Source organism: Flavobacterium hydrophilum (assembly GCF_003202405.1).
GTDB classification, from domain to species: Bacteria; Bacteroidota; Bacteroidia; order Flavobacteriales; family Flavobacteriaceae; genus Flavobacterium; species Flavobacterium hydrophilum.
This window is the reverse complement of the sequence record NZ_QJHL01000003.1, coordinates 1-461373: the sequence shown is the minus strand read 5'-3', so window position 1 is coordinate 461373 and position 461373 is coordinate 1. Positions and strand designations below refer to the sequence as shown.

Annotated in this window: 421 protein-coding genes, 3 tRNA genes and 3 pseudogenes (1 of these 427 only partly in view); 178 read left to right on the top strand and 249 right to left on the bottom strand. The window is 34.3% G+C overall.

Annotation, left to right across the window (positions count from 1 at the left end; translation table 11 throughout):
• The 7 genes from DMB68_RS15085 to rpoN form a co-directional block, all read left to right on the top strand.
• A protein-coding gene (locus DMB68_RS15085; protein ID WP_110347491.1) for an efflux RND transporter permease subunit crosses the window boundary here: on the top strand, positions 1-909 show its 3' portion. The gene continues 1455 nt to the left of window position 1, outside the view; only the last 909 of its 2364 coding nucleotides appear in the window; its start codon lies off the left edge, out of view; its stop codon occupies positions 907-909.
• A 54-nt stretch (positions 910-963) separates the two neighbouring features.
• Positions 964-1098 (top strand): hypothetical protein, encoded by a 135-nt coding sequence (locus tag DMB68_RS23745; RefSeq protein WP_262510116.1) that lies wholly within the window; start codon positions 964-966, stop codon positions 1096-1098.
• 721 nt (positions 1099-1819) lie between these two features.
• Positions 1820-3265, top strand: a complete 1446-nt coding sequence (gene asnS / locus DMB68_RS15080) for an asparagine--tRNA ligase (protein WP_110347490.1) — start codon at positions 1820-1822, stop codon at positions 3263-3265.
• A gap of 20 nt (positions 3266-3285) precedes the next feature.
• Entirely contained in the window at positions 3286-4176 is an 891-nt protein-coding gene (locus DMB68_RS15075) for an ATP-binding protein (RefSeq protein WP_110347489.1), read from the top strand.
• Positions 4177-4224: 48 nt separating this feature from the next.
• Entirely contained in the window at positions 4225-4575 is a 351-nt protein-coding gene (locus tag DMB68_RS15070) for an STAS-like domain-containing protein (protein ID WP_110347488.1), read from the top strand.
• Positions 4565-5092: a twitching motility protein PilT gene (locus tag DMB68_RS15065; protein WP_110347487.1), complete on the top strand. Its 528-nt coding sequence runs from the start codon at positions 4565-4567 to the stop codon at positions 5090-5092. Before DMB68_RS15070 ends, DMB68_RS15065 begins: the two co-directional genes overlap by 11 nt.
• A gap of 80 nt (positions 5093-5172) precedes the next feature.
• A complete protein-coding gene (gene rpoN / locus DMB68_RS15060) occupies positions 5173-6633 on the top strand; it encodes an RNA polymerase factor sigma-54 (RefSeq protein WP_110347486.1) in 1461 nt (486 codons plus the stop codon).
• 69 nt (positions 6634-6702) lie between these two features.
• Here the strand turns inward: rpoN and DMB68_RS15055 are convergent, their stop codons facing one another.
• Complete coding sequence (locus DMB68_RS15055; protein ID WP_110347485.1) at positions 6703-7122, bottom strand: hypothetical protein; 420 nt, start codon at positions 7120-7122, stop codon at positions 6703-6705.
• 29 nt (positions 7123-7151) lie between these two features.
• On the bottom strand, positions 7152-7742 hold the full coding sequence (locus tag DMB68_RS15050) for a thymidine kinase (protein WP_110347484.1): 591 nt from the start codon (positions 7740-7742) through the stop codon (positions 7152-7154).
• Between the two features lie 230 nt (positions 7743-7972).
• Between DMB68_RS15050 and DMB68_RS15045 the strand changes: the two genes are divergently transcribed.
• The 8 genes from DMB68_RS15045 (at position 7973) to DMB68_RS15010 (ending at position 15539) form a co-directional block, all read left to right on the top strand.
• Positions 7973-8992, top strand: a complete 1020-nt coding sequence (locus tag DMB68_RS15045) for a hypothetical protein (RefSeq protein ID WP_110347483.1) — start codon at positions 7973-7975, stop codon at positions 8990-8992.
• A 38-nt stretch (positions 8993-9030) separates the two neighbouring features.
• Positions 9031-9750 (top strand): 16S rRNA (cytidine(1402)-2'-O)-methyltransferase, encoded by a 720-nt coding sequence (gene rsmI, locus DMB68_RS15040; RefSeq protein ID WP_110347482.1) that lies wholly within the window; start codon positions 9031-9033, stop codon positions 9748-9750.
• A 122-nt stretch (positions 9751-9872) separates the two neighbouring features.
• Complete coding sequence (locus DMB68_RS15035) at positions 9873-10217, top strand: HopJ type III effector protein (protein WP_110347481.1); 345 nt, start codon at positions 9873-9875, stop codon at positions 10215-10217.
• 28 nt (positions 10218-10245) lie between these two features.
• A complete protein-coding gene (locus DMB68_RS15030; protein ID WP_110347480.1) occupies positions 10246-10734 on the top strand; it encodes a hypothetical protein in 489 nt (162 codons plus the stop codon).
• 28 nt (positions 10735-10762) lie between these two features.
• On the top strand, positions 10763-12460 hold the full coding sequence (recJ, locus tag DMB68_RS15025; protein WP_110347479.1) for a single-stranded-DNA-specific exonuclease RecJ: 1698 nt from the start codon (positions 10763-10765) through the stop codon (positions 12458-12460).
• Positions 12453-13733 (top strand): MFS transporter, encoded by a 1281-nt coding sequence (locus tag DMB68_RS15020; RefSeq protein WP_110347478.1) that lies wholly within the window; start codon positions 12453-12455, stop codon positions 13731-13733. The genes recJ and DMB68_RS15020 overlap by 8 nt, the downstream gene beginning before the upstream one ends.
• Before the next feature lie 161 nt (positions 13734-13894).
• Positions 13895-14251, top strand: a complete 357-nt coding sequence (locus DMB68_RS15015) for a hypothetical protein (RefSeq protein ID WP_110347477.1) — start codon at positions 13895-13897, stop codon at positions 14249-14251.
• 73 nt (positions 14252-14324) lie between these two features.
• On the top strand, positions 14325-15539 hold the full coding sequence (locus DMB68_RS15010) for a cytochrome c3 family protein (RefSeq protein ID WP_110347476.1): 1215 nt from the start codon (positions 14325-14327) through the stop codon (positions 15537-15539).
• Here DMB68_RS15010 and DMB68_RS15005 read toward each other — a convergent pair whose 3' ends face one another.
• From DMB68_RS15005 to DMB68_RS14995, 3 genes are all read right to left on the bottom strand, one after another.
• Positions 15540-16283: a UDP-2,3-diacylglucosamine diphosphatase gene (locus tag DMB68_RS15005; RefSeq protein WP_110347595.1), complete on the bottom strand. Its 744-nt coding sequence runs from the start codon at positions 16281-16283 to the stop codon at positions 15540-15542.
• 115 nt (positions 16284-16398) lie between these two features.
• On the bottom strand, positions 16399-16851 hold the full coding sequence (locus DMB68_RS15000) for a 6-pyruvoyl trahydropterin synthase family protein (protein WP_110347475.1): 453 nt from the start codon (positions 16849-16851) through the stop codon (positions 16399-16401).
• Between the two features lie 161 nt (positions 16852-17012).
• Positions 17013-17777: an enoyl-CoA hydratase/isomerase family protein gene (locus DMB68_RS14995; protein WP_110347474.1), complete on the bottom strand. Its 765-nt coding sequence runs from the start codon at positions 17775-17777 to the stop codon at positions 17013-17015.
• 104 nt (positions 17778-17881) lie between these two features.
• On the opposite strand from DMB68_RS14995, the gene DMB68_RS14990 reads away from it, so the two are divergent.
• The 3 genes from DMB68_RS14990 to DMB68_RS14980 all read left to right on the top strand — a co-directional run bounded on the left by DMB68_RS14990 (position 17882) and on the right by DMB68_RS14980 (position 18330).
• Positions 17882-17954 (top strand) — tRNA-Cys (locus DMB68_RS14990).
• 11 nt (positions 17955-17965) lie between these two features.
• Positions 17966-18039 (top strand) — tRNA-Ala (locus DMB68_RS14985).
• Between the two features lie 42 nt (positions 18040-18081).
• Entirely contained in the window at positions 18082-18330 is a 249-nt protein-coding gene (locus DMB68_RS14980) for a GIY-YIG nuclease family protein (RefSeq protein ID WP_110347473.1), read from the top strand.
• A gap of 101 nt (positions 18331-18431) precedes the next feature.
• Here the strand turns inward: DMB68_RS14980 and DMB68_RS14975 are convergent, their stop codons facing one another.
• Both DMB68_RS14975 and DMB68_RS23395 read right to left on the bottom strand, forming a co-directional pair.
• A complete protein-coding gene (locus DMB68_RS14975; RefSeq protein ID WP_124019440.1) occupies positions 18432-18908 on the bottom strand; it encodes a hypothetical protein in 477 nt (158 codons plus the stop codon).
• A 114-nt stretch (positions 18909-19022) separates the two neighbouring features.
• A complete protein-coding gene (locus tag DMB68_RS23395; RefSeq protein ID WP_165830148.1) occupies positions 19023-19196 on the bottom strand; it encodes a hypothetical protein in 174 nt (57 codons plus the stop codon).
• A 167-nt stretch (positions 19197-19363) separates the two neighbouring features.
• On the opposite strand from DMB68_RS23395, the gene DMB68_RS14970 reads away from it, so the two are divergent.
• The gene (locus DMB68_RS14970) at positions 19364-19927 is read left to right on the top strand and encodes a DUF6642 family protein (protein WP_110347471.1); all 564 of its coding nucleotides are present in this window, start codon (positions 19364-19366) and stop codon (positions 19925-19927) included.
• 220 nt (positions 19928-20147) lie between these two features.
• Here DMB68_RS14970 and DMB68_RS14965 read toward each other — a convergent pair whose 3' ends face one another.
• From DMB68_RS14965 to DMB68_RS14950, 4 genes are all read right to left on the bottom strand, one after another.
• Positions 20148-20477: a YegP family protein gene (locus tag DMB68_RS14965; protein WP_110347470.1), complete on the bottom strand. Its 330-nt coding sequence runs from the start codon at positions 20475-20477 to the stop codon at positions 20148-20150.
• 105 nt (positions 20478-20582) lie between these two features.
• Positions 20583-21539, bottom strand: a complete 957-nt coding sequence (locus tag DMB68_RS14960; RefSeq protein ID WP_110347469.1) for a lipid A deacylase LpxR family protein — start codon at positions 21537-21539, stop codon at positions 20583-20585.
• The gene (gene mtgA, locus DMB68_RS14955) at positions 21529-22296 is read right to left on the bottom strand and encodes a monofunctional biosynthetic peptidoglycan transglycosylase (protein WP_110347468.1); all 768 of its coding nucleotides are present in this window, start codon (positions 22294-22296) and stop codon (positions 21529-21531) included. Before mtgA ends, DMB68_RS14960 begins: the two co-directional genes overlap by 11 nt.
• Positions 22296-23408: an NAD(P)/FAD-dependent oxidoreductase gene (locus tag DMB68_RS14950; protein WP_110347467.1), complete on the bottom strand. Its 1113-nt coding sequence runs from the start codon at positions 23406-23408 to the stop codon at positions 22296-22298. Before DMB68_RS14950 ends, mtgA begins: the two co-directional genes overlap by 1 nt.
• A gap of 173 nt (positions 23409-23581) precedes the next feature.
• Between DMB68_RS14950 and DMB68_RS14945 the strand changes: the two genes are divergently transcribed.
• A complete protein-coding gene (locus DMB68_RS14945) occupies positions 23582-25483 on the top strand; it encodes a S9 family peptidase (protein ID WP_110347466.1) in 1902 nt (633 codons plus the stop codon).
• 141 nt (positions 25484-25624) lie between these two features.
• On the top strand, positions 25625-28066 hold the full coding sequence (locus DMB68_RS14940) for a hybrid sensor histidine kinase/response regulator (RefSeq protein ID WP_110347465.1): 2442 nt from the start codon (positions 25625-25627) through the stop codon (positions 28064-28066).
• Here the strand turns inward: DMB68_RS14940 and DMB68_RS14935 are convergent.
• The 5 genes from DMB68_RS14935 to DMB68_RS14915 form a co-directional block, all read right to left on the bottom strand.
• The gene (locus tag DMB68_RS14935; RefSeq protein WP_110347464.1) at positions 28063-29403 is read right to left on the bottom strand and encodes a sigma-54-dependent transcriptional regulator; all 1341 of its coding nucleotides are present in this window, start codon (positions 29401-29403) and stop codon (positions 28063-28065) included. The genes DMB68_RS14940 and DMB68_RS14935 overlap by 4 nt on opposite strands.
• A gap of 126 nt (positions 29404-29529) precedes the next feature.
• Positions 29530-29826 carry a hypothetical protein gene (locus DMB68_RS14930; RefSeq protein ID WP_110347463.1) on the bottom strand — a complete coding sequence of 99 codons (297 nt, stop codon included), beginning with the start codon at positions 29824-29826 and terminating at the stop codon, positions 29530-29532.
• A 17-nt stretch (positions 29827-29843) separates the two neighbouring features.
• Positions 29844-30134 carry a PepSY-like domain-containing protein gene (locus DMB68_RS14925; RefSeq protein WP_110347462.1) on the bottom strand — a complete coding sequence of 97 codons (291 nt, stop codon included), beginning with the start codon at positions 30132-30134 and terminating at the stop codon, positions 29844-29846.
• A gap of 15 nt (positions 30135-30149) precedes the next feature.
• Positions 30150-30434 (bottom strand): hypothetical protein, encoded by a 285-nt coding sequence (locus tag DMB68_RS14920; protein WP_110347461.1) that lies wholly within the window; start codon positions 30432-30434, stop codon positions 30150-30152.
• A 26-nt stretch (positions 30435-30460) separates the two neighbouring features.
• Positions 30461-30757 carry a hypothetical protein gene (locus tag DMB68_RS14915; RefSeq protein ID WP_110347460.1) on the bottom strand — a complete coding sequence of 99 codons (297 nt, stop codon included), beginning with the start codon at positions 30755-30757 and terminating at the stop codon, positions 30461-30463.
• A 561-nt stretch (positions 30758-31318) separates the two neighbouring features.
• On the opposite strand from DMB68_RS14915, the gene DMB68_RS14910 reads away from it, so the two are divergent.
• Positions 31319-32569 carry an OmpA family protein gene (locus DMB68_RS14910; RefSeq protein ID WP_110347459.1) on the top strand — a complete coding sequence of 417 codons (1251 nt, stop codon included), beginning with the start codon at positions 31319-31321 and terminating at the stop codon, positions 32567-32569.
• Positions 32570-32681: 112 nt separating this feature from the next.
• Here DMB68_RS14910 and DMB68_RS14905 read toward each other — a convergent pair whose 3' ends face one another.
• The 9 genes from DMB68_RS14905 to pdxA form a co-directional block, all read right to left on the bottom strand.
• Positions 32682-33584 (bottom strand): leucine-rich repeat domain-containing protein, encoded by a 903-nt coding sequence (locus tag DMB68_RS14905; protein ID WP_110347594.1) that lies wholly within the window; start codon positions 33582-33584, stop codon positions 32682-32684.
• Positions 33585-33638: 54 nt separating this feature from the next.
• The gene (locus tag DMB68_RS14900) at positions 33639-35801 is read right to left on the bottom strand and encodes an alkaline phosphatase PhoX (protein ID WP_110347458.1); all 2163 of its coding nucleotides are present in this window, start codon (positions 35799-35801) and stop codon (positions 33639-33641) included.
• A 130-nt stretch (positions 35802-35931) separates the two neighbouring features.
• On the bottom strand, positions 35932-37764 hold the full coding sequence (locus tag DMB68_RS14895; protein ID WP_110347457.1) for a cytochrome-c peroxidase: 1833 nt from the start codon (positions 37762-37764) through the stop codon (positions 35932-35934).
• A gap of 125 nt (positions 37765-37889) precedes the next feature.
• Positions 37890-39236, bottom strand: coding sequence for an acetyl-CoA carboxylase biotin carboxylase subunit (gene accC / locus DMB68_RS14890; RefSeq protein WP_110347456.1), 1347 nt, complete (start codon positions 39234-39236; stop codon positions 37890-37892).
• A 98-nt stretch (positions 39237-39334) separates the two neighbouring features.
• Complete coding sequence (gene accB, locus DMB68_RS14885) at positions 39335-39823, bottom strand: acetyl-CoA carboxylase biotin carboxyl carrier protein (RefSeq protein ID WP_110347455.1); 489 nt, start codon at positions 39821-39823, stop codon at positions 39335-39337.
• A 23-nt stretch (positions 39824-39846) separates the two neighbouring features.
• A complete protein-coding gene (locus DMB68_RS14880) occupies positions 39847-40845 on the bottom strand; it encodes a beta-ketoacyl-ACP synthase III (protein WP_110347454.1) in 999 nt (332 codons plus the stop codon).
• Positions 40846-41017: 172 nt separating this feature from the next.
• Positions 41018-41212, bottom strand: a complete 195-nt coding sequence (rpmF, locus tag DMB68_RS14875; protein ID WP_031455170.1) for a 50S ribosomal protein L32 — start codon at positions 41210-41212, stop codon at positions 41018-41020.
• Between the two features lie 9 nt (positions 41213-41221).
• The gene (locus DMB68_RS14870; protein ID WP_110347453.1) at positions 41222-41764 is read right to left on the bottom strand and encodes a YceD family protein; all 543 of its coding nucleotides are present in this window, start codon (positions 41762-41764) and stop codon (positions 41222-41224) included.
• Positions 41765-41870: 106 nt separating this feature from the next.
• Complete coding sequence (pdxA, locus tag DMB68_RS14865) at positions 41871-42920, bottom strand: 4-hydroxythreonine-4-phosphate dehydrogenase PdxA (protein WP_110347452.1); 1050 nt, start codon at positions 42918-42920, stop codon at positions 41871-41873.
• 57 nt (positions 42921-42977) lie between these two features.
• Here pdxA and DMB68_RS14860 point away from each other — a divergent pair, with 57 nt between their 5' ends.
• Positions 42978-43568 carry a riboflavin synthase gene (locus tag DMB68_RS14860; protein ID WP_110347451.1) on the top strand — a complete coding sequence of 197 codons (591 nt, stop codon included), beginning with the start codon at positions 42978-42980 and terminating at the stop codon, positions 43566-43568.
• 30 nt (positions 43569-43598) lie between these two features.
• Here the strand turns inward: DMB68_RS14860 and DMB68_RS14855 are convergent, their stop codons facing one another.
• Complete coding sequence (locus DMB68_RS14855) at positions 43599-43820, bottom strand: hypothetical protein (protein WP_110347450.1); 222 nt, start codon at positions 43818-43820, stop codon at positions 43599-43601.
• A 382-nt stretch (positions 43821-44202) separates the two neighbouring features.
• Between DMB68_RS14855 and DMB68_RS14850 the strand changes: the two genes are divergently transcribed.
• A complete protein-coding gene (locus DMB68_RS14850; protein WP_110347449.1) occupies positions 44203-45423 on the top strand; it encodes a site-specific integrase in 1221 nt (406 codons plus the stop codon).
• 82 nt (positions 45424-45505) lie between these two features.
• Entirely contained in the window at positions 45506-46687 is a 1182-nt protein-coding gene (locus tag DMB68_RS14845) for a cysteine desulfurase family protein (protein WP_110347448.1), read from the top strand.
• A 1-nt stretch (position 46688) separates the two neighbouring features.
• Here DMB68_RS14845 and DMB68_RS14840 read toward each other — a convergent pair whose 3' ends face one another.
• Genes DMB68_RS14840 through dndC form a run of 8 tightly spaced genes read right to left on the bottom strand, consistent with a single transcriptional unit; the run spans position 46689 to position 56365 of the window.
• A complete protein-coding gene (locus DMB68_RS14840; RefSeq protein WP_110347447.1) occupies positions 46689-48014 on the bottom strand; it encodes a hypothetical protein in 1326 nt (441 codons plus the stop codon).
• Positions 48011-48313, bottom strand: coding sequence for a hypothetical protein (locus DMB68_RS14835; protein WP_110347446.1), 303 nt, complete (start codon positions 48311-48313; stop codon positions 48011-48013). The genes DMB68_RS14840 and DMB68_RS14835 overlap by 4 nt, the downstream gene beginning before the upstream one ends.
• A 2-nt stretch (positions 48314-48315) precedes the next feature.
• The gene (locus tag DMB68_RS14830; protein WP_110347445.1) at positions 48316-49143 is read right to left on the bottom strand and encodes a restriction endonuclease; all 828 of its coding nucleotides are present in this window, start codon (positions 49141-49143) and stop codon (positions 48316-48318) included.
• A 3-nt stretch (positions 49144-49146) separates the two neighbouring features.
• Complete coding sequence (locus tag DMB68_RS14825) at positions 49147-50091, bottom strand: O-methyltransferase (protein ID WP_110347444.1); 945 nt, start codon at positions 50089-50091, stop codon at positions 49147-49149.
• On the bottom strand, positions 50088-51386 hold the full coding sequence (locus DMB68_RS14820) for an ATP-binding protein (protein ID WP_110347443.1): 1299 nt from the start codon (positions 51384-51386) through the stop codon (positions 50088-50090). The genes DMB68_RS14825 and DMB68_RS14820 overlap by 4 nt, the downstream gene beginning before the upstream one ends.
• Positions 51387-51390: 4 nt before the next feature.
• Positions 51391-52953 (bottom strand): helicase HerA-like domain-containing protein, encoded by a 1563-nt coding sequence (locus DMB68_RS14815; protein ID WP_110347442.1) that lies wholly within the window; start codon positions 52951-52953, stop codon positions 51391-51393.
• Entirely contained in the window at positions 52943-55039 is a 2097-nt protein-coding gene (dndD, locus tag DMB68_RS14810; RefSeq protein ID WP_110347441.1) for a DNA sulfur modification protein DndD, read from the bottom strand. The genes DMB68_RS14815 and dndD overlap by 11 nt, the downstream gene beginning before the upstream one ends.
• 6 nt (positions 55040-55045) lie before the next feature.
• Positions 55046-56365 (bottom strand): DNA phosphorothioation system sulfurtransferase DndC, encoded by a 1320-nt coding sequence (gene dndC / locus DMB68_RS14805; RefSeq protein ID WP_110347440.1) that lies wholly within the window; start codon positions 56363-56365, stop codon positions 55046-55048.
• Positions 56366-56723: 358 nt separating this feature from the next.
• Between dndC and DMB68_RS23390 the strand changes: the two genes are divergently transcribed.
• Positions 56724-56873 (top strand): hypothetical protein, encoded by a 150-nt coding sequence (locus DMB68_RS23390; RefSeq protein WP_165830147.1) that lies wholly within the window; start codon positions 56724-56726, stop codon positions 56871-56873.
• Here the strand turns inward: DMB68_RS23390 and DMB68_RS14800 are convergent.
• Positions 56870-57082: a helix-turn-helix domain-containing protein gene (locus tag DMB68_RS14800; RefSeq protein WP_110347439.1), complete on the bottom strand. Its 213-nt coding sequence runs from the start codon at positions 57080-57082 to the stop codon at positions 56870-56872. The genes DMB68_RS23390 and DMB68_RS14800 overlap by 4 nt on opposite strands.
• A gap of 259 nt (positions 57083-57341) precedes the next feature.
• Here DMB68_RS14800 and DMB68_RS14795 point away from each other — a divergent pair, with 259 nt between their 5' ends.
• The 5 genes from DMB68_RS14795 to DMB68_RS14775 all read left to right on the top strand — a co-directional run bounded on the left by DMB68_RS14795 (position 57342) and on the right by DMB68_RS14775 (position 62042).
• The gene (locus DMB68_RS14795; protein WP_110347438.1) at positions 57342-57782 is read left to right on the top strand and encodes a lipocalin-like domain-containing protein; all 441 of its coding nucleotides are present in this window, start codon (positions 57342-57344) and stop codon (positions 57780-57782) included.
• A gap of 297 nt (positions 57783-58079) precedes the next feature.
• Positions 58080-58838: a hypothetical protein gene (locus tag DMB68_RS14790; RefSeq protein ID WP_124019439.1), complete on the top strand. Its 759-nt coding sequence runs from the start codon at positions 58080-58082 to the stop codon at positions 58836-58838.
• 326 nt (positions 58839-59164) lie between these two features.
• The gene (locus DMB68_RS14785; protein ID WP_124019438.1) at positions 59165-59476 is read left to right on the top strand and encodes a helix-turn-helix domain-containing protein; all 312 of its coding nucleotides are present in this window, start codon (positions 59165-59167) and stop codon (positions 59474-59476) included.
• Positions 59463-61097: a DNA primase family protein gene (locus DMB68_RS14780; protein ID WP_110347435.1), complete on the top strand. Its 1635-nt coding sequence runs from the start codon at positions 59463-59465 to the stop codon at positions 61095-61097. Before DMB68_RS14785 ends, DMB68_RS14780 begins: the two co-directional genes overlap by 14 nt.
• Positions 61098-61151: 54 nt before the next feature.
• A complete protein-coding gene (locus DMB68_RS14775; protein ID WP_165830146.1) occupies positions 61152-62042 on the top strand; it encodes a BT4734/BF3469 family protein in 891 nt (296 codons plus the stop codon).
• 140 nt (positions 62043-62182) lie between these two features.
• Here DMB68_RS14775 and DMB68_RS14770 read toward each other — a convergent pair.
• The 4 genes from DMB68_RS14770 to DMB68_RS14755 form a co-directional block, all read right to left on the bottom strand.
• Positions 62183-62256 (bottom strand) — tRNA-Ile (locus DMB68_RS14770).
• A gap of 135 nt (positions 62257-62391) precedes the next feature.
• The gene (gene mce, locus DMB68_RS14765) at positions 62392-62796 is read right to left on the bottom strand and encodes a methylmalonyl-CoA epimerase (protein WP_110347433.1); all 405 of its coding nucleotides are present in this window, start codon (positions 62794-62796) and stop codon (positions 62392-62394) included.
• Positions 62797-62800: 4 nt separating this feature from the next.
• Positions 62801-65122 (bottom strand): hypothetical protein, encoded by a 2322-nt coding sequence (locus DMB68_RS14760; RefSeq protein ID WP_110347432.1) that lies wholly within the window; start codon positions 65120-65122, stop codon positions 62801-62803.
• The gene (locus tag DMB68_RS14755) at positions 65082-66086 is read right to left on the bottom strand and encodes a hypothetical protein (RefSeq protein ID WP_110347431.1); all 1005 of its coding nucleotides are present in this window, start codon (positions 66084-66086) and stop codon (positions 65082-65084) included. Before DMB68_RS14755 ends, DMB68_RS14760 begins: the two co-directional genes overlap by 41 nt.
• Before the next feature lie 185 nt (positions 66087-66271).
• Here DMB68_RS14755 and DMB68_RS14750 point away from each other — a divergent pair, with 185 nt between their 5' ends.
• The gene (locus DMB68_RS14750; RefSeq protein WP_110347430.1) at positions 66272-67963 is read left to right on the top strand and encodes an Ig-like domain-containing protein; all 1692 of its coding nucleotides are present in this window, start codon (positions 66272-66274) and stop codon (positions 67961-67963) included.
• Here the strand turns inward: DMB68_RS14750 and DMB68_RS14745 are convergent.
• A complete protein-coding gene (locus tag DMB68_RS14745; RefSeq protein ID WP_110347429.1) occupies positions 67960-68724 on the bottom strand; it encodes an amidohydrolase in 765 nt (254 codons plus the stop codon). The genes DMB68_RS14750 and DMB68_RS14745 overlap by 4 nt on opposite strands.
• Positions 68725-68896: 172 nt before the next feature.
• Here DMB68_RS14745 and DMB68_RS14740 point away from each other — a divergent pair, with 172 nt between their 5' ends.
• The 4 genes from DMB68_RS14740 (at position 68897) to DMB68_RS14725 (ending at position 72982) form a co-directional block, all read left to right on the top strand.
• Positions 68897-70219: a GntP family permease gene (locus DMB68_RS14740; protein ID WP_110347428.1), complete on the top strand. Its 1323-nt coding sequence runs from the start codon at positions 68897-68899 to the stop codon at positions 70217-70219.
• A 4-nt stretch (positions 70220-70223) separates the two neighbouring features.
• Entirely contained in the window at positions 70224-70691 is a 468-nt protein-coding gene (locus DMB68_RS14735) for a RidA family protein (RefSeq protein ID WP_110347427.1), read from the top strand.
• 85 nt (positions 70692-70776) lie between these two features.
• Positions 70777-71901: a D-TA family PLP-dependent enzyme gene (locus DMB68_RS14730; RefSeq protein ID WP_110347426.1), complete on the top strand. Its 1125-nt coding sequence runs from the start codon at positions 70777-70779 to the stop codon at positions 71899-71901.
• 10 nt (positions 71902-71911) lie between these two features.
• The gene (locus DMB68_RS14725; RefSeq protein ID WP_110347593.1) at positions 71912-72982 is read left to right on the top strand and encodes a dipeptidase; all 1071 of its coding nucleotides are present in this window, start codon (positions 71912-71914) and stop codon (positions 72980-72982) included.
• On the opposite strand, the gene DMB68_RS14720 is transcribed toward DMB68_RS14725, so the two are convergent.
• Complete coding sequence (locus DMB68_RS14720) at positions 72979-73752, bottom strand: DeoR/GlpR family DNA-binding transcription regulator (RefSeq protein ID WP_110347425.1); 774 nt, start codon at positions 73750-73752, stop codon at positions 72979-72981. The two genes, DMB68_RS14725 and DMB68_RS14720, sit on opposite strands and share 4 nt — an antisense overlap.
• Positions 73753-73922: 170 nt before the next feature.
• Here DMB68_RS14720 and DMB68_RS14715 point away from each other — a divergent pair, with 170 nt between their 5' ends.
• Positions 73923-76220, top strand: a complete 2298-nt coding sequence (locus tag DMB68_RS14715; protein WP_110347424.1) for a family 20 glycosylhydrolase — start codon at positions 73923-73925, stop codon at positions 76218-76220.
• Between the two features lie 93 nt (positions 76221-76313).
• On the opposite strand, the gene DMB68_RS14710 is transcribed toward DMB68_RS14715, so the two are convergent.
• The 4 genes from DMB68_RS14710 to DMB68_RS14695 all read right to left on the bottom strand — a co-directional run bounded on the left by DMB68_RS14710 (position 76314) and on the right by DMB68_RS14695 (position 80840).
• Positions 76314-77165, bottom strand: a complete 852-nt coding sequence (locus tag DMB68_RS14710) for a hypothetical protein (RefSeq protein ID WP_110347423.1) — start codon at positions 77163-77165, stop codon at positions 76314-76316.
• A 152-nt stretch (positions 77166-77317) separates the two neighbouring features.
• Positions 77318-78064, bottom strand: coding sequence for a succinate dehydrogenase/fumarate reductase iron-sulfur subunit (locus tag DMB68_RS14705; RefSeq protein ID WP_031455145.1), 747 nt, complete (start codon positions 78062-78064; stop codon positions 77318-77320).
• Positions 78065-78158: 94 nt separating this feature from the next.
• Positions 78159-80159: a fumarate reductase/succinate dehydrogenase flavoprotein subunit gene (locus tag DMB68_RS14700; protein ID WP_031455144.1), complete on the bottom strand. Its 2001-nt coding sequence runs from the start codon at positions 80157-80159 to the stop codon at positions 78159-78161.
• A 15-nt stretch (positions 80160-80174) separates the two neighbouring features.
• On the bottom strand, positions 80175-80840 hold the full coding sequence (locus DMB68_RS14695; RefSeq protein WP_031455143.1) for a succinate dehydrogenase cytochrome b subunit: 666 nt from the start codon (positions 80838-80840) through the stop codon (positions 80175-80177).
• A gap of 362 nt (positions 80841-81202) precedes the next feature.
• Here DMB68_RS14695 and DMB68_RS14690 point away from each other — a divergent pair, with 362 nt between their 5' ends.
• Entirely contained in the window at positions 81203-82564 is a 1362-nt protein-coding gene (locus DMB68_RS14690; RefSeq protein ID WP_110347422.1) for a hydroxymethylglutaryl-CoA synthase family protein, read from the top strand.
• Positions 82565-82662: 98 nt separating this feature from the next.
• Here the strand turns inward: DMB68_RS14690 and DMB68_RS14685 are convergent, their stop codons facing one another.
• The 9 genes from DMB68_RS14685 to DMB68_RS14645 all read right to left on the bottom strand — a co-directional run bounded on the left by DMB68_RS14685 (position 82663) and on the right by DMB68_RS14645 (position 88107).
• A complete protein-coding gene (locus DMB68_RS14685) occupies positions 82663-83400 on the bottom strand; it encodes an SDR family oxidoreductase (RefSeq protein WP_110347421.1) in 738 nt (245 codons plus the stop codon).
• 77 nt (positions 83401-83477) lie between these two features.
• Positions 83478-84047, bottom strand: coding sequence for a Crp/Fnr family transcriptional regulator (locus DMB68_RS14680; protein WP_031455140.1), 570 nt, complete (start codon positions 84045-84047; stop codon positions 83478-83480).
• Between the two features lie 52 nt (positions 84048-84099).
• On the bottom strand, positions 84100-84558 hold the full coding sequence (locus tag DMB68_RS14675) for an SRPBCC family protein (RefSeq protein WP_110347420.1): 459 nt from the start codon (positions 84556-84558) through the stop codon (positions 84100-84102).
• Between the two features lie 27 nt (positions 84559-84585).
• Positions 84586-85320 carry an alpha/beta hydrolase gene (locus DMB68_RS14670; RefSeq protein WP_110347419.1) on the bottom strand — a complete coding sequence of 245 codons (735 nt, stop codon included), beginning with the start codon at positions 85318-85320 and terminating at the stop codon, positions 84586-84588.
• A 168-nt stretch (positions 85321-85488) separates the two neighbouring features.
• Positions 85489-85668: a hypothetical protein gene (locus DMB68_RS14665; RefSeq protein ID WP_110347418.1), complete on the bottom strand. Its 180-nt coding sequence runs from the start codon at positions 85666-85668 to the stop codon at positions 85489-85491.
• A gap of 75 nt (positions 85669-85743) precedes the next feature.
• Complete coding sequence (locus tag DMB68_RS14660; protein ID WP_110347417.1) at positions 85744-86115, bottom strand: hypothetical protein; 372 nt, start codon at positions 86113-86115, stop codon at positions 85744-85746.
• Positions 86116-86157: 42 nt separating this feature from the next.
• Positions 86158-86724 carry a hypothetical protein gene (locus DMB68_RS14655; RefSeq protein WP_110347416.1) on the bottom strand — a complete coding sequence of 189 codons (567 nt, stop codon included), beginning with the start codon at positions 86722-86724 and terminating at the stop codon, positions 86158-86160.
• Positions 86725-86860: 136 nt separating this feature from the next.
• Positions 86861-87472, bottom strand: coding sequence for a hypothetical protein (locus DMB68_RS14650; RefSeq protein WP_110347415.1), 612 nt, complete (start codon positions 87470-87472; stop codon positions 86861-86863).
• 2 nt (positions 87473-87474) lie between these two features.
• The gene (locus DMB68_RS14645) at positions 87475-88107 is read right to left on the bottom strand and encodes a hypothetical protein (protein ID WP_124019437.1); all 633 of its coding nucleotides are present in this window, start codon (positions 88105-88107) and stop codon (positions 87475-87477) included.
• A gap of 330 nt (positions 88108-88437) precedes the next feature.
• Here DMB68_RS14645 and DMB68_RS14640 point away from each other — a divergent pair, with 330 nt between their 5' ends.
• The 3 genes from DMB68_RS14640 (at position 88438) to DMB68_RS14630 (ending at position 91127) form a co-directional block, all read left to right on the top strand.
• The gene (locus DMB68_RS14640; RefSeq protein ID WP_110347413.1) at positions 88438-89331 is read left to right on the top strand and encodes a hypothetical protein; all 894 of its coding nucleotides are present in this window, start codon (positions 88438-88440) and stop codon (positions 89329-89331) included.
• A gap of 6 nt (positions 89332-89337) precedes the next feature.
• Positions 89338-89736 carry a hypothetical protein gene (locus tag DMB68_RS14635; protein ID WP_110347412.1) on the top strand — a complete coding sequence of 133 codons (399 nt, stop codon included), beginning with the start codon at positions 89338-89340 and terminating at the stop codon, positions 89734-89736.
• Positions 89737-89834: 98 nt separating this feature from the next.
• On the top strand, positions 89835-91127 hold the full coding sequence (locus DMB68_RS14630) for an aminopeptidase P family protein (protein WP_110347411.1): 1293 nt from the start codon (positions 89835-89837) through the stop codon (positions 91125-91127).
• 59 nt (positions 91128-91186) lie between these two features.
• Here DMB68_RS14630 and DMB68_RS14625 read toward each other — a convergent pair whose 3' ends face one another.
• Positions 91187-91705 (bottom strand): ferritin, encoded by a 519-nt coding sequence (locus tag DMB68_RS14625; RefSeq protein WP_110347410.1) that lies wholly within the window; start codon positions 91703-91705, stop codon positions 91187-91189.
• An 89-nt stretch (positions 91706-91794) separates the two neighbouring features.
• Positions 91795-92151 (bottom strand): hypothetical protein, encoded by a 357-nt coding sequence (locus tag DMB68_RS14620; RefSeq protein ID WP_110347409.1) that lies wholly within the window; start codon positions 92149-92151, stop codon positions 91795-91797.
• Positions 92152-92329: 178 nt separating this feature from the next.
• Between DMB68_RS14620 and DMB68_RS14615 the strand changes: the two genes are divergently transcribed.
• Both DMB68_RS14615 and DMB68_RS14610 read left to right on the top strand, forming a co-directional pair.
• The gene (locus DMB68_RS14615; protein ID WP_110347408.1) at positions 92330-93133 is read left to right on the top strand and encodes a TIGR00266 family protein; all 804 of its coding nucleotides are present in this window, start codon (positions 92330-92332) and stop codon (positions 93131-93133) included.
• A gap of 167 nt (positions 93134-93300) precedes the next feature.
• Positions 93301-94080, top strand: coding sequence for an alpha/beta fold hydrolase (locus DMB68_RS14610; protein WP_110347407.1), 780 nt, complete (start codon positions 93301-93303; stop codon positions 94078-94080).
• A gap of 354 nt (positions 94081-94434) precedes the next feature.
• Here the strand turns inward: DMB68_RS14610 and DMB68_RS14605 are convergent, their stop codons facing one another.
• The 6 genes from DMB68_RS14605 to DMB68_RS14575 form a co-directional block, all read right to left on the bottom strand.
• The gene (locus DMB68_RS14605; protein WP_110347406.1) at positions 94435-95109 is read right to left on the bottom strand and encodes an ATP-binding cassette domain-containing protein; all 675 of its coding nucleotides are present in this window, start codon (positions 95107-95109) and stop codon (positions 94435-94437) included.
• Between the two features lie 291 nt (positions 95110-95400).
• A complete protein-coding gene (locus DMB68_RS14595) occupies positions 95401-98166 on the bottom strand; it encodes a PD-(D/E)XK nuclease family protein (RefSeq protein WP_110347404.1) in 2766 nt (921 codons plus the stop codon).
• A 64-nt stretch (positions 98167-98230) separates the two neighbouring features.
• Complete coding sequence (locus DMB68_RS14590) at positions 98231-99691, bottom strand: OmpA family protein (RefSeq protein WP_110347403.1); 1461 nt, start codon at positions 99689-99691, stop codon at positions 98231-98233.
• A gap of 112 nt (positions 99692-99803) precedes the next feature.
• Positions 99804-100997, bottom strand: coding sequence for a glycine C-acetyltransferase (gene kbl / locus DMB68_RS14585; RefSeq protein ID WP_110347402.1), 1194 nt, complete (start codon positions 100995-100997; stop codon positions 99804-99806).
• 73 nt (positions 100998-101070) lie between these two features.
• The gene (locus DMB68_RS14580) at positions 101071-104229 is read right to left on the bottom strand and encodes a UvrD-helicase domain-containing protein (RefSeq protein ID WP_110347592.1); all 3159 of its coding nucleotides are present in this window, start codon (positions 104227-104229) and stop codon (positions 101071-101073) included.
• Positions 104230-104370: 141 nt separating this feature from the next.
• A complete protein-coding gene (locus DMB68_RS14575) occupies positions 104371-104970 on the bottom strand; it encodes a lipoprotein signal peptidase (RefSeq protein WP_110347401.1) in 600 nt (199 codons plus the stop codon).
• A gap of 890 nt (positions 104971-105860) precedes the next feature.
• On the opposite strand from DMB68_RS14575, the gene DMB68_RS14565 reads away from it, so the two are divergent.
• Positions 105861-106241 carry a hypothetical protein gene (locus tag DMB68_RS14565; protein ID WP_110347400.1) on the top strand — a complete coding sequence of 127 codons (381 nt, stop codon included), beginning with the start codon at positions 105861-105863 and terminating at the stop codon, positions 106239-106241.
• Between the two features lie 242 nt (positions 106242-106483).
• Here DMB68_RS14565 and DMB68_RS14560 read toward each other — a convergent pair whose 3' ends face one another.
• From DMB68_RS14560 to gdhA, 9 genes are all read right to left on the bottom strand, one after another.
• A complete protein-coding gene (locus tag DMB68_RS14560) occupies positions 106484-106864 on the bottom strand; it encodes a TraR/DksA family transcriptional regulator (RefSeq protein ID WP_110307084.1) in 381 nt (126 codons plus the stop codon).
• A 9-nt stretch (positions 106865-106873) separates the two neighbouring features.
• The gene (gene ileS / locus DMB68_RS14555) at positions 106874-110395 is read right to left on the bottom strand and encodes an isoleucine--tRNA ligase (RefSeq protein WP_110347399.1); all 3522 of its coding nucleotides are present in this window, start codon (positions 110393-110395) and stop codon (positions 106874-106876) included.
• Positions 110396-110597: 202 nt separating this feature from the next.
• Positions 110598-112517, bottom strand: coding sequence for a hypothetical protein (locus tag DMB68_RS14550; protein WP_110347591.1), 1920 nt, complete (start codon positions 112515-112517; stop codon positions 110598-110600).
• Between the two features lie 55 nt (positions 112518-112572).
• Entirely contained in the window at positions 112573-114465 is a 1893-nt protein-coding gene (locus tag DMB68_RS14545) for an outer membrane protein assembly factor BamB family protein (protein WP_110347398.1), read from the bottom strand.
• An 86-nt stretch (positions 114466-114551) separates the two neighbouring features.
• Complete coding sequence (gene recO, locus DMB68_RS14540) at positions 114552-115265, bottom strand: DNA repair protein RecO (protein WP_110347397.1); 714 nt, start codon at positions 115263-115265, stop codon at positions 114552-114554.
• Positions 115255-116022, bottom strand: coding sequence for an acyltransferase family protein (locus DMB68_RS14535; RefSeq protein WP_394335922.1), 768 nt, complete (start codon positions 116020-116022; stop codon positions 115255-115257). Before DMB68_RS14535 ends, recO begins: the two co-directional genes overlap by 11 nt.
• Positions 116022-116291, bottom strand: coding sequence for an acyltransferase family protein (locus tag DMB68_RS23800; RefSeq protein ID WP_110347395.1), 270 nt, complete (start codon positions 116289-116291; stop codon positions 116022-116024). The genes DMB68_RS14535 and DMB68_RS23800 overlap by 1 nt, the downstream gene beginning before the upstream one ends.
• Before the next feature lie 11 nt (positions 116292-116302).
• A complete protein-coding gene (porZ, locus tag DMB68_RS14525; protein WP_110347394.1) occupies positions 116303-118585 on the bottom strand; it encodes a type IX secretion system anionic LPS delivery protein PorZ in 2283 nt (760 codons plus the stop codon).
• Positions 118586-118756: 171 nt separating this feature from the next.
• Complete coding sequence (gdhA, locus tag DMB68_RS14520; RefSeq protein ID WP_110347393.1) at positions 118757-120100, bottom strand: NADP-specific glutamate dehydrogenase; 1344 nt, start codon at positions 120098-120100, stop codon at positions 118757-118759.
• 326 nt (positions 120101-120426) lie between these two features.
• Between gdhA and DMB68_RS14515 the strand changes: the two genes are divergently transcribed.
• Positions 120427-121212, top strand: a complete 786-nt coding sequence (locus tag DMB68_RS14515) for a THC0290_0291 family protein (RefSeq protein WP_110347392.1) — start codon at positions 120427-120429, stop codon at positions 121210-121212.
• A 52-nt stretch (positions 121213-121264) separates the two neighbouring features.
• Here DMB68_RS14515 and DMB68_RS14510 read toward each other — a convergent pair whose 3' ends face one another.
• A complete protein-coding gene (locus tag DMB68_RS14510) occupies positions 121265-122407 on the bottom strand; it encodes a cystathionine gamma-synthase (RefSeq protein WP_110347391.1) in 1143 nt (380 codons plus the stop codon).
• Between the two features lie 105 nt (positions 122408-122512).
• Between DMB68_RS14510 and DMB68_RS14505 the strand changes: the two genes are divergently transcribed.
• A complete protein-coding gene (locus DMB68_RS14505) occupies positions 122513-123256 on the top strand; it encodes a DUF3298 and DUF4163 domain-containing protein (protein WP_110347390.1) in 744 nt (247 codons plus the stop codon).
• 28 nt (positions 123257-123284) lie between these two features.
• Here DMB68_RS14505 and DMB68_RS14500 read toward each other — a convergent pair whose 3' ends face one another.
• The 3 genes from DMB68_RS14500 to DMB68_RS14490 form a co-directional block, all read right to left on the bottom strand.
• Positions 123285-124424, bottom strand: a complete 1140-nt coding sequence (locus DMB68_RS14500; RefSeq protein ID WP_110347389.1) for an ATP-binding protein — start codon at positions 124422-124424, stop codon at positions 123285-123287.
• Between the two features lie 90 nt (positions 124425-124514).
• Entirely contained in the window at positions 124515-125270 is a 756-nt protein-coding gene (locus DMB68_RS14495) for an SDR family NAD(P)-dependent oxidoreductase (protein WP_110347388.1), read from the bottom strand.
• A gap of 119 nt (positions 125271-125389) precedes the next feature.
• Positions 125390-126262 (bottom strand): aldo/keto reductase, encoded by an 873-nt coding sequence (locus DMB68_RS14490; protein WP_110347387.1) that lies wholly within the window; start codon positions 126260-126262, stop codon positions 125390-125392.
• Positions 126263-126483: 221 nt separating this feature from the next.
• Here DMB68_RS14490 and DMB68_RS14485 point away from each other — a divergent pair, with 221 nt between their 5' ends.
• From DMB68_RS14485 to DMB68_RS14450, 8 genes are all read left to right on the top strand, one after another.
• The gene (locus DMB68_RS14485; RefSeq protein ID WP_017497457.1) at positions 126484-127488 is read left to right on the top strand and encodes an AAA family ATPase; all 1005 of its coding nucleotides are present in this window, start codon (positions 126484-126486) and stop codon (positions 127486-127488) included.
• An 80-nt stretch (positions 127489-127568) separates the two neighbouring features.
• Complete coding sequence (locus tag DMB68_RS14480; RefSeq protein WP_031455109.1) at positions 127569-128432, top strand: DUF58 domain-containing protein; 864 nt, start codon at positions 127569-127571, stop codon at positions 128430-128432.
• Positions 128433-128562: 130 nt separating this feature from the next.
• A complete protein-coding gene (locus tag DMB68_RS14475) occupies positions 128563-130197 on the top strand; it encodes a hypothetical protein (protein WP_110347386.1) in 1635 nt (544 codons plus the stop codon).
• Positions 130197-131198 carry a vWA domain-containing protein gene (locus DMB68_RS14470; RefSeq protein ID WP_110347385.1) on the top strand — a complete coding sequence of 334 codons (1002 nt, stop codon included), beginning with the start codon at positions 130197-130199 and terminating at the stop codon, positions 131196-131198. The genes DMB68_RS14475 and DMB68_RS14470 overlap by 1 nt, the downstream gene beginning before the upstream one ends.
• Positions 131199-131248: 50 nt before the next feature.
• Positions 131249-132283: a VWA domain-containing protein gene (locus DMB68_RS14465; protein WP_110347384.1), complete on the top strand. Its 1035-nt coding sequence runs from the start codon at positions 131249-131251 to the stop codon at positions 132281-132283.
• A 42-nt stretch (positions 132284-132325) separates the two neighbouring features.
• Complete coding sequence (locus DMB68_RS14460) at positions 132326-133105, top strand: tetratricopeptide repeat protein (protein WP_110347383.1); 780 nt, start codon at positions 132326-132328, stop codon at positions 133103-133105.
• Between the two features lie 55 nt (positions 133106-133160).
• Entirely contained in the window at positions 133161-134912 is a 1752-nt protein-coding gene (locus DMB68_RS14455) for a BatD family protein (protein ID WP_110347382.1), read from the top strand.
• A gap of 84 nt (positions 134913-134996) precedes the next feature.
• Entirely contained in the window at positions 134997-135743 is a 747-nt protein-coding gene (locus tag DMB68_RS14450; protein ID WP_110347381.1) for a tetratricopeptide repeat protein, read from the top strand.
• Between the two features lie 70 nt (positions 135744-135813).
• Here the strand turns inward: DMB68_RS14450 and DMB68_RS14445 are convergent, their stop codons facing one another.
• Positions 135814-136809, bottom strand: coding sequence for an NAD(P)H-dependent glycerol-3-phosphate dehydrogenase (locus tag DMB68_RS14445; protein WP_110347380.1), 996 nt, complete (start codon positions 136807-136809; stop codon positions 135814-135816).
• 190 nt (positions 136810-136999) lie between these two features.
• Here DMB68_RS14445 and DMB68_RS14440 point away from each other — a divergent pair, with 190 nt between their 5' ends.
• Entirely contained in the window at positions 137000-139498 is a 2499-nt protein-coding gene (locus tag DMB68_RS14440) for a toxin-antitoxin system YwqK family antitoxin (protein WP_110347379.1), read from the top strand.
• A 196-nt stretch (positions 139499-139694) separates the two neighbouring features.
• Here DMB68_RS14440 and DMB68_RS14435 read toward each other — a convergent pair whose 3' ends face one another.
• Positions 139695-140852: an iron-containing alcohol dehydrogenase gene (locus DMB68_RS14435; RefSeq protein WP_110347378.1), complete on the bottom strand. Its 1158-nt coding sequence runs from the start codon at positions 140850-140852 to the stop codon at positions 139695-139697.
• 4 nt (positions 140853-140856) lie between these two features.
• The gene (locus tag DMB68_RS14430) at positions 140857-141621 is read right to left on the bottom strand and encodes a type 1 glutamine amidotransferase domain-containing protein (protein ID WP_165830145.1); all 765 of its coding nucleotides are present in this window, start codon (positions 141619-141621) and stop codon (positions 140857-140859) included.
• Positions 141622-141705: 84 nt separating this feature from the next.
• On the opposite strand from DMB68_RS14430, the gene DMB68_RS14425 reads away from it, so the two are divergent.
• The 12 genes and pseudogenes from DMB68_RS14425 (at position 141706) to DMB68_RS14370 (ending at position 151438) form a co-directional block, all read left to right on the top strand.
• Entirely contained in the window at positions 141706-142605 is a 900-nt protein-coding gene (locus tag DMB68_RS14425; protein WP_110347377.1) for a LysR family transcriptional regulator, read from the top strand.
• 174 nt (positions 142606-142779) lie between these two features.
• Positions 142780-143472 carry an NUDIX hydrolase gene (locus DMB68_RS14420; RefSeq protein ID WP_110347376.1) on the top strand — a complete coding sequence of 231 codons (693 nt, stop codon included), beginning with the start codon at positions 142780-142782 and terminating at the stop codon, positions 143470-143472.
• A 74-nt stretch (positions 143473-143546) separates the two neighbouring features.
• Positions 143547-144380: a ribose-phosphate diphosphokinase gene (gene prs / locus DMB68_RS14415; protein ID WP_110347375.1), complete on the top strand. Its 834-nt coding sequence runs from the start codon at positions 143547-143549 to the stop codon at positions 144378-144380.
• Between the two features lie 90 nt (positions 144381-144470).
• Positions 144471-144806, top strand: coding sequence for a hypothetical protein (locus DMB68_RS14410; protein WP_031455095.1), 336 nt, complete (start codon positions 144471-144473; stop codon positions 144804-144806).
• A 2-nt stretch (positions 144807-144808) separates the two neighbouring features.
• Positions 144809-145669 carry a hypothetical protein gene (locus DMB68_RS14405; RefSeq protein ID WP_110347374.1) on the top strand — a complete coding sequence of 287 codons (861 nt, stop codon included), beginning with the start codon at positions 144809-144811 and terminating at the stop codon, positions 145667-145669.
• Between the two features lie 3 nt (positions 145670-145672).
• Positions 145673-146755 carry an adenylosuccinate synthetase gene (locus DMB68_RS14400; protein WP_110347373.1) on the top strand — a complete coding sequence of 361 codons (1083 nt, stop codon included), beginning with the start codon at positions 145673-145675 and terminating at the stop codon, positions 146753-146755.
• Positions 146756-146764: 9 nt separating this feature from the next.
• Entirely contained in the window at positions 146765-147292 is a 528-nt protein-coding gene (locus tag DMB68_RS14395; RefSeq protein ID WP_110347372.1) for an NADAR family protein, read from the top strand.
• Positions 147293-147301: 9 nt separating this feature from the next.
• Positions 147302-147823 carry an O-acetyl-ADP-ribose deacetylase gene (locus tag DMB68_RS14390; protein ID WP_110347371.1) on the top strand — a complete coding sequence of 174 codons (522 nt, stop codon included), beginning with the start codon at positions 147302-147304 and terminating at the stop codon, positions 147821-147823.
• Positions 147824-147826: 3 nt separating this feature from the next.
• Positions 147827-148375, top strand: a pseudogene (locus DMB68_RS14385) (RNA 2'-phosphotransferase).
• A gap of 9 nt (positions 148376-148384) precedes the next feature.
• Positions 148385-149323 (top strand): ADP-ribosylglycohydrolase family protein, encoded by a 939-nt coding sequence (locus DMB68_RS14380; RefSeq protein WP_110347370.1) that lies wholly within the window; start codon positions 148385-148387, stop codon positions 149321-149323.
• Positions 149324-149327: 4 nt separating this feature from the next.
• Positions 149328-150797 carry a nicotinate phosphoribosyltransferase gene (locus tag DMB68_RS14375; protein ID WP_110347369.1) on the top strand — a complete coding sequence of 490 codons (1470 nt, stop codon included), beginning with the start codon at positions 149328-149330 and terminating at the stop codon, positions 150795-150797.
• 47 nt (positions 150798-150844) lie between these two features.
• Positions 150845-151438, top strand: coding sequence for a rhodanese-like domain-containing protein (locus DMB68_RS14370; protein ID WP_110347368.1), 594 nt, complete (start codon positions 150845-150847; stop codon positions 151436-151438).
• A 157-nt stretch (positions 151439-151595) separates the two neighbouring features.
• Here the strand turns inward: DMB68_RS14370 and nadD are convergent, their stop codons facing one another.
• The 4 genes from nadD to DMB68_RS14350 form a co-directional block, all read right to left on the bottom strand.
• Positions 151596-152177 (bottom strand): nicotinate (nicotinamide) nucleotide adenylyltransferase, encoded by a 582-nt coding sequence (nadD, locus tag DMB68_RS14365; protein WP_110347367.1) that lies wholly within the window; start codon positions 152175-152177, stop codon positions 151596-151598.
• A 108-nt stretch (positions 152178-152285) separates the two neighbouring features.
• Positions 152286-152858 (bottom strand): guanylate kinase, encoded by a 573-nt coding sequence (gene gmk / locus DMB68_RS14360; RefSeq protein ID WP_110347366.1) that lies wholly within the window; start codon positions 152856-152858, stop codon positions 152286-152288.
• Between the two features lie 90 nt (positions 152859-152948).
• A complete protein-coding gene (locus DMB68_RS14355; protein WP_110347365.1) occupies positions 152949-153809 on the bottom strand; it encodes a YicC/YloC family endoribonuclease in 861 nt (286 codons plus the stop codon).
• Positions 153810-154080: 271 nt separating this feature from the next.
• The gene (locus tag DMB68_RS14350) at positions 154081-154437 is read right to left on the bottom strand and encodes an arsenate reductase family protein (RefSeq protein WP_110347364.1); all 357 of its coding nucleotides are present in this window, start codon (positions 154435-154437) and stop codon (positions 154081-154083) included.
• A 74-nt stretch (positions 154438-154511) separates the two neighbouring features.
• Between DMB68_RS14350 and DMB68_RS14345 the strand changes: the two genes are divergently transcribed.
• Positions 154512-154967: a DinB family protein gene (locus DMB68_RS14345; RefSeq protein WP_110347363.1), complete on the top strand. Its 456-nt coding sequence runs from the start codon at positions 154512-154514 to the stop codon at positions 154965-154967.
• Positions 154968-154982: 15 nt separating this feature from the next.
• On the opposite strand, the gene DMB68_RS14340 is transcribed toward DMB68_RS14345, so the two are convergent.
• From DMB68_RS14340 to uvrC, 14 genes are all read right to left on the bottom strand, one after another.
• The gene (locus DMB68_RS14340; RefSeq protein WP_110347362.1) at positions 154983-155468 is read right to left on the bottom strand and encodes a septal ring lytic transglycosylase RlpA family protein; all 486 of its coding nucleotides are present in this window, start codon (positions 155466-155468) and stop codon (positions 154983-154985) included.
• An 86-nt stretch (positions 155469-155554) separates the two neighbouring features.
• Positions 155555-155980, bottom strand: a complete 426-nt coding sequence (locus DMB68_RS14335) for a hypothetical protein (protein WP_110347361.1) — start codon at positions 155978-155980, stop codon at positions 155555-155557.
• 95 nt (positions 155981-156075) lie between these two features.
• A complete protein-coding gene (locus DMB68_RS14330; protein WP_231131658.1) occupies positions 156076-159291 on the bottom strand; it encodes a TonB-dependent receptor in 3216 nt (1071 codons plus the stop codon).
• 336 nt (positions 159292-159627) lie between these two features.
• A complete protein-coding gene (gene pgi / locus DMB68_RS14325; protein WP_110347359.1) occupies positions 159628-161271 on the bottom strand; it encodes a glucose-6-phosphate isomerase in 1644 nt (547 codons plus the stop codon).
• Positions 161272-161387: 116 nt separating this feature from the next.
• Positions 161388-162170 carry a hypothetical protein gene (locus tag DMB68_RS14320; RefSeq protein ID WP_165830144.1) on the bottom strand — a complete coding sequence of 261 codons (783 nt, stop codon included), beginning with the start codon at positions 162168-162170 and terminating at the stop codon, positions 161388-161390.
• 8 nt (positions 162171-162178) lie between these two features.
• Positions 162179-162799: a hypothetical protein gene (locus DMB68_RS14315; protein WP_110347357.1), complete on the bottom strand. Its 621-nt coding sequence runs from the start codon at positions 162797-162799 to the stop codon at positions 162179-162181.
• A gap of 12 nt (positions 162800-162811) precedes the next feature.
• Positions 162812-164032 (bottom strand): peptidoglycan DD-metalloendopeptidase family protein, encoded by a 1221-nt coding sequence (locus DMB68_RS14310; protein WP_110347356.1) that lies wholly within the window; start codon positions 164030-164032, stop codon positions 162812-162814.
• Between the two features lie 23 nt (positions 164033-164055).
• Positions 164056-164997 carry a tryptophan 2,3-dioxygenase family protein gene (locus DMB68_RS14305; RefSeq protein WP_110347355.1) on the bottom strand — a complete coding sequence of 314 codons (942 nt, stop codon included), beginning with the start codon at positions 164995-164997 and terminating at the stop codon, positions 164056-164058.
• Positions 164997-165767: a DUF3108 domain-containing protein gene (locus tag DMB68_RS14300; protein ID WP_110347354.1), complete on the bottom strand. Its 771-nt coding sequence runs from the start codon at positions 165765-165767 to the stop codon at positions 164997-164999. The genes DMB68_RS14305 and DMB68_RS14300 overlap by 1 nt, the downstream gene beginning before the upstream one ends.
• A gap of 294 nt (positions 165768-166061) precedes the next feature.
• The gene (hppD, locus tag DMB68_RS14295; protein WP_110347353.1) at positions 166062-167222 is read right to left on the bottom strand and encodes a 4-hydroxyphenylpyruvate dioxygenase; all 1161 of its coding nucleotides are present in this window, start codon (positions 167220-167222) and stop codon (positions 166062-166064) included.
• Between the two features lie 79 nt (positions 167223-167301).
• Complete coding sequence (locus DMB68_RS14290) at positions 167302-167661, bottom strand: four helix bundle protein (RefSeq protein ID WP_110347352.1); 360 nt, start codon at positions 167659-167661, stop codon at positions 167302-167304.
• A 147-nt stretch (positions 167662-167808) separates the two neighbouring features.
• Positions 167809-168966: a homogentisate 1,2-dioxygenase gene (locus DMB68_RS14285; RefSeq protein WP_110347351.1), complete on the bottom strand. Its 1158-nt coding sequence runs from the start codon at positions 168964-168966 to the stop codon at positions 167809-167811.
• Between the two features lie 213 nt (positions 168967-169179).
• Entirely contained in the window at positions 169180-171459 is a 2280-nt protein-coding gene (locus tag DMB68_RS14280) for a patatin-like phospholipase family protein (RefSeq protein ID WP_110347589.1), read from the bottom strand.
• An 85-nt stretch (positions 171460-171544) separates the two neighbouring features.
• Complete coding sequence (gene uvrC, locus DMB68_RS14275; protein ID WP_110347350.1) at positions 171545-173338, bottom strand: excinuclease ABC subunit UvrC; 1794 nt, start codon at positions 173336-173338, stop codon at positions 171545-171547.
• Positions 173339-173473: 135 nt separating this feature from the next.
• Between uvrC and DMB68_RS14270 the strand changes: the two genes are divergently transcribed.
• Positions 173474-174454, top strand: coding sequence for a succinylglutamate desuccinylase/aspartoacylase family protein (locus DMB68_RS14270; RefSeq protein WP_110347349.1), 981 nt, complete (start codon positions 173474-173476; stop codon positions 174452-174454).
• On the top strand, positions 174441-175010 hold the full coding sequence (locus DMB68_RS14265; protein WP_110347348.1) for a 5-formyltetrahydrofolate cyclo-ligase: 570 nt from the start codon (positions 174441-174443) through the stop codon (positions 175008-175010). Before DMB68_RS14270 ends, DMB68_RS14265 begins: the two co-directional genes overlap by 14 nt.
• 200 nt (positions 175011-175210) lie before the next feature.
• Here DMB68_RS14265 and DMB68_RS14260 read toward each other — a convergent pair whose 3' ends face one another.
• The 4 genes from DMB68_RS14260 to DMB68_RS14245 all read right to left on the bottom strand — a co-directional run bounded on the left by DMB68_RS14260 (position 175211) and on the right by DMB68_RS14245 (position 178145).
• Positions 175211-175618, bottom strand: coding sequence for a hypothetical protein (locus DMB68_RS14260; RefSeq protein ID WP_110347347.1), 408 nt, complete (start codon positions 175616-175618; stop codon positions 175211-175213).
• 79 nt (positions 175619-175697) lie between these two features.
• Complete coding sequence (pheS, locus tag DMB68_RS14255; RefSeq protein ID WP_110347588.1) at positions 175698-176717, bottom strand: phenylalanine--tRNA ligase subunit alpha; 1020 nt, start codon at positions 176715-176717, stop codon at positions 175698-175700.
• Positions 176718-176849: 132 nt separating this feature from the next.
• On the bottom strand, positions 176850-177206 hold the full coding sequence (locus DMB68_RS14250) for a hypothetical protein (protein WP_110347346.1): 357 nt from the start codon (positions 177204-177206) through the stop codon (positions 176850-176852).
• Between the two features lie 141 nt (positions 177207-177347).
• Positions 177348-178145 (bottom strand): hypothetical protein, encoded by a 798-nt coding sequence (locus DMB68_RS14245; protein ID WP_124019436.1) that lies wholly within the window; start codon positions 178143-178145, stop codon positions 177348-177350.
• 55 nt (positions 178146-178200) lie between these two features.
• Here DMB68_RS14245 and DMB68_RS14240 point away from each other — a divergent pair, with 55 nt between their 5' ends.
• The gene (locus DMB68_RS14240) at positions 178201-178731 is read left to right on the top strand and encodes a CvpA family protein (RefSeq protein ID WP_110347344.1); all 531 of its coding nucleotides are present in this window, start codon (positions 178201-178203) and stop codon (positions 178729-178731) included.
• Positions 178732-178820: 89 nt separating this feature from the next.
• On the opposite strand, the gene DMB68_RS14235 is transcribed toward DMB68_RS14240, so the two are convergent.
• The 16 genes from DMB68_RS14235 to DMB68_RS14160 all read right to left on the bottom strand — a co-directional run bounded on the left by DMB68_RS14235 (position 178821) and on the right by DMB68_RS14160 (position 205272).
• A complete protein-coding gene (locus tag DMB68_RS14235) occupies positions 178821-179270 on the bottom strand; it encodes an SMI1/KNR4 family protein (protein WP_110347343.1) in 450 nt (149 codons plus the stop codon).
• A 57-nt stretch (positions 179271-179327) separates the two neighbouring features.
• Entirely contained in the window at positions 179328-179681 is a 354-nt protein-coding gene (locus tag DMB68_RS14230; RefSeq protein WP_110347342.1) for a hypothetical protein, read from the bottom strand.
• Between the two features lies 1 nt (position 179682).
• Positions 179683-180144: a Panacea domain-containing protein gene (locus DMB68_RS14225; RefSeq protein WP_110347341.1), complete on the bottom strand. Its 462-nt coding sequence runs from the start codon at positions 180142-180144 to the stop codon at positions 179683-179685.
• 131 nt (positions 180145-180275) lie between these two features.
• A complete protein-coding gene (locus tag DMB68_RS14220; protein ID WP_110347340.1) occupies positions 180276-182669 on the bottom strand; it encodes a glycoside hydrolase family 95 protein in 2394 nt (797 codons plus the stop codon).
• Positions 182670-182801: 132 nt separating this feature from the next.
• Positions 182802-183398: a transposase gene (locus tag DMB68_RS14215; RefSeq protein ID WP_110347339.1), complete on the bottom strand. Its 597-nt coding sequence runs from the start codon at positions 183396-183398 to the stop codon at positions 182802-182804.
• 1 nt (position 183399) lies between these two features.
• Positions 183400-184911 (bottom strand): family 43 glycosylhydrolase, encoded by a 1512-nt coding sequence (locus DMB68_RS14210; RefSeq protein ID WP_110347338.1) that lies wholly within the window; start codon positions 184909-184911, stop codon positions 183400-183402.
• Between the two features lie 91 nt (positions 184912-185002).
• Complete coding sequence (locus DMB68_RS14205; protein ID WP_110347337.1) at positions 185003-186946, bottom strand: sialate O-acetylesterase; 1944 nt, start codon at positions 186944-186946, stop codon at positions 185003-185005.
• 112 nt (positions 186947-187058) lie between these two features.
• The gene (locus DMB68_RS14200) at positions 187059-188558 is read right to left on the bottom strand and encodes a cellulase family glycosylhydrolase (protein WP_110347336.1); all 1500 of its coding nucleotides are present in this window, start codon (positions 188556-188558) and stop codon (positions 187059-187061) included.
• Between the two features lie 46 nt (positions 188559-188604).
• Positions 188605-190839, bottom strand: a complete 2235-nt coding sequence (locus DMB68_RS14195; RefSeq protein WP_110347335.1) for a glycoside hydrolase family 3 C-terminal domain-containing protein — start codon at positions 190837-190839, stop codon at positions 188605-188607.
• A gap of 80 nt (positions 190840-190919) precedes the next feature.
• Positions 190920-192476, bottom strand: coding sequence for a GH39 family glycosyl hydrolase (locus DMB68_RS14190; RefSeq protein ID WP_110347334.1), 1557 nt, complete (start codon positions 192474-192476; stop codon positions 190920-190922).
• A gap of 81 nt (positions 192477-192557) precedes the next feature.
• Positions 192558-194564, bottom strand: coding sequence for a glycoside hydrolase family 97 protein (locus DMB68_RS14185; protein ID WP_110347333.1), 2007 nt, complete (start codon positions 194562-194564; stop codon positions 192558-192560).
• Positions 194565-194643: 79 nt separating this feature from the next.
• Complete coding sequence (locus DMB68_RS14180) at positions 194644-197043, bottom strand: glycoside hydrolase family 31 protein (RefSeq protein ID WP_110347332.1); 2400 nt, start codon at positions 197041-197043, stop codon at positions 194644-194646.
• A gap of 31 nt (positions 197044-197074) precedes the next feature.
• Positions 197075-199561: a glycoside hydrolase family 2 TIM barrel-domain containing protein gene (locus tag DMB68_RS14175; protein ID WP_110347331.1), complete on the bottom strand. Its 2487-nt coding sequence runs from the start codon at positions 199559-199561 to the stop codon at positions 197075-197077.
• A 95-nt stretch (positions 199562-199656) separates the two neighbouring features.
• Positions 199657-200532 (bottom strand): hypothetical protein, encoded by an 876-nt coding sequence (locus DMB68_RS14170; protein ID WP_196783706.1) that lies wholly within the window; start codon positions 200530-200532, stop codon positions 199657-199659.
• A gap of 22 nt (positions 200533-200554) precedes the next feature.
• On the bottom strand, positions 200555-202129 hold the full coding sequence (locus tag DMB68_RS14165; protein WP_110347330.1) for a RagB/SusD family nutrient uptake outer membrane protein: 1575 nt from the start codon (positions 202127-202129) through the stop codon (positions 200555-200557).
• 11 nt (positions 202130-202140) lie between these two features.
• Positions 202141-205272: a SusC/RagA family TonB-linked outer membrane protein gene (locus tag DMB68_RS14160; RefSeq protein WP_110347329.1), complete on the bottom strand. Its 3132-nt coding sequence runs from the start codon at positions 205270-205272 to the stop codon at positions 202141-202143.
• 707 nt (positions 205273-205979) lie between these two features.
• Between DMB68_RS14160 and DMB68_RS14155 the strand changes: the two genes are divergently transcribed.
• The 3 genes from DMB68_RS14155 (at position 205980) to lepA (ending at position 209415) form a co-directional block, all read left to right on the top strand.
• Positions 205980-206696 (top strand): NUDIX hydrolase, encoded by a 717-nt coding sequence (locus tag DMB68_RS14155; RefSeq protein WP_110347328.1) that lies wholly within the window; start codon positions 205980-205982, stop codon positions 206694-206696.
• Positions 206697-206718: 22 nt separating this feature from the next.
• Entirely contained in the window at positions 206719-207456 is a 738-nt protein-coding gene (locus DMB68_RS14150; RefSeq protein ID WP_165830143.1) for an NUDIX hydrolase, read from the top strand.
• A gap of 162 nt (positions 207457-207618) precedes the next feature.
• On the top strand, positions 207619-209415 hold the full coding sequence (lepA, locus tag DMB68_RS14145) for a translation elongation factor 4 (RefSeq protein ID WP_110347327.1): 1797 nt from the start codon (positions 207619-207621) through the stop codon (positions 209413-209415).
• Between the two features lie 79 nt (positions 209416-209494).
• On the opposite strand, the gene DMB68_RS14140 is transcribed toward lepA, so the two are convergent.
• Genes DMB68_RS14140 through DMB68_RS14130 form a run of 3 tightly spaced genes read right to left on the bottom strand, consistent with a single transcriptional unit; the run spans position 209495 to position 211817 of the window.
• The gene (locus DMB68_RS14140) at positions 209495-209689 is read right to left on the bottom strand and encodes a hypothetical protein (RefSeq protein WP_110347326.1); all 195 of its coding nucleotides are present in this window, start codon (positions 209687-209689) and stop codon (positions 209495-209497) included.
• A gap of 3 nt (positions 209690-209692) precedes the next feature.
• A complete protein-coding gene (locus DMB68_RS14135) occupies positions 209693-211084 on the bottom strand; it encodes a radical SAM protein (RefSeq protein WP_110347325.1) in 1392 nt (463 codons plus the stop codon).
• Entirely contained in the window at positions 211074-211817 is a 744-nt protein-coding gene (locus DMB68_RS14130; protein WP_110347324.1) for a prolipoprotein diacylglyceryl transferase, read from the bottom strand. Before DMB68_RS14130 ends, DMB68_RS14135 begins: the two co-directional genes overlap by 11 nt.
• Before the next feature lie 104 nt (positions 211818-211921).
• Here DMB68_RS14130 and DMB68_RS14125 point away from each other — a divergent pair, with 104 nt between their 5' ends.
• Positions 211922-212878 carry a helix-turn-helix transcriptional regulator gene (locus DMB68_RS14125; RefSeq protein ID WP_110347323.1) on the top strand — a complete coding sequence of 319 codons (957 nt, stop codon included), beginning with the start codon at positions 211922-211924 and terminating at the stop codon, positions 212876-212878.
• A 46-nt stretch (positions 212879-212924) separates the two neighbouring features.
• Here the strand turns inward: DMB68_RS14125 and DMB68_RS14120 are convergent, their stop codons facing one another.
• From DMB68_RS14120 to DMB68_RS14110, 3 genes are all read right to left on the bottom strand, one after another.
• Positions 212925-213425, bottom strand: coding sequence for a DinB family protein (locus DMB68_RS14120; protein WP_110347586.1), 501 nt, complete (start codon positions 213423-213425; stop codon positions 212925-212927).
• A gap of 48 nt (positions 213426-213473) precedes the next feature.
• Entirely contained in the window at positions 213474-213953 is a 480-nt protein-coding gene (locus DMB68_RS14115; protein ID WP_110347322.1) for a DinB family protein, read from the bottom strand.
• 150 nt (positions 213954-214103) lie between these two features.
• Positions 214104-215036: a 1-phosphofructokinase family hexose kinase gene (locus DMB68_RS14110; RefSeq protein ID WP_110347321.1), complete on the bottom strand. Its 933-nt coding sequence runs from the start codon at positions 215034-215036 to the stop codon at positions 214104-214106.
• Between the two features lie 195 nt (positions 215037-215231).
• Here DMB68_RS14110 and DMB68_RS14105 point away from each other — a divergent pair, with 195 nt between their 5' ends.
• The 9 genes from DMB68_RS14105 (at position 215232) to DMB68_RS14060 (ending at position 226066) form a co-directional block, all read left to right on the top strand.
• Positions 215232-219269, top strand: coding sequence for a T9SS type B sorting domain-containing protein (locus DMB68_RS14105; RefSeq protein ID WP_165830142.1), 4038 nt, complete (start codon positions 215232-215234; stop codon positions 219267-219269).
• Between the two features lie 189 nt (positions 219270-219458).
• The gene (locus DMB68_RS14100) at positions 219459-220274 is read left to right on the top strand and encodes a hypothetical protein (RefSeq protein WP_110347319.1); all 816 of its coding nucleotides are present in this window, start codon (positions 219459-219461) and stop codon (positions 220272-220274) included.
• Between the two features lie 171 nt (positions 220275-220445).
• Positions 220446-220982: a DMP19 family protein gene (locus DMB68_RS14095; RefSeq protein WP_110347318.1), complete on the top strand. Its 537-nt coding sequence runs from the start codon at positions 220446-220448 to the stop codon at positions 220980-220982.
• A gap of 186 nt (positions 220983-221168) precedes the next feature.
• Positions 221169-221600 carry a hypothetical protein gene (locus tag DMB68_RS14090; protein WP_124019435.1) on the top strand — a complete coding sequence of 144 codons (432 nt, stop codon included), beginning with the start codon at positions 221169-221171 and terminating at the stop codon, positions 221598-221600.
• A 375-nt stretch (positions 221601-221975) separates the two neighbouring features.
• Positions 221976-222743, top strand: coding sequence for a hypothetical protein (locus DMB68_RS14080; RefSeq protein ID WP_110347315.1), 768 nt, complete (start codon positions 221976-221978; stop codon positions 222741-222743).
• A gap of 100 nt (positions 222744-222843) precedes the next feature.
• Complete coding sequence (locus tag DMB68_RS14075; RefSeq protein ID WP_124019434.1) at positions 222844-224067, top strand: hypothetical protein; 1224 nt, start codon at positions 222844-222846, stop codon at positions 224065-224067.
• A gap of 53 nt (positions 224068-224120) precedes the next feature.
• On the top strand, positions 224121-224681 hold the full coding sequence (locus DMB68_RS14070) for a LemA family protein (RefSeq protein ID WP_110347313.1): 561 nt from the start codon (positions 224121-224123) through the stop codon (positions 224679-224681).
• Positions 224662-225054 (top strand): hypothetical protein, encoded by a 393-nt coding sequence (locus DMB68_RS14065; RefSeq protein WP_165830141.1) that lies wholly within the window; start codon positions 224662-224664, stop codon positions 225052-225054. The genes DMB68_RS14070 and DMB68_RS14065 overlap by 20 nt, the downstream gene beginning before the upstream one ends.
• 289 nt (positions 225055-225343) lie before the next feature.
• Positions 225344-226066, top strand: coding sequence for a leucine-rich repeat domain-containing protein (locus DMB68_RS14060; RefSeq protein ID WP_110347585.1), 723 nt, complete (start codon positions 225344-225346; stop codon positions 226064-226066).
• Positions 226067-226133: 67 nt separating this feature from the next.
• Here DMB68_RS14060 and DMB68_RS14055 read toward each other — a convergent pair whose 3' ends face one another.
• On the bottom strand, positions 226134-226754 hold the full coding sequence (locus DMB68_RS14055; RefSeq protein WP_110347311.1) for an FMN-dependent NADH-azoreductase: 621 nt from the start codon (positions 226752-226754) through the stop codon (positions 226134-226136).
• A gap of 92 nt (positions 226755-226846) precedes the next feature.
• Here DMB68_RS14055 and DMB68_RS14050 point away from each other — a divergent pair, with 92 nt between their 5' ends.
• The 5 genes from DMB68_RS14050 (at position 226847) to thiL (ending at position 231108) form a co-directional block, all read left to right on the top strand.
• A complete protein-coding gene (locus DMB68_RS14050; RefSeq protein WP_165830140.1) occupies positions 226847-227740 on the top strand; it encodes a LysR family transcriptional regulator in 894 nt (297 codons plus the stop codon).
• Positions 227741-228066: 326 nt separating this feature from the next.
• A complete protein-coding gene (locus DMB68_RS14040) occupies positions 228067-228648 on the top strand; it encodes a hypothetical protein (protein ID WP_110347308.1) in 582 nt (193 codons plus the stop codon).
• Between the two features lie 174 nt (positions 228649-228822).
• Positions 228823-229344: a hypothetical protein gene (locus DMB68_RS14035; RefSeq protein ID WP_110347307.1), complete on the top strand. Its 522-nt coding sequence runs from the start codon at positions 228823-228825 to the stop codon at positions 229342-229344.
• Positions 229345-229493: 149 nt separating this feature from the next.
• Positions 229494-229934: a VOC family protein gene (locus tag DMB68_RS14030; protein WP_110347584.1), complete on the top strand. Its 441-nt coding sequence runs from the start codon at positions 229494-229496 to the stop codon at positions 229932-229934.
• 121 nt (positions 229935-230055) lie between these two features.
• On the top strand, positions 230056-231108 hold the full coding sequence (thiL, locus tag DMB68_RS14025; protein WP_110347306.1) for a thiamine-phosphate kinase: 1053 nt from the start codon (positions 230056-230058) through the stop codon (positions 231106-231108).
• A 61-nt stretch (positions 231109-231169) separates the two neighbouring features.
• Here the strand turns inward: thiL and DMB68_RS14020 are convergent, their stop codons facing one another.
• The 5 genes from DMB68_RS14020 to DMB68_RS14000 form a co-directional block, all read right to left on the bottom strand.
• Positions 231170-231862, bottom strand: coding sequence for a response regulator (locus DMB68_RS14020; protein WP_110347305.1), 693 nt, complete (start codon positions 231860-231862; stop codon positions 231170-231172).
• The gene (locus DMB68_RS14015; protein ID WP_110347304.1) at positions 231852-233897 is read right to left on the bottom strand and encodes an ATP-binding protein; all 2046 of its coding nucleotides are present in this window, start codon (positions 233895-233897) and stop codon (positions 231852-231854) included. Before DMB68_RS14015 ends, DMB68_RS14020 begins: the two co-directional genes overlap by 11 nt.
• A 108-nt stretch (positions 233898-234005) precedes the next feature.
• A complete protein-coding gene (locus DMB68_RS14010) occupies positions 234006-234245 on the bottom strand; it encodes a hypothetical protein (RefSeq protein WP_110347303.1) in 240 nt (79 codons plus the stop codon).
• A gap of 173 nt (positions 234246-234418) precedes the next feature.
• Entirely contained in the window at positions 234419-235225 is an 807-nt protein-coding gene (locus DMB68_RS14005) for a LytR/AlgR family response regulator transcription factor (RefSeq protein ID WP_110347302.1), read from the bottom strand.
• Positions 235226-235409: 184 nt separating this feature from the next.
• Positions 235410-236948, bottom strand: coding sequence for a glycine--tRNA ligase (locus DMB68_RS14000; RefSeq protein WP_110347301.1), 1539 nt, complete (start codon positions 236946-236948; stop codon positions 235410-235412).
• 256 nt (positions 236949-237204) lie between these two features.
• Between DMB68_RS14000 and DMB68_RS13995 the strand changes: the two genes are divergently transcribed.
• Complete coding sequence (locus tag DMB68_RS13995) at positions 237205-237888, top strand: ComF family protein (RefSeq protein WP_110347300.1); 684 nt, start codon at positions 237205-237207, stop codon at positions 237886-237888.
• Positions 237889-237890: 2 nt separating this feature from the next.
• On the opposite strand, the gene DMB68_RS13990 is transcribed toward DMB68_RS13995, so the two are convergent.
• The gene (locus DMB68_RS13990; RefSeq protein WP_110347299.1) at positions 237891-240554 is read right to left on the bottom strand and encodes a reprolysin-like metallopeptidase; all 2664 of its coding nucleotides are present in this window, start codon (positions 240552-240554) and stop codon (positions 237891-237893) included.
• Between the two features lie 198 nt (positions 240555-240752).
• On the opposite strand from DMB68_RS13990, the gene DMB68_RS13985 reads away from it, so the two are divergent.
• The 4 genes from DMB68_RS13985 (at position 240753) to DMB68_RS13970 (ending at position 244450) form a co-directional block, all read left to right on the top strand.
• On the top strand, positions 240753-241682 hold the full coding sequence (locus DMB68_RS13985; protein ID WP_110347298.1) for a bifunctional riboflavin kinase/FAD synthetase: 930 nt from the start codon (positions 240753-240755) through the stop codon (positions 241680-241682).
• A 117-nt stretch (positions 241683-241799) separates the two neighbouring features.
• Positions 241800-242237 (top strand): hypothetical protein, encoded by a 438-nt coding sequence (locus DMB68_RS13980; RefSeq protein WP_110347297.1) that lies wholly within the window; start codon positions 241800-241802, stop codon positions 242235-242237.
• Positions 242238-242409: 172 nt separating this feature from the next.
• Positions 242410-243498: a biotin synthase BioB gene (gene bioB, locus DMB68_RS13975; RefSeq protein WP_110347296.1), complete on the top strand. Its 1089-nt coding sequence runs from the start codon at positions 242410-242412 to the stop codon at positions 243496-243498.
• Between the two features lie 82 nt (positions 243499-243580).
• The gene (locus tag DMB68_RS13970) at positions 243581-244450 is read left to right on the top strand and encodes a cupin-like domain-containing protein (RefSeq protein WP_110347295.1); all 870 of its coding nucleotides are present in this window, start codon (positions 243581-243583) and stop codon (positions 244448-244450) included.
• Here the strand turns inward: DMB68_RS13970 and DMB68_RS13965 are convergent.
• The 6 genes from DMB68_RS13965 to DMB68_RS13940 all read right to left on the bottom strand — a co-directional run bounded on the left by DMB68_RS13965 (position 244447) and on the right by DMB68_RS13940 (position 270080).
• Complete coding sequence (locus DMB68_RS13965; RefSeq protein ID WP_231131657.1) at positions 244447-248292, bottom strand: calcium-binding protein; 3846 nt, start codon at positions 248290-248292, stop codon at positions 244447-244449. The two genes, DMB68_RS13970 and DMB68_RS13965, sit on opposite strands and share 4 nt — an antisense overlap.
• Positions 248293-248489: 197 nt before the next feature.
• A complete protein-coding gene (locus DMB68_RS13960) occupies positions 248490-251660 on the bottom strand; it encodes a DUF7507 domain-containing protein (RefSeq protein WP_110347294.1) in 3171 nt (1056 codons plus the stop codon).
• A gap of 397 nt (positions 251661-252057) precedes the next feature.
• Positions 252058-259299, bottom strand: a complete 7242-nt coding sequence (locus DMB68_RS13955) for a PKD-like domain-containing protein (protein WP_110347293.1) — start codon at positions 259297-259299, stop codon at positions 252058-252060.
• Between the two features lie 491 nt (positions 259300-259790).
• On the bottom strand, positions 259791-264674 hold the full coding sequence (locus tag DMB68_RS13950; protein WP_110347292.1) for a LamG-like jellyroll fold domain-containing protein: 4884 nt from the start codon (positions 264672-264674) through the stop codon (positions 259791-259793).
• A gap of 261 nt (positions 264675-264935) precedes the next feature.
• Positions 264936-265766, bottom strand: a complete 831-nt coding sequence (locus DMB68_RS13945; protein ID WP_110347291.1) for a T9SS sorting signal type C domain-containing protein — start codon at positions 265764-265766, stop codon at positions 264936-264938.
• A gap of 273 nt (positions 265767-266039) precedes the next feature.
• Positions 266040-270080, bottom strand: a complete 4041-nt coding sequence (locus DMB68_RS13940) for a glycine-rich domain-containing protein (protein WP_124019432.1) — start codon at positions 270078-270080, stop codon at positions 266040-266042.
• A 304-nt stretch (positions 270081-270384) separates the two neighbouring features.
• On the opposite strand from DMB68_RS13940, the gene DMB68_RS13935 reads away from it, so the two are divergent.
• Positions 270385-270843, top strand: coding sequence for a regulatory protein RecX (locus DMB68_RS13935; protein ID WP_110347289.1), 459 nt, complete (start codon positions 270385-270387; stop codon positions 270841-270843).
• A 112-nt stretch (positions 270844-270955) separates the two neighbouring features.
• Here the strand turns inward: DMB68_RS13935 and DMB68_RS13930 are convergent, their stop codons facing one another.
• On the bottom strand, positions 270956-276577 hold the full coding sequence (locus tag DMB68_RS13930; RefSeq protein WP_110347288.1) for a T9SS sorting signal type C domain-containing protein: 5622 nt from the start codon (positions 276575-276577) through the stop codon (positions 270956-270958).
• 551 nt (positions 276578-277128) lie between these two features.
• Between DMB68_RS13930 and DMB68_RS13925 the strand changes: the two genes are divergently transcribed.
• Positions 277129-278166: an NADP(H)-dependent aldo-keto reductase gene (locus tag DMB68_RS13925; protein WP_110347287.1), complete on the top strand. Its 1038-nt coding sequence runs from the start codon at positions 277129-277131 to the stop codon at positions 278164-278166.
• Positions 278167-278266: 100 nt separating this feature from the next.
• On the opposite strand, the pseudogene DMB68_RS13920 reads toward DMB68_RS13925, so the two are convergent.
• The 3 genes and pseudogenes from DMB68_RS13920 to DMB68_RS13910 form a co-directional block, all read right to left on the bottom strand.
• A pseudogene (locus DMB68_RS13920) lies at positions 278267-279902 on the bottom strand (DUF4139 domain-containing protein).
• 64 nt (positions 279903-279966) lie between these two features.
• Positions 279967-280590, bottom strand: coding sequence for a murein L,D-transpeptidase catalytic domain-containing protein (locus DMB68_RS13915; RefSeq protein ID WP_110347286.1), 624 nt, complete (start codon positions 280588-280590; stop codon positions 279967-279969).
• A gap of 26 nt (positions 280591-280616) precedes the next feature.
• Complete coding sequence (locus tag DMB68_RS13910; RefSeq protein WP_110347285.1) at positions 280617-281777, bottom strand: vWA domain-containing protein; 1161 nt, start codon at positions 281775-281777, stop codon at positions 280617-280619.
• Positions 281778-281953: 176 nt separating this feature from the next.
• Between DMB68_RS13910 and DMB68_RS13905 the strand changes: the two genes are divergently transcribed.
• Positions 281954-283765, top strand: a complete 1812-nt coding sequence (locus DMB68_RS13905; protein WP_110347284.1) for a tetratricopeptide repeat-containing sensor histidine kinase — start codon at positions 281954-281956, stop codon at positions 283763-283765.
• Positions 283762-284511, top strand: a complete 750-nt coding sequence (locus tag DMB68_RS13900; protein WP_110347283.1) for a LytR/AlgR family response regulator transcription factor — start codon at positions 283762-283764, stop codon at positions 284509-284511. Before DMB68_RS13905 ends, DMB68_RS13900 begins: the two co-directional genes overlap by 4 nt.
• 57 nt (positions 284512-284568) lie before the next feature.
• On the opposite strand, the gene DMB68_RS13895 is transcribed toward DMB68_RS13900, so the two are convergent.
• The 5 genes from DMB68_RS13895 to panC all read right to left on the bottom strand — a co-directional run bounded on the left by DMB68_RS13895 (position 284569) and on the right by panC (position 290480).
• Positions 284569-286533, bottom strand: coding sequence for a transglycosylase domain-containing protein (locus DMB68_RS13895; RefSeq protein WP_110347282.1), 1965 nt, complete (start codon positions 286531-286533; stop codon positions 284569-284571).
• 18 nt (positions 286534-286551) lie between these two features.
• On the bottom strand, positions 286552-287913 hold the full coding sequence (gene radA, locus DMB68_RS13890; protein ID WP_110347281.1) for a DNA repair protein RadA: 1362 nt from the start codon (positions 287911-287913) through the stop codon (positions 286552-286554).
• Positions 287913-289070: an alpha/beta hydrolase gene (locus DMB68_RS13885; RefSeq protein ID WP_110347280.1), complete on the bottom strand. Its 1158-nt coding sequence runs from the start codon at positions 289068-289070 to the stop codon at positions 287913-287915. Before DMB68_RS13885 ends, radA begins: the two co-directional genes overlap by 1 nt.
• A 166-nt stretch (positions 289071-289236) precedes the next feature.
• The gene (gene panD / locus DMB68_RS13880) at positions 289237-289587 is read right to left on the bottom strand and encodes an aspartate 1-decarboxylase (RefSeq protein ID WP_031456621.1); all 351 of its coding nucleotides are present in this window, start codon (positions 289585-289587) and stop codon (positions 289237-289239) included.
• 14 nt (positions 289588-289601) lie between these two features.
• Positions 289602-290480, bottom strand: coding sequence for a pantoate--beta-alanine ligase (panC, locus tag DMB68_RS13875; RefSeq protein WP_110347279.1), 879 nt, complete (start codon positions 290478-290480; stop codon positions 289602-289604).
• Positions 290481-290558: 78 nt separating this feature from the next.
• Between panC and DMB68_RS13870 the strand changes: the two genes are divergently transcribed.
• From DMB68_RS13870 to bioD, 13 genes are all read left to right on the top strand, one after another.
• Positions 290559-291365 carry a glycogen/starch synthase gene (locus tag DMB68_RS13870; RefSeq protein WP_110347278.1) on the top strand — a complete coding sequence of 269 codons (807 nt, stop codon included), beginning with the start codon at positions 290559-290561 and terminating at the stop codon, positions 291363-291365.
• Between the two features lie 21 nt (positions 291366-291386).
• Complete coding sequence (locus tag DMB68_RS13865) at positions 291387-293081, top strand: DUF4270 domain-containing protein (RefSeq protein WP_110347277.1); 1695 nt, start codon at positions 291387-291389, stop codon at positions 293079-293081.
• Positions 293082-293091: 10 nt separating this feature from the next.
• Entirely contained in the window at positions 293092-294939 is a 1848-nt protein-coding gene (glmS, locus tag DMB68_RS13860) for a glutamine--fructose-6-phosphate transaminase (isomerizing) (protein WP_110347276.1), read from the top strand.
• A gap of 294 nt (positions 294940-295233) precedes the next feature.
• Positions 295234-298062: a TonB-dependent receptor domain-containing protein gene (locus DMB68_RS13855; protein WP_110347275.1), complete on the top strand. Its 2829-nt coding sequence runs from the start codon at positions 295234-295236 to the stop codon at positions 298060-298062.
• A 74-nt stretch (positions 298063-298136) separates the two neighbouring features.
• Positions 298137-299672 carry an SGNH/GDSL hydrolase family protein gene (locus DMB68_RS13850; protein ID WP_110347274.1) on the top strand — a complete coding sequence of 512 codons (1536 nt, stop codon included), beginning with the start codon at positions 298137-298139 and terminating at the stop codon, positions 299670-299672.
• A gap of 237 nt (positions 299673-299909) precedes the next feature.
• Positions 299910-301421, top strand: a complete 1512-nt coding sequence (gene atpD, locus DMB68_RS13845; protein ID WP_110347273.1) for a F0F1 ATP synthase subunit beta — start codon at positions 299910-299912, stop codon at positions 301419-301421.
• A gap of 67 nt (positions 301422-301488) precedes the next feature.
• Positions 301489-301770, top strand: coding sequence for a F0F1 ATP synthase subunit epsilon (locus tag DMB68_RS13840; RefSeq protein ID WP_110347272.1), 282 nt, complete (start codon positions 301489-301491; stop codon positions 301768-301770).
• Positions 301771-301949: 179 nt separating this feature from the next.
• A complete protein-coding gene (locus DMB68_RS13835) occupies positions 301950-302585 on the top strand; it encodes an NAD(P)-dependent oxidoreductase (protein ID WP_110347271.1) in 636 nt (211 codons plus the stop codon).
• 75 nt (positions 302586-302660) lie between these two features.
• Positions 302661-303797, top strand: coding sequence for an aminotransferase class I/II-fold pyridoxal phosphate-dependent enzyme (locus DMB68_RS13830; protein ID WP_110347270.1), 1137 nt, complete (start codon positions 302661-302663; stop codon positions 303795-303797).
• Positions 303798-303997: 200 nt separating this feature from the next.
• Complete coding sequence (locus tag DMB68_RS13825; protein WP_110347269.1) at positions 303998-304861, top strand: TraB/GumN family protein; 864 nt, start codon at positions 303998-304000, stop codon at positions 304859-304861.
• Positions 304862-304868: 7 nt separating this feature from the next.
• Positions 304869-305372, top strand: coding sequence for an RNA polymerase sigma factor (locus DMB68_RS13820; RefSeq protein WP_110347268.1), 504 nt, complete (start codon positions 304869-304871; stop codon positions 305370-305372).
• Complete coding sequence (locus DMB68_RS13815; RefSeq protein ID WP_110347267.1) at positions 305362-305976, top strand: hypothetical protein; 615 nt, start codon at positions 305362-305364, stop codon at positions 305974-305976. The genes DMB68_RS13820 and DMB68_RS13815 overlap by 11 nt, the downstream gene beginning before the upstream one ends.
• 167 nt (positions 305977-306143) lie before the next feature.
• Positions 306144-306761 (top strand): dethiobiotin synthase, encoded by a 618-nt coding sequence (gene bioD / locus DMB68_RS13810; RefSeq protein WP_110347266.1) that lies wholly within the window; start codon positions 306144-306146, stop codon positions 306759-306761.
• A gap of 204 nt (positions 306762-306965) precedes the next feature.
• Here the strand turns inward: bioD and DMB68_RS13805 are convergent, their stop codons facing one another.
• From DMB68_RS13805 to DMB68_RS13695, 23 genes are all read right to left on the bottom strand, one after another.
• Complete coding sequence (locus tag DMB68_RS13805; protein ID WP_110347582.1) at positions 306966-307604, bottom strand: thymidylate synthase; 639 nt, start codon at positions 307602-307604, stop codon at positions 306966-306968.
• A gap of 190 nt (positions 307605-307794) precedes the next feature.
• On the bottom strand, positions 307795-307986 hold the full coding sequence (locus DMB68_RS13800; RefSeq protein ID WP_110347265.1) for a hypothetical protein: 192 nt from the start codon (positions 307984-307986) through the stop codon (positions 307795-307797).
• 29 nt (positions 307987-308015) lie between these two features.
• Positions 308016-310202 carry a leucine-rich repeat domain-containing protein gene (locus DMB68_RS13795; protein WP_110347264.1) on the bottom strand — a complete coding sequence of 729 codons (2187 nt, stop codon included), beginning with the start codon at positions 310200-310202 and terminating at the stop codon, positions 308016-308018.
• A gap of 2 nt (positions 310203-310204) precedes the next feature.
• Positions 310205-310417 (bottom strand): hypothetical protein, encoded by a 213-nt coding sequence (locus tag DMB68_RS13790; protein WP_110347263.1) that lies wholly within the window; start codon positions 310415-310417, stop codon positions 310205-310207.
• A 13-nt stretch (positions 310418-310430) separates the two neighbouring features.
• Entirely contained in the window at positions 310431-310820 is a 390-nt protein-coding gene (locus DMB68_RS13785; RefSeq protein WP_110347262.1) for a hypothetical protein, read from the bottom strand.
• 4 nt (positions 310821-310824) lie between these two features.
• On the bottom strand, positions 310825-311604 hold the full coding sequence (locus tag DMB68_RS13780; protein WP_110347261.1) for a hypothetical protein: 780 nt from the start codon (positions 311602-311604) through the stop codon (positions 310825-310827).
• Positions 311601-312065, bottom strand: coding sequence for a hypothetical protein (locus tag DMB68_RS13775; protein WP_110347260.1), 465 nt, complete (start codon positions 312063-312065; stop codon positions 311601-311603). The genes DMB68_RS13780 and DMB68_RS13775 overlap by 4 nt, the downstream gene beginning before the upstream one ends.
• Positions 312055-312882: a nucleotidyltransferase gene (locus tag DMB68_RS13770; protein WP_110347259.1), complete on the bottom strand. Its 828-nt coding sequence runs from the start codon at positions 312880-312882 to the stop codon at positions 312055-312057. The genes DMB68_RS13775 and DMB68_RS13770 overlap by 11 nt, the downstream gene beginning before the upstream one ends.
• A gap of 1 nt (position 312883) precedes the next feature.
• Complete coding sequence (locus DMB68_RS13765; protein WP_110347258.1) at positions 312884-313186, bottom strand: hypothetical protein; 303 nt, start codon at positions 313184-313186, stop codon at positions 312884-312886.
• A 3-nt stretch (positions 313187-313189) separates the two neighbouring features.
• Entirely contained in the window at positions 313190-313474 is a 285-nt protein-coding gene (locus tag DMB68_RS13760) for a hypothetical protein (RefSeq protein ID WP_110347257.1), read from the bottom strand.
• Positions 313475-313481: 7 nt separating this feature from the next.
• On the bottom strand, positions 313482-314000 hold the full coding sequence (locus DMB68_RS13755; RefSeq protein WP_110347256.1) for a hypothetical protein: 519 nt from the start codon (positions 313998-314000) through the stop codon (positions 313482-313484).
• A 5-nt stretch (positions 314001-314005) separates the two neighbouring features.
• Complete coding sequence (locus tag DMB68_RS13750) at positions 314006-314992, bottom strand: hypothetical protein (protein WP_110347255.1); 987 nt, start codon at positions 314990-314992, stop codon at positions 314006-314008.
• On the bottom strand, positions 314993-315625 hold the full coding sequence (locus DMB68_RS13745; RefSeq protein WP_110347254.1) for a DUF6046 domain-containing protein: 633 nt from the start codon (positions 315623-315625) through the stop codon (positions 314993-314995). It lies immediately after the preceding gene.
• Between the two features lies 1 nt (position 315626).
• On the bottom strand, positions 315627-317300 hold the full coding sequence (locus tag DMB68_RS13740) for a tape measure protein (RefSeq protein ID WP_165830139.1): 1674 nt from the start codon (positions 317298-317300) through the stop codon (positions 315627-315629).
• Between the two features lie 207 nt (positions 317301-317507).
• A complete protein-coding gene (locus DMB68_RS13735; protein ID WP_110347252.1) occupies positions 317508-317909 on the bottom strand; it encodes a hypothetical protein in 402 nt (133 codons plus the stop codon).
• Positions 317910-317926: 17 nt separating this feature from the next.
• A complete protein-coding gene (locus DMB68_RS13730) occupies positions 317927-318361 on the bottom strand; it encodes a hypothetical protein (RefSeq protein WP_110347251.1) in 435 nt (144 codons plus the stop codon).
• 2 nt (positions 318362-318363) lie between these two features.
• Entirely contained in the window at positions 318364-319524 is a 1161-nt protein-coding gene (locus DMB68_RS13725; RefSeq protein WP_110347250.1) for a DUF2586 family protein, read from the bottom strand.
• The gene (locus tag DMB68_RS13720; RefSeq protein WP_110347249.1) at positions 319524-320120 is read right to left on the bottom strand and encodes a hypothetical protein; all 597 of its coding nucleotides are present in this window, start codon (positions 320118-320120) and stop codon (positions 319524-319526) included. The genes DMB68_RS13725 and DMB68_RS13720 overlap by 1 nt, the downstream gene beginning before the upstream one ends.
• Before the next feature lie 16 nt (positions 320121-320136).
• Positions 320137-320661, bottom strand: coding sequence for a hypothetical protein (locus DMB68_RS13715; protein WP_110347248.1), 525 nt, complete (start codon positions 320659-320661; stop codon positions 320137-320139).
• Positions 320658-321113, bottom strand: coding sequence for a CHAP domain-containing protein (locus tag DMB68_RS13710; RefSeq protein WP_110347247.1), 456 nt, complete (start codon positions 321111-321113; stop codon positions 320658-320660). The genes DMB68_RS13715 and DMB68_RS13710 overlap by 4 nt, the downstream gene beginning before the upstream one ends.
• Entirely contained in the window at positions 321113-321397 is a 285-nt protein-coding gene (locus DMB68_RS13705; protein ID WP_110347246.1) for a methyl-accepting chemotaxis protein, read from the bottom strand. The genes DMB68_RS13710 and DMB68_RS13705 overlap by 1 nt, the downstream gene beginning before the upstream one ends.
• Before the next feature lie 70 nt (positions 321398-321467).
• Positions 321468-322424: a phage capsid protein gene (locus tag DMB68_RS13700; protein WP_110347245.1), complete on the bottom strand. Its 957-nt coding sequence runs from the start codon at positions 322422-322424 to the stop codon at positions 321468-321470.
• Positions 322425-322436: 12 nt separating this feature from the next.
• A complete protein-coding gene (locus DMB68_RS13695) occupies positions 322437-323429 on the bottom strand; it encodes a hypothetical protein (RefSeq protein ID WP_110347244.1) in 993 nt (330 codons plus the stop codon).
• Between the two features lie 146 nt (positions 323430-323575).
• Here DMB68_RS13695 and DMB68_RS13690 point away from each other — a divergent pair, with 146 nt between their 5' ends.
• The 5 genes from DMB68_RS13690 to DMB68_RS13670 all read left to right on the top strand — a co-directional run bounded on the left by DMB68_RS13690 (position 323576) and on the right by DMB68_RS13670 (position 328788).
• On the top strand, positions 323576-324019 hold the full coding sequence (locus tag DMB68_RS13690) for a terminase gpP N-terminus-related DNA-binding protein (RefSeq protein ID WP_110347243.1): 444 nt from the start codon (positions 323576-323578) through the stop codon (positions 324017-324019).
• Positions 324020-324071: 52 nt separating this feature from the next.
• Positions 324072-325544 (top strand): hypothetical protein, encoded by a 1473-nt coding sequence (locus DMB68_RS13685; protein WP_124019431.1) that lies wholly within the window; start codon positions 324072-324074, stop codon positions 325542-325544.
• Complete coding sequence (locus DMB68_RS13680; protein ID WP_110347241.1) at positions 325544-326014, top strand: hypothetical protein; 471 nt, start codon at positions 325544-325546, stop codon at positions 326012-326014. The genes DMB68_RS13685 and DMB68_RS13680 overlap by 1 nt, the downstream gene beginning before the upstream one ends.
• A gap of 3 nt (positions 326015-326017) precedes the next feature.
• Complete coding sequence (locus DMB68_RS13675) at positions 326018-327316, top strand: phage portal protein family protein (protein ID WP_110347240.1); 1299 nt, start codon at positions 326018-326020, stop codon at positions 327314-327316.
• A 173-nt stretch (positions 327317-327489) separates the two neighbouring features.
• Positions 327490-328788, top strand: coding sequence for a hypothetical protein (locus DMB68_RS13670; RefSeq protein WP_110347239.1), 1299 nt, complete (start codon positions 327490-327492; stop codon positions 328786-328788).
• Here the strand turns inward: DMB68_RS13670 and DMB68_RS13665 are convergent.
• Entirely contained in the window at positions 328781-329059 is a 279-nt protein-coding gene (locus tag DMB68_RS13665) for a hypothetical protein (protein ID WP_110347238.1), read from the bottom strand. The genes DMB68_RS13670 and DMB68_RS13665 overlap by 8 nt on opposite strands.
• Positions 329060-329120: 61 nt before the next feature.
• Between DMB68_RS13665 and DMB68_RS13660 the strand changes: the two genes are divergently transcribed.
• Positions 329121-329681 (top strand): phage virion morphogenesis protein, encoded by a 561-nt coding sequence (locus DMB68_RS13660; RefSeq protein WP_110347237.1) that lies wholly within the window; start codon positions 329121-329123, stop codon positions 329679-329681.
• 3 nt (positions 329682-329684) lie between these two features.
• Positions 329685-330206, top strand: coding sequence for a hypothetical protein (locus tag DMB68_RS13655; protein ID WP_110347236.1), 522 nt, complete (start codon positions 329685-329687; stop codon positions 330204-330206).
• Between the two features lie 306 nt (positions 330207-330512).
• Here DMB68_RS13655 and DMB68_RS13645 read toward each other — a convergent pair whose 3' ends face one another.
• The 22 genes and pseudogenes from DMB68_RS13645 to DMB68_RS13535 all read right to left on the bottom strand — a co-directional run bounded on the left by DMB68_RS13645 (position 330513) and on the right by DMB68_RS13535 (position 341549).
• The gene (locus DMB68_RS13645; RefSeq protein WP_124019430.1) at positions 330513-331070 is read right to left on the bottom strand and encodes a hypothetical protein; all 558 of its coding nucleotides are present in this window, start codon (positions 331068-331070) and stop codon (positions 330513-330515) included.
• Between the two features lie 2 nt (positions 331071-331072).
• On the bottom strand, positions 331073-331357 hold the full coding sequence (locus DMB68_RS13640) for a hypothetical protein (RefSeq protein ID WP_110347233.1): 285 nt from the start codon (positions 331355-331357) through the stop codon (positions 331073-331075).
• A 263-nt stretch (positions 331358-331620) separates the two neighbouring features.
• Complete coding sequence (locus tag DMB68_RS13630) at positions 331621-332244, bottom strand: hypothetical protein (RefSeq protein ID WP_124019429.1); 624 nt, start codon at positions 332242-332244, stop codon at positions 331621-331623.
• Complete coding sequence (locus DMB68_RS13625) at positions 332180-332584, bottom strand: hypothetical protein (protein ID WP_110347230.1); 405 nt, start codon at positions 332582-332584, stop codon at positions 332180-332182. The genes DMB68_RS13630 and DMB68_RS13625 overlap by 65 nt, the downstream gene beginning before the upstream one ends.
• 12 nt (positions 332585-332596) lie before the next feature.
• Complete coding sequence (locus DMB68_RS13620; RefSeq protein WP_110347229.1) at positions 332597-333115, bottom strand: hypothetical protein; 519 nt, start codon at positions 333113-333115, stop codon at positions 332597-332599.
• 3 nt (positions 333116-333118) lie between these two features.
• Complete coding sequence (locus DMB68_RS13615; protein WP_110347228.1) at positions 333119-333391, bottom strand: hypothetical protein; 273 nt, start codon at positions 333389-333391, stop codon at positions 333119-333121.
• Between the two features lie 136 nt (positions 333392-333527).
• Complete coding sequence (locus DMB68_RS13610) at positions 333528-333956, bottom strand: hypothetical protein (RefSeq protein ID WP_110347227.1); 429 nt, start codon at positions 333954-333956, stop codon at positions 333528-333530.
• Positions 333956-334288: a hypothetical protein gene (locus tag DMB68_RS13605; RefSeq protein ID WP_110347226.1), complete on the bottom strand. Its 333-nt coding sequence runs from the start codon at positions 334286-334288 to the stop codon at positions 333956-333958. The genes DMB68_RS13610 and DMB68_RS13605 overlap by 1 nt, the downstream gene beginning before the upstream one ends.
• Positions 334289-334558, bottom strand: coding sequence for a hypothetical protein (locus DMB68_RS23245; protein ID WP_124019428.1), 270 nt, complete (start codon positions 334556-334558; stop codon positions 334289-334291).
• A gap of 91 nt (positions 334559-334649) precedes the next feature.
• Entirely contained in the window at positions 334650-334994 is a 345-nt protein-coding gene (locus DMB68_RS13595) for a hypothetical protein (protein ID WP_110347224.1), read from the bottom strand.
• Positions 334981-335280 (bottom strand): hypothetical protein, encoded by a 300-nt coding sequence (locus DMB68_RS13590; protein WP_110347223.1) that lies wholly within the window; start codon positions 335278-335280, stop codon positions 334981-334983. The genes DMB68_RS13595 and DMB68_RS13590 overlap by 14 nt, the downstream gene beginning before the upstream one ends.
• Before the next feature lie 158 nt (positions 335281-335438).
• Positions 335439-335527, bottom strand: a pseudogene (locus DMB68_RS13585).
• A 19-nt stretch (positions 335528-335546) separates the two neighbouring features.
• Positions 335547-335750 (bottom strand): hypothetical protein, encoded by a 204-nt coding sequence (locus tag DMB68_RS13580; RefSeq protein WP_110347222.1) that lies wholly within the window; start codon positions 335748-335750, stop codon positions 335547-335549.
• A 5-nt stretch (positions 335751-335755) separates the two neighbouring features.
• The gene (locus DMB68_RS13575) at positions 335756-335956 is read right to left on the bottom strand and encodes a hypothetical protein (RefSeq protein ID WP_110347221.1); all 201 of its coding nucleotides are present in this window, start codon (positions 335954-335956) and stop codon (positions 335756-335758) included.
• 71 nt (positions 335957-336027) lie between these two features.
• Complete coding sequence (locus tag DMB68_RS13570; protein WP_110347220.1) at positions 336028-336753, bottom strand: DUF3164 family protein; 726 nt, start codon at positions 336751-336753, stop codon at positions 336028-336030.
• Positions 336750-337061: a hypothetical protein gene (locus DMB68_RS13565; protein ID WP_110347219.1), complete on the bottom strand. Its 312-nt coding sequence runs from the start codon at positions 337059-337061 to the stop codon at positions 336750-336752. Before DMB68_RS13565 ends, DMB68_RS13570 begins: the two co-directional genes overlap by 4 nt.
• Positions 337058-337240: a hypothetical protein gene (locus tag DMB68_RS13560; protein ID WP_110347218.1), complete on the bottom strand. Its 183-nt coding sequence runs from the start codon at positions 337238-337240 to the stop codon at positions 337058-337060. The genes DMB68_RS13565 and DMB68_RS13560 overlap by 4 nt, the downstream gene beginning before the upstream one ends.
• Before the next feature lie 6 nt (positions 337241-337246).
• On the bottom strand, positions 337247-337636 hold the full coding sequence (locus tag DMB68_RS13555) for a hypothetical protein (RefSeq protein WP_110347217.1): 390 nt from the start codon (positions 337634-337636) through the stop codon (positions 337247-337249).
• An 11-nt stretch (positions 337637-337647) separates the two neighbouring features.
• Positions 337648-338283 (bottom strand): P-loop NTPase family protein, encoded by a 636-nt coding sequence (locus DMB68_RS13550; protein ID WP_110347216.1) that lies wholly within the window; start codon positions 338281-338283, stop codon positions 337648-337650.
• Position 338284: 1 nt separating this feature from the next.
• Positions 338285-339223, bottom strand: coding sequence for an AAA family ATPase (locus tag DMB68_RS13545; protein ID WP_110347215.1), 939 nt, complete (start codon positions 339221-339223; stop codon positions 338285-338287).
• Positions 339220-341352 carry a hypothetical protein gene (locus DMB68_RS13540; RefSeq protein ID WP_110347214.1) on the bottom strand — a complete coding sequence of 711 codons (2133 nt, stop codon included), beginning with the start codon at positions 341350-341352 and terminating at the stop codon, positions 339220-339222. Before DMB68_RS13540 ends, DMB68_RS13545 begins: the two co-directional genes overlap by 4 nt.
• A gap of 11 nt (positions 341353-341363) precedes the next feature.
• Complete coding sequence (locus tag DMB68_RS13535; RefSeq protein WP_110347213.1) at positions 341364-341549, bottom strand: hypothetical protein; 186 nt, start codon at positions 341547-341549, stop codon at positions 341364-341366.
• A 114-nt stretch (positions 341550-341663) separates the two neighbouring features.
• Between DMB68_RS13535 and DMB68_RS13530 the strand changes: the two genes are divergently transcribed.
• The 3 genes from DMB68_RS13530 (at position 341664) to DMB68_RS13520 (ending at position 345511) form a co-directional block, all read left to right on the top strand.
• The gene (locus tag DMB68_RS13530) at positions 341664-342365 is read left to right on the top strand and encodes a LexA family transcriptional regulator (protein ID WP_110347212.1); all 702 of its coding nucleotides are present in this window, start codon (positions 341664-341666) and stop codon (positions 342363-342365) included.
• Between the two features lie 557 nt (positions 342366-342922).
• The gene (bioA, locus tag DMB68_RS13525) at positions 342923-344194 is read left to right on the top strand and encodes an adenosylmethionine--8-amino-7-oxononanoate transaminase (RefSeq protein WP_110347211.1); all 1272 of its coding nucleotides are present in this window, start codon (positions 342923-342925) and stop codon (positions 344192-344194) included.
• Between the two features lie 147 nt (positions 344195-344341).
• Complete coding sequence (locus DMB68_RS13520) at positions 344342-345511, top strand: beta-ketoacyl synthase N-terminal-like domain-containing protein (RefSeq protein WP_110347210.1); 1170 nt, start codon at positions 344342-344344, stop codon at positions 345509-345511.
• A gap of 76 nt (positions 345512-345587) precedes the next feature.
• On the opposite strand, the gene DMB68_RS13515 is transcribed toward DMB68_RS13520, so the two are convergent.
• A complete protein-coding gene (locus DMB68_RS13515) occupies positions 345588-346529 on the bottom strand; it encodes an OmpA family protein (RefSeq protein ID WP_110347209.1) in 942 nt (313 codons plus the stop codon).
• Between the two features lie 214 nt (positions 346530-346743).
• Entirely contained in the window at positions 346744-347505 is a 762-nt protein-coding gene (locus DMB68_RS13510) for an exodeoxyribonuclease III (RefSeq protein WP_110347208.1), read from the bottom strand.
• Between the two features lie 115 nt (positions 347506-347620).
• Between DMB68_RS13510 and DMB68_RS13505 the strand changes: the two genes are divergently transcribed.
• Complete coding sequence (locus DMB68_RS13505) at positions 347621-349429, top strand: GNAT family N-acyltransferase (RefSeq protein WP_110347207.1); 1809 nt, start codon at positions 347621-347623, stop codon at positions 349427-349429.
• Between the two features lie 60 nt (positions 349430-349489).
• On the opposite strand, the gene DMB68_RS13500 is transcribed toward DMB68_RS13505, so the two are convergent.
• The 3 genes from DMB68_RS13500 to DMB68_RS13490 form a co-directional block, all read right to left on the bottom strand.
• Positions 349490-349774 carry a TM2 domain-containing protein gene (locus tag DMB68_RS13500; protein WP_110347206.1) on the bottom strand — a complete coding sequence of 95 codons (285 nt, stop codon included), beginning with the start codon at positions 349772-349774 and terminating at the stop codon, positions 349490-349492.
• Between the two features lie 17 nt (positions 349775-349791).
• Complete coding sequence (locus DMB68_RS13495) at positions 349792-350163, bottom strand: DUF805 domain-containing protein (protein ID WP_110347205.1); 372 nt, start codon at positions 350161-350163, stop codon at positions 349792-349794.
• Positions 350164-350370: 207 nt separating this feature from the next.
• The gene (locus DMB68_RS13490; protein WP_110347204.1) at positions 350371-351318 is read right to left on the bottom strand and encodes a 2-hydroxyacid dehydrogenase; all 948 of its coding nucleotides are present in this window, start codon (positions 351316-351318) and stop codon (positions 350371-350373) included.
• A 160-nt stretch (positions 351319-351478) separates the two neighbouring features.
• Between DMB68_RS13490 and nhaA the strand changes: the two genes are divergently transcribed.
• Complete coding sequence (gene nhaA / locus DMB68_RS13485) at positions 351479-352621, top strand: Na+/H+ antiporter NhaA (protein ID WP_110347203.1); 1143 nt, start codon at positions 351479-351481, stop codon at positions 352619-352621.
• 211 nt (positions 352622-352832) lie between these two features.
• Here nhaA and proC read toward each other — a convergent pair whose 3' ends face one another.
• The 12 genes from proC to DMB68_RS13430 form a co-directional block, all read right to left on the bottom strand.
• A complete protein-coding gene (proC, locus tag DMB68_RS13480; protein ID WP_110347202.1) occupies positions 352833-353609 on the bottom strand; it encodes a pyrroline-5-carboxylate reductase in 777 nt (258 codons plus the stop codon).
• Between the two features lie 50 nt (positions 353610-353659).
• Entirely contained in the window at positions 353660-355009 is a 1350-nt protein-coding gene (mgtE, locus tag DMB68_RS13475; RefSeq protein WP_110347201.1) for a magnesium transporter, read from the bottom strand.
• Complete coding sequence (gene rsmA, locus DMB68_RS13470) at positions 354993-355778, bottom strand: 16S rRNA (adenine(1518)-N(6)/adenine(1519)-N(6))-dimethyltransferase RsmA (protein WP_110347200.1); 786 nt, start codon at positions 355776-355778, stop codon at positions 354993-354995. Before rsmA ends, mgtE begins: the two co-directional genes overlap by 17 nt.
• Before the next feature lie 95 nt (positions 355779-355873).
• Positions 355874-356185: a DUF4286 family protein gene (locus DMB68_RS13465; RefSeq protein ID WP_110347199.1), complete on the bottom strand. Its 312-nt coding sequence runs from the start codon at positions 356183-356185 to the stop codon at positions 355874-355876.
• Positions 356186-356267: 82 nt separating this feature from the next.
• Complete coding sequence (locus DMB68_RS13460) at positions 356268-358049, bottom strand: tetratricopeptide repeat protein (protein ID WP_110347198.1); 1782 nt, start codon at positions 358047-358049, stop codon at positions 356268-356270.
• Between the two features lie 85 nt (positions 358050-358134).
• Positions 358135-359406 (bottom strand): serine--tRNA ligase, encoded by a 1272-nt coding sequence (gene serS / locus DMB68_RS13455; protein WP_110347197.1) that lies wholly within the window; start codon positions 359404-359406, stop codon positions 358135-358137.
• Positions 359407-359617: 211 nt separating this feature from the next.
• Complete coding sequence (locus DMB68_RS13450) at positions 359618-360142, bottom strand: hypothetical protein (RefSeq protein ID WP_110347196.1); 525 nt, start codon at positions 360140-360142, stop codon at positions 359618-359620.
• Positions 360143-360183: 41 nt separating this feature from the next.
• A complete protein-coding gene (locus tag DMB68_RS13445; protein WP_110347195.1) occupies positions 360184-361107 on the bottom strand; it encodes a hypothetical protein in 924 nt (307 codons plus the stop codon).
• A gap of 90 nt (positions 361108-361197) precedes the next feature.
• On the bottom strand, positions 361198-362742 hold the full coding sequence (locus DMB68_RS13440) for a patatin-like phospholipase family protein (protein WP_110347194.1): 1545 nt from the start codon (positions 362740-362742) through the stop codon (positions 361198-361200).
• A 112-nt stretch (positions 362743-362854) separates the two neighbouring features.
• The gene (locus tag DMB68_RS13435) at positions 362855-363397 is read right to left on the bottom strand and encodes a DMP19 family protein (RefSeq protein ID WP_110347193.1); all 543 of its coding nucleotides are present in this window, start codon (positions 363395-363397) and stop codon (positions 362855-362857) included.
• A gap of 69 nt (positions 363398-363466) precedes the next feature.
• Positions 363467-363634 carry a hypothetical protein gene (locus DMB68_RS23385; RefSeq protein WP_165830138.1) on the bottom strand — a complete coding sequence of 56 codons (168 nt, stop codon included), beginning with the start codon at positions 363632-363634 and terminating at the stop codon, positions 363467-363469.
• Between the two features lie 156 nt (positions 363635-363790).
• A complete protein-coding gene (locus DMB68_RS13430) occupies positions 363791-364264 on the bottom strand; it encodes a hypothetical protein (protein WP_110347192.1) in 474 nt (157 codons plus the stop codon).
• A gap of 237 nt (positions 364265-364501) precedes the next feature.
• Here DMB68_RS13430 and DMB68_RS13420 point away from each other — a divergent pair, with 237 nt between their 5' ends.
• The 4 genes from DMB68_RS13420 (at position 364502) to DMB68_RS13405 (ending at position 367148) form a co-directional block, all read left to right on the top strand.
• Positions 364502-364909: a hypothetical protein gene (locus DMB68_RS13420; protein WP_110347190.1), complete on the top strand. Its 408-nt coding sequence runs from the start codon at positions 364502-364504 to the stop codon at positions 364907-364909.
• 124 nt (positions 364910-365033) lie between these two features.
• Complete coding sequence (locus DMB68_RS13415; RefSeq protein WP_110347189.1) at positions 365034-365591, top strand: YdeI/OmpD-associated family protein; 558 nt, start codon at positions 365034-365036, stop codon at positions 365589-365591.
• A 134-nt stretch (positions 365592-365725) separates the two neighbouring features.
• Positions 365726-366628 (top strand): PhzF family phenazine biosynthesis protein, encoded by a 903-nt coding sequence (locus tag DMB68_RS13410; protein WP_110347188.1) that lies wholly within the window; start codon positions 365726-365728, stop codon positions 366626-366628.
• Positions 366629-366680: 52 nt separating this feature from the next.
• Complete coding sequence (locus tag DMB68_RS13405) at positions 366681-367148, top strand: hypothetical protein (RefSeq protein ID WP_110347187.1); 468 nt, start codon at positions 366681-366683, stop codon at positions 367146-367148.
• A gap of 66 nt (positions 367149-367214) precedes the next feature.
• Here the strand turns inward: DMB68_RS13405 and DMB68_RS13400 are convergent, their stop codons facing one another.
• Positions 367215-367442, bottom strand: a complete 228-nt coding sequence (locus tag DMB68_RS13400; RefSeq protein WP_026984188.1) for a CDGSH iron-sulfur domain-containing protein — start codon at positions 367440-367442, stop codon at positions 367215-367217.
• A 291-nt stretch (positions 367443-367733) separates the two neighbouring features.
• On the opposite strand from DMB68_RS13400, the gene DMB68_RS13395 reads away from it, so the two are divergent.
• From DMB68_RS13395 to DMB68_RS13355, 9 genes are all read left to right on the top strand, one after another.
• Positions 367734-368621 carry a 3-keto-disaccharide hydrolase gene (locus tag DMB68_RS13395; RefSeq protein WP_110347186.1) on the top strand — a complete coding sequence of 296 codons (888 nt, stop codon included), beginning with the start codon at positions 367734-367736 and terminating at the stop codon, positions 368619-368621.
• A 255-nt stretch (positions 368622-368876) separates the two neighbouring features.
• Positions 368877-370934, top strand: coding sequence for a methionine--tRNA ligase (gene metG / locus DMB68_RS13390; RefSeq protein WP_110347185.1), 2058 nt, complete (start codon positions 368877-368879; stop codon positions 370932-370934).
• Positions 370935-371035: 101 nt separating this feature from the next.
• Positions 371036-371926, top strand: coding sequence for a DMT family transporter (locus DMB68_RS13385; protein ID WP_110347184.1), 891 nt, complete (start codon positions 371036-371038; stop codon positions 371924-371926).
• Positions 371927-372066: 140 nt separating this feature from the next.
• Positions 372067-372774, top strand: coding sequence for an HAD family hydrolase (locus DMB68_RS13380; protein ID WP_110347183.1), 708 nt, complete (start codon positions 372067-372069; stop codon positions 372772-372774).
• Positions 372774-373403 (top strand): chloramphenicol acetyltransferase, encoded by a 630-nt coding sequence (locus DMB68_RS13375; protein WP_110347182.1) that lies wholly within the window; start codon positions 372774-372776, stop codon positions 373401-373403. Before DMB68_RS13380 ends, DMB68_RS13375 begins: the two co-directional genes overlap by 1 nt.
• A gap of 35 nt (positions 373404-373438) precedes the next feature.
• The gene (locus tag DMB68_RS13370) at positions 373439-374920 is read left to right on the top strand and encodes a hypothetical protein (protein WP_110347181.1); all 1482 of its coding nucleotides are present in this window, start codon (positions 373439-373441) and stop codon (positions 374918-374920) included.
• 80 nt (positions 374921-375000) lie between these two features.
• Positions 375001-375519, top strand: a complete 519-nt coding sequence (locus DMB68_RS13365) for a ferritin (protein ID WP_031456669.1) — start codon at positions 375001-375003, stop codon at positions 375517-375519.
• Positions 375520-375598: 79 nt separating this feature from the next.
• Complete coding sequence (locus DMB68_RS13360; protein ID WP_029271150.1) at positions 375599-375784, top strand: hypothetical protein; 186 nt, start codon at positions 375599-375601, stop codon at positions 375782-375784.
• A gap of 93 nt (positions 375785-375877) precedes the next feature.
• A complete protein-coding gene (locus DMB68_RS13355; protein ID WP_110347180.1) occupies positions 375878-376570 on the top strand; it encodes a DUF2461 domain-containing protein in 693 nt (230 codons plus the stop codon).
• Between the two features lie 67 nt (positions 376571-376637).
• On the opposite strand, the gene DMB68_RS13350 is transcribed toward DMB68_RS13355, so the two are convergent.
• Positions 376638-376961: a single-stranded DNA-binding protein gene (locus DMB68_RS13350; RefSeq protein ID WP_110347179.1), complete on the bottom strand. Its 324-nt coding sequence runs from the start codon at positions 376959-376961 to the stop codon at positions 376638-376640.
• Between the two features lie 179 nt (positions 376962-377140).
• On the opposite strand from DMB68_RS13350, the gene DMB68_RS13345 reads away from it, so the two are divergent.
• From DMB68_RS13345 to DMB68_RS13335, 3 genes are read left to right on the top strand one after another with little or no spacing between them, the layout of a single operon-like run.
• Positions 377141-378670 carry a carbon-nitrogen hydrolase family protein gene (locus DMB68_RS13345; protein WP_110347178.1) on the top strand — a complete coding sequence of 510 codons (1530 nt, stop codon included), beginning with the start codon at positions 377141-377143 and terminating at the stop codon, positions 378668-378670.
• A complete protein-coding gene (locus DMB68_RS13340; RefSeq protein ID WP_110347177.1) occupies positions 378667-379014 on the top strand; it encodes a hypothetical protein in 348 nt (115 codons plus the stop codon). The genes DMB68_RS13345 and DMB68_RS13340 overlap by 4 nt, the downstream gene beginning before the upstream one ends.
• A 9-nt stretch (positions 379015-379023) precedes the next feature.
• Positions 379024-381414 carry a M28 family peptidase gene (locus DMB68_RS13335; protein WP_110347176.1) on the top strand — a complete coding sequence of 797 codons (2391 nt, stop codon included), beginning with the start codon at positions 379024-379026 and terminating at the stop codon, positions 381412-381414.
• 293 nt (positions 381415-381707) lie between these two features.
• On the opposite strand, the gene DMB68_RS13325 is transcribed toward DMB68_RS13335, so the two are convergent.
• Positions 381708-382103 carry a rhodanese-like domain-containing protein gene (locus DMB68_RS13325; RefSeq protein ID WP_110347174.1) on the bottom strand — a complete coding sequence of 132 codons (396 nt, stop codon included), beginning with the start codon at positions 382101-382103 and terminating at the stop codon, positions 381708-381710.
• Positions 382104-382237: 134 nt separating this feature from the next.
• Here DMB68_RS13325 and DMB68_RS13320 point away from each other — a divergent pair, with 134 nt between their 5' ends.
• The 11 genes from DMB68_RS13320 to DMB68_RS13270 all read left to right on the top strand — a co-directional run bounded on the left by DMB68_RS13320 (position 382238) and on the right by DMB68_RS13270 (position 392853).
• A complete protein-coding gene (locus tag DMB68_RS13320) occupies positions 382238-383140 on the top strand; it encodes a LysR family transcriptional regulator (protein ID WP_110347173.1) in 903 nt (300 codons plus the stop codon).
• Positions 383125-383574 carry a GNAT family N-acetyltransferase gene (locus DMB68_RS13315; RefSeq protein WP_110347172.1) on the top strand — a complete coding sequence of 150 codons (450 nt, stop codon included), beginning with the start codon at positions 383125-383127 and terminating at the stop codon, positions 383572-383574. Before DMB68_RS13320 ends, DMB68_RS13315 begins: the two co-directional genes overlap by 16 nt.
• 169 nt (positions 383575-383743) lie before the next feature.
• On the top strand, positions 383744-384559 hold the full coding sequence (locus DMB68_RS13310; protein WP_110347171.1) for an NAD(P)H-binding protein: 816 nt from the start codon (positions 383744-383746) through the stop codon (positions 384557-384559).
• Between the two features lie 108 nt (positions 384560-384667).
• A complete protein-coding gene (locus tag DMB68_RS13305; RefSeq protein ID WP_110347581.1) occupies positions 384668-385144 on the top strand; it encodes a methylated-DNA--[protein]-cysteine S-methyltransferase in 477 nt (158 codons plus the stop codon).
• Positions 385145-385233: 89 nt separating this feature from the next.
• The gene (locus DMB68_RS13300; protein WP_110347170.1) at positions 385234-385947 is read left to right on the top strand and encodes a 3'-5' exonuclease; all 714 of its coding nucleotides are present in this window, start codon (positions 385234-385236) and stop codon (positions 385945-385947) included.
• An 87-nt stretch (positions 385948-386034) separates the two neighbouring features.
• A complete protein-coding gene (locus tag DMB68_RS13295) occupies positions 386035-387111 on the top strand; it encodes a winged helix DNA-binding domain-containing protein (protein ID WP_110347169.1) in 1077 nt (358 codons plus the stop codon).
• A 103-nt stretch (positions 387112-387214) separates the two neighbouring features.
• Positions 387215-388654 carry a nucleoside recognition domain-containing protein gene (locus DMB68_RS13290; RefSeq protein ID WP_110347168.1) on the top strand — a complete coding sequence of 480 codons (1440 nt, stop codon included), beginning with the start codon at positions 387215-387217 and terminating at the stop codon, positions 388652-388654.
• A gap of 18 nt (positions 388655-388672) precedes the next feature.
• Positions 388673-389419, top strand: coding sequence for a hypothetical protein (locus DMB68_RS13285; protein ID WP_110347167.1), 747 nt, complete (start codon positions 388673-388675; stop codon positions 389417-389419).
• 70 nt (positions 389420-389489) lie between these two features.
• Complete coding sequence (locus DMB68_RS13280; RefSeq protein ID WP_110347166.1) at positions 389490-391094, top strand: fumarate hydratase; 1605 nt, start codon at positions 389490-389492, stop codon at positions 391092-391094.
• 262 nt (positions 391095-391356) lie between these two features.
• The gene (locus tag DMB68_RS13275; protein ID WP_110347165.1) at positions 391357-391833 is read left to right on the top strand and encodes a CAP domain-containing protein; all 477 of its coding nucleotides are present in this window, start codon (positions 391357-391359) and stop codon (positions 391831-391833) included.
• Between the two features lie 261 nt (positions 391834-392094).
• Complete coding sequence (locus tag DMB68_RS13270) at positions 392095-392853, top strand: GH12 family glycosyl hydrolase domain-containing protein (protein ID WP_110347164.1); 759 nt, start codon at positions 392095-392097, stop codon at positions 392851-392853.
• Between the two features lie 104 nt (positions 392854-392957).
• Here the strand turns inward: DMB68_RS13270 and DMB68_RS13265 are convergent, their stop codons facing one another.
• The 5 genes from DMB68_RS13265 to DMB68_RS13245 form a co-directional block, all read right to left on the bottom strand.
• Complete coding sequence (locus DMB68_RS13265) at positions 392958-393617, bottom strand: CoA transferase subunit B (protein WP_110347163.1); 660 nt, start codon at positions 393615-393617, stop codon at positions 392958-392960.
• Between the two features lie 170 nt (positions 393618-393787).
• Entirely contained in the window at positions 393788-394489 is a 702-nt protein-coding gene (locus DMB68_RS13260) for a CoA transferase subunit A (RefSeq protein ID WP_110347162.1), read from the bottom strand.
• Between the two features lie 168 nt (positions 394490-394657).
• Positions 394658-396967: a penicillin-binding protein 1A gene (locus DMB68_RS13255; protein ID WP_110347161.1), complete on the bottom strand. Its 2310-nt coding sequence runs from the start codon at positions 396965-396967 to the stop codon at positions 394658-394660.
• Between the two features lie 9 nt (positions 396968-396976).
• On the bottom strand, positions 396977-397456 hold the full coding sequence (locus DMB68_RS13250) for a gliding motility lipoprotein GldH (RefSeq protein ID WP_110347160.1): 480 nt from the start codon (positions 397454-397456) through the stop codon (positions 396977-396979).
• Positions 397440-398834 (bottom strand): PSP1 domain-containing protein, encoded by a 1395-nt coding sequence (locus DMB68_RS13245; RefSeq protein ID WP_110347159.1) that lies wholly within the window; start codon positions 398832-398834, stop codon positions 397440-397442. The genes DMB68_RS13250 and DMB68_RS13245 overlap by 17 nt, the downstream gene beginning before the upstream one ends.
• Positions 398835-399194: 360 nt before the next feature.
• Here DMB68_RS13245 and DMB68_RS13240 point away from each other — a divergent pair, with 360 nt between their 5' ends.
• The 4 genes from DMB68_RS13240 to DMB68_RS13225 are packed head-to-tail and all read left to right on the top strand — an operon-like array spanning position 399195 to position 403097.
• Positions 399195-400376, top strand: a complete 1182-nt coding sequence (locus DMB68_RS13240) for an ankyrin repeat domain-containing protein (protein WP_110347158.1) — start codon at positions 399195-399197, stop codon at positions 400374-400376.
• A gap of 17 nt (positions 400377-400393) precedes the next feature.
• Complete coding sequence (locus tag DMB68_RS13235; protein ID WP_110347157.1) at positions 400394-401737, top strand: ankyrin repeat domain-containing protein; 1344 nt, start codon at positions 400394-400396, stop codon at positions 401735-401737.
• Between the two features lie 18 nt (positions 401738-401755).
• Positions 401756-402298, top strand: coding sequence for a hypothetical protein (locus DMB68_RS13230; protein WP_110347156.1), 543 nt, complete (start codon positions 401756-401758; stop codon positions 402296-402298).
• Positions 402299-402344: 46 nt separating this feature from the next.
• Complete coding sequence (locus tag DMB68_RS13225; protein WP_110347155.1) at positions 402345-403097, top strand: hypothetical protein; 753 nt, start codon at positions 402345-402347, stop codon at positions 403095-403097.
• 60 nt (positions 403098-403157) lie between these two features.
• On the opposite strand, the gene trhO is transcribed toward DMB68_RS13225, so the two are convergent.
• From trhO to DMB68_RS13190, 7 genes are all read right to left on the bottom strand, one after another.
• Positions 403158-404516, bottom strand: a complete 1359-nt coding sequence (gene trhO / locus DMB68_RS13220) for an oxygen-dependent tRNA uridine(34) hydroxylase TrhO (protein WP_110347154.1) — start codon at positions 404514-404516, stop codon at positions 403158-403160.
• Between the two features lie 191 nt (positions 404517-404707).
• Positions 404708-405118, bottom strand: coding sequence for a BrxA/BrxB family bacilliredoxin (locus DMB68_RS13215; RefSeq protein ID WP_057115385.1), 411 nt, complete (start codon positions 405116-405118; stop codon positions 404708-404710).
• Positions 405119-405385: 267 nt separating this feature from the next.
• Positions 405386-406546, bottom strand: coding sequence for a lycopene cyclase family protein (locus tag DMB68_RS13210; protein WP_110347153.1), 1161 nt, complete (start codon positions 406544-406546; stop codon positions 405386-405388).
• Positions 406547-406564: 18 nt separating this feature from the next.
• Positions 406565-407029 (bottom strand): thioredoxin family protein, encoded by a 465-nt coding sequence (locus DMB68_RS13205; RefSeq protein WP_110347152.1) that lies wholly within the window; start codon positions 407027-407029, stop codon positions 406565-406567.
• A 35-nt stretch (positions 407030-407064) separates the two neighbouring features.
• Positions 407065-409269 carry a TonB-dependent receptor gene (locus tag DMB68_RS13200; protein ID WP_110347151.1) on the bottom strand — a complete coding sequence of 735 codons (2205 nt, stop codon included), beginning with the start codon at positions 409267-409269 and terminating at the stop codon, positions 407065-407067.
• 93 nt (positions 409270-409362) lie between these two features.
• On the bottom strand, positions 409363-410268 hold the full coding sequence (locus tag DMB68_RS13195) for an NAD(P)/FAD-dependent oxidoreductase (RefSeq protein ID WP_110347150.1): 906 nt from the start codon (positions 410266-410268) through the stop codon (positions 409363-409365).
• Between the two features lie 11 nt (positions 410269-410279).
• Positions 410280-410633, bottom strand: a complete 354-nt coding sequence (locus DMB68_RS13190; RefSeq protein ID WP_110347149.1) for a MerC domain-containing protein — start codon at positions 410631-410633, stop codon at positions 410280-410282.
• 95 nt (positions 410634-410728) lie between these two features.
• Here DMB68_RS13190 and DMB68_RS13185 point away from each other — a divergent pair, with 95 nt between their 5' ends.
• The 3 genes from DMB68_RS13185 (at position 410729) to DMB68_RS13175 (ending at position 413793) form a co-directional block, all read left to right on the top strand.
• Positions 410729-411121, top strand: a complete 393-nt coding sequence (locus DMB68_RS13185; protein WP_110347148.1) for a Fur family transcriptional regulator — start codon at positions 410729-410731, stop codon at positions 411119-411121.
• Positions 411122-411195: 74 nt separating this feature from the next.
• A complete protein-coding gene (locus tag DMB68_RS13180) occupies positions 411196-413064 on the top strand; it encodes an Nramp family divalent metal transporter (protein ID WP_110347147.1) in 1869 nt (622 codons plus the stop codon).
• Between the two features lie 75 nt (positions 413065-413139).
• Positions 413140-413793: a metal-dependent transcriptional regulator gene (locus tag DMB68_RS13175; protein WP_110347146.1), complete on the top strand. Its 654-nt coding sequence runs from the start codon at positions 413140-413142 to the stop codon at positions 413791-413793.
• 116 nt (positions 413794-413909) lie between these two features.
• On the opposite strand, the gene DMB68_RS13170 is transcribed toward DMB68_RS13175, so the two are convergent.
• The 9 genes from DMB68_RS13170 to DMB68_RS13130 form a co-directional block, all read right to left on the bottom strand.
• On the bottom strand, positions 413910-414308 hold the full coding sequence (locus DMB68_RS13170) for a hypothetical protein (protein ID WP_110347145.1): 399 nt from the start codon (positions 414306-414308) through the stop codon (positions 413910-413912).
• Positions 414309-414408: 100 nt separating this feature from the next.
• Positions 414409-415191, bottom strand: a complete 783-nt coding sequence (locus DMB68_RS13165; RefSeq protein WP_110347144.1) for an enoyl-CoA hydratase/isomerase family protein — start codon at positions 415189-415191, stop codon at positions 414409-414411.
• A 10-nt stretch (positions 415192-415201) separates the two neighbouring features.
• On the bottom strand, positions 415202-416617 hold the full coding sequence (locus tag DMB68_RS13160) for a sensor histidine kinase (protein ID WP_110347143.1): 1416 nt from the start codon (positions 416615-416617) through the stop codon (positions 415202-415204).
• A gap of 142 nt (positions 416618-416759) precedes the next feature.
• A complete protein-coding gene (locus DMB68_RS13155) occupies positions 416760-417308 on the bottom strand; it encodes a CopD family protein (protein ID WP_110347142.1) in 549 nt (182 codons plus the stop codon).
• A 35-nt stretch (positions 417309-417343) separates the two neighbouring features.
• A complete protein-coding gene (gene hemH / locus DMB68_RS13150; protein WP_110347141.1) occupies positions 417344-418357 on the bottom strand; it encodes a ferrochelatase in 1014 nt (337 codons plus the stop codon).
• Between the two features lie 147 nt (positions 418358-418504).
• Entirely contained in the window at positions 418505-419371 is an 867-nt protein-coding gene (locus tag DMB68_RS13145) for a helix-turn-helix domain-containing protein (protein WP_110347140.1), read from the bottom strand.
• A 131-nt stretch (positions 419372-419502) separates the two neighbouring features.
• A complete protein-coding gene (locus DMB68_RS13140) occupies positions 419503-420042 on the bottom strand; it encodes a YceI family protein (RefSeq protein WP_110347139.1) in 540 nt (179 codons plus the stop codon).
• Positions 420043-420083: 41 nt separating this feature from the next.
• Positions 420084-420623, bottom strand: a complete 540-nt coding sequence (locus DMB68_RS13135) for a YceI family protein (RefSeq protein ID WP_110347138.1) — start codon at positions 420621-420623, stop codon at positions 420084-420086.
• 12 nt (positions 420624-420635) lie between these two features.
• The gene (locus DMB68_RS13130; RefSeq protein WP_110347137.1) at positions 420636-421004 is read right to left on the bottom strand and encodes a hypothetical protein; all 369 of its coding nucleotides are present in this window, start codon (positions 421002-421004) and stop codon (positions 420636-420638) included.
• Between the two features lie 181 nt (positions 421005-421185).
• Here DMB68_RS13130 and DMB68_RS13125 point away from each other — a divergent pair, with 181 nt between their 5' ends.
• The 11 genes from DMB68_RS13125 to hemF all read left to right on the top strand — a co-directional run bounded on the left by DMB68_RS13125 (position 421186) and on the right by hemF (position 430065).
• Positions 421186-421575: an OB-fold protein gene (locus DMB68_RS13125; RefSeq protein WP_110347136.1), complete on the top strand. Its 390-nt coding sequence runs from the start codon at positions 421186-421188 to the stop codon at positions 421573-421575.
• A gap of 29 nt (positions 421576-421604) precedes the next feature.
• Positions 421605-422444, top strand: coding sequence for a DUF5777 family beta-barrel protein (locus DMB68_RS13120; RefSeq protein WP_110347135.1), 840 nt, complete (start codon positions 421605-421607; stop codon positions 422442-422444).
• Between the two features lie 154 nt (positions 422445-422598).
• A complete protein-coding gene (locus DMB68_RS13115; protein ID WP_110347134.1) occupies positions 422599-423033 on the top strand; it encodes a hypothetical protein in 435 nt (144 codons plus the stop codon).
• A gap of 18 nt (positions 423034-423051) precedes the next feature.
• Positions 423052-423639 (top strand): globin family protein, encoded by a 588-nt coding sequence (locus DMB68_RS13110; RefSeq protein WP_110347133.1) that lies wholly within the window; start codon positions 423052-423054, stop codon positions 423637-423639.
• A gap of 354 nt (positions 423640-423993) precedes the next feature.
• A complete protein-coding gene (gene hemA / locus DMB68_RS13105; protein WP_110347132.1) occupies positions 423994-425298 on the top strand; it encodes a glutamyl-tRNA reductase in 1305 nt (434 codons plus the stop codon).
• Between the two features lie 42 nt (positions 425299-425340).
• Positions 425341-426264, top strand: a complete 924-nt coding sequence (hemC, locus tag DMB68_RS13100; protein ID WP_110347131.1) for a hydroxymethylbilane synthase — start codon at positions 425341-425343, stop codon at positions 426262-426264.
• A complete protein-coding gene (locus DMB68_RS13095; RefSeq protein ID WP_110347130.1) occupies positions 426264-426929 on the top strand; it encodes a uroporphyrinogen-III synthase in 666 nt (221 codons plus the stop codon). The genes hemC and DMB68_RS13095 overlap by 1 nt, the downstream gene beginning before the upstream one ends.
• A gap of 49 nt (positions 426930-426978) precedes the next feature.
• Positions 426979-428004: a uroporphyrinogen decarboxylase gene (hemE, locus tag DMB68_RS13090; protein WP_110347129.1), complete on the top strand. Its 1026-nt coding sequence runs from the start codon at positions 426979-426981 to the stop codon at positions 428002-428004.
• A 105-nt stretch (positions 428005-428109) separates the two neighbouring features.
• The gene (locus DMB68_RS13085) at positions 428110-428661 is read left to right on the top strand and encodes a transposase (RefSeq protein ID WP_110347128.1); all 552 of its coding nucleotides are present in this window, start codon (positions 428110-428112) and stop codon (positions 428659-428661) included.
• A gap of 91 nt (positions 428662-428752) precedes the next feature.
• Positions 428753-429157 carry a hypothetical protein gene (locus tag DMB68_RS13080; protein WP_231131655.1) on the top strand — a complete coding sequence of 135 codons (405 nt, stop codon included), beginning with the start codon at positions 428753-428755 and terminating at the stop codon, positions 429155-429157.
• A gap of 5 nt (positions 429158-429162) precedes the next feature.
• Positions 429163-430065 carry an oxygen-dependent coproporphyrinogen oxidase gene (gene hemF, locus DMB68_RS13075; RefSeq protein WP_110347580.1) on the top strand — a complete coding sequence of 301 codons (903 nt, stop codon included), beginning with the start codon at positions 429163-429165 and terminating at the stop codon, positions 430063-430065.
• Positions 430066-430126: 61 nt separating this feature from the next.
• On the opposite strand, the gene DMB68_RS13070 is transcribed toward hemF, so the two are convergent.
• Positions 430127-431896, bottom strand: coding sequence for a hypothetical protein (locus tag DMB68_RS13070; protein ID WP_110347126.1), 1770 nt, complete (start codon positions 431894-431896; stop codon positions 430127-430129).
• Between the two features lie 18 nt (positions 431897-431914).
• Positions 431915-432544 (bottom strand): hypothetical protein, encoded by a 630-nt coding sequence (locus tag DMB68_RS13065; protein WP_110347125.1) that lies wholly within the window; start codon positions 432542-432544, stop codon positions 431915-431917.
• A 226-nt stretch (positions 432545-432770) separates the two neighbouring features.
• Here DMB68_RS13065 and hemB point away from each other — a divergent pair, with 226 nt between their 5' ends.
• The 6 genes from hemB to DMB68_RS13035 all read left to right on the top strand — a co-directional run bounded on the left by hemB (position 432771) and on the right by DMB68_RS13035 (position 437440).
• Positions 432771-433763: a porphobilinogen synthase gene (hemB, locus tag DMB68_RS13060; protein WP_110347124.1), complete on the top strand. Its 993-nt coding sequence runs from the start codon at positions 432771-432773 to the stop codon at positions 433761-433763.
• 2 nt (positions 433764-433765) lie between these two features.
• Entirely contained in the window at positions 433766-434194 is a 429-nt protein-coding gene (locus DMB68_RS13055) for a c-type cytochrome (protein WP_110347123.1), read from the top strand.
• 10 nt (positions 434195-434204) lie between these two features.
• Positions 434205-434870, top strand: a complete 666-nt coding sequence (locus DMB68_RS13050) for an SCO family protein (protein ID WP_110347122.1) — start codon at positions 434205-434207, stop codon at positions 434868-434870.
• A 102-nt stretch (positions 434871-434972) separates the two neighbouring features.
• Entirely contained in the window at positions 434973-435212 is a 240-nt protein-coding gene (locus DMB68_RS13045) for a FeoA family protein (protein ID WP_110347121.1), read from the top strand.
• Complete coding sequence (gene feoB / locus DMB68_RS13040) at positions 435212-437311, top strand: ferrous iron transport protein B (RefSeq protein ID WP_110347120.1); 2100 nt, start codon at positions 435212-435214, stop codon at positions 437309-437311. Before DMB68_RS13045 ends, feoB begins: the two co-directional genes overlap by 1 nt.
• Positions 437312-437317: 6 nt before the next feature.
• Complete coding sequence (locus DMB68_RS13035) at positions 437318-437440, top strand: FeoB-associated Cys-rich membrane protein (protein WP_110347119.1); 123 nt, start codon at positions 437318-437320, stop codon at positions 437438-437440.
• A gap of 100 nt (positions 437441-437540) precedes the next feature.
• On the opposite strand, the gene DMB68_RS13030 is transcribed toward DMB68_RS13035, so the two are convergent.
• From DMB68_RS13030 to DMB68_RS13020, 3 genes are all read right to left on the bottom strand, one after another.
• A complete protein-coding gene (locus tag DMB68_RS13030; protein ID WP_110347118.1) occupies positions 437541-438194 on the bottom strand; it encodes an HD domain-containing protein in 654 nt (217 codons plus the stop codon).
• Positions 438195-438432: 238 nt separating this feature from the next.
• Positions 438433-439425 carry an acyl-ACP desaturase gene (locus tag DMB68_RS13025; protein ID WP_110347117.1) on the bottom strand — a complete coding sequence of 331 codons (993 nt, stop codon included), beginning with the start codon at positions 439423-439425 and terminating at the stop codon, positions 438433-438435.
• 53 nt (positions 439426-439478) lie between these two features.
• On the bottom strand, positions 439479-440219 hold the full coding sequence (locus DMB68_RS13020; RefSeq protein ID WP_110347116.1) for a lysophospholipid acyltransferase family protein: 741 nt from the start codon (positions 440217-440219) through the stop codon (positions 439479-439481).
• A gap of 126 nt (positions 440220-440345) precedes the next feature.
• Here DMB68_RS13020 and rnpA point away from each other — a divergent pair, with 126 nt between their 5' ends.
• The 4 genes from rnpA to DMB68_RS13000 all read left to right on the top strand — a co-directional run bounded on the left by rnpA (position 440346) and on the right by DMB68_RS13000 (position 444111).
• Positions 440346-440750, top strand: a complete 405-nt coding sequence (gene rnpA / locus DMB68_RS13015) for a ribonuclease P protein component (protein ID WP_110347115.1) — start codon at positions 440346-440348, stop codon at positions 440748-440750.
• Positions 440751-440830: 80 nt separating this feature from the next.
• Positions 440831-441661 carry a DUF4349 domain-containing protein gene (locus tag DMB68_RS13010; RefSeq protein WP_110347114.1) on the top strand — a complete coding sequence of 277 codons (831 nt, stop codon included), beginning with the start codon at positions 440831-440833 and terminating at the stop codon, positions 441659-441661.
• 3 nt (positions 441662-441664) lie between these two features.
• Positions 441665-443302 carry a S41 family peptidase gene (locus DMB68_RS13005; protein ID WP_110347113.1) on the top strand — a complete coding sequence of 546 codons (1638 nt, stop codon included), beginning with the start codon at positions 441665-441667 and terminating at the stop codon, positions 443300-443302.
• A 5-nt stretch (positions 443303-443307) separates the two neighbouring features.
• Positions 443308-444111 carry an OmpA family protein gene (locus DMB68_RS13000; RefSeq protein ID WP_110347112.1) on the top strand — a complete coding sequence of 268 codons (804 nt, stop codon included), beginning with the start codon at positions 443308-443310 and terminating at the stop codon, positions 444109-444111.
• Here DMB68_RS13000 and DMB68_RS12995 read toward each other — a convergent pair.
• The 13 genes from DMB68_RS12995 to DMB68_RS12935 form a co-directional block, all read right to left on the bottom strand.
• Positions 444101-445762 carry a S41 family peptidase gene (locus DMB68_RS12995; protein ID WP_110347111.1) on the bottom strand — a complete coding sequence of 554 codons (1662 nt, stop codon included), beginning with the start codon at positions 445760-445762 and terminating at the stop codon, positions 444101-444103. The two genes, DMB68_RS13000 and DMB68_RS12995, sit on opposite strands and share 11 nt — an antisense overlap.
• Before the next feature lie 147 nt (positions 445763-445909).
• Positions 445910-446356, bottom strand: a complete 447-nt coding sequence (locus DMB68_RS12990) for a GNAT family N-acetyltransferase (protein WP_110347110.1) — start codon at positions 446354-446356, stop codon at positions 445910-445912.
• Between the two features lie 148 nt (positions 446357-446504).
• Entirely contained in the window at positions 446505-447146 is a 642-nt protein-coding gene (locus DMB68_RS12985; protein ID WP_110347109.1) for a DUF1579 domain-containing protein, read from the bottom strand.
• Positions 447147-447195: 49 nt separating this feature from the next.
• The gene (locus DMB68_RS12980; protein ID WP_110347579.1) at positions 447196-448170 is read right to left on the bottom strand and encodes a DUF4837 family protein; all 975 of its coding nucleotides are present in this window, start codon (positions 448168-448170) and stop codon (positions 447196-447198) included.
• A 47-nt stretch (positions 448171-448217) separates the two neighbouring features.
• Positions 448218-450023 (bottom strand): LysM peptidoglycan-binding domain-containing protein, encoded by a 1806-nt coding sequence (locus DMB68_RS12975; protein WP_110347108.1) that lies wholly within the window; start codon positions 450021-450023, stop codon positions 448218-448220.
• Positions 450024-450133: 110 nt separating this feature from the next.
• Positions 450134-451321, bottom strand: a complete 1188-nt coding sequence (locus DMB68_RS12970; protein ID WP_110347107.1) for a phosphoglycerate kinase — start codon at positions 451319-451321, stop codon at positions 450134-450136.
• Positions 451322-451572: 251 nt separating this feature from the next.
• Positions 451573-452076 (bottom strand): hypothetical protein, encoded by a 504-nt coding sequence (locus DMB68_RS12965; protein WP_110347106.1) that lies wholly within the window; start codon positions 452074-452076, stop codon positions 451573-451575.
• An 18-nt stretch (positions 452077-452094) separates the two neighbouring features.
• Positions 452095-452787: a pirin family protein gene (locus DMB68_RS12960; protein WP_110347105.1), complete on the bottom strand. Its 693-nt coding sequence runs from the start codon at positions 452785-452787 to the stop codon at positions 452095-452097.
• A 22-nt stretch (positions 452788-452809) separates the two neighbouring features.
• Positions 452810-453565 (bottom strand): dioxygenase family protein, encoded by a 756-nt coding sequence (locus tag DMB68_RS12955; protein ID WP_110347104.1) that lies wholly within the window; start codon positions 453563-453565, stop codon positions 452810-452812.
• 168 nt (positions 453566-453733) lie between these two features.
• Positions 453734-454423 (bottom strand): LytR/AlgR family response regulator transcription factor, encoded by a 690-nt coding sequence (locus DMB68_RS12950; RefSeq protein WP_110347103.1) that lies wholly within the window; start codon positions 454421-454423, stop codon positions 453734-453736.
• Positions 454420-455523, bottom strand: a complete 1104-nt coding sequence (locus DMB68_RS12945; RefSeq protein ID WP_110347102.1) for a sensor histidine kinase — start codon at positions 455521-455523, stop codon at positions 454420-454422. Before DMB68_RS12945 ends, DMB68_RS12950 begins: the two co-directional genes overlap by 4 nt.
• A gap of 114 nt (positions 455524-455637) precedes the next feature.
• Positions 455638-456612, bottom strand: a complete 975-nt coding sequence (locus tag DMB68_RS12940; protein ID WP_231131654.1) for a PorP/SprF family type IX secretion system membrane protein — start codon at positions 456610-456612, stop codon at positions 455638-455640.
• A gap of 43 nt (positions 456613-456655) precedes the next feature.
• Positions 456656-461373: T9SS type B sorting domain-containing protein (locus DMB68_RS12935; RefSeq protein ID WP_133249534.1), on the bottom strand; the 4718-nt coding region annotated here is incomplete at its 5' end.

The following is a 461373-nucleotide window of genomic DNA, read 5'->3' as shown; positions in this document are numbered from 1 at the left end:
CGTAAAATGGATGAGCTGCAAAATACGATTGCAGCTATGCCGGAATTATCGAAACCTGTTTCTGTAGTAAATCTGGTTAAGTATTCGAAACAGGCTTTCTACAACGGAAAACCTGAATATTACCAATTACCAACATCACAGGAGCAGACTTTTATTTTGAGTTATGCCAAAAACGCCACAAAAAACAGCAAAGATAATTTAATGAAAGCTTACGTTGATTCGACCGGACAATACGCCCGAATCACAACTTTTATGAAAGATATCGGTACAGACGAAATGGCGAAAGTAGAGAAAAAATTACATTCAAAAATTGATGAAATTTTCCCGAAAGACCGCTTCGAAGTTACCGTTACCGGAAAAGCACTGGTTTTCCAGAAAGGAACTTCGTATTTAGTTGACAATTTAATTGAGTCATTGATTTTTGCTATTTTAACCATTGCAGTTTTGATTTTGTATTTATTCCGATCATTTAAAATGGTAATGGCATCCGTAATTACGAATATCCTGCCGCTTTGTATTACGTCTGGATTAATGGGTTATTTTGGAATTCCGCTAAAACCTTCAACAATTCTGGTATTCAGTATTGCATTTGGAATCTCGGTAGATAATGCGATTCAGTTTATGGCGAAGTACCGACATGACTTGCTTCAAAGTGGAAAAGTCAAAAAATCTGTTTTCAGTGCTTTAAGAGAAACTGGAATTAGTACTTTCTATACATCAGTAGTTTTAATTTTAGGTTTTGCGACTTTTACATTATCGAGCTTCAGCGGAACTATTGCATTGGGAGGATTAATTTCTTGTACTTTGGCTTTTGCGATGTTTGCAAACTTGGTTGTATTGCCTTCATTGGTTTTGACTTTTGAAAAGAAGAAAACTAAGAAAGAGGAATTGGAGAATTTGGATAAATAGAAGTTTTTGCCGCAAATGGTTATGAATTGGCACGAATTGAATTGAAAATGAAAAATGGAATCAAAACTTAGCATTATTGAATTCAGAGATCGAATTAAAAACAACACTGTTATTGGAAATCCAAAATTTAAGTTAGTTAGTCCATTTGGTCTATTCAGAATATTTGGAAGTATTTCGAGACCATTTTAAGGAGATTTTGAAGATTCAACATTTCGTTTAACAACCAATTCATCTATATCGCCAAAATTATATACAATTAAAGGCAAATACGAAATAATAAATAAAGTGCTAAATATTAGTTACATAATTGAACCGACTCATAAACTTTCAATCATTTGGCTAAAGTATTTTCCAATTATTGCATTTGTTTTAGCAAATTCAGTTCTTATTAGTCAAGAAAACGTTCCTTTTCAAGTATATTTAATTTTTAACTTGTTCATTGTTTTTTCATTGTTTTACACAAGATGGCTTCCCAAACAAGAAATGAAAAATTTAAAACGAAAGTTCAATGAAATATTTGAGATTATAATTTAAATTAAAATACATACATAGTTTGTCATTCCGAGGAACGAGGATCGCACGCGGAACTTAACAACGATTGGCGACTTTCTTTGCTGAATTACTAGTGTGATTTCTCCTTCGTCGAAATGACAGAAAGAGAATAATTAGTAAATTCATAAAAAAGAACGGGCTCTCATGAAAACGAGTGCCCTAGCCCCGATAGAAGCGGTATCCTTTTTAGGCAATCGGGAGTATCTTGTTTACCATTAACGTTCTGCCTAAAAAGATACAAGCGGATAGCGGGAAATAGCTTCAAAAATTAATTATTATCGTTTATATTTGCAATTCGATATAAAAAACACTGATTTTATTTTAATGTAAAATCGGCAATCTAAAATCTAAAATTAAAATGAAACACACAAAGGTTAAAGACTTATTAAACAGTACGACGACGCTACAGGAAGTGAATGCAAAAGGATGGGTGAGAACTTTTAGAAATAATCAGTTCATCGCGCTTAATGACGGTTCTACAATTAATAATATACAATGTGTTGTTGATTTTGAAAATACACCGGAAGAGATTTTAAAAAGAATCACGACCGGAGCTGCGGTTTCTGTAATTGGAACTTTGGTTGAAAGTAAAGGTGCGGGTCAGAAATATGAAATTCAGGTGAATAAACTTGAAATTTTAGGAGATTCTGATGCAGAGAAATTCCCAATGCAGCCTAAAAAACACTCTTTGGAGTTTTTACGTGAAAATGCTCACCTGCGTGTTCGTACTAATGCTTTTGGAGCGATTATGCGTGTACGTTCAGTATTGTCATTTGCTGTTCACAAATATTTTCAGGACAAAGGATTTGTGTATGTAAATACGCCAATTATTACCGGAGCTGATGCTGAAGGTGCTGGAGAAATGTTTCAAGTTACTTCATTGCCTTTGGATAATCTTCCAAAAAATGAAGAAGGAAACATTGATTTCAAAAAAGATTTCTTTGGAAAACACACGAACTTAACAGTTTCCGGACAATTAGAAGGAGAAACTTTCGCTATGGCTTTGGGTCAGATTTATACTTTTGGACCAACTTTTAGAGCAGAAAACTCAAACACTTCTCGTCACTTGGCAGAATTCTGGATGATCGAGCCTGAAGTTGCTTTCAACGATTTGGATGACAACATGGATTTGGCTGAAGATTTTATTCAGTACGTAATTAAATATGCTTTAGACAATTGTGGAGATGACTTGAAATTCTTAGAAGGAAGACTTCTTGAAGAAGAGAAATCAAAACCTCAGGCAGACAGAAGCGAAATGGCTTTGTTGGAGAAATTGAACTTCGTTTTGGAGAACAACTTCAAACGTGTTTCTTATACGGAAGCTATTGACATTTTAAGAGATTCAACTCCAAATAAAAAGAAGAAATTCCAATATATCATCAACGAATGGGGTGCTGATTTACAATCAGAACACGAGCGTTATTTAGTGGAAAAACACTTTAAATGTCCGGTAATTTTATTTGATTACCCGGCAAACATCAAAGCGTTTTACATGCGTTTGAACGACAACACTGAACCAGGAAGAGAAACAGTTCGAGCAATGGATATTCTTTTCCCTGGAATTGGAGAAATCGTTGGCGGTTCTGAAAGAGAAGAGCGTTACGATGTTTTGGTTGAAAAAATGAAAGCTTTAGAAATCGACGAAGAAGAATTATACTGGTATTTAGACACCAGAAGATTTGGATCGGCAACTCACGCAGGTTTTGGTTTAGGATTTGAGCGTTTAGTATTGTTTGTAACTGGAATGACAAACATTAGAGACGTAATTCCTTTCCCAAGAACTCCTGGAAGTGCAGAGTTTTAAGAATCATAAGTTTCTAACCTATGATCATTTACTTTGAAAACAACATAACCAGTGATTGGACAGGTTATCAAAAGCTAATTAATCTTGTTAATGATGCCAGCAAAATAAAAGATGAAAACATAATTTTTGATTTTGCTGGCGTTCATTTTTTTGAAGCAAATCTTTGTGCTGTATTGGGCACAATGATTGAAATTCTCGAAAATGAAAACAAAAAAATAACTTTTCAAAATTTTAATAATTCTGTACAAAAAATTTTATGTAAAAATGAGTTTTTAAGCAACCATGGTTTTGAAAAAGCAATAGATCACTACGACACTGTCGTTAAATACAGAAAATTTAATCCAACTGATGACGAAGGCTTTAATACTTACATTAAAAAAGAATTATTAAGCAAAAAAGATTTTCCATCACATAGTGAAAAATTAGGAAAAAAAATAATGCAAAACATTTTTGAACTTTATGAAAACGCCAGAACCCATGGAAAATGCAATTTCATTCATACTTGCGGGCAGTATTTCCCAAATTCTTTAGAAAAACAATTTAATATAACGATCGTTGACCGAGGTGTAAATATTAAAGAAAATGTAAATCGATTTTTGAAAAACGAAAATGAATTATCTAGTTGTGACGCAATTTCTTGGGCAATGCAAAAAGGAAATACTACAAAATCTGGAAACATTCCTGGCGGCTTAGGTTTAGATATAATTTTTGAATTTATAAAATTGAATAATGGAAAAATTCAAATCATTTCATCAAATGGTTTTTGGGAATACAAAAGAGGTGTAACTGAAACCAAAATATTAGAAAATCCATTTCAAGGAACAATCGCAAACTTAAGGTTTAATTTAAATGACAAATCATACTATTCTTTGGCTGAAGAACATTCAGAAAATTGGGATTTCACTTTTTAACTTTTTACTAATATAAAAAACACTAATTTTGTATAAAATACTTTTAAAATGAGCACTATAATAATCCGAGAAATTATCAAGGGAGACATCGCTGTATCTACAAGTGACGGAGATTTGATACATGATTTAATTACTGATTATTTGAAAAAGAATGAAACGGTAGCTGTTGACTTTGAAGGAATATCTATAATGACAACAGCTTTCTTGAATGCGGCCATTGGTCAACTATATAGTAATCCTACTTATTCTGATGATTTTTTAAATAAATATTTAAATTTAAAAAACGTAGCAAAAGAGGATAGAATACTTTTTAGTGAAGTAGTAAAAAGAGCTAAAGAATATTTTCGAGACAAAGACAGATTTGAAGACTCTACAAATTCAATAATAAATGGAGATTAAAATACAGGATTTCACACCTAAATACAATCAAATGTTTTTTTTTGATAATAATATTTGGATGTTTCTATTTTCTCCTATTGGAAATTATGAAAAAAACAAGCAATCAAGTATTTCAAATTTCCTTAGACAACTAAAAACATACAATTGTGATATTGTTCTCAACAGCCTTATTATTTCTGAATTTTCAAATTCCAATTTAAGATTAGATTTTAATCTTTGGAAAAATGAAACAAAAAACTATACCGCAGATTACAAAAAAGATTATCTCGCATCCTCCAGATATAAAAATACCGAAAAAGTTATTGAAAGTTGCATCAATCAGATTTTAAAATTATCAGAGCGTTTTTCAGATAATTTTAATTCAATAAATATTGAAAATGTATTAATGAATTTCAAAACCATTGATTTTAACGATGCTTATTATTTAGAATTATGCATCCAAAATAATTGGTTTTTTGTAAGTGATGACGGAGACTTTCAAAAAGTAAGTCATTCAGCTACTATTTTAAAACCATAAAAAAACAAAAACCTTCTCAAATCCCACATTTCAAGTTGCTTAAACTGTTTCTTGAAATATGAAACTTTTAACAATTATAAATGCTTAAGCAATTTTTAAATTTAAAATTATCCCAGAAATTATCTCCACAGCAAATTCAGCTGATGAAGTTAATTCAATTGCCTACGCAAGCTTTTGAACAGCGTTTATTAGAAGAAATGAACGAAAATCCTGCTTTAGAAGCCGGACAGGAAGACGAATACGAAGCAGATGAATTCGCTAATGAAGACTACGACGATTATGATGATGCCGAATCAGACAGAATCGAAGCTGAGGACATCAACATTGATGAATATCTAAGCGACGACGATACGCCTGATTACAAAACACAGGTTAACAATTACAGTGAAGATGAAGAACGCGAAACGCCTTTTGCATCTCCAATCAGTTTTCATCAGGATTTAATCAATCAGCTGAATACTTTTATTCTGAATGATCAGGAGCGTGAAATCGCTGAATTTCTTGTTGGAAGTATTGATGATATGGGTTACATCCGCAGAAGCATTCCGGATATTGTAGACGATATGGCTTTTACTCAGGGAATTTATACTGACGAAGCAATGGTCGAAAAAATGCTTCATGTAATTCACGAGTTGGAACCTTCAGGAGTTGGGGCGCGTGATTTACAGGAATGTCTTTTATTACAATTAAAGCACAAAACACCGACTGAATATGTTGATTTAGCGATTGATATTATTGAAAATCAGTTTGATGCTTTTACTAAAAAACATTACGATAAACTTTTACAGAAATACGCGGTTTCAAACGAACAGCTTAAAAAAGCCATTCACGAAATCGAAAGACTGAATCCAAAACCGGGTGGTTCTTTTACAGGAAACAATAAAGTTACGGAAAACGTTGTTCCGGATTTTGCGATCAGAATTGTAGACGGTGAATTAGAGCTGACTCTAAACGGACGAAATGCTCCTTCCCTGCACGTTTCTAAAGATTATCAGGAAATGATGCAGACGTATAAAGATTCCCGTGATAAATCGACGGCACAGAAAGATGCGGTTCAGTTTATCAAACAAAAACTGGATTCGGCTAAATGGTTTATCGATGCGATCAGACAGCGTCAGGAAACACTTTTTGTAACAATGAATGCGATTATGCACTATCAGGAAGAATTTTTCTTAGATGGCGATGAAACCAAATTAAAACCCATGATCTTAAAAGACATTGCAGATATGGTTGGTTTGGATATTTCGACAATTTCGCGTGTTGCCAACAGCAAATATGTTGAAACGCCATACGGAACAAAACTGATTAAAGAATTTTTCTCTGAAGCGATGAAAAACGATCAGGGAGAAGATGTTTCGACTTTAGAAATCAAAAAGATTCTTAAGAATACAATTGAGGAAGAAGATAAAAAGAAACCGCTTCCAGACGATCAATTGGCCGAAATCTTAAAAGAAAAAGGGTATCCGATTGCCAGAAGAACAATTGCCAAATACCGTGAACAACTTGATATTCCGGTGGCAAGGATGAGAAAGAAGATTTAGTTTTTTCTATAAAATAGAAAACCCGACAAATTTTTTAAAATCTGTCGGGTTTTTATTTGGATTAAAAGCTTATTTATACTGATCCGGAAATATCTTCACATTAAATAAAAAGACTTTCTTTTTATCACTGTAGCTATAAACTAATGTATAGTCATTTTCTCTAAAAGTCTTAAGACCTGCATTTGATTTAGCTGTACTAATGAGGCTTTTTTCAATTTCTGTTTTTATAACATTTATCTCAGCTGTTTGCTTTATAACATTTAATAAAATCAGATTATACTGCACAGTTCTTTCTTCGTGTAAACTTACACTTTCCAGACGAATTCCATCCTGAATAATCAACGGGCAATTTTCATTGTATTTTTTAACCAATTCAACAACTTCTTTATTTACTTCTTCAGTATTTTCAGCAAGAAAAAAATAAAAATACCCTGCTGTACCCAACGCTATTATAATAATTGCTAAAAATAGAATATTCTGTTTTCTCATTTTATGGTATTTTTAAATAAAACTACAATCTATTTTTCCTGTATTTTTTTCATGGCATTATAATACGCTGCACGGCTAAGCGGCTCATATTCTTCGGTTTCGCCAAGCATCACCAATTTATCATTATCGGTTTTACGGAAACTGTAATTTGCCAGGTTTCCGGTTCTGGTACAAACGGCATGAACTTTAGTTACATATTCTGCAGTAGCCATAAGTCCGGGCATTGGTCCGAATGGATTTCCTTTAAAATCCATATCAAGTCCTGCAACTATCACACGAATTCCCTGATTGGCAAGATCATTACAAACCGTGATAATTTCATCATCAAAAAACTGCGCTTCGTCAATTCCGATGACGTCACAGCCTTGTGCTAAAATTGCGATATTCGCAGCTGCCGGAACGGGAGTTGAGCGAATTTCGTTGGAATCGTGAGATACTACCATTTCGTCATGATAACGTGTATCAATAGCAGGCTTGAAGATTTCGACTTTTTGTCTGGCAAATTGGGCGCGTTTTAATCTGCGGATTAACTCCTCGGTTTTACCCGAAAACATTGATCCACAAATAACTTCAATCCAGCCAAATTGTTCTTTGTGATTTACTGTATTTTCGAGAAACATTTTGTATTTTTCTACCTTTAAAAATGAATAGTTTTTATTACTTTGTACTGGTAATAAATTGACGTGGAAAATTGTTATTTTACACTTTTTCAAAAGTAGAGAATTTTTATCAAATTGAAGATTCGCTCGCATTTATTAACAGAAAATAAATATCAGGCGAATTTCTTTCGCGAATAAAAAATACATTCAAAATATACTAAAATACCCTATTCACTATAATTTCAATAGTTATGAAAAAAAAACTGGAAGCCGATTTAATCAGCATTGCACATCGAATTTTAAAACTTAAAAACAAATCCGATATCAATCAATTGTATTTGGAAACACAGAAATTATACGAGAAACTGGCGATTTTAAAATTTGTAGAAGAAAATTTCGATGATTTAAAACCAACTATCGGATATAGCGAAATAGAAACTCAGGTTGAAACTATTTTTGAAAAAGAAGAAAATCCTGCTACAGAAATTAAGGCTGAAGAAACACTCCCTGTCGCCGTTGAGGAAACTGCAATTGAGGCAGAAACTATTGCTGAACCTGAAATTATTGAAGAATCCCCTGAAGAAATCGTTGCCGAACTTCCAAAAGTGATTATTGAGCCAAAAGAAATTGTAGTCGATATTCCCGTAGAAATTGTTGAGGAGATTGCTAAAGAAATTGAAGCCCCTGTTTTGGAAGCCAAAAAAGAAACAGAACCAGCCGAAGAACTTTCTTTTAAAACAGTAAGCGATTTAAAACCAATTCCTGATTTTAAACCTGCATTTGAATTAGAAAAAGAAGAAATAAAGGCAGTAGAACCAAAAGCAGAAACAACTTCAAAATCTAATGCTGTGTCTATTTCGTTTGAAGATATTTTAGGCGTTAATTATGCCGATGCGCAATTTGTAAAAGTTGACGATTTTGAAAATGTCACTCCAACACCAACTGCATCTACAAATGAATTTAAAGAGAAAAAAGAACCTGTTCAGACTGTAATTGCGGAACCTGCAAAACCAAAAACAGTTCCGTTAAACGAAAAACTGGCAAAAGGTTTCCATATAGATTTAAACGACCGAATTGCCTTTACCAAAAACCTTTTCGGAAACAATACCGAAGATTACAGCCGTGTTTTAAATCAACTTCTGACTTTTGATGATTATAGCGAAGCAAAAGAATTCATCGACACGATGGTAAAACCGGATTATAACGACTGGCAAGGTAAAGAAGATTATGAAGAGCGTTTTCTTGGAATTATTGAGAAGAAATTTTCATAATCATTGCCATCTCACATTTTACATTTCACAAACAAACTATGTCTAAATTATATATCGTTCCAACGCCAATTGGCAATCTCGAAGACATGACTTTTCGTGCCATCCGGATTCTCAAAGAAGTCGATTTGATTTTGGCCGAAGATACCCGAACGAGTGGCAAATTGCTGAAGCATTTTGAAATTGGCACACACATGCACAGCCATCATATGCACAACGAGCATAAAACGACCGAAAATTTAATTGCACGTTTAAAAGCAGGCGAAACCATCGCCTTAATTTCAGATGCAGGAACTCCGGCGATTTCAGATCCGGGTTTCTTATTGACCCGGGCATGTGTCGAAAACAAGATTGAAGTAGAATGCCTTCCGGGTGCAACGGCTTTTGTTCCCGCTTTAGTAAACAGCGGACTGCCGAATGACCGTTTTATTTTTGAAGGTTTCCTTCCGGAGAAAAAAGGACGCCAGACCCGTTTTTTGGCTTTGGCCGAAGAAACCCGAACGATGATTTTGTATGTTTCTCCACATAAACTAGTTAAAACTTTAAGTGAATTTATTCAGTATTTTGGAGAAGACAGACAAGTTTGCGTTTCGCGTGAATTATCAAAATTACACGAAGAAAATGTACGCGGGACTGCAAAAGAAGTCCTGATACATTTTGAGAAAACAGCGCCACGAGGAGAAATTGTTGTAGTTGTTGCCGGAAAAACAATAGAGAAAGAAGCTAAGAAAAGTAAATATTCGAAAGACGAAGAGGAATAAATATTTTTAACCACAAATTAGAATTAAATAAAGAAAAAGTCGCCACGAATTTCACAAATTAGCACGAGTTTAATTAGTGGAATTTGTGAAATTCGTGGCGAAAAAACATCAAATAATATATCATGAGCATCCAAACCTTTTTAGAAAAAGTAAAACAAAACCCAACACAAATAACATTTCCTGAAACTATTTCAGTAATCGAGGAAAACTACAACTTTACGCCAACTGCTTTCCAAAACGGAACTCAACATAATGCTGCGGGCGAAAATTCAGGTTCCTGCAAATTATTTTCTTTCGCAAAATTGCAAAACTTAAGCAAAGAAGAAACTTTAGCCTGTTTTGGCGCTTTTTATTTTGAAGAAGTTTTAAAAGATCCAAACGGAACAAATCATCAAAACATTAGAAATTTCATCAACTTAGGCTGGGACGGAATTCAGTTTGAAGGAAATGCTTTGGAGTTGAAATAAATGCTAACAGTGTTTTAAACGATACTAAATGAAGGAAACATTAAAAGAAATCCCACTTGTGATATTTCTGCTCATAATTAGCATTCCTTTGTTGATACTATTTTTTCCTGTAATTCTAGTTTATTTCATATTTGATTATTTCCGAAAAAAAAGCTTCAAAAAGAAATATCAGGATTATTTATTATTGATTGAAGGAAAAAAATTTTTCTGTTATAATACTCGAAAAAATAATCATCATTATATCGAAAAAAACATTGTTGGGAAACTTAGTAAAGACATTGAATATGTCTTTTTGGAAGGACGGAATCTAAAATCCGAACTTCCTAAAGAATATATTTCACATATGTTATTTAACGTTTCTGACCGAAAAGGATTTCCTTACTTAATCAAAATTACTAACGGAAAAGCAATAGATAAGTCGATAAGTAGTCAATTTTATAACTTCAAAAGTCAAAATAAAAATCCTGAAGATTTAATAATTTTGATAAATAATAGTTTTGACAATTTAAAGCCTTAAATCAACATTTTAAAATCTAAAATCAACAATGCGCTGGACAATAAAACCAAAACCTTCTGAAGATAAAATCAAACATCTGGCACAAGCTTTAAATGTAGAAGATTTTGTAGCCACGCTTTTGATTCAGCGCGGAATTGAAACTTTTGAAGATGCAAAGAATTTCTTTCGTCCATCATTAGAACATCTTCATGATCCGTATCTGATGAAAGATATGGACAAAGCTGTTGCAAGAATCGAATTGGCGATTGAAAATCAGGAGAACATTTTGGTTTTTGGCGATTATGATGTCGACGGAACGACTGCTGTTTCTTTGGTTTCTTCGTATTTGAAATCCCATTACCCAAATATTGCGACTTATATTCCGGACCGTTACGATGAAGGTTACGGAATCTCTTATAAAGGAATTGACTTTGCAGACGACAACGGATTTTCTTTAATTATCGCTTTAGACTGTGGAATAAAATCTATTGATCATATCGCCTACGCGAAAGCAAAAAAAATTGATTTTATAGTTTGTGATCACCACAGACCAGGCGAAATTCTCCCGGATGCCGTTGCTGTCTTAGATCCAAAAAGAGAAGACTGCTACTACCCTTACGATGAATTGTGCGGCTGCGGAGTTGGTTTTAAACTGATTCAGGCTTTAGGTCAAAATCGAAATGAAACCATTGAAGATTTAGTTCCGTATCTTGACTTAGTGGCTACGGCAATCGCAGCAGACATTGTACCGATTACAGGTGAAAACAGGGTTTTGGCTTATTTCGGTTTACAGGTTATCAATAGCGACCCTCGCCCGGGAATAAAAGCTTTGGTGCATCAGGTGAAAAAGAAAACCTTAGATATTACAGATGTTGTTTTTATTATTTCTCCAAGAATAAATGCAGCCGGAAGAATCAAACACGGGAATCATGCGGTTGAATTGTTGACCGAATTTGATTTTGAACAAGCTCAGCAGTTTGCTTCTGAAATCGAAAAATACAATGCAGACCGTAAAGATCTTGACAAAAGAATCACCAAAGAAGCTTTCCAGCAGATTATAGAAAATAATGAAGAAGAACGATTTTCAACGGTAGTATTTCAGGAAGACTGGCACAAAGGCGTAATCGGAATTGTAGCTTCGAGATTAATCGAGACTTATTACCGCCCTACTTTGGTTTTTACTAAAAGCGGCGATAAATATGCTGCTTCTGCAAGATCTGTAAAGGGTTTTGATGTTTACAATGCGCTCGATGCCTGTGCTGAACATCTGGAACAATTTGGAGGACATATGTATGCTGCCGGAATGACTTTGAAGGCAGAAAATTATCCGGCTTTCAAAACGGCTTTTGAGAAATGTGTCGAAGAAACCATTTTACCCGAAATGCGGACTCCTGAAATCGAAATTGATGCCGAAATAAATTTTTCGGATATAACGCCAAAACTGATTCGGATTTTAAAACAATTTGAACCTTTTGGTCCTCAGAATATGACACCGGTTTTTATGACCAGAAACATAAAAGATACAGGTTACGCCAAAACTTTAGGTGCAGATGATGAACATTTGAGACTTTTTGTAAAGCAAAATGATCCAGAAGGAATTGCTGCTATTGGCTTTGGTTTAGGAAAAAAAATAAATATTGCACAAAATCAAAATCCGTTTCAACTAGCCTATTGCATTGCTGAGAATGAATGGAACGGAAATATTACAACTCAGCTTATGCTGAAAGACATTAGAATAAATGAATAACAAAGAAAAGAAAAACGACCCGTATCAGGCGTTACGCTATAGAGAATTCAATGTGTTTTTATTATTGCGTTTCGCGATGGTTTTTGCCTGGTCCATGCAATTTATTGTAATTGAATGGGAAGTTTACAGTTTAACTAAGAATCCGCTTTCGTTAGGGATAATTGGCTTAATGGAAGTTATTCCAGCCGTTGGAATGGCTCTATTTGCCGGACATATTGTAGACCAAAGAGAAAAGAAAGGATTGTTGGTAAAATGTATTCTTGGATTCTCCGTAATCAGTTTCGGACTGTTTTTATTAACCTGGCCAAAAGTTGTAGGCGGATTGTCTTCCGATACAATTTTATATTCGATTTATGCCTTAGTATTTTTAGGAGGATTAGTTCGTGCTTTTCTTGGGCCGACTATTTTTTCGCTTCTTTCATTGATTATTCCTAAAAAAGCATATCCAAATGCGGCAACCTGGAGTAGTACGGTTTGGCAGATTGGAGCGGTTATGGGTCCCGCATTGGCAGGATTTTCAATCAACTGGATTGGCGTTCACTGGTCTATGTGTCTGGTATTCGGATTTTCTATTCTTTCCTTAATTGCCTTATCGCAAATCAGCAAAAAACCAATCTTAAATCCGAAAATTGGAGAATCTATAAAAGACAGTCTTACTGAAGGTTTGAATTTTGTATTCAAAAACCAAATTGTTTTAGGTGCGTTATCGCTTGATATGATTGCGGTACTTTTTGGCGGAGCGGTAGCATTATTGCCTGTTTTTGCTCAGGATATTTTAAAAGTGGGTTCTGAAGGTTTTGGTATCTTAAGGGCTGCTCCGGCAGTAGGATCTTTTATTACAGTACTCGTTTCTGCTTATGTACCTTTAAATAAAAATGCAGGAAAGAAACTTTTAACAGCCATATTTGTTTTTGGATTGTCGATCATTTTATTTGGTCTTTCAACTTATTTCTGGCTTTCTGTTTTCGCTTTATTTTTGAGTGGACTTGCTGACGGAATTTCGGTTGTAATCAGGCAAACTATCTTGCAGCTTAAAACGCCGGATCATATGCGTGGTCGTGTTGGTGCTGTAAATTCAATTTTTGTTGGATCTTCTAATGAACTTGGTGCTTTTGAAAGTGGTGCAACCGCCAAATTAATGGGAACTGTAACTTCAGTTGTTTTTGGTGGAAGTGTGACGCTTTTGACCGTTATTGTAACCGCACTTAAATCACCAACTTTTAGAAATTTGGATCTGAATAGAGATATGGAAGATCATCAGAAATTGGAATAAAAAATAACTTTAAACCATATAAGTTCATTTAAAGGATTACGATATAAACTAAAATGAACTTATATGACTTATATCGTAAAGAATTTTTCACAATTTTATCAATTTTTTATTTAGAATTAATATAAATAATATTTATATTTGTTGAAATAAAGGATTTTATAATGAAAGATATTGAACAGATATACCATAATAACTTTGGGGTAGCCTTTTACTGGAAAAAGGAAAACAAAACCATTTTAGATAAAGTACAATTGGTTTTCAGGGAAACCGGATTCTACCTTTCCATATCTGAGTTGAATCAGTTTTGTGATTTAATTGAAGACAGCCTTATTGAAAACACTTGTTGCAAAGCTTGTGAAATGAGAAATTCCTGCCATAAATTTTTACTCAAAACACCTTTATCCCAAGTTGATTTAGCCGTTTCTATGAAAGAAATAAAATCCATAAAAGATTTGATTGAAGGAACTTTATTTCGAATTGACCTAGATGAATATGTATATGGACCGGGCTTAAACTAAGAAATTCTAAATTATTTAACAGGTATTTTTCATAATTTAAATATATTTATTTAAAAAAAGTATATTTACGATAATGAAAATAGCTCGTAATCTTTTTACCGTTTTTGTCCTGAGCTTGTTTTTAATAAGCTGTAAAAATGAATCTGACAATTACACAGACCCACGCGGAACCGATTACGCAGGTTCTGAAAGCTGCATTCAATGTCATCAAAAGCAGCATGAAACTTCTATACTCAGCGCCCATTACAAAGCCACATTACCCGGAACTAAAGAAAATATCTTAGGGCATTTTACAAATGGCAAAAATACTTTCGTCTATGACCAAAATACTAAATTAGTCATGGAAGAACGTAATGATTCACTTTATCAGGTATTATACAAAAATGAAAAAGAAGTTAAAGCACATCCTTTTGACGTTCTCTTTGGCTTTAAACATGCACAAACAAGTGGATATTGGAAAAATCATTCTTTTTATGAATTGCCCATCTCTTACTATAAATCGATAAACAACTGGGCAACAAGTCCGGATTATTCTGCTACGAAAGCCAATTTTAGTAAAAAAATACAAAAAGAATGCTTTTCGTGCCACAGTTCTAATATTGCAAGCGACTATGTGACTACAAACAGTTCAGAAGCTTATAATTATATGGGAATGGAAGTCCATAACTTTATGAACAAAAACACTTTAGTTTATGGGATAGATTGCGAGCGCTGTCATGGACCGGCAAAAGAACATGTCCGGGCGCATTTAAAATTTCCTGATTTAAAGAAAGCGCAAAATATGGTTTCTTTTCGTAATATGAACAGGCAGCAAAGAATAGATGCCTGTGCCTTATGCCATTCGGGGAATGATAAAATTAAACTAAAATCAAGATTTCAATTTAAACCGGGAGAAAGTCTGTCCGATTATTTTCAGGAAAACCGACGTCCAAAAGACACTTTGAATTATGACGTTCATGGCAACCAGCTGGGCCTGCTTTCTCAAAGCAAATGTTTTCAGAAAAGCCAGACTATGGACTGTATTACCTGTCATAATCCCCATCAGGATGCGCCTCAGAAAAGTATTTCTTATTCTAAAATCTGCATGAGCTGCCATCAAAGTACACAGCACAAAGCTGCTACTTTAAAAACAATTTCAAAATCGGGGTTAGCGAATAATTGCCTAGAATGTCATATGCCAACACAAAATTCGAAAGTAATCCGTTTTCAGCAATCAAATAGTTCAGCTGTTAACAGCTATTCGCTAAGAACGCATAAAATAGCTATTTATCCGGCTGCTAAAAATTAATTATTTATCAAACTTTTTAAGCTCAAAAGTTTCACCATCAAAAACACCGTAAGTAAAATAACCTATCCAGTCACCCAGATTTACATATTTTGAATCTTCTCCAACCGGAATGATCATAGGCAGGTGACGATGGCCAAAAATAAAATAATTATAATGTTTGGTTTCGAGTTTTCGTTTGGCATACAAAACCAGCCATTCGTTTTCTTCGCCCAAAAATTTCACATCATCATCACCGGAAATCAATTTGTTTTTAACTGATAAGTATTGCGCTAAACTAACACCAACATCAGGATGAAGCCAACGGAAAAGCCATTTTGAAAAAGGATTTGTAAATACTTTTTTCATCCTTTTATATCCTTTGTCGCCGGGACCTTTTCCATCACCGTGACCAATTAGGAATGTTTTTCCGTTAAACGTAAATTCTTTATTGTCATGATAAACCGGAATATTTAATTCGGTTTCAAAATAATCGTTCATCCACAAATCATGGTTCCCTACGAAAAAATAAATTGGTATTCCACTGTCGCGAAGTTCAGCCAGTTTACCTAAAATACGAACGAAGCCTTTTGGCACAACCGTTTTATATTCGAACCAAAAATCGAATAAATCACCTAATAAAAAAATAGCTTCCGCATCTTCTTTTACCTCATCAAGCCAGGCCACGAATTTTTTTTCACGAGGCAAACTCAATTCGGGAGTTGGAGCTCCAAAATGCTGATCAGAAGCAAAATATATTTTTTTCATCTGGTTTTTTAGATTGTTAGATCTTAGACTTCTTAGAATTTTAGACTTTGGTCCTATTGCCATCCTTAGCGAAGGCGAAGGATTGGAATTTGGAATTTAAAAAAATGGAATTTCTCTATTGATTATCACTTGCAAACCATTCTGCAAATGAAGATTCAGTTTCCTGAAGTTTTAAAGAAAAAAGCGAAATTCCGACAGGTAAACGTGATATGATTCTTTTAGCAAAATCAATTACCATGTTTTCACTGGTTGGCTGATAATCTACTAAAATTACGTGATGTCCACGGTTTTTAAGTTCGTTTGCCAATTCGATATGTGGGGTAGTTTCGTTAAATACAGTTGCATGATCAAACTGATCGACGATTTCTTCTTTTACAATTTTCTTTAGATCCGAAAAATCTATTACCATTCCGAATTTTACATTTGACCGGTCAGTAATTGGCGAACCAATAACCGTTACCGATAATTTGTAACTGTGTCCATGAACGTTTTTGCATTTTCCGTCGTAGCCGTACAAAGCATGTCCGGTTTCGAAACTAAATTGTTTTGTAATTCTGATATTACTCATCGGTTGTTTTTTCTGCAAATTTAGCAAATACAAGCGAGAAATATTCTTTTAATGCAAAAAGGTCTTGATTTACGGCTCTAGCCCTGATGGAAGCGGCATCCTTTTGTGGCAGGGTCTGCCACAAAAGATATAGCGGACAGCAGGAACAGCTCCTGAAAAAACTACTTCTTAAATTGTAATAAAGCCTTTTTTGTAAAATCGGACAAAACCAGTTTACCGGTAATTTTAGCGCGTTCGATTAGTATGGATTCCCATTGTTCTGTACCTTCCCAAATAATTTTCTTCATTTCGAATAAAGCTTCGGGGTTGTATGAACTTAGTTTTTGAGCAAAATTTTCGACTTCGGCATCCAGTAAATCTGCATTGTGAAGTGATGAATAAAGTCCGTTTTGCAAGGCCCAGCTTGCCGATTTCCATTCGTGTGCAGCCAAAGTCATCTGGGTCATTGCCATTTTACCGATTTTACGTGAAACGGCAGGCTCGATCACAAACGGTCCAATGCCAATAGCAAGTTCCGAGAGTTTCACGGCACTTTCAGGTGTTGCCAAAACGTAGTCGCAGGCAGCGATAATACCAACTCCTCCTCCAACAGCTTTTCCCTGAACACGGCCAATAATGAGTTTGGTACAGTTTCGCATCGCATTTAACAAATGAGCAAAACCGGAGAAAAATTCGGTTCCCTGCTCTTCGTTTTGTACGGTCAGAAGCTCATCAAACGAAGCACCGGAACAAAATACTCTTGAGCCTTCGCTTTGCAATACAATTACAGAAATGGTTTCGTTTCTGCTCAGCAAATTAATTTCGGCTGTCAAACGATCCAACAATGCTCGTGGAAAAGAATTGCTGGCCGGATGACCAAATTGTACGTTAGCAACAGTATTTTGAAAAGTAGTCTGCAAAGATCCGCTTTGATTTTCTGAACTCATAAAAATAGATTTAAACGTAAAGTTACGGTTTTGAAAAATATTTTGCCTGAAACTCTCTTAAATTTGTTTTTTGAAAATTAATTGACTTTATTTGCTCTCGCTACGGGGATTAGCTCATTTGGCTAGAGCGTCCCGATGCAATCGGGAAGGTAATGGTTCGATTCTAATAAAACTCCAAATATAAAAAGGGGGGATTAGCTCATTTGGCTAGAGCGCTTGCCTGGCAGGCAAGAGGTGATCGGTTCGAATCCGATATTCTCCACAAAACCCAAACACTGTTTGGGTTTTTTCATTTATATACTTTATGTACTACACTTATATCATCTATTCAAAGACGATTAACAAATACTATATTGGTTCTTGCCAAGATATTGAACAACGTTTACAAGATCATTTGAACAGTAGAAGCAAATACACAAAAATAGCGAAGGACTGGGAATTAAAATATTTTGAAACTTTTTTGACCCGAAGCGAAGCCTGCCAAAGAGAATTACAAATAAAAAAAATAAAAAGCAGAAAATATATAGAAAAACTAATAGAAACAAAAGGCTAGAGCATCCCGATGCATCGGGAAGGTAATCGGTTCGAATCCGATATTCTCCACAAAAAAACCGTATTACTTAATTGTAATACGGTTTTTTGTTATTTAGAATTTTACCAATCTTCTTTGACTCTTTTCTTTAGAGTAAATATTTCCGTTAAAAATGGATTCATAATTTCTGTAATATTATACCATAACAAAGCCTCTCTAACAGTACCGTTTCTTTTTAACCATTCTTTTTCAATTGGGTTATCAATAGGATATATAACTTTTGTTTCTCCTGAGCTTACAACTGCTTTAGGGTCATAAAGCCTGATATTATAAACTGTTGCCCGATATTTTCCTGCTTTACTTTCAATTTTAAAATCGGCGGTGTATTCATTAAGCTTGTTTAAATTTTCAGAACCCTTTTTAATACTTCCCGTCGAATCGGTTTTAAACTCAAGCCTTGGATTATTTTTCAAATCAGAAATACTTACAGAGGTATTATAAACCAATTTCCAGGTGATTAGATTATTTTCTACACTAAAATTTTTATTCTGAGCCATTGCACCACTGCAAAACAAGCAGAAAAGTAAAATTTTTTTCATTCTATTTTTTTATATGTTCATACTATAACTAACCTTGATTTCCTACAAATCAATTATTAAGCCAAATAGTATAAAACCATAAAAAACGGTTCACTATACATCAGTATCTACAGGTCATCGTTCGCCTGCATTATCAAAATCAGGTTCGTCTTCCTCAGATTTTTCAAATTCATTATTTAAAAACTCCGTAAGTTTCTTTTTCTCTTTTTGATTTTTTTTAATCATAAACAAAACCAACACCAGAACCGCTAGAGCAAACGCTCCAATTACTATCCAATTGATTTCCATAACTTTAATTTTAACCTAAAAATAAAGCTTTTAAAATTTCAATACATTATCTAAAGGTTAAGCCTAATCATAATGTTAAACTGCCTTCAGAGCCTTTTATATCCGGACTATTATAATTAAATTGCTGTCAGGGATAAAATTAATTTCTGTTTATTAAATCAATCGTCATGGATTCTGATAAATTTATTTTCTGTCTGGAAGGGGTTTCAGATGTAGAAAACGACACTGCAACAGAGGTAGTTAAAAGCTTAGAAAAATTAGCCTATAATCAGGGCATTTCAAGTATTCACAAAACCTGTGACACCATTGAAGGACTCGAAGAAAGCCTGAATACTTTGCTCTATGACGATCATAATTTTAAAGATTACGAAATTATCTATCTGGTTATGAAGGGTGAAGCAAACAATATTTGCCTGAATAACTACTATTACAGCTTAGAAGAAATTGCCGAAATCTTTGAAGGAAAAATGAAAGGCAAAATTTTGCATTTTGCCAATTCAAAAATACTGGATCTCAACGAAGAGGAAGCGCAATATTTCCTGGACATTACAGGCGCAAGAGCCATTTCGGGTTACGGAACGTTTTCCAACAAATTTACCAGCACAGGATCAGTTGATAAGGCTTTTTTCAAATTATGTCAGAAAGAAGATGACCTCATTGAAATCGTAGAAACACTTTATGAGAAGCATTATGACCTCTGTAAATTACTTGATTTTAGGCTGTATTATTAGTTTTTTAGAAGCAGCTATTTTGTTTTCAATAAGAGGTTTTGTCCTGCTGTTCGCTATATTCCCGATAACAAAAACTACGGCTAAAAAGCCTTGTTTTTCTAAATCGGGAGATGCCGCTTCCATCAGGGCTAAGTTAGAAATTTGAACTTTTTAAGACCTTATTTAATAAAAAAGCCCTCAATTACGAGAGCTTTCAATTATATTTTTATTCTAAATCAAATTATGCCTGATCATCAGTAGCAGCATCCGGAGCATTTGATTTAACAGAGGCAATACCATTATCTCTCGCTGCTGTACTTTCATACATTTCGCTTGCACCTATGTTTTGACCGTTTGATGCTTTTAAATTAAAATAGGGTTTTCCGTTTGAAGATTCTTTTTTATCATACTTAGAATCATCCTGCGAATTCGTTTTTACAGATTCTATTCCGTTTAAACAAGCTGCTTTGCTGGCATAACCTTCACTTGTCAAAATCGTCTGACCGTTGCCGGCTTTTAAATTAAATTGAAATTCGCCGTTGGCTCTCTTTGTAATTACAAATTTTCCCATGCTGATTTGGTTTAAGTTTAGAAATATTTTTATTGTGCTTCTATAAAATTACAAAACTTAGAAATACGATTTTTACGGTTAACCATAAATTATTGAATTTATAAACTACTTCAATAAAAATCCCAATCGAATCGATCCATAAAAATACCCTGTATTTGTATTGGTATCAGGATCTTTTAATTCTCTTCCGCGATACATAAAAGAATACGAGACATTAAAATCATTATGTCGGTATTTAAAACCGGCTTCAGCATTAAAACGCAAAGGTTCCAAATCAAATGTCAACGGACTTGTATCATTAAACATACTTCCCTGAATTGTCGCATCATAAAATTGATAATTAACGCTTGGCATAGCATAAAAGTAAAATTCACGAACATTGTACTGTGGTTCAAAACTTACCGATGCATCATGCAGATTAGAATCGTAAACAGGCAGTAATTTTTTAAAACCAAATCGGGCTAAAATACCTGTAGAAACACCTGTAAAAATGGTTCCCAGATTCGCTTCCGACTGAAAGTGGAAATCTGTAAAATCATGATGTCTCTCCTTAAATAATTTCTTAGAATACAGCACATGTGCCTGCAGGGCCAAAGCATTATGCAACTGGTTATCCCAGCCATAAACTTCTTTATACCCAATAATATGGTGAAAACTTTCCTGCATTTCTTCGCCAAGAGCATTCGGTCCCATATACCCAATCTGAAAATCAGTTTTCAAAACCGATTCGCTTTGGTAAAAAAAACTGCGTCCGGCTTCTGCAAAAAGATATCCTGTAAAAGGGCGGTCGTTGATCGTTACCGCTTCTGCATTAATAAACCTCGGATTGTAAATATATTGTCCGACTCTGAATTCAGTAATTTTTTTATTGATTTTTATGTTCTCATTTTTCGACAAAAAGCGATAAAAAATTTCCAGTCCGTTGGTATAGTACATGTCATTTTTAAATGAAGTGTACAAATCATTATCAGTGATAAAACCTATTTCGGTGGTCTTCCCCTGAGAGAAACCAAAAACAGATGCTAACATGAAAAGCAGAAAAAAAACTTTTTTACTTCCCATCATAATTTATTTTACCAACTGCGCGCATTTCACGAACAATTCTTTCTTTTCTCCTGTTGATATAACTCGAGGATCCCGTTGCCTTAAATTTTCTTGGATTTGGTAAAATGGCTGCAATTCCGGCAGCCTGCATTGGCGTTAAACTCGAAGCATCGCGCCTGTACCAATGCTCAGTTGCTGCATAAGCACCGTAGACGCCATCACCCATTTCGATACTGTTCAGGTAAACTTCCATGATACGCTCTTTACCCCAGATAATTTCAATCAGAACTGTAAAATAAGCTTCAAGACCTTTACGGAAGTAACTTTTTCCCTGCCACAGAAAAACATTTTTAGCTGTTTGCTGCGAAATGGTACTTCCACCACGGATCCTGCGGCCACGTTCATTGCTTTTATATGCCTTTTGAAGCGCTTTAAAATCGAATCCGTTATGATACAAAAAAGTTCCGTCTTCACTAGCAATAACGGCTTTCTGAAGATTCTTCGAAATTTTCTCAATAGGTTCCCAATTATGATCGAAGTACACTTCTTTATCAGACATTTTATTCTCTATTACCCGTATAACCATTAGTGGTGTAAAAAACACAGGAACAAATTTTAAAATTACAACCCATGCAATCGAAATGCCGAAAAACCATAAAGCAGCTTTAATGAAAAACCATTTTATTTTTTGTCCCAAAGAGCGGTTTGATTTCTTAGAAGCAGGTTTAGATTTACCTGCGGTTGTTTTTTTTGGTGTTGGTTTTTTGGCTGCCATTATATTAAATCTGCTAATTCTGTTCCTATTAAACTGCCTATTGCTACTCCCATTCCTCCTAAACGCACTCCACAAAACACGTTATCAGACAGTTGCGACACAACAGGTTTTTTACTGTTTCCGACTCCCATGATGCCACTCCACCGATGGGCTATCTGGAAATCCTGATTTGGTAAAATTACATTTTTCAGCAAATCTTCCAATTTATTTTGCACAATTTTGGTTTGTCCGAATTCAGTAGTATTTTCTGTTTCAAAATCGAGGTTTCTTCCTCCACCAAGAAGAATTCTGTCCCCTATATTTCTGAAATAATAATAACCCCGATCTAAATGAAAAGTTCCCCTAACATCTAAATCCGGAATGGGTTCTGTAATTAAAACCTGAGCTCTCGCAGGCAGTACAGCACCATTTGTCAAGACACTTGCAAAACCGTTTGTTGCAAAAAGTATTTTTTCTGTCTTAAAACTAAAATCATTCAGTACAACTTCAACATGATTTCCTGCATCAGCATAAGAAGTAACAGTTTGCTGGTTCAGAATTAAAATATTGGCCGCAATAGCTTGCTTCAGCAATTCCTGCATCATATTTCCGGTATCGATTTGCGCCTCAAACGGATTAAATATCAAATATTCCTGTATGTTTTGAAACCCAAACCGGTCAACTTCTTTTGTAAAAACATCTGCTTTAAAAAGTGGTTTTAAAACTTCATTTATAAAAGGGATTTTAGAAACGCATTCCGTAAACCCAAAGTCATCCTCTTTCAAAAACAGCTCATATCCTCCATATGGTTTGAAATCTATAGCAGTATCCCCTAACCTTTTTCTAAGTAATTGCAAACCCTGCCAACGCTTTTCTATCAACTCGACAACATCTTCTTCTGTATGTGTTTTTAAGTCTTCCATAATTTCAGACAGGCTTCCAAAACAGGCAAATCCTGCATTTTTGGTGCTTGCTCCTTGTGGCAGCATCCCTTTTTCTAATACCAGAATTTTTGCTGACGGAAATCTTTCGCGTAAGCGCAATGCAGTGTGAAGACCTACGATTCCGCTTCCAACAATGGTATAGTCTACATTTGTAAACCAGTTTTTTAGTTCCCAATAACTTAATTCCATCTCAGACTTTTTTATAAAAATAATGATTTTTTTAAACCATATAAACAATATAAGTCAGTTTGGAATTTAGATTTTAAAAGCTCCTAAATTTTAACAATTATTGAAATTTGAAATTTAACTATCCAGGCTTTAAATGTTGTATTTTTAGCATCACAAAAAATAGAATTTTTATTATGAAAAAAGTATTATTTATAACCTTAATAATGATGAGTTTAAACGCTATCGGACAGAATGTAATGTCGCAGGAATTGCTTTGGAAATTAGGAAGAGTTACGCCACTTGGAATTTCTAAAGATGCTAAAAATGTTGTTTTTAAGGTTTCAACTCCTTCAGTAGAAGAAAACAAATCAAATTCTAAATTTTACATTCTGCCGGTAAACGGAGGAAATGCAACAGAAATTAAAGACACGAAAGAGGTTTTGGCAGACAAAAACATTTCACCTGACGGAAAATATTTGGTGTATAATGAAGAAGTGAAATTAGAGAAAGTCTTAGGAAAAGATTTCTACCCGAATCTTGACAAATCGGATGCCCAAATTTATGATGGCCTGGATTATCGTCATTGGGATACCTGGAACGAAGGGAAATTTAATCATGTTTTTTATAAAGAAAACAAAGACGGTGCAAAAGGAATAGACATTTTAAAAGGTGAAAATTTTGATTCACCTCAAAAACCTTTTGGAGGCGACGAAGATTATATCTGGTCTCCGGACAATAAAAGCATTTTGTATGTATGCAAGAAAAAAGCAGGAACTGCCTATGCAATTTCTACCAATACAAATATTTATGAGTACAATTTAGAAACTCAAAAAACAGTAAACAGAACCGAAGACAATTTGGGTTATGATACCGCTCCTCAATTTTCTCCAACAGGAAATTTATCCTGGCTGCAAATGAAACGCGACGGTTATGAGTCGGATAAAAACGATATTATTGTTGAGTTTAAAGGCATCAAACAAAACCTAACTGCCAATTGGGATGGAACTGTAGATAATTTTATCTGGAGTAAAGATGGTAAAAATGTCTTTTTTGTTGCACCGGTTGATGGAACTAAACAGCTTTTTACTGTCAATTTTCCGGGAGTGACCCGAATTGCAATTACAGTTCGTCAGTTGACAAATGGTGATTTTGACGTAAACGACTTAATTGGTTTCTCCGGTGATGACATTATTGTAACACGTTCTGACATGAATCATGCCTCAGAAATTTATTCGTTTAACCAGAAGAAAAATACCTGGAAACAATTATCAAATATCAATACAGAAACTTACAAAACACTAACGCTTAGCAAAACTGAAAAGCGTTATGTAACTACAACTGATGGCAAAAAAATGCTCGTTTGGGTAATTTTACCTCCCAATTTTGATGCTTCAAAAAAATATCCAACCTTATTGTTTTGTCAGGGCGGTCCACAGGCAGCATTGACACAATCCTATTCTTTCCGTTGGAATTTTTCTTTAATGGCTGCTAAAGGTTATGTTGTTGTTGCACCAAATCGTCGCGGAATGCCGGGTCACGGTGTAGAATGGAACGAGCAGATCAGTAAAGACTGGGGTGGTCAGGTTATGGATGACTATCTTTCTGCGATTGATGATGTATCCAAAGAAAATTACGTTGACAAAAGCCGTTTAGGCTGTGTGGGTGCAAGTTACGGAGGATATTCTGTATTTTATTTAGCAGGAATTCATAAAAACCGTTTTAAAACTTTTATTGCTCACGATGGTGTTTTTAATACACAAAGCATGTTTGGCACAACCGAAGAAGTTTTCTTTAACAACTGGGATTTTGGCGGAGCTTACTGGGAAAAAGACAATGCCGTTGCGCAAAAAGCATATACAACATTTAATCCGGCAACTTTGGTTGGAAACTGGAATAAGCCTATTTTAATTGTTCAGGGCGGAAAAGATTTCCGTGTACCAATTGGACAATCTCAGGAAGCTTTTCAGGCAGCACAATTAAGAGGTATTAAGAGCCGTTTGCTCTATTTCCCGGATGAAAATCATTGGGTTTTAAAACCTCAGAATGCTCAGGTTTGGCAAAACGAATTTTTTAAATGGCTGAAGGAAACACTTTAATAAAAACAGCAAAAATATATTGGCCACAGGTTTATAGCCTGTGGTCTTTCTTTTTTATAGAAAGTTTGGCTTTTTAAAACAGAAAATATTGAATAAATTGCAGTAATCATTTCAAAAAACAAAATTCCTTAATCACAATTTATGCAAAGCAAAAGAAGCTACATGCCCATTAAAGTACTTTTCGGTTACCTTGCGTTGGTCGCATTAGTAGTAGTTGTGGGATGGTTTTTATATTCTGAAAATGTGGTCTACAAAAAATTAGAAGATAAAATCGCTTTTGAAAAAACAAAGATCTTAAGAGTCAGCAAGCTTTTTTCGAATGTATATAAAACCGAAAGTTTAGCCCGAAAAACGATTCAGACTAACTCTGAAACAGATTTTAGAAATTATCTGACTGAAACAGATTCATTAAAATCAAGGATTGATACCCTAAAACAAATTGTTACCACCGAATATCAAAAAGTTTTATTAGACAGTGTTACCTATTTATTATCTGAAAAAACAGATAACATCAGGGAATTAAAAACCATAAAAAACAAAGCCGAAGATGAAGTTTCTGTAAACAGTGCTATTAATGAAATTACCAAAATGGAGTTTAAGCTCAGAAAGCTCGAATTGCAGGACTTCACCAAAAGCCCCAATGATCTGGGAAGTTATCAGCGAAATGTTTTACAAAAATATGTGGATTACCTAAATCAGAATATTCCCGATGACAGTACAAACACCTTAAGCAAACAAGCTTCTGACTCAATCCTGGCCAACTCAAAAAAATTGCTTAGTGATGTAAAATTAAAGGCCGAGAAGAAAAAGGAATCTTTAAATTTTGAAGAAAACAAACTGCTTAAAAATGAAATTGCTATTTCTGAACAGCTTCGAAAAGTACTTCGGATTATCGAGAGGGAAATCATAATCAATTCGATTAAAAATAATTCGCTCAAAGAAAAATCACTTAAAAAAGTAAACGAAATTGTTACTGCTTCTGCAATCATTGGTTTATTGCTGACGGTGCTTTTCTCAATCATCATTGTAAGCGATTATTCAAAATCGCAATTGTATAAAAAACAGCTGGAAATTGCCAATTTCAAAACTAAAAACCTGCTTAGAAGTCGTGAACAACTCATCTCGACAGTAAGTCATGATTTAAAAACACCGCTTAGTACAATTGTTGGTTATGCAGAACTTTTAGGTCATTCTGATGTCAATACCAAGCAATCGTATTTTATTAAAAACATCAAAAATTCATCTGATTATATTACACAGCTGGTTCAGGATTTATTGGATTTTTCGCAAATTGAAGCAGGAAAGATTACCATTGAAAAAGTTCCTTTTTTATTACCCGAAATTATTGATGAAGTTGCCAAAAGCATTCAGACAGTTTACAAGCAAAAAAATATCGACCTGATCATTAATGTTGATGAAAAACTGAATACCAAAATTGTGGGCGATCCGTTTCGTTTGAAACAAATTCTAAGTAATATTATCGGAAATGCTTATAAATTTACAGAAGAAGGATATATTAGAATCAGTGCCTATCTTGCTGAAGAGGATGATTTTTTTCAAATAAAAATAGAAGATTCAGGTATCGGAATTGAAAAAGAAAATCAGAAATTAGTTTTTGAAGAATTTGCCCAGGCTAATGAAAGTATCGAAAAAAAATACGGCGGAACTGGCTTAGGACTATCTATCTGTCAAAAAATTATTTCGATTTTAGGTGGAAAATTAAAGCTTGAAAGTACATTTGGTGAAGGAAGTACATTTAAAATTAAGCTTCCATTATTATTTGACACAAGTAAAGATTTACCTGATTCAGAATCAGAGAAAATTAGCGTGATTTCTAAAAACCTAACCTTTATTGTTGTTGATGATGACACCAATCTTTTGAATTTAACTACTACTGTTTTAAAACAACAACAGCATCAGGTTTTATCTTTTACCCATGCCTCTGAAGCCTTAAAAACAATTCAGAACACTGATTTTGATTTTATTATTACCGATATTCAAATGCCGGAAATTGATGGGTTTTTGTTTATTGAAAAACTAAAGACCGAAACCAGTTCATTTTATAAAAATCAACCTATTGTTGCCATAACAGGACGAACAGATCTGGATTTTTCAGTCTATTCAGATGCCGGTTTTTCAACTGTGATAAAAAAACCGTATTCACCTAAAATCCTGCTTGAAACGATTCAGCGGGTTTTAGATAAGACTATCGTTTCTGATAATAAAATGGTAAAGACCGAAGAAGAAATCTCTTCAAAATCATATTCATTAGAAACACTAAAAGAATTTTTAGGCAATGATACAAAATCATCACAAGAGTTCATCAAATCCTTTATAGATAGCACAAAACTGAACTTAGAAGCTTTGGAAAATGTAGTTAAAGAAAAAAACATATCCGAAATAAACACCATCGCTCATCGGATTGCACCTATGTTCAGGCAGATTCAGGCACATGAAATTGGGGAAATTCTAAACATATTAGAACAAAACACTTTGGACAATTCAGATTTGGAATCTCTTTTTAATAAATTAAAACCCAAAATAGATTTGCTTTTTGATAATTTAAAGAAAGAAAATCTTTAATCAATATTGTATTGCTTCAGTTTGTTATAAAGTGTTTTTCGGGTTATTTTTAACAGCTTTGCCGCTTCAGATTTATTGTTTTGAGTTCTGGATAAGGCATGAATAATCGCTTCTTTTTCATTATCAGATAAAGAAAAACTACCTGAATTACTTTGTTGTTTTTCTGTCTGAAAAAATTCCACTGGTAAAACATCAGTTTCAATAAAATCGCCCTGAGATAAAAGCGTAGCACGTTTAATACAATTTTGAAGTTCCCGTAAATTACCCGGCCAGCTGTATTTTTGAAAAATAGCCACTACTTCCGGCGAAAATCCGATAATGTCTTTGTTTAACTGATGATTTGCTTTCTCTAAAAAATAATCTGCAAAAACCATTAAATCTTCTCCCCTGTCTGTTAATGAAGGCGACTGAATAGAGAATTCATTAATTCGATGGTATAAATCTTCCCGAAAATCACCATTTTTAACTGCTTCCCGTAAATCTTCGTTTGTTGCCGTAATAATTCGGATATCAACATTGATTTCTTTATTGCTTCCAACAGGTTTTATTTTTCGTTCCTGAAGTGCTCTCAACAACTGAATTTGATTTTCATAAGAAAGGTTTCCTATTTCATCCAGAAAAATAGTTCCTCCGTTCGCAGCTTCAAAATAACCAGTTTTATCACTGATCGCTCCCGTAAAAGATCCTTTTAAATGCCCGAAAAATTCACTGGCTGCTAGTTCTTTTGGAATGGCTCCACAGTCGACAGCAATGAAATTATTATTTTTACGATGACTTTGATGATGTATGCTTTTTGCGATGATTTCTTTTCCGGTACCGCTTTCTCCAATAATTAAAACAGACATATCGGTAGGACTTACCAGTTTAATGTGTTCCAATAATTTTTTAGAAGCAACAGAAATTCCTTTGACAAACTCATTATCAGCCGAAATTGGTTTAGCAGGTCTTTTTTCTGGCACTTCCTCTTTTACAAATTGAGGAGTTTGCAAAGTATTTGTAATAACTAATAAAACCTCATCAGGATTAAACGGTTTCGAAATATAATCTGCAGCACCATTTTTTATGGCTTTCACAGCAGTATTTACATCAGAGTAGCCTGTCATGAGCACAACAGGAATTTTCGGATGTAAAGTTTTAATTTCTGTCATTAGAGCAATACCATCAGAATCGGGCAAGCGCAAATCTGTCAAAATCAAATCAAAAGATTCTTTTTTGAAATACAATCGGGCCTCTGCTGCCGAAAAAGCAATAGTTACATCGTATGCTTTCTTTACCAGAAACCTTTCTAATAATTTGCAAAATGAAATATCGTCTTCTATTAATAATATCCTGGGCATCGCTTTTTGGGACTTTTTTGCTAAAATACCACTATTAATACAGTATTTTCACAAAATTATGTAAAAAAAAAGAGACTGCTATAAGCAATCTCTTTTTCACCAAAAACATAAATCTAATTCACCTAATTATATTTTTAACCAGTTCCCATTGGCATCTGAGTAAACAGTAGCCTTTTGGTCTCCAACTGCTATATCTAATTTATATTGGGTTTGATCGTTCACATATGCTTTTTCAAGCACAGCTCCCGGGTAAGCGGCTTCCAATGCAGTTTTTACAGCTGCAGGAACCTGATCGTTACTAATTTCAGTATATTCTGACTGAAAACTAAGGGTAGTTTTTACTGGCTGTACATCATTGACTGTTGATGCATAGATTGACAAACTTCCAAGAATAATTGCTGCGGATAAGATTAACTTTTTCATAATGCTGCTTTTTAAAATTATTTTTTAATAATGTTTCCTGAAGCATCTGTAAATACAGTATACTTTTTGTCTCCACTTGAAATTTCTAATTTATACTCGTTTTTTGCGTTTTTATACGCTTTTTCAAGTTTTGTGTTTGGAAAAGATTTTTCAACTGTGGATTTTACAGCTGCCGGTATTGCATCTGCTGTGACTTCAGTATATTCATCCTGAATAATAACTGAGTTAACCGTCGTTCCTGCAGGGATTGATGCCTGAACAGACAAACCTCCTAAAATAATTACTGCAGATAAGATTAATTTTCTCATAATACTTTTTTTAAATTATTTTTTGATGATGTTTCCTTTTTCATCTGTATAAACAGTAGATTTTTCACCTCTTACTGTTATTTCGATTCTATACTCTTTTTTGTCATTTACAAATGCCTTATCAAGTTTTACACCTGGGTATGCATTATCTAATGATGTTTTAATGGCTGCAGGCACAGCATCAACTTCTTTATATCCGTCCTGAATTATTGATTGGACTGTATTTGTTGAACTCAGTGTAAATGCGTTGACTGACAAACTTCCTAAAACTATTGCTGCTGATAAGATTAGCTTTTTCATAATAAGTTATTTTAAAGTTACTTAAATTATTTTTTAATCCATGTTCCATCTGCATTAGCAAATAGATTGCCTACTTTGTCTCCAACAGCAACATCTAATTTATATTCTGATTTTGCATTTTTATATGCTTTTGAAAGTACCGCATCAGGATATGCTTTTTTAAGAGCATCTGTAATTGCAGCTGGAACTTCTTCTAATTTAACTTCCGTATATTCATCCTGAATAGAAATTGTTTTTATAATACTATTTGAAATTGGAGAAGTTGATGCAAATGAAGTTAGACTTCCCAAAATGATTGCGGCTGATAAAAATAAATTTTTCATAATGTGTATATTTAAATTATTATTTATAGTTGTTTTACACATTAGACTAAGAAATTATTGTGCCGTAACTGAAATCTCACACTTAAAAACACACAAATACCTGTATTTTAGTTACTTAACCAAATATAAGCTTTTTTTTTAAATAAATACATGGTGTGTAATTTTTAAAGGTTGTGTATAAAAAGTATACACAAAAGTGTATCTATAATAAATCTATCTATTACAACATTTTCAAACAATCAAAGTTGTTTCTAAAAAAGATTATAGGATCTGGCAACTTTTGTATGTTTAAATTGTAATACACATGAAGTATTAGATTCGGAAACACCTCTATTTGACATACAAAACTTACTTTACACATCAAATACCTGACAAGCAGAAGTTTATTGAATTCGTTTTAATTGAAAATAAGATGGTATAAATAGAATAATTACACCAAATAACTACTTAAAATCTTTTTTTAACATATTTACCAACAATTCTGTATAATTATCTTCTGTATATAAAAATGTTAAAAATTATATTGTAATTTTGCACCAAATTTTAAAATTGTAATATAAAATGAAAAAAATTATACTATTACTTGTTCTACTTGTAACAGTTGTAACAGTTAATGCTCAAACAAGCACTGGCGAAAGTTTAACTGATGAGAATTTCAACAAATGGTCAATTGAGTTTGGAGCTGGATTTAACAAACCACAAAAACCAATGAAATATTACACATCAATGATAAGCCCGTATGTTGTTGATTTAGGAGTGCGATATATGCTCAATAATAAGTTTGGTTTGAAAGCTGATTTTGGCTATAACAGTTTCCAGGAAGAAAAAAACTCAACTCCTTTTGACACCAAATATTATAGATTTGATGTACAAGGTGTAGCCAATTTAGGCAGAATCATGAATTTTGAAACCTGGACTAAGACAATTGGTTTACTAGGACATACAGGTTTGGGCGCCGCATACTTTGAGGACAAAAACTCTTCAATAGATGACAAGATGATTAATTTTATCATTGGTATAACTGGTCAGGTTAAATTATCTAACAAATTGGTTCTTACTGGAGATTTTTCAACTATCATGAATGCTCTTCAAAGCCACACATATGATGCAGCTGCATTAAATCCAGAAAAAGGTTTCAATGGAGCTTTGTTTAATGGTACTATAGGTTTAACATTATACTTAGGTAAAAGTGAAAAACATGCTGACTGGGTTACCTTTATTGATAAGGAGGTATTAGCTCAAAGAGAAAGAATTGACAACCTTGAAAAAATGTTAATCGATAGTGATAAAGATGGTGTAGCCGATTATTTAGATTTAGAACCTAACACTATTGCCGGACTTATGGTAGATTCTAAAGGACGAGCTGTCGATTTAAACAATAATGGTGTGCCTGATGAATTAGAGGGTTACTTAAAGAAAACTTATGCTAATAAATCTGATGCTCCGATAAGCGATAGTGAATCAATAACAAAATTAGTTAACGGAGGATATGTTGCAGCTTATTTTGATTTCAATAAATCTACACCTACTGATTCTTCTATGGACGGTATTAATTTTGTATTAAACTATTTAAGAAACAATCCTGCAGCTTCAGTTGATATTACCGGTTATGCTGACGAAATTGGTAATGCTTCATATAATGAAAAATTGGCTACTGAAAGAGCTAACAATGTAAAAGATCTTCTTCTTAAAGCTAGAATTGCTCCTGAGAGAATAAACGTTATTACTGGTGGAGTTGATACTTCTGTAGATAAAGATTCTGCTACAGCAAGAAAATTAGTAAGAAGAGTTACTTTCAAAATAAAAAATTAAGACAATAACTTCTTAGTTTTTTTAAGCTAAGCTCATCATAAAAAAAGCGTGAATTAAATCAATTCACGCTTTTTTATTAACCAAAATCATCTTTGACCTAAAAGGTTCAATTTCAAAAATAAATCGTTGTTTGAGGCATTAAAGCTTTAAGCTTATCAACAGTTTCCTTAGTCATTGGATTACCAACCAGAATCAAGGTTTTAAGCTTTTTTAGACGCTGAATGTTCTCCGGCAAGCCTTTTAGTTTATTATTGGCCAGATTTATACTCACAACGTTTTTTAATCTCTCTATCTTTGAAGAAATTTGGGTTAGACAATTATCACTTACATTCAGAAATTCCATATTTTTCGACTGAAATAATGCTTCAGGAATTTTTACAATGCTATTTTTTTGTAACTCTAAATATTTTATTTGTTTTGGTAATTTCATTTCTCCTAAATCATTAATTTGATTAGAGGAAAGATTCAGGTACTTTAAATTTTTTATTTTATTCAGAGATTCCGAAACATAGCTTATCTGATTACTGTGCAGGTTAATCTCTTCTAAAGAAGGAATACTTAATAAAGCATCAGGAAAAACACTTAAATTATTAGACTCAAAATGAACAGCTTTTAAATTTTGAAGTTTTGAAATTTTTGAATTTATAGTTGTTAAATTATTAAGGTTAATCGAAAAAGTTTTTAGCTCTTTTAACTCCCCGATTTCATCCGGAATAAATTTAATACTGTTTTCGTTGGCATTCAAAATTTCAAGTTTACTTAAAGAAAATAATACCTTATCCATTTTTTCTAAATGATTTCCCATTACGTTTAGAAAAAAAAGAGAATCCATTTTCATAAGATCATCAGGAAGATTATACAATCCTTTATTTCTAAAACTCATACTATAAACTGTCTTGTTACTCAGGAGTGCTGTCTCAATATCTGTGTAAGTAGGATATTTAATGGGGTCAATTTGTGCATTCAATCTGCAAATTGAAAAAATAACTGTAATTGATAAAAGTGCTTTTTTCATATATGTAAAAGCTGCCGACATTGAATGCCGGCAGCTAAAATTAAGTTATGTATTTTATTTTTTTAGAAGTTTCACCGTTTTTTGGAAACCATCAGCTTCTATATTTAAAATCAACATATTTGAATATTGAAATTGCGTTGTTAAATCTAATTCGGTAACCGAACCTGTTTCTGAAAAATTCTTTTTGAAAACAATTTGACCTAACATATTGTAAGCCGTAACTTCAAGATTTTTAAGATTGCCTGAATTAATCTGTACAATTCCCGAAGTAGGATTAGGAGTCACCATAATATCACGAATTGCATGATCAATAGTACCCAAAGAACCATCTGTTCCTAAATTTTGCTTAAGCGCTATAACTATTGTAGCTGATTTTCCTTTGTAGTCGATAGTATTTCCTGTCGCATCAACGTCTGTAGAAATACTGGAATCCGGATGTTGAATAGAAAAGAATCCAAATTTATGATCCGGTGTAAAAGTAAGACCGGTAGGTTCTGAGCCTGCTGGCATAGAAGCAAAAAGTTTAACATTTGGATTTGCCTGAGTATGATCTGGACCAACTACCCAAATATAATTTTTTCCTCCATCCTGAAGCACCCAAAGATTCCCTAATTCATCAAAAGTCAGATTATCATTTCCGTCTCCCCAGGTTTCAGTTTTAACTCCTTCTGCTGTAGTAAAAGAATATACGGTTGATAATCCGCCTACAAAAACTTCAACTTCTGAAGCTGTTGTGCCATTATCTTTTAAACGGTATACTTTGTTTAATCCTTTTGCTGTAAAATATACTTTGCCGTCTAACGGGCTTATTTCTACATCTTCTATTCCGTTGAATTTAGTACCTCCTACAGACTCTGCCAAAGAAGTTGTATTGTTTTGGTCAGCTTGCGTTTTATTAGGAACCTGAATCCATGTTGCCGTTGTACCTACAGGATCTCCATTGATTATACCCTGATCCAGTTTTAAAACATATAAATTTCCTGAAGACAAATCATTTGGAGTATCCATTGTATATTTATACACCATATGAGTTCCTCCGTCTTCACCATAATAGGCTATTGTTCCAGCATCATTAACCACTACATTTTCGTGATTCATGATTCCCATTTGCCAAAGCTTACCTTTAGTTCCATTGGTATTTTTAGAACTAACTTCAGCAGTTGCCGGATCAATTTCTACTAACCAGCCATAATCTTTATATCCATCACCATTTATATCATTACCTGTCACAGATTCCTCTGCCGTAACAATTGTTCCCCAAGGTGTAACACCTCCCGAACAGTTTCTGATGGTTTGCACCAAACTAGTTCCTGAAAAATCTACAGCCCTTGATTTTGTTAATCCCCAAAGTTTTGTAGTTGCATTGTAATTAATTTCTGCCATCGTAACTCCACCTGGATTTGTCTCATGGTTTACAGATAAATAACCATCTATACTGCTTGGTACACCACCTGCTTTTTTAGCTACATAACCTGTAAAGTCATTTTGTCCTCCAACAAAACCTCCACCATCAGTATAAGTATCCCCTTCTTTAAGAATCAATTGATATTTATGCTCCGTAGGAATAATTAATTTAGCAGTCTGTACTGTAGGAACAATAGAAGTAAAACAGCTGATATGAGTCCCGCCAGTACAAGCAGCAGCAGGAACTACTACTACCGGAGCAATAGCAGTTTTAAGATAGGCATCAACTCTTAAATCAGAACTGCCTGCACCTCTGTTGTGTAGTTCTATCGAGATTCTATTAACTCCCTGTACAAAATTTGCTTTTGCAATAGAAAAAACATTATAAATACTTTCATTCGCTCCATCTATTGTAGTACTTGAAAGTGTATTATAGTCAATAACACCAGCAGGCATATTATCTCTCACTACCTCAACACCATTCAAAAAAACAATTATTCCGTCATCTCTCATAACCCCAAGTTCCATAGTGGCAGTCAGATCAGACAAATTAACTGTAAAATCTTTAGTAAAATAAGCCGCATTTAAAGGCTTTGTAATTGTAGTGGTAACCGGATCTCCATATCCTAATGGCCCGTTTCCTGTAGCCCAGCCTGAAATATCAAAAGCAGGATCCTTCCATTGATCCACTAATTGTACACCTTTATCATCATAACTCCATGATGAACCTTTATCAAAAACTGTAGTCTGAGCATGAATAACTGAATTCGCTATTAATAAAAGAGCGGCAACTGAAAGTAATTTTTTTTTCACGGTATTCTATGTGTTTTGTTATACAGTACGAAGTTATTTTTCTATGCCGGACTTTATATTAAGCGTAATTTAAATAATGAGATGATAAATTAGCAAATCTTAAATTTAATGTTAATCGATTAAGATTGGGTTAATATTGCGCTTTACTCACATCTGTCAAAGAATTAATAAAGGCAATAAGTTGCTTTATCTCCTTTTGATCAAGATTAAGTTTATCCGGGGACAAGGTTTGATTTTTGATTTCCAAACCCATTCCTTCAGCTCCTCCTTCATTATAAAAGTTTATTACTTCTTCTAAAGTTGAGAATGCACCATTATGAAAATAAGGTTTGGTAAGGGCCGCATTTCGTATTGTCATTGTTTTAAAAGAATTTTCATAGATCCATGATTGTTCTTTTTTTACATTGCTGTCTATCCTTCCTTTATCTGTATCAATTTCTAAAGGAGACATTTGTAACGGATGCTTCGTAACTCCCAAAACCTCTGATTCGTTTTCATTGTAGAATGGAGGAACTAATCCTGAAAAATGCGGAGCAAAATGACAGGTTGCGCAGGCAGCTTTTCCCATAAAAAGATTAAACCCTTTTTTAGCATCTTCCGAAATTTCTTTTTCATTTCTCATAAATTTATCGAAATCGCTATTAAAGGAATATAATGAAGCCACATAAGAACTTAACGCTTTTGAGAAATTTTGTTTGGTGATACCGTTTGTTTTAAAAACTTTTTTAAAGTCCTTTTTATATTCAGGATTTGTTTTTAATTTTTTGATGATACTTTCGTAACTGGTATTAAATTCCTGTTCATTATAAATTACATGCTCTACTTGCTGTTCCAGATAAAAAGCACGCATGTCATAGAAAAATCTTTTAGCGAAAACAGTATTATATAAGGATGGAGAATTTCTTAAAACGGTTTTGCCCTCTACATTACTTAAAGATTTAGACTTTAAATCGGTAAAAGCATTTTCAGGCAGATGACAGGAGGCACAACTCATTTTTGTATTATTGCTTAAACTCTCATCATAGAAAATTTCTTTTCCTAAAGATCTTAATTCAGCATTATCTTCAGACGGCTTTAGAAGCGTATAAAAATAAGGATCCAGGAAATCATCACTAAAAAAGTTTTTATTATTGATGTTCCAGCCTGAAACTTCTTTTAAATCATCAGGACTGCTATCCCAACTTCTTAATTCTTCATACAAAGGCTGAAGGTGATTTTTATAAAATTCTATTCGGTCAAAAGTTTCAAAATTTGTGTTTTCAGAAAGATAATCAATACTGCCTTTCAATAAATTTTCAGCTTTTTGAGTATCAAATTTTTTAAAATAATCATCTTTTCTGATGTAGTTCTGAATTCCCGTCAAAGCATGTATAGATTCTTCGAAAATATTCAGTGACCCTGGCGTATCAAAACCCGTAACTCCCATAGTATAGATTCTGATCAATTCTATGCGTAGCGGCAAGGTTTTATTTTTTTCATTAGACAAACCATTTTTTATTGAACTCAAATAGAAATCATTATAACTGTTATAAAGAAAATCTGTGATTTCAACGATTTTATTTTGCATTTTACCTACCTCATCAGAAAAAATAAGTTCATCTAATACCTGTAATCCTTCCGGCGGCAATGTATTTGAAGCTGTACCTGTTCCTTCAATATGAAACAGAGGCGCTGCATTAAGGTGAGTTTTGGAAAATTCAGGATAATGATAAGCAATATAAAATTCTATTTCCTTGTAAGAATTCCTGGTTTTTTTAAGTGATTCCTGTAAAGTTTCTTTTGAAATTTTATTTTCCCGATACAGACGGGCATCAGATTTTAAACTTTCTAATTCATCCTTAAAACTTTTTAGGCCCTGATTAATTATAGTATTTGTAGAAATATATTCCTTATCTGAAGGATTAAAAGACATTATTGCAAAACCTATAAAAAGAGCAACAACCAGTAAAAAACAAGATTTCATCGATTTTTTAACCTACAAAAGTATTGTCTTTAAGCTGCTCTAATTTTAAATGTAGATTAAATAATCTGCATCTTTTAGTTAAATCAAGACATAAAAAAACCTCATTTTTCAATGAGGTTTAATCTTTATTCTATTGGATTCATTTTAAAAGTATCCATAAATGCAGTAGTATAATCACCTGCAATATATCTTGGATCATCCATTAATTGTCTATGGAAAGGTATTGTAGTTTTTACTCCTTCAATTACGAATTCATCCAAAGCTCTGCGCATTTTGCTTATAGCTTCTTCACGAGATTGTGCAGTAGTAATTAACTTAGCAATCATCGAATCATAATTTGGCGGAATACTGTAACCTGAATAAACGTGTGTATCTAGACGAACTCCGTGACCTCCAGGCATATGAAGCGTAGTAATTTTTCCCGGTGAAGGACGAAAATCATTATAAGGATCTTCAGCATTAATACGGCATTCTATAGCGTGTAATTCCGGTAAATAGTTTTTTCCGGAAATTGGAATTCCGGCAGCAACCATAATTTGCTCACGGATCAAATCATAATCAATAACCTGTTCTGTAATTGGATGCTCTACCTGAATACGGGTATTCATTTCCATGAAGTAGAAGTTTCTGTGTTTATCCACCAAAAATTCTACCGTTCCTGCTCCTTCGTATTTTATGAATTCAGCAGCTTTTACAGCAGCTTCTCCCATTTTTGTACGTAATTCGTCAGTCATAAATGGCGAAGGCGTTTCTTCAGTCAGTTTTTGGTGACGACGCTGTACTGAACAGTCTCTTTCTGAAAGGTGACATGCTTTTCCGTAAGAGTCTCCAACAACCTGAATTTCGATATGACGTGGTTCTTCGATAAGTTTCTCCATGTACATTCCGTCATTTCCAAAAGCAGCAGCAGCTTCCTGACGTGCACTTTCCCAGGCTTTCAACAACTCTTCTTCTTTCCAAACGGCACGCATTCCTTTTCCGCCACCACCAGCAGTTGCTTTAAGCATTACCGGATAACCAAATTCTTTGGCTAGTTTTTGTGTTTGTTCAAAAGATTCTAATAATCCGTCAGAACCCGGTACACATGGAACTCCTGCAGCTTTCATTGTAGCTTTTGCAGAAGCTTTATCTCCCATTCTGTCAATCATTTCAGGAGCTGCACCAATAAATTTGATTCCGTGTTCCTGGCAAATTTTTGAGAATTTGGCATTCTCAGAAAGAAATCCGTAACCCGGGTGAATTGCATCTGCATTGGTAATTTCTGCAGCTGCAATAATATTTGACATTTTTAAATACGATAAGTTACTTGGAGGCGGACCAATACAAACCGCTTCATCAGCAAATTTAACATGTAAACTTTCTGCATCGGCTGTAGAGTAAACCGCTACAGTTTTAATTCCCATCTCTTTACATGTACGAATTACACGAAGTGCAATTTCTCCTCTATTCGCAATTAATATTTTTTTAAACATCTTTTTAAAATTAGATAATTAGATAATTAGATAATTGGATGATTAGATTTTAAGCACTTTCAAAAAAGTCTAAAATCTAACAATCTAACGATCTAAAATTAAGATGGATCAACTAAAAATAAAGGTTGATCAAATTCTACAGGAGACATATCGTCAACAAGAATTTTCACAATTTTACCTGAAACTTCCGATTCGATTTCATTGAATAATTTCATCGCTTCAATTACACAAAGAACATCACCTTTTGCAATAGTAGTTCCTACTTCAGTAAAAACTGGTTTATCCGGAGATGGTTTTCTATAGAATGTTCCGATAATAGGAGATTTTATAGTAATGAATTTAGAATTTTCAGCTGCAGCCGGCGTTTCTGTATTTACATTCACAACAACCGGTGCTGTTTGCTGAGGCGCAACTGCTTGTGGCAACGCTGCCTGAGCAGGTAATTGCTGAACGTAAGTAGCTTCAGTTACATTTGTTTCCAAAGTTGTTCTAATAGTGATCTTTACATCATCCATTTCTAACTTAACCTCTGCAACTCCCGAATTTGCAACAAATTTGATTAGGTTTTGAATTTCTTTTAAATCCATAATGATTCGTTTTTAGTTTTAATTTATTTCTTATCGTAAGCCCATTTCAGGTAAATAGATCCCCAAGTGAATCCACCACCAAATGCAGCAAAAATAACATTATCTCCTTTTTTAAGCTTGTGCTCAAAATCAGCCAATACTAATGGTAATGTTCCTGAAGTTGTATTTCCATATCTTTCGATATTCACAAGTACTTTAGACTCTTCAAGATCTAACCTGCCAGCGGTAGCATCAATAATACGTCTGTTTGCCTGATGTGGTACTAACCAGCTCACATCTTCTTTTGTTAAATTATTTCTTTGCAAAATTAATTCACTTGCATCAGCCATATTGGTAACAGCATATTTAAATACTGTCTTACCATCCTGCATAATATTGTGCTGTCTGTTTTTAATGGTCTCTTCAGTAGCAGGGATTAAAGAACCTCCCGCAGGGATTTTAAGAAAGTCACGGCCTACGCCATCGCTACGTAAATATTCATCCTGCAAACCTAAACCTTCATAGTTTGGTTCGAACAAAACTGCTCCTGCTCCATCACCAAAAATAATACAGGTAGATCTGTCTGTATAATCTACAATTGATGACATTTTATCAGCACCAATCAATAATACTTTTTTGTAACGCCCAGACTGGATATAAGCAGCAGCTGTTGACATTCCGTACAAGAAACTTGAGCATGCAGCCTGCAAATCGTATGCAAATGCATTTATAGCTCCAATTTCCGTTGCAACATAAACCCCTGTTGCAGCCACCATCATGTCCGGTGTCGCCGTTGCCATTATTACCATATCAATCTCTAATGGATCAATATTGCCTTTTGCTATTAAATCCTGTGCAGCTTTTATAGCTAAATAAGATGTTCCTTTATTTTCATCTTTAAGAATTCTTCTTTCTTTAATTCCGGTACGAGTGGTAATCCATTCGTCATTGGTATCAACCATTGTTTCTAATACTTTGTTCGAAAGTACAAAGTCAGGAACGTATCCTCCGACAGCGGTAATTGCGGCTGTGATTGTATTCATTATATTCTATTATTTCCTTTCAAATACTGCTATTTGAAAAATTTTTAAAAGACTTGAAAATTACAAAAAAAAACGAAGCGAATTTGTCTATATTTTCCTAAAAAACAAAAATTATAACCAACAAAAAAAACTCTCACTATGTGAGAGTTCCAGTATAATTTACAAAAACGTATTAAGCAACCGCTTCAGATTTATCGATAACAACTTGCCCTCTGTAATACATTTTACCTTCATGCCAGTAAGCTCTGTGGTATAAATGTGCTTCTCCAGTAATAGGACATGTAGCGATTTGAGCTACAGTAGCTTTATAATGTGTTCTTCTCTTATCTCTTCTTGTTTTCGAGATTTTTCTCTTAGGATGTGCCATTTTACTATATTATTTATCCGTTAATAGTTTTTTTAATTTGTCCCAACGCGGGTCAATATCTTCTTCTTGTTTACTCTCTTCTTTTGTTTCTTTAACCTTTAATTCATTTAGCTTTGCGAGGGCTTCAGTTTGCAAACTTCCGTCTTTCACACCTGGATGAACTCGTTTTAGCGGAATAGACAGTGCAATCATTTCATAAATATATTGCGCAACATCTATTTCAAATTCACCGTGAGGCACAATCAGCAGCTCTTCGTTATCATTATTGAATTCATCTCCAAAACGAACGATAAGCTTCATCTTTCCTTTTACAGGTAAATCAAAATCTTCACTGGTTAAATCACAAGGCACATTTACAGTTCCTTTATGTTTAAAATCCAGTTCCAGCATATTAGCTTTTTTATCTAAAACTAAACTTACTTTGATATCTGAACTTTGAAATTCATCATAATCAAAGTCCTCAAAGAACTTCTTACTTATTTGATACTCAAAATGGTGTTTTCCCAGCTTTAATCCCACGAAAGGAATTAAAAATTCTTTTGATTTGCTCATTTCAACATCAATTTTTACAATTAGGTTCTAAAACTCAGATACCTGAATTGGGGTGCAAAGATATAAAATTATTATAAAACTAATAATCTTATTCACCTTTTTTTGTTTATAACTGTTTTTCTTTTATTTTAAGAGGTTTTGCACTAATCTCTTCATATAGATTACGCGAACGAAAAATATCAATTGCCAGATACACAGCCTCTTTAAATGAATTATAATCTGCCATGTCTTTACCCGCTATATCATAAGCTGTACCGTGATCAGGCGAGGTTCTCACCCTATTCAAACCTGCACTATAATTCACCCCTTTTCCAAATGATAACGTTTTAAACGGAATCAATCCCTGATCATGATATGTCGCCACTACAGCATCATATTTTTCATACTGACCGCTTCCAAAAAAACCATCTGCAGGAAAAGGACCAAAAACCATAGTTCCGGCATCAAATATTTTCTTTAAAGCAGGCTTTAACACTAAATCATCCTCTTTCCCTATAACGCCTCCATCGCCGGCATGCGGATTTAAACTTAATACAGCAATTTTAGGCTTTACAATACTAAAATCCTGAATTAGCGATTTTTTAATCGTTTCAATTTTTCTTGTAATTAATTCTTCAGTCAAATGAGAAGAGACCTCATTTAAAGGAACATGATCTGTCAGCAAGCCAACCCTTAAGTCATCATGAACCATCATCATTAATGCATTCCCTTCTAATTCCTGATCCAGATAATCTGTATGACCCGGAAATTTAAAATCTTCTGACTGAATATTATATTTATTTATAGGAGCCGTCACCAAAACATCAATCTCACCATCTTTCAAGGCTTTTGTAGCTGCTACAAATGATTTTATAGCATACTCCCCTATTTTCTCATTGTTTGTACCTAAATTTACATCAACACTTTCCCTCCAAAGATTTAAAACATTTAGTTTACCAGGCACAACCTGATCTAACTTGTCAACTCCATGAAACTGAACTGTTGACGTAAAGCTTTTTTTAACGAAAGAGAGTATTTTGGCATTTGCAAAAATAACAGGCGTACACAATTCCAACATTCGGGAATCTTCGAATGTTTTTAATATAACTTCGCTTCCAATACCGTTTAAATCTCCAATCGAAATCCCAACAATTATATTTTCTGCTTTTTTATTCATGAGCTCCAATTATTTATTACTAATTTTGATGTGCAAATTTAGTAAATAAAACCAACAATGTTCACAGGAATCATAGAAACCTTAGGAAGGATTCACGAAATAAAAAAAGACCAAAACAATCTTCACATTACGGTCGATTCTTCTATCACAAACGAATTAAAAATTGATCAAAGTGTATCCCATAACGGAATCTGCCTAACCGTTGTCGCCATAAAAGATTCTTTTTATACTGTAACTGCTATTGAGGAAACCATTTTGAAAACAAATATTGGAGACTGGAAAACCGAAGACATAGTCAATTTAGAAAGAGGAATGAAACTTGGCGACCGGCTCGACGGACATATTGTACAAGGTCATGTAGACCAAACGGGAACCTGCATAAAAATTGAAGAAGCCAACGGAAGCTGGAATTACACTTTTGAATATGACAAAAGCCTAAGCAATATTACTATAGAAAAAGGCTCGATAACTGTAAATGGAGTTAGCTTAACAGTAGTAAACTCTAAAACAAACCAATTTAGTGTTTCTATAATACCTTATACTTTTGAAAATACAAATTTCAAAAATTTCAAAATTGGAACAAAAATAAATTTAGAATTTGATGTAGTAGGAAAATACATTTCAAGGCTTTACTCCATCAACAAATAAAAATCTTTTTTATAAAACAAAAGCTTCAGTTTATACTGAAGCTTTTGTTTTTAACTTATGTTTATATATCACATATATTCCTAATAAAATTGCTGCTAATACCAATATCAACAAGGCATTACCATCAATTGACGCAGGAGGTTGTGGGGGACCAGGAGCCGCAGGAGCCGCAGGAGCTGCAGGAGCCGCAAAAAGATTCAAACTCCCAAATAACACAAAAAAAACAGTCAAAATTTTATTTATCATTTTCATAAAAAACGAAATATATTAAATCTTAGTTTACTTTAAATTTGATTTACAGACTTTTAGCAAAAGCGTGGTTCTTTCACAAAATCCAACACAAATGTATAGCTTTTTATTTTAAAAAAAACACGAAACAAAAAAAGCTTCATAATAATTATGAAGCTTTTTTTCTAAAAGTGGTCCCACCTGGGCTCGAACCAGGGACCACCTGATTATGAGTCGTAACTCGTCTGTTTTCTTTCATTTTCCTTTATTTTCAAAGGTCTGCCAACGTATTCTATATCAAGACGAATATAGCAAAATGCTTTTCTTTTTTCTACTCCCATTTTCATTTTTCTGCTATTTTTGTGTGCAATCTGTGTGTTCCGAACACACAAAATAAATACCAACTATGTTTAGCTACTCAAAAGACGGGATTACTGTTGCGTCTATACTAGATAAAAGAAAACAAAACAAAAAAGGATCCTTCCCAATTAAGATACGTGTCACTTACAAAAGAGTTAGAAAGCATTATTCAACCGGTAAAGATTTAACCATTGAAGAATGGAATCTTTTACCCTCAAGTAAAAGCAGGTTACTTAAAGAAACCCGAGAAAGTATAGAAAATAGTTTTTCTCTTGTCAAAACAAATGTTGAAAATCTAGCAGAAAAAGGAGAATTTTCATTTGATGCTCTTAACTTAAGATTAAGCAAAGCAAATGGATCAAATGTAAATAATGCACTTTTAGCCAGAATTGAAAATTTACGAAGAGATGATAGAATTGGATCAATGGCGATTTCTAAAAATGTCCTAAGTAATATAGAACATTTTGGGGGTAAGAATCTATCATTCGACACAATATCTATTGAATGGCTTAAGAGATACGAGAAACACATGTTAATTGATAAAAAACATGCAACGGTAGGATTTCATATGAGAGAGATCAGAACTATAATGAATGATGCAAAAAAAGCTGGAATAATAAAAGATACACAATATCCATTTGGCAAGGGTAAATATGAAATCCCTACAAGTGAGGGAAACAAAAAAGCTTTAACATTAGAGCAACTTGGAAAAGTTATTAGATTTACTGATGGTAATGAAACCACAGAAAAATATAAAGACTTATGGTTTTTTATTTATTTATGCAATGGAATTAATGTAGCAGATGTCGTCAAATTGAAATTTAAAAATATTAGAGATGGTGAAATTTGTTTTGTTCGTCAAAAAACAGAAAGAACAACTAAAAACAGAAAAGAAATTCGTGCAACATTATCAAATGAAATTGAAGCCATTATAAATCGATGGGGAAATACTTATAAGCCAGAAAATTATATTTTCCCTTATTTGACAGGAAAAGAAGATCCAGAAACGATAAAAAAAATCACTAAAGATTTGACCAAAAGAATTAATGCTAGGATGAAAAAAATCGGTAATCATTTAGGATTTGGTGACATCACTACTTACACAGCTCGTCACAGCTTTGCTACTGTTTTAAAACGAGCAGGAACTAACATCGCATTCATTAGTGAAAGTTTAGGCCATAACGATTTAAAAACAACTGAAAGTTATCTTGCTAGTTTTGAAAAAGATGAGCGTCAAAAAAACGCAGGTTTTTTGACTAATTTTTAATTCCTAAAAACATAATCAATAACGAACTCCAAATAATATCATAACTTTACAGAAAGAACAAAACGAGTCTATTTTACAAATTATGAAAACTGAAAAAAGATTAATATATCTAGATAATAACTCTACTACTCCTGTTGACAAAAGAGTTTTTGAAGTAATGACCCCTTTCTTTTTGGATAATTTTGCAAATGCTAATAGTACTCATCAATTTGGAGTTGGGGCTTATGAGGCTGTGAAAAAAGCACGAAATCAAGTAGCTGACCTAATAGGCGCAGAAACAAATGAGATTGTATTTACAAGCGGAGCAACAGAGGCTATCAATATTTCGATAAAGGGGATTATTGAAAATTATTCAGATAAGGGAAAACACATTATAACAGTTCTTACAGAGCATAGTGCAGTTTTAGACACTTGTAAACATCTTGAAAAAAAAGGATATGAAGTAACTTATTTAAAAGTTAAATCAGATGGTTTGATTAATTTGGATGAATTAAAAAATTCTTTAAGAGAAGATACTGTTTTAGTCTCTATAATGTATGCAAATAATGAAACAGGAGTACTACAACCAATAAAAGAAATATCTGAATTAGCTCATAACGTCGGCGCTTTTTTTATGAGTGATGCAACTCAAGCGGTAGGAAAAATCGAAATAAATGTTGATGACTTAGGAATTGACTTATTGTGTTTTAGTGGGCATAAAATCTATGCTCCAAAAGGCGTAGGAGTACTTTATGTTAGACAAAGACAAAATAAAGTAAAACTTCCTGCATTATTTCATGGGGGAGGACATGAAAGAGGATTAAGAAGTGGAACTTTAAATGTACCTGGAATAGTAGGACTTGGAAAAGCTTGCGAATTAGCTAAGGAAGAGATGAAATCCAACCATAGAAAAATAGAATCAATGAGAGATCATATTGAATCAAAATTACTTTCAATATCAGATACATTCATCAACGGAAATGTTTCTCAGCGTTTATATAATGTGACAAATGTTTGCTTTGTTGGGGCTGATAGTGAAGCTTTAATTATGGGACTAAGCAATTTAGAAAATGATTCTCCTCTTATTGCTGTAAGTAATGGAAGCGCCTGTACTTCAACAAGCATTGAGCCTTCTCATGTTTTGACAGCTATGGGTCTAGATGAAAACAAAGCATTTAATAGCATTCGTATTTCTTTAGGAAAATTCAACACTTTTGAGGAATTAGATATTGTTACTAATGAAATTAAAAATGTTGTTGAAAATTTGAGATCAATGATTTTCTAAATTAATCTATTAATTTTTTTAATGATAGAACAATACTGTCAATCTTCAATGAAACTTCCTTTATGTCTTCCGCCTTTTTATCTATATCACAGAATTCTTGATAAGGCACAAAAGTACTAACTTCAAATCCTAATGACATGGTAAAATATGTCCTATCAGTATCTATAATATATTTATCCCATTGGCATTTTTCTCGCCAATTATATTCTGGTTTAAAATGTTCATCCATAAAAATCTCAAAGTCAGGCCATCTTTGAATATTCCATTTACCAGATTTATGATGAAAATTGTGAACAGTATGGGTGCTTTTAAGTAAATCATCTTCATAATAATTTAGACCCGTAACATATCTGTTAAAATGACATATTTTAATATTTTGAACAATTTCTAAGTCATAATTTAAGTCATCTACCAAAAGCGTTTTTTTATTAATCCAGTCCATTGACTTATTGTAAAAATGATATCCTTGGCTTTTAGTATTTCCTGGCCAAATATTAAAAACGATATAATTTTTTATTTGGTCATTTTCATATCTATGAAAATAAGGAATTACTTCGCTGGCCCAATTAAAATTAATTGCTAAGCCTAATCTGTCCGAATAGTCCAGTAATGAATAATCTTTACAATTTGACAAAGCTTGCTTTAATCTCTGCATTAAATGATGGTGTTCAGTGCTACCCCATTTTGTAGAAAATTTTAAAGAATTAAAAGGTTTTGGTTGAAACCAATTTGGCCTTCTTACCTCGGCTAATCTTAAAAAATCACGTAAAAAAGACGAACCAAAAGAAGTAACTCTTTCTAAATTATGAACTTTTTCCATCAAATTCACTATTTCTTGCCAGGTTTTACAAATTGGCTGAACAATTATTCCTTCACTATGCCTTTGGATAAAAGGAAAAACCTGATTATAAAGTTGTCTTTTACAATCTTCATTATGCTTTTTAACCTCAATTACTAAAAGGATATCTTTTATTGTAATAATTATATCGGTTATATTTTTACCGGGATATGTTTTCTGGTCAAAAAAATCTGAGAAATCTATTTGATCATTTGATGTTAAAGCTACCGCATATACATTTTTAAAGCTTTCTTGTTCAATTAATGATATATCAATTTGAATATCAATTTCAAAAAAAGAACTTTCTTTAGAGTAGGTAGAAAAAAGGTAATCATAATCTTCCTCACTAACTATTGACTTTATAAATTCATTGAAAAATATTGATGAGTTTAGCAACGTTAACGAAAATGCTCGACTTAAATTATTCTCTAAGAATTCAAAAGAAGTATTTTCGTTGTAAAAGTGGAATAAATTTAAGTGACGATTCATTCTTTTAATAATAGTCCTAAATTAAGTAATAATCCGAGTGCAGGTGAATAAGTTCTATTTAAATAAGGTTTAAAGTCTGATGTTTTAAAACTTTGTAATTCTACATAAGCTTTATAAACATCCTTCATTTCCATTTCCCACAGTTTTTCTGTACTTTTTCTTTCAAAAATCAATTTAGTTTGACTCCAATCTTTGACTTCATACTCCCTTAATCTTAAACTTTTAAAGCTTTTTAGAGTCTTACACAGATTTAAAAATTCTTCAAAAGTAATTTCAGGATTAGATTTTTGATATCTCATAATTATTCTATTTCATTCAGAACATTGTCTAGTGCATTTATATAAACAGGAATATTCTCGGTCTCTACACCAAATTTTTTCTCAATCATAATATCAATTAACGCATTACCATCAATAAGAATAATTGGTACAGCACCTGGCTTCCTAGTGGCTCCTAAAGCTTCTTTTGTGAATTTTGAAGTTGTAAAAATTATTCCTTGTTCAAACTCTCCTTGAATTGCTCCTCTAAATTTATCAATTTCTACTCTACTGACTGAATTGTTTTTCCATCTTTTACACTGAAAGGCAACATTTAAATGCGTTATACCTACTTTTAATTGTCCAAATCCATCAATTCCGCCATCTTTGACATAATTAGTTACAGTCATTTTTTTAAATCCGTAAACGTCTAATAAATGTTTTCCAAAAACTTCAAATGAAGCTGGTTCGATTTGTTTTAATTGATTTAAGATTTGCTGTTTAAACGCTTCAGTATGTTTTGAATGTATCTCCTTTAATTGTTTGACAATAGTTTTTAGATTTTCATTGTCTTTACGAACAATAATTTCAGCTTTCAAATCTATCTGCTTTTGACCAGGAATTGGCAGATCTTTAATCCAATATGTACCATCTTTTAAAGCTTGAAAATATTTCTCTTTTCTAGCGGTAGGAAAATCTATTCCTACACAATGCTTTCTTATTATTGCTTTTACAATATCTTGTGGTCTTTCAGCATTAAAACGATATAAATCATGAAGAATAATATAATCATAAACATCTCTAACAGATAAAGGTTTTCCAACCCTTTTTAGAGTTTCAATAACGGCTTCATGAATCGTTCTCTTTTTCATATTTTAATACATTACATCCATATAAGTTGGAAGAAACTTGTAAAGTTTTCTAAAACTCTCCCGATCGGATTCAGGTATAAACTGTATTTTTCCAAAACTGTTATATTTCTTTTCCGAATTTGGCAAACATGAGTTAAGTAAATTAATCTCTCTATTTGTTATTACTGGAGGACTAATAACATACCTTATCTCTTCTGTTGAAATAAAATCAAATCTATCAAGAGTGTAATCTTTTAAATTAAAAGCATTATTCTTTAAATCTAAATAGCCTCCATAAGAAATCATAGGCGCTCCATCTCTATAGGTAAAATAGAATAACTGTCTAAAGATTAATTGTTCATTCTCTTCTAAACTATAATTTCGTGATTGCACAACCTCATTTATTTTGTTTAGCAACATTTTCCTAATTAGTTTAAAATCATTTTCACCATTAAAATCTGTTACATGAGTTCCAAGTGGCACTAACCCTCCAAACTCCTCCTCGAAATCAGCTACAGTTTGATACCTATGTAATTGCTTATTGCAAGTCATTAAGTAAACACCACCTTTTGCCATGTTAGTAAATATTATCTCAATATCAGTAAAATAATCGTAATTAAGTTTTTCATCGTAATCCATCCATATTAAATCAACATTCTTATTCCAATTTAATTGTGGTAGAACATCTGTTGATTTTCCTATTTCAACATTGATACATGAGAAAGGCTTATTGAATTCGACTCTTTTTTGTAGACGCTGTTCTATTTCAATGCTTATCATGTTTTTAATGTGGAGCTCTTTGTGAAATAGTTTAAAATCTGTAAAATATGTGGATCCCATTCCAATATATCTTCGCTTATTATGATTTACTTTACTAAATAATTCTTTAACAACTGAGGAAATCATCCTGCGTTCAACAGACTTAGCGGTTCTTAAATCATAATTTATTGAATTCCCACTTGCACTCATAGATTTTCATTTTCCGATTTAATAAAGTACTCGAATATTTTTTCTCCTAATTGCCAGTTTGCTGATACATTAAAAAAGTCCTTGCTTTTTTGCACATAGTTCTTGTCAGCTTTGAACGATATTGTTGTTAATGATTCGTTAACTTCACCAATCTGATCTATTCTAGGATAAATAAATTTTGAATCATATGTTCTCGTGGTCAACTCAATTATATCAACTTCCTCAGAAGATGTTATTACACTATTCCTTTCCTCATCTGAATTGAATGTTTTTAAAAATGTTATAACTTGTGACATTGCATTAATCATCTCGTTTCTAGCAGCTTTAAAAATTACTGAATTTGAATCCACTCCCGTTTTTGTGGTAGTCATTGGAAGTAATTTAGCATCATCTGAAGAGAAAAAAACAAAACCTCGAAACATTGCATATATATGATGGAATTTTTGAATATTTGAATTACCAAATCTTTTTCCTTCCCAACCAGTTAGATTCGTTTTGTCTTTTTCTAAGACGAGTCTATCATTACAGTAAATGTACCATCCTGCATCATCTGGACTAGCTTTACCTATTCCTGCATATATTTTAACATTGACCCCTTTAATATTAAAAGTTTTATAATAAGGTTTTAATTCATCATATTGCAAGAGCGCTAATCCACTCTTGCTTAAAGGTGTTCCATTAATAGAAATACTAAGTTTTTTATCTAAACTAAAACTTAAAGTTCTTTCAATTTCATCTTTCAAATTTTTTATAAAAATATCTGAACTAAATTCATCTAAGACATCAGAATTTAAATCACTTACCTTGATATATGTTCCTTCGATTTGATTTAAATCATTTGTTGTTGTGTTGATTGTTTCATACTCAAAATTCCAATCTCCAATTTTACTCCATTCATTTACGTTAACCGTAACTTGAAAATGATCTTCTCCATTTTGAGATTCTACTTCAAATTGATTTCCTATTTTAAATAAGGCACGTTTCATTCCAACTCCAAACCTACCTACAGAATGTTTTACATCATGCTGGCTATCTAAAGGCCTACCAAACATAAACGCATAGTTTTGCGCAATCTTTAGAGAGAAACCACCACAATTGTCTTTTATAGAAAAACAATCTTTAGAAATAGAAATATCGATCCATAAACCATCAAAATCATTTTCACCTCTAATATTTTTAGCGCCATCTACAGAATTATCTATTAAGTCTATTATCGCTCGCTCCAATTTAATGTCTTTAGTTAACATTTGAATGAAAAACTCCTTTGTAGGACTAGCATTTACAATATTACTCATAAAATTAAGCTTTAAATAATTCTCCTATCTTAAACTCTTTAAGATTAGATACTAACTGATACTTTTGAATCTTTTCCATACTCGTCTTCAATTTAGAAGACTCTTTTTCACCAATTCCCATGAATTTCTGCATCATTTTTAAATTGGTCTTGTCTTTTATATCAAACAAAAAAGCTGTTTCACACATGCTACTAAAATCAAATGAAGGCTGATTAAATTCTTCTATACCTTGACTTAATAAAATAACAGAAACACCTTTAGAGCGGATTTCACGTAATATTTTCTCTAATAAATCTTGTGATTTTTTTTCTTTGAAGATGGTATGGGCTTCGTCAATTAATAATACATAACGCATTCCTTGATAATCTCCCTCGATAGGTGCATTATCCATATTCATGAATGTATTATAGATATAATTAATTATTAAAAAAACTGATGTAAAACGAACATTCTTTGGCAAATCACCAGAAAGACTTAAGTAATAATTGCTGTTTAAAAAATTGTTTTTTACATCAACAGTTGTTTCGAATAAATCTAATTCACTTAAGCTTTCTAAAACCTCCCTTAAAGTACTAGCTTTATCACCTTCATAATCTAATACTCTTTCATAAATCTGTTTTAGTGAAGGATATTTCCCGCCTTTCATATCAGCAAAAACATCTTTAGTAGCATCCTTTAGGGTTTGTTGCTGATTTTTACCTATGTTACTGTAGCTTGTAATAATATCAACAAATTTATTTATACCCATAATTTTATTCTTTTCATTGATATTGTCAATAAAAGAAAGTGGATTTACAGGAAATGCTTTATGAGGGGCTTTGATTAGATTACAATTTGTTGCTTTGAAAAATTCGCTGTTTTTCTTTTCATCTTCCTCAGTTATACCTTTGAAATCTAAAAAGATAAAGTTTACTTGTCCATTGCTCTCCTTTACAATCTGTTTTAAAATACTATTCGCAAAGTAAGTTTTACCTGTCCCCGAATTTCCAGCGACAGCTATATGTGCATTATTGTGAATGGATGTGTCATTCAATTTAAAGTAAATTTCTTCCTCCTCAAAAGATTTTCCAACCAATAACTTGATACTTTCTGCAAAATAGTTTTTGTTAATTATTCTATTCTGTCTAGTATGCTCATCGTAGATTATTGCCTCATTAGAGACTTCATTTTCCTCAAGTTTCTCGATACCTGTTTCGATGTGTTCTAAAAGAAAATCAAGGCCTGAATAATTCTTATTTTCTTCAAATATTTTATTCATTATGATCAGACCATGATCAATATGCATTTTTATGTATTTACCAATGTCCTTATCTGTTTTGTAAAGATTATAATGTTGGCAAATTAATGCAATGTAATAATCCCTATATTTTCCAAATAAGATATCATCTTTGTATTCTTTTCCTTTACTATCAAAAAGATCTTTTTCTAGATCCAATTTAATGTTTTTTGATATCGAAAAAGAGAATGCTATTCTAGACACCACATTTTCAGCACCTAAATTTAATCTTCTGGTTAATTCTTGGACAACAGGTTTGTTTGCCTCAGATGTTCTAATGTTAATCAGCATTATTATACATTTTGTTGTATGTTGAAATAAAATCTGTTGGTTCTAATGGTAAAAATTCGCTTTTATCTTCATGAATATTGTTGATCAAGAATGTTTTCGCAATATTTTTTGATAAAATATTATATTCCCTTTCAGTAAGCTCTTTGTTAATCAATGGAAAAATCACAACCTGATCAGAAATATTAGGATAAAAATATTTTACAATATTTTCAGCATGGTGCTCATCAAACTTCTGCATTGGAGAGTCTATGAATATTGGGAATTGAATGTCACTTCCTTCAACTAATGCACGTAACAAAGCCGTGGCATACATTTGCTGTTCTCCTTTACTCAAAGATTCTTTTTTAATTTCCTCACCTCGAGCATTTTTTAATATTATATCAATGGTTTCACCAATAATTTCAACCTCAACTTTTTTAACAAACCCTTTTTTATGCAATAAGGTTTCTAAACCCTCTAAGATTTGTTTTTCAAGAGATTCCTTCTTTTTGATTTTAAATTTTTCTATAAAATCTTTTAGGTTTCCAATATTACGAATTATAATTTCGTCTTTTGTCTTGTTCTTTTCAGAAACACTTAGTTTCTTAGAAAGATCTTCTATTCGTTTCCCTTTCTGCGTTTTTTCATTGACAAACTCACCAATCTCTCGATTTAACGAATCGATCGTTTCATCAATTCGAATAATTTCTTTATCTAAATCTTCTTTTTCTTTTCGAAACTCTGCAATCAAAGGACTCTCCTGGTTAGTTTCGGCATCTCGTATTTTTTTCCTGATAGCATTTATTTCATTTTTAGCAAGATTATTTTCAGATGTAATTCGCTTAAAAGATTCTTTGAACGAATATTTTAAGTTATTAAACAATGCTAGTAGTTCATTTTGTTCTAAATCAGAAAACTCGTGAAGCATTTTAAAATCGGAAGGCAGTTCAGGTGTATCAGCAAAAAAATGTTTGCGTATAAGCTTTTCAAATGTTTCAGCAAAATGCTTTTCGATTTGATAATCAATCACTAAGTCATTTGGTTTAGGCTCCTTAATAAGATCTGTCAATATTTTATTGGTAACTCCCTTAACATTTTCATCTTTAAACTTTGCCGCCTTAAAATTTGCTTCATTTTGAAGTTGGTTGCTAACTTCTAAAAATTTTTCTCCAGCAATTGCAAATGGAATTATGTCATAAGAGTCTTTTAATTCACTTTGAAGCTCAGTAAGTTTTCTTCCTAATTCTTCTTCATTTAGTCTTAAATCTTGTAACTCTTCAACAGTTATTAAGCTTCCAGATTTTATTAGTTTTTCTTGAATGTCTCGAGAGGCCTTGTTTTTTTCACTTCTTTTCTCTCTTAGTTCTTGAATTTTTGATTCATTCTCCTCTATTTTATCGTCGCAAGTATCCACTTCAACTTCTAATGATCTTAGCTGGCCTTTTTCTGTGGCACTTGCAGAATCTTGTCGAAGATTTAATTGCAAGCTTTCTAATTCACTTTTTAGATCTTCGTATTTTTTGATACCTAAAACCTCAGAGTAAGCTTTACTAAGTCTTCTTTTCTGTTCAGGAGTATTAACTTCTGCAAGACTTACTATTTTTTCAGCATCAAAAAAGAAAAATTTAGCAATTTCAATTGGCATTATAAATTCGCGTATAAAAATTTCTTGCCCAACCTCTTTTGCTAATTCACTTGGATGACCATCAATTAATACCTCAACTTCTTCAGATGTACTTGTTTTAGTATTATAACTTCTTTTTATTACTATTTCTTTGCACGGAACTTCTGGGATATTTATATTATGAAAAGTAATTGATACAAAAAATTTATAATCACCCTCAGATTTTGCTAATCTGTTTAATGAGTTAGCTATATATTTGCTATATCCCCCTTGATCGTCAATTTCTTTTTTATAAATATCATCGACATCTTGCATCTGTCTACCATATAAACACCAAACAAGAGACATTAAAAAGGTAGTTTTACCAAATCCATTTCTACCGCTAACTACGAATATATTTTTATCTTCTTGATGAGCAAAATCAATGCAATTTGAATTTTTATAAATTCTAAAATTGTATAATTCTATTTCTTTTATTGTCATAATGGCCTACTTACTTTTCTTTTCTGCGTCAATATATTGATCTAATCGATTATCAATATCTGCTTGCAATCCACGTTTTTTGATCATTAATGTTTTAGTTTTTTGAAGTGCTAAAAGGTCATGAATTAGTTGAACATCATTTTCATTGTTCTTACAAGACTTTTTTAACAAGTCCGATTCTTGTTTGAATTTTTCCTCTTGCTTACTCATATCGATTCTGGTATTAAATATGGAATTGTAAATATCTGATACTTTTGTTTTGAAATAACAATCTCTAAACCAATAGTATTGAATCATTACTAGCTCTTGATGAGTTATCAATTCAACACCTTCTTCTCTTTGAATATCTCTCTGGGCCCTCAAAATTCTAGTTAGAATTTTGACTCTTGTATCAAATGTGTAAGGTCCCCATAGATTTTCAGATATAGTCTTGTTTCTTCTCTCTTTTTGCCTATATTTTTCGGGATTGTCTCTTGTTGTAACTAAAAAATTTCGAATATCCATCAAAGGGGTCATCCACTCTTCTCCATTTTCAATCAACCCTTCCATACTTTTGTCTTTGTTCACAACTGTACAAGTCCAACATCCAAAGCGACTATTCCCACAGCTTGGTGTTGATTCATCTATTACAAGTGGACAATCTCCAGCATTGGCATTTCTATATAAAGTAATTAACTCTTTATTTGTCCCGCCCCAAGGAGGCGAAACCTGATTCAAATATTGCCATAATTCATTTGTAGTAACATCCTTTAAAGGTGCATAAACATATGAGTTTGGTAATTGATGTTTTCTTAATCGCTGTCCCTTTATTTCATGTTTTTTTATTGATTTAGCTCTGTTAGAGCTTTCTGCACTTCTTGTTCCTAACAAAATTATAGCTTCACCATTTTCATGAATTTTTTCGGTAATAAATTTTGTCGTCGGATTAATCTTTAATCTTTCTGTACACCATCTGTAAAATTTATTAGGTGCAGGATATCCTAAACCTATTAGCTTTACCCAAAAACTTTCTTCTAATTGAGGAGTTGTTTGATGTACGGTTATTGGTAATTCATATTGAATAGCGGCCTCTTGTATTTTTGCCAAAGTAGAATTAATGAATTTAACAATTCTAGGATTCTCTACTAAAGTATCGTTACATACTACGTAAATTCTTCTAGATTGTCTTAAAAATGGATCAATCTTAAGTAAGGATCGCCAGACTACTTGTAAAAGCATTGTACTGTCTTTTCCCCCACTAAAGCCTATAATCCAAGGTCTTTTTGAATCATCAAATAAGAATTGATCAATTATTTCATTCTCTAAATGATTTAAGTCTAACGACATATATTGTATTCTTTGTGTAGTTCGTAATAAAAATCTTAAACGAACAAAGTAACAAAATATAAAGAGTTTTTTAGCATTTTATCCAAATAAAATTTATTTTAAAGGGACTCTTTTTAAATATAGTTTCATAGAAAGAATTAAGTGAACTTAATTTTTAAATATATTTATTCTATACTAATATTTATTACAATACTTCTTTCTTAATAAATCTATGTTTTATATAATTTAGTTCACTTAGTTCACTATAAAAAAATCATATAATAAATATATTTAAAAATTAAGTTCACTTAGTTCACTATTTAACCTATAAAATTCGACTTTGTTGGATATATTCGATATAACAAAAAATATAAAATTTATGAAAGGTTTAGTCGATCATTTTATCATTTCTATTTATGATTTGGAGAATGAGATAAAACAAGATTTAATTAATAAAAAACTAAAAATTGATAAGGATTCTGACGAAGAAATTGATAACTTAATTAATCAATTGTTTGGTGAAGTCTAAAACTTGAATAATTCGACAATATTCACTCCTAAAGCTTTACAAACTATCTCTAAAGTCGAAAGAGTTGCATTAGATCTTCCTGCCTCTAATCGAGACATATTGCTTTTTTCAAAATTACATTTAGCAGCCAAATCTTGCTGAGAAATGTTTTTCTCAATTCTGATTTTCTGAATACGTTTTCCAACCTCTATTTGCAGTGAGTTTTTCAACTTTTGAATTATCTTTTATGATAATTCAAAAGTTGTTTTATATTTGCAAATACCAGTTATCACAAAAGATAACTTTTTTCAATTATGGAAAAACGTAATCATCATACAACAAAAAATATTTGATTTACCATTTTAAAAATTAAATCAAAGAATAAAAACAAGAAAATAGGACTGCAACAGCCAATAGATAAAGTATCAACATTATGAAAATTAAAATTCTCATAATTACAAAAACCGTCAAATACTAAACTTACAAGCAATGAAAAAAAAGAATTTTACAACATTATTTTTTTTATCTATATTATTAATTTCCTGCAGCAATGATGGGGATAATAAAATTATACGTGAAAAACCTAATCTAATAAAAAAATGGAATTTAGAGAAATGGACATTAAACAATGACAACCAGGTATTAACAACATGTAATAAGCAAAACTATATTGAATTCAAAACAGATGGGCATTTTGAAAGGAAAAGTTTTTATCAAAATGCCTCGATATGTGAACTCGAAGTAAATGATAGTGGGACTTACATTTATGATTTAACAGCGCAAAAAATCACATTAAATTTTACTGATCCAGACGAAGGAGCTCAAACAGAAATATTAAATAAAGTTATAGTTACAAGTACAACATTTAAATATAGTTGGGATGAAGATGGAAATGGAATAGACGAACATACTTTAGAATTTAAGGAGTAAATAAGTTGTTTGATGCCTTTAAAAATAAACTCTGAAATTCACTTCTAACTCTTTACAGATAATTTCTAAAACAGAAGAGTGCTGTTAGATCTTGCTGGAAAATATTTTTTTCAAATCTAATTCTCTCAATACGTCCTAAATCTCAATTTGGAGTGGTTTTCTCAATTTTTTAAGTTATCATAAAAGATAACTTTTTTTTAATTATACAAAAAAACGCAATCAATCTAATTCTAAAATTATACTCTTAAAAGACTTAGCAAATAATTATTAGAAACCTCATAAATCAAATCTCAAACTATGAAAAAATTATTATTATCATTATCAATGCTACTAACATTCTCATTTTCATTCTGTCAATCAAACTGGGAAAAGTCGAATTTGGAAAACAACGAGCAAGAATTATTTACTTTTGATAAATTGTCAATTGTTAGATTAGAAAAAGAATCTCAAATTAAAAAAGAAGACTTTATAAATGGAAATAACTTGTATTTAGGAGCGATTATCTTAAAAAATGAAAATGATAGTCTTAGTTCTGGAAAATATATCAAATTATCTGCTATTTTGAGTACGGACAAATTTGCCTCGATAGCAACATCACCAGAATCCGGCCTTAGATTGCTACAAAATGTAACTTCAAAATTATTCTATGTTACAAATGCACCAATATATAATTTCTTTGATTACAGTCGAAGTGATGAAAATGGATTTAGAACTTTAATTAAAGTTATTCCAAAACCCTTAACAAATACAGAAAAAGAATTATTAATCAGATACAAAGCATTAATAAAAAAAGGGCAGGCAAATTGTGCTATTCTACAGGGTATACAAAAGAGATGTTTGAATAGAGGATATTTTGACGAAAGAAAGATGAGTAAAATTGACATACAAACTTGGAATAAAAATTTATCTGCTCTAAAGATTACTTATCAAAAACTAAATGATATTGATAAGTATGAAGATGTTGGCAATCATGCACAAGACAAATTGTCTCTCTCTGAACTTGGTTCTCTTGATAATTTTAATAATTGGTTGACTAATTATTTTAAGATTGAATAGCCGTTCAATCTTAAATTGTAAAATTATTAATTCGTATCAATCAAACATAAAACTATTCAAAAAGCGATTATTTAGAAAATCTAAATAATCGCTTTTTTCGTTTTTTAGACTTTTTAAAATTGGATTAAAATCTATAATCAACCTTCTATTGAAGATGCTCTCAATAGTGCTCTGAATCGAGTTTCAACTTATAAAAAATTTTTATTTTAAATACATCTGCGTGGAAAAACAATAAAGTTTTTACCGTAAATATATTATATATGCTTAGAAACAACGAAATCAGCTTCAATTCAATCCCCTATGCTCTTTCAGAAATCCTCATAGGAATGGAAGAGATAAAAAAAATGTTACGTGAACCTATTCAAAAATTGGTTTTTAAAGAGAAAATATCGTTTAATGATGCTTTAGATTTACTCTCCCAAAATGGTTATAATATCAGTAGAAGTAAGCTATATAAGCTAACCTCAACTAATAGTATACCACATGGAAAAATAAATAATAAGTTGGTGTTTTTTAGAGATGAGCTTATCTTATGGATAGAAAATCAAATTCTAAAGAATGAAAGCAGAAAAAACAACTCTGTAATATATTCAGCAATATCTAAATCCAAAAGGCAATATAAAGATGGAAATAGATAAACTTTTTATACCAGAAAACACAGATTTAAACAATATAACTCTGAATACAAACAATTCAGAAAACATTGTTACATCTAAAAAAACATTTAATTCAAACTCAAACTTTAGAAGTATTTTAAAAACTTCAATTGATGAACAAAAAAACCTGCAAATTTTAATTAAAAATGCTTTACCAATTGATTTTTTATTTGAGGCAAATGGCCCCGAAATAAATCTGCTAAGAAAATCACTAGAAACTACCACTGATTTAAGAGGCAGAGAAATTATTGAGCGTAAGATTGAAAAGCTTTTTCCCAAACCCTTGCAACAGTATGTAATTATCATAGATAACTTATTAAAAACCGCTGAATTAAACGAACTTGCTTTAGGCGCTTCAAATGATAAAATTTTCTTGTTTAATGGTGAATTTTGGGAACTTATTCCTTTAAAAAATTTTGAAGGCTTTTTAGGTGAATTTTCAGAAAAAGTGGGACTTAATAGATTAGAAGCTGATCAATTTAAAGTCAAGGAACTTCTGCTAAAACAGTTTATGTCTTCCGGTTATATGCCAAATTTTAATGACAAAGGAAATATCGCTAGAATCCCTTTTGATAATGGCACTTTGGTTTTTGATGATGGTAATGTAAAACTAAGTAATTTTGACAAAAATCACTTCCTAACTTATAAATTATCTTTTAGTTATGATGTAAATGCAGATGCTCCTCAATTTAAAAAATTCCTAGACCGTGTTTTGCCCGACAAAACTGCTCAAAATTTAATGTTTGAATTTTTCGGTTCAATATTTTTAAAGAAAAAACATGAAAAAATATTGCTCCTATATGGCTCTGGAAAAAATGGAAAATCAGTGTTACATGACATTTTACATGCATTACTAGGGACTAGTAATATGACATCATTCTCTTTAGCAAGTTTAATTGAGCCTAAAAGCCAATCTCGAATGCATCTTGAAAATAAACTTCTAAATTTTAGTAGTGAAATTGGATCAATAAAAAGTTCTGATGTCGATATGATAAAAAAACTTGCAAGCATGGAACCTATAGAAGTAAAAGAACTTTATAGTAATCCATATACCATTACAAATTATGCCCGATTAGCTTTTAATTGTAACGTATTACCAAAGGCAGGGGAAAATAGCGATGGCTTTCATAGAAGATTTTTTGTTATCCATTTTGGCGAAACAATAACGGATGAAGAAATGGATATTGAATTAGCCTCCAAAATAATATCAAAAGAATTACCTGGTATATTTAATATGGTGATTGACGGCATGAAGAGTTTTTATGAGCATGGATTTACATATTCTAAATCAGTAGCTGATCAATCTGAAAACTATAGGCGTGACATAAATAGTGTATTAACATTTATCGATGAAATGCAATATATTCCTTCTGCAAGAAGAAGTATCGCTCTAACCACATTGTACCAAGAATACAAAGAGTATTGCATTCAGAATGGATTTCAGTGTTGTAACAAAAACAACTTCAGTAGTCAACTTCGTGATGCTAAATTTCAAATTACGAGAAGTACAAATGGTTATTATCACGTTTACTTTGATAGGTTGTTAGAAGGAATAGATGACTCTTCAATTGTTTTAGACCCAAAGACAATTATAGACATTTAACAATAAAACAACCCTAACATGTTATATAAAAACACAACATTAAATATTAATATTATGAAAAATATAATTGTAAGTAAATTTCAAAATTATCGAAATCCAGTTCCTGAAAAAAATGTCAATCTCTTTGAATATCTTACGGATAATACGTATAAGAACATCGTTGAGCATATTAGAACCTTAACTGACAAAGACGAAATAAAGCTTTATAAATCAAAACTTCCAGCTGTAACAATTAGCGGAACATTCTCAACTAGAAACAAAATAGGATTAATACAGCATAGTGGCCATATATGTATAGACATCGATGGAGGTGACAATAGTCATATTAAGGATTTCAAATTCGTTAGAGATGAACTCAAAAAAATTCACAATGTTTCATATGCATCTTTATCAGTTAGTGGTCGAGGTGCTTTTTGTATTATTCCAATAAAAAATCCAGAAAAACATGCAGAGCACTTTGAAGCTCTAAAAATTATTTTTGAACGCTTTGGGATTATTATTGACAAAGCATGTAAAGATGTAACTCGATTAAGAGGCTATTCATACGACCCAGATGCATATTTTAATGAGGACGCTGTGGTTTTTACTCAGTTAATCGAATACAAAACTAAAAATTCTAATACAAGCAATACTAAAAAAGATTTTACAGCATCTTATAGTATCAAAGGGAATAGTACTCAGGCGAAAGTAATGAAAATTATAAACCAAATCAATCTGAAAAAAATTGATATGACGGACGACTATAATGACTGGTTTCAAATTGCTTGTGCTCTTGCAAATGAATTTGGTGAAGAAGGAAGAGATATGTTTTCCCTTGTTTCACAAAATAATTCTAGTTATCATCCAGACATAGCTGATAACATGTATACCGAATGTTTAGAGAGAAATTATCCTTTTACTATAGGGACATTTTTTCACTTAGCAGAAAAACATGGTCTAAAATAAATAGCTACTTCTAAAAGCCACATTAACTAAGTTAATGTGGCTTTTTTTTGTGCTTTGCCAAGAGTTGTGTGCAATCTGTGTGCAACAAGCATAAAAAAAGCACTTACAAATTGCTTTGTAAATGCTTGGCTTTCAACCAGTGGTCCCACCTGGGCTCGAACCAGGGACCACCTGATTATGAGTCAGGTGCTCTAACCAGCTGAGCTATAGGACCGGTTTGAGGATGCAATATTACTACTATTTTTTATTTGCTCCAAATATTTTACAGGATCATTTGTACTTAATTTCAATATTAACGATTCTTATTTAAAATCAAATTGATAATCAAGTAATTATTAAACCTTAAAAATTATTTAATTTCCTGACAAAGCTCAACTAAAACACCGTTTATACTTTTAGGATGCAAAAAAACCACCATTTTATTGTCGGCTCCTGGTTTTGGATTTTCATTTATCAAAACAAAACCTTCACTTTTTAATCGGGCAATTTCTGCTTCTATATCATCAACATCAAAAGCTATATGATGGATTCCTTCTCCTTTTTTTTCTAAAAACTTAGCAATTGGGCTTTCAGAATTTGTCGCCATCAAAAGTTCAATCTTATTGGTTCCTGTCTGAAAAAAAGAAGTTACCACATTTTCTGAATCTACCGTTTCGGTTTTATAAGACGGAATACCTAATAGCTTCTCAAACAAAATATTGGCATCATCAATATCTTTTACCGCAATTCCTATATGTTCAATTTTATTTACCATAACATTATTGATTCACGTATGTATTAAAATAACCACATTCTACAATTACATCCTGATAGTATTTTGTATCAGAATACTCTTTGTTCAATGTTTTAAATGCTTCCCAGGCAATAAAATTAATTTTATCATCCTGTCTCTCCCACCAGCTGACATTTTTATATTTATTATTATAATAATCGTTTCGCTCACATTTTGCAATCATATATATACATTTCGCTTTTTGTTCTTTTGTTGCTGCTGCATCAAATGCTTTTTTATAATACATCTTAGAAATATCGCAGGAATAAGTGCCGGAATCATCACTTGATATACTAATTTCGTAAAAGGTTCTGCCGTTTCCAAAATAAGTAATATTATAAAATGCATTTCCTAATAATAAACTATTAGTATAAACATCTTCCTTTTGAGCAATTTTATCCTGCATCGCTTTTATGGTAGTTAAAAATTCTATTTGAGTATATTTCTTTTTTTGATAAGCCGCATGATCGCAATCATGACAATCTTTTATACTTCCATTAAACGGATTTCCTAAAAAAGTATAGTACTGAACAGAATCTGTCTGCTGCATAAAGGCAATAGCTTCGGGAATTTTGTTTTTATAAGTCGCCTGAACTGCCTGAAAATTATTAATGTCCTTTAATTTTAAATGATAAATTCCAGCGGCAATTTTCTCAATGTCAGTTTTATTGGATTTACTCAAGAACGCTTTCATGTCTAATAAATCTTTTTCATTATCATAGAAAGTGTTTCCCGAACCCCAATATCCATAATTCGAAGAGCCAAAAAGCTCAGCCATTACAGGATTTGCTTTTGCTTTATATAAAACTGCCAAATAATTTTTACTCCATTGTGCTGCATTTTCATAACGAAATTCCTGTCCTTTATAAGTCTTTGGGAGTTCATTATAAAGCCAGTTCAAATCAGCCAGAATTGTTTTTTCATTTTTATCTGTAAGCTTATCAATTTTGCTCATATTATTTACAAACCTTAATAGCCTTAACTGATAACCTGCTAATTCTGTTTTCGGAAGTGTTTTTTCAGCTTTATCAAAATTTTTATCTGCGTTTGCAAAATCGCCTTTTAATGTTTGCAGATATCCTAATGCAATATCCCATAAATAAGGTCTTTCTGTATTGCCTGCTCCGGAAATTTTAGCAATTAAATCGAATACATTTTTATCCAGTTTCGCATAATTTTCAGTTCTGTTTTCTGCAATTGATTGTTGCTTCGCCGGAAGATTTTCTCCTGCATCCTGCTTAAAGGAATTATTTATACCTTCTTCCTGTCTGTTTACTAATCGTGTTACCAGATAATTTAAATGTTCACTTTTCGGATCCAGTTCGTAAATCTTTTCAATCGCTTGTTTTTCATCTTTATGATAACCGTGAATTGCCCAAAGAGCAGCTTTCTCTTTATTATTTTTGGCCATCGCCAATGATTTATTCCAATCGATATCGCTTTTTGGATTAAAGCAATATGCTGTAACCACTCTCAATTCAGGACATTTATCAAATACCTGAGCATACTGATAATTCGAAACTGCATACTTTTTCTGTTGATAATTTATTCCTGCCACATATGAAAGTGCACGATAATACAGAATGTTTTTGGGTGCCGAATTCTCCGTTTTATTAAAAAACAAAATCGCTTTTTGTTTATCAGTACTGTAAAAACGTGCTTTCATCGTCAAAAACCAGTATCTGTTTTTCAAAAAAGGATCTGATGTCGTATTATAAACATTCTCGATCGACTGAATCATTTTTAAGTCTTTAAATGTTTTGGCCACAACGGGATCATAACTCCAGTAATCTTCTCCAATTGACACCGTTTCTATTTTTTGTGCCAAATATAAAAACTCAATAAAACTTTTAATTTTATCATCTTTCAGGCTAATTTTCTTTCCCCATTTTAAAGAAGCCTTATTCTCTTTTTTGGTTTTTAAAAAAACATGAAGCTGCTCTATTTCTGTTTTATTGGCAGCAGGTTTATTTCGATCATCATAAGAAACTGGTTTTTCATCACCAATCAGAAAATAGTTTACAGCAGTAGTGTCTGCTTTCCCTTTCAGATAGACTCCCCAATCTGACTTTATATTTCCATTAAAGCGGGAATTATGACCATTATCAAAGCCTATTCCATAAAAAATACTGCCTGACAAAAAAAGCGGCGAGTATGATTTATCTGCAAATGTTTCCGGTGTAAAATTCGAATTATAACCAAAATAATCCCAATCATCACCACCTCCACAGGCAGAAATTATTCCGTAAACAAAAAGTAAAGAGGCACTAGAAACAAGAAATAACTTGCTCAAAAATATTCTTTTCATAGTTTTTTAAATTGAATTCGTCTAAGTCGTAAAAAATAATTTCATTTGGTTTCTGCACAGAATGATTATTTAAATCTTCTGCCATCTCAATTAAATCTTCTGATGAAATGGCTTCGATTTTCAGCACATCATTTTCTTCATAAAATATGCCATTTTTATAATTAGAATGTCTGACCTTAAAAAAAACAGCACCGGTTTCTTCAAAATTTTTATCTTTTTTAAGTTCTGAAACATTTATTTTTGATCGCAATCCAACCACTTTATTGTTTTTGATATGAACCGCCCAGGAATATATTGGCAAAGCAAAATCGAGATGCAGCGGATATTTTTTTAAACTTTTCAGATAACGTTCCGCAATTTTCCTGTCGTAAACAGAGTTTGAAGAATCAGTAGCAATCGTTCCCATGTTATAGTACATCAAAACTCCGGAATCGACATTTGGTATCTTCGTTTTTCTGAAATATTTTATCTGATGAAGCCGTATTGTTGCTGAAAGTTTCTTCTTTGAAAGTTTCTTGAATACCTCAATAAATTTCAGATAATTATCCTTGCTCGTAAGTGTCCAGTCACAGTCGATTTGAATTTCTTTGCTGGAAATTTTATTTTTAGAATTGATTTCGTTTATCAGTCCGACAGCTTTTTTAGCTAAATCTTCCACATCAAGATTCGGTTTCAGCATTACTTTATTTTTGATGTAAATTACAGGAACGATATTAAAACCATCCATTGTTTCTTTAAAATGAATTGGACTTAAAGGAATCGGATTTGTATCTTTTGGATGTAAATCAATATCAAAATAGCGGATATAAATTTTCCGCACATTATTTTCACGAAGCGTTTCCTTTTCTGTTTCAGATAATTTGAAGATGGTTTTCCAGTAATAAAAAGAAACAATTGGTTTGTTATTTTCACTGCATGAAATCAGTAAAAAAAATAGCAATACCCAAATGAAACTCTTTTTCAAAACCTGCAAATTAAATTGGAAACCAAATGTAAGAAATTATATCCCGTTTGAAAATTACTGACATATCTTTTTCCAGAATTTAAAACCCAACTTTAAGACCAGTTTTCAAAACCTAATAAAACCATAAAAAATTTCGATTAAAACAAATATAGTTGTTATTTTGTGGAATTAAATCACAAATCGTTATGTTGAAAAACAGCTTAAAATATTTTACTTTTTTATTGATATTTTTAATGATGAGCTGCGCAAAGCGTGGCAGCATAACAGGAGGTTTAAAAGATACACTTGCTCCTATTTTAAAATCAAGCTCACCTAAAAACTTCAGTACTGAATTCAAGGCTGATGAAATCATCCTGACATTTGATGAATATGTAAAGCTCAAAAATACCAATAAGCAGCTGATCATTTCTCCTCCAATGAAAACGCCACCTATTATTACACCTACAAATGCGAGCAAATTTATAAGTATAAAGATTTTAGACACTTTACAGCCCAACACGACGTACAGTCTGAATTTCGGACAAAGTATTGCAGACAATAATGAAGGTAATCCGTATAATCAATTTAAATATGTATTTTCAACAGGAAGTTATATTGATTCTCTTGCCCTAAACGGAAGAATAAAAGACTCTTACAGTAAAACTGCCGATAATTTTGTAACTGTTATGCTTTATGAGGTTAATGATAAATTTAAAGATTCTGTTATTTATAAAGAGAACCCACGTTATATAACCAATACTCTAGACAGCTTAACCACTTTTAGATTAGAAAATTTAAAAGCCGGAAAATATCTTTTAGTAGCATTAAAAGACAAAGGAAACAATAATAAATTTAACCCGAAAGATGATAAAATTGGTTTTTTAAAACAGCATATAACGATACCAAACGACACTGTTTTTGAATTGGAATTATTTAAGGAACAACTTCCGTTAAAAGCGTTCAAACCAATCCAGGCATCCGGGAACCGATTATTACTTCCGTATGAAGGAAAGCAGAATTTCAAAAACTCAAAACCTAAAATTGTATTAAAGAACGGCAATGAAGTTCTTGAAACGATTATAACGCAATTTCCAAAAAAGGATTCGCTTCAAATTTGGTACAAACCCATAAAAGTGGATTCATTATCCCTTGAAATCAGTAAGGACAATTACGATAAAAAGTTCAATTTTAAAATTAAAAACCAGAAAAAAGACTCTCTGAATATTACTGCTTTGCAAAATGGTGTGATACATTTCAGGGACAGATTCACTCTTGAAACGGCTACTCCGCTTGTTAAATTTGATAAGTCGAAAATACAATTAGTTAACAAGGATTCAACTGCAGTTCCTTATACAACGGAATATGATGAGTTTGAGCAAAAGTTATATTTTGATTTTAAAAAAGATCCCGCACAAAAATATAATTTCACGTTTTTTCCCGGCGCATTGACTGATCTTAACGAAAAATCAAATGACACTTTATCCTATAAGCTGAATACGCGTGAAGTAGAGGAATATGGCAATCTTACATTAAACTTACAGAATGTAAAACGTTTCCCGATCATTGTTGAATTAACCAATAAAAAAGGAGATGTTGTACTGACCAGCGAGTATTCTGAATCGCAGACTAAATTCGATTTTCTGCTTTTAGAACCAAGTGTGTATACAGTCCGAATAATTTATGATGATAATAAAAATAAAAGCTATGACCCCGGTAATTATTTAGAAAAAAGATATGCCGAAGAAGTTTTTTATTATCAGGAAGAAATTGATCTGCACGCCAATTGGGACAAAATTGAAACTTTGGATTTAAGTATTCCTTTCGATCCTGCATTAGAGAAAAAGAAGGAAGAGGACAAGCAAAAGGCTGAAAAAAAGAGAAAGAAAACTGCTTTTTAGTCAATTTCAAACCTGTCTTTATCACTCAGGAAATCCATTTTTTTTCGGGTTTCCAACATTATGTTTTTATCTAATTCAACTACAAAAACACCTTCGTTTTCCTGAGGTTCTAAAATAGAATTACCTAAATAATCAACTGCTTGCGAATGTCCGTTATATTCATGACTATTCGCATCAAGACCTGTTCTGTTTACTCCAACTACATAAGCAAGGTTTTCAACTGCACGGGCTTTTAACAAAATATCCCATGCATTAATCCTTACTTTTGGCCAGTTGGCGACATATATAATTAAATCATAATTTTCTACATTTCTGACAAATACGGGAAAACGCAAATCATAACAAACCTGCAGGCAAATCTTCCAGCCTAAATATTCAACGATTTGTTTTTTGTTCCCTGCCGTATACACTTTATCTTCTCCCGCCAGGGTAAACAAATGTCTTTTATCATAAAATTGGATTTCCCCTGATGGAAAAACAAATACGAAGCGATTATAGTATTCTTTATTTTCTGAAATAATTAAACTTCCTGCAACTGCGCAATTTTTATTTTTAGCTAAAGCCTGCATCCAGGCAACTGTTTCCCCTCGCATAGTTTCAGCCATTTGTGACGCATTCATAGTAAATCCTGTCGAAAACATTTCAGGAAGAATTACTAAATCAACATCTGAATCGATTTGATTGATTTTAGTTTCAAACTGATTTCTGTTTTTAAAAGCCTCTTCCCAATAAAGATCTGACTGAATAAGTGCAATTTTCATTTTTATAATTTTATATAAAGATAAAAAAGAAGACTGATTTCATCTCATGCTGGTTTCAAATTATGAACTCTTGCAATCATTTTGCAAAAAAAATGCAGTTTTATGCAAAAAAAACGCGTTGAATACAAATAATTTATATATTTGAATTTCCTTACTTTCAAAACCAACCAAAATGAGCATCGTAATTCTTGCACTTTGTATTGCTTTTTTAATCATTCAAATAGCCTGGTTCAAGATCAATGCTTTTCTTGCTTTTATTATAACAGCTCTCTTTGCCGGTCTTTTTTTAGGCATTCCTATGAATTCCCTGCCACAAACGATTCAAAAAGGATTAGGCGAAATGTTGAGTTCTATTACCTTAATCATCGTTTTTGGAACCTGCATTGGTAAGCTAACGGTTTCTTCAGGCGCTGCCAATGTTATTGCTAAAACGGTCATGGAATGGACAGGTAAAAAATACCTTCGTCTGGGATTAATGATAACCGGATTTATCGTTGGAATTCCACTTTTCTACAGTGTTGGATTTGTATTATTAGTTCCTTTAATATTTTCTGTCGCTCATCAATTTAAATTATCAAAAGTATATCTGGGAATCCCAATGCTTGCTTCCCTTTCTGTAGCTCATGGTTTTTTGCCTCCGCATCCATCACCAATGGCTTTGAGCAGCATTTTGAATGCTGATATTGGACTTGTTTTACTCTATGGAATTATAATTGCCGTTCCTACCATTTTTATAGCAGGCTTACTATTTTCGAATCTGCTTAAAAACATCCAAACCGAATCTGACTCTGCAATTTTAAATGTTGAAGAAGTTTCCAATACTATTGGTAAGCTTCCGGGTTTTTCAATCAGTTTGTTTTCTGCTTTATTTCCTGTTTTTGGCCTAACACTGACTTCATTATTGCCTTTATTCTCAAGCAACCAAACACTAATTAACGTCTGTAAAACTGTTGGTGAACCCAGTATAATCATGCTTATTTCATTACTACTTTGTACATACACTTTAGGATTAAGAATGAACCGAAGCCTGCAATCTGTAATGGATGATTATGCTATCGCGATAAAAGATGTCGCCCTGATTGTGTTAATTGTGGGAGGTGCTGGAAGTTTAAAAGAGGTCATGACTGTGAGTGGCGTAAACGAAGCCATCGTTTCAGCTTTAACCCAAATCAATATTCATCCATATTTGCTGGCCTGGATTATGGCTGCCATTATCAGAATATGCGTTGGTTCTGCCACGGCGGCCGGATTAATGACTGCGAGCGTTTTATTACCTTTATTACAAACTAATAACCTTGATCCTAATCTATTAGTTTTATCAGTAGGAGCCGGAAGTTTGATGTGCTCGCATGTAAACGATCCGGGTTTCTGGATGTTCAAAGAATATTTTAATGTCAGCCTGAAAGACACTTTTAAGTCCTGGACGGTTATGGAATCATTAGTTTCCATTCTTGGAATTATTTTCATTTTTATTTTAAACTCAATTATACATTAACAATATGAATTTATTACCACAAGAAAAATTTGAATCATTAGGTCTGTCATTACCTCCCGCGCCACAGCCTCTTGGTATTTACAAACCTTATCTGGTTGATGGGAAATATCTGTATCTTTCAGGTCACGGTCCGGTTCGTGATGACAAATCCTTAATTATTGGTAGAATCGGTGATGATATGGATATTGAAGAAGGAAAACGGGCTGCCAGACAAGTTGGGCTAACCATGCTTTCGACCATCGTCACACATCTTGGAAGCTTAGACAAAATCAAAAGAGTTATAAAAGTCTTAGGAATGGTAAATTGCACTTCTGATTTCTTAAGTCACCCTTATGTAATCAATGGCTGTAGCGAATTATTTGCAGAAGTATGGGGACAGGAAAACGGAATTGGGGTTAGAAGTGCTGTCGGTTTTGGATCACTGCCTGATAACATTCCTGTTGAAGTTGAAGCGCTTTTTGAATTGTATTAAGTCTTTTACAAACTCAAATAACTTCTCAATTTTATAGAGATTACGAAAATGAGAAATTTATTACTTTTCAAAACAAACTGAAGTTATGAAAGAAAACTGGTGGGAAATTAAATCCGAAATCCCTGTTGACACTCCATTTCTGGCTGTTTACGAAGATCGTATCCGGTTTAATCTTGAATGCCTTATTGGTTCGGTAAACGGTGACACTCAAAAATTAAGACCTCACATCAAAACACATAAAATTGGTGAAATTCTGGAGTTGTTTAAAATTTACAACATCAAAAAAATAAAATGTGCCACAATTGCCGAAGCTGAACTTGCTGCAATGCATGAGATTCCGGACGTTCTCCTGGCCTATCAACCAGTTGGAATTAAAAAAGAAAGATGGATTTCGTTAATTCATAAATATCCAAGCGTCAGTTTTTCAACAATTACAGACAATCTCGAATCGGCGAAAGCCTTAGATGATATTGCGAAAATAAATGATTTAAAACTACCCGTTTATCTGGATTTGAACACCGGAATGGACAGAACCGGATATTCGGTTTCGCAAGACTGGACCACATTAGCAGATAAAATAACTAACTTAAAAAATCTTCATTTTGAAGGCATTCATATTTACGACGGCCATTTAAAAGGCAGTGTCGAAGAACGAATAAATACCGCTTCAAATTCATTTTCTGAGATCAAAGAAAAAACAGAAGCGATGGAACAAAAACTGGGTTATAAATTAAAAATTGTTGCTGGCGGTTCTAATACTTTTCCATTTTATGCCACGCAGGAAAATGTAGAATGCAGTCCGGGAACCTTTGTTTTTTGGGATTCAAATTATCAGATTCATTTACCTGAACAAAAATTCAAACCTGCTTTAGTTATCGTTGGAACCATAATTTCAAAACCAACAAATGCTACACTTTGTATTGATATTGGTTACAAAGCTGTTGCTTCAGAAAATCCAATTGAAAAACGATTAATTATTTTAAATGATGAAAATCTAATCCCGACATCGCATTCGGAAGAACATCTGATTTTGGAAAATCGAGGAATAAACAAATATAAAATTGGCGATACCGTTTACGCACTTCCTTATCATGTCTGTCCTACCTGCGCATTGTATGATTCCGTTCAGGTAATAAACAAAAGCCATCAAATTTGTGACCAATGGAAAGTTGTTGCCCGAAGCAGAGAAATTAATATCTATAAAATTTAAGTCAAAATATATGTTTATAATAGACGCCCATTTAGACCTGAGCATGAATGCGATGGAATGGAATCGTGATTTAAGAAATGATGTTCCAACTCTGCGTCATTTAGAAAAAGGAATGACAGACAAACCAGATCGCGAACGGGCAACGGTGTCTTTTCCTGATTTGCGACGTGGCAATATCGGAATTGTTGTAGCAACGCAAATTGCAAGGTTTGTAAAACCCGACAGCATTATTCCGGGCTGGAATTCTCCTGAACAGGCATGGGCACAAACCCAGGGACAGCTTACGTGGTATAAAGCAATGGAAGAGGCTGGAGAAATAACCCAGATTACAGATAAAAAATCACTTCAGAAACAAATTGATTTGTGGAATGACGGGACTCCAAATGATAAAAAACCTATTGGATATATTTTGAGTTTAGAAGGTGCTGATTCTATAATTGATCTTTCGTATGTTGAGAAAGCATACCAGTACGGATTGCGTGCCATTGGTCCTGCACATTACGGTCCGGGACGTTACGCAAACGGAACAGATGCCACCGGAAAAATGAATCAAAACGGTATTGATTTATTAAAAGAAATGGAACGTTTGAATATAATTCTGGATGCAACACATTTATGCGATGATGCTTTTTGGCAGGCTTTAGATCATTATCACGGACCAGTTTGGGCGAGTCACAATAATTGCAGAAGTCTGGTAGATCATAATCGCCAATACAGCGATGAAATGATTCAGAGATTAATATCGAGAGGAGCTGTTATTGGAGGTGCTTTAGATGCATGGATGCTGGTTCCGAATTGGGAAAGAGGGGTTTCGAATCCAAAAGAAATGAATTGCAATTTAGAAACCATCTTCAAACACATGGATCATATTTGCCAATTGGCCGGAAATGCAAATCATATTGGGGTTGGTTCAGATCTTGACGGTGCTTTTGGTACAGAACAGTCTCCGTATGATTTAAATACAATTGCCGATTTACAAAAACTCGTTCTTATCTTTAAAAATAATGGTTATTCTGATGAAGATCTAAATAAGGTCTTTCACCAAAACTGGATTGATTTTTTAATGAAAAACTGGGATTAGATAAAAACTAAATCAGGAACTGCCTTCTTATACGATTTTAGTCTTTCGTGATCGGCACCTACTTCGGTCACCACATAATTCACTTCGGATAAGTTGGCAATTTTCATTTTTAGAACGGTGTCCAGTTTTTCAGAAATAGTAAGAATAGCTGTTTTTTCAGCAGCCTGAATCATCGCTTTTTTCACCTGGACGGTTTCCCAGTCAGAATCTGAGAAGCCACCTTCAATATCTAAAGCATTAGTTCCTAAAATTAATAAATCAGCTTTAATATTGGCCAGCTGATTATAGACATCACCGCTTACACACATTTGACTGTAAGACGAAATGCTGCCGCCAATCATGATCGTTTTGACATTGGGTTTATCCAAAAGCTCAACGGCTGACAAAACGGTAACCGTGAAAATAGTAAGATTCATGTCGTTTGGAATTAAGCGGATAAATTCACGTATTGTCGTTCCACCGCCAATTAATAAAACCATTCCGTCATGAAGAAGGCCTAAAGTTTTTTGCGCAATAATTTGTTTTGCTTCACCTGCATAAGTAGGATTGGAAGAAGAATGGTGATAGGCTTTTGTCATTGCACCGCCTTTCACTTTGATTAATAACGATTCTGATTCAAGTTCATTTATATCACGTCTTACCGTATCTTCAGAAACACCTAATTTTACAGAAAGTGTTTCAAAACTTACTCTTGTGTGTAAGTTGATTTCCTTTAAGATATGATTTTTACGTTCTTCTTTAGTAAGATTTACTAATTCATTTTCATTCATTTGGAATCGAATTTAGGAATACAAAAGTAAAAAAATATTGCAATAATATTGCGAAACAATTTCTGAAACAAATGACTAACTTAAAAAAACCTTAATTTTAAAGGATCAAAAGCTTTTTTAAAGCTGCATTTTTTTTGCATCTAATATTTCTTAAAAATAAAATTATCATTATGAACAAAATCCTGTTTTTCGTTTTTTTATTTATTTGCTCAATTTCAGATGCACAAAATCCTGGGTTAAACAATTCTATAATTCCGCAGCCAAATTTTTATCAATTAACGGGAGACAGCATTCGCCTCAACGGAAAAATTCAGGTTACTTTTAAGAACAATAAATTTACTCCGAAAGAATCAAAGTCGGCAGAAATTTTTGAGTCGGCTGTAAATTCAATTACAGATTCGAAAAAATCAAACTTTAAAATTGAGTTCGATACAACCGAAAAATTTCCGTCAAAAGAGGCGTATAAAGTTGAAATTTCAGCAAATAAAATTTTAGTCAGCGGTCAGGAACAAGGATTATTTTATGCTGTTCAGACTTTATTGCAGTTTTTGCCAAATGATCCTTCAAAAAAAGAAATAAAACTTCCGTGTGTAATCGTTCGAGATCAGCCACGGTACGGGTATCGCGGTTTACACTTAGATGTCTGCCGTCACTTTTTTTCTGTTGCTGTTATAAAAGATTTTATTGCACAAATGTCCAGTTATAAATTAAACACCTTTCATTGGCACTTAACTGACGATCAGGGCTGGCGAATTGAGATTAAAAAGTATCCTAAACTAACTCAAATTGGTTCAAAAAGAGCACAGACTTTAGTAGGGAATAAATTTGAAAGATCTCCGTTTTTTTTCGATGGAAATCCATACGGCGGATTCTATACTCAGGAAGAAATTAAAGACATTGTTAAGTTTGCCGAAGAGCATTATGTAAATATAATTCCCGAAATCGAAATGCCCGGCCATGCTTCAGCGGCGGTAACGGCTTACCCAAATTTATCCTGTTTTCCAGATCGAAATTATAAAGTTGTAGAATCGTGGGGTGTTTTTGAAGATGTATTTTGTGCCGGAAAAGAAGAAACCTTTACTTTTTTAGAAGATGTTTTGAAAGAAGTATTGACATTATTTCCAAGTAAAAGCATCCATATCGGTGGAGATGAATGCCCGAAAACAAGATGGAAAGTCTGTCCGAACTGCCAAAAGAGAATAAAAGACCTTGGATTGAAAGATGAGCATGAACTTCAAAGTTATTTCATCAAAAGAATTGAAAAATTTCTCAATGCAAACGGAAGGCAGATTTTTGGCTGGGATGAAATTCTCGAAGGAGGATTGGCTCCAAATGCAGCAGTGATGTCGTGGCGGGGAGAATCAGGTGGAATTCACGCTGCAAAACTGAAACATCCTGTCGTGATGACTCCGGAAGGAACGGTTTATTTTGACTATAATCAGGGATTTTCTCCGGAAGAGCCACTTACCGTTGGACGATTGAGTACTTTAGAAAAAGTATATCATTACAACCCGACACCGGCAGACAGTTTAACCGTTGAAGAACAGAAATATATTATGGGTGTGCAGGCCAATCTATGGTCTGAATATTTGACAAGTCCGGCAAAACTCAATTATATGTTGTACCCCCGATTATTTGCTTTGGCAGAAATTGCGTGGACAGAACCGCAGCATAAAAATTACGAACATTTTATTCAGAATCAGCTTCCATATCATTTAGAAAAATTAGAACGACAAGAGAGATTGTATAAAGTTCCAGTACCCTTCGGCTCGACCGAAACAGCTTTAATCGCATCAAAATATCTTTTAGATTTAAAACCAACCATCAAAAACGGAAAAATTTTCTACACCATTGACGGCTATAATCCTGATGAAACCGCAGAATTGTATATAAAACCAGTAACGATAAATATCCCAAAAGGAGAATACAGAATTATAAAAACAGTTCAGATCAGCGAAAGTGGACGAAAAAGCTCCATTAATAAAATACTGGTTCGAAATCCGGATTTAAAATCGGCTTTAGCGATAAAACCTTCTAAAAAAGGTTTAAAATTTGACTATTACACTGGAACTTTATTTCAACAAGTTCAGGATTTAGAATTAGTAAAACCTGTTACTTCAGGCATTTTTGAAGGCGTAATCAGCAGTGAAAAATGGAAGACCAAAACAGAGCGTTATATCGGTTTAAAATTTGACGGATACATTTATATTCCCGAAACCGAAAATTATACCTTTTCGACACTTTCAGATGACGGATCGAAGCTTTTTATCGACAATGAATTAATCGTCAATAACGATGGTATTCATTGGCTCAATGAAGCGCATGGAGCTGTAAAACTGGAGAAAGGTTTCCATAAATTCAACATCAGCTATTTTGATTTAACCGGAGGAACTACTTTAAGCTGTTTTATTCAGCAGGAAGGAAAAGAAAAGCAGGAAATTAGTGCTTCGCAATTGTATTATGAATAGAAAACAAAAGACGCATTCAAATTGATGAATGCGTTTTAAGGAAACTTTTTTTAACATAAAGCTTGGTTCGTTCTTTCGTCTTTGACTTATGGATTAGTAATAATAATAATTCATCGTTGTAGTATTAGACGGAGTTGTAGTGCCTGCGTAATAATATTTTTCTACAGCTTTTATAATGTTTTTATTTTTATCATAAGTGTTTTCAAATTGAACTGTAGCCGTGAGTTTATCAGAATAAGCATCATATACATTTATCTTTTTTAAATTATTCACAGATACTTGACTCCCATAGATGTATCTAAATGCATCTGGTTTTATTCCTGATAAATAATTATTCCCTTCGTCATGCTCTATTTTATAATATTCGTCAAAGAAACCCATCCCTGGTGCTTCATAACGAATTAAATTCCCATTAGAGTATTCAAATAACTCCTCATTACTGACATCTGAGACATCAGAACATACTGCATCTTCATCTCCGGTAATCGGAATATAATGTTTTATAGATGTCAGACCAGAGTTCGAATAGGTATGACTAATCCTATCGATTGAGTTTGTTACATAACCCGATTCTTTTTCTTTTCGATCAATACAAATATTAGTAATCAGTCCATTGGTATATTCCAGTGAATTCAATTGTTCTATTACATCAGAAGGACTGGATATATAATATTCTTTTAGATTCCAGCTAATCATTTTATTAGCAGAATCATAATTATATGTTGATTGGTAAAATTTCGCCTGATCTTTTACAGTTATCTTAGAAATGTTCCCAGAACTGTTATATTCATAATCAGTTGTTTTGATTACCACACCGTTTTGAATTTCTTCAATTTTTTTTATTCTGCTGGAAGATGATGGGTTTTGAGAATCATCTGATTCTGAATCACTGGAACAAGCGATTACAAAAGAAGTTAGCAACAATAGTAGTAGTTTTTTTTTCATATATTTTTAATTGATTTTACAATGCTTTTTTATTAAATAGGAAAGCATTTTTCCTTCAAATGTAAACAAAATATTAAGATTATTTATACTACAAAAAAACGCCCCGATTTGCCGGGACGTTTATATTATTCAAAGCCTGAAAGCTAATTAAATTATCCTTTTAAGCTTGCTGCTAAATACTCACGGTTCATACGTGCGATATTTTCAAGAGAAATTCCTTTCGGGCATTCTACTTCACAAGCTCCGGTGTTGGTACAGTTACCAAAACCTTCTAAATCCATTTGGTGAACCATGTTTAGTACACGCTCTGTAGCTTCAACTTTACCTTGTGGTAACAATGCGTACTGAGATACTTTTGCACCAACAAATAACATTGCTGATGAATTTTTACAAGTGGCCACACAAGCTCCACAACCAATACACGCAGCAGCATCAAATGATTTGTCTGCATCGTCTTTGTTGATTGGAATTGTATTTGCATCAATTGTATTTCCTGAAGTATTTACAGAGATAAATCCTCCTGCATGCTGAATTCTGTCGAATGAACTTCTGTCAACCACTAAATCTTTAATCACAGGGAAAGCTTTTGCTCTGAATGGCTCGATAAAAATCGTATCACCATCTTTGAACATACGCATGTGTAACTGACAAGTTGTAACACCTCTGTCCGGTCCGTGTGCTTCACCATTGATGAATAAAGAACACATTCCGCAGATTCCTTCACGACAATCGTGGTCAAATGCTACAGGTTCTTCTCCTTTATTGATTAATTGTTCGTTAAGAACGTCAAGCATTTCAAGGAAAGACATATCCGGTTCGATTCCGTCGATTGGGTAATCAACGATTCCTCCTTTATCCTGGGCGTTTTTCTGACGCCATATTTTTAATGTAAGTTTCATACCGTTTTAGTTTGAAAGTCATAAAGTCGAAAGTCGAAAGTCGCCTGACACATTTGTCTTTGGACTTTAAGACTTTGGGCTTTCGACCAAATTCTTATTTGTAGCTTCTTTGAACTAATTTAATGTTTTCGTAATTAAGAGGTTCTTTGTGTAACACTGCATCACTTGGTTTTCCTTTGTATTCCCAGGCTGCAACGTATGCAAAGTTATCATCGTCACGAAGTGCTTCTCCTTCTTCTGTCTGGTACTCCTCACGGAAGTGACCTCCACAAGATTCATTACGGTGTAAAGCATCTTTCGCAAACAATTCTCCTAATTCTAAGAAATCGGCAACACGGGTTGCTTTTTCTAATTCCTGATTAAATTCGTTAGCGCTTCCAGGAACTTTTACATCTCTGTAAAACTCTTCGCGTAAAGCAGCGATTTCAACGATAGCTTCGTTTAATCCTTTTTCATTACGCGCCATACCTACTTTATCCCACATGATTTTTCCTAATTTCTTGTGGAAATAATCTACAGAATGCGTTCCGTTATTATTGATAAATCTGTCGATTTGATCTTTAACCGCTTTTTCAGCTTCAACGAATTCCGGCAAATCTGTAGAGATTGGTCCCATTTTAATATCCGGAGCTAAGTAATCTCCGATTGTGTATGGCAATACAAAATATCCGTCAGCTAATCCCTGCATCAAAGCAGAAGCTCCAAGTCTGTTTGCTCCGTGATCAGAGAAGTTAGATTCACCGATTGAGAAACATCCCGGAATTGTAGTCATTAAGTTATAATCAACCCATGTTCCACCCATTGTGTAGTGAACCGCAGGATAAATCATCATTGGCGTAACATATGGATTTTCATCAACAATTTTCAAATACATTTGGAATAAGTTTCCGTATTTGCTTTTCACGATGTCAGTTCCCAGTTTAGTTACTAATGCTTTATCATCAGCATCCAATCCTTTTACATAAGCTGCTTCTTTTCCGTAACGTTCGATAGCGGCAGCAAAATCAAGGTAAACCGCTTCACCTGTTTTATTTACTCCAAAACCGGCATCACATCTTTCTTTTGCAGCACGAGATGCAACATCACGAGGTACAAGGTTACCAAAAGCAGGATATCTTCTTTCTAAGAAATAATCTCTTTCTGCTTCAGATAAATCAGTCGCTTTTTTCTTTCCTTCACGAATTGCCTGAGCATCTTCTAATTTTGCAGGAACCCAGATACGACCGTCATTACGTAACGATTCAGACATCAACGTCAGTTTTGACTGGTGATCTCCAGAAACCGGAATACAGGTTGGGTGAATTTGTGTGTAACAAGGATTTGCGAAAAATGCTCCTTTTTTATGAATTTTCCATGCTGCTGTTGCGTTACTTCCCATAGCATTTGTAGAAAGGAAAAATACGTTTCCGTATCCTCCTGATCCAATTACTACAGCGTGAGCAGAATGTCTTTCTATTTCTCCTGTGATTAAGTTACGGGCGATAATACCTCTTGCTTTTCCGTCAACGATTACTAAATCAAGCATTTCGTGACGGTTGTACATTTTTACTTTTCCACGACCAATCTGACGGTTCATCGCAGAATAAGCTCCTAACAATAACTGCTGACCAGTTTGTCCTTGTGCGTAAAATGTACGGGAAACCAAAGTTCCTCCAAAAGAACGGTTATCCAAAAGTCCGCCATATTCACGAGCCAATGGCACCCCTTGAGCCACACACTGGTCAATAATATTAGCAGAAACTTCAGCCAAACGGTGAACGTTTGCCTCACGTGCACGGTAGTCACCCCCTTTTACAGTATCGTAGAACAATCTGTAAACAGAGTCACCGTCACCTTTATAGTTTTTTGCAGCATTGATACCCCCTTGTGCAGCGATAGAGTGCGCACGACGAGGTGAATCCTGAAAACAAAATGCTTTTACGTTATACCCTAATTCAGCTAAAGTTGCCGCAGCAGAACCTCCAGCCAAACCTGTACCAACAATGATAATATCTAAATTACGTTTGTTAGCAGGGTTTACTAAATTAATATGATCTTTATAATTTGTCCATTTGTCCGCTATAGGACCATTTGGAATTTTTGAATCTAATGCCATTATAATTGATATTAATTATTGGTTGAAATGATGAAATAAGGCGATAATTACAAAAGCAGCAGGAACTACAACTGAGAACCAGTAACCAACTTTTGCCAAAAATCTTGAATATTTATTGTGCATCCCTACAGACTGAAGAGAAGATGCAAATCCGTGCCATAAGTGAAATCCTAAAAGGATGAAAGAAATACAGTATAATCCTGTACGAATCGGATCATGGAATTTATGAACTAATTCTCCATAATATCTTGTAGCATCCGGCTCATTACCTGCAATATATTTATAGGCAACCTCAGGAAACCAAAAATCATAAAAATGCAATCCTAAGAAAGCCAGGATAACCAATCCTGAAATAATCATATTTCTGGAACTCCATGAAGCATTTGCAGCTCCGTTGTAATTTGCGTAAGCAATTGGTCTTGCAGCTCTGTTTTGAATAGTCAGTACAAATCCCATTATGAAATGGAAAATTACTCCGATTGCCAAAACCGGTTGCATTACATATTGTATCAGCGGATTGTAACCCATAAAGTGAGATGCCTCGTTAAAAACGTCTTCACTCAAAATAGAAATAAAATTTAAGGAAACATGCAGCGCTAAAAACGTGATTAAGAATATTCCCGAAAGAGCCATTGCGACTTTCTTTAAGATGGAAGCATTCAATAGTGCAGATTGTGCCATAATTGTTTAAGTAGTTTGTTTTAAAAAATTAAGCAAAAATAGCGCAAATAGACATCAACTACAACCATTTCGTTGTTATTTATAATGATTTTAAAATAGACTACGTATACGTACTTTTACGTATAAAAAAAATGAATTACTCATTTATTTATTATAAAAATTTTCAATTATATAATTAAGTCGATTTATTTCATAAAATATGCATCCCGCAAAAAAATAACAAAAGTTTACTAAATTATTATTTTACTCCAACTTTTGACCTCTTTTCTACAAAAGTACCCCTGGGCCGGAATTTTATACTAGCAAAAAATTGCCATTCCATTCTAATAACTTTACCTTTACCGCCTTCAAAAAAAATGAGAATGAAAACAGGAATTGATGCTATTTCTTTTGATGTAGCCAACATACATTTACCCATAAAAACATTGGCGATTGCCAGAAATATAGAACCCGAAAAACTGGAAAAAGGTCTCGGATTACTAAAAATGACTTTTCCGGACGTTCATCAGGATGCTGTTGTTTTTGGAGCAAATGCTTTAACAAAACTTATTATTGACAATAAAATCAACTTAATCGAAATAAGTAGAATTTATGTGGGTACTGAAAGTGGTATCGACAGTTCAAAACCAATTGCTTCTTATCTGATTAACTTAATGGAGCAAAAGTTTGGTGAAGATGCTTTGGCAGAATGTGACGTGGTTGATTTCACATTCGCCTGTATTGGCGGTGTTGACGCTTTACAAAACTGTCTTGATTTTGTAAAATTAAATCCGGCTAAAAAAGCGATTGTCGTAACGACGGATTTTGCAAAATACGATTTAAATTCAGGCGGAGAATACACTCAGGGTGCAGGAGCTGTTGCCATGCTAATTACTTCAGATCCAAAAATTATTGCTTTTGATGATAATTGGGCAACAAGTACAAAAGGGGTTTTTGACTTTTTTAAACCGTACAGAACGATTTCAAAAGAGGCCATTACACAAAATGCAAATAACGACTCCTGGTTTGACAATTTAGAAGCCGAAATCGAAATCCACAAAGACCAGCCGGTTTTTGACGGACAATATTCCAATCAGTGTTATATGGATCGTACGCGTAACGCTTACTTTTCATTCAAGAAACTAAAAAATACTGCTGAAACATTATACAACACCTGGAACAGCATTATCATGCATCTTCCATATTCTTTCCAGGGAAGAAGAATGTTGTCTGAAATCTACGCTTTAGACAGTTCCGAAAAAATTATTGCTGATGATTTTGCACCTGCAGATTATCAGAATAAAATTAAAGAAGTTGGAAAATCGGATGAATACCGAAAATTTGTAACTGAGAAATTACAGCCTGCTGAATTGGCTTCTTCTTTAATAGGAAATCTTTATACAGGTTCTATTTTTATGGGATTATTATCGACTTTAGCTCATTTTTATGATACTAAAAAAGAAATATCCGGAACTAAATTCGGTTTCTTAGCCTACGGAAGCGGATCGAAATCGAAAGTTTTTGAAGGAACAATTCAACCGGAATGGCAATCGGCTTTAGCCAAAACCAAACTTTTTGAAAATCTGGAGGAAAGTACAGAAATTGAATTTGAGACTTACGAAAGCCTTCACAAAAAAGAACTAAAACAAAGTGTAAGGGCTCCTAAAAACGAATGGGTTTTAGACCGAATCGAGAAAGAAATTCCAACTTTGGTTGGGGCGCGTTATTATAAATGGGTGGACTAAATTCCAATATAAAAATTCCAAAAAAAACCGAAGCAGAAAAAATTCTCTGCTTCGGTTTTTTGTTTTTCAAACTTCACTGTTAGGATTGAAAAATTTTCTTACCACGGACTTTCTTCAGTTTCATCTTCAATATCGTTGCTGAAAAATTTCCCGGTTGGAGCATTTTCATCTGTTAAAGTATGTTTTACAATAAAAGATGCCGCACTTTCGACTGTTAATGGTCCGCTATGATGATTGAAATCTGTTGCCGTATATCCCGGATCAATTGCATTCATCTTAAAAGGCGAATCTTTTAACTCATGAGCAAGTGCAATGGTATAGGCATTCAAGGCCGCTTTTGATGTTCCGTAACTTGCTGTTTTGATTCCATAATATTTCCAGTCCGGATCGCTGTGCAAAGTTAAAGAAGCAAGACCCGAAGTAATATTGCTGATTCTTGGGCTTTCGGATTTTTTAAGCAATTCTAAAAATGCCTGAGTAACGTTTATTACACCAAAGAAATTGGTATCGAATACTTTTTGAATTTCTTCAATCGATGTGTCAGATGCCAGTTGCGGATTTGTCCCCAATATTCCGGCGTTATTGATCAAAATATCCAATTTTCCCTGCTCGCTTTCAATAATTTTCTTCGCTGCTAAAATTGAATTAGAATTGGTAACATCAATTTCAATGGCTTTGATGTTTTCATATCCATTCTTTTTTAACTCGTCTGCAACTTCATTTCCTTTTTCTAAATCACGGCTTCCTAAATAAACAAATAATCCTTTTTTTGAAAGCTGCTTTACTGTTTCTAAACCAATACTTCTATTAGCTCCTGTTATTAATACTGATTTCATTTTTTTACTGTTTTAAATTAACCCTACAAAGGTGATTCGTTTAAAAATGAAATCATTTGTCATTTGGCAAAAAGCAATTATCGAATGTTTTTTCTAATTCTGCTTAAAGAAGATTGTGTGATACCTAAATACGAAGCGATATAAGAAAGCGGAACACGATTGACAACGTTCGGATAAATTTTTAGAAACATCAAATAACGCGTCGTAGCATCTTCTGAAACCAGCGGACTTCTTCTTTCTACTTTTTGTATTAAAACTCTTGAAACAATTTTATTTACAATCGCCTGCCACGGAATAATAATATCCAACAGTTCTTTCCAGTCTTTTTTAGAAAAAACCAAAAGTTTGCAATCCGTAACCGCCTGCACATAAGCGTTTGAGCAAATATCATTGTTAAAACTCTCCAAATCAACCACCAGATTGTTTTCGTCAATAAAATATTTGGTGATTTCTTCGCCTTTGTTATTGTAGTAACAAACCCGAATAACACCTTCCAGAACAAAGCCAACCTGCTGTGCAATTTTTCCCGCTTCCGAAAAATACTCCTCTTTTGGAAGTTCCAATATTTTCGCTTTTTTTGTAATTAAGTCAATTTGCTGTTGGTTTAAATCACCAAACTGCAAAATGTAGTCTATAAATGCTTTCATAATGGCAAGTTAATCAAAGTTGTTTTTCCATGATTTGTCATTTGGCAAAAAATCAGATCATTTTGGATAATTCAGTTTCCAGTTTATCAAAATTCTCTTCATTTTTATCGACTACATATGGTTTTAATTTGTTGCATTCTTCAGGCGTGTCAAAAATCATTTTAAAAACAATTTTAGTTTGATTATCTGAAACCTTTTCAAATGATACTGCCACCTGAAAAAGCGGTTTTGAAAATCGTTTCCAGCTCAAAAAATCAGGTTTCTCTACTTTTAGAAATTCACATTCATTGGCATAATTACCTTTATCAGGTCCGTGCATAATAAAACTCCATTTTCCGCCGGGACGCAAATCAAATTCATTAAACGTATTGGTAAAGCCTTTTGGCCCCCACCAGTTTTTTAAATGTTTTGGTTCTGTCCATGCCGAATAAACAAGTTCTTTTGGAAAGTTTATAATTCTTGTGGATACGATTTCGTTTTCCGGTTTTGCTGAAATATTTTCTGACGCCATATTTTTATTATTTAATGAAACACAAAATCATTCATTTATAAATGAAACCATTGTGTTTAAAGTTTCTTTTTGCTGTTGCTCTCTGCTAATTGTCGCTTTGTCATCTCCTAACTGAAACCCATAATACCCAAACTGACAATGGTTTGCTCCTTCTATCTTTAGAAATTTTGTAGTTTCAGGCAATTTCGATTTGTTTTTCAAAATAGATCCTTCATCTGCCACACCGTCTTTTGAACCGTAAATTTTTAAGATTGGGATTTCAGCACTTGCCAGAGAAATATCTCTTGGATGTGAAGTTCCGATCAAGATTAGTTTGTCAATTAGTTTGGGATTTTCATATACAAACTGCGCTGCCATTTTTCCGCCCTGCGAATGTCCTGCCAGAATATAGGTTTTAGAAGTATCGTCAAAAAGATGTAAGTCTTTCGGTTTGTTATACCCTTTTGAAGCGAGACGCCATGGCATTTTTATCAAATAAATCTTCATGTTTTGATTAGCCAATTTTCGACAAAGCGGAACATAAGCTTCTGTTTCTACCATTGCTCCGGGATAAAAAATTACAACGTTTTTGAATTCTTTTTTAGGCGTAAATAAATAATAATCAGAAGCATCTTCTACATTTACCAAATCATTGCTTTGCAAAAAAGACTTGTCCACACCATCCGATTCATAAGAATAAAACAGCCAGATTGTAAACAATACACCTGTTGTAATCCAGATTGTTTTTAAAATCCTTTTTAACTTCCATCTTTTTTCTGCCATATTCGATTGATATTTATTGAGTTATAAATCTAAATGCAAACATTCAAATTTAGCATTTCTCTGAATAACTCCATAAAAAAACCGAAGCTCAATGTCTTCGGTTTTTTGTTAGCTCTATTTTAAAAAATTTTCTAATTTCCTCATTGACTAATTTTCTAATTATAAAAATCAATCTTTTTTATGCTGTTCGGTATAATTTTGATTGCTTTTAATTCTGGCATCTTCGGTATGCATTCCGTTTACCATTCCTAACATGAAGGCTGTCAGGATTACGATAATTTTTCTTTTGAGCCAATGAAAAAGCGGTTTAGATGATGCTAAACCTTTTTTATGATTGTGTTTATACATTTTAAAATGATAAATGATTAGACATTATGAATCATCTTATGCTTTGAATAGCATAATTGCTAAGGAAGAAATTCCTTAAGCGTTGTATAAACTTTTTCTGAAGTCGGTTGAAATACTATGTTCGTTTATAAAAACAGACTGCTTTATAAATGAAATTATGTTTTGATGAAGATTGTTGCAAACCTGCAAAAGAACCTTAGTCTGAAGACTGAAAACTTCTTTAAACTCAAGGCAACTTAAAAGTATTGGAAATAAAGTTTTGCCGAATGTTTTTCCACGATTGAAAACGTATAACCGAATATTCTTTAAGTCAATTTCTTTTCCTGAAGTGACATAAGAAGACTGATAATAGTCCGGAGCATTAGACTGAGAACACAAAATACCGTCGCCTGTCATCACGGCCAAAGCCAGAAACAGGGAAATCAGGTATTTTAAATGGTTTTTCAAATCTGTGTACTTTAAAACAATACAGCAAAAGTAAATTAATTTTTAAATAATTACCGCTTCTCTGTTTTCTTTTCTGTGAAGAAGCAAGACCAATCCCAAAGAAAAAATTAGGCAGCTGAGCAACATTAAAATTCCGTTTTTTAATATAAAAAATGAAATGCCTACCAAAGGAGCTCCAACAATTACCATCAAAGCACTTATTGCATGCGTTTTGATAAAATTTGCAGCATGTACCGCCAACCCTACAAAAAGCAACGATGGCCCCACAACAACAAACGGAAACAAAATAGACGGCGTATTGCTTAAATGTTCGCTCAAAGCAGTTTTTGCCCCTTCGTTGTCACCATAACTCCACATGATAAAATCGATTGTACACAATCCTACATGTGCCACAACTCCAAAGACCGTGATGACAGAAGCAACCGAATTTAATCTGTTTTTTGGAAACACATTATTGAATGACAATAGCAAACAAGCTCCAATTAAATTAAACCAATGTGCAAAATCGACCGGTTTTTTGAAATACTCGAAAGCAGCACTGTTTGAAAACATAATGTAACTCAGAACAAAAAAGAACAGTCCGATTAAGCAGATGGTTTTTGGTTTCATAAATTTTGGTTTGTTGTAAAAGACTTGTGGGTTTGGAGTTTGTTACAGGTTTTGATTTTTATTGCTTTTAGTTTACATACTTGTGGGCACGGATTGCAAATCCGCAATCGGGTTATCTGTTTTATATATGTTCCATTTATAAATTACCATACACCACAATATAATCCGCATAACCTAATTTATCGTTTACCCAGTTTATTAATTTTAGTAGAAATACTTTTTCTTTTTCATCATCAGTTTTCAAATCATTTATTTTTTCTACAATTAATCTGCAGGTTTTATTATCAAAAAAGTTATGTCCAATTTTGTCAAACTCAATTTCGATTGTCTTGTCCCACGGATTTTTTATTGGAAAAACAGACTGAAATACATCTATAACAATATCAAAATCATCTATTGCAATAAAAACGTCATTTCTTTTATTTGTTTTATAAAATTCTCCTTCTTCATTTTGAGGCCATAAAATGAATCCTATTTTTGAATCCGGATTATTTCCTGTTGAAATTACAACTGGCTTCTGATTAATTCTTTCAATGGTTTTAATTACATCGAAATTACAGATTTGATATTCTTTTCTTGCTGTTTCTTCATCGCATTCCGTCTTCTGACAAATTTCGATGATATTCTCTTTATGAAAATCCATTTCCGAAAGTGCAACATCTTCCTTATTCTTTTTAAGAAGCTGTATCGCTTTATCTAAAGGAATTAAAATTTTGGTTCTTAGTATTTTAATATTTTCGGTGTTCATAATTATTCACACATTTTCGAAAGTTCGACACTTCCGTCGAATATTTTTTTTAATCCTTCTAAATCTACTGTCCATTCTATTGTTATAAATTTCGAACAGTCATTTTTCAGGTCATCAGTCCAGTCAATTAAAATGGCCGCACCTTCTTCTTTAATTTCATCTTTAACAAATTCATATGTTTTAGCAAAATATGCAGCTCCTTCTCCTCTCAGATCAAATGATACATTTTTTGTTTTTGAAAAAACTGCACATAACGAAAGTCGTTTTCTCTCACTGGTATCAAGATTTTTTATTTTGTCTTTTTTAGTAAAAGCGTCTATTTCAAAAATTCTCGATACTACTGAATTCCTTGGGTCAGCATTTCTTTTTAAATACCTGCCCACACTTATTGGATTAAATATTCCCTTTAGTATTGATTCTTTAATGGGTTTTGCAAAAGTCAACGGCTTTATTACGTTTACATTTTCATGTTTCTTTGTCCCTGCAAAAATAGTGACCAATTGCGATTTTATATCCTCAAAACAACTACTATTTTCCATGAAAATAATAACCAATTCACCCTCTCGAAGTTCAAAAGGCGGTATAAAATATTGGTCGGTTCTTATTCCTTTACTTTCAATTAGCAGTTCTTTCATTTTTAATAAAATCAAAATCATGACAATATACAAAATCACATTGTTAAATACATTTGCAATTGTAAACAATAAATTTTCTCATGAAATTAAAACCCGCGTGAGGGATAGAGGCGGTATCTCCCGATTTAGAAAAACAAGGTTTTTTAACCGTAGTTTTTGTTAATCGGGAATAAAGCCGAAAGCCCGGCCCTTGGGACACGCCCAAAAAGATAAAAGTATTCTTCAATCAAATTATATGTCCACTACATTTGTAATTCTTTATCTACAAAAACAACCTTATAATCCAAAAAAGGTTTTAGATTTGGATTTAAATTAATAGCTATTATATCTATGACCCTTTATAGAAAAAACCTGTATTTTGTGTGCATTTCATTGTTGCTGACAGTATGTTACATTTTGTATGGTTATTTTTTTAGAAATTTTATCACGCAGCCAGACTTGCCAAAAGAATACCTGACTTATAAAAACCTTGAAAACAAGCCTGCATCAAACCACTTTGAGATTATAAAATTACCGGACGACCTGTTAAACCTCACCAATTTCTACTTTTCGCCAATGTCTGAAACGGTAGTTATACAGTCTAATAAAAATGGTTTTTCTTATGATCGCGATCCGCTTAGATTGTATTATAAATTCAACATTCAGGGAAAACTAATTGACAGCCTGATTGTAAATAGTTCTGATTACTATAAAGTCCGTAAAAAATATTTAATTTCTGAAGACAATTACATCTCGTGGATTATTGACAATGACAGCACCCGCCATAAATACACCGAATTAAATCCAAAAGCAGACTGGGATGCTGATCGCACATTTGAGGAGTTTGAACGATTGACGAAAAAAGCGAATTCTGTTTATTTTTTTAAATCTGTTTTTACAAAACACAATGGAGACACGGAAGAGTTTTTTGATAAAGCTATTTTTTTGATAGACCAAAAATGGTATGCTCTTTATGGCAAAAAAATCTATGTTTACCCGGAACCCGAAGAACAAAATGAGGAACAAAAAAAAATTATCCCTGTTTACACTCACAAGTTAAGCCAGCATGGAGATAATTTATTGCAAGTGGACGCCTATTACAATCTGATTGTAAAAAATGATACTTTGAAAATAAAACGCGAAGTTTGGAGTGACCGGTCAGATTTGGTTTATTACTGTTCGCCTATAAATCCTGAATTCTGTATAATAGAAGGTACTAATTTCATCATTAAACCAAAAAAGTAATTGATTATGAAAGTTCAAAATCCGGTACTGAAAAGTTTGTTTTGCGCCACGGCAGCTACCCTTACCTTTTTCATAATCGCCTCATCAGTAAGCGAGTCTTTCAATCAGACAATGGGAATAATCATTGGAGTTCCAATTACGTTTATTGGTACGTTTGTCTATTGCTTTTTACTCATTTTTCTGGAACAGGTAAAAGTTATTGCTCCAAACTTTGTATGCCGTTTCTCTGTTCCTTTTTCATTTTGCTGTATTGCTTCTGTTTTGTATTGCATTTTCAATGATATCGAGATTGTAGATCATTTTCAACAGTTTTCTTTTACAGCATACTGGCTGGAACTTAGCACTCCTTTTTTAGTGTTTTTTATAACTCATATAACTATTGCGGGAGTATTTAGTGTCAAATAAAAATCCCCAAACAAATAATAAAATTTTAAGAAATCAATTTTACGTTGATGGGTTAAAATATGTAATTTTGAAAATCGAAGTTCAAAAAACAAGTTATTATGAAATATCATCAAATAAATAGCAATCTTTTTGTAAAAAACCGCAGAAAATTTACGGAAGCTATGAAACCGAACAGCGTTGCTGTTTTCAATTCAAACGACATTTACCCAATTAGTGCCGACAGTACTTTGCCGTTTGCCCAGCACAGGGATATTTTTTACCTGAGCGGTGTAGATCAGGAAGAAAGTATTTTGCTTTTGTTTCCGGATGCACCTTATGAAAACCAGAAAGAAATGCTTTTCCTGAAAGAAACCAGCGAACATATCGCGATTTGGGAAGGCGAAAAACTGACCAAAGAACGTGCTTTTCAGGTTTCGGGAATCAGAACGGTTTACTGGCTGCAGGATTTTCATAAAATTTTGAACGAAATGATGACGTATGCTGATACGATGTACATCAATACCAACGAGCATTACCGAGCTGCTGTTGAAACTGAAACACGCGAAGCCCGTTTTGTAAAATGGTGGAAAGAAAAATATCCGGCACATAATGTGGCGAAAAGCAACCCGATTTTACAGCGCATTCGTTCTGTAAAAGAAAGCGAAGAAATCGATTTGATTCAGCATGCCTGTGATATTACCGAGAAAGGTTTCCGTAGATTGTTATCATTCGTAAAACCAAATGTTACCGAATACGAAATCGAAGCCGAACTGGCGCACGAATTCATTCGTAACCGCTCAAAAGGTTTTGCTTATACGCCAATTATTGCTTCGGGAAATAATGCGAACGTTTTACATTATATCGAAAACAACCAGCAATGTAAGGCCGGCGATTTGATTTTACTGGATGTTGCTGCAGAATATGCGAATTACTCCAGCGACATGACCAGAACGATTCCGGTTTCGGGACGTTTTTCTGATCGTCAGAAAGCGGTTTACAATGCTGTTTTGAGAGTAAAAAAGGAAGCTACAAAAATGCTTACACCGGGAACGCTTTGGAAACAATATCATGTTGAAGTGGGTAAAATCATGACTTCTGAATTATTAGGTTTAGGCTTGATTGACAAAGCCGATGTTCAGAACGAAAACCCTGACTGGCCGGCATACAAAAAATATTTCATGCACGGAACTTCTCACCACATGGGACTTGACACGCACGATTACGGATTGCTTCACGAACCAATGAAAGCCAATATGGTTTTCACAGTTGAACCTGGAATCTACATTCCCGCAGAAAAATTCGGAATTCGTCTGGAGGACAATGTTGTAGTTCAGGAAAAAGGAGAACCTTTTAACCTGATGCGTAATATTCCTGTTGAAGTTGACGAAATCGAAACGTTGATGAATTCATAAATAAATAAAGCCCTTAATACTTTACATATTAAGGGCTTTTAAATTTTATAAACCGGTTATTATCCGATTTTTGCTATTTGCACATCCAATTGAAATTTGCCGTCAGCTGCGTTTTCGTTGATTAGTTCAAAAAGCTCTAAAGCTCTTCTTGCGTTTTTCTCTTCTTCTCTCTGCTCAGCCACATACCACATCATAAAATCTTCTGTAGCATAGTCATTTTCAACTCTGCATTTTGCAATTACTTTATTGATTGCCTGAGTAACTGCAATTTCATTTTGCAACGCAATTTCAAATACTTCTCTCAAAGAAGCAAATTCCTGCTGCACTTCCGGAACAGATGGCGTTACTGCAATCCCTCCCATATCTGTAATGAATTTGAAAATTTTCAGAAAATGCTCTCTTTCTTCTTCCGCCTGCTTATACAAATAAGATGCTGTATTTGCATAACCATTTCTATCCAGCCATGCAGCCATAGCTAAATATTTGTTAGAAGCGTCGCTTTCTAATTTTGCCTGTAAATTCAATATATTTTCTACGCCTTCAGTTAATGACGTGCTTGTTCTTAGTAAATCTTTCATAACCTTTAATTTTTAGAACTGTAAAATTACTAAAATTAAAGAAGACAGCCCTAAATGTCTGAAAATTTGGATTTAATCTAAGTAAGAATCTAAATAAGCGCTACGTTTCCGATATTACAAAGCATCGAATGTAAATTCAGCGTAAATTTAGTTCCGTTTAGTAATTCACGAAGCTGTACTATTTCGCAGATGGTAAGATTTCTGGAAAAGTTTCTTTTAGTAGTTTCAATCAGCTGCGCATCAGCATGATCAGATAAATCATAAAGCATATCTAAAATATCGACACTATTGACCTTTCTTTGGAAAATCAAAAAATCATGAATTTTATAACTCGATACTGTATCAATAAAATTAATGATGATACTATTAGTCAAATCACACTGATAACTGTATCCTTTTTCGGTTTCAAATAATACTTTGGTGGTCAAATCACTAACTAATGCCATTCTGATATAAATTTATAACGGTGCAAAAATATATAATTTACATCAAATAAACACGTAATTAAGACTAATTTAAAATAACAAAAGCTGTTAATGTTTTTAAAATATCCTAAGAACAGAGAAAACTGTAACATTTTAAAGCATCATTAGACTTATTTTTGAAACTAAACAATTAGAAATTATGCAGGCACACGAAATAGATTATCAGATTTTTGGAGAAGAAATGCAGTATGTTGAAATAGAACTGGATCCACGGGAAATCGTCATTGCCGAAGCCGGCAGCTTTATGATGATGGAAGATAATATCAAAATGGAAACCATATTTGGTGACGGCTCTCAACAACAGGGATCAGGTTTGTTTGGACAGCTTTTAAATGCAGGAAAAAGAGTTCTTACCGGCGAAAGCTTGTTTATGACGGCATTTTTAAATCAGGGTAATACCAAAAGCAAAGTTTCATTTGCTTCACCCTATCCCGGAAAAATTCTTCCGATTGATTTAACTCAATTTCAGGGTAAATTTATCTGTCAAAAAAGTTCTTTTTTATGCGCTGCCAAAGGTGTTTCTGTTGGGATAGAATTCTCTCAAAAACTAGGTCGTGGCTTGTTTGGCGGTGAAGGTTTTATCATGCAGAAAATTGAAGGTGATGGTATGGCATTCGTACATTCGGGAGGAACAATGGCTAAAAAAGTTTTGGCGCACGGAGAAGTCCTAAAAGTAGATACCGGATGTATTATTGGTTTTACCAAAGATGTAAATTACGATATTGAATTTATTGGCGGAATCAAGAATTCCATTTTTGGAGGCGAAGGCTTATTTTATGCTACTTTGAAAGGTCCCGGAACGGTTTATATACAATCATTACCATTTTCCAGATTAGCCGACCGCATTATTGCATCAGCTCCAAGATCCGGCGGAAACAGCCGTGATGAAGGAAGCCTGCTTGGCGGATTAGGAAATCTTCTGGATGGTGATAACCGATTTTAATTTATAAAAATGACTTTTAGAAATGAAACCATTTTTATTTATGCCTAAATCACAATTGCTATAAGAAAAAATTACAACATAGTACATCCAATTGCATCCATTAAACTTAAATTTCTTATATGGTTGATCGTTTATTATCTTTGCTCTTCATACTATAAAACTCCATTTTGAAAACTCTTCTATACAAAAAAACCAAAATATCCTATACTGATTCAGGCGAAGGAACTCCAATTGTTCTACTTCACGGTTTTCTCGAAAACAAAAAAATGTGGAAAGATTATGCTACTATATTCTCTCAAACTCATCGCGTAATCACAATCGATTTATTAGGTCACGGCGAGTCCGAATGTCTGGGATATGTACATTCGATGGAAGAGAATGCAAATGTGGTAAACGGAATTTTAGAGCATTTAAATATTCAAAAAGCCATTATTGTCGGGCATTCGATGGGCGGATATGTTGGTCTGGCTTTCGCCGAATCGTATCCTGATAAAATTGATAAATTAGTGTTACTGAACTCCACATCCAAAGAAGACAGTGCAGAAAAAAAATTAAACAGAGCGCGTGCCATCAAAACAGTAAAACAAAACTATTTAACATTTGTGAGCATGTCTATCGCTAATTTGTTCAGCGAAGAAAACAGAACCCGATTAACAGATGAAATTGAAAAAGTAAAAGAGCAGGCATTAAAAACACCTCTACAGGGAATTGTAGCTTCGCTGGAAGGAATGAAAATCAGAAAAGACAGGGAAAGTCTTTTGAAACAAAATCTTTTTCCGGTTTTGTTGATTTTAGGAAAAAAAGATCCTGTTCTAAATTATGATGAAAATATATCTCAAATTGAAAATACAACTGCAAAACTCGTTTCTTTTGAAGATGGGCATATGAGTCAAATTGAGAATAAGGAGGAATTAAAAAAAGTTCTGCTGGATTTTTTCAGTAATTAAAAATCGTAAAAAAAAGACCGCTCATCAATGTGAAACGGCCTTTCTTCATTATCGGGGGCAAAATCTTAGTCGTTTTAATTCTGACATTTTGTGTCAGGTTTCTAAAAATAGTATTTTTTTAGACGCGACAAAGGTATTTGAATAAATATAACTTTTCAATGAATGACTGTTAAAAAATAACCCAAAAATAAGTTTCTACATCACTTTTGTTGATAACACATCGATTCTTTATTTTTAAAATAAACTGCACAAAAAATCTTAATAAATAATTCATATCTCATTAAAAAACAATCAGATAAACTAACAATGTTAAATTATTAATTTGAGAATTATGGCATTTCAGAAGCAAATGAATTAAAAAAGTGCAATTGCTGACAAATATCCACACTCAACAAGATCTTCCTTTTTATCGATATTATGCACTTTACCATTTTTTACCAAAACTAATCTGGTAGAAATTTTGATTACATTTTGATAATTATGATCTGTAATAATTATTCCCTTTTTCTTTGAATTTGCTTTTATCAATTCATTCACAACATCAATCATAATTGGCGACAATCCGTTATAAGGCTCATCTAACAAAACAAATTTTGAAGAATTGTAAAGCACTATTTTGATTTCTAAATAACGAAGTTCCCCACCTGACAAGTCTTTTACCTTTTTCTTTAAAACAGATGTAATGAATACATCCTCACAAAAACTTTCAATTTCCTTAGCATCAATTGACAACGAAATAGCTTTTTCAACAGATAAATAATTTGGAATAAACTGATCCTGATGTAAATAACTAATTTCATTAAACAAATAGATTGCTTTATTTTTTGAAATTCCATCAATTCGAATACATTTATTGGGAGCTTGTACAAGTCCAACAATGATTTTCAGCAAAGTAGATTTACCGGAACCGTTTCTCCCTAACAAACCAACAATTTCAGATGTTTCGCATTTTAGATATATATCTGAAAGTATTACTCTCTCAGCAATTTTTTTCTGAATTCCGTCGACTTCTAAAATATATTTTTTCAAAATAATTTCTTTATTAAAAAAATTATCAAACCAATTACTATGGTCATGAAAATAGTAAAAAGATAACTGAATACCCAGAGCTGAGTTTTAGAAATTCCATTATTATAATAAAACAAATAATCACTTTTTCGATAAAACTCTTTGAAACCAATACTCATTAAAAAACCAAAACTCAAAAACATTATAAAAAAATAATCAAAGCCACCTAACAAAACAGCAATAGAACATACCACCAAATTAATACCTAATGTGGTTTTAAAAAACTCGAATATATTTAGCAGCTTTCTAATATTAATTTATTTTTTCTTCGAAAGGAATATTAACATCAAAAATCTCATTTAACAACAACACAATCTCATCCAGATAATTATTTAAAGTTTCTCTGGCAACAGTAATATCCAATTCTTTATCTTCTTTAAATCCGAATGGTAAAAAACCCGATTTTAGATTTTTAAATGAAATAATCCCAACTTCAACAGGAAATTCGCCTGCATCTTTTTGAAACATAAAAGCATAGGCCAGCACCTGAATAATTTTGTCATTTTTAAGCTCCTGAGTCAATCCGTTCCATGATTTCAGAATAACATTAGCTTTTTCAACTTTTCCTGTCTTATAATCGATGATTCTTATCTTTCCGTTACGTAGTTCAATTCTGTCTACATTTCCTTTAATCAGAACAGGGAAAGGCAGCTTCGAATTTTCAAGCACTTGCTCTAAAGTTTTTTCTAAAGCAATAATTTTAACTGCATCGCCGTTTTTAATCGCTTCCAATTCCATTTTTAAAAAATTAGAAACATTGCGTTTTGCAACTTCAAAAGCCAGAAGATTGCGGCCTTTCTTAATTTCTCCTTCTTTATAAACCAACTTAAATTGCTTTAAAACTTCATCATCCAACAACTCAAAACAATTAGAAATATCCTCTTCAGAAATAAATTTCCCGATAAAAGGCGTATACAAAGTCTCCAATGTCCCATGAATAATAGTTCCCAAGGTATTCAAAGCAATATTTTCTTCGACTTCCTCGACTTCACGGATACGAAGTATTTTTTGAAAATAAAAATCAATCGGATTCCGAATATAACTTGTTAAAGCCGAAGGAGAAAATCCCGTCGCAGCTATTTCTTTTAAACGTTCCATTACTGCCTCTGATTTTGGAACCGATATTGGTTTATAAGCCGTTGCAGGCAAAACCGGATTGTAAATATCAAAAGTTAAATTATGATTAGATTGTTTTTCTACGTCTAATTGAGTTATAAAACGACTGCGTTCTCCAGCATCCAATCCGTCATTTTCTGTATTATAGATTAAATAAATATTTTTCGCTCTTTGCAGCAGGTGATAAAAGTGATAGGTATATATTGCATCTTTTTCTTTAAAAGTTGGCAAACCCAGTTCTTTTTTTACATCATACGGAATAAAAGAATTTTGAGATTTTCCAGCCGGAAATTTCCCTTCATTCATAGAGGTCACAATTACTGTCTCAAAGTCAAGAACACGGCTTTCCAAAACCCCCATAATTTGCAGACCGTTTAAAGGCTCACCCTCAAATGAAACTTCTGCAATATCTATAACTTGTTTATAAATTGCATATAAAGTCTGAATATTGTCTATATGGGTATGCTTAGAATAATAATTAATTAGCTTATTTACAACTTTAAAAATGGAGAACACAAAAGTTTTTGCAATTTTTTCTTCCTCATTATCATTATTAAAATTTTCTTTTATCAAAAGCAAAAGAGACGAAATACTTTCTAACACTGCCAAAGAGCCATTCTCCCATTTTTGAAATAGCAGACTAAATAAATCGGAAGGATTTAAATTAAGTTCATTTAATCTGGTATTGGTAATAAAAGTATAATTATTTTCTTTTATAATTTTAACCAATTGACTTGTTTTAGCAAAAGGTTCAATCAATGGATGAGTCAGTATATCAAGCACATCTTTGTAATAAAATACATAACTCGCTCCATTTCTGGAAAGAGCATTTGTATGCATTTTGAACAACTTTGCAATTAAAATTTGGGATGGGTTATTTTTGCCGGAATACCCCATAGTAATATTCAGTGCACCAACAGAATTTGGCAAAGAATACAAAACAGGCATCAATAAATTTTCTTCACCAAGCACAATAGCCACTTTATCAAGAGAAGATCCCGGATTATTCCTAATTATATCTTCAATAAAACTTCCGGAAAGTTTTGCCTGTCCAATAGTTTTTGGAGTCCCTATTACCTGAATGTTTTTTGACTGAGAAAAATCATCCGTAATCCACTCGAAATGATTTGATTTATAGTATTTCCAGTTTTCTTTAAACCGTCGAATAAAAAGACCTGCATCGTGATAAGGATCATTTAGAAAGGTTTGATCAATATCCCAATAAATTTTTGCCTGATCAAGAGCCAAAAGATGTTGCACAATTTTTTCTTCGGCTGCATTTAAAGCATTAAAACCCGCAAAAACATAAGTATTATTCGAAGTCGTATTTGAAAAATGATTTAGATTATTTACTGCTTCACGATAAATCAATCCCTGGTAACCGAAACCTTTATTCAGTAAGTGGCTGTATAAGGCTTCATAATAAATTGGCAGTAATTTCCAAAAATCAATATAATTCTCAAGGAGTTTAGTTTTATTTTCAACTTCAATTCCCCATTTTTTAATGTCTTCAATGTCTTTGAGATAAGACAAAACATGTGATGGCTCCAAAAGATAACGATCAATTTCATTAAAATCCTGAAGAAGTGTTTTAGCCCAATTCGCAAATAATTCAAAAGATTGCTGATGCTGCTTTTCTGTAACAGAAAGATAAACTTCATAAAATTCAAATAATAACTCAATTGAATCGACAGCACGAATAGAAGCAACTTCCTGCACAAAATCTTCAATAGAAACAATATTAGGAGAAAGAATCGTCTGGTTAGTTTGTTTTCTTAACGCTTCAATTAAAAAAACCTTAGCTCTTTTGTTAGGAAGCACAATAGTAATTTCAAATAATCTATCAGAATAATCCTGAATAATAGTAGCAGCTATTTTTTCTAAAAAAGAAGTATTTATCATAGGATAAAAATAAAAAAAGCCATTCAATTAAGAATGGCTTTTTAAAATTATTTAGAAAAGTAAATTATAGTTTACCTTCATATTTAGAACCAATGTGTCTAATTTCTGTTCTTCTGTTTTGTGCTTTACCTGCAGCAGTTTTGTTGCTTGCAACTGGCTGAGACTCACCAAAACCTTTAGACTCTAAGTTTTCTGCGTTTACACCTCTTTCAATTAAAGCATTCTTAACAGCAGCAGCTCTATCTTCAGAAAGTTTTAAATTCAATTTATCAGAACCATCACTATCTGTGTGTCCTTCAATACTGAATTTCGCATTTGGATAGTTTTTAAGGATTTCTTTAATTGCATCTAATCTAGCTGGAGTTTCTTTGTCTCCTGTTTTGAAAGTAGCTTTACCTGAATTAAAGTAAACTGCTCTTGCCTGAACTTTAAGCTCTTCTAAAGCTTCTGTAGTGATTTCTGGACAACCTCTGTTACTAGCAGGACCTGCAACTGTAGGACAATCGTCATCTTTATCAAGAACACCGTCTTTGTCAGCATCTAAGAATGGACAACCACCATTTTCTTTTGGACCTGCAACAGTAGGACATTTATCATCTTTATCAGCAATTCCGTCTCCGTCTGCATCAGGACAACCTTTTAAAGCAGCTAAACCAGCAACATCCGGACAAGCATCATCTTTATCAGCGATTCCGTCTCCGTCAGTATCAGGACAACCGTTTAATGCAGCTAAACCGAATACATCTGGACAAGCGTCAGAAGCATCAACGATTCCGTCTCCGTCAGTATCAGGACAACCGTTGAATTGTTTTAAACCAGCAACATCCGGACAAGCATCATCTTTATCGTAGATTCCGTCTCCGTCAGTATCTTTACCTCCGAATTTGAAAACTAAACCAGCTGTATGCTGGAAGTGAGATGGAGCATCTGGCTCACCATTTGCATCTTCTCTATCTCCAAAAGCCCATTTATATCTTGAAGCAAGCTCAAGACCAATAGCATCTGTAAACCAAAAAGTCACACCAAGACCTGGATTAACAGTTCCAAAACTACTATCTCCGAAGAAAGTATAACCTCCACCAACAGATAACGAAGGATCTACTACTTTAGATTTGATTAATTCCTGGAAGCTATATTTGATAGTAGCATCAATTCCGTAATACATTAAATCACCAGGATTGTAAACAACATTTCCTCTAGAATCTGCATCTGGGCTAGATGGATCAAAAAGAACATATTTATCTATTTTATTCACAGAACCTTGTAAACCAACAGAAAAACCATGTCCTACATATTTACTTACACCAATATAAGATAAAGAAGGAAGAATATTCCAGTTATCTTTTACAGCAAATGGCTGAGAAAAGTGTTGATCAAAGAAACCACTTCCTGAACCAGAACTTGTTCTGGTATCAACGGCATTAACTCCAAAAGAGATAGCCCATGGATTGTTACTGTCTTGTGCGTGAGCATTTAAACCCATCGCCATTAACACAGCAACAAAAAGTTTGTTAAGATGTTTCATACTTATTTTTTTTAATTACAATTTAGTTAATTACAGACAAAAGTAACACCTAATTTTTTAAATACAAAATGTTATGTTAAAAAAAACCTACAAAAATTGCATTAAATGGTAATTATATAACTTTTAACATTTGCCCAACTAACACAAAAGCATTGATTGCCTTATCTAAATGTTCTTTCGAATGTGCTGCAGATAATTGCACCCTAATTCTGGCTTTTTCCTTAGGAACTACAGGAAAAAAGAAACCAATTACATAAATTCCTTTTTTAAGAAGTTCATTGGCCATAGTTTGAGATAATTTTGCATCATACAACATAACGGGTACAATTGCAGAATCTCCGTCTATAATATCAAAACCAGCTTTTTTCATTCCTTCTTTAAAATAATTAGTGTTCCATTCTAATTTATCCCTCAAAGAAGTATCTTTTTCTAAAAGCTCAAAAACTTTAATAGAAGCGCCAACAATTGCAGGTGCTAAAGAGTTTGAAAACAAATAAGGGCGTGAACGCTGACGAAGTAATTCAATGATTTCTTTTTTAGCAGTAGTATATCCTCCCATTGCACCCCCGAGAGCCTTACCAAGTGTTCCGGTTATAATATCAACCCTTCCCATAACCCCTTTTGCTTCAAGCGTTCCTTTTCCTGTTGCTCCAATAAATCCGGCGGCATGACATTCATCCACCATTACCATTGCATCGTATTTATCAGCCAAATCACAAATTTTATCCAACGGAGCTACAAGACCATCCATTGAAAAGACGCCATCTGTAACAATCAATTTAAAACGCGCACCTGCCTCATTAGCTTTGATTAACTGCTGCTCTAAATCCTCCATATTACTATTTTCATAACGATAACGAGCGGCTTTGCACAAACGAACACCATCGATAATAGATGCATGATTTAAACTATCTGAAATTATAGCATCATTTTCACTTAACAATGGTTCAAAAACACCACCATTAGCATCAAATGCAGCCGCATAAAGAATAGTATCTTCTGTACCATAAAATTCAGCGATTTTTTTCTCTAATGTTTTATGAATGTCCTGAGTACCGCAAATAAAACGAACTGACGACATTCCAAAACCATGTGTATCCATTGCATCTTTTGCTGCCTGAACAACTTCCGGATGCGAGGAAAGTCCTAAATAATTATTAGCACAAAAATTCAAAACCTTTTCCCCAGTAGAAATAGTGATCTCAGCATCCTGGGCTGAAGTTATAATACGTTCTTTTTTAAAAATCCCGTTTTCTTCAATCGTCTGCAACTCACTTTGCAGATGCTCTTTAATTTTTCCGTACATTTTTATGATTTTAATATGTTAAAAATTAACGAGTTAAGAACTCATTTAACCTTTTAACATCTGATTAATTTTATCACAAATTTACCACATCAATTTCGGTACCTATATACACCAAGGCCCTTTTTAACACTTTGTACCCTAAATCTTCAACCGCATTTTGATATTCCTGAATTTGATGCATATATTTAGGATTTTTGACACCAGTTTTATAATCCAGCAAATAAGCTTCCATATTCCTGGTCAATACAACTCTGTCGGGTTTTAAGGTTTTACCTTGTTTCTGAACAATTGTCTGCTCATTTAAAACAGTATTTTCACCATCAAAACAAATGCTTATTTCAGGATGATTTACAATTTCCTGAAGTGTTTTAAAAACAATTTCTTTTTGACTATATGTTATCAATCCGTTCTCGATTGCTTTTGTAATCGCCAAATCAATATCTGATTTATCTTTTACAAAAGCTAAAATTTCATGCACAATATTTCCATATGAAATTGCCTCCTGCTGATGTGTACCCCACATTAAAGCTTCACGTTGAGCAATTTTAATATTTTTTAAATTTAACACCTCTGAAACTACCGGAATTGTTTTTAAAGAATCTAATGTTTTTCCTGAAGGAGAAAGTTTTTTTGAATTTCCAAATTCATATTCTAATTTCTCAGAATCATAAACTCCTTTATTCATCAAATATTTAATAAAAAAAGAAGCCATATTATTTGGAAACTCCCCGTCTTTTCTTTCTTTTAATGACTGAGAAATAACATATAATTGTTCTTCAGCCCGTGTCAATGCAACATACAAAACATTAATATTATCCAATAACTCCTCTTGCTTTTTCAAATTAAAAACCACAGATGCACTTTCACCAAAACTTTCAACACTGCTGCTATTATCAATTAAAGCTTTTGGCACACCCAAATCTTCATCTTCTGTATCCAGCCACAATTTATCTTTTGGCTTCCTGTTATAATCTTCTTCAGCAAAAGGCATAATTACAACTGGAAATTCCAGACCTTTCGATTTATGAATTGTCATAATCCGGACTGCATTATTTCCTTCGGGAGACGGAATACTGAATTTCTCTGAGTTTTTCTCCCAATAATTTAAAAAATCAGCCATTCCTGCCTGATTACGAATATCGCGTTCCAGAACAATATCAAGAAAATATTGCACATAAGCATTTCCTTCAAAAGGAAGAACAAACTTAGATATAATAATTTCTACAGCTTCATAAAGTGATTTTTTTCGGATATTCTCAAAAGAAAGAGAGACATCAAAAGCTAAAAGCCACTTTTCAAAATCATTTTCAAGTTTCTGATTCATTCCTTCTGCAATGAAATCATGAATTGGCATTTCTATCTCTTTAGCGTTTGCTAAAAAATGCAGGAAATTTGCTTTAGCTTCCAAGTCTACACTATTGTTCAGATACTTTAGCAAATGAATAATCAGCCTGACTTCAGTAGCGTTTTGAATCATTAACGTTTCTGATGATAAAAGCGGGATACTTTGTTCAGTCAAATAATTTGCAATAGCGACTCCCTGACCTCTTTTACGAGTCAAAATTACAATGTCTTTATATTCAAAACCTCCACGGATAACTTTCTGAATTGTATTTAGAGTTGCCAGAACATATAAATCCAACTTCTCTGTCACTTCTTCTTCATCAGCAAAATCATTTTTTTCAATTAGAGGAAGAAATGAAATATTGACATACCCTCCTTTTTTAGAGTTTGTATTTTGAAAACTATGATTCTCGTATAAATTTTTATAATCTTCATTTGAGAATTCAGTTGAAATTAATTTAAAAAAGGCATTATTAAAATCAATTACCTCGCTATAACTTCTATAGTTAGTATCTAAATGTTTAATTAATTTATCGGGGTTATTAAACGGATTTACATCTTTACTTAACTCAATAAATTGTTCCGCTTTTCCTCCCCGCCAACGATAAATGGACTGTTTTGGGTCTCCAACAATCATCAAAGTTCCTTTATTACCAAAATCATCCTGCCCAGAAAGCGCATTATCAATTAGCGGAATCAAATTTTGCCATTGCATCTCCGAAGTATCCTGAAATTCATCTATAAAAAAGTGGCGATATCGCTCTCCCAAACGTTCATAAATAAATGGTGCAGGCTGATTTTGAATTTCGCGGTGAATAATCGCATTGAATTCTGAAATTGATAAAATATTTTGCTCGGATTGAATTTTGACCAGTTCATTGCTAACTGTATTTAGCAAAGAAAGCGGTGTTATATTTTTTAGAAACGCTTTGTAAAAATCTCTCTTCTCGAAATTTTTATAAACTTTTACTAAAATCTGGAGGAGGTCAGGAATAATATTTTCAATCAGCGCTTTGTCTTTTGCCGTTTTATTAATGGCAATATCATCAAATTCGTGAAAAGTTTTATTTCTCGTGTTGAATTTTCCGTCGCGGATATTCTCTAAATGATTTGGAAAAGTCCCTCTTGAAAATGATTTTAAATCAATTCCGTTTTTATCAATCAGCAACAGTGCTTGTAATGCAAATTCAGCATTTTCTTTTTCTAAATCAGCACATAAAACTGACATCTTCTTTTTAATGGCAACAAATTCTTCAATTGATTTATCATGAAAATGCAAAATCTCATTCCGGTTATTTTCATTCAAAACCAATCTCCCTGTTTCCAGAATTTCACGTGAGACATCCCAACTTTTATCCTCATCAGTCTTTTCCATCGTAAAATCAATCAGTAACTTAGTCAGCGTTTCGTCCTGACCTGCTTGCGCAATAATAGCATCTACAGCTTCTATCAATAAATTTTCGGTATCCAAAGTTACCTCAAAAGTCATAGGTAAATTCAGATCATGTGCAAAAGCCCTGATTACTTTATGGGTAAATTTATCAATGGTAGAAATATCAAAAGCAGCATAATTATGAATAAGATGCTTGATAATATTCTGAGATTTTGTTTTGATTTTAATTACAGAAAGTCCTGTTTCGCGGGATAAATCTTCCATCAAATCAATAGCTTTCGCAGAAGGGTCGTCTTTGGTAAATTCTGACAAACTCCCAACAATCCGGCTTTTCATTTCATGAACTGCTTTGTTAGTAAAAGTTATCGCAAGAATATTTCGATAAGCATCATTTTTAGGTGAAGAAAGAATAATCTTGAGATATTCCTTAACCAAAGTATAGGTTTTTCCAGAACCTGCAGAAGCATCATAAATTGAAAAAGACGGGTTTTGCATAATTTTAGGTATTTGCATTGTAAAAATAGCACATAAAACCCCAATATTGCAAAAATTCCAAATTCCAATACCTGAATACAATAAAACGCATCAAACATTGGAATTTGGAACTTGTATATGGATATTTTAAAATACCTTAAATTATGTCGTTTTTGGAAAAGCTCTTTTATTAAAGACAAGCAAAATTCCAACCCCAGTAGAAATGGCTACGTCAGCAACATTAAAAATAGCATTAAAAAATTCAAATCGTTTTCCACCAAAAAAAGGTATCCATGCAGGCAAATCCCCTTTCCAGATAGGAAAATAAAACATATCTACCACTAAACCATGAAACCAGGTTCCATAAGGCTCAGGTGAAAAAGGAGTCGCTAAATTATTATAACTTCCATCAAAGATAACTCCATAAAAAACAGAATCCAGAATATTCCCCGCAGCACCGGCAAAAATAAGTGCAATTGCTACAACTAAATAAGAAGACGCATGTTTTTTTACAGAATCGTATAACCAATATCCAATTCCAAAAACGGCAAATATTCTAAAAACAGTTAGAATTAATTTCCCATACTCTCCAGGTATTTTAGTCCCCCATGCCATTCCTTCATTTTCTATAAAATGAATTTTAAACCAATTAAAAACTGTCACCTCTTCACCTAAAATAAAGTTTGTTTTTACATAGATTTTAGAAACCTGATCGATCAATAATATTATAAATATGAGGAGATACGCTTTTCTTAATGACATGTTATGAATTTTAATGTTGGCAAAAGTAACAATTAAATCAAAAAAAATGCTCCTTATGGAGCGTTAATTCTTTTGTAATAAAACTATTTACCGGAAGTTATCGTTAAGCAGATTATAAGTTCTGTTTATTATTTGTTTTAGGATCTCATTTGTGGCTATCAGCAAAAAAGTCAGAGATAAATTTAAGCAATCCTTTTTCTCCCTTTTTCAGGCTTAACTTTTTTTTGCGGCATCTTTCTCAATTTGAGACTTTAATTTAATTCGCAATTTTTCAAACTGTATAACTCTGCTTTCATACATGACCCCACCTATTTGAATTTCAGCGCCTTATCAACTATGTAAGTTTTTTACAGTAAGAAATTAAAATTATTAACAATTCACGGTACGATGATACATAATTTAATTTATATTTGTTAATAAAAATTAACACTTGTTTACCTAAAAAATTAAAATATTTAAAAATAAATGGCGAAAATAAAATAATTTTAACAACATTTCCAAATCCTACAAATTCATGAATAAGATCACCACTGCACTAAATGATTTTTTTAGTTACTACTAAATCTACATCAGCCTTAGTCTTAGATGAAAAAGGTAAATTAATCGCATCACGGCATATAAATTACGGAGACAGCGTTGCTTATATGAGTGCTACAATTTTATCTATGAGTGATAAATTCTGTCGAATTTAAAAAAAGGCTCTCTTAAACAATTGTTTTTAAAACCACTGATGGAGTTGTTACAGGAAACGAAATAAACAGTTCAAATTTTATAATTGCCTTTCCAAAAGAAGGAAGCAATCTTGGATTATTAATGCGGAAAGCAGATGAACTTAGCAAAAACACCTTATTAAAATAACATAAATCTATCAACTATTAAACCAACTAATTATGAGTAACGACTTTTTAAATGTGTTTTTAAATGAAATGAAAGCCAACGTAAATGGCTTTATAGCAGTAGCTGTAACAGAAATTGAATCCGGATTAAGCTTTGGAAACTTAACCGTTAATCCCGCTTTTGATCCTGAATTGGCAGCAGCTTATAACCTTGAAGTAGTAAAAGCCAAATTGAATGCTGTAAAAGCCTTAGGATTAAACCAGGATATTGAAGATATTTTGATTACACTTACAAATCAAATTCACATTATCGACATTTCTCCCAACAAAAAGTTCATGATTTATCTTGCTGCCGATGCAACCAAAGCAAATTTAGGAATGACGAGAGCAATTTTAAAAAAGCACAAATCAGAATTAGAAAAAAATCTAGCATAATATACTTTAAAACCGCCACTATAACCAGGGCGGTTTTTTTATATTCGATTCTTTTTAAACTTACAACCAGTTTATCTTTTCTATTCTTACAAAATTACACTTTTAAATTTAGCTTATTTTGAAAATTTGCAAACAATTTCCTTCAAATGCAAACATCCCTCCTAAAGTCAGCTACAGCCAAACATTAAACAAAAAAAACGCCCCTAAATGGAGCGTTGATTTATATATATTTCAAGGTGATATTATCGTTGCAAGTTTTTAGCTTCGATACTCATTGTTGCATGAGGAACGATTTTAAGCCTTTCTTTGCCGATTAATTTACCCGTTACTTTGCAAATACCATATGTTTTATTTTCAACACGGAATAGTGCGTTTTTTAAGTCACGAATAAACTTCTCTTGTCTTATAGCCAATTGAGAGTTTGCTTCTTTAGACATTGTTTCACTTCCTTCTTCAAAAGCTTTGAAAGTTGGAGAAGTATCATCTGTTCCATTATTCAAATCGTTCATATAGGCACTTTTGATCAAATCAAGATCTTCTTGTGCTTTTTTAATTTTTGCCTGGATTATTTCTTTGAACTCCGCTAAATCAGCGTCTGAGTATCTTGTAATTTCATCTATCATGGTACTATATTATTTTGAAATTAATATCATTGTTTTAATATCATCAAACTCAATTTCTGTGCCGTTTTCTAAAGCATCAGCAAAAGTCAAGCTATCTGTTAATGTTTCAGACTTTATGTAGTCTTCATTTTTTGAAACTGCTTCTTCTAAAAGACCGTTTCTTTTTATTTGTACTTTAATTTTATCGGTAACCTCAAATCCAGAATCTTTACGGATATTCTGAATTCTGTTTACTAATTCTCTCGCGATACCTTCGTTCTTTAGCTCTTCGGAGATTGTAATATCAAGCGCAACTGTTATTCCGTTTGAATTTGCAACCAGCCAACCTTCGATATCCTGCGATGTTATTTCGACGTCTTCCAGAGATAAAGTTACATTATTTCCAGCAATAACAATATCTAACGTGCCCTGCTTGTCTAGCTGATTGATTTGTTCAGCAGAAAAACCTTGTATCTCTTTAGAAATCAACCCCATATCTTTTCCAAAACGTGGACCTAGAGCCTTAAAATTAGGCTTAATCTGTTTCACTAAAATACCTGAAGCATCGTCTAAAAGCTCCACTTCTTTAACGTTTACTTCTGCTTTTACCAGATCAGAAATCGCCTCAATTTCAGCACGCTGATTGTCGTCAAGTACCGGAATCATTACCTTTTGCAAAGGCTGACGCACTTTGATCATCTCTTTTTTACGCAATGACAAAACCAAAGATGAGATCGTTTGCGCCTTCTGCATTTTGCTTTCCAACGTTTTATTAACAAAGTTTTCGACAAATTTCGGGAATTCAGCCAAGTGAACACTGGCAAAATCCTCGGTTCCCGTCGATTCAGTTAAATCTCTGTACAACTTATCCATAAAAAATGGCGCTACCGGAGCACTTAATTTACTGATTGTAAGCAAACAAGTATAAAGTGTTTGATACGCTGCAATTTTATCTTTCGCATATTCACCTTTCCAGAAACGACGACGGCATAAACGAACGTACCAGTTACTTAAGTTTTCCTGAACGAAATCAGAAATCGCTCTTGTTGCTTTTGTTGGTTCGTAATCTTCGTAACATTCATCAACAAATTTTATTAATGTATGCAATTCAGAGATAATCCACTGATCGATTTCAGGTCGTTCGTTTAACGGAATTTCAGCTTCAGCATATTTAAACCCATCGATGTTCGCATATAACGAAAAGAACGAATAGGTGTTGTATAAAGTTCCGAAGAATTTACGGCGCACCTCAGCAATTCCTTCGATATCAAATTTCAGGTTATCCCAGGGATTTGCGTTTGAGATCATGTACCAGCGTGTGGCATCTGGACCGTATTCTGCAATTGTTTCAAAAGGATCTGTAGCGTTTCCTAGACGTTTAGACATTTTCTGTCCGTTTTTGTCTAACACCAAACCGTTTGAAACTACATTTTTGTAGGCTACTTTATCAAATACCAAAGTTCCGATCGCGTGCAGGGTATAAAACCATCCACGGGTCTGATCTACTCCTTCTGCAATAAAATTAGCCGGAAAATCTTTATTCTCATCAATTTTGTCTTTGTTCTCAAAAGGATAATGCCATTGTGCATAAGGCATTGCTCCAGAATCAAACCAAACGTCGATTAGATCACTTTCGCGCTTCATTGGTTTCCCGGAAGCAGAAACTAAAGTAATTTCATCAACTACATTTTTGTGTAAATCAATTAAATTATAATTTGATTCAGACATGTTTCCGATTTCGAAACCTTTAAACGGATTTTCTTTTTGAAAACCTGCTTCGATAGATTTTTCGATCGCATTGTATAATTCTTCAACAGAACCAATAAGAACTTCTTCTTTTTTGTCTTCAGTTCTCCAGATTGGCAATGGAATCCCCCAATATCTAGAACGAGATAAGTTCCAGTCGTTGGCATTTTTAAGCCAGTTCCCAAAACGTCCTTCACCAGTAGATTTAGGTTTCCAATTGATAGTTTCGTTCAGGTCGAACATTCTATCTTTTACATCGGTTACTTTAATGAACCAAGAATCTAGTGGATAATATAACAACGGCTCATCAGTTCTCCAACTGTGTGGATAACTATGTACGTATTTTTCAACCTTAAAGGCTTTATTTTCTTCTTTTAATTGAATAGCAATTTCTACATCAGCAGAACGCTCTGGTGCCTCACCTGCATCATAATATTCGTTTTTCACATACATTCCTCTGAACTTTTCAGGAACGGTATCAATATCAATAAATTTACCTTGTAAATCAACAAGTGGAACTAAAATTTGATACTTAGTTTCAAAAGACGAATTTGCAAAATAATCTTCATCTTCTTTTACTATATTATTCTCTTTATTTGGATTATTAGAGTCAATTAAGTTATGAAATGAATTAACTAACATAGGTGGCACCTCTGGCTTTGCTTCTTTTGCTACTTTAGCATCATCTGCACCAAAAGTCGGAGCTGTATGTACAATTCCTGTCCCATCTTCTGTAGTCACGAAATCTCCTAAAATAACTCTAAAAGCATTTTCTGGATTTTCATATGGTTGTGCCCAATTTAATAATTGCTCATAACGAATATCAACTAAATCAGCTCCTTTACATTCCGAAATAATATTGTAAGGTATTTTTTTATCGTTTTTATTATATGAAGCCGTTTCAACTAATTCTTCAACTTCAAAATACTTACCAGAAAATTGTTTTGCAACCAATTTTTTAGCAAGAATTACCATCATAGGTAAAAAAGTATACTGATTATATGTGAAAATTAAAACATAATCGATTTTTGGACCAACTGTCAAAGCCGTATTTGAAGGCAAAGTCCACGGAGTAGTTGTCCATGCCAAGAAATATGCCTCATCTGTTGGAGCTGACCCAAGATTAAAGGCCTTGATAATTTTCTCTTCTTTTAAACTTGTTTTGAATTGTGCTACAATCGTAGTATCTGTAACATCTCTGTAAGCTCCAGGCTGGTTTACTTCGTGAGAAGACAATCCTGTTCCTGCTTTTGGAGAATACGGCTGAATTGTGTAACCTTTGTACAACAAACCTTTATCGTAGATTTGCTTCAAAAGCCACCAAACAGACTCCATATATTTTGGTTTATAAGTCACATACGGATCTTCCATATCTACCCAATACCCCATTTTTTCGGTCAAATCATTCCAAACGTCCGTATAACGCATAACGGTTTTTTTACACGCTTCGTTATATTCTTCGATCGAAATCGTTTTACCAATATCTTCTTTTGTAATTCCTAATTCTTTTTCGGTACCCAATTCTACAGGCAATCCGTGCGTATCCCAACCGGCTTTTCTTTTAACCTGAAAACCTTTTTGAGTTTTATATCTGCAAAAAATATCTTTAATCGCACGTGCCATTACGTGGTGAATTCCCGGTAATCCGTTTGCTGAAGGCGGGCCTTCAAAAAATACGTAAGGCTCTGCACCTTCGCGAGTGGTTACACTCTTTTCAAATATATTTTCTTTCTTCCAAAAATCAAGAACTTCAGAAGCTACAGTTGGCAAGTCAAGTCCTTTGTATTCAGTAAATTTTGTACTCATTTTATCCTTTTCTTAATCGAGGTGCGAAAGTAAGGAATTTTGAATTATTGTCCATCAATTTCTTGAAATTTCACACTTTTATCAAAAGATAATGATTCAAAAACAAAAGAATTGATTACTTTCTGGTACTAATCTCAAAAATATGAGTGAATAAACCAAAAAGTAATCAATTCTAAGTTTTTCTTTTCAGACAAATTAAAGACTATTTAAATCCTCCGAAATACACTTCTTTCATAAAAATACGATTTCCAAAAACAGGGTTTATTTCTACTTTTTCCCTTACTTCCTGATACAAAGTCTCGCCATTAAAATCTTCAATTTCATAATTAATTTTATGTGGGATTTTTCCAGAATTCAGAGTTGCAACAGGACGATAATCACCAAAAAGTTTTCTCTCGAAAAAGCTCTTATTTCCGTTATCAAATTCTGTTTTTTCTGTTGAAACTATATTGAAATTTTCTTTATCAATAAAAACATGATAATCCGTTTTTGGAATTGTTCTGTTTCCTGTACTTAATGTTTTTTCAAAATAATTTAAATGATAACATAATCTGCCTTCATACATTTCATCTTCCAAAACTTCAAAATTATTCCATAAATCGAGCCTTAAATCAGTCAAAAAGTTTACTAAATCAGCATTTTTAGATAAATTATTATGATCATAAGAGGTAAGTTTTGTCCATTTTGCATTTACACCGCTTTCACGGTCATCATGACTCCAGGCTTCTGCTCCATTCAATATTTCATAATAGCTTTCAGGCATTTTTTTCCTAAGAAGATAATTAGAATTTGTTGCCCATTTTTCTTCTGTCTGAGGCACTTTATTTCCTTCAATAGTAAGTTTAGAAAAAAGGTGTGCTTTTTCAATTTTTTTTAAAGCATCGCTTCCTCCCAGACTGGCAACCACTTTTGCCAACAAATTAGCATTAAGCTGATACGGAATAGAATCCAGCAGATTATATCTTTGGATTTTAGCTTTTTCCAGCTTTGCTTCACGGTTCGCTTTTTCAGTTTCCCACTCTGCATCCTGCTGCTCTATTTTTTCAAAAAAAGCTAACCTTTTTTCTTCTTTTTCTTCAGCAATTTTAAGTCCTAATTTTTTAAGATCTGCAAAACGGGTTGTATGACTTCTAATTTTTTTATCAGCAAAATTGGCCTTATTTACCCTTTTAATAATCGAAGATCCTCTGGAATCCTGTTTATCGTTCTCAATCAGTAAATTAGCATACATTAATGTTTTTTCTTTATTTTCAAGTATAAAATAAGTCTCAGCCAAATTGTTTGTTACAATGAACCGAATGTTTTCATTTAATGGCGAAGGAGGGTATTTAACCAACAGACTTTCCAGATATTGCAAATGCGGAGTCAGCAATTTTTCATCTAAACCTTTTTCCAGACTTACTTTCTCCATCTGAGAAGTAATCTCGTTTTCAAATGCCAGCATTTGATTATATTCAGAATGCCCTTTTGAAGTTACAAATTCAAATTTTTCCTTGGATTCATCCACATAATAAGCTAATTTATAATTTAAAAAATCCTGAATTCTATCAACAGAATCATAAATCACTTTGTCTATCCCGAGCTCTTCTGCAGTATAATCATTATCCTTCATGGCTTGTGCGATTCTTTTATTATTTGAATCTACTGCAAATTTCACATTCCCTTTTTCATATGAACTTGCAATTATATGCGATTCAAGACTATTAAAATCCTGAGAAAATAAAATTTTATCCGCGCATTTAGCTTCAACTTTTATCCTTACGTCATATCGGGTATAGACCTCAAATTTCCAATTACTCTTTTTTTTATCAAAAGTACTATCAACTTTTGTTGAATTAAATTTAGGCAATGTAATTGTTAAATAAATTTTTAACTTACCGTTTAAAGGATCTTTTATAAAACCATTAATGTTAAAATATTCTTTTTTTAAAATAATTTCTTCCTGCACCAACTCCTTATCCATTTGATAAAAAGTAGTTTGCGTTAAAGCATTATCAAGAACAGGAAATTCTGAATATTTAATTACGGGTATATAAAACTTCTTTTTTTTTGAGCTTATTTTTTCTTGTGCCTGTACTAAACCAATTACAAGCAAAGCGATTAAGAGTACTGTTTTTTTCATAGGCAAAAAAAAGCCATCAGAATTTATCCTGATGGCCTTAGAGGTTTTATATTTTTTATTTTTTGTTAAATATCTGAATAGACTTATCAGAAACATAAAAGATATTCTGAGTTGCAGGGTCAATTTCATAAACCGGTTTATTGTTGTTGAAAATAATTTTATCAACCTCTACCCCGTCTACTTTATTAACTTTAACCAAAACTTTTTCTCCTGAATCTGCTTTTGCGAAAATATAAGAGAAATCTCTGTTTTGTTTCATCGCATTGAAACGAGAATTAAACTTAGCTGCTACCAGGCCAAGAGCTGCTGCACCAGCTGCATAGGCTTTTGCCTGATCCTGGTTAGTCTTATCTTCCTTTTTTACAACCATCGATCTCATATTTCCTGAAGAATCACGGTATGTCATTGTTAATTCAGCACCTTTTATATCACTTACCACTGAACTTACACCCATACCAATACTCCCTACAATAGCAGCACTTTTAATAAGACGTCTAGTTCCTTCTCCTGGCTGTGTGTAGACATGATGGTATTTAATTGTTCCGTCCGCGTTCACACCCATTACTTCAACAGGTCCAGAGAGTACAACTCCCCAAGGAAATTGTTCTATACTGTTTAATTCTTTCTCTTTTTTGATATTTACTTTTGCGAAAGGCTCAGGCTTATCGCTAATGCTTGGATCAAACTTATATAATTTTTCGTCATTATATACTACGTAAGAATTTGTAGCTTCGTCATAAGCAGGCAATACCGGACGGTCTTTTTCAAACTTAATATTACGTTTCCAAAGTTTAACTCCTGACTTGTAATCTACCATGTTTCCGTAAGTTCCCGTAAGGTACATTACTTTTTCACCTACTTTTCCTAAATAATAAATCGGATCTTCTTTATCATCAGATATTTCAATGAATTTTTTCCAAAGCTTTTCGCCATCTTTGTTGATTAGCATCATTTCATTTTCTGCTACGTACAAGAAATCCTGCTCGATAGGGATAACTCTTTTCAATCCGTCTCCACGAGCGTCTTTTTTCCAGATTTTTTCACCTGAACTTAAGTCATAAAAATTAAAACCGCTGTAGTGTGCCACTAAGATTTTTGTTCCCCAATCTTCCAGATAAACAACCCTTTTAGTTTTGATAGATTCTTTCCAGATACTTTTTCCTGTATCAGTATTCAATACATTTAAATATTGTTTTGTAGAAAAAGTTCCGGCATTATTAACCACAACAATATTTTTATCATTTTGAGTTAAAAAGAATTTAGAATAATCTTCTTCGCCTTTCCAGTTTAACTTTCCTGAAGCTCTGTCAAATGAATATAGCTTTCCGTACAATAAATAGTAAATAACAGATCCGTGTACTGTTGCTATGTTTGTGTTTGCAGATTCTTTGAAAGAAAAACTAAATAATGATTTTGCTTTATCAACAGTTGTATTCCATTTCAATTCACCTGTTTTCATGTCTAATAAAGCAATTGCCATGTCACCATCTTTTTTCAATGTAAGAAGGTATTCATCTGTTTCAGGAATAAAATCAGATTGAGTAACCCAGAAAGATTCCTTAGATGAATTGTAGACTACTTTACCGGAATCAGTATTGATGATTATATACTTATTATTAATGTAAGCTTCTACATATGGACTACCCGGAACGCTGGTTAAGGCACTCTTCTCTTTAAAGACTTTCCCAAAATCAGGATCACTCAAAATATCCCCGGCTGATGTTGTTCCGAAATCATCTTTAGTCAGAGTCCATACAATTTTTTTTGTTTCCGGATCCAAACCTTTTATAGTTCCACCCTCTTTAAATACAACAACACCTGTAATTTGGTTCTGCACTAAATCCTGAACAGCATTCTCTGTTGTAACAATTTCATCATATTTCCTTTGGGAAACAGCAGAAATCGAAACCGCCAGAAGCAAAATAATAGAAAAAGTAATTTTCTTCATAGTAGATTTTTTAAATTAATGAATAGAAATGTGGCAATTATGATTAAAATTAATTGTTTGCGAATATATAGAAAATTAAACTTTAATTAAGAAAATATTTCTTTCAAAACCTCAAGTGATTTGGGTTTTTTGAAACCATCTAAATGGAGGCTGTAATAATCAATCAGAATCTTTAGCAGTATTTGTCTTTCTATTACATGAAAGACTTTCTGATCGTTATCAAATTTTAAACCGAGTAGTTTTTTAAACAGATTTGTTTCGTGTTCTGTCAAAGAATTTAATCCTTTAAAAATTGCAAAAACACCATCATTCATTTCAAAATATGGCAAATCTAACTCTGAAATATCCGGATAAAAACCCAGATATTTTGTTGTTTCCAGCATTAAAATTAAATGAAAATTAACAACTTCATCGTGATGGTCAAGCCATATCAGCGCTGTTTCTAAAAACACAAATAGTGATTCATTTTTTTCTTCTTCCTGAATTGAATAATGCAAAATTTCAGAAAGAAACATGACCATCGTACTTTTTACTAGATTGGTATGAATGCTTTGGAAAGGAACTGCAGTTTTAATTTCTTTGAAGTTTTCTAAAGTACCTTTATTTTTATGAACAGCTTCTATTTCAAGAATAGATAAAGGCTGGAAATAAGCAATTTTCTGACTTGCCTTCCGACTTGAAAAAGCATCACGTACAAAATAAGACTTCAGTCCACTTGAAAGTGTAAAGCATTTTACAATCAGACTTTTTTCCTGAAACTTTAATGCAGAAATAACAATTGCTTTGGTTTTAAAATGCATGTATCGCAACTTTCTTAGTATTACTATTTCTATACCTGTCTAAAAATCTTTTTTCGACAACGAACCATGAGAAGATGGCAAAAACTAATGTAAGTAAAACAACTGCACCCCCCATAATAATAGCATTATATTTATTAAACAAATCATACTGCCTGAAAAGCTGAATTATTGGAAAGTGATAGATGTATAGTCCGTAAGTAAAATCTCCATATTTCCCAAAATTATTTAAAAGTGGAATGCTGTAAGCCAAAATTATTATTAACAAACCGAAAGCAGCAGGATAAAAAACATTTATTTGAAAATGAAAAAAAACAGTAATCAATAATGAAATTATAGCTGTAAAAAATAATTTTACTCTGTTTTTCAAAACATAATCCAGATTTAAATTTAAAAAGATTCCAACTGAAAAATAAGCTAAATAACCCGGCATTTGTTTTGCCAATAGTGGCTGATTTAATACATCATCCGTTATGAACCAATATAGCAAGGACAATAAATAAATTATTATAAGCACAACAAAAGTTTTTTTTGTTTTCTTTATAATGTAGAAAATAAAAGGTAAAACGATATAAAAGGATTCCTCAACTTTTAAAGTCCATAAGGATCCGTTTACTGCGCAAATTAGATTATTTTCGAAAAGTCCTGGCAGGCAGGGATGCATAAAATTCAGAAAAATTAAATTCCATCCTAAATATTGATAAACATTTACATTTGTGAAATATTCAGAAAAACTATACGTACTAAACATCGCAAAGATTAAAACCGATAATACAATAACGACAGTGAGGCAGGTAAAATTCTTTTTGCCCTTTTAATAAAATATTCTTTTAATGACGATGTATTAATAAAGCTTTTAGCTACTAAAAAACCACTAATTACAAAAAAAACCCTTACACCAATTGCCGAATTAGAATAATCAGACAAGAAATACAGATTTTTATTTTGAGAAAGTTCAGAAAGATGTGCTAATAGAATATTTGCAGCAAAGAAAAACCTTAAAAAATCAAAACAATTTTTGTTATTCATAGCCACTAAACTTACCGAACAATCATCACTTTTTTTACTTTTGTTTCGCTTCCATCCTGAGCCGAAACAAAAACCATGTATACACCGGATGCTACTTTATATCTTCCAAAAGCTGTTGTATCCCATTCTATTGTTCCTCCTTCAGAAATAGTTTCGTATACCAGATTGCCTTCAATATCTGTAATTTTAATATTTGCCTTATCAATTAACCCGGCAATTTTAACTGTTCCTGAATAAGCAGGACGAACCGGATTTGGATAAATGTATACATTATTCAGATTTTCATTAGCTTCTGTAGCTGAACCTTTAAAAGAAATCATTCCTTTAGTTGTTGCAATAAAAACCTCACCCGTTTTATTATTGATTTTGATGTCGTTTATGGCATTAGCCGGCAAAGGTGAATTATTTATTGTAAAATGGTATTTTGTTTCCTGACCATTTTGTGATACCATAAAAACACCCGAATCTGATGTCCCTATCCATTTATTGTTGGATCCATCTACGGCTATTGCGGTTATAGATTGTTCATATAATAGTTCTTGTGCCAAACCATCTTCCATAATTATTATAGGTTTTGTGGTTAATTGGCTTTCAGATTGAAAATTATTTACATTCGATAAAACTCTTAATCCTTTAGTGGTTCCAATCCATAATTGATTTTTAGTATCAATTGATAAAGCTCTCACGTCTGTTGTTGGCAGATTTCCTAAATCTGTACCGAAATTTATTTTTTTAAAGGTATTAGTGCTTTCATTAAAACCAACAATCCCTTCGGTATTCATTGAAATCCATTTCGTCCCATTTTTATCAATAATCAAATCGGTATAACTCGCATCTTCGGGTTTTGCTAAAATAGTCTTCATGGAAACGCTTTGCCATCGTCCATTTGTTTTCAACACTTTCAATCCGTTTTCAATCATATTATTTGTCAGCCAAAGGTTTCCTGATTTATCAAAAGCTGATCCGTTGATACGAACATCAATATAATTAGGACCAACAAAAGTTAATGTTTCTAACCCACTATTTTTTTCATTATATAAAACAGTTGGTTCATCATTTTCAATTTTTAGTAATCCTGAAAAATAAGAACTTGCATATACCTGATTTTCATCATTTGGATTCACGATGATATTTACTATTGATTTTGCGTTAAAAACTTCTTCATAAGGAATATTAAGCCATGCTTTTTCTCTAAATTTACTAACACCATAACTATCCAGAGGATATGGGTTCATTCCGGAATTATAATCTCCATAAACAGCCCAAAGAACATTTGGAGTAACATCCAGAGCAAAAACATTATTTCTCAAAGGACCATCTGGCATATTATTCTCAAACGCTGCAGAAACAGAAAGTGAAGAACTAAATAAACCGTTATCTTTAGTCCCAATATTAATAACATCTCCTAAAGAAGTTGCACAGGTAAAAATCAAACTTGCATTTAAAACCTGGGTATTAACAATCTGACGACTTAGAATCATTTGATTGTTATAAATATATATGGTATTGGGTGTTGTAATAAATAAATTATGATTAACTGCCCTCATATCTGTAGAATACTGCGGAAGCTGTAAAAAACCAATAAAAACATTCGAATTATAACGATGAATATAGCCTCCCGAATTAACTGCAATAAGTTCTGAATCTAAAGTTTCCACACTTGACCAATCACCTGAATTTATAACTGACCATTGATTATAATCGACTAAATTTGCATTAGTGCTATTTGCACGCTTTATACCGCCTGAAGTGGCGGCAAAAATAAAACCATTAAAAAAAGCAGTTTGTTTTACAGCAATTTCTGCTCCGGCATCACCAATAAAATAAGTATCTCCAAATTGCGAAGTAGTTAAATTAAACTGCACAATTCCAAAATCACATGAAACATAAATCAATCCATTGTGTTCCATAAAATGATTGATTTTTTTTATACCCGAAGGCAGTTGTTTATTGATAATATCTACAACTTTCAACATACTGCCGTCCTTTTCATTTATGACAATCATCAAACCGTTTTCATAGCCTACCAATGTTTTTTTAGAAGCTTCACTATAATACATTGATGATATAGTCTGTCCGGAAAGACCATCAATAGTGGTAGTTGTTTTAATACTGTTTGTTTCTGAATTTTTAGAAAACAAAGCATTTTCTGAAGCAGCAATAACTGTTGCCCCTGCTGTAGAAACATCTTTAATTTCATTATATGAAAAATAGCCTTCCCATGACAAATTACTCTGTGAAAAGCTGTATTGAAAAATTGTTAAAAGCAAAATATATAAAAAACCTTTTTTCATTATTTAGAAGATTCAGATTCACAAATATAATACAAACGAAAGTATTTGATTTTTGTTCTGTTTTAAATTAATATTTAAATTATACTGAGAATATGGGGAAACTAAAAATGCCTCCTATTTTATCCAGATTTAAGGACAAAATGAAGGCATTCTTTAAATTCTAAATAAAAACTACACGACTCCCTGAGCAAGCATAGCATCGGCCACCTTTACAAATCCGGCGATATTAGCTCCTTTTACATAGTTCACATAACCATCTTCTTCAGCACCATATTTTTTACATTGGTTGTGAATCCCAATCATTATATCCTTTAGTCTCAAATCTACTTCTTCGCTTGTCCAGTTTAAACGGATTGAATTTTGGGTCATTTCTAAACCAGACGCTGCTACTCCTCCCGCATTTGCAGCTTTTCCAGGAGCAAAAAGTACTTTATTGTCTAAAAACAATTTAATTGCATCTAATGTAGAAGGCATATTTGCAGCCTCAGTTACACACAGAACGCCATTATCAATAAGCTTTTTAGCATCTTCGCCATTCAATTCATTTTGAGTAGCACATGGAATTGCAATGTCAACTTTTACCTCCCAAGGACTTTTTCCCTTATGAAAAACAGCTTTAGGGTATTTCTCTAAGTATCTTTCTGCTTTGTTGTCTCCTGTTGCTCTCATTTCAAGCATGTGGTCTATTTTTTCTCCCGAAATCCCTTCTTCATCATAAATATAACCATCAGGCCCTGAAATAGTAACAACTTTACCACCAAGTTCATTTATTTTTAAAGCAACCCCCCACGCAACATTTCCAAAACCTGAAACAGCTACTCTTTTCCCTTTGATTTCATGCCCAATAGTACGCAGCATTTGATCTGTAAAATATACAACACCATAACCTGTAGCTTCGGGTCTGATCAATGAACCTCCGTAAGCCAAACCTTTTCCGGTTAAAACACCCGTAAATTCATTTCTGATTCTTTTATACTGCCCAAACAAATACCCTATTTCTCTTGCACCTACACCAATATCTCCGGCAGGAACATCTAAGTCAGGACCTATATGACGGCATAATTCGGTCATAAATGATTGACAAAAACGCATAATTTCTCCATCAGATTTTCCTTCCGGATCAAAATCAGACCCTCCTTTTCCACCTCCCATCGGAAGTGTGGTCAGACTGTTTTTAAAGACTTGTTCAAAAGCCAAAAATTTCAAAACTGAAAGATTTACGGTATGATGAAATCTGATTCCGCCTTTATAAGGTCCTATTGCTGAATTCATCTGAATTCTAAATCCTCTGTTTACTATGATTTCTCCTTTATCATCTACCCACGGAACCCTGAAAATTATTGATCTTTCAGGCTCAGCTATTCTAAGAAGTAAGTTTTTTCCATCGTATTTTTTTTGTTCAGCAATAAACGGAATTACCGTTTCTGCAAACTCTCTGACCGCCTGAAGAAACTCAGGTTCATTTGGATTTTTTGACTCTACAAGAGCCATAAACTCATTTATTTTTTGTTTCATCATTTTGAAATAAATTACGCTTACAAATCATTTATTTGTATCAATTAAATAAGAAAACATCATTAAGAAAACGTTTTCGTTATTCATAACAAAGGTAAAGTAAATTCGTAATTCAAAATTAACTTTTATAACAATTTTATAATAATTACATATTTTTCAAACAAATTTAAAGTTTGCATTTACAACGATTATATTCCAATATAAACCAACAATTATGATTAGTTTTTTAAGTGTTTCGTTACTTATTTTTTAATTGGCTAATTAATTATTTCAAAGTCGGTTATGTTTTTTATATATTTGCCTATGATTTGAAAGCCGAAAAACTCATGTTCAAGCAAATAGCCTTAACTCTTTTTACATTATTTGGTATTTCCACGGTATCAAATGCACAATTAGCCTACGAAATTGGATTCATAGCTGGTCCTGTAGCTTTTCAGTCTGACTATGGGCAGAGACACGATCAATCCACCAATGTCGGAAATACCGGATTTGGAATTGGTGCAGTTCATTGGATAAACTTTTCATCTGCCGCAAACGGAAACGAATATTTTAACGAACATTTTAAAGTTCGTTCTGAGCTTTCTTTCTCTCACACAAATTTCCAGCATTTTGGAAAATGGATAGAAGGCAAACCATCAGCCGGAAAAGAAAAACTAAAAGCCATGAGTGGAAAAACCAGCTTGTTAAATATTGGAGCTCAGTTAAATTTTTCGCCTTTTACAACAATACATGAGTTCGAAAAATATGTAGGTAGTTTTTATCCTTATTTAAGTATAGGTGCTATGGCGAGTTACTATAATACCAGCGCCAATTCTTCTCTTGGACCACTAGGAACACCAGCTACAACTTTTGATAAATATTTAGTACCTTCTGATGATCATCAATACGGTTTTGCAACCGAGAGCGGCATAACATTCTCTGTACTTCTTGGAGTTGGCGTACAATATAAACTAGATGAAATGAATGATTTACTCTTTGAAGTACGTTATCAGGGTTTTGATTCAGACTGGATTGACGGATTAAATCCTAACCGTGATATTTATAAAGAAAATAAATCAAGAGATTCACAGGTTTGGTTTAATTTTGGATACTCACATTATTTAGAATTCTAAAAAAAACGATATAAAAAACAAACCCCAATTCTTGCGAGTTGGGGTTTTGTTTTTATGATAAAGCTTGTTCTAAATCAGCTATTAAATCTTCTGCATCTTCAATACCTACACTCAAACGAACCAGGTCATCTGTAATTCCAACCTCTGCTCTTTTATCTGCCGGAATTGAAGCATGAGTCATCAAGGCCGGATGATTAGCCAATGATTCTACCCCTCCTAAAGATTCAGCTAAAGTAAATACTTTCAGTTTCTCTAAAAATGCAATTGAATCTTCTTTTTTACCCGAAACGAATGTAAAAGACACCATTCCGCCAAAAGCTTTCATTTGTTTTTTAGCAATTTCATGAAACGGATGGCTTGTTAATCCAGGATAATAAACCGTTTTGATTTTGGGATGATTACTTAAAAAATCCACTACTTTTTCTCCATTTTCACAATGTCTCTGAACTCTTAACGAAAGTGTTTTGATACCTCTTAAAACCAGAAAACTGTCCATTGGTCCTAATGTTGCCCCGGTTGCAAATTGTTGAAAATGTAATTGCTCTCCCATAGCCTGGTCTTTTACAACCAAAGCACCGGCGATAACATCAGAGTGACCTCCTAAATATTTGGTTGCTGAATGCATTACAATATCTGCTCCTAAATCCAATGGTTTTTGCAAATAAGGTGTTGCAAAAGTATTGTCTACCGCGAGCCAGATTTTATTTTCTTTTGTGATTTTGGCAATTTCTTCAATATCAGCTAATTTCATTAACGGATTTGTAGGTGTCTCAACCCATACCAGTTTTGTATTTTCATTAATCAAAGATTTCAATTTTGTAATATCTGTCATATCAACAAAATGGAATTTAATCCCTGAATCTTTATATATTCTTGAAAACATTCTATAAGTACCTCCATACAAATCATCCATGGCAATTACTTCATCACCTGCCTTAAAAGATCTTAAAATACAATCTGTAGCTGCCAAACCCGATGAAAAAGCCAGTCCGCGGGTACCGTTTTCGATACTTGCCAATGCATTTTCTAAAGCAGTTCGGGTTGGATTCGATGCACGGCTATACTCATAATCACCTAATGGCTGTCCGGGACTGGTCTGAACAAAGGTCGAAGTTTGAAATACCGGAGGCATAACCGCTCCTGTAACCGGATCATGATGCTGTCCGCCATGGATCACTTTAGTATTGAATTTCATATAGTTAGTGTTTTTAAATTCTTAAATTTTATACAAATTTACCGTTTAATTTATTCTTATCCTGATACAAGTCCTTACCTTTATGTATAATTAACACTTTTTAAGATGAAACACTTCACTCTTCCTTTGGTGATTCTTATATTACTTTCTTCCTGCACTAAAAGTTTATCCATTGAAAACGAGGCTTTTCAAAAAGAATCAAAAATTCCGTGCAAAAATAATTGTCCAAAAATCACAATCGATGTACCGGTTGCAAAAAACATCCCTATAGTTGCAGACAGCATCAATAAAAAATTATTAAGCGTTATAAAAGAAATCGTTTATTTTGGCGAAGAACCTTTAGAAGCAAAAGACTACGATAGCCTTACTGATTCCTTTATTTCATCCTATGAAGAAATGTACAAAAAATTCCCAACCGAAACATTTGGATGGGAAGCTAAAGTGAAAGGAAATGTTGAATATCAATCGGATCAGATTTTAAACATTAAACTGGATCATTATACTTTTACAGGTGGCGCTCACGGATACCAGGGTTTTCGTTCCCTTATATTTAACCCAAATACAGGAAAAGCGATTTTTAATGATGAATTGTTTAAGAACGAGAAAGAATTTAAAGTTTACGCTGAAAAAGAATTCAGAAGCAAATATAATATTCCGGCCAAAGCCAATATAAACGCAACAGGTTTGATGTTTGAGAACGATAAATTTCAGCTGCCACAGAATATATTTTATACCCAGGAAGGTCTTCTTTTATATTACAACTCTTATGAAGCTGCTTCTTATGCAGATGGTCCGAAAGAACTTTTATTTCCGTATGAAAAAGTCAGTAAATATTTGAAATATCAATAATTGAATCAGATGCACTGCAAGTACATCTCTACTGCAAATCATATTTCATCTTTCGTAAAACCCTTAAAGCTTCCTTAAAAGATAAATATACCTGCCCAAAAGGTTTCAAAAGTAATTTGGAGTCTATCAATTTTTGTTTGGCATCATCAAAACCATTCAAATAACAAATCATAAAAGTAGACGGCAGGTTTTCTAAATCTTTTAATTCACGCTCTGACAAAGCTATCCCTTTTTGCAATTTTTGAAGTAAGGCAATATTCGAATTGTAAATATGAAACAGCATTCGCTTGTTGAATTCCGGAGGCTGAAAAAGCATTTGTCTGTCGATTTTATAATAACCGTTATCAAAAAAATGTATCATCTGTTTTTCTAAAGGATAATAACTTGTTTTATCATTTAATCCCAGAGGCACATATTCGGTTATAGTAAAAGTATCATCATCATAAACAATCGTAACAACATCCTGAGCCGAATAGAAAAGTTTAATTTGTTCGTTAATTAATTCAATATCTACACGGGAAAGAAAGGTTTTATCTCTTGATTTCTTTGGTACTCCTGCCCAGCAAATCACAAACAATTCTTTAAAAACACGATATTTTGGCGACATATCTTTATGCCTGAAATTCATGAAATCAATTACACCGTCGAGTGTATATTGAATACTGTTTCGGGAACTATTTTCGATACCAATTACTGTTTCGGTATTTTGATAATTCTTTTCGATTTCACCTTCAACAGGTATTGAATTACTTCCACGCCTGACAAAAACGCTATTGGACAGAATAGTATGAATTCCTTTTTTGAAAAAGGAAATCTGACTTTTAGGTTTAATTGTCACCAGCCCAATCACTTTATCTTTTGGAAGATTGGGGAATGGCACATTTTCATACTGAATCTTTGGTGGATTTTCTAAAAAAGCATTGACCAGATTCTGGATCCGGCTATCATCAAAAAAATCATCACCCACAATTTCGTTATCCTGATCTTCGACACCAACAACAATATAAGAATTATTGGTTGGGTTTGAATTTGACAATGCACAAATGTGCTTCAAAAACTTTGCTTTTCCTTCGCGTGAGTGCAAATTCAGCTGCCTTTTTTTGTCATAAAAGCTGCTCTCGTCATTATGAGCGAGCAGGTTTTTTATTAAAAGGCGTTTATTGATCATGTTTTAGACTTCTTAGATTTTTTGATTTTAGACTTCTTAGACTAAGACTTCTTAGACTAATATCATCTAAGAAGTCTAATTTCCTAAGATCTATAATGTCTTTTTAACTATTGTCGACGAAGCCTGTGCTGTAGACATGACAATCAAATCGGCAATATTAACATGATACGGTCTTGAAACTACAAAATGAATAATATCGGCTATATCTTCTGCCTTAAGAGGGTCAAAACCTTTATAAACATTTGAAGCTCTTTCTGTATCACCTTTAAAACGTACCTCGCTAAATTCTGTTTCAACCAGACCCGGATGAATTCCGCTTACTTTTACACCAAATGGATTCAAATCGATTCGCATTCCCTGAGTGATAGCGTCAACTGCATGTTTTGATCCACAATAAACGTTTCCGTTAGGATAAACCTCTTTCCCTGCAGTTGAACCAATGTTGATAATATGGCCCGATTTTCTTTCAGTCATTTGCGGAATAACAACTTTCGAAACATATAAAAGTCCTTTTACATTGATATCAATCATGGCATCCCAATCATCAATATCACCATTCTGAATTGGATCCAGACCATGTGCATTCCCGGCATTATTAATTAAAACGTCAATTTCCGAAAAATATTCCGGTAATGAATTTATACTTTCGAAAACGGCATTTTTATCCCTGACATCAAAAGACAAAGAATGTACTTCTGTATATTCTGAAAGTTCTTTTTCGAGTTCAGCCAGACGGTCTTTTCGTCTTCCGCAAATAATAATTTTATAGTGATTTCGTGCAAATATTTGAGCGGTTGCTTTACCAATTCCGCTTGTAGCGCCGGTAATTAAAACTGTTTTTTTCATTCTGTTTATTATGTTTGCCAAAAATTAAAAGATTTCATCAACTGAAAATCCACAGAATCTGTAGCAGCTATTTTTTTGCTTAAAGCGGATTTAAAATTTATAATCGGAAACCAATCATTTTAAAGCAATTCTTCTCCCCTGCTTTCTGTCCAGATTGCAAACCAGTCTTCCTTATCCATTTCCAGTTCTACTGCCTTCATCAAGGATTGGATTCTGGCAACATTTACAGTTCCTGCAACCGGAATTACTTTTGCAGGATGTTTTAAAATCCATGCTAATAAAAGTGTATCAGAGCCTAAATGATACTTTTCTACTAATGTCGAAAGTAATTTTTTAAGGCGGCGAGTTTGTTTAGAGTCTTCTCTAAAAACAGTTCCAAGTGGGTTCCATGCCAATGGTCGGATTCCGTATATTTGCGCATAATCAAAAGTTCCGTCAGTCATCGGTTCAAAATTCGTAGCCGAAAATTGTACCGAATGATAACTAACCTCTGTTTTCTGACGAATTAATTCAACTTGCGAATTGCTGAAATTTCCAACTCCAAAATCAATAATTTTTCCTTCTGATTTTAGTTTTTCAACTGCTTCGGCAATTTCATCAGCCTGCATCAACGGACTTGGTCTTTGCAGTAAAAAAACATCAATATAATCTGTTTTTAATTTCTTCAGGGATTCTTCTGCAGACCAGATAATATGTTCTTTAGAAAGTTCATAATACCTGATTTTATTATTGCGGTTTTCAGTAACCATCTGAATACCGCATTTGGTAATTAACTGCAATTTTTCGCGCGAAATTTTACTGTTCTGAAGTGCCTTTCCAAAATCTGCTTCGGTGGTATAATCACCGTAAATATCAGCATGGTCAAAAGTGGTAATTTTGTTTTCGATACAAAGCTGTATCATGCTTTCCATTTCTTTTGATGTAAGATTTTTATCCCAAACACCCCAATTCCTAATGCCTGAAATTACAGGTGATAATAAAGTTTTGCTCATGGTTTATTATATTAATTTCAATGATTATTATGTGTTTATAAAGCATAATCATCAAAGTTCTTAAAAATATAAAAATAGAATCACAATTCGTCCTTAAAATTAGTGCATTGGTAGAAGTTTTAACCATTTTTTAACATCTTACTTCTCAAAAAATATTCAATTTGCACTCTCAAAAGTTAGGCATAAAAATCAACGTTTTAAAAAGGTTTAAAAACATTTATATGGAAGAAAATACAACGACTTTAGACATTAGAGCGATAAATGAAAAAATTGAAAGAGAAAGTGCTTTTATAGACCTTCTTACAATGGAAATGAACAAAGTTATTGTGGGCCAGAAACATATGGTCGAGCGTTTATTAATCGGGCTTTTAGGACAAGGGCATATTTTACTCGAAGGAGTTCCGGGACTGGCTAAAACTTTAGCAATAAATACACTGTCTCAGGCAGTACAAGGTTCTTTCAGCCGAATCCAGTTTACACCGGATTTATTGCCTGCCGATGTTATCGGAACGATGATTTACAACATCAAAGCAAACGAATTTTCTATTAAAAAAGGGCCAATTTTTGCCAACTTCGTACTTGCCGATGAGATTAACCGTGCTCCTGCTAAAGTTCAGTCTGCACTTTTGGAGGCGATGCAGGAAAAACAAGTTACGATTGGCGATACGACTTTCAAATTAGACCGTCCGTTTTTAGTATTGGCAACACAAAACCCTGTTGAGCAGGAAGGAACATACCAATTACCAGAAGCGCAAGTTGACCGTTTCATGCTTAAAACCGTAATTGATTATCCAAAAATTGACGAAGAGCGTTTTGTAATTCGTCAAAACCTAAAAGGAAGTTACGAAAAAGTTAATCCGGTGGTTTCTGTAGAACAAATTCTGCGTGCGCAGGAAGCTGTTCGTGAAGTTTATATGGATGAAAAAATCGAAAAATATATCTTAGATATCATCTTTGCTACTCGTTACCCTGAGAAATATAAATTAGCCGACTTAAAACCGCTTATCAGTTTTGGAGCATCTCCACGTGGAAGTATCAATTTAGCCAATGCAGCAAAATGTTACGCTTTTATCAAACGTCGCGGATATGTTATTCCGGAAGATGTTCGTGCTGTTGTACATGATGTTTTACGTCACAGAGTTGGTATCACGTACGAGGCTGAAGCTGAAAACATTACTTCTGTAGACATTATCAACAAAATCGTAAACGAGATTGAAGTACCTTAAAAATTTGTTTAATGTTTTAAGTTTCAGGTTTGCTTTATAACAACCTGAAACTTGAAACTTTTAAACTTTAAACAAATAAAATGGATACAAAAGAGCTTTTAAAAAAAGTACGGAAAATAGAAATCAAAACCAAAAGACTGAGCAATCATATCTTTTCGGGAGAGTACCATTCTTCATTTAAAGGACGCGGGATGACTTTTAGCGAAGTACGTCAATACCAATATGGCGATGATATTCGTAACATCGACTGGAATGTAACGGCACGTTATAACGAAGCTCACGTAAAAGTTTTTGAAGAAGAACGCGAACTGACCATGGTTTTAATGGTGGATATTTCGGGTTCTGAAGGTTTTGGCTCAAAAAGTCAGTTTAAAAAAGACATCGTAACCGAAATTGCGGCAACGATGGCTTTTTCGGCTACACAAAATAACGACAAGATTGGATTGATTTTATTTTCTGACAATGTCGAATTGTATATTCCACCAAAAAAAGGCCGCTCGCATGTTTTGAGAATCATTCGTGAATTGATCGAATTTGAACCAAAAAGCCAAAAAACAGATATCGCCCAAGCTTTAAAATTTCTTTCAGGAACACAAAAAAAGAAAGCAATTGTTTTTATGATTTCAGATTTCATGTCTGAAAATTATGAGCACACTTTAAAAATTGCTTCTAAAAAACATGACATTACTGGTGTTCGTGTTTATGATATCCGTGAAGAAAAAATACCAAATTTAGGAATGGTAACGATGCTTGATGCTGAAACCGGAAAAACTCAGCTGGTTGATACGGGTTCGAAAAAGGTTCGAATGAATTATGAAAAACATTATCAGGAACGCGTAAATTATTTCAAAGATATTTTTAGTAAATCCGGAGCTGGCGTAGTAAACACAAGGGTTGATGAGAATTACGTGACTAAATTACTGGGATATTTTAAATCGAGATAATTTAGATTATCAGACATCTTAGATTGTTAGAATATTAGATTAATTTGAAGAATAATTATAAATAAAATCGCTTAAGCTGAATCTGTTTTAAGCATTCATTTTAGACTAAAATCTGAAATCAAAAAATCAAATGAAATTAAAATTTTACATATTTCTATTTTTACTTTCTTCAGCTGTTTTTGCACAAAACAAGCAGATTGAAACGAGTATTGATACTACAAAAAATAAAATTGGTGCCGAGTTTAAGCTCACGCTTAAAACGGTAGTCAGCTCAAAATCTAAAGTTGTTTTTCCAAATTTGAAAAACATTGGTGCTTTAGAAGTAATCCAATCGTATCCTGTTGACACTGTTAAGAAAGACGACACATACGAATTGATTAAAAAATATGGTCTGACACAATTTGATTCGGGAAGATATGTTATTCCGGGCGTAAAAATCTTAATTGATAAAAAACCACATTTAAGTGATCCTGTTTCAGTTGAAATAAACAATATAAAAGTCGATACTCTACAACAAAAAATGTACGACATAAAAGACATTTCTACTGTAGAAAATGGTGTTGGTGGCTGGTGGATTTATCTTTTAATTGGTGTAATTATTCTGGCAATTGGTGCTTTTGTTTATTGGTACATCAAAAAACACCAGAAGAAAAAAATTGAAGAGGAAGTTTATAAAACACCTATCGAAAAAGCGACCAGCTTATTAAATGTTCTGGAGAAAAAAGAACTTTGGCAAAAAGGCGAAATAAAAGAATATTACAGTGAACTGACCGATATTGCCCGAAATTATATCGAAGAAGCAATTCAGATACCGGCAATGGAAAGTACAACTTCTGAATTAATCCAGGGGCTTAAAACGGCTTCTGCCAAAAAGAAAATGAGCCTGACTCCTGAAACTGTTGAAAACCTTGAAAGAGTTTTGAGACAGGCGGATTTGGTAAAATTTGCAAAGTCAAAACCCTTAGAATTTGAAATTACTGAAGACAGAAATAAAATTCAGAAAGCAATTTTAACGCTTGACAATGCTATTCCAACAGAAGTTCCAGCTGAACAAGAAGATCAATTATTAAATGAAGCACAAAAACAAAAGCAAATTCAGCTTCTGTTAAAGAAAAAAAGAAACAAACGAATTATACTTTCGGTTGCTGCAGTTGTTTTTTTACTTACCGCCACAACTACTTATTTTGTTGTCACTAAAGGTTTCAACTACGTAAAAGATAATTTAATTGGACATCCAACCAAAGAATTACTCGAAGGGGAATGGGTCAAAAGTGAGTATGGAAACCCGGGTGTTTTAGTAGAAACTCCAAAGGTTTTACAGCGACTTGATACGCAAAAAGTCTTGCCTAAAGAAGCAATGGCATTAATCAAAGAAATGCAGCTTTTTGGCTATGGAAGTTTACTGGATAACTTTTACATTACCGTTTCTACAGCGAAATTTAAAACCCCAACAGACATTGATTTAGCAAAAGCATTAGAAGGTAATTTAAAAATAATCGAGTCCCAAGGCGCTAAAAATATGATTGTTAAACAGGAAGATTTTGAAACAAAAGAAGGAATCACTGGGATAAAAGGCTATGGTACCTTCACTCTCATCAACGACAACCTGAATTCGAGCACTAAAATTTATTACGAAGTCCTGATGTTTAAACAAGATGGCGGGTTACAGCAAATTGGTATATTTCATGAAGAAGGAGATACGTATGCTAATGATATTTCGGACAGGATTTTAAATTCTGTTGAACTTAAAAAAGCAGGAAACTAATGGAAAAAATAACTTTTTTAAATCCGGAATTCTTTTGGCTTTTTTTATTAATCCCAATTGCAATTGGATGGTTTTTCTGGAAACGTAACCAACAATCGGCTACATTAAAAATGAGTTCAACGCAGGGTTTTAAAAACTCTGAATCTCTTTTGACAAAATTAAAACCTTGCTTATATATCTTCAGGATTATTGCATTATGTTCTTTAATAGTTGCATTAGCAAGACCAAGAACAGTTGATATAAGCAATCAGACGAAAACCACTAAAGGAATTGATATTGTAATGGCAATAGACGTTTCTGGAAGTATGCTGGCTAAAGATTTAAAGCCAAACCGCATGGAAGCTTTGAAAAGGGTTGCAGCTGATTTTGTTAATGAAAGACCAAATGACAGAATCGGACTGGTTTTATATGCTTCTGAAGCTTATACAAAAACTCCTGTGACAAGCGATAAGCCCATTATTTTAGAAGCTATTAAAGAAATTAAATACGATAACGTATTACAGGATGGAACCGGAATTGGAATGGGTCTTGCAACTGCCGTAAACCGTCTTAAAGACAGTAAAGCAAAAAGCAGGGTTATTATTCTGCTTACAGATGGTGTTAATAATGCCGGATTCATCGAACCGGAAACAGCATCGGACATTGCAAAACAATACGGAATAAAAGTATATACTATTGGAATTGGAACTAACGGAATGGCCGAATTCCCGTATGCATACGCTCCAAATGGCGGATTTTTATTCAAAATGCAAAAAGTTGAAATTGACGAACAATTACTTAAAAGTATTGCCAGAAAAACCGATGGAACTTATTTCAGAGCTACCAGCAATGATAAGTTAGCAGAAATATACAATTCAATCAACAAATTAGAAACCACAGAAATTCAGGAATTAAAATTCTATGACTACGATGAAAAATACAGGTTTTTTGTATTGCTCTCAGGGATTTTATTATTGTTAGAAGTTGGTTTAAGAAATACAGTTTACAGGAGCTTTATTTAATTTTTAGGTTATAAAATCTAAAATCTGAATTCAGAAATCTAAAATTTAAAATGGAATTAGACGAAAAAAAATATTTATATCTATTATTTCTCATCCCGATTGTAGTATGTGTTTTTCTTTTTAACATGTATTGGAAAAGAAAAAAACAACGTGAATTTGGTGATTTGGAAATGGTAAAAAGACTAAGCCCTGAACGTTCTGTTTTTAAACCTGTTTTAAAATTAGTATTGTTTCTTTTGGCACTGGCCTGTTTGATTATAGGTTTAGTCAATCCCAAGATTGGAACCAAAATGGAAACAGTTAAACGTGAAGGAATTGATATCGTTTTTGCTGTTGACGTTTCGAAAAGTATGCTCGCAGAAGATGTGGCACCAAGCCGTTTAGAAAAAAGCAAGCAATTGGTTTCGCAAATCATCAATAATTTAGGAAGTGACAGAATTGGGATTGTAGCCTATGCAGGAAGTGCTTTTCCGGTTTTACCAATTACAACAGATTACAGCGTAGCCAAAATGTTCCTGCAAAGTATGAATCCCGGAATGGTTTCTTCACAAGGGACTTCACTGGATGAAGCAATCAGATTATCATCAACTTATTTTGATGAAAAAAGCAAAACCAGTAAACTGCTGATTTTAATTTCTGATGGTGAAGACCATTCTGAAGGAGCTGAAATCGCAGCTGAAGAAGCCAATAAATTTGGAATGAAAATCATTACCATTGGTATTGGGACTGAACAGGGAGGAACTATTCCGCTAAAAGAAAACGGTGTTGTAAGAAGCTATCAAAAAGATAATAATGGTGAAACCGTTATTACAAAACTAAACCAGGAAGGGTTAAAATCGATTGCAAAGGCAACCAAAGGCGGATATGTTTACGGAGGAAGCACAAAAGAAGTGCTGGAATATGTAAAAAACGCATTGAACAATATTCAGAAAACAGAATTTGAAGCTACACAAATGGCCGATTTTCAATCTCAATTTCAATGGTTTTTAGGCTTTGCCTTCTTACTATTATTTCTGGATATCTTTCTATTGGAAAGAAAAACAAACTGGATAAACGAGTTGAATTTATTTAACGAAAAGAAATAATTGTTCAGAGATAAAATTCTGAACAAAAAATAAAAAAACAGAATGAAAAATTTACTTCTTTATATTTTACTAACCTTTTCTTTAGCAGTTTCTGCACAGGAAAAAGACAAAACATTGCCAGAAGCCAATGAAGAATATAAGCAGAATAAATTTGTTGATGCTGAAGCAAATTATAGAATATCACAGTCAAAATTCCCTGACAAAGCTGCTGCTTCCTACAATTTAGGAAATACGATTTATAAACAAAATCAGGCATCTGAGGCAAAATATGCTTATGCAAAAGCGATCAAAAATGCAAAAACCAGACCTGAAAAGCACAAGGCTTTTCATAATTTAGGTAACGTTTTCATGAAAGAGAAAGACTATTCTCAGGCTGTTGAAGCTTATAAAAATGCTTTGCGTAATGATCCTACTGATGATGAGACACGCTATAATTATGCATATGCAAAACAAAAATTAAAAGAGAATCCTCCTAAAAACGATAAGAACAAAGATAAGGACAAGGATAAAAAGAACGACAAAAAAGACGACCAGAAAAAAGACGGCGACAATAAGGATAAAGATAAAAAAGACGGCAAAGACGATCAAAAGAAAGACGACAAAGGCGATAAGGACAAGGACAAAAAAGATGGTAAAAACGATCCGAAAAAAGATGATAAATCCAATAATAACGGAGAGCCAAAACCGATGCCCGGAGGAATTTCAAAAGATCGAGTTCAGAATTTATTAGATGCGGTAAATAATGAAGAAAAGAAAATTCAGGATAAAGTAAATGCACAAAAAGTAAAAGGAAGTCCTAAAAAAGCAGAAAAAGACTGGTAAAATAAGTTTAATCAATCAAAGCAAACAGTTAAACAAAACAACGACTAAACATTAAATGAAAAGATATTTAATTCTATTACTATTCACTTTTCAGGGGCTTATGGCTCAGGTTCAATTTGAAGCCAGAGTAAGCAAGAATACACTTGGAGTTAACGAAAGACTTCGAATTGACTTTATCATGAATGTTGATGGAGATAATTTCGAACAGCCTACTTTTGAGGGTTTCAGAATTGTAGCCGGTCCAAGCCAGCAGATAAGTCAGTCCTGGGTAAATGGAAGAAGTTCATTTCAGAAAATTTATTCTTATTATTTGCTCCCTAATCAAAAAGGTACGCTTATCATCAAACAAGCCGCAATTGAATACAATGGTCAGGTTTACAAAACATCTCCTATCAAAATAATTGTTACCAATGCCGTTGCTCAGGAAAGAGATCCTAATTCGCAACAACAGCAGCAAGGATACGGAAATGAAACATTAAATCTGGTAGCAGAAATTTCAAAAACAAATCCATATATAAATGAACCTATTACAGTCGTTTATAAATTATATTTCTACAATATTGGGGTAACAGGTTTTAAAGAATTGGCTAAACCTAAATACAAAGATTTTTGGAATCAGAACATTGATATCAAACAACTTCATATAGAAGAAGGAATGTATAAAGGCGAACGCTCTTATTTTGTTGTCCTTAAAAAAACGATTTTATACCCTCAAAAATCAGGAAAACTTACTATTGAACCCCTTTCTTTAGACATAGGCGTTCAGCTTCCAACAAACCGCCGTGATATGTTTGGCCAGATGATTATTACCGAAGGAAACAAAACAGTTTCTGCAGGTGCCAAAACCATTAACGTCAGAGCACTTCCAGAGGCAAATAAACCTATTGGTTTTACAGGAGCTGTTGGTAAATTTGATTTTAAAGTTATCCCTTCGAAAACTTCCTTAAAAAATGGGGAGAGTCTTGATTTGATTGTTAGTGCTACAGGTACAGGAAACATGAAATTATTTACTTTACCTAAACCTGTTGTGCCAAATGCATTAGAAATGTATGATCCTGTTCATGACGAAAAAGTGAATACATCACTTGCAGGAATGTCAGGAAAAATTTCGGACAAGTATACAATTATTCCACAATACAAAGGCAAATATGCTATAAAGCCAATGGAATTTTCGTATTTTGATTTGAATTCAGGCAGTTATAAAACTATAACTTCTCCTGAAATTATGATTGATGTTTTAGACGGACCAATGCAAACTCAGGCTGTAGCATCAAATACATCAAAAAATGTGATTACCAAATCCGAACAATTTAAATATATCAAGCCAAAAACTATTTTAGTTTCGACAGCAAAAGATGATTTTTACGGATCTGATTTGTATTATAGTTTATTGTTATTGCCTTTCGTGATTTTACCGATTATTGTGATTGCTAAGAAGAAAAAAGAAGCAATTGACAGCGATGTTACCGGTAATAGAATTAAGATGAATAATAAGCTTGCGAAGAAATATTTATCTGAAGCAAAAAAACAGCTTAACAATAAAGAGCCATTTTATATTGCATTGGAAAAAGCAATGCATAATTTCCTGAAAGCTAAATTGCATATTGAAACTTCAGAAATGAGCAAAGACAACATCCGTGAATTATTGTTATCCAGAAATGCAAATCCGGAAACTGTTCAAAGCTTTATTAATTTAACTGAAAACTGCGAGTTTGCAAGATATGCACCTGCATCAGGCGCTTCAATTCAGCAGGATTATGACAAAGCTGTTTTAATTATTTCAGAATTAGAAAAACAAATTGTTTAGTTTTTAACCGCAACGTTCGCTAAGAATTGATTTAGCTTTCGCTGAATTAAAGTTCGCAAAGTTGAAAATATTACAAATAGAAAAATGAAAAACATACTATATCTCTTTTTATTAATCTCTCAGGTTTTCTTTGCTCAAAACAGCTTTGAAAAGGGAAATGCCTTGTACCAAAAGGGACAATATCAACAGGCGGCCCAAACTTATGAAAGCATTATCAAGGAAGATAAACAACACTCAGCAGAGTTATATTTTAACTTAGGAAATTGTTATTACAAGCTTAATAAAGTAGCGCTTTCGATTTATAATTATGAAAAGGCTCTTGTTCTGAAACCACATGATCCCGAAACTTTAAACAATCTGAAATTTGCCAAAAAACTAACCATTGACGAAATTAAGGAAGTTCCGAAGGTTGGTTTTGCAAAACTCATTCAAAATTTTACCGGTATTTTTAATTATAATATCTGGGCCTGGATTTCGGTAGGAATTGCATTTGCTTTTTTACTGAGTTTTATTGGCTATTATTTTTCACAGCTTACACTTTCGAAAAGGATTTATTTTATAGGAATGTTTATTTTGTTGTTTGCTTTGGTATTAAGTGCCTCTGCAGGAATAACTGAAAAAGATCACTATAATAATGATCGTCCTGCGATAGTTTTTGCCGAAATGACAGAGGTACGAAGCGAACCTCAAAAAGCAGGATCGAGCATTTTCCTATTACATGAAGGGGCTAAAGTTTATGTAAAAGAAGCTTTGGAAAACTGGAAAAAAATTGAATTGACAGATGGTACAGAAGGCTGGATCGATGCTTCTGCTATCAGGGAAGTTAAATAGTAAATTATTTCATAAAAAAAAGTCCGTTTCTAAATTCAGAAACGGACTTTTTTTTATGTGATTGAATTCTCTAATCTAAAGATTCTGTTAGTTTTTTGAAAACTGTTTTGGCATTTTTACCTTCATACAATACAGCGTAAACCGCATCAATAATAGGTGTTTTTGCTCCATAACCCTGATTTAATTTATAAGCACTTTTAGTTGCATAATACCCTTCAGCAACCATACTCATTTCCATCATAGCACTTTTTACTGTATAGCCTTTTCCGATCATATTACCGAACATTCTGTTTCTTGAAAATACCGAATATCCTGTAACTAATAAGTCGCCTAAATAAGCAGAGTCATTGATGTCGCGTTTCATTTTATGCACTTTCTTGATAAATTTTCGCATTTCCCGGATTCCGTTACTCATCATTACAGACTGAAAATTATCACCATATCCTAAACCATGCGCAATTCCGGCAGCAATAGCATAAATATTTTTCAGCATTGCTGCATATTCGGTTCCGATAATATCGTCCGAAATTTTAGCTTTGATATAATTACTCGATAATATTTTGGCAACTGTACAGGCTTTATCAGGATCACCGCAGGCAATAGTTAAATAAGAAAGCCTTTCCAAAGCTACTTCTTCAGCGTGACAAGGACCAGTAATAACGCCAATATTATAATACGGAATATCGTATTGAATATGAAAATGTTCCCCAACAATCAGGCTTGTTTCAGGAACAATTCCTTTAATAGCCGAAAAGATAATTTTATTTTCCAGAGAAACCGTTAACGGCTCTAATTCTGCACTTAAAAAAGCCGAAGGAATAGCAAAAATCAAGTAATCTGCATATTCAATTGCTTCGTTTATATTGTTGGTTAATTTAAGCTTTGTAGTATCAAATTCAACGGAACTTAAATAATTTGGATTATGCTTGTATTTTTGAATGTGTTCTATTGCTGCATCATTTCGCATATACCACGAAATTTCAGGAAGATTCACACATAACATTTTTGCAATTGCAGTTGCCCAGCTCCCTCCTCCAATTACTGCAAATTTTAAATTTTGGCTCATTATTTTAATTAATTTAAAGCAAAAGTACTTAATAATGCAGTAATATCACAAAATGTAGTTTAAGATTTTTTTTAAACTACTACAATGAGATATTTTAAAGAAATTCAGGAAATAAAGAATTTTCAACTTATTTATTAATTTTCGTAGAAACAATATAAAAAAAGTTATTTTTGAAGAAATTTCTTTCAATATGACCCTTAAAATTTACACATTTATTTGTATTCTTACTACTGCACTTTCATTCTCACAAAACACACAACCCGATTATTTTGATCAGGATTGGAAAAAAACTTCAAAGGAAAAAGCCTCTTTTTATAGAATTATGCCTTTTAAAAGAATCGGTAACTTGAATTTAATTGAAGACTTTTACATGAATAAAACGCCTCAGTTTCAGGGTTACTCTTTACAAAATGATGAAAATAGTTATGTGGGAGATATCGTTTGGTATGATGAAAACGGTTTTGATTCATCTGCCTATCAATTCTATAATTATTCTGTACCCTCCTTAACTTACTATTATCCTAATGGAAAAAAGCATAAAACTATTCAATATAAAGATGGTAAAAGAGATGGCCTGACAATTATATATCATCAAGATGGAACAGTTTTGATGAAAGGAAAATATAGCAAAGGGCAACCAATAGAAGGAGATTTTGAAGAGGTTATAAACTGGGACAATTACAGACAAAATGAATCAGAAAAAGAAACTGTCATTGAGGTGAGTGATGAACCCCTAATAGTAGCGTCACCACAAATACAAACAATAGATGCTCCTGTAGAAGCTTCAGCCGTCCCTAAAAAACAAATTGTAAAAAAAATAATTAAGAAAAAAATATTCTGGATCAACTCTAAACAATTAGCGGAAGAAACCTGGTATGAAGTTGGGGATTATTCTCCACACCCAATAAAACAAGTGAATTATGATGTAACTGGTAAAATTCTGCAAACAATAGAAAAAAATGATTTTGAAGAATATCGCAATGACATTTCAAATGGTGCTGTTTATGAATACTATGTTCAAAATAAATTTGCAGTAGCTGTTAAATCAAAGACAGATTATAAAGGAAAACAAAAAGCCGGAGAAGAAATAAAGTATTATCCAAACGGTAAAATTTTGGAAATTACTAAATACAGTAATGGTGAAAGAGTAGGTGATCAAATAGTATATAATGAAAATGAAGTAATCACAAAAAAACGTACATACAAAAATGGAGAACCCTTTGAAGGTAATTTTGATGAAAATATTTCCGGAATTTTTATGGTTAACCAAAGTTATATAAAAGGATTAAAAGAAGGAGAAGCAATCGTAAAAACTGACAAAGACAGCATTGTTGCTAAAGGAATTTACAAAAATGACAGAGCATTTAACGGGACTTTTATTGAGAAAAAGCAAGAAGATTATCATGAGTTGATTAATCTTGTGAATTTTAAGAAAAACGGCATCCAAAAAGTTTTCAATTATTATATCGATAACATTATTAAAACTTACACTTGCTTAAATGGCGTATTAAATGGGGAAACTGTTTTTTATGAAGATAAAATAATAATTGCAAAGCTGGAATACAAAAACGATTTGCCTTATGAGGGAAAATTAGTTTCATCTGAAACTGCTACAATATATAGAAAAGGAGAAATTACCCAAGAGATTTTTTATAAAAGCAAATATGACAGAACAGAAGAAAGTGATATTTTAAAATCTAAATATTTTACCAATGGAAAACTCACAAAAATTGTTGATCATTCTTTTTCAATTACAGAGAATATTCAGGAATCATATGAAGGAATTTATAAAAATGAGAAGCCCTATTCAGGATATTTTTCTGCAGATTTACGCGAATTCAACTATGTAGACTATTACGAGAACGGAATTAAAAAATATCAGTACTCTAATAATTATTTGGAGAATCTTGATAACTACCAACATCAAAATTATAATATAAAATCAATCTATAAGAACGGAAAAATAGTAGATGGTGTGGAATATATAAAACTTAACCGTCAATTTTTATCTAAGTATTGGAAAAACGGTATTTTAGAAAGTTTTGATTTTGATATTTTTGCGGTGCATTATTTTAATCGTTTTCACTTTGAGTTAAAAAATAATAGCATTGAAATTACTGATTTAAATAAAGAAAAAAAAGGAAAAATTGTTAGTGAGAAGGCAGGAAATAAAATTATATACAAATTGATTATTGAGGATGAAGTGATAGTCTCAGAATCATCATTAGACCTTAATAATATCCCTGAAGAATTTGGAACAATTGTATATTATGAATCAGAAAATACAATTGAAGCGAAATTTGTAGATTCAAAAATAGTGAATAATGAAAAACGCCAGGAATCAGATATGCTCTATGGTATATTTACCTCTAATATAAATACTTCAAAAACAATAACTGAAAATTTCAACACAATAGTTGATAATTTTTCGAAAGAAGAAAATGCCGAAGAAAAGGTTGGAAAACGAGATATTGATACTTATCTAACAGGATTAAGATTTAATCAATCGAAAAAACCTGAAATTGGAATATTGATATTGAAAAACAAAAACAATTCTTATGATTTAAAATCATTTTTTAACGGGAAAATTTTGGAAGAACGGAAAAGTATAGACATAAAAAATATCAGAAAAGAAGTTGAAATAATTAATTCAATCGTTCAAAAAAAAATGAACAATGATTTAAAATAATTTCTTAAATCTATGATATTATTTTAAAAAAAATACATCACACAATAAACTTAAAAAACTAACGTTGTAACACATTATAAATTAGATTTTTAAATGAATTTAGTAAAAATTGAGTTAGTTAGTTTTGTTTTAGTATTTTAAAAAGGCGTTCCTAAATATTTTAAGAACGCCTTTTTTGTTATTTATATTTGAACTTTTAATAACTCAACTCTACAATAGATTTTACTTTATCTAAAGTCACCAGTTGTTTTTCTCCTAAACCTTTCCAGCCTCTTTCATCAAAACGATTTACGATAAAATCTGCTGTTTTGCTATAATCATTTGTGTATTGAGAAAGTTTAGTATCCATTCCCATAGTATGGAAAAATTCTACTGTTTTATTTATAGCTTCTTTTGCAACTTCATCATCAGAACCTGTTAAGTTGAAGATTCTTCTTCCGTATTGTGCCAATTTTCCTTTTTTGGTTTCAAACATCACATTATACAAACTTGGGCCAATAATCGCCAGAGTTCTTGCGTGATCGATTCCGTATAAAGCGGTTAATTCGTGACCAATCATATGTGTCGCCCAGTCTGAAGGAACTCCTTTTTGGATTAATCCGTTTAAAGCCATTGTGCAGCTCCACATAAAATTGGAAGCCAAAGCATAATCCGTTGGATCTTCGACAACTTTTGGTCCCACTTCAATTAATGTCTGTAGAATTCCTTCAGCAATTCGGTCTTGTAAAAAACCTTCATGCGGATACGTCAGATATTGTTCCATTACGTGTGTGTAAGCATCGACAACCCCATTCTGAATTTGTCTTTTTGGTAAAGATTCAATTACAGTTGGATCACAAATAGAGAATTTCGGAAACATGGCACTTCCACCAAAAGCGAGTTTTTCCTGAGTTGCTTTAATCGTAACCACAGAACCCGAATTCATTTCGCTTCCCGTTGCCGGCAATGTCAAAACGGTTCCAAAAGGCACGGCATTATCTTTAATCAACAAACGTTTTTGTAAAATATCAATCGGATTCCCATCAAAATGAACCGCTGCCGAAATAAATTTTACTCCATCAATAACAGATCCGCCACCAACAGCGAGAATAAAATCAATTTTTTCGGCTTTTATCACTTCTACCGCTTTCATTAAAGTCTCAAAATGCGGATTGGGTTCAATGCCTCCAAATTCAACAATATTGAAACCTTTTAGGTTATTAATTACCTGTTCGTGAATTCCGTTTTTAAAAATACTTCCGCCACCATAAGCCAATAATATTTTAGCATCTTTTGGAACCAAAGTCGAAAGTTTTTCAATTTGTCCTTTTCCGAAAATTAAATTTGTCGGATTGTATAATTCAAAGTTTAGCATTTTTTTATTTTTTTAATTGTGCCATTAATTTTTCAGCTACCAGTTTTGATGAAGCCGGATTTTGACCTGTAATCAACAAACCGTCTTCTACTGCATAAGGTGCCCAATCAGCTCCTTTTGAATATTCACCACCATTGGCTTTCAAAGCATCTTCTAATAAAAACGGAACCACTTTTGTCAATCCGACACCTTCTTCTTCGGTATTTGAAAATCCGGTAACTTTTTTGTCTTTTACTAAATAAGAACCATCGATTTTTACATTTTTTAATGCTGCTGGCGCGTGACAAACAAAACTTACTGGTTTTTTATGATTGTAAAAAGATTCAATTAAAGCAATAGAATTTTGATCTACAGCCAAATCCCACATTGGTCCGTGACCACCCGGATAAAACACTGCATCAAAATCTTTTTGATTCACTTCTGTAATTTTATGTGTATGTTTTAGTTTTTCCTGTAAGGCTAAATCCGCATCAAAACGTTTAGTGTCTTCTGTAGCAGCACCCGGATCATTACTTTTTGGATCAATTGGCGGCTGACCACCCAAAGGACTTGCAATCTCTACAATATAGCCCTGATCTATCAGCGTATAATAAGGAGCAGCAAATTCTTCTGTCCAAAATCCTGTTTTCTCACCTGTATCTCCTAATTTGTCATGGCTCGTAAGCACAAATAATACTTTTTTCATCTGTTTTTTATTTAATTTTTGAGCAGTAGTCGAAATGCTACCTGCTGTGAAAGCGATTATCGCAAATAATGCTATTTTGTTCATTTGATTAATTTTAAACAAATTTACAGCTTATGTGATATTTGTAAAAATAAAATAAACTATGTTTGTTATAAATAAAACTATATCATGGTAAATCTGGAATGGTACAGAACGTTTAAAGCGGTTTATAAAAATGGAAACTTTTCTATCGCTGCTAAGGAATTATTTATGAGTCAGCCGGCAGTTAGTCAGCAAATTTCTATGCTGGAAGCTCATGTTGGGAATAAATTATTTATTCGAAAGTCTAAAGGCGTAGAACCAACAGAATACGCTAAGTTACTGAATAACTTAATTATAGATGCACTTGATCGGCTTGAAAATGTAGAAAACACATTCAGGGCTAAAGCAGAAGATGCAACCCGGTTAATTTCTGTGGGAATTTCAAAACATCTTTTCAGTAGTGTTGGTAATGCTTTAATTGCAAAATTTGATTTAATCGATTTTACTTTTGCCGATGATGACACTCTTTTTTCATTAGTCGATTCTAAAAAACTGGACTTTGCTATTGTTTCCAAAAAATACGATACGTTTGATACCATTCAGGAAACGGTTGCTAAAATTAAACTGGTGATGGTTGGACCAATGAATTTAGATATTACTGAATTTCGCCAAAAACTGAAATCAGATAATTTTACTGAAGCGGAACAGTGGCTGAACGAACAAAAATGGTATTCACATGATGCCAGAATTCCACACATAAAATTGTTTTGGCTTCATGCTTTCCACAAAAAAAGACCTTCTATGGTTCCCAATTATATCATTCCGTCAGAATATGAAATGCTGGAAATGCTTTCCAAAAATTCCGGTGTTGCCGTAACATGGAATTGCAATGCGAGAAAATTTATCCAGCAAAACAAACTACAATTGGTTTGGAATAGTTTTCACGTGCCTGAAGAATATGTCTATTTACTGGCTGCTAAAAACAACAATCTGAAAACCTTTTTTGACATTATTGCCAATGAGGTAAGAATTGCATTATCTACTTAACATAATAGTCTTCAATAAAATCATCAAAAATGATGAGTATTGATTCTCTATTGCCCATTAAATTTGTGGTAGGGCTAATTTGGTTTTTGTGAATTTTTTCATAGTTAAACTTTAAATTGCTCAGCGTAAGAAATATAAAACTTTATATTTGTGTAAATCTTACGCATTTAGAATATGACTAACATTCAAAATATCAGAGTAGCTGTTGATGCAATTGTATTTGGCTACCAGAACAATCAATTGTATGTCCTTTTAATACAACAGAAATTTGGCACACAGGAATCGTACTGGGCATTGCCAGGCGGTTTGGTCAAAAATGATGAATCGTTGCAGGATGCTGTAAAAAGAGAATTAAAAGAAGAAACGAATGTTACCGTTACTTATTTTGAACAGCTCTTTACTTTTGGTGATGATGTAAATCGTGACCCCAGAAATCGAGTGATTTCTGTGGCTTATTTTGCCCTTGTTGATCCTTCCAAATTAACCATCAAAGCCGATTCTGATGCCGAGCATGCACAGTGGTTCAAAATTAATGAGGTTCCAACCTTAGCTTTTGATCATAATAGCATTCTAAAAAAAGCTATCGAACGCCTAAAAGCAAAACTTACTTATGAACCGGTTGGCTTTGATTTACTGCCAAAAGAATTCCTTTTTTCTGAACTTGAAAACTTATACTGTACCATTTTAGAGAAAGAAATTGACAGACGAAATTTTAGAAAAAAAATACTAAGCTTTCAAATCATTGAGGAAACGGAACAATTTGGCTCCTCAAAAAGCGGACGTCCGGCAAAACTTTTTAAGTTTAACAAACTAAAATACAATGACTTAATCAAAAAAGGTTTTCACTTCGAAATAAAGTTTGCGTAATTTTTACACAAAATAAATTGTTTATTCAAAATTAAATTCTACATTTGCGTATAATTAACGCAAAATAAAAAACTATGATACTAAATTTAGACCCAAAATTCACTCCTATCCTTAACCAGGAAGAAATCCAGTTTCAAAGTTTTACATTTTCTGGAGGTGAACCGCATATCAAAATCAATCCTGATTTTGATACAACCCAAAAAGTAACCATTACACACCGGTTAAATTCATTCAACGATTTAGGTTTGTTGTGTATTACTGTTGATGCTTTACGAAGAATGGACGTTAAAATAATCGATTTGTTTATTCCGTATTTCCCGGCTGCAAGACAAGATCGTGTAATGATTAAAGGAGAATCTTTATCTGTAAAAGTATATGCGGATATTATCAATACACTTCAATTGAATAAAGTTTTTGTTTTTGACGCACACTCTGAAGTTACTCCAGCATTGGTAAACAACTGCGAAGTCATTCCGAATCATACTTTTATCAAGGAAGTTTTAAAAGTAATTGGCGAAAACGTAAAATTGATTTCTCCCGATGGTGGCGCTTTGAAGAAAATCTATAAAGTTTCTGAATTTTTAGGCGGAGTTGAAGTTGTAGAATGCAGTAAAAGCCGTGACGTAAAAACCGGAAGACTATCTGGTTTCAAAGTGTACGAAGATGATTTAAACGGAATAGACTGTTTAATTGTAGATGATATCTGTGATGGTGGCGGAACTTTTGTAGGATTAGCTGAAGAATTAAAAAAGAAAAACGCCGGAAAATTATACTTAGCCGTAAGCCACGGAATTTTCAATAAAGGTTTCGAAGTTTTAGATTGTTTTGACAGCATTTTTACAACTAATTCAGTAAAAGACTTTGAAGGTGAAAGCGTAAACGTAATCAAACTAGACCAGTTACTATAAAAAAACCACTTGCTATTAACTCAGTTACGGGTTTCTGTACAGAACTTGAAACCTGAAACAAAGAAAATCTGAAACAAAAACTAAGAAATTATGAGCGACGATTTAAAACCAAGATTTATTGAGTCTTTAAAAAGAAACAATGATCAGATTAGAGAAGACAGAGCCAAAACAATTGGTGAAGATTCTGAATTAATTTACAGAAGAAGAGTCGAAGATATTGAATTAAAAATCAAAAGGCTCGAAAGAGAACAAGAAGGATTAATTGATATTAGTCCACTGGATAAAAACAGTCTGACATTTGCCGATTTTCAACCGGAAGCTTTTGTTCAGAAAGACATGGAATTATCATTAACAATCAGAAATCTAAATATTCAGTTTGAAGTGACAAAAAAACGATTTGAATATTTATTTGGTAAAACATTTTAGTTATGGGAGGTACAAGATATGATTTAGGAGCTCGTTTAAGCAGAGCAGAAGCAGCAGGTTATGGAAAAAAATCTGCGAGTGAAATTTTCACACAGAATTCTTTACGAATGGCGCATGAATCTATGAATCCGAATGGTATTACTTTTCGGGAAGCCAGAGATTCAGAAGTGCATCCCAATTCAGTTCCGATTATTTTAGGACTGGATGTAACAGGAAGTATGGGTCACATTCCGCATGAACTGATCAAAGAAGGGTTGCCAAAATTGATGGGCGGAATTATTCAGGGCGGTGTTCCGGATCCCGCACTTTTATTTTTAGGAATTGGAGATCACGAATGCGACAGATATCCGCTTCAGGTTGGACAGTTTGAATCTGGCGATGAAGAACTCGATATGTGGTTAACCAGAACGTATATTGAATCAGGCGGAGGTGGAAACGCCGGAGAAAGTTATCTTCTTGCATGGTATTTTGCAGCTTTTCACACGAAAACTGATGCTTTCGAAAAAAGAGCACAAAAAGGAGTGTTGTTTACTGTTGGTGATGAACCAAATTTAGGCACACTTCCGGCATCAGCAATAAAGGAAATTATGGGTCAGGGACAGCAAACGTATACTGCTCTCGAATTATTACAAGAAGCTCAAAAACGTTATGAAGTGTATCATATCAGTGTATTACATTCTGATCAGGCGGTAAGAGCAAATGTGGCGTGGAAAGAATTACTGGGACAAAATTGTTTGTCTATCGAAGATCACAGAGAAATTCCAAATATCATTACCAAGATCATTTGCGATAAACATAAAAATTCTGGTTTAGGTTTAGGAACAATTCCGCTTGACGGATTAGATAATATTGAAATGCTCTAGAACATGAAAACAGCAAAAATAGTTATAGGTTTAGGATTTGGTGATGAAGGAAAAGGAATCACAACCGATTTTCTGGCGAAACAAAATCCTGGATCTATAGTTATTCGGTTTTCAGGCGGACAGCAGGCGGCGCATACCGTAATGATTGAAGGTAAAAAACATGTTCATTCGAGTTTTGCCAGCGGAGCGCTTCGCGGTTTGCCTTCTTATTATAGCGAACATTGCACGATTCATCCCGTTTTTTTATTCAATGAAAAAGAAGAACTCGAAGAAAAAGGAGGAAATACTGAGCTTCATATTCATCCTTTAGCCAAAATAACCACTCCTTTTGATGTTTGGCAAAACAGAAATAGCGTCAGAAATCTGGATCACGGAACTTGCGGAAAGGGCGTTGGAGCGACAATGAAGCGCAACGAAGGGCAATACAAATTGTATGCAATAGATTTAATTGCGCCAAGGCAAATGCTTTTGGAGAAACTGGAAAAGATCGCTTATTACTACGGTTTTTTAAATGAAAGTGAAATTGATGCAGAAGTAGATCATTATCTGGAAATCATTGACAAAATAAAATGGAATATCAGTGATTATAGTTTTTTAGAAAATTACGAAACTTTAATTTTTGAAGGCAGCCAGGGAATCCTGCTCGATATGGATCATGGTGTTTTTCCGAATGTGACCTATGCGAATACTACTTCAAAAAATGCAATTGAAATTTGTAATAAATTAAAGATTGAAAACATTGAAGTGTTTTATGCAACCAGAAGTTATACTACAAGACATGGACACGGCTGGATGCCAAATGAAAGGGAATTAAAATTAAAAAACAACGAAGAAGAAACCTGTGTTTTTAACGAATATCAAAAAGAACTCCGCTTTGGCGATTTAGATTACGATTTGCTGAATTACGCTTTAAAACTCGATGCAGCCTACAGTCCGAAAGCTAAAAGGAATCTGGTCGTAACATGTATGGATCAGCTTGAAAAAGAGTATGAATTTGAAAAGCTGACAACCGATTTCAATGAAATATACGGATCATTTTCACCCGATTCAAAAGATTTTAAAGCCATTGCTTCTTTGTTTCAATAAATAGAAAAAATGAAATACACGATAGACACCATAGCTTCGGAAAGTAAATTTTTATTTTTCTGGGGACATCAGCCTAACAAAGACGGAAAAATTACCAAAACCTGTTTCAGCCAATGGTGGTTGAGTCCTTTTAAGGCAGAAAAAATAACCTACAAAACCGCCGAACACTGGATGATGGCCAAAAAAGCTGAATTATTCGAAGATCAGGAAATTTTAGAAAAAATCCTTAAAGCTGATTCTCCGGCAGAAGCAAAAAAATTAGGACGAGAAGTTAGAAACTACGATGACAAAATCTGGTTAGAAAACCGATATGAAATCGTAAAAGCAGGAAACTTTCACAAGTTCAGTCAAAATGCTGATTTGAAAACCTTTCTACTAAATACAAAAGAAAGAGTTTTGGTGGAAGCAAGTCCGGTCGATCCAATCTGGGGAATTGGAATAGAGGGAAATCATAAAGATGTATTAAATCCTGAAAAGTGGAGAGGTTTAAATCTTTTAGGTTTTGCTTTGATGGAAGTTAGGGATGAATTAAAATAATTTTAAAAGATGAAAATTGAATTATTAAAAGCAGACATAACAGAAATTCAGGCCGATGCAGTAGTAAACGCAGCGAATACTTCTTTGCTTGGCGGAGGCGGCGTTGATGGAGCGATTCATCGTAAAGGAGGAAAGGCAATTTTAGACGAATGTATTCAAATTCGTAATAAGCAGGGAGGCTGCAAAACCGGAGAAGCAGTCAGTACAACAGCCGGAAATCTTCCTTCTAAATATGTAATTCATACTGTCGGTCCGGTTTGGAATGGCGATAAAGACGAAAAGTCAAAACTATTGGCAGAATGTTATCAGAACAGTTTGAGTCTTGCTGTTAAAAACGGAATTAAAACCATTGCCTTTCCAAATATCAGTACTGGAATTTATCATTTTCCGAAAGACAAAGCGGCTCAAATTGCGGTGAAAGCAATAAAAGAGTTTCAAAGAATTTCAGAATTAGAAAAAATACTATTTGTCTGTTTTGATGATGAAAATTATCAGATTTACAAAGAGATTCTGGGAATAGAAAATGAATGAAAAATGAATGAAAAAACAGCAAAGAGCGTCAGCAAGTTTTTAAGTATGGTGCTGCGACATTCACCGGAAACTATCGGATTAAAATTAGACGAAAATGGATGGGCCGATGTAGAAGAATTAATTCTAAAATGTAATAATAGAGGAAGTCAGAATCAAATGACAGCTGAACTTTTGGATTATGTTGTAGAAAATAACGATAAAAAGCGTTTTGCGTTTAATGATGATAAAACCAAAATCAGGGCAAGTCAGGGACATTCAATTTCAGTTGAACTAGATTTGAAAGAAGCCGAACCTTCGGAGTTTTTATATCACGGAACAGTTGAAAAGTTTTTGTAAAATATTAAAAAAGAAGGACTTCAGAAAATGAGCCGCCAGCATGTACATCTTTCAAAAGACAAAGAAACGGCAGTAAAAGTAGGAAGCCGAAGAGGAATTCCTCAGATTCTTAAAATTAAAAGCGGAGAAATGTTTAAGGACGGATTTACATTTTATTTATCTGAAAATAATGTCTGGCTCACAGATGAAGTTCCAGGGAAGTACATTGAATTTTAATACTATCTAATGAAAAACACAATAGAATCAGGTTTATTCGGTTTAGCTGTTGGTGATGCTTTAGGAGTTCCGGTTGAATTTAAATCGAGAGTGTATTTAAAACAAAATCCGGCTACCGAAATGTTTGGTTTTGGAACACATCATCAGCCAATCGGAACCTGGAGTGATGATAGTTCATTGGCGTTTTGTCTGGCTGAAAGTTTATGTGTTGGTTATGATTTAAATGATATCGCAAAGAATTTCTTAAAATGGTATAATGAAGAGTTGTGGACACCTCACGGAAAAGTTTTCGATATCGGAATAGCGACTACTCATGCGATTCACAATATCGCAAAAGGACATCAGCCTGATTTATGCGGAGGTTTTTCTGAAAGTGATAATGGAAATGGTTCCTTAATGCGTATTTTGCCTTTGGTTTTTTATCTACAAAATGAAAAGGATATTGAAGTTATTTACCAAAAAGTAAAAGAAGTTTCATCTGTAACACATGCACATTTCAGATCAATATTTGCTTGTTTTATTTATGTGATTTATTGTTTGGAAATTTTAAAAGAGAAAGATAAATTCGAAGCCTATGTCGAAATGAAAAATACGGTTTCGGTATTTTTGAAAGATAAAAAGTTTAATCCAGCAGAAATTCAGTTATTTGACAGAATTCTTAAAAATGATATTTCAGAATATCCGGAAAATGAAATTCATTCTTCTGGTTATGTGCTGCACAGTTTAGAAGCGAGTATTTGGTGTTTCCTGAACTCCGATTCCTATAAAGAAACTATTTTGAAAGCGGTTAATCTTGGAGAAGATACAGATACAACCGGAGCTATTGTAGGAGGTCTTGCAGGCATTTATTACGGAATCGAAAATATTCCGCAAAAATGGATTGAAAATTTGGTCAGAGCCAGTGATATAAAAGATTTAGCAGAACGATTATTAAAAAATATAAACTAAAATTATGAACCCACTATTATTAACCGACGGTTACAAAGTTGACCACAGAAGGCAATACCCCGACAAAACCACTTTAGTATATTCTAACTGGACACCAAGAAAATCAAGAATTGAAGGTCTTGATGAAGTGGTATTTTTCGGATTGCAGTATTTTATCAAAAAATATATTATTCACGATTTTGATACTTACTTTTTTAAACAGCCAAAAGAGGAAGTGGTTAAAAAATATGCCCGCAGAATCAATAATTATCTAGGTGAAAACCAGGTAGGCACCAAACATATCGAAGATTTACATGATTTAGGGTACATCCCGATGGTTTTTAAAGCTTTGCCGGAAGGAGCCAGCGTTCCGTTGAGAGTTCCAATGTTTACGATGTACAATACGATTCCGGAATTTTTCTGGCTGACGAATTATTTCGAGACCTTGCTTTCTGCCGTAATCTGGCTGCCTTGTAACTCAGCTACAATTGCGCGCGAATATAGAAAAGTACTGGACAAATATGCGGAAGAAACTTCATCTGTTCCTGATTTTGTAAACTGGCAGGGACATGACTTTTCTATGCGAGGAATGGGCGGAATCGAAGCTGCTGTAACATCTGCAGCCGGACATTTATTGAGTTTTACAGGATCAGATACGATTCCGGCGATTGATTTTTTCGAAGAATATTACAAAGCCAATTCTGACACCGAATTAATCGCAGGTTCTGTTGCCGCTACCGAGCATTCTGTAATGTGTATGGGAACTACGGAAGGCGAATGTGAAACTTTCAAAAGATTAGTAACCGAAGTATATCCAAAAGGAATTGTTTCTATCGTTTCTGATACCTGGGATTTATGGAAAGTTTTAACCGATTATCTACCGCGCTTAAAAGAAGAAATCATTTCAAGAGAAGGAAAAGTCGTAATTCGTCCTGACAGCGGTGATCCTGTTGATATCATCTGCGGAAACCCGAACGGTAAAACAGAACAGGAAAAGAAAGGTGTTATCGAACTTATCTGGGATGTTTTTGGCGGAAGCGTAAATGAGAAAGGTTTTAAAGAATTAGTACCGCAAATTGGCGCTATCTACGGCGACAGTATCACAGTTGCCAGAGCGATACAGATTTGTGAGCGTTTAAAAGCAAAAGGTTTCGCTTCTACCAATGTGGTTTTAGGAATTGGATCTTTCACCTATCAATACAATACACGTGATACTTTTGGTTTTGCCATGAAAGCGACTTACGGAGAAGTTGATGGCGAAGGAAGAGCGATCTTCAAAGACCCGATTACAGATGACGGAACTAAAAAATCAGCTAAAGGACTGATGAAAATTGATTTGGTTGATGGCGTATATCATTTAACAGACAATGTTTCATGGGAAGAAGAAAAACAAGGTGAACTGAAAGAAGTTTTCAGAGACGGGAAACTTTTGGCAGATCAGTCTTTAAGTGATATCAGAGCCCGTGTCAGTGCAGGTATAAGTGTTGAGGCATAAAAATACGCCGGTTATAAAAAGATTTAATCCGAACTAAATATAAAACTATGAAAATTACAGCTCTTATCATTTTAGCCGGCTGCTGTTTTATAACCGGCATTATCCATTCACAGGTAAACAAAAGAAAGAAGATGGAAAAAGACACCCAATATCCAAAAGCGTTAGTCGATTATGATGATTTTAAAAATCTGGTAACCGAATTAGAAAAGCAACGAGAAAAAAATCTGGTGAGTCTGGATGTCTTTTTAAAAATGGCTAAAGAAGAAAACACCGTGATTTTAGATTCCCGTTCTGATTTTCGTTTCAACAGAAAACATTTAAAAGGAGCGATTCATCTTGATTTTACTGACTTTACGCAGGAAAACCTTTTAAAGTTAATTCCGGATCCGAATACCAGAATATTGATTTACTGCAATAATAATTTTGATGGAGATCCAATAGATTTTGCTTCGAAAATGGCTAAACCCAAAACCAATATCGAAACCCAGATTCTGTCCAACAGAAAACCCATTATGCTGGCATTGAATATTCCAACACACATTAACCTTTATGGATACGGTTATAAAAATATCTATGAACTGGATGAGCTGGTCAATGTAAATGACTCGAGAATAGCGTTTGAAGGAACTGAAGTGAAATAAGAAGTTCTCTAAAAGCTAAAAAGCCTGAATCATTAAAAATTCAGGCTTTTTTGTACTAGTTTGTCATTTCGACGGGGGAGAAATCATATCCAGAGAGCGACGTACTGTGTGTCTTCACTTTATGTGATTTCTCGTTCGAAATGACAAAAATTGCGTTTTACTTTTTATAAAAATTATTGTGATCAATATATTCCCAGACTTTTGAAGGCAAAAGCGGCTGGATATTTTTCCCTTTCTTAATATTCTCCCGAATAAAAGTTGAAGATATCTCTACAACCGGTGCATCAATAATATGAATTTTAGGATGCGATTTTAATTCGGTATTTTCTGCTTCTGCTGAAATGCGCGGGTACACGAAAATATCATGATTCTCTAAAATCACCTGATAGTTTTTCCATTTGTGAAGTGTCTTCAGATTATCCTCACCCATAATAAGTGAAAATTCATGATTAGGATATTTATCCTGCAAATGCGAAAGCGTGTTTACAGTATAATTAGGCTGAAGCAATTTAAACTCAATATCCGAAGGTTTTATTTTTGGAAAATCCTCAGTAGCCAGATACACCATTTGCAGACGATGATGATCATCCAGTAAAGTAGCTTTCTTTTTCAACGGATTGTGAGGCGTAACCACCATCCAAATCTGATCTAAACCGGCAAATTCAGCCATGTGATTCGCAATAATCAAATGACCAATGTGAATGGGATTGTATGTTCCGAAGTAGAGGCCTATCTTCATTTTTTTGAGGTTTCACAGAGATTCGCTAAGATAGCACAAAGATTCGCAAAGTTTAAAAAATACTTTGCGAATCTCGGCGCTTTGTCTTTGTGTATCTTCGTGGAATAATTACTTATTTACGAAGTCTTTTACCAACTGATGTGCTTCTTCCAAAGCCACAGCCAAATCATAGTTTTTAATAATTACGTCAAATTGTGGCGCAGTAGCCAGTTCAACCGAAGCTTTTGCAATACGCATATTGATTTTATCTTCGCTTTCTGTAGAGCGTTCTTTTAGTCTTCTTTTTAATTCGTCAACACTTGGCGGTTTTACGAAAACAGCCAGAGTCTGTTCAGGAAATTTATGTTTAATACGTAATCCGCCGGCAACATCAATGTCGAAGATTACATTTTTACCCAAAGCCCAGATTCTTTCAATTTCCGATTTTAAAGTACCGTAAAAGTTATCGCGGTATACTTCTTCCCATTCCAGGAAATCTTCGGCTTTAATGTGTTTTTTGAATTCTTCAAGCGAAATAAAATAATAATCTTTTCCGTTGACTTCTTCTCCGCGTGGGTCGCGTGAAGCTGCAGAGATAGAAAATTCTAAATTTAAATCTTCCTGTTTCAGTAAATGTTTTACTATCGTTGTTTTTCCCGATCCTGAGGGAGCTGAAAAAACAATTAATTTTCCTTTGTTCATTATGTATGCTTTAGGCTTTAAGCTATACGCTTTAAGCTTTTATTCGATTTGTTTTTCCGCTTATAGCCTACAGCTTAAAGCGTAATGCTTTTACAAAACATTCAAAACCTGTTCCTTAATCTTCTCCAGTTCATCTTTCATCATCACAACCAGTTTCTGCATTTGCGCGTGATTTGATTTTGAACCCATTGTATTGATTTCGCGTCCCATTTCCTGAGTGATAAAACCAAGTTTTCTACCGTTGGCTTCAGTTCCTTTTATGGTTTCCAGAAAATAATCTAAATGATTGGTTAAACGAACTTTTTCTTCTGTAATATCTAATTTTTCAAGATAATAGATCAATTCCTGTTCAAAACGGTTTTCATCAACATTCACCTGCAGTTCAGAAATCGCTGTTTGCAAACGGTCTTTTATCGCCTGAACACGTTCCGGATCAAGAGCCAGCGCATCATTCATATATTGGCGAATATTACCAATTCGAAGGTTGAATTCTTTCTCAAGCGATTCTCCTTCATCTTTTCTGAAACTTAAAATATTTTGTAATGCCTCATCAATGATCACCTGAATCTGCTCCCAGTCGTTTTCGTCTATTTCCTCACGTTCTGTTTTTAGAACATCCGGCATCCGAACCGCCATTTTCATCAATTCCGTTTCATCCGCATCCGGGTAAACTTCTTTTAGCTGGGCTATATAATTTTTTACAACCGGAACATTTACTTTTGTAGAAGTCTGCTCAGAAGTACTTTCAATGTAAATCGCAAAATCAACTTTACCTCTTTCCAGTCTGGTCGAAATCAAAGTACGCAGTCCCAATTCCATTTCGCGATAAAGCGATGGCATTCTGACGTTCAGATCTAAACCTTTACTATTTAAGGATTTTACTTCTACCGTGATTTTTTTAGTTGGCAATTGCAAAGAAGCTTTACCAAAACCCGTCATCGATTGTATCATATATTGAGTATAAAGGCGCAAAGATACTAAAAAACTTAACAGGGAAGATTTCTAGTTTAATGGCGTCTGAGTTTTTAAATATGTGGGCGTTGCCTGAAGGCCGGGCTATCCGTTACACCCGAGCGAAAGCGAATTGACGGAGTAATCTTTTTCGGGCAGAAAAAGCCAAAAAAAGGATTTCCACTTTAAATGAAATTCACTAAACTCCGATTAAAATAAAATCATGTAAAGTAATCCCTAACGCAAATAGCAATCCTAAAAAATTATCAGTTTACTTTTCTTCTAAAGCTTTCATCACCTGCAAAATATTCTGTTGGCTGTTTCCAATGTAAATTTTACCATCAATGATAAAAACCGGACGGCTTAAAAAAGTATAATGCTCCAGAATGTATTTTTTAAAATCAGCTTCTGTCAAGGCTTTGTTTTTTAAATCCATTGACTTGTACAATTGCGCTTTTTTACTGAATAAAGCTTCGTAGCTTCCGGAAAGCTGGTACATTTCTTCCAGTTCAGCTTCAGTAATCGGATTTTGTTTAATATCATGAAAAATCAAATCGTTGTTTTTAGGCAAATTTTTGATAATTTTTCGACACGTATCACAAGAAGCTAAGTAGTATATTTTGTTCATAATTATAATTTTATTTCGATACAAAGAAAATTCATTGCAACTTAAAATTACTAATTTTATAAAAAAATAAATTTATGAATTCAGTTTTCGATGTACAAAAAACAATAAGAGAAATTCTTTTGAAGATTCTGGACAGTCATTCATTAGAGCAATTAAACAAAATTCCTGAGGGCTTCAGCAACAATTTAATTTGGAATATCGCACACTGCGTATCCGCACAACAAAGTTTAGTCTATAAATTATCCGGGCTGCCATCAAAGGTTTCTGAAGATTTTATTGCCAAATACAGAAAAGGGAGCAAACCGGAAGGTAACGTTTCACAAGCTGAAGTCGATGAAATCAGAAGATTGCTTTCAGACACGTTACATCAGGCAGAAAAAGATTATTCAGATAAAATTTTCACAAATTATACTGAGTACACCACAAGTATGGGATTTACACTCCGAAACGTAGAAGATGCCTTATCTTTCAATAATTATCATGAAGGCACCCACACCGGAATAGTAATGAGTATCCGAAAGTTTGTTTAGAAACTTTCGGATTTTTTATTTTTCAATAGTCTCAATTGTGACATTCATGGCGCCTGCTCCTTTGTTTTTAGCAATTTCCATGAAAGCTCTTTTAGACAAATCAATCTCTCTGGTTTTAACAAATGGTCCTCGGTCTGTAATTTCAACAATTACAAATTTTCCATTGGCTTCATTTGTAACTTTTACTTTGGTCCCGAAAGGTAATTTTTTGTGGGCGGCCGTGTATTTATTATTATTGAAGCGTGCTCCGCTTGCTGTTTTTTTTCCATTAAAACGATCGTGGTAATAGGAAGCATGAGCCGATTTTTTATAGACTTTCAATTTTAGGCCCTCAACGCTAAAAACAGAATCGTTTAAAGGCACCATTTTTAGTTTATCAGTTTTTAAAGTATCCTGAGAGACCTTCGCTTCAACTGGCTTACTCTGGCTCATAACGTAGGTAAAGCAACTCAATAAAGTCACCGAAAAGAGCGAGAGTAAAATATTTTTTTTATTCCTCATAATTTATTTTTTTTCAGACCTGGGGGGAGTTTGTACAAATAATATGCCGAGATAAAAAAAGCCCTGTAGGAGGGCTTATTTTGGTTTTATTGAAACCATAAGTTCCATGGAATTCTGCTTAAAATAAGCACTAAACCAATTCCGTAAAATATAGCGAATGTTTTAAATTTTGCTTCACTATTAATTAGTTTTTTATGTTTTGACCATCCTATTGTGATTAAAGCAATAGCAATTAAATTAATTAATGGGTGTTCTAATGAGGTTAATCGAAGTGCTGCGTTAGACATTTGACCAAAAGCATCTTTTCCTAACGGAGATACAAAATAAAGAATCAAACCGATTAATAATTGTGTGTGTGTCCCTATTAAAGCGAACAGGGCAATTTTTCGGTCTTTAGCAGTAAAATCTTTTTTTGATGTGAATCCAAGAATGGCGTTTACAACTGCAATTACTAAAAGTAATAATGCCAAATAAGCCCAACCTGAGTGGAGTTTTTGAAGAAAATGATACATAGATTAATATTTTGTTTAAAACAAATATAACAAAAAAGGGTATAAAAAAACCCTGACATCATTGAATCAGGGTTTTTTTTATGCGTTCTAAATAATTAGTTAAATGTATAACGAATACCGGTTTGCATTTGCCATCTTGACGAATTAAGACCTACATCATCTGCCTGATCAATTGTTTTAGCAGTAGTTGGGTTATAATTAAAAGTTGGAGTGTTAGTTCCAGGTAAGAAACCAACTTGTGTAAGTAATGCAACCTGATCAAAAGTCGCAAAATATCGTTTACCCCAATCTTTATTTAAAAGGTTGGTAAAGTTAAAGATATCTGCTGTTAATTCGATAGTATGTTTCTTTTTACCAATAGTAAGTGTAAACTCCTGAGCGAATTTTAAATCGACAATATGAGAAGTTTTTAAACGATCTCCATTACGTTCCGCATAATTACCTTTCCTGTTTCTTAAGTATTCATTTCCATCAATAAAAGCACTAAGCGCTTCCCATTGTGCCTGAGGTGTCATTGGATTTGCTGTAGTAGAAACTAAATTAATTTCACTTTGATTAGCCGGAACATAAATTAATGCTGAGTTTGAAAAAGTATCCTGTAATAAACGACCCGAATCATTATAAACATAACTTATTGGTGTTCCTGCTGCACCTTCATAAAATACGCCAATTCTGGATTTAGTAAATTTACTCCATTTGAAAGTTGCATTACCATTCGCAACGATTCTTTGTCCCGGATCAAAATCAGATCTTGAAAGACCTAAATAGTTTGCTCCGTTAACTGATTCAGTGTTATTCCATTGTGAACTGTTTTGAGAAGAAGTAGCATCCATAATAGTAGTTGATTTACCATAAGAATAAGTTCCAGAAATGTTTCCATCAATAAAATCCGATCTGAAATTTTTGGTTAATGTAAAAGCAAGATTATATGCTTTTCCTTCGCTTGTATTTGAACCTAAATAAACTCCTAAATAAGTAGGATCTAATCTGCTATTTCCATTATAACGAGGTCTTGTATCTGCTCCTGTTAAGTTACTTGAAGCTTCCCCAATATTCAAATTCTCATATTTAACAGCACTAATATTGTCGTTATAAGTAATTTCAGAGGTCAAAACTAAACCAAAGGGTAATTTTTGATCAACAGCAAAACTTGCTTTAAATACCTGAGGAAGTTTGAAATCCCTTGCAAATAAATCAATATTTCCACCTTTTCCTCCTGAACCGGGTCTAGGATACGATGCTGGTAATTGATCGATTTGACTACCTACACTTGGATTTGGATTAAAAGTCGGCATACCAGTAGCACTTGTTATCGAAACGGCTCCGTTAGAAAGACCATTATTGTTATAAGTTCCTCCTGGCCATACCAATGGTAATCTTGAAGTAAACACACCCACTCCTCCTCTAAATTGAGTAGAATGCTTTCCATTTAAATCGTAGTTAAACCCTAAACGGGGAGCAACGTGTGCTGAAGTTTTAATACCTTGCCCTACTTTTGCACCTTGTAAATTTTTACCTCCAGCTTCTAAAATCGCTATGGTTCTGTTATTAAAGTCATCATTTGCTACTCCATCTTCCCATACCGGGAAATCAACTCTGATTCCATAAGAAAGTTTGAAATCATTACTAATTTTCATCTCATTTTGGATATAAAATCCAAACTGCTTAGTTCCAAATACAGCAGCTCCTTGCGAATCATCACCTTCACCACCTATTAAAGAATAATTCATTTGAAACCTGTTTGGTTTTGCATCATCTAAAAAATTTTGAAGACTATTATATCTGTAAGATCCAAAATTATTATTAAAGAAAACATTTTTAGAATCTGAAAATTCATTATGCGTACCAATTGTTATTTTGCTAATACCTGAATTGATTTCAAAATTATCAGTAAGAGTTAATGTTTTTTGAGTTAAGAAATTTGCTGTTGATGAACCGTCAGCCCCAAAATAGATACTTTGATTATTAGAACCATCAAAAATCTGAACAGTTGGAAATGGTTCTCCAAATACATCCCTGTCGTCAAGAACGTCAGTGTAGGCAACTACTAAATTATTAGAAAATTTATTTCCAAATCTTGAATTTAGCTCTAAAGCTGTAGAATTTGTTGTAGAAGTAAATAACTGACTTCCGTTGATGAAATTTATTGCCGTAGCAGAAGATCTGTTTGGCGCAAAATTCTCCGCTTTCACATAACTGTGTTTTAAAGATAATTTATGGTTATCATTGATATTCCAGTCTATTTTAGCAATTAACTTATCACTTACAAGAGTTCTTGTGTTGTTATTAAAAGAACCTGGATTATATCCATAACCGTCCAATTTAGCTAACAATTCGTCAATTCTTCCTCCTGACAAACCTGTATAAGTTGACAAGTTAAAAGGCTGTGGAGTTTCATTATCCTGACGCTCGTAATTAATAAAATAAAATAACTTGTCCTGAATTATTGCACCTCCGGCACGTACACCATATGTTTGCGCAGAAAAATCAGCTAATTTTTGCCTTCCTTCGGTTCCTGCTAATGAAGGGGGTGTTTTTCCTGCTAAAGATTCATTTCTGTTAAAGAAATAAGCAGATCCTTCAAAATTATTAGTTCCTGAACGAGTAATGGCACTAATTGCTCCACCAGCAAAACCAGAAAGCTTCACATCATAAGGAGCTACACTAACCTGAAATTGTTCAATTGCATCAACAGAGATAGGGCTAACTCCTGTCTGCCCGCCATTTGTACCATTTGAAGCCAATCCAAATACATCGTTACTTACCGCTCCATCAATATAAATGGCATTAAATCTGTTATTCTGACCTCCAATTGACAATACATCATCAGTTCTTAACTGAGCTGAGGGAGTTAATCTTGCAAAGTCTGAAATATTTCGTGATAAAGATGGCAATGCCTTAATTTTATCAGAATTAATTACTGTCTGTGCTCCAGTTCTTTGCGAATTAAAAGTATTATCTCTTGTCGCTTTTACTACAACTTCTTCTAATTCATTCGATTCTTCTTGCAGAATAACCTTAAAATCTTTTGAATCTCCTAATTGAAGATATACATCATTATCTTCAAAAGATTTAAATCCAATAAAAGTAATGACAATTTTGTAAGGACCACCAACTCTCATATTCGAGATTCTGAAGTTACCAGTATAGTCTGTCGATGCAGTGTAACGCGTACCTGATGGTGTATGCACTGCAAGGATAGATGCTCCGGGCAAAGATTGTGAACCTTTATCGTAAACATTACCACTAATAGAAGAGGTCGTGTTACCTTGCGCATAAATATCTCCTGCATAAATAAATGCTAAAAGCATTAAGAGAAACTTTGACAATTTTTTCATCTGTTTTTGTTTATTGTTTTTGGCAAAATTATAACAAATTAATCAGATAATGTTATCAAAAAGTTAAGAAAAACAAGTTTTATACATAGTGTTAAAAATTAAAACGATTTTATCTTTAAATGATAAATAAAATATAATTTTTTAATTTAATGTTTATTTTTTTTATTAAAATCATAATGATAATTATAAATCGGCTTCATAACAAAGTGATAATCATTATATTTTGTAAGAATTTTTAAAATTTTATAACAAAAAACGCCTTAATTTAAAAAAATTAAGGCGTCTGAATTTTTAATAATTTATAAAGTGTTATTTCTTGCTTAAGAAATGATTAAGTAAAAATGATGTAGAACTATCGTGAGTTTTTACTGACTTTGTATTTATTTCATCTAAAATAGAATTAGCAAGCTGTTTTCCTAATTCTACTCCCCATTGGTCAAAACTAAAAATATTCCAAATTACTCCCTGTACAAAAATCTTATGCTCATATAAAGCAATCAATGAACCTAAGTTTTTAGGCGTCAACTTTTCAATCAGGATTGTATTGGTTGGTTTGTTTCCTGTAAAAACTTTAAATGGTAATAAATAAGCTGCTTTTTCTGCAGAAAGACCTTGTTTGTCAAATTCTGCCTGAACTTGTGCAGCCGTTTTTCCATTTAATAAAGCTTCTGTCTGAGCAAAAAAGTTAGACATCAATTTATCATGATGATCTTCGTTTCCGTATAATGGTTTTATGAATCCGATAAAGTCTGTCGGAATCAATTTTGTTCCCTGGTGAATTAATTGAAAGAATGCGTGCTGCGAATTTGTTCCCGGCTCACCCCAGATAATAGTTCCGGTTTGATAGTTAACCGGTTTTCCGTCACGGCCAACACTTTTTCCATTGCTTTCCATCGTTGCCTGCTGCAAGTATGGAGCTAATTTTTGTAAATATTGTGTATACGGAATCAATGCTTCACTTTCGGCGCCATAAAAATTATTGTACCAAACACTTAATAAAGCCAGAATTACAGGAATGTTTTGATCAAATTCTGCCGATTTGAAATGTTCATCCATTTCGTTCGCGCCTTTCAGTAAATCATTATAATTATCAAAACCAATAGCCAAAGCGATACTCAACCCAACTGCACTCCATAATGAAAATCTTCCTCCAACCCAGTCCCACATTGGAAAAACGTTGTCAGGATTAATTCCGAATTCAGTTACTTTTTGAATATTAGTTGAAACTGCAACGAAATGTTTAGCGATATCTTCCTGAGAAGCTGATTTTAAAAACCATTCTTTTATCGTTTCTGAGTTCGATAAGGTTTCCTGAGTCGTAAACGTTTTAGAAACAATCAAAAACAAAGTAGTTTCAGGATTTAATTTTTTGATTACTTCATTAACATGATCGCCATCTACATTCGAAACGAAATGTACATTCAAGTGATTTTTATAAAATTGCAACGCTTCCACAGCCATTGCCGGACCAAGATCAGAACCTCCAATACCAATATTTACAATATCAGTAAACGCTTTTCCGGTATATCCTTTTCTTTCTCCCGAAATTACTTCGTTAGTGAAGTTTTTAATCTTATTTTGTACTTGGTAAACTTCCGGAATTACATTTTCTCCGTCTACTTTTATAACTGCAGATTCCGGTGCACGCAAAGCAGTATGCAAAACCGCTCTGTTTTCTGTCTGATTGATAATTTCTCCTCCGAAATATTGAGCAATAGCACTTTTTAATTCAATTGAATTCGCTAGTTCTAACAAAAGCGAAATTGTTTCTTCACTAATATTGTTTTTAGAATAATCTACCAAAAAGTCATTCCATTGCAAATTGAATTTTTCAACACGAGTAGGGTCTTGTTGAAATAATTCCTGTATAGTAGTCGTATGAGTTGCGTTAAAGTGGTTTTGAAGATTTTTCCACGCATCAGTTCCTGTTGGATTTGTTGTATTTAAAGCCATTTTTATAAAATTGTAGTTTTTTTTTAGAAACACAAAAATACTGAAATTAGTTTTTAATACTTCTTTGCATGGCAATTAGTTACGAAAACGATTTATAAGAGTGATAAAAGTTTAAACTATTCTATTTTTATTTTTTCCCAGGCGGCAACTAAATCTCCTTCCATATTTACATCTGATATCTCATAATATTCAAGGTGATTTTTAGATGTTTTTCTAAATAGTTTTTTGAAGTCCTTGTCAATAAAATATTTATCATTCAAAACAAAGGAGAATGATTTGATTTCTTTCCATTTGGATTTTTTTAAACTATATATGGTAATGGCTTTATATCTGCTAGCGCATGAAGAATAATACTCCGCTATTTCACTTTTTCCGTCTTCATCAATATCTCCAATATTTATAATGTTAGAGGGATGACAACAATTTGAATCAGTTAATATACGTGGAATTGAGTTATCTGTAAAATAATACGAATCACCTTCTTCACAATAATTCAGTGCATGTAAAACGAATACTGAATCAGTTTTATTATCTCCATTTAAATCTCCTAAATTATTATAACCTTCATTGTAAAATTCATCGAACAATTTCTTTCGAAGCCAAATAGGATAACATTCTTTCTTTCTACTTTCAATTTCATACTTTGAAATATCCAGTTTAAATTTTCCTTTAAGAATTGAATCATTGATGAACTGAATATCATTTGATAAGACAGAATCTTTAGACGTGCCATTTTTTATGAAAACTAATTGCCACTCATAAGAAAGTTGATTTATAGGTTCTAAAAATAACTTTTTTGTTCCGGTTCTTTCTTCTATGTGTTTTTCTTCTATTTTTCTTTCACAAGACACTATTACGAGACAAATAATAAAAACGAAAAGTCTTTTAATAAAGTTCATCATTATAACTACCAAATCTTCCACCACGGCTTTTTATTAATTTCAATTGTTTTTTTATCCTTGTTGATTTCAATCCTTTTTAGTTCTTCAGTTTTTATAGTAGAATCATCGAAGAACATTTCGCCAAGATCATTCATTCCGATTGGTGATTTTATCCTTTCTTTCCAGTCTTCTGTTTGTAATTCAGGAATTAAAGGAGAATTGATTTTAGAACTAAATTTTTGTCTGGCTTTCTCCGTTATTTCTTCTTCAATATTAGAAGTTGAATTTTTAAAAAGTGAAAGTGAATTATCCGGAATATGAAGTAGAAAAACCTGTGTTTTAGTATTGATTTTTTGAATATCCAAAACTTTAAAAAATGTAATCTCATCCAAAAGAAAATGCCCTATTTTAGCTGAGCCAGGATTGAATTTAGACAAATCTTTTGCATTAGCACTTGCAATTAAATATCTAAAATTCCCTAACAGACCGCCGCCAATAGAAGTCATATCAGTAAATCCTTTTTCTTTGATTATTTGTCCAACTTTGTATTTTTCAATTAAGTTGTCAGTCAAATTAGTATCTCGGTAGAATAGTTTTAAATCTGAAAAAGTCTCATCAAGAGTTTCTTTAATGCGTTTATTTTTCATGTTTTAAGAATACTACAGATTACCAATACTATCCAACTCTCTTTTTAGAGGTTCCATTTGATTTAAGAAACGGGTTTTGTCATTTCCTGTTAAAGATTCTCCGGTTGGTAAGTTAAGTCGGAGTGCATCTACCTGAATGCCGTTTTTCCAGAATCGATAGCAAACATGAGGACCGGAAGCTAATCCTGTACTTCCAACAAGTCCAATGGTTTGCCCTTGTGTAACACGTTGTCCACGGCGAACCAGAATTTTCGACATGTGAAGGTATTGAGTCGAATAGGTTCCGTTGTGTTTTACTTTTACAAAATTTCCGTTTCCGGCAGTATAACCTGTTTGTTCCACTACCCCGGAAGCTGTTGTAGAAATTGGAGTTCCTCTTGGCGCTGCATAATCAGTCCCTTTGTGAGCTTTCCATCTGTGCTGTACCGGATGAAACCTGTTCATTGTAAATCTCGAAGTAATTCGGCTGAATTTAATTGGGGTTTTTAAGAAGAAATTTTTCAGCGTTTTTCCTTCATCATCATAATATTCAATTTTTCCGGAAAGGGAATCTTTTTCAAATGGAAAAGCATAAACGATTTTTCCTTTATATTCAAAAAATGCAGCCTGAAGATCTTCAACACCATCGTAAGTTTTACCATTAATAAAACGCTCTGTAAAAATTAAACCGTAACGATCTCCTTTTTTAAGTTTAAAGAAATCAATTGACCATGAAAACACTTTGGTAATTCGGCTGGCAAGGGCGGCTTCGACACTATTATTTCCTAAAGTTTCAGATAATGAGCTTTTTAAAACTCCGCCTATTATTTTACGTTTGAACGTAACCGGTTTTACTTTTTTGTAAGCAGTTGCAACACTATCCCTAAAATCTACTACATAATAAGTAAGTGCATCGGGTTGATAGATAAAAACCTGCAGTTTATTGGTTTTATTTTTTGAACGAAGAATGGTATAAGGTTTATTGTAGCGAATAGTCCTTACATTAAAAGAATCTTTTACCTGTTCGACAATAGTATAAACCTGTTTTTTACCAATATTTTGACCCTGGATTATGGATCCGAAAGAATCTCCTTTTTTTACAGTGTCATGAACAACATTAAAATCATTGTAATTAAATCCAAATTCTACCTTTTTAGTTTTTGGCTTACTAATTTTAATTTCAACTTTTTCTTCTGTTTTATTACAAGAAACAATTGAAAATAAGACAATTATAATTACGAATGCTTTTTTCAAACTTATACATTTTTTCTGGAAAACTAAGCGGTTGGCTCATTCCCCCAATTGGACAATTCTTCTTCGGTCCACAATTTAGGAAAAAAGATGCGTCTTTGGTATTTTGGATGCATATATTTTTGCCAGTCGCTCCCTCCTGTCGCTTCTCCGTTTCCTTTTCCGCTTTCCAGAATATATTTTATAGCTGTATTTAAATGCTGCATTACCCAGGTAATATTAACTGTGTAATCATAATGACGCATTGCCTGAATCAATTCAGTATTTTGCTGATCTTGAATTGGTAACTGAGTAAACTTTTGCCAGATATTTTTAGTTTTAAAATCGGCCATTTGACGGAGGAACTGTCCTTTATATTTCTTTTCGAATTCCTGAAGTAAATAAGATTTCTCACCTGTTTGATAATCTTTTCCTGCTGCCTGCCAGTACAAATGTTCAAAAGAAGTTTCTAAATTGGTGTTTTCATCAAAATTAGCCTTATATCTTCGATCCGTTAAATTGAGAACATCTGTTGAACCAAATTCGATCATTCTGTATTGAGCACTTTGAAAACCGCTTGCAGGAGTAAGCGTATTTCTAAATTTCATATACTGATCCACATCCATTCCGTTTTCCATAATGCTGAAAGAATTGGTAAGCATATCAAAATAACGTGTAATTCTGGAAAGCCTTTCGCTAAAAAATTCTACCTGAATATTTTCTGTATCGGCAATTTGATCTATTTCCCACAGAATCATTTTAAAAATCAATTCGTTGACCTGGTGATACATAATAAAAACCATTTCATCAGGAAGCGTAGTACGCTGTATCTGCAGGTTTAAAAGTGCATCCGTTTGGATATAATCCCAGTACGTAATTGGTTTAGACCAAAGCAACCCTTCCAGCTGAACATCAGTTTTTTGATTTATAGCTTGAAATTTAAGATCAATTTCTTTGAGGATTGATTCAGAATTATCTGTGGTATTCATTATTTTTTTACTTTAAATGGATATTTTAATCCTTTGTATTCGTCAATATCAGCTTTAAGCGACCCTACAGCCAATTCTGCTTTTATTCTAACAGGAACTTTGTTATCATCATCTGTTATCCAAAGCGTTACACTCTCTTTTTCTTTAAAAACACGTCCTGTTTGTACCATGGGCTTAAAGACCATAGTCGCAACGGTGCCAAATTTAGTTGTAATATCCTGACGACCTATATATTTTAACTTAAATTTTGTGATCTCATCATCAAAAAACATATCAATTGTAATAGATTCACCCGATTTTAATTTATCGATGTTAGGATGATTACGCAAATAGTAAAAGGATGAAATTATATCCTGCACATCTTCTGTAACTACAATCGTTTTTTCGGTTTTTCGTTTATAATCTTTCACCAAAACCCTATTTTGTGACTGATTAAAAAAACCTTCCTGATTTTTGGTGTAACCTCCTTCGTTTATTTTTCGAATATATCGATAAGGTCCGCCGGTTTCTCTATCAAAATAACTTTCGTATAAATCTTCGACCTTAAAGAAAAATTTAGACATGCCGGTTGTATATCCTTTACCCACTGCATGAAAAACTTTTTTATTATTTACAACGGCGTCTTTAACTTCTAAAGTGGCATATCCGGCATTTACAATTCCGTAATGAATCCTGAATTTGAAATATTCTCCCACATCAAAAGCATCTTCTTTATAAGTATCAAAACTTAATGTGGCGAGTATAAATATGAATAGAGCTAATTTTTTCATAATAAGATATTTACTGTTTATGGGCGATAAAAGCAAATTTTATTCCAAATATACCAAAACAAAAAAACTCAGTCAAAGAATGACTGAGTTTTTATGCTATTAACTAACCAAAAAACTATAAATTATGAAAATTTATATCAATTAGGAAGGAAACCACCCCTTCCTGATTTGCGAGTGCAAAGATAGATACTAAGTTTAGATAATAAATAGCAAAAAGGGAGTTTAACAAAACATTTGCATAAAAACCATTAATTTATAGTGGTTTTTTTTACAATATCTGAATTTTTGGAGTTTTTATAAAGTTCCTCTTAATTCCTGCTCTCTTTCTATCGACTCAAAAAGGGCTTTAAAGTTACCTGCACCAAAGCCTTTTGCCCCCATTCTTTGTATAATTTCGAAGAAAAGCGTCGGTCTGTCCTGAACAGGCTTCGTAAATATCTGCAATAAGTACCCATCTTCATCAGCATCGACCATAATGGCTAATTTTTCAATTTCGTTTAAATCTTCTTTCATCATATCCATATGAACACCTAATCTTTCCGGAATTGCTTCATAATAGGTATGCGGAGGAGAAGATAAAAATTCAACGCCGCGCGCTTTCAAAGCTGAAACGGTTTTTATAATATCATCTGTCGCAATAGCAATATGCTGAATTCCGGGTCCGCCATAAAAATCCAGGTATTCTTCAATTTGGGATTTTTTCTTCCCTTCAGCCGGTTCATTGATTGGGAATTTAATTCTACCGTTTCCATTCGACATTACTTTACTCATCAAAGCAGAATATTCTGTATTGATTTGTTTGTCATCAAAAGAAAGGAAATTTACAAATCCCATAACATCTTCGTAAAATTTTACCCAGATATTCATTTCGTTCCAGCCTACATTACCCACCATGTGATCAATATATTTTAATCCTGTCGGCTCCGGATTGTAATCTGATTTCCATTCTTTGTAGCCAGGAAGAAAGACTCCGTTATAGTTTTTTCTTTCTACAAAAACATGAACTGTTTCTCCATAAGTATAGATTCCGGAACGAACCACCTGACCAAATTCATCTTCTTCAACAGTTGGTTCCATGAAAGAACGGGCACCGCGCTTCATGGTTTCTTCATAAGATTTTGTAGCATCTTCAACCCAAAGTGCAGCAACTTTTACACCGTCACCATGTTTTTTAAGGTGCTCGTTGATTGGAGAATCAGCATTTAAAGGCGTTGTTAAAACAATTCTGATTTTATCCTGTTTCAAAACATAGGAGGCTTTGTCTTTTACTCCAGTTTCTAATCCCGCATACGCCAATGACTGATAACCGAAAGCCGTTTTATAATAATGTGCCGATTGTTTAGCATTCCCTACATAAAACTCTACATAATCTGTTCCTAATAATGGAAGGAAATCCTGAGCTCCTTCAAATATTTTCTCTAATCCGTATTCTACTGATTTTACTTCTTTACTCATAATTAGATAATTTGATAATGAGAAAATGAGATAATTCTTGAAATGTATTAATTGTCTAATTGACACATTTTCTAATTTTCTAATTCCTCTTAGATGTTGATATTATTTTATTTAAAATTTTTAAAATTTCTGAGAGATCATTTAATAAACGACTACACTTTGGATATTCGCTATGTGCATCGCATAAAAACAACCAATATTCTGTTTCGTCTGCTTCTTTAATTGCAATTTTTAATTTATGAATAAAATCTGCTTTACTTTCTGCATTTTGTGACTCTTTTGAATTTGCTCCAATTGATGTTCCGCTTTTTAATAATTGGTTTGCAATTACGAATTTCTTTTGATCTTGAAGTTCGGTTGTATAGTCAATTATATTTAATGCAAAATTGAAGGTTTTTATTAAAAGAGCGTTCTCTTTATATTTTTCGTTAAAAGTCATTTGTTTTAATTTGATAATTAGAAAATGGGATAATTAGATAATTTATTTTGTAAGTTTAAAATTACAATATTTAATTGTCTAATTTCCAAATTGACACATTTTCTAATTAAAGAAATTTTCTAATTATCAAATTGGCACATTGACTAATTATTCAGTCCAAGACTTGTAATATTGACCGTCATCAAGACCCATAGCCTCTTCTGTAACCATTAATGGGCGGAAAGTATCCACCATAACGGCTAATTCCTGAGTTTCTTTGTGACCAATACTGCGTTCCATTGCGCCTGGCGCTGGTCCGTGTGGAATTCCTTTTGGATGTAAAGTGATATGACCTTGCTCAATATTATTACGGCTCATAAAATCGCCATCTACATAATATAGAACTTCGTCAGAATCTATATTGCTGTGATTGTAAGGCGCCGGAATGGCTTTCGGATGATAATCGTAAAGTCTTGGGCAGAATGAACAAACGACAAAAGTGGCCGTTTCAAAAGTTTGGTGTACCGGAGGCGGTTGGTGAACACGTCCCGTTATAGGTTCAAAATTGTGAATCGAGAATCCATATGGGAAGTTATAGCCGTCCCAACCCACAACATCAAAAGGATGTGTTGCATAAACCACTTCGTGAATCATGCCTTCTTTTTTGATTTTAATTAAAAAATCGCCTTTTTCGTCGTGTGTTTCCAATTCGCTTGGCAAAATAAAATCACGCTCACAAAAAGGAGAATGTTCTAAATGCTGACCTGATTGGTTTTTATAACGTTTTGGGGTATAAAATGGAGAATAAGATTCGACGTAAAATAGTCGATTATCTTCGGTTTCAAAATCAATTTGATAAATAATTCCGCGGGGAATAATTAGATAATCGCCATATTCAAAAGGAATATTTCCTAACATCGTACGCAGTTTTCCTTTTCCCCGATGAATGAAAAGCATTTCGTCTGCGTCGGCATTTTTGTAGAAATAATTTCGAAGCGATTCTTTCGGGGCTGCCAAACCAATAATACAATCTTTATTGACCAGCATTGCTTTTCGGCTGTCTAAAAAGTCGTTTTCAGGTTTCAATTCGAAACCTTTAAATAATAATGATTTTATGTTTTTTCCGATTGCAATTTTTGGTTCAACCGAATACGAGTTTAAAATTTCTTTGACCTGTGTAGGTCTGTGTACATGATAAGACAATGAAGAATGTCCATGAAAACCTTCAGTCCCAAACAATTGTTCGTAGTAAAAACCTCCATCAGGCTTTTCGAATTGGGTGTGTCTCTTTTGAGGAAAGTTTCCAAGTTTGTGATATAATGGCATGGCTTTTCAATTAGATAATTTATAAATTAGATAATTCGAAAATTTGAATTGTGTGAACAGATAATTAGTTCAATTTCATAATTGACTAATCATCTCAATTCGGCCGTTTACTCAGGATTTCTCTTGATGAGGAATTGAAGATACTCTAATAAACCTATCCATTTTGTTTTCATTACAACAAATATCGTAATTTTTATTGAGTTAAATTACAAATTAAAACAAAAATCCGATATTGAACCAGGTATATCCTTTTGGATTTTCCGGAGACCATGAATACTTTACTTCTATGGGGCCAATAATGGTTTCTAAACCATATCCTACGGCATAACCGGAATATTTAGGCATATCAATCCAATCTACGGTACTAAAAAGATCATCACCAAGATTAGCATAATTGGCAGAAAAATTAAGGTGATTTTTTCTGAATATTTCATAATCAAAAGTTATCCCTGCTTTAATGTAACTATCACCGGAAATACTCAGAAAATCATAACCATAAAAATAATTGAAGTTATTTACTTTATTATAGCCATATCCTCCCAGAATGTAATCAAAAAACGGCACGCTGTCATTACCAAAAGCAAATCCTGCATCTGACTGGAATTTTATTGTCGCTTTATTAAAAACTGTTCTTGCAATTCCAATTTCAGCTTTTGCAGTTGAAAAAGGATTAAACTGATTTGTATAATTAGATGATGCCAGATAAGTCTGAATATCCCCTGAAAAATACCACCCTGTTCTTGGGAAGCTTTTGTTATCAAAAGAATCATATTTCAAATATCCGAAAAGACTAAAATAATTACTTTCATCAATTATTGAATTTGTATCTAATGTGGGAGATTTTATTTTTAAAAACTTATATTCCAATCCACCTCCCATAAGGAATTTTTGAACAAAAATGGTTTGAAAATAAGCCTGATTGGAGATATCCATAAAATCGACATTGATCAAATTATCACTTGGATTTCCTGTAACTTGCTTACTGATGGTCTCTGTTACATTTCGGTTAAACTGATTAAGCCTTGAGTTGAAACCAAAACTGATATTAAATCCGTTTTCGACATAATAATTAAAATCATACCTGAAATTATCCCCAAGTATAATGTCAAGAGACGTATTATCGTTTTTTAAAAATGTTTTTCTGTGGGTCAGGTTTAATAAAACAGCACTTTTATAGAGTCCATCATAATGCAGCCCCAGCTTTAAATAGGTATGGGTCGGATTTTCTTTTAGGACTAAATTCAAATCATCTTTATTACCGTTTGGCTCAAGCGAATAAGAGATCGCACTAAAATTATGTGTGGCATCTATATTATTTATTCCCACCCGAAGATCTTCATAAGTTATAGTACTTTCCGGTTTAAATCGAAGCTTGCTTGTTAAGTACTCTTTAGTATAATCTTTCAGCCTTGTGTTGTTTATTTTTTTTATTTCAAGCGTATCCGAAGCTATTTTTAATTTGGGCTTTTTATAAAAATTTTGTTCATTAGCCAAAGCTTTAATTTTTTCATACACCTCAAATGTGGCATCTTCTCCTCTTCGGATAATTTCTCCACCTCTATCAAATGATATGACCCCAAAATCACGAATATCCGGTTTAATATAAATGTCGGTATCAGCTCTTTTGCTCTTCATCTTTTCGATAGACTGAAGATTGGTAATCTGAACGAGAATACGGGTAGCATTTTTCAGGCCTTTACGGTTTTGCAAATCATCCTGAACATCCACTCCAATGATAATATCTGCTCCCAGATCACGAACTTCCTTAATAGGGTAATTATTAACGACGCCTCCATCGACCAATAATTTCCCATCTACTTCAACAGGTGAGAATAAAGACGGAAAAGCGGCACTTGCCACCATAGCCTGTACCAGATTTCCTTTGTTGAGCAATACTTCTTCACCGGTTTCGATATCAGTTCCTATACATAAAAAAGGAGTAGGCAGTTGATTAAAATCACGTACATGACGAACACTACGGGTTAGACTGCTTAATAAATTATAATTGTACATTCCTTTTGAAAGTGCCTCCGGAATTCCAACCCTTAAGTTACTAAAAGGTAATACGATTGCATATAATTCGTCATTTCGTTTTCCGTAGAAATTTTTGGAAGATCTTGGAATATAGTCATTAATTAATTCGTCAAAATTGGTTTTTTTGAAAATAGAATCAACTTGTGCGGCATTATATCCTGTTGCATAAAGTCCGCCGATGATGGCTCCCATACTGGTTCCGCCTATATAATCAACTTTGATTCCTGCTTCTTCTAAAACTTTCAAAACACCAATATGAGCAAATCCTTTGGCTCCGCCTCCGCTTAAAACCAAACCAATTTTGGGTCTTTTGATACTGTCCTGTTTTTTTTCCTGTGAAAACGATTTTTGAGGAGTAATCACTAAAAGTATTAAAGACACTAATACTCCGCCCCAGATGGAAATGGAAAACGGCGAGAGGCAAAAAGCTATTTTTTCCTGTAAAAAAAGAGCGACCATAGAAGCTCCTTTTTTTGCAATTGAAAAAAAGTTTTTTGACCCGACGTTTGAAATGAACAGCTGGATTAGGCGCATAAGAAAAGTACTAATTTATTTTGTAAAAGTCGACAATTTTTTTGGCTTTTGATACTCCCACAACATCAGAAATTTCTTTTTCTGTAGCCAATTTCAATCTTTTAACACTCTTAAAATGTTGTATTAACGTAAGCATTGTTTTTTCGCCAATACCCGGAATACTTTCAACAGACGAATTAAGGGCCGCTTTGCTTCGTTTATCACGGTGAAAAGTGATTCCAAACCGGTGTGCTTCGTTTCGTAATTGCTGAATAACCTTTAATGTTTCAGATTTTTTATCGAGATATAACGGAATCGAATCTCCGGGATAAAACAATTCTTCGAGACGTTTTGCAATTCCAATAATGGCAATTTTACCGCGTAATCCCAGCTCATCAATACTTTTCAGGGCCGCTGATAATTGTCCTTTTCCCCCATCAATAATAATCAGTTGCGGAAGCGGTTCATTTTCGTCCAGCAATCGTTTATAGCGACGGTATACGATTTCGGTCATTGAAGCAAAATCGTCAGGACCCACAACCGTTTTTACGTTAAAATGGCGATAATCTTTCTTGCTGGGTTTCCCGTCTTTAAAAACCACGCAGGCTGCCACCGGATTTGTTCCCTGAATATTGGAGTTGTCAAAACATTCAATATGCCTCGGTTCATTTGGCAAGCGCAGGTCTTTTTGCATTTGTGCCATGATACGGTTTACGTGTCTGTCAGGATCTACAATCTGCAATTGTTTAAGTTGTTCTATTCGGTAAAATTTGGCATTTCGAATTGACAGATCCAGAATTTGCTTTTTATCACCCAATTGTGGAACAGTAACTTTTATATTTTCGCCTAAATCAACTTCAAACGGCACAATAATTTCTTTTGACATTAACTGAAAACGTTCCCGAAGTTCAATAATCGCAAGTTCCAGCAATTCTTCATCAGGTTCGTCCAGTTTTTTCTTTATTTCCAAAGTATGCGAACGAATAATCGATCCGTGTGATATTTGCAGAAAATTAACATAAGCCGCACTTTCATCAGACACAATCGAAAAGACATCAATATTGGTAATTTTTGGATTTACAATGGTCGATCTCGATTGGTAATTTTCGAGAATTTCTATTTTTTCTTTGATTTTTTGTGCTTCTTCAAACTGCAAATTCTGTGCATACTGATTCATTAAACGTTTGAAGTCTTTCATGCTTTCTTTGAAATTTCCCTTTAGGATTTCGCGGATTGCATCAACTTGTCTCTGATAATCTTCCAAAGATTCTATTCCTTCACAAGGTCCTTTACAATTTCCTATGTGAAATTCCAGACAGACTTTAAATTTACCCGAATTGATATTGGATTCACTCAAATCGTAATTGCAGGTTCTTAACGGATACAATTCTTTGATTAGATCCAGAATAGTATAGACCATCTTGAAATTAGTGTATGGACCAAAATATTCGGATCCGTCTTTTATCATTCTTCGGGTCAGGAATATTCTCGAAAAAGGTTCTTTTTTAATGCAGATCCAGGGATAACTTTTATCATCACGAAGTAATACATTATAACGCGGCTGCAAGGATTTGATCAGGTTGTTTTCTAATAAAAGGGCATCCGTTTCAGTAGGAACTACAATATGTTTGATAGTTACGATTTTTCGAACCAGTACATTCGTTTTTCTTGTATCGTGAATTTTATTGAAATAAGAAGAAACCCTTTTTTTTAAATTTTTGGCCTTTCCAACATACAATATCTTTCCTTCTTTGTCATAATACTGATAGACTCCCGGATTGTCCGGAAGGGTTTGAATTTGGAGTTCTAAAGACGGTATTTGCATGCTGTTTATTTCTGAAGAGATGAAGAAATCGTGTCAAAAACCATTCCGATCCGCATTGGAAAGCTTAACAATGAATTCTTTTCAAATTTACGAAATCCAAAGAATAATTTTTATATTTAACTTTTATAATTCGACATGAAAAACAATGCCCCGATGGTTCTTTTTGGCGAATCGATTTTGCCCGGAGAAAACAAAACGATAAATGTAGAAATCGCCAGATTACATACCACAACCAAACTCAATATTCCGATTATTGTTCGGCGTTCCAAAATTGATGGTCCGGTGGTTTTATTTTCTGCCGGAATTCATGGCGATGAAATTAATGGTGTCGAAATTGTACGCCAGATCATCAGCAAAAAAATCAACCGTCCTACAAGAGGAACCATCATCTGCATTCCGATTATCAATATTTACGGTTTTGTCAATAAATCAAGGGAGTTTCCTGACGGACGAGACCTGAACCGTGTTTTTCCCGGAAGCAAAAAAGGTTCACTTGCAAGTCGTTTTGCTTTTCATATTACCAATCAGGTATTGCCGCTTATTGACTATGCAGTAGATTTTCATGCAGGTGGCGCAAGCCGATTCAATGCCCCTCAGATTAGAATTACAGAAAACAATCCCGAATTAAAGATTTTGGCTGATGTATTTGATGCTCCATTTACATTGTATTCTAAAAACATTAATGGTTCTTTTAGAAATACTTCTGAAAAAGCCAATGTTAAAATGTTGCTTTTTGAAGGCGGAAAATCATTGGATATTAATGATCCCGTTGCTAATGAAGGTGTAAAAGGAGTAAAACGTTTACTTCATTATTTAAATATGCTGGACCCAAAACACATTGTTGAAAAAGCTGACTTTCCATCAATTTATATTAAAAATTCGGTTTGGCTGCGGGCTAAACAATCCGGCTTGTTACACGATTACAATATGATTACCAAATTTGTAACCAAAGGAACTATTTTAGCCATTATTACTGATCCTTTTGGTAAATTCGAGCAAAAAGTAAAAGCACCGCATGACGGGTTTGTAATCAATGCCAATCATTCGCCAATTGTATATGAAGGCGACGCGATTTACCATATCTCTAAAAATATTGACGACAATGCCAACGACTAAAAAAGAGCTGCGACTGCATTATAAAAATCTTAGAAAAAACCTTTCTGAAACAGCTATTGAAGGAAAAAGCCTGGAGATTACCAATCAATTAATCAACTTACCTATTTGGAATAAAGCCTATTACCATGTTTTTCTTCCAATTGAGGAACAAAAAGAAGTTAATACAGAATATATTTTACACTTACTTTCAGGAAAAGACAAAGAAATTGTGGTTTCAAAAAGTGATTTTGAAACCCGAATGATGTCTCATTTTTTATTGACGGACAATACTAAAATCAAAAAAAATGAATATAATATCCCAGAACCTGTAAATGGTTTACCTGTTCCTTCTCAAACTATTGAAGTGGTTTTTGTACCGCTTTTGGCTTTTGATATTTTTGGAAACCGTATTGGCTACGGAAAAGGGTTTTACGATAAATTTCTAGCGGAATGCAAACCCGAAACCATCAAAATTGGGCTTTCCTTTTTTGAAGCTGTAGATCGGATTGATGATGTTTTTGAATCGGATATAAAACTGGATTACTGTGTGACGCCTGAGAAGGTTTATCGGTTTTAAAACTAACACTACTGACGTCACTTCGAGTGTTTTTTTGGATTTAAGATTGATTTTGAAAATACGTTTTATTAACCAAAAATGTATAGAGAAGTCTTGGTTTCATAAAAGTTCCCGATACATTTTTTTTCCGTTTCTCTACTCAAAAAACACTCGAACTGACGAATTACATGATGCAATCAGCGGGCTTTCTAAAACCTATTTTATTTCACCATAATCCCTTCAACAAAAAGAATCGGCACTTCTTCCGTATTGTTTTCGTTGATTAAGTTTGACTTGAAGATGAATTTCTTATCGTACAACGTATTTCCGATAAAGAAAGTTACCATAAATTCGTTGTTCAAAACCAAAAGACTTTTTTCGATCATTTCGATTTTTACAACTGAAACCGCAGGAACCTCAACAAACGCATGACGTAAAATAGACGTTTTTTTCATTTCCCCTTCAATTGTTCCAAATGCTTTTGAAACCACCATCACGCTGTCTAAATTAAAGTCGCTGTCGTTTACCAGATAAGCGTACCAGACTTTTTCCATAAAATCATCGCTCCATTCCTGAACGGCGGCTAAGAATACGTTTTCAACTTCGGGGATTGTTATATCTTTTTTCATTTTTTAGTAAATAGTAAAAAGTAAATAGTGATTAGAAAGAAAGCTCTTCACTAATCACTATTTACTAGTAACTTATTTTTTAAATATTTGCTTTGAATTGCTCTAAGAAACGAACATCATTTTCGTAAAACATACGGATATCACCAATTTGGTACAGCAGCATGGCAATACGCTCTACTCCCATTCCGAAAGCAAAACCATTGAATTCGTCAGGATTGATATCGCAATTTTTAAGAACGTTTGGATCAACCATTCCGCAGCCTCCAATTTCTAACCATCCAGTTCCTTTTGTGATACGGTAATCGGTTTCGGTTTTTAAACCCCAGTAGATATCAATTTCGGCACTTGGTTCTGTAAACGGAAAGTATGACGGGCGCAGACGAATCTTCGATTTTCCGAACATTTCTTTCGTGAAATAAAGCAATGTCTGTTTTAAATCGGCAAAAGAAACGTCTTTGTCAATGTACAATCCTTCAACCTGATGAAAAATACAATGTGAACGTGACGAAATGGCTTCATTACGGAACACACGTCCCGGAGAAATGGTACGAATTGGCGGTTTGTGATTTTCCATATAACGCACCTGAACAGATGATGTATGCGTACGCAACAGCACATCAGGATTGGTCTGAATAAAAAAGGTATCCTGCATATCACGCGCCGGATGGTATTCCGGTAAGTTTAATGCTGTAAAATTATGCCAGTCGTCTTCGATTTCCGGACCTTCAGAAACGTTGAAACCGATGTTGGCAAAAATATCTATAATTTGATTTTTAACAATCGAAATAGGATGGCGTGAGCCAATAATTACAGGCTCAGGCGAACGCGTTAAGTCTCCAAAAAAGCCTTTTACTTCTTCCTTGCTTTCCAACTCCTCCTGAATAACCCTTACTTTTTCTTCAGCAACAGCTTTTAAAGTATTTATTACTTGTCCAAAATCCTTTTTCTGGTCGTTTGGTATATTTTTGAACTCTGTAAAAAGCTCCTTCAATAAACCTTTACTTCCTAAATATTTAACACGGAACTTCTCTAAAGATTCTTTGTTTTTATCATTAAAGGCTTTAGCTTCCTCGATATGTTCTTTTATCTTGTCTATCATTTCCATTCTTCAATTGAGGGTACAAATTTAAGGAAAAAAGTCAGATATTAGGTGTGAGAAGTCAGAAGTATTTCTAAAGTTCTGTTATATTTTCAGACCAAAATCTAAAATCTTCTCTCCAATATCTGTTTTTTAATCAATCAGTTCTCTTTCTAAAAAATAATTTACAATCGCTTCTTTCATCAAAACCGATTGTTCACCGGCTTTTAATGCTGGCAGTTGTTCTTTTACTTTATAATGCGGCCAGCCATCTGTGTCGAAATATTCGAATTCGTAAAAACCGTACGGTTCCAACAATCGGCAGATTGCAATATGCATCAGGTTTAGTTTTTCATCTTTTTTGAATTCACGGTGAACTTTCCCGAGTTCCTGAACTCCAATAAGATAAATTATGGAATCCAGATCCAGATCTTCGCCTTGCGAAAACTGATTGGAAAGTATATCGACGAGCTTTTCCCAGCGCTCTTTTAGTTGTGTATCTCTGGACATTCTTATAATTGTGAATTATGAATTGTAAATTATAAATTACAAAATCATAAAATTTAGCCTGCAAAGATACGGAGTTAAAACCCAACCACATTAAAATTATGAAAACTTCACAGAATGAATATTTTAAGACTCTATTTTTATTTATTGATATTCAATAACCGTTTTTGAAATTACATTGTTACTTTCTTTCGAAATCTTTTTTATTTCTACAGGAAAGTTGTCATTATTATAAATTATTTCAGAAATATAATATTCAGGGACTTCGTTATTAACCGGATAATAGGATTCTCTTGACACTACATTATTCGTCGTTTGTCCACCAAATCCTTCTACAACAAAAACCATCCGATAATATTTATTCATAAATTTCATTGGGTGGTTCTTGTTATCGTAAAAATAGTTGTTTTTTGAAATTATTTCAGAACCTGTTAAGGACGACTTATTTATAATTTGGGTTATATTCTTAGCATTATCAGAAGAAATGGATAATTCTCTTTGAATAATATATTTATTTTCATCCATATAACCTGATTTTTCTGAAGTAAGGATTCCATTAACATATGAATATTCCGTTTTTTCATCCGGGTCTCCTTCAGAATAGATATAGCTTAATAAATCTCCATTATAATGAAATACAGCAGAACCAGAAGCTACATTATCTCTAAAGTAATTCATCTTACTTATCTTTTCACCATCATATAAAAATTCCGTTTTATACCGGGTATTTGTAGTAACACTTTTCAAAATCTTATTCTCATAGGCAAAATCCATTATGCTCGTTTCTGAGCCATCGGAAAAATAAACTGTTTCTGTTATTTTTTTTATTAGAACTGATTTTTCATTTGATGTAGTATCTTTGCCGCCGTCATCATTTGAACATGACATCGACAATACAGTGCAAAAAACAAAAAGAATTTTAATTAATACGCTTTTTCTCATTTTATCTATTTTTCGCAAAAATAGAAATATATAATCCATTTCAAAGTTAATCAACATGAGTTTTTTCGATATGATTTTAGGGGCACTTTTAGCCTTCAGTTTATACAAAGGCATCAAAAATGGCCTTTTTGTAGAAGTTGCTTCTTTTATTTCTTTACTGTTAGGAATTTATATAGCCATTAAATTCTCTTCTTTTCTAAAAAATATTATTGTAAAATATGTTTCCTGGAATCCCAACACGGTTCAGGTTACCGCTTTTATCCTGACTTTTATTTTAGTGGTAATAGGTGTTTATTTTTTAGCAAAAATTTTAACCGGAATAGCTGATTTTGCTTATTTGGGATGGATCAACAAATTGGGTGGAGGTTTTTTCAGAGTTTTGAAAACCGTTTTGATCGTAAGTATTTTTATTGCGCTGTTTGAAAAAATTAATTTCAATCACACTTTCGCTAAGAAAGAAACTTTAGATCACTATATTTTTTATAATCCGATTAAAAAAGTAGCGGCTTTTGTATATCCTTCAATTGAAAAAGGATATGAAAGACTGAAAAAAGTGAATGCTGAAAAGTCTTCAGAAAAAGAATAATTTAAGCATTCAGTCCTTAGTAATTAGTGAAGAGTAATTAGCCTTAAATACTTTATGAAGTTTTTAAGTTTGCATAATCAAATTACCGATTATGTTTTGTTGTCCCAATAATCATTATAATACAAGTGTTTTGCAAACTCTTCAAAAGTATTTCCGAGAGCTATAAAGTCTTCCTTATTTCCAATAAAAGGCATTACTCCGAATTGTAATTGTTTTTCTCTTTTGTCAAGAACAAACATCTCGTTTCCCCCATCAGAGCCTAAATAAATTGTCCAAGGAAAAAATTCGCCACAATACATTTCTGTATATTTCACAACTTCTTCCAGTCTAATGAATTGTACATGTGATTGACCAAGAGTACCATCATAACCATTTGTGATTAACAAAAAGTCTCTATAGTCTTTTGGAAGTTTTATATTTAGTTCTTTTTCAACCTTAGCAATTGCTTCGAGCTCAGTTGCTTGATTAAATGTATTTTTGTCTATATATTCAAATTCAGATTGAGGATCAGAAAAATATTTTTGAATAATTTCTTCCATTATTGGGTTGCTTTAATTATAAACTCAGCCCTAAAAAATAATTAAAGCCTAAAGACTCTAATTTGGTACCTGAGGGAATAAATTTTTCAGAATAATCAGCATCATTCCGATTACATTTACAGACGAAGTTGTCAATAAAGTTATCAGTACATTTTCTGAAAGATTCAGATTCAGAAGATTGTGATTGAAATACAAAATTGAGACAACTGCTGCCAACCACAGGAAAATAATAAAAGAGAAAATATAAGTAAGATATCTTCGTAAAATCGTGTCTTCAATAAACCGCCCTACTTTTGCATTTCCGAGCCTGTCTTCAAGGATTTGATTTTGTATGCGGGCGTTATCGATATCCATAGGACTGACTGCGGCACTATTTTCAATAGAAATCTGGCTTAAATTGAGTAACGACATCTTAAGTAGAAATTGGTTTTAACTTTTTATAATGCTCAAAAATGTCCTCATCAGAAATAACTGCATTCAAATCCTTTCGATATACTTTTTGCCAGGGAGTTCCATCAATATGGGTTAAGGCACTTAAATATACACCATCAAACCTTCCGTATACTTCCCATATCTTGTCTAAAAACTGTTCATCTTCACTTGCTATTTTTTCGTTTTTGGTAGCATTTGGAATTTTTTCAGTGATTTTTTCTTTTTTGTATTGTTTGATACTGTAATACAAAGAAGGGAACACAGGGCCAAAATCCCAGGCAATCGGGTTTTCATCAATAAGCTTTTGTTGTTTATCTGTCAGCGCCAGATACCAGCCATATGCAATATAGGTTAGCTTGATAATTTTCATAGGGGTAAGATCTCCATTTTTGGAATATTTCTCTATGAAATAATTAGCCACTGTTGTTGGATTGTAAGACATAATTATAAAAATATATTTTCAAAGTTAATTAAAATTAGGTTGCTTTACAATTATGGGTTCTATTGTTTTGTTAATCAGAAGAGTTATTAAAACAGAATAGAGATACCTAAGTTAGGTATCTCTATTTTATATTACCAGTCTATCCCTATTTTCTGCCCTTTTTTCAATGTGATATCTTGTTTTTTATCACCGCTGATTAAAGTTGTTTTTCCTCCATTTTTAGAAGAAACTGAAATTTTTGTTAGTTTTTTATTATTCCATTCCATAGCGATTTCAAATCCACCGCGGGCGCAGATTCCTTTTACATTTCCGGTTTCCCAGGCATCGGGTAAAGCCGGCAATAATCTGATTTCGTTTTCATCTGACTGCACTAACATTTCTACAACGGCAGCTGCACCACCAAAATTACCATCGATTTGAAATGGCGGATGCGCGTCGAATAAATTCGGGTATGTTCCTCCGCCTCTTCTTGGTTTTTCGGTTTTCTTTCCATCCGGGTCTACGTAACGAAGCAATTCACGGTACATTTTATAAGCACGGTTTCCGTCCCACAGCCTTGCCCAGAGATTAATTCGCCAACCCTTTGACCAGCCTGTTGTTTCATCCCCTTTTATTTCGAGTGTTTTTTTAGATGCTTCTGCCAGATCCGGAGTTTTTAAAGGTGTAATATGATCGCCCGGAAACAGTCCGAATAATTGTGACTGATGGCGGTGTTTTGGATCTTTATCTTCCCAATCAAAATACCATTCCTGTAAGTTTCCTTTTTTACCAATTTGATACGGATGTAGTTTTACAAGTGTTTTTTCTAGTTTGGTTCTGAAATCAGCATCAGTATTTAAAATTTTTGAAGCTTTGATTGTTTTATCAAAACATTCACGAATCATCGCCAAATCAGCTGTTCCTCCATAAAGTGTCGCTCCCACGAAACCATCTGCAAGTTTATACTGATTTTCAGGTGAAGTTGATGGCGAAGTGATTAGATTTCCATTTTTATCGGGTACAAGCCAGCCCAGACAAAATTCGGCAGCGCCTTTCATCAGCGGATAACCTTCATTTTTTAAATAGTTTTTGTCTTGTGTAAAAATATAATGTTCCCAAATATGTGTACTTAACCATGCACCCGCCATTGGCCAGCAGGCCCACATAGGTTCTTCTTTTCCGAATTGACCAACCGGATTGGTCATAGCCCAGATATCTGAATTGTGCCCTGCAGCCCAGCCTTTATCCACTCCATAAAAAGTCTTTGCTGTAATTTTTCCGGTTACCGAAAGGTTTTTAATGAAACTCAGCAATGGCAAATGCATTTCTGAAAGGTTTGTGTTTTCTGCCAGCCAGTAATTTTCTTCCACGTTGATGTTCATGGTATAATTACTGCTCCATGGCGGACTCAAATGCGGATTCCAAAGTCCCTGCAAATTCGCAGGAACGCCCATAGTTCTTGACGAACTGATGAGTAAATAACGACCGAAATTGAAATATAAAATTTCGAGGTTTTTGTCTTCTTTTCCGTCAGCGTAGCGCAATAAACGTTCGTCAGTCGCTAAATTGGGAGCGGTGGTTTTTCCTAAGTCTAAAGTGACACGATTGTAGAATTTGTGGTAATCGGCAATATGAGATTCTTTTAATTTATCGAATGGTTTTTCATAGGCTTTGTTTAGATTTTGTACTGCAATTGATACGTCATCTAAACCTTCGCTTGCTGGATTTTTGTTAAAACCATTAAAACTTGTGGCTACTGAAACATAAATAATAGCTTCTGTCGCGTCTTTTAAGGTTAAGGTTTCTCTGGAACTTGTAATTTTTCCGTCTGTTTTTTTAATTTGGACTAAAGTCGTAAATCTTGTCCCTCTTTCTTTTATGTTCAGATATTTTGACACAACATTATATCCTGCATTTTCATGAATTGGAGCAGCACCTGTCATTACTAAGATATTATTTCTTACTTCGACATTTGACTTTAAAAGGCTTTTTAAATTAATATCAAAATTTAGAGCTCCCTTTTGATCACTTTTCAATTTGATTATCATAATTTGATCCGGAGCCGAGACAAAATATTCCCGGGTATATTTTATACCAGCCATTTCGTAACTTACTTTTGAGATAGCATTTGAAATATCAAGTTCACGATGGTAATTTACTGCTTTTCCTTTCTCTGAATTATTGATTTCCAATGTCCCTAAAGGCGCATACTTCTCTGAGTTTTTTCCCTGGATTTTTTTGTTTAGCTCTTCGGCCAGTTTATAGTTTTCGTTTTTTAACGCTTCACGAATCGCCGGGATATTTTTGTATGCTTCAGGGCTCATATTCGCATTTACAGGCTCACCCGACCAAAGCGTGATGTCATTCAGATAAATTTTATCTGAATTAGCTCCGCCAAAAACGGTTGCCCCCATTTTTCCGTTTCCTAAAACCAGTGTTTCTTCAAAAAAATCGGCTGGCTGGTTGTACCATAAAATATGACTGGACTGTGCTGTAATTTTTCCACAAAAAATGGAAATGATAAAAACTAAATATAACTTTTTCATAAAAAATGATTTTAATCTAAAAATTCTGAATCGGTACAAACGGTATTCAGTACAGACGGGTTTGAAACCCGTCTCTACCCATCGCAATTATTTCAATTCACACATAAATGCAGACGGGTTTCAAACCCGTCTCTACGTATAAAAACAATCCTCATCCCATTTCTTAGGATTATTTATGATATAATTTCTAATTCTATCATATTCTGCTTCATTCCTAATAATATGATCGTGAAATCTTTCCTGCCAATTTGAAACTCCTCTTGAATTTCTTCTTTCATTTATTTTCCGGGACGAAAATGATTTTAATGCCCTAATAAATTCAAATACACCGTGATTTTTTTTATTTGGATTTTCAATCACAAAATTATCTGCCATATTACCCGCGGTACAGACGGGTTCGGTACAGACGGGTTTTAAACCCGTCTCTACGTCATCCGAATCGGGAATTATTATTTTTGAATCATTCACTCCAACGATGCAATGAATATGATTGGGCATTATTTGAAATTCTCCCAAAATAATATTATCATAGTGATTCGGTAAATCCAGCCAACAATCTAATATAATTTGACCATATTCATTCAATATCATTTCTCCATCCTTTATGTATCCAAATAAAGGATCTCTATTTTTGGTGCAAATTGTAATAAAATAATCTCCGGGATTATCATAATTCCACCACTTAGCCCTCGCGGTTTCAACTCGATATTTACTTTGAAATTTAACCATTTTATTTCAAAGGGCTATAAACAAAATTCCTAAACGTCACCGAACCTTCTCCAACGGAGGCAAGTCCTAAACGAAGACTCATAAAGCCACTCTGTACATTATGGTTGAAATAGCTTACCTCAGCAGAATTTTCGATTTTTAACCAATCCTTTCCGTTGATGCTGTACAACATATTTACTACCTGTTCCTTTTTTTCGAGGCGTAAAAATAAGTGTGTTTTATTCACTCCTTTTACAGTAGGAAATTGCCATACTCTAAGGATCGCCATTATATTTTCTTTATCGAAAGCGATTCCGGTAAATAATTTAGTATCATAGAAAAGAACTAATCCTGCCGAAGCATTGCCTTCTATTTGAACCTCTACATCTGCAGTGTACGAATGGTCTGAAGGTGTACACAACAAGGGCGAACTTTGACCAATACCTGTTCCTTTTCCTTTGATTTTTATTCCGTTTGAAGAAAATGTGACTCTTCTGGAATCGAACTCATCAAAAAATTGCCATTGCGGATTGAGGTTCGTTCCAGTAAAAGTATCAGAAAGTGTGAAATTACTCTTTATGTTTTGTCCTGCCGGCTTTTTTATTGGAACCTCCGTTTTAATATCATCCTTCATTTTGTACCAGCCGTCTTTTGTCCATTCTACAGGCTGAAGCAATGTCTGGCGTCCCATGTTGTAATAGCCATTTTCGTAACCGTGAAAAACCATCCACCAATTTCCTTTGACATCATCAATTAGTGTGGCGTGACCTTTTGACCACCATTTTTCGGAAGTGTCATTTGTTCTTAAAATTGGATTATGAGGTGAATTTTCCCAAGGTCCCAAAGGCGATTTTGACCTTGCTGAAATTACCATGTGGCTTGTTGCAGGTCCTGCAGTTCCTCCTTCGGCAGTGGTCAAATAATAGTAATCACCTCTTTTAAAAACTTTTGGGCCTTCCATACAAAAACATTCAATAGACCATTCTGAAGGGATTTTCCATCCATCATAAACCTGTTTGCTTTCTCCTGAAACTGCTAAACCCTCTTTTGAAAGCGGAACATAACTTCCATTGCTGAAATATAAATACCGATTCCCTTTATCATCTGTAAAATGTCCGGGATCAATATTGCCAATTTTTAAATCGATGGGATCGCTCCACGGACCGTTTATCGAATCTGCCCAAACAACATAATTGGTTTCGTTAGCCGGAAAATAGATGTAAAATTTGCTATTGAGTTTTACTAAATCGGGAGCCCAGACCGAGCCAACACTTTTTTTGAGCGCATGTGTAACGGGTTTCCAGTTGATGAGATCCTTTGATGTCCAGATTAACAATCCGGGATAATAATTAAATGAGGAGTGCACAATATAATAATCCTCACCATCCCTAATTATGGACGGATCAGGATAATCGCCTGTAAATATCGGATTTTGATAAAATCCGTCTTTTATATTGTCTTTTTGCTGCTGTGCGTTTACGGCAAGCGATAAAAAAAACAATAATAACAGGATTTTTGATTTTAGAAATTGCATAATTTTTAATTTTTTGCCGGACAAACGAATTCATTCAGACGTTCAGTAGAGACGGGTTTCGTACAGACGGGTTTGAAACCCGTATCTACTATTACGGATTTATTTTATATTTTTCATTGGCCGTAATCATTTCCCAATTGTCTGTTCTGAAAGGCGATGCCGGAAATTTTTCTTTATTGAAAAGATTGATTTCTGTATCATCATCTGCCCATCCGTAATGTACTCCAACCGGATTTGACACATTTTCGCTGGAAACGATAATTGTGTTGTTTTTGATTATTGCTTTTGCAGAATGAAAAACTTTGTCGGCACCCGCAATTTCAAATCCTTTTAATTCAGAACTATTTGGTGTTGTGAGTCCGCCTCCAATATTATTAAAAGTCAAAATAATCTGACTGCCTTTTATTTCCTGAGATTTATATGTTGGTCCGCTAAAAATTTGTTTTTTACCATAAACATTATTCAGCGCAATGGCTGCCAAACGAAGCCCAACGTCCTGCTTGTTGGTTGGATGAATATCTGTTGCGTTGCCAATATCTGTTGTAACGGCCATTCCGGTATTGGGTACTTTTAAAGTTTCGGATTGCGCTTCACGGAGTTCAGCCCAACGGCTGCCTTTTTTACTATTTCCTCCAAATTCATCAAAAGTGGACAACTGAACAAAATAGAAAGGAAAATTGCCCTGATTAAATTTAGTTCGCCAATCCTGGATCATCAACGGAAATGCTTTTTTGTATTGATTGGCTCTCCACACATTGGCTTCGCCCTGATACCACAAAACGCCCTGGATCGCATACGGAACCAACGGATTTACCATGGCATTGTATAATAATGAAGGATAACTGTTTGGAGATAAAGCTGTTTTTACTGCAATTACTTTAAATTTCCATTTTGCGTCAAGCGGAATGATTTTAGTTCCGAGAGTTAGTTTTAAGTCAGAAGCTTCTCCATAAATTCCGCCACCTCCTCCGGTGTCGACAATTCTTACTGAGATTACGTTTGTTCCTTCTCTTAAAATATTGGCAGGAAGGGTATACACTCGTTTAGTATCATAAACAGTATTTTTTCCAACCTCAATTCCATTTACGTAGGTGATATCTTCGTCGTCAATTTTTGCAAGGCTTAAAATGGCTTGATTTTTAATGTCTTCTGCTGAAAGTGTTATCGTTTTTCGCATCCATACCACACCGTCTAAATTTCCTAATGGCTGGTTTTCCCATAAACCTGGTGTATTTAATTCACCCCAATTCGAATCATCGAATGTTGTTTCTTTAAAAGAAACTTCATTATCTGCATTTACCGGTGTACCCTGAATTTTTTCGACTCTTTCTTTCATTCGTACGGCAAACAACTTCGAAATAGAATCGACATTTAACGTTGGAACATCAGTAATCATCGCTTTAAAGTCATCACTTTTTTCGAATGCTTGGCGGCTTGTCCAGGTTTCTACATTAGTTCCTCCCCATGAAGTATTTATTATTCCGATTGGGATTTTTAATTCGCCATATATTTTTTTGGCAAAATAAAACCCTACCGCTGTAAAATTACCAACAGTTTCCTTATTTGAAACTTCCCATTTTCCGGCTTTCAAATCGTCTTTTGGAGTTCCGTTTAGTTCCTGAGCTACTCCAAAATGACGAATCATCGGGTAATTTGAATCATTGATTTCATCTTTGGCATTTATAGTTTTTGAAACCTGAAATTCCATGTTCGATTGTCCGCTGCAGATCCATACTTCACCTACCAAAACATCTTTGATAATAATTTTGTTTTTCCCTGTAATGGTTAATTCAAAAGGGCCTCCGGCTTTTTCGGCTGCTAATTTCACCATCCATTTTCCGCTGTTATCGGCCTGAATGGTTTTAGTTTGTTTATTAAAATGAATGGTTACTTTTTCATTCGCATCAGCCCAGCCCCAAACCGGAATTTCTTTATTGCGCTGCAGTACCATTCCGTCTGAAAACAACAAAGGCATTTTGACATTGGCATTTACCATACAGCACATCAAAAGAAGAAAGATTGTGTATTTTTTCATTTTTTTAGAGTTTAGTTTAATCGAAAATACAAAAAGAAACCGCAAAGTTCGCTGCGTTTTGCAAATTGCATTTACTTAGCGATCTTTACGGTTAATCCTATAATGTCGTTATTTATTTTAACCCATCCTGCAATGCTGTTAATGCTTGTAAATCATATACGGTATTATTGCTTCTGTCAAATAAAGACATGGTGTTTGTTCCTAAATTTCCTGCATCCCAATAAAAAGGGACTAAGCCGTTTGCTTTAGACTGTTTTACAACATATTTTAAAAAGTCGGCTCTTGATTTTAGGTGCAATGTTAAAGCATCACCGGTTAAATTACGTTTGATAGCTCCAAACTCTCCTAAAATTACCGGAATTCCTTTGTTTACAAATTGATTTTTCATCAATAGAAAAAACTTATCTATATCAGCTTCTTCACCCCAGGTAGCATTTCTTGAAGTATCTGTAGTCGAATGATTTCCTGCTCCCCAATAATAAAACATTTTACCCCAGTCTGCATCTTCTGCCATTAATGTAAACTGATACGGATAAAAGTGAACCTCTGCCATCATACGGTTTGCAGCAGGGTCTGTAGGAAGCGTTTTCATCAATTGATTCGTTTTTTCGATATCTGTTGATGGCCCTTGTACAATTAAATTACGGTAAGCGTTTTTACCACCGGTTGAGCGAACAGCATCAATAAATGTTTGGTGATATGAAGCTAAAACTGCCATTTCTGCTGCATCTTTAACATCCGGCTCATTGGCACTGGCAAAAAGCAAATGTTCGTCAAATCCTCTTAAATGTGTAGCTATTTGTTGCCAAAATGCTTTTTGTTTGGCATTAGTTTCAACTTTCTTAGCTTCTGTGTTATTTTTTTCCAGCCATCCGCCGTCCCAATGAATATTTACAATTACATACATATCATTATCAACACAGTACTGAACAACTTCTTTAACACGGTTTAACCAATCTGTTTTGATTTTTGCTGTTGCAGCATTTTCCATATGCTGATTCCATGAACATGGGATTCTAATCGCATTAAATCCATTGGCTTTAACCAAATCAATCAAGGCTTTTGTAACCTTTGGATTTCCCCAGGCAGTTTCTCCTCCTGTTGCTTCTAATGTATTTCCAATATTCCAGCCCATTTTCATCTTCGCTGCCAATTGTACAGCAGTACTGCTCATCCCTGTAGCATCGGCAGCAATGGGATTTGTATTATAGTCGGGAAATCCCTGAGAAACTGCAATCCCAGCCTGTGAAACTGTAATTTGTACAGTTTTAGCGTCATTTGAGGTTAATGTTATAATTGCTGTTCTTGTTTGAGTTGTTGTATTTGCTAAGGCTGTAACTATAACTGTAGTACTTCCCGAAGTACCTCCGGACTGACTAATTTTCACCCAGCCTGCACCTGAGTTACTCAACAACCAGGCGGTTGCATCTGTTTCGATTTTAATTTCTTTAGTACTTTCGCTACTTTCAAAATCAATTTTATTGGTGCTTGCAGTAAGACCTTTAATTGTCAAATCCTGCGCGGTTTCTTTATCAGCACTACAGGCAAATACCCCGGCAAAAATTATGCAGGATAAAAAACTAAATACATAGCTGTTTATTATTCTTTTCATTTTAATTTGGTTGTTTAAGTTAATAAAGTGTGGTTGTTTTGATTTTTTATTTGATGGTTACTACTATCTCTTTTTTGATATCTCTTGAAGAATTTCCGATTTTCAAGGTATATTTTCCCGGTTCAACTGTCCATTTTTTAGCAGCTGCATCATAATAGGCCAGTTCCTTAACCGGAACCTTAATTGTTACTGTATTTGAATCTCCTGATTTTACTAATGTTTTCACGAAACCTTTTAATTCTTTTTCAGCACGTGTTACTTTTGAATTGGATTTGGATGCATAAAGCTGTACTACTTCTTTCCCATCTGTTTTTCCGGTGTTCTTTACCTCTACTGAAACAGAAATAGTTTCGTTTGAAGCATACGCTTCTTTGTCTGCTTTTGTATTTTCGAAAGCAAAACTAGTGTATGACAATCCGTATCCGAATGGATATAGGGGTGCGATTTTTTTAGTATCAAACCAGCGGTATCCTACCAAAATTCCTTCGGCATACTTAACGGCTTTATCTCCGGGGAAACTGTTTGTTGCATGAGCCGGAGAGTCCATCAGTTTTTTAGGCATTGTCCATGGTAATTTTCCGGATGGATTTACTTTTCCAAGCAACACATCTGCTACGGCATTTCCTCCTTCTGAACCATTAAACCATGTCCATACTAAAGCTGCAGTTTTTTTACTGATATCTTCAATTTCAAAAGGGGCACCAGCCACAATTACTACAATTGTTCTTGGATTAACGGCTTGCACCTTTTTGATTAATTCTTCTTGTCCGAATGGTAATTTTAAATTTCTTCGATCAGAAGCTTCAGTTTCATAATCACGATTTGAACCGGCAAAAACAATCGCAACATCAGATTTCTTGGCTGCTTCAATCGCTTCCTGTAATTTGGCCGGATCTAACTGATCAATTGTCACAGGACCGTTTGACGTTATATTACCTAAATTTCCTTTATTTTTTTCATCATATCTTTCTAAATATCCTTCGGCATAATTAATTTTAACGGTTGACGGAAGTCTGTTTTTTAAACCTTCAAGTGGTGTGACTTCTCTTTTTGTTTTAACTCCGGCACCAAATCCGCCAAGCGCATTTTTCTTCGTTGCGTTATTACCAATTATGGCGATTGATTTGATTCCGTCTAATTTTAAAGGCAATGCATTGTTTTCATTTTTTAATAAAACCACAGCTTCCGCAGCAATTTTATAAGCGTCCTGATAATGTGCTTCGGTTGCGATACTTCCTTTAACACGTTCTTTTCCTCCTATTGCTTTTACCTGAAACAAAGTGCGTAAAATTCTTTTTACATGGATATCAATTTCAGCTTCCGAAATTTCTTTGTTCTTTGCGGCAGCAATTAATTTATCCGCAAGGAAAAATTCATTGAAAGGTTTTGGTGTTCCCATTTCGATATCCAGTCCGTTCTGAAGCGATTTTACTGTTGAATGTACCGCTGCCCAGTCTGAAACCACAACTCCCTTAAAGCCCCATTCATCACGAAGGATTTTATTGAGCATATAATCATTCTCACACAAATATTCGCCTCTGAATTTGTTGTAAGCACCCATAATGCTATACGCCTTTCCTTCTTTTACAGCAGCTTCAAAAGCCGGAAGATAAATTTCGCGCAATGTACGCTCGTCAATCTGCACGTCAACAAAATCACGATTCGTTTCCTGATTATTGGCTGCGAAGTGTTTTACACAAGCCATAATATCATTATCCTGTAAACCTACAACCATCGGAACTGCCATTTTTTTGTTCAAAAACGGATCTTCGGTCATATATTCATAGGTTCTTCCACCAAGCGGTGTTCTCACAATATTAATTGCCGGAGAAAGCAACATGTCTTTATCTCTGGCTCGCATTTCCTGGCCAACACTATTTCCAAAGGTGTATGCCATTTCTGTATTCCATGTGGCTGCCAAAGCTCCGGCTGCCGGATAATAGGTGGCAAAATCATTTGTTAAACCTGCCGGAGCCCAGCTGTCTCTGGAAATTTCCTCACGAACTCCCAGTGGTCCATCAGCCATTTTTAATTCCGGAATACCCAAACGCTTTACACCTCCGGAAGTAAACATACTGTTACCGTGCAGCATGCCTATTTTTTCTTCAAGGGTCATCTGAGCAACCAGTTTATCAATTTCAGTGTCAAACTCTGAACCTATTTCTTTTCCTGTATATTCTTTTTGAACGGAATCAGTATCTAACTCTTGTGCATTGTTTTTACAGGAAGTAAAAACCACAAAAGCCATCAATGCCGACAGTCGTAAAATTTTGTTTTTCATATCGTTTTGTTTTTAGATTTAAAGATTTTGATCCTCACAAAAAACCTTTAAAATGGTATTTAATTTATTTTTGGTAGTATTTACTGTTTTATCAGATTAAAAAGGACAACATCATTTTCATTGATTTTATAATCTTTGCTGTAAGTGCCTGTTGCGTCAATTGTTATTTTTTCTGTTGCGATTACGGCTCCATTATTTTTTTCTTTAAGCGAAGTAACCTGCTGTTTAGTTAACTGAGCCGGTTTGCCCATTGCCAGATAATCTGCAAAAACGTCGTTTGATTTATATCCGACTTTATAGATTTCTAAAGTGTATTTCCCTTTTTGAAGGCCTGAAACTTCAACTTTTATTTTTCCTTTTTCTTTCGAAGGCAAATCCTGTACATAATAAGTTTGGTTCCAGACTTTGTCTCCAGGATGTGTATTGGTAAAATCCCAGAATAAAAGCTGAACATCTCCTTTTGCATTTTTAGTCACCCATGAAGCCTTATCTGTATTCTGAAGTTCTGTTTCCCCCAATTTGTTCAGAAAATAATAGGAGAAATAAGCCGGTTTTTTAATGCCCTGTGTATTCAATAATCCGAAACCACCGTGAAAAGGCGTAAATCTTGGACCTGGCTCTTCAAAAATATCTGTAAAAACCCAGTATGACATAGAGTTTGCCGCATTGCCAACCTCTTTTAGCTTTTGAAGGATATACGCTGCGGAATGATAACTGTCATGAATTGGATCTGCAGGCGTATAAGATGAGCTCCATTCAGTGTAATGCAGTTCCAGATTTGGTTTAACCGAATTGGTAATCTGCTTGCGTGAATTGAGTACATCGCCACTTACACTAAATTCTTCCTTATTTAAAACTGTTCCCGAAGTTCCGAATTCATCTAAATATCCTTGTTTTACTCCGTAAGTATGTGTGGAAATAAAATCCAGAGGCACATTATTTTTAACAGCGAATTCAATTGTTTCCGGAACCCACGCTGCTCCGGCAGTTGCAGGTCCTCCAACTTTATAATCTTTGTTTACACTTTTTATGCCGCGGACTGCATATTCATACAATTTGAAATATTCTTCCTGAGTACCTGTCCAGAAACCCGGTGATAAATTCGGTTCGTTCCACACTTCAAAATACCATGTTTTTACTTCTTCATCTCCATAACGTTCTTTGAAATGTGCTGTTAGATTCCGAATCAGATCTTCCCATTTTTTATAATCTTTTGGTGGGGTCACGTTTCCTTTCCACCAGAAAATGGTTTCTTTTCCGCTTGCCAGTGCATTGGGCATAAAACCTAATTCTACAAAGGGTTTCATTTTCAGACTCACAATAAAGTCAAACAAAACGTCAACATATTGGTAATTGTATTCCGGATTCCCTTTTGAATCTTCTCTGTAAACCGCCATATCATCAGTGAGCAAACCATGCATTCGGATGTATTTAAAATCACATTCTTTCTTTACCATTGCCAATTGCTGCTGCCAGTCGGCTCTTAGACCCTCATTTGCTCTTCCGGCACCAATGCATTCTTTGAACATGGTGTTTAATTTTCCGGAAGATTTGTTGAAATCTACTTTTATGGTTCGGTCTTGTCCAAACAAATTGACTGAACTAATTAAAACTATTATTATTAAAAGTTTTTTCATCTTGAAAATGGTTTTAATTCTAAATGTTAGACGCACTGCTGTGCGTCTCTGCATATTGCGCACTTACAGAAAATCTATTGATTACAATTTCCTGAATCTCACTGCACCTCCTCCGGCTCCTCCTAAATTCAATTTCAAAGAATCTGTAGATTTTACTGTTTTCTTCGAAATTGCTACTGCTTCAGGATTGTGTTTTTGATCTGTACCTTCAGCATCGACATAAATCTGTGCTTCGTAAGTTGCGTTTGAATCTAAGAATGACAAGGAAATCTCAACTTTTCTTGGGTTTTCATTTGTTAATGTTCCTAAATACCAATCTGCACTGTTTCTGTCTTTTCTTGCTGTTGTAATGTATTCACCAATTTTTCCTTCTAAGATTTTGGTATCTTCCCAATCGGTTGGAACATCTTTTAAGAATTGCAAAGCTGGTTTTCCTTCGTAATTTTCCGGAAGATCGGCAAGCATTTGAATTGGAGAATAAAGTACTACATACAATGCTAATTGCTGCCCCACTGTTCCCTGAATTCTTTTTCCCGGATACCCTTGTTTTACCTCAACATCAAAAATTCCGGGTGTGAAGTCCATTGGGCCGGAAAGTAATCTTGTAAACGGAATAATACTTAAATGGTTTGGCGGATTTCCTTCGCTCCAGGCGTTGTATTCCTGTCCGCGTGCTGCTTCTCTCGAAACCATGTTTGGAAATGTTCTGCGTTCACCGGTATCTTTTATCGATTCATGATATAAAACCGCTAAATCGTATTGCGCTGCTTTTTCTAAAATGTATCTGAAATAATTCACCCCAAATTGTCCGAAGTGCATTTGTTTCATATTCAGTTTAGAACCTACGTGACCAATTTTTACGGTGTGAATTCCCAATTTTTTGTATAAAGCAAAACCTTCATCAACCTCTTTTAAGTAATTAATTAAGTTGGAGCCCGTTTCATGGTATCCGATTAATTCGATGTTCTTTTTCTTTCCGTATTCAACCACTTTTTCTAAATCGAAATTGTCAGCACTTTTCGTGAAACTGAACATGTGCATACGATTTTCATACCATCCCGGCGTCCAGCCTTTGTTCCAGCCTTCGATTAATAAATGATTGAAACCTTCTTTTGCTGTAAAATCGATATATTCTTCTGCGTGTTTTGTAGTGGCACCTTGTTTGTCGCTTTCCCAGAAAGTATATTTCCCGATGTGCATTCCCCACCAGATGCCTAAATATTTGTATGGTTTGAAATAAGTATTTGTATTTTTTAATTTGTTTGGTTCATTCAGGTTTAAAACCAAATAAGAAGTAATCAATTCACCCGGATTTTCTCCAATTTGAATCGTTCTCCATGATGAAGTAAACGTATCTTTTACACGAACTTTTACTCCATCAGGCCAAGGCACTAAATCTGATTTTAGTTCTGTTCCTTTATTATTCACCAACGTCATACTGGCAAAATCAATCAGATTTGCTTCGTGGAAACTTAAAGCCAATCCACTTTTACTTTCGATTGTTAGCGGAGTTAAAACCGTATCTAATTTACTGACTGGCGCAGCTTCAAATAAATATTCGTCGCGGTTTTCTCTGTTTGCAGGAATCCACCAGGCTTTTCCATCTTCTTTTAAGTTAAAAGTCGTTTTTTCATCCGTAATGAAAATACTGTCTTTTACATTTTGTTTTGGATAAACGTATCTAAAGGCAACCCCGTCATCAAAAGCGCGAAACTGAATCTGCAGTTTTCTTTTATTACCTGTTTTTTGCTGTAAATCAACAACTAACTGATTATAATGGTTTCTGATGTTTTTCTTTTCTCCCCAAACTTGCTCCCAGGTTTCATCAAAAGTGGATGTTTTTGCTCCTTTGATTTCAAAGTTTGAACTTAAATCTTCATTTCCTTTCAGAAGAAATCCTAAATCTGACGGTGTAATAACTTGGGTTTTTCCGTGAGAAACGGTATATTTCGGAGCGTTTTTTACCAATTCAAATTTGATTTTGTTTTGTCCGTTTGGCGATGCCAGTTCGTATGTATTTTTATTTTTCTGGCTATAACCAAAACTAATTGAAAGCAGTACAGCGGAAAGGAAAAGGTGTTTTTTCATGATATTTTATTTAATCTTTTATAAATAAATCGGGTGATACCGAATTCCACCCGATTTATAAAACTAACTCTAACAAAACCTATTTTAGCCACTCGGTTTTAAAAGTGGTTTTTCCATTTAAGGTATTTGGTGTTACATCCAAAGTATTTCCTTTTTTAGTAACTGTAATTTCCTGAACAGCATCTCCATCCGGTAAAAATATTTTGGCTTTCGCCGAAGTGATTTTGTCACTTGCGAATACTTTTAGGGTTAATTTACTCCAGTCCATATCTTTGGTAGATTGTGCCAATGCAATATGTGGGATAGCAGAACCGTCTCTCACCAAAACTACAATTGGCACTTCGCCTGCTTTGATTTTATGCCATCCTCCCTCGTATACTTTTTTAGTCTGATAATCAATCCATATCCCTGCCGGAAGGTAAACGTCTCTCTCTTCAACTTCTTCAAAAAGCGGTGCAACCAGCATACTTGATCCGAATAAATATTCATTGTCAACCAACCAGGCTCCGGGATCGTTTGGATATTCTACAAACAAAGCGCGCATCATCGGCAATCCCTTTTGGGAACTTTCTTTTGCCTGGGCGTAGATATACGGCATCAATTCGTAACGCATATTATCTGCTTTTCTAAATCCTTCTAAGAAATCTTTGCTGTATAACCAAGGTTCGCGAGGCGGTTCTCCGTGGCTTCTTACGTGAGAAGTAAACATGCCGAACGGTGCCCATCTTCTGTATAAATTTTCAGGAGATTTTGTAGCGAAGCCCCCAACGTCATGACTCCAGAAACTAAAACCGGAAAGACCTAATGAAAGTCCGCCTCGCAATTCTGCAGACATCGCTCCGTTTGTAGTTTCGGCATCTCCGCCCCAATGCAATGGGTAACGCTGGCTTCCTGCCCAGGTACTTCTCGCCCAGATTAAAGTATATCCTTTTTCTTTCTGCGTAATTTCGGCTACAGCCTTGTTGTATCTTAGCGGATATAAATTGTGTTCGTAGAAACCTGTTCTTCCTGAATGGTAAATTCCGTCAGGCGGAGCTGCTTCTCCAAAATCAACTTTGAAAACAGAAACACCCTGATCAAATAATTTTTTCAATTTTGATTGGTACCAGGTTACCGTTTCAGGATTTGAGAAATCCAATACAGCATCTTCGTACGGAAGATTTCCTTTACGGTCTTTTACTGCCAGATTTTTGTCCATGATTTCGTTGAACAACGTATTTTTTGGTGTGAAATAAGGCAACTGCCATAAACACACATGAAAGCCATCTTCTTTCAAATCGGACATCATTTTTTGAGCATCCGGGAAACGCGCTTTTGCAAACTCATAGTTGTTTCTCCAGTCTACATCAAACCAACCGGTATCAAAGTGAATAACATCTGTTGGAATTTTATATTTACGTAAATCTCTGGCAACATCTCTTCCTTCTTTTTCAGAGAAATACGTAATACGGCTCATCCAGAAACCAAATGACCAAAGTGGCGGCATGGCTGCTTTTCCTGTCAAATCGGTGTATTGATCTAAAATATCTTTTGGTTCTCCGATAAAGAAAAACAAATCGGCTTCGTCGTCGCCAATGTACATTTCGTTGGCGCTGGCAAAATATCTTCCAAAGTCAACTGTAATTGGTGTTGAATGGTGCATGAAAACTCCGTAACCACGGCTGCTCATGTAAAACGGAATCGGTTTGTACATGGTTTCATTCTGGATTCCGTTGGCGTCATCCGTCCATAAAACTACTTTTTGACCACGTTTGTTGAATTGTGTAAAGGATTCCCCACAGCCAAATATTTTTTCGTCCGGCTCTAAACTGAAAGCAGCGCCCATACTTCTGGAGTAATCACTGTTTCTGCGAACATAAGAAAACGGAAGTGTTGGCGTATAGGTATTTTTAAAATCGGTATCGTGAAGTGTACTTGTAAGGAGTTTTCCTTTTTCATCGTAGATTTTAACATGCCACGGTTTTGTCAAAATTTCGACTTTTCCATGTTTGCTTGTGTAGCTGTGACCGCCTTCGATTTTAGCATATTTCCATAATTCAGGATGGTTTGGTGCAACACCGTCAACCAGCATCAGAGATTCTTTTTGTGGGTGAAACTGCGGTCCAGAAGTTGTTTTGATACGAATTGTTCTGTCTGAAACAAACTGAATTTCGAATGGCAATACCGGTGAAACCTCGTATTCTGTTGTTGGGAATTCATTTGGTTTCTCTGTATCAGGTTTCACCATCATATTGTTGAAAGCCTGACGTGTTTTATAATTGTATCTCAAATATTTTATAGTTCCTTTTCCTGTTGCAGGATCAAAAGAGGCCAATTCATCAGCGAAATAAAACGTATTCAGGTAATTCTGAAAATCTTTGCTGATATCTATCGGAGCATTCAGCACATCTGCATTTTGGATTTGGGCTGATGCTTTTGGCGAAAGCAATAATCCAAAACCCATAAACAGCGACAAGGAGGCTATTTGTATTTTTTTCATTATGGTTGATATTTAGTATTATTAATTGCGTTTATTCTGCTGTAATTACAATTGTAGATTGTTTTAATCCATTTGCTTTAGCGGTCAATTCAATTCGACCTGACTTATCAGAAGACTGAACAATGACCAGACATTTTCCGGCCAAAGCTGTATGTATTGTTCCTTTATAGGATTCATGACTCAACGGATCACCGCTGCAAACCCCAACAATTTTTCCGTTTCCTTTTAAGGAGAAATTTATTTCGTTATTGGCATTTGGAGCCAGAGTTCCTTTAGCATCTAAAATGTCAACTGTTACAAATGACAAATCAGTTTTATTTGCTTTGATGGTGCTTCTGTCCGCAGTTAATTTTAATTGCGAAGGATTTCCGGCTGTTTTGATTTCTTTTTCTAAAACTATTTTTCCATCTTTACGGGAAACTGCTTTTAGAGTTCCCTGCTGAAATGGAATTCTCCACATTACATGTAAATCATCTCCTTTTTTGCTTCGTTTTCCAACTGATTTTCCGTTTACGAAAAGTTCTACCTCATCGGCATTATTGTAATAAGCCCAAACGTCAACAATTTGTCCGGCTTTCCAGTTCCAATGTGGAAAAATATGAAGAACATCTTTATCGGTCCATTCGCTTTGGTACATATAATACACATCTTTCGGGAAACCGGCTAAATCTACAATTCCGAAATATGAACTTACTGATGGCCATTCGTACGGAGTTGGTTCTCCGATATAATCAAAACCTGTCCAAACGTACATTCCGGCTAAGAAATCGTGTTTTTTGATAATTTTCCAGGTTGCTTCGTGTGTAGATCCCCAAGGCGTTTGTACCTGATCGTAAGCCGAAACGGTATTTCCCGGATTACCTCCATCAAATTTTTTATCCCAACTAACCGGCCATTTTTTGATAGTATCTGAAACGGCATCGTAATATCCTCTTGTCTGTAACCCTGAAGTAGTCTCGGTTGCAATGAAAGGTGTCTTTGGGAAATTTTTTAAATGATGTTCGAAAGTTTGATGTGCATAATTGTATCCGATTAAATCCAGAACTCCCGATCCTGCAAGCGGATTAATTGAAACATTCTTTTTCTCGAATTGTAAAGTAACGGCATCAATATTCATGTTTACCGGCGGATTCATTCCTGCTGTAATTGGTCTCGTTTTATCATATTGACGTGTAATTGCTGCTAATTCTTTGGCAATTTCAATTCCGGTTTCATTCCATTGTTCCGGAATTTCATTTCCAATGCTCCACATAAAAATACTCGCGTGATTTCGGTCACGCAACAACTGATCGATTAAATCTTGCTTATGCCATTTGTCCCAATCGTTACCGTAATCATATTTGGTTTTTGTTTGTTTCCACATGTCGAATGCTTCATCCATGACAATGAAACCCATTTTGTCACAAAGCTCTAAAAGTTCTGTTGCCGGCGGATTGTGTGAAGTCCTGATTCCGTTTACACCCATTTCTTTCATGATTTCTAACTGACGTTCGATGGCGCGCGTATTGATTGCAGAACCTAACGGACCTAAATCGTGGTGCATACAAACCCCTTTTATTTTGACTTGTTTTCCGTTCAGAATAAAACCTTTATTCAGATCAAATTTAAAATCCCTGATTCCGAAAGTGGTTTTGTATTGGTCAATTATTTTATCGTCAAGCGAAATTTCGGTAACTGCTGTGCACAATTCCGGATTTTCGTCTGACCATAATACAGGATTTTCAACTTCAGCTGTTTGCTTTACAATTTGATTTCCATCCGCATTGATTGTTATATTTTGAGTAACCGAAGTTACTTTGGTGTCTTCTTTAAAAATAGTTGTGGTTACTGTAGCTTTTTTAGATTCTTTGTATTGATTTTTAATTGTAGTTTCAATATGTACTGAAGCTTTTTCAGCTGTAATTTTTGGGGTTGTAATATAGGTTCCCCATTGTCCTACGTGAAGTTTATCTGTAGTTTCGATCCAGACATTTCTAAAAATTCCGGAACCCGAATACCAGCGTGAATTGGGTTGTTTTGAATTGTCAACCTTAACAATTATTTCGTTGTTTTTGTCTCCATAGTTTAAGTAAGGAGTAATCTCATATTGAAAGCCAATATAGCCGTTTGGACGTTTTCCTAAAAAATGCCCGTTTATCCAGACTTCGCTGTTTCTATAAACGCCGTCAAAAGTAATTGAAGTAATTTTTGTGCTGTCTGTTGCAGCAACTTTAAATGTTTTTTTGTACCAGCCCAAACCTCCGTTAAGCGATCCTCCGCCATAACCTCCTGGGCTTTTTTCATCAAATTTTCCTTCTATGCTCCAATCGTGAGGAACGTCTAAAGTGCGCCATTTTGTAGAAGGACTAATTGTATCTTTATCAACAAGACTATCATTAAGATGAAAACTCCAATCTGAATTAAAAGAAATTTTTCTATTGAAAAAAGCATCTTCTTTTTTATTACAAGAGCAGAACAGAATGACTCCTACTAATGTTAATAATGAAAATTTGCTGTTTAATTTTTTTCTTTTATTCATGGTATTCTTTTTTGTTTTTTATATCAATAATTTAAGTCTCAGTTTAAAAGAACATTAAAAATGTCTTGAAAACTGAGACTATGAAAATTAAATAATTAAGGTTTTACAACCAAATGATAAATCAAATAATCACCATCTGCCCTAATAGCTATAAAAGCTAAGGTTGTCTCGGTAAGTTCTACAATCTGAACATTAGTAAAAGTAAATCCGGAACTAAAATAGCTTGGTCCGCTTGGATGTAACATTTCTGTTCCTCCGTTAAAACTAATCCTGTCATTTGTTGAACCTGCAGTAAGATTAAAATTAAAAGTTCCTGTTTTTGTTGTCTGCACAGCACTTCCGGCTGTTGGATCAGTTTGTTTTACTGTAACATTATAACCTCCGTTAAGATTAAAAGTAACTTCTCCCCAATCTTTGTTTTCTAAACCTGCCCACGAAATATCAGAAAGATTTGGCCACCATCCATGACCACTTACTGCAATGTTTTGGTAAGATGCAGGTTTTCCAATAAATTCCAGAGGTGCAGTCATGTATAAAACCCAGGTTTTTCCATTCACACCATTAGTTAAGAAGTTCCATCTTTCATCACTAAAATAGGTCTCATCATTTTGAGTAACATTAACTGTTACCGGAGCAGCATCTACAGCACCACTTTGTGTATAAGCAGTGAAATAAATCGTATATTTTCCTGCGAAAGGAAAAGTAATTTCATCTTCACCTTTATTAGAATGCCCTAATTCATTTCCATTTCCGTCAACATATTTCCAATAAGGAATTACGTCAGTGGTTAAATTTTTTAGTTTTATTTTATTCCCTCCCGGACTTGCCTGTAAATCCTGAGTAACTTGAATATTGATATCCGATTTGTCTATCGTTTCTTCTAAAGAATATGTTTCAGGTGAACAAGATGGGACAAGTAAAAGTACCATTATCATCAAAAATGATGTAATTAATAATTTAGTCTTTTTCATTTTTTTAAATTTTTAGTTAAAATTACCAGCCTGCATTTTGTTTTAAAACATTCCCTGACAAGGTGATCTGAGTATTAGGTATTTGCTGTAATCCCTTTGTCTCCTGAATCTTAGCAGCCGAAATTGTTTTTGTTGTAGAAACTCCACCGCTTAATAATGTTGTAGATTCTGCAATTTTTGACGAAGCTACACCAATACCCTGACGCAATAAGTCCCAATATCTCACTCCTTCAAGAGCAAATTCTAAATGTCTTTCATTCATTATATTATCCTGAGTAGCCGGTATTGATGTAAAATTAGATTTGTACGCTCTTTGTCTCACCTGGTCAAAATAAGACTGAGCGCTACCACTTCCTAATTCAGCTGCCATTAATAAAACATCTGCGTATCTCAATGCTACATAATCCTGAAACTGACTGATATCCCAAAATGCACTGCCTAAAACAAGCGGAAGATCTTTTCCGCTTTGGTCAACCATTGGCGAATATTTTTTGTTGTAGTAACCCGTATATTCTCTTTGGCTGTTTAATTTGTCGAAGGCTATATTTTCTTCTGCAATTCCAATTACAGTTGCTCCGCGTCTTGTATCATTAGCACTGAAAGCATTCCATAGTTTTGAATTTACAGTAACTCCCCATCCGCGGCCATAAGGATAAGATGAAAACTCTCTCATACCGAACATTACCAGCCAATGATTCCCATCTGTATTTCCGTTGTAATCACTTGTATAAGTATATTTTACAGAAAAAATAATTTCTTTATTGCTCTCACCTGCATATTGAGCAACTGAAGCCGCTGGCCATAAAGTAGAAAAATTATCAACTAATCCATGACCACTCCCTGAAATAACGTCTTCTAAATGTCCTAAAGCTTGTGTTTTGGTTACAACCCCTGCTAAATCTGTTTTGCCATAATATCCGGTATAATACAAATAAACGCGGCCTAGTAAGGACTTTGCAGCCCATTTAGTAATTCTTCCTCCAGGTACGGAATTATAGGCAGCTGTAGGCAAATTTTCTGACGCAAAAACTAAATCTTCTGCTATAACCTTATAAACCTCTTCAGGAGCCGCCTGTGGCATATTCTCTATAGAAGGAGCTGTTAATAAGGGTATGTTTCCCCACAAACGCACCATTTCAAAATACAGGTAGGCTCTGATGAATTTAGTTTCAGACTCGTAAGTATTTCTTAAAGCAGTGTCTCCTTTCCAGTCAATCTGATCCATTTTCGTCAGGAAAACGTTACAACGATAAATTGCTTTATAATAATTTTTCCAGTTTAAGTCAAGTAAATCCACGTCTGCAGGAGAACGGCTCTTATCAAATTCATCTATTAATGCATAATTGTACCCATCAGAAGCGCCGGTTCCTCCGAAACAATCATCAGACATCACTTCACTTATTACAGGAACACCTAGTCCGGAAGCTCCGGTAGCTACCTGTAAACCATCATAACAACCTACTAATGCAGTGTAAGCATCCCCTGTCGTTTTATAAAAATTACTATCTGTTTGTTGTGTCAAAGGCTCTGTTTCTAACTCACAAGAACCCAGAGACAATAAACTCAAACAGAAAATATATAAATATGTATTTTTCATTATCTTATTTATTAAAGTTTAACATTTAATCCCAACATATATGTTCTTGGTCTTGGATAGTATCCTACATCAACCCCTGATGAAAACTTTTGGTCATCATTGGAAGATCCAAATCCAATTTCGGGATCCATACCATCGTATTTTGTAAAAGTGTGAAGATTTAATACTGAAAAGTAAATTCTGAACTGGCTTGCAAAAAATGTTTTAGATTTATTCATTTTAGCTAAATCAAATCCTAATGTAACCGTATTGATTCTTAAGAAATCACCATCCTGAACATATAAGTCTGAGAATTGCGTATAGTTTCTGTTGTCTTCTGTAACCCTTGGCATTGTGTTCGAAGATCCTTCACCATGCCAGCGGCTCAATATTCTGGAAGTATAGTTTCCGAAAGCTCCTGATTGGTTTCTGTAAGATTGTACAATTTGATTCCCTGCCACACCATTTGCCATCAATGAAAAGTCAAAAGCTTTATAGTTTGCTGATAAGGAGAAACCAAATGTAAAGTCCGGATTAGGATTTCCGATGCTGGTTTTATCAGAAGCATCAATTTTATCATCACCGTTTGTATTTACATAAATGATATCTCCGGGAGCCGCACCTGGCTGTAATACTACACCGGCTGCTGATTTGTAATTGTTAATTTGTTCCTGGTTCTGAAAAACACCTCCTGTTTTATATCCCCAGAAATAACCCAACGGAAATCCGTTTTGTGCTCTGTAAAACTCACCAGCATTGTCATAAAGTTCATTACTTAATCCGTGAATAATACCATCCTCATTAGGGATTTGGCCAACCGTATTTTTATTATAAGCACCGTTTGCACTAACACTATAATTAAAATCACCAATTTTGTTTTGGTAATTCAGGCTCAGCTCAACCCCTTTATTAATGACATCTCCGCCATTTATAAAAGGAGGATTAGCTCCGGAAGTTGCCAAAACTGGTGCCAGAATTAGCCAGTCTTTATTTGTTTTTTTATAAATATCAAAAGTAACACCTAAAGCATTGTTTAAAAATCTGGCATCTAAACCAAGATTTATTTGTTCTGAGGTTTCCCAATGTAAATCAGGATTTGAATATCTTTCAGGATAAGCTCCCGGCGTAAGAGAACCTTCTGTATCACCAAAAATATAGTTTGTATTGTTAGATTTCATTACAGCTAAATATTGAAAGTTCCCAACAGCCTGATTTCCAACCTGACCCCAGCTCGCTCTTAATTTCAGGAAATTAATAGCTTGTGAATCTTTCAAAAATGCTTCATTTGACATCACCCAGCCCGCAGATAGTGATGGAAAATAACTCCACTGATTTCCGGGAGAAAATTTTGACGAACCATCTGCTCTTAATGTTGCATTGAACAAATAAGTTTCTTTAAAATTGTAATTTAATCTCCCAAAATAAGACATTAAAAGATTTTCTTCTTTTTTTCCCTTAATGGTTATTTTAGCCCCGTCTTTATTAGTTGTATTGTCTATCCAGGCATGTTCTAAATCATCAAAAATAGAATCTGCATTATTCGCTTCTACAGAGGTTCCTGCATAATTAATGTAGGATGTTCCTGCCATGGCCTCAAAATGATGATTTTCGGCAACATTAAACTTATATCCTAATAAATTATCCCAGGTGATACTTCTGTTTTTGCTCATATTTTGATTTACTGTATCAAAATTATTATTTGCATAAGTTGACAAGTGATATACAGGCTTGTATGAATGTCCTTCTGAAACGTAATAATCAAGTCCTAAGGTCGTCTTAAATGTTAGGTTTTTTATTGGCTCAACCTGTAAATAAACATTTCCTAATAACTTTTGATTATTGCTTTCGTTTTGATTATTGTAATCCATCATTGCATAAGGATTTGCTACACCTGCCAGCCATGGTTCGCTATTATTCGTAGTGTCATAATAATTACCATCGGCATCATACATTGGCAATAATGGAGTTGTCTGGAATGAACTTCTTAAAGAATTATTGTATTGATTTCCAACTCCAATACCATTTTTATCCACGTATGCAAAGCTTAGATTCTGTCCTAAAGTTAAAACGTCCTTATAAAGTTTATGCTCTGAGTTGAATCTGAAATTGTAACGCTCATAGTTGGATAAGTCCTTTCCTCCAACAACTCCTTCCTGGCCTAAGTAGGATAAAGAGGTAGAATAAACTGAAGTTTCAGAACCTCCTGAAGCTCCAAATGAGAAGTTTTTAGTGGCTGCATTATCTGTTAGCATTTTATCCATCCAGTTAGTACCTTTTCCTAATGCGGCTATCTGGCTATTAGTAAAATAAGGACTTTTACCAGAGTTTACTGCTGCTTCATTTATAATAACGGCATATTCTCTGGCATCTAATAAGTCAACTTTTCTGGCTACGGACTGTACGCCGTAGTACTGATCAAAAGTAATTTGTCCCGGAGAACCTCTTTTCCCTTTTTTGGTTGTTACCAAAATAACCCCATTAGCAGCTTGTGATCCGTAAATGGCTGATGAAGCGGCATCTTTTAGAACCGAAATAGATTCAATATCAGAATTGTTTAAATAGGTAATATCACCCGTAAGAATTCCGTCTACCACATAAAGCGGGTTGCTTCCGCCAGTCGTACCCAAACCTCTGATAACTACATTTAATTTCTCTCCAGGCTGTCCCGAAGTAGAAGTGATCTGAAGTCCGGCTGCCTGCCCCTGAAGTCCCTGAAGTGCATTGATAGTACTGGTTTTGGCAAGATTTTCCCCAGTTACTTGTGTTATAGCACTTGTTACTGTTGTTCTTTTTTGAGTACCATATCCAATAACTACAACTTCTTTAAGATCTGCTGCTTCTGTTTGTAAAATAACAGCAATCATTTTTTGAGTTCCTACAGTTACACGCTGGGTTTTGAAACCCATAAAACTGATTGTTATTACATCACCAGCTTTTGCCTCTACCCTAAAATTCCCGTCAAAATCTGTTGAAGTTCCTCTTCTCGTTCCTTCAATTGCTACAGTAGCTCCCGGTATACTCATACCATCATCTGCCGATTTCACATTTCCGCTTACAAATTGGGACTGCTCTTGTGCAAAACCCGACTGCATCGTAAATACGCTAAGCAGCAGCACCAGGTATAGCTGGAGCATTGTTGGTTTAATACAATAATTGCTTTTCATAATCATTAATAATTTGGTTAAATTTGTTGTTAGTTGTTTTTAATCTAATTAATACGCATTCGAAATATTTGTTACATAAATTTTTTGTTTGCCGCTAAGTGCTGAAGTTCTCCGCTTGCACGTATTTTGCAAAATCTCTATTAAGGATCCCCCCCCTTCGAAATCTAACACCATTTCTCTACGCCAAATGGTCCATTAATTTGGATAGTTTAATCCTATATTCTGTTTTCAGACTTTCAATTACATCAATTATCATTTGGTAAAATTTTTTAGATGTATTTAATCCAAATGAATCATCAAGAGCTTTCTGAATCAAATTCTATGGAAAGGGCTTTTTGAGTTTTTGCTGTAATTTATTTTCTCCAAATCAACTTATAGTCAAAATACATTTATCTTATGGTTAATTTGACTACAAGTGTAGTGCAATTTTTCTATATTAACAAAAAATTAGCTTTATTTTTTTGTAATTGAAAGAATATCAAGACTATTTTTATTGATTAATCAAATTAAATTATTTTAAACAATTAAAAATTATTAATAAATCATCATTTAACTAATTAAATTGATAATGATTTAAAACACTTATACGAATTAATCTATATTATTTTCAAAATTTTGAATATTCTTACCGCTATTTTAAAAATATGTACCTTTTTAAGTATATAGTATTATTTTTATTTATTTAATTTGTCAAAATTTTAACAGCTATGGTCAACAATTTGAATAATGACGTTATCGTAAAAAATGACCCTTCAGTGATGAATGCCATTACGATTGACTGTGTCATATTTGGTTTTGACAAAGGAAGTCTGGAAGTTCTTTTAATTCAGCACGGAGAAGGAATTAGCAAAGGAAAGTGGGGACTTCCGGGAGGCTGGATTAATAAAAAAGAGAGTATCGATAATGCGGCTCACCGATTATTATATGAACTTACAGCATTAGATCACATCTATCTGGAACAATTAAAAGCATTTGGAAATCCGGATCGTTTCCCTCTCAGACGTGTTATCACAATTGGCTATTATGCTTTGATTAAAAGAGAAGATTATAGTATTCAGCCAGGTTTTACAGCATCGGATGCAAAGTGGTATAAGATTAATCAGATTCCGGATCTGATTTACGATCATAGCGAAATCCTGACTTATAGTCTAAAACATTTACGCGACAGAGTTCGTCAGGCACCAATTGGATTCAATCTTTTACCGGAAAAGTTCACACTGTTGCAATTGATGCATTTATATGAAGAAATATTAGGAATTGAAATGGATAAATCTAATTTCAGGCGAAAAATTCTTCATATGAAATTATTGGTTGCCTTGGATGAAAAACAGCAGGATGTTTCACACAGAGCGGCCAAGTTATACAAATTTGACTCGGAAATTTATACAAAACTTACTGAAAAAGGATTTAATTTTGAATTTTAAACCAGCCTTATAAAAGCAAAAAATGGCATTTTTACACTCTAAAAAAACTTCCAAAACGTATGTTGGGGAACCCTCTGAAATTCAAAATCCGGTAATCGACGGAATCACGATCGACTGCGTCATATTTGGATTCAATAAGGGAAACCTCGAAGTACTTTTGGCACATCACGCCGAAGGAGAAAGTATTGGAAAATGGGGACTTCTTGGTGGCTGGCTCAAAAAAGAGGAGAGTTCTGATAATGCAGCACAACGAATTTTGTATGAATTAACAAGTCTTGATAACATCTATCTGGAACAGCTAAAAGCATTTACAGACCCAAACCGTGTACCCGGAAGAAGAGTTGTTACCATTGGCTATTACACTTTAGTAAACCGTGAGGATTATAATGTAAAAGCCGGTCTTACCTTAATGGAAGCGACATGGCATAAGATTAACGAACTGCCTGACCTGATTTTTGACCATAAGGAAATCATGCAATTCAGCTTAATGCAACTTCGTAACAGAGTGCGTCAGGCTCCAATTGGATTTAATCTTTTACCAGAAAAATTCACTTTATTACAACTAATGCATCTTTACGAAGAAATATTGGGTATCGAATTGGACAAATCCAATTTCCGAAGAAAAATTCTGCATATGAAATTGCTTGTTGCGTTAGATGAAAAACAACAGGATGTTTCGCACAGAGCCGCAAAACTGTACAAATTTGATTCAGAAATCTACGAAAAACTGACCGAAAAAGGGTTTAATTTTGAGTTTTAAGACTGAAATTGGTTTTCAAAAACTAACTATCCAGCAACTACATTCCAGAATCCAAAACTTTGCGCTATATTTGCGCCTTAATAACACGCTCTAAAGTATTTACAGCAGAGCAAATTCATACCCAAAAATTACTAAAAACTCGTTTAGAGAATTGAATATAAAATGAAGAAGATACGTAACTTTTGCATTATTGCACACATTGACCACGGTAAAAGTACACTTGCAGACCGATTATTGGGCGCTACACAAACCGTTACAGCCCGTGAAGAAAAAGCACAATTGCTTGACAACATGGACCTGGAACGTGAGCGTGGAATTACCATTAAGAGTCATGCCATCCAGATGGAGTACACTTACAAGGGAGAAGAATATATTTTAAATTTAATTGACACTCCCGGTCACGTTGACTTTTCATACGAAGTTTCTCGTTCGATTGCGGCCTGCGAAGGTGCACTTTTGATTGTGGATGCTGCACAAAGTATTCAGGCACAAACGATTTCTAACTTATACCTTGCTTTAGAAAATGATCTGGAAATTATTCCGGTATTGAATAAAGTAGATTTACCAAGTGCTAATCCTGAAGAGGTTAGTGACGATATTATTGATTTACTTGGATGTAAATTAGAAGATATTATTCATGCTTCCGGAAAAACAGGTTTTGGTGTTGAAAATATTTTAGCAGCCATTATCGAAAAAATTCCGGCTCCAAAAGGAGATCCTGAAGAACCTTTACAAGCTTTGATTTTTGACTCGGTTTACAATCCGTTTCGTGGAATCGAAGTAATCTTCAGAGTTGTAAATGGTGAAATTAAAAAAGGCCAGAAAATTAAATTCATGGCTACGGACAATGAATATTTTGCTGACGAAATTGGAACTTTAAAACTAAATCAGGTTCCTAAAACTGTTGTTTCTGCTGGAGATGTTGGGTATTTGATTTCCGGAATTAAAGAAGCACGCGAAGTAAAAGTAGGTGATACGATTACAGATGCAAAAGTGCCAACAACCAATATGATTACCGGTTTTGAAGATGTAAAACCAATGGTATTTGCCGGAATTTACCCGGTTGACACCGAAGATTATGAAGATTTACGTTCTTCGATGGAGAAATTACAATTGAATGACGCTTCATTAGTTTTTGCTCCGGAAAGTTCTGCGGCCTTAGGTTTTGGTTTCCGTTGCGGATTCTTAGGAATGCTTCACATGGAAATTATTCAGGAACGTTTAGAGCGTGAGTTCGATATGACTGTAATTACCACAGTTCCTAACGTTTCCTATTTGGCCTACACTAAGAAACATCCGGAAACTGCATTGGTAGTAAATAATCCTTCAGACCTTCCGGAGCCTTCAAAACTGGACAGAGTTGAAGAACCTTATATTAAAGCCACTATTATTACAAAAGCTGATTTCGTAGGAAATGTTATGAGTTTGTGTATTGAAAAACGTGGTTTAATCACGAATCAAACGTATTTGACAACTGAAAGAGTAGAGTTGAATTTTGATATGCCTTTGGCGGAAATTGTATTCGATTTTTACGATCGTTTAAAGACAGTTTCTAAAGGGTATGCTTCTTTCGACTATTCTCCAATTGGAATGCGAACTTCGAAATTAGTAAAACTGGATGTTCTTTTGAATGCTCAGACGGTTGATGCACTTTCTGCATTAATCCACGAAGACAACGCATACAACATCGGTAAAAAAATGACCGAGAAATTACGTGAATTAATCCCAAGACAGCAATTCGACATTCCGATTCAGGCTGCAATTGGTGCAAAAATCATTGCTCGTGAAACGATTAAAGCACTCCGTAAAGACGTTACCGCAAAATGTTACGGTGGAGATATTTCACGTAAGCGTAAACTTTTGGAGAAACAGAAAAAAGGTAAAAAACGTATGAGACAGGTTGGAAACGTTGAGATTCCGCAAGAGGCGTTTATGGCTGTTTTGAAATTGAATGATTAAATATTAAGTTCTTAGTAACTAGTCCTTAGTAATTAGATATAACCCAATAATGTAAAAGTTATTGGGTTTTCTTTTTTCACTAAAGAAGCCCGCCACAAATCCCCAATCCAATTAATAAATAAACCACTCCCAAAATAAACAACACTTTTGCTGTCTTTGGATGGCTCTTTTTGACTGCAAACCCACCAATAGTTAATAAAATCGGAGGGCCTAGCATAATGGCAAGGAAAAATGCTAGTAAACCATCTAAATTGCCTACTTCTAATGTTATCATAATTTATATAGTACTTCTAAGTTCTTCTAATCTTTCTATTTTATCGTCTCTGTAAAACAAATTCATGGTTTCAAAAGGGATTATTTTATTATCCTTATTCACAATATGAACACATGATTTTTTAATCGCCCTTACATCAAAATTATAAGCATCAATAAACTGCATAATAATGATTCTGAACAAATTATCATATCCTAATTCCGGAGCATCAATATTTGGAAGGCAACATAAGATTGATTTTAGATTTTCCTGAGCCACTTCTACAGAATTTCCAGTACTGAATAATTCTATCATTTTTCCGCGAAGCACTTCATCCTGTTCGTAAATGATGGTGTTTTTACTGTTGTCCAATAAATCATTGGGATTGATATAGCGTGTTAACGGAAAAACTTCGTCTCCCAGCTTCAAGGCATAGCCCATCACCAAAGCATCAGGATTACAGGGTACAGGAAGCAAATCATCGGAATTAAAAATAGAGGTTTGTTCCAAAATTTTCCTTCTGACCTCGGTTAATGTCATTCTGTCTTTTTCCGGATCAAAATTTTCCAGTCTTCCGGCGATTTGTGTTGGCTGAAAGGTAACACCCCTAACGCACTTTTGTTTCAGTGCAAAATCAATTATCTTCCCTATTTCGTTATCGTTCAGTCCTTTTTGAAGTGTAATCACCAGGGTTGTTGATAAATTTAATTCATTTAAATTTTCCAAAGCCTGCATTCTTATCTCACTCAAATCGGCACCGCGCAATTCCTGCAATACACTATCTTCAAAAGAATCAAACTGTAAATAAATTTCAAAATCAGGCGAATAGGTTTTCAGCTGTCTGGCGAATTCTTTGTCTTTGGCAATCTTAATTCCATTAGTATTCAGCATCAAATGTCGGATCGGAAGCGTTTTGGCATAATCCAAAATCTCAAAAAACTGAGGATGAATTGTCGGTTCTCCACCGCTAATCTGTACCACGTCAGGTTCTTTTTCATTTAAAACTATCGTGTCCAGCATTGTTTTTACTTCCTCTAAAGTCCTGTGTCTTCCATAAGAAGGCGATGAACCTGCATAACAGGTTGGACAAGTCAAATTACATCTATCAGTAACTTCAACGACAGTTAAACACGAATGCTGTTCATGATCCGGGCATAAGCCGCAATCATAAGGACAGCCGTAATGAGTTTTGGTGTTGAAAGTATAAGGGGTTTCAGAAGGTTTATTGTAGTTTCGGATATTTTTATAATATTGAATATCATCCGCAATTAATACCTTTGAACTTCCGTGTTCCGGACATCTTTTGAGCATGTAAACATTCCCATCTTCAAAAACAATTTTTGCATCAATACGCTTTAAGCATTCCGGACAAAGGCTTAAGGTAAAATCATAATAAGTATACTTTCTAACTGGCATTTTTTACGAATAGATTTAAAATTGTTTTGTGATAATATAATAGACAAATTAAACATAAAATCTGAATGGAGCTTATTCCCGCAACAAAGAAAATATTGGGTTTTATAAATTCTATAAAAAACCGGAATGTAAAATAAGAAATCATAAAATACTGAAATAACAAGCCGTTTGGTAGATTTTTGCTTTGGAGTTTCTTCAGGAAATAAAACAGAACAGCTAAAAAAACCAATTCATACAAAGCAATTGGATGCCGCTTTAGGTTATCGCCCAAATTCATTCCCGTAAAAAAAGCAGTTGTGTTTCCATAAGTAAATTCATTTGTTCCCGATAAAAAGCAGCCAATTCTTCCAATAAAAATCCCTAAGATTATCGGAAAAGTAAATAAATCTCCCGATGATTCTTTTTCACCAATTATTTTTTTTGCTATTTCAACACCTAAAAGTCCTCCAAACAAACCGCCCATAATCGTTTTTACGTTGAAAAGATCAAGCAAGGATTTGACATCTGAAACAAAAACAGGATTCTCTAAAAAACCCATAATTCTGGAACCCAGAAAAGCCCCAATAGCTGCTCCTAAAATAATCGATAACCGATTGATTGTGATGATTCTGTCGACATTTCTTTTTCTTAAAAAAGCATAATAGCGATACCCGATAAAAAAGGCTAAATATTCTAAAACTAAATGAATATTAATTTCATAACCAAACCATACTGGCTCAAATGGAAGCTTCATTTATATTATTCAGTTTTTGATTTAATACTACTATTCTGTAAAGATGCGAAATTTATTGTTTTTAACTCTTTGTGATAAATACTATCTTTGAAAAAAAGCTTAAAATGGACGAAACCCCAAAACGATTTGACCGAATTGTCGCCATCCTGATTCAATTGCAATCTAAAAAGATTGTAAAAGCGCAGGAACTTGCGGATCGTTTTGAATGTAGTTTAAGAACTATTTACAGAGATATTCGAACTCTTGAAGCTTCGGGAGTTCCTATTTACAGTGAAGCGGGAGTTGGGTATGCTTTGATGGAAGGCTACAGACTGCCTCCTGTTATGTTTACACGTGAAGAAGTCAGCAGTTTTATCGCTGCCGAAAAACTGATGCAGAAATTTACTGATCCATCTCTTGGAACACACTATGCATCGGCTATGTATAAATTGAAGTCGGTTTTGAGAAGCGGTGATAAAGACTATCTTTCGAATATTGAATCGCGCGTGGTGATGCAAACTGCCGAACCGCTGTTTAACGACAATTCCCCAAATACTTTAGCGGTTCTTTTTGAAGGAATTGCTGAGAAAAAACAAATTCTGCTGACGTACAAAACGTATGAAAGAGACGAAACTACACAGCGAAATTTAGAACCCGTGGGCGTTTTTCACGACAATAACAACTGGTATTTTCTGGGCTATTGCCATTTACGAAAAGATTACCGACAGTTTAGAACCGACAGGATTCAGTGTATTAAAAAAACCGAACTTGATTTCACCATTGAACACGATTCTCTGGAAACCTATCTGACTAAAACGGAAACTTGTCCCACCACAAAAGTCCGAATCTTAGTGGATAAAAAGATAGTCCGCTATTTATCTACTGAACGAAAATATCACGGTTTCATCTCAGAAAAAGAAGTTGACGGACAAATTGAAATGACTTTTATGTGCCGCGATGTCGAAAGTGCTTTTCCGCGCTGGTTTTTGATGTTTGGAGATTATGCTACAATCCTTGAGCCTGAAAGTCTTAAAACAAGAGCTTTAGAGCTGTTAGAAGTCAACAGACAAAGGCTTTTGTAGAAAAAAACTCCTAAAGAAACTAAGTTGCATTAGGAGTTTTTTGATTTTAATGTTGCTGTTTTACAACATTATAAAAATTATAATCGGTGTTTGAGGCATCTGTAATTCCAAGATTTCGCCCCATCGTTACAATCTGACCTCTGTGATAAGTACCGTGATTGATAACCTGAAGCAGATAATCCGAAATGGGCAGTTCGCATTCAAACCACGGATTAACAATTTTGACTTCTTTAATTAAATCTTCTTCGGACAATGAATTAATTAAATGTTTCAATTTTACAGATGAATTTAATAAGCCTTCAAAGATTTCTTCCTTCGACAATTCACTTTCGGGTTTCTTTTCTGATAAATCAGCTTCAGAAATAACGTAAAACCAGTATTCTTCTGTAGACCAAATATGATCAAGTGTTTTTATAATTGTTGAAAAACTCGAAGGCACTTCTGCATAGAGCAATTCATCAGATTTCGACGAAAGCCAGTTTACGAATTGCTGGTTTACCCATAAATTATAATCTGCATAATTGGACATTATTCTTTTTAAACTCATAGCCATTAATTTTAGATTTATTAATAAAGTTACAGAATTTTTCTACAATTATCTTTCCCAGAAAAATGGCGGTTCGATGTTTAAAGCTCTTAAATACACATAAGCCTGTCCTCTGTGATGCACTTCATTATCGATAAAATACAAGACATTCTGAATAATCGGAAATTCATACTGTCCAAAAAGATTAAAACTCTCACTAAAATCTTCTATAGATAATTGTTCCCAGTGCTTGTTGATTTCTGCAGTGGCCTCATCCCATTTTTCAAGATATTGCGCTTTAAAAATTAATTTTTCAGTTCCTTCCGTGTAAGGCTGGCTTTCACGATTTACAATTGCTTTAAGTCCCGGAGCTGCAATTGCCAAAAGCTCATCTACTAATTTTGCAAAGGGACGCATTCCACCAATTGAAAATTCAAAGAAATCTTTCTCTGGAAAAAGTTCGATTAAACGGCGTGTAAGAGCTCTGTGTCCCTGCCAGTGTTTCAATAAATCTTCTGAAGTAATTACTTGTGCTTCTAATGTTTTCATAATTTTAAAGTTTTAATTTGTTGATACTTCAAAATTATTGAGGGCTGGTGACAACAGTTTGTCAGCAGGAAATAAAAAAATAAATATTTTTTTATTTCCTGCTGTAGAGGCACGCTGCAGTGCGTCTCTACAGAAAATCTATATTGTAATTTATTTGTTTTTTAACCATTCGAATAAACGATTAGCATCTTCAAATTTAAATAATTGTGTTCCTTCGTTCATGGTTGCGGCAGATCCGCAGGCAACTCCCCATCGAATGACTTCTTTCAGGCTTCTATTCTGTGATAAAGCCCAAACCATTCCGCCTACCATACTGTCACCTGCCCCCACGGTACTTTTTTTGGCAACATTGGGTGCCGGAACAAATTCGTACTCGTTTTTTGTAACCAAAACCGCTCCTTGAGGCCCAAGGGAAACTACAACAATTTCAGCTCTGCCATCAGCAATTATTTTTTTTGCTGCCTCATTTACCTCATCAATTTCTAAGCGTTCAACACCAACTAATTTTGCTAATTCACCAACATTGGGTTTAATCAGGTACGCACCTGTTTCTAAAACCTTTTTTAAAGCCTGTCCGGAAGTATCAACGATTAATTTAGAATTGGATGTTTTGGCAATTTCAGCTACTTTCTGATAAAAATCGGATGACAAACCTTCATTCAAACTTCCGCTTGCCACCAAAAATTTTGGTTTTAAATTCGAAATCGTTTCCAAAAGCTTTTCAACTTCCGAATCAGTTAAAACATCTCCATCAAATCCAAAACGATATTGCGAATTGGTATTATCATCAACTGCTATAAAGTTTTCTCTTGTTCCCGTTTCGGTTTCAATAACTTCATAATCTATTTTTTCTTTGGTAACCAACTCTTTTAGCATTTCCCCAACGGGACCACCTGAGGTAAAAACGGCTAGTGAACTCCCCCCTAAGCGTTCAATCGCTTTAGAAACATTTATTCCGCCTCCACCAGCATCAAACAAAGGATCTTTACACCTGATTTTCTGTTCGGCAATCAATCCTGAAAAATGGGTACTTTTATCTACTGAAGGATTTACGGTTAAAGTAACTATATCAAATGATTTCATCTTTTACAATATTTAGAATATATGGTTTGAATTAAACTTCTATGCAATTTAACAAATTAAAAACTGTAAAATCATTTTTTGTTAAACACAAACATAAATCATAAAATACTGACAATCATGAATTTAAATTAAAATAATTTCGTAACTTTAAGTAACGGAATTAATAGAATATGAATTATGAGAGCTGCTCTGCTTATGATTTTATTATTTTATTCGGCCATATCTTCATCACAAGGAATTATAGTCGACACTACAACTTTGGCTATACCTGAGCTAGTTCGACAAGAGTTAATGCAGAATGCCTGTGCTAATGAAAGCAATTTCAAATTTTCATCACGGCTGGGTATTGGAAAATTCACCAATACCAATCCTAATTTCCCAATTACACACGGAATTATTATTCGGAATGGTATTGCCAAACACACTGAAGGCGCTTATAACGGCACCAATGAAAGCAGTCGGTTAAACAGTAATAACGATAGCGATTTACAGAATATAAGTAATGAGAACGGGCAGATTGTCCCCATTACTGATGTGAGTTATCTTCAGTTTGATTTTACCCCTTTGTCAAGTAATTTTAGTTTTGATTTTCTTTTTGCTTCGAATGAATATGGGGAATTCCAATGTGGTTTTAGTGATGTTTTTGCCTTTATCCTTACCGATTTAACAACTGGTGTTTCCAAAAATCTTGCAGTAGTTCCGGGGACTCCAACACCTGTTTCGGTTAAGAATATTCGGGATCAGCAGTATAATTCTTCCTGTTTGTCTGCCAATGCCAATTTATTTGACCGTTACAATGTAACCAATCCCGCATCGTCGGCCATCAATATGAGAGGAGAAACCAAAGTTTTGAAAGCGTCTTCATCTGTGATTCCGAATCGGGCATACAGCATAAAACTTGCCATTGGCGACTATAATGACAGCAACTATGATTCGGCAGTTTTTATAAAAGGAGGTAGTTTTATAACCACAATGGATTTAGGTCCTGACAGAATCATTTGCGAGGGAGAAAGTGTCACACTGCAGTCAGGACTTGTGGGTAATTACGATTATGTGTGGACTCTTGACGGAGCTGTAATTCCCGGAGAAACGAGCAGTATTTTAACCCTTAATAAAGCCGGAACGTATGGACTTACAGCAACACTTTCAGGCTGTGTTATCAAAGACGAAGTAGTCATTAAAGATTTAGTCATTAAATCTCCTAAAGACCTCATTGCCTGCTACAATACAAATGGCAGCTATCAATATGACTTGACTCAGAACAATTTAACTGCTTTGGGGATTGACCCTGCTAAATATTCCATTTATTATTTTGATTCTTTAACCTCAGCCAATGCCAACGGTCCGGCGATACCTCAAAACCAGTTAAACTCTTTTACAAGTTCAGGAAACCAGACTATTTATATAAAAGCCGTACCTGTAAATAACAATAGTTTTTTCTGTAATAATGTGATTTCATTTAATTTATTGGTAACCCCACCTATCAACATTGTAAAACCTTCTGATATAAGCGTTTGTAATAACATTTCCGGAAGAGTCATTGTGGATTTAACTACCCAGGAAAGTACCATATTAAACGGACAGAACACCTCAGATTACAAAATCAGATATTACACAAGCCAAGCAGCAGCAAACAGTGCAACGAACAGCATAACAAATCCAAAAGCGTTTAACACTTCCACAGCCCAAACACCGCAAACCATCTGGGTGAGAGTCGAAAATATTTCGAGTTCGGTTTGTTATGCAACAGTCAATTTTAATATAATCATTAACTCGCTTCCGGCAGTGGATGATATTCCTGATGTTGTCGCCTGCAACAGTTATACATTACCCCCAATCTCAAATGGCGAATATAATACAGGACCAAACGGAACAGGAACCAAACTGAATCCCGGAGATGTCATTACCAAAAGCGGGGTTTATTATATTTTTAACAGGTCTGCAACTAACAGTTGTACTAACGAGAGCTTTTTTAATGTAATCCTGATATACGAACTTGGCTTTAAAAAAGAAGCCTGCGGTCAATATGAGATTCCGCGTGTACCAGCTGGAGGCTTTTTTACTGCTACAGGAGGACAGGGGAATTCTATTCCGGCAGGAACGATTTTTACTACCAGCCAGACTGTTTATTATTATGCCAGAATCAATGGAGCCGTTTGTCGTGATGAAGCTTTATCATTTGTTGTTTATCCATTGCCTTTAGTAGATAAACCCGGCAATGTGGTGACTTGTAACTCCTATATTCTGCCTCCTTTGACAAATGGAAATTATTATACAGCATCAGGAGGAAAAGGAACTCGTTTAAATGCCGGAACAAGTATAACATCCAGCCAAACGGTATTTATTTTTGCAAATGACGGAAGATGTACTAATGAACATTCCTTTAAAATTGACATTATCAATTCTTCTGCTTTTGTTCCAATTACCAGATGCGGAAACTACATTTTACCGCCGGTTGCAGTAGGAGGCTATTTTACCAGCCCTTCCGGACAAGGTCAAAATATTCCTGCCGGAACCAACATTACCACTTCACAGACCATATATTATTATGCCAATACCACAACTTCTCCTAATTGTACCGATAACTTAAAATATGAAATTACCATCAAAACACTGCCATTGGTAGATACACCGCCGAATAGACTGGAATGCGAGCGTTACGTTTTACCTCCCTTGGTAAATGGAAAGTATTTTACCAAAACAAATGGCGGAGGAACAGCATTAAAAGCCGGAGACGTCATTACCACGACACAGACGATCTATGTTTATGCCACAAATACAGATTGTACCAACGAACATAGTTTTGTTGTTGAAATCAGGAAACGTCCTCTTGTGGATAGTTTTACAGATGTAGTTACCTGTACCGCTTTTAAACTTCCTGTATTGAAAAACGGAAAATACTACACCGCAACAGGAGGACCGCATGGCCAGGGAACCCAAATTGCCGAAGGCACACTCATAAACACAAACCAAACTATCTATATTTATAATGAATGGACTGATTTTACAAGCTGCAGCAATGAAACTTTTTTCAGGGTGAATTATAACGGAATAGATGTTGGCACTTTTGCTGATGTTAATGCCTGCGACAGCTACATCCTGCCACCGTTACAATTAGGTAATTATTATAGCCAATCGGGAGGAAAAGGCGCAGTTATTCCGGCGGGAACCGTTTTAACAACTTCACAGAGAATATATGTGTACGCCATCTCAGGAAACCGTTTGACCTGCACAAGCGAAAAAATTTTTTTAGTCAACATTTCTGTAACTCCCATATTAGTCAGTACCCCCGATGTTGCCATTTGCGGAAGCTACACATTACCGCCTTTATCGGTTGGGAATTATTACAGCGGACCAAATGCAACCAGAACACGCTATTTAGCCGGACAGCAAATAACCGCCAGTCAGCAAATGTATATTTACGCCGCAGCGGCAACAAACCCCAATTGTACTGCTCAGGATGATTTTTACATTACAGTGTATCCATTGAAAAATCTGGTGTTACAAAACGAAATAATTTGCGTCGATTTTCAAACAGGCACTACTCAGCGTTCCGCAGAATTAAAGTCAGGACTTAATCCCTCGATTTATACTGTTGACTGGTATTTAGCCGGCAATAAAGTAGGTACAGGTCCAAATTATATCGCTGCAAAAGAAGGAACTTATACCCTTCAAATCACCAAAAACACTCCCGATGTTGGCAATGACTGCGGTTACAATCCTGCTACGATTGTTGTCGAAAAATCAAGTCCCTCAGTTGCGAGCATTAACATGACCGACTCTTTTCGGGAAAATACCGACGTTACCGTAACACTGCACAATGGTTTTGGAAGCTATGAATACCAGCTCGATGACGGCAGTTTTCAAACCAGCAACGTTTTTTATGATGTTGCTTCCGGAGAGCATGTTATTACAGTACGAGATGTCAAAGGAAATTGCGACGACCAGATTTTAATTATCAATGTACTCAAATATCCTAAATTCTTCACTCCCAACAACGACGGACACAATGACACCTGGAACATTCCCGATCTCGCTTACCAACCCGATGCCGTCATCAATATTTTCGACCGCTATGGAAAAACCATCAAGCAGATAAAACCTTCCGGCGCCGGCTGGGATGGCAATTACAATGGCGATCCGCTTCCCTCAACCGACTATTGGTTTCAGGTCTTTTTTACCCTGAACGGAACTCCTCAGGTTTTCAGGGCACATTTTAGCATGAAACGATAAGCATTTGGGCGTGCCACCATCCTTCACGCGGGCACAAGAACATTTTGTAAGTTTGAGATTATTATTCTTTTTATATTTGGGGAAATAATACGAAACAAAACATTAGCATATACACCTAAATTTGGATAGATAGGCTAATGTTTGTTTCGCATATAAATAAGTTGGTGGCAATTTTAACATCAGAATTTAATGAGACATTTAATTTTATCATTCTGCTTTCTTCTAATTTTAGCTTGTAATAAAAAGGTTGAGACTAAAAAAAGCAACACAAATGATTCTATCGTTGTCCATAACGAAGACGAAATGTATAAAGCACAAAATGGAAAGATCAAAGTCATTGATACTACTTGTATTAATGAACAAAAACGTGCTCTTAATGATATTAAAAACGGTAAAACTGTGTACTATTTCTTTAATGGAATGACTGAAATGTATCGTAGTAATAAAGAAATGGGGCAGATATTATCAAAATACAAAATAGAGATAGATTCAGCAATGACAAGTTGTATAGCCCCGCCCAAAGGATTTACAAGAAATTGCTACATTTCTATAATGAGAAATGAAATTGAAAAGAGACATGGAAAAAAATTTATTGATTCTATTAGAGTTTTAGCCGAGAAACAGTATGCCGAAAATCATCCAAATATCATTTTTGATTTTGAAGAATGTGACACAATTTCGAGGTATCCCGGCACGAAAAATTATAGAGACTTCTTCCATAAACCTGACATGGATTTTTCAAAAGTATTCAAGTATCCTATAGGTTATAAATACAAAACAGGGAAATATTTTTCAAGTACTGACGTAAGCTTTGTTTTGATGAAAAATGGTGAAATTAAAAACATTCAAACCGATGTCACTTTTCAAAATCCTGAAAACTTAAAATTTGAAAATTATTTCAGAAAAAAAGCTGAAGAATTTGTAAAAAACATAAAATGGATTTCTGCAACAAAAAAAGGAATTAAGGTAAATAGTAAAGTGAATTTTATCTACTTCCATAAATAAAAACTGCCTACAACACGCGTTTGGTGAGATTGCAAATTTTGTAGTAAATTCACGTTTACATTTCATAAGAAATTTTATCTTAACCGAAAGAACTAGATTACGAAGTTCGCAACCAAGCGCCAGAACGTTATAAGCGAGCAAAACTCAGACTCGAATTAGAACTAGTAAATTATGCAACAAAGCGATAAATATAGCGGACTTTCTTGGATGACTGAAGAATTAAAAAGTCAATTGATACTTAGAGATAAAATTGTTTTAGAGCAAGATTTTGATTCACTCTTTCAATTAAAGGACAATTCAGATTTTTCTATAGCGTTACACGAGATTCTAATAAATAAAAACGAAAAATCTCCTGAAAAACTTAACTCAATTGAACTGAATTTATTTCTTTGTATGCATATAGAAAACGCAGGACAGGCTGATTCTATTCTCAGTTTTTTGCAAGAATGGTATCCACAATATTCTAAAGAAGTTGTAAATGCATTAAATGAGATTGGAGCTGTAAAATCTTCTGAAATAATTAGACAAGCAGTCGAACTATTACCAAAAAATGGTAGTTGGTTTTTCGATAGTTCAGATGAAAAAACTGAAAGTTTGATGGAAAAAATGGATAGAGAATTTTCAAGCTATCCTGATGGATTATTAAAAGATTTGTATAGAAATTATGCAGAGAATAATAAAAGTAAAATTTTAATTAACCGAACATAAATTACCTGCCTATAGCAGCTACAACTGATTTGGGAAATTGGCTCAATCGGAAGATGGTTTTGTATTTGGGATGATTTGCTTCGCCTGTTCGCTATCGCTCGGGTGGCAAATCCGAAAATAGGGCTTTAATTTAATCCCAAACCCGCTGTAGTGCCAGAACGTTAGGTACATGCTAAAAGAACTTAAGTGAAAAAAGACATCTCTATTCAAAATATAACAATTGCGTCGATAAAACGTTCTGCGATGGATATTGATACTTGGGAATATTCTAAAATTTCAGCAGAAACTGAAAATAAGTATATTGACTTTGAATTGGATAAAAATGAGCTTCCAATCTTTGAAATAAAAAGCCAAACTAAACATACTTTAATAACAACTCGTCAAATTTTAGAGATAGAAAATAACAATCTTAAATCAATAGATTTTGAATCAATTGATGATGTTATTTTTGGAGATTTTAAAGGCACTGTAAATAAACCAAAATTATCAATCTTTAGAATTATTGATATTTACGGAGAACAAATTGATTTTCAAATGGAAACAGGAAAAGCTTCAATCGGATTAATTAAAAGTGTAAATACTGTTATAAATTTAAAAAGGGAATCTTTACATGAATAGTAAAACTCAAAAATGTGACGAATGTAAAAGTCTTTATTTTTCAGAATCATCAGAAATGACCTCTTTATGTCCTGAATGCTCATTTTATTTGTATGGAAAGAAAAATTGTGAGCACAAATTTGAAAATGACAGATGCATAAACTGTTATTGGAATGGAAAATCATCCAAATATGTTAATAATTTAAAAAGCGATAAATAGCCTGTACCTAAATGCTACAACGAATTTGGTCAATTGACTGAATAGAAAAATGGTTTGTATTTGGAATGATTTGGTAAATCCGATCACATGGATTTACAAGTACAAATTAATTCAAAAATCGAACTCTGGTTTTAATTGTGAATTGTAATTAAGTTAAAAATCTTTATAAATATTTTATGCCCAAATATCTTTTATTCATTTTGTTATTTCTTTTTATTTCCTGTAATTATCAAAAACCCCAAAAAGACAAATATCCTGAAATACTAACATTCTCTGAAATCGCTTCAAATCCTGAAAAATTGAATTTGAAATTATTTAGTGGAAAAAATGAAGATATAGAAGCTGTTTTTATTACAGAAAACAAATGCATTACAGTGAGTTATGTTAGTAAGGATAATAATGCTGCATCTTCGGACTCTATTGTTATTTCAGATTATACTAGCCTTAAAAATTGCAAAAAATATTATTTTAAAATCAATCAATCCAACAACGATTCTATACAAAATGAAGCTGACCCAAAACCAAAAAATATTAATTTGTATGGTACAGAAATGATTGATGATGTAATCTACACACTAAATCATAAATTTTCGCCTCCAGATTATAATCCTCAACTCCTGGATTCAAAGTTTTGGGAAAATAGAGGTGATGAATTAAAAGTATATAATACCGCAAGTACCTATAATGAAGAAGATGTTTTAGAACCGTTTGAAAGTATCGTCATCGGGAACACTACACTCTGTGGTGGCGGAAGGCTAGGCGGGTCAATAATTTGCCCTGTTTATCTGGATTATTTTAAAATTTCTTCACTCAAAAAAACAGTTTATTTTAAAGAAGTAAGTTCTTATAATAATTTTAAAATTTTAAATATTTTTGGTGAAAATTGTTTGCTATATCTTCCAGGAATAAATAAAAACACCAGTTTATTTATAATTAATCAATAAGAATTTTTTAATACTCTATGAAAAGCAAATATTTCTTTCTATTATTTGGCTTACTTTTTAACCTGAGATTTTCTCTCAATAAATAAATTTTAAAATTATTTTGGAAACATTTTCAGATTTTTACAATTCACTATCAGTAGAATGGCCTTTTCTTTTTTTTATGATGTTTATGAGTATGGGTGTCGCCATTTTTCATACACTCATTATCGGAGAATTATTCAATATTAACTTTAGACCAAAGTGGCTGTTCTTTATAGTAAATCCTGCTTTAATTGCCATTGCCGGATTAGTTGATGTAAAACTTGGTGTACTAGTTTTTATTATTCTGTTCCTTTCTGTTTTTGTTTTAGGAATCCTCGGAATGATTATTTCTTCAATAAGTGATGGTTATAAAAGAGTCAAAAGAGAAGACAAAGAGCGTGTAAAAATGGGCAAAAAACCACTTCCCTGGTGGATTAAAATTTTGGGTTCATTATCAACTTTATTTTTTTTCGGTTTTATGCTTTCGCTGGGGCCTGCCTATTTCATCATTATTATTTTTATAATTTTACCATTCCTGACGTCAATTTTTAAGAAAAGCAACAAAAAAATATTTTATAAACTACAGCGTGTTTTGCCAACCTCCAATATCCGTTCTGTAGCCATGGGATTGGCCGAAATTTCGGGAAAGGCAAAAACGATCGACACAAATGTTTCTCGTATTAGTTCAAAAAACTGCATTGGTTTTTATTATACCATAGAAAGTATATCTACAGACAGTGATGGTGATAAATCTTATTCATTGGAGTTTTCTGAAACGGTCTGCAATCCATTTTTTTTGGAAGACAACTCTGGAAAAATAAAAGTAATGCCTTCGGAAATAGAGTTTATAGATTTTGGTATTGATGAACAGTACCATTCTGCTTTAAAGCGATATACCCAATACCTCCTGGTAGAGAATCAGGAAGTTCTGCTAATTGGGAAAGCCGGATTGGGCAAAAACAACGAACCTGTTTTTGAAAAAGAAGAGATAAAAAATGTTTTTGGTATGGCACCTGTAGCAAGTGTGGCAAATTATAATGAATGGAGCCCTATTATGCAATCGGCTGGGTATTTCATTTATTTTTGGGTTATTACAATTGCGCTCCTATTAATCACGCCCATCAATTTAAAAAATAACACCATTGAATTTGGTGAGATTAACTGGAAAATTCCGTTTCAGGATTCAAGGCCAATTAATTCAATTGATGATTTTTATGACATGCTTGATGATAGTTATAATAGAAAGGAAATAGCACCTCAGGAAGTTCAGGATACTCAAAAAGCAACAGAAGAAACAAAATAACCTAATTGAAATAATTAATTGAAAATAAATAAAATTAAAAAAAACAGCAAAATATGACACAAATTATAGCTTATGTAATTATCGGATTAGTGATCTTAGGACTTTTGAATGTTCTGGTATCTACCTATAACCGGTTGGTTATGCTTAAGAATAATATTGATAAATCGTTTGGAAACATTGATGTTTTACTCAAACAAAGAGCAGACGAAATTCCTAATTTAATAAAAATAGTCAAAGAGTCTGAGAAGTATGAAGAAACAACATTGACTAAACTTACCGAGCTGCGTACTCGTTTTTTGAACACTGCTGTAACAGAAGATAAAATAGCACTATCAAACGAAATTCAAAATCAAATGAAATCTATTTTTGCAGTTTCGGAAAATTATCCTGATTTGAATGCCAATAAAAGCCTTCAACTGTTACAAGATCGTGTTTCTCAAATAGAAGATGCCATTGCCGACCGAAGAGAATTGTACAATGAAAGTGTCAATATGTACAATATAGGTATTGCCGAATTCCCAAATTTTATACTAGCGAAAATAATGTTATACAGCAGTAAAAACCTTTTACAAATTAGTGAACAAGAAAAAAAATATGATGGAATTACCTTTTAACAGTATTGAAATTATACAAAGCATTGATCGCGAACCTGGTATTTTGGTGGCTTTTGCTGCCTTTCATCCTATAGCGTTGCTTTTAATATTACTCTTGCCACTTTGGATTTTAAAAAAAACAGGAGTCTATATTCCAAAAGAAACCTATGGAATTTTTGGGGTTTCTGTCACAATGATTATTATAATTGGTTGGCTTATGGGTTTCGCTTCGCAAATTTTACTGCTTTTTACGGGTGTTAGCGGACTCAGAATGTTAATGATCTATTTCTCAATGTATCTTTGTATATCAGCATTTGTAATCTTTAATGCAAAGAGTTTACAGAAGAAATTTTTGAAAGATACGAATACTAAAAACAAAAAAAACAGCTATTAAAAAATCAATATTTAGCACATACACTATAAAAAGAGGCTTTCCAAAAAGACAGGCTATTTATTTATTTTGCCAACAGAAGCATGAAGAATTTGTTGTTTAATTGTAATTTCGACTAAATAACCAGCCAGTAACAGCTACAACGGATTTGGGCAATTGGCTTAATGGAAAGATTGTTTTATATTTGGAAAATTTGTGTTTAACCAAAAAATCCCGGATCGTTAATGTCCAACCTCTCCAAGCGCCAAAACATACCAGCAATACAGGAAAAACCGCCCAAACAAATCAACAAATGAATTGGAATAATTATTTATTAGAACAAAAAAGTCCAGTTGCCGATTATGCACATCTAGGTGTTTTCAAAGGAGCAGTAAGAGGAATTTTTGACCTATCAACAATTCCTACTGACACGAATATTTTAGAAATGTCAACTCCATTGAAGAAATTCAAGTTGACTTATACAAACCTTTCTTCGTTAAACGCAAATAAAAATATAGAAGCAATAAGCTTAGGAGAAATCGACGATGAGCGGGTTAGTGTATTTTCAACATTACCCAATTTAAAATATCTTCAGATAAGTGTAAACAAACAAAATGAAATACCAGACCTGGCACCTTTGAAAAATCTTCAAGTTTTGGTTCTTTCAAGTATTAAAAAGGCAGAAAACATTGATTTTCTTAGAGGTTTAACCAATCTTAAAACTTTGTACATTCACGAGATAAATAATATGTCTGATTTGGAGCCATTATCTTCTCTGACAAATCTGGAAGAACTTTTTTTAAGCCACGGAAAAATGAGCGGAACGGGACAATCTGTCAAAAGTATGGAGCCAATATCAAAACTAACCAATCTGAAATATCTTGCTTTTATACTAAATGTAGAAAAGAAGAATTACGACATCACACCATTGCTATCACTTAAAAAATTGCAAAAACTTCACATTCTGCCAAGATATTTGGATACTGGTAATAGAGAAAAACTTTTAAATGACTTACCATTAATAACCGAATTATAAAAGGGCAGAATGTTCTGTTGATAACAAGGGTTTACCTTCATAAGATGCTAACTGAGTGAGATGCTGATTAATTTGGAAACCATCTGTCAATCAAAGTTTTTATCTCCAATTTCGCCTTTTCAAGAATTGAATTCAATTGGTCTCTATTTTGGTCAACCCCAAAAGCTGAAATCTGTTCTGAAGAGATACCCATAAAATCAAAATTTTGTTTTAGTGTAGAGGAAGCAAATTCCCTGATAGTATCGGAATTATTATAATCGAATCCACTGACTACTATTGATAAAGCTTTTTTATCTTTACAAAGACCGCTAAAACCTGTTTCAGGGCTAAAAGAAAATGTCTTATCACTAACCACAATAGCATCTATCCAGGCCTTTACTGTTGCCGGCATTGAAAAATTGTAGATAGGAAAAGCCAATACAATATTATCAGCAGCAATAACTTCCTCTATAAGCTTATGATGATTAGATAGCGTTAAGAGTTCTGTTTCCGAAAAGTCTCTTTTACCCATATTCCATTGCATTATTAAATTCAAATTTTTCTCTAATAATAATTCTGGTGGAGTTTCAGCTAAATTTAAATGCTTAATTTCTGTTTTTCCTTTTGCCAGTTCCACAAATTCATCAAATAAATTTTTTGTGTAAGAGCCTTTTCTGGGTGTATAATTTATTACTAATGTCTTTGTCATATTTTCTTTTTTTTACAAATATTTTTTACAAATATAGAGCCAGCACATTGATAATTTTAATTATTTTTGTTTGCTTATTTATAATATATGTTATGATTAATTTAGAATGGTTGCGAACATTCAGCGCTATATATGAATGTAAAAATATAACAGAAGCTTCAAAAAAATTAAATATGACGCAACCTGGAGTCAGTAAACATTTATCTGCCCTGGAAAGCCATATTGGAAAAAAACTATTTGAAAGAACCACCCGTAAATTAGAACCTACCGAATATGGAAAATTTTTATATTCACAAATTAATAATCCACTAAGTGAATTAGAAAAAGTAGAATATTATTCAGGTAAAAGAACAAAAAAACAACGATCTGCAATAACAATTGGTTGTACCACAGACTTTTTCAGGAAAGAATTAATACATCATATTTATACTTTTGACATGTATATAGTAACCCAATTTGGAAATGAAAAAGAATTGATTGAAGCCCTTGAAATGGAAAAAATTCAATTATTGGCTGGAATAAAAAAACACGATACTTACGACCACCAATTCACATACCTAAAGAATGAAGAGTTAGAATTAATTTGCTCCAATTCTATTGTTATTCCAGAGAATATTGAAAAAAATGATACCCAATTCATCACATGGCTACAAAAGCAAACCTGGTTTACCTATGACAATAACCAAAATGATATAAAAAAGTTCTGGGATTCAAGATTTAATACTAGTCCCAGAATAGTTCCAAGATATATATTACCCTCTTATCTGGACATAATAGAAACTTTAAAAAACAATAGCGGATTTAGTATAGTTCCTAAACATTTATGTGAAGAAGAGGTAGACAAAAATTTAATTAAAGCACCAATTAAGTCTTCTAAAATAATAGAGCAAAAACTATTTTATTCATTCAAGCTGAAGAATAATAACCTGAAAGAAATTAACCTTTTTATAGAGAAGATGAAAAAAACTAATTTATCTCCTTATTAAGTTTTCGCATATTCCTACAAGCACTAACACATGTTTGTGACTATTGCGGAATTTAGTGGAATTATCGGTTTCAATTCGTATTTTCGTTTAAACCGAAATGCTCGGTTTCAAAATTCCCAAACACGGCAAAGTGCAAAAACGTTACCGGACATTGAAATGGCTAAGATCACTAAATGTAATTTCTCAGGAAGAATATCATCAAAAGTATAATGAACTGCGAAAACTTATTTTACCTGAGAAAAAAGTTATTGGTTTTGAAAAAACAACATCCTTTAGCAGGGGTTTCAAGCAAGAGGAAAAAATATTTAACTCAAAACAATTATCAAATGAAAAACAGTTTATTTTATTTTTTACTTTTATTTGTAGTGATTGCTAACGCACAAAAGAATGAGTTCAAAAATCAGGACGAGCAAGAAAATGCTTTGGCAGAACAATTTTTTGAAAAAAAATATGTCAAGCAAAGTTTCGAAAAATTTCAAGGAAAAATAACTGTAATAGACAAAACTAATATTACGTTTAATAACAAAACTTTGCAATTTTGGGATATTAAACCGGAATTATTACAAATGTTTACAGAAGGTATTTTCTATCCACAAATTTTACTTGGCAAAGAAGAAAACAATATTATTAAATCAGAATCTGAACTGTTAAGCGAAAGGGAATCAGCATTATATAACTTTAAAAGAAATGACAAATTAAGAGTTTCAAATTTTGAAGAATTAGTTTCTTTAAGTAAATCGCCAAAAGTAAAAAGATTCAGATTTCTGAACTATAGTTTTGCTCCAATGAATCCGCAAGTCTATTTTATAGAATTGACCAACGAAAACGCAACAGAAAATACCGACTTAAATTCTTTTATTAAAGGCGCAAAATTAACTTTTGTATGCTTAGGCTGGCTTACGACCTAAACATCTGAAAAATTAGGTGAGTTTCAAAACATTTCTTGTAATTTCAGATTAACCATTTTTAGGTAATTTACATCAAATTTTAAAGCAATGGGAAAAACCACCTCTATAGCTTTAGGAAATCCCCATCAAACGAGCACCAGACTGAATTAATTAATATATTTATATTCAAAATCAATGAAAAGACAATTTAAAATTATTACTCTATTTGCATTTCTAATATTTAACAATATAAATGCACAATTAAATTCAAAAACGGAAATATTGACAATTAATTGGCCAAAAGAAGAAGATTGGCATATAGTTGACCAACAAAATAATGCTACGGGCACGATGACAACGATAGTACTATTAAAAGGCAAAGAAACTATTGCAAATCATAACGAAATTGGAACAACATATATTTATCATGGTTCTTTATCTGTGCCAATAGAAACCGAAATTGAAGAATTATATCTAAGCCTCAAAAAATACGCACCGACAGCAAAAAAAACAATAATTGAAAAGGATGACAAAGCAAAACACCCTTGGATTATCTGCAAAATTGAAAGCCCGGAGAAATCTATGATTCACTATGCTATCCAAGGAAAAAATGAATCCTATTCTAATTTCTGGTCAACTAAACAAAATGAGATAACACCAGAGTCTCAAGAAAAATGGGTTGAAATCTTTAAATCTTCAAAAATAATATTGGAGTAAAAAACATATGTCAACTCCCCATCGGGTGCTCGTTTAGAACGAGTGCGTACATAAGTTAAAAGATAAATTGTAGCGTTTGCAACGCAACTATTAAAACAAAATTTTCTTTAAGATTGTTATCAAACAACAAACTATTAAATAAAAAAACTATGGCACTTATCAATCCACACATTAATTTTAATGGCAATGCTCAGGAAGCTTTTGAGTTTTACAGAGCTGCATTTGGCGGAGAATTTTCAAAACTGGTCCGTTTAAAAGATTTAGCAGGCCCTGATTTTCCGGTAGCTGAAAATGATGAAAACAAGATTATCCATATTTCTTTGCCTATTGGCAAAAGCAACAGGCTGATTGGAAATGATGTCCCGGAATTTTTAGGAAAAGTAAACGAGAATGAAAACAGAAGCAAAATTTCCATAACTGCAGAAAGCAAAGAAGAAGCCGACCAATTATTTCATGCTCTTTCAGCCGGAGGAGAAATAGAAATGCCAATTGCCGATAGCCCGTGGGATTCCTATTTCGGGATGTTCAGGGACAAATTTGGCATTGAATGGATTGTAGAATTTGACCCAAATTACAGCGGAAAGATTTAAGGGGTACAAAAAGCCAAATATTCCTGCTTCAAATTAATAATCGAACTCCGTTTTAGTTATTCAATCCTCAACTTCGTACCTTTGCAGCCTTGGTAAAACCAAAAAGCAATAAAGAGACAACATGATCGAAGATAAAAACCCACAACGTACCAGTATAGCGCAGTTAGGCGAATTTGGTTTAATTGAACACTTAACCAAAAATTTTGATGTTAAACAAGAGTCAACCTTAAAAAGCATTGGTGATGATGCTGCGGTTCTTGATTTCAAGGATAAAAAAGTAGTGGTTTCAACTGATTTACTGATTGAAGGTGTACATTTTGATTTGGCTTACATGCCCTTGAAACATTTAGGATATAAATCGGTAGTGGTAAATGTGTCCGACATTTGTGCCATGAATGCCAAACCAACGCAAATAACAGTTTCTGTAGCCGTTTCTAATCGTTTTCCACTGGAAGCCTTAGAAGAATTGTTTGAAGGAATTACACACGCTGCAAATGAGTATAAAGTTGATGTTATTGGTGGTGATACGACCTCATCTCAAAAAGGTTTAATTATCAGCATCACAGCAATTGGCGAAGCTGATGCAGATGAAATTGTGTATAGAAACGGAGCAAAACAAACTGATTTATTGGTTGTTACCGGCGATATTGGTGCTGCCTACATGGGATTGCAGGTTTTGGAACGTGAAAAACAGGTGTTTCAGGTAAACCCAAACAATCAACCGGATTTGGATCTTTACACTTATTTGATTGAGCGCCAACTGAAACCTGAAGCCAGAAAAGATGTTCGTACTCTACTACATGCTCTTGAAATAAAACCTACTTCGATGATTGACATTTCTGACGGACTTTCATCTGAAATTATTCATTTGTGCAAACAGTCAAAAGTAGGTTGTAATCTATATGAAGACAAATTGCCGTTAGATCCTCAGTTTATTTCGACCTGCGAAGAGTTTAATATTGACAGCACAACGGTAGCTATCAATGGCGGAGAGGATTATGAACTGCTGTTTACAATCGACATTAATGATTTTGACAAAATAAAAGGGAATCCAAACTTTTCTATCATTGGTCACATGGCAGATGAAAGTGAAGGAATTCATTTGGTAACCCGTGCCAATACCAAAATCGCTTTAAAAGCTCGTGGCTGGGATGCCCTGAGCGAAGAAGTTTAACAGAATCACATAAAAAAATCCAAATCCCAATAATATAAACATTGGAATTTGGATTTTTACTTTAGAAAAGTCCTTTGCTTTTGGCTTCTTTTACTAAATCTTCATCAGAACCTGATTTTATTTTAAGCAGTTCTTTTAGTCCTTTTTTTCGTCTTCTGATTGCGTTTATCGAAATAGGAATATAGTGCGGCATTTCTTCCTCAGTAGTTCCTTTAGACAGATGAAATAAAATCTGCTTATCAAATTCATCAATTTCAATGGAATTATGAGGCGACTGATTGAGCATTTTCTGAACCGACTGACTGTAATATTTGTCGCTTTTCATTACTTTATCAAAAGCATAAAGCAATTCATCAAATGTCAGGTCATTTTTAATAATCAGGCCGTTGGGCTGTATGGTACGGATGATGGTTTTAATTTTCAGTAATTCAGTATACATCGTCAGCAAAATAATTTTACAGTTTGGCATATAATCCAAAATTAATTTTGCAATATCTTCTCCTGAAAAAATTTCCTTTTCATCATAAGCAGGCATGCTGATATCTAAAAAAGCAATATCAAAAGGAAGGGTTTCAGGATTCGTAATAATTTCATAAGCCGATTTACAATCTTTTGCCTGAGAAATCAAAAACTCATGGGTTTCAGGATGATAACGTGTTATAGCATTTTTATAACCCTCAATAATAAACGGATGGTCGTCTACAATTAATATATTGCTTATTTGTTTAAGCGGTGGTGGTAAATCAGCTTTCATTATGAATTTTATTTATTTTTTGATCTATTGGTATCTTTACTAAAATAGTAGTTCCTTCACCTCTTGCCGAGTTTATTTCGACATTTCCGCTGCATTCTGCTGTTCTGTACATAATATTTTGCAGCCCGATCCCTTTCTTTGTTTTATGAGTATTAAACCCTATTCCATCATCTGATATTGATAAAACTAAATAATTGATCTCACTTTTAAGTTCTACAGTAATTGTTTTTGCCCGGGCATATTTATTACCGTTTTGAAGTGCCTCCTGAATTATCCTGTATAAATTAATTTTCACAATATTGCTTACCAGATCCCATTTGATATTGGAATCAATATTATAAACCAATGTTGTATTAAATGTATTGGTTTGATTTTGAAACAGCTTTTCTAAAATGGCAACAAAATTATTAATCAGTCCGGATTTTTCTTTGTTCAGATCGTGAGAAATTTCCCTAATATCCTGTTCAATTTCTTTTAATTCAAGCAAATATTTTTTTCTTTTGTCCGTCGCAGTTTCTTCATCTAATTTATCAAGACTGTCTAAACTGATTCTGACACCAAACATTCTTCCTAAAACACCATCATGCAGTTCCTGGGCAACTTTTTTCTTTTCCCTGATTCGCATTGTTTCGATTGCATTTTGCTGCGAAATCATCAAATTATAAATATCTTCATTCGCAATTTGCTGTTGCTGCTTAAAAAGCAATTCCCTGTTTCTTGCCTGTTGCGTTTTGTAAATATAAAAAAACAACCCTATAAGTGTGAGAATACTAAAAACATAAACCAAAGTCCTGTTCTGTATTTCTAAACTCGAATTTTCGCTTTTTATTTCATTGGTTTCATATTCTATTCGGGTAAATTTATCCCCCATTTTACGTTCTGCCTTTTGCAGACTATCATTTATACGAATATAATCTTCTGAAAATTTTGAAGCTTTTTTGGGATGAATTAAAGATAACTGCTTTAAAGCGACCAGCACATTACGAAAATTTTTAGTACGTTTTGAAACTATAAGTGCCTGGCCTGAATAGTGCAAAGCTCTTGCTGTATCCTTTATAGAAGCAAAATATTCTGACAAATGCATTTTACTTGCCGTTATACCTGCTGTCAATTGTAAACTGTCCCTTATTTTAAGTGCTTTGTAAAATAAGCCCGGAAGTTCTTTGTTCTCATTTAATTTAAACTGGGAATATGCTAAATTATCCATCAAAATAGCATACAATTCAGGTTTTTGATTAAACAGGTTTTTCTCTTTTAATCCTTCCTGAAAATAAAAATTAGCTTTTTTGTAATCATTAAGATTTTGATAAACAAATCCTATATTATTTAATGAAGTTGCTTTTGACTGAAACTCGACAGGAATAATTTTATCATCTATACTGGCAATGGCCTTATTATGAAATTCAATAGCTTTTTCGTAATCTCCTAATTCATTATATATTACACCCAATAAATTATAAGCGTCATACAAAATATCATTATTATTACTTCCCTTAATGACCCTAAGTGCATTAAATACAGCTTTCTCACTTCCATAAAAATCACCTTCATTAAATTGCAATAACGCTTTACTAAGTCTGGTTTTGGCTAAATTATAAAATGAATTCGATTGTGAATAAAGTTTTTCGGCCTTGTAATAATACAAAAATGCGCTGTCTGAAACGGCCTGAGAACTGTAATAATCGCCTAAATAAGTGTAAGCTTTAGACATTGAAACTGAATCCTTTGCCTTTTGAGCATTTTCTAAGACAATTTTAACCGTTTTATTGTAATTATTCCAATCTCTCATATTGAAATAACGATTGGCGACTTTAAAAAGGTTTACCCTTTTAATAGAATCGTCGGGCTGGCTCATAATGACCTCAAAGGCTTTTTGATTGTATTTTTGTTTTATTTGTACAGGCAATTTGTATTCGTTTGCCAGAGACAAATACAAATCAAGACTATCTCTCGATTGACTAGATATACGAGTACTTTCGTTTTGCTTCGTACAACCAATAAAAAATATAAGTAATATCAGATAGTTTTTTTTCAATTTTGTCTTAAAAGTTTACTCAAAAATACAAAACTATCTATTAGGCATAAAGAAAAAGGCTGTCTAAATTTAGACAACCTTTTGTATATTGAAATGAATTATAAGCAATTAATCCACTTTTCTGCTTTGTCCAACTGACTGATTCCCATCAATTGACAATAATGTAGTTTGATTTGATAAATCTGAGCCCATCATATCCACTTTTCTGCTTTGGCCAACTGATTGATTTCCATCAATACCAACTGTTGTATTACTTATTAAAGTATCATTAGTAGTTTCAGAAGTATTAAAAGAAGTTAATACCATTACTAAAGAGAATAATCCTGTTGTTAAAGCTAATTTTTTCATGATTGTTGTGTTTATATTGTTATACTTTTTTACTTTTTTTTATCCCGTTTCGTTCGGAATTCTTTTGTAAAACTAAACAGTAAAGCGCAACAATTACCTTAAAAAAAGGCGTTTATGGTCAATGCTACCCGTTCATGAGTGGATGTATACCAAATCAGGGCAGATGGTTTATTTTAAGTTTCTATATAATTTTCATTGGCAAATTCACTAATTATGAAATCTACATTTGCTTTGTAAGACTTAGAAAACGGCAGTTTTATGGTTGTTTTTTTAATATAGCATAACGAGTTGCCTGTATGTATCCTCGAAATATAATTTCTGTTTACTATATAACTGTTGTGTATCCTGATAAATGGATTTGATAATACGGTTTCGAAGTGTTTTAAAGTTTTAAAAGCCGTAATCATTTCTCCGTTTTTCAGATGGATATCTGTAGAATTGTTATCTGCCTGAAAATAACAGATTTCATTTGAATCTATATATCGATGATCTCCATATGATTTTACACATAAAATAAAGGATTTTCGATTTTTATTCTGAGTCCCTTCCGTGTCCTGCTTTTCTTTTGGCTTCAGTTTCTGAACCAGAAGCACTTCATCTTCACTGGATAATTTATTTAATTTATGAATCAGTTTTACAAAATCTATTGCAACCAAAGGTTTAAGAAAATAATCATTTACTTCATATTGTATACAATCAAACGCTAAATCCTTGCTTTTTGTTGTAACAATAATTTTAGGCAACTCTTTCAGGTACATTAATAATCCATTAATTAAATTTAAAGAAAGACCACTTTCCTTATCTTTAGGATCTATTTCTAAAAAAATCAAATCCGGTGTATGTTTTAAAATCAGGTTCAATCCATCGGTGTAATTATTTGCAGAAGCTATAAAATTCAGCTCCGGAAACTCCTTTGCAATTGCCTTTGTTTTTTCAACAGACTCAGGATCATCGTCTAAAATAATGTAGGTATAATTCATTTTGGATTAAATTGGGGGTTAATCTATTGTTTTTGGATTGGCATTTTCTGTAAAAGAAAACATCTAAAGTTATAAAAAATATCTAAAACATTTCCTTCATTTACAGAAATAATTCAACTAATTCCATAAAAAAATCCCAAATTCACAATAGAATTTGGGATTCATATTTTTGCAATTAAAAATTTTACATTTTCATCAGCCAGTTTTTCATTGAAACTTCGTTTTCGATAATTGATTTCAAATCAGCTATAGCAACACGATCTTGTTTCATTGTATCTCTGTGACGAATGGTTACTGTTTGGTCTTCTAATGTCTGATGATCCACAGTAATACAGAAAGGTGTTCCGAGAGCATCTGCTCTTCTGTAACGACGTCCTACTGCATCTTTTTCATCGTAAGCAACATTAAAGTCCCATTTTAGATCTTCAATGATTTTCTTTGCAACTTCCGGTAAACCATCTTTTTTTACCAATGGTAAAACTGTTGCTTTTGTTGGGGCCAGAACTGCTGGCAATTTCAGTACTGTTCTTGTCGATCCGTCCTCTAAAACTTCTTCCTGCAACGATGTTGCAAAAACAGCCAAAAACATACGATCAAGACCTACAGACGTTTCTACTACATATGGAACATAGTTTTCATTCAGTTCCGGATCAAAATATTGCAGTTTTCTGCCTGAATATTGTTCGTGTGCTTTTAAGTCAAAATCGGTACGGGAGTGAATTCCCTCTAACTCTTTGAAACCAAATGGGAAGTTAAATTCAATATCTGCTGCAGCGTTTGCATAGTGCGCTAATTTTTCATGATCGTGAAAACGGTAGTTTTCTTTTCCTAATCCTAAAGACAAATGCCATTTCAAACGTGCTTCTTTCCAGTGGTGGTACCATTGCATTTCTTCACCCGGACGTACAAAAAACTGCATTTCCATTTGTTCGAATTCACGCATACGGAAGATGAATTGTCTTGCAACGATTTCATTTCTAAATGCTTTACCCGTTTGAGCAATTCCAAAAGGAACTTTCATACGACCTGATTTCTGAACATTAAGGAAATTCACAAAAATACCCTGAGCTGTTTCAGGACGCAAATATAAATCCATTGCAGAATCTGCAGAAGCTCCAAGTTTTGTTCCAAACATTAAGTTGAATTGCTTCACATCTGTCCAGTTTCTTGAACCGGTTTCAGGATCAGCAATCTCCAATTCTTCGATTAAAGCTTTTACATCCTGAAGATCTTCGCTCATCCCTTTTGCAAGTCTTGCCAAAATTTCTTTCTTTTTTGAAAGATATTCTACAACACGTGCATTTGTACTAACAAATTCTTCTTCATTAAAAGCATCTCCAAATCGGGCTCTTGCTTTTTCGATTTCTTTTTGAGCTTTCTGATTTAACTTTTCAGCATAATCTTCAACCAAAACGTCAGCTCTATATCTTTTTTTCGAATCTTTATTATCAATCAAAGGATCATTAAATGCATCAACGTGGCCTGAAGCTTTCCAGGTTGTTGGATGCATCAATATTGCAGCATCAAGGCCGACAATATTCTCATTCATCTGAACCATTGATTTCCACCAATATTCACGGATATTCTTTTTTAATTCGACACCATTTTGTGCATAATCATAGACAGCACTTAATCCGTCGTAAACTTCGCTTGACGGAAAAATAAATCCGTACTCTTTTGCGTGCGAAACCACATTCTTAAATAAATCTTCTTGTTTTGCCATAGTGATGCAAAAATATAAAAAGTGAGTTTAAAAAAAAGAAAAATAGTTGAAGATTGCCTCCTGATTTTTAATTTTTTAGTAATGAATCCTGATTTTTCTATGCTACCAACTATTTTTCGATATTAAAATGAATAAAGCGTAATCATTAAAGCCGTTTTTACCGAACTGTAAATCTTTTGTTCAAAATAAAAAGTAATCAACTTTGTTTTTTAATCTCTTTTTTCTTACGTTTATTTAAAACTAAAAGCTTCACATCATGATTAAATCTTTGATAAATCTTTTTTTCCCTAAAGTTTGTGCGGGATGCAGCTCTCTTTTAATGACCAATGAATCTGTTCTGTGTACCCATTGCCGACATGAAATGCCTTTGACACAATATTACTTAGACGCCAATAACGAAGCCGTTAAGAAATTTTATGGCAAAATTGAAGTTGAACATGCATCGGCATTTTTGTATTTCAATAAAAAGGGAATGGTGCAGGAGCTTATTCATAATTTGAAATACAAAGGGTATGAAGAAATCGGAACAATTCTCGGAGACTGGTATGTTGAAGATTTAAAAAGCATAAAACCGGAGACTCCTTTTGATTTTGTAATACCTGTTCCGTTGCATCGAAAGAAATTTAAGGAACGTGGCTACAATCAGGTCACCACTTTTGGAAATGCTTTAGCAAAAGGACTGAACATTGGTTACAATGATGCGATTTTGTTTCGGAAGAAATATTCTAAAACACAATCCAAAAAAAATCTTTTGGGCAGATCGGAAGGTATAAAAAACGTATTTGATGTTCATCTTTCAGAAGAAAATCATAACAAACATTTTCTACTTGTTGACGACGTACTGACAACAGGTGCCACATTAGAAGCCTGCTCCAGGGCATTAGTCAAAATACCCGGAGCAAAAATCAGCATTATTTGTATCGCAATGGCAAATTCTTAATATTAGTTTACAAGTATCTTTTTGACAATTCTTTTATCACCATTTGTTACTGTTACCAGATACAATCCGGGAATAGGATTTTTCATTTGGATATTCTGATAGAAATAAGCCGCTTTGTCAAACGTTTTGTCATACACTTTTTTACCCGATAGGTCATGAATCATTACTTCTACAACTTTAGTAGAATCAGAATCGAATTGAATAATAAAATTACCATCATTCGGATTACTGTACAAAGCATAATCTATTTCTTCAAATTCAGAATCATCTAAAGTAAATGTCTGACTACAAATATTTACTGATGCCGAATTTATAGTTCCGAAACTTCCTGAAACAGCATCGCGAACCCTGAAAGTCCAGGTTCCCTGAGGATTCTGTCCATTAAAAGCGCTTAAATATTCTGCCGGTATAACAATCTGACTCGTTGTTTTTGAACAATCTAAAGCAGCTCCGGAATCATCATATGCCAATGCTAAAGTCGAATTAGTACTGGCACAATTCTTATCAAATAATTTAACAATCGTTCCCTGTGGATTTTGTATTTGAATTTCTAAATCTGAGAATCTGGCATGCGTTACGTTTATAGCCACGTTTACATCAGAAACTATTTCTGTTGAAGAGGGCACAGTTACTGTTTTTGTTGTAAAAGTGGAACCAAATGGTATGCTAAACGAGCTGCCAAAACTATAAGAATTACAAGTCGTTTCTGAAGCATATCCTATAGCAAAAGGATTTGAGTTTAAAGCATAATAAATATTAGCGGTGGGCTCAATTAAAATTCTGCAATTTGTAGCACTGATATCCGAAGGAGCTGTTATAGTCTGTGAACCATCGTTAGGTGTATTTGAAGCCAGGATTACAGGAAAAGTTAAACCTCCATCTGTAGATAATTTGATATTAACATTCTCAGAACCAGGCAATGTATTGGTATTATTTACACCCCATGTTATGATTTGAAAAGAACCTTTTTGCCAACCAATATCAGTTGTATTTTGCGAAGTTACTGCAAACGGACCAGCGGCAGCATTTACTGTAACAGTCATATTAGCCGTATTGGTCTGAGGAGTTGCTAAAACCTTGTTATCTCTTGCTGTCAAAGAAAAATGAAGACTTCTTGCTACTGAAGGAACCGATTCCCAGGTTGTCGTTAATCTATTTTGAAGTACTGAACTAAAACTGGGCATATATCGAATAGCTGAGCTTGTCGGCGCAAGAGAGCGAAATAATGGCCCGTCTGGTTTTGAAGGTTTAGCAATACTATTATCTCCCGATGCCGTGGTGGCACTATCATTTTGCTCCCAGCAATAAGTAACTGGGTCACCCTCGGGATCAGACCCTGTTCCGGTTAAAATGAATGGTGTACTAATTGGAATAGTATAATTCGAACCTGCACTTATAATTGGCGGATTATTATCAATTATGGGTGTACTTACCGGACAGGTTTTATTGGCGAGATTATTCTGGATTTGTAAAATACTCGCATAGGCAAAGTAATCATCAGAACTGTTTTGAATATCATAATCTTCTGTTACTCCGGCATATCCCATAATGGTCGAACCGCTACCCGGCTCTACATTAGTTCCGGTTCCCTCAATTTCATGAGAAAAAGTATGGGTTGCTCCCAATTGATGTCCCATTTCATGTGCGACATAATCGATGTCAAATGTATCTCCTTGTGGAATTCCATTTGAAGGAGACGTGTAAGCACTTCCTTTGGCATTACCATCAGACAATGAAGTAGGATTTTGACAAACACAACCAATACATCCGGCATCTCCTCCTCCTCCCGAACGTCCAAATAAATGTCCAATATCATAATTACTGTTCCCAATAACACTTGTTAACGTCTTTTGAACCTCAACGTGCCAGGCTCCGTCGACACCTTGTGCTGCAGGAGAATATGGATCTGATGCATCAGTATAAATAACATCTTCATTATTTGCTATAATAATTAATCTTACAGCTAAATCGTTATTAAAAACGCCATTAACCCTTGTCATTGTAGCATTCATACCCGCTAAAGCTCCTGCTTTTGTTCCTCCATAAAATGCTGCATACTCCCATGTGCATGACAATGCCAACCGAAGGGTTTTATACACTTTATTATTAGATGCTGTTTTTGCTGTTTTTCCAGAAATATTGATAGCATTACTCTCTTTTGTTTTACAAACCAGCGATTTTGAAGTTTCCTTGTTTTTTGATGTAAACAATACATATTCCGATTTATTTTCGGGATTCTGCTCTATAAATTCAGATTCCTTATCAGAACGAAGTACCATAGTCTGTACTCCAATTGGGGCAACACTAAAATGAATTTTTGCACTTTTATCATCTAACCCCGTTCCTTCATAAGCTCTAATTTCAGGGTATTTTGCCTGCAATTCCGGATCGAAATTAGAAGACTCCCAAACCATAAACCGTTCCAAAACTCCCTCTGCATTTGGAATCGTAATTTCTGAAACTCCTCCTTTTGATGTTTTGCCTGAAACTGCAATTTTCTGAATTAAAAGATTTTCATTCAGTTTGTAATATAACTTATCCTGATCAGGGATATTTCCGGTTTTCTTAGCTGAAACCGAATTCACTTTCTCCCAAAGAACATTTGTTTGCGCATGAGCCGCAATACAATAAAAAATAAAAAGCAGGACAAGTAACTGTTTTTTCATAATCAAGAGGTTATTTAGAGAATCAAAATTAAATTAATTAAGTCAAATTCTTTTCTATTATCGACAGATATTTGTTTCTCATCGACAAATTACTCCTTTTTCACAAAAAACTAAACGAATCAATTTAAAAAATCAATTCAGGTTAGCATCAGATTTAAAATAGATAGTATAAATTTGCAGCATCTTAAACTATTTGCTTTGAAGCTTTTCGAATCTATTAATGAATTTCATTCCAACAAGAAAACTATTCTAACTCTTGGAACCTTTGATGGTGTTCATATTGGTCATAAAAAAATTCTTGAAAGGCTTAATCAAAACACTGAAAATGGCAAATACGAAAGTCTGGTTCTTACTTTTTTTCCGCATCCAAGAATGGTATTACAGGAAAAATCAGAGATAAAACTTTTAAATACTATTCAAGAAAAATCTAAACTTCTGGAAGCAACCGGAATTGAAAATCTTGTTATTCATCCGTTTAACGAGAGTTTCTCCAGATTAACCGCAGAAGAGTTTGTGCATTCTATTTTAGTTGATCAGTTTCATATCCAAAAAATAATTATTGGTCATGATCATCGGTTTGGAAGAAACAGAACCGCCAATATTGATAATTTAATCGCTTTTGGAGCTGAATATGGTTTTGAAGTGGAACAAATTTCAGCTCAGGAAATTCAGGATGTTTCGGTAAGTTCTACCAAAATCAGAAAAGCTTTGCAGGAGGGAAATATGGCTCTGGCAAATGAATATCTGGGTTATGCCTATTTTTTAACCGGCGAAGTTGTAAAAGGAAAACAATTAGGCCGAACCATTGGTTTTCCAACAGCGAATATTCAGATTGAAGAAGAATACAAACTAATCCCTAAAAACGGTGTTTATGTTGTAAAGACTTTTATTAATCATAAAGAAGTTTTCGGAATGATGAATATTGGTTTCAACCCAACTGTAAACGGTCAAAAGCAAACAATTGAAGTAAATATTTTTGATTTTGATGCTGATATTTACGGGCAAAAACTGGAGATTTCCCTTTTAAAATACCTTCGCGAAGAACAAAAATTTGGTTCGGTTGATTTGCTGAAAGAACAGTTAAATCAAGATAAAAGAACTGCTTTAGAATTTGTGAATCTATTTTAAAACTCAAAAAACATACTTTTCGTTATTTTTAAATCATCGTATTTATTTTTTTAGTAAATTTAATACACTATACTGTTTATCAAATATTTACTATTAACCTCTTTAAAAATAACCATCATGAAATTACCAAAAGAAATTGTCAACGGATCTCTAATATTCCTTGGCATAGGCATTTATTTTTTATTGATGAATGTATTAGGTTTAGCCGATTTGTTTTATTTGCGTACCCTGAATGTATTTTTTATCTTTTATGGTGTAAACAGAACGATGCAAATGAACCTGCATGAAGGAGAAACTAACTTTGTATCAAACGCTGTTTCAGCAATGGCTACTTCTGTAGTTGGTGTTTCGATGAGCGTTTTTGGATTATTAGTTTACAGTTACGCAAGAGGAGGGGATGCCTATGTTGAGTCTTTATCAGAAACGTTTATGTTTGGAGGAAATCCATCAGTACCTACTTATTGCATCTGCTTATTATTTGAAGGGCTTGCATCTTCAGTAATTGTAACTTTAATGATGATGCTATACTGGAACAACAAATACATAGCCGATTAATTTTTCAAAATAAAAAAGGCTATTAAACACTCTAAAATCATAAAAATGTACAATTCTATGATTTTAGAGTGTTTCTTTTTTGAAAATAACTGTCAAATATTCATTTACAGAAATCAGCATTGGTTGATTAGAACAATTTAACTACTTTTGAAGCTTCAAAAACAATGTATCAATGAGCATTACAAAACACAACTGGACAAAAGACGAAATAATCGCCATATATAACAAACCTATGATGGATTTGCTGTATGAAGCAGCAACAATTCACAGACAAAAACACGATCCGAACGTAGTTCAGGTATCTACTTTACTTTCTATTAAAACCGGAGGATGTCCTGAAGATTGCGGTTACTGTCCGCAGGCTGCACGTTACAGCACTGGAGTTGAAGGAAATGATTTAATGAGCGTAAGTCAGGTAAAAGCGCAGGCTTTACGAGCAAAATCCAGTGGTTCATCCCGTGTTTGCATGGGAGCTGCCTGGAGAAACGTAAAAGATGGTGAAGAATTTGACCAGGTATTAGAAATGGTCCGCACGATCAACAAACTGGATATGGAAGTTTGCTGTACTTTGGGAATGATTACCGAAAATCAGGCGCAGCGTCTGGCAGAAGCTGGTTTATATGCTTACAATCATAACTTAGATACTTCTGAAGATTATTATAAAGATGTTATTTCAACACGTGCTTTTGAAGATCGTTTAGAAACAATTGAAAACGTTCGTAAAACCAATGTAACGGTTTGTAGTGGCGGAATTATCGGAATGGGTGAAAGTATTGAAGACAGAGCCGGAATGCTTGTTGCACTTTCGACTTTAAACCCACAACCTGAATCAGTGCCTATTAATGCTTTGGTTGCTGTTGAAGGAACTCCGATGGAAGATGAAAAACCAGTAGAAATCTGGGAAATGATTCGTATGGTTGCTACTACCAGAATTGTAATGCCGGATACACAGGTACGTTTATCTGCAGGAAGAACCAATATGAGCCGTGAGGGTCAGGCAATGTGCTTTTTTGCAGGAGCAAATTCTATTTTTGCCGGTGATAAATTACTAACTACTCCTAATCCTGATGTACATCAAGATATGAAAATGTTTGAACTATTGGGATTAAATCCGCAAAAACCTTTTACTAAAATTTCTCAGCCACAAACAGTAGAAGCTGCCGATTCACAGTTTGCTCCATTAGGCGAAAAACCTAAATGGTCAAGACCAGGACATACAATTGAAAGAAATCTCGAAGCTTCGATGAAGTCAAAAATTTAATCGATAGAGCACACAGATTTCAAAAAAAATATTTAAATTGCTTATAATGCACAAGTTATAAGCAATTTTTTTATTTATAGAAATGAAATTAAACCAAATTGAAAGGGTAAAAAAAATCTCAAAAGCCGATTTTATTTCCCAATATGTAAAAAATCAAATCCCGGTTGTAATTGAAGAACTAACAGAAGACTGGCCAGCTTATCATAAATGGAAGTTATCTTATATCAAAGAAATAGCCGGTGAAAAAACAGTTCCGTTATACGATGACAGACCTGTAAATCACGAAGATGGTTTTAATGAAGCCCATACTTCAATGAAAATGAGTGATTACATCAATTTACTTGAAGAAAAACCCACTAATTACCGTATTTTTCTTTATAATCTAATGAAAGATGTTCCTGCCTTAAAAAATGATTTTTTGTGGCCGGATATTGGATTAAAATTAGTCAAGCAGATGCCAATGCTTTTTTTTGGCGGTGAAAATTCAAAAGTGTTTATGCATTATGACATTGACTACTCCAATATTCTTCATTTTCATTTTCACGGAGAAAAACAATGTATGATTTTTGCTCCTGATCAGTCAAAATATATGTATAAAGTACCTCATGCCTTAATTTCAAGAGAAGATATTGATTTTGACAATCCTGATTATGAAAAATTTCCTGCCCTGAAAAATGTTCAGGGATACATCACCAATCTGAAACATGGTGAAATGTTATATATGCCGGAAGGTTACTGGCACTATATGAAATATTTAACACCCGGATTTTCTATGAGTTTACGCTCTTTCCCGAAAAACATTGGTAACTTATCAAAAGCAGCTTATAATGTTTTTATCATGCGGCATTTTGATATTTTGATGCGAAAATTCAAGGGTCAAAAATGGATTGACTATAAAAATGAAAAGGCAATTCAGAATACACATGAAAATTTACTGAAAGAAGCTGGTTAATAAATTATTTTTTCTGTTTTCAGAGCATTTTCCGTTTTAATTTTAAATATAAGAAGTTGATTTTTTTGCTTCAGATTAGAAATTATTATTGAATTTTGATTGGTATTTTGTTCTAAAATCAATTTCCCTGCAATATCAAATACCTGAATTTTTTGAATAGCTGAATCATCTGACTCGATAATAAGATATGCATTCTTTTGATAAACTACGATGCCTTTTTTATTTTTCAAAACAGCTGTAGAGTGGAGAGTTTTATTGCTAAATTTTAGAACAAATCGATTATTAAAAGTTCCTTTTTCAGTTGAAAAAATATAGGGTTCTTTTTTTAAATCGTGCAAAATCATTTTGTCTTTGTCTTCAATATAAACCGATTGGTCTGTAAAACTTTCATCTAAATGGTCAATGCTTATCGTGAAATTTCCATTAATTTCTGTCTTATATCCCAGGACAACTTCGTCTAAATCTTCAAAAGGAAATTGTCTGCCCTGAATAGTCCAGTTTTTTCCCTCATTAAAACTATAAAAATCAATATATTCATTTCCATTGAAAGATTCTCCGTCAAAAGGTAAGTCGTAACCATTTGTTGCCCCTGCAATATAACCTATTAAAAGCTGTTTAAACGCATTTTCTTCGTTGCTAAGATTAAGCCATATTCTGCTTTTTTCTACCATTTTCTTTTTTTCGGTAACCTTAGCAGGTTTAAAAAAAGATGAATTCTGCTCTATGATTCTCATACTATCATCAAACTTCACTTCTCCATTAGTTAAGCTCTGAACAAAAAAAGATTGTGCTGAAGCAATTTTCCCGTCAGGTAAAGTTTCATTTTCGCCAGAAGCCAGAGCCGCTCTTGTTCCTACTCCTCCCAATAGATTATAAACCGCATAATCAGCTGAAGCATATTTATTATTGACGAATAATGTATTATGTGTCCAGAAATAAAGAGTTCCTTTAATTACATCCAAATTGGCTGTTAAAAATGCATCCGCATCCAGAGCTGAAGGGTATGGATTGCCTATTAAATTGAAACTATCTGTATTGCCAACAGTAGTTTTAATTTTTCCGTTAATCGGAATTCCTTTAAAAATTGCTTCATATTTTTCAGGAACTGTTGTCGAAAATCCTTGTGGCCCCCGAATAATGTATCCACTTCCAATTTTCATTGTGGTTGATGAAATTTGTTCTGTCCAATAATTTACTACAGGATCAAAAGAAAAAAACTTATCTGACAAAGTTGTTGGAGAAACATCTATCAGCTTTTGATTTTCAACCGGAGAAGACCAATAGGTATAATCGAACTTTCGAATAGGGGTTGTTTTTCTTTTAAGATAAATCATGCCTGCATTGACCATTTCATCATCCGATTGATACAAAGAAGCAGTATCTTCTAAAATTAAAATTCCGGATCCTGAATAATTAAAACTCAATCCCAAAGTTTTTCCACCTGAAACTGTCACTTTCTTGCCTGAATTGATGCTGCAACTACATGAATTTGCTGAAGCTGAAAATAGATAGTCTTCTTCAAAAGTTAATTCTTTTCCGCCAGACGGAAAACCATTGGACCAATTTACACCATCCCATACCGAACTGTTATTGCATAATTTTAAGCGGGCAATCCTGTGCTTTGCCACTCCTGAAACCGAATTAAAATTACCTCCAACAAGCAGTTTATGATCAGTTGTAAACCCCATCGTATACAAAGTACTATTTAGACTTGTTGAAAATGAGGAATCAAAAACACCATTTGAAGACAGACGCAATAACCGTAAAGAAGCTGTTCCGTTATAATTTCCTGAAAATGCACCTCCAACCAAAATCCTGTCATCGGGCTGCACCAAAATACTTCGAACATCTCCATTACTAAAACCAGTTCCTGAGTTAAAAGTCGCATCTAATGTTCCGTCTGAATTGAGTCGTAAGATTCGCTTTTTAGAAACTCCGTTATAATTTAAAAAAGAACCACCCACAATAATTTTTCCATCAGATTGCAGGTCGAGTGCATATACGTTTTTATCAAATCCAATACCTATGGAAAAACTAGTATCGACACTTCCGTCAGTATTTAACCGTATTAATCTGGAATATCCTGCCCCGTTGAATATGTCAAATCGCCCTCCTAAGATGATTTTACCATCAGACTGAACAATCATTACATCAATAACTCCGTTTGCGCCTGTGGCAGCATTAAAATCACCATCAATTGTCCCGTCTGGCATAAGTCTAATTATACGCCCATATGTAACAGTATTATATTTTGTAAAATTACCGGCAACCAATATCTTTTGATCTGATTGGATAGCTACTGAAAAGACCTGACCATTGAAACCACTTCCGGAAACAAAACTGTTATCTAAACTTCCATCAGGAAAAATTCGGACAATGCGATTACAAATTGTATTATTATAACTGGTAAAACTTCCTGCTATAATCATTTTACCATCTAATTGTTGGGCGGCCGTTTTTATAGTGTTATTAGCTCCTGTCCGGGCTGAATTAAAAGTAGTATCTAAATCTCCATCTGATAAAATGCGGGCAATCCTTGCAGAAGATACTCCATTAAATTTTGAAAAATTACCAAACACCATTGTTTTATTATCAGATAACGGTACTATTTTTAAAACTGAATTATCAAACCCAACTCCAGCCGACAGATAGCTTATATCATGAATTCCATTCATATCAATTTTAGCTAATTTCCCTTGATTTTGAGAATCAAAAACTGAAAATGAGCCACCAATATACCAACCGTTATCAATTGAATTTTCTAAACTATATACTGATGCAGAACCAGGACCTGCTCCCGCATCAAAGTCTGGTTTAATTGTTCCGTCAGGACTTAAAAGCATTAACCTGTTAACCTCAAAACCATTATACAAATCTGTAAATGAACCTCCCGTCATAATACTTCCAAAAGCATCCATTTTTAGAACATATACAATACCGTTATTCAAACCTGTTCCGGATAAAAACCCTGAATCTATTGTGCCGTCTGAATTTAATCGAATAATTCTGTTTGCGGCAATTCCATTATAAGCTGTAAATTCCCCACCCAGTATAATTTTGCCATCCGGCTGTAAAACCATTGCATGGATTTCTTCATTAAAAGCAGTTCCAACGTTAAAAGTCATATCTAAGCTTCCGTCAGGATTTAAACGAATGATTCGATTGATATCGATTCCATTAAATTTTATAAAACTTCCGGCTACAATGATTTTCCCATCTGGCTGAATTTGAACACAATTTATATTTGTAGGAGCACCGGAACCTGTTAAAAAACTGGTATCTAAATTTCCATCAGGTAAAATTCTGGCAATCCTGTTTACTGTAATACCATTATATTTTGTAAAACTTCCAACAATAATAATTTTTCCATCTGATTCCTGTACAATCTTATTTATAATTCCTGTAGCTGCAGCTATTGAAGTATTAAAAGTAATATCATGTGAACCATCACTATTTAAGCGAATTAATCTTCCTGTGTCAACTCCATTATAACTTGTAAAATTGCCTCCAATAATAATTTTACCATCTGGCTGGATCAAGGATGAATATACTTTTCCGTTAAAACCAGAGCCTGTATCAAAATTTTCATCTATGGTTCCATCTGTTTTCAGTCGTGTTAAATGCAAAAGAGGTTTTCCGTTAAAACTCAAAAAATCTCCACCAACAATCAAGTTCCCGTCCGTTTGTACCGACAAGGTTCTGACAGCATTATTAAAACCATCACCATTAAGGCCATCATCGTAAGTATTAAAAGCTAAGTCTAATTTCCCCTGTTGGGCATTATTACGAATTGATAACAGGCAAAAAATAATTAAGAACAAAAAGTGTAATTTTGATTTCAAGATATAAGAATTTGGGATTAATGATATTCTTTAAATTTACAATTAATAAGAATTTACATGCAATTTATAATTCTCGATAACCTGTTACAATACCTACATTTAGTGATTTTCAAAACAGTAGATAATTTAGAAGATGATTGAAACAAAAAAATCCGATAACTTACGCTATCGGATTTTCTAATTTATTGTTTTCTAATTTATTTAAAGATTACTTTTTTTGTCGTTTGGTAATCATTCTCCAAAACTACTTTTACCAGTAAAACCTGCTGTGCAAATGGCAGGTTCTGAATAATCAACTGAAGATTGCCTACATCAACTTTCTTATACAATTGTTTACCCGAAATGTCATAAATAAACACCTTATCAATGTTTTCTGTTGTCGAATTTACTGTAACGGTTTTGTTTTGAGCCAAAACCCAAACTGCATCATCCTGTGTTTCAAAATCTCCGGTTCCCAACGTTTTATTGGTATAACGCAACACAAATCGATTATTGAAAGTTCCCGCCTTTGTCTTAAATGTATAGTTTTTGGCTGTCAGTTCATTGATCGTACCGGTTTGCTTGTCTTCCAGATAAATTCTTTGGGTAGCCAAATTACCATCAGCCTGATCGATTGCAATGGTAAAATCACCCGCAATCGTCGAACGATAACCTAAAGGAACCACATCTGCATCGCTAAATGGCAAAGCACGTCCCTGAATGGTCATGTTAGAAGCTTCATTGACACTATAAAAATCAGCATAACTGTTTCCATCAAAGCTCAATCCATCAAAATTTTTATCATAAGTATTGGTTGCTCCTTCAATGTAACCGATTAAGGTTTGTTTAAAAGCACCGCCTGAATTGGTCATATTAAGCCACAAACGGTGTTTCTCCAATATCCCTGACTTGGAAGTTTTGCCAGGTTTGAAAAATTGAGAATTATTTGTCCCGCCATAACGCATGGAATTGGTGAACTGAACATGACCAGAACCATCTTCTGCACTAACAAAAAACGATTGTCCTGCAGCTACATAACCTGTTGGTTTTATTCCGGTATCTAGTGTAGGGTTATTATTATGATTTGGATCACTTAACGCTGAAGCAACACTCCCTGTTAAGTTGTAACTCGCATAATCATCTGAAACATAAGCATAATTTGAACCAACCTTTTTAATAGCAGTATTGTGAGTCCAGAAATAGGCTGTTCCTCCTAAAATACCTCTATTATTGACATTATTGTACAGAAATGCATCTATATGAATAGCCGAAGGATATGGATTGCCAATCAGGTAATATTTATCTTTCTCCATATACTGGCTACTGGTAATGTTTCCATTATTGGGTCTGCCTATAAATTCTAATTGTTGTGCATATTGGCCGCTCCAAGTATCCTTGCCATTCGGATATACTTTATTTGGCTCTGGAACACGGATGATATAACCGATTCCAGGCTGCATAGTACTCGAAGACAGCTCCTCTTTCCACACATCTCCTGTATAAGAAAGGTATTTATCCCAACGGGTATTAGGTGATAAATCATACAAGACTTGATTCTCAACAGGCGAAGACCAATAGGTAAAATCGTAAAGCTTCATCGGCTGTGAAATTCGTTTGTAAATAATTTTTCCGGAATTGACAGCATTCGTAGTCTGAATTAAACTAGCATTATTTTCAAAAATTAAATTTTCATTAATATCTACATTAACCCAATTTGTTACTGTTAAAGTACGTCCAGTTTTTATAGTTACTTTAGTGGTGCTACCTGAAACCCTACAAGTACAACCGTATAAATCAACATTCGGGTCTATAGCTGGTGGATAAGAACCTGTAAAAACAATATTTTGATCTAAAGTAGGTACTGAACCTGTAGACCAGGCACTTCCATTCCAGGTATTTGTTGCCATATTGATAATTGAAACCCCAGCCGTTAAAGGTGATTTACACCCACTAGTATTATCGGTCACTCTAAAAGTATAAGTTCCCGCAGCCAATCCTAAAATAGTAGTTGTTGATCCGGAACCAGTTGTATTTACTGTTCCGCTTCCTGAATTTCTTTCTAATGTCCATGCACCTGAAGGTAAATTACTTAAAGCGATAGTTCCTGGTGAATTGCAGGTAACGTTTTTTATTGTCCCTACTGTTAGCGGTGTCAATAAATTAGTCACAGTTGGAATATCGTCTCCGTTTGTCTGTCCTGAAATATCTTCGACCGTATTTAATGAAGGATCTATAGCTGTAACTTTAGCTGAATTGGTAACTCTCCCTAAAGCAACATCAGCAGCTGTAAGTGTATAATTTGCTGTTAAAGTAGCCGTTGCACCTACTGCTAAAGAAGCAATTGGCGAACCTGATATCGTGCCGATTAAAGGATCGGTTACCACTATATTAGTCAAAGGAACTTGTCCAGTATTGGTTACTTCAAATGTATACTGAATTATACCTCCAACTGTACATCCAATTATTGCCGCTTTTTTAACTAAAGCTAATTCTGCAGTTTTTAATGATCTTTTATTAAAAGCAATGAAAGCACAATCTGAATCTCCCGAAAAATTTACCACAAATCTATCAACCTGTGAAGCATTTGCAGCTGTAATACCAAAAGAAGTTAAATCCATTCCAAGCAAACGGATTTCCCTCGTTTCATTTGCATTATAGGTAGAAGATGGCGTCCCGTTATTAGCATTAAACAAATCCAATCGATAAGTTCCAACAACCGGAATAGAATTGGAATTAAAATTAACATTTACAACAGTCCCAACAGTCACATCATTGACATCTACAAATCTAAATGTATCCACAGTAGAATTGGGTGATGCAACCTGAGTAACGACAATATCTGGTGTATTATCAGCAATTGCACTTGTTTCTATATTGCTTGTTCCAATTTTAAATGAAGCAGAACCCGGCAGTATGTTTGCAATTCCGGTTCCTAATGACAAACCATTAATACCATCTGTAAGCCTTGAAGCTAATTCGGAAGGAAGTGAAGTAGTTCCCGAGATTGGAGGCATTAGTACTCTATTTGTTAAAGAGCCATCAATCATGGAACCCTGCAAAAAAAAGGTTCCTGAACCATAATTTAAAGCCTGAATTTTTAAAGCTCTAAAAAGAGTATTTTCAAAGACAATTGAATGTGTAGTTAAAGCACTATTATTAGCGCCTGTTGCATAGGTTTTACCTCCCCATTCAAAAGCCAGTAAATTATTCTCGGTATTTGGTTGGTTCGCAACAACAGTAGTAGCCGAATTTGATGTGAAATATCCATTCCAATCTGTATAAATTCTTGTTACCCCAGTTTGGCTTATAGTTTTTGTAGTGATAAATAAAAAAAACAAAACGACAACCTTTAGAAGGAAAGTACGTTTCAAAAGTATTTTCTGAATCATTGTAGGCAGATAGTATCTAATTAAATTGTTTCTGGCAATTAAGTATGCTGATTGTTTTTATGTAAGAAAACCTGTTTTAATTCTAAATAAAATAACCAGAAAACATGTTCCATATCTTAAAACCAAGCATATAATCCACAAAAATAACAGTTCTATTATATGTTTTTTTACAAATAAAAGTAAATTCGATTAAAAACATAAATACCCGATGTATTACTTTCCTTTGCTATACAAAAACAAATTTATAAGTAAAAACATACATAAAATTCTGTCTGTTTTATAAACTTTTTATAAAACAACGAAAGCAAAACCTGGTTTTCAACTAATTAGTAAGACACAATAAAATAAAAAATCCGACAACTTTCGCTATCGGATTTTTCAATTTATTGTTTATATTTTATTTAAAAATTACTTTTTTGGTGGTCTCATATCCATTATCCAAAACTATTTTTACCAGTAAAACCTGCTGTGCAAATGGAAGGTTCTGAATAATCAACTGAAGATTGCCTACATCAACTTTCTTATACAATTGTTTACCCGAAATGTCATAAATAAACACCTTATCAATGTTTTCTGTTGTCGAATTTACTGTAACGGTTTTGTTTTGAGCCAAAACCCAAACAGCATCATCCACCGTTTCAAAATCTCCGGTTCCCAACGTTTTATTGGTATAACGCAACACAAATCGATTATTGAAAGTTCCCGCCTTTGTCTTAAATGTATAGTTTTTGGCTGTCAGTTCATTGATCGTACCGGTTTGCTTGTCTTCCAGATAAATTCTTTGGGTAGCCAAATTACCATCAGCCTGATCGATTGCAATGGTAAAATCACCCGCAATCGTCGAACGATAACCTAAAGGAACCACATCTGCATCGCTAAATGGCAAAGCACGTCCCTGAATGGTCATGTTAGAAGCTTCATTGACACTATAAAAATCAGCATAACTGTTGCCATCAAAGGTCAATCCGTCAAAACTTTTATCATAGCTATTGGTTGCTCCTTCAACGTAACCGATTAAGGTTTGTTTAAAAGCACCGCCTGAATTGGTCATATTAAGCCACAAACGGTGTTTCTCCAATATCCCTGACTTGGAAGTTTTGCCAGGTTTGAAAAATTGTGAATTATTTGTCCCGCCATAACGCATGGAATTGGTGAACTGAACATGACCAGAACCATCTTCTGCACTAACAAAAAACGATTGTCCTGCAGCTATATAACCTGTTGGTTTTATTCCGGTATCTAAGGAAGGGTTATCATTATGACCGGGATCACTGCTCGCGGAGGTTCCTACTCCACCAGTTAAGTTGTAAGCTGCATAATCATCTGAAACATACGCATAATTTGAACCAACCTTCTTGATAGCTGTGTTATGGGTCCAAAAATAGATAGTTCCTCCTAAGATACCTCTATTATTAACATTCACGAACAAGAAATCATCTGCATGCATAGCTGAAGGGTAAGGATTGCCAATCAGGTAATATTTATCTTTCTCCATATACTGGCTACTGGTAATGTTTCCATTATTGGGTCTGCCTGTAAATTCTAATTGTTGTGCATATTGGCCAGTCCAAAAATCCTTGCCATTCAGATATACTTTATTTGGCTCTGGAACACGGATGATATAACCGATTCCAGGCTGCATAGTACTCGAAGACAGCTCTTCTTTCCACACATCTCCTGTATATGAAAGGTATTTATCCCAACGGGTATTAGGTGATAAATCATACAAGACTTGATTCTCAACAGGTGAAGACCAATAGGTAAAATCGTAAAGCTTCATCAGTTGGGAAGTTCGTTTATAGGTTATAGGTCCTGAGTTAGTGTTCAGATTATTAATTTGTACCAAACTGGAATTATTTTCAAATGTTAAAGAACCATTAACTGTTACTTCATTGGTAATTGTTAATGTTATTCCTGATGGTACTGTTGCAACTACGCCACTATTAATTGTTAAAGCACAACCTACTAAATCTGCCGTAAAAGGAGAGTTTGGAGTTACTGCTGCTATTACAACATTCATAGAAGCATTTGGCGGCACCCCTCTACTCCAGCTGCTACCATTCCATGTATTAAAATTATCGAGAATAGTAACTGTAGCTGATTCCGCCGAAGGACATCCATTGGCATTGGTTACTGTAAAAGTGTAACTCCCTGCCGCTAACCCGGAAATAGTTGTACTTGTTGTATTAGGAACTGTATTGTCATAACTTCCAGCAGCATCTCCTGTTTGATTAATTGTCCAGTCACCACTTGGCAGACCTTCTAATACGACGCTTCCTGTATTTACTGTACAATTGATATGAGTTGTTGTACCTATAGTAGGTGATGATGGGGTTGGGTTTATTGATGTTATAGTTATTGGTGTACTTGCAGAACAGCCGGCAGCATCTGCATAATTTAAAGTATAACTTCCGGAGTCTAAACCTGTTCTGTTTAATGTCGTTGCAGTATCAGACCATGTAACATCCAACACATTTACATCTATAATATTGGTTCCACCTCCTCTTAAATCCACCATTTTTGCATAGACAACATTATGTGAATTGTCTAACAATTCCAGTAACATATTTTGACCTCTAAAGCCAAAATAATCATTTCGATTATAAATTCGCAGATAATCGATATTTTTAGGCGAAGCCAAACTTATTTCAAGATATTCATTGATATTTGGTATATTGCTATGATATATAGATCCGCTATTTCCATCAATAGCCTGTGCAGGACCATTGCCAGGAATATCATTTAGATAGACAGAACTTGCAACTGCGCTAGCACCATTTGAACTCAATGCCACATTTTCTCCTGTAAAAATTTCGAAAGCATTTACTTCTGCAACTTGCAACCAGGCATCGGGATCGTCAAATTTTTGAGTTAGTCTTATATATCTGACATTAGCAAGACCCCCAGAAAATGTTGGCGATATAGACCCATTATTAGATGAAGGGCAAGTCTCATCAACCTTGTTAGGTGTAATTACAGGCGCGGCATTTAACATTGCGGTAACATCTAATCTCGTTGTACTCTCACAACCTGTAGATTGTGAAGCATAATAATGATTTCCACTTATTAAGGCCGTTGCTGCAGTCAATTCATTTCCTCCGCTTGATGCGTCGTACCATTTTATTCCAGTTCCTGTAGCTGTAAGATTAGCTACTGTTGGTGAACTCGCTGAACAAAATACCTGAAAGGCTGAACCTGTAGGGACTGCTGGTCTTGGATTGACAGTAATCACTAAATTATATGGTGTACCTGAACAGCCAGAAGCTGATTTTGGAGTTAAAACATAAGTAACATTTATAGCTGAAGAGGTTGAATTGGTAAGGACTTCGGAGAATCCTGTTGCCTTAGCAATGCCTGTACCTCCTGCTCCGGCTGCCCCTCCATTAATATTTGGAACTGCCACACGGCTCCAGTCAAATGTTGTTCCGGTTGATGTGATAGCACCACTTGAATAAGTACTTCCACTACAAACAGAACTTGCAGTAGGTGCTGTAATTGTTATACCCACTGTAGGATTAACTGTAACAACTAAATTATATGGTGTACCTGAACAGCCTGATGCTGATTTTGGAGTCAAAACATAAGTAACATTTATAGCTGAAGACGTTGAATTGGTAAGGACTTCGGAAAATCCTGTTGCCTTAGCAATTCCTGTACCTCCTGCTCCGACTGCTCCCGCGTTAATATTTGCAACACCTGCACGGCTCCAGTCAAATGTAGTTCCGGTTGATGTGATAGCACCACTTGAATAAGTACTTCCACTACAAACAGAACCAGACACAGGAGCTGTAATTGTTATACCCACTGTAGGATTGACAGTAATCACTAAATTATATGGTGTACCTGAACAGCCTGATGCCGACTTTGGAGTTAAGACATAAGTAACATTTATAGCTGAAGACGTTGAATTGGTAAGAGTCTCCGAGAAGCCTGTAGCCTTGGCAATACCTGTACCTCCAGCACCCGCAGCACCTGCGTTAATATTTGCAACTGCAGCACGGCTCCAGTCAAATGTAGTTCCGGTTGATGTAATAGCACCACTTGAATAAGTACTTCCACTGCAAACAGAACCAGACACAGGAGCTGTAATTGTGATACCCACTGTAGGATTAACTGTAATTACCAAATTATAAGTCGTCCCTGAACAGCCAGAAGCTGATTTTGGAGTTAAAACATAAGTAACATTTATAGCTGAAGACGTTGAATTGGTAAGGACTTCGGAGAAGCCTGTGGCATTGGCAATACCTGTTCCTCCTGCTCCTGCTGCACCTCCATTTATATTTGCAACACCTGCACGGCTCCAGTCAAAAGTTGTTCCTGTCGAGGTTATAGCACCACTTGTATAAGTCCCACCACTGCAAACAGAGCTAGCCGTAGGAGCGGTAATTGTAATACCCACTGTAGGATTAACTGTAATTACCAAATTATATGGCGTCCCTGAACAGCCTGATGCTGATTTTGGAGTTAAAACATAAGTAACATTTATAGCTGAAGACGTTGAATTGGTAAGGACTTCGGAGAATCCTGTTGCTTTAGCAATACCTGTACCACCTGCTCCGGCTGCACCTCCATTAATATTTGGAACTGCCACACGGCTCCAGTCAAATGTAGTTCCGGTTGATGTGATAGCACCACTTGAATAAGTACTTCCACTACAAACAGAACTAGCTGCTGGTGCTGTAATTGTGATACCCACTGTAGGATTGACAGTAACAACTAAATTATATGGTGTACCTGAACAGCCTGATGCTGATTTTGGAGTTAAAACATAAGTAACATTTATAGCTGAAGACGTTGAATTGGTAAGAGTCTCCGAGAAGCCTGTAGCCTTGGCAATACCTGTACCTCCAGCACCCGCAGCACCTGCGTTAATATTTGCAACTGCAGCACGGCTCCAGTCAAATGTAGTTCCGGTTGATGTAATAGCACCACTTGAATAAGTACTTCCACTGCAAACAGAACCAGACACAGGAGCTGTAATTGTGATACCCACTGTAGGATTAACTGTAATTACCAAATTATAAGGCGTCCCTGAACAGCCAGAAGCTGATTTTGGAGTTAAAACATAAGTAACATTTATAGCTGAAGACGTTGAATTGGTAAGGACTTCGGAGAATCCTGTAGCCTTGGCAATACCTGTACCTCCTGCTCCCGCTGCACCTCCGTTAATATTTGCAACTGCTGCACGACTCCAGTCAAATGTAGTTCCGGTTGATGTGATAGCACCACTTGAATAAGTGCTGCCACTGCAAACAGAGCTAGCCGTAGGAGCTGTAATTGTTATACCCACTGTAGGATTGACAGTAACCACCAAATTATAAGGCACTCCTGAACAACCAGAAGATGGGGGACCTGGCGTTAAAACATAAGTAACATTAATAGGATTGGCAGTAGAATTCGTTAACACCTCAGTAAATCCAGTAGCATTTGCTATACCTGTACCCCCTGCTCCGGCAGCACCTCCGTTAATATTTGCAACTGCTGCACGACTCCAGCTAAATGTAGTTCCGGTTGATGTGATAGCACCACTTGAATAAGTGCTGCCACTACAAACAGAACTAGCTGTTGGTGCTGTAATGGTTGGAGCTGCAGTTACATTGATATACGTTATTGAACTGCCTGAACAGCCCGCTGCTGTAGTTGTTGTTACTGACACTTGCTGAACACCAGATCCTGTTAACGTTACCGTAGGATTTTTAATGGTTGTAGAAGAAAATACTGCTCCTGCTGGTCCTGTCCATGCATATGTAATTCCTGAAGCAGGTACATTTTCCACATCTAATTGAACAGCCACTCCGCCACAGGATATTAAGGTATTAAAAACCCCTTTTGGTGATGTTGTTGCAGACGGATTAACCTGTGAAGTTGGTATTAAAACGATATCATCTATAATGGTTCCAAGTGTTACGCCTCCATGTAAAGTATTATAAAATTCAAGTCCTATTGAAGAACTGGTTGGTGTAAAAGTATAAGTACCTATCTGAGAAATTGTACTGGTTGTTGTAAAACCTGTTGATGTAAAATCTGTAGCTCCTCCCGTAACTTTAACCGTTACACCTGTTGTTGCAGGGGTAATGGCGTTATCTCTTCGGGAATAACGGAAACTAACTGTATAAGAGACTCCAGGGATAACTGTCATAACTTGTCTAAGTGATGCCTCAGAATCTAATTCAGCCGTTAAAGATGAGCTTCCATTAGAGAAATAGGTATTTTCAGAATTTGTTTCAACACGATCACCGTATGTTGTTGCAAATGTCCAGCCTGTTGCACCACCACTAAAATCAGAATTACTAATCATGTTCGTTACACAATTATTTGCAACAACAACCTGATCATTAAAAGTACTACAACTATTACTAATCGCCCAATTCAGTACATATGTCCCAGCTACTGCAGGAGTAAATGTAGCGGTTGGACTTGAAGTACTGCTAAACTGACTCAACAACGTACTTGGTCCGCTCGCTATTGACCACACCCCGGTACCTACTGTTGGTGTATTCGCAGCTAATGTAAAAGAACCACCACCCGTCGCTTGATCAGGGCCGGCATTTGCTGCTGTTGGTTGTGGATTTACAGTGAAAGTAGCAGCGCTGGTTACTGTACCCGCTGAACTGGTAACCTCAACTGTTCCGGTAGTACCTGAACCAATTACAGCTACTATTGTTGTTCCGTTATTAGTAGTAATAGATGTAACTGGAGTACCTCCAATTTTTACATTGGCCGCTGTTGCACCCGATAAATTTGTTCCGTTTATAGTTATGTTTCCTCCGACACAACCGCTTGAGGCCCCAAAACTTGTAATAGTTGGTGGAGCTTTTCTTAATGCTATTAATATCGACCCATTTTTATCATCATTGGATATAGAAGCACTTCCTGCTCCAGTTGATCCTGCAGTAGTTTTAATTGCCCAGGCAGCTCCAATTCCTGTATCAATATCTGCATTAAAATCCTCATCATAGAGCTCTGTTAAAGTTCCCGGACTGGTTGCTGTTGTCCAATTTGAAAAATTATAATTATTATGTACAGCGCCAAACATAATTACAGCACTGCCAGCTGTTGTTGTTGTAATTGCATTAGCATTTAATGTACTGTCATCATTTACATTTGTATATACTGTACCTGGTGTCACATCAAAAGGATTTGAATTATCGACACCTGAAAAAGCAATTATGGCTCCCTGACCATCATCTGAACTTGAACCAAGTGTATAAGAGAAATTTGCAGCTGCAACATCAGTATTTGTTGCAATTTTATACAATAAAGTGGCACGTGAATAACTTGAAATACTAGTGCTTATCTCAGTTCCTGCAATTAGAGTCCAACCAGTGCTTGTGGCATTTCCTCCAACTGATGATGTTAAAGTATTATTCCCACTTTGCATAATTTGTGCAATCATGATATCTCCAACGGCTAATCCGGTAGGCTTAGTAATTGTTAAAGTAGTACTTCCAGTAGTATTGAATGTAGCGGTTCCACGTTGTGCAATTTGTCCGGAAGCTAAATTTACAAAAACAAAAAAGCACACAGAACAAAGCCATTTAGCATTATTGCCAAATAAGTTCGTTGCAATGGCTTTTGAAGTATTCTGATTTTGTTTTGAAAAAAATAAACGAATAAGAAGTAGTAGTTTTTTAATCATGTTTGGGGCGGATTAAATTTAAAAAGTAAACTTATTTTTCTATTAAAATTGATTTCCTTGATTGATATTATTTTATCAAAAATCAATTTTATTAGTCGCCCTAAACTTAATTTGAATTAAATCTGTAGTTAACAGATTTGATGTTCTGATAATCAAAACATAATGAATAAAAAACAAAAAGCTAAATTAGTTTGGGGCTAATTAAGCAACAAAAATAAGAGTTCTGAATGGCTTTTTTAACAAAAAACAAAGAATTCGATAAAAGACAAAAAAACACGATAAAAAGACGTGTTTTTTGAATAAAAATAATATTTACAGGTAAAATCTTACTTAAAATATTAGAAATAATTATTTAAAAAAATGTTTCATAAGACTAATAATTTTTTGTCTAACTCTAAAAATTATTGAATAATAGCTAACAGATATTAAAATAAAAAAAAATCCGATAGCATAATTACTATCGGATCTTTACCTAAACACAAACTAACTAATTACCTAAATATTATTTTTCGTGTTTCCTCACGATCATTCTCTAAAATTACTTTTACTAATAAAACCTGCTCTGCAACATTTAACTGTGTGGAAAACGGATTACTGTTAATTTTATCTTTTTTGTAAATCAATTTTCCCGAAATATCATATATAAAAATTTTATCAATAGTATCATTCCCAGCATTAATCTTAATGACTTTATCATGAACTGTAACAATCAAATTATTATTATTTTCAAAATCATCCGAGCCCAAATTTGTATTACTGTATTTCAAAACAAAACGATCATCAAAGGTTCCAATTGCCGTATTAAAAGTGTAATTGCCAGTTTGGAGATTATGGACAGTCTGAGTTAATCTGTCTTCGAGATATATTGCCTGATTAGATAAAACCCCATCTGTCTGATTTATTCCTATAGTAAAATTACCGGCAATTGTACTTTTATATCCCAAGGTCACAACGTCAGTATTTTCAAAAGGTAATGCCCTTCCCTGAATAACCAGTTTTTTATCATTATTGATGCTATAAAAATCTACATAAGGATGACCATCCAAGCTAACTCCGTCAAATTGATCTTCAAAATTATCTGTTGCTCCGTCAATATAGCCTATTAATGTTTGCTTATAAGCTCCTTGATTATTACTTAATTCGAGCCATAAACGATGTCTTTCCTGATTTGAAGTTTTTGCTGGTTTAAAAAACTGATTATTATTCCCTGCTATACGCATGCCATTTGTGAATGTAATTGTTCCCGATGCTTTTGAAGCGACAAAAAAGGACTGTCCTGCAGCTATATAGCCTGTTGGCTTTCTACCCAAATCTAAAGATGGATTATCATTATGGCCAGGGGAACTTTTTGCAGATATTCCTACACCACCTGTTAGGTTATAAGAGGCATAATCATCTGTTGAGTATGCAATGGTAGTTCCAATTTGTCCAACTGCTGTATTGTGCGTCCAAAAATAAATAGTTCCTTCTAAAGTGGTATTATTAGCTGATAAAAATGAATTTGCATTCAGTGCAGATGGGAATGGATTTCCTATCAAAAAGTAACGCGTTGCTGTAAGAGCTGTTATTTCTTCTCCAAAGACACCCCCATTATTAGGAACACCAACAAACTGAAGCTGCTGAGCATAAGGGAAAACCACATTTTCTCCATTACCATGAAGCCCTGCCTCAGGTGTTCTGATTAAATATCCTTTACCAACTGTCATACTATTCGCCGGAAGCTCTTCCGCCCAATTATCTATTGTTGTATTGTATGATAAATATTTATCAAACCTCGTATTTGGCGACAATACATTGAGAACCTGAGTAGCTACCGGAGCAGACCAATAAGTAAAATCATATTTTTTCATTGGTTGAGCAATTCTCTTATAAACTATATTTCCAGTATTGCTGACATCGTTTGTCTGTACAAGACTTGCATTGTTTTCAAAAGTTAGTGTTCCGCCCGTAGTTGTAACTGCATTGGTGATGGTAAAAGTATGTCCAGAGTTTACTGTAACAGAAACCCCCGAATTCACAGTACAGGTACAGCCACTTAAATCTCCTCCTGAACTATAATTTCCGGTAAAAACAATGTAATTATTAATTGATGGTGGATTTGACCAGCCAGAACCATTCCATGTTGATGTGGTAACGACTAAAGGATTCAGTACAATATTAGCTGAATTAGGAGAATAACACGCACCTGTCTTAACCGCAGCAGTAAAATTGCTATTCGGTGCCAGATTGGATATAGTGACACTTGTCCCGCTTCCTGTATAAGTCTGACCTGTTGAAAATTGTAATGTCCATTCTCCAGCAGGAAGACCATTTAGCACAACAGTACCTTCCGGATTAGCACATGTCGCCTGAGTAATTGTTCCTAAAACAGGAGCTGTAGGACCTGTACTCACTAATATAGAAATGGTATTAGACGAAGTCGTCATCATACCGCAGGCAGCATTTCTTGAACGTACCCTGTAATAATAAGTAGTATTAGAACTTAATCCGGTTACAGCAAGACTCGTTACATTACCTACGTTTAAACTGTTGTAAGACGGAAGTATGGCTGTAAAACCAGCATCTGTAGCTACGTCTAAATGATAGGCATTAGCTCCGTCAACTGCATTCCAATTGGCTGTAAAACTGGTACAAGATAATGTGGCAGCAGCTGTCGCAACTGGTGTTTTAGCTTGTAATGTTTGATATTCAATTACATTAGAATTGGCACTTACACCACAACTGGTATTTCTGCGGATTCTGTAATAAACAGGTCCGGGAGGAACATTTGTAACAGCATAAGTTGTTACGGCTCCAACATTTAAACCATTATAACCTGAAACAAAACTGGTAAAAGCGGCATCTGTAGCTACATCTAATATATAACTTGTGGTTCCGGCTACTGATCCCCAATTAGCATTGATTGTAGTGGTACAATTTGCACCTGTTCCTGCAGCGGCCGTTACGGTACTTGCTGATCCCACGGTAAAAGTTTTAGCATTTGGGCTAGTCACACCTATCAACGACACTGTTACTCTGTAGTCTCCCGGAGTCAGACCAGTTATATTTTTTGAAGTTGCAAAAACAGCTGTACTAGGAAGTTTTTGCCAGACATATGCGTAAGGATCTGACCATACAGGAGAACTCTGGAATGTTCCATTATTACCTACAGGGGTTGACGTTAATATTGTCCCTGTACCATCGAAAAAATTATAGCCTGCAACAATGCCCGATTCTACTCCTGAATACGTTGTTGGTCCAAAAGCCAGACTCGTGATTCGGGATTGTGAAAGTGCTGTATTATAAAATCCTACTTTTAACACATCACCACTAAATGATTCTCCTAATGCGTCATTAAAGACGCGACTGCCAATTTTAGTGGTAAACGCAGAAGCACCATAATTAGAAGTAGTTGTTACGCCACCAGTAACAGTTGCACTGACACCATCAATATATATCCTGATTCGTGTTCCATCTCCAGTAGCTGCTATATGATGCCATTGACCATTTCCTAAAGAAGCCGGCAGTGGAGCTGTTGCTATACCAGACGCATTTGTCCACAACTCAATAGTTGTTGAATTTGCAAAGCCTAATTCAATAGCATTATTCTGTCCAAACAAACTTGTTCTTCCGGTGATATCAGCTAAATTAAACTTTATCCATCCTTCAATTGTAAAAGCACTTCGATTAGAAAGCATTTGAGATCCTAAATCAATATAATCATTATCTGCTTTTTGAAAACTTACAGCATTATTCATATTGGTGACCGTAATACTACCGTCAGAAGCACTGGAACAAGTAGCATCTACGATAGTTGCAACTGGCTGAGGCAATAATGAAAATATGGTCATCTCAGCTGTGGCACTGGCACATCCTGCCACACTATACGTTATTGTGTAGGTACCACCCGCACTAGCCGTCAAATCTACTTCTCCTGTACTTGTACTCACAAAAACTAACCCTGAGGGAGTTGCTGAATAAGTTCCTCCTGTAGGTCCGGTTTGAGTGGCACCAACCTTACCAGTTGCTATAAATGCATTTCCGGGATACGAAATTGTGGGAGGAGGTGAAAATTTATATACCTGCCCATTTGCAGGTTTTGCTGCAAGAGTAAATATAAAAGCACTGGATGTTGTAGTCGGACTTGCGCTCACATCGTTAAGGAGCAAATATTTTCCATTTGTGTCATATATACCTATTGTAGCAGATGGGAGTCTCAATGCTCCGGCACCCTGTTTATAAATATATTCTATAGTATTGCTTTTTTCATATAACCATATCTGAAAAGAAATGGCATCATTTGGTCCATTATAATCCCATTTCTGTTTGGAAAATTCAATCTTGAAAATCCTGTTCGGTGCGGTTCCTGAAGTTACATATTTTGGAATTATAGTAAGTTCAATATCATCCCACAATGCAAATAACGCCGGCTTTATCACACTAGCATTCAACACGTTATTGGTGTAATTTTGTGCTGCTGTTGGATTAGGTGACGCAAATGTCACCCATCCATTACTGGAAATCCTAATATTTGAATAAAAAGATCCTGCAAAGTTAAAAGTAAATGGTAATGCAACCGTATTTGAAAGCGCATCATCTGAACTTGCTGCTAAACCCGGTACATCTGTAGCAGACAATAAACTATCGTATGTCCTTGAACTTGCTGAAAAACAATAATTATTAGCATCTAATCCTGCCGCAACAGGAGGAGTAAATCTGTAAATCTGTCCCGTGGACGGCTTAGTTGCAATATCTGTTGTAAAAACATCTGATTGTGCTATAGGAGTTCCTGAAGCATTGCTCAATGTCAAATATTTACTGGCTCCATCATATATACCTATTGATGCACCACCTGATGAGGCGGTATTAGCCGCTACGGCTCCCTGATTATAAAGAAATTCAACAACATTGGTAGTTTCAAACAGCCATACCTGAAAAGAAATTACATCTCCGGCCACTCCGTTATTCCAGCTTTGCTGAAGCCATTCTACTTTAAATCTCCTATGTGGGGCAATACCGGTTGTTATATATCTTGGTTTAACATTACATTTTAAATCATCCCACAAAGGGAATAAAACGGGTTTTCTGGTTTCTGCATTTGCCTGAGAATTGGTATTAGAATCTGTTGCTGCTGCCGAAAAAGACAGGAAACCATTTGAGGAAACCCTAACAGAAGTATAAGCCGTTCCCGCAAAAATAAATGTAAAAGGCAATGCAATAGCAGTTGAAATATTGTTATCATCAGTTGCACCCAGTGAGGTATCCGTAACCCCGGGAACTCCGGTCAGCGGAATATAATTTCCCTGAACTGCTGTAAATGTATAATTACTTGCCGATTGTCCAAATGAATATACAAAAATTAAAAAAAAGCCTATTGTTATGTATATATTTTTCATTTTAATTTAATATTAGGTTAAGTATTTCCTGTTATAAAAAACTGCCATAAAAATCAATTGTACTTTTTTAAATTCTAAAAGCTACAGTAAAATGCCATCTAAAATACCGCTAATCTTCTGAAAGTATTAACTTTAATGATTTTAAGATTAACTCAAAAAACTAACTAAGAAGAAGAATAAAAAAATAAGAATTACCCTTCTTTTGTAAAAATGCGCATAAAAAAATCCCATAAATTTCTTTATTGGATTTTTAGTATTTTTTTATTTAAATAGTGCTTTTTTAGTAATGGATTTTCCATTTTCTAAAAAAACTTTTACTAATAGAATCTGTTGTGTAGAAGGTAAATCCGGAATCATTAAATGCGTGTCTCTAATGTTCTCTTTATTTGATAATTGTTCACCGGAAATACCATAAACAAAAACTTTATCAATATTTTCTACCGTTGAGTTAATTGAAATTATTTGATTCTTAATTCCAATTGAAACTACGTCATTTACAGCTTCAAATTCATCCGAAGCCAATGCTGTATTAGTATGTCTTAATACAAACCTATTATTAAAAACGCCTATCTGTGTAGTAAAAGTATAGCTGCTTTGTCTTAAATCATTGATCGTATTTGTTAATTTATCTTCCAGATAAACAGGCCTATTTACAAACATTCCATCCACCTCATCTATCGAAATAGTAAATTCTCCTGCTATAATTGTACGATATCCTAACGGCACTACATCAGATTCATTAAAAGGCAATGCCCGCCCTTGTATAACCAGATTTTTACCTGAATTAATACTATAAAAATCTATAAACGGATTCCTATCCAAAGTTATTCCGTCAAAATCCCCATCATATCCATTGGTGGCTCCCTCTATATAACCAACTAACAATTGTTTAAAAGCTCCTTCTGTATTTGTCATATTGAGCCAAACACGATGCTTTTCCAACAAACTGGGTTTTGATGTTTTAGATGATTTAAAAGATTGAATGTTGTTTTCTGAGACTCTGTTTACATCATTAAATGTATGTGTTGCTGATTGTCCAAACGAGCATATAAAAATCATAAATATGCTTCCAGTAATAAAAATCTTTTTCATCTCAATTTGATATTAAATGAATAATTCGGTTTAACGAAAAGAAGGAATGCAGAATCCCTTAATTTTTCAATTATCAAAGAACACCATTAAGATAATAATTTTTTAATCACCAATCGTCTAAATACCCAAATAATCGATAAAATACACTATTAAGATTATACTTACGTTGATATTTTTAAAGATAAGTAATTGAAAATCTAATTGATATAATAAAAAACAATTAAAATATATTAAGGCAGTAAATACTTACTTTCAGGAGCTCAATTGTATTGACTATTTTATAGACGTTATAATCTTTTTATTTATTATATGATTGTTTGCTAAAAGAATTTTAATTAATAAAACCTCATTTTTAAATTTGAGATTACTGATTACTACCTCAGAAGATGAAATGTCAGAATCATTATAAATTAATTTTCCTGAAATATCATAAATCGACACCTTATTCATATTTTCACCCTGCGAATTAAGCCTTAAGTTTTTGTTATCAACCCAAACCACAACACTGTTATTGTCTTGTTCAAACTCATCTGCAGCTAATGTTTTATTAGTATATCTTAAAACAAATCTATTGTTAAAAACTCCTTTTCCGGTCGTGAAAGTATAATCACTTTGACTTAAATCCTTAATGGTGTGAGTTAGCTTATCTTCTAAATAGACTGGCTGAGTACTAAGTATTCCATCAGCCTTATTTATTGAAATTGTAAACTCGCCTGCTATAATGGTTCGATATCCCAAAGGCACTATATCAGAATCATTAAAAGGCAGTACTCGCCCCTGAATAGCAAGATTACTACCCAGATTAGTACTATAAAAATCGATGTACGCATTTCCATCAAAACTTATTCCATCAAAATTACCGTCGTATCCATTGGTTGCTCCTGCGACATAACCGAGTAATAATTGTTTAAAAGCACCATCTTTATTAGTCATATTAAGCCATAAACGGTGTTTTTCTAATAAACTTGATTTTGCCTCTTTTACCGATTTAAAAAACTGATTATTGTCTCCCTGAATTCTCATTGTATTATTAAATGCAACAGTTCCATTGGCACTCGCCAATGCAAAGAAAGACTGCCCTGCAGCTATGTTACCGGATGGTTCGTTTCCGCCAGAAGGTGCAGGCGAAGTTGACGTTCCGCCAACTCCGTTATAAGTAGCATAATCGCTGGAGGAATATGCCGGTTGACTACCTACTATTTGTACAGGAGTATTATGAGTCCAGAAATAAATAGTCCCGTCTAAAATTGAACTGTTATTAGAATTTTCAAACAAAAAACTATCTGCACTGATCGCGGAAGGATACGGATTACCAATTAAATAATAATTTCCGGCTGTCACTGACTGCCCTGAAATATTCCCATTGTTAGGAATACCAATAAACTCAACCTCCTGCGAATAAGGAAAAGCAACATGTTCTCCATTAGGCCAGGATCCCTCAGCTGGAGTTCTGATAATATATCCAATTCCTGATGCCATAACCGACGCACCGTATTGTTCTTCACGCCAAACTGTTCCGGTAAAAGAAAGATATTTATCCCATCTTGTATTTGGAGATAAATTGTATAGCGTTTGTCCGGATACAGGTGATGACCAATATGTAAAATCGAAATTCTTCATTGGTGTTGAAGTTCTTTTGTAAATAATATTACCTGAATTAACAGTGGCATTCTTCTGAACCAGACTAGCATTATTTTCAAAAGTTAATGTTCCGCTATTAACATTTACCGCATTAGTAATGGTTAATGTCTTATCTGAATTGACAACAATATCACCAGAATTTACTGTACAGCTACAACCTGACATATCAGTAGAAATAATATAACTGTCTTCAAAAACAATTTTATCATCAGCAGCTGGCAAAGTAGCATCACCTGTTTTTGACCATTTGGTGCCATCCCAAATATTAGCAGGCTGGTTAATATCTAATGGCACAGATGCATTAGATGTGCAAATTCCCTCTGTGACCGTAAAAGTATAAATACCTCCAGCAAGACCAGTGAGAGTATAGGTTACTCCTGTTCCGTTAGTGACAAAATTTCCGTTTTGATATAATGCCCAATTCCCTTCAGGCAAATTATTTATAACTACACTACCTAATAGAGCATCACAAACGGGGTATGTTATCGCTCCAAAAGTTGGAACCTCAAAAGCATCTATATTAATTCTTGTTTCGACAGATTCTTTTGCACAAGTCAAAACATTTTCCAGTAAAACCTTATATGTTCTAAAAGAAACCGGTATACTTGTCGGTGTGTATGAAACCTGACCTGCTGTTCCTGCAATATCATGCCAGGTCGCATTATTATTGTCGTCACTATATTGCCATTTTAGGACCAAAGAAGGATCAGGATATGGAATATTACTTCCGGTAATGCTTGTCAATGTGAGAGTAGGAAATGCATCTTCTTTACAAATATGTTTTCCACCATGCACCTGCCCCTTATCAATTACCAGCACTTCAGTTGAAAATGTTACCGGAGTTGTAGCATTACAACCCTCTGAATTATCATAGTTAACCGTAATTGTTTTTACCCCGGCTGTTAACCATTCAATGACTATATCAAAATCATTAGTTGTTCCTCTTGCAATTAGATTATAATCAACATTTACCGTACCTGAAACTGTCCAGTTGTAATTGGACTGCCCTGCCTGAGTAACATAAGTTGTATGTGTTTCTGCACAAGTCTGGGCTTTAGCCGGTGTGATAAAGCTAACTACAGGTCTTGACCTTACCGTTATTGTTCCCGTTTTGGTTACTGTACCACAACCTCCTGTCAAGGTAATTTCATAATTAAAAGTTCCTGTAGCAGTTGGAATTCCGCTAATCGTTACAACATTCCCTGCCCAGCCTCCGGATACTCCCGATGGCAACCCTGAAAAACTAGCCCCTGTAGCTCCTGTAGTGTTATATGTTATATTTGTAATTGCAGTATTTCTACATACAGATTGAACATCTGTGCCAACAACAGAACTTAATGTAATAGCATTAACAGGATTTACTGTCACAGTTGTAAAAGCTGAATTTTGTTCGTTACATACCCCATTCTTTACAACTGCCCTAAATTGTGTTGTCTGAGATAATATCCCGGAAGTATAAGTAGTACCCGTAGCACTCAATATATCTGTCCAGACAGAAAAAGGAGCTACTGCATATTGCCATTTCATGATAGTTCCGGTATGACCTGACAGAGACAATGTTCCACTTGTATTACCTGTACAAATTGTTGTTCCTCCACTTACAGATCCTCCAACACTTGCACCATATACATTTATCGTTACTTCATTAGCAGTCGAAAAATTATTAAAACAAGATTCAGAAGTAAGCCTCGTTACTGTTATTTTACAGAGACCTGGTGCATTCAATCCAGTGGCTGTAAACTCTAATGTTCCTGCTACACTAACAGTAGCATTAGCAGTTAAGCTGGCAACTGGGTTATTGGTATTATAACTTACTACATAATCACCTACCGGCAAGCCAACTCCTGTTAACTTTACTAAAGAAGTAGTGCCTGAAGGTATACAAACATCCGGTGCAGAAATACCGGTAAAGCTATAAGTCGGACAAGTATAGTTAATTTTTATCTGGCCATTCCCTCCGTTTCCTCCTGGATAGCTGCCGGCTAGTAGTCCTAACGCACCGCCGCCGCCGCCGCCTGGTGCGTTGCCAGAATTCGCTGCACCACCTAAGGCTAGAGTCATTCCATCACCACCTTTTCCGCCACCTGTTACTGCAGCCCCACCAGCTATAACTAAAAGAGTTACATTGGCGCTATTTCCGATTACTCCAGTACCCGAAGGACCAGGTCCGGCACTACCTCCGCCTCCGCCAGAAGCCAATACTTGTACTATTGCTCCTACGGTACCTCCTGCAAGTCCATTACCCCCGACAAAACTCCCAACACCAGATGAGGTTCCACCAGCTCCTCCGAGACCATTTGCTGAGGCTCCATTTTTACCTCCGGCTCCTCCATTTGCGATTACTGTAGAAAAATTTGTAATTTCTCCATTTGGTCCGTCAGCACCGTTAGCCCCAACTCCACCAGCACCTACTTTATAATTTAATGTTGTTGCCGGGGTCACTCCAAATGTAGCTGATCTGGTATATGCTCCGCCTCCGCCTCCGCCTCCGCCAAAAAGGAGATTATTAATACCTCCTCCGGCACCTCCGGCACCCCAGCATTCAACATTTAATGAAGTAACACCAGCAGGAATTTTAAAAGTACCATTACCTGGCGTTGTATAGGTATGAGGTGGCTGAGCCCACATAGAGGAATAAACTAAAAGCAATAGAAAAAATAGTCTTAGTCTCATAATAACAGAGTTTAAAGATTAAAAAATCAATGAATTCTTGGTATTATTTATGAGTGGTATTGAAAAAATGAATACTGTCAGAATATTGAGATTGGTCTGAAGTAACACTTTTTCTCAAAAAACATACATTACACTAAACAACTGAAGTTAAGGCGCTTAAAAAAAGTATTATTTCAAATGTAAGAAAATAAAAAACCAATTTGTGTTAATTTACCGTTTTTTCTGTCTTTTTTTTACAGACTTAACAATTGCGATATTTTATTTAAACTTTACATTTGTACTTAATATTGAATATTATTTTTAAATGACTATTAAAGAAGCACTACAAAAACTTGAGCATTTTTGTGCCTATCAGGACCGTTGTCATGATGAAGTAGTAACAAAACTATACGATTTAAAAATGTCTCCGGACGAAATCGACATTATTGTTGTAAAACTTATTGAGGACAATTTTTTAAACGAAACCCGTTTTGCCTGTAGCTTTGCCCGCGGTAAACACCGTATTAAACACTGGGGAAAAATTAGAATTGTAAATGAACTTAAAATCAGACACATTTCTACAGCTAACATTAATCTGAGTTTAAAAGAAATTTCACCTGATGAGTACTACAACACATTTGATCAACTTTCTCAAAGATGCTGGAATACTATAACAGAAACCAACTCTTTAAAAAAACGAAAAAAATTTTGCGATTATATGCTGAGAAGAGGCTATGAAAGCAATTTGGTTTATGATAAAATGAAAGAGCTCGAACTCCAATAGATCTTATTAATTGTTAAACTATTAACGACTAATAAATAATCTCTAAATCAATGTCACAAAAAAATCCGACAACTTTCGCTATCGGATTTTTCAATTTATTGTTTTTATATTTTTATTTAAAGATTACTTTTTTGGTGGTCTCATATCCATTATCCAGAACTACTTTTACCAGTAAAACCTGCTGTTCAAATGGAAGGTGCTGAATCATCAGCTGAAGATTCTTCACCTCTTCTTTTTTGTATAATTGTTTGCCTGAAAGGTCATAAATAAACACCTTATCAATGTTTTCTGTTGTCGAATTTACTGTAACGGTTTTGTTTTGAGCCAAAACCCAAACTGCATCATCCACCGTTTCAAAATCTCCGGTTCCCAACGTTTTATTGGTATAACGCAACACAAATCGATTATTGAAAGTTCCCGCCTTTGTCGTAAATGTATAGTTTTTGGCTGTCAGTTCATTGATCGTACCGGTTTGCTTGTCTTCCAGATAAATTCTTTGGCTCGCTAAATTACCATCAGCCTGATCGATTGCAATGGTAAAATTTCCTGCAATGTTCGAACGATACCCCAAAGGAACCACATCAGTATCAGCAAATGGCAGGGCACGTCCCTGAATGGTCATGTTAGAGGCTTCATTGACACTATAAAAATCAGCATAACTGTTGCCATCAAAGGTCAATCCGTCAAAACTTTTATCATAGCTATTGGTTGCTCCTTCAACGTAACCGATTAAGGTTTGTTTAAAAGCACCACCTGAATTGGTCATATTAAGCCACAAACGGTGTTTCTCCAATACCCCTGGTTTAGACGTTTTGCCGGGTTTGAAAAATTGTGAATTATTTGTCCCGCCATAACGCATGGAATTGGTGAACTGAACATGACCAGAACCATCTTCTGCACTTGCAAAAAACGATTGTCCTGCAGCTATATAACCTGTTGGTTTTATTCCGGTATCTAAGGCAGGATTATCATTATAACCCGAGTCGCTTTTTGCAGACGTACCTACTCCCCCTGTTAAATTGTAGGCTGCATAATCATCTGAAACATAAGCATAATTTGAACCAACCTTCTTGATAGCCGTATTATGGGTCCAAAAATAGATGGTTCCCCCTAAGATACCTCTATTATTAACATTCACGAACAAGAAATCATCTGCATGCATAGCTGAAGGGTAAGGATTCCCAATCAGGTAATATTTATCTTTCTCCATATACTGGCTACTGGTAATGTTTCCATTATTGGGTCTGCCTGTAAATTCTAATTGTTGTGCATATTGGCCGCTCCAAGTATCCTTGCCATTCGGATATACTTTATTTGGCTCTGGAACACGGATGATATAACCGATTCCAGGCTGCATAGCACTCGAAGACAGCTCTTCTTTCCACACATCTCCTGTATATGAAAGGTATTTATCCCAACGGGTATTAGGTGATAAATTATACAAAGTCTGATTCTCAACAGGTGAAGACCAATAGGTAAAATCGTAAAGCTTCATCAGTTGGGAAGTTCGTTTATAGGTTATAGGTCCTGAATTATTATTTACAGTAGTATTAACATCTTGTAGTAAGCTTGCATTGTTTTCAAATGTCAAAGTTCCTCCAGTAACCGTTACTTCATTTGTAATAGTTAATGTCCTTCCTGAATTTACAATTACATTACCTGAATTTACCGTACAGCTGCAAGCCGTTATATCACTTGTCACTGTATAATTACCTTCAAAAACAATCGCATCATCTGATGTTGGAAGCGTAGTGTTATTTGTTTTTGACCATTTTGTACCATCCCATATATTAGCCAATCTCGTAATATTAACAACTAAAGGATCAGAAGTACAATTACCTTCTTTATATGTAAAATTATAAGTTCCCGCAGCCAGATTTGATATTGTAGTACTAGATCCTGTTCCTGTTATTGTAGCTGATGAGGTACCAGTTCTGTATAAAGTCCAGTTACCTGTTGGCAAACCATTTAATACAACGCTTCCTGTCGATCCTGCACAATTTGTACTAACGATAGTGCCTGAAGATGGTGGTGCAAAAGCAACTATTCTAATTCTGCTTTCTATTGATGTTTTTGTACAGCCATTTGGACTTTGCAGTACAACCTGATAAGTTCTAAAAGCTCCCGGGAATGCAGTTGGTGTATAAGATACAACGCCAGTTGTACCTAAAATATCCTGCCAGTTTGAATTATCAGCATTATCACTATATTGCCATTTTAAAATCAATGAAGGATCCGGATATGCGATTGTATTTCCTGCAATACTATGCAGGGTCAATGTTGGCAATGCATCTACTTTACACAAATCTTCTCTTCCTCCATTTACCTGTCCTTTATCTACTACTACAACATTTGTAGTATATGTTGCCGGTGATACCGCGTTACAACCATTTGAATTGTTATAATTAACAGTAACTGTTTTAGATCCACCTGTTAACCACTCAATTACAATATCATGATTTGTACTTGTACCCCTAGCAATAAGCCTGTAATCTGTATCAGGAACTCCCGAAACAGTCCACACATAATTAGACTGCCCTTGCTGTGTGGTATAAGTCATATGCTGATCGGCACATGTCTGAGCCTGAGCAAGAGTAGTAAATGTCGGTGTTGGTCTTGGGTTAGGTGTAATATTTCCTGTAGTTGAAGCAGAACTTGTACCACATGTGTTTGTGGCTGTTACAGATACTGTCCCAACTCCTGAACCAACAGTAATAGTTGCAGAAGTAGTTGTTCCTCCTGCTGTTACGGACCAACCGACTCCAGTAACTGACCAGTTATAAGAAGTCGCTCCATTTACAGAAGCAATACTGTATATATTTCCTGTTGAACCTGCACATAAATTGACTGGCTGAAGTATTGCTCCCGGAGTTACCGGAGCTGTATTCACCGTTACTGTTACTTCATTTGATATTATCGGACTGCCACATGATGGAGTAGAGGTACAAATTACTAACCATGTACCCGCTGTTAAACTGGCACCTGTTGGAGTATATGATGAAGCAGTTTGTCCACCAATAGCTGTTATTGCTCCTCCCGAAACAGAGCGTTTACCCCATTGGTAAGTTACTGTTCCTCCTCCTGTCGGAGTAACTGTCAAAGCTGTACCTGAAGCTGAAACACAAATATTTTGGGCCGTATTTGGGGTGATTGGTGCAGCCGATAAAGCTGGATTTACTATTACTGTTACTTCATTTGATATTACTGCACTGCCACATGTTGGTGTAGCGGTACATACCACATACCATGTACCTCCTGTTAATCCCGCTCCTGTTGGAGTATATGAAGCTGATGTTTGACCTCCTATGGCCGTTATTGCTCCTCCCGAAACAGAGCGTTTACCCCATTGGTAAGTTGTGGTTCCTCCTCCGGTTGGAGAAGCTGTCAAGGCTGTACCTGAACCAGAAAGACAAATATTTTGCACTGCGCTAGGAGTTACTGCAACGGCTGATAGATTTGCTGTTACCGTTACTGATACTTCATTTGATATTATTGCACTGCCGCATGATGGAGTAGAAGTACAAACTACTAACCATGTACCCGCTGTTAAACTGGCACCTGTTGGAGTATATGATGAAGCAGTTTGTCCACCAATAGCTGTTATTGCTCCTCCCGAAACAGAACGTTTACCCCATTGGTAAGTTACTGTTCCTCCTCCTGTCGGAGTAACTGTCAAAGCTGTACCTGAAGCTGAAACACAAATATTTTGGGCCGTATTTGGGGTGATTGGTGCAGCCGATAAAGCTGGATTTACTATTACTGTTACTTCATTTGATATTACTGCACTGCCACATGTTGGTGTAGCGGTACATACCACATACCATGTACCTCCTGTTAATCCCGCTCCTGTTGGAGTATATGAAGCTGATGTTTGACCTCCTATGGCCGTTATTGCTCCTCCCGAAACAGAGCGTTTACCCCATTGGTAAGTTATGGTTCCTCCTCCGGTTGGAGAAGCTGTTAAAGCTGAACCCGAACCCGTAATACAAACATTCTGAGCTGTATTAGGTGTCACTGCAACAGCTGATAAATTCGCATTTACAGTTACGGTTACCTGATTAGAAGTTACTCCTGAAGAACAAGTACCTGTAATAACTACATCATAAGTTCCTGCATTAGCAGTTGTTGGATTTGTTAAGGTAAGAGTTGATGTCGTTGCCCCGCTTATAACCCCACCATTTGTTAATGGCGTAGAATTTCTTCTCCATTGATAAGTCAAACCTGCACCTGTTGCTGCAACAGAGATTGTTTGCGTACCGCTTCCAGAACATACTGCAGGTGGAGCAACTGGTTGAGAAGATATTGATGGGGCAGTTCCCGCTGGATTTATTGTAACAGTAACTGGATAGGTTGTTGAACTTTTACAAAATGGATTATCTTTTACAACTGTCATTACTCCATTATATACTCCTGGAGCAGTCCCCCATGTATATTGAATAGTAATTGTACCACTACCGCTTGACACACCAAAATCTTGATGTTGCTGAATACCTGCTGCTGTTGCTGCTGAATCAAAATCAATATAAACTCGATTTGCGTTTCCAGTAGTCGCTGTATAAGAAAATGTAGTATTAGAGTTATTTTGGCAACCATTTGCATTTGTACTTACTAATGTAATTGTCAACTCAGGATTTACAACTACAGTAAATGGAGTTGAATAAACAACCGGACAGGCTCCACTACCTACAACAGCTCTATATTCCCAGGTTCCTGCCACCGAAGGATTTTCAGAATATACTGCTGAAGTATTTGAAATTGAAGTCCATGAACCAGAATTTAACCTTTTCTCCCATCTCACTATAGTACCTACATACCCACCCCCTAATGTCATATTTCCCGTAGAAGCATTAAAACATATGGGTGTATTTCCACTGTAAACTCCTCCCCCTACTGGGGTTGGATTTACTACAACATTTGTTGATACCGTCGAAATAAAACCATCATTTCTTCTAATATCAACAGTATAAACACCACCATGGTTATTAACATTTGCACTATTAATAGTATATGTAGCGCTACTGCTGTAAGATGGACTTGAGATTCCATTCCCTGACCATCTGTATGTGTACGTATAAGGACCTCCAGATGTTGCAGTTGGTGGAATAGCTGTAAGTACTAACTGATTTCCAGTACAAACAGGAGTATTTGAGGTTGCGCTACCAGTTCCTCCACTACTATTAAATGTATCAAAATTAGTAAGTGCCCCTCCGCCATTACCTGTACAGGCAGATACCTTAGTGGTTCCTATATAAAGTGCAGTCTGGTTACTACAATTACTATTGGTTGCATATAATTTACCGCCAGAAGACACTAAAAACGAAGTATTTGCCGGAAAGGTAACAGATTTATTACTTGTAAATGACATAGTACCATTTGACATGATACTCACACTAGTAGTATTAATACTTATATCATTATTAATGACTAACTCTCCACTAGTCCCGGATCCAATTACCAAAGAAGTAAAACTATTTGTTATACTATTGTTTAATGTAATTACATGGGAATTTCGAATTGTTACAGTTCCTGTACCCGCATTCTGACCAGGATAACTTGTTGCTGCAACCCAGACTGTACCATTGTAATATTCCCAACTTGCAGGAGTAGTCCAGTTACCAGTCCCGACAGAGCGATAATCTCCCGTCGTTTGTCCAAAAACTGTGTTCCCAAACAAAAAAACTGTAAAAAATAAAACGGTTGCTAAAACTCTAGATTTAAGTAAAGTTTTTTTCATAATAAATATTATTAATTCTTTTTAAAGAATGTTATAGCAATTAGATTTTGTTGATTATTTCTAACATTACTACCTGACTTCAGGAGCATCAAAAAATCGAATTTTCTTAAAATTTTGCATTTCCTTTTACCTACGTAAAAATCCGTAGGAAGGATTTATTTTTGTAATCTTTTTTAACTTAGATAACAAGACAAAATTAGCTCGTAAAATCAGCTTTTTTATGAATTTTCAGACCTTTTAGATGAAAGACATTATTAGTCGATGAGCGACATATTTTGAAATAAAAAAAGTAAGAATAAGAGGTATTTACCTACAATAAAAATTACGTTAGCCACGGGTTTAAGTAATATTATTACTACATAAAAAAATACAAAACATCTGATTTTCAATCCTCAATGATTTTTATAAAAAAAAGAAGCAAAAAAGTTAGATTTCTATAAATCAAACCATTGAGTTTTCATAAAAATGCTTACGCGTTTTTTAACTCTTGTAACTTTTTCATTTAAAAAATACGGTTGTATCTTTGAGAAAATATTGCAATACCACAAAATATGAAATATACTACCCTGCCCAATACCGATATAAAAGTGAGTAAAATTTGTCTGGGAACTATGACTTTTGGCGAACAGAATTCAGAAGCTGAAGGACATCAGCAAATGGATTATGCTTTTGAAAATGGCATCAACTTTTTTGATACAGCCGAAATGTATTCGGTTCCGGGTCGTGAAGAAACTTATGGAAGTACTGAGAAAATTATCGGTACCTGGTTTAAAAAAACAGGAAATCGTGATAAAGTTATTTTAGCTTCTAAAATTGCTGGCCCAAATCCAAATTTTGGATATATGCGAGAGAACTTAGATTTCTCACCAGCAAGTATCAGATACGCTTTAGAAAACAGCCTAAAGCGTCTTCAGACAGATTATATCGATTTGTACCAACTGCATTGGCCGGAACGTAAAACGAATTGTTTTGGACAACGTGGATTTAAAGTTCAGGATGAAGCCTGGGATGATAATTTCAGGGAAGTTCTGGAAACTTTTGATAGTCTGATCAAAGAAGGTAAGATAAAACACATTGGCGTTTCAAACGAAAATGCCTGGGGAATGATGCGTTTTCTTGAAGAAAGCAAATACCAAAATCTTCCAAGAATCAAAACAATTCAAAATCCGTATAATTTATTGAATCGCCTTTTCGAAGTTGGTTCTGCCGAAGTTTCCATTCATGAAAATGTGGGATTGCTGGCTTATTCTCCGTTAGCTTTTGGAGTTTTATCTGGTAAGTTCTTAACCGGAGAACCTCACCCAAATGCCAGAATCAATCTTTTCCCTCAATACAAACGTTATAATAGCGAAGAAAGCACTCACGCAACCCGTTTATATCAGGAAATTGCTCATAAACACGGATTGACTTTGACTGAACTGGCTTTAGGTTTTGTGTTACACCAGCCTTTTTTAACAAGTGCTATTATTGGTGCTACAACATTAGATCAGTTAAAAGAAAACATTGCAACTGTTGATATCACGCTTTCAAAGGAAATCTTATCTGAAATTGAAGAAGTTCAGACTATTATTCCTGATCCGGCTCCATAAATTTCTATTTTTACTAAAGACTTTAGTAAACATGAATTCCACAAATTAACACAGATAAGTCAGTGAAAATTTGTGGAATTTGTATTTCAAGTCTATTGTGTTATAAATTTAAAACCTGATCTTTAGGATATTTTACTCGGTAACTAATTCTGAATTTCTTATTTTCATTAGCCTTCAGTTGTAATTGCCAGGTAAGTATTCCGGTTTCAGTATTTATTTTTGCTCCATCACTTTGCAGCAATTCTATCTCAATGTCTTTATTCGTGCTTAACGGATATTGATCTTTCAACAACAATTCAACTGCCTCTTTTTTGTTATTTCTAACCGTAATATCAAAAGTAAAAGTTTGTTCTTTTTTATTAGACAAAAACTTAGTTCCTGATTTATCAGCTACTTTTTCACGTTTAATTGATACTTTTTTATCACGTCCCATACTCAGGTTTAATGTATCACCGGTTTGGTTGGGTTCGATAAAAGTTTTACCGACATACATGCCTTCAAAAATAATATTGGCTTCTCCGCGAAGTAAATTGTATTTGCTGCAATCTGCAATTTCAGCGAGCAAAAAAGCTTCATTTTCGACCTTTGGAACCGAATAATATTTATACGAAGCTGGCAGTTTTATTTCTTTTAATGAAACGCTGTGTACTTTCCCATTTGATGAAATATCATACGGAATATCAATATCAAAAGAAATATTAAGCTGATTTTCTGCGACAGTTGTGTAATTTGAAATGGATGATTCCATCATTACAGGTGCAGCTGATTCCATCAATTTCTCTTCTGATTCTTTTTTGAAAAGACTTCCCTGCAGCTGATTCCTTGTACTCATTCCATAACCAACAACAACTGCATCATTGTAAACCTGATTTGCCAGAAACCAGGAACTTAATATTGGAGCCTGATTGTTTTGATTTGGAATACCGCTTGACAAAGTCAGTTTTACTTTTTTCCAGTCAATTCCGGTGTTTTGAACCACTTGTCCTTTATACATCATATTAATTGGCGAAGTAACACTTTCAGCACGTAAATCATAAAAAGGAGTCCAGGTTGCATTATTGGTCAAATACGAAATGTCAAACGGAATTATTCCTGCTGTTTGATTCATTACCTGTAAAACTAATTTCCCAGAAGAGGTCTTTTCTTCTTTAGTAGCATTCACTTCGAGTTTGTTGTTGAGTTTTTTCAGGAGCTCATTCAGTTTTTGCTGTTTCTCTGAAAGCGTATTGATATTGTTGGCAATCTCAACTTGCTTATTTTTATAATAATCAACCATTTTCATTAATTCGGTTACATTCAAACCTGAATTTACACCTGAAATCTGTTGGTTTTTGTCTAAAAGCTGAATCGTTTTATTTTCTGAATTAATGAAATTAGTCACCTTCAAAATTTCCTTCTGAACCAAAACGATACTGTCTCTCACAATTTTTAACGCCGGAGATTTGGAATCAATATCATACTCAGAAATATAATTATTTGGTAAACTGAACCGAAAGAACCGTTAGATTCGCTGGCGCACCTATTTGAATTGAATTTTCATTTAAATTCACAGCAACATTCTTGATAACGATTTCACTTGCACCTGCAGGCAGAGTAACATTTGCGGTTTGAGATAATTCAGCGGCATTAAAATATACAGTCGCTGATTTTACTTTGGCTGTTGTAAAAATTGGTTTTTGCGCAAAAGCAAAAGTGCCAATCAGTAGTAATAGAACTATGATTTGTTTTTTAATCATTCGTTAGGTTTTTAAGTTATTTTTTTGAAAGATACAGATTACAAATATCCCAAAATGGATTGATTTAATAGTATATCACAAGAATGATTTTCTTTTTTGAGTTATCAATAAGTTTTTCCATAACTCCAAAAAACTTTTCATTCACCATTGGACAACCCAGACTGTTGCAGATTGGATAAGGCTGTTCATCAAAAGGAACATCAGCATATTTATGAAAGACAATATTTCGGTCAAAAGCATTACTGTTTGTTTTCTCTAAACCGTATAATTTATAAGCTTTTCCAAAACTTCCTGAATAAGAACCTCCAATCGCATATTTACCTAAGGAACTGCAATTAGAATTCTTTACATTACTGAATGTTAGTTTTCCGGGAATTCCTGTTTCTGAACCGGAACCATGAGCCACCAAACCTTTATTCGTTATTTTATTAGATTTTAAATCGTAAATAAAAAACCGGTTTTTTCCTGATTCTATCTTCATATCTAAAAAGAAGGCAACATCTGAATTGTATTTCGGAGATTTCCCCAAAAATCTCCGAATCTCAGTTATCTCACTTTTTAATTTCTCTTCATAGGAATAAACCGGTTTTGCCTTTACGGCTTTAAAAGTCTTTTCGTTGTTATTTCTGCATGCAAAACTCACGCCAAAAATTCCGATTAAAAGCAAGATGAAAATATTATTTTTCATATTTTACAGATTGGCTTTAGAATATGCTATTTTTCAACTGTATAACCTTTCACCTTTGCAAAACCCAGTATTGATGTGTTGATTGCATTACCTAAATCATCCTGTTTTTTACTTTTCTTAGACTCTGCATCTATATATTCCTGACGTTTTTTGGCCAATACACTAATTTCTTTTTGAATGGTTTCTCTTTCTTTCGATTTTTGAGCTACAAAAGTTTTTATCTCTTCTGACGATTTGTTTTGAAGTTCTGTTGGCAGTTCTTCTTTCTTTAATTTTGAAATAGCAGTTGCATCATCTTTAACTTTATCAACCAGATCCCAGCTTTGATTTTTATAAACCGCTTTAGATTTGCTTACCGCACGGTCTGTATAATTCGCATTCGAAACCTTTTTTGCATTTTGATCCTGAACTGCCTGGTTCATTTTTTTCTCATGACCTTTTGAACCATAATTAATATAGGTTTTGTTGATTTTTTCATCACATTTTGAAATTTCTTCATCATATGGAGTAGCAATATATCGTACGGACTCATTCGAATCGATATTAAAATATTTTCCTTTTCCGTGATCAGCTCCATCTTTCCAGTAGATGTTTATTCCCGTGGTCTTGTCACCACAGAAAATGGTATTTACATAAATATCATTCTTTAAAGCATCACTGATTGCTTCTTTGTAATTGATGCCTCCCTGATTAAAATCTTCGTTGCCGGCAATGTAAATGAGTTTCATATTGCTCTTTTCTCTCGCCCATTTTAATTGTTTAGTGGCATCCTGAATAACGGCTCCGCAATATTCATTACCGCCATTGGTTCTTAAAGCAAATAGTTTTTCTGAAATCAAATCCAAATCTGTCGAAAGCGGTGTTATTTGTCGGATGTAATTTGATTCTTTTGATAATCCGTCATTTCCGTATTCATACAAAGCAATTTCGATATCCGGAGCATTCCCTTCATATTTTAATGTTGTCAATGTATTGACGATGTTCCAAAGCCTTGACTTTGCCTGATCTATTAATCCGTCCATACTGCTGGAGGTATCCAATAAAAGGGCGACCTGAATTTTTGTATTTTCGGTTGTGACTGTTTTTTTAGTTCTAATATCTTTTTTTGGATTTGCATGGGATGAATTACAGCTTACTAAAGAAACTATAACAGCAAAAAGGGCGGGGATAAAAAATTTAGATTTCATAATTTCTAGTTTTAATTGGTTGATTACAGATCAAACTTAAAAACTTAAAATCCTCGTTTTTTGAAGAAATGGTGAAACGGTATTTTGACTTGGTAAAACAAGTTGTAAAAGGAGTTTAAAATACTTTACTTTACAATATTAACTGAAACCTTTTCGGTTTTGTTGAAAAACAAAGAATGCAACGAATAATTAGTATCATTTTATACACATTACTGCTGATTCCTATTGGAATAACCGCACAGGATTCCCTTGCTAAAAAGAAAGCGGTTCCATCTAGTAAAATGAGCAAAATTACGAAGAGTTTAGAAAAATCGCTGGATGTAAATGATGAAGGTCAAATTGCACGGAATTACGAAAATCTGGCCAACGAATTTTTAAATAAAGGTGACAATGCCAAAGCCGAAGAATATTTTAAAAGAGCATTAAACAGTTATACCAAACTAAAACTTACAGAAGATAAAACCCGTGTGACCCGAAGTTTAGCCAAAACTCAGGAAAACCAGAAAAACTTTGATTCGGCAATTAAAAATTATGAAGTCGCCGGTTCATTGGCAAAAGATGTTTCTGAAGAAAAAATCAATTTAAACGATGCCAATCGTTTACGTAATAACGCCAATCCCGCCAGCCAGACCAATTATGTAGACTCGAATATCGAATTGCTCAAAAAGGAAAACAAAAGCAAGGAAGTTACAGAAGCTTATGTACAGAAAGCCCAAAATTCATTAGAATTAAAAGATAAAAAGGTTGCCATAGAAAGCTACAAAAAAGCAATTGCTTATGCAAAAGACAAACCCGAAGAGGTCATCAATCTTAAAAACGAAATTGCCAAAGTTTATGCTTCAGACAACCAGTTTGAAAAAGCGATTGGCATTAACGAAAAGCTTTTGGCGGAAGCCGTAACTAAACAGGATTTTACCACTCAGATAAAACAATTGCAATCACTTGCATCCCTTTATTTTAAAAAAGAAGAACCAAACAAAGCACTTGTCTCTCTGAAAGAAGCGTATGATCTGGCATCAAAAAAAGGAAATTCAACGGAAGCAAAAAGAACCTTATCAGAATTGGTGAAATATTACAAAACCGAGGGAAATGAAAAAGAAAGCATCGCATTGTATGACCAATTTCTTCAAAATTTCGATCAGTTAATCCAATCAGACACATCTTTGATTAATACTAAAAAGTTCCAGATTACAGAAGGTAAAATTCGTCAGCTTGAAAAAGAAAAGTCTCTTAAAGATGAATTAATTACGAAGAAAAACACCTTCAATTATTTTTTAATAGGATCTGTTATCTTGCTTTTACTTCTGTTCCTTTTTATTGTAAAATCGCTTTTTTCGATCAAAACAAAGAACAAGGAAATTGCTTTGCAATCATTACGACGTGAAATGAATCCGCATTTTATTTTTAATAGTCTCAATAGCGTCAATCAGTTTATTTCTGAAAACAAAGAACTCGAAGCCAACAAATACCTTACTTCCTACTCTACTTTGATGCGTGATATGATGGAAAACTCCAATAAGGATTTCATTATATTGGATAAGGAAGTCGAACAATTACAAAAATATCTGAACCTGGAACATTTACGTTTTCAGGATAAATTTGATTTTAAAATTACCGTTGATAAAGATCTGGATGCCGAAACTGTTTTTGTACCCAATATGATTATTCAGCCCCATCTTGAAAATGCGATTTGGCATGGCTTACGTTATCTGGACAAAAAAGGATTTTTACATCTAAAATTTCAATTAAGTAATGGAAAAGTAAAAGTAAGTATTGAAGATAACGGAATTGGTTTAACCAAAAGCCAGGAACTTAAAACCAGTAATCAGAAAGTACATGAATCACGAGGACTCAACAATACTAAAGAACGAATTGGTTTACTGAATGAATTGTATAAAAAGAACATTTCTTTTGCAATCAGGGAGAAAGAATTTCCGGAATCAGGTACTGTAGTTGAAATTATCTTCCCTTTAATCGATTCAATATGATGACTTTTCAAAAGATAAAAAGTGTAATTGTCGAAGATGAACTGGCGGCGCGAGAAGTGCTTAAAAATTATTTGAGCAAATATTGTCCGCAGGTGGAAGTGGTCGGGGAAGCACAGAATATAAAAGAAGCTGTACCTCTTTTGCACGAAATACAGCCACAATTGGTTTTTCTGGATGTCGAAATGCCTTTCGGAAATGCTTTTGATGTTTTGGAAGCCTGTAAAGACCTCCATTTCGAAACCATATTTGTAACAGCCTTTTCTGAATATTCGTTGAAAGCTTTAAACCAAAGTGCTGCTTATTATCTTTTAAAACCCATTAGCATCGAAGAATTGATAGTTGCCGTTAACAAAGTACATCATCAGGTTTTAAATCAGGAAATCTTTAACCGAAATAAAATTATTGTCGAGAATTTCCATGAATCCAAACCTGAAAAACAACAGGTTATTCTGCCCACTCTTGAAGGATTTGAAGTCGTAAAAATGGAAGAAATCGTTCGCCTTCGCGGAAATGGAAATTTCACCGATCTGTATCTGAATAACGGAAACAAAAAAATGGTCTGCCGATTTTTAAAACACTTTTCAGAAATTTTGCCTTTGCCTTTTATACGTGTTCACAAATCACATATCATCAATATGAATTGCGTTAAATCGTATAACAAAGGCGGTATTATTACCCTTAATGATGATTCTGAAATTGAGGTTTCTCCAACTTACAAAGATGATTTTTTAAAGAATTTTAAGTGATATTTGAAGCAAAACACAAAGTTTTAAACCCAATCTTGTCATTGTCTTCATTAAATTCTACAAATCAAATTCATCATTTATCGATAAAGAATCAACCGGAACCACGGTTGAATCCGGCGCTTTAATGCGGATTAAAGAACGGGCATTTCCGGATATGTAAACCGGCAGCTGTCCAAGCGTATCTTCCGGAATCAAAAGTCCTCTACGGAACATTAAGTTCTTAAGGAATTTTTGATTTTGCAAGGCATAATCTTTAAGATTTCCCTGATCGTTAAACTGATACATGAATTTTCGGGGCTTCGGAATAATAGTAGCCAGGTACAAACATTCATCAACACTTAAACCCGAAGGACTTTTCTGGAAATAAAACTGACTTGCTTCTCCAATTCCGTACACATTTGGTCCCCATTCAATAATGTTGAAATACACTTCAAGCATTCTTTCTTTGCTTACAATTCGGTTATTTTCAAGAATATAAACCAACAAAATTTCTTCCAGCTTTCGCGAAAGTGTTTTTTCACGAGTTAAAAACACATTTTTAATCAACTGCATGCTAATGGTACTGGCACCACGAGAGAATTTTTTCGTTCTGATATTTTTAAGAATAGACTGTTTAAACGCTTCATTGATAAATCCACGGTGCGAAAAGAAAGATGGATCTTCTGTAGTCAATACACATTTTTGCAAATAAGGCGAAATCTGATCCAAAGGAGTGTAATTCGGATTCGCATTTCCAACTAATACAGGACGCTGCAACACATTTTGAATAATCGCACGATATACAAACTCACCATTTAACTTGGTAAGATTTGCTTCTCCGTATTTGGTAATTCTTAGGTTTTCTTTATTCAGTTTGCTATCAAAAACTAAAGTATTTGGTTTGTTTTTATTGAATTTAAAATCCAGTTTATAATCAAAATTTCCCGTTGCTTCCATTCCCTGAAAATGGGTAAACAGCCCATCAGGCAACGAAACAATAAAATCCTGTGCCTTCATTTTCGGAATATCTACTTTCAAAGTATAAACCGTATCCGATTCCGTATTATATGAAACGTACGGTTTTACTTTTATTTTGTTGAGCTGCATCGTTGAAGTGCTGTCAATCGAAATAAAATCAGATCCTAATAAAAAGCGATAATCAAATCGTGCATTTTTGATAACAACGTCTTTATTGGCAATTTTTGGATGATTAATTTTCAAATTGGCAATAGAAGTGTAACCGTCAATATGCAATTCACTACCGTCTTTATCAATATTTGCCACATTTAAGCGTATCGAATCAAAACTTGCTTTTAAGTTGTAACGTTCATCTAAATAAGGAACCCTGATGGCTCCTGTATCCAAATTAAAAAAACGAATATCAGCCTTTTTATTTCTCGGGTCTGCAAAACCTTTTATATTCCATCGCTGGTCAAAATTCTTACTTTGAACATGTAAATTCGTTGTGAGTTGTTTATTGTCTAAAACCAATTTATTGATAGCAATTGTGGCTTTTTTTCCATTATCATCAATTTTAAAATCAAGATTTTCCAGTTTCATATCGGTTGGAACCAGATTCAGTAATTTTGTAATAATGCGATAAGCAACGTCAGCATATTTACGTTTTTCATCTGATGTTTCTTCTGTATCATTTTTTTTTAAAAAGGCATCAAAATTTCTGATTTTCCCTTTTTTAACCAATTGAATGTAACCATCATTGATTTTTAAAGTTCCTAACTGTACATCACCAATCAGCAAATTACTGAGGCTGATAGTAGTTTCTACTTTTTTAATATTGAAAAGAGTGTCAGCATTTTTTGGAACTAAAACAATATCAGTAAATTGAATTCCTGACAAACCATCAAAAGAAGCTTCTTTTATTGAAAAATCACTATTGTAATCAACCGCCATTTTGTGCGTTACTTTGGCAATAACTTGTTTTAAAAGCGAGTTACGAAAAGAGTAAAGTGCAATACAGATCAGTATCAATACTACAATAAGTATTTTTAAGACTTTGAAAGTTTTTTGCTTTGAAAATTTCATAAGTAAGTTTTATAAAAATTAGCCAAACAGAAAACTGGCCACATCTTCAATTTTAGCTACAAGTTCAATTTTGATTCCTGTATTTTTTAAGGCAATTTTATTGTATTTCGACACGAAGATCGTATTGAAACCTAGTTTTTCAGCTTCCTGAATTCTTTGGTCTACACGATTCACCGGGCGAATTTCACCGGAAAGACCTACTTCACCGGCAAAACAGAATCCTTTTGTTACGGGAATATCTTCATTTGAGGATAAAATGGCAGCTACAACAGCTAAATCAATTGCCGGATCATCAACAGAAATTCCACCGGTCACGTTTAGAAAAACATCTTTCGCACCTAAACGAAATCCCGCCCTTTTTTCAAGAACAGCCAAAATCATATTTAGTCTCTTAGCATTATAACCAGTTGTACTACGCTGTGGCGTCCCGTAAACAGCTGTGCTAACCAGAGATTGTATTTCAATCATCAATGGACGCATACCTTCCATTGTTGTAGCAATCGCTGTTCCGGACATTTCTTCATCTTTATGTGAAATCAATATTTCGGATGGATTGCTTACTTCCCTCAAACCGCTTCCTAACATTTCGTAAATACCTAATTCAGCAGTTGAACCAAAACGGTTTTTTAGCGAACGTAAAATTCGGTACACATGGTTTCGATCGCCTTCAAATTGCAAAACGGTATCCACCATATGTTCCAGGATTTTTGGCCCGGCAATGTTTCCGTCTTTGGTAATATGCCCGATCAAGATCACCGGAATATTGGTTTCTTTTGCAAATTTGATTAATTCGGCAGTAGTTTCCCTGATTTGAGAAATACTTCCCGCAGTCGATTCAATATAATCGGTATGAAGTGTCTGAATCGAATCAATAATTACAATTTCAGGCTGAATGGCTTCAATCTGTTTGAAAATATTTTGTGTTTTGGTTTCCGTCAGAATATAGCAATTATCGCTATCTGGCGTAATTCTTTCGGCACGCATCTTTATTTGTTTCTGACTTTCCTCGCCGGAAACATACAAAGTTTTATAAGGTAATTTTAATGAAATCTGCAGCAAAAGTGTACTTTTTCCAATTCCGGGTTCTCCACCTAAAAGCGTTAAAGATCCGGGAACAATTCCTCCACCCAGAACACGGTTCAATTCGCCATCAGTTGTGTCCATTCGAACTTCCTGAGCTGAATCAATTTCGGTGATTTTTAAAGGCCGTGGTGCTTTTCCGGTCGAAGTTGGTTCACTTTTCCAGGCTACTTTTTCCTGCTTCTGAATAATTTCTTCGGCAATAGTATTCCATTCTTTACACGCATTGCATTGCCCCTGCCATTTAGAATATTGGGTGCCGCAATTTTGGCAAAAGAAGGAAGTTTTAACTTTAGACATTATTTTGTTTTTTTGGCAAGCGTATTCATTTCATCAATTTTCTCGTACATCAAATCTTTTGTCAGCTCACCAATTGGCTGCATTTGTGAAGCATTTTGATATCTTTTCGAAGCTCTTTTCGGTTCACCCATTTTTTCATGCATCAGGCCTAGTTCATATTCACCTAACATTGCCAACGGATAATCAACATTCGCAATTTCAGCCATTTTTCCTAATTCATCGTAAGCATTATTTTTAAGGATAAGATTTTCAACAGCCTTAAAGTCATTCATCCTAACCGGAATATCAACTCCCAAAACTTCTGACATTATGTTGTATTTATTATCCAGATAATCTGCATAACCCGACTTCAGCACAGCGATTTTATCTTTAAATTCTGCAGAATTAATAGGCCTGTAAACTTCAAAAATATGATATAAGGCACTTGGAATCGAATGCAAAACTTCAGTATAATGGGTCGCATTCTTAAACACATCATATTTGTAATTCACCAACGGATTATTGGCAACTTTAATATTGCTGTCTAATTTTTCAATTGGTTCTTTTATCTTATTTATATCTCCTTCACCTGCTGACAGATAATAAAAGAAAGGTTCTTTTACCTGAGCAAATTTCTCTGCTATTCGTATTTCCATTTTTGGTGCAAGCTCTGGGCTTAAACAAATATATCCATTAAAAAGCGGCCTGTCTTTGTATAAAAAAAAGTTTATATAACTTGCCGTTATATCATGACCTGCAATAATTTTGAAAGGTGCAGTACGGTATTTCTTTTCAATATAAGGAAGTAATTCTCCTCCGACAAATTCAAAAAACTCTGCCCCTTTTTCAAATGGTACCCCTACATTTTGGTCAATAGTAGAATCATCAAAACGTTCTCCATCATGATTCTGATGTATTCCAATAATAATCATTTCCGGTAAATCATCCCAATAAACACCATAATTTATTGCCCCTAAAAAAGGATCGAATAAATAATCGCCATCCAGTAAATATAAAACAGGGTATTTTTTAGATGGACTGGTTTCATAAGAAGCAGGCAGGCCAATGGTTATTCTTCTATCGGTACCAAGTTTTTCCGATTTAATATTGTCAAATGTTTTTTGTGCAAAAACAGAAACAGAGAGTAATAAAGTAAAATATAAACAAACTTTTTTCATGATTGGGGGAAGATTAAAAAGTATTAAAATAAGATGGCAATATAGTACTTTATTTGCTTTTTTGTTAAAGAGAGTTTTTAAAAAGCAGAGAAATTTAAGACAAAAGAAATCTTGTTTGTTCAAAATAAATTTGACAAATCATAAAGAATAATAAAACTCAAAGATTTTAGGTTAGCGAATTATCATTTTCATTAGGGAAAACAATCCACGGCTTGAAGGTTTTGGCTTCTTCAAATTCCAGGGTTGCGTATGAGATGATGATAATGATATCGTCTTTTTGAACTTTTCTGGCAGCAGGTCCATTCAGCGTAATTTCTCCTGAATTTCTCTCCCCTTTAATAGCATAAGTTTCAAAACGTTCACCATTATTAATGTTTACAATAGATACTTTTTCACCTTCAATAATATTGGAGGCATCCAGTAAAGTTTCATCAATAGTAATACTGCCAATATAATTTAAATCGGCTCCGGTTACTTTAACACGATGAATTTTTGATTTTATAACTTGAATTTGCATGTTGCAAAGGTAAATTAATTTAATGAAATGGTATCAATGAGCCTTATAGAATTAACAAATACCGCTATAAATGCACGGTATTTTTTATCATTAATTTTATGCTCTATGGGTAATAATGTCGATTCGTCAGCAATTACAAAATATTCGAGGTCAAATCTTTTATTGTTCCTAAAGGAATTTTCTACAAATTCAACAGTATCCTGAGGGCTTTTTGTATTGAATATTTCTTTTGCTTCAGTTAAGGTTTTATAAATAATGGCCGCTTCTTTTCGCTCTTCATGAGTTAAACGTTCATTTCGGGAACTCATTGCCAATTGGTTTTCTTCTCTAAAAATAGGACAACCCACCACATGGACCGGCAAATTATTTTTTTCGACCATTTTTTTTACGATCTGCAATTGCTGAAAATCTTTCTCTCCAAAATAAGCATTTGTAGGTGAAACAATTTCAAACAACCGCTTAACGATAGTTCCGACACCATTAAAATGCCCAGGCCTGAATTTTCCTTCCATTTGATTTTCTAACCCATCAAAATCAAAAGATTGTGAAATTGTCTGTCCTTCATAAATGTCATCAACAGAAGGCGCATATAATATCATTTTATCACTTAAACCACGCATTTTTCTCACATCTTCTTCCAGTGTGCGAGGATATTTTTCGAGATCTTCAGGATTATTAAATTGAGTAGGATTTACAAAAATACTCACAACAGTATCGTCATTTTCTTTAAGCGAACGTTGCATTAAAGCCAGATGCCCTTGGTGTAAAGCGCCCATAGTTGGTACAAATCCTATAGTCGAATTTGCTGTTTTGATAGTTTTTAAATAGGCTATCAGGGCTACTTTGCCGTAGAAAATATGCATGGCGGTATTATTAAAATTTAGTGCAAACATAATATATTAGTTAATAACTGCATAAATTTTTGTAATTTTGCATCGTTTTTATTACCAAAAATTAAGTAAAATACTATTATGAAAGAGAAGAGGATATTATATGTATCATCTGAAGTCGTGCCTTATTTGGCTGAAAATGAGGTTTCATTAATGTCTTATGACGTGCCTAAAATGATAAATGATCAGGGCGGTCAGATAAGAATTTTCATGCCAAGATATGGAAACATTAACGAAAGAAGACATCAATTACACGAAGTAATCAGGCTTTCAGGGATGAATTTGGTAGTGAACGACTTAGATATGCCCCTGATTATCAAAGTAGCATCAATTCCTAAAGAAAGAATTCAGGTCTATTTTATTGACAATGATGAATATTTCAAGCGTAAAGCAACTTTTGCTGATGAAGAAGGCATATTATATCCGGACAATGACGAAAGAGCCATCTTTTTTGCAAAAGGTGTTGTTGAAACTGTAAAAAAACTGAATTGGGTTCCGGATATTATTCATGTTCATGGTTGGCTGGCAGCTATGCTTCCAATTTACATGAAACATTATTATAAAAACGAAGCTTTGTTTTCTGAAACTAAAATTGTAACCTCGGTTTACGGTCAGTCCTTTGATGAAAATCTGGATTTAGAAATGATCAACAAAGTAAAATTTGATGGCGTTCCTCACGAATCAGTTGCAGATTTAGAGACACCTAATTATGAAAATATTCTAAAAGCCAGCATCTTGCACTCTGATGCAGTCATTATTGCATCTGAAAATGTATCTCCAAGTTTAACAAAATTTATAGAATCTTCAGGAAAACCTTTTTTACCTTTCGCCACGAAAGATGCATTCGCAGAAGCGTATACAAATTTCTACAGAACAATGGGGCTTTAAATTTTAACATTATTACTAAACATGTATAATACTTCTTTTTTTAAGAAAATTCTTTTAATAGCAGCAGTTGCTGTTTTTTATTCCTGTGATAAAGAGTTCAATGCTATTGGTGACGATTTAATTGGTGAAAATCATTTTGACCTAAAAGCAGAAGACTATAATGTTACTGCTTATAATCAAAAAGTCACTCCGGTTGCTGCTAATAATTTACCAGTAAATGCATTAGGTATATATGACAATCCTGTTTTTGGTAAAACAGTTGCAAACTTTAATACTCAGGTTGCTTTAGAGAGTTATGCTCCTACATTTGGTGAAGGAGTAGTTATTGACAGTGTAACCTTAAACATTCCTTATTTTAGCACTGCAAAATCTATTGATGCCCAAGGAGTAACAACTTATGAATTGGATTCTATTTATGGCCCTGAAACCGGAATGATTAAATTAAGTGTTTACGAATCCGGTATTTTTCTAAATAATTATAATGCGAACAACTACGACATCAGTAAGTTTTATAATACAGACAGAAATGCTGATTTCCAGACAAAATCCGAAGAATTTCCTACTGGAAGATTAAATAATTCAGCAAATAAGTCTGAAAATGACAACTTCTTTTTTAATTCAAAAGAAATAAAAGAAACAACACCAAAAACAGAAACTGCTGCCGAAGTTATTAAAAGAATCAAACCTGAAATGCGTCTGCATTTGAACAAAGACTTTTTTAAAACCAAAATATTTGATGCTCCGGCCAGTAAATTAGCTTCTGATGATGTGTTTAAAAACTATTTTAAGGGATTATATTTCAAAGTAGAAAAATCAACTCAAAGCTCTACAACTAGAATGGCAATGATGAATTTTAGAGGAGGGAAAATAAATATTTTTTATAAACAAAAAACTGCCGACACTAAAGATGCTGAAACCGCAATGGATTCAAAAACCCTGATTTTAAATTTAGGAAGCACTACAAGCACTACAAGTGTAAACACGGTAAGTCTTTTAGGAGAAGAAAGCACACCTACATCTGGCGATTACACAACTGCAACTGCAAACGATGTTACCCCAGACGAAAGATTATATCTAAAAGGAGGTCAGGGATCAATGGCGGTAATTGAGCTTTTTGATAAAACTGATTTAGGAAGATACGATGCCAATGGGGATTGGGAAACTAAACCCAACAATGTATCTGATGAATTAGACGAAATCAGAAATAACGTTACCTCTAAAAATTGGCTTGCTAACGAAGCTAATTTAGTATTTACTATTGATTCTGAAAAAATGGCCGGCGCACCGGAGCCAGGAAGAATCTATTTGTATGATTTGACAAACAATACTGTTCTTACTGATTATACTGCAGATCGTACATCAAGTCTTAATGGGGATCCCAAAAAAAACAGAACCGTTTTTAACGGTATCATCAATATAGATGCAACAAGCAAGAGAGGCACTACTTATAAAATAAGAATTACAAATCATATTCGAAATCTTATTAAAAATGCTGATGTTGCCAACGTAAAATTAGGCTTAGTTGTTACCGAAGATATAAATATTATAACTTCAGGCAGATTAGACCAAACTAAAATCAATGTTGGAAGCGTAATATCTGCTGTACCAACGGCATCAGTAATGAATTCTTTAGGTACCGTTTTATATGGAAGTAATCTTCCTGATAATGATACTAAAAGATTAAAACTTGAAATTTACTACACGAAACCAAATTAAAAAATAACATATGTGTGGAATTGTTGGATATATAGGGCACAGAGAGGCTTATCCTATTGTTATCAAAGGATTAAAGCGCCTCGAATACAGAGGATATGATAGTGCTGGCGTAATGTTATACGACCAGGAAAACATCAAACTTTGCAAAACCAAAGGAAAAGTTTCGGATCTTGAAGAGAAAGCAAAAATAGATTTCACAAGCAACGGAACTATCGGAATTGGTCACACACGCTGGGCAACTCATGGAGTTCCTAACGATGTAAACTCTCACCCTCATGTTTCAAACTCTGGAGAGTTAGTCATTATTCACAATGGAATTATTGAAAACTACGCCCCTCTTAAAGAAGAATTAATTAAAAGAGGATACAGTTTTAAATCGGATACAGATACCGAAGTTTTAGTAAATCTGATTGAAGAAGTTCAAAAAAAGGAAAATATTAAACTTGGAAAAGCTGTGCAAATTGCTTTAAATCAGGTTATCGGCGCATATGCAATTGCTGTTTTTGACAAAAAAAATCCAGATGAAATCGTTGCTGCAAGATTAGGAAGCCCACTAGCTATTGGTGTTGGAGAAGATGAATTTTTTATAGCTTCTGACGCTTCACCTTTCATTGAATATACCTCAAATGCAATTTACCTTGAAGATGGTGAAATGGCAAATATAAGATTGCACAAGCCTCTTAAAATAAGAAAAATAAAAGATGATTCATTAGTTGATCCTTACATACAGGAACTTCAAATGAACTTGGAACAAATTGAAAAAGGTGGCTACGATCATTTCATGCTTAAAGAGATTTACGAGCAGCCAAGTGTAATTAAAGACACCTACAGAGGAAGGCTTCATGCAAATGAGGGAATTGTTCAGATGGCTGGTGTTGAAGATAATATTGAAAAATTCCTGAATGCAAACAGAATTCTAATTGTTGCATGCGGAACTTCATGGCACGCAGGTTTAGTAGCAGAATATATTTTTGAAGAATTTACCCGTATTCCTGTTGAAGTAGAATATGCCTCTGAATTTAGATACAGAAATCCAATCATAAATAAAAATGACGTTGTTATCGCTATTTCCCAATCTGGAGAAACAGCAGATACAATGGCTGCCATTAAATTAGCAAAAGAAAATGGTGCTTTTGTATTTGGGGTTTGCAATGTTGTTGGATCATCAATTTCAAGAGAAAGTCATGCTGGTGCTTACACCCATGCAGGGCCTGAAATTGGAGTAGCCTCCACTAAAGCTTTTACAACTCAGATTACAGTTTTAACCATGATCGCTTTGAGGTTAGGAAAAGCGAAAGGAACTTTATCAAACACAGACTTCCATACGTTTTTACAAGAACTGGAAATAATTCCTGAAAAAGTAGCAGAAGCATTAGAAACAAACGAAAGAGCAAAAGAAATTGCTGCCGCTTTTAAAGATGCACCAAACTGTTTGTATTTAGGACGTGGCTATAATTTTCCTGTAGCTCTTGAAGGCGCATTAAAACTAAAAGAGATATCATACATTCACGCAGAAGGATATCCTGCTGCAGAAATGAAACATGGACCAATTGCCTTAATTGACGAGCAAATGCCAGTTATTATTATTGCTCCTAAACAAGGTCATTATGACAAAATTGTAAGCAACATTCAGGAAATCAAATCCAGAAGCGGTAAAATTATTGCTGTAGTTACTAAGGGTGATACTCAGGTACGCGAATTAGCAGATTATGTTATAGAAATTCCGGAAACTTCTGATGCCTTGTCTCCATTAATTACTACAATTCCTTTACAGCTTTTATCGTATCATATTGCTGTAATGAGAGGCTGCAATGTAGATCAGCCACGTAACCTTGCGAAATCGGTTACAGTAGAATAATATAATAAAAGCATAAATTAAAAGCGGGATTTACATCCCGCTTTTTTTATTGATAAATATTTTTACTAATTATTGAATTTTTAAGATAAATGCAGTTTTTCTCTTAAAATTATTATGTATGCATACTATTTAGTTTCATTCACAAGAATTTGTTGATTTATATTTAATAAAAACACATATGGAATAGTGAAAATAAAGCGCTTAATTGTGATAAATATTAATTTTTTTTAACGTTTTTTTATTAATATCAAAATTATTTGTATTTTGGCTATACGAACTAACAAAAAACTACCAATGAGAGCATATTTACTAATTATGTTGTTTATCAGTGGATTATCTTTTTCACAAAGTACCATTACCGGAACTGTTACAGACAGCAAGAAACAATCAATCCCCGGGGCCAATATTAATGTCGTAGGAAGTTCAACCGGATCCTCTACAGACTTTGATGGGACGTTTAAATTAAACACTACATCAAAACCTCCTTTTACTATTAAAGTATCCGCTGTAGGTTTCGAAACTAAAACTATTAATATTACATCGGCAAATCAAAATGTAAATATAGTTTTGAATGAAGAAGAAACTAAACTTGATGAAATAGTTGTTTCAGCATCCCGAACACCGGAACGCATCTTAGAATCTCCTGTAACCATTGAAAGAATGGGAATTCAGGATATTAAAAAAACCGCTTCTCCCTCTTTTTATGATGGTCTTGAAAATTTAAAAGAGGTACAAATGAATACCAGTAGTATGACTTTTAAATCCGTAAACACAAGAGGATTTGCCACAGTAGCCAACACGCGTTTCCTCCAGTTAGTGGACGGAATGGACAACTCATCCCCTCTTTTAAATTTCGTTTTAGGGAATATGATTGGAGTATCTGAGGTTGACGTACAAAGTGTTGAATTACTACCAGGTGCTTCATCTGCATTATATGGCGCTAATGCTTTTAACGGAATTCTGTTTATGAATAGCAAAAGCCCATTTACCCATCAGGGAGTTTCGGCTTATTTCAAATACGGAACGACTTCTCAGGATGCAGCCGGAACAAATAGTTATTACGACTTGGGAATACGATTCGCACACGCTTTTAACAAATATTTTGCCGCTAAAGCAAATTTTACCTACATGGAAGCCACAGATTGGTATGCAACGGATTATAATGACAAAACAATAGCAGGCATAGACAGAACAAACCCAAATTATGACGGTATAAACGTTTATGGAGACGAAGCCACCACGAATATTAAAGGAGTAGGACAAAGATTAGCAGCATTGGGCATAATACCTGCCGGAGCAGTTAATCTTTTGCCAAACAGCAATGTCAGCAGAACAGGTTACAATGAAACGGACCTTACAAATAACAAAGCCGGAAACACGAAAATCGATTTTTCTTTTCACGGAAGACCTTTTGGGGATGAAAGATTAGAAATTATCTGGCAAAGTAAGTTTGGTTTTGGTAACGCAGTATATCAGGGAGCCAATAGATATTACTTAAATGATTTTTTTATGCAGCAGCATAAATTAGAATTTAAAGGAAAGAATTTTTTCTTAAGAGGATACATGACCACAGAAGATGGCGGACATTCATACGACATGGTTTTTACCGGAATCAATGTTAACAGAAAATGGAAAGATGACAACACCTGGTTTGGACAGTATGCAGGTGCGTACATACAGGGAACTTTAGGAGGCATGACACCTCAACAAGCCCACGCCACAGCAAGAGCAACTGCTGATACCGGACGTTTTTTACCCGGAACACCTGAATTCCAAAACGCATTTAATCAGGTAATAGCCGACGAAAGCGTGCTTACAGGATCAAAATTGGTAGACAACTCAAAAATTTACCATTCAGATGCTAATTATAACTTTAAAGACCTTATCAAAATTGCCGAAATTCAGGTAGGTGGATCTTATAGATTATACGAGTTAAATTCTCATGGAAGAATCTACACTGATGCAGACGGACCAATCAGTTATAACGAATATGGTGCTTATACGCAATTAACAAAAAGATTTCTTGATGATCGATTAAAATTTACAGGTTCTATTCGTTACGATAAATCTAAAAACTTTGACGGAAACTACTCTCCAAGATTATCTCTTGTATATTCAGGAGGAGAAAAGAAAAACCATAATTTCAGAGGATCGTTCCAGACAGGTTTCAGAAACCCTACTACGCAGGATCAGTATATAGGTTTCAATATTGGTAGAGCAGTATTAATAGGCTCTGCTCCGGATAACCTAACCAGATTTAGCGAAACTTTTACCCTGAGTGCAGAAGGACAAGGCTATAACGCCGGTCCAACCAAAATTATGACAGGAGAAGATGCTTATAACAACTCGTACCTTGCGAGTTCAGTTGAAGCATTTAGCGCAATGGCAGGAAGCAACCCAGTAGCCGCAGCAGCATTGTTAAAGAAAACAAGAGCCAATTTTGTAAAACCGGAACAGGTAAAAGCTTTTGAATTGGGATACCGTTCTATTTTTGAAGATATTTCAATAGATATTAACGGATACTATAATATTTACAATGATTTCATTGGCAACCTTAACGTTGTTTCTACTTATTACGGAACAGCTCAGGACAGTCCCAATTTAGCCGGAGGTCCTGCTGACCCAGGATTTCAATCTGTACGTGGTTTAATAAATGGAGAATACAGAGCTTATCAGATTTATACAAATTCAAATGTAGAAATTCATTCGCTTGGATTTGGCATAGGACTTTCAAAAAAAATAATTGCTGATTTTGAATTGGGATTAAATTATAATTACGCGCAGTTTGATTTTGACCAGTCAAAAGACCCAAGTTTTGAAGCCGGTTTTAACACTCCAAAACACAGATTTAAAGCTTCAATCGGAAATCAGAAATTATTTGAAAATTTCGGCTTTAATGTCAGCGCAAGATGGAACAGCGAATACGAGTGGGAATCAACTTTTGCTGACGGAACAATTGAATCGGCTACAGTAATTGATGCACAAATTAATTATGCAATGCCTAAATTAAAATCGACATTCAAATTAGGCGCTTCAAATATTGGAGGAAAAGAATATACACAAGTAATTGGTGCAGGATCAATCGGTCAGCAATACTTTGCTTCCTGGACTATTAATCCATAATTAAAAATTACAAAACCAACACATTATTTTACTTGTTCAACCTTTGGCAAGCAATAATTTAAAATATATAAATTATGATAAAAAATTTCAAATGGCTGTTATTGGTTTCTTTAGCCTTTGCAGCTTGTAACAGTGATGATGAAACTGTAAAAGACAACAACTCATCTGATGGACTACCCTTAACTTCTGGTTCGGCAGATTTCTCAAAATATGTAGCTCTGGGAGATTCTTTTGCAGCAGGTTTTAGTGACAACGCACTTTTCATTAAAGGTCAGGAAGGAGCATATCCGAATATTATAGCACAACAATTTGCTTTAGTTGGAGGTGGAGACTTTAAGACACCTTATGCAAATGATAATATCGGTGGATTGCTATTAGGTGGTAATGTAATCACCGCGCCACGTTTGTATTTTGATACGACTACCAGTACTCCTGTTTCTGTTGTAGGAACACCAACAACAGAAGTTACGGCACACCTGTCAGGAACATTTAACAATTTAGGAGTGCCTGGCGCTAAAAGTTTTCATTTGCTGGCACCTGGTTATGGTAGTGTCGCAGGAATAACTGCGGGAACAGCAAATCCTTATTTTGCCCGTTTTGCTTCAAGTGCTACGACTACAGTTTTAGCAGATGCTTTAAGCCAGAATCCCACTTTCTTCTCTTTATGGATTGGAGGAAATGATGAATTAGGATACGCAACTGCTGGTGGAGATCCAGCGGTAAATCCTTTAACGCCTGCCGCAACTTTTGATGCAGCCTACAAAGGTTTAGTCGCACAGCTTGTTGCCGGTGGAAGAAAAGGAGTTGTGGCTAATTTACCCGTTATTACAACTCTCCCTCATTTTCATGTTATTGCTTACAATCAACTAACTCAGGCTAATTTAAGTTCTGGCGGAGTTAGCTTGGTTAATACACTGAATGCACAATTGTACGGGCCGCTACATAACGCTTTGGTCTTTTTAGGGCAAGGAAACAGAATTAATCTTTTGAATACAACAGGAAATAATCCGTTATTAATTGTAGACGAAACTTTACCCGATCTTTCAGCAAATTTAAAAGCAGTTTTAATGGGTGGAGGATTAGATGCTACTACTGCTACAGTTATGGGACAGATTTTTGGAAGAGCCAGACAGGCATTGCCTACAGATTTAATTTGTTTAGGTGCATCTTCCAGAATTGGAAAAGTGCCAAATGTTCCGGCTGACGGAATTGCTTCGCCTTCTCCATCATTATCACAATTGGGAGTTACTTTTCCTTTGCCGGACAGATATGTCTTACTTCCTACTGAAGTGGCAGAAATTGGAGTTGCTACAGCGGCTTATAATGCAACTATAAAAACTGCTGCTGAAACAAATGGTTTGGCAATTGTTGATGCAGAGTCAATCATGGCTGATCTAAACAAACCTAATGGAATTTCAATGAATAACTTTACATTAAAAGCAACATTTGTTACTGGCGGTATGTTTTCTTTAGACGGAATCCACCCTACTCCAAGAGGATATGCTTTTATTGCAAATAAATTCATTGAAGCAATTAATACCAAGTATGGTTCAAATTTAAAAGGAGTAGATATTGGTAATTATCAAGTTCTATTTCCAAAACAATTATAATAAAGCCAATTTTTTTAGTAGAAAAAGCCACTAGTTTTTATAACGCAGTGGTTTTTTTATTAATGGTAAATTTTAAATTATTAGATATTTGAATTCATCGTTTTAAGAGTCTAACAAAAAACTACGTATTTTTTATAAAAAAAATATTGATTTTATATTTTAAAAATTTATCTTTGCGCTCTGAAAAAAGAGGTATTTTCGATAAACCTAAATAGCTATTTAATAAACACATAAGTAATGTCAAAAGTAATAGGAAAAGTTGCTCAAATCATTGGACCAGTAGTTGATGTAGTTTTCAACGGTAAAGATGTTGAACTTCCAAAAATTTATGACTCGTTAGAAGTCACTAAAAAAGATGGAACATTATTAGTTCTAGAAGTACAATCTCACATTGGAGAAAACACTGTGCGTACCATTTCCATGGACTCAACAGATGGTTTGTCCAGAGGATATGAGGTAGTTGGTACAGGAAACCCAATCCAAATGCCAATCGGTCCGGATGTATACGGAAGATTATTTAATGTTGTTGGAGATGCCATTGATGGTTTAGGCGAGTTGCCTAAAACTGGAGAAAACGGTTTGCCAATTCACAGACAAGCTCCAAAATTTGAAGATTTATCAACTTCATCTGAAGTTTTATTCACAGGTATTAAAGTAATTGATTTGATCGAGCCTTACGCAAAAGGAGGTAAAATTGGATTGTTTGGTGGTGCCGGAGTTGGTAAAACAGTATTGATTCAGGAGTTGATTAACAATATCGCAAAAGGTCACGGTGGACTTTCAGTATTCGCAGGAGTAGGAGAAAGAACACGTGAAGGAAATGACTTACTTCGTGAGATGTTAGAGTCAGGAATTATTAAATACGGTGAAGATTTCATGCACTCTATGGAAAATGGAGGATGGGATTTATCTAAAGTAGATATGCCAGGAATGAGAGAGTCTAAAGCTACTTTCGTTTTCGGACAAATGAATGAGCCACCTGGAGCTCGTGCACGTGTGGCACTTTCAGGATTATCTATCGCTGAATACTTCCGTGACGGAGCTGGATCAGACCAAGGAAAAGATGTACTATTCTTCGTTGATAACATCTTCCGTTTTACACAAGCAGGTTCTGAGGTATCAGCACTTTTAGGACGTATGCCTTCTGCAGTTGGTTACCAACCAACTTTAGCAACAGAGATGGGTGCTATGCAAGAGCGTATTACATCTACAAACAAAGGATCCATTACATCTGTACAGGCGGTTTACGTTCCTGCGGATGACTTAACTGACCCGGCACCAGCAACAACGTTTGCTCACTTAGACGCTACAACTGTATTGTCTCGTAAAATTGCTGAGTTAGGTATCTATCCTGCAGTTGACCCATTAGATTCAACTTCAAGAATTTTAACTCCTCAAATCTTAGGAAATGAGCACTACGACTGTGCCCAAAGAGTAAAAGAAATTCTTCAAAAATACAAACAATTACAAGATATCATCGCAATCTTAGGTATGGAAGAGTTATCTGAAGAAGATAAACTTTCTGTATCAAGAGCTCGTCGTGTTCAACGTTTCTTGTCTCAACCTTTCCACGTAGCAGAGCAATTTACAGGTATCCCGGGAGTTTTAGTAGATATTAAAGATACTATCAAAGGTTTCAACATGATCATCGACGGTGAATTAGATCACCTTCCGGAAGCGGCTTTCAACCTGAAAGGTTCTATTCAGGATGCAATCGAAGCTGGAGAAAAAATGTTGGCTGAAGCTTAATATAATTATGAATTATGAGTTTCTGCTCACTTATAACTCATAATTTATAACTCATAACTCAAAAAATATGATTTTAGAAATAGTATCACCAGAAGCAAAATTATTTTCAGGAGAAGTAACATCTGTTACATTACCTGGAGTTGATGGAAGCTTTCAAATATTGAATCATCACGCTCCTATTGTTTCTATTCTAGAAAAAGGAACTATAAAAATTGTGGCACCAAGCTTCAATTTTTCTAAAGAAGTTGCGGGTAAATTCACGAAAGTAAATGACCAGACTTACACTTTAGATATCGCGTCAGGTACTATCGAAATGAAAGACAATAAAATAATTGTTTTAGCAGACTAAGACAGTTTTGAATAATTTTTAAAAAGCCAGACATTATGTTTGGCTTTTTTTATATTTTTGAATTATTAAAATCTCTTTATAAAATATTGATTTTGATAAAAGCTCAGTTAGCTTTTATTATTTCGCTTTATCGGCCAATAAAGTGAGAATTATTTATGTCAAATTTTATAGAGAAATATATGAAAAATATAAAAATTGCCGTTTTGGGCGGCAGTGGAAGAACTGGAAAATATCTTGTAAACCAGTTATTAAATGAAGGATTCAGCATCAAACTTCTGCTAAGAAAACCTGAAAATTTTACAATTAAAAATTCACAAATAGAAATCATCAAAGGCGATGCTATTGATGAAAAATCTATTCGTTTATTACTTGAAGGATGTCATGTCGTAATGAGTACTATTGGGCAACGCCCGGGAGAACCTATGGTTGCCAGCAACGCAACAAAAAACATTCTTAAAACAATGAAGATTTACAATATCAAGAGGTATATTTTATTAGCAGGTTTAAATATTGACACTCCTTTTGACAAGAAAAGCGAGAAAACAATTTTGGCAACAAACTGGATGAAAACAAATTATCCCGAAATCCAGAAAGACCGGCAATTAACTTATGATCTTTTGACTGAGTGTAATACTGAATGGACACAGGTAAGAGTTCCATTTATAGAATTTACAGATGAAAGCGCTGAACTCTTAGTTAGTTTAGAAGATTGTTTGGGTGAAAAAATTAGCGCACATGATATTGCCGATTTTATGGTTAAGGAAATGATGAATCCAAAATTTATCAGAAAATCACCTTTTATAAGTACTATTTAAAACCAGATTTTAGAACAGCGGGCGATTAACCCGCTGTTTATTCATTATTGACTTCAATTTCATAACTTTGCTTTTATGAAATTACCCGAAAATCTTATCCAGAAGCTTGAAACCCGAAAGCAAAATAACGCGTTAAGACAATTACCCAGTTTTAATAACCGTGTTGATTTTTCTTCAAATGACTATATTGGATTTTCAAGATCTGAATCTATTTTCAAATTAGCACACCATTATTTAATCGAAAATGAGATTATTCAGAATGGCGCAACAGGTTCCCGTCTAATTTCAGGAAACCATTCACTATATCAAATTACAGAATCATTTATAGCTGAATTTCATGACGCAGAAACAGCTTTAATTTTTAATTCGGGCTACGATGCCAATGTTGGTTTTTTTAGCGCTGTGCCGCAGCGAAATGATGTTATTTTATATGACGAATTAAGTCATGCTTCTATTCGGGATGGAATTTCAATGTCGAATGCCAAATCCTATAAATTCAATCATAACGATTTTGAAGATTTAGAGCGTCTAATCATAAAATTCCCAGACACCAATATCTATATAGTTACTGAAACCGTTTTTTCCATGGATGGTGACAGCCCAAATCTGGAAGAATTAGTTGAACTTTCAGAAAAGCACAATTGCTATTTGGTTGTTGATGAAGCACACACTCTTGGTGTTTTTGGCGAAAAAGGAGAAGGTTTGGTCCAATACCTAAGCTTGCATAATCGAATTTTTGCCCGAATAATGACTTTCGGAAAAGGATTAGGATGCCATGGTGCTGTTGTTTTAGGAAGCATCGAGCTTAAAGAATATCTCGTAAACTTTGCCCGAAGCTTTATTTATACTACCGGATTATCTCCTCATTCTGTCTCTACAATTTTAGTGGCGTATCAGCATTTGGAAATTGAAAAAGCAACAATTGAAAAACTACGTCAAAATATTGTATTCTTTAATCAGCAGAAAAATTTGTTAGGCCTAAAACCAATGTTTGTCCGCAGTAAATCAGCCATTCAATCGGCCATTATTCCCGGTAATGAAAATGTGAAACACATAGCCCAGCAATTACAGGATAAAGGTTTTGATGTAAAACCAATTCTTTCTCCAACAGTTCCGGAAGGTCAGGAACGTCTTCGTTTTTGTATCCACAGTTATAATTCTGAAGAAGAAATTAATCAGGTTTTAGAACTTCTCAGGGATTTTGTTTTTTAATCTAATTTCTATTTCAAAAATCCATAATTCATCTTTTCTTTCTGTACATTTTTATTATCTACCCTTTTTTATAAAGACCTATACTTTTCACACGTATCAAAAAAACATAATTTCTTGTAACGTTTTGACTATTCTATTACTTACAATTCGGAATCAAAATAAAAAGGGTTTCTTTCATCAACTTAAATCAAATCAACTAAATGAAAAATCCAATCAAATTATTATTATCAGTAGTTGTATTTACTTTTAATTTATCAGCTCAAGCACAAACAAAATCTCCAAAATTAGAAAATTCACTTTTGTGGGAAGTTTCAGGAAACGGATTATCAAAACCTTCTTATCTGTACGGAACTATACACATGATCTGTTCAGCGGATTATTTTCTTTCTGAAAAAGCAAAAAAAGCATTCGAAGCTTCTGAAAAATTAGTTTTAGAAATTAATCTTTCTGATCCTAACGAAATCGCAGAAGTACAAAAATCAGCAATGGGAAAAGAACCGCTAAGCAAAAGTTTAAATCCGGAACAGTTAGCAAAATTAGATGCAATTCTGAAAAAAAGCACCGGCATGACCATTCAGCAGGTTGACGCCTTTAGTTTAATTACCGTAATAAGTCTGATCGCAATGAAAACTTTTGACTGTAATGATTTGAAATTTTATGAAATGGAATTTATCGAAAGTGCCAAAAAGAGAAATTTAGGCATTATTGGATTGGAAACAGCAAAATTTCAATTTAAAGCACTGGAAAATGCTTTTTCTAATGAAGAAATAATCAATATGCTTGAAGCATCAGATGCAGTTGAAACGAAAGAATTGGTTGCAGCTTATAAACTGGAAAATCTAAATACTTTATACCAAAACACAACCGCTGAAAAAGTAATGAATGCTAAAGCTCAAAAAATTATGCTCGAGGAAAGAAATATAAACTGGACAAAAATACTGCCGGAAATGATGAAAAAAGAGCCCTTATTTGTAGCAGTTGGTTCAGGACATCTGGCTGGTGATTTTGGCATTATTAATTTGTTGAGAAAAGCAGGGTATACGATTAAACCAATAATGAACTAAAACGGTTTTGAAAGAAAAAGAACAACAGTTTTTAATCCGTATAGAAAATCACAAGGGAATCTTGTACAAAGTTTCAAAGATGTACATGGACAACCATGATGATCAGCAGGATCTTTTTCAGGAGATTGTCTGTCAGCTTTGGAAATCGTACGATACTTTTAGAAACGAAAGTCAGTTTTCGACCTGGATGTATCGCGTAGCAGTCAATACAGCTATCGTTTTCCTAAAAAAAGAAAAACGTAAAGTTGACAGATGTGAAATTGCTTCAGAAAACATTAAAGATGATGAAGGCGACTCGCATATAAAGGAAAGTCAGATTGATCATTTTTATAAAGCAGTTCAGAAACTGGAAAAAATTGACAAAGCCATAATATTCTATCAGCTTGAAGGCTTCTCACATAAAGAAATTGGAGAAAATTTTGGGATTTCTGAAGGTAATGCCAGAGTTAAATTAAACAGGGCAAAAGAAAAATTAAAAGAAATAATTAAAAATCAGGGATATGGATTTTAACGATATACAAAACGCATGGAATAACGAAAATACCGAAAATGTCGTTCTTCCAAACAACTTGGAAAAAATACAAGCCGTAAATACGCCATTAGACAGAATCAGAAAAAATTTGAAAAATGAATTTATTTATCAAATTTTTTCAATTGTATTGGTTGGGTTTGTTCCTTTAATGTACGGTTTTCCCGAAAAAATGACAATTTTATATTACCTGCTTTTTAGTTTTTATGTGGCGGTATGTGCGTATTATTTATTTAAATTTTATGTTTTTTACAAAAGATTAAGCTCAATTACCTTAAAAACAAAAGACAATTTGTATGAAACTTATTTCGATATAAGATTAAATATGGAGTTATACAAAACCTTTGGATTTGCATTAACACCATTTCTAATTTTGTATTTGATAAGTTTTCTTTATTTTGAATTCTCTAAAATTCCAGGTTTTATCTCAAAAGAATTTACTAATTATCAATTAATCTCGTTGTTTTCGATTGTGGTTTTCAGTATGCTTTTCATGGGAATTATTTTAGAATGGTGGGTTCATAAATTCTACGGAAAATATGCCAAAGAAATTAGAAAAGTAATCGACGAATTGAAAGAAGAATAAATCAGAACCCATCGTACTTGATGGGTTTGTTATTTTATTGGTATTTTTGCATAAATTATCACACAGAGATACACAAAGTAAAAACGCAAAATTGCACAAAGTATAACTATTTCTTTTTCGTGAATCTTTGTGCCTTCTTTGTGAATCTCTTTGAAATAACAAAACCCATGAAACTATTTATAACAGGTATTTCTACAGATGTAGGCAAAACAATTGCTTCTTCTATTATTGTCGAAGCTTTAGAAGCCGATTACTGGAAACCAATTCAGGCAGGCGATCTTGACAATTCAGATACTCATAAAGTAAAATCCCGAATTTCAAATTCTAAATCACAATTTTACCCAAATGCTTATGAATTAAACACACCGGCGAGCCCTCATCTTGCAGCAGAAATAGATGACGTTACAATAGATTTAAAAGAAATTCAGGAGCCAAAGACTAATAATCACTTGGTAATTGAAGGAGCAGGCGGAATTTTTGTTCCGTTAAACGAAAAAGACACTATTATCGATTTGATTCAACCGGACTATAAAATCATTGTGGTTTCAAGACATTATTTGGGAAGCATTAATCATACACTATTGACCATTGAGGCAATTCAGAATCGCGGGTTTCTGGTTTCCGGAATTATATTTAGCGGAAGCGAAAACAAATCGACAGAAAGTTTGATTCTGAACAAAACCGGAATTAAATGCATCGGAAGAATTGATGAAGAACCGTATTTTGACCAAAATGTAATCAAAGAATACGCCGATTTGTTTCGGGAGAATCTTTTAAAACTGTAAAATGTATTTTGTAAAAAATAAAATGCATCTTATAATCGCAAAAATGAAATGTACACAAATTTAAATTGAAATGTACATTTTTTTAGTAAAAATAGATACATTTACAGAGCGTAAAGGAAGCGATATTCTGGAAGAAACATGTTCTTCAATAAAAAGCCTAATCATGTATTTGATTAGGCTTTTTAATTACCATTTAAACACCATTTAACCAACGTTTAAATTAAACTTAACCTCACCGCCATTAAGTAAATTATTAGTATTCTCAATGTTGTTTTTATAAATGTGAACATTTCCCAGAAACAATGTGATGCTTTTCAATTGTATATCAATTTTCTTCGATATAAGGTACAAATGATAAATATCGGAGGGTAAGCCTAAGTTTGCATCAGAACTACGCTGATATGCGCTAATTACAAGTTTACCGTTATCGATTTGAAACTGTATCAAACTTAAACAAGGCTGTTGGTTGCTCTCGGTGTCGTTAGAACCAAGAAAAAGCACATAATTTTTAGACGTTCGTTTCTCTCTGTTAATCTTTTCAATTAGTTTTGGAAGCTTTTCAAAGTAAGTCGGATAGCTATTAACCAAAATAGGTCCGCAATAATCCCACCATGAAACACCAATTTCCCTGTACGCTTCCGTTGAGCGTTCGCCCTTCATAAACAATAGCAACTCATCTTTCAACTTCTTTTTTGCTACCGCATGACCTTCGAACAGTTCTAGTAAATCGATTGGTTTTAGTTCTAACTTTTCATTTAGCAAAGAAGTGTTTGAGCCTTTTTTATTCTTTTTTTCTTTACCTTTTACAAGGATTTTGTTTAAAATTTGATGATACTTATTCATTTTTGATTTTGATTGATGATTGATGATTGCTACATTTGCACCTCTCAGGATAATTTTACAAAATAGCAAAGCCACCATAAGAAGACTTATTGTCCTCCAACGGTGGCTTTGTGCTAAATTAAATTACCCTGAGAAAGTATTAATTTGTTGGAGGGCTTTTTTTATTCCTGCCCTCCTTTGGAATTTCTTACTACTCCGTTTTACCTGGTAGAATTTTTGAAATACTTGGCAATACTGCTGACAGTACCAAACCAATTAATTTAATTCTATTGATTGTCACCAGTGACAATCCTACTTCTTGTAAAAGATCGAACTTAGTTTCAATAAAGCCTGTTAAGACAATTAAAACGCTCACGATTACGGCAATTGTTGTTTTATTCATATAAAAATTATTAAGGATTTATTATTTAATTAAGGTGTTATTGTCCAGCCTTTCGCAGATACTCCTGTATCTGTAGCTGTACCGGTTACTGTATTCGTATTACCGTCAGCCCCAAATTGTCTACCACTACCAGAAGGCAAACTCGAAATCCAAGCTGTATCTGTATTCCAACTGGAAGTTGTTATATCGTTATTCGATAATATCAAACTTTCTAAGGTTGCAGGCATTGGTGAGGTTGGATTAAATGAAGTCAAACTGCATCCGTAGAAACTTAATGTAACTAGACTATCCGGTATACTATCTGGATCAAATGAGGTAATTGGATTACCATCTATATAAAGCTCCGTAGCATCATTCCAGCCTTTTATATTAAATCCAATAGCCTGACTATCCTGAAAATTCATAAATATAATTCCAGAAGTATCTTCTTTTGATAACTTAATAGTATTTCCAGTAACAGATGCGCTATCGAAAGTATAAGCATTAGCTTTAGTGGCTAAATAAGTATTCCATTGATCTACATCATTTATATCTGAGATACCAAAACTAGATGCGGAAGTGTTAATATCTGAAAAAGTTAATTCTACAAAGTCAGACTCTTTTCTAACTACCGCTAAAACATAATTATCTCCCGATATTGGTAAATGATAAAAGTCTCCATTTTTCAAACCCGCGGCAATAGCGGCCGTATTTGTAGCGTATTCTCCTTTTACCATATCTTCAATAGTAGCTAACGTGTAGTCACCTTCAACTGTTTTAGTAGGTATATTAATATTGTAAATAGCGGTTAAAGCCTCTGGAAAATGCAATTCCACGCCCCCACCATTGACATGATCGTCTACACTTAACTCTATTTTACCTTCATCCAAAACTACTCTACTGCTTTTATCCGTTGCTGAATTTTCCATGCGTACAATCTCATTAGATACAAGTAAAGCACTTTCTTTACTATCTTCTATTCCATCAGTTATAGTTACAGCAAAATATCTATCGTTTGGTGTACCTCCTAATATTCCAAGATAACTAGCTCCTTCATCTACTTCGGCATAGCCTCCAACATCTAAAACTTGCTGTAAATCTTGAGACCCGCCTGTAATATCGTCCGTAGTAGCAATAGTATAAGTACCCTCTGCCTTCGTGGGGAATTTTAGAATAACATTTTCTGTAGGGTGTTCAAATTCTACTCTAGTTGACTTTGCAGTGATCTTGTCCTGTTGTTCTATTTGTATTACACCGTTTATAATACTTATTTCTCCTCCTAAATCAGAAGTTTCCCCAAAAAAGTCTATTCTTGCATCGATAGCATCAGCCCCTACAACTAATCCAGCCTCTTTATGAAAATCCGTATCATTGCTAAGACTAGAGTAAACTCCATTACTATTATTCAAAACATCTTGTAGAGTACCCCCACCGCCTGAAATATCCTCTGTAGTAACTAAAGTGTAATTACCGTCTGGTTTTTCAGGTAGTTTAAAAGTAGCTACTCCCTCTGTGGTTTTAGTAAGGTCTAACATGTTCGATCTTGTTATCGAATATACAGGCTTAAAATATACATAACCATTAGCGCTTACGCCCAACTCAACATCAGTATCATAATTTCTAACAGCACTTTGACCCGCTGTAAAATAGCTTTGTTGATTTGACGAATCCGTCAAATTGATAGCTTTATTGACTGCGGTATCATTGTTCCATAATATATTATCCAATGTAAGCTCATCCGCAGTGGCTAGAGTATAGCTACCTTCTGGTTTAGCAGGCAAAATATAATTATTATTTGCTGTTAGATCAGCTATACTTAGATTAGACGTAAAACCATGATACTCCTTTCTCATAAAAGGATTGCCATTGCTCACAATGAAAGAACCTCTAACAATATTACCAGTCAAATAACTTGTACCGTTTAAGCTGGTACCTTGAACGCCATCGTTCGCAAATAAACTAAGGGCAGTACTATTTACGCCACTACCGCTTATTAATGTCCCAGAACTTCCATTATTTAAAACACTTTGCAAATCCTGAGAACCTCCACTACCTCCAAACTCGCTACGAGGTACATATTTTACAATTTTATCAGCTCCACGCACTAAGACTGAATCTGACTTTGTTACACTTGCCGGAACCGTATTCAGTTCTAACGGCTTCGCAATATATGTCGTTGATTGTGCCGAAATATTGAGTGTGACGGCTAACACTAAGAATAAGAATAGTTTTTTCATTGTTATTTATTGTCTTTAATGATTAATTCAGAGGTTTCAGTCTCAGTTGTATTTGTTCTTATTTTTTCAATGGTAAATTCTCCATTATTCAAACTGATAACAGCTTTCAAATTTGGATCGGATGCATCCGTAATTGTCAATGCTGACTTTTCAACTTGCTTTTGAAGTTGTGAGACTGTAGTCTCTAAGATTTTAATTCTTTTTTTAGGTTTCATATATTAATTAGATTTATTCGTAAGATGATTTGAGCTGATCGTTATCGCCAGTCCAACTACCACTAACAAAGGAATTTTCAACAATTCCTAAGCAGTAATCACCTGGTTCTTTTTCGCTTTCATTTGCATTACCTTCAGCTTTAAAAACAAGGAATTGACCAAAAGGGATAATTCGTGTTTTAGCAAACAATCCTGCGTGTGCATTTTCATCCGTTAAGTGATTATCAAACGCCTCCTTATCAGCTTTATCGTTTAAAATTTCTTCAATTTGGGTAATGGATGTTATTGGAATCTTTTCGTTTTTATGCCAATAACTTTCAAACCAAGCCCAAAACTGCTCTTGTGTTGGCACGTCTCCGGTTTCATACCAGCTTTTAAGTATATTTATATCAGTTGCTGCCATATTTTTACTTTTTCCAGATTGCTAAATAACTAACCTCCGAAGGTGCACGATTTTCGCTATTGTTGCAGGTGATTCTAACATTGTTAACACCAATATCCCATTTACACCAAATGGTATCACCATTGTCGACATTACCACCAAAAGCTACTTTCGCTATTCCCGCACTAAATCCCTTTAAATGCGCCATTGTAAAACCTTCTGGCGGGTTAACTATATAATAATTTTTAGTAAAATCATTATCGTTTATTCCTGTGGAGGAACGATTGAGAGTTTCAACAATTTTAAAATCGTAAACCTCTTGAAGATTTTTTTGCGCACCTGTTTCGATGGTCAGCATTTTTGTATAGACAATTGCAAAAGCATCGGCCAAAGCTTCAAATGTGGTTAAGTCTGTTTTACCTTCCAGAGCTGCTTCAAGTTCTTTTGTTTCTTTTGGCCTGATAAAATCAGCCCAATCCATAGAATTGACTCCTGCTCCAAAAGTCACATAGCGAGTTCTTATAACTGTTTTAGACTCATTATTTTCAAAAACAAGATTCTCTGTGTCTTCTTTTAAAATCACTTTTGTTTGAACGAGACCGCCTTTAAAAGCTAAAACTTCCCCATCTAAATACACAACACCATCACTAACATTTGAACCTGTAAGATTACAACCATACAAGATCGTTTTATCTCCTGCAATTCCTCCCAAACCATTAAAAACGGCGGAAATTTTTTGCAGTTCATCCAAAATCCTAGTTGTTAGCGGAAAGCCCCCAGTTTGATTAACATCCAGTTTATTCATATTGCTATTATTTGATAAGATTTGCCCGCTAAAACATAAAATTCAATCGTGGCGACTATTTCATTTATTTTTAAATTCATTATTTCCTGTGGTACATTGACTAAGAAATCAACCGTTGATCCTTCATAATTAAATTCAGGTTCTAACCACATAGTACCTAAATACACTGGTAAATTTTCCGCTTGTGTATAGATGTAGTCTTTTGGTTTTTTGTTGGTGTTGGCTATTGTTATTCTCCTTTGTTCTGGGTCATACCTGTCATTTAAAACACCTCTCATGTAACATTTTTGACTGTTGTACGAAAGCTTTTTAAGATTGTCTTTTCGCATATTTGACCAACGAATATGCAAGTTTAGTATTGGTGAAATCAAAGCTTTGAGATATCCAAAATTCTTAGTCTTTCGCATTGGTGTTGGCAAAAGCAAAAGGATTAGTTTGTCAAAATCTACTTTAAACCACATAAGAAATATTATCAAAATTTGGAATAGTAAAATAACCACTCACCGGCACCGTCCTTACATTTATTGGCTGAGCATCTTCATACTCATTTGTATCAATGTTAATTGCCTGTGATTCGGCATTTACAATATGTGGAATATTAACACCTGGTACCTGCTGTAACTTATCTACTAAATGAGCCAGAACCAACTCACCATTAAAAGGAAGTTCTTTCATGTACTCTTTAATTGCATCCTGAACGGGGTAATTAGCGTTTAAAATACTCATGCCGTTTGCATCCAAAACCAATGGATCACGATATATCTGCATGTTTAATAATAGAATATCCGGCAAAAGGTTTATAACTAAATAATTTACGCCTGCATCGGTAATCTCATCAATGTAAAAATCAAATGCATTTTTAACTTCTGGTGTAATTGGTGCCAAAACTCCTGCTGTTTCGGTAGCTATCTTAATACGCAATTGCCCGCCTGATTTTGTTACTGCTGAATACTTAATGACTTTAGAAGCTTCGATTTCTTCATCTGTAAAACCTGTATTGTCATATTTATCCGTGTCCCGGATTAAATCAAATCCGTATTGAAATGCTAAAGCTGCATTTCTATACCATGAAAGACGGTGCGGGAATTTAGTTTCTATTATATTAGTCACTTCCTGAGTATGAGTATCAAAAAGAGATTCTAAAAGCCAAATTGCGTAACTTATTATAAACGTATAACGTCTGTAAGCTGCGGATTGACTTATGGAATTTGGGAGCGTAGGATCAGCAGCTATTTTAGCATAAATTCCGTTTTGAATGTCTGTTATTGTTCGTGCCATTTTAATCTACTATAAATGTTGATCCTACTATCATTGTTCCGATTCCAATAGGTGGTTTAAAATCTTCCAATTGTGTCTGAGTTATACCTGTAGCTGGTATTGCAGTTTTGCTTTTTAAATAGTCCGTTTCTTTTTTTAAAATTGTCATACCCTCTGGAATTAGTATTTGTTCACCGGAAACGGGATCATCAGTAACCGACCTTTCACCGTTAGCAAGTGCAAGAGCATAAGCATTCATAACACTTCCTGTGTGTTGTATGGCTAAATCAAACCAAGATTGCAAGACTAATACAGTAACTGTCATTGTTTAATAATTTGCATCGATTTCAATTGTTAAATCTGATGCTATTTGAATTTTATTTACTTTCATACCATCAAATGAAAATTCTAATCTCATTTCCCTGGCTAAATTTTCGGGGCTATCGTCTTCCAAATACCTTTGCGCTCCAATGCCTCTCATTGGCACATCTTTTAATTCGCCTTTGTCAATCAAAATCAACATTTTTTGATGTTGGGCTGTACTTTCTCCGACAACTAAATCACCATCAGTAACCAGTAAATCAAAATCATCATCTAATAAAAAATCTGTCATTTTAAACCTATTTTAAAAACTGATTAATCCTTGTTTCAATAGCAGTAAATTGAGCTTCATTTATTAGCACATTCGTTGTGCCTGACTGAGCCGATGCAGTACCCGTTGTATTAACCTGAAAGCTCATGGATTTAATTGCGGCTAAAAAATCAACCATTATTTTTTTTAATGTTTCGTTTTCCTTTTGAAATAAGAATCCTGATGCATCAACTTCGATAATAGTATTTTCAATGTAGTACCCCACTTTCGTCACTTCATCGGCTGCAATAATCATCCAGTCGTCATCATCTTCAACACGAACGGCCAAAACATAACTACCTACTTTCGGTACCAGGATAAAACTTTTTTTTTCTGAGAGAACCGGACGAAGCCTAACATCCAAAATCTCCTGATCGTCTTCGTCAATAAGAACACATAAGGCTTTATTTTCGTCAACAGATTTAACTTTCGCTATATTACTAACAGCAGGACCGTCGTTTTTTGCCATCTGCTGAAATGCTAATCTTATTTGTTCCGGTGTTGGCATTTTCTTTATGTTGTTATAAAACCTAATTCTAATGTTTGCCTGCCGCCTGATTTGCTAAACTCACCTGTAACGCTTTCAACAAAAAAACTTCCCGATTTATCAGGGTATTTGTAACCGTCTATTTCTGCGATGTCTCCTTTGTTTGTTGCAGGTTCTAAAAATGCCATGATGTTACCTTCGTAGCCGTTGTAATTGCTTTTAGTCTGTAACCTGTTAGCAATTTGTTTTAACAGATCAGCAGGTAATCCTGCTTTTACTTTTACGGTCTTTTCGTTGTCGTATTTATCTGCATCGGACTTGGTTCGTTTAACTTCGCCTTGTCCGCTTTTTTCCTGAATAACTATTCTAACATTTTTGTCAACAAGGCGTTTTTTAAAATCATCGTCTTTTACGGTATTCCAACCTAAACGAAGCTTTACACGTTTACCTTTCTTACCAAATTGAGTACCTACATACAATTCATTAAAATTGAAGTAAACAGCCAAATGCACCTCTTTTTTAAGCCATTCCAAAACCTGAATGCCGGTTGCATTTTTAAACCGTACATTTTTTAAAGGAATGTTTGGCATTTCATCAGATAAAACTATTTCAGTACCTGAGCATAGATCAGTTAACAACTGCTTTACGGTTACATCCGAATAGGTTTTATTGAAAATGATGTCATATAATAAATAACTATAGCCCTCACATTCAATTTTTACAGGAATACCCATATTTACACGCTTAATAAAGCCCTCAAAACGCTTTACATTATTACCATCATAACCAAGCAATATGCTGATTTTGTCGTTTTCTTTAAAAAGATACTCTGTGCGGCTATTTGGTTCTTGCAAGTCTTCAGTTATCGTCTTTTCGTTTTTCAAATATTTAATCCTGGGCAATTCAATTGTACAGGTATCAGTAAAACTATTTATGTCCGTTTTCCAAGAAACCTTAGAGGGTTTAATATTTGGATAATCTCCAATTGTAATATTGCTGGTTAAATAAAACATCTATGTTATAATTAAATCCTCTATATAATCCGTTTCAAGAATCATTGAAAAGGGACGTATCCAAACCGCCTTTCCTTGTACTTCTGGAAAATCCAAACTGCTTATAGCAACTCGACAGCTATCTTCAAGAAAAATTTCAGGATAACCGCCTTTTAATTCAATTTCGCCGGGGCTCTCGAATATTTTCTTTAATTTGTTAATCTGGTCTTCTGGTACTAATTGATTTTTACCAATTAAAAACCCTTTGATTGTAAATCTATAATCGTCTATTGCAAAGCATTCCTTTACTTTTCCTTTACGTTCACTAACCGGGGTTCTGATGATATCTTTCATTAAATTTACACCCACCGTACAGGCTTCAATTTCAATTTCGGTAAACAGACTTCCTTCAACAGCTCTTAATTTCACAGGAAACCAAATTGACTGCCCGTAAGCTCCAATTTTATTAAAGGGAATGTTTTTGCTTGAATAATCAATACTGCCTTTAGGTCTCGTATTTTCAGAAGTTATTGAATATCCAATTTCTTCTGTAGTCGGTTGCATCGAATCCTTATCGGTAATGAAATAAGGATTATTTGCAAAATAGGTTTTGTATAATTTTACTAAATCAACTACTGTATTTGTACTAAACATATTAAACCATTTTTGAACCGTTATATACTATTCTTGCTAAGCATTCCATTACAACCCTTTCCATTTCGTCAACCGATTCGTTGGCGTTCATTGTGGTAAATTGCAGGTTTTCAAAAAACTTACCTACCTGAATATTTACCACTTTTGGACCCGCTCCGGAAACAGTTTCACCGGCTGACTTTCCGGCTGAACCGTTTGAAGTCATTAATGCAGCACCGGCACCTAATGGCGAATCGTCCGGGCTTTCGTCTTTTGGTTTGGGAGTAATTAAGGTTTTTGTACCTTTTACATTAATCGTACTGTTATTTCCTTTTATCCACTTGTAAAAAGCTTCAATCTTATTTAAAATTGGCTCAACAAGATTATCCCAAACCCAAAGAATGCCATCTAAAACAAGACTAATTGCATCTGCTACACTTTTCATATACCATCCAATAAAACGAAACACATCTTTCAGAATCTCACTTTTACGGACAAACTCGACGATTCGGCTAACAAATTCCCATAATTTGACAGCTATATTTTGAATAACTGGCCATAATGACGTAAAGTTGTTTTTTGCTATAGCAACCCACTCACTCCATTTGCCGGTGCCTTTGACCAGTTCGGTAACGTAATCAACCGCTTTACCAATTCCGTTAGCAAATCCATCGATATAAGGTTGTGCACGTTCGATCATAGGACCAATGCCGTTAGCAAACTTAATTCCCATGTCTAAGAACTTATTGATAACCGGTGAAAAGGCATCGCCTAAGTCTGATGCAGCAGTCATAAAGTTGTCCTTAACAGTATTCCACTTTCCGGATTTTGTTTGTCCTTGTGCTGCCAAAGCACCTTCATAAATACCGCCTTTAGAGTTTGCCATAGCAAGGGATTTTGCAAGGTCTTCATAGGTGACTTCCATTTCCTTGACCTGTTCAATACTTTTGCCTGTTGAGCGTGCCAACATGGCGTAAATATTAATACCGGCTATTCCAAACTGTCGAATATCCATTGCGGTAGCTTTTCCGACCGTTTTAATTTGCTGCATGTTGGCGGCCATTCTTGATAATATATCATTACCGCCACCAACAGCCGAAACGGCATTAGCTAAATTCATGGTGTCGGTTCTGGCAGCCTTAGCACCCAATCCCGCGGAAATCAAAGAACGGTTAACCTCCAAAAGTGAAGCTGTATCAAAAGGCGTTGCGTTTGCATCCGCTCTAATGTTTTTATAAGCATCTTGCGCGCCTTGTTTACCTAAAAAAGTGGTTAAACCAGTAATTGCCTGTTCTTTTTCGAAGCTTTTTTCAATCATTGCGCCTACACCGGCTGTCGCTGCATTAACTAACATAGAAACCCCGCCAGATGCTAAACCGCCAATCATGGAACCTATTGCAACACCTCCGATACCTAAACTTTTAGAACCACCACCAGAAGACGAACCGCCTATATTTCCCGCGTGGTTTGCTGCTTGCCTTTGTAAAGATGAAAGCTCACGTCTGGCCATTGCAATTTGACTGGGAATAGTACTCCTGCTAATTGTGTCTTCGACTTGTCTGATTCTATTCTGAAGCTCCGTGAAGCTCATCCCTAAAACCCTGTTACGACCCATCATTTGATTAGCCGACTGACTCATTCTATTAAATACGGACTGGGAAGTCGAACCAACTCGCGTTATGTTCGAGCTTGCCATGTCCCGCATTCTTAAAACAAAATCAATAGTATTATTCATAACCTAAGTTCTTCCTTTTTTGATAATTCAAGCGCAATACCGGTGCGATAGAAAAATGTTTCGTCGCCCCAATCTTTCAAGGCATTTGCACCGAATTTCATACACCCAAATACAATCAGGTAATCTAAACCGGCTTTCTTATTTTGGCAATCCTTTATGCCTTTATTGCTAAGCGCGAAAAAACTCGGCTTTCTTCCCTTCCAAGATGTTGTTTATCTGTAAGAAAACAGAAATGAATTTTTCTTCGTCTTCGATGAGAATTATATCACCATCCAACCAAAGTTGTTCTGTGACCATTGCAACCGCTTTACTTAGTCCATTGGTTCCGATTGCTTCCATGTAGTCCCCTAAATCGTCAGCCGTTGGAGGTCTTAAGACTGCCAAATCGTTTTCATGTTTTAGATAGATCAGTTTACGACCTCCTGAAAGCTCTTTCCATTCATCTAACTTTTTTTGAGTAAATCTTTCAACGAATGGTGTTGTGTCGTTTTCTTTAAGTTTTTCAACTTCTTTTGCTTTACGATTCGCAAAAACGGTTTTTAAATTACTGGGTTTACCTGATTCTTTCATTTGTTTGTTTTTTATTGTTATGGTAATCTTACATTCATTGCCAGGTATGGCAACGTTATTTCTCTGTGTTTGGCGTTTTGCTCCATGTCAACTCCTGATTCTGTAAAAGCAACGCCAGAAGCGATGTAAACAGAAATAGGATCGATTAATCTTTTTTTATACGAACAGGTAATTACAATTAGCTCGTGAGGCACTTCTGTAATATCTTCAAAACCTGCAAGCCTAGCGGCTTTATTCATGGCGTCAGCTTCAAAGCCTAGTACCTTAATACTCCCAGAGCTTTTTTTGTTCCCGGACTGAATATCGATGGCCTCATCACCCGCCCCGTATAAATGCTCTTTTTCAACTTCCTTTTTGAAGCTAAAACCGCGTAAACCTTTGATTGTTCGGGTTAGTATTTTAATCTCAAAGTTTGACCATGCACACTCTGATGAACTTATATTTACATTCATGGCTATAAATTAGCGGTTAAACCTATTGTTACTTTAATCCAGGTTAAATACCCCAGAGGTAAGACAGCAATTTCAATTGCTCCTGTGCTCGTGTTGATAATATCAACATCCGTTGGGACATTAACATCAATATTACTGACCTGTCCGGCTAATTGTGATCTTAATTGCTGTGCGATTGTTTCTTCTAAATCTTTCGCATCAGTAGCATTGATAGTTCCGTCAGCATTAACACGAACAGAAGTTTCTAAAAGAGGAGTCGCAGCTGCTACGCCAACTCTTTGAGCTTTGTCGATTATACTGCCATGCACTAAGATGCTGAAATCGTCATTAGTAGCCATATTATCTCTTGCAAAATAATATCCCGCTGATCCGTCACGTCGATGCATAATGATATATCCTGCTTTAGCAAAATCATCTAATTCTTCCGGGTAGTAATCTTGGATAGATTTGTCACCTATAAAAACTTCTGAAATTGTCAAAGGACCATTTTGCCCGTTACCAATTTTAACATGACATTGATATTTAACCGCTCTTGCCAAAGCCAATGCAACACCACTTGCTCCAGAACCATCGTTTAAATCACTTCCAAGTACAACACCTGCAAAACCATTTCCGACTGTATTAGGTTTGAATAAATCGGCTTCTAAATCAGCTATTCGACCCTCAATAAGCATTCGTACTGGCTTGTTAATGGATTGCTGATATTGTCCTAAAGTTTTAGAGGCTAACAAAGCATCTTCGACATCTTTATCCAAAAAGTGATCTTCTGGCATTTCATACACTTCGCTTGGTTTGCGAATCAACCCAACAATGGTGATTTCACCTTGTGCCGAATTAAGCAGTTTTTTAAGACCGTTTGCATTGGTTGAAGTAACCATTTGCGTAAGTGTCATTGTGTCCTCAACTCCAAGAATAGTTAAAGCTTTATTACCTCCTAATTCTTGATAAAAAACCTCAATAGCCTTGTTTAAAAATGGTTCGGCTGCTACTGTATATCCCTTTGAAACTGCATCATCATAATTGTAAACAGTTTCAATAACGCCGATTTTTGTTTCGGCCGTTCCCATAAGAGCTCCAACGCTGTCTAAGATTTGCAACTGGCGTTTGAGGTTGCCAGAGGCTACTACTGTAGTAACCTTTGGCGTTCCGGTTTCTTGTGCCATTATTGCTTATCTTCTAAGTTAACAGCAACTTTATAAGCTTCGATTGCAGCTAATAAATCAGGTTGCTTTTTGGTTGGAGCTGTAAGCCCTAATGAATTAAAAAGCGATAGTACTTCAGGATAAATTGCTGTTTTAGGATCAAAGTTTTTTAATAACTCCAAATGATCTGCTTTAGGAGCATCAGCATTTTCAACTACAATATTTATTGGGTTTTTAATTATTGAAACATTAAACTCTTCGTCATTTGATTCTAAAACATCAGTTGTCGAAATAGAAATAGTGGTATTATCTGATGTTCTAATAAAATTGTCGTCAATTCTTGCGAAACCTAGTAAGATTAATGTATCAACTCTTTTTTTGAATCTTGCTTCTTTATCTTCTGTCGTTTCACCAGTTTCAATAACAGGATCAATTACTTTTTTATTCATCAATTCAAAATCACTTCTATAGTGAGAAATGACTTCATTGTCTTTTAACCCGCCTGCATGACCGTCAGCAGTTCCTTTGGTATGAAACACTCTATTATCTGATGTAATGTGACATTCATTACTTGATGGGTGTCTGTCGAAATAATCGACCGCTTTTTCGTTTGACATTTTAAATAGTATTTAATTAGATTTTAATTACACTGGTTAACCTCAAAACGACGACTATTATAAGCAGTCCAATAATTACGAGGAATATATCACCTAGTATCATTTGTGTTTTTTGCCACCATGTTAATTCCTTTTCAACCGGATAAGGTATCTTCTGGGTTATTTGCTTATGCTCTTTAGTGTAAACATCTTTCCATTGTGCAAACAACTTAATTGCCTCAGCTTTACAGTCAACCGTAAGTACATTATCCTTTAAATTGACTTTTGGAGGTTCTAAATTTTTACCAGGTGTTAATATTGGTTTAACATCCTGTTTAATGGCTACCTTCCCGTTGATGCATTCCAGATACGCCTTATAATAGCTGCTATCTTGCAAGACTTCGAAAACTGTATCACGTACCACTTCTTTTGTGGTGGTTGTCGTAGTTGTCTCTGTAGTTGTTGGCGGTACAACACTAGAGCTTTTGCAAGCTACTAGTGTTGTTGCCAAAACAACAAAACAAAAAATGGACAGACAGAATTTTAATTTTAGGTTTTTCATAATCTTAAATATGCTTTAATTGTGCTTTTGCTTCGGATTCTTCTACATACTTTGTAACCTTCCCGGCTACCATCATCGTTGGTGTTTCCTTCGATGGTGTGTATAATGTTTTTGTCAACCTTTTCAACTATTCCGGTATGTCCTTGACCTTTGCCAAAGTCCATAATGAAAATGTCGCCCGGTTGTGGTTCCTTAACCACTAAATCTTTTTCGAAGTTTAGCATTGCCAAAACTCCTGCAGTTTTTGTAAGTGGGTTTGCGATGGCCAATTGTAAAGAAGCTTCTTTGGTACACCAGTACACAAATGCCATACACCATGCATAACCTTTACCAAGTCCTACCGACTTTAAATATTTTTCTACAGCTGGACCAGCGTTACTGTTTTTTGGTATTTCTTCAACACCCAATTGAGTAATGGCAACAGCTAATGTTTTTTGTCCTAATGTGCTCATTATACTTTTCCGTTAAGTTGTTTGAACTTTTGTAATTCCTCCACTAAGTGCTGATTTATAACCATTAATTCGCGGTGTTGCGCTTCCATTTTTTTGATAGTTTCAGTTGCGGCAGTTAATCTGCTTGCCATATCGTCAAGTAAGTCACGATAGTATTTTACAGCGTTTACAGCATTGTCTAATTCGGCAGCTCTATCCGCAGCAAGGTTTTTTCTTTTTGAAAAAATCCATGTAATCAATGCAGAAAAAAAAGCGGCTAATGTTGGGAATACAAATTGATCCATGTAGTTGTTTTAAAAAAAGGCTTCTACTATAGGCGTAGAAGCCTTTTGGATATATATAATATTTATTTCATTAAGCTGCCTGAACTACAATTCCGACACCTTTCCAGTCTTCACGACGGCAACGACCACCCATTTTTACAAGTCCTGAGTGAATATCTCCGAAGTATAAAGGGTTTTCAAAATCTTGGAAAAGTTTAGTATCTCCTACAGATTTTGTTACACTGTCTTTTTGCCAAAAGATGCTTGCAAGATTATCTGTAGCTGCCAAAGCTTCACCAGGTAATCTAAACGTTCCGCCGGCGGTAAGTGCCAGAACCGAACTTCTCTCTAAGAAAGTAAAGCCGGCAAACTTTCCGATAATACCGTTTTCCAAATCAGCAGAAGCTTGAAAAGCCGCCATTTGATTTTGTGATAATGAGTCAATAAACTCTTGCTGCATGTAGCTTTCTAACATTGCATAGCGATCTTTCTTAGGTACATTGTCCTTATTGAATTTAGCTTGCATTTTTTGAGGCTCTTTATAAGTAAAAGCTTTACGGGTTCCGGTTTGTCCGTCCTCAGCATTTACAGCCGTTGCAGCTCCACTTGTTGGGATATGTCTTGAAGCAGGTAAATACTCAACAGTTGTACCGCCACCAACAGCAGGTTTAACACCTTTAACCCAACTATAGGTTAATTCGTCACCGATAGTTTCAGCCAAAGTATCTGTATGATCTGCTAATACGCTGTCTTGTTTTTCATAACTGATCTCTAATTTTTCAGAAGTCAATACTGCTGTCGGATCGGTTGTGAAAACGTCAAGAGCATACATAATTGCGGTGTCTCCACGTTGAACTGCTGTAGCTGCTCCAAAACCTCTGTTTTTTACAACATTTGGTTTTGCTCCTGCTTGCGGAATGTACACCACAGAACCACCTAAGATGAATTTACTTTCATCGAAACAAAGTGCAATGTGTGGGTTTGTTTTACGTAGTTTTTCTACGATATAAGACGCCCAAAATTCTTGGGGTATTTTTGGATTTGCCATAATTAAATTGGATTATGAGTTAGGAAATTTTTCTTTTCTTAATTTCTCGTACAAATCAGGCAACTGAATACGTACGGTTTCTAATTGGTCTGATTGATATAAATCATCCCATTTTTTGCCAGCAAAAGCAGATGCATCAGTTTTGTCGCCCAATTCATCTGTAATCAATGTTTGCGCTGGCATAGCATCGATAAGGCTTTTTAAACCTTTTGGGTTTTCTGCAAAACTGTCTGCTAAGTTTTTGGACATTTCTTTTGTCAGTTTCTTGTCAGTTTCACCTTTAGCCAATAAGTCCTGAACTTCTTTAGCAACACCTTCAGCTTTTAAGTCGTCAAGCTCCTTTTCCTTGTCTTTCAATTCCTTGGTTTTATCTGCTAAATCCTTTTGCAGTCCAGGTATTTTGTTGGCTTTATCAATTAAGTCCTGAAATGCACCGTTTGCATCTTCATCACTTGAATTGTCGCTCAAATTCAATGCGGTCAAAACGCCCGCCGTTAAAATGATTTTTTTCATGTTATTGGGTTTAATTATTTTAAAATCTGAAAGGTTTAATTCGTTGTCGTCAATATCAAAAAGGTCAGCAAGTGCATTGTAATTGCCCGGAATATCAACTAGCGAAATTTCACGAGGAAACCACTTTGTAATTGTGGGACCTGTTTGATCCGGCAACATTAATTCCTTTAAGTCCGAATAGTCCAATACAACTATTTTTCCGACGCTGGCCGCATTCAAAAAACCGTTTTCAATTTCTGATACAATGGTTTCACCTTGCGGGTGTGCTAAATTGATTATCGGTTTAGCATAAACCTTATCATTATCGATTCTAAAGTCTTCCCAACGCACTACGACACCATTGTCACGATTATGCATTTTAAATCCTATAGGATTTTTTTTGACTTCATCTACCAATAAACCAGACGTCAAACATCGATAGCCATACACATTCACTGAGTCGTCAGTAATGCAAAATTCCTTATCGATTTTTTTCAGTTTAGGGGTACTCATTAAGCTTTCATATTTATGTGTTTGTTAAATCTGAGTACAAACTTGCGAATACTTCAAAGCCTTTAAAAATAAGGGCGCAAGGGTTGCACACATATTTTAAAATAGGCTTGTTTTAGGTCAATTTTGCCCTGTAATCAATTAGCAAAATGGGAATTTCCAAAGCACAAGAGCGGGAGTACGCTCGAATATTATATGTAAACGAGCGCATCACTTTTAAGGAGATTGCAGAGCGCACCGGTGTGACCGAAAAGACAATCGGCAAATGGGCTGAGGCTGACAATTGGGCGAAGCTTAGAAAAAGCTTGCTAACTACTAAAGAAGCTCAATTGGTACACTGGTATAATCAATTAGATGCTTTAAACGAATTGATTGCAAAACGGGAAATCCCTATACCACAATCTAAAGAAGCGGACATTATGAGTAAGATAACCGCAAACATCCAGCGCCTCGAAACCGAAATAGGATTAGGCGAATATGTGGAGGTTTCCAGAAAACTATTAACGTTCATCCAGTCGATTGACTTAAGTGATGCAAAAAATTTCAAAAATTACATTGATGAGTTTATCAACTCTAAACTAAAGAATGGCTAAAAAAGTAAGCAATAAGGAATATTTAGATATATGGCGTGAGTTCTGTGAAAACATGGACAATGCCACACCTATTGACTTAACCGAAAGCCATGGTGCAAAACTGCGAAGAATTGCACACCTCGAAAAAAATCCAGAGGAATGGTTTAAATACTATTTTCCTAACTACTATACCAGCGAACCCGCTGATTTTCATATAAAAGCAACCAGACGTGTTTTAGCAAATGCCGAATGGTACGAAGTCCGATCGTGGGCGCGAGAACTCTCAAAGTCAGGGCGTACTATGATGGAAGTGCTTTATTTGGCAATGACAGGTAAAAAGAAAAACATTCTTTTAATCTCGAATTCTGCTGATAATGCCGAAAGGTTGCTTTTACCTTATAAAGGAATCCTTGAACGTAACAACCGAATTATTGCCGATTACGGCATTCAAAAGAAAGTTGGTTCATGGGAAGCCTCAGAATTTAAAACCCGTAAAGGTGTTTCGTTTCGTGCCATTGGTGCGGGTCAGTCACCACGTGGAACCAGAAACGATGCAAGTCGTCCCGATGTTATCCTGATCGATGATATTGATACTGACGAATTTTGCCGAAATATAGAGCTGGTAAAAGAGCGTGTTAAATGGATTGAGCAAGCATTAATTCCAACGCGTTCAATTTCAAACGGCTTACTACTTATTGCTTGTGGCAATATTATTGCCAAATACTGCTGTATTACAGAAATGGGTAAAAAGGCAGACAAATGGGACATTATAAACATTCGCGACAAAGACGGCAATAGCTCGTGGCCACAAAAAAATAAAGAGGAAGCCATTAAAAGGGTTGAAAGCTCCATTTCTTATGAAAGTTTTCAAAAAGAATATTGCAATAACCCTATGGACGGTGGCGACACCTTCAAAGATATACTTTTTGATAAGTGTCCTCAATTACGTCATTGCGATACGGTTGTAATCTATGCCGACCCCGCACCGTCTAACTCAGACAAGACAAATGCAAGCAGTAAAGCGATTGTTATTCTCGCTTGCAAAGGCATTCACTATTATTTATACAAAGTTTGGGTTGACCAAATGAGCAATGCACAGTTTTGCGAGTATTTATTTGAAGCGCATGACATTTGTAAACGTGCAGGTGTTGATCCGGTTTACATTTGGATTGAAAACAACTCACTTCAAAATCCATTTTACGAACAGGTTATTTTGCCACACATTTACCGACTTGAAAGCGAGCTAAAAACCTCTTTGCCTATTCGCCCGGACGATAGAAAAAAACCCGAAAAATACGCAAGGATTGAGGGAACCCTTGAACCATTAAACCGTTTAGGCAGATTGATTTTTAACCTTATGGAAAAAGCCAATCCACACATGGAAAGAATGGTAGCTCAGTTTACAAACTTCAACCGTAAGGCTAAATTAATGGACGGACCCGATGCGGTGGAGGGAGCTGTAAAAAAGGCACAAGATATTTCAATAAGCAATTCGACCGGAGCAATAGAAAGCTTCCCACGTAAAGCCAATAAACATAGAATGTAATGTTAGTACAACCATCAGAATTGAATACCGAGTTATACCCGGAAGTTATCGCAGCAATTACACGTAGTAATCCTAGCGAAACACTATCACAGATTAAAGCAGCAGAAGACTTCTGTAAATCATATCTCTTTAAATACGATTTAAAAGCTCTTTTTGGTGATGATACTACAGAACCGGCAACAGCTCCAACCGTAGTTGATGAGAATTTAAAGAAAACGGTAAAGGTCATTGCTTCGTACTGGTTGGTTCGAAAAGCAAACCCGAATGTAAACCTTGATTTATTTCGCGAAGATTGGGAGCTAATGATTGGTAACAAAGAAGTGCCTGGATGGTTGTATGATATTAAAGAGGGAAATATTAACCCTGACTGGCCATATAAGCAAGATGATCCAGAAACACCAGAAGACGAAAGCGAAGTAAATGACGGCGTTTTTTGGGGTTCTAACCAAAAACGTACACAAAGATTTTAACACATGGAAAATAAAGAAAAAGAGCCTTTTATCATACACGACTTAACACTCGTAGCTCCTGACCGTAGCAGTAAAGACATTGGAAAACTTAAAGAAAGTGTCGTTACTGCCGAAAGTGTTTATTATCCAAACCGTGTAATGCTATACGATTTATATCACGACATCCTTTCTATGGATGGTTTTTTGCGTGGTATTATCGGCAAAAGAATAGATTCTGTACTCAACAAAAAATTAAAGTTCATTAAAAAAGACGGCAAACAGGATGACGACCTAACCGACTTAATGAAAAGCGAAAAAGGTCGTGATTTAATCACGTTAATGATGGAATCCAAAATATGGGGGATTTCAGGCGTTGAGTTTGTTATTGGTGAGGAATTGACTTTTAAAGAAGTTGAAAGAAAACACATTAAACCTGAAAAAGGATTAATAACTAAATCACAATACGGACTATCAGAACAGGACGGCTATGCTTATGAAGAAATGCCTTTCGTTTGGGTTATAGGTAAACCCAAGGATTTAGGATTGCTTTTGGCCTGTTCAATGTACGGGATTTACAAACGTGGTACCTTTGGCGATTATGCACAATATGTTGAGATTTTCGGGCAACCTGTCCGAATTATGAAGTATGATGCGTATGACACCAAAACTAAGCAGGAGCTTAAAACATTACTAACGGATAGTGGCTCATCATTAGCAATGATGATACCAAAACAAGCCGAATTTGAAATGCTGGACGGCAAAACCTCAAACGGTGATGGTAAGCTACAGATTGGTTTAAAAGATGCCTGTAATGAAGAAATGGCAATCGCTATTTTGGGTAATACCGAAACCACATCGTCGAGTAAGTCGAGCGGTTACGCTCAATCAAAAGAGCATGGCGAACAGCAGGACGAATTAACTATATCAGACTTGATTTTTATTGAAAATCTCTTAAACAGTAAAAAGTTTAAACAGATTTTAAAATCATACGGATATGATATTAACGGTAAGTTTGAATTTGAGATTGATCTTAATTTAACAAAACTTAAGCTCCGTATGGAGATAGATATGTTTGTAAGCCAAAAAGTGCCTATTGGTGACGATTATTGGTATGAAACATACAGAATTCCAAAACCGGATAACTATGATGAGTTAAAAGCTAAAATGGAACTGGCAAAGCAGGAACCAACACCGGAACCGACCGAAACAAATCCTAAAAAGCCACAAGCCAAAAAACCACAGCTAACCGAAACCAGAAAGCAAAACCTTTTGGATTTACTTTTTAAAGGTTTAGCGGATTTTTTCGACCAAGCCCGACCATAGTCGGGCAATTAAACCATTTATATAGCTCAGATTGTACCTGTTGTAATGATTTAGAACTGGAAGACCTTGCAGCCGATAACTGGGACGACATTTACAATGAAATTGCAAGGCAGTTATTTGAGGGTGAAGACCTGAATACCGATGCTGTTTATAACAAAACAGTAGCGCAATTAATGAAAGGCCTTAATAAAGGTTTGGGTGTTTCATTTGACGACGAAGAAAGCCGGAAAGCTTTAAAAGATGCGTTCACTCTAAATGTTGAACAATTCAGTTACGCAAAAACGTTAACGCAGTTCAATTTATTTAAAGATGCTGTTTTCAACCTAAAAGGACAACAGCGAAGCTTTGAATCTATCAAAAAAATAGTTGCTGATACAGGCGAAGTATTCAACAAAAATTATTTATCAGCAGAGGTAAAATATGTTACACAAAGTTCCATAATGGCTCGAAAGTGGCATACTATGGACGCTGAATATTTGCAGTTTTCAACTGTTGGTGATAGTGCGGTACGTCCAGAACATAGGATTTTTGACAAGTTTACCGCTTTAAAAACAGATAAAATTTGGCTTCGTTTATATACTCCTTTGGCTTGGGGTTGTCGTTGTACTATTATACCTGGTATCGCTCGTAACTTAAGCAAGGAATACGATAGCGATTGGGCTAACGCAATGGTTGATCCTTTGGTAAAAGATACCATTTTCGACAACAATGCAGCAGTAAGTAAAGTGATATTTAATAACAAACATCCATACTTTAAGGCAACGGATCAGGATAAAATAAAAGTGCCGAAAGAACCGAAAAAGGAAACTTCAATAAATCTGAGCGATTATATAAAAGGAGATTTGCCAACTGATAAAGAGATCAAAGCCATATTGACAAAATATGCCGAATTGTTTCCCGAAGATTTTAGACGCGGGTTGGATGATGTGAAGTTTATAAAATCTAAATCGTACATGATGCAACACTCGATGTATCATAATAGGTTAACCGGTGATTGGGCTAGCGGTTCTACTATTACCCTGAGTAAGCACGAATTTAGCAGTATTAAGTTTAATCCGCTTGAAGAATTCAGGAACGGTTTAGCAGCTATCAAAAGCGGTAAGAAAATGACTTTTAACCAGGAATATTCTTTTGAAAGTTTATGGCATGAAATTTTGCACGCAAAAACCAAATCAGCACCTAAATCGTTGAGTTCGGTTGGTGTTAAAAATATGGAGACTATAAACCAGTTTTGCGCCAGACATACTTACCCGGAGTTTATGAAAAAGCTTGGAGGTAAAGCAATTCATCAAAAAGAAATTCTGGAAAATGGTTACGGTTATAAAAGTTGGATAAGCGATTTTAGAACAACACTTAAAAATCTTAAGATAGACGAAAAGCAAGCGGTAAAAGATTTGATGCCTTTTTTAATGCAGGATTATAGCAATATAGGAAGTAAGGTGAACGCTTATTTAAAAGAAAATACTAAATAGCAATATTTACGCAATCGTAGCCTAAACCATCAGATTGTAATTCTTTTGGAAGTTTTGCCCAAAACTCATCTGCTTTCTCCTGATCGTTTCTGAATTCGAAAAGGACAGCTAAATCATAATAGGCGTTTTCTTGTGAGACAAGCTCTAAATACAGCTCAGGAGTGAGCTCTTTGTCAGTGTCGATACCAAATTTTTGACACAACGAAAGAGCATCAAAACGAATATCGTTGAGCTCCTGATCTGTTGGATTATAGTCAAAAATGGTTATCATAAAAACAAAATTACTAAATGTTATTTGAATAACAATGATTTATACTTAAAACTAAAGAATAATGACACCTGAAGAATTTTCAAGAGCACTCGAAAGAAAGGCAAATGAGGTCAAAAACTATGCAATTAACCGTTTTCCGTCAGTTGCCGGAAACATCGCTTTGCGCTTTATAAACGGTAATTTCAGGGCGGGAGGTTTTCAGGGACAAAGCTTTGATCGTTGGAAAAAGAGCAATAAAAAAAGAGGTTCGACCTTAGTTGATAGCGGAGCTTTACGAGCTGACAACCATTACACCACGCAACCCGCACAAGTGACTTTAAAAAATAATAGGCCTTATGCCAGGTTACACAATGAGGGGTTTAAAGGAACTGTAACCGTAAAAGCTCACACCCGAAATAAATACAGTAAAAGAAAAGTTGGTACCGGACGATTTACCAGAAATGGAAACGAGCGAATGCAGACTGTAACGTATAAATCCGGTGAAAGTACAGTAAGAGCGCACAGACGAAAAATGAATATCCCAAAACGTCAGTTTATGCCAACTAATGACAGGGATAGTGTTGTATTAAACAGAGCTATTGAGAGACAAGTTACACGAGATATTAAACAGATTTTACAATAAATTATGGCTACACCAGACCTTTTAGAAAACATTGAATCACCTTTTGGAAAAACATTCTTAGAATTGCAGGAACGCATTAAAACAGAAGTTCCAGAAGTTGTTTACATAGAACAGGATTTAGGACAATTAGGAACGGAAGACCCGCGAAAAAGTATGTTTTTTCCGGGGGTTTTAATTGATTTTCCGAATACTCCTTTTTCAAATTTACAAGGCAAAAACCAACTTGGACAGCCTGTAATATCTATAACATTAGTATTTGACAACTACAATCAAACATGGCAAGATGCGCCGCTCGATGTTAGAAAAGCAGGATTGAAATATTTAGAAATCGAACAAAAATTATTTATGGCTGTTCAGACTTGGGAAGGTGATTTTTGCCAGTCTTTAAACAGAACTGCTGCAACTGGTCACAATAGAAACGATGTTGGCTTACGAGTACGAGAATTAACCTTTACAGGTGAATTTGAAGATTATAGTTGTGATGATGATTCGCAAACGGTTACAATTAGCTTAAGCACCGAATAAAGATAATTGTACCTGTGGTTCTGACTTTGGAATTGGCATTCCTTTTATGTTCATCCATTGGCGATAAGATATAAAAATGTTGTGTTTTGGAAATACTGTTTTTATAATCTTAGTATCAGGTACATCTGAATGTTTGGCGCTCTTATAAACCTCAATAATAAATTGAGCTCGTTTATTGTAGTTCTTTTTATTATACGCCATGAAGCAAAAATAAAAAGTTATTTAATTTTGTGCAACACGAGTTTTTGAGCATAAAAAAACCCGCTAATTAGCGGGTTTTTAAATTCAGTTTAAACACTATTTAAATTAATTTAATCGATCACTATAATTTTGAATATACCAACCTTCAGCATTTCTTCTAAAATTAAAAATAACTTTATTTTGCTCATCTCTCATACTGGCATATCCTTTTTCTGTTACTAATTCAGTAACATCGTTTGGAGCAATGTATTTTTTCCAAAAAGGGAAAAGGTCTAAAAACTTCCCTCTAAAAATATCGAACATATATTTCTTTGTACCTGTTATTTCAAGGTCATTATTTTGCCCCTCTACAATAACTTTAAAATGAACTTGCAAACACTCTTTGCATTCGCCACTGTAGGCATAATCAATTGATTGTTCGATTCTTTTTTTTGTTTCTTCTGACGCTAATTTTGGAATATAAATAATTGAATAGACATTACCTTTTTTTGATTCTCTTGAATCTAAATAGGAGTATTCACCTCTAAAATTACTTGCAATAACATCGGCAAACTCTCTAGTAAATTTTATGTCGCTTCGATATGCTTTCTTTAAAAAATCATAATCCTGAGCTTGTAACATTAACCCAAAAAGTAAAAAGGTAAATAGTAATAGTTTTTTCATAATCATTTAAAAATTAATCTTGTTACATCGCCGTGCTTTTCAATTTCAGACCTGCCCGGAAGGTCTTTTTTAACTCGTTTGTCGAACGTTTTTAATTGCCACGGTGTGATATTTTCAATGTCCATATAAATAACATCCCAAAAGCCTTGTTTTTTGCTTCGATAACCGACAATTGTATCGGTTCTAATTTTCCGCATTTCATCATATTGTTGTATTGGCCTGAGCGCATTTGGTGAAATGTGAAAATAAATACTCTGTATTTTTTCGATTTCTAAATCTGTGAGCATCTTTTCATTAATGTGTTTCCAACCAATGCTTTAATTTTTCGCTTTCCAAATGTATGTTAAAAAGGTCATATAACAAATACACTAATGCAAATAATAATATAATACTTACAGTAAAAAGTATTATATCAAGCTTTTTTCGTTTGGCTTCCTGTGCTGCATTAATACGAGCTTGTTCCGCTCGGTGTCTGTGAATTATTTCGTCATATTTGTCCATGAATCAAAATTATTAAGTTTTTTTTAGACTTTTTTACGGGTTTCCTTACTTAGTATTTTTTATCTGTCCAATGAATAAGTTTACCTGTAAAGTCATCATTAAAATATTGAAAGAATTCTTCTAAAGAATCAAAGCCATCGTTTATGGCTAATGCTTTCATTTCATCAGTATCTAACTGCTTTTTACCAACTCTGACAGCAATTTTTAATGAGCCTGCATTCATTATTGTTTCTTTTGTATGATAGTAAACTATTTCAATTTCCTGAATACTCACCACCGGCAGAACCGGAGCAAATCGAAACATTTTTTTTGTTCGAACATTGATAAAAAAATCAATCTTCATTCCTGCTTTCCAACGGTCTGTTTTGTCTTCCCGGATGGTGTGTATTTTTGGGTTTTGTTCCATTATCCTTTCCCACATTCTATGATAGAAAATAATCTCTCTTTTTGCATTTGTATCAATAAATTCCTTTAATTCATTATGCATTGATTCATAAAAACCGCTATCAATCAAGCCCTTTAAAATGCGTTCTACAAAGTAAGTTGGCTTTTTATATATCTGTGTGCTAAATCCTAGTATCATATATTTCAGTGTTAGTTTATAGTTCTTAATATCGCCATCTAGGCGATGGATAACCTCTTGGCTGATCGTAACGATTGTTTTCTTTTCCAAATCCTTCTAAAAAACGGTGTATTTCTTCAACAGTACGATTATTGAAAGTGTATGTTTTAACAATTTCTTCCGAGCCTCTTCGTAAAATAATCACAACTGACGGTTCATATTTTGGATGATTAATATCTGATATAACCGAAAATTGAGAATTTAAAAACTTAATGTGGCTCAGAATTAATTTATTATCTGAGTTCATTTCGTTTAGCCATCTGGAATGAGTTTCAAGCTTATCAACAATTGAGTTGTTTTTCCTTTTGAGTAAGGAAATTTCATTTTCTAGCTTTGTAATACCTAACACACTTTTGAAGTACTGCCTTATTCTTTTTATAATTTTTTTCATTTTTTATTTATTTTATCGTCTTTCAGTTTTTCGTTTTGCAAAATCTGCAATTATTGGGTTGAAATTCTTTGTTTTTATTTCTTCCGGGTATTCGTTGTGATAATACTTTTTGTTGATATAAGTTGCCATGTTGGCTTTTGCAATTCCGCTTCTTTTTAAATATCGTTCATAGCCTGGCAATGAAAGAAAAAACAATATCGTTTCTGCTTCTGTCATTTTTTTGAAAGCTTTTTCAGCATCGAGTTTTGAAAGCTTGTGATTGTAGAGTAACCAACCGGAGTTAAAAGATAGATCAGCAGGCGAAATCTTGATTTCAAAAACCTTTGTGTACTTTTCTTTTACCATCCAAACGGTTTTTATAGTGATTTCCTGAGCAGGAAAATTGGACGAAAACAGCCACTCAATTTGCGTTTGGTTAAGTTCGCCCTCCGAAACTTCAAATAGCTTTAAATTGCCGTTTAAATCGTATTTAAAAAGGAAAACCAAACCTATTTCTTTTCCTTGCGCTCTGTATGTGGTTAATAGCTCCATATTTTATAAATTATCCTCAATAAACTGTAATACTGCTGAGGCTGTCGCTGAATACGATTGTAAATGTCTTACTGTCATACATGGCTCATTTTTATAAGTTAAAACCACTTCTACATATTCATTATTAATAAAATGGCAAATGATGTCCCAATCTTTATTTATGATGATATGGCTTTCTTTTGTTACTTCTACTTTGAAAATCGGATACTTGGAGGCAATATCTTTCATACCTCCCATAAGCATTAACCAATCTTTTTTTAAACTTTTTTTTATCATTTTATCAGATATTTGGTTGGTTTTACATGAACAAAATTCTTTGCTATGGTTTTGGCTTCGTTTTTTAACCTGTGCTCAGCCTCAAATATGGTTTCAGTTTTTAGTGTAGGTCTGTTTGGGTATTTCTTTTGTCTCATTACTTTAAATTTATTGTCATTTTAAGTGAAACCCGCTCGGTTATTTTGGGACATTTTATATATCTCTTTTTTACTTTACGGTTTATTGCTACTGGCTTAATAAGTTTTTTATGAAATGAATTAATCAAAGCTGATCTTCCATAATTCCGTGCCGGATGAAAATAGAACTGACGAACATTAGCAAAATTTTCATCCGAAAAATGAGGGAAGTAATGTTCTATCCACTTTTTATAATTTTTTTTAAAAACTTCAATTCTTTCGTTTGAAATGGATTCGTCAACATCGTCAATAACTACAATATTTTCACGTGTTTTTAAATCTCTAATCATGTGGTTCAGTTCGTGTGACATGCCGTGCCCGATTATTGCAATTTTACTTTTGCTACTATCATTTCCTGATGGGTCGCAACTTATTTGAATTTCACTCATTACGATAATTGTTGGTTTAAATTTGACTTGATATATAATAACACGTTCCGGTCATAAACGCTCATAGGAAAGGTTTCGGCTACTTCGATGAATTTTTCGAGATAGTGAGCTTCGTAATACTCAAAGCTGAATTTTATCTTTACTGGTTTAGAGTTTCGAGTCGGTAGTCGCTTGGTTTCTAACTCCTTTTTTTCAAACTTTAGTGATACCTTTTCTAAAACTGATCTCGCTACTCTTATCTCACGGTTTTTCTCTGGTGTAAATGGAGGTTTTGGAAAATGATGTACCAAAGCGTTTAGCTGCATTGGCGACAGTTTAAGATTTACTTTCATTTAACATTCGGTTTTAGGTGGTTCTAATTCTTTTTTACATTCAGTACATGTGAGTACTGTTGTTTCGCATCCGCAAACAGCGTCTATTACTTTGATGTAAGCTATATCATGCGGGCAAACTTCGGTGATGCTATATGTATTCATTGTCATGGTATAGTTTACAATTTGTGCAATAGTATCGGCCGTTTTTTTCCTTAACAGGCATTTCAATTTCACATTCAAAACAGTACAACTCTTGTAGAGTTTTGATGGTCTCGGTTGTGCTGTCATCCTTATCGGAAATCTTAGCTAAAAACCATCCTACAGCTAAACCGAAAAGCATTATTGCGATTATGATTACTGCTATAAATACATATTCCATTTACTTGTATGTTTTAGTTATTATTGATTCTAAACAGCTTATTATTTTTGACAGCTCAGCTTTGTCCATCTTTTTTAAAGGCTTTTTAACCGGTGAATTATCACTCTTTAAAAAGTCTGATAATCTTTGAATGTCGGCAACTTCGCCCCAACGTTCGTGTTTAACTGTCCATTGTAATGTGCGTAATTGCGCCAGAACTGTCATGTGTTGCTTGTTAGCCTTATCGAACAAACCCCAGTTTTCATTGTTTCCCTGAACGATATTTTTAAGCTGCTGTTTTGGCTTGTTGTAGTCGTCAATTGCGGAACCGCTTCCGGTGTAAACGCTTGGTTTAGTTGCTGTCATAAGCATTAAGTATCTGAAAGGTTAAAAAATAGAAACCGTTTATGTAAAAGCCGTTTTTTCTGTATAGGTCAGAAAATGTTATTGTTAGTGGAGTACAACGACTGTGCTTTTTGCTTAATTCAAGAGACTTTAATATTATTTCTAATTTTAAATCCTGAATCTTTTTAGCTTTTATTAAAGTGCCTTCTAATGAATTTAAGTAATTGCTGAATTCTTCCTGAAGCTTGTTTTTTGTTGATGTAGAGTGACCGACATAAACAAAATAGTGTGATGTTTTCTTTTCCATATTCCTGATTTGTGTAATAATTGTTAGTATTCCGTTTTTGTGTAATGTTGTTCCTGATGCGGGACTCGAACCCGCATTTTAAAGTGTACAAAGCTTTAATGATTATCGTTATCTTAATCAGGACCCATATATCAATTTAAATCCAAAAAATTGATTTGCTCCTGAGACCGGATTCGAACCGGTGACAAATGAAAGGCTCTACATTTTTGGCTCTTTTCAAACGCTCTACCATCTGAGCTACTCAGGAAACCGAATTAACTAACCTGTTAATCTTCATTTAAAGAGTCCTTTACTGTTTGAGCAGCATCGCACCCTTTTTCAAATCCTGCTTTAAAAGCTTCATCGTGTAATTTTTGTAAATAATCCTGTCCAGCCATTAAAGCCCTCATACATTCTGATGGCACAGGATTGGCAGGTGTTATTATTTCTGTGAGCTTATCAAATGCTATTATCTTATTGAATACTTCCATGATTATCAGCCTTTATATGTTGCTTTTGTGTGTTTTTTGAAAAGAGTATTATTGATTACCAATTTTTCATATCTTCTAAATGCTCTCAACTCCTTATCTGACAATTCATGTTTACAAGTCCAATTACCTGCATGATCTTTAAAAACCAAATGACCATTAACTGTGTATTCTTCGTGATCTTTTACTGGTATTATTTCTACGTTCATTTTTTTGCTGTTTATAGATGGAATTGATTCGAAAACACAGCCACTCTATGTAAGTGGCTATGTCTTTTTTGTTAAAGATTATTAGCAGGATCAATAAGATCAGTATCGTTGTGTTTTTCATCTTTATTAAATTCAAATTTGTACCCTTGCGAAAAATCTACTGAACTAGCCGAAAGCGGGATTGGCGTTTTTGTACCATCTTCGCCAATTAAAGCAGCTTCTATATACCAAACTGAACGAACTGGCTTGTATGCATCGGCAATGATTCTTACACCGTCTGTAAATTCCTCGTTATTAAAATCTTTTGTTAGTTTTTGAAGTTCCAAAACTCTGGAACCTTTTAAATTTCCTTTAGCATCCTTTTTTAGAAGGTTAAAAACAATCGTAACTAAAGCAGATGTTTCTGCGTCTTTTGCTAATGATGTTATGAACTTTTCAACTTTAGCAATTCCGGCACTTACTGTGTCGTCCCAACCGTCAGTAACTCGATACCCAATTGTAATTTCGGCACCATCACATGAAAATGTATGTGATTGTTGTTTTTCCTTAATTCCGTACACATCAGCCTTTAATTTTAAGATGTCCTCAAAGTATTTGAAAGCTTGTGTTTTGGCGTTAGAGATCATTTCTGATGCGCTACAAAGGGTAAAAATTACTTTTGGTACTGTTTGCTCTACAAGGTCTTTATATGCCTGTCTGTCGAGGTCTTTTTTTGATTCTACTTTAGCCAGTGCATCTTTTAACTCCTGAGCTGAAAACTTTGTTAAGTCTGGTAATTGCGGTGTTTCTGTATTCATGATTCTTGCGTTTTTAATAATTGATCTTTTGTAAAACCACCCCAATTTGTGGCTTCGATTTGTTCTTTTGTGAGTTTTATTTTTCGTTCTATTTGTTCCGGTACTTTGTAGGTTCTTACCTCGTGCGGGAATATTTCGCCTTTTTCTTCGGCTAATTGGCTAAACAATGCGCCTCGCTCCTGATTAATAAAGATTCTTTCAACAAGCGAAAAAACGTTATATTTTCCATCTGAGAGCCGGTCAACTTGTGAGCAATACACTAAGACGTTATGCAGGATTACTAACCTTTCGTCGATTTCTTCTTTCATATGTTGTAAAAATTATAATCTCTCAAATCAAGGGTGTCACGTTCAATAGGTCTGCTTATTTGCTCCTGTTCATACCGACGTAAATCGGCTTCAATTGTGGTTCTATCGGGATGGTTTGGGTTATCGGTTAACCATTGTTTTAAATCGGCTATTTTATTGGCTCTTTGCTGTGGTGTCATAGTTGGTTAGTTTTGAGTTGGTCTAAATACTTGTATGCCTGATTCTCTTGCGTGAATTTTTTGCCTTTTTTTTGCCTCTTCTAATAATGCTTTCGGAAAATGATTCATTAATTTGCTTATGCATTTACAGTAGAGCCAATCTTTATCTTTACCTTTTGTGTCAGGGTATTCTTTGATAAACTCTTTGAAAACAGTTTCTTCTTTTGATAATTCGATTATAAACCACTTATTAACCGACGAACTAGAGACCACTTTTTGAAATTCAGCAGCATTCATTGTTACGCTATCTACCCAGTAAAACCAAAATGCCAGTATTAAATCTTCTTTGGTTTCGCAGCCATTCTTTAAAAGATTCATTAAATAATCTTCTGCTAATTCTATTGTTTTTGTTTTCATGTTGTTCTGTTTTATTGATGTCCGTGTAAATCTTCATATCCTTTTTGCCAAACCACATATTGGGTTGCATGTGGTCCGTATTTCCGTCCTTTATTTGTGGCCAAATAACCACTTACGACTACTTTTTGTGTTGCATCAAACTTTATCCTGTCCTCGAAATCCGTTTTAGGATTTTGTCCTTTTGCATGGCCTATAAAAACCAGTGTCTTATCTTTAAATCTTTTTCTGAAATTCAAATAATCCTCAAATGTGTAGCCCATAAAAAAGTATGATACTGAATCTATTACTACTACCTGAGCGCTATTTCTTCGTGAAAGTCTTTCAGTAAGTTGATCTAAAGAATCATCGACCAGACTAAAGTTTTTTGCGACATCTTGCATCTGAAAAAGTTTTAACCTGTCTTGAAGATTTTCGTCGTCCAAATCTTCCTCTTTTGATACTAATATTGTTTTTTCGGTTTTAGCAAACTCCTTTATTAATTGCATAACAAAAGAACTTTTGCCGCTCGAACTGTCACCCCAGATAAACCAACGTCCTTTTTTTTGCGGGTTTCCGAAAACATCAAAAAAGCGTCCTGTAAACTTGATGCACGATATAATTACAGATAGTACATTGGATACGGTTAGAGCTCTTTTAAATTTTTCCATATTATGCGCTCAGTAATTTTGGCATTCCTAATATGGTTCTAACAAAATCCTCTGTAAGTGGTTGGCCTGTTCTGTCAGCTTCTTTCATTGCCGGTACTAAGACATCGTGTAACTCTCCATAGTTGTCGCAATTTTGTTTTAAGAACCTGATTAGGGCTTTATCTTCGATTTGATCTAAGAACATTGAAAAACTCCTGTCTATAGTTGGCAATTCTCTTATTCCGAATTTGATTCTACGGTAAAACTGTGGTATCCCTGAACGGTTCTTTTTGCGAAGCTTGTCGATGTTGTCAGTTAACTGACTGGTACCGATTAGCGTTATTCCACAGATTTTTATAAGAGCATCATACAATTCTTTCATAGAACAGAGAGCAGGTTGTTTCATGTACTCGCACTCATCAAATATCAGGTGTGGATTCTGGCCTTCTAGTTTTAATTGCTTTAGCCTTCTGGCTATTTCACCAATTTTTTTGCTTTTGGTTTTGGGTGTAGCAATTTTTAACGCATCGATAATCTTGTCAAGTAAATCCCCAATAGTATCAAGAGAACCAACAACGATTTTAAAAGTATCAACCGGATTTGCCTTTATAAACAAATCAGAAATGTAACTTTTACCCGAACCGGTTTCACCTATGATAATGTTTGTCAATCCGTTTTCTTTGGCATCTTCGAGAGTTGAAAACATTCGGTACAATTGTGGTGTTTCTTTTAAGCCCCAGTATTCTTTTTTTAGTGATAATCCTATAAATTCTGAAATCATCAAGTACCATTTATCTTTAATCTCTGATTTACCTACAGTGGTTTCTCCATTTCTTATGCTTGAAATATAACTTTCATTGACTCCTGAACGCTTTACAATTTCGTTGGCAGAAATATTATGAAGTTTTATAAATTCGTTAAGAGCTTCGGTAATCTGCTGTTTTTGGATCGTTGTAATCATAGGTTAGTGTATTTGTTTAGGTTAACTTTTTCTTTTAAATAATTTGTCTGGGTTTCCTGCCAGTTGGATTCTTCTAATACTTTTTCTCTTTTTTCCTGTTTGGCAGCGATACGTTTTGTTGCTTTTTCTAAGCGTTCCGAGGACTTTTGGTCTTTATGCTGTCCGAGACTATCAGGAATCATTAGTTTTTTAAGTGTGTCTAATCGTGGATTGTTGTCGAATAAATCTTCTAAAACTTCCCGTTGATGTGTACCTCTTAAAATAATCTCGTTATTCATGCGACTATTGTAGTCATATACCAATTGCCTTTGTTGTGCATCGCCTTTTTCCTGATCGTATAAAGCCATTGGCTGAATATATTTTTCGGTCAGTATAAATTCCATAGTTCCAATTTCTTCAACTAATCGACCGTCCCGGCTTTTGGCATTGCTTACTAACACCTGGCTTAAATCATCAGCATCATAAAAAACCATCCAATCCTCATGCATATACTTTCTAAAATTCAGGTCGAAAGTATCGTAGGCTCTTTCCTGTCCTTCAATTGTTGGTGTTAAACCATCACCTTTCATTTTGTTGGTGTATCCTGTTATTTGTCCATAGGCACGTAAGAACTGATTTAAAGTCATTTCGGTTTTATCTTGAAATGCTAAAAAGCTTTCTACAAATGCCTCAACTTTTTCTGCTCTCTCATTTTCAATGGCCTGCACAATTTGTTTTATACAACCGTCCTTATCCGGGAATAGGTGACGGTGTTTTGATAAATAATTGTCATTTACTTGGTTGTCAGATTTTGCCGTAACGTTATGCCCTGACCAGTTTAAAACCATTTTTTCCTGAAAGTGCTTTTCGTTGAACTTGTCAAAAAACTGTTCGATTGGTTTTGACTTAGCATTTTTAACCTTAGCTGGTGTAAAGTGCTTAGCGGTTGCCTCATACGTTGGTTGCAGGTTTTTAATTTGATAATGATCTGTTTGCAATTGATACGGTTTGTACTTATTACCAAATAATTCCTCAGTATGTTTAAGAGCGTTTTTAAGTGCCTGTCTAATTAAATCAGGGCTTTCCTTAGTGCCAATTGAGTAACCCACTATGTAATTATTGAACGGGTCAAGTATCATTACTGCTGTGAGCCTGTTATGATAGGTAGTTTTTGAATTGCCATCTTTATCTACTATTGTTTTTTGATAAAGAAGCTCTGCATCCCAACCATCCATTGACCAAAACAACATTGAAGCACTTGGTTTACTTCGCTTAATTTGCATGTGTTTTTGATGCATTAAGTCAGTTTCTCCATGCTGTCCGGCAAATACATACAAATCGAGTTCTTTTCGTTTGTTGGCAATTACTCCGGCATCTATAGGCTTCCATCCAATTACTCCGGCCACATCATTGTAATGTCTAACGACCTGCTCATTATTAAGGTTCTGATGTTTACCTAAAAGAACTTCAATAAGTGCTAATTGCTCATCATCTTTGACCTTTGCAGCATTTCGGGAGCCGTATTTTTTACTAATAATTGACGAATAGCTCTCTTGTATGTACCGGTTTACTTTATGTCTTAAACTGTCTTTTGTGGTTGGCAAATCGTGATTTACCTGCTGAAAGACATTGACGTCATTACTCAAACTTTGCCAAATGTCAAACTGTCCGGTTAGTCCTAATGATTTAGCGTACAGTTTTCGCTTTTGCTTTACTTCAAGTATGGTATTTAATACTGATGCATTATAAGTGTAGAGCTCTATGGCTTCCGGCGGGAGTTTTTTATTGTTATCCTCACCATATCGGTGCGCTGCAAAAAAATCAAAAGCTTTACGATCACTTATGTAGTGTTTTTCAAAGAACGATGCCCTAGTTATTTCGGTGGGCTTTCCGAATTTGAATACTAATGCATCCCGCCATTCTTGTACTAAAGAGTCAAAATCCACAAGAGCATCAAAACCTAATGATGCACGCCTTAATTCTCGTTCAGGTTGGGTTTTACTTTTCATTCTTCCATAAAGTGCCCTGTAAGAAATCAGTTTTAAACTTTGCTCATGTGAGCTTACAAGTTTATCGCTCTTAATAAGGAACTTTATTTTTGCACCTAGTTTGTCGTTATGGTATTCAAATGGAGATTCTTTCTTTTCCATACGAATAGTTGTTAATCTTCAAACTCACTAATTTTTTTTAATTCCTCCTGTAAGAGTTCTTTAGCACGTTTACGCATTGCTTTGGCGGTGTCTGAATTACTAAAGAATTTCAAAGCTGATCTTACGCTTGGTCTGTTTGACTTAAATTCTTTTATGATTTTATTCTTAAACTCATTTGGGATTAATATCTCTTTCATATCTTTACAATTGTTAATACTGTTTTATATTTCGTTTTGTTCTTTACAAATATATACACAAATTGAAAACAAAAAAACGTTTTTACGTAAAAAAGTTCACATTTTTAAAACATTATGGATAAGTCATTGATTTTAAATAGATTAAAAAAGGCAAAAAACTTTAATACCGATACTGAATTAGCGGATTTTCTCGATATTCGTAAGAGTACTCTTTCTAATTGGTACACCAGAAATTCAATTGACTACGATCTTTTGTTTTCAAAATGTGAAAACGAGATGGATATGAACTGGCTTTTAACCGGAAAAGAGTTTTTGTCAAATCATAATAGAACAGATTTAGTTGCTGAACCTATAGAGGGTTATCGGAAAACGAGAGATGCAATTTATGATATGCAACGAGTACCCTTATTTAACCTTGAGGCAACGATGGGTTTAGTTCCCTTAGTTGATGGCAATGGAGTTGATGAAGAAAAGGTAATAGATTATATTTCTATACCAAGTATGCCGAGTTGTGATGGTGCAATTTATGCATCAGGTGATAGTATGTATCCTTTGCTAAAATCTGGGGATATGATTGCTTATAAACGTATAGCAGTTGAGCGAGCTCAGATATTCTTTGGAGAAATGTATATAGTAGCTGTCAAATTAGACGAATACAGTACTATGAAAACTATAAAGTTTGTTCATCAAAGCGAATTAGGTGATGAATATGTTAGACTTGTAAGCCATAACCAACACCATACACCTAAAGATGTTAAACTAAGTCAAATAGCCGCAATCGGGCTTGTTAGAGCTTCAATACGTCTACATAACTAAATAATCAATTGATTATTAGTTATTTACAGTCTTAATAACGTGTAACATACTAAAATAAGGGGGTGTTTTCAGCCTTTTTTTTATGATTTATTTGTAATTAAGTGTAATTATGGGGTAGTTTTCGAGTGTTTTTTTTGCATACTTGAAGTAAAGCAAGAGGTAAAGCAAGAGGTAAAGCAATATAAATAATACTCTATTTTTGAATATCTTTAAACACTTTTTAAAAACCTTTAAAAGCTTATTTAAAGCAGAAAATTACAGATGCAAAAAAGCCGTAAAACGCTTGTTTTTACGGCTTTTAGAGTGGTTTCGGTATCTTACCCAATTATTATGGTAGTTATTGCCTTATATTGACTCTTTTTCGGGTTTTAAATGGTAGCTAAATGGTACTAAAAAGTAATTAATGAACATTTTAAATTTTTCTGTTTTTGGGGCTTTTTTGGTCTTAACCCTTGATTTTATTGGCTTTTTCGGGCTTTTTTATATTTATCTACTTTGTATATTTCATTTATAGCCCTATAATCTATCTCACATCTGACAAAAAACATTTCACAATTATGACTTTACAAGAAAAAGACAGCCAATATCTTTGGCATCCTTATACACAACACAAAACTTCTCAAACTCCAATTGCCATTTCAAGAGGCGAAGGCGCTTTACTTTGGGACGAAAATAATAAAGAATACATTGACGCAATCGCTTCGTGGTGGGTAAATCCGTTTGGGCACAGTAATAAATTTATTGCTGATGCGATTTACAAACAATTAACAACACTGGAACATGTGTTATTTGGTGGTTTTACACACGAACCAGCTATAAAAGTAGCCGAAAGACTCATGAAAATTTTGCCAAAAAATCAGCAGAAAATCTTCTTCTCCGATAATGGTTCTACCGCTGTAGAAGTTGCCATTAAAGTAGCATTACAGTATTTCTTCAATAAAGGTGAAAAACGAACGACCATAATTGCTTTTGAAAATGCCTTTCACGGTGATACTTTTGCGGCGATGGCTGCAAGCGGAATCTCTTTCTACACGCAGGCTTTTCAGGGGATGTTTATAGATGTTATCCGGATTCCGGTTCCTGTAAAAGGTCAGGAAGAAGTTAGTTATGATGCTTTGAAAGAGGTGATTCAAAATCATAATTGCGCCGGATTTATTTTTGAGCCTTTAGTTCAGGGTGCTGCCGGAATGGTGATGTACGAACCGGAATCTTTGGCAAAACTGATTCAGATTTGCAATAAAAACAAAGTCTTAACTATTGCAGACGAAGTAATGACAGGCTTTGGTAAAACAGGAAAAACCTTCGCAATGGATTATGTTGATGCAGATCCTGATATGATTTGCTTATCGAAAGCGCTAACCGGAGGCACAATTCCGATGGCGATTACGACTTTTACACAGGAGGTTTTTGATGCTTTTTATGATGATGATATTAATAAAGCATTATTTCATGGCCATACTTTTACTGCTAATCCAACAGGTTGTGCTGCTGCTTTGGCAAGTATCGATTTACTGCAAACGGATGAAATGCAGACTAATATTGACAGAATCAACAAAAGCCATTTAGGATTCCAGAAGAAAATTGAGAATCATCCAAAAGTAATTACAGCCAGAACATTAGGAGTCATTTTTGCAGTTGAAATTAAATCCGATTCAGAAGAGAGCTATTATGGCTCCATGCGTACCAAATTGTATAATTTCTTTATTGAAAACGGTGTTGTTTTACGTCCGGTTGGAAACATCGTTTACATATTACCTCCTTACATTATGACAGACGAACAGCTCCAAAAGGTATATGCTACAATTGAAGCAGCGATAGAGATGGTTTAATTTTTTTTAAACCATGTAAGTTATATAAGTTCATTTCAGTTTATTTTTTTGAAAGAGCTTTGCGAACTTTATCCACAATTATTTCAATCCTTCTGTAAACTTTTGCGACCTTTGCGGTTAAAATGCAACAAGCATAAAAACGACATTTTGAATACAAATAAAATCTCCATAACAGCATTTTCGTCTATTTCTCCGTTAGGAAATAATGCTGAAGATGTCTGGAAAAAATATCTTAACGATCAGCATTGCTTTTCGCAGCAATTCTTAGATCAGCAAAAAACTTCTGTAGCTTCACTTGAAACTGAATCCAAACAAATTATTGCGGAAGTCCGTGAATTAGATCCTAAATATAAATTTCTGGATGATTCTGTATTGTTTGCTTTGGCAGCTTCGCGAAAGGCTGTTGAACAGGCGGGCTGGAAATCAGGAGATGCATTCGGAATCAACATAGGCTCTTCTCGTGGAGCAACCGATTTATTTGAAAAGCATTATAAAGAATATATCGATACCGGAAAAGCACAGACTCTCGCCTCTCCTACTACAACTCTGGGAAATATTTCTTCCTGGATCGCACACGATTTACAAAGTACCGGACCTGAAATTTCGCATTCCATCACCTGTTCTACGGCGCTACATGCGATTCTAAATGGTGTTGCATGGCTAAAATCAGGAATGGCAGATAAGTTTTTAGTTGGCGGAAGCGAAGCACCGTTAACTGACTTTACGATTGCACAGATGCGGGCTTTAAAAATATATTCACGCCTTGATCAGACGAAAGACTCTTGGCCCAATCTGGCATTTGATTTTGAGAAAACGCAAAATACTATGATTTTGGGGGAAGCAGCCGGCGTTTGCTGTCTGGAAGCCGGAGAAACAGCTAATGCAATTGCCTATATTACCGGGGTTGGGTATGCAACTGAAATTCTGGAACATAATATTTCGATTTCTGCAGAAGCAGACTGTTTTCAGAAATCGATGAAAATGGCCTTAAAAGAAACCAATTTAAAAGAAGTAGACGTAATCGTTATGCACGCTCCGGGAACCATAAAAGGCGATTTAACGGAACTACGTGCAATTGAAAAAGTTTTTGGAGAAAACTTACCATTACTTACCACCAATAAATGGAAAATTGGTCACACTTTTGGGGCTTCAGGAATTCTGAGTTTAGAATTGGCTCTTTTGATGATACAACACGATAAGTTTATCAATGTTCCGTTTGCAAAAGCTCAAAATCAGACGAAAACTATCAAAAAAGTGCTCATTAATGCAGTTGGTTTTGGAGGAAATGCCGTGAGTATTTTGATTGAAAAAGCATAATTATAAAACCATATCAATTAAAAAAAGGCTCAAAGTTTAAAAACTCTGAGCCTTTTTAAATATTATAAAATTCAGCTTAGTTGATGCTGTTCAGCATATCAGCGATTTCATCTAATCTTGGTGTTAAGATGATTTCGATTCGACGGTTTTTAGCTTTTCCTTCAGGAGTTGCGTTACTTGCCAAAGGAGAAAACTCACTACGACCGGCTGCTGTTAATTTTTGTTTGTTGATTTTAGCATTTTCGCTTAAAATAGCCACAATTGCAGTTGCTCTTTTCGTAGACAAATCCCAGTTGTTGGCAATTGGTCCTGAACCTGCATATGGATCGTCATCTGTATGTCCTTCAATCAATACAGAAAGATCAGGATTGTCGCCCAATACTTTTCCTAGCTCTACAACTGCTTTTCTACCTTCTGAACCTACTGCATAACTTCCAGAATTGAAAAGTAATTTGTTTTCCATGGAAACATACACTTTTCCGTTTTTCTGTTCTACTGTTAGTCCTTTTCCTTCGAAACCATTTAAAGCTTTAGATAACGTTTCTTTCAGCTTTCTCATTGCCTCTTCTTTTGCTGCAATCATAGCTTCAAGTTCATTCAGACGACTTGCGGTTTTATCTAAACGAGCTTGTTCTTCAGCCAGTTTTTTTGATTTTGCTTCTAATTCAGCCAGCAAATCGCGGTTTTTGTTCATGTTTTTCTCTAACGCATCATTACTGTTTTTCTCAAGAGCGTTATAAGAATCCTGTAACACTTTAAATTTATTTTGTGCAGCGGCAAGATCAGCTTTTTGTTTCGCTAAATCATCTTTTGCACTTGCAAGATCTTTGGTTAATTTATCACGGTCTAGTTCTAACTGATTTTTTGCTTTTTTTAATTCGCTGTTCTCATCAGCAATAGAACGGTTTTCTTTTTTTAAATCGGAATATTTTGTTTCCAGGTCGTTGTAGATTTTTTTGGAAACACAAGACGTCGAAAGTGCCAGAATCAGCAATCCAAGTGAGGCTTTTTTAATCATTTTTGTTTATGGTATTTAATAATTAGGTTATTATTCTATTTAAAATTCTTGTTCCCGTGATGCCCTAGCCCTGATTGAAACGAAAATCCTTTGTGTTTTTTCTTTAAAAACACAAAGATTGCAGTGGAAAGCAGGAAATAGCTCCTGAAACTACAACTTCACAATATTCATTCAGCTTTAGACCGACTTTGTCCTAACAATAACAATACCAGAATTACTCAATCTCGACTAAAACCGGACAATGGTCGGAATGTATAGCATCCGGAAGAATAACAGCGCGTTTTAACCTGTGCTCTAACGGTTGGCTTACCAGATTGTAATCAATACGCCAGCCTTTGTTATTTCCTCTTGCTCCTGCGCGGTAACTCCACCACGTATAATGATGCGGATCTTTGTTGAAATGACGGAAACTGTCGATAAAACCTGTTTTCATAAATGCGTCAAGCCATGCGCGTTCCTGAGGTAAAAATCCGGATACAGTTTTGTTACGAACCGGATCATGTATATCAATGGCCTCGTGACAGATATTGTAATCTCCACAAATAATGATATTAGGAATGGTAAGTCTTAATTCATTTACATATGTTTGAAAATCATCCATAAACATAAATTTATGGTCTAATCGTTCGATATTGGTTCCTGATGGAAGATACAGGCTCATTACCGATACATCATCAAAATCGGCCCGAAGGTTTCGTCCTTCGAAATCCATATGGTGTATTCCGGTTCCGTAAACAACCTGGTTTGGTTCTATTTTAGATAAAATGGCAACGCCGCTATATCCTTTTTTGGTGGCGGGATAGTAATATTGGTACGGATAGCCCGCAGCAGTAATGTCTTCAGTTGGAATTTGATCCTGAGTAGCCTTAATTTCCTGAAGACAAATAACATCAGGATTGGCCTGTTGAAGCCAGTTGATAAATCCTTTTGAAATAGCAGCGCGTATTCCGTTTACATTATAAGAAATAATTTTCATGCGATTTTTTTAGATATCCAAAAGTAATAAAAATGCGGAAAGTTTACATAACAAACACTAAAAGTAGAGTTTTTTGTTATCTTTGTTCGCTGTTCTAATAAATTAAAAATAGTAGATGGGTTTAGTTACCGCGAAAGAAGTTGCAAAGGCAATAAATGTTGATAAGTACGGAGTTTTCGGTACTTTTTCTGGCTGGATTCTTATGAAGGTTCTTAAGATATCGACCCTTAATAAAATTTACGATCACAATAAACATTTAGAGGATGTTGCGTTTCTAAACGGAATTTTGGATGAGATGGAAATCAAATTCGAAATCCCTGAAGAAGATTTAAAACGTCTGCCTAAAGATGGCGCTTACATTACCATTTCAAATCATCCGCTTGGAGGAATTGATGGAATTTTACTTTTGAAATTAATGCTTGAAAGAGAGCCAAATTTCAAGATTATTGCCAACTTCCTGTTACATAGAATTATCCCGATGAAAAAATACATTATGCCGGTTAATCCTTTTGAAAATCATAAGGATGCGAAATCTAGCGTAATAGGCATTAAAGAAACTTTACGCCATTTAAGTGACGGAAAGCCTTTGGGAATTTTCCCTGCAGGCGAGGTTTCTACTTACAAAGACGGAAAATTAGTTGTAGATAAACCATGGGAAGAAGGTGCTTTGAAACTGATCAGAAAAGCAAAAGTACCTGTAGTTCCGATTTATTTTCATGCTAAAAACAGTAAATTATTTTATTGGCTTTCTAAAATTGACGATACTTTGCGTACAGCAAAATTACCGTCTGAGCTTCTTACACAAAAAGACCGTGTGATTAAGGTTCGTATTGGAAAACCAATTTCAGTAAACGAACAAAACGAAATCGAATCGTTTGAAGAATACTCCGAGTTTTTAAGAAAAAAGACTTACATGCTGGCAAATCCTTTTGAAAAGGAGCATAAATTACTGGATCCTGCCAGTTTAAAGATTTCGAAAGCACCTAAAAAAATTGTTACTGCAGCCAATGAATCAAAGATGATTGATGAAGTTCAGGCTTTAAGAAATAGTGATTGCCGCTTATTGCAGAGTAAAAATTATGAAGTATTTTTTGCAAGGGCAAAATCAATTCCAAATATTCTGCATGAAATTGGGCGTTTGCGTGAAATTACTTTTCGTGAGGTTGGCGAAGGAACGAATGAATCTATTGACTTAGACCAATTTGACCAGTATTATCATCACATGTTTTTATGGGATGAGGATACTAAAAAAATTGCCGGTGCTTACCGCATGGGATTAGGTTCTGAAATTTATCCAAAATACGGAATTGAAGGTTTTTATCTGAACGACCTTTTTAGATTTGAGCCTGAATTACACGATATGATGCACAAATCGATCGAAATGGGGCGTGCTTTTATCATTAAAGATTACCAGCAAAAACCGATGCCTTTATTCTTATTGTGGAAAGGAATTATTCATACGACTTTACGTTATCCTGAACACAAATATTTGCTTGGCGGTGTAAGTATCAGCAATCAGTTCTCAGACTTCTCAAAATCGTTGATGATTGAATTTATGAAGTCCAACTACTATGATCCCTATATCGCGCAGTATATACACCCGAAAAAGGCTTATAAAGTAAAACTGAAAGATGCCGATAAAGATTTTATCTTTGATGAAGCTGAATCAGACTTAAACAAATTCGACAAAATCATCGATGAGTTGGAACCTGGAAATTTACGTTTGCCTGTTTTGATCAAAAAATACATCAAGCAAAATGCACGTGTGGTAGCTTTTAACGTTGATCCTTTGTTTAATAATGCTGTAGACGGCTTAATGTACATCAGGATCGCAGATATACCGGAAAGCACGATGAAACCGGTTATTGAAGAGTTCCAGATAGAACTGGAACGAAAATTATCTGAGAAAGAAGATATCAGCTAGAATAATCTAAATATAAAAAATAAACCCCAACTCTGTTAAGGAATTGGGGTTTTTATTTTTTTAGAACCAGCCTTTTTTACCAACCTGATAGGTTTGATAAAATTCTTCGTCTGTTTTAGTCAGGTAAATAATTCCTTCGATAAGACCAATAAGTCCGCCAATTGCTCCACAACTAACAACACTTATTACAATCTGAATAATTCCTTCTTGTGTGTATCCTAAAATAAATTTATGTATTCCTAATCCTCCTAATAAAATAGCAAGAATTCCGGCAACAACTTTTTTGTTTTCTTCTCTGCGAACCGGAGGGTTATTCCAGTTTTCAGTTGGTTTTGTAGTTTCCATATTATAACAAAATTAAATTAAGCCTGAGCGCTTCCAATTTCATTGATTTCGTCAAAATCATTTTTAGGATCAGGACCATATGCATTCGTTCCTTTATCTCCTTCTGTACATGCCAAAATCAAATTATATATTGGTATAAGAATATACCATCCGCTTTTTCCAACATCATGCATTCTTCTGATAGCAACTGCAATTGAAGGAATTAAAACAGCTAAGCTATAAAGATTGGCAGCAAGTCCTAAAGTTGGTGAAATAAAGCCCAGAACGAAGCCTAAAACTATACTAATAATAACATTTAATAAAGCAAAGTACCAATACTCGCTTCTTCTTGCACGACCGTTAAAATTCGCATAGTTTTCAAAAACTACCTTTTTGTACCATTCAATCATAATAAAATCAAATTAATTGTTAATTCCTACTCTTTGGATTTTCGGTTACTCCAGTTTTAAAAAAGATTATTTAGATTCATTCTCTAAAAAACAGAAACAATATTATTAAAAATTAATATAGAAAACTAATTATCCCCATTAAATTTAGAAGAAAAAACTCGTTATTAAAACTTTAAAAAGCCGCAAGCTAATAAATTTAGGGATTAATCATTTTGCATAAATTGCTTTTATCTTATCTACAATAACCTGAGCCAGACGTTCATGGCTTTCAAATGTCCATCCGGCTATATGAGGGGTAAGAATAACCTTTCTCCCATCAAGTAAATACTGAAAAGCTTCGGGCGTATTTTTATCCTGAAAAAGTGTTTCAAAAGATAATTTTTCATATTCCAAAACATCCAGACCTGCTCCTAAAACTTTCTCAGCCTTCATTGCTTTCACTAAATCTGCAGTAACGATGTTTTTACCGCGTGAAGTATTTATAATCCAAATTGACTTTGCAAATGCATTAATAAAATTCAGGTCGATCATTTTGTCTGTATCCGGTGTCCATGGAATATGCAGACTTAAAACATCTGTTTTTTGCTGTAATTCCTCTAACGAAACCTGTCTTGCATTTTCATCACCCATATTATCAGCAATATCATAACACAAGACCTCAACATCAAAACCACGCAGTTTTTTAGCAAAAGCTTTCCCCATATTGCCATATCCAATAATCCCGACTGTTTTACCATCGAGTTCATGTCCGCGGTTGCTTTCTCTGTTCCAGGCACCTGAACGAATTTCGCTATCTGCCTGATTCAGTTTATTAAAAAGGGACAGAATCATTCCTAATGTGTGTTCTGCAACAGCGTTGCAATTACCTTCCGGAGCCGCAATAAGATTGATATCTTTGTCAAGAGCGTAGTCACAATCAATACTTTCAAGACCAGCTCCTACTCTTGCAATAAACTGAAGATTAACAGCTTTATCAATAAATTGTTTGTCTATTTTAAAACGGCTTCTAATTACGATTCCGTTATAATCCTGAATTTTAGCTTCAATTTCTTCTTTTGAAGATGTAAAATCGGCATGGTTTTCAAAACCTGCTTCTTCCAATTGTTGCCAAAGAATTGGATTATTGCTATCGATATGCAGAATCTTTATATTCATTATTTTAAATTTTAGATAAACAAAAATACAGTTTATTCTTTATTTCTGAATCTGGATTTAACCAAATCAAAGCACTACAGGTTTTTTATTGCCCAGATTTTTTTTAACTTTGAAAATATACATATAACGAAATGCTCTCTAAATCACCAGAATCCTCCAAATGAAATTAACCAAAACTTTTAAAGCTTTTTTAGAAAGTGAAAAATCAGGGGGCGTACTGTTGCTTTTTGTTACGATTATTTCACTTACTCTTGCTAATTCGGCATTTCAGACAGATTATATTGCATTGTGGGAAAAAGATCTGGGAGGACATTCCATCACACATTGGATTAATGACGGATTAATGACCATTTTCTTTTTATTAATTGGTTTAGAATTAGAACGCGAAATTTATCATGGAGAACTTTCCAATATAAAAAATGCTGCTTTGCCAATAATGGCTGCCTTAGGTGGAATGTTAATTCCTGCCGGTATTTTTATATCATTAAATCATGGCACTGTTACACAAAATGGAGCCGGAATTCCGATGGCTACAGACATTGCTTTCGCCATAGGTATTTTATCCCTTTTAGGAAACAGAGTTCCTGCATCGCTAAAAATATTCCTTACCGCCTTTGCTGTAATTGATGATTTGGGCGCCATCATTATCATTGCCCTATTTTACACCAAGTCTGTTTCATTAATAAATCTTGCTATTGCATTGGGAATTTGGGGATTATTATTTATTCTTAACCGAAAGAAAATCCATAACCTGTTTCCGTATCTCATTGGCGGAGTTGCAATGTGGTACTTTATGCTAAATTCCGGAGTTCACGCTACCATTACCGGCGTAATATTGGCTTTTGTGATTCCGTTTGGCGATGGTGGAGAAAAATCAATATCCTATAAAATTCAACATTTTCTTCACAAACCGGTTGCCTTTTTTATTTTGCCATTATTCGCAATAGCCAATACAGCGATTGCCATTAATGCTGATTGGCATCAAGGATTGATTCAGCCCAATACTTTAGGGATTATTCTGGGACTTTTTATTGGAAAGCCTTTAGGAATTACACTTTTTGCGTCTATTGGAGTAACTGCCGGATTATGTACATTACCCAAAAACCTCAAATGGACTCATATTGCAGGCGCAGGGATGTTAGGCGGAATTGGTTTTACGATGTCGATCTTTATTACTATTCTGGCATTTAAAGATTCTGAAACGATCCTATTTTCAAAAGTTGCCATTTTAATTGCCTCTCTTCTTTCGGGGATTTTTGGCTTTGTTTTTTTGAAGTACATCCTAACGAAAAAGAAAATTTAAAGTCCAATTATCCATAAACTTGTCATTTCGACATAAGGAGAAATGACACTAGAATTGCGCAAAGCAAATCTCCAATCTTTCAAGTTACGTATGTGATTTCTACTTACGTTGTAATGAAAAAACACTGTAATAATCAAAAATAAAAAAACCAAATCCCAGCTTTACAAACTGGAATTTGGTTTTTTTAATATTTAGAATTTCTTTAAAAAATCTATCCTTTAATTTGTTTTAGAGAAGTTTTAATTCCTTTAATCAACGACGAACTGAAACCATTGTGTTCCATTTCATTCAGACCAACAATTGTACATCCCTGAGGAGTTGTAACACGATCAATTAATTGTTCCGGATGCACTCTTTCTTCCAACAACATTTTGGCTGCTCCTTTTACAGTTTGTGCCGCAATTGCCAAAGCTGTTTGCGAATCAAATCCTATTTCGATTCCGGCCTGCATTGAAGCACGAATATATCTCAAAGCATAAGCTGTTCCGCAAGCACCTAAAACAGTCGCTGCATCCATTAATTTCTCATCGATAACCGGAGCTGTTCCTAAATCCTGAAACAAATCAACAATTGGCAATGCTTTCTCTCTGTCCTTTTCAGGGAAAGAAATACAAGTTGCCGATTCGCCAAATTGTGCAGCGATATTTGGCATAATCCTAATTACAGGATATTCATTATTTGTTTTTGACTGAAGCATTTCCAGTGATAAACCGCTTACTGCAGAAGCAATGGTTTTTCCCTGAATAACAGGTAAAATCTCAGCCAGAACAGTATCAACCTGATACGGTTTGATTGTTAAAATAATTACATCAGCATCCTGAATATTGTGTTTATTGTCTGATGAAACTTCGATTCCTAATTCTGTTAAATATTGAATACTGCCAGTATTTCTTCTCGTCACAGTTACTTTATGGTTTTGTGAAAATTTGGCAATTCCCAAGGCAACAGAAACGCCAAGATTTCCTCCTCCTATTATGTGTACTTTCATTATTTTAATTAATTTATTTCTGGTTGGTAAATAGTATTTTTAATAGAATCTTAAAACCCTAAAATGATTTTGGCAACTCCAAAATAAAGCATAATTCCAAAAACATCATTCGTTGTGGTGATAAAAGGCCCTGTTGCAATTGCAGGATCAATTTTATTTTTATGTAAAAAAAGCGGCACCAAAGTTCCTAAAGTTGCAGCAAACAATATTACCACAATCATTGAAATCGAAATGGCCACTCCTACCAGATATTGCTGGTACATAATTGAATGGTAACCCAATAAAAGCAACGAAATGATACTTCCGGAAATCATCGAAACGGTAATTTCTTTGGTAAAATAACCTCGACTGAATTCTTTTAAAGTTCCGTTTGCTAAACCCTGAACTACAATTGCCGATGCCTGAACACCAATATTTCCTGCAGTTGCAGAAAGCAAAGGCACAAAAATAATCAAAGTCGAATAAGTCTGGAACGTACTTTCGTTTCCTTTTAAAACAAAAGAAGCCACAATTTCAATCACCATTCCAATTAAAAGCCATGGCAACCGCGCTTTTGTTAATTCTAAAACACTGTCATTTGATTCTACGTCCTGCGTGATACCCGCAGCTAATTGGTAATCTTTATCGGCTTCATCCTTGATTACGTCTACGATATCGTCAATGGTAATTCTACCCACAAGACGCCCCAACTCATCTACAACCGGAATCGCTTCCAAATCGTATTTTTGCATGATACGTGCTACCTCAACATCTTCGGTATCTACATTTACAAAATTTAATTTTCGAATATAAATATCGCCAATCTGGGTTTTGGTTGAAGTGGTTAATAAATCTTTAAGCGACAATCTCCCTTTTAAGCGGTTTTCGTCGTCGACAACATAAATCGAGTGCACTCTGGATACATTTTCGGCCTGAATGCGCATTTCTTTTACACAAGTCAGCACATTCCAGTTCTCATTGACTTTTACCAGCTCTTTCCCCATTAAACCACCGGCAGAATTTTCATCGTAACGCAATAAGTCAACAATGTCTTTTGCGTGTTCAACGTCAATTAACTCCGAGATTACTTCTGCTTTGATTTCCTGCGAAAGTTCGGCAATAATATCTGCCGCATCATTTGTTTCTAGTTCATCAAGCTCTTCGGCAATTTCTTTTGGTGAAAGTCTGCTTAAGATATTCTCACGCAGATCATCTTCTAATTCAAGAAGAATCTCAGCGGTTTTATCACTATCTAAAACCTTAAAAATATAGGTTGCATCGTCAAAATCCAGTTCATCAAGGATTTCAGCAATATCAGCGTGATGTAGATCGTTCAGTAAAACTTCAAGTTCTTTGTCGTTTTTCTGAACAATATGCTCTTCTAATTGGTGGATTAATTCTTTGCTAACTTTGAACTCCATCGGCTTCTATTTTTTGAGTCAGTTCAATAAATTCTTCTACACTGAGTTGCTCGGGACGTTTATCAAAGATAGTATCTAATCGCAAATCATCAGTTAAATTTAATGTTTTCAAACTGTTACGTAATGTTTTTCGTCTTTGCTGAAAAGCAGTTTTTACAACTGTAAAAAACAACTTCTCACCACACGGAAGACTGTAATCTTCCTTTCGGGTCATTTTCATCACACCCGATTTCACCTTGGGCGGAGGAATAAAAACATTTTCGTCAACAGTGAACAAATACTCAGTATCATAGAAAGCCTGCGCTAATACGGATAAAATCCCGTAAGCTTTTGAGCCTTTTTTCTCGCATATGCGTTCAGCAACTTCTTTTTGAAACATCCCAGAAAACTCCGGAATCTGATGTTTAAACTCTAAAGTCCTAAAAACGATCTGTGTCGAAATATTATAAGGGAAATTTCCAATTATGGCAAACTGTTTATTTTCGTAAACTTCATTAATATTGTATTTCAGGAAATCCTGAGAGATAATTTTATCTTTTAATTTTGGATAATTTTCACCCAAATACACAACAGATTCACCGTCTATCTCTATTACGTGTGTATTAATTGGTTTATCAAGCAAATACTTAGTCAACACACCCATTCCCGGTCCTATTTCTAAAACCTCATCGTATCCTTTTAAGCTCAAAGTATCCGCAATTGCTTTTGCAATACTTTTGTCTTTCAGGAAATGCTGTCCTAAATGTTTTTTGGCTTTTACTTTTTCCATTTTCTTTTTTAGATTCTTAGATTTTTAGACTTCTTAGATCATTAGACTTTTCGAAATATCGAATAATCCAAAAATCGAATTTCAAGCAATCTATTTTAATGTTCTGAAATAACTTCCAATTCTGTTCTGAAAGAAAGCATTTTATCTGCAAACAACTCCAAAGCTTCTCTGTCAAACTTAGGCTGATCTTCGAGATAATATTGCTCTAAAATATCTTTATTTTCTGTTGTATATTGTACGGAATATGTAATTCCACCCATTTCTTCTTCAACCAGAACTTTTACAATTCGCGCTGAAGAAAATTTATTTGTAGCCAGAATTTCCGGAATATGTTTTTCCTGCATCCATTTTAGCCATTGGTCATGAACGCTTTCGTGTATATTGGTAGTAACGTTGTATATTATCATCTTTTTAGATTGTTAGACTTGTTAGATTTTAGATGTTAGACTTTCCTAAAAAAAATAACATCTATAATCCAATAATCTTAAATTATAAATTCTTATCTCCTCTCAGTCCACGATATTTTTTTCTTGCATCAACAAAGTAAATACTGTCCTGATGGTTGAAAATTACCTTTTCATATAAAGGTTTTGCTTTTTCAGTATCTTTTAATTCGTCATTGTAAATTTCTGCAGAGAAAAACAATGCTTCGTCTACATAAATTCCGTCACTATGATGGTCAATCACTTGCTGGTATTGGCTTAAAGCCGAATTGTAATCTTTCAGGCTTTCGTAGATCTTACCTAAACGCAACATTGTTACAGCTTCAATTTCCTGTCCTTTAAACGATTTCAGAATGTTCTGAAACTGAGCAACTGCTTCCGGTTTTTTATTCTGATAAAGTAGAAAATCGCCTTTTGCAAATTGTTTCAGTGCTGTTTGTGTCGAATCGGCAACCGTATTGTCATTGATCAGTAAAAAATATTCAAGGGCATCATTAGCTATCAATTGCGTATTGGCCGACTTTAATTCTTTGAATTGTTTTAACGCCCACTCAAAATCAGTTTTAAAATAACTTGTTTTAGCCGCTTTTAAACTTGCTTCGTGCGACATGACATCATTCTTTAAATCCAGCTGAATCTGCGAATAGTAAATCAGCGCCTGATTGAATTTCTCTTCCAAAAGCAAAATATCACCCAGTTCCATTTTGGCATCTGCCTTTTGATACTCATTCAAATTAAGTTCTAAAGCTTTTTTTACAACCGCCTTACCTTCTTCTGTCTTTTTTAAATTAAATGCCAGAAAATGTGCCTGAATTATTTGCAAAGATAAGGTAAAAGGAGTTATTCCATTAGTTGTAAGCAAATGTTCCAACTCAGCACTGATTGCGGGATACTCTATTTCGGATGCTTTATCAATTTTAATCTGCATCAGACTGGCATTTGTCCGAATCAGCAAATCCTGATCTTTAGTATTGAGCAAAATGAAATTTAAAATTTCTGCCGCTGTATCTGTGTCATTTTCATTGAGTGCAAACTGACTCAAATTGACAATACTGATTAAAGATTCAGGTACACGTTTGTAAATGGCTTTTTCCTGAATAAATGCTTTCCCAAATTCTTTCTGCTGTACATAAAACCAACTTAGATAGTGATTCCAGAAAACATCCTGATCTTGTTGCGTTTTCAGAATTAAGGCTTTTCGCATTGCATCTTTAAAAGCAGTATTATCGTTTTCACCATTCATGAAACGGGATAACTGTGTCTGGATTAAACTGGTGTTTTGAGGGTTTTTAAAAGATTCTGTCAGCAAAAGATCAATCATCAAATCGGTTTTACCCAACTGTCCGTATAGCATTCCAATCTGAAAATTAAAATTGTAATTGGGCTGAATTGCCATAGCTGTCTGATAAGCTTTCAAAGCATATTCCAGCAATACTTTTTTCTCGAATGAATTTGCGGTTCCGTAAACATCATTCGGATTGGTTTTGATTTTTTCAATCGCCTGGTCGTAGTAATTTTTGGCTTTTGATTCGTTTTTCTGTAACTGAAAATTATATCCCAATTCAACCAAAAAAACACCTTGTTTGTATCTATTGTATCTTTCCTGAATCGCTTTTTCAGCATTGGCAAATTGCTGCAGCTGCTGATAGCACTCAACTGTTCTTAAAAAATACTGGGTATTGGATGGTGAACTGTTTAAAAGCTGTTCGTAACTGATCTTGGCTTTTTCAAAATCGCCTTTATCGTAGTAATATTGAGCTAACTGCTCATTTTGAGCTGATGCAAACGTAGACCACAACAAAACGATATAGATACAAATGTTTTTCATATTCGGCTTTTAATGTGGGATTTTAACAATTAAGAGACCTAACAGATTTTAAAAACCTGTTAGGTCTAACTCTAAATTACTAAAATTAATTAATAATATCAAATCCGCAGTAAGGGCGCAGAACCTCTGGGATTACAATTCCTTCCGGAGTTTGGTAATTTTCTAAAATTCCGGCTAAAACTCTTGGCAAAGCCAATGAACTTCCGTTAAGTGTGTGAGCCAGCTGGTTTTTTCCATCCTTGTCTTTGAAACGCAATTTTAGTCGATTTGCCTGAAATGTTTCAAAATTAGAAACAGAACTAATCTCTAACCAGCGATCCTGTGCTGTAGAAAACACTTCGAAATCATAAGTCAAAGCCGATGTAAAACCCATATCGCCTCCACAAAGACGTAAAATTCTGTACGGTAATTTTAATTCCTGCAAAATGTTTTTTACGTGTTCTACCATTCCGTCAAGGGCTTCGTATGACTTTTCAGGATGTTCAACACGTACAATTTCGACTTTATCAAATTGATGTAAACGGTTTAATCCTCGAACATGTGCTCCGTAAGAACCCGCTTCACGACGGAAACATGGTGTATAAGCCGTATGTAAAACCGGAAGATCACTTTCGTTTAAGATAACATCACGAAATAAATTCGTAACAGGAACCTCAGCTGTTGGAATCAAATACAAATCATCGATTGTAGAATGATACATCTGACCTTCTTTATCCGGCAATTGCCCAGTTCCGTAACCTGAAGCTTCATTTACCAAATGCGGTACCTGAACTTCATTATATCCTGCAGCTGTATTTTTATCTAAAAAATAATTGATTAAGGCACGCTGTAAACGAGCACCTTTTCCTTTATAAACCGGAAAACCTGCTCCGGTAATTTTTACACCCAATTCAAAATCGATAATATCGTATTTTTTTACCAGTTCCCAGTGAGGCTGTGCGCCTTCATGCAAAACCGGAATATCACCTTCTTCAAAAACGTTTAAGTTATCATCCGGTGTTTTTCCTTCGGGAACGATATCAGCAGGAAGATTCGGTAAGGTGTATAATTTATTGGTCAGTTCAGCTGCCAAAGCTTCTGCTTTTTCGCCTAATTCTTTGCTTTTTTCTTTTAATGAAACCGTTTTTTCTTTTAAGATTGCTGCTTTAGCTTTCTCACCTGCTTTCATTAACTCACCTATGTCTTTGGACAATTTATTAGATTCAGATAAAGTGTTGTCTAATTCTACCTGAGCTCCACGACGGTTTTCGTCTAACTGCACCACTTCTTCCACAACGCTTTTAGCATCGATATTTCGTTTTGCTAAAGCTTTGATTACTTTCTCCTGATTTTCTCTAATAAATGCGATTTGTAACATAGCTTGTTTTTTATAACTATTGTATTTTTTTATAACGGAAGCAAATTTAAGGAAATGTTTCCTAAGATTAAGACAAAGTTTTAGGGGAAATGAGTTCCAAAAGTTGTTTTGCAAAGTTGCACGAAGTTTACGAAGAGAGATTCGCAAAGTTTTTTCGCAAGGAAAGCTAAATTAGTCTAGCAAAAGGCGATAAAACTACCAAAAGTGCTTTTTATTTTTGCGTTGCTTTAAACTGATCACAGCGCTTTTTTACACTTTTATACTCCGCACTATCTATTTTTTCAGTTTTAAAATCTATTTTTTTTAGCTCAGATTTCAATTTTTCAATATCACTGTTTTCATAAACATCGATTCTTCTGCTTTTGCTGATTCCTTCATTTTCATTTTTGAAATAAGTGATTTTTTCTATTAATACGGCATAAGGATCTTCCTTTTTTCGTTCAGTTTTATAAATCAAAATATCCTTGCCGTTCACTATTTCTGCAAACAATAAATTTTTATTTTCATAATAACTAAAATCAAGATCCATAAATTTATCATACTTGTATTTTACATTAATTTTAGTTTCGCTCTTCGTTTTGTATCTTTTAACTTTTACTTCTCCCTCACTATCTTTTTTCTCAAATTCTGATTCAAATTTTGCTTCAGTATTTACTCGTTTTACATCTTTTTTTACATTTTCAGTCCAGTCTGACTGGATTAAAAGAAACATAGATATCATTAAAAAGTATTTCATAGTATTAAGATATTAAATTAAATAGGCTAGTAGTTCAAACCTTAATTATAATCGAGAAACCTGTATCGGTCGTCTTTTTTAAATGCGTATGCCTGACCGTTATATTTTATTCTCTCGGATTCTTTTTTTACTTTGATACTGGATTGTTCTGTTGAATCCGTTTCTTCTCCTCCCTCTACAGCAAGTTCATACGAAAAATTTTTTGAAACTATTAAATCGAGAAAACCATTTGTTTGTTCATTAGAAATTATTAAACCTGTTTCTAAAGTTTCCAATTCAAAAGAGCCACGACCGTTTGAATCTCCCTGTGTTTTCCTGATTGGATATTCGTATAATACTTTTTTGATTTTGTCATTTATTAATGCAATTATCGTGAATTTTTGCTGTGAATATAAAGCGACACGGCTACCTGAAGCTTCCTCGGTGTAAAACGCAACGCCTGTGGTATTTTCGTTTAACTGAATTAAATCTTTAAGAATAGAGGTTTTTGAGAACTTCATTCCTTCATTTTCATTATAACTCAGATTAAAATCTGTTTCCTGATCAATGATTTTTCCATCTGCTTTATTGACAAAAAGGTATTTTCTTTCAAAATAATCTCCCGGATCATCCTCTCCGGTATTTTCTTTTTCCGATTCTTCTGTTTTAACTAAAGAAGTGATGACAAAAAAGGCAATTTCATCATTATAACTTACAGAAGTTGTTTCGTTAATTCTTAAATCAGAATAGCTGATATTTAGATTTGCGGTTGCTTTTTTTAAGAGATTCAAATCCAGTTCATCAGACAATACTATATTTTCATTGTCTTTGAAAAGAAGTTTTTCGACTGGTTTCGGTCTTAAATTTTCAGTTTGTACATCTGCTGCCAGAGTGGAATTTTCATCAATGGCTTGTTTTTTATTTTTTTCGCAGGAGCTAAAAAATAAAAAAGTTCCTATGAGAATTGTGCAGGTTTTAATTTTCATGATTGTTGATTTTAGGATTTGGGGCTTCCAAATATATAATTTCTTACAACATCATTAAAAAATAAGTTTAATAAATACCTTTTCTCTCCACTATTTATTTTCTGCCAATAACTCTTTTAATTCTTTGGTTTTCAAAAAAGTGGCAAGTCGACCGGACAATAAGAGCATTTCTCTTTCTTCGGGTGTTATTTTTAATTTTGTTTCAACATGAGAAGCAAATTCATATAAGATCAAAATGTTCGCGGCTGTTAATTCATTAAACTTATCACGGGTCAAAGTGGCCAGGATTATTTCGCCGTCTTTATCACGTGTAAAACTGAGTTCGCCAAACTGATCTATTAAATCCTGTTTGAACTTGTCATAAAATTTCACCCAATTATCGTAATCATCATCCGCACTTTTCAGTTCGGTGACTATTTTTTCATACGCCTCATCCTTTTTCAACTTGAGCAAATGATCTTTCAGGGTAGTAAATCCAATTATCTGATAATTTGAAACAGGCATTTTATATCTTTCAAACGCATTTTCAATATCTCTCTCAAAAGTCATATATCTTGTTTGAACCGTATACAATGAAGTTGTTTCAAGTAAAGAAATCAATTTGATTTTTTCATCATTTATGTAAGGCTCTTTTTTTCCCTGCCCCAAACAATCAATAAAAAGTGCTTTTTTGTTTTTATTATTTACTTTAGAATCATTGTGAAGGAGTTCTAATAAAGTTTTATATCCCATATTATCTGAAGCACCGCCATCAATAATACACAATATTTTATCCTGTCCCTTAATTCCGAATTTCGTTTTTGGAAGAACACCCGGAAAAGCAGAGCTGGCAGTTATGCCGTATGTAAGTGGAAAATCATAACCATCATTTACCTGATTTTCGTCTAAACAAATCAAAGCTTTATTGGGGGCTAGTGAAGAATTTATATTCAACCCTCTAATGACATGGGGCATAAATGCAATTCGTTCGCCGTTGTTATAGGCAGTTCCGTTGGCAACCATCATAGGCAAGTAAGGGTTCAGACTGCTTTGTTTTGGAACAAAAAAATCAGACAAAAGCATTTGAGTTTTGCATTTATCAGGATTGTCAGGATTTGTGCTGTCATATTGCAACACTTCCAGATCCAATTGCTGGGTCATGGATATTTTATCGCCCTTTTCATTTTTACTATTATTGAGAAGTGATAAAATACTAGCCGATTTATTCACATAATCCTTATAAGCATCGGCTTTAGAAAAGTAAAAATCATTAAAAGACTGATGGTTCTGATACAGTTTATTTTTCAGGATGGTTAAATAATAACCCGCTGAATAGCAGCCTCCCGAAACGGTTGAAAAATAATCGATTTCATTTAAAAAATTACGCTGAGAATTGTCTTCTTTAATTTCTTCTAAACCTAAAAGCACGCCCATACTAAAAAACTGTGCCCTGGAACCTCCTCCGGAAATAGCAACTCCTAAAGCAATATTGGGATTTTGAAACTTTTTATCACGTTCCTGAACCGATTTATATTCATTTAAAGAAACGGGCGGAATCGAATTGTAGTTAATCTCAGAAAAAAGACTGATTTTATTTTGAGAAAAACACAATTGAAAAAATAAAATTAGAAAAGCCTGACAGAATATGTATTTCATTTTGACCTTGTTAATAGAGCTAAATCATTAAAGCTAAATTAATAAAGTTATACCACAATGCAAAAAGCAAATTGGTGCTTAGAAATTTATTTGATCTAAATCCCAACAGGAATTAAGCACGTTTTATCTCATGTCCAACATATTCCTCCAAAGCTGAAAAAATATCCTCTACAGAAAGTACTTCAAAATCAGGATGATTTTTTAAGAATTCAGCGTTTAGTTCAACCAGATTTTCATCTAATTCAAAAAATGCATTGTTGTTTAATAAATCCCTTGTTGGGTTTACGCCTTCAAACTTTCCGTTTAAGAATTTACCAATTTTTACACTGCTCAGTAACTTCACTCTTTTAGCCTGTGTCTGAAATAATTCCAAATGCTTTTCGGCTCCAATCAGCGCAAGACCTTCTTCTATAAGTTCATTAAGTTCTTTATTCCATCGGGAATCATATACAAATTTTGCAAAATTCCCTTCAGTATATTTTGAAGTATAATAGTCCAGATAATAACTCAACAATGCATCTTCGTGAATAAATTCGTCATCAACACCTTCCTCGCGCATTAAATTAATTACCGAAATATTAGAGTGAATTAAATCCTGCGGATTTTCACTATTCATAGCCGTTTCAGAAACTATTATTCTACCGAATTCTTCCATTTTGATTGTGTTTAGGGATTGTTTTGCAAAGTTGAATTAAAATAAAACAGAAAAGAAATACAATCTGATTTATATGACACCGCCGTCATTATTCTTCTTTTCATTCATTTTTGCTACTAAAGCTTTCAACCGCAAAGCGCGTTCTTTCTTCTCTTCTTGAATTTTAGCCTTTTTCCGGTTTAGCAGTTTGGTATGCAGCGCCTTGTTTTTTGTATTTTTTTCCGGTCCTTTTGCCATGATTTGTATGCTTTGATATAGTTTGCAAATATAAGAAACTGTTGGGTATGAAAGAATTGCAAATCTAATTGTTATTCAGGATTGAAAGACTTAATAAAAAAAACAGCGGTAACCTTTCGATTACCACTGTTCAAATTACTTAGAATTCTTTATTTTTTAAAATTGAGCTATACTAAACTTCCCATCAGTAACCTGAACTGTTTCTCCATTCAAAGTTCCGGAAAAATTAAATGTCCCTTCAATTCTTTCATTATTATTAGCTGTAATTTTGATAGTTCCTGATGTTGCATTAAAAGTATTGTCTGTCCCCATGAAAGTAAAACTTGCCTGATAAGTTGTTGTCATATTTGATAAATCATAAACAACAGGATGACTTCCTACTGAAGCATTCAAAGGCATCCACAATGCAATTTGTTTGTATGTATTATCTATCCCTTCTGAACCTATAACATCTAAGGTTAATGTACTCTGATATCCGGAATCAAAAGTATAAGTCGTTCCTTTGTATTTAAACTTAATATAATCTGTTTCTGTTTGATTCCCATCTGATGAATCATCACTACTACAAGACGACAACGCTAATGCAAAAACGGCAAAAGCTAAAAACATTACTTTTTTTAAAATTTTCATTTAATTTGGGTTTAATTTTTTCTCACAAATATATAGTTATTCCCTACAAAATAACAATTAGTACAATTATATTTTGGGCGCTTCCTTCCGGGCCGGGCTTTCGGCTTTATCTTTTGCTTTGCTTCGCCTGCAAAAGGCTCTATCCCTAACGCGTTCTTAGTTTCATAAGAAAAATAATAATTGGCAAAGATTTTGTTTTGCTCATTCAAAATTCTAACCCTTAAACCAAAACAAAACATGAAAGAAACCGTATACAAAAGTTTAATATTTTCTCTTTTAATCACTAATATTTGGACTGTATTAATATTTTTTATCTATTTCTTTGAAAGTCCCGGATGGTTTCAGGGTTTTACTACTCTCACGATTTTTATCTATAGCTGCTGGATTATTGCAGCTTTAGGAATTCTGGCAATAATAATCTCTTTTATTAAAAAATGGTTTTCTGCACAATTAAAAATCTTCTTACTTGTTTTAATTGCCTGGCTTAATTCATTTTTCTCAATACTGCTTTTAATAGTGACACTTCTGGAAATAGTTGGTTGTGAAGGGATTTTTGAATTTTATCTGTTTTCAAACCTAATTGTTTCAATTGCAGCATTATTAATTATAAAGAAAATTTTCAAAAACCATGTAAATCTAAAATAATATCCAACCACAAAATTTCATTTAAAAACTCATTATTTACAAATCAATCCATTTCCGATTAATTCGTAGTTTTGTTAAATGCAGGTATATTATTTTAGCATTCAACTCAAAATTTTCCAGACTATTGAAACCCACCTTCTTCCCAACCCAGGAAAAATTCAGAACATGGCTCGAAAAACATCACCAAACCGAAACCGAATTAGTAGTTGGTTACTATAAAGTTAAAAGTAAAAAACCATCAATGTCGTGGTCAGAATCTGTAGATCAGGCACTTTGTTTTGGCTGGATCGATGGCATTCGAAAAACTATTGACGAAGAAAGTTATACAATACGGTTTACCCCTAGAAAGAAATCCAGCATCTGGAGTGCTATCAATATTAAAAAAGTCGAAGAACTTACAAAATCCGGACTGATGACTGAAACCGGTCTAAAAGCTTTCGCATTCAGATCTGAAGAACGCTCCCGAATTTATTCACACGAAAAAGGAACTTATATTCTCGATCCTGAATTTGAAAAACAATTCAAAGCGAATAAACCTGCCTGGGATTTCTTTGACAAACAGGCACCATCCTACAAAAGAGTAGTAATCCATGTAATTATGAGTGCCAAACAGGAAAAAACCAGACTTTCAAGACTTGAAAAAGCTATAAAAATAAGTGCTGAACAAAAAAGAATGCTTTAAATTGGTAAAGCGAACTTTTAATCATAAAGTAATACTAAAATAACACCTGAATGACTAATCCTATAAGTGAAATACAGGAATAAACTGTAATTTTATTCCTTTAAAAAAAGATTTCAGCTCTAAAAAAGGAAAGTATGACCGAAAGAAAGGCATTAGAATATTATGTTTTAGATGTATTCTCAAACGAAAGTTATAAAGGAAACCCACTTTCTGTTGTTTTCACTACCGGAAATTTAGCACTGGAAACGTATCAGGATATTTCTAAAGAATTTGGTTATTCTGAAACTTCTTTTGTTTACTATTCAAAGGAGCAAAAGGCATTAAATGTCCGGTCGTTTACCCCAACCGGAATTGAAATTGACGGTGCCGGACATAATTTATTGGGCGCAGTCTGCGGGGCTTTGCTTAAAAAAATGCCCATTTTTGACGAACAATCAGAAAACAATCGATTTGTAATCATGAAACATTCCCCGATTCCGTTAACGGTAAATTTCGATTCGGTTACTTATGATCCTGTTGTACAAATGCATCAAAAACCAGCTGTTGTCAAAGAAGAAATTCCTACCTATAAATTAGCTGTGGCACTTGGGTTAAAAATCGAAGATTTAGACAGCAATGATTTCGTACCAACGATTGTAAAAACCGAAGTTGCCCATACAATGGTTCCTGTAAAAAACAGTCAGATTTTAAACAGCATCGTTCCTGACCACAAGCTTTTGGTTGAAATTTCAAAAGAATATCAATCAGAAGGATATTATTGTTTTACCATTTCAAATCAAAATACAGATAACATCGCCGAGGCCCGATTCTTCAATCCTGTAATCGGAATTTATGAAGATCCTGCCACAGGAACGGCTGCAGGTCCTTTAATTGGTTTTTTAACCCAGAAGAAATTTACGAAACCTAACACTGAATATAAAATTCTGCAGGGTGTCAAATTAAACCAGCCTTCGCTGATCGAAGTGATGAATCGGGAAAATGATATTTTGGTGGGCGGTTCTTCGATTATTACGATGAAAGGGGAACTTTATATTTAGAAAGAAAAATTCAGAATTAAACAAACAAACCCAATATGAATTACAGAGTATAATGATTATTTTACTAATCATTGTTGTAGCTTTTTACTGCTATAAACAATTTCAAAAAAACAGAAACATAAAGACTGTTAACCCAAATGAAATAAATCAAGGTCCCATAATTCATAATGAATTATCCCACGAGCAAATTGAAAAAATAAAAAAGATTCAAGCAACCTTTGCTGATGTCTATAAAATTTCTTTGGAGGAAACCATTACAAACTTTAAACGAGATAGAAATCCAGATAATGAAATTGAAATTTGGCTGAATATGGTTCATGCATATGAAAAATTCATTTTAAAAGATTCTGAAATTACCTTAAACAAAAAATCAGAAGTATTTAAATTAATTTTAATGCGTTCAATGATGGATGAAAAAGAAGCAATAAAAGAAACTGACTGCAAAATATTAAATGAAAAAGAAATAACTGAAATTCTTAGTTATTATATTTTTAAATCAGCCCCATTATTGATTAAATAACAATTGTAAAAACTAAAAAAAGCGGCATTTAAAATTGCCGCTTTTTTTATGTCTGGAAAGAATTTCTTAATTCGTTTTCATCGGAGGCAAATCAAACGCAACTGAGTCATGTTCGAAATTATTTCTGTGTCCTCCATCGCAAAAAGGTTTGTTGGCAGATAATCCGCAACGGCAAAGGCCTAAGGCAGATCTTCCCTGTAATCCGTAAACTGTTCCTTCTGAATCCATGATTTCAAAATCGCCTTCAATTTTGATTGATCCGTTTTTATTGATGATAAGTTTAGTCTTGCTCATAAAAAATTGTTTTTGTTATTTTTTTGGATGGCAAAGATTGCGAAATATATTTTGAAGATTTTACTTGTAGTGTTAGTTTAAACTGGTTCTATTTAAAAGTAAATTCAATTTCCAGAAAACTAAATTTTACTGATGATCAGGTTCGTCATCATTTTTCTTCAGATCCAAATATATTATTCAGAGAGATAAAATGCAGAAATGGTATCTGATTTTGAATTAATTGCATACTATCTTTGAAACATTATTTTGTAGATTTGAGAAATCATTTTTATCTAAACTCTCAAACCACTTATGAAAAAATACTCCATTCTAATAGCATTTGCCTTTCTCTTTAGTCTTACCGCTGTAACTAACAAAACAGACTCATTCGAAGACGGCTGGATAAATTTACTGGACAACAGCCTCAGCAAATGGGATATGTATCTAAGTTACAAACACAAGAACGGATATTCGGGGAAAGCCCCAACAGATGTTAACGGGAACGAAATACCACCTATTGGCTACAATAAAAATGTCAACAATATGTTTACCGTGATTCAGGAAAAAAATGAAAATGTACTTAAAGTTTCCGGGGAATATTATGGTTGTGTCTTTACCAAAGAAAATTTCAAAAACTATCGCCTGAAGCTAAAGGTCAAATTTGGGAATAAAAAATGGGAACCCAGAACAGACAAGCTCATGGATGCCGGTTTGCTTTATCATTCACAGGGAGAAGCGGGCGCAGATTACTGGCGTGCCTGGATGTTATCACAAGAGTTTCAAATAATGGAAGGCCATTTCGGCGATTATTGGAACATTGCCAATTCAGCAATTGATATAAAAGCCTATCTTCCGGAAGGAAGTATGAATGCCGTAGCCGATGAGGATCAGCAGTTTATTCCGTTTGGAAAAAACACTCAAAATACCGGATTTTGCATGCGAAAAATGAGAGCTGAAACACCTAACAACGGATGGACAGAAATAGAACTGGTTTGTTTTGAAGGAAAAAGTCTTCATATCATTAACGGCAAAGTAGTCATGGTTTTGCAAAATTCCCGTTATTTTGATGGTGAAAAATTTATGCCTTTAACCGAAGGAAAAATACAATTGCAAAGCGAAGCTGCCGAAGTTTACTATAAAGACATAAAAATAAAACCAATAAGCAAAATGCCCACTGAGTTTGAAAATTATTTCAAATAATAGGGAATCGCTGGCTTTGATTACTTCACTTAATTTCTATTTCAGCATTTTTGTTTCTCGCCGATTAATCATATTTTAATCTAAAAAATCTTTTTAATCCCTTAATCTGTGGCATTAATTTAAAAAATTTTCGGCTCTGCGACTTTGCGAGATTAAAAAAAACGCTGTGAATCTCTGCGAAAACCTCAGCGAATCTTCTTGCAATAACAAAATCTCAATTCTATTGCTTATTTTTGCAGGCAATAAATTTGAAAAATGACACAGAATCCAAAAAGATATACAATCACAGCAGCATTGCCTTACACCAACGGACCAATACATATTGGGCATTTGGCAGGGGTTTACGTGCCTGCAGATATTTATTCGAGATACCTTCGTTTGCAGGGAAAAGACGTTGCGTTTATCTGCGGAAGCGATGAACACGGTGTTGCTATTTCGATGAAAGCCAAAAAAGAAGGCGTTACACCACAGGAAGTTATCGACAAATATGACGGAATTATCAGAAAATCTTTTGCTGATTTTGGGATATCATTTAATAATTATTCCCGTACTTCGGCTAAAATTCATCATGATACGGCTCAGGAATTCTTCAGGACTTTGTATGATAAAGGCGATTTTATTGAAGAAGTTACAGAACAATTGTATGATGCAAAAGCAGACCAGTTTCTAGCAGACCGTTTTGTAGTTGGTACCTGCCCAAAATGTGATAATCCGGAAGCTTACGGAGATCAGTGCGAAAAGTGCGGATCGACTTTAAATGCTACCGATTTGATTAACCCAAAATCGACCATTACCGGAGAAACTCCTATTCTAAAAGAAACAAAACACTGGTTTTTACCTTTAGACCGATATACTGATTTCTTAAACGAGTGGATTATAAAAGGTCATAAAAACGACTGGAAACCGAATGTTTACGGACAGGTTAAATCCTGGGTTGACGGCGGACTGGAACCTCGTGCGGTAACCCGTGACCTAGACTGGGGAATTGATGTTCCGGTTGAAGGTGCTGAAGGAAAAAAACTTTATGTTTGGTTTGATGCACCTATCGGATATATTTCTTCAACAAAAGAATGGGCAGCACGCGAAGGAAAAGACTGGGAACCATATTGGAAAGATGAAGACACCAAATTGGTTCATTTTATCGGAAAAGACAATATCGTTTTTCACTGTATTATTTTCCCGGCGATGTTAAAAGCCGAAGGAAGTTATATTTTACCCGATAACGTTCCGGCAAATGAGTTTTTGAATCTGGAAGGAAACAAACTTTCGACTTCTAAAAACTGGGCGGTTTGGTTACACGAATATTTAGAAGATTTTCCAAATAAGCAGGATGTTTTGCGTTATGCATTGACATCAAACGCGCCGGAAACTAAGGATAATGATTTTACGTGGAAGGATTTTCAGGCGAGAAACAACAATGAACTTGTTGCAATTTTTGGAAATTTTATCAATCGTGTGGTAGTTTTAACCAACAAATATTACGATGGATATGTTCCAACGCCAAATGAATTATCTGAAGTGGATGAAAACACTTTAGCTGAATTAAAAGCCTACCCGGCTGTGATTTCAAGTTCGGTGGAGCGTTACAGATTCCGTGAAGCTTTAGGCGAATTGATGAATGTGGCCCGTTTAGGAAACAAATATCTTGCAGATGAAGAGCCTTGGAAAGTAATGAAAGACAATCCTGAGCGCGTAAAAACCCAAATGTATGTAGCACTTCAAATTGCGGCTGCCTTGAGCGTTCTGGCTGAACCGTTTTTACCTTTTACGGCTTATAAATTATCAAATATCCTTAAAAATCAAGGCAAATTGAAATGGAATGATGTTGCGGAAAATTCAGAATTGATTCCGGATGGACACCAGATTGGAGAAGCTGAATTATTATTCGCAAAAATCGAAGACGAAGAAATACAAAAACAAATAGACAAATTGGAAGCTACAAAAACCGCTAATCTTGCCGAAAGCAAACAGCCTGAACCGCAAAAAGATTTAATTCAGTTTGAGGATTTTGCGAAAATGGACATTCGGGTTGGGACTATTCTGGAAGCAGAAAAAATGCCAAAAGCAAATAAACTTTTAGTCTTAAAAGTAGATACCGGAATTGACGTTCGCACAATAGTTTCCGGAATTGCCGAAAGCTTTTCACCGGAAGAAATCATTGGTAAACGTGTTTCTGTATTAGCTAATTTAGCACCAAGAGCATTGCGTGGTGTTGAAAGCCAGGGAATGATCCTGATGACAACAAATGCTGAAGGCAAACTGGTTTTTATCAATCCGGATGCTGATGCTCCGAATGGAGAAACGGTAAACTAAAGTTTTATAAAATTTATAAAATTGCGTGAATCGATTAACTTTTTTAATTGATTCACGCTTTCCTTTTTTTAATATAAACCGAGAATAAAAAACATAAAATAATGAAACTCACCAAACCAAGATTAGCCTTAATCTGCGGTATTCTCTGCATCTCGATTTTTCCGATATTGGTAAAACTCAAATTAACTCCCGGATTGATCTCGGCATTTTACCGTATGTTTTTTGCTGTAGCTTTGCTTTTGCCTTATGTACTTTTGAGCAAAAAATTTAAACTTCCAAGTTTAAGATTTACACTTTTGGCTATCCTTTGTGGTGTTTTGTTTTCTTCGGATGTGGCGGTTTGGAATATTGCCATTCAGGATTCGAGTGCTACGCAGGCTTCCTTATTGACCAATTTGTCTCCGGTTTGGGTGGGCATTGGCTCTTTTCTATTTTTAAAATCAAAACCCGCAAACAACTTTTGGATTGGAACTATAGTTTCGTTATTCGGAATGGTGACTTTGGTTGGTTTTGCCTTTTTTCTGGAATTGAATTTCGATCAGGCTTTTCTTTTTGCGGTTTTATCAGGTATTTTATATTCAATTTATCTTTTGATCAGTAAAAATGTGCTTTCAAAAGTTGATGTTTTGTCTTTTATGACCATCAGTTTATTCGCTTCGAGTATTTATTTGGGAATACTTTGTTATTTACTAAACGAGCCTTTCACCGGATTTTCAAATACCGGCTGGTTTGTATTGATACTTCAGGCTGTTATTTGTCAATTATGTGCGTGGCTTTCGGTTAGTTATGCTACGCAGCATATGCGTGCTACAAGGGTTTCGCTAAGTTTGTTAAGTCAGGCTGTAATTACTTCAATATTAGCTTGGTTGTTTTTAGAAGAACAAATAACTTTACAAATGGTTCTGGGCGGAATCATCTTGCTTTTTGGAATCCGGATTACTTTTTACGATAAGACTATTTCGTTAAAAAAGCTTTCTTTTAAGGCTGATTAAAAGGTTTCTCCCAGATTCGACAGATTGAACAGATTTTTAAAAATTATTTTAATTTGTTTTACAAATTAGAGGAAATTCTTGTAATTCGTATCAAAAAAACCTGAAACAAAGAAAACTTCAAACTTGAAACAAAATATACCATGTTACATAAAAGCAAAATACCAAACTTAAAAGTAATCGCATTTGACGCCGATGATACTTTGTTTGTAAACGAACCTTACTTTCAGGAAACAGAACATAAATTTTGCGCCCTGATGGAAGATTATCTTTCGCATCAGGGAATCTCGCAGGAGTTGTTTAAAATCGAAATTGAAAATCTGCCTTTGTACGGTTACGGAATCAAAGGTTATATTTTGTCTATGATTGAAGCAGCCATGAATATTTCGAACAACACAATTCCTGTTGAAGTCATTGAAAAAATCATTCAATACGGAAAAGAATTACTCGAAAAACCAATTGAACTTTTAGACGGAATTGAGGAAACATTACAGGCTTTACACGGAAAATACAAACTGGTCGTAGCCACAAAAGGCGATCTGAAAGACCAGCACAGCAAATTGCACCGCTCTGGTTTGGGACATTACTTTCACCATATCGAAGTAATGTCAGACAAACAGGAAATTGATTATCAAAAATTATTAGGCCGTTTAGATATTCAGGCGCATGAATTTTTGATGATCGGAAATTCGTTAAAATCAGATGTATTGCCTGTTTTAGGAATTGGCGGTTATGCCGTTCATATTCCGTTTCACACAACCTGGGAACATGAAAAAATCAATCATAAAGTTGAACACGAACATTTTAGTTCCTTCGAAAAAATAACAGAAGTTGTCCATAATTTATTATAATGAAAACCCTTTTAGATTTAGAAAACTGGAACAGAAAAGAGCATTTTGAACATTTCAGTAAGATGGAAGAGCCATTTTTTGGCGCTACCGTAGAAATTGATTGTACCAAAGCCTATCAAACTGCTAAAAACCTAAAGATTTCTTTTTTTATCTTTTATCTTCATAAAACATTGATTGCGGTAAATGCAATTGAGAATTTTAAGTACCGAATTTCTGACGGCAAAATTTACATCAACGACCGTATAGATGTGTCGGCAACTATTGGCCGTGAAGATGGTACTTTTGGATTTTCATTAATAGAATATAATGCGGATTATAAAATTTTTGAAGAAAATGCTTTGGCAGAAATCGAACGCATTCAAAACACAACCGGACTTTTTACAAGGTCGTTTGATGATGATAATGTGATTCATTTTTCGGCTATTCCGTGGCTTAATTTCACTTCACTTTCTCATGCACGCAGTTACTCTTATCCGGATAGCTGTCCTAAAATTTCTTTTGGAAAAATGACTACCTTAGACAATGGCAAAAAAATGATGCCCTTGTCTGTACATGTTCATCACGGATTGATGGATGGTATGCATGTTGGAAAATTTGTGGACCTTTTTCAGGAACTCATGAATCAGTAAAAAATAAACGGAACAATATTTGAGCATAAAAACACATGAAAAAACTACTACTTCTTTTGTGCGTATTTTATAATACTATCTTACTAAGTCAGACGGTATTAAACTCTTTTTCATTGAACCTGAACCGACCTTTGGATAAGGGTCAGATTCTCAATATCGAAGATGTAAAAACCAATGATATTTATGTTTTTGCAGCAGATGATAAGTACGTCAATATCTTAAAATATAATAAATCACTATTTTTAAAGTATCAATTTACTGATTCTATAAAAATGGCAGAAAACAGATCTTTAATTGGCCATAGCATAAGTGATGATGGAAATCCGCTTCTTTATTGGGCAACAAATAATTTAAGAAACATCCGGATTATTAAATATTTTCCCGAAACAAAAACTTCAAGAGCTTTAAATTTTGATTTGCCTCCAACCACAGAATATATTATAACAACTTTCCAGAAAAACAATCTTTTTTACATGCTGTGTAAAGAAACCAATCAACCGCATTTATTGCTTTATGAATTTAATAACGGAAAATGTGTAGTGAAAATGTTTGATTTATCAGCAATTCTATTCCAGAATGAAAAGGGACAAAATGTGGCTTTCAGCACCATTATCCGATATTATCCGATTGAAAAAATAGATCCGGACAATTTTACTCCTCTGGATAAAACCATTAACAAAACCAAAATGTATGTATTGGACGATCATATTCTTTTGGCATTTGATTACAGTTTGAAAAAAACACAGATTTTAGATCTTAACCTTATGACTTTTGATGTTACTGAAAAAAATTTTAATCAGCCTGTAACTGAAAAAGCATCTAAATCTTCAAATTCCTTCCTTAACGAAAATAAATTACTGCAAATCAAATCAGGCAAAGAAGAACTATTATTTGACATCAAAGATTTTGAGACAGGCAAAACGCTTAAAAGTATTTCTATTTCAAAAAAAGATTCTATTGGCTTTAAAAACTCTCTTGTGTTTATGCAGATAAACGGAAAAAAACCTCAGGAAATAAAAACTACTGAGAAGCTTTTAAAACAGCTTTCGATTTTAAACTCCGGAATATCAGCTCTTAAAATTAAAGAAAATACATTGATAACCTTTGGAGGATTTGCAGAATATCAGATCGGAGGTTATGACTATATACAGAGTAATTCGCTGGCGGATTTTTTTGATAATGATTTTGGCGGCTATTCAGAATATTCGAATAAAATGGTTTATTTTGATGCGATACTCAATCCTGGTTTAGAATTTGTAAACCAAAAACAAACAGAACCTTTGGCTATTGACAATATTTATTACTATCTCAGTATAAATAAAAATATAACACTTCAAAATACACTTAAACTTAAAGATTATTACATTTTAAGCTATTACGATACTACTTCCAGACAATTTATCATGCGCAAATTTACGGATGGCTTTATGAATGAAAATCCAGGAAATCCAATTAGGAATAAGCAATTATTATCAAAACCTGCTAAATTCAGCACCATTAAATTTAGTGAGAATTAATCCAAATATGTTAATGTTTTCGGGATTAAAAAAAAATGCTTTGAATTATTTTGATTAATTTTACAAAAAAGACACACATTATGCTATCAAAAAATATTGAAACGGCTTTAAATAAGCAAATTCGCATAGAAGCAGAATCTTCACAAACCTATCTTTCAATGGCTTGCTGGGCCGAAGTTCACGGATTAGAAGGAATCGCTCAGTTTATGTACACACAGTCAGACGAAGAGCGTGCACACATGCTTAAACTGGTAAAATATGTAAACGAACGTGGCGGGCATGCTCAGATTACAGATCTAAAAGCTCCAAGAATATCGTATTCTACTTTTAAAGAAATGTTTGAGGAACTTTACAACCATGAACTTTTTGTTTCACAATCGATTAATGAATTGGTCCACATTACTTTTGAAGAGAAAGATTATGCAACACATAATTTCTTACAATGGTACGTTTCTGAACAAATCGAAGAAGAAGCTACAGCTAAATCTATTCTGGACAAAATCAACTTAATTGGTGAAGATAAAGGCGGACTTTACCTGTTCGATCGTGATATTCAGCAGTTAACCGTTACAAGCTCAATTGCAATTAATCCAAAATAAAAAAGTTAAAGTTTATTTAGAATATATAAAAATAATATTTTCTGTTTATATTTGTCACTGTTTTTAATACAGAGGAAAATTGAGCAAGAAAGAAAAAGACAAGGACAAGAAAAAGGATAAAAAGAAAAAGAAAAACAAAGATATCCTTGATAAAATTAAGAAGATTGAAAACTGTAAATCTTCTTGCTGTGAGAAATACAAAAAAAGTGAAAAGAAACGCTGCTCACGCTGTCCTATGTTTGATTTATTCAAAAAAACTGCTTAACGATATATACAAAAACCCACCAGATTTTTCCGGTGGGTTTTTTAGTTTTAAATTGCACCCAACTTCTGATTATTAAAAGACATTAAAATTTATATGGAAAACCAAATCATAGTTCCTAAATCTGCTCTTGATTTTTTACAGCAGCTTAAAGAAAACAACAATAAACCCTGGTTTGAAGCCAATAAGCCAAAATATCTCAACGAATTAAATCACATTGAAGCTTTTGCGGATGCTTTGCTTCAGGAACTTTCTAAAACTGATGTTCTGGAAACTGCTTCAGGCAAAAAAAGTGTATACCGAATTTATCGTGATATCCGTTTTTCTAAAGACAAAACTCCTTTTAAAACTTTTTGGGGCGGAAGTTACACTCGTGCAACAGCTGCAAGACGCGGTGGTTATTATTTCCATTTAGAAAAAGGAAACAGCTTTTTTGCCGGCGGATTCTGGGGACCTAATGCCGCAGATTTAAAGAGAATCAGAACTGAGTTTGCCCAGGATCCGGAAACCTTTCACAAAATTTTAAATTTGAAATCTTTCATCAGCAATTTCGGAACTTTACAAGGGGAACAACTCAAAACAAAACCAAAAGGTTTCGATGCCGATCATCCGGCAATTGACCTGCTTCGTTTCAAACAATTTTTGGTCATCAAACGTTTTACAGATGAAGAGGTATTAAGTCCGCTTTTCTTGGAACAGGCTTTAGATGCATTCAAAAACATGAGACCCTTTTTTGATTATATGAGCGAAGTACTGACAACTGATAGCAATGGCGCTTCGATATTGTAACCTTTGTTTTCAATACAAAACCCGACAGGTTTTTAAAGCCTGTCGGGTTTAACCAACAAATAAAATCTTATTTGCTAAGTAATAAAATTTCGTTTACAACCACTTCTGTAACATAACGTTTTTCTCCGTTTTTATCATCGTAGCTTCTGTGTGTCAGCTTACCTTCAACGGCAATTTCCTTTCCTTTAGCTACATATTTTTCAATAATTTCAGCCGTTTTACCCCAGGCAGTAACACGATGCCATTCGGTTTGCTCTACTTTTTCACCTTTGTCGTTGGTGTATTTGTCGTGTGTAGCGATGCTTAATTGCGCTAATTTTTTTCCGTTTTCTAAAGTTTTGATTTCAGGATCATTACCTACGTTACCGATTAATTGTACTTTGTTTTTCATGGCGTATACTATTTTTTAAGGTTTATATAAATTGAATTCGTTCGTTAAATTCAACAGTGCAAAGATGTGGCAGTTATCAAAAATTAGTCGGTTATAAACTATTTACTTTCGGTTGTAACTGTTTGTAACCGTTTGTAAATGGAAATTAATTTAGTATATTTGAGAGAAATCATACAAAAATGCAAACAAAAATCAACAAAGTAGAATTACGAAATTTAGAATTTGACGACTACAAACAGTTAAAAGATTCGATGGTAAAATCGTATCCTGAAATGGCTAATTCCTACTGGAGATCTGCAGATATTAAAAAATTACTTTCTATTTTCCCTGAAGGCCAGCTGGTTATTCTGGCCGATGGTGTCGTGGTAGGATCGGCTTTGTCGTTGATAGTTGATGAGAAATTAGTAGACAAAAGACATAATTACAGGCAAATTGTTGATGATTACAGTTTTTCTACCCATAATTCCAACGGCGAAATTTTATACGGAATCGATGTGTTTATTCACCCTAATTATCGTGGATTGCGTTTAGGCAGACGTTTGTACGATGCCCGAAAGGAATTGTGTGAACAGTTGAATCTGAAAGCTATTGTTTTTGCAGGAAGGATTCCGAATTATGCGCAGCATTCTAAAAAAATGACGCCGAAAAATTATATCGACAAAGTAAAACACAAAGAATTACACGACCCGGTGCTTTCATTTCAGTTAAGCAATGATTTTCACGTTTTACGGATTATCAAAAATTATCTGGAAGGAGATGAAGAATCCAAGGAATTTGCAGTGCTTTTAGAATGGAACAATGTTTATTACGATGAAAGTCCAAAACTGATTAATCTCGAAAAAAGTGTAATTCGTCTCGGTCTGGTACAATGGCAAATGCGCCAATTGAATAATCTGGAGGAATTTTTCGAACAGTCAGAATTTTTTATTGATGTGGTTTCTGGCTACGGATCTGATTTTGCGTTATTCCCGGAACTTTTTATTGCGCCACTGATGGCTGATTACAATCATTTATCAGAAGCAGAAGCCATCCGTGAACTTTCCCGATATTCTGATCCAATCAGAAAACGTTTTCAGGAATTGGCTATTTCATACAACATTAATATCATTACCGGTAGTATGCCGTATTTAGAAAATGGAAATTTGTATAATGTTGGTTTTTTATGCAAAAGGGACGGAACTTCTGAAATGTATACTAAAATTCATATTACGCCAAACGAAGTGGTACACTGGGGAATGAAAGGCGGCTCTGAATTCAAAACTTTTGATACAGACTGTGGTAAAATCGGAATCCTGATTTGCTACGATGTCGAATTTCCGGAACTCCCAAGATTACTGGCAGACGAAGGAATGAATATTCTTTTTGTGCCCTTTTTAACTGATACTCAAAATGGTTATACCAGAGTAAAACACTGCTCGCAGGCACGTGCGATAGAAAATGAATGTTATGTGGCTATTGCCGGCTGTGTCGGAAATCTTCCGAAAGTGAATAATATGGATATTCAATATGCGCAGGCGGCAGTTTTTACACCTTCGGATTTTGCTTTTCCAAGCAACGGTATCAAAGCCGAAGCAACTCCAAATACCGAAATGACTTTAATTGTTGATGTTGATCTGAATTTACTGAAAGAACTGCATGAGCATGGAAGCGTGCATACGCTAAAAGATAGGAGAACTGATTTATATCAAATAAAAAAGCTGAATTCATGAAAACATGCCTTGAATGCGCTGAGAAAATTGTAGGCCGGGAAGACAAGAAGTTTTGCTCAGACAGTTGCCGTAATGCTTACAACAATAAAATAAACAAGGACAGCACAAATTTTATGCGGAATGTAAACAACAAGTTGCGTAAAAATTACCGTATTTTGTGTGAATTAAATTCGGAAGGAAAATCTAAGGCCACACGTGACAAAATGGTTAATAAAGGCTTTGATTTTGATTTTTTTACCAATATTTTGCAAACCAAAACAGGGAATACCTACTATTTCCTGTACGATCAGGGATATCGGTCTTTGGACAATGATTATTTTATGCTCGTAAAAAAAGAAATTTAATACCACATTATGAAAAAAAACCCTACTTCAATTCTGGCTTTCTTAGGAGTCTTAGGAATTCTGGCCATCATTTTTGCCTCGATGATGCCTCAGTATATTTCGAAAGATGAAGAAGCCCTTGCTGAGTTCTCAACAGAACGAGCACTAAACCAGGTTCAGATTATTGCCCAAAAGCCCCATTTTGTTGGCTCTACCAATCATGAATTAGTTGCCAATTACCTTAAACTTGAATTAAACAGAATAGGTCTTGAAACCTCGGTTCAGGAAGGTTTTACCCTAAATGACAAAGGTCTTTTGGTAAAATCTAAAAACATTCTTGCCCGTATAAAGGGAACTTCAAACTCAAAAGCGCTTTTACTGCTCTCGCATTATGACAGTGCGCCGCATTCATTTTCTAAAGGAGCAAGCGATGATGCCTCGGGAGTCGCAACAATTCTTGAAGGCGTAAGAGCCTTTTTATACGCCAACGAAAAACACAAAAACGATATTATTATCCTTTTTTCTGATGCCGAAGAATTAGGTTTAAACGGTGCTGCCTTATTTGTAAATCAGCATCCATGGGCCAAAGACGTCGGACTTGTTTTGAATTTTGAAGCAAGAGGTTCTTCAGGTCCAAGCTATATGCTGATGGAAACCAACAAAGGAAACGAAGGATTGGTAAAAGAATTTTCGAATGCCAAAACAAAATATCCGGTTTCAAATTCACTGATGTATAGCATTTACAAAATGCTTCCAAATGATACCGACTTAACGGTTTTTAGGGAACAAGGAAACATTCAGGGATTTAACTTTGCCTTTATCGACGCTCATTATAATTACCATACGCAACAAGATGATATTCAACATTTAAACAAAACTACATTAACGCATCAGGGATCTTATTTGATGCCGTTATTAAAATACTTCTCTAATATTGATTTAAACTCTACTCATACTACGCAGGACAACGTTTATTTTACTGTACCGTTCGGATTCTTTATAAACTATCCTTTTTCATGGGTTTTCCCAATGAGTGTTATTGCTTTAGGATTGTTGATTTTCTTTATTTTCGTTGGAAAAGTAAAACATCTTATTTCGTTCAGGGAAATTTTTAAAGGATTTGTTCCTTTGTTAGGCTCCATAATTATTGCTGGTCTGGTTACTTTCCTTGGGTGGAAAATCATTTTGCAGATTTATCCGCAATATTCAGATTTGTTAAATGGCTTTACTTATAATGGTCACGCCTACATTGGAGCATTTGTTGCACTTAGTATTGCAATCTGTTTTGCTTTCTACCATCATTTTTCGGAAGAAAAAATTACGATGAATCATTTCGTATCGCCATTATTGCTTTGGATTATTATCAATATCATTTTAGCCAATCAATTAACGGGGGCGGGCTTCCTGATTATCCCGGTTTATTTTGGAATTCTTTTATTAGGGATTTTTGTCTTTACGCATCATTACAGCGCCGGCTTAAATTTATTATTCAGTATACCTGCACTGGCAATTGTCGCTCCGTTTATTATTATGTTTCCAATTGGTTTAGGCTTAAAAATCCTTTACGGAAGTGCCGTGCTTACTGTTTTGCTTTTCGGATTACTGCTTCCGTTGTTTGGATCATTTGCCAGAAAAGGCGTCTGGACTATGCTTTTCTTTATCATATCGATCAGTTTTTTTGTTTACGCAGGATATCATTCAGATTATGAACCCGGAAAAGCAAAATCAAACAGCTTATTGTATGTTTATAATGCTGATACAAATTCTGCTGTGTGGACGACTTATGATACCAATCTGGACGACTGGACCAAATCTTACCTTGGAAACATGAATCAAAAAGCAGTAGGTTTAAATAATCTGCTGATTGCCAGCAAGTACAATTCAACTTTCACTTACAGCGCTATTGCTCCTAAAATAGAAGTTCCAAAACCGACAATTTCCTTTGTAAGAGACAGTGTTATCGGAAGCAAAAGATATTTGAAAATAAAAATTACTCCAAATCGTAAAGTTAATCGTTATGATATTTATGCAAATCCAAAAATGACGTTTTATAATTTCAAAGCCAATGGTGTTTCAACGTCTGGGCAAAAAGGAAATCTTTTGGAGAGACAGGACAGCAAAATTTTATGTTACTATGTTGTAGGAAACGAACCGCTTGTAATGGAATTTATCATTAATAAATCGTCTGTTTTTGATATGGATTTAATCGAAAGTTCTTTTGATTTAATGACCAATCCATTGTTTAATATCAAACCAAGAAGCAACTGGATGATGCCAACTCCTTTTGTTCTGAATGACGCTGTTTTGATTCAGCAAAAAATAAAACGATATTCAGCTCCGATAAAACCGTTGCAAACTGTTCCGGTACAAGACAGTATAATAGTTGTGAAAGATAGTTTGAAAGCTATTAAACCTGAATAAAGAATATATTTTGAAAGGTCCTGATTTAACAACTTTATTTCTTCTTCTTATTGTTTTGGTGTTTATGATATTTAGGTCGTTAGATTCTAAAAATGATAAATTTTCAAAAAAAGATTATTTTAGACTATATGATTCAATTAACCATATTATCTGGATGTTAATTGTGATTATAATCGTAATTGTTGAAATAATTAGTCAACTGGTAAATAGTAAAAGTATTTTCTCGTAATAAATATTTAAATTTAAAAACATATAAAAAGGCAAGCTTTAATTAATAAAGTTTGCCTTTTCATTTAACAGGCACATTCAATTTTCAATCCGCCCTTATTGCCTTTTGTTCCTTCAGTTGCATAGCCGTCAAATTTCCACCACTCCAGTCCTCCAATTAACTCTTTTACTTTGAATCCTAACCTCGTCATATTTAAAGCCCCTTTTGTCGAAGCATTGCATCCAATTCCGTCGCAATAGGTTACGTATAAAATAGCTTTATCTAAATGCTGTGTGGTTTCTAAATTCATTTCGCGATGCGGAATATTAATCGCATTCGGAATATGTTCTGCTTCAAACCCAAAAGGCTTTCTGGCATCAAGTGCTATTATTTTTTCTCCATTATTTAAAGCATCAAACAAATCTGAGGGATCCATTTCGAATGCTAATTTGTCTTCGTAAAATTTAATCTGATTTTCCATAGTTTATTGTTTTTTTTCAAAATTAGCAGAACATTACATCACATAAAAACGAAAAGAATTCATCAATCCCATTACTTTTTTTCATACAAAAGCCAGTCTAAAATTTTGTTTCTTTGTGTATTAATCACTGAAAAATGGAAATACGTCACTTAAAATTGATAAAAGCAATTGTTGAAGAAGGAAGCATTACCAAAGCTATCGACAAACTTCATCTGACACAATCAGCATTGAGTCATCAGCTAAAAGAAGCAGAATATCAATTGGGTACAGCCATTTTTTTAAGAACCAACAAAAAACTGATTCTGACCAAAGCAGGTGAAAAAATCTATGATCTCGCCAATGAAATCCTGGACAAACTAACCGAAACTGAAACGCAGATCAAGAAAATGGTTTTTGGAGAACATGGCGAAATCAGGATCAGTACCGAATGTTTTTCTAGTTATCACTGGCTTCCGTCAGTTTTGAAACAGTTTCATCTTTTGTATCCTAATGTGGAACTTAAAATTGTGATCGAAGCGACTCATATCCCGCTGCAGAAACTTCTGGAAAATACCATCGATATTGCTATTATTAGTGATCCGATTAAAGACAGCAATATAAAATATACCGAACTTTTTCAGGACGAAGTTATGATGGTTGTTTCTGAAAATCATGCCTGGGCAGATAAAAAATATGTCGTTGCAGAAGATTTTATCGATGAACATCTGATTATCCATTCGCTTCCGATGGAAACCGTTACCATTCATCAGTTTCTTTTGGCTCCAGCCAAAGTAAGTCCGAAGAAAATAACGCCAATGCCTTTGACAGAAGCTTCCCTGGAAATGGTCAAAGCGGACATGGGAGTGATGTCAATGGCAAAATGGGCCGTTCAGCCACATTTAAAATCAAGCCCGATCAAAGCAATTAAAGTTGGTAAAAATGGCTTAAAGAGAAAACACTTTATCGCTACTAGAGCCAATGAAAATTATCCGGATTATTTCAATCATTTCATCAGCTTCCTGCAAACAGAAATCAATCTTCAATGGAATATTCAATAAGAAAATGCCAGATAGGCGATTTACCCAAATTGGTCGTTTTATGCCAAAAACATGCCGAATTTGAGCAAGCTGATTATGATCCGAAAGGAAAAGAAGAAGGCTTAAAAAAAGAATTATTTAATGAGAGTCCAAATTTATTCTGCTTAGTTGTAGCTGCTGAGACAGAAATTGTAGGATATGTAACTTATACTTTTTCTTACTCCACCTGGAGCGCTAGCGATTACATTTACATGGATTGCCTGTTTTTGGAAGAACGCGCCAGAAATTTTGGAATTGGTGAGATGTTGATCAATGCATTAAAAGAAATCGGAAAAGAGAAAAACTGCGTGAACATGCAGTGGCGAACTCCTCAGTTTAACGAAAGAGCTATAAAATTCTATAACAGAATTGGTGCAAAAGGAAAAGACAAAGTTTGTTTTACATTAACTTTGTAAATTGTTTAACCTTGCAAATTTTTTTTTTCACGCAGATTTAAAAGGATTTAAACAAATTTTCGCAGATTATTTTAAAACCAATCTGCTAAATCTGCCACCCGAGCGATAGCGAACTGGCGAAGTAAATCTGCGTGAGAGAGAAAAGCTTTTCTATTCTGAATCTTAAAAAATGACAAAAATAAGCATATTAGGCTGTGGCTGGTTAGGGCTCCCGCTGGCAAAAAGACTAATCGAAAAAGGAAATTCAGTAAACGGATCCACAACTTCAGAAAATAAACTTCCTATTTTAAAAGATACGGGGGTAAATCCGTTTTTGGTTGCACTTGAAAGCGAAAGTGTCTCTGAAAGCATCATTGATTTTTTAGCGGAAAGCGAAATCTTAATTATCGATATTCCGCCAAAACTGAGAGCTGTCAATCCGGATTCTGAAAAGAAAACTTTTGTCGAAAAAATCCAAAATCTGATTCCGTTTATAGAAAAATCTTCCGTTAAAAAAGTGCTTTTTGTGAGTTCAACATCTGTTTATGGAGATCAAAATGATTTAATCACGCAAGAAACAAATCCAAATCCGGAAACAGAAAGCGGAAAACAATTGCTTTTAGCCGAAAACATTCTTCAAAAAAATGAAAACTTCGAAACTACAATTTTACGTTTCGGCGGATTAATTGGTGAAGACCGTCATCCCGTGAAATTCTTAGCCGGAAAAGAAAACCTTGAAAATGCCGATGCACCCGTAAATCTGATTCATCAAAACGATTGCATCAGCATCATTGAAGAAATCTTAAACCAATCCAAATGGAATGAAGTTTTTAATGCCGTTGCGCCTTTTCATCCAACAAGAGAGGAGTATTATACGCAAAAAGCAAAAGAGCAAAACCTGATTTTGCCGAAGTTTAGTGCTGAAAAATCAAACATCAGAAAAGTTATTTCAAGTGATAAAATTGAAAACAATCTAAACTATCAATTTCAATTAGAAAATTATTAAAGACTTACTTCACTCAGCTTGACAGTTATGTGAGACAAATTTAAATGAACTTATATAACTTATATGTTTCAAAAAATATTTGCGAACTTTGTGATTAAACCAAAATTTATGGAAACAGTTTACATCAATTCGCCTCTGGGAATCACCAAAATCATTGGAGATGAAAATGGTATTTCGGTAATTTCCGTCTCAGATGTTGGTACAAACGAAGTTTCAGAAACTATTCCCGAAGTTTTACAAGAGGCAGTTTTTCAGCTCAATGAATATTTCGAAGGTAAAAGAACCGATTTCGAATTAAAACTTAATCCACAAGGAACTGAATTTCAGCAGAAAGTCTGGAAAGCCTTACTCGAAATTCCATATGGAAAAACGGTAAGCTACATGGATCAGACTAAAAAGCTTGGAGATGTAAAAGCGATTCGGGCTGTAGCATCTGCAAATGGTAAAAATCCGCTTTGGATTGTAGTGCCATGTCATCGCGTTATCGGAACAAACGGATCCTTAACCGGATACGCCGGCGGATTATCCCGCAAAAAATGGCTTTTGGAACATGAAAGCCCAACTGCACAGCAAAGTTTATTCTAGCACTTTTTTATATCGTAAGAATTTTACGCATATTTGTAAAAAATCTAAGTAAGTCTAACAATCTAAATATCTAAGAAGTCTCCAAAAAAATGATTGAAAAAATAAACCTCAACAACATTTTATTCCTTGATATTGAAACCGTTCCGGAAGAAGAAAATTTCAATTTGCTCGATGCAGAAATGAAGTCACTTTGGGATTTGAAAACGCAATATCAGCGAAAAGAAGAGTTTACACCCGAAGAATTTTACGATCGTGCCGGAATCTGGGCAGAGTTCGGAAAGATAATTTGTATTTCGGTTGGGTATTTTACAATCAAAGGAGATATTCGGAATTTTAGGGTTACTTCGTTCTTCGGAGAAGAGAAAAAGATTCTGCGTGATTTTAATAATCTGCTGAGCAATCATTTCAATCAGCCTCAACATCTTTTGTGTGGGCATAATGCTAAGGAATTTGATATTCCGTTTCTCGCCCGCCGAATGATTATCAACCAAATTGCCATTCCGGACAAACTGAATTTATTCGGCAAAAAGCCATGGGAAATTCCACATCTGGATACGTTGGAATTATGGAAATTTGGAGATTACAAGCATTTTACATCTTTAAAATTACTGACTAAAATTCTCGGAGTTCCTTCTCCAAAAGGCGATATCGACGGAAGTCAGGTTGCTCACGTTTTTTATGTCGAAAAAGATATTGACCGAATTGTAACGTATTGTGAAAAAGATACCATTGCCGTAGCACAGATTTTTCTTCGCTTGCGCCTTGAAGATTTACTCATTGAGGAGGAAATTATTCATGTATAGTTTTTTCTGAGGTGCAAAGATTCAAAGGTTCAGAGTCGCAAAGTTTTAAATGAACTTACATACTTATATGGTTTAAAATAGTAAAAGATGACACATCACGAAATTTCAAATCATCGTTTGGTCGCTCAAAAACTTGATAAAACAAGTCATAATTCGCCTGAAGAAATTGTAAAACATCTAGGTGCGATGCAGGCTCAGGATTACGCAATGGCGAAATGGACAATTGGTTCCCGCTGTGATTCCACTGAAAGAGAAATTGAAGAAGCTATTAATTCCGGAAAAATAATCCGGACTCATATTTTGCGGCCAACCTGGCATTTAGTTTCGTCGGAAGATATTTACTGGATGCTCGATGTTTCCGGACCGCAGGTGAAACGCATTATTCTTGCCGAAACGAAAAAGTATGGCTGTGACGAAAAGGAATTTGACAAGATCAACTCAGCAATAGAAAAAATACTGGCCGGGAACAATCATTTAACACGTGAAGAAATCATACAGGAACTTAATGTCAAAAAGTTTTCGGGCGATTATAAATTAAGTCCTGTTCTGATCATGATGTATGCAGAATTAGATGGCTTAGTCTGCAATGGCAAAATGAAAGGCAAACAAATGACATATTCGTTATTGGAAGAAAGGGTTCCAAAACCTCAATCCAAACTGACAAAAGAAGAAGGTCTGGCAAAATTAGCCAAACGTTATTTTGAAAGTCACGGCCCGGCAACACTTCTTGATTTTTCGTGGTGGTCAGGTTTTCCGGTTACAATTTGTAAAAACATCATCAATGCAATAGAGTTGCAATTAAATCATTTTACTGTTGATAATCAAGTATATTGGTTTGGAAAAGAATATGCTGTTGACAATAAATTCGATGAAAGCGTACATTTTATTGCTGCTTTTGATGAGATTCTAATTTCGTATAAAACCCGGGAAGTTTCTATTTTACCGGAACATCAACCGAAAGCTTTTACCAAAAACGGAATCTTTAAACCCGTTATTCTTGAAAATGGAAAAGTCATCGGAACCTGGAAAAGAACTGTTAAAAAAGATCATACCAAAATCGAAACAGACTTTTTTAATGAAACTGAAAGTCATAAAAAAGCAGTTCTTTTTGAAGGAATTAAATCTTTTGAAAATTATCTGGAAACTAAAGTTATTATCGAATGAAAATTAAAAAAATCAAACCACATTAATTTCGCTTTAAACCACGAAATTTACTTTTGTAATTGTCATTGCAATTGATTTATTACATTTACAAAAAATTACAATTATGGTATTAAGCAGATTTTGGTTAACGATTTTTATCTCTTCGATTGTGTTTATTGTGGTGAGTTTATTTACCGCCAATACGTATACTATTGATTCTGTTTTAAATGGAAAGAAAGATGACCCGATTTTGGTTTCAGAAAAATACGTTGAACAACTACCCGCTTTCATCAAAGACAGCATTAAAAATGCACCGGAACAGACCATGATTGTCAATCGTGACACGTTAAATTCCGATACTACTTATGTTTACAAAAACAAAACCGTAAAAATCTACAGCGGTCTTCAAAAATCAGATGGTTTATTACCAACATGTAAAAGCACTCTGGTTGATTTAATACTTCCGTTGATTGCTTATCTGGCATTCTTCTGCGGGTTGATGGAGCTTTTGATTGTTTCCGGAGCTTCCGGGAATTTAGCAAAAGTACTAAGTCCGGTATTTGTAAAAGTGTTTCCAACTATCCCTAAAAACCACCCTTCGATATCCTACATGACCTTGAATTTTGCCGCAAACTTCCTCGGATTAGATTCCGCTGCAACACCATTCGGACTAAAAGCCATGGAAAGTTTACAGGAGATAAACCCCGAAAAAGACAAAGCCAGTGATGCACAAATTATGTTTATGTGTCTTCACGCTTCAGGTTTAACTTTAATTGCAACGTCAATTATCGGGTATCGTGCTGCTGCAAATGCCAGTAATCCTGCCGATGTAATGCTGCCTTGTATTATTACTTCATTCATCGGAACCATTGCTGCTTTCTTAATTGTAGGTGTAAAACAAAAAATCAATTTTAAAAGTGCTTCGCTGCTTATTGGTTTAATGACTTTGATTGCTGCTATTGTTGGTTTATTGATGTATGTGAATCATTTAGATTTAATCGGAAAAAACTATTTCACTTCTAATCTTTCGGGATTAATATTAATTGCAATTATTGCTTTCACTCTGATCTTTTCATTTATCCACGAGAAAAAATTCAAGGAAGCTGAAACTACTGTCTTTGACACATTTGTAGTGGGAGCCAACAACGGTGTTAAAACCGGTGTTACTATTTTCCCTTATGTTTTGGGAATGCTGGTTGCTATTTCATTATTCAGAAACAGCGGTTTATTCGAAATCATCAGCGATGCCATTGGATTTATCTTTTCGAATATGGGAGTGAGCAAAGAAATCACAAACGCATTGCCGGTTGCTATGCTTCGCCCTTTTAGTTCTGCTGGATCAAGAGGATTTTTGATTGATTCGATGAATACTTTTGGCGCCGATTCCTTAACGGCAAGACTGAGCAGTATTTTCCAGTGCAGTGCCGAAAGTACTTTTTATGTTATTGCGGTTTACTTTGGTTCGGTAAATATTAAAAATACCCGTTATGCTTTGGGAACGATGCTTTTGGTAGATTTGATTTGTGTAATTACGGCAATTTTTGTGGCGACGTGGTTTTTTTAAAATTTGACGATTTTAAATATGAATCTTAAACATATTTTCATCTTATTGATTCTGGCAAGCTGTCAAAAAGAACAGAAAAAAAATCTGGTTGTAAATGTAAATTCTGCTGAAACAACAGAACTTCCTGCTGTTACTGATAAAACAAAAGCAGAAGAAAATACATTACGAACAGATACCATTTTCCTTTCAAATGAAAAAAATGCCGAGTTCACTCATATTCTGGCAAATTTAACAGAACTGAAGGCAGACAAAGACAGTATTCTAACTTCTAAATTTCGACTTGATTTTTATCAGAATAAAACCAAAATCACCTCTTCCAGAATCACCATTACCAATTACGAAAAAGGTGCTGAATGGGGTGGTTCTTCAGGTTTGAGTAATGCTTCAGGTAAGAATTCATCTTTTATACAAATTGGATTTGGGTATCCGGCCTGTGGATATACACATGAAAATTATTTGTTTTATCTGAAAAAGCATGATTTACAGCTTGTTCATCAATGGCAATCGATGTCAGATAGCGGTTGGGGAAGCTGGACTGAATTTGTAAGCAATGCATCTGAAAATGACCCTGAAAGTTTTTATTGCAAAACTGTTTCATTTGAGCCCGGAGATGATAGCAATGAAGATTCCGGAATTGTAACCTATTCTGATTCCATTTCGTTTTCACTAAAAGGAACTCAATGGAAAAAGAAGTTGCTTTCGGTAAAAGACAAACCTTATTTTGAAAAAAAGATGAGTTTCAATGAGTTTCATAACCAACAATAAACTCCGAAACACTTATAATTCAAATTCTTTCTTAGGTAAATAATTTTTAACTTTGCCAAAAACCAAAGAAATGATTGATTTTATATACCAGGATCCTTATCCTATTTTAAAGGATGAAACGCAATACCGCAAGATTACTTCAGATTTTGTAAAAGTGGAACAATTTGGAGCACGTGAAGTTTTAACAGTTGACCCAAAAGGTTTAGAATTATTGGCTGAAGAAGCCTTGACAGATGTTTCGTTCATGTTGAGAACAACACATTTACAAAAACTAAGAAATATTTTAGACGATCCGGAAGCGACAGACAACGATCGTTTTGTTGCTTACAATTTACTTCAAAATGCTTCTGTTGCTGCCGAAGGACAATTGCCAAGCTGCCAGGATACCGGAACGGCAATTGTAATGGCCAAAAAAGGCGAAAGCATTTTTACCGGCGTTGATGATGCTGAATGGTTAAGCAAAGGAATTTTCAACACCTATCAAAAACGCAATTTAAGATATTCGCAAATTGTTCCGATTTCAATGTTTGAAGAAAAAAATTCGGGTTCGAATCTTCCGGCACAAATTGATATTTACGCCAAAAAAGGAACTTCTTATGAGTTTTTATTCATGGCAAAAGGAGGCGGATCTGCCAATAAGACCTATCTATACCAACAAACAAAATCATTATTAAACGATAAATCCCTTGACGCTTTCATTCGTGCAAAAATCAAAGACTTAGGAACTTCTGCCTGTCCTCCTTACCATTTGGCTTTGGTCATTGGCGGAACTTCTGCGGAAGCGAATTTGGCTACGGTTAAAAAAGCATCTGCAGGTTATTTTGACAATCTGCCTACTACAGGAAACATGTCCGGTCAGGCATTTCGTGATTTAGAATGGGAAGAACGTGTTCAGAAAATCTGTCAGGAAAGTGAAATCGGAGCTCAGTTTGGAGGAAAATATTTTACACATGACGTTCGCGTTATTCGTTTGCCCCGTCACGCAGCTTCCTGTCCCGTTGGATTGGGAGTTTCCTGTTCTGCCGACAGAAATATCAAAGGAAAAATCACCAAAGACGGAATCTTCCTTGAACAGCTAGAAGTAAATCCGAAACAGTTTTTACCGGAAACCGCTCCACATTTAGAAGCTCCGGTTGAAATTGACTTAGATCAGCCAATGGCAGATATTTTAGCAAAACTATCGCAATATCCAATAAAAACGCGTTTGAAACTAAACGGAACTGTTATTGTGGCCCGTGATATCGCCCACGCAAAAATCAAAGAATTATTAGACGCCGGAAAACCAATGCCGGAATATTTTAAAAACCACCCGGTTTATTACGCTGGACCTGCAAAAACTCCGGAAGGGATGGCTTCAGGAAGTTTTGGACCAACAACTGCAGGACGTATGGACGTTTATGTGGATGAATTTCAAAAACATGCCGGAAGTATGGTGATGCTCGCTAAAGGAAACCGTACCAAACAGGTAACTGATGCCTGTAACAAATATGGCGGATTCTATTTGGGTTCTATCGGAGGTCCGGCCGCTATTTTGGCACAGGACAATATTTTAAAAGTAGAAGTAGTTGATTTTGAAGAATTAGGAATGGAAGCGGTTCGAAAAATCACTGTAAAAGATTTCCCTGCTTTTATTATTACGGATGATAAAGGGAATGACTTTTTTGAGAATTTGTAAACTAAATTACTAAATTGCTACGGCAATGAGTCAACTAACTTTTTTAATATAAAAACCGCCTGATTGGGCGGTTTTGTATTTTTATAACGGGTCATTTTGAAACCTTTTAGAAACTAAATTATAAAATAATTTTATTTCTGTATGAATACTATTTTTTACGCTTTTTGAGTATTTAAAATATTTCTTTTTAGGAAACAACTTATTATGTAATTTAATCCGTTCTTAAAAAGCTAATTGTCAACCTTAATTAATCATTCTTTCCATGTTTAAAAAATATCCTCTTTGTATAATTTTGGCAGTATTATTTCTCTCTTGTGAGAAGGAAGATTCTGTTCCTGTTGAGGATACGGATATGACAAGTCTAATTCTAATTGAAATTAATAAATTAAGAGTAACTGGCTGTACATGTGGAGATGAAAACTTGCCCTCTGTACCGCCATTGGTAAGTAATTCCATTTTAACTCAAACCGCAATTAACTACGCTCATGATATGTATGACCGAAATTACTTTTCGCATATTTCTCCTGAAGGAACAAGTCCAATACAAAGAGCATCAATATTAGGTTATCCGGGCACTTATGTTGGTGAAGTGATTGCACGCAATTATAAAACCCCTGAAGAAGTTGTAACGGGCTGGAAAAAAAGCACTGAACATTGTAAAGCCATTATGAGCAGTACTTATACTGAAATGGGTGCCGGAAAATCTGGTACTATTTGGGTAACCAATTTAGGAAAGTAAAACCAGGATTTTTTTGTGAATTTACTCTTTTAAAGTAACCCAAACTAATAAAACGATTTTTACAAATTATTAAATTCTCAAAAACTTCTTCTTTATTATGGTCATTTTTACCATAAGAAGGTTTATTCTTTGAATTAAAATTCGGTATTCTTTATTTTTTATAAAAAAAGTTGAAAAGTTAATTATTTTTAAGCTAAAAAAACCATAACTATCAAATTATCAATAAATTAGCTTAACTATTATTAACCTATTTAATTTTTTATGAAAAAGACTTTTTTTTTTGCAATGCTATGCATTGCCTTCATCAGTTGTGAAGCAACTGACGACAGCAATGATCAAGAAGTAAAAGCTTCCTGGTCATCATCAGATCAATGGGCTAATTGGTCCAATGGCGGATATACTGTTTATAATAATATTTGGGGCTCTGGAGCCGGAAGCCAGTCTATTTGGGCAAACAGTTACAGCCAATGGGGAGTTTGGGCTAACCACCCTAATACCGGTGGAATAAAATCGTACCCAAATTCTACAAAATACATTGGTAAAGTTCTTAGTTCAATCACGACCCTTACTACTAAATTTAGTGCTACTACACCGAGCGGCGGTGCATGGGAATCTGCTTATGATATCTGGGATAGTAATAATGCTAATGAAATCATGCTGTGGATGAATTACACGGGAGGTGCCGATGGATCAGGTAATGTTAAACCAATTTCCTATACCTATTCGGCAGCAGGTAATGCAGTTCCCGCTTATACCAATCAAAGTATTGGCGGCCACAACTGGAATGTTTTTAGAGGAAATAATGGGGCAAATAATGTATATTCATTTTTACGCACCACAAAAACCAATAATGCCACTATCGATATAAAAGCAATTTTGAACTGGATAAAGAGTAAAGGATGGATTGGGAATGTTACAGTAGGAAATGTTCAATTTGGATTTGAAATTACTTCTTCCTATGGTACGAACGGAAACGGATTAAATTATACTTGCAATAGTTACTCTGTTACTAGTAACTAAAATATTATTTAGAAAACAGATTCAATCTAAAAATTGAATCTGTTTTTATTTGAAGAATATTAAAAAAGCAATAATTGCTCTGAGAAGACAAACGAATTATTTTTTTAATTAATTGACATCTCTGGAATTTCCCCTTCAATAATCAAATCAGCTTCGGTTGAAGCGATGATATGCTCAACAGAAATGCCTGGCGCGCGTTCTAAGAGCTTAAAACCTTTTTCTGTTACTTCGAGAACCGCAAGCTCAGTTACAACCTTTTTAACGCAGCCTACACCCGTTAATGGTAACGTACATTTTTTTAGGATTTTAGATTCTCCTGCTTTGTTAACGTGCATCATGGCAACGATGATATTTTCGGCGGAAGCCACCAAATCCATTGCACCTCCCATTCCTTTTACCATTTTGCCCGGGATTTTCCAGTTGGCAATATCACCGTTCTCAGAAACCTCCATCGCACCAAGGATTGTCAAATCGACTTTCTGGCTGCGGATCATTCCGAAACTAAAAGCCGAATCAAAGAAACTCGCCCCCGGAAGCGTTGTAATGGTTTGCTTTCCTGCATTGATAATATCGGCATCTTCTTCTCCGGCAAAAGGAAAAGGTCCCATTCCTAAAACTCCGTTTTCACTTTGGAATTCTACAGAAATATCATCTCTTACGTAATTAGCAACTAAAGTCGGAATCCCAATTCCAAGATTGACAAAATAACGGTCTTTTACTTCTTTTGCAATTCGCTTTGCTATATCTTCTTTACTAAGTCCCATAAATTTTAATGTGTCAATTTGTTAATGTGCCAATCAGATAATACGCTATAGAATCTAAATTAATTATCTAATTGTCGCATTATCTCAATTAAATTTAATGTGTCAATTTGATAATTAGATAATATTAAAACACACGAAAGAATTATCTAATTGACAAATTATCTCATTATCTAATTCTTCTGTCTTACAGTTCGTTGCTCAATTCTCTTCTCAAACTTTTCTCCCTGAAAAATACGCTGTACCATAATTCCCGGAATATGAATCTGATTGGGATCTAAAGTCCCAACCGGAACTAATTCTTCAACTTCTGCAATTGTGATTTTTGCTGCACCCGCCATACAGGCGTTGAAGTTTCTGGCAGTTCCTTTGAATATCAGATTTCCGGCTTCATCACCTTTCCATGCTTTTACAATCGCAAAATCGGCTTTGAAAGCCTCTTCCATAATATGCATTTTACCATTGAATTCACGGACTTCTTTTCCTTCTGCTACTTCAGTTCCGTAGCCTGCAGGAGTGAAGAATGCAGGAATTCCGGCCTGAGCGGCACGACAACGTTCTGCCAGAGTTCCTTGCGGAGTGAGTTCAACTTCTAACTCTCCAGATAACATCTGACGCTCGAACTCAGCATTTTCTCCAACATAGGAGGAAATCATCTTTTTGATTTGTTTTTTCTGAAGAAGCAATCCCAAACCAAAATCATCAACACCTGCATTATTTGAAATACAGGTTAAATCTGAAATTTGGGTTTTTACTAAGGCTGCAATCGTATTTTCAGGAATTCCACACAGACCAAATCCGCCAAACATGATGGTCATTCCGGATTCAATACCTGTTATGGCTTCCTGAACATTGTTTACTTTTTTTGTAATCATAACAAACTGTCTTTATCACTGGGTAATTTTGATAAAAATAAGATTTTTAGATTAAATTATAACGATTTCGTAAAAAAATAAAACGTCATATCAAAAAAAAATATCCTTTTGTATTCATCTAAATAAAGATGGCAACAAAAGGATATTTATCTTTTAAAAAAGCTAAAACTATAGTTCGAACTCTTCTGTATTTTGTTCTGTCTGGGTAGTATCTTTTACAACAGCAGCTGGTCTTGTGTAACAATCCACTTTGATAGAAAGATTAGCCGGACGCTCAAACTCTGCTTTTGAAACCTGAAGTCCCGGATCAGCATAACATTTTTTCATAAAGTAGGCCCAAACAGGCAATGCAGCGGTAGCTCCCTGTCCATAGGTCAAACTTTTGAAACGTGCTGAACGGTCCTCGCAACCTACCCAAACTCCGGTTACTAAATTTGGAACCATACCCATAAACCAACCGTCTGACTGATTTTGCGTAGTTCCCGTTTTACCGGCAATAGGATTCGTAAACATATATGGATAACCTGTCCAGCGGTTGTCACCACTCCCTCCGCCTTGCGTACGCAAACGTGCTCCCGAACCGGTTTCTGTAACACCCTGAAGCAACTTGATTACTGCAAAAGCAATATCTTTATTTAAAACGTCGTGCGATTCCGGAATTGGTTCATAAATAACCTCACCACTTTTATTCTCAATACGGCTTAAAAACTGCGGCTTTACATACACTCCCTGATTGGCAAATGTGCTGTAGGCAGCCACCATATCTTCCACAGTAATATCAACAGCTCCCAATGCGATTGAAGGCTGTACCGGAATTTCAGTTTTAACACCTAATTTTCGTGTTAGTTCTACAACAGCTTCAGGACTGGTTCTGTCTATTAATTTTGCAGAAACGGTATTGATGGAACCGGCTAACGCTTGTTTTAAAGTTACCATCCCGCGGTAAGTATGGTTTGAGTTTTTTGGTTCCCAGTCCTCTGTTACGTGATGACGCCCTTTGTGAATCATAAACGGTCCGTCTAAAATGGAATCACAAGGAGACATATTCAATTGTTCAATAGCTGTTGCATAAACAAAAGGTTTGAAAGTAGATCCTACTTGTCTTGCTCCCTGCCCTACGTGATCGTATTGAAAATATTTATAATTGATTCCGCCAACCCACGCTTTAATTGCACCTGTTTGCGGTTCCATTGCCATTAACCCGGATTGTAAAAAGTGTTTGTAATAGCGAATAGAATCCATTGGCGTCATAGTCGTGTCACGCTCTCCTTTCCAGGTAAAGATTCTCATTTTTGTTTTAACTTTGAATGAAGCTATAATATCATCTTCACTTTTGTCCATTTCTTTCATCTGGGCCCAACGAACAGAATTCTTCATCGCCTGCATCATGATTCTCTCAGTTTCGGCTTGGGTAATACTGACAAAAGGTGCATTTTTATTGGTTTTCATCTCAATAAAAAACTGCTGTTGCAAATTTTTCATGTGTTCAGAAACTGCTTCTTCTGCATAAGCCTGCATTCTTGAATCGATAGTCGTATATATTTTTAGACCGTCTTTGTAAATATCATAATCTGATCCGTCCGGTTTTTTGTTATCTGCCATCCATTTTTTCATGTAATCACGAAGGTATTCCCTAAAATAAGTTGCTGTTCCTTCACGGTGACTCTCTAATTTAAACTTTAAAGAAATTGGTAATCCCTGCAGTCTTGTTTTTTCAGAATCTGTAATCATTTTTGCTTTTTCCATTTGCGAAAGCACTACATTTCGACGATTTTTAACACCCTCAGGATTCCGAACAGGATTGTATAATCCTGAGTTTTTGAACATTCCTACCAATATTGCCGACTCATCTACTGTTAAATCTTTTGGATCTTTGGAGAAATAGGTTTGTGCCGCTGAGCTAACTCCAACCGAATAATTTCCGAAATCATAAACGTTGCAGTACATTGCCAGGATTTCGTTTTTGGTATATTGTCTTTCCAGACGAATAGCAATAATCCATTCTTTTATCTTTTGTACAATTCTGAAAGGAAGGAATTTGGAACCTTCTCCATGAAATAATTGTTTTGCCAATTGCTGTGTCAGGGTACTCGCACCTCCATTAGTTCCTAAAGTAAAAATAGCCCTTAAAGTTCCACGTCCGTCAATTCCTGAATGCTCGTAAAAACGGGCATCTTCAGTAGCAACTAAAGCTTCTACCAGGTTTTTTGGCAAATCAGAATATTTAAGCTGTGATCTGTTGGTTTTAAAATACTTACCAATTACTACTCCATCTGAAGAAATAATTTCGGTAGCCAGATTGGAATCCGGATTTTCCAGATCTTCAAAAGAAGGCATTGAACCAAAAAGCCCCCAGGAAGCAAATAAAAAGAAAGCTAAAAGACCTAATAAACCGTATGCAAAAATTCGCCAGAATTTTTTTTGATAGTATTTAATATCTTTTACTGTATTTGATTGATTGTTTTTTTTAGCAGCCATAACTATTGTCTAATCTTTTTTTTCTATTCTAAAACCTACGTCTGTGATACCTTCTAACTCCTGAACTCCGGGAATTTTTCCTGATTGCCTTACAGCTTGCTTGATGTGAACTTTGTATTTACCTCTAAACTTCACATTTTCTTTCAAGTACAGTTTACTTTCTTTAATATCGGAAAAGCCATTACCTAAAAGCGTCCCGTCCGGATTTGCCATTTGATATTCAAGTGTGTCTACTTTTGTAAATCCGTTTGGCATTTCTATAGCTACAATTAAAAATAAATTATTGAACGGATAATTGTTGTTATCTCTCAAATTTACAAATAAATTGTATCGTTTTGTGGAGTCTAAAACTGGCAAATCGAAGGTTACAATACTGTCTTTGTGCCAGGCACTTCCAACAGATTTGTACTCATCAAATACTCTTTTTTTATCACATGAAAAAAGAAGTATAGCTGCCAAAAGAAGAATTCCGCTATTTTTTATTCTCATTTTTAGTAATAATTATAGGTTTTCTAGGTTCAGCTGGTTTATTATCATTCGATTTGGGCTTATTCGAATGATTTGGTTTTTTATTATTATTCGGTTTGTTCTGGTTATTTTGATTGTTCGGATTAGCTTGTTTGTTCTGCTGATTTTGATTTCCTCCGGAAGGTTTATTATTTCCTGATGGTTTTGGATTATTATTGTGGTTTTTATCCTGCTGCGGCTTTGTTTGAGTCACAACACCTGCAGTTTCAGCATTTTTGCGTTTTCTGTTTGGTTTTTTCTTCTTTTTAGGCTGATCAAAACGTGTTAAACTTTCCTGACCCATTGCATTATTGAAGTCTTTTTCAGGTTCTGCAATTACTTCGATAGCAAAATCTTCCAGTGAAGAAACTTTATTTTTCTGTTTATTTTCGGCAATAATTTCTTTTACCTGATCGATTTTCAAAACGTGCCAGTTTGCAAAATTATTCGTGTAAGCAAACCACATTAATCCTTTAAAAATATCCTGTTTTTGACAGATTGCATCTCCTTTTTCGGTCACTAATTTAGTATCGTAATCCGGGAAGTCTTTCAATGCATCCATATACGTGTCTAATTCATAATTTAGACAGCATTTCAATTTTCCGCATTGTCCTGCTAATTTTTGAGGGTTTAGCGAAAGCTGTTGGTAACGCGCTGCTGAAGTATTTACACTTCTAAAATCAGTTAACCAGGTAGAACAGCAAAGTTCACGGCCACAAGAACCGATTCCTCCTAAACGGGCTGCTTCCTGACGGAAACCAACTTGTTTCATTTCGACTCTTGTACTGAATTCTTTAGCAAAATCTTTAATCAGCATTCTAAAATCGACACGATCGTTTGCAGTGTAATAAAACGTCGCTTTTGATCCATCACCCTGAAATTCAATATCCGAAATTTTCATTTCCAGCTTATGCTGAATCGCCAATTCACGGGCACGAACTTTCATTGGTTCCTCACGATCTCTAGCTACTGACCAGATATCGATATCTTTTTGAGATGCTTTTCTGTAAATTTTGGGAACTTCATTGCTTTCAGGATTTACTCCTTTTTTCTTCATTTGAATTTTTACCAATTCGCCTGTCAAAGTAACAATTCCGATATCATGTCCGGGTGAAGCAACAGTAGCTACAATATCACCGATACTTAAAGTTAATTTTTCTGAATTTCTAAAGAATTCCTTGCGGCCGTTCTTAAAACGAACCTCAACACAATCAAAAATTGCTTCTCCATTTGACGGGCTCATGTTCGAAAGCCAGTCAAAAACCGTTAATTTATTGCAGCTGTCGGTGCCGCAAGTCCCATTATTTTTACAACCCTTTGGTGCGCCGCCATCTGAGGTTGAACAACTTGTACATGCCATAATTCTATATGTAGTGTTGCAAAAGTGCAACTTAAGTTCATAAACGTTTGATCGGTAAAGATAGTATTTTTTTTAGTTTGCATTTTATCGATTAAAACTAATGGTTTGTTAAATAAAATATGACTCTTTATTACATCTATTTTTCATAATTCTGCTTTCAGATTTTCTTCGAGCTTAATGATATTTTTGCTCAAAAATTGTATTCCGCTTGTTTTGTTGGTTAAAATGTGATTTTAAATTTTTATCCTGAAATATATTTCTGAATTTTATGTTTTATCTTACAGCATCGTTTTCGAAATCCATAATTACAAACGAAACCTGAATTAAAAATCTTAAACTTCCACTTTTAAATATATTCAAATGCAAACACAAAACCAGATTGAAAATTTCCTTTTTCAGGGAAAATTTGACGAGGCCAGAGAATGTCTAAATAACGGAGAAAATTTTAATGAACAATATCTTAAAAACAATTTTTCTCAAATCGCAGCCAAAATAATTGAAGCCAAAGAAATTGATTTCATAGAAGAATTAATAAATGCCCGTATTATCGAAACTGATATTTACGAGTTGGACAGTTTTGACAAATCCATTTTTGCTCCTTTGAGTCTTTATCTGAAAGATGACGAAGAATCGATTTCTTTTTTCAAAGAATTGATGTCAAAAGCAGATAATATTAATGACGAAATCAGCGATCAGACTTTGCTGGGATATTTCCTTGAAAAAGGTATTTCTCCAAAAATTATTAAAGTTTTAATTGATGATTTCGGTACAAATACGCAATATAAAAACAATGCCGGCGAAAATTTAATTTTCAAAACACTAAATACTTATGGTTTAGATGCAGAGAAAGTAAAAGAATACATCAAATTGCTTCTGGAAAATGGAGTTGACATTAACGAAAAAAACATTGTTGGCACTACTCCACTTATATCGGCGGTTAAAAGAAACAAAAAAGAATTGATTCCGTTCTTACTCGAAAATGGTGCAGATCCAAACGAAACAGACAACCAGGACAACACTGCTTTTTATTACGCTGTTGCGGAGCAGTTTTCTTATGATATGTACGATTCTTTAGCCTCAATTTCTTCACCTGATTTTAATGTTGTGAACAGAGACGGACGAACGTTATTGACTAATTTTATCAGTTCTGTTTCTGGTTCGGAAAGTGATATCCGGTTTTTAGAAAGATTATTGTCTGATGGCGCTGATGTAAACTTTTGTGCACAATATTACGGACAGCCTAAATCTGGAATTGATTTTATTGTAGAAAAGAAATCGGATATCCTGAAATCGGTTTTAGGTAATGTTTCTTTAGACATCAATGAACAAGACAATCATGGAAATACCATTTTGCATAAAGTATGTGCTTACAACGTTAACTATGATGCAGAAATGGCGAAAGAAACCTATCGAAAAGTAAAATTACTACTGGAACAAGGAGCAGATATTTCGATTACTAACGATAAAGATGAAACTGCCTTAATGCTTGCTTCCGGAGATAATCTGAAAATTAAAACGGTAGAACTTTTGATGAAACAATAAACTTAAAATCCTCATACATGTCAATGTCATTTATAATTGCCTGCGAAAACGGAAACAGAAAAATAGCCGAATTGCTGCTTCAGAATAAAGAAGTGGATGTAAAATATACAGACGAAAAAGGAAGAACCGCAATTCATTATGCCGCTCACAGAGGGTATCTGGATATTGTAAAAATCCTGACCGAAGACGGTGCCGATATTAATTACGAAGATCATCAGGGAGAAACGCCTCTGTATTTTGCCTGCCTTCAAAAACAAAAGCAAACAGCTTTGTATCTTTTGGAAAATGGTGCCGAAATTACCAAAAACGATAAATACGGGAACAGCCTTTTACATTTAGCAGTCCAGACAGCTCAAATTGAAATTGCAATAAAGTTGCTAGAAGCCGGAGTTGACGTCAATTTACTGAATAACAATGGAGAAACACCATTGTTATTAGCATCAGCAAAATTAAATCGTGAAATAATTCTGTTGCTTTTAGAAAAAGGAGCTGATATTAATGTGACAGATAAACAAGGAAATACCCCTTTGATTTACGCTTGTTATACCAAATCAATTCCGATGGTGACCTTGCTTTTGGATAATGGTGCAGCTATTAATCACATAAATCATTCGGGAGAAAATGCACTTTTAATCGCCTGCTACGAAACCAACCGAATGTTGGCTAAATTATTAGTCGAAAGAGGTGCAGATGTTTTAACTTCAAACAATAATGGATACTCACCAATTTGGTACGCCTGCGCGAATAATCAAAAGGAGATTGTGTCCTTGTTTTTAGATAACGGAGTTGATGTTAATTACAGCAAACCTGTCGCTCAGGATACTTCTTCTATGAACGACTACTTGGATTGGATTGTTAGTGCGACTAATATTTCGAACGACTCTAGTTTTACACTAAACAGTTCTTATACTTATGGCGGAGAAAGTCTGCTGCATGTTGCCACCAAAAAAGGCAATTTAAGCATGGTAAAATTACTGGTTGAAGCCGGAGCCAACATCAATATTCAGGACGAGTCCGGAAATACGCCTTTGCATTACAGCGCAGCCAACGGAAAAAAAGATGTGGTAAAATATTTATTGGAAAACAAAGCCGATGCTTCAATTGTAAACGTAAAAGAACAAAAAGCAATTGACTATTCGAACGTGAAAGGTTTCAATGAAATTACCGAATTGATTCTGAAATATGCGCCTTCCGGAACGGTTGTAACACCAATTCAGAAAGAAGAACCGCAAAAAACAGATTCAGGAAATGCTATGGAAGGCAAAAAAAAAGCATTACTGGATTTAAAAGAACTTTTAGATGCCGGAATTCTGACTTCGGAAGAATTTGAAAGCGAGAAAAGCAAAATATTAAAAGGATAAATAATAACAGAATTAAAAATGAAAAAAATATTAAATACTACCATCCTATTTTTAGTAGTAATTACAGGAAGTTTGGTTTCTACTTCCTGCAGCAATTTTTCACCCGAGAAGACTTTTGATATTGCCGTTCTAAATTCGAATTTGTTATCCCGATTTGGCGGTAAGGAAATCAGCAATAAGCTGGAATCTGAAGCTCTGGTTTATGACGAAAGCCAAAAAAAGATGATTCCGTCTTCTTATCAGGATGCTTTTAAATACAACATATCAAATTTAGAAATTCAATTAAAAAAAATTAATGATATAACGGAAGATGATGACAATAAAGAAATGCTTCAGGCATCTAAAAACTTATTTTCTTATGTAATTGCAAAACAAAAGGAAGGTTATTTGCCAATTGCTAAAATGAAGGACGAAAAAGCATCACCTGAAGAAATTCAAAAAGCAATAGCCGATTTTGATGCCTCAACTCAAACTGAAGCTGATGTCAGGTTTACCAAATTAATGAATGCTGGAAAAGCGTATGCTGAAAAGCATCATATTGATGCTAAATTTGGGATTTAAGAATTATCAGAATACTACCCTCATCTTATATAAAAATTGCCTGATTATGATCAAGAAATATTGCTTAGTTATTATAACAATTCTGCTACTTTATGTATTAAACAGCTGTAAAGATTCTAAAACAAGTAAAAAATCACAGGAAGCAGAAGTTGTCGATTTAAAAGAAATTCCCGAAGTCGAAGAACCTGCCATCGAAATCAAAAAGAATCTTGCTGATTTTATCCCTAAAAATCATATGCCTTTTGACACCATTTACGGCGATCTAAATAAAGACGGATTAGAAGATTGTGTATTAATTATAAAAGGCACAGATAAAAGTAAATTTATTACCCATGAATATCGAGGTAAATTAGATCGAAATCGCAGAGGAATTATCGTTCTTTTAAATAAAAAAAGCGGCTATGAATTAGCGGTTAAAAATTATAATTGCTTCTCCTCTGAAAACGAAGATGGCGGTGTTTATTATGCCCCGGAACTCGACTTTCAAATCGATAAAAACAAACTATTTATTAATTACAGTCACGGCCGATATGGATATTGGTCTTATACATTTAGACTTCAAAATAATGATTTAGAGTTGATTGGTTACGATGGAAGCAGTAACCGGGGACCAATTGTTCTCACAGAAACAAGTATCAATTTCCTAACACACAAAAAAATCGTAAACCAAAACATCAATGAAAACACTTATGATGATGATGAAATTTTTGAGAAAAAAGAAACTAAAATCAGTAGAACAAAATTGATTAAGTTATCTGAAATTGAAGACTTTGATGAACTTGATTTTTCCAGCGAATAAAATAAAAAACCTATTCTGTTAAATACAAAATAGGTTTCCTGAATTAGTTTTAAAATAAATTTATCCTAAAATCTTATATATTTTATCAGACAATCTAATTCTGAATGGCACTTCAAAAGTGACCTTATCACCAATTTTAGCTATTTGAGTTTCAGTTCCGTCAACAATGAATTTTTCTAAAATCATTTCCTGTTCTCCAGTTGTTGGTCCGGAAATTAAGATTTTATCACCGCTGTTCAATTCATTATTTTCAACAGTAAATTGTCCAACTTGCGCTTTTACATAATAATGTTCTGCTTTTCCTAACAATACTTTTTTGATTTTTACCTTTTGACGAATGTCAAGTGCTTTTTCAGCAGCACCTAAGGCTACATTTGGCAGTTCTCCTGAATGTTTGAATTTTAAATTATCCGATTTTCCTTTTCTGAAAACTTTATTTCCAACCTGTTTTCCGGCTCTCAGTCTTACCTGATCTACCAAAGGCATGTTTACAACTTCAAGACATTCTGCAGAACAGCAGTTTTGCATCGCCGATTTACATTCATCACACTGAATGAACAATAAATGACATCCGTCATTCTCACAATTGGTGTGGTTATCGCAAGGTTTTCCGCATTGGTGGCATTGCGAAATGATATCTTCTGTAATTCTTTCACCCAGACGATTATCAAATACAAAGTTTTTACCAATGAATTTGCTTTCCAAACCTTCCTCTTTAAGCTGTTTGGCGTAATTAATGATTCCGCCTTCTAACTGGTAAACGTTTTTAAATCCCTGATGCTTAAAATATGCACTGGCTTTTTCGCAGCGAATTCCACCGGTACAATACATTACCAGATTTTTATCTTCTTTATGATTCTGAAGCTGTTCGTTGATAATTGGCAGACTTTCCCTGAAAGTTTCTACATCGGGAGTAATGGCGCCTTTGAAATGTCCCACTTCACTTTCGTAGTGGTTTCTAAAATCGACTACAATCGTATTTGGATCATCAAGAATTTCATTAAATTCCTTTGCTTTCAGGTGGACACCAATATTGGTAACATCAAAAGTTTCGTCGTTTAAACCGTCGGCCACAATTTTATCACGGACTTTAATCGTCAGTTTTAAAAACGAATGGTCATCGTGTTCTACAGCTTCATTCAAACGTATGCCTTTCGTGAAATCGTAAATCTCAAGAGTTGCTCTAAAAGCTTCTAAATTTTCTTCAGGAATACTCATTTGGGCGTTTATTCCTTCTGTGGCAACGTAAATTCGGCCTAAAGCATCGAGCTTATTCCAGGCTACAAATAAATCATCGCGAAATTTTTTGGGATCTTGAATTTTGGCATACGCATAGAAAGACAACGTGAGTCGTTGTTTACCGGCATCATCAATCATGATGGCTCTTTCTTCTGCGCTTAAGGTGTTGTACAGTTGCATGCTATAAACAGTTTAAGTTGAGAATATTTTTTGAAGCCGCAAAGTTAGGAAAAAAGGTTCTAAGTGGCAAAGCTTCTAAAGTTCTAAGTTTTTTCACTTTTATCCATAAAAAAAGCACCCGAAGGTGCTTTACAAAATCTTTGTCGCTTTGTTACTTTGGACCTCTGTCCCTAAACTTAGAAGCTTAAGAATTAGCAAAACTCGTTAAAAGCATCCTGTAAATTCTCAGCAATTAGTTCAGCCGGACGGCCTTCGATGTGGTGACGCTCTAACATGTGAACCAATTCTCCGTTTTTGAATAAAGCCATACTTGGCGAAGATGGAGGAAAAGGAAACATGTGTTGTCTTGCAGCATCAACTGCTTCTTTGTCAACACCAGCAAAAACTGTAATTAAGTGATCTGGTTTTTTAGCGCCTTCTAAACTCATTTTTGCTCCCGGACGTGCATTTCTTGCTGCACAACCGCAAACAGAATTCACAACGACTAATGTGGTACCTTCAGCTTTGATGGCATTATCAACAGCTTCCGCACTATGTAAATCTTGAAAACCAGCAGCTGTTAATTCAGCCTCCATTGGTTTTACCATTTCTTGTGGATACATATTTTTTATTTTTAAATTTTACTTTTGAACTGCAAAGTTACAAAGTTTCCCCGCAACTAGTTAATTTGAAGTATAAAGTTTTGTTATAGTTCGATTGATGGAAGTTGAATGTTTGAAAGTCATAAAGCCGAAAGTCTAAATTACATCCTGATATATCTTCAATAGTCCTTATGTATTTTTGGCTCGCAGATTTTACAGATTTTACAGATTTTTTATCTAATGTAACAGTAGAATCTGCTTAATCTGTAGAATCTGCGTGAGAAATTTTCACTTAGCAATCACTCTAAACAAAGCTTTGATAAACGGTACTTTAGGACATTTCAAAATCACTTTAAGATCTTCAAACAAACTCGTTTCTTCATCTAAAAACTTAAAAATTAAAGCGGGATTTCCTTTTTTGAATAAAGAGGAAAAGATTGAACTTCCTAATTCATTGTGGCGGTAGAGTATGTCCAAAAGCAATAAATCGTAAAACCAAAATTTGCTTTTTTTATGAAAGAAAGACATTTTTGGGTCTTTATTTTGAAGATAGGTAACTAATTTTGACGACTTTTTATCTGAATTTTTAAAGGTATATCCGGTACTCGCCTTTGTCCATCCGCCGGCAGTTCCGATGTTGAGGACACGTTTTGTATTTCTTTTCCAAAAAGGGAAACTGGTCATTGGGATACTTCCCTGCTCTTTTTCCAGAATTTTGTATTGACTTACGCCGAGTTTCTTCAGATAAATTTCAATCTCTTTTTCGTATTCTTCTTTTGAAAGCAAATTTTCTGAAAATAAAGTATATTCAACCAAAGCTTCGGTTTTGGAAATTGGCAAAACATACATAAATCTGGTATTTCCTTTTTGCTCTACCGAAAAATCCATGAAAATCACTTTTTCAGGAGTAAAGATTTCGTTTTCTGATTTTACAAACCAGCCTATAAAATGCTGTTTCAAAACTGGATATTTCGTTTGACTTTCAGCAAAAGCCTTTGTATAAATACTGTTGAATAAATAACTGCAGGTAAAACGGCTCTCTTCTGTTCCGACAAAAACGTGTGTTTCGAGTTCATTGATATCGGTAACTTTTTCGTTTAGAAAAGTAATGTTAGAGTGTTTGGAAATTTCATTCAAAACAAAATTGTAAAAATCTAATCCCCGAATTTGATTGTATTGATAGGGTTTTAAGTCTAGATTACGCCTGAAATCTTCATTAGCGAATGATGCCGAATTCCATTTTTTAGAAATAACTGAATCCCATAAAGTTTGATTTTCAGACCAAAAACACCAGGTTCTGTCATTTGTTTTTTTTGAATTTTCATCCAGTAGCAAAACTGATTTGTCTGTGAATTTTCCGGATTGAATCATTTTGTAAACAGTCATCAAGGCAGATAAACCTGCTCCGGTAAAAATATAATCGAAGTGTTTGATTTGAGAGGAATCCATTTTCAAAAATAAGAAAATTTATTCTTTCAATTTTTCCAAAAGCAATTTAAAATCTTGTGGTTTCAGGTAGCTGCTATATTGAAAAATGATTTCGTATTTCTCATTTAGAACACACAAAACCGGATAAACAATTTGATTGTTCATCGTTCCTAATTGTAAAGCCAATTCATGAACACCAACATTATTTCCTGTTGGCCGGTATTTAAAAGTCTGATTATTAAATCTTACAGCATCTTTTCCTTCTGCATTAAAGTCAACAAAGTAAAAATCCGAATTTAGTTTTTGAATAATTTCCTGATTTTTGAAAACCGTACTTTTCATCCTTTGGCAAAACTGGCACCAATTTGTATGAATAAAAACGATTATTTTTCGCTTTTGGATTTGTTGTAAGCTATCAATTGCTTCAAAAGAATGACTTTTCAACTGACAAAATCCGGCTGAAGTAATGCTGAAGAAAAGAATGAATAGAAATAGCTTTTTCATGTTTTTTATTGCCACAGATTCAAAAAATGCAAAATTTACCTAAATGTATAGCGCAATCCCCAAAAACCACGAATAGTCTGATTCTGGCCATACACATAAGTGGTATCAAAAGGCAGTCCATCAGAATTTTTATCAAAAGGATCTTCTGCTCCTGAAATCAAAAACGGATTATTTTGCATTGGCGTAAAATTAAGCAGGTTCTTGATTCCGCCGTAAATCTCAAAATTCTTCCATCCCGAATACGTAAACTGAATATTCTGAATGCTATACCACGGCGATTCAGGGCTTCTTGGATCGGTTTCACTCAACAAAGGCAGTTTCATTGGACTGTACAAATTTCCGGTATAGTCTAAAGACAGATTCCACGGTTGAATTTTATAGGAAACACTCCAGGTTCCGGTGAAATTCTCAGTTAGAAAAGGTCTTTGCGAAATACCGCCTTCCACATTTTTGTTATCCAGAAACGTTGCCCCAACAATAAATTTTAAACCGGAAGGAAAATTCAAATCAATATTGGTGCTGATTCCCTGGCTTAAAGCATAACCATCAATATTATCATAAATGATTTTATCGGGATCTGTTTCGTAATCTGAAATGATTTTATTGCTAAAACGGGTATAAAAAGCTGTTGTTTCGATTCCCATAAAAGTTCCGTTACCAAAGTTTATCTTCTGAATATAATTTAAATTCACATTTACAGATTGTTCCGGATTCAAATTATTTGCTATTACAACATCTCTGGAGCCTGTAAGCGCAGCATGATCTTCAGTAAAAAGATTAACAACCCGAAATCCGGTTCCGGCATTCAGTCTGAAAATTGTATTTTCATTTGCTTTAAACCGGTAAGCAAATCTTGGTGTAAAAATAGAACCATGAATAGAATTGTAATCATAACGCATTCCTAGTAAAATCTGACTTTTAGGAGAAAAGGTAATTTCGTCCTGAACAAAAATTCCCGGCAACCACGTGCTTTCAGCTTCTTTTGTTGCCGTTGTATTGTCATCATAATAAGTATATCGACTTGCGATCCCGGCAAGAAGGTCATTTCGACCGATTTTTTTATCCCAGGTCAATTGTAAAAAACCAATTTTCTGATTGGCGATATACGAAGTTGTTCCGTAACGGCTGTCCTGATAATGCACATTTCCAGAGAACGAAAGCATCAGTTTTTCTTCAAACGGCAATTGATAACTTCCTATTAATTCACCTCTTTTGGTGTAAATGCTTTCGCCGTAAATTTCATCGCCTCCACGGAATTGCTTTTCCCAGCGAACATCTCCGCCCCAGCGATCCTCGTACATTCCACGAACCGCAACCGTAAACAATCGATTATTATTTCGCTGAAAACTCCATTTATTAAAAAGCGAAATCCTCTCTGAAAGTGTCACATCTGTAAAATTATCCTTGTCTTTGTCGATTACCTGATCATAGTTGAAATAATTTAAACCTACGATTGATGTGGCTCTTTTGCCAACATTAAATTTAGTTCCCAAATCAAGATTGCTTTCAAAATAAGAAGTTGCAAAATAATCGGCTGAAAAAACCGGAGCACTGGTTGGGTTTTTGGTAATGATATTGATCAGGCCACCAACCGCTTCACTTCCGTACAAAGACGAAGCTGGACCTTTTACAATCTCGATTCTTTCGACCAACGAATTCGGTATTCCGCTTAACCCATAAACTGTAGATAAGCTGCTGACAATCGGCATTCCGTCTATCATGACCAAAGTATACGGACCTTCGAGCCCGTTAATGTGAATATCACCTGTATTGCAAACCCCGCAATTCAGCTGTGGACGAACGCCGTTTATGTTTTGAAGTGCCTCATAAATACTTGGAGTTGGATTTTTCTTGAAGAAAACCGGTGAATAAACCTCAACCGGAACTGCACTTTCCAGTCTTTTTACCGGTTTTAAAGTCCCGGAAACTACCACTTCATTCAGTTCATTTTTATCTACTTTTAATTCAAAATCAAGAGTTAAATTTTGTCCTTCAACAATAGAAAACTTTTGGGTTACTGGTTTGAATCCAGTCGAGGTTACCTGAATTCTATAGTTACCCTGAGTTAGATTTTCTATTTTATAATTACCTAAACTGTCTGTTTGCGCTTTAAAATCAGTATTTATCAATCTGATATTAATTTCCGCTGTAGGATCATCAGAAGAGACTTTTCCGGATATGGTTTGTGAAAAGGTGACTTTTGCCGAAATTATAAATAATATCGAAAATAAATATTTCATTGTTATAAAATTAAATTTAGACAAATCTAAAAATTAAATTCGACAAACAATAAAAACTGATAAAGTTTTTTAAAACAATTCAATTTCAATCCGTTAAAAATCCTCGTCAATAAGTTCTTTGTTGATTGCTGCTCCCGCAAAAGATCCTGAAGAAACTGCCAAAGCCACAGAACGCATTTGGGTGGTAGCATCTCCACTTGCGTAAATACCAGGAACGGTTGTCTTCTGCATAAAATCTACTTTTACCAATCCTTGTTCATTGAGTTCGCAACCTAAAACTTGTGGTAACTGACAATGTTGTTGAAATGGCGGTCTTGCGTAAATGGCTTTTACAGCAATCTTTTCTCCATTTTTGAAAACAATATTTGAGATATATCCGGCATTATTTTCGAAAAAATTTATTTCTTCTTCCAAAATCAAAACACCATGATTTTTAAGAATTTGTGTTTGTTCAGGCGTTAATTCTGATTTTCCATTGGTACACAATCTCAAGTCTTTTGTCCAGTTTGAAATCAATTTGGCATATTCATAACCCATTTCTCCATTAGCAATGATAGCTGTTTTTTCGTATTTAACTTCATAGCCATGACAATACGGGCAATGCAAAACCGAAATTCCCCAGCAATCTGCAAATCCTTTAATTTCCGGAAGCAGGTCTTTTACACCGGTTGCAAATAAAAGTTTCCTTGCTGTAAAAACATCGCCAGATTCAGTTGTGACTTCAAAACCATTTTCCGCTTGCAAGACTTTTATGGCTAATCCATTATAAAACTGAACTGTTTTATATAGTTCCAATTGTAGTCTGGCTTTCGCCGAAATAGCAGCTGGCGTTTCTCCATCATGCGTTATGAAATTATGAGAATGCGGTGTTTGTCTGTTGCAGGGTAAACCACTGTCAATAACCAAAACCTGACGCAAAGAACGCCCTAAGCTCATGGCTGCAGATAAACCGCTGTAACTTCCGCCAATGATAATTACATCAAAATTGTCTTTTTTCATAATCCTTGATTTTAATGATTTTGTTTTTTATGCCATTTATAGTTTAGCAAATGGCCTATAATCATTCCAACACCTCCAAAATAAATTAGGTGTAAATGAATATCCAGAAATAATTCGCTCAGGATACTAATCCAAATTAAACCCATCGAAACAGTTAAAACAGCAGAAATTAATATATTTGATTTTTGAATAATTTTTGAAACAGCAAATGTTCCCAAGAATGCAAAAACTAAATCGATAAAAGGATTGTGACTTAGACCCAAAGGCAGTATCGTAAGCATTGGAAAAATCAAACAATGAACCAGGCAAATCGCTGCACTTGAAATTCCTAAAATATCATAAATATTAGTCGTGGTTTTCTTCATTTTTTAATACATTTGTTAACGCAACTTTATTGCAAATATATGCATTTTTATTAAATCGCAACATTGTTGCGATATTTTTAATTTTTTCGGAATAAATGAAAAAAACACGTAACACTACAGCAAAGACGGCCGTTTTAGAGGTTTTTGAGAAATCGAGAACAGCCTTGTCCCATACAGAAATACAAAAACAATTAAATGGAATTTGCGATCGTGTGACCATTTATAGAATTTTGGAGCGATTGATGAATGATGACATTATTCATAAAATTTCGAATCTTGACGGTACTGTAAAATATGCAAAATGCAATCATTCGCATCAGCGGGTACATATTCATAATCATGCTCATTTCAGCTGTGAAAACTGTCATGAAATTACTTGTCTTGAAAATGTCAAGCCAAGTTATATTATGCCGCATAATTATAAAGTAAAAGAAATCAACTTTACCTTATCAGGTTTATGCCCAAATTGTTTGAATTCGAACATTTAACTTTTAGGCAAGACTAAAAATATTGTTGCTCTAATGTAATTTTTCTATATATTTGGAAAATCAATATATTACGAATGACAAAATCATTAGAAGAAGTTAACCAATCGGTTTCTACAGAACATAAAAAAACAGGTTTCAGAAAAATATTAGCCTTTTTGGGTCCCGCTTATTTGGTAAGTGTTGGGTATATGGATCCCGGAAACTGGGCTACAGATATTGCAGGCGGAAGTCAGTTTGGATATACTCTTCTCTGGGTTCTGCTAATGAGTAACTTAATGGCTTTGCTACTGCAAAGTTTAAGCGCTCGCCTCGGAATTGTAACACAACGTGACCTTGCACAAGCTTCAAGAGAGACGTACTCAAAACCGATCAACTACATTTTATATTTTCTGGCGGAAATTGCTATTGCCGCCTGTGATTTGGCAGAAGTTCTCGGAATGGCGATTGGAATTAATCTGCTTTTTGGGATTCCGCTTCTTGAAGCTGTTTTAATAACTGTTTTAGACACGTTTTTGTTACTTTTCCTGATTAATAAAGGAATTCGCAAAATGGAAGCCTTTATTATTGCTTTAGTAGCGATTATTGGATTTTCTTTTATCTTCGAAATGATTTTTGCAGAACCTGAAATGCATAAGGTTTTAGAGGGATTAATTCCATCTATTCCTAATTCAGCAGCTTTATATATCGCCATTGGAATTATTGGCGCAACGGTTATGCCGCATAATCTTTATTTACACTCTTCTTTGGTACAAACCCGAAAATTCGACAGAACTCCGGCCGGAATCAAACAAGCTTTGAAATACAACTTCATCGATTCAACAATTGCCTTAAATCTTGCTTTTTTTGTAAATGCCGCGATTTTGATTTTAGCTGCCGCTACCTTTCACAAGAACGGGATGTATGAAGTCGCCGAAATTCAGGATGCACATCAATTTCTGGAACCGATTTTAGGGACCAAATGGGCTCCGGCTTTGTTTGCAATCGCCTTAATTGCTGCCGGGCAAAGTTCAACCGTAACGGGAACTTTGGCTGGGCAAATTGTAATGGAAGGTTATCTTCATTTCAGAATACAGCCTTGGGTTCGCCGAATTATCACCCGCTTAATTGCGATTATTCCTGCTGTTATCGTAATCTTAATTTATGGTGAAAGCGTAACTGGAAAGCTATTGATCTTAAGTCAGGTGATTTTGAGTCTGCAGTTAGGATTTGCTATCATTCCACTTATTCATTTTGTGAGTGATAAATCGAAGATGAATGGTTTTCACATCTCTAAACTTACGCAGGTTGTTTCCTGGATTATTGCTTCGATTATTGTTTCTCTTAATGCAAAATTAGTGTATGACGAAATCACTTCGTGGCTGGAAAATTCAGAAAATCCAATCGTTTTATGGCTTACCGTAGTTCCATTGGCCTTAGGTCTTTTTGCTTTGCTGCTTTACATTGTCTTTAAACCTTTTATTGCTAAAGTCAAATCAAAAACATTAAATCACTCACCACACAATCTTCAGCTTCAATTCACGCCTAAGGAAAGTCAAAGTATTAAAAATATTGCTGTTTCTGTAGATTTTTCGAATGCTGACAGTGCTGCTTTAAATAAAGCTTTTGAATTAGGAGGACTACAGGCTCAATATACATTAATTCACGTTGTAGAAACTGTTGGCGCTTTAATGTATGGCGTTCATGTACATGATCATGAAACTACAATCGACGAAAAATTATTATTAGAGTATAAAGAAATGCTTTCTGAGAAAGGATTTAGCATTGAAACCGAATTAGGTTTTGGAAAACCAAACGCAGTAATTCCGAAAATTATAAACGAAGGTAATTTTGACATTTTAGTAATGGGAACACACGGCCACACTGGATTAAAAGATATTTTATTTGGTACAACCGTAGACAAATTGAGACATAAAATTTCAATACCTTTGTTGATTGTTAAATAAAATTAGAGGCAAAGGTTCAGTTTTAGTCTTTGAACCTATGTAACTTTGAGCTTTTGAACCTCAAAAAAGAAAAAAATGACTTTTTCCGAAGAAAACTACCTTAAAGCCATATATCATCTGACTGCTTCATTAGAAACGGAAGTCAGTACGAATGCCATTGCTGAAATGATGGAAACCAAAGCATCATCTGTTACTGATATGCTTAAAAAGCTATCCGAAAAAGATTTGGTGAATTATAAAAAATACCAGGGAGTTTCATTAACCGAAAATGGAAAACTGGCTGCTAAAATGATTGTTAGAAAACATCGTTTGTGGGAAGTGTTTTTGGTAGAAAAACTAAATTTCAGCTGGGATGAGGTTCATGAAATTGCTGAACAACTCGAGCACATCAAATCGGAACAATTGATTAACCGTCTGGATGATTTTCTGGGAAACCCTACCGAAGATCCACACGGAGATCCAATCCCTGATGCAAATGGACGCATTATTAAAATTGAAAAACACTTGCTTTCTGAATTATCTGAGAATCAAACCGGTGTTTGTGTAGGCGTAAAAGATACTTCATCAGAATTTCTGAAATATCTGGACAAACAAGGAATTGCCTTGGGATCCAAAATTGAATTCTTATTCAAAGAATCTTTTGATTTATCTGTAAAAATTAAAATTGACAACAGAGAATTATCAATTTCAAACAAAATAGCTTCTAATTTATTTGTGAAGTTGATTTAAGCGGATATTTCACAGAGATTAGCAAAGACGTTTCACAGAGAATCCCAAAAAATTAAATCCCAAAACTTCAATAAATGAGTCGTTTTGGGATTTTTTATTCTTTTTGTTGTTTATTTTTAAACGATACCTTTCTCAATCATTTCCAGCATTACAGGTGATGCGTTTTTAAATGTTGGCGGCTGCTCAATAATACTCCCGGCGTTTTTTTTATTGACTTTGAACGTTACATCATTATCTGTTGTAAAAAGGAGAGCTGTCAAAAATGGTTTTTTGATGTACGATCCTAAGATTAGTAAAGCTTCATCCAAAGTATGAACGCTTTCTATTTCTTCTGTTTTGTAACGTGTTGTTAATGAAATCGAAAATGTATCATCTTCATTCAGAACTAATCTGAAATAAATGTTTTTGATTTCGGTATCACCCATAGTTTTGGCTAAAGTTAATTTTGCGAAAGTTCCGGCCTGGATACTTTCTTTAACTCGTTCGCAAAAAAGAGCAAATATTGGTTCGTACATAATAATTGTATTAGATAATTGTACCACAAAGTTACACAAAGCTTTGTATAAAATTTTTAGTGAGTCTCTGTGAAATCCTGGTGTAACTTTGTAAAATAGCTTATTTTCCTGTAAACTCCGCTTTACGTTTTTCTAAAAAAGCTGTTGTACCTTCTTTAAAATCCTGAGTTCCAAAACATTTTCCGAATGATTTTATTTCGGTGTCAAAACCATTTTTGCCATCTTCAAAATTTGCATTGATCGCTTTTATAGCTTTACTGAGTGCAAATGGAGCATTTTTAATGATTTTATGAGCAATTACATTTGTAAAAGATAAAAGTTCAGCCTGAGGCACTACATGATTTACTAAACCGTATTGTTTGGCTTCTTCTGCAGAAATCATCACTGCGGTCATGATCATTTCCATGGCACGGCCTTTCCCAACTAATTGTGGTAAGCGCTGTGTTCCTCCGTAACCCGGAATTAGCCCTAAGCTTACTTCAGGTAAACCCATTTTTGCATTATCGGATGCTACCCTAAAATGACAGGCCATGGCCAGTTCTAATCCGCCTCCCAGTGCAAAACCATTTACAGCCGCAATTACAGGCTTTTTTAAGCCTTCAATATAATCGAATAAGGATTCCTGACCTTCAGCGGCTAATTGTGCCCCTTCAACAATAGTATAACTGGCAAATTCTGAAATATCAGCTCCGGCCACAAATGCTTTTTCACCACTTCCGGTCAAAATGATGACTCGGACATCTTCATTTTTACCCAATAATTTAACTGCTTTGCTAAGATCGCAGATAGTTGCTTTGTTTAAAGCATTAAGCTTTTCAGGTCTGTTAATCGTTACTGTAGCGATTTTTTCTTCTATAGAAATTAAAATATTTTCGTAATTCATGACCGCTGTTTTAAGAGTTGGTAATAGGCAGGGAAACGGTAAAAGTTGTCCCTTTTCCGTATGCTGACTCAAAGGTAATTGTTCCTTTGTAATTTTCGATGATGTTTTTTATAATTCCGAGTCCAAGACCCATTCCACTGGTTTTGGTGGTAAATTTTGGTTCGAAAATCCGTCCGGTATCCAGCTTCTGAATTCCGATTCCGTTGTCTTTTACTGCAATTTCAACAGTGTCATTGATCCGTTTCACAGTAACTACAATTGACTTTTGAAACTGACTTTCCGGAATAGCCTGAGTTGCATTTTTAACCAAATTGGTAATCACACGAATCAATTGCGTACGATCCATTTTGGAGATAATTTCTTCTTCTTCACTTTCGAAAGAAATATAATCTTCATTGAAAATATCCAAAGCCAGTTCGACAACCTCAACTACATTTAAAGTTTCGTTTTGCTGTGCCGGCATCGAAGCAAAATTAGAAAATGCCGAAGCTACCGCAGTCATTGTATCGATCTGCTGAATTAAGGTTTCTGAATAATCATTCATTTTTTGCTTAACATCAGGAGCAGAAGGATCAAACTTTCGCTGAAAGCTCTGAACTGTCAAACGCATTGGTGTCAATGGATTTTTAATTTCGTGCGCAACCTGTTTAGCCATTTCACGCCACGCTTCTTCTCTTTCGCTTTGCGCTAACTTGATGGCACTGCTTTCTAGTTTATCCACCATTCCGTTATACGCTTTGATCAGAAAGTTGACTTCTTTGCTGTTTGCTTCTAATACAATTTTTTCGTTTTTCTGGTCAAGGTTAGTTTCTTCTAAACGATCAGAAATGGTTTTTAAAGATTTGGTGATGTAGGTCGAGAGGAAATAAGCTAAGGCAAATGCAACCAATAGCATAAATGAATATACCTGACTTAAACGAATCAGGAAAGTGTTCAATTCGTTGTCATAATAGCCATCATCTTCTAAATAGGGAAGATTTAAGATTCCGAGGGGTTTGAACTTTTCATCTTTTATTAAACTATAAGATGATCTGTTTTTAACACCATCGATGGTTTTAATATCTACAAAACGCTTTTCGATAGATGAACGAACCAGTTTCAGGATATACTCTGGAATTGGAGGTGCTACTTTATCAACGGCAAAAGATTCTTTGGAGGATTTTAATAATTTTCCGCTAAGGCTGTAAATATTGATTTCGATTTTGTGAATCTGGGCTAATTCATGGATTTTATCTTTAAAAATCAAATCCAGATTGCCTGTTTTTAAAGGATAAGTTGTCGTTGCCAGAACATAATTGATATGTTCTTTTACAGCATTTTCTTTTCGTTCTAAACGTTCCTGATGGTATTCTTTGGCTTCATTCTTAAACTGAATAATCGAAATCGAAGCCAATAAAAATGATGCCACAACAATCAATACAATCATCGACAGGAAAATCCTGGTACGAAGCGAAAGCATTGACATTTTGAAGTTGTTCAGCATAATTTTTGTTTTGTTTGTTTCAGGTTTCAAGTTTCAGGTTACGTTGCGTTAGGCAACTTGAAACTTGAAACCTGAAACTAAAAAACTATTTTTTCTCGCGAATACGCTTATAAAAACGGAAACCCAGCATAATTAAAACGGAAAATAAAATAATTCCGACTACTCCGAAAATCCAGTTGATCGCGTTTTTTAAAACTACTAAAAATACCACGGCAAACAAAATAATTGTTGCGCCCTCATTCCATAAACGCATGAAGTTGTTAGTATATTTTACCTCATCGTTCTGTAATTGTTTGAATATCTGATGGCATTTTCCGTGATACAAATACAAAAGAAAAACAAAACACAATTTTACGTGCATCCAGGGCATTTTGAGCCATGCATTTCCTAAATCAGTAAAAAACAGCATCCAAAAAGCAAAAATACTCGCCAAAATTGCAGATGGCCAGGTGATAATATACCATAAACGATACGTCATAATTTTGTATTGGGCTTGTAAAATCTCCTTTTCCGGCGAAGGTTTTTCATTGGCTTCAATTTGATACACAAACAAACGCACAATATAAAACAAACCGGCAAACCAGGTTATTACAAAAATAAGATGCAGTGATTTTAAGTAGTTATAATATTCCATGAAAGTCTATTTTCTTTGCTCTTGCTTCTACTTTTCTATTTTGCCCAATCGTTAATCCAGTTACCAACCGTTTCACACCATTCATCATCGTCATTTAAACACGGAATTGCTAAAAATTCTTCTCCGCCATTGGCTTCAAAATCTTCTTTGGCGCGCATGGCAATTTCTTCCAGAGTTTCTAAGCAATCTGAAACGAAAGCCGGAGTTACAACTGCCAGGTTTTTGATTCCTTTTGCAGGCATATTATCAATTTCTACGTCGGTGTAAGGCTCAAGCCATTTATCACCCGCTAAACGAGATTGAAAAGTCAGGCTGTATTTATCTTCAGGAAGTCCTAATAATTTTACGACTTGTCTTGTAGTTTCATAACATTGGTGACGGTAACAGAAATCATGCGCCGGAGATGGTGTATTACAACAAGAACCATCAATTTTACAATGTGATTTGGTTATATCTGTTTTGCGGATATGACGCTCTGGAATTCCGTGATACGAAAACAACAAATGATCATATTCAAATCCAACTAAATGTTTCTGAATCGAATCGGCTAAATTCTTGATGTAATCGGGTTTGTTGTAAAATGCCGGAACATCTGTAAATATCATGTTTGGAAATTTCTTCTTGCGAATTTCTTCAGCTTTAACCAAAATAGTCAAAGTAGAAGCCATTGCATATTGCGGATATAAAGGAAAAAGTAATACTTCATTCACGCCTTTATCATGCAATTCCTGAAGTCCTTTTTCAATAGTCATACTTCCGTAACGCATTGCTAATGCCACTGGAACATTTACCAAAGGCTGTACTTTTTTCTGCATTCTTTCTGAAAGCACCACTAATGGAGAACCTTCTTCCCACCAAATTTTTGCGTAGGCATGTGCCGATTCTTCCGGTCTTTTTCTTAAAATAATGCCACGAACCAACAATGCTCTCAATAAATACGGAACATCAATCACATATTTATCCATTAAAAATTCGTCTAAATACGGTTTTACATCTTTTGGTGTTGGACTATCCGGAGATCCGAGGTTTACTAATAATACGCCTTTCATTATTTTTTTATTGCTTTAGGCTTTAAGCTTTTAGGCTTTAAGCATTTATTTTGTTTAAATTTTCGTCAAAAGTAGCATATGCAACTTTTTAGAAATATGATAAATGTTATTTTTTATTTATGTTTTGATATATAAAATTGATGTCTTTTATACATTCGTATTAATCGACATCAAATATTTTTTTGGAGTTGTAGCGAACTTCTTTTTGAATGCCGCTATGAAGTGGCTTCCGGTGCTATAGCCAATTTTCAATCCCACTTCGTTTACATTATACGATCCACTGTCTAATAGTTTTCGGGCAAAATCCATTTTGTAATCAAATAGAAATCCGTAAACCGTATCTCCATAAATTTGTTTAAAACCCATTTTTAGTTTCTTCAAATTCAAACCAATTTCGTCTGCTAATTCCTGTAATCCAGGAGGTTCGGCCATATTGGCGATGATAATTTCTTTGGCTCTTCGGATTTTCAAGACGTTATCTTCATCTATCAAAAACGGACATTGTTCTGCGTTTGGATCTTCGGTTCGATTAAAATACAAACTCAGCAATTCATATCCTTTCCCTTTATAATAAAGGTTTTTTATCGATGGATGAAGGTTGTAATGAAACAGCTGACTCAGTACAATAGCCATAGAAGGGCTGATATTTCCTTCGTTATAATACTTTTTATCCTTATTATCAGGACTTAAAAAAGTAATATAATCTGCTTCCGCAGAAAACAATGCGTGAAATTTTTTAATGGATACAACAACTGAAATTACCCAGGAATTAGGAGCGAGTTCTAAATTTAAAGGCAATTCTTTTTGTGGATTATATAAAAGCAGCGATCTTTCTTCCTTCAAATCTAAAGTATAAGAGCCCTGATTGAATAAAAATTTGGCATTGCCTTTCAGTCCAAAATGAAACTGGATCAAACCAGTGCCTACTTCACGTTGTGCAAAAAAAGGTTCTGAACTGTCGTTTTGAAAACGGATAAGCGTGAAGTCGTCTTCAATTTTTATTTCTTCCTCCATTTTTGATTTACTTTCTAGTTACTATTGCCGTTTTTTACAAAACGAATAATTGGCCTTTCAAAATTAAATCTTTTTGATGGTTTATCGTTTACTTGCTTCTAAATTTATAAAATCTTTATTGTTTGTGCACATTATTTTAAAATAGCAACAATTTGAATATTTATTTTATTAGAAACTTTGTTTTTAACTAAAGAAGGGATTGCAATGTTAAAATCGCTTGCATTTACATCAAAATTGGAGACAATACTAATTCCTGATCCCAACATGCTTATCCTCGCATTGGCTGTTATATCCTTTACTTTTCCGTGAAGTTCTAATTTTCCTTTTATAGTAAAATCCTGAGAACCCGCGGTAAGACTGTTTAAAGCGAAGTTTTCTATTTTTCCTTTAAATATTGCTTTCGGATATTGATCACTTTCAATATAATTTTCATTAAAATGTTCTTCCATCAAAGCGACTTTAAACCGGAATCCCTTCATTAATGCTAAACATGCAATTTCTCCTGTAGCCGGATTCAAAACAAAAGTAACATTAGTATTGGTTGCTTTAACTTCTTCAAATGAAGGAACAGATGCTTCAAAAGTAATTTTTCCTGTTTTACTGATCTTTTTTTCTTGTGAAATGCCAATTGCAGAAACAAACAGTATTGCTATGAATATATTTTTTTTCATGATTTTGGTGTTTTGTACTCATTAATCTTTATTCTCTGGCTTTATTTCAAAACAGCAATAATTTGAATATTTACCTTATTATCAAGCTTATATTTAATAAGCGCCGGAATTGGTATATCAAAATCATTGGTATTTACCGAGAAATCTGAAAAAACACTAATTCGGGTACCTGTCCTGGTAATTTTTGCATTAATATTTATATCCTTCGATTTACCATGAAGTTCTAATTTTCCTTTTATGATATAATCTTTATAATCCTCCGTTAATTTGTTTACGTCAAATCCTTCAATTTGTCCTCTAAAAACTGCTTTCGGGTATTTATCCGTTTCCATGTAATTTTCATTAAAATGCTCTTCCATCAAGGCCATTTCAAATTCGTAGCCTTTCATTAAAGCCAGGCTTGCAATTTCTCCTGTTTTTGGGTTTAAAACAAAAGTTACATTACTATTTGTTCCCTTAACCGGCTGGAAAGAAGGAACAGAAGCTTCGATAGTTACTGTCCCTGATTTAGTTATCATTTTATCTTGTGACAAAACAATACATGAAGCCAATAGCATTGGCAGAAGTATAATTTTTTTCATCATTTTATCGGATTATTGTTCTAATAACCCATCTTGTTCCCATTTTTTAATAACATCAATTGTAGTTTGTGGTAATCTTGGACCTCCTTTTGGCATTAAAGAACTATTACCATTTTCTAAAGAAATTCGGGTAAGCAATCCACGATTTAAAACTGCCTCTTTTACCTGGTCGTAGGTTACTAACGACATAGGCGCTCCGTTTTTTGGAACAGTAGCGTGACATACAACACAATTATTGTTAATAATCGATTTGACATTCTGATTGTATGTTGCCAAACCTGTAATTGGCGGGGTATCAATTAAAGTACTTGGATTATCATCTGTGCAACTCACGAGGATTGAAGCAAATGATAAGACTGCGAAAAGAGTTTTTAAGTTCATAACGATTGGTTTTTAGTTTAAACAATAAATGCTTTTATAAACCTTGATGAATTATAAAAGCAGTTCGAAAAACATATACGTTGAAATGAATGGTATAGATTTTTAAGAGAGACTTATTTTTTAGATTAAATCCAATAGGAAGTTTTTAACGTAGATAATTCCAAGCACTAAAAAACGAGCTATGAAAAAAAAAATACTTACTACAATCTTACTTTCTCTAATAATTGGAATTTCAGTTTACTTCTACACCTACCAGGATCATAGGGATATTGATACAGAAACTGCCGATTATGTAGTAACAGTTTCCGGACTTGAAAAGGATTTTACTTCCAATGACAGTCTTGCTTATATAAAATACCAGGACAAAACGATTGAACTAACCGCACAAGTAACCACTATTGATACTGCAAATAGAGGAATTGTTCTTGGTGAAAAAATATTTGCAACATTCAAAGACAGTTTGCCAAAAGAAATTGTTGCTGGCAAAACACTAAAAATTAAAGGACGGTTTTTAGGGTATGATGAATTGTTACAGGAATTTAAAATAGATCAAAGTTCCATCGTCCGTTAAAAACAAATAAAAATTTAAAACTAAACCCTATGAAAAATCTCCTATTATTACTGTTTTTATTCCCTTTACTCACCTATTCTCAAGATGACTTATTAGATGGAGTGGAACCTCTTGTTACAAAAGAAAAAGTAACATCTGCATTTAAAGCGCTAAAGATTGTTAATCTCGAATCTACAAAACTCGCGGCAAAAGGTGATTTATATTTTGTCGTTGCACACCGATTTGGTTCTGTAAAAGATGGTTTTGAAGGTTTCTACGGACTGGACAATGCTAATACGCAAATAAAATTTATATACGGAATAACCGATGGATTAAATGTAAGTGCAGCAAGAAGTGAATTCGCCTATGATTTTGCAACAAAATATACTTTACTCCCTCAAATAAAAAACGGATTTCCTGTTACTATTGCAGGATTTAATAGTTTGTCTATCAACAATAAACTAAAAGAAAGCCTGTATCCAAAACTTGAATTTAAAAACAAGCTGACTTATGTAGCCCAACTTTTAATTTCGAGAAAGTTTTCTGAAAATCTGTCTTTAGAAATAGTTCCCACTTTTTTTCATGAAAATTTTGTTGAAAATGTAGACCAAAGTAATTCTCAGTACGCCATTGGTTTTGGAGGGAGATATAAATTCTCTAAACGCTGGTCGCTAAATATTGATTATGCAGCACACTTAAACAGAACCGCAAATTCTCTTTATAACAATCCATTATCTATAGGTTTTGACTTAGAAACCGGTGGACACGTTTTTCAAATGCATTTTACCAGTTCTCAGGGAATTGATGAAGCAGGATATCTTGGAAGAACAACCGGTGACTGGACAAAAGGCAATGTGTTTTTTGGATTTAATCTTGCCAGAGTATTCTAATATTAGGTGTTTGCATAAGCGCTTTTATTCGAATCTAAATCGTTTAAGTTATTCATAACAATTCTAAATTAATACTTTTCTTATATTTATTAAAACCAGCTTAAAAAAGTGCTCGTATATAATTTTAAAATCTAATCATTTTAAAATTATCAATATGAAAACTAACAAAACAATTAAGAAGATTCTTAGGATCGGGCTGATAATTACCATATTATTTATTGTCATTTTTCTCTTTCATATCATAACAGCAAAACCGGCTGTTTACGAAAGTCCTAATTTACAAGTCAGCCGAATTGATTTCAAATCAGATATAGATTCTTTGCAAGCCAAACAAATCTGTTCAGATTTAAGATCTATCAAAGGACTGACTTCCGATTCTATTATAGTTAAAAGAAATGTAGTAGTTTATTTCCACAACAATAAAATCACTAATTCTGAAAAAGTATATAATGAATTAATGAGTAAAAGACCTTATGAAGCCAAACGTTACATTTTACCGTCACATTTAGCAAGCAAAGAAGTTTGTCCGGTAAATCAAAATAGTTTTAGCTATAAGCTATCTCAAAAAGTAAATCAATTTTTTAATTAACCCTTTAATATTTTTATTATGAAAAATTTCTCTAGAATTACACTTGGTGTATTATTCGTTACGTCGGCAACTTTAATTTCCTGCAGCAATAATGATGATGATTCAAAACCAGTAAAAGCCTCTATTTATGAAAGATTAGGCGGAACAAAAATGGTTGCAGACCCAGATAATTCCGGACAAATGATTGAGCAGGGACGTTTGAGTTATCGTAAAGTAGTCAATTCAGCTATAGGATTAATTGTTGCTGATGTTCAATCGAATGCAGCCGGTAATTTACAGGCTCATTTTGCACCGCTTTTAGCAGAAACTGGCAGTACCCAAGCCACTAATATTGCTAAATTATCAGATAACCTTACTGATTTCTTTTCATTCAATACGGGAGGTACAAATGCTGTAAATACGTATTCTGGTTTAAATATGGTAGCAGCTCATGACCCTGCAATAAATGCACGTATGGGAACAAAATCCAGTAACGCAGATTATACAAAATTTGAAGGTTATGTTGGTGCAGCTGCAAATGCAAATGGAGTAGCTTCAAATACAGAACTTTATACTGATATTGTTGCTGTTTTAGAATCATTGAGAACTCCTATCGTCCAAAAATAATTTATTCCTCATCATAGACCCTGCCTGAAAAGGTAGGGTTCTATGTAATGAAGCTGTTTTTATTTCTCTTCACTAGTATTATGAAAGTGAATGATTTATAAATTATAATTTCATTTTCAGAACCCATAGCGATATTTTTCGTTTATCATTTTAAAGCAAAAACAAGGTTTTTATTTAGAACAAGTATATATAACAAGTTATTGAATGCTTGATTTCATTATAAATGGCATAAAATACTATTTAAATTGCCTTTTTTAATCAATTTATCCAATAGCGACATAAAAAGTACCTCTAGCGTTGTTTTTATAAATTAGTTAGTAATAATTTTGTTGAACTTTTTAAGGAAAGTATAATATGGAAAAATTTAACATGTCCAAAACTACCACTTTTTACGCTTTAGGTCTAAGTTATAAAAAAGCAGATGCCACAATTAGAGGAAAATTTAGTTTAGATGCTACTGCACAATCTAATTTGTTGGTTCAGGCCAAAGCCGAAGGAATAGAATCATTAATTGTAACTTCTACTTGTAATAGAACTGAAATATATGGTTTTGCCAATCACCCATATGAACTAATCAAATTACTTTGCGAAAACAGCAATGGTTCCGTAGAAGAATTTCGTGAAGTTGCCTATATTTATAAAAATCAAGAGGCTATTAACCATATGTTTCGTGTAGGAACAGGTTTAGACAGCCAGATTCTTGGTGATTTTGAAATCATCAGTCAAATTAAAATTGCTTTCAATCATAGTAAATTAGAGGGTTTAGTGAATACCTTCATGGATCGTTTAGTAAACTCAGTTATCCAGGCGAGCAAAAAAATCAAAACAGATACTGAAATTTCTTCTGGTGCTACATCCGTTTCGTTTGCATCGGTTCAATATATTATCCGAAATGTAGAAGACATTGGAAACAAAAACATTCTATTATTCGGAACAGGAAAAATAGGCAGAAACACCTGTGAAAATTTAGTAAAACATACTAAAAATGGACACATTACGCTTATAAACAGAACAAAAAACAAGGCTGAAAAATTAGCCGGAAAATTAAATGTTATTGTAAAAGATTACGCCAATTTACAAGAAGAAATACAACAGGCAGACATTTTGGTCGTAGCGACCGGAGCACAAAATCCAACTATTGACAAAACATTACTTAATTTAAAGAGACCTTTATTGATTCTGGATTTATCCATTCCAAGAAATGTAAATCCGGATGTTGAACAAATACCTGGTGTTAAATTAATACACCTGGATTACCTGTCTCAAATAACAGATGACACCCTCGAAAGAAGAAAACAACATATTCCGGCTGCAGAAGCTATTATTGAGGATATGAAATTAGAATTAAATACTTGGGTAAATGGTCGAAAATATGCTCCAACTATTCATGCCTTAAAAGCTAAGCTAAATGATATTGCGGCCAGCGAATTGGCTTTTCAAAAAAAGAAAACAATTAATTTTGATGAAGTACAAGCTGATTTAATTACCTCCAGAATTATTCAAAAAATAACAAATCATTTTGCAAGTCATCTAAAAGATGAAAATACTACCTTAGATGAAAGTATTGAATTTATCGAAAAAGTTTTTCAAATTGGACAGCTTGCACCAAAAAAAGCTACTTCACCAGTCGAAGAAAAATACAAAATCAATCTTTCATAAAGTCTAAACAATGTTCCTTGATTTCCAGGATTCAAAAAAAATATGGTTCAAAAAGTTATTAGAATAGGAACTCGCGACAGCGAGCTGGCACTTTGGCAAGCTCATACTGTCGAAAAAAAACTAAACGATTTAGGTTATAAAACCGAGATTATTGCTATTAAATCTCAAGGTGATATTATTCTTGACAAACCTCTTTACGAACTCGGGATTACCGGAATTTTTACCAAAACGCTGGATATCGCCATGATTAACGGTGATTGTGATATCGCAGTTCACTCGATGAAAGATGTTCCGACGGCCTTACCAAAAGGTATTGTGCAGGCTGCTGTTTTAGAGAGAGCTAATGTTCTGGACATTTTAGTTCACAAAGGAAATCCTGATTTTGCTAATCCAAGCACGATTGCAACAGGAAGTCTGCGTCGTCAGGCGCAATGGTTTAATAGATATCCAAATCATACTGTAGTTGATTTACGTGGAAACGTGAACACACGTATGCAGAAATTGCAGAACAACAATTGGGACGGAGCTGTTTTTGCTGCTGCAGGTTTGGAGCGGATTAACTTAAAACCCGAAAATGTTATTAATCTGGATTGGATGATTCCGGCACCGGCACAAGGAGCAATGCTGGTAGTGGGAATGGAAAATGACAATTATACTTTGGATGCCCTCTCTCAATTAAATCATATTGAAACTGAGATCTGCACATACATTGAACGCCAGTTTTTAAGAACACTTGAAGGAGGATGTACAGCACCAATTGGAGCTTTGGTAAATTATAACGAAGATGAAGACACACTTGATTTTCAAGGTGTTTTGCTTTCCGTTGACGGGAAACAGAAACTGGAAATCAACAAAACGGTTGATATTTCAGAATGGAAGAAATTAGGTTTCAACTCAGCTCAGGAGATTTTGAATAATGGAGGAACTGAATTGATGCAGAAAATCAAAGAATCCCTGAAAAAATAATGGCAAACCAAGTTCAAATACTATCTACTAAAATATTATCGCCTCTTCATAAGCAGGAATTGATGAAATATGGTATTGAAGTAATCGAAGCCGATTTCATCAAAACCGAAAACAAACCTTTCGAATTAAAAGACCTCAACGAAAGTCTTATTTTTACAAGTCAGAATGCCGTTCACAGCGTTTTATCTCACCCAAAATCAGAAGAACTGAAAAAGAAAAACGTGTATTGCGTTGGACTTAAAACTAAAACCTTATTAACAGATAACGGATTCAACGTTATTGCCTATACAGGTTACGCTTCAGATTTAGCCGAAATTATCACTTTGATATACAGAAATGAGAGTTATACTTTTTTCAGCGGCAATCTTCGAAGAGATACTTTGCCGGAAGCTTTAAAAGAAAACGGAATTAAATTCAATGAAATTCAGGTTTACGACACAACATTGCATCCCCAGAAAATAAAAGGAAATCATGAAGCAGTATTGTTTTTCAGTCCTTCAGGCGTTAAGAGTTATCTGAAAGACAATTCCATAAATAAACAAATCTGTTTCTGCATTGGCGATACCACCGCAGACGCTTTATCAAAAATCACCAAAAACATCATCGTCGCAGATCAGCCTACAATTGAAGATGTAATTGAAGATGTAATCCAGGAATATAAATAAAACCCTTTGCAATCTGCCACTTTGCAGCTTTGCACCTAAAATAAAAAACATGTTAAAAAACGACCTATTTTTAAAAGCATTAAAAGGAGAAACAGTTCAGCGTCCGCCGGTATGGATGATGCGTCAGGCAGGAAGATATTTGCCTGAATTCCGAGCATTACGTGATAAATACGATTTCTTTACCCGTTGCGAAACTCCTGAATTAGCTGCAGAAATTACGGTTCAGCCTATTCGCAGAATTGCTCCGGATGCTGCTATTTTGTTTTCGGATATTTTAGTAGTACCACGTGCTATGGGAATTCACGTAGAATTGAAAGACAATTTAGGTCCGATTATTCCAGATCCGATTCGCACTATGGAGCAGGTAAATCAGGTTTTTGTTCCGGATGTCAACGAAACTTTAGGGTATGTTTTTGACGCCATAAAATTAACTAAAGAAATGCTGAACGATGAGGTTCCGCTTATTGGTTTCGCAGGTTCTCCCTGGACCATCTTCTGTTATGCGGTTGAAGGAAAAGGTTCTAAAAGTTTTGATACTGCAAAAGGATTCTGTTTTTCAAACCCTGTTGCAGCACACACTTTATTACAAAAAATTACGGATACCACTATTTTATATTTAAAAGAAAAAGTAAAATCGGGTGTAAATGCTGTTCAGATTTTTGATTCGTGGGGAGGAATGCTTTCTCCGGTTGATTATCAGGAATTCTCATGGAAATACATCAATCAGATTGTTGACGCTCTGGCTGAGGTTACTCCGGTAATTGTTTTCGGAAAAGGATGCTGGTTTGCTTTGGGCGAAATGGGTAAAAGTAAAGCTTCTGCCTTAGGAGTTGACTGGACTTGTTCTGCCAGAAATGCACGTTACTTATCTGGAGGAAATGTTACTTTACAAGGAAATTTTGATCCGTCAAGATTGCTTTCTCCAATTCCGACTATCAAAAAAATGGTTCACGAAATGATTGATGAATTCGGAAAAGATAAATATATTGTGAATTTAGGTCATGGAATTTTACCAAACATCCCTGTAGACCACGCAAAAGCGTTTATTGATGCGGTGAAAGAGTACGGGCAGTAAATAAGTTGAAAGTATTCCGTGTGCATTCCTGCAAGGTTTCCAAAACCTTGTAGGTATAAACTAAATTATCTATATTGAAAACGTCGCAGGATAAGCAATATCAATATGAAATTAGAAGTTTTAGAAAAAGATTGTTATTATCATATATATAACAGAGGAATAAACGGAACAACCATTTTTGAAAATGACACTAACAAGCTTTATTTCTTAAAACAGTTAGCTAAATATTCCAAAGATAAAATTTCAATTTTTGCGTATTGTTTAATGAATAATCATTTTCATTTAGTTATTCGACTTAATTCAGAAGAAAAAGAGGTTACTCAGGCATTTTCAAACTTGTTTAATTCATATGCAAAAGCTTTCAATAAGCAAGTTAACAGAACTGGAAGTTTATTTGAAAAACATTTCAAAAGAATAAAATTAAAAGACGAAAATTATCTGAAACAATTGATTGTTTATGCTCATTTGAATCCGAAACATCATTTTGATTTAGATTTCAAAAGTTTCCAATTTTCATCATATCAGACCTATTTATCTGACAAAGAGACAAAAATAGAAAGGAATGAGATTATAAATTTATTTGGAGATTTGGAGAACTTCATTTTTTATCACAATCAAAAGAATGATTTTTTAAACGAAACTTATACTTTTGAATAATAGGTTTCATCTTTCAAACTTTATAAAACCTTAAAGTCTAATAAAATTCTATAAATAGTAATCAATTGATACCTACAAGGTTTTGAAAACCTTGCAGGAGAACGAACAGAAAATCATGCTCAACAAAGGCTTAAGAGACGAAGAAAAAATTAGAATTGACAATGTGCTCAAAACATTGCGGACTCTTGTTTTTATACCTCAGCCTTTGGACCATTTGCAAATAGCAGAAATTGAAAATCAACTAAAAGAATTCGCATTAAACATTGAAACTTTAGTTGATTATTCGAATGAAGATTTAATCACTTTATTGATGCGTCTTCATTTTGACTGGGAGCAATTAGAACAGTTTGCAGATTTTTTAATGGATTTTTCAAAAGTCGAAAACTACAATTTTGAAGATAAAGCTTTGGCTGTTTATCAATATATCCAATCAGAAAGCAAAGTCTTTTCTTTTGGGGTAAATTCGAAAATTGCTTCGGCGAAAGCCAAAAAATAATGACAATGAAAGACAAATTTTACGCGTACATACAAAACCTGCAAGACCAAATTGTAGCAGGACTAGAAGCTGTTGACGGAACCACAAAATTCCGTGAGGATTTATGGAAACGTTCAGAAGGCGGTGGCGGAAGAACACGTGTTATTGAAAACGGAGCTGTTTTTGAAAAAGGCGGTGTCAACATTTCAGCCGTTCACGGAAAACTTCCGGAAACCATGCAAAAGATGTTTGGCGTTGGCGAAGCTGATTTCTTTGCCTGCGGATTAAGTTTGGTTCTTCATCCAAAAAATCCAATGGCGCCAACGGTTCATGCCAACTGGCGCTATTTTGAAATGTACGATGAGGCTGGAAATATTATTCAGCAATGGTTTGGCGGCGGACAGGATTTAACGCCTTATTATTTGTTTGAAGAAGATGCGAAACACTTTCACCAAACGTGCAAAACTGCCTGCGATAAACACAATCCGGAGTTTTATCCGAAATATAAAAAACAATGTGATTCATATTTTTGGAATGCGCATAGAAACGAAGCCCGTGGTCTTGGTGGTTTATTCTTTGATTATTGTAAAGCAAATGAAACGATTTCAATGGAAAACTGGTATGATTTTGTAACCGAGGTTGGAAATAGTTTTCTTGAAGCGTATGTACCAATTGTAGAAAGAAGAAAAAACCTTCCATATACACCAGAAAACAGAAACTGGCAGGAAATTCGTCGCGGCCGTTACGTTGAGTTCAATTTAGTTCATGATAAAGGAACTTTATTCGGTTTAAAAACCAACGGTAGAATCGAAAGTATTCTGATGAGTCTTCCTCCGCATGTGCAGTGGGTTTACGATCATCATGCAGAAGCAGGAAGTGAAGAAGAAAAATTAATAAAAGTACTGGAGAATCCTGTAGACTGGATTTAATCGCTTCAACCAAACATAAAAAAGCCCTAAAATTGATGTTTTAGGGCTTTCTCATTCTAAATTATTTAGTACTTAATTCTTCAATCATATCCAAGGTCTGTAAAATGATATTTTTGTCTCCCTTGGATGAGTTTAGCTTTAGCTCGAATTTCAGTTTGTTATCTACCAGTTTTTTACCGGAATACAAGGTGACATCTGTAAACTGCTGCGCCAGTCGATTCAGGCTTTTTATATCAGATGGTTTTGCTTCTCCGGAATTAGAATAGGCTGTTACTAACTTATCCATGCTCACTTTGGCCGAAATATAATTCTGTTTCAGCTCTTTTTTAACTTCTTTTGAAAAGGAATTCTCTTTCGGAAATATATGATCAATGCTGTTTCCAATAATCACAACATCTTTATCTTTAAAAATAAACAAATTACCATATTCCTGAGTTCCTTTTATTTCGTAATAATTGCCTTTTTGAACTAATCCGTTTTTACGCACGCCTAATTGTATCAGTTTATCACCAAAAGTAGGATGTGTCGACGTGAAAATTACTGAAAACAATGGTATGGATTTCTTTTTCGTTTTCATTACCTCTTTATACTCATAATTCTCATCGTATTCAAAGGTTTTTGTTGTTACTTCTTTTTCTGTAACATCATAAAGAAACACACTTAAATCTCCGTCAAAAAGAGTCGCCGTGGCATCTTCATCAATAAGGGTCGAAATAAGGTCCGTTGCGACACCAATGTCTTCTTTTAAAATATAGGGATTGCTAAAAATCTCGGCACTCAGAGTCGGAAAACTATTAAGTATTTCCTTTGTATTAAAGTGATACGTTAAATAACCGAGTGGTTTTTGAGCAGGAAAATAATTAAAAATGTTTTTGTTGACTTTTCTGTTGCTAATTTTGCCCACTAAATCTGCAATTGGTTTTGAGTATTCAACGATTTCTTCTACACGCGCATTATCATTATCAAAATAAAAATCGACGTTGATCCCTTTTACAAAATTTCCCCAATTTTTCTGGTTCGGGAAAAATTTATTATACGTTGTAAATTGTGCCAAAGCCATATAAGCCGAATTGAAACCATTCAATGCTGCTGCATAATCAACCCAACACGAAATATCGGCGTTTTCATGAACTTTATCTGAAGTTGGTACTGTAAAACCATTTTCAAAAAGCAATTTTAAGAATCTGTTTTGACTGATTGCCTGAATACTGTCAAAAGCGGTTTGTTCTTTTTGATACTTAGCATAATAATTATCCGAATAATCCGCATAAGCTGTATCTACGGCTGGCTCATAAGGGGCTTCTACGACAACTGCTGTAGAATCTAAAGCAACAGCAACACTATCAACCGCAGTTGTTACAGCATAATCATTGTAAGAGTATCTTTTAGTTAATCCAAAAATTACCAGATGACTGTCATTCCACGCCATAGTCGTTTTTTTATCACCGGAATTATATACAGAATACTGACCAAAATCTTCAATAAGAGGTTTTGCAATGGAGTCGCTTTCTTTATCCTTCTGAGCTAAAAAATTTTTAATATCCTTTCTGCTTTTTATCGGAATTGTAACCTGATAATACGGTATACTGTCCGAATAATTTCCGTGGACCGTTATTTTCTGGTCCAGTTTAATGAGATCTGCATATTGATTTACATTCAGTTTCATCTTGCCATTTTTCAATAAAGAATGATTTAAAACCTCAGCAACACTTACTTTTTTTGAAAGCTGACTTCCGTTAAACTGAACAAAATAATCCTGTTTTTTAGAAAGTGTCTGGCTGTAAGAGAAACCAAAAGTGAATAAAATGAATAATGTAAAAAACTGTTTCATGAGTAAGTATAATGATTATTAATTTAATTTAATAGTATTGTTCATCAGTGATGATTTTTTAAGAACGCTGTACATGCTTTGTTTTAAAAAAACCGTCTTTTTGTTTTTAGAAATTTTGCTGTTTGCATTAGATGTTGCTGAAATATCACGGTCAAAAGTATAAATAGATACAATGCTGGCTTTTTCCAGATCTTCTTTTTTCTTTTCATCCTTCACTAATTTTTCGGGAATCGGATAGGATGCGATTCTTTCAAAACTCTTAGAATCTCCCGTAAAATGAATCTGATTTTTTTGCTTGTTCAAAGTGTTTACGACTTCATTTAATGCTTTCAGCGTTTTATAATCTAATTTGATGATAAAAACATACCGGTCAAAATCGGTTTTCGTCGTGATATTTGAAATTCCTTCTATTTTTGAAACCTTAGATTTAAATTCATCCAGCTTTTGTGTAATTTCCTGTTCGTTCGGAATCTTAACACCATCTACTTCTTCCAGCCAGATGGCCGATTTGGTTTTTAACCACGATTGCGAAAAGTCAACCATCAGCGTATACTCGCCGCTTTGGTCATCATGGTGTTTGATTCTTTCTGTTATTTCGAAACAACTTGTTAGGAGCAAACAGCAGCAAAAAGCAAATATTTTCTTCATTTGGGAAATTTAAATTTTGAAAAAACATTCCATAAGAAGATTCTTAATAGAAATTTAAAAAAGCGATACGAATTTAGATAATATTAACGAATTCTAACTCATTAGAGGCTCTTTATTTAGTCCTTTTTTCTGTAACTTTGCACCACTTATTTTAATTTCAGTTTTAGAAAGAATATAAAGCTCTTTTGCAAAAGAATGTTCCTTATAGAATTTATAAAAAACCCCTATGTTCCCACTACAAAGAAACCGCCGTTTAAGAACTAATGAGTCGATTCGTTCTTTAGTTCGTGAAACTACTTTAAGTCCAAATGATTTTATGCTTCCGATGTTTGTTGCCGAAGGAAAAGATGTAAAAGTCGCCATTCCGTCAATGCCCGGAATTTATCGTCATTCATTGGATAATACCATCAAAGAAGTAAAAGAAGCCTGGGATTTAGGAATTAAGGCGGTAAACATTTATGTCAAAGTAAGTGATCATCTTAAAGACAACAAAGGTGTAGAAGCCTGGAACAAAGATGGCTTGATGCAGCAAACCATTCGTGCTATTAAAGATGCTGTTCCTGAAATGATTGTGATGCCCGATGTAGCTTTAGACCCATATTCTATTTATGGCCATGACGGCATTATTGAAAATGGTCAGTTGATTAACGATGCTACAGTTGATGCTTTAACCCGAATGAGTTTAAGCCATGCAGAAGCCGGTGCCGATTTTGTAGCACCAAGCGACATGATGGATGGTAGAGTTTTAACAATCAGAAAAGCTCTGGAAGAAAATGGTCACCATAACGTGGGGATTATGAGCTACAGCGCTAAATATGCTTCAGCATTTTACGGACCATTCCGTGATGCTTTGGATTCTGCTCCTGTAGATTCTCAAAATATACCTAAAGACAAGAAAACGTATCAGATGGATTATGCCAACCGAATTGAAGGAATTCGTGAAGCATTATTAGATGTTGAAGAAGGCGCTGACATCGTAATGGTGAAACCCGGAATGGCTTATTTAGACATTGTTCGTGAGGTAAAAAATGCTGTTCATGTTCCGGTTGCGGTTTATCAGGTATCTGGTGAGTACGCTATGGTAAAGGCCGCAGCAGAAAAAGGGTGGCTGGATCACGACAAAATTATGATAGAGCAACTTTATTGCATTAAGCGTGCTGGAGCCAATATTATATCAACTTATTTCGCAAAAGAAGCTGCTGTCATTTTAAATAAATAAACATGAAGAAAACTATATTTTTATTAGCTGTTTTAGCTTTTATATCCTGTAAAAAAGAAAATCAACCAATTGATAAAACTACTGAAAGTGCAACAGAAACTTATTCTGAAGGAGAAACTGCACAAACCAAAACACCTGAAGAATTGGGAAAATCTATTTTTGAAGGAAAAGGAAATTGTATTTCTTGCCATCAGGTGGATCAAAAAGTAATTGGTCCAAGCATTCAGGAAATTGCCAAAATCTACAAAGATAAAAATGCAGACATCGTTACTTTTTTAAAAGGAAATGGCGAACCAATTGTAGATCCAAGCCAGTTTGCTGTAATGAAAACCAATTTTCCGGTTACCCAAGCTATGTCTGATGAAGAGTTAAAAGCAATCGAAAGTTACATTTTACAGCCATTTAAAATAAGAGATAGTATAAAACAGTGATAATTATTTTATGAAAAAACTACTATACAAATACCGAAAATTCTTCATTGTTTTAATTGTATTTTCGGCTATCACCATAACACTGTTTTACTTTGCTTTAAAACCACAAAAAATGCTTCCAATTTACAATCCGGCCGATGTAAATCCTGAATTGGTTGACAGCACAGTTCAATACAAAAGTAAATATCATACGATTGCAGATTTTTCATTCGTAAACCAAAATGGTGACACTATCACCCAAAAAAATTACGAAGGAAAAATTTATGTAGCCGATTTTTTCTTCACAACCTGCGGTTCTATCTGTCCGAAAATGTCAACCAATCTTGTAGAGGTTCAAAAAGCGGTTTTAAATAATCCAAAAGTACTGTTACTTTCTCATACCGTTTTCCCTGAGGTTGACAGTGTATCTGTTTTAAAAGCCTATGCTATAAAATATGGTGTTGTTGACAGCAAATGGAATTTGGTTACCGGCGACAAAAAAGAAATTTACGCCATGGCCAGAAAATCGTATCTCGCAGTAAAACTCGGAAGACCAGATCAGCTTTATGATATGGTGCATACAGAAAATTTTGTTTTGGTAGATCAAAAAAGACGTGTTCGCGGATTTTATGACGGAACAGACAAAGAAGACATTAAGCGTCTTTTAGAAGATATAGATTTCCTTTGCAAAGAATAAAACCCTTATTTTTAGAAACATTTAGCATATTCGACTACATTAAATTCTATTAAATAAAGAATTATTGTCTATTTTTGCAATCTAAATTCAATCTAAATAAGCTTGCAAAATACTATCCACACTCTGAAAAAAGGCGACAAAGCCATTATCAAAGATTTTGATATCGATCTTATTCCTCTAAAATTATTAGAAATGGGTTGTTTGCCGGGCAGTATGGTTGAATTACTTCAAATTGCTCCTTTGGGAGATCCTTTATATCTGGACATCAACGGTTCGCATGTTGCGATTCGTGTTGAAACTGCTCGTGAAATTGAAGTTGAACTTATCAAAACCAATTTATAATGAGCGTTCAGAATATCAATGTTGCCCTTATCGGGAATCCAAATACAGGAAAAACATCCGTTTTTAATCAGCTTACCGGTTTGAATCAGCAAGTGGGAAATTATCCCGGAATTACGGTTGAGAAAAAAATGGGTTTCTGCAAACTCCCTCACAACATCAAAGCCAACATTCTCGATTTACCAGGAACCTACAGTCTGAATGCCAGCTCAATGGATGAAAGTGTGGTAATTGAGCTTTTGCTAAACAAAAACGACAAATTATATCCGGATGTCGCGGTAGTAGTAACAGATGTTGAAAACCTGAAACGAAATCTGCTGATCTATACACAAATAAAAGACCTTGAAATTCCGACGATTTTAGTCATCAATATGTCTGATCGTATGGAAAGCAAAGGAATTACGTTGAATATTCCGTATTTAGAAGAAAAACTGAAAACCAAAATTGCTCTGGTAAGTTCCCGTAAAGGTTTAGGAATAGACTCACTAAAGGAACTCATTGTTTCTTATAAAACTATTCCGCATGAACCTTGTTTAAATGCCTCAGTTATTGATGAAGTTTATTTCGAGAAGTTAAAACATGCTTTTCCGAATCAGTTATTGTACAAATTATGGCTGGTTATCACTCAGGATGTGAATTTTTCGAATTTAGACCGAAACGAAATCCGAAGCACTTTTACCAAATCACACTCCGAATTAAAACGTCTTCAGCAAAAAGAAACTATCAAACGTTATCAGTTTATAAATGATGTTCTGAAAGAAGGCTTAAAAGTTGATGCTTCAATGGCAAAGGACATCAGGGCAAAACTGGATCGCGTATTAACCCACAAAATTTGGGGTTATGCTATTTTCTTTGCTATTTTATTTTTGATATTCCAATCGATTTTTAGCTGGTCAACCATTCCGATGGATTTTATTGACAGCACCTTTGCCTCTTTAAGCAGCTGGGTTGCACAAGAACTGCCAAGCGGCATTTTAACCGATTTGCTTTCACAGGGAATAATTCCTGGAATTGGCGGTGTCATTATTTTCATTCCACAAATTGCCTTTTTGTTTCTTTTTATTTCTATTTTGGAAGAAAGCGGATATATGAGTCGTGTGGTTTTCCTGATGGATAAAATCATGCGCAAGTTCGGGCTTTCAGGAAAAAGTGTGGTGCCTTTAATATCAGGAACCGCCTGTGCAATTCCCGCTATTATGGCTACCCGAAATATCGAAAACTGGAAAGAGCGTCTGATTACTATTTTGGTTACTCCATTTACGACCTGCTCTGCCAGGTTACCCGTTTATGCAATCATGATTTCACTGGTAATTCCTAAACAACGTGTCCTGGGAATTCTAAACCTTCAGGGATTAACTTTAATGTTGTTGTATTTACTAGGATTTGTAACTGCAATCTTATCGGCATATATTTTAAATAAGATTTTGAAAATCGAATCAAAAAGCTATTTCGTTGTTGAAATGCCGAGTTATAAATTACCGCTTTTCAAGAACGTTGGAATTAATGTTGTAGAGAAAACCAAAGCTTTCATAGTAGGCGCTGGTAAGATCATCCTGGCAATATCAATTATTTTATGGTTTTTAGCCTCATACGGACCCGGAAAAGATTTTAACGACGCGGAAGCTATTGTAAAAGAAAGATTTGCAAATAGGCCTTTAAACGAAGTGCAATTTGAAAATGAAGTAGCTTCTCAAAAAATCGAAAACTCCTACATCGGAATTATGGGCAAGGCTATCGAACCGGTAATTTCACCTTTAGGTTACGACTGGAAAATCGGAATAGCTATAATCAGCTCGTTTGCAGCACGTGAAGTTTTGGTAGGAACACTGGCTACGATTTATAGCGTTGGAGATAGTGATAACGAATCAACAATTAAAAGCAAAATGCAAAAAGAAGTCAATCCAAAAACAGGAGAAAAAATATTCAATTTTGCCAGCGGAATTTCATTATTACTGTTTTACGCGTTTGCTATGCAATGTGCAAGTACATTGGCAATCACTAAAAAAGAAACCAACTCGTGGAAATGGCCAGCAATGCAGCTTTTCTTCATGACAGGTCTTGCTTATATTACGGCTCTTGTGGCGTATCAATTTTTAAAATAAAGTGATATGATACAAGAAATTATTGCCTTTATCATCTTATTTCTTGCTATTGTTTTTTTGATTAGAAAGTACTTTTGGAAATCTAAAAAGAAAAAAGATTGTGGGGATGGCAATTGTGGGTGCAGTTGATTCCACAGAGATTCACCAAATAAGCACAAAGATTCGCAAAGAGATTTTAAAAAACTTTGCGAATCTTTGTGCTTTTTCTTTGTGTCTCTTTCTGATAAAACTATTTAATCCCCTCCCACTCTGCATAAAACTGAGCTAGAAAAGTCTCCATAAAATTATGTCTTTCAGCAGCAATTTGTTTCCCGGTTTCGGTATTCATTTTATCTTTTAAGAGTAAAAGTTTTTCGTAGAAATGATTTATTGTCGGTGCATTGTTGCTTTTGTATTCTTCCTTGGTCATATTGGTAAGAGGAGCAATCTCAGGATTGTATAATGCACGATTTTTAAAACCTCCATAATTAAACGCTCTGGCCACCCCAATTGCTCCAATTGCATCTAAACGATCCGCATCCTGAACAATGTCAAGTTCTATCGAAGAGAATTTCTTTTCGAAATTTCCTCCTTTGAATGAAATGTTTTCGATGATACTAATAACGTGTTGGATAGTATCTTCTGAAACAGATTCAGATTCCAAAAACAAACGAGCTGTTTTAGGTCCGATCGTTTCATCTCCATTATGAAATTTACTGTCGGCAATATCATGTAGCAAAGCCCCAAGTTGTACCACAACCAAATCACTGTTGGTATCTTTAGCAATTAACAGCGCATTTTTATAAACTCTCTCGATATGAAACCAATCGTGTCCACCTTCGGCATCGTTTAATTTTTCTTTTACAAAAGCTATTGTTTTGTTTATTAAATCAGAATTATTCATATTATTTTATTGCCTATCAGTTTGCTTTACTATTTCAATACTGTTATTTAAATTATCAGATTCACTTTAGAATTTAAAGTATTTTTTCAAAAAAACAGAGACCCAAAATATTAAAAAAATGTTGATTGTCAAAGATTTAAAAACCTCAACAATCAACATCTGTTTAGTCTGTTTTAAAAAATGCAATAAAGTTGCATTTACAAAAATCTACAATCTAAATTCTGAAATCTAAAATTATTTACAATCTCGCTGGCTCAACCCATTTAAAAATATGAGACTCTTTTGGGATCACAATCCTCTCAGAAATTTTAGCCATACGTGCCGGTAATTTCATCAAATAGTCACGGGCTTTTTCAGCTTCATCAGTTAGATTTGTAGCCTTATCAATTTCCCATTTATTAATTAATTTCTGCATAATATCAACATAATCGTTTGCAGTGTAAACTCCGATACGTTGTGCAGAATCAGAAAATTGTTCGAAAGCCGTACTGATCTTTTGACCAGATTCTCTTAAGAAATGAGCCGGCATTACGATTTTTTGTTTCATCATATATTGAAACGCCAACATCATTTCGCTTGGATCAACCTGAAAAATACGTGTTACAAATTCGCTGTATGCATGATGATGACGCATTTCGTCACCTGCAATCATTTTACACATTTTAGACAACTTGTTATCACCAAATTTTTTAGCCATTTGTGCTACTCTATTGTGCGAAACATAAGTTGCTAATTCCTGGAAACTGGTATATACAAAGTTTTTGTATGGATCAGATCCGGTTCCGATATCAAAACCGTCGTTGATTAAATGCTGTGTTGTCATTTCGATTTCACGCATGTTCACACGACCAGACAAATACAAGTATTTATTTAGCAAATCACCGTGGCGGTTTTCTTCACCTGTCCATTGACGGATCCATTTAGACCAACCGTTTCCACCATTTTCAACCTGATTGATTCCTTCAACATCCATTAACCAGGATTCATAAGTTGGCAAAGCTTCTTCAGTGATAGTATCCCCTACTAAAGTTACCCAGAAATCATATGGTAATTCTTTGGCAATTTCACGTAATTCTCTAACCTCCTCAAAGAAATTATCTCCTTGAGAATTAGGCAAAAAATCGGTTGGCTGCCAAATTTTTTCAACTGGAATTAAATACTGTTCAACGAAGCTATCCACGTTTTTTTCCAAAAACTGCATGACTTCTAATCTAATGTTTTTTATAGACATTACTTATTTTAATTTGGGATTTAAGTTTTAGAATTCTCTCTAAAAGCAAAAATCTATTTATACTCGTTTACTCCTTCAACAACTGCCTTTTCTGTCAACTTCATTAACTCGGCAAAATCATAATCCTTCACAGCCATTGCTTTATGCGCGGTAAAGGTAAGATGATTTCCTAAACCAACAGGGAAAAACCCATATTTTACCATTTTCCATGAATTATTTATGCTCACGGGTACTACATACGCTGATGGCGCGTATTTACAAAGGATTTTTAAACCGCTTTGAGCAAATTCTTTAGGTTTTCCTGTTTTACTTCTGGTTCCTTCAGGAAAAATTACAGCAGATCTAGTATTTTTTTCAATATATTCAGACAAGCCTTTGATTACCGGAATAGCTTGTTTAGGATCTTTTCGGTCAATTAGTACGGAGCCTCCGTGACGTAAATTATAAGATACGCTTGGGATTCCGCTGCCTAACTCCTTCTTACTTACAAATTTACAATGAAAACGTCTAAAGTACCAAATCATTGCCACGATATCGTACATACTTTGGTGATTCGACACAAAAATTAACGGAACTCCAACAGGAATTGTCTCTCTATTTTTAATTGTGTAGGTTGTACCTACAAGATTGGTACATCTTAACAGAAAAAAATTCAAATAATCAACGCTAATTTTATGAGCCTGATAACCAAAAACATTTAGGCAAATCCATTGTATCGGATGAAATACAACCAGACACAATCCAAAACATAAATAATAAATTACGGAGATTGGATACGAAATTATCTTTTGCATGCTTGAAAAAATTAATTGCCAAAAGTAATAAATAAATTTTTAGCGGTATAAAAATTGAAAACAATAACCGCTTTTATGGTTTAATTGTACCTTTGTTCTTCAAATTGCAACTTTTTTCTGAAATAAATGAACTTTACCTACCCTAAAAATGAACGCTTAAAGAGCAAAACGACAATTGGATTACTGTTTTCGGAGGGTAAATCGGTTTCTAAATATCCGTTGCGTTTGGTTTATCGTCAGGCGGAAGCTGATTCAGAAGAAAAAATTAAAATTGGGGTTTCGGTTTCTAAGAAATATTTCAAAAAAGCGGTTGATCGCAATTACTTCAAACGTGTACTCAGAGAAACATACAGACTGAACAAACATTTGCTTTTGGATAATGTGCAACAGCCTTATTCCCTGATGTTCTTCTATCAGACCAAAGACAAATTATCTTACGAAGAAATCAATACAAAAACGATTCAGTTGTTTGAGAAATTTCTTCTTCAAATAAATAAAATGACAGATTCAGAAACTAAAACTGAAATCTAAATCTCAAAACCTAACTTTGTATATCAAATTAGACAGAAAATTATAAAAAAATTGTAGTTTTAACTCTAAATTGGAACTTTATGAGATATATTTTCTGCTTTTTCTGTTTTGTTTTAATTCTTTCTGGTTGTAATAAATCTTACGATTCTGAAGAGACGGCTATGGCCATTCAAACGGTAAAAATTCCGCCTAAAAATGAGTCCGCTGCTTACGAAAAAAATCCAGATCCGGCAGCTCCTGCGATCAAAGAAAAAATCGAACAGAAAATCATAAAAGAAGCGACTTTAAGATTTGAAACCGACAATCTTGAAAGTACTTTCAATCAAATTCAAAAAGCAGCAACTACCAATAAAGCAAGAATAATAAATGATTCTGAAGGAAAAGATTTTGCAACTGTTTTTAGAAATCTTACAGTAAAAGTTCCAAGTCAAAATTTTGATCATTTTATAAGCGATATTTCTAAAGGCATTTCTTATTTTGAAGTTAAAAATATATCTGCCGAGGATGTTACGGAACAATTTATTGATCTGACCACTCGATTAAAAAATAAGAGAAAACTCGAAGAACGTTATCTTGAAATCTTAAAAAAGGCAAACAAAGTAAGTGAGATTTTAGAGATTGAAGAACAAATTTCGACTATTCGCGAAGAGATTGAAGCCAAAGAAGGCCAGCTGAAATATTTGGAAAGCCGCGTTTCTGAAAGCACGATTACTATTGAATTTTACAAAACAATTGCCGAAAAAGAAGGCGTTAAAATATCTTATGGCTCAAAACTGTGGACTGCAATTAAATCAGGATTCTTTAGTTTATCTGATTTATTGATTTCATTATTAAGTATTTGGCCGTTTGTTGTATTATTTTTTGTATTAGCCTATTTTATTAGAAGAAGATTAAAAAGAAAAAAAGCATAAATCATGTATCCTTATCTCAAAAAGAAGTTCGTTATACCAGCCGTTGCAGCAGGATTTTTATTTATTGGAACCAGTTTCAAAGAGGACTTTTTTGAAATTGCCAAACAAATAGAAATTTTCACAACTTTGTTCAAAGCCGTTAACACAAACTATGTCGATGAAACCAATCCGGGTGACCTGATGGACAAAGGCATTAAAAGCATGTTGGGGAGCTTAGATCCTTATACAGTATATTTTAATGAGCAGGATGTAGTAAATTTTAAAATCAACAATACCGGAGAATACACCGGAATTGGCGCTATGATTGCCCGTAAAAAAGACCGTTTAATTGTTCGTGAACCTTATAAAAATTATCCTGCAGATAAAGCAGGATTAAAAGCAGGTGACGAAATTATTCAGATTGGAGATGTTTTGATTGCGGATTTTAAGGATGATGCTTCACAATTGCTAAAGGGAACAAAAAACACTAAAATCAAAATAAAATACCTCCGTCAGGGTAAAACCTATACTACAGATTTGGTTTTGGATGAAGTGGATATTAAGTCGGTTCCGTTTTATGGAAAAATTGACGATAAAACCGGATACATCGTATTGGCACATTTTAGCAGAAAGGCAGCCTTTGAGGTAAAAGAAGCTCTTGAAAAACTAAAAACCGAAGGAGCGACACAGATTGTTCTCGATTTAAGAGGAAATCCGGGCGGTTTATTAAATGAAGCTATTGATATTTGCAATCTGTTTGTTCCAAAAAATGAAGTCATTGTAACAACAAAATCCAGAATTGAAAAACACAATAATACATACAAAACCACTAAAGAACCAATAGATACTCAGATTCCACTGGCTATTTTGGTAAATGGAAAAAGTGCATCGGCATCAGAAATTGTTTCGGGAGCTTTGCAGGATTTAGATCGTGCCGTGGTTTTAGGAAGCCGTAGTTTTGGAAAAGGATTAGTACAACGTACAGTCGAATTAACCTATGGAACACAGCTTAAAGTAACTATTTCACGTTACTATACTCCTTCAGGACGCTGTATCCAGGCATTGGATTATGCCCATAAAGACAAAAACGGAGTGGCCCAAAAAACCGATTCTAAAAACTTCAATGCTTTTAAAACCCGAAAAGGCAGAACGGTTTATGATGGTGGTGGTGTTTTGCCGGATATTGAACTGGATGAAACCAAAATGAGTCCGATTACAAATGCGTTATTGAAGAATGACGGGATATTTGATTATGCGACAACTTACTATTATAAAAATCCAAATTTAGGAGATAAGATTCCAACGATTACAGATGCAGATTATGTAGCTTTCAAGCAATATTTAAAAGCCAATAAATTTACATTTGATACAGAAACGGAACTGGCTCTGAAAAATACATTGGCAGCAGCCAAAAATGAAGAAATAGACGAAGCAATTGTTATTGAATACAAACAATTGTTAAATGCTCTTGAAAAAAGTGAAACTACTTTATTAGACAAAAACCAAAAAGAAATTAGAAACCTGATTCTGGAAGAACTGATCAAAAGATACCAATATCAGGAAGGATTATATCAATATTACATCAAAAATAATTCAGAAATTAAAAAAGCGGTAACTCTCTTAAACAATCAAACTGAGTATAAAAGGATATTAAAGATGTAAAGAAAATGAAACTTTGTAGCCCCTTATTTCTGTTATTCATTTACAATTTATCGGCACAGCAAAAACCCATCGAAACCATTTATTTTGATTTTGACAAATATATACTTAGCAGTCAGCAAACCAAAGTCATTACTGATTTTGTAAAAAACATAGACACCACAAAAATAGAATCGGTACAAATTTACGGTTATTGTGATGACCGTGGCACCGATGAATACAATTATCGCTTATCAAGAGACCGTGTTAATACCGTACAGAAAATATTGGTCTCTTCAGGATTTAACAAAAGCAGAATAATCATACTTGAAGGAAAAGGACGAGTTATAATCAGGAGCGATACAGTTGACAACCTATACGAAACGAGATCCAAAAACCGAAGGGTCGATTTGATTGCCGTTAAAAAAAACAGTTTCGGAAAAGGAATTCACAACTCCCTGAAGAATGAATTAAAAGTAGGTGATAAAATTGTACTGGAAAACATATTGTTTGATCTTGGAAGTTCAAAATTAACAACAACTTCTAAAAAAGAATTAGATAAAATTGTCACTATCCTGCAATCCAAAAAAAACATTCAGTTTGAAATCAGAGGTCATGTTTGCTGTACTCCAGAATTGTATACAGACGGAATAGACCGGGAAAATAACGAAAGAAGGCTTTCCTGGAATCGTGCCAAAACGGTATTTTTATATTTGTCATCAAAAAAAATATCTAAAAGCCGTATGACCTATCAGGGCTGTGGAAACAAATATCCACTTAAAAAAGGCGATGATTTAGACCGAAGAGTTGAGTTTAAAATTACTAAGATTTAGTTTTCCAGCAAATATTTTTTGCTGCTTCCATCAATTCATCTTTCCCCTCCTGAATACCCTTTATTGTAGGATAAACCGCAATATCTACTTTTACACCTGTACGTTGTGTTGGTGTTCCGTCCGGATAAAAAACACCAAGTCCACTCATAACGGGTTTATATCCTATAAATTCTGCTTTCGAAACATCACCGTCAGCTCCAGCTGTTTGATTTCCCACAGTTGTAACGTTATCTCCCGATTGTAAAAGCATAGTTCTGAATTCACTCGAACTTTGTGTTTGCTGATTCACTATTAAAACCACTTTACCTGCATAAAACTCATTTTTAATCGGAGTATTTATCAGGGGTTTTTCCCAGATAAATTTTCCCGGATAACTTAAATCTGGTTTTACAATTTTCGCATACTCTTTATCTTTCGTTATTAATCTACTAGCAATTCTAAATGGTGCCAAATTTGGATTTCTAACATCTATCATAATAGCTTTTGCCGAATTTAATTTCTGCATCATTTCATCCTGATCTTTTATTTCTAAAAGAGCCAGATCGATGTATCCAATATTATTTTCGTCTATATAATACTTTTTAGTGTTAACGTTTATTTTTCCAATGAATTTGTTTCCTTCCAGCAGTTTTACCTTTTTATAAAAAACCTGATCATTTCTACTTAATTTAAGATTGACAGAATCTGTACTGCTGCTTAAAACCAAATAATCATAATTCCTTGCTTTTGCATTTTGGTTAGAACCATGAATGTATTTTTTTCTTTCACTGAGAGTTTTCAAAACATTATTATTGTCTATTTCTTCAATAATATCACCTGTCTTAAGTCCATCCCATTCTGTTCCTGCACGATATGGAAATCCTGTAATTGTAATTTGATTTTCTACCAGATTAAAAAATATCGGTAAAGATTTGGTTCCAAAAAAATTTCCAATATGATTCGTGTAAAAATTAGCATGTGTGTCATCTAATTTAATAACTGTTTCTAACATCACTAAATGATACGCAGTTGCACTCTCAGCATTCAAAAACTTAGGAATCATTTCTAATAAAACAGCATTCCAGTTTTGGTCTGTTTGATATTTGTATGGAAAGAAATATTCTACAATATTCCAATAACGGAACAAGCTTAATAAACGAAGATTTCGTTCCGGAAATTCGAAGTCCGTATACTTAGGTTCGTTAGTTATCTGGATATTATCAACTGAAGTCTTTGTAACATAAAAGTTCTTGCCCTGAAACCGGTTTGATTCTATATATCTGAGTTTTTGAGAAAGCTCAGCGGTAAAAGTATTTGCATCATCTATCCATGAAAGATTTAAATTATTGTCAAAATACTTTTCCTTTAAATCAATCTTACATGATTTACATTGTTTTAAATCTCCAAGTCCGGCAATCCATTGAAGATAGATTTTAGATAAAGCTTCCTTACCTTCAGCTTTTTCAATTTGTGGAATTAAATTTAGCAATTGTTCGTCCCAGTTATAATTTCCTTTTGCAACATTTGGGTGATAGTATTTCAAAAATCCCCATACTTTTGACAGACTGGCTAAATTTTCAATTCTTTTATCATTGGTTTGCCCTGGATGAACTTGAGCAAAACTAAATAAATTGAAAATACAAACAATTAAAAAACAATTTATTTTCTTCATTTAATCAATCCTTTTTATGAATTTTAAAGATCGAAAATAGAGAATCGAGTTTTAAATAGTGTTATTATATTCATAAAAGTTGAGCAATAAAACCTACATTTATCCTAATTAAAATGGAGGTTTTTAGTCCCTAATTTAAAGTGTTTTTTATTCCAGTACCATCTCAATATGCGGAATATCATCTTCTAAGTACATTTCGCTGGTTTGTACAAATCCGTGGCTTTCGTAGAATTTCTTCAGGTATAACTGTGCCCCAATTGTAATTTTATCTTTCCCAAAATTGGACTTTATAGCTGCAATGGCTTCTCTCATTAAATCATGACCCCATTTTCTGTCGCGATAATTGGAATCCACAACCACTCTTCCTATTGAAGCATTATCAAAACTAATTCCTGAGTCAAATAAGCGTACATAAGCCACTATTTTATCATCATACTCACCAATTAGGTGCAACGCCTTTTTGTCTTTACCATCAATATCCAAATAAACGCAATTTTGCTCCACTACAAAGATTTCACTTCTTAGTTTCAATAAATCATATAGTTCATGAACAGTTAATGCCTCAAAAGGCTTTATTTTCCATTTTAATTCCATTGCGCATTATTTTTATTATTTATTCTAATTTGAGAGGACAAAATTAATTTAAAAAACTAAAACAGATAAGAATACTCTGTTTCAAAAAAATCCCGATTACATCACGCAATCGGGAAATTATTAGCTTTTAAGTCATTACGAATTAAGACTATTTCTTCTTCATAATGATTTCCATACTTTTATATTCCTTACCACTTTTTGTATCGTACATTTCCATTTTACGGGTAGTTGCGTCCACGATAGTATAGACTTCTCGATATGGTCTTTTTTTTCCGTTTACAGGGTTTACCATTTCGCCCTTAAGTTCCATACTTTTTGTCTTGTCGTCATATTTGCCTGAGGCAATCATCATTCCGGTTCCCATATTATCAATAAAAGTAGTGGTGTATTCTTTACTTGCATTGTTATAGGCTAATGTTGATTTTCCTTCAAATGGCTGTCCCATCATCGTTCCCTGATAATTAGCTTCCTGATAACGGCCTCCAAGAATCATCTTTATTTTTGCGGTTGAACTTGCCTTTTCAGGTTTACCTCCTTCTTCTTCCCAAAAAGTCATATCACAATTCCACGTTCCGGTTTCATCTGCCATCATTTTATGCGGAGAGCCCGGTGTAGCGTAATCCATCCAGGCTTTCATTTGTCCAGCAGAATCTAAAGGTTTTTCAGCAATTGAATCTTCAGTTTTTATACTATCAGCAGGATTAGTGGTTACTATTTCTGTTTTTACTTCTTTTTTGCAGGAATAAAAACAAAAAACTAACATCAATAATGTTACAAATAAATTTTTCATAATTAACTGATTAAATGTTCATTATAATCAAAATTACAAAAAATAAAATTTATCTCTTATCTATTCTGACTGATTTAATAATGGCTTCTAATTCTAACATTAGATCCCGTTCCTGATTTGATGGCGAATAACAAAAACCTTCAATAACCAAAATTCGATTATAAACTTCATCAATTATAGCGTAATTGATGAAAGGTCCTGCCATAAAGTCGTTTTTTAATTCCCATGTTCCTTTTGTTTCAAATGTTTTTTTACCGTTTAATGTTGTAATTGAGAAATAGGGTGCATAATCTTCTCCGGTAATCATCTGTGTATTTGGTTCGCGACCTTTGATATAATGTCCGACAGAATCACGCATTCGAACAATATTCCCAACAACATTCGGATTTTTCATCAATCTGCTTAGCGGAATCTGATAAATGAGCAGACTTGTGTTGCCGCTAATAATTTCCTTTTTCAGCCAAATAAAATTCTTTTTATGAAGCATGTATTCATAACCCTTTGGAATTTGCAAATCGATATGAAATTTGTTTTTAATAACAGCAGGATTCAAAAGTGATTTACTGTTATCCTGTTGTAATTTCTTGATTTCAGTTTGACGAATTGCCCTAATTATTTCCGGTGAATTCATTTCAATACTACAAATAATATCTTCAATCGATTTTGCGTAAATCCTAAAAGTATTGTGTGGCAAGGTTTTATTATTTGTTTTGACCTCAAATTTATCTGTAGTTGATTTTTTAACCACAATAATACTTCGGCTATCGGTTACAAAACCTTCAAGGAGTTTTGCCGGATATTGGTTAATTGTAAACAGGGGTTCTTCTTGTGTGAGGCCTAAAACCGGTGAAGCAAATTTATTTCGAATGCTGTCACCAACTTCGCCATACCACAACTGATCGTCAATAATAATAGAAATTGTATTGGTTTTGCCCGGTTTTGGCTGTGCCTGATTTTCGTTTTTTTGAAAACAGGAGACCAGTAAAACCGAAAGTAGCAGATACAAAAAATGGGTTTTATTCATTTTTATCATTTTATGAAATAAAACCCAAATTTAGGTAAGATTTTTTATTATCCGTTTATTTTAAGCTTCATTCCTGGTTTTATATCCTCGTCTTTAATTCCGTTCCATTTTTTGATATCTGAAATAGTCACACCAGGATATTTTTTTGAAATACTATATAATGAATCTCCTTTTTTAACATAATAGTCTTCTCCAATACTTTTTGCAGAAGCTGTTTTTTTCCTGAATGAATCAATTGAATTAGAAGCAACAGCAGTAGTTTCAACAACAGTATTTTCCTTTTTAGAAACAATTAAGGATTTACCTAATGCCAGATTATTTGAGCTAAGGCTATTCCATTCTTTCAATTCTGACAGTGTTACGCCGAATTTTTTAGCAATATTACCCAGGTTATCACCGCTTTTTACAACATACTCTACCTCAATTTCATTTTTATCAGATGATTCGGCAGATGCAATTGCTGTTTCAATAGGTTTTTTAACTACTTCCTGAGAAGTTTTGGAAACTAAATCCTTAGGCTTTATTTTTAAAGATTTGCCTAATACCAGCGCATTGCTTTTAAGATTGTTCCATTCCTTAATATCTGCTACAGCAACATCATACTTTTGAGCTATTGAACTTAAATTATCTCCTTTTTGAACTATATAAGATTCAAGATCTAACGGTTCAGGAACTTTTACTGGTTTTGCCTTTACTTTAGGAGTTACTTTTTGTGCAAGACGGGAAGGCATTTTATAAATCCCCGAATCATATTTTGCGTAAGCATAAATTTTATCCTCGTTAGCTACAAAAATTGCAACTTTATCTTTTGGCAAACGTAAAAAGTGCTGTTCATCCTGATAAAAAGGAACTACTTTTAGTTTATATGAAGGATTTAGAAGTTCTAATTGAGATTGTGGCATGTCTAACAAATCGGCAATTTGTTTAAAAGACATTTTTTCTTTGATACGAATGGTATCTGTTTCAAAGTTTTTTACAACAGCTCTTTCGGGATTGATTCCGTGTTCTTTATGATATTCGAAAAGATACATTGTTGCTAAAAAAGCGGGTACATATCCTTGTGTTTCTTTTGGAAGATAATTTCGAATATCCCAGTATTTTGTTTTTCCGCCTGAACGGCGAATTGCTTTGGTAACATTTCCCGGACCTGAATTGTATGAAGCCAGTACCAGTTCCCAATCACCAAAAACATTAAACATTTTAGTCATGTATTCAGATGCTGCTGCAGTTGCTTTAAGCGGATCACTGCGTTCATCGATATAGGAATCAATTTTAAGATCATATTGTTTTCCTGTGCCGTACATGAACTGCCAAAGTCCTGTGGCGCCCATTTTAGAAACTGCTTTAGGATTTAAAGCAGATTCTACAACGGCTAAATATTTAATTTCCAGAGGAACATTTTGTTTTGCAAACGCATCCTCAAATATTGGAAAGTAATATTCTGATAAAGCCATTAATCGGGAAAACGATTTTTTACGATTCTTAAGAAATGACTTTATTATATTCTCCAGTCCCTGATTGTATTCTATTTCAAAAGGTGACTTTTCGTTCATTACCTGAAGCCTTTGTTTTAAAAGCTCTGTTGGTAATTCCTGATCAACTGTAATATCTTTATTGATTGTCTGAATGTCCTTAGTCAGATCATCATATATATCCAAACTTGTTAATTCATTCATCCAAAGACTATCAACCCGAATGGCTAAGTCATTTTTTACAAATGAATTTTTTACTGAATCTAAGTACGAAATCTTTACTTCAGGCTTTATCCCGGTATCCGCTTTTACTACATCTTGTGCAAAACCAGCTACTGATAAAAAGATTGAAAACGCTAAGGAAATTTTTCTTATAATCATATAACATTTTTTTAAAATTCTATAATCCAAAGAATTACAGAAGTGGTATTTTTACAAATCTAAGCAGAATAAGCGTAAAAAATGTAAAAAAAAATGTTAATTGTTATATTTTAGTCTAAAATAGCTGCAATACCAGGTAAAACTTTTCCTTCTAACATTTCAAGCATTGCTCCACCACCAGTAGATACATAACTCATTTTGTCTTCAAAACCGAATTGTTTTACAGCGGCTACAGAATCACCTCCACCAACAAGTGAAAAAGCTCCATTTGCAGTAGACTCAGCAATATAATCACCTAAAGCAATAGTTCCTTTTGAGAAAGTTTCCATTTCAAAAACTCCCAAAGGACCGTTCCATAAAATTGTTTTAGATTCTAAAATTACTTTTTTGAAGTTTTCCAAAGATTTAGGACCTGCATCCAGACCTTGCCATCCATCAGGAATTGCTGTTACATCTACAACCTGAGTATTTGCTGTGTTTGAGAAATCATCAGCAGCAATTACGTCAATTGGAATGTGAATCTGAACTCCTTTTTCTTTAGCTAATCTTAAAATCTCAAGTGCTAAGTCTTGTTTGTCATCTTCACAGATAGATTCTCCAATTTTTCCTCCTTGAGCTTTAATAAATGTAAACGTCATACCACCACCAATAATCATGTGGTCAACTTTATCAAGGATATTTTCGATAACCGTAATTTTAGAAGAAACTTTAGAACCTCCTAAAACAGCAACAACCGGTTTTTCGCTATTATTCAATACTTTATTTAAACTGTCGATTTCTTTTGCCAATAATGTTCCGAAACATTTTTCAGTTGGGAAGAATTGTGCAATGATTGTTGTTGAAGCGTGTGCTCTGTGAGCTGTTCCAAAAGCATCATTTACATAAATATCACCTAAAGAAGCTAATTCTTTTGCGAAAGCAACATCTCCGGCTTCTTCTTCAGCATGAAAACGTAAATTTTCAAGCAATAAAACTTCTCCCGGTTTTAAGTTTTTAGCAGCAGTCTGAGCTGGTTCACCAACACAGTTTTCAGCAAACTGAACAGTTACACCTAAAATTTCAGAAGCAGTTTTTAAAATATGCTTCAATGAATATTTTTCTTCAGCGCCTTTTGGTCTTCCTAAGTGTGACATTAAAATTACGCTTCCGCCCTGAGCTAAAATAGCATCAATAGTTGGTTTTGCAGCTTCGATACGTGTTGCATCTGTTACATTGAAATTTTCATCCAAAGGCACATTAAAATCTACACGGATAATTGCTTTTTTATTTTTAAAATCGAAATCGTTTAGAGTTTTCATTTGATAATTATTTTATGGTTTTTTTGAAAGAAAAACAAATATAGAACTTTTAAGGTTCTTATAAATTCGGATAAACCAAAAAACCAATAATTTAAAGAACGAAATCGTTATAATTTCACAAATAATTTCCTTTATTAAATATTAAACACAAATTTTGATGAGAAATAAGCTAATCTTAAATACAAAAAAGCCTTCTTTATCAACTATCAGGATAAAAAAGGCAAAACAATAGTGGTTTTTGTTTTTGGAAATTATTCTTTTTGAATATAACAAATTGATAAATGTGGCTGTACCGGAAACATAATGGTTTCATATTCGTTTATGTTTTCAGTATTTTTAGAAACGACATAATTACCTTCTATAATTCCGAAATAACTTAACAACGGAGAATAGAATGTAATTCCGATTTTGTGTTTCGAATGATCTGTAACATCTGTGTTTACAATATCAAGCTGATAATTGACAAACGGAAAATACTGATTACCTAATACATCCGGAACCCTGTGAAAATTCCCTTTTAATTGTTGAACATATCCATCAGCCGCAATTCCGACCAGAAAATGCAATTGAGCCGCCTTTTCATTTTCAGACAATAATTCCCTAAAGGTATTTTTAGGATTTTCAGCCGAATTGAATTGCTGGCTTTGCATTTTATATTCCTTAAAAGTATCTTCAAAAACATATTTGTCCCAGATTATTGTAGATGAGCTATCAATAATTACCCGGTATGCCAGTCTTATTTTTGATATTTTCATACGTTTTTATTCAACAATTCATTTTAAGGCAACTTCAAAAACTAATAAAACAGCATTTTCAGATAAAGCTTCCCATTCTATTACTTCTGTATTTTTTATACTCAAACCATCTTTCGCTTCTAAAAGTCGGTCTTCTACTTCAAAAGCGCCATTAACTACAAATGTGAAAACACCATTTTTAGAATTTTTCAAAGTATAAAAACCTTCTTTTCTTCCATCATAAACACCTATGAAACAAGCTGCTTCTTCCGTTTCGATTAATCGGATTAATTTATTTCTGATGGTTAAATCAATTTCATATTTCTGAAAACAATTTTTAAAATATTGTGTTTCCTTTTGAAAATGAATGGTAAGAAAGCTCACATTTTCGTTTTCATAGGGATTAAAAATTTCCACAGTCATATCCTTTTCTGCAGCTATTATCCTAATTTGTTCTACCCTTAAAAACTCAGTAATGCCCAGATTGTCTTTGTATTCGATTCCTCCAAATAATGGCAAAATAATCACATTTGTATCCGCTTTTATAACTCTGGAAATACAATGTCGGGGAGCTAATATTTCTTCATTTAAAATCTGTAATGAGCCAAATGGAACTCTGGACAAATCCTGGTACTGGTCGAAATTAAAAGTGGCAAAACAATTGTATTTTTCTGATTTGAAAATACCTCTTGTTTCTGACTTATAAATCTGAGCTGGAATCTGCTTAATCATCTTAAACTATATTTACTGACTTTTAACTTGCCACATTAATGGTATGTTTGAGCACAAAACCTTCTGCGATGCTGCCTGTAACTGTTGCCAATTCATTCGAAAAACCATCAGAAAACACATTGTCCGAAGCATTGTAGGTATAGCCGGACAAACCTTTGGTATAGCCATTTGAACTTGATGCATTAACCAAAGCAACAGCACTTCCTGAACCTTCAGGAAACGCAATTTGTGTAACCAGTAATGAGGTTCCGCTTGCGTTATAAATGTGTACATGTATGTGCGTTGCCCTGCCTGAATACCAACCCGGAAATATAGATGTAAAAGTCACTAAACCATTATCATCTGTAGTTTGCCTTCCTCTTAAAAAATGTACGGAAGTATAATTTACAGATTGCATACCTGTTCCTCCATACTCAGAATAATAACCATCTTTGTCACAGTGCCAGATATCGACAATAGCGCCTTTTAAAGCGGCACAGCTTGCTTTTGTGTTTTTTATGGTAATATTAATCGTAAAACCTACACCGGTTCTGTCCATGACAATATTTGATTTTACCAAAGAAGATGGTGAAATGGTCGGAAACGGACCAGCGGTTTCAGAAGGAGTTACAGAACAAGTACCAGAAGAACCTGAATCAGATCCGGTATCCGTTGCCGTTTCTGTATCCGTTGATGTTTCTGAAGCATCATCATCTTTACTACAAGCGTTAATTATTGGAATAGCCAAAGAACCTATTCCTACTAAACCTAAACCTTTTAAAAAATCTTTTCTTTCCATAACTTCTTGGTTTTAATGTTTTTATCAATTAAATGATTAACAGTAATTTTCAAGTAAAATTATTCGAAATTATAGTGTTGGAAAAAGTTTGAGGTAATCCACAATAATTATGAGGTAAACGAAGAGAAAAAATAAATTTGTAGTAAATTTATTTCAAGTATGGTTTCTTTATTTTTGATTCAGGAGTTCAAAAAATGCAGCTTCATAACTTGTACTTATTGGTATTTCTGTCTGATGGATATGAATTGTTTTATTTCTAATTTTTTCAATTTTAGAAATTGAAATAATAAATGACCTGTGTACACGAACAAATTCGGTGGAAGGCAATTTTTGAAGTATGGCTTTTAAAGTCATTCTGGCCACAACAGTCTTTTGATTCTGAATATGAATTTTAAGATAATCATCCAAACCTTCGATATATAAAATATCTGAGAAAAGGATTTTTATCAAACTATAATCGGCACGTATAAAAAGATATTGCTGTTCCAGATTCTGGTTTTGAGTTTTCCATTGCTGAAATGCTTTTTCAACAGCCTGCTGAAAACGGGAAAACGAAATAGGTTTTAAAAGATAATCTGTAGCACTTAACGTAAAACCTTCAACAGCAAATTCAGAATAGGCCGTTGTAAAAATGACCATCGTTTTGTGTGGCAGTTTTTTATAAAAATCCAATCCTGAAATGGAAGGCATATTGATATCTAAAAATAACAGATCGACAGGATACTTTTTAAGATATTTAAAAGCTTCATCAGATTTTGTAAACGTTTTTTGCAAATCGACAAATTCAATTTCAGCACACAGACTTTGCAAAATTTCTAATGCCAGTGGTTCATCATCTAATGCAATTGCTTCTATCATCCTACTTCAATAGTTAAATTTACGATATACTTATCATGACTGTCTTCAATTTTTAACTGATGTTTGTCTGGATATAAAAACGATAGTCTCTCAATTGTATTTTGCAGACCAATTCCGGTTTCAGATTGAATCGAAAATGTTTTTTTATTGGATACCATCAATGTTAATTCTTTTTCATGAATATCAATGTAGATACAAATTTCTGAAGTCTGATCCGGATTTACGCCATGTTTGAAAGCATTTTCTATGAAAGAAATTAAAATAAGCGGTGTAATTGCCTTGCCGAAAGGGTTTCCGTTTACTTTATAATCGACACTAACGGTATTTCCCAAACGCGTTTTTTGCAGTGAAATAAAATTATTGATGTAATTGATTTCTTTGCTTAAATCGAGTACTTCGTCATTGGCATTGGTAATAATATAGCGCATGAGCTCAGATAACTGTATCACAGCGTCGGGAGTTTTATCATCTTTTTTTAAAGCAAGAGCATAAATACTATTGAGTGTATTAAACAAAAAATGCGGATTGATCTGCGCTTTCAAAAAAGCCAGTTCAGATTTCATTTTTTCTTTTTCTACATTTTGTAACCGGCTGGAAATAGCAAACAATAAACTTGAAATTACGCCCAGCAAATAAACCAAAGCAGTATGTCCGTATTGAGTTGGAGGTCCTCCCATCGCATCAAAAGACATTGGACCTGGTCGCATATTTTGAAAATGCGGAGGCGGTTTGATTCCTTTTTCAAAAGGATTAGGATGATTTAAAAAGGGCTTCGGATGGTTTCTAAAGTCTAAAAAATTATGATCCGGGTGATCTAAGAATCTTGAAATCCAAAGAAAAAATAAAAGAAAACCAGCAATCATTATGAAATATAATAACTGCTGGTTTTTAAAATAATATCGTGGAATTAAATAATAATAGTTAAAGTAGAAGAAACACAATAAACTAAAATAAATAAAAAAATAAATGCGATCATGCACATTTGAGTACAAATCAGGCCATGCAAAAATGGTCTTTGCTGATGTAAATGCATAAGGCAAAAATAGAAAAGCCAAACATAAACACAGATGCAGGGCATAAAACGAAAGCTTTGTTTTCATAAATCGAATTGATTTATTCAAATTTAGCAATCTTGCGGGTTACAATCAAATTAATGAGGTAAAACCAAATAATCCTGCGATTCGCTTTGAATACTTTTTAAATCTAAAAATAAATTAATCATGAACAGGGCTATCCGTACAAGGACAGCTACTTAATGCCTGAAGAAAATCAAAACCTAGAGTTACAACGTGGGTTCCGGAATTATAATATCCTAAATCATTAAACATTACCTGATAGGAATATGCAAAATAGATTTTTGATTTCATAAAACCTGCCATTGGACCCACCGATAAAGGTTTTGGAAACTGGTCATTCAGCATACGGTAGGAAACTCCTATCCAATAATATTCTTCATAACGGTTGTAACGTCTGTATTTAAAGTTTATATCAGTGCTGGAACGCTTATCACTTGCAAAATATTGATAATACACAGAAGGTTCATACTCGATACGACTGTTTTCGGCATCTCTAAATGTAAATCCCGTATATATTTGATAATTAGAAAGTAAATCCGGTTCACCTACTCTCTCAATATTAATCTTTTTCTTTAAAACGTTATTGGCATTAAAACTAAAATAGAAGTTTTTGTTACGGTATAAAGCACTAAGATCAAAGTTATTGTTGGTTGTGTATCGATCATTCGTTACCGAAGGATCAATTACAGGGTGTTCTATGTCTGTACCAAATTTGTCCGTCTCTACTCTGAAAGTATTTAAGTTATAAGAAATACCAAATGATAAATACTGCTTAGAATAATAGTCTAAAATGATATGATGCGCAAATGATAACTTGGCACCTGTTTGTTTGGTAAAACCATTGCTGTCATTGTAAAGCGAGATACCAACTCCTGAACGATCCAAAAGCCTGAAATCGACATAAGCTGACTGGTTTTGTGGAGCGTCTTTAATTCCAACCCATTGAGTCAATCCGTTAACCCTGATTCTAACATTATCACCAATACCTGCATAAGCGGGTGAAAGTACAAAAGGGTTATCAGCCAAATATTGCGTAAACACTGGTAGGTTTAACTCCTGGCTGTAACCTGATGTTACAGCCATGAGTACTAAGGATACTATTAATTTTTTCATTGTAATAATTTTTTTAGATAACATCATAGGGGCAATTATTTTGTTATCTGTATAAAGTGAAATGTCCAACAAACTCTCTATCATCTTTCTTGTCATTTAGTTTAAGAACATACCAGTAATCACCTGTTGGTAACTCCTCGCCATTATATTTACCATCCCATTTCTGACCATAACGATATTTTGCAATCTGACGACCATATCTGTCGAAGATAGCGAATTCAAGGTTGTTATAAATATTAGTACAACCAGGACCCCATTCGTTATTAGGAGCAGAACCGTTTGGTGCGAAGTAATTCGGGATACAAACATCGATATAAGTCATAGGTACGATCAATTCAGATGTACAGCCATTTTGATCTCTAACTATTACTTTATAATCTCCAGATTTGTAGATTTTGTATTTGTTAGAAGATGTAAAATCCTCACCGTTGAAGCTATACTCATAAGCTGGTGATCCACCTGATGCTGTAACCGAAATTATATTCATTTCCGGTTGTCCTGCAGATAATGCCAGAGTTAACGGAGCAATAGCTTTAATTTCAAAGTTAGTGTATTCGAAACATCCGTTAGTATGTCTTACTCTTACTGAGTATTTAGCTGGAGCAAGATTTGTAAAGATGTTACTTTGCTGGATTGTTGCTCCTCCATCAATACTATAATCAATTTGGCTATGATCATCATAACCCGGATCAATTGTAACCATGTTTGCATTTGCATTATTCACACAATCATAAGTTACCATGTTAGTTGGATTAAGTTCAACAGCTTCGTCCATAGGAACCGAAATTTCATATGTACAGCCTTTAGCATCTTTAACAAAAACAGTATGATTACCTCCTGATAAGTTTTCGAAAGGATATTGTTGAACTCCAGTAATACTGTCGTAAGGACCATCAATTAGGACATAAGGACCATTTTTGGCATCCAAACTAATACTATATGGAGCAGTTCCTCCTTTTATGTCTATTTCAAAACTACCATTTTTCTCTCCTTTACATTGTTCAGGCTGGATACTATTTGGAGTAATTTCTGCGTATATAGATGTTGGCTCTGTAATAGTGAAATCGACAAAATGGCGACAACCTGTGGACGGATCCTGAACCAATACTGTATAAGATCCCGGTTCTAAATTAGTAAAGATACCATCATCAAAAAACTGATTCATAAAAGGAGATATTGCATATATAGCTCCTGTTCCTCCAGTTGTTGTAATGACAACTTTTCCATCCTTATTACCATTACAAGTTACATTTGTTACATCTTTTGTACTTTCAAAAACGTCAGTTGGTTCTGTTATAGGAATAACAGCTGAAGGTTTTTTACAATCCAATCCGCTCTCTACAATAACTATATAATCACCAGCTGGTAAATCTGCAAAATTACCATCTGCTTTTGGTCCCTGAACAATCGTTGTTGTTCCGTTAATTAATAAGGTGTAAACATAATTACCTAAACCTCCTGTAGCTGTTGCAACAATTACACCTGTTGCATCACCTTTACAATTGATTACTGCATTTAATACATCTACCTTAATATCAAGTTCCGGAAGTTCTGGAACAGTAATACCATTCGAAACAAAACCAACACATCCATTAGCATCTTTTACATAATACTTATATTCACCCGGTAAAACATTAAATGTAGCCGGAATCGAAGCTGTAAATGAATTAACTCCTGTGGCAAAATTAGGATCGGCACTATAAGTATAAGGACCTGTTCCGCCTATTGCACTCAATGTTAATGTATCTTGTGTTAAACAAGTTGCATTACCTGAATGTACTAACAATGGTTCAATAATCGTTGGCTCTGTAATTGATATTTCAGCAGAAGTACCACTACAAGTAAATCCATCAGTAACTGTAATACTATAAGTTCCTTCACCTAATCCTGAGAAGCTTGGTGAAGCTTGCGGACCAGAAGAAATTACTTCAGTAGGACTAATTATTCTATTCAAAGTATAAGTACGATTTATTCCTTCACCTCCAGTTACATTAGTTGCTGTGATTGTAGCACTTGTAGCTCCATAACATGGTACGATAGTCATATCCGGAGTAGCTGTTACTACAATTGGTGTTGGAATTTCCAACTTCGCATCACTACTTACCGGACAACCTTTTGTATCTCTAACACTTACAGTATATGTTTCAGCTGTTAAGTTAGGGAAATCATTAATTGCTGACCAATCAGAAATTATAGTACCTGCACTATTTACTAGCTTATATTCATATCCACCAGCCCATCCGCCAATAGCAGTTGCAACTATTCTTCCATCATTGTTACCCGATACACAAGTAATTGGACTAACTATTTTTGAAATTTCTAATGCTGCATCAGGCTGACTAATTGTGAATGGTGTAGTCACTGTACAGAATGGACTGTCGATTAATGTTGCTGAAACAGTATATTCTCCTGCAATAAGATTTGATAAAGTTAATGGTCCTGCTGTTATGGAAGTTCCTGAACGTACTACCGCTCCTAATAATGAAACTGTATAATTGAATCTTCCAGCTTCATCCGGATTACCAATATTATCAATTAAGGTAATAGTTGCCGTTCCGCTGTCAGAACCATAACATAATACATCTGTTTTAACAGCTTGTAAATGGAACGTATTTGGTTCGTTTACATAATGAGCTTTTTGAATACTACATCCTGTTGCCGGATTTACTGCTGTAATGATATATTCACCAACAGTTAGACCTGTAAAATTACCAGTTGTATTAGGAGTAAATGTAATTGCTCCACTAACATCCGTTAAAGTATATTGAACTCCTGCTATCACCGTTCCGGAAGCATCTACAGCCGTAGCCGTAATACTTTCAGGATTAGTACATGTAACAGCTGTTTTCACAACATTAATATTATCTAATTTAATATATGGATTAATTGTAATAGCACTAGCATAAGTACCCATACAACGATTACCATCATAAACATTTACAGTATAACTTCCGCCAGATAAATCATACTCCGTATAGGTGTTTGAAGTACCTATTTGAACCTGAGTACCGTTTTTAATGAATTCATAAGTATAAGTTCCTGAACCACCAGTTACTGTATTCACTGTAATAGTTGCAGCATTTGAAAATACTGTTCCATTACAAGCAAATTGTAGTCCTGTAACACTACTTACCGCTATAGGGCCAGGTTCACCTACGGTCACTGAAAGAGTTTCTTTACATCCTCTTTCAGATATTACCGTCACGTTATAATCTCCTCCAGCTAATCCTGTGAATACAGGTGAGTCTTGTCGAGTATTACCTCCATCGAGACTGTAAGTGTATTTTGGATTATCGTTTACACCAGGTGCAGGAGTATCCATACTTGCTGTGATACTACCATCGCTAACATCGTTACAACTTACAGGTGTTGGTGTCAACTTAAATCCTGTAATTTGAGTAGCAGGTTTTAATTCGATAGAAGCAGACACTTCACAATTAGTAGTGATATCACGAACATAAATTGTATGAGTACCTGAAGCTACACCTGTGAATGGTGGAACTATAGCACCGTAAATACCCGTATCTATTTTGTATTCATAATTTCCAGAACCTCCTGTTGTTGCCACAGCTACAACACCATCACCATCGTCACAAGAAGGAGAAGTTGTTACTGTTGGTGTAAGGATTAATGGTTGCATAATAGTAACCGGAACAACAGTTGATAAACAGCCATTAGCATCTTTCACAGTTACATTGTGTAAACCAGGAGTATTAACGGTAAGAACATTACTTGTACCGAATCCCTGACCATCAACATCATATAATAATGCTGTATTGAATCCAGTTGCTGTTACAGTAATATCATAAGTTCCTGTTAAGCTTGGACAATGTGTAGGTACAGCATCTACAATAATTGGGTTTGCATCCAATTCTATAGGCTGAGGATTATTTGCATTACAATTATTGCTGTCTAATACGTATACAATCCAGTTTAGATCAACACCATTATTGGTATCTACAACCAACTGATTATTAGTAACGAAACCTGTTGTTGGAGCCGGATCACCTGCTTTCGCTACAGCATATCTGTAAGGAGCAGTTCCTCCATTAGCAGTTACTGTAATAGTCGCATTATCTTCATTACAATTAATGTTTGTTGCAACTGAAGTTGAACTTAATGCATCAACAGGTTCTTCAATTGTAAAATTAATTGGATTTTGGCAACCAGAAACAGCATCAATAACTGTGAAAGTATAATTACCTGCAATTAGGTCAGTGTAATTAATTACATCTCCATTTTGAGTGAATGAATTTACAGTTGTTGCTCCAATTGTTAAACTAAATGTATAGTTCCCAGTCGTGATATAGTCAGAAACTGTGAAATTCACTGCTCCTGTATTACCTCCTTTACAATACACATGCTTAACTATTTGATGTACTGCAGCTATTTTATCAGCTTCTTTAACATCAATCGATTCAGTTATGCTACATCCATTACTGCTTGTCACTTTAACAACATAAATACCAGGAGATAAGTTATTAAAACTGTTTGTTGCACTCGGAGCAGTTACTGCTGAAGCTGGTAAAATAATTTCATAAGTATATGGCGCTATTCCTCCTGTAACTGAATTTACTGTTACTGTAGCAACAGTTCCTGAAGTGTTGCAATAAATAGGAGTAGCTGATAAATCCATATCCGTCAACGGTAAATATCTGTTTACTGTAGTGCTTCCGTTAACAATACAGCCATTGGCATCCTTAACAGAATAAGCAATAATCTGGTCTGTGCCGTTATCGCTTACAACTAAAGTGTTAACGC

Bases quoted from the DNA above. Each gene is read 5' to 3' on its own strand.
- DMB68_RS23745 (WP_262510116.1), top strand. From the start codon at position 964: ATGGAATCAAAACTTAGCATTATTGAATTCAGAGATCGAATTAAAAAC.
- asnS (WP_110347490.1), top strand. From the start codon at position 1,820: ATGAAACACACAAAGGTTAAAGACTTATTAAACAGTACGACGACGCTA.
- DMB68_RS15075 (WP_110347489.1), top strand. From the start codon at position 3,286: ATGATCATTTACTTTGAAAACAACATAACCAGTGATTGGACAGGTTAT.
- DMB68_RS15070 (WP_110347488.1), top strand. From the start codon at position 4,225: ATGAGCACTATAATAATCCGAGAAATTATCAAGGGAGACATCGCTGTA.
- DMB68_RS15065 (WP_110347487.1), top strand. From the start codon at position 4,565: ATGGAGATTAAAATACAGGATTTCACACCTAAATACAATCAAATGTTT.
- rpoN (WP_110347486.1), top strand. From the start codon at position 5,173: ATGCTTAAGCAATTTTTAAATTTAAAATTATCCCAGAAATTATCTCCA.
- DMB68_RS15055 (WP_110347485.1), bottom strand. From the start codon at position 7,122: ATGAGAAAACAGAATATTCTATTTTTAGCAATTATTATAATAGCGTTG.
- DMB68_RS15050 (WP_110347484.1), bottom strand. From the start codon at position 7,742: ATGTTTCTCGAAAATACAGTAAATCACAAAGAACAATTTGGCTGGATT.
- DMB68_RS15045 (WP_110347483.1), top strand. From the start codon at position 7,973: ATGAAAAAAAAACTGGAAGCCGATTTAATCAGCATTGCACATCGAATT.
- rsmI (WP_110347482.1), top strand. From the start codon at position 9,031: ATGTCTAAATTATATATCGTTCCAACGCCAATTGGCAATCTCGAAGAC.
- DMB68_RS15035 (WP_110347481.1), top strand. From the start codon at position 9,873: ATGAGCATCCAAACCTTTTTAGAAAAAGTAAAACAAAACCCAACACAA.
- DMB68_RS15030 (WP_110347480.1), top strand. From the start codon at position 10,246: ATGAAGGAAACATTAAAAGAAATCCCACTTGTGATATTTCTGCTCATA.
- recJ (WP_110347479.1), top strand. From the start codon at position 10,763: ATGCGCTGGACAATAAAACCAAAACCTTCTGAAGATAAAATCAAACAT.
- DMB68_RS15020 (WP_110347478.1), top strand. From the start codon at position 12,453: ATGAATAACAAAGAAAAGAAAAACGACCCGTATCAGGCGTTACGCTAT.
- DMB68_RS15015 (WP_110347477.1), top strand. From the start codon at position 13,895: ATGAAAGATATTGAACAGATATACCATAATAACTTTGGGGTAGCCTTT.
- DMB68_RS15010 (WP_110347476.1), top strand. From the start codon at position 14,325: ATGAAAATAGCTCGTAATCTTTTTACCGTTTTTGTCCTGAGCTTGTTT.
- DMB68_RS15005 (WP_110347595.1), bottom strand. From the start codon at position 16,283: ATGAAAAAAATATATTTTGCTTCTGATCAGCATTTTGGAGCTCCAACT.
- DMB68_RS15000 (WP_110347475.1), bottom strand. From the start codon at position 16,851: ATGAGTAATATCAGAATTACAAAACAATTTAGTTTCGAAACCGGACAT.
- DMB68_RS14995 (WP_110347474.1), bottom strand. From the start codon at position 17,777: ATGAGTTCAGAAAATCAAAGCGGATCTTTGCAGACTACTTTTCAAAAT.
- DMB68_RS14980 (WP_110347473.1), top strand. From the start codon at position 18,082: ATGTACTACACTTATATCATCTATTCAAAGACGATTAACAAATACTAT.
- DMB68_RS14975 (WP_124019440.1), bottom strand. From the start codon at position 18,908: ATGAAAAAAATTTTACTTTTCTGCTTGTTTTGCAGTGGTGCAATGGCT.
- DMB68_RS23395 (WP_165830148.1), bottom strand. From the start codon at position 19,196: ATGGAAATCAATTGGATAGTAATTGGAGCGTTTGCTCTAGCGGTTCTG.
- DMB68_RS14970 (WP_110347471.1), top strand. From the start codon at position 19,364: ATGGATTCTGATAAATTTATTTTCTGTCTGGAAGGGGTTTCAGATGTA.
- DMB68_RS14965 (WP_110347470.1), bottom strand. From the start codon at position 20,477: ATGGGAAAATTTGTAATTACAAAGAGAGCCAACGGCGAATTTCAATTT.
- DMB68_RS14960 (WP_110347469.1), bottom strand. From the start codon at position 21,539: ATGGGAAGTAAAAAAGTTTTTTTTCTGCTTTTCATGTTAGCATCTGTT.
- mtgA (WP_110347468.1), bottom strand. From the start codon at position 22,296: ATGGCAGCCAAAAAACCAACACCAAAAAAAACAACCGCAGGTAAATCT.
- DMB68_RS14950 (WP_110347467.1), bottom strand. From the start codon at position 23,408: ATGGAATTAAGTTATTGGGAACTAAAAAACTGGTTTACAAATGTAGAC.
- DMB68_RS14945 (WP_110347466.1), top strand. From the start codon at position 23,582: ATGAAAAAAGTATTATTTATAACCTTAATAATGATGAGTTTAAACGCT.
- DMB68_RS14940 (WP_110347465.1), top strand. From the start codon at position 25,625: ATGCAAAGCAAAAGAAGCTACATGCCCATTAAAGTACTTTTCGGTTAC.
- DMB68_RS14935 (WP_110347464.1), bottom strand. From the start codon at position 29,403: ATGCCCAGGATATTATTAATAGAAGACGATATTTCATTTTGCAAATTA.
- DMB68_RS14930 (WP_110347463.1), bottom strand. From the start codon at position 29,826: ATGAAAAAGTTAATCTTATCCGCAGCAATTATTCTTGGAAGTTTGTCA.
- DMB68_RS14925 (WP_110347462.1), bottom strand. From the start codon at position 30,134: ATGAGAAAATTAATCTTATCTGCAGTAATTATTTTAGGAGGTTTGTCT.
- DMB68_RS14920 (WP_110347461.1), bottom strand. From the start codon at position 30,434: ATGAAAAAGCTAATCTTATCAGCAGCAATAGTTTTAGGAAGTTTGTCA.
- DMB68_RS14915 (WP_110347460.1), bottom strand. From the start codon at position 30,757: ATGAAAAATTTATTTTTATCAGCCGCAATCATTTTGGGAAGTCTAACT.
- DMB68_RS14910 (WP_110347459.1), top strand. From the start codon at position 31,319: ATGAAAAAAATTATACTATTACTTGTTCTACTTGTAACAGTTGTAACA.
- DMB68_RS14905 (WP_110347594.1), bottom strand. From the start codon at position 33,584: ATGAAAAAAGCACTTTTATCAATTACAGTTATTTTTTCAATTTGCAGA.
- DMB68_RS14895 (WP_110347457.1), bottom strand. From the start codon at position 37,764: ATGAAATCTTGTTTTTTACTGGTTGTTGCTCTTTTTATAGGTTTTGCA.
- accC (WP_110347456.1), bottom strand. From the start codon at position 39,236: ATGTTTAAAAAAATATTAATTGCGAATAGAGGAGAAATTGCACTTCGT.
- accB (WP_110347455.1), bottom strand. From the start codon at position 39,823: ATGGATTTAAAAGAAATTCAAAACCTAATCAAATTTGTTGCAAATTCG.
- DMB68_RS14880 (WP_110347454.1), bottom strand. From the start codon at position 40,845: ATGAATACAATCACAGCCGCAATTACCGCTGTCGGAGGATACGTTCCT.
- rpmF (WP_031455170.1), bottom strand. From the start codon at position 41,212: ATGGCACATCCTAAGAGAAAAATCTCGAAAACAAGAAGAGATAAGAGA.
- DMB68_RS14870 (WP_110347453.1), bottom strand. From the start codon at position 41,764: ATGAGCAAATCAAAAGAATTTTTAATTCCTTTCGTGGGATTAAAGCTG.
- pdxA (WP_110347452.1), bottom strand. From the start codon at position 42,920: ATGAATAAAAAAGCAGAAAATATAATTGTTGGGATTTCGATTGGAGAT.
- DMB68_RS14860 (WP_110347451.1), top strand. From the start codon at position 42,978: ATGTTCACAGGAATCATAGAAACCTTAGGAAGGATTCACGAAATAAAA.
- DMB68_RS14855 (WP_110347450.1), bottom strand. From the start codon at position 43,820: ATGAAAATGATAAATAAAATTTTGACTGTTTTTTTTGTGTTATTTGGG.
- DMB68_RS14850 (WP_110347449.1), top strand. From the start codon at position 44,203: ATGTTTAGCTACTCAAAAGACGGGATTACTGTTGCGTCTATACTAGAT.
- DMB68_RS14845 (WP_110347448.1), top strand. From the start codon at position 45,506: ATGAAAACTGAAAAAAGATTAATATATCTAGATAATAACTCTACTACT.
- DMB68_RS14840 (WP_110347447.1), bottom strand. From the start codon at position 48,014: ATGAATCGTCACTTAAATTTATTCCACTTTTACAACGAAAATACTTCT.
- DMB68_RS14835 (WP_110347446.1), bottom strand. From the start codon at position 48,313: ATGAGATATCAAAAATCTAATCCTGAAATTACTTTTGAAGAATTTTTA.
- DMB68_RS14830 (WP_110347445.1), bottom strand. From the start codon at position 49,143: ATGAAAAAGAGAACGATTCATGAAGCCGTTATTGAAACTCTAAAAAGG.
- DMB68_RS14825 (WP_110347444.1), bottom strand. From the start codon at position 50,091: ATGAGTGCAAGTGGGAATTCAATAAATTATGATTTAAGAACCGCTAAG.
- DMB68_RS14820 (WP_110347443.1), bottom strand. From the start codon at position 51,386: ATGAGTAATATTGTAAATGCTAGTCCTACAAAGGAGTTTTTCATTCAA.
- DMB68_RS14815 (WP_110347442.1), bottom strand. From the start codon at position 52,953: ATGCTGATTAACATTAGAACATCTGAGGCAAACAAACCTGTTGTCCAA.
- dndD (WP_110347441.1), bottom strand. From the start codon at position 55,039: ATGACAATAAAAGAAATAGAATTATACAATTTTAGAATTTATAAAAAT.
- dndC (WP_110347440.1), bottom strand. From the start codon at position 56,365: ATGTCGTTAGACTTAAATCATTTAGAGAATGAAATAATTGATCAATTC.
- DMB68_RS23390 (WP_165830147.1), top strand. From the start codon at position 56,724: ATGAAAGGTTTAGTCGATCATTTTATCATTTCTATTTATGATTTGGAG.
- DMB68_RS14795 (WP_110347438.1), top strand. From the start codon at position 57,342: ATGAAAAAAAAGAATTTTACAACATTATTTTTTTTATCTATATTATTA.
- DMB68_RS14790 (WP_124019439.1), top strand. From the start codon at position 58,080: ATGAAAAAATTATTATTATCATTATCAATGCTACTAACATTCTCATTT.
- DMB68_RS14785 (WP_124019438.1), top strand. From the start codon at position 59,165: ATGGAAGAGATAAAAAAAATGTTACGTGAACCTATTCAAAAATTGGTT.
- DMB68_RS14780 (WP_110347435.1), top strand. From the start codon at position 59,463: ATGGAAATAGATAAACTTTTTATACCAGAAAACACAGATTTAAACAAT.
- DMB68_RS14775 (WP_165830146.1), top strand. From the start codon at position 61,152: ATGAAAAATATAATTGTAAGTAAATTTCAAAATTATCGAAATCCAGTT.
- mce (WP_110347433.1), bottom strand. From the start codon at position 62,796: ATGGTAAATAAAATTGAACATATAGGAATTGCGGTAAAAGATATTGAT.
- DMB68_RS14760 (WP_110347432.1), bottom strand. From the start codon at position 65,122: ATGAAAAGAATATTTTTGAGCAAGTTATTTCTTGTTTCTAGTGCCTCT.
- DMB68_RS14750 (WP_110347430.1), top strand. From the start codon at position 66,272: ATGTTGAAAAACAGCTTAAAATATTTTACTTTTTTATTGATATTTTTA.
- DMB68_RS14745 (WP_110347429.1), bottom strand. From the start codon at position 68,724: ATGAAAATTGCACTTATTCAGTCAGATCTTTATTGGGAAGAGGCTTTT.
- DMB68_RS14740 (WP_110347428.1), top strand. From the start codon at position 68,897: ATGAGCATCGTAATTCTTGCACTTTGTATTGCTTTTTTAATCATTCAA.
- DMB68_RS14735 (WP_110347427.1), top strand. From the start codon at position 70,224: ATGAATTTATTACCACAAGAAAAATTTGAATCATTAGGTCTGTCATTA.
- DMB68_RS14730 (WP_110347426.1), top strand. From the start codon at position 70,777: ATGAAAGAAAACTGGTGGGAAATTAAATCCGAAATCCCTGTTGACACT.
- DMB68_RS14725 (WP_110347593.1), top strand. From the start codon at position 71,912: ATGTTTATAATAGACGCCCATTTAGACCTGAGCATGAATGCGATGGAA.
- DMB68_RS14720 (WP_110347425.1), bottom strand. From the start codon at position 73,752: ATGAATGAAAATGAATTAGTAAATCTTACTAAAGAAGAACGTAAAAAT.
- DMB68_RS14715 (WP_110347424.1), top strand. From the start codon at position 73,923: ATGAACAAAATCCTGTTTTTCGTTTTTTTATTTATTTGCTCAATTTCA.
- DMB68_RS14710 (WP_110347423.1), bottom strand. From the start codon at position 77,165: ATGAAAAAAAAACTACTACTATTGTTGCTAACTTCTTTTGTAATCGCT.
- DMB68_RS14705 (WP_031455145.1), bottom strand. From the start codon at position 78,064: ATGAAACTTACATTAAAAATATGGCGTCAGAAAAACGCCCAGGATAAA.
- DMB68_RS14700 (WP_031455144.1), bottom strand. From the start codon at position 80,159: ATGGCATTAGATTCAAAAATTCCAAATGGTCCTATAGCGGACAAATGG.
- DMB68_RS14695 (WP_031455143.1), bottom strand. From the start codon at position 80,840: ATGGCACAATCTGCACTATTGAATGCTTCCATCTTAAAGAAAGTCGCA.
- DMB68_RS14690 (WP_110347422.1), top strand. From the start codon at position 81,203: ATGAAAACAGGAATTGATGCTATTTCTTTTGATGTAGCCAACATACAT.
- DMB68_RS14685 (WP_110347421.1), bottom strand. From the start codon at position 83,400: ATGAAATCAGTATTAATAACAGGAGCTAATAGAAGTATTGGTTTAGAA.
- DMB68_RS14680 (WP_031455140.1), bottom strand. From the start codon at position 84,047: ATGAAAGCATTTATAGACTACATTTTGCAGTTTGGTGATTTAAACCAA.
- DMB68_RS14675 (WP_110347420.1), bottom strand. From the start codon at position 84,558: ATGGCGTCAGAAAATATTTCAGCAAAACCGGAAAACGAAATCGTATCC.
- DMB68_RS14670 (WP_110347419.1), bottom strand. From the start codon at position 85,320: ATGGCAGAAAAAAGATGGAAGTTAAAAAGGATTTTAAAAACAATCTGG.
- DMB68_RS14665 (WP_110347418.1), bottom strand. From the start codon at position 85,668: ATGTATAAACACAATCATAAAAAAGGTTTAGCATCATCTAAACCGCTT.
- DMB68_RS14655 (WP_110347416.1), bottom strand. From the start codon at position 86,724: ATGAAACCAAAAACCATCTGCTTAATCGGACTGTTCTTTTTTGTTCTG.
- DMB68_RS14650 (WP_110347415.1), bottom strand. From the start codon at position 87,472: ATGAACACCGAAAATATTAAAATACTAAGAACCAAAATTTTAATTCCT.
- DMB68_RS14645 (WP_124019437.1), bottom strand. From the start codon at position 88,107: ATGAAAGAACTGCTAATTGAAAGTAAAGGAATAAGAACCGACCAATAT.
- DMB68_RS14640 (WP_110347413.1), top strand. From the start codon at position 88,438: ATGACCCTTTATAGAAAAAACCTGTATTTTGTGTGCATTTCATTGTTG.
- DMB68_RS14635 (WP_110347412.1), top strand. From the start codon at position 89,338: ATGAAAGTTCAAAATCCGGTACTGAAAAGTTTGTTTTGCGCCACGGCA.
- DMB68_RS14630 (WP_110347411.1), top strand. From the start codon at position 89,835: ATGAAATATCATCAAATAAATAGCAATCTTTTTGTAAAAAACCGCAGA.
- DMB68_RS14625 (WP_110347410.1), bottom strand. From the start codon at position 91,705: ATGAAAGATTTACTAAGAACAAGCACGTCATTAACTGAAGGCGTAGAA.
- DMB68_RS14620 (WP_110347409.1), bottom strand. From the start codon at position 92,151: ATGGCATTAGTTAGTGATTTGACCACCAAAGTATTATTTGAAACCGAA.
- DMB68_RS14615 (WP_110347408.1), top strand. From the start codon at position 92,330: ATGCAGGCACACGAAATAGATTATCAGATTTTTGGAGAAGAAATGCAG.
- DMB68_RS14595 (WP_110347404.1), bottom strand. From the start codon at position 98,166: ATGATAAATACTTCTTTTTTAGAAAAAATAGCTGCTACTATTATTCAG.
- DMB68_RS14590 (WP_110347403.1), bottom strand. From the start codon at position 99,691: ATGAAACATCTTAACAAACTTTTTGTTGCTGTGTTAATGGCGATGGGT.
- kbl (WP_110347402.1), bottom strand. From the start codon at position 100,997: ATGTACGGAAAAATTAAAGAGCATCTGCAAAGTGAGTTGCAGACGATT.
- DMB68_RS14580 (WP_110347592.1), bottom strand. From the start codon at position 104,229: ATGCAAAACCCGTCTTTTTCAATTTATGATGCTTCTGCAGGTTCTGGA.
- DMB68_RS14575 (WP_110347401.1), bottom strand. From the start codon at position 104,970: ATGTCATTAAGAAAAGCGTATCTCCTCATATTTATAATATTATTGATC.
- DMB68_RS14565 (WP_110347400.1), top strand. From the start codon at position 105,861: ATGAGTAACGACTTTTTAAATGTGTTTTTAAATGAAATGAAAGCCAAC.
- DMB68_RS14560 (WP_110307084.1), bottom strand. From the start codon at position 106,864: ATGATAGATGAAATTACAAGATACTCAGACGCTGATTTAGCGGAGTTC.
- ileS (WP_110347399.1), bottom strand. From the start codon at position 110,395: ATGAGTACAAAATTTACTGAATACAAAGGACTTGACTTGCCAACTGTA.
- DMB68_RS14550 (WP_110347591.1), bottom strand. From the start codon at position 112,517: ATGAAAAAAACAGTACTCTTAATCGCTTTGCTTGTAATTGGTTTAGTA.
- DMB68_RS14545 (WP_110347398.1), bottom strand. From the start codon at position 114,465: ATGAAGAAAATTACTTTTTCTATTATTTTGCTTCTGGCGGTTTCGATT.
- recO (WP_110347397.1), bottom strand. From the start codon at position 115,265: ATGCATTTTAAAACCAAAGCAATTGTTATTTCTGCATTAAAGTTTCAG.
- DMB68_RS23800 (WP_110347395.1), bottom strand. From the start codon at position 116,291: ATGAATAACAAAAATTGTTTTGATTTTTTAAGGTTTTTCTTTGCTGCA.
- porZ (WP_110347394.1), bottom strand. From the start codon at position 118,585: ATGAAAAAAGGTTTTTTATATATTTTGCTTTTAACAATTTTTCAATAC.
- gdhA (WP_110347393.1), bottom strand. From the start codon at position 120,100: ATGAAACAAAAAATAAATGAGTTTATGGCTCTTGTAGAGTCAAAAAAT.
- DMB68_RS14515 (WP_110347392.1), top strand. From the start codon at position 120,427: ATGTTCAAGCAAATAGCCTTAACTCTTTTTACATTATTTGGTATTTCC.
- DMB68_RS14510 (WP_110347391.1), bottom strand. From the start codon at position 122,407: ATGAAATTCAATACTAAAGTGATCCATGGCGGACAGCATCATGATCCG.
- DMB68_RS14505 (WP_110347390.1), top strand. From the start codon at position 122,513: ATGAAACACTTCACTCTTCCTTTGGTGATTCTTATATTACTTTCTTCC.
- DMB68_RS14500 (WP_110347389.1), bottom strand. From the start codon at position 124,424: ATGATCAATAAACGCCTTTTAATAAAAAACCTGCTCGCTCATAATGAC.
- DMB68_RS14495 (WP_110347388.1), bottom strand. From the start codon at position 125,270: ATGAAAAAAACAGTTTTAATTACCGGCGCTACAAGCGGAATTGGTAAA.
- DMB68_RS14490 (WP_110347387.1), bottom strand. From the start codon at position 126,262: ATGAGCAAAACTTTATTATCACCTGTAATTTCAGGCATTAGGAATTGG.
- DMB68_RS14485 (WP_017497457.1), top strand. From the start codon at position 126,484: ATGGAAGAAAATACAACGACTTTAGACATTAGAGCGATAAATGAAAAA.
- DMB68_RS14480 (WP_031455109.1), top strand. From the start codon at position 127,569: ATGGATACAAAAGAGCTTTTAAAAAAAGTACGGAAAATAGAAATCAAA.
- DMB68_RS14475 (WP_110347386.1), top strand. From the start codon at position 128,563: ATGAAATTAAAATTTTACATATTTCTATTTTTACTTTCTTCAGCTGTT.
- DMB68_RS14470 (WP_110347385.1), top strand. From the start codon at position 130,197: ATGGAAAAAATAACTTTTTTAAATCCGGAATTCTTTTGGCTTTTTTTA.
- DMB68_RS14465 (WP_110347384.1), top strand. From the start codon at position 131,249: ATGGAATTAGACGAAAAAAAATATTTATATCTATTATTTCTCATCCCG.
- DMB68_RS14460 (WP_110347383.1), top strand. From the start codon at position 132,326: ATGAAAAATTTACTTCTTTATATTTTACTAACCTTTTCTTTAGCAGTT.
- DMB68_RS14455 (WP_110347382.1), top strand. From the start codon at position 133,161: ATGAAAAGATATTTAATTCTATTACTATTCACTTTTCAGGGGCTTATG.
- DMB68_RS14450 (WP_110347381.1), top strand. From the start codon at position 134,997: ATGAAAAACATACTATATCTCTTTTTATTAATCTCTCAGGTTTTCTTT.
- DMB68_RS14445 (WP_110347380.1), bottom strand. From the start codon at position 136,809: ATGAGCCAAAATTTAAAATTTGCAGTAATTGGAGGAGGGAGCTGGGCA.
- DMB68_RS14440 (WP_110347379.1), top strand. From the start codon at position 137,000: ATGACCCTTAAAATTTACACATTTATTTGTATTCTTACTACTGCACTT.
- DMB68_RS14435 (WP_110347378.1), bottom strand. From the start codon at position 140,852: ATGCTAAACTTTGAATTATACAATCCGACAAATTTAATTTTCGGAAAA.
- DMB68_RS14430 (WP_165830145.1), bottom strand. From the start codon at position 141,621: ATGAACAAAATAGCATTATTTGCGATAATCGCTTTCACAGCAGGTAGC.
- DMB68_RS14425 (WP_110347377.1), top strand. From the start codon at position 141,706: ATGGTAAATCTGGAATGGTACAGAACGTTTAAAGCGGTTTATAAAAAT.
- DMB68_RS14420 (WP_110347376.1), top strand. From the start codon at position 142,780: ATGACTAACATTCAAAATATCAGAGTAGCTGTTGATGCAATTGTATTT.
- prs (WP_110347375.1), top strand. From the start codon at position 143,547: ATGATACTAAATTTAGACCCAAAATTCACTCCTATCCTTAACCAGGAA.
- DMB68_RS14410 (WP_031455095.1), top strand. From the start codon at position 144,471: ATGAGCGACGATTTAAAACCAAGATTTATTGAGTCTTTAAAAAGAAAC.
- DMB68_RS14405 (WP_110347374.1), top strand. From the start codon at position 144,809: ATGGGAGGTACAAGATATGATTTAGGAGCTCGTTTAAGCAGAGCAGAA.
- DMB68_RS14400 (WP_110347373.1), top strand. From the start codon at position 145,673: ATGAAAACAGCAAAAATAGTTATAGGTTTAGGATTTGGTGATGAAGGA.
- DMB68_RS14395 (WP_110347372.1), top strand. From the start codon at position 146,765: ATGAAATACACGATAGACACCATAGCTTCGGAAAGTAAATTTTTATTT.
- DMB68_RS14390 (WP_110347371.1), top strand. From the start codon at position 147,302: ATGAAAATTGAATTATTAAAAGCAGACATAACAGAAATTCAGGCCGAT.
- DMB68_RS14380 (WP_110347370.1), top strand. From the start codon at position 148,385: ATGAAAAACACAATAGAATCAGGTTTATTCGGTTTAGCTGTTGGTGAT.
- DMB68_RS14375 (WP_110347369.1), top strand. From the start codon at position 149,328: ATGAACCCACTATTATTAACCGACGGTTACAAAGTTGACCACAGAAGG.
- DMB68_RS14370 (WP_110347368.1), top strand. From the start codon at position 150,845: ATGAAAATTACAGCTCTTATCATTTTAGCCGGCTGCTGTTTTATAACC.
- nadD (WP_110347367.1), bottom strand. From the start codon at position 152,177: ATGAAGATAGGCCTCTACTTCGGAACATACAATCCCATTCACATTGGT.
- gmk (WP_110347366.1), bottom strand. From the start codon at position 152,858: ATGAACAAAGGAAAATTAATTGTTTTTTCAGCTCCCTCAGGATCGGGA.
- DMB68_RS14355 (WP_110347365.1), bottom strand. From the start codon at position 153,809: ATGATACAATCGATGACGGGTTTTGGTAAAGCTTCTTTGCAATTGCCA.
- DMB68_RS14350 (WP_110347364.1), bottom strand. From the start codon at position 154,437: ATGAACAAAATATACTACTTAGCTTCTTGTGATACGTGTCGAAAAATT.
- DMB68_RS14345 (WP_110347363.1), top strand. From the start codon at position 154,512: ATGAATTCAGTTTTCGATGTACAAAAAACAATAAGAGAAATTCTTTTG.
- DMB68_RS14340 (WP_110347362.1), bottom strand. From the start codon at position 155,468: ATGAGGAATAAAAAAAATATTTTACTCTCGCTCTTTTCGGTGACTTTA.
- DMB68_RS14335 (WP_110347361.1), bottom strand. From the start codon at position 155,980: ATGTATCATTTTCTTCAAAAACTCCACTCAGGTTGGGCTTATTTGGCA.
- DMB68_RS14330 (WP_231131658.1), bottom strand. From the start codon at position 159,291: ATGCTTTTAGCATTTATTTATGCAGGAGATATTTATGCGCAAGGTAAC.
- pgi (WP_110347359.1), bottom strand. From the start codon at position 161,271: ATGGCTTTAAATACAACAAATCCAACAGGAACTGATGCGTGGAAAAAT.
- DMB68_RS14320 (WP_165830144.1), bottom strand. From the start codon at position 162,170: ATGAACTTTATTAAAAGACTTTTCGTTTTTATTATTTGTCTCGTAATA.
- DMB68_RS14315 (WP_110347357.1), bottom strand. From the start codon at position 162,799: ATGAAAAATAAACGCATTAAAGAAACTCTTGATGAGACTTTTTCAGAT.
- DMB68_RS14305 (WP_110347355.1), bottom strand. From the start codon at position 164,997: ATGAATACCACAGATAATTCTGAATCAATCCTCAAAGAAATTGATCTT.
- DMB68_RS14300 (WP_110347354.1), bottom strand. From the start codon at position 165,767: ATGAAAAAATTAGCTCTATTCATATTTATACTCGCCACATTAAGTTTT.
- hppD (WP_110347353.1), bottom strand. From the start codon at position 167,222: ATGAGTAAAGAAGTAAAATCAGTAGAATACGGATTAGAGAAAATATTT.
- DMB68_RS14290 (WP_110347352.1), bottom strand. From the start codon at position 167,661: ATGACTTTTAACGAAAAATATAAAGAGAACGCTCTTTTAATAAAAACC.
- DMB68_RS14285 (WP_110347351.1), bottom strand. From the start codon at position 168,966: ATGCCATTATATCACAAACTTGGAAACTTTCCTCAAAAGAGACACACC.
- DMB68_RS14280 (WP_110347589.1), bottom strand. From the start codon at position 171,459: ATGGTCGCTCTTTTTTTACAGGAAAAAATAGCTTTTTGCCTCTCGCCG.
- uvrC (WP_110347350.1), bottom strand. From the start codon at position 173,338: ATGCAAATACCGTCTTTAGAACTCCAAATTCAAACCCTTCCGGACAAT.
- DMB68_RS14270 (WP_110347349.1), top strand. From the start codon at position 173,474: ATGAAAAACAATGCCCCGATGGTTCTTTTTGGCGAATCGATTTTGCCC.
- DMB68_RS14265 (WP_110347348.1), top strand. From the start codon at position 174,441: ATGCCAACGACTAAAAAAGAGCTGCGACTGCATTATAAAAATCTTAGA.
- DMB68_RS14260 (WP_110347347.1), bottom strand. From the start codon at position 175,618: ATGAAAAAAGATATAACAATCCCCGAAGTTGAAAACGTATTCTTAGCC.
- pheS (WP_110347588.1), bottom strand. From the start codon at position 176,717: ATGATAGACAAGATAAAAGAACATATCGAGGAAGCTAAAGCCTTTAAT.
- DMB68_RS14250 (WP_110347346.1), bottom strand. From the start codon at position 177,206: ATGTCCAGAGATACACAACTAAAAGAGCGCTGGGAAAAGCTCGTCGAT.
- DMB68_RS14245 (WP_124019436.1), bottom strand. From the start codon at position 178,145: ATGAGAAAAAGCGTATTAATTAAAATTCTTTTTGTTTTTTGCACTGTA.
- DMB68_RS14240 (WP_110347344.1), top strand. From the start codon at position 178,201: ATGAGTTTTTTCGATATGATTTTAGGGGCACTTTTAGCCTTCAGTTTA.
- DMB68_RS14235 (WP_110347343.1), bottom strand. From the start codon at position 179,270: ATGGAAGAAATTATTCAAAAATATTTTTCTGATCCTCAATCTGAATTT.
- DMB68_RS14230 (WP_110347342.1), bottom strand. From the start codon at position 179,681: ATGTCGTTACTCAATTTAAGCCAGATTTCTATTGAAAATAGTGCCGCA.
- DMB68_RS14225 (WP_110347341.1), bottom strand. From the start codon at position 180,144: ATGTCTTACAATCCAACAACAGTGGCTAATTATTTCATAGAGAAATAT.
- DMB68_RS14220 (WP_110347340.1), bottom strand. From the start codon at position 182,669: ATGAAAAAGTTATATTTAGTTTTTATCATTTCCATTTTTTGTGGAAAA.
- DMB68_RS14215 (WP_110347339.1), bottom strand. From the start codon at position 183,398: ATGGTTAAATTTCAAAGTAAATATCGAGTTGAAACCGCGAGGGCTAAG.
- DMB68_RS14210 (WP_110347338.1), bottom strand. From the start codon at position 184,911: ATGCAATTTCTAAAATCAAAAATCCTGTTATTATTGTTTTTTTTATCG.
- DMB68_RS14205 (WP_110347337.1), bottom strand. From the start codon at position 186,946: ATGAAAAAATACACAATCTTTCTTCTTTTGATGTGCTGTATGGTAAAT.
- DMB68_RS14200 (WP_110347336.1), bottom strand. From the start codon at position 188,558: ATGAAAAGAATAATAAACAGCTATGTATTTAGTTTTTTATCCTGCATA.
- DMB68_RS14195 (WP_110347335.1), bottom strand. From the start codon at position 190,839: ATGAAAAACAAAATTTTACGACTGTCGGCATTGATGGCTTTTGTGGTT.
- DMB68_RS14190 (WP_110347334.1), bottom strand. From the start codon at position 192,476: ATGAAAAAACTTTTAATAATAATAGTTTTAATTAGTTCAGTCAATTTG.
- DMB68_RS14185 (WP_110347333.1), bottom strand. From the start codon at position 194,564: ATGAAAAAACACCTTTTCCTTTCCGCTGTACTGCTTTCAATTAGTTTT.
- DMB68_RS14180 (WP_110347332.1), bottom strand. From the start codon at position 197,043: ATGAAAAAAATACAAATAGCCTCCTTGTCGCTGTTTATGGGTTTTGGA.
- DMB68_RS14175 (WP_110347331.1), bottom strand. From the start codon at position 199,561: ATGAATAAAAGAAAAAAATTAAACAGCAAATTTTCATTATTAACATTA.
- DMB68_RS14170 (WP_196783706.1), bottom strand. From the start codon at position 200,532: ATGAAAAAGACTAAATTATTAATTACATCATTTTTGATGATAATGGTA.
- DMB68_RS14165 (WP_110347330.1), bottom strand. From the start codon at position 202,129: ATGAAAAATACATATTTATATATTTTCTGTTTGAGTTTATTGTCTCTG.
- DMB68_RS14160 (WP_110347329.1), bottom strand. From the start codon at position 205,272: ATGAAAAGCAATTATTGTATTAAACCAACAATGCTCCAGCTATACCTG.
- DMB68_RS14155 (WP_110347328.1), top strand. From the start codon at position 205,980: ATGGTCAACAATTTGAATAATGACGTTATCGTAAAAAATGACCCTTCA.
- DMB68_RS14150 (WP_165830143.1), top strand. From the start codon at position 206,719: ATGGCATTTTTACACTCTAAAAAAACTTCCAAAACGTATGTTGGGGAA.
- lepA (WP_110347327.1), top strand. From the start codon at position 207,619: ATGAAGAAGATACGTAACTTTTGCATTATTGCACACATTGACCACGGT.
- DMB68_RS14140 (WP_110347326.1), bottom strand. From the start codon at position 209,689: ATGATAACATTAGAAGTAGGCAATTTAGATGGTTTACTAGCATTTTTC.
- DMB68_RS14135 (WP_110347325.1), bottom strand. From the start codon at position 211,084: ATGCCAGTTAGAAAGTATACTTATTATGATTTTACCTTAAGCCTTTGT.
- DMB68_RS14130 (WP_110347324.1), bottom strand. From the start codon at position 211,817: ATGAAGCTTCCATTTGAGCCAGTATGGTTTGGTTATGAAATTAATATT.
- DMB68_RS14125 (WP_110347323.1), top strand. From the start codon at position 211,922: ATGGACGAAACCCCAAAACGATTTGACCGAATTGTCGCCATCCTGATT.
- DMB68_RS14120 (WP_110347586.1), bottom strand. From the start codon at position 213,425: ATGAGTTTAAAAAGAATAATGTCCAATTATGCAGATTATAATTTATGG.
- DMB68_RS14115 (WP_110347322.1), bottom strand. From the start codon at position 213,953: ATGAAAACATTAGAAGCACAAGTAATTACTTCAGAAGATTTATTGAAA.
- DMB68_RS14110 (WP_110347321.1), bottom strand. From the start codon at position 215,036: ATGAAATCATTTGATATAGTTACTTTAACCGTAAATCCTTCAGTAGAT.
- DMB68_RS14105 (WP_165830142.1), top strand. From the start codon at position 215,232: ATGATTTTATTATTTTATTCGGCCATATCTTCATCACAAGGAATTATA.
- DMB68_RS14100 (WP_110347319.1), top strand. From the start codon at position 219,459: ATGAGACATTTAATTTTATCATTCTGCTTTCTTCTAATTTTAGCTTGT.
- DMB68_RS14095 (WP_110347318.1), top strand. From the start codon at position 220,446: ATGCAACAAAGCGATAAATATAGCGGACTTTCTTGGATGACTGAAGAA.
- DMB68_RS14080 (WP_110347315.1), top strand. From the start codon at position 221,976: ATGCCCAAATATCTTTTATTCATTTTGTTATTTCTTTTTATTTCCTGT.
- DMB68_RS14070 (WP_110347313.1), top strand. From the start codon at position 224,121: ATGACACAAATTATAGCTTATGTAATTATCGGATTAGTGATCTTAGGA.
- DMB68_RS14065 (WP_165830141.1), top strand. From the start codon at position 224,662: ATGATGGAATTACCTTTTAACAGTATTGAAATTATACAAAGCATTGAT.
- DMB68_RS14060 (WP_110347585.1), top strand. From the start codon at position 225,344: ATGAATTGGAATAATTATTTATTAGAACAAAAAAGTCCAGTTGCCGAT.
- DMB68_RS14055 (WP_110347311.1), bottom strand. From the start codon at position 226,754: ATGACAAAGACATTAGTAATAAATTATACACCCAGAAAAGGCTCTTAC.
- DMB68_RS14050 (WP_165830140.1), top strand. From the start codon at position 226,847: ATGATTAATTTAGAATGGTTGCGAACATTCAGCGCTATATATGAATGT.
- DMB68_RS14040 (WP_110347308.1), top strand. From the start codon at position 228,067: ATGAAAAACAGTTTATTTTATTTTTTACTTTTATTTGTAGTGATTGCT.
- DMB68_RS14035 (WP_110347307.1), top strand. From the start codon at position 228,823: ATGAAAAGACAATTTAAAATTATTACTCTATTTGCATTTCTAATATTT.
- DMB68_RS14030 (WP_110347584.1), top strand. From the start codon at position 229,494: ATGGCACTTATCAATCCACACATTAATTTTAATGGCAATGCTCAGGAA.
- thiL (WP_110347306.1), top strand. From the start codon at position 230,056: ATGATCGAAGATAAAAACCCACAACGTACCAGTATAGCGCAGTTAGGC.
- DMB68_RS14020 (WP_110347305.1), bottom strand. From the start codon at position 231,862: ATGAAAGCTGATTTACCACCACCGCTTAAACAAATAAGCAATATATTA.
- DMB68_RS14010 (WP_110347303.1), bottom strand. From the start codon at position 234,245: ATGAAAAAATTAGCTTTAACAACAGGATTATTCTCTTTAGTAATGGTA.
- DMB68_RS14005 (WP_110347302.1), bottom strand. From the start codon at position 235,225: ATGAATTATACCTACATTATTTTAGACGATGATCCTGAGTCTGTTGAA.
- DMB68_RS14000 (WP_110347301.1), bottom strand. From the start codon at position 236,948: ATGGCAAAACAAGAAGATTTATTTAAGAATGTGGTTTCGCACGCAAAA.
- DMB68_RS13995 (WP_110347300.1), top strand. From the start codon at position 237,205: ATGATTAAATCTTTGATAAATCTTTTTTTCCCTAAAGTTTGTGCGGGA.
- DMB68_RS13990 (WP_110347299.1), bottom strand. From the start codon at position 240,554: ATGAAAAAACAGTTACTTGTCCTGCTTTTTATTTTTTATTGTATTGCG.
- DMB68_RS13980 (WP_110347297.1), top strand. From the start codon at position 241,800: ATGAAATTACCAAAAGAAATTGTCAACGGATCTCTAATATTCCTTGGC.
- bioB (WP_110347296.1), top strand. From the start codon at position 242,410: ATGAGCATTACAAAACACAACTGGACAAAAGACGAAATAATCGCCATA.
- DMB68_RS13970 (WP_110347295.1), top strand. From the start codon at position 243,581: ATGAAATTAAACCAAATTGAAAGGGTAAAAAAAATCTCAAAAGCCGAT.
- DMB68_RS13960 (WP_110347294.1), bottom strand. From the start codon at position 251,660: ATGATTCAGAAAATACTTTTGAAACGTACTTTCCTTCTAAAGGTTGTC.
- DMB68_RS13955 (WP_110347293.1), bottom strand. From the start codon at position 259,299: ATGATTAAAAAACTACTACTTCTTATTCGTTTATTTTTTTCAAAACAA.
- DMB68_RS13950 (WP_110347292.1), bottom strand. From the start codon at position 264,674: ATGAAAAATATATACATAACAATAGGCTTTTTTTTAATTTTTGTATAT.
- DMB68_RS13945 (WP_110347291.1), bottom strand. From the start codon at position 265,766: ATGAAAAAGATTTTTATTACTGGAAGCATATTTATGATTTTTATATGC.
- DMB68_RS13940 (WP_124019432.1), bottom strand. From the start codon at position 270,080: ATGAGACTAAGACTATTTTTTCTATTGCTTTTAGTTTATTCCTCTATG.
- DMB68_RS13935 (WP_110347289.1), top strand. From the start codon at position 270,385: ATGACTATTAAAGAAGCACTACAAAAACTTGAGCATTTTTGTGCCTAT.
- DMB68_RS13930 (WP_110347288.1), bottom strand. From the start codon at position 276,577: ATGAAAAAAACTTTACTTAAATCTAGAGTTTTAGCAACCGTTTTATTT.
- DMB68_RS13925 (WP_110347287.1), top strand. From the start codon at position 277,129: ATGAAATATACTACCCTGCCCAATACCGATATAAAAGTGAGTAAAATT.
- DMB68_RS13915 (WP_110347286.1), bottom strand. From the start codon at position 280,590: ATGAAAAATAATATTTTCATCTTGCTTTTAATCGGAATTTTTGGCGTG.
- DMB68_RS13910 (WP_110347285.1), bottom strand. From the start codon at position 281,777: ATGAAATCTAAATTTTTTATCCCCGCCCTTTTTGCTGTTATAGTTTCT.
- DMB68_RS13905 (WP_110347284.1), top strand. From the start codon at position 281,954: ATGCAACGAATAATTAGTATCATTTTATACACATTACTGCTGATTCCT.
- DMB68_RS13900 (WP_110347283.1), top strand. From the start codon at position 283,762: ATGATGACTTTTCAAAAGATAAAAAGTGTAATTGTCGAAGATGAACTG.
- DMB68_RS13895 (WP_110347282.1), bottom strand. From the start codon at position 286,533: ATGAAATTTTCAAAGCAAAAAACTTTCAAAGTCTTAAAAATACTTATT.
- radA (WP_110347281.1), bottom strand. From the start codon at position 287,913: ATGTCTAAAGTTAAAACTTCCTTCTTTTGCCAAAATTGCGGCACCCAA.
- DMB68_RS13885 (WP_110347280.1), bottom strand. From the start codon at position 289,070: ATGAAAAAAGTTTGTTTATATTTTACTTTATTACTCTCTGTTTCTGTT.
- panD (WP_031456621.1), bottom strand. From the start codon at position 289,587: ATGCAAATTCAAGTTATAAAATCAAAAATTCATCGTGTTAAAGTAACC.
- panC (WP_110347279.1), bottom strand. From the start codon at position 290,480: ATGTTTGCACTAAATTTTAATAATACCGCCATGCATATTTTCTACGGC.
- DMB68_RS13870 (WP_110347278.1), top strand. From the start codon at position 290,559: ATGAAAGAGAAGAGGATATTATATGTATCATCTGAAGTCGTGCCTTAT.
- DMB68_RS13865 (WP_110347277.1), top strand. From the start codon at position 291,387: ATGTATAATACTTCTTTTTTTAAGAAAATTCTTTTAATAGCAGCAGTT.
- glmS (WP_110347276.1), top strand. From the start codon at position 293,092: ATGTGTGGAATTGTTGGATATATAGGGCACAGAGAGGCTTATCCTATT.
- DMB68_RS13855 (WP_110347275.1), top strand. From the start codon at position 295,234: ATGAGAGCATATTTACTAATTATGTTGTTTATCAGTGGATTATCTTTT.
- DMB68_RS13850 (WP_110347274.1), top strand. From the start codon at position 298,137: ATGATAAAAAATTTCAAATGGCTGTTATTGGTTTCTTTAGCCTTTGCA.
- atpD (WP_110347273.1), top strand. From the start codon at position 299,910: ATGTCAAAAGTAATAGGAAAAGTTGCTCAAATCATTGGACCAGTAGTT.
- DMB68_RS13840 (WP_110347272.1), top strand. From the start codon at position 301,489: ATGATTTTAGAAATAGTATCACCAGAAGCAAAATTATTTTCAGGAGAA.
- DMB68_RS13835 (WP_110347271.1), top strand. From the start codon at position 301,950: ATGAAAAATATAAAAATTGCCGTTTTGGGCGGCAGTGGAAGAACTGGA.
- DMB68_RS13830 (WP_110347270.1), top strand. From the start codon at position 302,661: ATGAAATTACCCGAAAATCTTATCCAGAAGCTTGAAACCCGAAAGCAA.
- DMB68_RS13825 (WP_110347269.1), top strand. From the start codon at position 303,998: ATGAAAAATCCAATCAAATTATTATTATCAGTAGTTGTATTTACTTTT.
- DMB68_RS13815 (WP_110347267.1), top strand. From the start codon at position 305,362: ATGGATTTTAACGATATACAAAACGCATGGAATAACGAAAATACCGAA.
- bioD (WP_110347266.1), top strand. From the start codon at position 306,144: ATGAAACTATTTATAACAGGTATTTCTACAGATGTAGGCAAAACAATT.
- DMB68_RS13805 (WP_110347582.1), bottom strand. From the start codon at position 307,604: ATGAATAAGTATCATCAAATTTTAAACAAAATCCTTGTAAAAGGTAAA.
- DMB68_RS13800 (WP_110347265.1), bottom strand. From the start codon at position 307,986: ATGAATAAAACAACAATTGCCGTAATCGTGAGCGTTTTAATTGTCTTA.
- DMB68_RS13795 (WP_110347264.1), bottom strand. From the start codon at position 310,202: ATGAAAAAACTATTCTTATTCTTAGTGTTAGCCGTCACACTCAATATT.
- DMB68_RS13790 (WP_110347263.1), bottom strand. From the start codon at position 310,417: ATGAAACCTAAAAAAAGAATTAAAATCTTAGAGACTACAGTCTCACAA.
- DMB68_RS13785 (WP_110347262.1), bottom strand. From the start codon at position 310,820: ATGGCAGCAACTGATATAAATATACTTAAAAGCTGGTATGAAACCGGA.
- DMB68_RS13780 (WP_110347261.1), bottom strand. From the start codon at position 311,604: ATGAATAAACTGGATGTTAATCAAACTGGGGGCTTTCCGCTAACAACT.
- DMB68_RS13775 (WP_110347260.1), bottom strand. From the start codon at position 312,065: ATGTGGTTTAAAGTAGATTTTGACAAACTAATCCTTTTGCTTTTGCCA.
- DMB68_RS13770 (WP_110347259.1), bottom strand. From the start codon at position 312,882: ATGGCACGAACAATAACAGACATTCAAAACGGAATTTATGCTAAAATA.
- DMB68_RS13765 (WP_110347258.1), bottom strand. From the start codon at position 313,186: ATGACAGTTACTGTATTAGTCTTGCAATCTTGGTTTGATTTAGCCATA.
- DMB68_RS13760 (WP_110347257.1), bottom strand. From the start codon at position 313,474: ATGACAGATTTTTTATTAGATGATGATTTTGATTTACTGGTTACTGAT.
- DMB68_RS13755 (WP_110347256.1), bottom strand. From the start codon at position 314,000: ATGCCAACACCGGAACAAATAAGATTAGCATTTCAGCAGATGGCAAAA.
- DMB68_RS13750 (WP_110347255.1), bottom strand. From the start codon at position 314,992: ATGTTTTATTTAACCAGCAATATTACAATTGGAGATTATCCAAATATT.
- DMB68_RS13745 (WP_110347254.1), bottom strand. From the start codon at position 315,625: ATGTTTAGTACAAATACAGTAGTTGATTTAGTAAAATTATACAAAACC.
- DMB68_RS13740 (WP_165830139.1), bottom strand. From the start codon at position 317,300: ATGGCAAGCTCGAACATAACGCGAGTTGGTTCGACTTCCCAGTCCGTA.
- DMB68_RS13735 (WP_110347252.1), bottom strand. From the start codon at position 317,909: ATGAAAGAATCAGGTAAACCCAGTAATTTAAAAACCGTTTTTGCGAAT.
- DMB68_RS13730 (WP_110347251.1), bottom strand. From the start codon at position 318,361: ATGAATGTAAATATAAGTTCATCAGAGTGTGCATGGTCAAACTTTGAG.
- DMB68_RS13725 (WP_110347250.1), bottom strand. From the start codon at position 319,524: ATGGCACAAGAAACCGGAACGCCAAAGGTTACTACAGTAGTAGCCTCT.
- DMB68_RS13720 (WP_110347249.1), bottom strand. From the start codon at position 320,120: ATGTCAAACGAAAAAGCGGTCGATTATTTCGACAGACACCCATCAAGT.
- DMB68_RS13715 (WP_110347248.1), bottom strand. From the start codon at position 320,661: ATGAAAAACCTAAAATTAAAATTCTGTCTGTCCATTTTTTGTTTTGTT.
- DMB68_RS13710 (WP_110347247.1), bottom strand. From the start codon at position 321,113: ATGAGCACATTAGGACAAAAAACATTAGCTGTTGCCATTACTCAATTG.
- DMB68_RS13705 (WP_110347246.1), bottom strand. From the start codon at position 321,397: ATGGATCAATTTGTATTCCCAACATTAGCCGCTTTTTTTTCTGCATTG.
- DMB68_RS13700 (WP_110347245.1), bottom strand. From the start codon at position 322,424: ATGGCAAATCCAAAAATACCCCAAGAATTTTGGGCGTCTTATATCGTA.
- DMB68_RS13695 (WP_110347244.1), bottom strand. From the start codon at position 323,429: ATGAGTACCCCTAAACTGAAAAAAATCGATAAGGAATTTTGCATTACT.
- DMB68_RS13690 (WP_110347243.1), top strand. From the start codon at position 323,576: ATGGGAATTTCCAAAGCACAAGAGCGGGAGTACGCTCGAATATTATAT.
- DMB68_RS13685 (WP_124019431.1), top strand. From the start codon at position 324,072: ATGGACAATGCCACACCTATTGACTTAACCGAAAGCCATGGTGCAAAA.
- DMB68_RS13680 (WP_110347241.1), top strand. From the start codon at position 325,544: ATGTTAGTACAACCATCAGAATTGAATACCGAGTTATACCCGGAAGTT.
- DMB68_RS13675 (WP_110347240.1), top strand. From the start codon at position 326,018: ATGGAAAATAAAGAAAAAGAGCCTTTTATCATACACGACTTAACACTC.
- DMB68_RS13670 (WP_110347239.1), top strand. From the start codon at position 327,490: ATGAAAGGCCTTAATAAAGGTTTGGGTGTTTCATTTGACGACGAAGAA.
- DMB68_RS13665 (WP_110347238.1), bottom strand. From the start codon at position 329,059: ATGATAACCATTTTTGACTATAATCCAACAGATCAGGAGCTCAACGAT.
- DMB68_RS13660 (WP_110347237.1), top strand. From the start codon at position 329,121: ATGACACCTGAAGAATTTTCAAGAGCACTCGAAAGAAAGGCAAATGAG.
- DMB68_RS13655 (WP_110347236.1), top strand. From the start codon at position 329,685: ATGGCTACACCAGACCTTTTAGAAAACATTGAATCACCTTTTGGAAAA.
- DMB68_RS13645 (WP_124019430.1), bottom strand. From the start codon at position 331,070: ATGAAAAAACTATTACTATTTACCTTTTTACTTTTTGGGTTAATGTTA.
- DMB68_RS13640 (WP_110347233.1), bottom strand. From the start codon at position 331,357: ATGCTCACAGATTTAGAAATCGAAAAAATACAGAGTATTTATTTTCAC.
- DMB68_RS13625 (WP_110347230.1), bottom strand. From the start codon at position 332,584: ATGAAAAAAATTATAAAAAGAATAAGGCAGTACTTCAAAAGTGTGTTA.
- DMB68_RS13620 (WP_110347229.1), bottom strand. From the start codon at position 333,115: ATGGAGCTATTAACCACATACAGAGCGCAAGGAAAAGAAATAGGTTTG.
- DMB68_RS13615 (WP_110347228.1), bottom strand. From the start codon at position 333,391: ATGATAAAAAAAAGTTTAAAAAAAGATTGGTTAATGCTTATGGGAGGT.
- DMB68_RS13610 (WP_110347227.1), bottom strand. From the start codon at position 333,956: ATGAGTGAAATTCAAATAAGTTGCGACCCATCAGGAAATGATAGTAGC.
- DMB68_RS13605 (WP_110347226.1), bottom strand. From the start codon at position 334,288: ATGAAAGTAAATCTTAAACTGTCGCCAATGCAGCTAAACGCTTTGGTA.
- DMB68_RS23245 (WP_124019428.1), bottom strand. From the start codon at position 334,558: ATGACAGCACAACCGAGACCATCAAAACTCTACAAGAGTTGTACTGTT.
- DMB68_RS13595 (WP_110347224.1), bottom strand. From the start codon at position 334,994: ATGACAGCAACTAAACCAAGCGTTTACACCGGAAGCGGTTCCGCAATT.
- DMB68_RS13590 (WP_110347223.1), bottom strand. From the start codon at position 335,280: ATGGAAAAGAAAACATCACACTATTTTGTTTATGTCGGTCACTCTACA.
- DMB68_RS13580 (WP_110347222.1), bottom strand. From the start codon at position 335,750: ATGGAAGTATTCAATAAGATAATAGCATTTGATAAGCTCACAGAAATA.
- DMB68_RS13575 (WP_110347221.1), bottom strand. From the start codon at position 335,956: ATGAACGTAGAAATAATACCAGTAAAAGATCACGAAGAATACACAGTT.
- DMB68_RS13570 (WP_110347220.1), bottom strand. From the start codon at position 336,753: ATGAATACAGAAACACCGCAATTACCAGACTTAACAAAGTTTTCAGCT.
- DMB68_RS13565 (WP_110347219.1), bottom strand. From the start codon at position 337,061: ATGAAAGAAGAAATCGACGAAAGGTTAGTAATCCTGCATAACGTCTTA.
- DMB68_RS13560 (WP_110347218.1), bottom strand. From the start codon at position 337,240: ATGACACCACAGCAAAGAGCCAATAAAATAGCCGATTTAAAACAATGG.
- DMB68_RS13555 (WP_110347217.1), bottom strand. From the start codon at position 337,636: ATGAAAACAAAAACAATAGAATTAGCAGAAGATTATTTAATGAATCTT.
- DMB68_RS13550 (WP_110347216.1), bottom strand. From the start codon at position 338,283: ATGGAAAAATTTAAAAGAGCTCTAACCGTATCCAATGTACTATCTGTA.
- DMB68_RS13545 (WP_110347215.1), bottom strand. From the start codon at position 339,223: ATGATTACAACGATCCAAAAACAGCAGATTACCGAAGCTCTTAACGAA.
- DMB68_RS13540 (WP_110347214.1), bottom strand. From the start codon at position 341,352: ATGGAAAAGAAAGAATCTCCATTTGAATACCATAACGACAAACTAGGT.
- DMB68_RS13535 (WP_110347213.1), bottom strand. From the start codon at position 341,549: ATGAAAGAGATATTAATCCCAAATGAGTTTAAGAATAAAATCATAAAA.
- DMB68_RS13530 (WP_110347212.1), top strand. From the start codon at position 341,664: ATGGATAAGTCATTGATTTTAAATAGATTAAAAAAGGCAAAAAACTTT.
- bioA (WP_110347211.1), top strand. From the start codon at position 342,923: ATGACTTTACAAGAAAAAGACAGCCAATATCTTTGGCATCCTTATACA.
- DMB68_RS13515 (WP_110347209.1), bottom strand. From the start codon at position 346,529: ATGATTAAAAAAGCCTCACTTGGATTGCTGATTCTGGCACTTTCGACG.
- DMB68_RS13510 (WP_110347208.1), bottom strand. From the start codon at position 347,505: ATGAAAATTATTTCTTATAATGTAAACGGAATACGCGCTGCTATTTCA.
- DMB68_RS13505 (WP_110347207.1), top strand. From the start codon at position 347,621: ATGGGTTTAGTTACCGCGAAAGAAGTTGCAAAGGCAATAAATGTTGAT.
- DMB68_RS13500 (WP_110347206.1), bottom strand. From the start codon at position 349,774: ATGGAAACTACAAAACCAACTGAAAACTGGAATAACCCTCCGGTTCGC.
- DMB68_RS13495 (WP_110347205.1), bottom strand. From the start codon at position 350,163: ATGATTGAATGGTACAAAAAGGTAGTTTTTGAAAACTATGCGAATTTT.
- DMB68_RS13490 (WP_110347204.1), bottom strand. From the start codon at position 351,318: ATGAATATAAAGATTCTGCATATCGATAGCAATAATCCAATTCTTTGG.
- nhaA (WP_110347203.1), top strand. From the start codon at position 351,479: ATGAAATTAACCAAAACTTTTAAAGCTTTTTTAGAAAGTGAAAAATCA.
- proC (WP_110347202.1), bottom strand. From the start codon at position 353,609: ATGAAAGTACACATAATAGGAGGAGGAAATCTTGGCGTTTCTGTTGCC.
- mgtE (WP_110347201.1), bottom strand. From the start codon at position 355,009: ATGGAGTTCAAAGTTAGCAAAGAATTAATCCACCAATTAGAAGAGCAT.
- rsmA (WP_110347200.1), bottom strand. From the start codon at position 355,778: ATGGAAAAAGTAAAAGCCAAAAAACATTTAGGACAGCATTTCCTGAAA.
- DMB68_RS13465 (WP_110347199.1), bottom strand. From the start codon at position 356,185: ATGATAATATACAACGTTACTACCAATATACACGAAAGCGTTCATGAC.
- DMB68_RS13460 (WP_110347198.1), bottom strand. From the start codon at position 358,049: ATGAAAAACATTTGTATCTATATCGTTTTGTTGTGGTCTACGTTTGCA.
- serS (WP_110347197.1), bottom strand. From the start codon at position 359,406: ATGTTACAAATCGCATTTATTAGAGAAAATCAGGAGAAAGTAATCAAA.
- DMB68_RS13450 (WP_110347196.1), bottom strand. From the start codon at position 360,142: ATGAAATACTTTTTAATGATATCTATGTTTCTTTTAATCCAGTCAGAC.
- DMB68_RS13445 (WP_110347195.1), bottom strand. From the start codon at position 361,107: ATGAAAATTAAAACCTGCACAATTCTCATAGGAACTTTTTTATTTTTT.
- DMB68_RS13440 (WP_110347194.1), bottom strand. From the start codon at position 362,742: ATGAAATACATATTCTGTCAGGCTTTTCTAATTTTATTTTTTCAATTG.
- DMB68_RS13435 (WP_110347193.1), bottom strand. From the start codon at position 363,397: ATGGAAGAATTCGGTAGAATAATAGTTTCTGAAACGGCTATGAATAGT.
- DMB68_RS23385 (WP_165830138.1), bottom strand. From the start codon at position 363,634: ATGGCAAAAGGACCGGAAAAAAATACAAAAAACAAGGCGCTGCATACC.
- DMB68_RS13430 (WP_110347192.1), bottom strand. From the start codon at position 364,264: ATGAAAATTTTAAAAAAAGTAATGTTTTTAGCTTTTGCCGTTTTTGCA.
- DMB68_RS13420 (WP_110347190.1), top strand. From the start codon at position 364,502: ATGAAAGAAACCGTATACAAAAGTTTAATATTTTCTCTTTTAATCACT.
- DMB68_RS13410 (WP_110347188.1), top strand. From the start codon at position 365,726: ATGACCGAAAGAAAGGCATTAGAATATTATGTTTTAGATGTATTCTCA.
- DMB68_RS13405 (WP_110347187.1), top strand. From the start codon at position 366,681: ATGATTATTTTACTAATCATTGTTGTAGCTTTTTACTGCTATAAACAA.
- DMB68_RS13400 (WP_026984188.1), bottom strand. From the start codon at position 367,442: ATGAGCAAGACTAAACTTATCATCAATAAAAACGGATCAATCAAAATT.
- DMB68_RS13395 (WP_110347186.1), top strand. From the start codon at position 367,734: ATGAAAAAATACTCCATTCTAATAGCATTTGCCTTTCTCTTTAGTCTT.
- metG (WP_110347185.1), top strand. From the start codon at position 368,877: ATGACACAGAATCCAAAAAGATATACAATCACAGCAGCATTGCCTTAC.
- DMB68_RS13385 (WP_110347184.1), top strand. From the start codon at position 371,036: ATGAAACTCACCAAACCAAGATTAGCCTTAATCTGCGGTATTCTCTGC.
- DMB68_RS13380 (WP_110347183.1), top strand. From the start codon at position 372,067: ATGTTACATAAAAGCAAAATACCAAACTTAAAAGTAATCGCATTTGAC.
- DMB68_RS13375 (WP_110347182.1), top strand. From the start codon at position 372,774: ATGAAAACCCTTTTAGATTTAGAAAACTGGAACAGAAAAGAGCATTTT.
- DMB68_RS13370 (WP_110347181.1), top strand. From the start codon at position 373,439: ATGAAAAAACTACTACTTCTTTTGTGCGTATTTTATAATACTATCTTA.
- DMB68_RS13365 (WP_031456669.1), top strand. From the start codon at position 375,001: ATGCTATCAAAAAATATTGAAACGGCTTTAAATAAGCAAATTCGCATA.
- DMB68_RS13355 (WP_110347180.1), top strand. From the start codon at position 375,878: ATGGAAAACCAAATCATAGTTCCTAAATCTGCTCTTGATTTTTTACAG.
- DMB68_RS13350 (WP_110347179.1), bottom strand. From the start codon at position 376,961: ATGAAAAACAAAGTACAATTAATCGGTAACGTAGGTAATGATCCTGAA.
- DMB68_RS13345 (WP_110347178.1), top strand. From the start codon at position 377,141: ATGCAAACAAAAATCAACAAAGTAGAATTACGAAATTTAGAATTTGAC.
- DMB68_RS13340 (WP_110347177.1), top strand. From the start codon at position 378,667: ATGAAAACATGCCTTGAATGCGCTGAGAAAATTGTAGGCCGGGAAGAC.
- DMB68_RS13335 (WP_110347176.1), top strand. From the start codon at position 379,024: ATGAAAAAAAACCCTACTTCAATTCTGGCTTTCTTAGGAGTCTTAGGA.
- DMB68_RS13325 (WP_110347174.1), bottom strand. From the start codon at position 382,103: ATGGAAAATCAGATTAAATTTTACGAAGACAAATTAGCATTCGAAATG.
- DMB68_RS13320 (WP_110347173.1), top strand. From the start codon at position 382,238: ATGGAAATACGTCACTTAAAATTGATAAAAGCAATTGTTGAAGAAGGA.
- DMB68_RS13315 (WP_110347172.1), top strand. From the start codon at position 383,125: ATGGAATATTCAATAAGAAAATGCCAGATAGGCGATTTACCCAAATTG.
- DMB68_RS13310 (WP_110347171.1), top strand. From the start codon at position 383,744: ATGACAAAAATAAGCATATTAGGCTGTGGCTGGTTAGGGCTCCCGCTG.
- DMB68_RS13305 (WP_110347581.1), top strand. From the start codon at position 384,668: ATGGAAACAGTTTACATCAATTCGCCTCTGGGAATCACCAAAATCATT.
- DMB68_RS13300 (WP_110347170.1), top strand. From the start codon at position 385,234: ATGATTGAAAAAATAAACCTCAACAACATTTTATTCCTTGATATTGAA.
- DMB68_RS13295 (WP_110347169.1), top strand. From the start codon at position 386,035: ATGACACATCACGAAATTTCAAATCATCGTTTGGTCGCTCAAAAACTT.
- DMB68_RS13290 (WP_110347168.1), top strand. From the start codon at position 387,215: ATGGTATTAAGCAGATTTTGGTTAACGATTTTTATCTCTTCGATTGTG.
- DMB68_RS13285 (WP_110347167.1), top strand. From the start codon at position 388,673: ATGAATCTTAAACATATTTTCATCTTATTGATTCTGGCAAGCTGTCAA.
- DMB68_RS13280 (WP_110347166.1), top strand. From the start codon at position 389,490: ATGATTGATTTTATATACCAGGATCCTTATCCTATTTTAAAGGATGAA.
- DMB68_RS13275 (WP_110347165.1), top strand. From the start codon at position 391,357: ATGTTTAAAAAATATCCTCTTTGTATAATTTTGGCAGTATTATTTCTC.
- DMB68_RS13270 (WP_110347164.1), top strand. From the start codon at position 392,095: ATGAAAAAGACTTTTTTTTTTGCAATGCTATGCATTGCCTTCATCAGT.
- DMB68_RS13265 (WP_110347163.1), bottom strand. From the start codon at position 393,617: ATGGGACTTAGTAAAGAAGATATAGCAAAGCGAATTGCAAAAGAAGTA.
- DMB68_RS13260 (WP_110347162.1), bottom strand. From the start codon at position 394,489: ATGATTACAAAAAAAGTAAACAATGTTCAGGAAGCCATAACAGGTATT.
- DMB68_RS13255 (WP_110347161.1), bottom strand. From the start codon at position 396,967: ATGGCTGCTAAAAAAAACAATCAATCAAATACAGTAAAAGATATTAAA.
- DMB68_RS13250 (WP_110347160.1), bottom strand. From the start codon at position 397,456: ATGAGAATAAAAAATAGCGGAATTCTTCTTTTGGCAGCTATACTTCTT.
- DMB68_RS13245 (WP_110347159.1), bottom strand. From the start codon at position 398,834: ATGGCATGTACAAGTTGTTCAACCTCAGATGGCGGCGCACCAAAGGGT.
- DMB68_RS13240 (WP_110347158.1), top strand. From the start codon at position 399,195: ATGCAAACACAAAACCAGATTGAAAATTTCCTTTTTCAGGGAAAATTT.
- DMB68_RS13235 (WP_110347157.1), top strand. From the start codon at position 400,394: ATGTCAATGTCATTTATAATTGCCTGCGAAAACGGAAACAGAAAAATA.
- DMB68_RS13230 (WP_110347156.1), top strand. From the start codon at position 401,756: ATGAAAAAAATATTAAATACTACCATCCTATTTTTAGTAGTAATTACA.
- DMB68_RS13225 (WP_110347155.1), top strand. From the start codon at position 402,345: ATGATCAAGAAATATTGCTTAGTTATTATAACAATTCTGCTACTTTAT.
- trhO (WP_110347154.1), bottom strand. From the start codon at position 404,516: ATGCAACTGTACAACACCTTAAGCGCAGAAGAAAGAGCCATCATGATT.
- DMB68_RS13215 (WP_057115385.1), bottom strand. From the start codon at position 405,118: ATGTATCCACAAGAAATGGTAAAACCAATGGAGGCTGAATTAACAGCT.
- DMB68_RS13210 (WP_110347153.1), bottom strand. From the start codon at position 406,546: ATGGATTCCTCTCAAATCAAACACTTCGATTATATTTTTACCGGAGCA.
- DMB68_RS13205 (WP_110347152.1), bottom strand. From the start codon at position 407,029: ATGAAAAAGCTATTTCTATTCATTCTTTTCTTCAGCATTACTTCAGCC.
- DMB68_RS13200 (WP_110347151.1), bottom strand. From the start codon at position 409,269: ATGAAATATTTATTTTCGATATTATTTATAATTTCGGCAAAAGTCACC.
- DMB68_RS13195 (WP_110347150.1), bottom strand. From the start codon at position 410,268: ATGAAAAAAGACAATTTTGATGTAATTATCATTGGCGGAAGTTACAGC.
- DMB68_RS13190 (WP_110347149.1), bottom strand. From the start codon at position 410,633: ATGAAGAAAACCACGACTAATATTTATGATATTTTAGGAATTTCAAGT.
- DMB68_RS13185 (WP_110347148.1), top strand. From the start codon at position 410,729: ATGAAAAAAACACGTAACACTACAGCAAAGACGGCCGTTTTAGAGGTT.
- DMB68_RS13180 (WP_110347147.1), top strand. From the start codon at position 411,196: ATGACAAAATCATTAGAAGAAGTTAACCAATCGGTTTCTACAGAACAT.
- DMB68_RS13175 (WP_110347146.1), top strand. From the start codon at position 413,140: ATGACTTTTTCCGAAGAAAACTACCTTAAAGCCATATATCATCTGACT.
- DMB68_RS13170 (WP_110347145.1), bottom strand. From the start codon at position 414,308: ATGTACGAACCAATATTTGCTCTTTTTTGCGAACGAGTTAAAGAAAGT.
- DMB68_RS13165 (WP_110347144.1), bottom strand. From the start codon at position 415,191: ATGAATTACGAAAATATTTTAATTTCTATAGAAGAAAAAATCGCTACA.
- DMB68_RS13160 (WP_110347143.1), bottom strand. From the start codon at position 416,617: ATGATTGTATTGATTGTTGTGGCATCATTTTTATTGGCTTCGATTTCG.
- DMB68_RS13155 (WP_110347142.1), bottom strand. From the start codon at position 417,308: ATGGAATATTATAACTACTTAAAATCACTGCATCTTATTTTTGTAATA.
- hemH (WP_110347141.1), bottom strand. From the start codon at position 418,357: ATGAAAGGCGTATTATTAGTAAACCTCGGATCTCCGGATAGTCCAACA.
- DMB68_RS13145 (WP_110347140.1), bottom strand. From the start codon at position 419,371: ATGGAGGAAGAAATAAAAATTGAAGACGACTTCACGCTTATCCGTTTT.
- DMB68_RS13140 (WP_110347139.1), bottom strand. From the start codon at position 420,042: ATGAAAAAAAATATATTCATAGCAATACTGTTTGTTTCTGCAATTGGC.
- DMB68_RS13135 (WP_110347138.1), bottom strand. From the start codon at position 420,623: ATGAAAAAAATTATACTTCTGCCAATGCTATTGGCTTCATGTATTGTT.
- DMB68_RS13130 (WP_110347137.1), bottom strand. From the start codon at position 421,004: ATGAACTTAAAAACTCTTTTCGCAGTCTTATCATTTGCTTCAATCCTC.
- DMB68_RS13125 (WP_110347136.1), top strand. From the start codon at position 421,186: ATGAAAAAAAAAATACTTACTACAATCTTACTTTCTCTAATAATTGGA.
- DMB68_RS13120 (WP_110347135.1), top strand. From the start codon at position 421,605: ATGAAAAATCTCCTATTATTACTGTTTTTATTCCCTTTACTCACCTAT.
- DMB68_RS13115 (WP_110347134.1), top strand. From the start codon at position 422,599: ATGAAAACTAACAAAACAATTAAGAAGATTCTTAGGATCGGGCTGATA.
- DMB68_RS13110 (WP_110347133.1), top strand. From the start codon at position 423,052: ATGAAAAATTTCTCTAGAATTACACTTGGTGTATTATTCGTTACGTCG.
- hemA (WP_110347132.1), top strand. From the start codon at position 423,994: ATGGAAAAATTTAACATGTCCAAAACTACCACTTTTTACGCTTTAGGT.
- hemC (WP_110347131.1), top strand. From the start codon at position 425,341: ATGGTTCAAAAAGTTATTAGAATAGGAACTCGCGACAGCGAGCTGGCA.
- DMB68_RS13095 (WP_110347130.1), top strand. From the start codon at position 426,264: ATGGCAAACCAAGTTCAAATACTATCTACTAAAATATTATCGCCTCTT.
- hemE (WP_110347129.1), top strand. From the start codon at position 426,979: ATGTTAAAAAACGACCTATTTTTAAAAGCATTAAAAGGAGAAACAGTT.
- DMB68_RS13085 (WP_110347128.1), top strand. From the start codon at position 428,110: ATGAAATTAGAAGTTTTAGAAAAAGATTGTTATTATCATATATATAAC.
- hemF (WP_110347580.1), top strand. From the start codon at position 429,163: ATGAAAGACAAATTTTACGCGTACATACAAAACCTGCAAGACCAAATT.
- DMB68_RS13070 (WP_110347126.1), bottom strand. From the start codon at position 431,896: ATGAAACAGTTTTTTACATTATTCATTTTATTCACTTTTGGTTTCTCT.
- DMB68_RS13065 (WP_110347125.1), bottom strand. From the start codon at position 432,544: ATGAAGAAAATATTTGCTTTTTGCTGCTGTTTGCTCCTAACAAGTTGT.
- hemB (WP_110347124.1), top strand. From the start codon at position 432,771: ATGTTCCCACTACAAAGAAACCGCCGTTTAAGAACTAATGAGTCGATT.
- DMB68_RS13055 (WP_110347123.1), top strand. From the start codon at position 433,766: ATGAAGAAAACTATATTTTTATTAGCTGTTTTAGCTTTTATATCCTGT.
- DMB68_RS13050 (WP_110347122.1), top strand. From the start codon at position 434,205: ATGAAAAAACTACTATACAAATACCGAAAATTCTTCATTGTTTTAATT.
- feoB (WP_110347120.1), top strand. From the start codon at position 435,212: ATGAGCGTTCAGAATATCAATGTTGCCCTTATCGGGAATCCAAATACA.
- DMB68_RS13035 (WP_110347119.1), top strand. From the start codon at position 437,318: ATGATACAAGAAATTATTGCCTTTATCATCTTATTTCTTGCTATTGTT.
- DMB68_RS13030 (WP_110347118.1), bottom strand. From the start codon at position 438,194: ATGAATAATTCTGATTTAATAAACAAAACAATAGCTTTTGTAAAAGAA.
- DMB68_RS13025 (WP_110347117.1), bottom strand. From the start codon at position 439,425: ATGTCTATAAAAAACATTAGATTAGAAGTCATGCAGTTTTTGGAAAAA.
- DMB68_RS13020 (WP_110347116.1), bottom strand. From the start codon at position 440,219: ATGCAAAAGATAATTTCGTATCCAATCTCCGTAATTTATTATTTATGT.
- rnpA (WP_110347115.1), top strand. From the start codon at position 440,346: ATGAACTTTACCTACCCTAAAAATGAACGCTTAAAGAGCAAAACGACA.
- DMB68_RS13010 (WP_110347114.1), top strand. From the start codon at position 440,831: ATGAGATATATTTTCTGCTTTTTCTGTTTTGTTTTAATTCTTTCTGGT.
- DMB68_RS13005 (WP_110347113.1), top strand. From the start codon at position 441,665: ATGTATCCTTATCTCAAAAAGAAGTTCGTTATACCAGCCGTTGCAGCA.
- DMB68_RS13000 (WP_110347112.1), top strand. From the start codon at position 443,308: ATGAAACTTTGTAGCCCCTTATTTCTGTTATTCATTTACAATTTATCG.
- DMB68_RS12995 (WP_110347111.1), bottom strand. From the start codon at position 445,762: ATGAAGAAAATAAATTGTTTTTTAATTGTTTGTATTTTCAATTTATTT.
- DMB68_RS12990 (WP_110347110.1), bottom strand. From the start codon at position 446,356: ATGGAATTAAAATGGAAAATAAAGCCTTTTGAGGCATTAACTGTTCAT.
- DMB68_RS12985 (WP_110347109.1), bottom strand. From the start codon at position 447,146: ATGAAAAATTTATTTGTAACATTATTGATGTTAGTTTTTTGTTTTTAT.
- DMB68_RS12980 (WP_110347579.1), bottom strand. From the start codon at position 448,170: ATGAATAAAACCCATTTTTTGTATCTGCTACTTTCGGTTTTACTGGTC.
- DMB68_RS12975 (WP_110347108.1), bottom strand. From the start codon at position 450,023: ATGATTATAAGAAAAATTTCCTTAGCGTTTTCAATCTTTTTATCAGTA.
- DMB68_RS12970 (WP_110347107.1), bottom strand. From the start codon at position 451,321: ATGAAAACTCTAAACGATTTCGATTTTAAAAATAAAAAAGCAATTATC.
- DMB68_RS12965 (WP_110347106.1), bottom strand. From the start codon at position 452,076: ATGAAAATATCAAAAATAAGACTGGCATACCGGGTAATTATTGATAGC.
- DMB68_RS12960 (WP_110347105.1), bottom strand. From the start codon at position 452,787: ATGATTAAGCAGATTCCAGCTCAGATTTATAAGTCAGAAACAAGAGGT.
- DMB68_RS12955 (WP_110347104.1), bottom strand. From the start codon at position 453,565: ATGGAAAGAAAAGATTTTTTAAAAGGTTTAGGTTTAGTAGGAATAGGT.
- DMB68_RS12950 (WP_110347103.1), bottom strand. From the start codon at position 454,423: ATGATAGAAGCAATTGCATTAGATGATGAACCACTGGCATTAGAAATT.
- DMB68_RS12945 (WP_110347102.1), bottom strand. From the start codon at position 455,523: ATGAAAACAAAGCTTTCGTTTTATGCCCTGCATCTGTGTTTATGTTTG.
- DMB68_RS12940 (WP_231131654.1), bottom strand. From the start codon at position 456,612: ATGAAAAAATTAATAGTATCCTTAGTACTCATGGCTGTAACATCAGGT.